The organism is Pristimantibacillus sp. Z349TD_6 (assembly GCF_056173205.1).
In genome coordinates, this window is sequence record NZ_CM149662.1 from 4,671,592 (window position 1) to 5,132,964 (window position 461,373).

The 461,373-nt window shown below is 44.9% G+C and carries 455 protein-coding genes, 2 other RNA genes, 1 pseudogene, 3 riboswitches and 1 other annotated feature (2 of these 462 cut by a window edge); of the genes and pseudogenes, 87 read left to right on the plus strand and 371 right to left on the minus strand.

Annotated elements, in window-relative coordinates; translation table 11 throughout:
* Positions 1-1,486, minus strand: partial view of a response regulator transcription factor gene (locus tag AC0VYE_RS20325; RefSeq protein WP_475442742.1) — the 5' portion only. Its footprint begins 71 nt before the window's first position; only the first 1,486 of its 1,557 coding nucleotides appear in the window; its start codon is at positions 1,484-1,486; the stop codon falls past the left edge of the window.
* Positions 1,464-3,236, minus strand: a complete 1,773-nt coding sequence (locus tag AC0VYE_RS20330; protein ID WP_475442743.1) for a cache domain-containing sensor histidine kinase — start codon at positions 3,234-3,236, stop codon at positions 1,464-1,466. The genes AC0VYE_RS20325 and AC0VYE_RS20330 overlap by 23 nt, the downstream gene beginning before the upstream one ends.
* Before the next feature lie 254 nt (positions 3,237-3,490).
* Between AC0VYE_RS20330 and AC0VYE_RS20335 the strand changes: the two genes are divergently transcribed.
* Positions 3,491-3,661: a hypothetical protein gene (locus AC0VYE_RS20335; RefSeq protein WP_475442744.1), complete on the plus strand. Its 171-nt coding sequence runs from the start codon at positions 3,491-3,493 to the stop codon at positions 3,659-3,661.
* Between the two features lie 377 nt (positions 3,662-4,038).
* Here AC0VYE_RS20335 and AC0VYE_RS20340 read toward each other — a convergent pair whose 3' ends face one another.
* From AC0VYE_RS20340 to AC0VYE_RS20355, 4 genes and pseudogenes are all read right to left on the minus strand, one after another.
* On the minus strand, positions 4,039-4,659 hold the full coding sequence (locus AC0VYE_RS20340) for a chloramphenicol phosphotransferase CPT family protein (RefSeq protein ID WP_076265457.1): 621 nt from the start codon (positions 4,657-4,659) through the stop codon (positions 4,039-4,041).
* Between the two features lie 46 nt (positions 4,660-4,705).
* A complete protein-coding gene (locus AC0VYE_RS20345; protein ID WP_076265456.1) occupies positions 4,706-5,305 on the minus strand; it encodes a chloramphenicol phosphotransferase CPT family protein in 600 nt (199 codons plus the stop codon).
* A 478-nt stretch (positions 5,306-5,783) separates the two neighbouring features.
* The gene (locus AC0VYE_RS20350; protein ID WP_475442745.1) at positions 5,784-7,238 is read right to left on the minus strand and encodes an alpha/beta hydrolase family protein; all 1,455 of its coding nucleotides are present in this window, start codon (positions 7,236-7,238) and stop codon (positions 5,784-5,786) included.
* A gap of 157 nt (positions 7,239-7,395) precedes the next feature.
* Positions 7,396-7,519, minus strand: a pseudogene (locus tag AC0VYE_RS20355) (alpha/beta hydrolase); the annotation flags it as partial.
* A gap of 975 nt (positions 7,520-8,494) precedes the next feature.
* On the opposite strand from AC0VYE_RS20355, the gene AC0VYE_RS20360 reads away from it, so the two are divergent.
* The 3 genes from AC0VYE_RS20360 (at position 8,495) to AC0VYE_RS20370 (ending at position 11,204) form a co-directional block, all read left to right on the plus strand.
* Positions 8,495-9,688 (plus strand): MFS transporter, encoded by a 1,194-nt coding sequence (locus AC0VYE_RS20360; RefSeq protein WP_475442747.1) that lies wholly within the window; start codon positions 8,495-8,497, stop codon positions 9,686-9,688.
* Complete coding sequence (locus AC0VYE_RS20365) at positions 9,689-10,147, plus strand: heme-binding protein (RefSeq protein ID WP_475442748.1); 459 nt, start codon at positions 9,689-9,691, stop codon at positions 10,145-10,147. It abuts the gene before it with no gap.
* Positions 10,148-10,469: 322 nt separating this feature from the next.
* Positions 10,470-11,204, plus strand: a complete 735-nt coding sequence (locus AC0VYE_RS20370) for an IclR family transcriptional regulator (protein WP_475442749.1) — start codon at positions 10,470-10,472, stop codon at positions 11,202-11,204.
* A 562-nt stretch (positions 11,205-11,766) separates the two neighbouring features.
* Here AC0VYE_RS20370 and AC0VYE_RS20375 read toward each other — a convergent pair.
* From AC0VYE_RS20375 to AC0VYE_RS20395, 5 genes are all read right to left on the minus strand, one after another.
* A complete protein-coding gene (locus AC0VYE_RS20375; RefSeq protein WP_475442750.1) occupies positions 11,767-12,249 on the minus strand; it encodes an NUDIX domain-containing protein in 483 nt (160 codons plus the stop codon).
* Between the two features lie 125 nt (positions 12,250-12,374).
* Positions 12,375-12,728, minus strand: a complete 354-nt coding sequence (locus tag AC0VYE_RS20380) for an immunity protein TriTu family protein (protein ID WP_475442752.1) — start codon at positions 12,726-12,728, stop codon at positions 12,375-12,377.
* Between the two features lie 223 nt (positions 12,729-12,951).
* The gene (locus AC0VYE_RS20385; protein ID WP_475442753.1) at positions 12,952-13,728 is read right to left on the minus strand and encodes an imm11 family protein; all 777 of its coding nucleotides are present in this window, start codon (positions 13,726-13,728) and stop codon (positions 12,952-12,954) included.
* Positions 13,729-15,489: 1,761 nt separating this feature from the next.
* The gene (locus AC0VYE_RS20390; RefSeq protein WP_475442754.1) at positions 15,490-16,089 is read right to left on the minus strand and encodes a YdeI/OmpD-associated family protein; all 600 of its coding nucleotides are present in this window, start codon (positions 16,087-16,089) and stop codon (positions 15,490-15,492) included.
* Positions 16,065-17,006: an alpha/beta fold hydrolase gene (locus tag AC0VYE_RS20395; RefSeq protein ID WP_475442755.1), complete on the minus strand. Its 942-nt coding sequence runs from the start codon at positions 17,004-17,006 to the stop codon at positions 16,065-16,067. Before AC0VYE_RS20395 ends, AC0VYE_RS20390 begins: the two co-directional genes overlap by 25 nt.
* Positions 17,007-17,105: 99 nt before the next feature.
* Between AC0VYE_RS20395 and AC0VYE_RS20400 the strand changes: the two genes are divergently transcribed.
* Positions 17,106-18,017 (plus strand): helix-turn-helix transcriptional regulator, encoded by a 912-nt coding sequence (locus AC0VYE_RS20400; RefSeq protein WP_475442756.1) that lies wholly within the window; start codon positions 17,106-17,108, stop codon positions 18,015-18,017.
* 181 nt (positions 18,018-18,198) lie between these two features.
* Here the strand turns inward: AC0VYE_RS20400 and AC0VYE_RS20405 are convergent, their stop codons facing one another.
* The 55 genes from AC0VYE_RS20405 to AC0VYE_RS20675 all read right to left on the minus strand — a co-directional run bounded on the left by AC0VYE_RS20405 (position 18,199) and on the right by AC0VYE_RS20675 (position 63,968).
* A complete protein-coding gene (locus AC0VYE_RS20405; RefSeq protein ID WP_475442757.1) occupies positions 18,199-19,032 on the minus strand; it encodes a hypothetical protein in 834 nt (277 codons plus the stop codon).
* 277 nt (positions 19,033-19,309) lie between these two features.
* The gene (locus tag AC0VYE_RS20410) at positions 19,310-19,591 is read right to left on the minus strand and encodes an Imm8 family immunity protein (protein WP_475442758.1); all 282 of its coding nucleotides are present in this window, start codon (positions 19,589-19,591) and stop codon (positions 19,310-19,312) included.
* A gap of 155 nt (positions 19,592-19,746) precedes the next feature.
* On the minus strand, positions 19,747-20,130 hold the full coding sequence (locus AC0VYE_RS20415; RefSeq protein ID WP_475442759.1) for a YxiJ family protein: 384 nt from the start codon (positions 20,128-20,130) through the stop codon (positions 19,747-19,749).
* A 298-nt stretch (positions 20,131-20,428) separates the two neighbouring features.
* Positions 20,429-21,241, minus strand: a complete 813-nt coding sequence (locus AC0VYE_RS20420; RefSeq protein WP_475442760.1) for a hypothetical protein — start codon at positions 21,239-21,241, stop codon at positions 20,429-20,431.
* A 276-nt stretch (positions 21,242-21,517) separates the two neighbouring features.
* A complete protein-coding gene (locus AC0VYE_RS20425; RefSeq protein WP_475442761.1) occupies positions 21,518-22,456 on the minus strand; it encodes a WG repeat-containing protein in 939 nt (312 codons plus the stop codon).
* A gap of 295 nt (positions 22,457-22,751) precedes the next feature.
* Complete coding sequence (locus tag AC0VYE_RS20430) at positions 22,752-23,609, minus strand: hypothetical protein (protein WP_475442762.1); 858 nt, start codon at positions 23,607-23,609, stop codon at positions 22,752-22,754.
* 33 nt (positions 23,610-23,642) lie between these two features.
* Positions 23,643-24,110: a hypothetical protein gene (locus tag AC0VYE_RS20435; protein ID WP_339203223.1), complete on the minus strand. Its 468-nt coding sequence runs from the start codon at positions 24,108-24,110 to the stop codon at positions 23,643-23,645.
* 91 nt (positions 24,111-24,201) lie between these two features.
* Entirely contained in the window at positions 24,202-24,798 is a 597-nt protein-coding gene (locus AC0VYE_RS20440) for a hypothetical protein (protein WP_475442763.1), read from the minus strand.
* 367 nt (positions 24,799-25,165) lie between these two features.
* A complete protein-coding gene (locus AC0VYE_RS20445; protein ID WP_475442764.1) occupies positions 25,166-26,257 on the minus strand; it encodes a prephenate dehydrogenase in 1,092 nt (363 codons plus the stop codon).
* Positions 26,258-26,261: 4 nt separating this feature from the next.
* Positions 26,262-27,359, minus strand: a complete 1,098-nt coding sequence (gene hisC, locus AC0VYE_RS20450; protein ID WP_475442765.1) for a histidinol-phosphate transaminase — start codon at positions 27,357-27,359, stop codon at positions 26,262-26,264.
* 725 nt (positions 27,360-28,084) lie between these two features.
* The gene (trpA, locus tag AC0VYE_RS20455; protein WP_076271331.1) at positions 28,085-28,894 is read right to left on the minus strand and encodes a tryptophan synthase subunit alpha; all 810 of its coding nucleotides are present in this window, start codon (positions 28,892-28,894) and stop codon (positions 28,085-28,087) included.
* Positions 28,881-30,086: a tryptophan synthase subunit beta gene (trpB, locus tag AC0VYE_RS20460; RefSeq protein ID WP_076271332.1), complete on the minus strand. Its 1,206-nt coding sequence runs from the start codon at positions 30,084-30,086 to the stop codon at positions 28,881-28,883. The genes trpA and trpB overlap by 14 nt, the downstream gene beginning before the upstream one ends.
* Complete coding sequence (locus AC0VYE_RS20465) at positions 30,083-30,760, minus strand: phosphoribosylanthranilate isomerase (protein ID WP_076271333.1); 678 nt, start codon at positions 30,758-30,760, stop codon at positions 30,083-30,085. The genes trpB and AC0VYE_RS20465 overlap by 4 nt, the downstream gene beginning before the upstream one ends.
* Entirely contained in the window at positions 30,757-31,557 is an 801-nt protein-coding gene (gene trpC, locus AC0VYE_RS20470) for an indole-3-glycerol phosphate synthase TrpC (RefSeq protein ID WP_475442766.1), read from the minus strand. Before trpC ends, AC0VYE_RS20465 begins: the two co-directional genes overlap by 4 nt.
* Complete coding sequence (trpD, locus tag AC0VYE_RS20475; protein ID WP_076271335.1) at positions 31,544-32,596, minus strand: anthranilate phosphoribosyltransferase; 1,053 nt, start codon at positions 32,594-32,596, stop codon at positions 31,544-31,546. Before trpD ends, trpC begins: the two co-directional genes overlap by 14 nt.
* On the minus strand, positions 32,596-34,167 hold the full coding sequence (trpE, locus tag AC0VYE_RS20480) for an anthranilate synthase component I (RefSeq protein ID WP_475442767.1): 1,572 nt from the start codon (positions 34,165-34,167) through the stop codon (positions 32,596-32,598). The genes trpD and trpE overlap by 1 nt, the downstream gene beginning before the upstream one ends.
* Positions 34,168-34,526: 359 nt before the next feature.
* Positions 34,527-34,895, minus strand: a complete 369-nt coding sequence (aroH, locus tag AC0VYE_RS20485) for a chorismate mutase (protein ID WP_076271337.1) — start codon at positions 34,893-34,895, stop codon at positions 34,527-34,529.
* Positions 34,895-35,995 carry a 3-dehydroquinate synthase gene (gene aroB / locus AC0VYE_RS20490; RefSeq protein WP_475442768.1) on the minus strand — a complete coding sequence of 367 codons (1,101 nt, stop codon included), beginning with the start codon at positions 35,993-35,995 and terminating at the stop codon, positions 34,895-34,897. The genes aroH and aroB overlap by 1 nt, the downstream gene beginning before the upstream one ends.
* Before the next feature lie 2 nt (positions 35,996-35,997).
* Positions 35,998-37,167, minus strand: coding sequence for a chorismate synthase (gene aroC, locus AC0VYE_RS20495; protein WP_076271339.1), 1,170 nt, complete (start codon positions 37,165-37,167; stop codon positions 35,998-36,000).
* A 295-nt stretch (positions 37,168-37,462) separates the two neighbouring features.
* Positions 37,463-37,633, minus strand: a complete 171-nt coding sequence (locus tag AC0VYE_RS20500) for a hypothetical protein (protein WP_179089935.1) — start codon at positions 37,631-37,633, stop codon at positions 37,463-37,465.
* Between the two features lie 73 nt (positions 37,634-37,706).
* Complete coding sequence (locus AC0VYE_RS20505) at positions 37,707-38,486, minus strand: CheR family methyltransferase (protein WP_076271340.1); 780 nt, start codon at positions 38,484-38,486, stop codon at positions 37,707-37,709.
* Positions 38,487-38,515: 29 nt separating this feature from the next.
* Positions 38,516-38,959 carry a nucleoside-diphosphate kinase gene (ndk, locus tag AC0VYE_RS20510; protein ID WP_076271341.1) on the minus strand — a complete coding sequence of 148 codons (444 nt, stop codon included), beginning with the start codon at positions 38,957-38,959 and terminating at the stop codon, positions 38,516-38,518.
* Positions 38,960-38,988: 29 nt separating this feature from the next.
* Entirely contained in the window at positions 38,989-39,963 is a 975-nt protein-coding gene (locus tag AC0VYE_RS20515; protein WP_475442769.1) for a polyprenyl synthetase family protein, read from the minus strand.
* A gap of 8 nt (positions 39,964-39,971) precedes the next feature.
* Positions 39,972-40,820: a menaquinone biosynthetic enzyme MqnA/MqnD family protein gene (locus tag AC0VYE_RS20520; RefSeq protein WP_475442770.1), complete on the minus strand. Its 849-nt coding sequence runs from the start codon at positions 40,818-40,820 to the stop codon at positions 39,972-39,974.
* On the minus strand, positions 40,783-41,448 hold the full coding sequence (locus AC0VYE_RS20525) for a UbiX family flavin prenyltransferase (protein WP_076271343.1): 666 nt from the start codon (positions 41,446-41,448) through the stop codon (positions 40,783-40,785). Before AC0VYE_RS20525 ends, AC0VYE_RS20520 begins: the two co-directional genes overlap by 38 nt.
* Positions 41,442-42,317 carry a UbiA-like polyprenyltransferase gene (locus AC0VYE_RS20530; RefSeq protein ID WP_076271344.1) on the minus strand — a complete coding sequence of 292 codons (876 nt, stop codon included), beginning with the start codon at positions 42,315-42,317 and terminating at the stop codon, positions 41,442-41,444. The genes AC0VYE_RS20525 and AC0VYE_RS20530 overlap by 7 nt, the downstream gene beginning before the upstream one ends.
* 2 nt (positions 42,318-42,319) lie before the next feature.
* The gene (locus AC0VYE_RS20535) at positions 42,320-43,030 is read right to left on the minus strand and encodes a demethylmenaquinone methyltransferase (protein ID WP_076271345.1); all 711 of its coding nucleotides are present in this window, start codon (positions 43,028-43,030) and stop codon (positions 42,320-42,322) included.
* Positions 43,031-43,048: 18 nt separating this feature from the next.
* The gene (locus tag AC0VYE_RS20540) at positions 43,049-43,909 is read right to left on the minus strand and encodes a heptaprenyl diphosphate synthase component 1 (protein ID WP_475442771.1); all 861 of its coding nucleotides are present in this window, start codon (positions 43,907-43,909) and stop codon (positions 43,049-43,051) included.
* A 125-nt stretch (positions 43,910-44,034) separates the two neighbouring features.
* A complete protein-coding gene (locus AC0VYE_RS20545) occupies positions 44,035-44,604 on the minus strand; it encodes a hypothetical protein (protein ID WP_475442772.1) in 570 nt (189 codons plus the stop codon).
* 166 nt (positions 44,605-44,770) lie between these two features.
* Positions 44,771-44,992 (minus strand): trp RNA-binding attenuation protein MtrB, encoded by a 222-nt coding sequence (mtrB, locus tag AC0VYE_RS20550; RefSeq protein WP_054024369.1) that lies wholly within the window; start codon positions 44,990-44,992, stop codon positions 44,771-44,773.
* 227 nt (positions 44,993-45,219) lie between these two features.
* Positions 45,220-45,522 (minus strand): HU family DNA-binding protein, encoded by a 303-nt coding sequence (locus tag AC0VYE_RS20555; protein WP_441883526.1) that lies wholly within the window; start codon positions 45,520-45,522, stop codon positions 45,220-45,222.
* Between the two features lie 202 nt (positions 45,523-45,724).
* Entirely contained in the window at positions 45,725-47,203 is a 1,479-nt protein-coding gene (gene spoIVA / locus AC0VYE_RS20560) for a stage IV sporulation protein A (RefSeq protein ID WP_076271348.1), read from the minus strand.
* A 295-nt stretch (positions 47,204-47,498) separates the two neighbouring features.
* Positions 47,499-48,251 (minus strand): hypothetical protein, encoded by a 753-nt coding sequence (locus AC0VYE_RS20565; protein ID WP_475442773.1) that lies wholly within the window; start codon positions 48,249-48,251, stop codon positions 47,499-47,501.
* A gap of 90 nt (positions 48,252-48,341) precedes the next feature.
* Complete coding sequence (locus tag AC0VYE_RS20570) at positions 48,342-48,689, minus strand: 2Fe-2S iron-sulfur cluster-binding protein (RefSeq protein ID WP_076271350.1); 348 nt, start codon at positions 48,687-48,689, stop codon at positions 48,342-48,344.
* Positions 48,677-49,291, minus strand: coding sequence for a nucleotidyltransferase domain-containing protein (locus AC0VYE_RS20575; RefSeq protein WP_475442774.1), 615 nt, complete (start codon positions 49,289-49,291; stop codon positions 48,677-48,679). The genes AC0VYE_RS20570 and AC0VYE_RS20575 overlap by 13 nt, the downstream gene beginning before the upstream one ends.
* A 32-nt stretch (positions 49,292-49,323) precedes the next feature.
* The gene (locus AC0VYE_RS20580; RefSeq protein ID WP_076271352.1) at positions 49,324-49,620 is read right to left on the minus strand and encodes a 2Fe-2S iron-sulfur cluster-binding protein; all 297 of its coding nucleotides are present in this window, start codon (positions 49,618-49,620) and stop codon (positions 49,324-49,326) included.
* Positions 49,621-49,675: 55 nt separating this feature from the next.
* A complete protein-coding gene (locus AC0VYE_RS20585) occupies positions 49,676-49,855 on the minus strand; it encodes a DUF2768 family protein (protein WP_076271353.1) in 180 nt (59 codons plus the stop codon).
* 136 nt (positions 49,856-49,991) lie between these two features.
* Positions 49,992-50,267, minus strand: coding sequence for a stage VI sporulation protein F (locus AC0VYE_RS20590; protein WP_076271354.1), 276 nt, complete (start codon positions 50,265-50,267; stop codon positions 49,992-49,994).
* An 81-nt stretch (positions 50,268-50,348) separates the two neighbouring features.
* On the minus strand, positions 50,349-51,383 hold the full coding sequence (locus AC0VYE_RS20595; protein WP_475442775.1) for an NAD(P)H-dependent glycerol-3-phosphate dehydrogenase: 1,035 nt from the start codon (positions 51,381-51,383) through the stop codon (positions 50,349-50,351).
* A 10-nt stretch (positions 51,384-51,393) separates the two neighbouring features.
* Positions 51,394-51,990 (minus strand): glycerol-3-phosphate 1-O-acyltransferase PlsY, encoded by a 597-nt coding sequence (gene plsY, locus AC0VYE_RS20600; protein ID WP_475442776.1) that lies wholly within the window; start codon positions 51,988-51,990, stop codon positions 51,394-51,396.
* Positions 51,991-52,002: 12 nt separating this feature from the next.
* Positions 52,003-53,325 carry a ribosome biogenesis GTPase Der gene (gene der, locus AC0VYE_RS20605; RefSeq protein ID WP_076271356.1) on the minus strand — a complete coding sequence of 441 codons (1,323 nt, stop codon included), beginning with the start codon at positions 53,323-53,325 and terminating at the stop codon, positions 52,003-52,005.
* A gap of 77 nt (positions 53,326-53,402) precedes the next feature.
* The gene (locus tag AC0VYE_RS20610; protein ID WP_076271357.1) at positions 53,403-53,582 is read right to left on the minus strand and encodes a capping complex subunit for YIEGIA; all 180 of its coding nucleotides are present in this window, start codon (positions 53,580-53,582) and stop codon (positions 53,403-53,405) included.
* Complete coding sequence (locus AC0VYE_RS20615) at positions 53,575-54,492, minus strand: YIEGIA family protein (protein ID WP_076271358.1); 918 nt, start codon at positions 54,490-54,492, stop codon at positions 53,575-53,577. The genes AC0VYE_RS20610 and AC0VYE_RS20615 overlap by 8 nt, the downstream gene beginning before the upstream one ends.
* A complete protein-coding gene (locus AC0VYE_RS20620) occupies positions 54,492-55,136 on the minus strand; it encodes a YphA family membrane protein (protein WP_475442777.1) in 645 nt (214 codons plus the stop codon). The genes AC0VYE_RS20615 and AC0VYE_RS20620 overlap by 1 nt, the downstream gene beginning before the upstream one ends.
* 195 nt (positions 55,137-55,331) lie before the next feature.
* Positions 55,332-56,567, minus strand: a complete 1,236-nt coding sequence (gene rpsA / locus AC0VYE_RS20625; protein WP_475442778.1) for a 30S ribosomal protein S1 — start codon at positions 56,565-56,567, stop codon at positions 55,332-55,334.
* Between the two features lie 81 nt (positions 56,568-56,648).
* On the minus strand, positions 56,649-57,227 hold the full coding sequence (locus tag AC0VYE_RS20630; protein ID WP_076271361.1) for a lysophospholipid acyltransferase family protein: 579 nt from the start codon (positions 57,225-57,227) through the stop codon (positions 56,649-56,651).
* Positions 57,228-57,230: 3 nt separating this feature from the next.
* Positions 57,231-57,899 (minus strand): (d)CMP kinase, encoded by a 669-nt coding sequence (gene cmk, locus AC0VYE_RS20635; protein ID WP_475449668.1) that lies wholly within the window; start codon positions 57,897-57,899, stop codon positions 57,231-57,233.
* Positions 57,900-58,070: 171 nt separating this feature from the next.
* Entirely contained in the window at positions 58,071-58,268 is a 198-nt protein-coding gene (locus AC0VYE_RS20640) for a hypothetical protein (protein ID WP_475442779.1), read from the minus strand.
* A gap of 53 nt (positions 58,269-58,321) precedes the next feature.
* Complete coding sequence (locus tag AC0VYE_RS20645) at positions 58,322-58,978, minus strand: flagellar brake protein (RefSeq protein WP_076271363.1); 657 nt, start codon at positions 58,976-58,978, stop codon at positions 58,322-58,324.
* A 58-nt stretch (positions 58,979-59,036) separates the two neighbouring features.
* Entirely contained in the window at positions 59,037-60,389 is a 1,353-nt protein-coding gene (ypeB, locus tag AC0VYE_RS20650; protein WP_475442780.1) for a germination protein YpeB, read from the minus strand.
* Positions 60,390-60,492: 103 nt separating this feature from the next.
* Complete coding sequence (locus AC0VYE_RS20655) at positions 60,493-60,654, minus strand: hypothetical protein (protein ID WP_179089937.1); 162 nt, start codon at positions 60,652-60,654, stop codon at positions 60,493-60,495.
* Positions 60,655-60,728: 74 nt separating this feature from the next.
* Positions 60,729-61,424: a glutamic-type intramembrane protease PrsW gene (gene prsW / locus AC0VYE_RS20660; RefSeq protein ID WP_076271365.1), complete on the minus strand. Its 696-nt coding sequence runs from the start codon at positions 61,422-61,424 to the stop codon at positions 60,729-60,731.
* 15 nt (positions 61,425-61,439) lie between these two features.
* Entirely contained in the window at positions 61,440-62,690 is a 1,251-nt protein-coding gene (locus AC0VYE_RS20665; protein WP_076271366.1) for a Glu/Leu/Phe/Val family dehydrogenase, read from the minus strand.
* Positions 62,691-62,826: 136 nt separating this feature from the next.
* Positions 62,827-63,441, minus strand: coding sequence for a genetic competence negative regulator (locus AC0VYE_RS20670; RefSeq protein ID WP_076271367.1), 615 nt, complete (start codon positions 63,439-63,441; stop codon positions 62,827-62,829).
* Between the two features lie 203 nt (positions 63,442-63,644).
* Positions 63,645-63,968 (minus strand): hypothetical protein, encoded by a 324-nt coding sequence (locus tag AC0VYE_RS20675; RefSeq protein WP_475442781.1) that lies wholly within the window; start codon positions 63,966-63,968, stop codon positions 63,645-63,647.
* 177 nt (positions 63,969-64,145) lie between these two features.
* Between AC0VYE_RS20675 and AC0VYE_RS20680 the strand changes: the two genes are divergently transcribed.
* On the plus strand, positions 64,146-65,003 hold the full coding sequence (locus tag AC0VYE_RS20680; RefSeq protein ID WP_475442782.1) for a polysaccharide deacetylase family protein: 858 nt from the start codon (positions 64,146-64,148) through the stop codon (positions 65,001-65,003).
* Here the strand turns inward: AC0VYE_RS20680 and AC0VYE_RS20685 are convergent.
* Together AC0VYE_RS20685 and AC0VYE_RS20690 are read right to left on the minus strand one after the other, a co-directional pair.
* On the minus strand, positions 64,993-65,226 hold the full coding sequence (locus AC0VYE_RS20685; RefSeq protein ID WP_076271370.1) for a hypothetical protein: 234 nt from the start codon (positions 65,224-65,226) through the stop codon (positions 64,993-64,995). The genes AC0VYE_RS20680 and AC0VYE_RS20685 overlap by 11 nt on opposite strands.
* Complete coding sequence (locus AC0VYE_RS20690) at positions 65,223-65,816, minus strand: CPBP family intramembrane glutamic endopeptidase (protein ID WP_076271371.1); 594 nt, start codon at positions 65,814-65,816, stop codon at positions 65,223-65,225. Before AC0VYE_RS20690 ends, AC0VYE_RS20685 begins: the two co-directional genes overlap by 4 nt.
* Before the next feature lie 111 nt (positions 65,817-65,927).
* Between AC0VYE_RS20690 and AC0VYE_RS20695 the strand changes: the two genes are divergently transcribed.
* Complete coding sequence (locus tag AC0VYE_RS20695) at positions 65,928-66,848, plus strand: hypothetical protein (protein ID WP_076271372.1); 921 nt, start codon at positions 65,928-65,930, stop codon at positions 66,846-66,848.
* Positions 66,849-66,863: 15 nt separating this feature from the next.
* Here AC0VYE_RS20695 and AC0VYE_RS20700 read toward each other — a convergent pair whose 3' ends face one another.
* Entirely contained in the window at positions 66,864-67,190 is a 327-nt protein-coding gene (locus AC0VYE_RS20700; RefSeq protein ID WP_076271373.1) for a rhodanese-like domain-containing protein, read from the minus strand.
* Positions 67,191-67,430: 240 nt separating this feature from the next.
* Here AC0VYE_RS20700 and serA point away from each other — a divergent pair, with 240 nt between their 5' ends.
* Entirely contained in the window at positions 67,431-69,023 is a 1,593-nt protein-coding gene (serA, locus tag AC0VYE_RS20705) for a phosphoglycerate dehydrogenase (protein ID WP_076271374.1), read from the plus strand.
* A gap of 131 nt (positions 69,024-69,154) precedes the next feature.
* Here the strand turns inward: serA and AC0VYE_RS20710 are convergent, their stop codons facing one another.
* From AC0VYE_RS20710 to ald, 33 genes are all read right to left on the minus strand, one after another.
* The gene (locus AC0VYE_RS20710; protein WP_475442783.1) at positions 69,155-70,621 is read right to left on the minus strand and encodes a HAMP domain-containing sensor histidine kinase; all 1,467 of its coding nucleotides are present in this window, start codon (positions 70,619-70,621) and stop codon (positions 69,155-69,157) included.
* Entirely contained in the window at positions 70,622-71,338 is a 717-nt protein-coding gene (locus AC0VYE_RS20715) for a response regulator transcription factor (RefSeq protein ID WP_053376699.1), read from the minus strand.
* A gap of 27 nt (positions 71,339-71,365) precedes the next feature.
* A complete protein-coding gene (gene ccsA / locus AC0VYE_RS20720) occupies positions 71,366-72,625 on the minus strand; it encodes a cytochrome c biogenesis protein CcsA (protein WP_475442784.1) in 1,260 nt (419 codons plus the stop codon).
* A complete protein-coding gene (gene resB, locus AC0VYE_RS20725; RefSeq protein WP_475449670.1) occupies positions 72,622-74,280 on the minus strand; it encodes a cytochrome c biogenesis protein ResB in 1,659 nt (552 codons plus the stop codon). The genes ccsA and resB overlap by 4 nt, the downstream gene beginning before the upstream one ends.
* Before the next feature lie 17 nt (positions 74,281-74,297).
* On the minus strand, positions 74,298-74,828 hold the full coding sequence (locus AC0VYE_RS20730) for a redoxin domain-containing protein (protein WP_441883358.1): 531 nt from the start codon (positions 74,826-74,828) through the stop codon (positions 74,298-74,300).
* 88 nt (positions 74,829-74,916) lie between these two features.
* Positions 74,917-75,663: a pseudouridine synthase gene (locus AC0VYE_RS20735; RefSeq protein ID WP_054026970.1), complete on the minus strand. Its 747-nt coding sequence runs from the start codon at positions 75,661-75,663 to the stop codon at positions 74,917-74,919.
* Positions 75,664-75,717: 54 nt separating this feature from the next.
* Positions 75,718-76,221 carry a spore maturation protein gene (locus tag AC0VYE_RS20740; RefSeq protein ID WP_179089938.1) on the minus strand — a complete coding sequence of 168 codons (504 nt, stop codon included), beginning with the start codon at positions 76,219-76,221 and terminating at the stop codon, positions 75,718-75,720.
* A 25-nt stretch (positions 76,222-76,246) separates the two neighbouring features.
* Complete coding sequence (locus AC0VYE_RS20745) at positions 76,247-76,903, minus strand: nucleoside recognition domain-containing protein (RefSeq protein WP_475442785.1); 657 nt, start codon at positions 76,901-76,903, stop codon at positions 76,247-76,249.
* 71 nt (positions 76,904-76,974) lie between these two features.
* Positions 76,975-78,165: a D-alanyl-D-alanine carboxypeptidase family protein gene (locus tag AC0VYE_RS20750; protein WP_475449672.1), complete on the minus strand. Its 1,191-nt coding sequence runs from the start codon at positions 78,163-78,165 to the stop codon at positions 76,975-76,977.
* Between the two features lie 135 nt (positions 78,166-78,300).
* Complete coding sequence (gene ytfJ, locus AC0VYE_RS20755) at positions 78,301-78,783, minus strand: GerW family sporulation protein (protein WP_076271380.1); 483 nt, start codon at positions 78,781-78,783, stop codon at positions 78,301-78,303.
* Positions 78,756-79,448: a DUF2953 domain-containing protein gene (locus AC0VYE_RS20760; RefSeq protein ID WP_076271381.1), complete on the minus strand. Its 693-nt coding sequence runs from the start codon at positions 79,446-79,448 to the stop codon at positions 78,756-78,758. Before AC0VYE_RS20760 ends, ytfJ begins: the two co-directional genes overlap by 28 nt.
* A gap of 58 nt (positions 79,449-79,506) precedes the next feature.
* Positions 79,507-80,109 carry an SMC-Scp complex subunit ScpB gene (gene scpB, locus AC0VYE_RS20765; RefSeq protein ID WP_076271382.1) on the minus strand — a complete coding sequence of 201 codons (603 nt, stop codon included), beginning with the start codon at positions 80,107-80,109 and terminating at the stop codon, positions 79,507-79,509.
* The gene (locus tag AC0VYE_RS20770) at positions 80,078-80,857 is read right to left on the minus strand and encodes a segregation and condensation protein A (RefSeq protein ID WP_076271383.1); all 780 of its coding nucleotides are present in this window, start codon (positions 80,855-80,857) and stop codon (positions 80,078-80,080) included. The genes scpB and AC0VYE_RS20770 overlap by 32 nt, the downstream gene beginning before the upstream one ends.
* Positions 80,858-80,892: 35 nt before the next feature.
* Entirely contained in the window at positions 80,893-81,363 is a 471-nt protein-coding gene (gene ribH / locus AC0VYE_RS20775) for a 6,7-dimethyl-8-ribityllumazine synthase (protein WP_053376708.1), read from the minus strand.
* 22 nt (positions 81,364-81,385) lie between these two features.
* Positions 81,386-82,621 carry a bifunctional 3,4-dihydroxy-2-butanone-4-phosphate synthase/GTP cyclohydrolase II gene (locus AC0VYE_RS20780; protein ID WP_076271384.1) on the minus strand — a complete coding sequence of 412 codons (1,236 nt, stop codon included), beginning with the start codon at positions 82,619-82,621 and terminating at the stop codon, positions 81,386-81,388.
* Positions 82,622-83,992: 1,371 nt separating this feature from the next.
* Positions 83,993-84,652 carry a riboflavin synthase gene (gene ribE / locus AC0VYE_RS20785; protein ID WP_430057908.1) on the minus strand — a complete coding sequence of 220 codons (660 nt, stop codon included), beginning with the start codon at positions 84,650-84,652 and terminating at the stop codon, positions 83,993-83,995.
* A gap of 95 nt (positions 84,653-84,747) precedes the next feature.
* The gene (gene ribD / locus AC0VYE_RS20790) at positions 84,748-85,845 is read right to left on the minus strand and encodes a bifunctional diaminohydroxyphosphoribosylaminopyrimidine deaminase/5-amino-6-(5-phosphoribosylamino)uracil reductase RibD (RefSeq protein WP_475442786.1); all 1,098 of its coding nucleotides are present in this window, start codon (positions 85,843-85,845) and stop codon (positions 84,748-84,750) included.
* Positions 85,846-86,064: 219 nt separating this feature from the next.
* A riboswitch (FMN riboswitch) is annotated at positions 86,065-86,272 on the minus strand.
* 33 nt (positions 86,273-86,305) lie between these two features.
* Positions 86,306-86,737, minus strand: coding sequence for a peptidylprolyl isomerase (locus AC0VYE_RS20795; protein ID WP_076271387.1), 432 nt, complete (start codon positions 86,735-86,737; stop codon positions 86,306-86,308).
* A gap of 53 nt (positions 86,738-86,790) precedes the next feature.
* Positions 86,791-88,122 (minus strand): diaminopimelate decarboxylase, encoded by a 1,332-nt coding sequence (gene lysA / locus AC0VYE_RS20800; RefSeq protein WP_076271388.1) that lies wholly within the window; start codon positions 88,120-88,122, stop codon positions 86,791-86,793.
* Between the two features lie 131 nt (positions 88,123-88,253).
* Positions 88,254-89,900 carry a spore germination protein gene (locus AC0VYE_RS20805; RefSeq protein ID WP_475442787.1) on the minus strand — a complete coding sequence of 549 codons (1,647 nt, stop codon included), beginning with the start codon at positions 89,898-89,900 and terminating at the stop codon, positions 88,254-88,256.
* Between the two features lie 25 nt (positions 89,901-89,925).
* Positions 89,926-90,354 (minus strand): stage V sporulation protein AB, encoded by a 429-nt coding sequence (locus tag AC0VYE_RS20810; RefSeq protein ID WP_076271390.1) that lies wholly within the window; start codon positions 90,352-90,354, stop codon positions 89,926-89,928.
* Entirely contained in the window at positions 90,347-90,997 is a 651-nt protein-coding gene (locus AC0VYE_RS20815) for a stage V sporulation protein AA (RefSeq protein ID WP_076271391.1), read from the minus strand. The genes AC0VYE_RS20810 and AC0VYE_RS20815 overlap by 8 nt, the downstream gene beginning before the upstream one ends.
* 115 nt (positions 90,998-91,112) lie before the next feature.
* On the minus strand, positions 91,113-91,868 hold the full coding sequence (gene sigF, locus AC0VYE_RS20820) for an RNA polymerase sporulation sigma factor SigF (protein ID WP_054024324.1): 756 nt from the start codon (positions 91,866-91,868) through the stop codon (positions 91,113-91,115).
* Positions 91,869-91,887: 19 nt separating this feature from the next.
* Positions 91,888-92,334 carry an anti-sigma F factor gene (spoIIAB, locus tag AC0VYE_RS20825; protein WP_076271392.1) on the minus strand — a complete coding sequence of 149 codons (447 nt, stop codon included), beginning with the start codon at positions 92,332-92,334 and terminating at the stop codon, positions 91,888-91,890.
* Positions 92,331-92,684, minus strand: a complete 354-nt coding sequence (gene spoIIAA / locus AC0VYE_RS20830; protein WP_076271393.1) for an anti-sigma F factor antagonist — start codon at positions 92,682-92,684, stop codon at positions 92,331-92,333. Before spoIIAA ends, spoIIAB begins: the two co-directional genes overlap by 4 nt.
* A 346-nt stretch (positions 92,685-93,030) precedes the next feature.
* Entirely contained in the window at positions 93,031-94,224 is a 1,194-nt protein-coding gene (locus AC0VYE_RS20835) for a D-alanyl-D-alanine carboxypeptidase family protein (RefSeq protein ID WP_339209679.1), read from the minus strand.
* Positions 94,225-94,544: 320 nt separating this feature from the next.
* Complete coding sequence (locus tag AC0VYE_RS20840) at positions 94,545-95,876, minus strand: pyrimidine-nucleoside phosphorylase (RefSeq protein ID WP_475442788.1); 1,332 nt, start codon at positions 95,874-95,876, stop codon at positions 94,545-94,547.
* Between the two features lie 36 nt (positions 95,877-95,912).
* Entirely contained in the window at positions 95,913-96,071 is a 159-nt protein-coding gene (locus AC0VYE_RS20845; RefSeq protein WP_083682665.1) for an aspartyl-phosphate phosphatase Spo0E family protein, read from the minus strand.
* Between the two features lie 109 nt (positions 96,072-96,180).
* Positions 96,181-97,020 (minus strand): purine-nucleoside phosphorylase, encoded by an 840-nt coding sequence (locus AC0VYE_RS20850; RefSeq protein WP_076271395.1) that lies wholly within the window; start codon positions 97,018-97,020, stop codon positions 96,181-96,183.
* 57 nt (positions 97,021-97,077) lie between these two features.
* Entirely contained in the window at positions 97,078-98,271 is a 1,194-nt protein-coding gene (gene deoB, locus AC0VYE_RS20855; protein ID WP_475442789.1) for a phosphopentomutase, read from the minus strand.
* 49 nt (positions 98,272-98,320) lie between these two features.
* A complete protein-coding gene (gene xerD / locus AC0VYE_RS20860) occupies positions 98,321-99,271 on the minus strand; it encodes a site-specific tyrosine recombinase XerD (protein WP_475442790.1) in 951 nt (316 codons plus the stop codon).
* A gap of 54 nt (positions 99,272-99,325) precedes the next feature.
* Positions 99,326-99,559, minus strand: a complete 234-nt coding sequence (locus AC0VYE_RS20865) for a DUF4227 family protein (protein WP_076271397.1) — start codon at positions 99,557-99,559, stop codon at positions 99,326-99,328.
* 80 nt (positions 99,560-99,639) lie between these two features.
* Entirely contained in the window at positions 99,640-100,785 is a 1,146-nt protein-coding gene (ald, locus tag AC0VYE_RS20870) for an alanine dehydrogenase (protein ID WP_076271398.1), read from the minus strand.
* A gap of 556 nt (positions 100,786-101,341) precedes the next feature.
* Between ald and AC0VYE_RS20875 the strand changes: the two genes are divergently transcribed.
* Positions 101,342-102,193: a S8 family peptidase gene (locus tag AC0VYE_RS20875; protein WP_475442791.1), complete on the plus strand. Its 852-nt coding sequence runs from the start codon at positions 101,342-101,344 to the stop codon at positions 102,191-102,193.
* Positions 102,194-102,243: 50 nt separating this feature from the next.
* Here AC0VYE_RS20875 and fur read toward each other — a convergent pair whose 3' ends face one another.
* From fur to AC0VYE_RS20890, 3 genes are all read right to left on the minus strand, one after another.
* Entirely contained in the window at positions 102,244-102,717 is a 474-nt protein-coding gene (fur, locus tag AC0VYE_RS20880; protein WP_076271400.1) for a ferric iron uptake transcriptional regulator, read from the minus strand.
* A 92-nt stretch (positions 102,718-102,809) separates the two neighbouring features.
* Entirely contained in the window at positions 102,810-103,430 is a 621-nt protein-coding gene (gene spoIIM / locus AC0VYE_RS20885) for a stage II sporulation protein M (protein WP_339203331.1), read from the minus strand.
* 2,005 nt (positions 103,431-105,435) lie between these two features.
* Positions 105,436-106,005 carry an NUDIX hydrolase gene (locus AC0VYE_RS20890; RefSeq protein ID WP_372238966.1) on the minus strand — a complete coding sequence of 190 codons (570 nt, stop codon included), beginning with the start codon at positions 106,003-106,005 and terminating at the stop codon, positions 105,436-105,438.
* Between the two features lie 90 nt (positions 106,006-106,095).
* Between AC0VYE_RS20890 and mciZ the strand changes: the two genes are divergently transcribed.
* A complete protein-coding gene (gene mciZ / locus AC0VYE_RS20895; protein ID WP_144376708.1) occupies positions 106,096-106,260 on the plus strand; it encodes a Z-ring formation inhibitor MciZ in 165 nt (54 codons plus the stop codon).
* 145 nt (positions 106,261-106,405) lie between these two features.
* On the opposite strand, the gene AC0VYE_RS20900 is transcribed toward mciZ, so the two are convergent.
* The gene (locus AC0VYE_RS20900; protein ID WP_475442792.1) at positions 106,406-107,536 is read right to left on the minus strand and encodes a M20/M25/M40 family metallo-hydrolase; all 1,131 of its coding nucleotides are present in this window, start codon (positions 107,534-107,536) and stop codon (positions 106,406-106,408) included.
* 96 nt (positions 107,537-107,632) lie between these two features.
* Here AC0VYE_RS20900 and prli42 point away from each other — a divergent pair, with 96 nt between their 5' ends.
* Positions 107,633-107,734 (plus strand): stressosome-associated protein Prli42, encoded by a 102-nt coding sequence (gene prli42 / locus AC0VYE_RS20905; RefSeq protein WP_161807522.1) that lies wholly within the window; start codon positions 107,633-107,635, stop codon positions 107,732-107,734.
* Here prli42 and lipB read toward each other — a convergent pair.
* The 5 genes from lipB to lpdA form a co-directional block, all read right to left on the minus strand.
* The gene (lipB, locus tag AC0VYE_RS20910; RefSeq protein WP_076267033.1) at positions 107,720-108,427 is read right to left on the minus strand and encodes a lipoyl(octanoyl) transferase LipB; all 708 of its coding nucleotides are present in this window, start codon (positions 108,425-108,427) and stop codon (positions 107,720-107,722) included. The two genes, prli42 and lipB, sit on opposite strands and share 15 nt — an antisense overlap.
* 17 nt (positions 108,428-108,444) lie before the next feature.
* Positions 108,445-109,767, minus strand: coding sequence for a dihydrolipoamide acetyltransferase family protein (locus tag AC0VYE_RS20915; protein ID WP_475442793.1), 1,323 nt, complete (start codon positions 109,765-109,767; stop codon positions 108,445-108,447).
* 110 nt (positions 109,768-109,877) lie between these two features.
* Entirely contained in the window at positions 109,878-110,861 is a 984-nt protein-coding gene (locus AC0VYE_RS20920) for an alpha-ketoacid dehydrogenase subunit beta (protein WP_475442794.1), read from the minus strand.
* A complete protein-coding gene (locus tag AC0VYE_RS20925; protein ID WP_076267030.1) occupies positions 110,861-111,895 on the minus strand; it encodes a thiamine pyrophosphate-dependent dehydrogenase E1 component subunit alpha in 1,035 nt (344 codons plus the stop codon). Before AC0VYE_RS20925 ends, AC0VYE_RS20920 begins: the two co-directional genes overlap by 1 nt.
* Positions 111,896-111,991: 96 nt before the next feature.
* Entirely contained in the window at positions 111,992-113,419 is a 1,428-nt protein-coding gene (gene lpdA, locus AC0VYE_RS20930) for a dihydrolipoyl dehydrogenase (protein WP_475442795.1), read from the minus strand.
* Between the two features lie 216 nt (positions 113,420-113,635).
* On the opposite strand from lpdA, the gene AC0VYE_RS20935 reads away from it, so the two are divergent.
* On the plus strand, positions 113,636-113,929 hold the full coding sequence (locus tag AC0VYE_RS20935) for a DUF2627 domain-containing protein (RefSeq protein WP_076267028.1): 294 nt from the start codon (positions 113,636-113,638) through the stop codon (positions 113,927-113,929).
* Positions 113,930-114,020: 91 nt separating this feature from the next.
* Here the strand turns inward: AC0VYE_RS20935 and coaD are convergent, their stop codons facing one another.
* Positions 114,021-114,503: a pantetheine-phosphate adenylyltransferase gene (coaD, locus tag AC0VYE_RS20940; protein ID WP_076267027.1), complete on the minus strand. Its 483-nt coding sequence runs from the start codon at positions 114,501-114,503 to the stop codon at positions 114,021-114,023.
* A 136-nt stretch (positions 114,504-114,639) separates the two neighbouring features.
* Between coaD and AC0VYE_RS20945 the strand changes: the two genes are divergently transcribed.
* A complete protein-coding gene (locus AC0VYE_RS20945) occupies positions 114,640-114,807 on the plus strand; it encodes a mechanosensitive ion channel protein MscL (RefSeq protein WP_144376707.1) in 168 nt (55 codons plus the stop codon).
* Positions 114,808-115,095: 288 nt separating this feature from the next.
* Positions 115,096-116,316, plus strand: coding sequence for a GNAT family N-acetyltransferase (locus AC0VYE_RS20950; protein WP_076267026.1), 1,221 nt, complete (start codon positions 115,096-115,098; stop codon positions 116,314-116,316).
* Between the two features lie 145 nt (positions 116,317-116,461).
* Here AC0VYE_RS20950 and AC0VYE_RS20955 read toward each other — a convergent pair whose 3' ends face one another.
* The 29 genes from AC0VYE_RS20955 to AC0VYE_RS21095 form a co-directional block, all read right to left on the minus strand.
* Positions 116,462-117,166, minus strand: coding sequence for a YHYH domain-containing protein (locus AC0VYE_RS20955; RefSeq protein ID WP_475442796.1), 705 nt, complete (start codon positions 117,164-117,166; stop codon positions 116,462-116,464).
* Between the two features lie 71 nt (positions 117,167-117,237).
* The gene (locus AC0VYE_RS20960; protein WP_475442797.1) at positions 117,238-118,218 is read right to left on the minus strand and encodes an NERD domain-containing protein; all 981 of its coding nucleotides are present in this window, start codon (positions 118,216-118,218) and stop codon (positions 117,238-117,240) included.
* A gap of 511 nt (positions 118,219-118,729) precedes the next feature.
* The gene (locus AC0VYE_RS20965; protein WP_179089764.1) at positions 118,730-118,885 is read right to left on the minus strand and encodes a hypothetical protein; all 156 of its coding nucleotides are present in this window, start codon (positions 118,883-118,885) and stop codon (positions 118,730-118,732) included.
* Between the two features lie 223 nt (positions 118,886-119,108).
* The gene (gene spo0A / locus AC0VYE_RS20970; protein ID WP_076266965.1) at positions 119,109-119,921 is read right to left on the minus strand and encodes a sporulation transcription factor Spo0A; all 813 of its coding nucleotides are present in this window, start codon (positions 119,919-119,921) and stop codon (positions 119,109-119,111) included.
* 297 nt (positions 119,922-120,218) lie between these two features.
* Positions 120,219-121,547 carry a SpoIVB peptidase gene (spoIVB, locus tag AC0VYE_RS20975; protein ID WP_076266964.1) on the minus strand — a complete coding sequence of 443 codons (1,329 nt, stop codon included), beginning with the start codon at positions 121,545-121,547 and terminating at the stop codon, positions 120,219-120,221.
* Positions 121,548-121,670: 123 nt separating this feature from the next.
* The gene (gene recN, locus AC0VYE_RS20980) at positions 121,671-123,383 is read right to left on the minus strand and encodes a DNA repair protein RecN (protein WP_475442798.1); all 1,713 of its coding nucleotides are present in this window, start codon (positions 123,381-123,383) and stop codon (positions 121,671-121,673) included.
* Between the two features lie 16 nt (positions 123,384-123,399).
* Positions 123,400-123,852 (minus strand): transcriptional regulator AhrC/ArgR, encoded by a 453-nt coding sequence (ahrC, locus tag AC0VYE_RS20985; RefSeq protein ID WP_076266962.1) that lies wholly within the window; start codon positions 123,850-123,852, stop codon positions 123,400-123,402.
* A gap of 16 nt (positions 123,853-123,868) precedes the next feature.
* Entirely contained in the window at positions 123,869-124,336 is a 468-nt protein-coding gene (locus AC0VYE_RS20990) for a hypothetical protein (protein ID WP_076266961.1), read from the minus strand.
* Between the two features lie 179 nt (positions 124,337-124,515).
* Positions 124,516-125,349: a TlyA family RNA methyltransferase gene (locus AC0VYE_RS20995; protein WP_475442799.1), complete on the minus strand. Its 834-nt coding sequence runs from the start codon at positions 125,347-125,349 to the stop codon at positions 124,516-124,518.
* Between the two features lie 16 nt (positions 125,350-125,365).
* Complete coding sequence (gene dxs / locus AC0VYE_RS21000; RefSeq protein ID WP_076267073.1) at positions 125,366-127,264, minus strand: 1-deoxy-D-xylulose-5-phosphate synthase; 1,899 nt, start codon at positions 127,262-127,264, stop codon at positions 125,366-125,368.
* A gap of 117 nt (positions 127,265-127,381) precedes the next feature.
* A complete protein-coding gene (locus AC0VYE_RS21005; protein ID WP_076266959.1) occupies positions 127,382-128,296 on the minus strand; it encodes a polyprenyl synthetase family protein in 915 nt (304 codons plus the stop codon).
* 2 nt (positions 128,297-128,298) lie between these two features.
* Positions 128,299-128,553 (minus strand): exodeoxyribonuclease VII small subunit, encoded by a 255-nt coding sequence (gene xseB / locus AC0VYE_RS21010; protein ID WP_076266958.1) that lies wholly within the window; start codon positions 128,551-128,553, stop codon positions 128,299-128,301.
* Positions 128,531-129,907, minus strand: a complete 1,377-nt coding sequence (gene xseA / locus AC0VYE_RS21015; RefSeq protein WP_475442800.1) for an exodeoxyribonuclease VII large subunit — start codon at positions 129,905-129,907, stop codon at positions 128,531-128,533. The genes xseB and xseA overlap by 23 nt, the downstream gene beginning before the upstream one ends.
* Positions 129,908-129,915: 8 nt before the next feature.
* Entirely contained in the window at positions 129,916-130,776 is an 861-nt protein-coding gene (gene folD / locus AC0VYE_RS21020) for a bifunctional methylenetetrahydrofolate dehydrogenase/methenyltetrahydrofolate cyclohydrolase FolD (RefSeq protein ID WP_076266956.1), read from the minus strand.
* Positions 130,777-130,826: 50 nt separating this feature from the next.
* Positions 130,827-131,270 (minus strand): transcription antitermination factor NusB, encoded by a 444-nt coding sequence (nusB, locus tag AC0VYE_RS21025; protein WP_475442801.1) that lies wholly within the window; start codon positions 131,268-131,270, stop codon positions 130,827-130,829.
* Between the two features lie 150 nt (positions 131,271-131,420).
* Entirely contained in the window at positions 131,421-131,651 is a 231-nt protein-coding gene (locus AC0VYE_RS21030) for a DUF2273 domain-containing protein (RefSeq protein ID WP_076266955.1), read from the minus strand.
* Positions 131,652-131,665: 14 nt separating this feature from the next.
* Positions 131,666-132,223, minus strand: a complete 558-nt coding sequence (gene amaP / locus AC0VYE_RS21035) for an alkaline shock response membrane anchor protein AmaP (RefSeq protein WP_076266954.1) — start codon at positions 132,221-132,223, stop codon at positions 131,666-131,668.
* A gap of 102 nt (positions 132,224-132,325) precedes the next feature.
* Positions 132,326-132,733 (minus strand): Asp23/Gls24 family envelope stress response protein, encoded by a 408-nt coding sequence (locus AC0VYE_RS21040; protein ID WP_076266953.1) that lies wholly within the window; start codon positions 132,731-132,733, stop codon positions 132,326-132,328.
* Positions 132,734-132,869: 136 nt separating this feature from the next.
* A complete protein-coding gene (accC, locus tag AC0VYE_RS21045) occupies positions 132,870-134,225 on the minus strand; it encodes an acetyl-CoA carboxylase biotin carboxylase subunit (protein ID WP_076266952.1) in 1,356 nt (451 codons plus the stop codon).
* Between the two features lie 53 nt (positions 134,226-134,278).
* Complete coding sequence (gene accB / locus AC0VYE_RS21050; RefSeq protein ID WP_076266951.1) at positions 134,279-134,770, minus strand: acetyl-CoA carboxylase biotin carboxyl carrier protein; 492 nt, start codon at positions 134,768-134,770, stop codon at positions 134,279-134,281.
* Positions 134,771-135,001: 231 nt separating this feature from the next.
* Positions 135,002-135,634 carry a SpoIIIAH-like family protein gene (locus AC0VYE_RS21055; RefSeq protein ID WP_441886162.1) on the minus strand — a complete coding sequence of 211 codons (633 nt, stop codon included), beginning with the start codon at positions 135,632-135,634 and terminating at the stop codon, positions 135,002-135,004.
* A gap of 32 nt (positions 135,635-135,666) precedes the next feature.
* Positions 135,667-136,299, minus strand: a complete 633-nt coding sequence (spoIIIAG, locus tag AC0VYE_RS21060; RefSeq protein WP_076266949.1) for a stage III sporulation protein AG — start codon at positions 136,297-136,299, stop codon at positions 135,667-135,669.
* 32 nt (positions 136,300-136,331) lie between these two features.
* Positions 136,332-137,087, minus strand: coding sequence for a stage III sporulation protein AF (gene spoIIIAF, locus AC0VYE_RS21065; RefSeq protein WP_475442802.1), 756 nt, complete (start codon positions 137,085-137,087; stop codon positions 136,332-136,334).
* A 17-nt stretch (positions 137,088-137,104) separates the two neighbouring features.
* Entirely contained in the window at positions 137,105-138,349 is a 1,245-nt protein-coding gene (spoIIIAE, locus tag AC0VYE_RS21070; RefSeq protein WP_441910507.1) for a stage III sporulation protein AE, read from the minus strand.
* 8 nt (positions 138,350-138,357) lie between these two features.
* Positions 138,358-138,753 (minus strand): stage III sporulation protein AD, encoded by a 396-nt coding sequence (gene spoIIIAD / locus AC0VYE_RS21075; protein ID WP_054024281.1) that lies wholly within the window; start codon positions 138,751-138,753, stop codon positions 138,358-138,360.
* A gap of 39 nt (positions 138,754-138,792) precedes the next feature.
* Complete coding sequence (gene spoIIIAC / locus AC0VYE_RS21080; RefSeq protein WP_054024280.1) at positions 138,793-138,996, minus strand: stage III sporulation protein AC; 204 nt, start codon at positions 138,994-138,996, stop codon at positions 138,793-138,795.
* Between the two features lie 15 nt (positions 138,997-139,011).
* Positions 139,012-139,530, minus strand: a complete 519-nt coding sequence (gene spoIIIAB / locus AC0VYE_RS21085) for a stage III sporulation protein SpoIIIAB (RefSeq protein ID WP_076266947.1) — start codon at positions 139,528-139,530, stop codon at positions 139,012-139,014.
* On the minus strand, positions 139,527-140,576 hold the full coding sequence (gene spoIIIAA / locus AC0VYE_RS21090; protein WP_475442803.1) for a stage III sporulation protein AA: 1,050 nt from the start codon (positions 140,574-140,576) through the stop codon (positions 139,527-139,529). The genes spoIIIAB and spoIIIAA overlap by 4 nt, the downstream gene beginning before the upstream one ends.
* 102 nt (positions 140,577-140,678) lie before the next feature.
* Positions 140,679-140,945: a YqhV family protein gene (locus tag AC0VYE_RS21095; RefSeq protein WP_076266945.1), complete on the minus strand. Its 267-nt coding sequence runs from the start codon at positions 140,943-140,945 to the stop codon at positions 140,679-140,681.
* A 136-nt stretch (positions 140,946-141,081) separates the two neighbouring features.
* Here AC0VYE_RS21095 and AC0VYE_RS21100 point away from each other — a divergent pair, with 136 nt between their 5' ends.
* Positions 141,082-141,795 carry a 2-phosphosulfolactate phosphatase gene (locus AC0VYE_RS21100; RefSeq protein ID WP_441961163.1) on the plus strand — a complete coding sequence of 238 codons (714 nt, stop codon included), beginning with the start codon at positions 141,082-141,084 and terminating at the stop codon, positions 141,793-141,795.
* A 72-nt stretch (positions 141,796-141,867) separates the two neighbouring features.
* Here AC0VYE_RS21100 and AC0VYE_RS21105 read toward each other — a convergent pair whose 3' ends face one another.
* The 5 genes from AC0VYE_RS21105 to AC0VYE_RS21125 all read right to left on the minus strand — a co-directional run bounded on the left by AC0VYE_RS21105 (position 141,868) and on the right by AC0VYE_RS21125 (position 146,074).
* A complete protein-coding gene (locus AC0VYE_RS21105) occupies positions 141,868-143,121 on the minus strand; it encodes an aspartate kinase (protein ID WP_076266943.1) in 1,254 nt (417 codons plus the stop codon).
* Positions 143,122-143,349: 228 nt separating this feature from the next.
* Entirely contained in the window at positions 143,350-143,907 is a 558-nt protein-coding gene (efp, locus tag AC0VYE_RS21110; RefSeq protein ID WP_076266942.1) for an elongation factor P, read from the minus strand.
* A gap of 28 nt (positions 143,908-143,935) precedes the next feature.
* Positions 143,936-145,009 carry a M24 family metallopeptidase gene (locus AC0VYE_RS21115; protein ID WP_076266941.1) on the minus strand — a complete coding sequence of 358 codons (1,074 nt, stop codon included), beginning with the start codon at positions 145,007-145,009 and terminating at the stop codon, positions 143,936-143,938.
* A 25-nt stretch (positions 145,010-145,034) separates the two neighbouring features.
* On the minus strand, positions 145,035-145,475 hold the full coding sequence (gene aroQ / locus AC0VYE_RS21120) for a type II 3-dehydroquinate dehydratase (RefSeq protein WP_076266940.1): 441 nt from the start codon (positions 145,473-145,475) through the stop codon (positions 145,035-145,037).
* 92 nt (positions 145,476-145,567) lie between these two features.
* Positions 145,568-146,074 carry a YqhR family membrane protein gene (locus tag AC0VYE_RS21125; RefSeq protein WP_076266939.1) on the minus strand — a complete coding sequence of 169 codons (507 nt, stop codon included), beginning with the start codon at positions 146,072-146,074 and terminating at the stop codon, positions 145,568-145,570.
* 219 nt (positions 146,075-146,293) lie between these two features.
* On the opposite strand from AC0VYE_RS21125, the gene AC0VYE_RS21130 reads away from it, so the two are divergent.
* On the plus strand, positions 146,294-147,256 hold the full coding sequence (locus tag AC0VYE_RS21130; RefSeq protein WP_475442804.1) for a DUF1385 domain-containing protein: 963 nt from the start codon (positions 146,294-146,296) through the stop codon (positions 147,254-147,256).
* Between the two features lie 31 nt (positions 147,257-147,287).
* Positions 147,288-147,605 (plus strand): hypothetical protein, encoded by a 318-nt coding sequence (locus AC0VYE_RS21135; protein ID WP_076266937.1) that lies wholly within the window; start codon positions 147,288-147,290, stop codon positions 147,603-147,605.
* A gap of 67 nt (positions 147,606-147,672) precedes the next feature.
* Here the strand turns inward: AC0VYE_RS21135 and mntR are convergent, their stop codons facing one another.
* Positions 147,673-148,095: a transcriptional regulator MntR gene (mntR, locus tag AC0VYE_RS21140; protein ID WP_053376766.1), complete on the minus strand. Its 423-nt coding sequence runs from the start codon at positions 148,093-148,095 to the stop codon at positions 147,673-147,675.
* Between the two features lie 210 nt (positions 148,096-148,305).
* Here mntR and splB point away from each other — a divergent pair, with 210 nt between their 5' ends.
* Complete coding sequence (gene splB / locus AC0VYE_RS21145) at positions 148,306-149,373, plus strand: spore photoproduct lyase (protein ID WP_076266936.1); 1,068 nt, start codon at positions 148,306-148,308, stop codon at positions 149,371-149,373.
* A gap of 15 nt (positions 149,374-149,388) precedes the next feature.
* Here the strand turns inward: splB and AC0VYE_RS21150 are convergent, their stop codons facing one another.
* From AC0VYE_RS21150 to AC0VYE_RS21195, 10 genes are all read right to left on the minus strand, one after another.
* The gene (locus AC0VYE_RS21150; protein ID WP_076266935.1) at positions 149,389-150,102 is read right to left on the minus strand and encodes a cytochrome c biogenesis CcdA family protein; all 714 of its coding nucleotides are present in this window, start codon (positions 150,100-150,102) and stop codon (positions 149,389-149,391) included.
* Between the two features lie 21 nt (positions 150,103-150,123).
* Positions 150,124-150,933: a metal ABC transporter permease gene (locus AC0VYE_RS21155; protein ID WP_076266934.1), complete on the minus strand. Its 810-nt coding sequence runs from the start codon at positions 150,931-150,933 to the stop codon at positions 150,124-150,126.
* Positions 150,917-151,723 (minus strand): metal ABC transporter ATP-binding protein, encoded by an 807-nt coding sequence (locus AC0VYE_RS21160; protein ID WP_076267071.1) that lies wholly within the window; start codon positions 151,721-151,723, stop codon positions 150,917-150,919. Before AC0VYE_RS21160 ends, AC0VYE_RS21155 begins: the two co-directional genes overlap by 17 nt.
* Before the next feature lie 77 nt (positions 151,724-151,800).
* Positions 151,801-152,823 (minus strand): metal ABC transporter solute-binding protein, Zn/Mn family, encoded by a 1,023-nt coding sequence (locus tag AC0VYE_RS21165; protein ID WP_475442805.1) that lies wholly within the window; start codon positions 152,821-152,823, stop codon positions 151,801-151,803.
* Positions 152,824-153,108: 285 nt separating this feature from the next.
* Positions 153,109-155,100, minus strand: a complete 1,992-nt coding sequence (gene metG / locus AC0VYE_RS21170; protein WP_475442806.1) for a methionine--tRNA ligase — start codon at positions 155,098-155,100, stop codon at positions 153,109-153,111.
* Between the two features lie 113 nt (positions 155,101-155,213).
* Positions 155,214-155,348 (minus strand): hypothetical protein, encoded by a 135-nt coding sequence (locus AC0VYE_RS21175; protein WP_441910415.1) that lies wholly within the window; start codon positions 155,346-155,348, stop codon positions 155,214-155,216.
* 147 nt (positions 155,349-155,495) lie between these two features.
* Entirely contained in the window at positions 155,496-155,735 is a 240-nt protein-coding gene (yidD, locus tag AC0VYE_RS21180) for a membrane protein insertion efficiency factor YidD (RefSeq protein ID WP_076267070.1), read from the minus strand.
* A gap of 17 nt (positions 155,736-155,752) precedes the next feature.
* Positions 155,753-156,190 (minus strand): Fur family transcriptional regulator, encoded by a 438-nt coding sequence (locus AC0VYE_RS21185; RefSeq protein WP_076266931.1) that lies wholly within the window; start codon positions 156,188-156,190, stop codon positions 155,753-155,755.
* 180 nt (positions 156,191-156,370) lie between these two features.
* A complete protein-coding gene (locus tag AC0VYE_RS21190) occupies positions 156,371-156,595 on the minus strand; it encodes a hypothetical protein (protein WP_076266930.1) in 225 nt (74 codons plus the stop codon).
* 387 nt (positions 156,596-156,982) lie between these two features.
* Positions 156,983-157,408 (minus strand): Hsp20/alpha crystallin family protein, encoded by a 426-nt coding sequence (locus AC0VYE_RS21195; protein ID WP_076266928.1) that lies wholly within the window; start codon positions 157,406-157,408, stop codon positions 156,983-156,985.
* Between the two features lie 152 nt (positions 157,409-157,560).
* On the opposite strand from AC0VYE_RS21195, the gene AC0VYE_RS21200 reads away from it, so the two are divergent.
* Genes AC0VYE_RS21200 through AC0VYE_RS21220 form a run of 5 tightly spaced genes read left to right on the plus strand, consistent with a single transcriptional unit; the run spans position 157,561 to position 159,356 of the window.
* Positions 157,561-157,788, plus strand: a complete 228-nt coding sequence (locus tag AC0VYE_RS21200) for a spore germination protein (protein WP_054024261.1) — start codon at positions 157,561-157,563, stop codon at positions 157,786-157,788.
* Complete coding sequence (locus AC0VYE_RS21205; RefSeq protein ID WP_076266927.1) at positions 157,785-157,988, plus strand: spore germination protein GerPB; 204 nt, start codon at positions 157,785-157,787, stop codon at positions 157,986-157,988. Before AC0VYE_RS21200 ends, AC0VYE_RS21205 begins: the two co-directional genes overlap by 4 nt.
* 41 nt (positions 157,989-158,029) lie before the next feature.
* A complete protein-coding gene (gene gerPC / locus AC0VYE_RS21210) occupies positions 158,030-158,698 on the plus strand; it encodes a spore germination protein GerPC (protein WP_475442807.1) in 669 nt (222 codons plus the stop codon).
* Positions 158,698-158,910 (plus strand): spore gernimation protein GerPD, encoded by a 213-nt coding sequence (locus AC0VYE_RS21215; protein WP_144376705.1) that lies wholly within the window; start codon positions 158,698-158,700, stop codon positions 158,908-158,910. The genes gerPC and AC0VYE_RS21215 overlap by 1 nt, the downstream gene beginning before the upstream one ends.
* Before the next feature lie 8 nt (positions 158,911-158,918).
* A complete protein-coding gene (locus AC0VYE_RS21220) occupies positions 158,919-159,356 on the plus strand; it encodes a spore germination protein GerPE (RefSeq protein ID WP_475442808.1) in 438 nt (145 codons plus the stop codon).
* Positions 159,357-159,409: 53 nt separating this feature from the next.
* Here the strand turns inward: AC0VYE_RS21220 and AC0VYE_RS21225 are convergent, their stop codons facing one another.
* Positions 159,410-160,432 (minus strand): YeiH family protein, encoded by a 1,023-nt coding sequence (locus tag AC0VYE_RS21225; RefSeq protein ID WP_475449674.1) that lies wholly within the window; start codon positions 160,430-160,432, stop codon positions 159,410-159,412.
* 200 nt (positions 160,433-160,632) lie between these two features.
* On the opposite strand from AC0VYE_RS21225, the gene AC0VYE_RS21230 reads away from it, so the two are divergent.
* Both AC0VYE_RS21230 and AC0VYE_RS21235 read left to right on the plus strand, forming a co-directional pair.
* Positions 160,633-161,517, plus strand: a complete 885-nt coding sequence (locus tag AC0VYE_RS21230) for a LysR substrate-binding domain-containing protein (RefSeq protein ID WP_475449676.1) — start codon at positions 160,633-160,635, stop codon at positions 161,515-161,517.
* 105 nt (positions 161,518-161,622) lie between these two features.
* The gene (locus tag AC0VYE_RS21235; RefSeq protein WP_475442809.1) at positions 161,623-163,491 is read left to right on the plus strand and encodes a squalene cyclase; all 1,869 of its coding nucleotides are present in this window, start codon (positions 161,623-161,625) and stop codon (positions 163,489-163,491) included.
* A gap of 56 nt (positions 163,492-163,547) precedes the next feature.
* Here the strand turns inward: AC0VYE_RS21235 and gntK are convergent, their stop codons facing one another.
* From gntK to glgB, 6 genes are all read right to left on the minus strand, one after another.
* Positions 163,548-165,086 (minus strand): gluconokinase, encoded by a 1,539-nt coding sequence (gene gntK / locus AC0VYE_RS21240; RefSeq protein WP_475442810.1) that lies wholly within the window; start codon positions 165,084-165,086, stop codon positions 163,548-163,550.
* A 258-nt stretch (positions 165,087-165,344) separates the two neighbouring features.
* Positions 165,345-167,330: a glycoside hydrolase family 15 protein gene (locus AC0VYE_RS21245; protein ID WP_475442811.1), complete on the minus strand. Its 1,986-nt coding sequence runs from the start codon at positions 167,328-167,330 to the stop codon at positions 165,345-165,347.
* Positions 167,312-168,778 (minus strand): glycogen synthase GlgA, encoded by a 1,467-nt coding sequence (gene glgA / locus AC0VYE_RS21250; RefSeq protein WP_475442812.1) that lies wholly within the window; start codon positions 168,776-168,778, stop codon positions 167,312-167,314. The genes AC0VYE_RS21245 and glgA overlap by 19 nt, the downstream gene beginning before the upstream one ends.
* A 140-nt stretch (positions 168,779-168,918) precedes the next feature.
* A complete protein-coding gene (gene glgD, locus AC0VYE_RS21255; RefSeq protein WP_076266918.1) occupies positions 168,919-170,031 on the minus strand; it encodes a glucose-1-phosphate adenylyltransferase subunit GlgD in 1,113 nt (370 codons plus the stop codon).
* Positions 170,028-171,194, minus strand: coding sequence for a glucose-1-phosphate adenylyltransferase (locus AC0VYE_RS21260; protein ID WP_076266917.1), 1,167 nt, complete (start codon positions 171,192-171,194; stop codon positions 170,028-170,030). The genes glgD and AC0VYE_RS21260 overlap by 4 nt, the downstream gene beginning before the upstream one ends.
* 16 nt (positions 171,195-171,210) lie before the next feature.
* Entirely contained in the window at positions 171,211-173,118 is a 1,908-nt protein-coding gene (gene glgB, locus AC0VYE_RS21265; RefSeq protein ID WP_475442813.1) for a 1,4-alpha-glucan branching protein GlgB, read from the minus strand.
* Positions 173,119-173,816: 698 nt separating this feature from the next.
* Here glgB and AC0VYE_RS21270 point away from each other — a divergent pair.
* Positions 173,817-174,710 (plus strand): helix-turn-helix domain-containing protein, encoded by an 894-nt coding sequence (locus AC0VYE_RS21270; protein WP_076266914.1) that lies wholly within the window; start codon positions 173,817-173,819, stop codon positions 174,708-174,710.
* Between the two features lie 2 nt (positions 174,711-174,712).
* Here AC0VYE_RS21270 and helD read toward each other — a convergent pair whose 3' ends face one another.
* A complete protein-coding gene (gene helD, locus AC0VYE_RS21275; RefSeq protein WP_475442814.1) occupies positions 174,713-177,040 on the minus strand; it encodes an RNA polymerase recycling motor HelD in 2,328 nt (775 codons plus the stop codon).
* A 240-nt stretch (positions 177,041-177,280) separates the two neighbouring features.
* Here helD and AC0VYE_RS21280 point away from each other — a divergent pair, with 240 nt between their 5' ends.
* A complete protein-coding gene (locus tag AC0VYE_RS21280) occupies positions 177,281-178,006 on the plus strand; it encodes a queuosine precursor transporter (protein WP_076266912.1) in 726 nt (241 codons plus the stop codon).
* 91 nt (positions 178,007-178,097) lie between these two features.
* On the opposite strand, the gene AC0VYE_RS21285 is transcribed toward AC0VYE_RS21280, so the two are convergent.
* On the minus strand, positions 178,098-180,422 hold the full coding sequence (locus tag AC0VYE_RS21285; protein WP_475442815.1) for an alpha/beta hydrolase family protein: 2,325 nt from the start codon (positions 180,420-180,422) through the stop codon (positions 178,098-178,100).
* Complete coding sequence (locus AC0VYE_RS21290) at positions 180,413-181,201, minus strand: ABC transporter ATP-binding protein (RefSeq protein WP_475442816.1); 789 nt, start codon at positions 181,199-181,201, stop codon at positions 180,413-180,415. The genes AC0VYE_RS21285 and AC0VYE_RS21290 overlap by 10 nt, the downstream gene beginning before the upstream one ends.
* Positions 181,202-181,358: 157 nt before the next feature.
* On the opposite strand from AC0VYE_RS21290, the gene AC0VYE_RS21295 reads away from it, so the two are divergent.
* Positions 181,359-181,988, plus strand: a complete 630-nt coding sequence (locus AC0VYE_RS21295; RefSeq protein ID WP_076266910.1) for a GTP pyrophosphokinase — start codon at positions 181,359-181,361, stop codon at positions 181,986-181,988.
* A 47-nt stretch (positions 181,989-182,035) separates the two neighbouring features.
* On the opposite strand, the gene AC0VYE_RS21300 is transcribed toward AC0VYE_RS21295, so the two are convergent.
* Genes AC0VYE_RS21300 through AC0VYE_RS21310 form a run of 3 tightly spaced genes read right to left on the minus strand, consistent with a single transcriptional unit; the run spans position 182,036 to position 183,226 of the window.
* Positions 182,036-182,452, minus strand: coding sequence for a DUF4190 domain-containing protein (locus tag AC0VYE_RS21300; RefSeq protein WP_475442817.1), 417 nt, complete (start codon positions 182,450-182,452; stop codon positions 182,036-182,038).
* A gap of 6 nt (positions 182,453-182,458) precedes the next feature.
* Positions 182,459-182,671 carry a DUF1540 domain-containing protein gene (locus AC0VYE_RS21305; RefSeq protein WP_076266909.1) on the minus strand — a complete coding sequence of 71 codons (213 nt, stop codon included), beginning with the start codon at positions 182,669-182,671 and terminating at the stop codon, positions 182,459-182,461.
* A gap of 54 nt (positions 182,672-182,725) precedes the next feature.
* Positions 182,726-183,226 carry a YpuI family protein gene (locus AC0VYE_RS21310; protein ID WP_076266908.1) on the minus strand — a complete coding sequence of 167 codons (501 nt, stop codon included), beginning with the start codon at positions 183,224-183,226 and terminating at the stop codon, positions 182,726-182,728.
* A gap of 184 nt (positions 183,227-183,410) precedes the next feature.
* On the opposite strand from AC0VYE_RS21310, the gene AC0VYE_RS21315 reads away from it, so the two are divergent.
* Positions 183,411-185,258, plus strand: coding sequence for a S8 family peptidase (locus tag AC0VYE_RS21315; protein ID WP_475442818.1), 1,848 nt, complete (start codon positions 183,411-183,413; stop codon positions 185,256-185,258).
* A 67-nt stretch (positions 185,259-185,325) separates the two neighbouring features.
* Here AC0VYE_RS21315 and rnpB read toward each other — a convergent pair.
* The 31 genes from rnpB to AC0VYE_RS21470 form a co-directional block, all read right to left on the minus strand.
* Positions 185,326-185,732, minus strand: an RNA gene (gene rnpB / locus AC0VYE_RS21320) — RNase P RNA component class A.
* 77 nt (positions 185,733-185,809) lie between these two features.
* Complete coding sequence (locus AC0VYE_RS21325) at positions 185,810-186,931, minus strand: Nif3-like dinuclear metal center hexameric protein (protein WP_475442819.1); 1,122 nt, start codon at positions 186,929-186,931, stop codon at positions 185,810-185,812.
* The gene (locus AC0VYE_RS21330) at positions 186,907-187,680 is read right to left on the minus strand and encodes a tRNA (adenine(22)-N(1))-methyltransferase (protein ID WP_475442820.1); all 774 of its coding nucleotides are present in this window, start codon (positions 187,678-187,680) and stop codon (positions 186,907-186,909) included. Before AC0VYE_RS21330 ends, AC0VYE_RS21325 begins: the two co-directional genes overlap by 25 nt.
* Positions 187,680-188,516: a hypothetical protein gene (locus AC0VYE_RS21335; RefSeq protein WP_076266904.1), complete on the minus strand. Its 837-nt coding sequence runs from the start codon at positions 188,514-188,516 to the stop codon at positions 187,680-187,682. Before AC0VYE_RS21335 ends, AC0VYE_RS21330 begins: the two co-directional genes overlap by 1 nt.
* A 126-nt stretch (positions 188,517-188,642) precedes the next feature.
* Positions 188,643-189,773 (minus strand): RNA polymerase sigma factor RpoD, encoded by a 1,131-nt coding sequence (gene rpoD / locus AC0VYE_RS21340; RefSeq protein WP_053376806.1) that lies wholly within the window; start codon positions 189,771-189,773, stop codon positions 188,643-188,645.
* A gap of 18 nt (positions 189,774-189,791) precedes the next feature.
* On the minus strand, positions 189,792-191,645 hold the full coding sequence (dnaG, locus tag AC0VYE_RS21345) for a DNA primase (protein ID WP_076266903.1): 1,854 nt from the start codon (positions 191,643-191,645) through the stop codon (positions 189,792-189,794).
* A gap of 41 nt (positions 191,646-191,686) precedes the next feature.
* Complete coding sequence (locus AC0VYE_RS21350; RefSeq protein WP_144376704.1) at positions 191,687-192,157, minus strand: YaiI/YqxD family protein; 471 nt, start codon at positions 192,155-192,157, stop codon at positions 191,687-191,689.
* A gap of 80 nt (positions 192,158-192,237) precedes the next feature.
* Positions 192,238-193,053, minus strand: coding sequence for a pyruvate, water dikinase regulatory protein (locus tag AC0VYE_RS21355; protein ID WP_076266901.1), 816 nt, complete (start codon positions 193,051-193,053; stop codon positions 192,238-192,240).
* A gap of 27 nt (positions 193,054-193,080) precedes the next feature.
* Positions 193,081-195,162, minus strand: a complete 2,082-nt coding sequence (gene glyS / locus AC0VYE_RS21360; RefSeq protein WP_475442821.1) for a glycine--tRNA ligase subunit beta — start codon at positions 195,160-195,162, stop codon at positions 193,081-193,083.
* Positions 195,155-196,042 carry a glycine--tRNA ligase subunit alpha gene (glyQ, locus tag AC0VYE_RS21365; RefSeq protein WP_076266899.1) on the minus strand — a complete coding sequence of 296 codons (888 nt, stop codon included), beginning with the start codon at positions 196,040-196,042 and terminating at the stop codon, positions 195,155-195,157. Before glyQ ends, glyS begins: the two co-directional genes overlap by 8 nt.
* A 358-nt stretch (positions 196,043-196,400) precedes the next feature.
* Positions 196,401-197,942 (minus strand): MDR family MFS transporter, encoded by a 1,542-nt coding sequence (locus tag AC0VYE_RS21370; protein WP_076266898.1) that lies wholly within the window; start codon positions 197,940-197,942, stop codon positions 196,401-196,403.
* 153 nt (positions 197,943-198,095) lie between these two features.
* Positions 198,096-198,839, minus strand: coding sequence for a DNA repair protein RecO (gene recO, locus AC0VYE_RS21375; RefSeq protein ID WP_475442822.1), 744 nt, complete (start codon positions 198,837-198,839; stop codon positions 198,096-198,098).
* Between the two features lie 127 nt (positions 198,840-198,966).
* Positions 198,967-199,128 carry a YqzL family protein gene (locus tag AC0VYE_RS21380; protein WP_076266896.1) on the minus strand — a complete coding sequence of 54 codons (162 nt, stop codon included), beginning with the start codon at positions 199,126-199,128 and terminating at the stop codon, positions 198,967-198,969.
* A 100-nt stretch (positions 199,129-199,228) separates the two neighbouring features.
* Positions 199,229-200,152 (minus strand): GTPase Era, encoded by a 924-nt coding sequence (gene era / locus AC0VYE_RS21385; RefSeq protein ID WP_054024225.1) that lies wholly within the window; start codon positions 200,150-200,152, stop codon positions 199,229-199,231.
* 8 nt (positions 200,153-200,160) lie between these two features.
* A complete protein-coding gene (gene cdd, locus AC0VYE_RS21390) occupies positions 200,161-200,598 on the minus strand; it encodes a cytidine deaminase (protein WP_441881069.1) in 438 nt (145 codons plus the stop codon).
* A gap of 24 nt (positions 200,599-200,622) precedes the next feature.
* Entirely contained in the window at positions 200,623-200,985 is a 363-nt protein-coding gene (locus AC0VYE_RS21395; RefSeq protein WP_076266894.1) for a diacylglycerol kinase family protein, read from the minus strand.
* Positions 200,985-201,482, minus strand: coding sequence for an rRNA maturation RNase YbeY (gene ybeY, locus AC0VYE_RS21400; RefSeq protein ID WP_076266893.1), 498 nt, complete (start codon positions 201,480-201,482; stop codon positions 200,985-200,987). Before ybeY ends, AC0VYE_RS21395 begins: the two co-directional genes overlap by 1 nt.
* Positions 201,479-203,725 (minus strand): HD family phosphohydrolase, encoded by a 2,247-nt coding sequence (locus AC0VYE_RS21405; protein WP_076266892.1) that lies wholly within the window; start codon positions 203,723-203,725, stop codon positions 201,479-201,481. The genes ybeY and AC0VYE_RS21405 overlap by 4 nt, the downstream gene beginning before the upstream one ends.
* Before the next feature lie 17 nt (positions 203,726-203,742).
* Positions 203,743-204,714, minus strand: a complete 972-nt coding sequence (locus tag AC0VYE_RS21410) for a PhoH family protein (protein ID WP_054026960.1) — start codon at positions 204,712-204,714, stop codon at positions 203,743-203,745.
* A 6-nt stretch (positions 204,715-204,720) separates the two neighbouring features.
* Positions 204,721-205,914, minus strand: coding sequence for a sporulation protein YqfD (gene yqfD, locus AC0VYE_RS21415; RefSeq protein ID WP_083681718.1), 1,194 nt, complete (start codon positions 205,912-205,914; stop codon positions 204,721-204,723).
* Between the two features lie 54 nt (positions 205,915-205,968).
* A complete protein-coding gene (gene yqfC, locus AC0VYE_RS21420; protein ID WP_076266890.1) occupies positions 205,969-206,247 on the minus strand; it encodes a sporulation protein YqfC in 279 nt (92 codons plus the stop codon).
* Positions 206,248-206,395: 148 nt separating this feature from the next.
* Positions 206,396-206,890 (minus strand): hypothetical protein, encoded by a 495-nt coding sequence (locus AC0VYE_RS21425; protein WP_475442823.1) that lies wholly within the window; start codon positions 206,888-206,890, stop codon positions 206,396-206,398.
* Between the two features lie 60 nt (positions 206,891-206,950).
* Complete coding sequence (floA, locus tag AC0VYE_RS21430; RefSeq protein ID WP_076266888.1) at positions 206,951-207,940, minus strand: flotillin-like protein FloA; 990 nt, start codon at positions 207,938-207,940, stop codon at positions 206,951-206,953.
* Between the two features lie 33 nt (positions 207,941-207,973).
* Positions 207,974-209,347 carry an NfeD family protein gene (locus AC0VYE_RS21435; RefSeq protein WP_475449678.1) on the minus strand — a complete coding sequence of 458 codons (1,374 nt, stop codon included), beginning with the start codon at positions 209,345-209,347 and terminating at the stop codon, positions 207,974-207,976.
* 156 nt (positions 209,348-209,503) lie between these two features.
* The gene (locus tag AC0VYE_RS21440) at positions 209,504-209,947 is read right to left on the minus strand and encodes a GatB/YqeY domain-containing protein (protein WP_076266886.1); all 444 of its coding nucleotides are present in this window, start codon (positions 209,945-209,947) and stop codon (positions 209,504-209,506) included.
* Between the two features lie 15 nt (positions 209,948-209,962).
* On the minus strand, positions 209,963-210,136 hold the full coding sequence (rpsU, locus tag AC0VYE_RS21445) for a 30S ribosomal protein S21 (RefSeq protein WP_005547957.1): 174 nt from the start codon (positions 210,134-210,136) through the stop codon (positions 209,963-209,965).
* A 91-nt stretch (positions 210,137-210,227) separates the two neighbouring features.
* A complete protein-coding gene (locus AC0VYE_RS21450) occupies positions 210,228-210,575 on the minus strand; it encodes a histidine triad nucleotide-binding protein (RefSeq protein ID WP_076266885.1) in 348 nt (115 codons plus the stop codon).
* 127 nt (positions 210,576-210,702) lie between these two features.
* Positions 210,703-211,317 carry a hypothetical protein gene (locus AC0VYE_RS21455; RefSeq protein ID WP_475442824.1) on the minus strand — a complete coding sequence of 205 codons (615 nt, stop codon included), beginning with the start codon at positions 211,315-211,317 and terminating at the stop codon, positions 210,703-210,705.
* A 15-nt stretch (positions 211,318-211,332) separates the two neighbouring features.
* Positions 211,333-215,184: a helicase-exonuclease AddAB subunit AddA gene (gene addA / locus AC0VYE_RS21460; protein WP_475449680.1), complete on the minus strand. Its 3,852-nt coding sequence runs from the start codon at positions 215,182-215,184 to the stop codon at positions 211,333-211,335.
* A gap of 6 nt (positions 215,185-215,190) precedes the next feature.
* Positions 215,191-218,706, minus strand: a complete 3,516-nt coding sequence (gene addB, locus AC0VYE_RS21465) for a helicase-exonuclease AddAB subunit AddB (protein ID WP_475442825.1) — start codon at positions 218,704-218,706, stop codon at positions 215,191-215,193.
* Positions 218,707-218,738: 32 nt separating this feature from the next.
* Entirely contained in the window at positions 218,739-220,148 is a 1,410-nt protein-coding gene (locus tag AC0VYE_RS21470) for a class I SAM-dependent rRNA methyltransferase (protein ID WP_475442826.1), read from the minus strand.
* 107 nt (positions 220,149-220,255) lie between these two features.
* On the opposite strand from AC0VYE_RS21470, the gene AC0VYE_RS21475 reads away from it, so the two are divergent.
* Positions 220,256-221,230 (plus strand): Na/Pi cotransporter family protein, encoded by a 975-nt coding sequence (locus AC0VYE_RS21475; RefSeq protein WP_475442827.1) that lies wholly within the window; start codon positions 220,256-220,258, stop codon positions 221,228-221,230.
* Between the two features lie 2 nt (positions 221,231-221,232).
* Here the strand turns inward: AC0VYE_RS21475 and AC0VYE_RS21480 are convergent, their stop codons facing one another.
* From AC0VYE_RS21480 to prmA, 5 genes are all read right to left on the minus strand, one after another.
* Positions 221,233-221,664 (minus strand): NUDIX hydrolase, encoded by a 432-nt coding sequence (locus AC0VYE_RS21480; protein ID WP_076266880.1) that lies wholly within the window; start codon positions 221,662-221,664, stop codon positions 221,233-221,235.
* Between the two features lie 115 nt (positions 221,665-221,779).
* Complete coding sequence (mtaB, locus tag AC0VYE_RS21485) at positions 221,780-223,171, minus strand: tRNA (N(6)-L-threonylcarbamoyladenosine(37)-C(2))-methylthiotransferase MtaB (protein WP_083681716.1); 1,392 nt, start codon at positions 223,169-223,171, stop codon at positions 221,780-221,782.
* Positions 223,172-223,176: 5 nt separating this feature from the next.
* Positions 223,177-223,953: an RsmE family RNA methyltransferase gene (locus tag AC0VYE_RS21490; protein ID WP_475442828.1), complete on the minus strand. Its 777-nt coding sequence runs from the start codon at positions 223,951-223,953 to the stop codon at positions 223,177-223,179.
* A gap of 111 nt (positions 223,954-224,064) precedes the next feature.
* Positions 224,065-224,739 carry a site-2 protease family protein gene (locus AC0VYE_RS21495; RefSeq protein WP_076266879.1) on the minus strand — a complete coding sequence of 225 codons (675 nt, stop codon included), beginning with the start codon at positions 224,737-224,739 and terminating at the stop codon, positions 224,065-224,067.
* A complete protein-coding gene (gene prmA / locus AC0VYE_RS21500) occupies positions 224,739-225,737 on the minus strand; it encodes a 50S ribosomal protein L11 methyltransferase (protein WP_339203467.1) in 999 nt (332 codons plus the stop codon). Before prmA ends, AC0VYE_RS21495 begins: the two co-directional genes overlap by 1 nt.
* Positions 225,738-225,967: 230 nt before the next feature.
* Here prmA and AC0VYE_RS21505 point away from each other — a divergent pair, with 230 nt between their 5' ends.
* Positions 225,968-226,198, plus strand: coding sequence for a TetR/AcrR family transcriptional regulator (locus AC0VYE_RS21505; protein ID WP_475442829.1), 231 nt, complete (start codon positions 225,968-225,970; stop codon positions 226,196-226,198).
* A 13-nt stretch (positions 226,199-226,211) separates the two neighbouring features.
* Positions 226,212-226,409, plus strand: coding sequence for a hypothetical protein (locus AC0VYE_RS21510; RefSeq protein WP_475442830.1), 198 nt, complete (start codon positions 226,212-226,214; stop codon positions 226,407-226,409).
* A 58-nt stretch (positions 226,410-226,467) separates the two neighbouring features.
* Here AC0VYE_RS21510 and AC0VYE_RS21515 read toward each other — a convergent pair whose 3' ends face one another.
* The 13 genes from AC0VYE_RS21515 to gpr all read right to left on the minus strand — a co-directional run bounded on the left by AC0VYE_RS21515 (position 226,468) and on the right by gpr (position 239,159).
* Entirely contained in the window at positions 226,468-226,674 is a 207-nt protein-coding gene (locus AC0VYE_RS21515; protein WP_475442831.1) for a hypothetical protein, read from the minus strand.
* Positions 226,674-226,841 (minus strand): YfhD family protein, encoded by a 168-nt coding sequence (locus AC0VYE_RS21520; RefSeq protein ID WP_076266875.1) that lies wholly within the window; start codon positions 226,839-226,841, stop codon positions 226,674-226,676. The genes AC0VYE_RS21515 and AC0VYE_RS21520 overlap by 1 nt, the downstream gene beginning before the upstream one ends.
* A gap of 110 nt (positions 226,842-226,951) precedes the next feature.
* Positions 226,952-228,082, minus strand: coding sequence for a molecular chaperone DnaJ (gene dnaJ / locus AC0VYE_RS21525; protein WP_076266874.1), 1,131 nt, complete (start codon positions 228,080-228,082; stop codon positions 226,952-226,954).
* A gap of 99 nt (positions 228,083-228,181) precedes the next feature.
* A complete protein-coding gene (gene dnaK, locus AC0VYE_RS21530; protein WP_076266873.1) occupies positions 228,182-230,014 on the minus strand; it encodes a molecular chaperone DnaK in 1,833 nt (610 codons plus the stop codon).
* Positions 230,015-230,097: 83 nt separating this feature from the next.
* Complete coding sequence (grpE, locus tag AC0VYE_RS21535; RefSeq protein ID WP_076266872.1) at positions 230,098-230,658, minus strand: nucleotide exchange factor GrpE; 561 nt, start codon at positions 230,656-230,658, stop codon at positions 230,098-230,100.
* 52 nt (positions 230,659-230,710) lie between these two features.
* A complete protein-coding gene (gene hrcA / locus AC0VYE_RS21540) occupies positions 230,711-231,736 on the minus strand; it encodes a heat-inducible transcriptional repressor HrcA (RefSeq protein WP_076266871.1) in 1,026 nt (341 codons plus the stop codon).
* 261 nt (positions 231,737-231,997) lie between these two features.
* The gene (locus tag AC0VYE_RS21545) at positions 231,998-232,273 is read right to left on the minus strand and encodes a hypothetical protein (RefSeq protein ID WP_076266870.1); all 276 of its coding nucleotides are present in this window, start codon (positions 232,271-232,273) and stop codon (positions 231,998-232,000) included.
* A gap of 199 nt (positions 232,274-232,472) precedes the next feature.
* A complete protein-coding gene (locus tag AC0VYE_RS21550) occupies positions 232,473-232,943 on the minus strand; it encodes an N-acetyltransferase (RefSeq protein WP_076266869.1) in 471 nt (156 codons plus the stop codon).
* 83 nt (positions 232,944-233,026) lie between these two features.
* Positions 233,027-234,196: a radical SAM family heme chaperone HemW gene (gene hemW / locus AC0VYE_RS21555; RefSeq protein ID WP_475442833.1), complete on the minus strand. Its 1,170-nt coding sequence runs from the start codon at positions 234,194-234,196 to the stop codon at positions 233,027-233,029.
* A gap of 145 nt (positions 234,197-234,341) precedes the next feature.
* Positions 234,342-236,159, minus strand: a complete 1,818-nt coding sequence (gene lepA, locus AC0VYE_RS21560; protein ID WP_076266867.1) for a translation elongation factor 4 — start codon at positions 236,157-236,159, stop codon at positions 234,342-234,344.
* Positions 236,160-236,239: 80 nt separating this feature from the next.
* Entirely contained in the window at positions 236,240-236,677 is a 438-nt protein-coding gene (locus AC0VYE_RS21565) for a hypothetical protein (RefSeq protein WP_076266866.1), read from the minus strand.
* Positions 236,678-236,694: 17 nt separating this feature from the next.
* Entirely contained in the window at positions 236,695-237,948 is a 1,254-nt protein-coding gene (gene spoIIP / locus AC0VYE_RS21570) for a stage II sporulation protein P (RefSeq protein ID WP_475442835.1), read from the minus strand.
* 203 nt (positions 237,949-238,151) lie between these two features.
* Positions 238,152-239,159, minus strand: a complete 1,008-nt coding sequence (gene gpr / locus AC0VYE_RS21575; RefSeq protein WP_475442836.1) for a GPR endopeptidase — start codon at positions 239,157-239,159, stop codon at positions 238,152-238,154.
* 217 nt (positions 239,160-239,376) lie between these two features.
* Between gpr and rpsT the strand changes: the two genes are divergently transcribed.
* Positions 239,377-239,649 (plus strand): 30S ribosomal protein S20, encoded by a 273-nt coding sequence (gene rpsT, locus AC0VYE_RS21580; protein ID WP_053376847.1) that lies wholly within the window; start codon positions 239,377-239,379, stop codon positions 239,647-239,649.
* Positions 239,650-239,812: 163 nt separating this feature from the next.
* Here rpsT and holA read toward each other — a convergent pair whose 3' ends face one another.
* The 7 genes from holA to AC0VYE_RS21615 all read right to left on the minus strand — a co-directional run bounded on the left by holA (position 239,813) and on the right by AC0VYE_RS21615 (position 248,254).
* Complete coding sequence (gene holA / locus AC0VYE_RS21585) at positions 239,813-240,847, minus strand: DNA polymerase III subunit delta (RefSeq protein WP_076266863.1); 1,035 nt, start codon at positions 240,845-240,847, stop codon at positions 239,813-239,815.
* Positions 240,848-241,106: 259 nt separating this feature from the next.
* Positions 241,107-242,075, minus strand: a complete 969-nt coding sequence (locus AC0VYE_RS21590; RefSeq protein WP_475442837.1) for an anti-sigma factor — start codon at positions 242,073-242,075, stop codon at positions 241,107-241,109.
* Entirely contained in the window at positions 242,072-242,620 is a 549-nt protein-coding gene (locus AC0VYE_RS21595; protein WP_053376850.1) for an RNA polymerase sigma factor, read from the minus strand. The genes AC0VYE_RS21590 and AC0VYE_RS21595 overlap by 4 nt, the downstream gene beginning before the upstream one ends.
* A 381-nt stretch (positions 242,621-243,001) precedes the next feature.
* Positions 243,002-245,584, minus strand: coding sequence for a DNA internalization-related competence protein ComEC/Rec2 (locus AC0VYE_RS21600; RefSeq protein WP_475442838.1), 2,583 nt, complete (start codon positions 245,582-245,584; stop codon positions 243,002-243,004).
* Positions 245,585-245,692: 108 nt separating this feature from the next.
* Complete coding sequence (locus tag AC0VYE_RS21605; RefSeq protein WP_076266860.1) at positions 245,693-246,223, minus strand: deoxycytidylate deaminase; 531 nt, start codon at positions 246,221-246,223, stop codon at positions 245,693-245,695.
* Positions 246,224-246,320: 97 nt separating this feature from the next.
* Positions 246,321-247,613: a homocysteine synthase gene (locus AC0VYE_RS21610; RefSeq protein ID WP_076266859.1), complete on the minus strand. Its 1,293-nt coding sequence runs from the start codon at positions 247,611-247,613 to the stop codon at positions 246,321-246,323.
* Positions 247,614-247,693: 80 nt separating this feature from the next.
* On the minus strand, positions 247,694-248,254 hold the full coding sequence (locus AC0VYE_RS21615) for a ComEA family DNA-binding protein (RefSeq protein ID WP_475442839.1): 561 nt from the start codon (positions 248,252-248,254) through the stop codon (positions 247,694-247,696).
* Positions 248,255-248,449: 195 nt separating this feature from the next.
* On the opposite strand from AC0VYE_RS21615, the gene comER reads away from it, so the two are divergent.
* A complete protein-coding gene (comER, locus tag AC0VYE_RS21620) occupies positions 248,450-249,289 on the plus strand; it encodes a late competence protein ComER (protein ID WP_076266857.1) in 840 nt (279 codons plus the stop codon).
* A gap of 40 nt (positions 249,290-249,329) precedes the next feature.
* On the opposite strand, the gene leuS is transcribed toward comER, so the two are convergent.
* The 5 genes from leuS to AC0VYE_RS21645 all read right to left on the minus strand — a co-directional run bounded on the left by leuS (position 249,330) and on the right by AC0VYE_RS21645 (position 255,450).
* A complete protein-coding gene (gene leuS, locus AC0VYE_RS21625) occupies positions 249,330-251,768 on the minus strand; it encodes a leucine--tRNA ligase (protein WP_076266856.1) in 2,439 nt (812 codons plus the stop codon).
* Between the two features lie 82 nt (positions 251,769-251,850).
* Positions 251,851-252,104 (minus strand) — a binding site (T-box leader).
* A 100-nt stretch (positions 252,105-252,204) separates the two neighbouring features.
* Positions 252,205-253,395 (minus strand): CynX/NimT family MFS transporter, encoded by a 1,191-nt coding sequence (locus tag AC0VYE_RS21630; protein ID WP_475449682.1) that lies wholly within the window; start codon positions 253,393-253,395, stop codon positions 252,205-252,207.
* A 167-nt stretch (positions 253,396-253,562) separates the two neighbouring features.
* On the minus strand, positions 253,563-254,756 hold the full coding sequence (locus tag AC0VYE_RS21635) for a GNAT family N-acetyltransferase (RefSeq protein WP_475442840.1): 1,194 nt from the start codon (positions 254,754-254,756) through the stop codon (positions 253,563-253,565).
* A 143-nt stretch (positions 254,757-254,899) separates the two neighbouring features.
* Positions 254,900-255,202: a hypothetical protein gene (locus tag AC0VYE_RS21640; protein ID WP_076266854.1), complete on the minus strand. Its 303-nt coding sequence runs from the start codon at positions 255,200-255,202 to the stop codon at positions 254,900-254,902.
* A gap of 53 nt (positions 255,203-255,255) precedes the next feature.
* Positions 255,256-255,450 (minus strand): YwbE family protein, encoded by a 195-nt coding sequence (locus tag AC0VYE_RS21645; protein WP_076266853.1) that lies wholly within the window; start codon positions 255,448-255,450, stop codon positions 255,256-255,258.
* Positions 255,451-255,577: 127 nt separating this feature from the next.
* Here AC0VYE_RS21645 and AC0VYE_RS21650 point away from each other — a divergent pair, with 127 nt between their 5' ends.
* Positions 255,578-257,407 (plus strand): DEAD/DEAH box helicase, encoded by a 1,830-nt coding sequence (locus tag AC0VYE_RS21650; protein WP_475442841.1) that lies wholly within the window; start codon positions 255,578-255,580, stop codon positions 257,405-257,407.
* 613 nt (positions 257,408-258,020) lie between these two features.
* Here AC0VYE_RS21650 and AC0VYE_RS21655 read toward each other — a convergent pair.
* The 3 genes from AC0VYE_RS21655 to AC0VYE_RS21665 form a co-directional block, all read right to left on the minus strand.
* Positions 258,021-258,818: a Cof-type HAD-IIB family hydrolase gene (locus AC0VYE_RS21655; protein ID WP_475442842.1), complete on the minus strand. Its 798-nt coding sequence runs from the start codon at positions 258,816-258,818 to the stop codon at positions 258,021-258,023.
* Between the two features lie 73 nt (positions 258,819-258,891).
* Entirely contained in the window at positions 258,892-259,644 is a 753-nt protein-coding gene (locus tag AC0VYE_RS21660) for a 16S rRNA pseudouridine(516) synthase (RefSeq protein ID WP_339203509.1), read from the minus strand.
* Position 259,645: 1 nt separating this feature from the next.
* A complete protein-coding gene (locus AC0VYE_RS21665; protein WP_475442843.1) occupies positions 259,646-261,301 on the minus strand; it encodes an RsmB/NOP family class I SAM-dependent RNA methyltransferase in 1,656 nt (551 codons plus the stop codon).
* Between the two features lie 310 nt (positions 261,302-261,611).
* On the opposite strand from AC0VYE_RS21665, the gene AC0VYE_RS21670 reads away from it, so the two are divergent.
* The 5 genes from AC0VYE_RS21670 (at position 261,612) to AC0VYE_RS21690 (ending at position 265,024) form a co-directional block, all read left to right on the plus strand.
* Positions 261,612-262,301 (plus strand): Gmad2 immunoglobulin-like domain-containing protein, encoded by a 690-nt coding sequence (locus AC0VYE_RS21670; protein WP_475442844.1) that lies wholly within the window; start codon positions 261,612-261,614, stop codon positions 262,299-262,301.
* Positions 262,270-262,857: a sigma-70 family RNA polymerase sigma factor gene (locus AC0VYE_RS21675; RefSeq protein WP_475442845.1), complete on the plus strand. Its 588-nt coding sequence runs from the start codon at positions 262,270-262,272 to the stop codon at positions 262,855-262,857. Before AC0VYE_RS21670 ends, AC0VYE_RS21675 begins: the two co-directional genes overlap by 32 nt.
* Positions 262,850-263,800: a DUF4179 domain-containing protein gene (locus AC0VYE_RS21680; protein ID WP_475442846.1), complete on the plus strand. Its 951-nt coding sequence runs from the start codon at positions 262,850-262,852 to the stop codon at positions 263,798-263,800. The genes AC0VYE_RS21675 and AC0VYE_RS21680 overlap by 8 nt, the downstream gene beginning before the upstream one ends.
* A 175-nt stretch (positions 263,801-263,975) precedes the next feature.
* Positions 263,976-264,491 carry a thioredoxin family protein gene (locus AC0VYE_RS21685; protein WP_076266845.1) on the plus strand — a complete coding sequence of 172 codons (516 nt, stop codon included), beginning with the start codon at positions 263,976-263,978 and terminating at the stop codon, positions 264,489-264,491.
* Positions 264,488-265,024 carry a PCYCGC motif-containing (lipo)protein gene (locus tag AC0VYE_RS21690; protein ID WP_475442847.1) on the plus strand — a complete coding sequence of 179 codons (537 nt, stop codon included), beginning with the start codon at positions 264,488-264,490 and terminating at the stop codon, positions 265,022-265,024. The genes AC0VYE_RS21685 and AC0VYE_RS21690 overlap by 4 nt, the downstream gene beginning before the upstream one ends.
* Before the next feature lie 121 nt (positions 265,025-265,145).
* On the opposite strand, the gene AC0VYE_RS21695 is transcribed toward AC0VYE_RS21690, so the two are convergent.
* From AC0VYE_RS21695 to AC0VYE_RS21705, 3 genes are all read right to left on the minus strand, one after another.
* The gene (locus tag AC0VYE_RS21695; RefSeq protein WP_475442848.1) at positions 265,146-268,712 is read right to left on the minus strand and encodes a LamG-like jellyroll fold domain-containing protein; all 3,567 of its coding nucleotides are present in this window, start codon (positions 268,710-268,712) and stop codon (positions 265,146-265,148) included.
* A gap of 282 nt (positions 268,713-268,994) precedes the next feature.
* Entirely contained in the window at positions 268,995-269,798 is an 804-nt protein-coding gene (gene yjbM, locus AC0VYE_RS21700) for a GTP diphosphokinase (RefSeq protein WP_076266843.1), read from the minus strand.
* A gap of 17 nt (positions 269,799-269,815) precedes the next feature.
* A complete protein-coding gene (locus tag AC0VYE_RS21705) occupies positions 269,816-270,913 on the minus strand; it encodes a quinone-dependent dihydroorotate dehydrogenase (protein ID WP_475442849.1) in 1,098 nt (365 codons plus the stop codon).
* A 174-nt stretch (positions 270,914-271,087) separates the two neighbouring features.
* On the opposite strand from AC0VYE_RS21705, the gene AC0VYE_RS21710 reads away from it, so the two are divergent.
* Entirely contained in the window at positions 271,088-271,228 is a 141-nt protein-coding gene (locus tag AC0VYE_RS21710) for a hypothetical protein (protein ID WP_179089760.1), read from the plus strand.
* A gap of 5 nt (positions 271,229-271,233) precedes the next feature.
* On the opposite strand, the gene AC0VYE_RS21715 is transcribed toward AC0VYE_RS21710, so the two are convergent.
* The 3 genes from AC0VYE_RS21715 to AC0VYE_RS21725 form a co-directional block, all read right to left on the minus strand.
* A complete protein-coding gene (locus tag AC0VYE_RS21715) occupies positions 271,234-272,628 on the minus strand; it encodes a L,D-transpeptidase (RefSeq protein ID WP_475442850.1) in 1,395 nt (464 codons plus the stop codon).
* 159 nt (positions 272,629-272,787) lie between these two features.
* Positions 272,788-273,024, minus strand: a complete 237-nt coding sequence (locus AC0VYE_RS21720) for a ferredoxin (RefSeq protein ID WP_053376893.1) — start codon at positions 273,022-273,024, stop codon at positions 272,788-272,790.
* 56 nt (positions 273,025-273,080) lie between these two features.
* Positions 273,081-274,367 (minus strand): DNA polymerase IV, encoded by a 1,287-nt coding sequence (locus AC0VYE_RS21725; protein WP_475442851.1) that lies wholly within the window; start codon positions 274,365-274,367, stop codon positions 273,081-273,083.
* A gap of 202 nt (positions 274,368-274,569) precedes the next feature.
* Here AC0VYE_RS21725 and cimA point away from each other — a divergent pair, with 202 nt between their 5' ends.
* Entirely contained in the window at positions 274,570-276,186 is a 1,617-nt protein-coding gene (cimA, locus tag AC0VYE_RS21730) for a citramalate synthase (protein WP_076266839.1), read from the plus strand.
* 67 nt (positions 276,187-276,253) lie between these two features.
* On the opposite strand, the gene AC0VYE_RS21735 is transcribed toward cimA, so the two are convergent.
* On the minus strand, positions 276,254-276,793 hold the full coding sequence (locus AC0VYE_RS21735) for a TlpA family protein disulfide reductase (protein ID WP_076266838.1): 540 nt from the start codon (positions 276,791-276,793) through the stop codon (positions 276,254-276,256).
* A 252-nt stretch (positions 276,794-277,045) separates the two neighbouring features.
* On the opposite strand from AC0VYE_RS21735, the gene AC0VYE_RS21740 reads away from it, so the two are divergent.
* The gene (locus tag AC0VYE_RS21740; RefSeq protein ID WP_475442852.1) at positions 277,046-277,501 is read left to right on the plus strand and encodes a M67 family metallopeptidase; all 456 of its coding nucleotides are present in this window, start codon (positions 277,046-277,048) and stop codon (positions 277,499-277,501) included.
* On the opposite strand, the gene AC0VYE_RS21745 is transcribed toward AC0VYE_RS21740, so the two are convergent.
* From AC0VYE_RS21745 to AC0VYE_RS21755, 3 genes are read right to left on the minus strand one after another with little or no spacing between them, the layout of a single operon-like run.
* The gene (locus AC0VYE_RS21745; RefSeq protein ID WP_076266836.1) at positions 277,487-278,221 is read right to left on the minus strand and encodes a 3'-5' exonuclease; all 735 of its coding nucleotides are present in this window, start codon (positions 278,219-278,221) and stop codon (positions 277,487-277,489) included. The two genes, AC0VYE_RS21740 and AC0VYE_RS21745, sit on opposite strands and share 15 nt — an antisense overlap.
* A gap of 12 nt (positions 278,222-278,233) precedes the next feature.
* Positions 278,234-279,301, minus strand: coding sequence for a DUF294 nucleotidyltransferase-like domain-containing protein (locus AC0VYE_RS21750; protein WP_475442853.1), 1,068 nt, complete (start codon positions 279,299-279,301; stop codon positions 278,234-278,236).
* A 42-nt stretch (positions 279,302-279,343) separates the two neighbouring features.
* On the minus strand, positions 279,344-280,708 hold the full coding sequence (locus tag AC0VYE_RS21755) for an ammonium transporter (RefSeq protein ID WP_076266834.1): 1,365 nt from the start codon (positions 280,706-280,708) through the stop codon (positions 279,344-279,346).
* 607 nt (positions 280,709-281,315) lie between these two features.
* Here AC0VYE_RS21755 and AC0VYE_RS21760 point away from each other — a divergent pair.
* Together AC0VYE_RS21760 and AC0VYE_RS21765 are read left to right on the plus strand one after the other, a co-directional pair.
* Positions 281,316-281,741: a MerR family transcriptional regulator gene (locus tag AC0VYE_RS21760; protein ID WP_372238962.1), complete on the plus strand. Its 426-nt coding sequence runs from the start codon at positions 281,316-281,318 to the stop codon at positions 281,739-281,741.
* A 35-nt stretch (positions 281,742-281,776) separates the two neighbouring features.
* A complete protein-coding gene (locus AC0VYE_RS21765) occupies positions 281,777-282,457 on the plus strand; it encodes a zinc metallopeptidase (protein ID WP_076266832.1) in 681 nt (226 codons plus the stop codon).
* A gap of 93 nt (positions 282,458-282,550) precedes the next feature.
* Here the strand turns inward: AC0VYE_RS21765 and gltC are convergent, their stop codons facing one another.
* Both gltC and AC0VYE_RS21775 read right to left on the minus strand, forming a co-directional pair.
* Positions 282,551-283,447, minus strand: a complete 897-nt coding sequence (gltC, locus tag AC0VYE_RS21770) for a glutamate biosynthesis transcriptional regulator GltC (protein WP_475442854.1) — start codon at positions 283,445-283,447, stop codon at positions 282,551-282,553.
* 34 nt (positions 283,448-283,481) lie between these two features.
* Complete coding sequence (locus tag AC0VYE_RS21775) at positions 283,482-284,129, minus strand: rhomboid family intramembrane serine protease (protein ID WP_475442855.1); 648 nt, start codon at positions 284,127-284,129, stop codon at positions 283,482-283,484.
* 103 nt (positions 284,130-284,232) lie between these two features.
* Here AC0VYE_RS21775 and tpx point away from each other — a divergent pair, with 103 nt between their 5' ends.
* On the plus strand, positions 284,233-284,751 hold the full coding sequence (tpx, locus tag AC0VYE_RS21780; protein WP_076266829.1) for a thiol peroxidase: 519 nt from the start codon (positions 284,233-284,235) through the stop codon (positions 284,749-284,751).
* 77 nt (positions 284,752-284,828) lie between these two features.
* Here the strand turns inward: tpx and AC0VYE_RS21785 are convergent, their stop codons facing one another.
* The 4 genes from AC0VYE_RS21785 to cshA form a co-directional block, all read right to left on the minus strand.
* The gene (locus AC0VYE_RS21785; RefSeq protein WP_083681704.1) at positions 284,829-285,218 is read right to left on the minus strand and encodes a DUF1499 domain-containing protein; all 390 of its coding nucleotides are present in this window, start codon (positions 285,216-285,218) and stop codon (positions 284,829-284,831) included.
* A 113-nt stretch (positions 285,219-285,331) separates the two neighbouring features.
* Positions 285,332-285,514: non-coding RNA, 6S RNA (gene ssrS, locus AC0VYE_RS21790), on the minus strand.
* A gap of 48 nt (positions 285,515-285,562) precedes the next feature.
* Positions 285,563-286,339 (minus strand): YesL family protein, encoded by a 777-nt coding sequence (locus AC0VYE_RS21795; protein ID WP_076266827.1) that lies wholly within the window; start codon positions 286,337-286,339, stop codon positions 285,563-285,565.
* A 181-nt stretch (positions 286,340-286,520) separates the two neighbouring features.
* Positions 286,521-288,137, minus strand: a complete 1,617-nt coding sequence (cshA, locus tag AC0VYE_RS21800) for a degradosome RNA helicase CshA (RefSeq protein ID WP_076266826.1) — start codon at positions 288,135-288,137, stop codon at positions 286,521-286,523.
* A 194-nt stretch (positions 288,138-288,331) separates the two neighbouring features.
* Here cshA and AC0VYE_RS21805 point away from each other — a divergent pair, with 194 nt between their 5' ends.
* From AC0VYE_RS21805 to AC0VYE_RS21815, 3 genes are all read left to right on the plus strand, one after another.
* The gene (locus AC0VYE_RS21805) at positions 288,332-289,132 is read left to right on the plus strand and encodes a YitT family protein (RefSeq protein ID WP_076267061.1); all 801 of its coding nucleotides are present in this window, start codon (positions 288,332-288,334) and stop codon (positions 289,130-289,132) included.
* A 144-nt stretch (positions 289,133-289,276) separates the two neighbouring features.
* Positions 289,277-289,465, plus strand: coding sequence for a hypothetical protein (locus tag AC0VYE_RS21810; RefSeq protein WP_076267060.1), 189 nt, complete (start codon positions 289,277-289,279; stop codon positions 289,463-289,465).
* A gap of 228 nt (positions 289,466-289,693) precedes the next feature.
* Entirely contained in the window at positions 289,694-290,890 is a 1,197-nt protein-coding gene (locus AC0VYE_RS21815) for a putative glycoside hydrolase (RefSeq protein ID WP_475442856.1), read from the plus strand.
* A 76-nt stretch (positions 290,891-290,966) separates the two neighbouring features.
* Here AC0VYE_RS21815 and pfkA read toward each other — a convergent pair whose 3' ends face one another.
* Genes pfkA through AC0VYE_RS21830 form a run of 3 tightly spaced genes read right to left on the minus strand, consistent with a single transcriptional unit; the run spans position 290,967 to position 293,388 of the window.
* On the minus strand, positions 290,967-291,935 hold the full coding sequence (pfkA, locus tag AC0VYE_RS21820) for a 6-phosphofructokinase (RefSeq protein WP_076266824.1): 969 nt from the start codon (positions 291,933-291,935) through the stop codon (positions 290,967-290,969).
* Positions 291,936-291,964: 29 nt separating this feature from the next.
* A complete protein-coding gene (locus AC0VYE_RS21825; protein WP_475442857.1) occupies positions 291,965-293,047 on the minus strand; it encodes a tetraprenyl-beta-curcumene synthase family protein in 1,083 nt (360 codons plus the stop codon).
* Positions 293,048-293,070: 23 nt separating this feature from the next.
* Positions 293,071-293,388, minus strand: coding sequence for a hypothetical protein (locus tag AC0VYE_RS21830; RefSeq protein ID WP_076266822.1), 318 nt, complete (start codon positions 293,386-293,388; stop codon positions 293,071-293,073).
* Between the two features lie 134 nt (positions 293,389-293,522).
* Here AC0VYE_RS21830 and AC0VYE_RS21835 point away from each other — a divergent pair, with 134 nt between their 5' ends.
* On the plus strand, positions 293,523-294,710 hold the full coding sequence (locus AC0VYE_RS21835; RefSeq protein ID WP_083681702.1) for an MFS transporter: 1,188 nt from the start codon (positions 293,523-293,525) through the stop codon (positions 294,708-294,710).
* 133 nt (positions 294,711-294,843) lie between these two features.
* Here the strand turns inward: AC0VYE_RS21835 and AC0VYE_RS21840 are convergent, their stop codons facing one another.
* The 3 genes from AC0VYE_RS21840 to AC0VYE_RS21850 form a co-directional block, all read right to left on the minus strand.
* On the minus strand, positions 294,844-295,563 hold the full coding sequence (locus AC0VYE_RS21840) for a YebC/PmpR family DNA-binding transcriptional regulator (protein WP_076266821.1): 720 nt from the start codon (positions 295,561-295,563) through the stop codon (positions 294,844-294,846).
* Positions 295,564-295,856: 293 nt separating this feature from the next.
* Positions 295,857-296,054, minus strand: coding sequence for a cold shock domain-containing protein (locus tag AC0VYE_RS21845; RefSeq protein ID WP_054024152.1), 198 nt, complete (start codon positions 296,052-296,054; stop codon positions 295,857-295,859).
* Positions 296,055-296,137: 83 nt separating this feature from the next.
* Complete coding sequence (locus tag AC0VYE_RS21850; protein WP_475442858.1) at positions 296,138-296,836, minus strand: methyltransferase domain-containing protein; 699 nt, start codon at positions 296,834-296,836, stop codon at positions 296,138-296,140.
* A gap of 146 nt (positions 296,837-296,982) precedes the next feature.
* Between AC0VYE_RS21850 and AC0VYE_RS21855 the strand changes: the two genes are divergently transcribed.
* The 3 genes from AC0VYE_RS21855 to pepF all read left to right on the plus strand — a co-directional run bounded on the left by AC0VYE_RS21855 (position 296,983) and on the right by pepF (position 299,516).
* Positions 296,983-297,216, plus strand: coding sequence for a hypothetical protein (locus AC0VYE_RS21855; RefSeq protein WP_475442859.1), 234 nt, complete (start codon positions 296,983-296,985; stop codon positions 297,214-297,216).
* A gap of 132 nt (positions 297,217-297,348) precedes the next feature.
* Positions 297,349-297,531, plus strand: coding sequence for a hypothetical protein (locus tag AC0VYE_RS21860; RefSeq protein WP_076266818.1), 183 nt, complete (start codon positions 297,349-297,351; stop codon positions 297,529-297,531).
* A gap of 194 nt (positions 297,532-297,725) precedes the next feature.
* Positions 297,726-299,516, plus strand: coding sequence for an oligoendopeptidase F (gene pepF, locus AC0VYE_RS21865; RefSeq protein ID WP_475442860.1), 1,791 nt, complete (start codon positions 297,726-297,728; stop codon positions 299,514-299,516).
* Positions 299,517-299,589: 73 nt separating this feature from the next.
* On the opposite strand, the gene AC0VYE_RS21870 is transcribed toward pepF, so the two are convergent.
* Positions 299,590-299,937: a winged helix-turn-helix transcriptional regulator gene (locus AC0VYE_RS21870; RefSeq protein ID WP_076266817.1), complete on the minus strand. Its 348-nt coding sequence runs from the start codon at positions 299,935-299,937 to the stop codon at positions 299,590-299,592.
* 187 nt (positions 299,938-300,124) lie between these two features.
* Between AC0VYE_RS21870 and AC0VYE_RS21875 the strand changes: the two genes are divergently transcribed.
* Entirely contained in the window at positions 300,125-300,853 is a 729-nt protein-coding gene (locus tag AC0VYE_RS21875) for an SDR family oxidoreductase (protein ID WP_475442861.1), read from the plus strand.
* 77 nt (positions 300,854-300,930) lie between these two features.
* On the opposite strand, the gene AC0VYE_RS21880 is transcribed toward AC0VYE_RS21875, so the two are convergent.
* From AC0VYE_RS21880 to AC0VYE_RS21930, 11 genes are all read right to left on the minus strand, one after another.
* Positions 300,931-301,422, minus strand: a complete 492-nt coding sequence (locus AC0VYE_RS21880; protein WP_475442862.1) for a DinB family protein — start codon at positions 301,420-301,422, stop codon at positions 300,931-300,933.
* A gap of 197 nt (positions 301,423-301,619) precedes the next feature.
* Positions 301,620-302,480, minus strand: coding sequence for a DUF92 domain-containing protein (locus AC0VYE_RS21885; RefSeq protein WP_076266814.1), 861 nt, complete (start codon positions 302,478-302,480; stop codon positions 301,620-301,622).
* A gap of 80 nt (positions 302,481-302,560) precedes the next feature.
* A complete protein-coding gene (locus AC0VYE_RS21890; protein ID WP_475442863.1) occupies positions 302,561-303,322 on the minus strand; it encodes a glycerophosphodiester phosphodiesterase in 762 nt (253 codons plus the stop codon).
* Positions 303,323-303,346: 24 nt separating this feature from the next.
* Positions 303,347-304,639: a CapA family protein gene (locus tag AC0VYE_RS21895; protein WP_475442864.1), complete on the minus strand. Its 1,293-nt coding sequence runs from the start codon at positions 304,637-304,639 to the stop codon at positions 303,347-303,349.
* A 100-nt stretch (positions 304,640-304,739) separates the two neighbouring features.
* A complete protein-coding gene (gene hemG / locus AC0VYE_RS21900) occupies positions 304,740-306,206 on the minus strand; it encodes a protoporphyrinogen oxidase (RefSeq protein ID WP_475442865.1) in 1,467 nt (488 codons plus the stop codon).
* A gap of 5 nt (positions 306,207-306,211) precedes the next feature.
* Positions 306,212-307,165: a ferrochelatase gene (gene hemH / locus AC0VYE_RS21905; protein WP_475442866.1), complete on the minus strand. Its 954-nt coding sequence runs from the start codon at positions 307,163-307,165 to the stop codon at positions 306,212-306,214.
* The gene (gene hemE, locus AC0VYE_RS21910; protein WP_076266810.1) at positions 307,158-308,228 is read right to left on the minus strand and encodes a uroporphyrinogen decarboxylase; all 1,071 of its coding nucleotides are present in this window, start codon (positions 308,226-308,228) and stop codon (positions 307,158-307,160) included. Before hemE ends, hemH begins: the two co-directional genes overlap by 8 nt.
* Before the next feature lie 211 nt (positions 308,229-308,439).
* A complete protein-coding gene (locus AC0VYE_RS21915) occupies positions 308,440-309,129 on the minus strand; it encodes a hypothetical protein (protein WP_076266809.1) in 690 nt (229 codons plus the stop codon).
* Between the two features lie 2 nt (positions 309,130-309,131).
* A complete protein-coding gene (locus AC0VYE_RS21920) occupies positions 309,132-309,734 on the minus strand; it encodes a hypothetical protein (RefSeq protein ID WP_475442867.1) in 603 nt (200 codons plus the stop codon).
* Positions 309,731-310,774 (minus strand): type IV pilus biogenesis protein PilM, encoded by a 1,044-nt coding sequence (gene pilM / locus AC0VYE_RS21925; RefSeq protein ID WP_475442868.1) that lies wholly within the window; start codon positions 310,772-310,774, stop codon positions 309,731-309,733. The genes AC0VYE_RS21920 and pilM overlap by 4 nt, the downstream gene beginning before the upstream one ends.
* A gap of 33 nt (positions 310,775-310,807) precedes the next feature.
* Positions 310,808-312,781: a hypothetical protein gene (locus AC0VYE_RS21930; protein WP_475442869.1), complete on the minus strand. Its 1,974-nt coding sequence runs from the start codon at positions 312,779-312,781 to the stop codon at positions 310,808-310,810.
* A gap of 73 nt (positions 312,782-312,854) precedes the next feature.
* On the opposite strand from AC0VYE_RS21930, the gene AC0VYE_RS21935 reads away from it, so the two are divergent.
* Both AC0VYE_RS21935 and AC0VYE_RS21940 read left to right on the plus strand, forming a co-directional pair.
* Complete coding sequence (locus AC0VYE_RS21935) at positions 312,855-313,310, plus strand: type IV pilus modification PilV family protein (protein WP_076266805.1); 456 nt, start codon at positions 312,855-312,857, stop codon at positions 313,308-313,310.
* A gap of 21 nt (positions 313,311-313,331) precedes the next feature.
* The gene (locus AC0VYE_RS21940; RefSeq protein WP_076266804.1) at positions 313,332-313,838 is read left to right on the plus strand and encodes a PilV family protein; all 507 of its coding nucleotides are present in this window, start codon (positions 313,332-313,334) and stop codon (positions 313,836-313,838) included.
* On the opposite strand, the gene AC0VYE_RS21945 is transcribed toward AC0VYE_RS21940, so the two are convergent.
* The 5 genes from AC0VYE_RS21945 to AC0VYE_RS21965 all read right to left on the minus strand — a co-directional run bounded on the left by AC0VYE_RS21945 (position 313,835) and on the right by AC0VYE_RS21965 (position 319,159).
* Positions 313,835-314,608, minus strand: coding sequence for a prepilin peptidase (locus AC0VYE_RS21945; RefSeq protein ID WP_475442870.1), 774 nt, complete (start codon positions 314,606-314,608; stop codon positions 313,835-313,837). The genes AC0VYE_RS21940 and AC0VYE_RS21945 overlap by 4 nt on opposite strands.
* A 71-nt stretch (positions 314,609-314,679) precedes the next feature.
* Positions 314,680-315,030, minus strand: coding sequence for a prepilin-type N-terminal cleavage/methylation domain-containing protein (locus AC0VYE_RS21950; protein WP_475442871.1), 351 nt, complete (start codon positions 315,028-315,030; stop codon positions 314,680-314,682).
* Positions 315,031-315,173: 143 nt separating this feature from the next.
* The gene (locus AC0VYE_RS21955; protein WP_475442872.1) at positions 315,174-316,385 is read right to left on the minus strand and encodes a type II secretion system F family protein; all 1,212 of its coding nucleotides are present in this window, start codon (positions 316,383-316,385) and stop codon (positions 315,174-315,176) included.
* Positions 316,386-316,418: 33 nt separating this feature from the next.
* A complete protein-coding gene (locus tag AC0VYE_RS21960) occupies positions 316,419-317,456 on the minus strand; it encodes a type IV pilus twitching motility protein PilT (protein ID WP_475442873.1) in 1,038 nt (345 codons plus the stop codon).
* Between the two features lie 35 nt (positions 317,457-317,491).
* Positions 317,492-319,159 carry a GspE/PulE family protein gene (locus AC0VYE_RS21965; RefSeq protein WP_076266799.1) on the minus strand — a complete coding sequence of 556 codons (1,668 nt, stop codon included), beginning with the start codon at positions 319,157-319,159 and terminating at the stop codon, positions 317,492-317,494.
* Between the two features lie 320 nt (positions 319,160-319,479).
* Between AC0VYE_RS21965 and AC0VYE_RS21970 the strand changes: the two genes are divergently transcribed.
* Positions 319,480-320,703 carry an MFS transporter gene (locus AC0VYE_RS21970; protein ID WP_076266798.1) on the plus strand — a complete coding sequence of 408 codons (1,224 nt, stop codon included), beginning with the start codon at positions 319,480-319,482 and terminating at the stop codon, positions 320,701-320,703.
* 482 nt (positions 320,704-321,185) lie between these two features.
* Here AC0VYE_RS21970 and AC0VYE_RS21975 read toward each other — a convergent pair whose 3' ends face one another.
* Positions 321,186-321,818 (minus strand): O-methyltransferase, encoded by a 633-nt coding sequence (locus AC0VYE_RS21975; protein WP_475442874.1) that lies wholly within the window; start codon positions 321,816-321,818, stop codon positions 321,186-321,188.
* A 142-nt stretch (positions 321,819-321,960) separates the two neighbouring features.
* Between AC0VYE_RS21975 and AC0VYE_RS21980 the strand changes: the two genes are divergently transcribed.
* The gene (locus AC0VYE_RS21980) at positions 321,961-323,103 is read left to right on the plus strand and encodes a THUMP domain-containing class I SAM-dependent RNA methyltransferase (protein ID WP_076266796.1); all 1,143 of its coding nucleotides are present in this window, start codon (positions 321,961-321,963) and stop codon (positions 323,101-323,103) included.
* A 27-nt stretch (positions 323,104-323,130) separates the two neighbouring features.
* Positions 323,131-325,164, plus strand: a complete 2,034-nt coding sequence (locus AC0VYE_RS21985) for an LTA synthase family protein (protein ID WP_475442875.1) — start codon at positions 323,131-323,133, stop codon at positions 325,162-325,164.
* A 113-nt stretch (positions 325,165-325,277) separates the two neighbouring features.
* On the opposite strand, the gene AC0VYE_RS21990 is transcribed toward AC0VYE_RS21985, so the two are convergent.
* The 8 genes from AC0VYE_RS21990 to racE form a co-directional block, all read right to left on the minus strand.
* Positions 325,278-326,720: a PDZ domain-containing protein gene (locus AC0VYE_RS21990; protein ID WP_475442876.1), complete on the minus strand. Its 1,443-nt coding sequence runs from the start codon at positions 326,718-326,720 to the stop codon at positions 325,278-325,280.
* Positions 326,721-326,806: 86 nt separating this feature from the next.
* On the minus strand, positions 326,807-327,106 hold the full coding sequence (locus tag AC0VYE_RS21995) for a hypothetical protein (RefSeq protein ID WP_076266793.1): 300 nt from the start codon (positions 327,104-327,106) through the stop codon (positions 326,807-326,809).
* Positions 327,069-327,683 carry a DUF3990 domain-containing protein gene (locus AC0VYE_RS22000; RefSeq protein WP_076266792.1) on the minus strand — a complete coding sequence of 205 codons (615 nt, stop codon included), beginning with the start codon at positions 327,681-327,683 and terminating at the stop codon, positions 327,069-327,071. The genes AC0VYE_RS21995 and AC0VYE_RS22000 overlap by 38 nt, the downstream gene beginning before the upstream one ends.
* A gap of 110 nt (positions 327,684-327,793) precedes the next feature.
* Entirely contained in the window at positions 327,794-328,018 is a 225-nt protein-coding gene (locus tag AC0VYE_RS22005; protein ID WP_076266791.1) for a YuzB family protein, read from the minus strand.
* 37 nt (positions 328,019-328,055) lie between these two features.
* Positions 328,056-328,358, minus strand: a complete 303-nt coding sequence (locus AC0VYE_RS22010; protein ID WP_339203589.1) for an iron-sulfur cluster assembly accessory protein — start codon at positions 328,356-328,358, stop codon at positions 328,056-328,058.
* Between the two features lie 45 nt (positions 328,359-328,403).
* On the minus strand, positions 328,404-328,637 hold the full coding sequence (locus AC0VYE_RS22015) for a hypothetical protein (RefSeq protein WP_076266789.1): 234 nt from the start codon (positions 328,635-328,637) through the stop codon (positions 328,404-328,406).
* 78 nt (positions 328,638-328,715) lie between these two features.
* Entirely contained in the window at positions 328,716-329,621 is a 906-nt protein-coding gene (locus AC0VYE_RS22020) for a M14 family metallopeptidase (RefSeq protein ID WP_475442877.1), read from the minus strand.
* A gap of 102 nt (positions 329,622-329,723) precedes the next feature.
* On the minus strand, positions 329,724-330,533 hold the full coding sequence (gene racE / locus AC0VYE_RS22025) for a glutamate racemase (protein ID WP_475442878.1): 810 nt from the start codon (positions 330,531-330,533) through the stop codon (positions 329,724-329,726).
* Between the two features lie 329 nt (positions 330,534-330,862).
* Between racE and AC0VYE_RS22030 the strand changes: the two genes are divergently transcribed.
* From AC0VYE_RS22030 to AC0VYE_RS22040, 3 genes are all read left to right on the plus strand, one after another.
* On the plus strand, positions 330,863-331,669 hold the full coding sequence (locus AC0VYE_RS22030) for an SDR family oxidoreductase (protein ID WP_475442879.1): 807 nt from the start codon (positions 330,863-330,865) through the stop codon (positions 331,667-331,669).
* 48 nt (positions 331,670-331,717) lie between these two features.
* Positions 331,718-333,463 carry an alpha-glycosidase gene (locus tag AC0VYE_RS22035; protein ID WP_475442880.1) on the plus strand — a complete coding sequence of 582 codons (1,746 nt, stop codon included), beginning with the start codon at positions 331,718-331,720 and terminating at the stop codon, positions 333,461-333,463.
* Between the two features lie 170 nt (positions 333,464-333,633).
* A complete protein-coding gene (locus AC0VYE_RS22040) occupies positions 333,634-334,854 on the plus strand; it encodes a sugar phosphate nucleotidyltransferase (RefSeq protein ID WP_475442881.1) in 1,221 nt (406 codons plus the stop codon).
* Between the two features lie 133 nt (positions 334,855-334,987).
* On the opposite strand, the gene AC0VYE_RS22045 is transcribed toward AC0VYE_RS22040, so the two are convergent.
* The 5 genes from AC0VYE_RS22045 to AC0VYE_RS22065 all read right to left on the minus strand — a co-directional run bounded on the left by AC0VYE_RS22045 (position 334,988) and on the right by AC0VYE_RS22065 (position 337,815).
* Positions 334,988-335,404 (minus strand): YtxH domain-containing protein, encoded by a 417-nt coding sequence (locus AC0VYE_RS22045; RefSeq protein WP_475442882.1) that lies wholly within the window; start codon positions 335,402-335,404, stop codon positions 334,988-334,990.
* Positions 335,405-335,455: 51 nt separating this feature from the next.
* The gene (locus AC0VYE_RS22050; RefSeq protein WP_475442883.1) at positions 335,456-335,932 is read right to left on the minus strand and encodes a DUF948 domain-containing protein; all 477 of its coding nucleotides are present in this window, start codon (positions 335,930-335,932) and stop codon (positions 335,456-335,458) included.
* Positions 335,933-336,148: 216 nt separating this feature from the next.
* A complete protein-coding gene (locus AC0VYE_RS22055; RefSeq protein ID WP_076267053.1) occupies positions 336,149-336,805 on the minus strand; it encodes a helix-turn-helix transcriptional regulator in 657 nt (218 codons plus the stop codon).
* Between the two features lie 150 nt (positions 336,806-336,955).
* Positions 336,956-337,375, minus strand: a complete 420-nt coding sequence (locus tag AC0VYE_RS22060; RefSeq protein ID WP_475442884.1) for a DUF86 domain-containing protein — start codon at positions 337,373-337,375, stop codon at positions 336,956-336,958.
* 152 nt (positions 337,376-337,527) lie between these two features.
* Entirely contained in the window at positions 337,528-337,815 is a 288-nt protein-coding gene (locus AC0VYE_RS22065; protein WP_076266783.1) for a Dabb family protein, read from the minus strand.
* A gap of 110 nt (positions 337,816-337,925) precedes the next feature.
* Here AC0VYE_RS22065 and AC0VYE_RS22070 point away from each other — a divergent pair, with 110 nt between their 5' ends.
* Positions 337,926-338,192 carry a hypothetical protein gene (locus tag AC0VYE_RS22070; protein ID WP_076266782.1) on the plus strand — a complete coding sequence of 89 codons (267 nt, stop codon included), beginning with the start codon at positions 337,926-337,928 and terminating at the stop codon, positions 338,190-338,192.
* Between the two features lie 69 nt (positions 338,193-338,261).
* Here AC0VYE_RS22070 and AC0VYE_RS22075 read toward each other — a convergent pair whose 3' ends face one another.
* The 4 genes from AC0VYE_RS22075 to AC0VYE_RS22090 all read right to left on the minus strand — a co-directional run bounded on the left by AC0VYE_RS22075 (position 338,262) and on the right by AC0VYE_RS22090 (position 340,479).
* On the minus strand, positions 338,262-338,651 hold the full coding sequence (locus tag AC0VYE_RS22075) for a cupredoxin domain-containing protein (RefSeq protein WP_054024112.1): 390 nt from the start codon (positions 338,649-338,651) through the stop codon (positions 338,262-338,264).
* Between the two features lie 135 nt (positions 338,652-338,786).
* Positions 338,787-339,188, minus strand: coding sequence for a YhjD family protein (locus AC0VYE_RS22080; protein ID WP_083681694.1), 402 nt, complete (start codon positions 339,186-339,188; stop codon positions 338,787-338,789).
* 362 nt (positions 339,189-339,550) lie between these two features.
* On the minus strand, positions 339,551-339,787 hold the full coding sequence (locus tag AC0VYE_RS22085; protein ID WP_076266781.1) for a hypothetical protein: 237 nt from the start codon (positions 339,785-339,787) through the stop codon (positions 339,551-339,553).
* 116 nt (positions 339,788-339,903) lie between these two features.
* Positions 339,904-340,479 (minus strand): GNAT family N-acetyltransferase, encoded by a 576-nt coding sequence (locus AC0VYE_RS22090; protein ID WP_076266780.1) that lies wholly within the window; start codon positions 340,477-340,479, stop codon positions 339,904-339,906.
* 129 nt (positions 340,480-340,608) lie between these two features.
* On the opposite strand from AC0VYE_RS22090, the gene AC0VYE_RS22095 reads away from it, so the two are divergent.
* Positions 340,609-341,280 carry a class I SAM-dependent methyltransferase gene (locus AC0VYE_RS22095; RefSeq protein WP_475442885.1) on the plus strand — a complete coding sequence of 224 codons (672 nt, stop codon included), beginning with the start codon at positions 340,609-340,611 and terminating at the stop codon, positions 341,278-341,280.
* Between the two features lie 52 nt (positions 341,281-341,332).
* Here the strand turns inward: AC0VYE_RS22095 and AC0VYE_RS22100 are convergent, their stop codons facing one another.
* Both AC0VYE_RS22100 and AC0VYE_RS22105 read right to left on the minus strand, forming a co-directional pair.
* Entirely contained in the window at positions 341,333-342,901 is a 1,569-nt protein-coding gene (locus AC0VYE_RS22100; RefSeq protein WP_475442886.1) for a sensor domain-containing diguanylate cyclase, read from the minus strand.
* Positions 342,902-342,981: 80 nt separating this feature from the next.
* Positions 342,982-343,287, minus strand: a complete 306-nt coding sequence (locus AC0VYE_RS22105) for an ArsR/SmtB family transcription factor (RefSeq protein WP_475449684.1) — start codon at positions 343,285-343,287, stop codon at positions 342,982-342,984.
* A gap of 122 nt (positions 343,288-343,409) precedes the next feature.
* Here AC0VYE_RS22105 and AC0VYE_RS22110 point away from each other — a divergent pair, with 122 nt between their 5' ends.
* Positions 343,410-344,801: an MFS transporter gene (locus AC0VYE_RS22110; protein ID WP_076266777.1), complete on the plus strand. Its 1,392-nt coding sequence runs from the start codon at positions 343,410-343,412 to the stop codon at positions 344,799-344,801.
* Position 344,802: 1 nt separating this feature from the next.
* Here AC0VYE_RS22110 and AC0VYE_RS22115 read toward each other — a convergent pair whose 3' ends face one another.
* The 8 genes from AC0VYE_RS22115 to AC0VYE_RS22150 all read right to left on the minus strand — a co-directional run bounded on the left by AC0VYE_RS22115 (position 344,803) and on the right by AC0VYE_RS22150 (position 352,302).
* The gene (locus AC0VYE_RS22115; RefSeq protein WP_076266776.1) at positions 344,803-345,471 is read right to left on the minus strand and encodes a DNA alkylation repair protein; all 669 of its coding nucleotides are present in this window, start codon (positions 345,469-345,471) and stop codon (positions 344,803-344,805) included.
* 100 nt (positions 345,472-345,571) lie between these two features.
* Entirely contained in the window at positions 345,572-346,927 is a 1,356-nt protein-coding gene (locus AC0VYE_RS22120) for a hypothetical protein (protein ID WP_475442887.1), read from the minus strand.
* A 156-nt stretch (positions 346,928-347,083) separates the two neighbouring features.
* Entirely contained in the window at positions 347,084-347,563 is a 480-nt protein-coding gene (locus AC0VYE_RS22125) for an NUDIX domain-containing protein (RefSeq protein ID WP_475442888.1), read from the minus strand.
* An 864-nt stretch (positions 347,564-348,427) separates the two neighbouring features.
* A complete protein-coding gene (locus AC0VYE_RS22130) occupies positions 348,428-348,856 on the minus strand; it encodes a pentapeptide repeat-containing protein (protein ID WP_076266773.1) in 429 nt (142 codons plus the stop codon).
* A 118-nt stretch (positions 348,857-348,974) separates the two neighbouring features.
* Complete coding sequence (locus AC0VYE_RS22135; RefSeq protein WP_475442889.1) at positions 348,975-350,000, minus strand: S66 family peptidase; 1,026 nt, start codon at positions 349,998-350,000, stop codon at positions 348,975-348,977.
* A 177-nt stretch (positions 350,001-350,177) separates the two neighbouring features.
* A complete protein-coding gene (locus AC0VYE_RS22140) occupies positions 350,178-350,585 on the minus strand; it encodes a DUF6855 family protein (protein ID WP_475442890.1) in 408 nt (135 codons plus the stop codon).
* A gap of 348 nt (positions 350,586-350,933) precedes the next feature.
* Positions 350,934-351,539: a DUF2087 domain-containing protein gene (locus tag AC0VYE_RS22145; protein WP_475442891.1), complete on the minus strand. Its 606-nt coding sequence runs from the start codon at positions 351,537-351,539 to the stop codon at positions 350,934-350,936.
* A gap of 205 nt (positions 351,540-351,744) precedes the next feature.
* Positions 351,745-352,302 carry an SLOG family protein gene (locus tag AC0VYE_RS22150; protein WP_076266769.1) on the minus strand — a complete coding sequence of 186 codons (558 nt, stop codon included), beginning with the start codon at positions 352,300-352,302 and terminating at the stop codon, positions 351,745-351,747.
* Positions 352,303-352,389: 87 nt separating this feature from the next.
* A riboswitch (TPP riboswitch) is annotated at positions 352,390-352,492 on the plus strand.
* Between the two features lie 87 nt (positions 352,493-352,579).
* Between AC0VYE_RS22150 and AC0VYE_RS22155 the strand changes: the two genes are divergently transcribed.
* Genes AC0VYE_RS22155 through thiD form a run of 4 tightly spaced genes read left to right on the plus strand, consistent with a single transcriptional unit; the run spans position 352,580 to position 355,965 of the window.
* Positions 352,580-353,356 carry an ABC transporter ATP-binding protein gene (locus AC0VYE_RS22155; RefSeq protein ID WP_475442892.1) on the plus strand — a complete coding sequence of 259 codons (777 nt, stop codon included), beginning with the start codon at positions 352,580-352,582 and terminating at the stop codon, positions 353,354-353,356.
* Positions 353,337-354,113, plus strand: coding sequence for an ABC transporter permease (locus AC0VYE_RS22160; protein WP_475442893.1), 777 nt, complete (start codon positions 353,337-353,339; stop codon positions 354,111-354,113). The genes AC0VYE_RS22155 and AC0VYE_RS22160 overlap by 20 nt, the downstream gene beginning before the upstream one ends.
* Positions 354,110-355,135: an ABC transporter substrate-binding protein gene (locus tag AC0VYE_RS22165; protein ID WP_475442894.1), complete on the plus strand. Its 1,026-nt coding sequence runs from the start codon at positions 354,110-354,112 to the stop codon at positions 355,133-355,135. Before AC0VYE_RS22160 ends, AC0VYE_RS22165 begins: the two co-directional genes overlap by 4 nt.
* Positions 355,136-355,155: 20 nt before the next feature.
* A complete protein-coding gene (thiD, locus tag AC0VYE_RS22170) occupies positions 355,156-355,965 on the plus strand; it encodes a bifunctional hydroxymethylpyrimidine kinase/phosphomethylpyrimidine kinase (RefSeq protein ID WP_475442895.1) in 810 nt (269 codons plus the stop codon).
* 69 nt (positions 355,966-356,034) lie between these two features.
* Here the strand turns inward: thiD and AC0VYE_RS22175 are convergent, their stop codons facing one another.
* The 6 genes from AC0VYE_RS22175 to AC0VYE_RS22200 all read right to left on the minus strand — a co-directional run bounded on the left by AC0VYE_RS22175 (position 356,035) and on the right by AC0VYE_RS22200 (position 359,765).
* Entirely contained in the window at positions 356,035-356,217 is a 183-nt protein-coding gene (locus AC0VYE_RS22175; RefSeq protein WP_076266766.1) for a hypothetical protein, read from the minus strand.
* A gap of 324 nt (positions 356,218-356,541) precedes the next feature.
* Entirely contained in the window at positions 356,542-357,039 is a 498-nt protein-coding gene (gene queF, locus AC0VYE_RS22180) for a preQ(1) synthase (protein WP_339203627.1), read from the minus strand.
* A 31-nt stretch (positions 357,040-357,070) separates the two neighbouring features.
* On the minus strand, positions 357,071-357,805 hold the full coding sequence (gene queE / locus AC0VYE_RS22185) for a 7-carboxy-7-deazaguanine synthase QueE (RefSeq protein WP_256710818.1): 735 nt from the start codon (positions 357,803-357,805) through the stop codon (positions 357,071-357,073).
* Complete coding sequence (gene queD, locus AC0VYE_RS22190) at positions 357,805-358,242, minus strand: 6-carboxytetrahydropterin synthase QueD (RefSeq protein WP_076266764.1); 438 nt, start codon at positions 358,240-358,242, stop codon at positions 357,805-357,807. The genes queE and queD overlap by 1 nt, the downstream gene beginning before the upstream one ends.
* A 9-nt stretch (positions 358,243-358,251) precedes the next feature.
* The gene (gene queC, locus AC0VYE_RS22195) at positions 358,252-358,902 is read right to left on the minus strand and encodes a 7-cyano-7-deazaguanine synthase QueC (RefSeq protein ID WP_076266763.1); all 651 of its coding nucleotides are present in this window, start codon (positions 358,900-358,902) and stop codon (positions 358,252-358,254) included.
* 147 nt (positions 358,903-359,049) lie between these two features.
* Positions 359,050-359,093: riboswitch (PreQ1 riboswitch) on the minus strand.
* Positions 359,094-359,243: 150 nt separating this feature from the next.
* The gene (locus AC0VYE_RS22200; RefSeq protein WP_076266762.1) at positions 359,244-359,765 is read right to left on the minus strand and encodes a hypothetical protein; all 522 of its coding nucleotides are present in this window, start codon (positions 359,763-359,765) and stop codon (positions 359,244-359,246) included.
* 154 nt (positions 359,766-359,919) lie between these two features.
* Between AC0VYE_RS22200 and AC0VYE_RS22205 the strand changes: the two genes are divergently transcribed.
* Positions 359,920-360,501 carry a DJ-1/PfpI family protein gene (locus tag AC0VYE_RS22205; RefSeq protein WP_475442896.1) on the plus strand — a complete coding sequence of 194 codons (582 nt, stop codon included), beginning with the start codon at positions 359,920-359,922 and terminating at the stop codon, positions 360,499-360,501.
* A 55-nt stretch (positions 360,502-360,556) separates the two neighbouring features.
* Complete coding sequence (locus tag AC0VYE_RS22210) at positions 360,557-361,222, plus strand: HAD family hydrolase (RefSeq protein WP_076266760.1); 666 nt, start codon at positions 360,557-360,559, stop codon at positions 361,220-361,222.
* 100 nt (positions 361,223-361,322) lie between these two features.
* Here AC0VYE_RS22210 and AC0VYE_RS22215 read toward each other — a convergent pair whose 3' ends face one another.
* Complete coding sequence (locus tag AC0VYE_RS22215; RefSeq protein WP_475442897.1) at positions 361,323-362,432, minus strand: rhamnogalacturonan acetylesterase; 1,110 nt, start codon at positions 362,430-362,432, stop codon at positions 361,323-361,325.
* Positions 362,433-362,720: 288 nt separating this feature from the next.
* On the opposite strand from AC0VYE_RS22215, the gene AC0VYE_RS22220 reads away from it, so the two are divergent.
* Positions 362,721-363,623 (plus strand): hypothetical protein, encoded by a 903-nt coding sequence (locus AC0VYE_RS22220; RefSeq protein ID WP_076266758.1) that lies wholly within the window; start codon positions 362,721-362,723, stop codon positions 363,621-363,623.
* A 135-nt stretch (positions 363,624-363,758) separates the two neighbouring features.
* On the opposite strand, the gene AC0VYE_RS22225 is transcribed toward AC0VYE_RS22220, so the two are convergent.
* From AC0VYE_RS22225 to AC0VYE_RS22270, 10 genes are all read right to left on the minus strand, one after another.
* Positions 363,759-364,484: a FadR/GntR family transcriptional regulator gene (locus tag AC0VYE_RS22225; RefSeq protein WP_076266757.1), complete on the minus strand. Its 726-nt coding sequence runs from the start codon at positions 364,482-364,484 to the stop codon at positions 363,759-363,761.
* 78 nt (positions 364,485-364,562) lie between these two features.
* Positions 364,563-365,288, minus strand: a complete 726-nt coding sequence (locus AC0VYE_RS22230; protein ID WP_475442898.1) for a LutC/YkgG family protein — start codon at positions 365,286-365,288, stop codon at positions 364,563-364,565.
* Entirely contained in the window at positions 365,281-366,810 is a 1,530-nt protein-coding gene (locus AC0VYE_RS22235) for a LutB/LldF family L-lactate oxidation iron-sulfur protein (protein ID WP_475442899.1), read from the minus strand. Before AC0VYE_RS22235 ends, AC0VYE_RS22230 begins: the two co-directional genes overlap by 8 nt.
* A 1-nt stretch (position 366,811) precedes the next feature.
* Entirely contained in the window at positions 366,812-367,534 is a 723-nt protein-coding gene (locus tag AC0VYE_RS22240; protein ID WP_475442900.1) for a (Fe-S)-binding protein, read from the minus strand.
* A gap of 527 nt (positions 367,535-368,061) precedes the next feature.
* Positions 368,062-368,820, minus strand: coding sequence for a DeoR/GlpR family DNA-binding transcription regulator (locus AC0VYE_RS22245; RefSeq protein WP_430054191.1), 759 nt, complete (start codon positions 368,818-368,820; stop codon positions 368,062-368,064).
* A 37-nt stretch (positions 368,821-368,857) separates the two neighbouring features.
* Positions 368,858-370,327, minus strand: a complete 1,470-nt coding sequence (locus tag AC0VYE_RS22250) for a rhamnulokinase (protein ID WP_475442901.1) — start codon at positions 370,325-370,327, stop codon at positions 368,858-368,860.
* Positions 370,324-371,544: an L-rhamnose isomerase gene (rhaI, locus tag AC0VYE_RS22255; protein WP_076266751.1), complete on the minus strand. Its 1,221-nt coding sequence runs from the start codon at positions 371,542-371,544 to the stop codon at positions 370,324-370,326. Before rhaI ends, AC0VYE_RS22250 begins: the two co-directional genes overlap by 4 nt.
* 31 nt (positions 371,545-371,575) lie before the next feature.
* Positions 371,576-371,947 carry a sensory rhodopsin transducer gene (locus AC0VYE_RS22260; RefSeq protein WP_076266750.1) on the minus strand — a complete coding sequence of 124 codons (372 nt, stop codon included), beginning with the start codon at positions 371,945-371,947 and terminating at the stop codon, positions 371,576-371,578.
* 13 nt (positions 371,948-371,960) lie between these two features.
* On the minus strand, positions 371,961-374,030 hold the full coding sequence (locus AC0VYE_RS22265; RefSeq protein ID WP_475442902.1) for a bifunctional aldolase/short-chain dehydrogenase: 2,070 nt from the start codon (positions 374,028-374,030) through the stop codon (positions 371,961-371,963).
* A gap of 255 nt (positions 374,031-374,285) precedes the next feature.
* Positions 374,286-375,191, minus strand: a complete 906-nt coding sequence (locus tag AC0VYE_RS22270; protein WP_076266748.1) for an ArsR/SmtB family transcription factor — start codon at positions 375,189-375,191, stop codon at positions 374,286-374,288.
* Between the two features lie 183 nt (positions 375,192-375,374).
* Here AC0VYE_RS22270 and AC0VYE_RS22275 point away from each other — a divergent pair, with 183 nt between their 5' ends.
* The gene (locus tag AC0VYE_RS22275) at positions 375,375-376,541 is read left to right on the plus strand and encodes an iron-containing alcohol dehydrogenase (protein WP_076266747.1); all 1,167 of its coding nucleotides are present in this window, start codon (positions 375,375-375,377) and stop codon (positions 376,539-376,541) included.
* A gap of 16 nt (positions 376,542-376,557) precedes the next feature.
* On the plus strand, positions 376,558-377,385 hold the full coding sequence (locus AC0VYE_RS22280; RefSeq protein ID WP_076266746.1) for an aldo/keto reductase: 828 nt from the start codon (positions 376,558-376,560) through the stop codon (positions 377,383-377,385).
* A gap of 63 nt (positions 377,386-377,448) precedes the next feature.
* Here the strand turns inward: AC0VYE_RS22280 and AC0VYE_RS22285 are convergent, their stop codons facing one another.
* From AC0VYE_RS22285 to AC0VYE_RS22330, 10 genes are all read right to left on the minus strand, one after another.
* Positions 377,449-378,609 (minus strand): sn-glycerol-1-phosphate dehydrogenase, encoded by a 1,161-nt coding sequence (locus tag AC0VYE_RS22285; protein WP_475442903.1) that lies wholly within the window; start codon positions 378,607-378,609, stop codon positions 377,449-377,451.
* Between the two features lie 85 nt (positions 378,610-378,694).
* A complete protein-coding gene (locus AC0VYE_RS22290; RefSeq protein ID WP_475442904.1) occupies positions 378,695-380,575 on the minus strand; it encodes a substrate-binding domain-containing protein in 1,881 nt (626 codons plus the stop codon).
* Positions 380,572-381,783 (minus strand): response regulator, encoded by a 1,212-nt coding sequence (locus AC0VYE_RS22295; RefSeq protein ID WP_076266743.1) that lies wholly within the window; start codon positions 381,781-381,783, stop codon positions 380,572-380,574. The genes AC0VYE_RS22290 and AC0VYE_RS22295 overlap by 4 nt, the downstream gene beginning before the upstream one ends.
* A 24-nt stretch (positions 381,784-381,807) precedes the next feature.
* On the minus strand, positions 381,808-383,580 hold the full coding sequence (locus AC0VYE_RS22300) for a cache domain-containing sensor histidine kinase (RefSeq protein WP_475442905.1): 1,773 nt from the start codon (positions 383,578-383,580) through the stop codon (positions 381,808-381,810).
* A 117-nt stretch (positions 383,581-383,697) separates the two neighbouring features.
* Positions 383,698-384,747 (minus strand): ABC transporter substrate-binding protein, encoded by a 1,050-nt coding sequence (locus AC0VYE_RS22305; protein ID WP_475442906.1) that lies wholly within the window; start codon positions 384,745-384,747, stop codon positions 383,698-383,700.
* 70 nt (positions 384,748-384,817) lie between these two features.
* The gene (gene yjfF, locus AC0VYE_RS22310) at positions 384,818-385,846 is read right to left on the minus strand and encodes a galactofuranose ABC transporter, permease protein YjfF (protein WP_076266740.1); all 1,029 of its coding nucleotides are present in this window, start codon (positions 385,844-385,846) and stop codon (positions 384,818-384,820) included.
* Entirely contained in the window at positions 385,846-386,853 is a 1,008-nt protein-coding gene (locus AC0VYE_RS22315; protein ID WP_475442907.1) for an ABC transporter permease, read from the minus strand. Before AC0VYE_RS22315 ends, yjfF begins: the two co-directional genes overlap by 1 nt.
* Positions 386,825-388,360: a sugar ABC transporter ATP-binding protein gene (locus AC0VYE_RS22320; protein WP_475442908.1), complete on the minus strand. Its 1,536-nt coding sequence runs from the start codon at positions 388,358-388,360 to the stop codon at positions 386,825-386,827. Before AC0VYE_RS22320 ends, AC0VYE_RS22315 begins: the two co-directional genes overlap by 29 nt.
* A 165-nt stretch (positions 388,361-388,525) precedes the next feature.
* Entirely contained in the window at positions 388,526-389,578 is a 1,053-nt protein-coding gene (locus AC0VYE_RS22325) for a Gfo/Idh/MocA family protein (RefSeq protein WP_475442909.1), read from the minus strand.
* Positions 389,579-389,612: 34 nt separating this feature from the next.
* Complete coding sequence (locus AC0VYE_RS22330) at positions 389,613-390,500, minus strand: sugar phosphate isomerase/epimerase family protein (RefSeq protein WP_076266736.1); 888 nt, start codon at positions 390,498-390,500, stop codon at positions 389,613-389,615.
* A gap of 126 nt (positions 390,501-390,626) precedes the next feature.
* Between AC0VYE_RS22330 and AC0VYE_RS22335 the strand changes: the two genes are divergently transcribed.
* Together AC0VYE_RS22335 and AC0VYE_RS22340 are read left to right on the plus strand one after the other, a co-directional pair.
* On the plus strand, positions 390,627-391,517 hold the full coding sequence (locus tag AC0VYE_RS22335; protein WP_475442910.1) for a helix-turn-helix transcriptional regulator: 891 nt from the start codon (positions 390,627-390,629) through the stop codon (positions 391,515-391,517).
* 76 nt (positions 391,518-391,593) lie between these two features.
* Positions 391,594-392,511, plus strand: coding sequence for a DUF4358 domain-containing protein (locus AC0VYE_RS22340; RefSeq protein WP_475442911.1), 918 nt, complete (start codon positions 391,594-391,596; stop codon positions 392,509-392,511).
* A gap of 345 nt (positions 392,512-392,856) precedes the next feature.
* On the opposite strand, the gene AC0VYE_RS22345 is transcribed toward AC0VYE_RS22340, so the two are convergent.
* A complete protein-coding gene (locus AC0VYE_RS22345; RefSeq protein WP_475442912.1) occupies positions 392,857-394,743 on the minus strand; it encodes a beta-L-arabinofuranosidase domain-containing protein in 1,887 nt (628 codons plus the stop codon).
* 190 nt (positions 394,744-394,933) lie between these two features.
* Here AC0VYE_RS22345 and AC0VYE_RS22350 point away from each other — a divergent pair, with 190 nt between their 5' ends.
* Both AC0VYE_RS22350 and AC0VYE_RS22355 read left to right on the plus strand, forming a co-directional pair.
* A complete protein-coding gene (locus tag AC0VYE_RS22350; RefSeq protein ID WP_475442913.1) occupies positions 394,934-395,791 on the plus strand; it encodes a helix-turn-helix transcriptional regulator in 858 nt (285 codons plus the stop codon).
* Positions 395,792-395,865: 74 nt separating this feature from the next.
* Complete coding sequence (locus AC0VYE_RS22355) at positions 395,866-396,402, plus strand: GNAT family N-acetyltransferase (RefSeq protein WP_076266731.1); 537 nt, start codon at positions 395,866-395,868, stop codon at positions 396,400-396,402.
* An 83-nt stretch (positions 396,403-396,485) separates the two neighbouring features.
* Here the strand turns inward: AC0VYE_RS22355 and AC0VYE_RS22360 are convergent, their stop codons facing one another.
* The 10 genes from AC0VYE_RS22360 to AC0VYE_RS22405 form a co-directional block, all read right to left on the minus strand.
* A complete protein-coding gene (locus AC0VYE_RS22360; protein ID WP_076267045.1) occupies positions 396,486-397,658 on the minus strand; it encodes a sugar ABC transporter permease in 1,173 nt (390 codons plus the stop codon).
* A 2-nt stretch (positions 397,659-397,660) separates the two neighbouring features.
* The gene (locus tag AC0VYE_RS22365; RefSeq protein WP_475442914.1) at positions 397,661-399,184 is read right to left on the minus strand and encodes a xylose ABC transporter ATP-binding protein; all 1,524 of its coding nucleotides are present in this window, start codon (positions 399,182-399,184) and stop codon (positions 397,661-397,663) included.
* An 80-nt stretch (positions 399,185-399,264) separates the two neighbouring features.
* Positions 399,265-400,365: a D-xylose ABC transporter substrate-binding protein gene (gene xylF / locus AC0VYE_RS22370; RefSeq protein WP_076266729.1), complete on the minus strand. Its 1,101-nt coding sequence runs from the start codon at positions 400,363-400,365 to the stop codon at positions 399,265-399,267.
* Between the two features lie 133 nt (positions 400,366-400,498).
* Positions 400,499-402,046 (minus strand): response regulator, encoded by a 1,548-nt coding sequence (locus AC0VYE_RS22375; protein ID WP_475442915.1) that lies wholly within the window; start codon positions 402,044-402,046, stop codon positions 400,499-400,501.
* Positions 402,024-403,490 carry a sensor histidine kinase gene (locus tag AC0VYE_RS22380; RefSeq protein WP_475442916.1) on the minus strand — a complete coding sequence of 489 codons (1,467 nt, stop codon included), beginning with the start codon at positions 403,488-403,490 and terminating at the stop codon, positions 402,024-402,026. Before AC0VYE_RS22380 ends, AC0VYE_RS22375 begins: the two co-directional genes overlap by 23 nt.
* On the minus strand, positions 403,487-404,464 hold the full coding sequence (locus AC0VYE_RS22385; RefSeq protein ID WP_475442917.1) for a substrate-binding domain-containing protein: 978 nt from the start codon (positions 404,462-404,464) through the stop codon (positions 403,487-403,489). The genes AC0VYE_RS22380 and AC0VYE_RS22385 overlap by 4 nt, the downstream gene beginning before the upstream one ends.
* Before the next feature lie 183 nt (positions 404,465-404,647).
* Complete coding sequence (gene fucU / locus AC0VYE_RS22390; protein WP_076266725.1) at positions 404,648-405,073, minus strand: L-fucose mutarotase; 426 nt, start codon at positions 405,071-405,073, stop codon at positions 404,648-404,650.
* Positions 405,074-405,112: 39 nt separating this feature from the next.
* Complete coding sequence (locus AC0VYE_RS22395; RefSeq protein ID WP_475442918.1) at positions 405,113-406,615, minus strand: rhamnulokinase; 1,503 nt, start codon at positions 406,613-406,615, stop codon at positions 405,113-405,115.
* A gap of 50 nt (positions 406,616-406,665) precedes the next feature.
* Positions 406,666-407,325 carry a class II aldolase/adducin family protein gene (locus AC0VYE_RS22400; protein WP_076266723.1) on the minus strand — a complete coding sequence of 220 codons (660 nt, stop codon included), beginning with the start codon at positions 407,323-407,325 and terminating at the stop codon, positions 406,666-406,668.
* Positions 407,326-407,340: 15 nt separating this feature from the next.
* Entirely contained in the window at positions 407,341-409,131 is a 1,791-nt protein-coding gene (locus tag AC0VYE_RS22405; protein WP_076266722.1) for an L-fucose isomerase, read from the minus strand.
* A gap of 126 nt (positions 409,132-409,257) precedes the next feature.
* On the opposite strand from AC0VYE_RS22405, the gene AC0VYE_RS22410 reads away from it, so the two are divergent.
* The gene (locus AC0VYE_RS22410; protein WP_076266721.1) at positions 409,258-410,277 is read left to right on the plus strand and encodes a LacI family DNA-binding transcriptional regulator; all 1,020 of its coding nucleotides are present in this window, start codon (positions 409,258-409,260) and stop codon (positions 410,275-410,277) included.
* Positions 410,278-410,321: 44 nt separating this feature from the next.
* On the opposite strand, the gene AC0VYE_RS22415 is transcribed toward AC0VYE_RS22410, so the two are convergent.
* The 7 genes from AC0VYE_RS22415 to AC0VYE_RS22445 form a co-directional block, all read right to left on the minus strand.
* Positions 410,322-410,843 carry a complement C1q domain-containing protein gene (locus tag AC0VYE_RS22415; RefSeq protein ID WP_076266720.1) on the minus strand — a complete coding sequence of 174 codons (522 nt, stop codon included), beginning with the start codon at positions 410,841-410,843 and terminating at the stop codon, positions 410,322-410,324.
* A gap of 166 nt (positions 410,844-411,009) precedes the next feature.
* Complete coding sequence (locus AC0VYE_RS22420) at positions 411,010-412,098, minus strand: tetratricopeptide repeat-containing glycosyltransferase family 2 protein (protein WP_475442919.1); 1,089 nt, start codon at positions 412,096-412,098, stop codon at positions 411,010-411,012.
* 149 nt (positions 412,099-412,247) lie between these two features.
* Positions 412,248-412,454, minus strand: a complete 207-nt coding sequence (locus AC0VYE_RS22425; protein WP_076266718.1) for a hypothetical protein — start codon at positions 412,452-412,454, stop codon at positions 412,248-412,250.
* A gap of 97 nt (positions 412,455-412,551) precedes the next feature.
* Positions 412,552-413,400, minus strand: a complete 849-nt coding sequence (locus AC0VYE_RS22430; protein ID WP_475442920.1) for an NAD-dependent epimerase/dehydratase family protein — start codon at positions 413,398-413,400, stop codon at positions 412,552-412,554.
* A 15-nt stretch (positions 413,401-413,415) separates the two neighbouring features.
* Positions 413,416-414,357, minus strand: a complete 942-nt coding sequence (locus tag AC0VYE_RS22435) for an aldo/keto reductase family protein (protein WP_475442921.1) — start codon at positions 414,355-414,357, stop codon at positions 413,416-413,418.
* 211 nt (positions 414,358-414,568) lie between these two features.
* Entirely contained in the window at positions 414,569-415,117 is a 549-nt protein-coding gene (locus AC0VYE_RS22440) for a hypothetical protein (RefSeq protein ID WP_475442922.1), read from the minus strand.
* 123 nt (positions 415,118-415,240) lie between these two features.
* A complete protein-coding gene (locus AC0VYE_RS22445; RefSeq protein WP_076266715.1) occupies positions 415,241-416,095 on the minus strand; it encodes an AraC family transcriptional regulator in 855 nt (284 codons plus the stop codon).
* A 148-nt stretch (positions 416,096-416,243) separates the two neighbouring features.
* On the opposite strand from AC0VYE_RS22445, the gene melA reads away from it, so the two are divergent.
* The 3 genes from melA to AC0VYE_RS22460 all read left to right on the plus strand — a co-directional run bounded on the left by melA (position 416,244) and on the right by AC0VYE_RS22460 (position 419,928).
* Positions 416,244-417,542 (plus strand): alpha-galactosidase, encoded by a 1,299-nt coding sequence (gene melA / locus AC0VYE_RS22450; protein ID WP_475442923.1) that lies wholly within the window; start codon positions 416,244-416,246, stop codon positions 417,540-417,542.
* Between the two features lie 143 nt (positions 417,543-417,685).
* Positions 417,686-418,459 (plus strand): cupin domain-containing protein, encoded by a 774-nt coding sequence (locus tag AC0VYE_RS22455; protein ID WP_475442924.1) that lies wholly within the window; start codon positions 417,686-417,688, stop codon positions 418,457-418,459.
* Between the two features lie 140 nt (positions 418,460-418,599).
* Entirely contained in the window at positions 418,600-419,928 is a 1,329-nt protein-coding gene (locus tag AC0VYE_RS22460; RefSeq protein ID WP_475442581.1) for an IS3 family transposase, read from the plus strand.
* A gap of 99 nt (positions 419,929-420,027) precedes the next feature.
* On the opposite strand, the gene AC0VYE_RS22465 is transcribed toward AC0VYE_RS22460, so the two are convergent.
* From AC0VYE_RS22465 to AC0VYE_RS22495, 7 genes are all read right to left on the minus strand, one after another.
* Complete coding sequence (locus AC0VYE_RS22465) at positions 420,028-424,530, minus strand: PA14 domain-containing protein (RefSeq protein ID WP_475442925.1); 4,503 nt, start codon at positions 424,528-424,530, stop codon at positions 420,028-420,030.
* Positions 424,531-424,608: 78 nt separating this feature from the next.
* Positions 424,609-428,991 carry a beta-L-arabinofuranosidase domain-containing protein gene (locus tag AC0VYE_RS22470; protein ID WP_475442926.1) on the minus strand — a complete coding sequence of 1,461 codons (4,383 nt, stop codon included), beginning with the start codon at positions 428,989-428,991 and terminating at the stop codon, positions 424,609-424,611.
* Between the two features lie 88 nt (positions 428,992-429,079).
* A complete protein-coding gene (locus AC0VYE_RS22475; protein WP_076266711.1) occupies positions 429,080-429,676 on the minus strand; it encodes a TlpA family protein disulfide reductase in 597 nt (198 codons plus the stop codon).
* The gene (locus AC0VYE_RS22480; RefSeq protein WP_475442927.1) at positions 429,673-430,686 is read right to left on the minus strand and encodes an S-layer homology domain-containing protein; all 1,014 of its coding nucleotides are present in this window, start codon (positions 430,684-430,686) and stop codon (positions 429,673-429,675) included. Before AC0VYE_RS22480 ends, AC0VYE_RS22475 begins: the two co-directional genes overlap by 4 nt.
* Before the next feature lie 215 nt (positions 430,687-430,901).
* Complete coding sequence (locus AC0VYE_RS22485) at positions 430,902-431,174, minus strand: DUF6171 family protein (RefSeq protein WP_076266710.1); 273 nt, start codon at positions 431,172-431,174, stop codon at positions 430,902-430,904.
* A 14-nt stretch (positions 431,175-431,188) separates the two neighbouring features.
* Positions 431,189-432,682 (minus strand): alpha-N-arabinofuranosidase, encoded by a 1,494-nt coding sequence (locus AC0VYE_RS22490; RefSeq protein ID WP_475442928.1) that lies wholly within the window; start codon positions 432,680-432,682, stop codon positions 431,189-431,191.
* Between the two features lie 181 nt (positions 432,683-432,863).
* Positions 432,864-433,652 (minus strand): alpha/beta hydrolase, encoded by a 789-nt coding sequence (locus AC0VYE_RS22495; RefSeq protein WP_076266708.1) that lies wholly within the window; start codon positions 433,650-433,652, stop codon positions 432,864-432,866.
* Between the two features lie 242 nt (positions 433,653-433,894).
* Between AC0VYE_RS22495 and AC0VYE_RS22500 the strand changes: the two genes are divergently transcribed.
* Together AC0VYE_RS22500 and AC0VYE_RS22505 are read left to right on the plus strand one after the other, a co-directional pair.
* A complete protein-coding gene (locus AC0VYE_RS22500; protein ID WP_076266707.1) occupies positions 433,895-434,875 on the plus strand; it encodes an aldo/keto reductase in 981 nt (326 codons plus the stop codon).
* A gap of 165 nt (positions 434,876-435,040) precedes the next feature.
* Positions 435,041-435,526, plus strand: coding sequence for a C40 family peptidase (locus AC0VYE_RS22505; RefSeq protein ID WP_076266706.1), 486 nt, complete (start codon positions 435,041-435,043; stop codon positions 435,524-435,526).
* Positions 435,527-435,663: 137 nt separating this feature from the next.
* On the opposite strand, the gene AC0VYE_RS22510 is transcribed toward AC0VYE_RS22505, so the two are convergent.
* Positions 435,664-436,524 carry an alpha/beta fold hydrolase gene (locus AC0VYE_RS22510; RefSeq protein ID WP_475442929.1) on the minus strand — a complete coding sequence of 287 codons (861 nt, stop codon included), beginning with the start codon at positions 436,522-436,524 and terminating at the stop codon, positions 435,664-435,666.
* 440 nt (positions 436,525-436,964) lie between these two features.
* Positions 436,965-437,606, minus strand: coding sequence for an ATP-dependent DNA ligase (locus AC0VYE_RS22515; protein WP_076266704.1), 642 nt, complete (start codon positions 437,604-437,606; stop codon positions 436,965-436,967).
* 133 nt (positions 437,607-437,739) lie between these two features.
* On the opposite strand from AC0VYE_RS22515, the gene AC0VYE_RS22520 reads away from it, so the two are divergent.
* Positions 437,740-437,949, plus strand: coding sequence for an alpha/beta-type small acid-soluble spore protein (locus AC0VYE_RS22520; RefSeq protein ID WP_076266703.1), 210 nt, complete (start codon positions 437,740-437,742; stop codon positions 437,947-437,949).
* A gap of 204 nt (positions 437,950-438,153) precedes the next feature.
* On the plus strand, positions 438,154-439,344 hold the full coding sequence (gene fabV, locus AC0VYE_RS22525; protein WP_475442930.1) for an enoyl-ACP reductase FabV: 1,191 nt from the start codon (positions 438,154-438,156) through the stop codon (positions 439,342-439,344).
* Between the two features lie 10 nt (positions 439,345-439,354).
* Here fabV and AC0VYE_RS22530 read toward each other — a convergent pair whose 3' ends face one another.
* The 3 genes from AC0VYE_RS22530 to AC0VYE_RS22540 form a co-directional block, all read right to left on the minus strand.
* Positions 439,355-440,626 (minus strand): MFS transporter, encoded by a 1,272-nt coding sequence (locus AC0VYE_RS22530; RefSeq protein ID WP_475442931.1) that lies wholly within the window; start codon positions 440,624-440,626, stop codon positions 439,355-439,357.
* Between the two features lie 156 nt (positions 440,627-440,782).
* A complete protein-coding gene (locus AC0VYE_RS22535) occupies positions 440,783-441,256 on the minus strand; it encodes a MarR family transcriptional regulator (protein WP_475442932.1) in 474 nt (157 codons plus the stop codon).
* 190 nt (positions 441,257-441,446) lie between these two features.
* Positions 441,447-441,647 carry a cold-shock protein gene (locus AC0VYE_RS22540; RefSeq protein ID WP_054024035.1) on the minus strand — a complete coding sequence of 67 codons (201 nt, stop codon included), beginning with the start codon at positions 441,645-441,647 and terminating at the stop codon, positions 441,447-441,449.
* Between the two features lie 279 nt (positions 441,648-441,926).
* Here AC0VYE_RS22540 and AC0VYE_RS22545 point away from each other — a divergent pair, with 279 nt between their 5' ends.
* The gene (locus AC0VYE_RS22545; protein ID WP_475442933.1) at positions 441,927-442,691 is read left to right on the plus strand and encodes a CAP domain-containing protein; all 765 of its coding nucleotides are present in this window, start codon (positions 441,927-441,929) and stop codon (positions 442,689-442,691) included.
* Positions 442,692-442,777: 86 nt separating this feature from the next.
* On the opposite strand, the gene hisC (AC0VYE_RS22550) is transcribed toward AC0VYE_RS22545, so the two are convergent.
* From hisC (AC0VYE_RS22550) to AC0VYE_RS22610, 13 genes are all read right to left on the minus strand, one after another.
* Positions 442,778-443,887, minus strand: coding sequence for a histidinol-phosphate transaminase (hisC, locus tag AC0VYE_RS22550; protein ID WP_475442934.1), 1,110 nt, complete (start codon positions 443,885-443,887; stop codon positions 442,778-442,780).
* A gap of 199 nt (positions 443,888-444,086) precedes the next feature.
* Complete coding sequence (locus AC0VYE_RS22555) at positions 444,087-446,636, minus strand: beta-mannosidase (protein WP_475442935.1); 2,550 nt, start codon at positions 446,634-446,636, stop codon at positions 444,087-444,089.
* A gap of 37 nt (positions 446,637-446,673) precedes the next feature.
* Positions 446,674-448,152, minus strand: a complete 1,479-nt coding sequence (locus AC0VYE_RS22560) for a glycosyl hydrolase (RefSeq protein ID WP_475442936.1) — start codon at positions 448,150-448,152, stop codon at positions 446,674-446,676.
* Positions 448,149-449,249 carry an SGNH/GDSL hydrolase family protein gene (locus AC0VYE_RS22565; RefSeq protein ID WP_475442937.1) on the minus strand — a complete coding sequence of 367 codons (1,101 nt, stop codon included), beginning with the start codon at positions 449,247-449,249 and terminating at the stop codon, positions 448,149-448,151. Before AC0VYE_RS22565 ends, AC0VYE_RS22560 begins: the two co-directional genes overlap by 4 nt.
* A gap of 55 nt (positions 449,250-449,304) precedes the next feature.
* Entirely contained in the window at positions 449,305-450,339 is a 1,035-nt protein-coding gene (locus AC0VYE_RS22570; RefSeq protein WP_475442938.1) for a glycosyl hydrolase, read from the minus strand.
* 61 nt (positions 450,340-450,400) lie between these two features.
* Positions 450,401-451,405: a carbohydrate ABC transporter permease gene (locus AC0VYE_RS22575; protein WP_076266693.1), complete on the minus strand. Its 1,005-nt coding sequence runs from the start codon at positions 451,403-451,405 to the stop codon at positions 450,401-450,403.
* A 26-nt stretch (positions 451,406-451,431) separates the two neighbouring features.
* Complete coding sequence (locus tag AC0VYE_RS22580) at positions 451,432-452,331, minus strand: carbohydrate ABC transporter permease (protein ID WP_076266692.1); 900 nt, start codon at positions 452,329-452,331, stop codon at positions 451,432-451,434.
* On the minus strand, positions 452,331-454,907 hold the full coding sequence (locus AC0VYE_RS22585; RefSeq protein WP_475442939.1) for a DUF5696 domain-containing protein: 2,577 nt from the start codon (positions 454,905-454,907) through the stop codon (positions 452,331-452,333). The genes AC0VYE_RS22580 and AC0VYE_RS22585 overlap by 1 nt, the downstream gene beginning before the upstream one ends.
* 14 nt (positions 454,908-454,921) lie before the next feature.
* A complete protein-coding gene (locus AC0VYE_RS22590; protein ID WP_475442940.1) occupies positions 454,922-455,542 on the minus strand; it encodes a Yip1 family protein in 621 nt (206 codons plus the stop codon).
* Positions 455,539-457,038, minus strand: coding sequence for an NHL repeat-containing protein (locus AC0VYE_RS22595; protein WP_475442941.1), 1,500 nt, complete (start codon positions 457,036-457,038; stop codon positions 455,539-455,541). Before AC0VYE_RS22595 ends, AC0VYE_RS22590 begins: the two co-directional genes overlap by 4 nt.
* Positions 457,039-457,046: 8 nt before the next feature.
* Entirely contained in the window at positions 457,047-457,913 is an 867-nt protein-coding gene (locus AC0VYE_RS22600; protein ID WP_076266688.1) for a carbohydrate ABC transporter permease, read from the minus strand.
* Positions 457,914-457,917: 4 nt separating this feature from the next.
* Positions 457,918-458,841, minus strand: coding sequence for a carbohydrate ABC transporter permease (locus AC0VYE_RS22605; protein WP_076266687.1), 924 nt, complete (start codon positions 458,839-458,841; stop codon positions 457,918-457,920).
* A protein-coding gene (locus AC0VYE_RS22610) for an extracellular solute-binding protein (RefSeq protein WP_475449686.1) crosses the window boundary here: on the minus strand, positions 458,841-461,373 show its 3' portion. Its footprint extends 332 nt past the window's final position; the window shows 2,533 of its 2,865 coding nt (coding positions 333-2,865); the start codon falls outside the window, past its right edge; it ends in the stop codon at positions 458,841-458,843. The genes AC0VYE_RS22605 and AC0VYE_RS22610 overlap by 1 nt, the downstream gene beginning before the upstream one ends.

Below are 461,373 nucleotides of genomic sequence, written 5' to 3' on the forward strand. Positions count from 1 at the left end.
ATTTTACGTCGTTAAAACCAGACTGCTCGGCTACCTCATACACCTTGAGCGATGATCCTTGCAGCAGCTCCTTCGCTTTCTTTACGCGCAAGGCGATCAGGTGGTCGATGAAGTTCTCTCCTGTCACACGTTTGAACATTTCGCTGAAATAATTCCTGCTTACATTTACCGCATCAGCCACTTCCTGCAGGGAGATCGATTCCCTATAATGGCTCTTGATATAGTCAGCGGCCTCCATTACGATCCTTTGGTGCAATGTTTTATCCGGCCGCGAAGAGTCTTCACCACCCACGATTGTTTGGTAGCCATCTTTTACATGTTGAATGACCTCAGTGACATAACCCAGCCTGCCGAGCTCCCGGATTTTCCGGATGATGGAAGAATCTGCGTCTTTGAATACGGCAAACAGGCTAAGCAATTCCTCTGCCTCCTGCAGTACTTCCTCTTTCGATCGATATTGCGGTAACCAATGCTTCATGATTTCATTTATTATTTGTTCTGATCTGGAATGAAAGCCCATCGTTAACGACTCTTTGAGTTCGTGTAAGGCTGCCGCAAAAGGATAGGACGATGCCGAAATGGAATACGTTTGCTCATCAGCAGCAAGCAAGCGACACGGTCCGAGGAAGAAACCGACCGCGAGCATTTTTTTCGCCTCTATGGAGGCATTCTGAAGGTCAAGATAATTCTCATAAACGACGCTGAGTCCTATGGACACGTGCAATAGGTTCGACTCCATATGCTGCGAAAACTGCTCGATAAGCTCATAAAACATGACATGCGGGTTTGGGTGTACAGGAAGCGCAGCCAAAAGCAAGTCCGAACGAAGCATGACCGACACAAAGGAACCAAATGCTTGATAGAGTGCCTGTTTGAGCACTTCTCCCAGCTCTGTTAGGAGATCATTCCTTTCAGCATCCGTTTTGCCAAATACGTTGATCTCCAAAGCGGCAATGCGGTAGCTTACTTCCGGGCATTCTGTCTTTATTCGTTCGATAGCAGCCGGGTCACCGCATAGCGCCTTGCAAAATGTCTTCTCCAGCATTTTCTGCTTATTAGCGAGCTGTTGGTCTTCAAACTGCTGAACGATTTGTCTGTTCTCGCTTTCTTCCTGAAGCTTTTTTTTCATTTGATTCAGAACCGTTATGAGTGAATCCGAATTAAGTGTCGGCTTCAAGATATAATCGCTGGCCCCTAACCGGATTCCTTCCCGTACATATTCGAAATCATTATGACAGCTGAGCAGCAACACCTTGACCCAAGGACATAATTCTTTAGTCTTGCGCGTGAGCTCGAGTCCATCCATCACAGGCATAGCAATATCGGTGATTAATATATCAATCTCTTGATTCTGAATCCATTTCATTGCGTTTTGCCCGTTTGACGCTTCACCAACCAATGTAAATCCGTGTCTCCCCCAATCAAAAGTGGTACGAAGCCCGATTCGCGCTATCTTCTCGTCATCAACCAATAGCACTCTGTACATAGGTTTCCTCCTTAGAATCGGCAATCGTAATAAGCACCCGTGTCCCTTCGTTTTTGATGCTTGAGATGCTGAGGCCGTATGTACTTCCGTAATATAACTGAATGGTCTGATGAACATGATTAAGCCCGATATTGGTCATCCCTTTATTGCTGCGCTCTTTATCGTTCATCTGCAGTTGATGAAGCCTTCCCTCATCTATTCCGATACCGTCGTCGGTTATTTTGACCACGATATTTTGTCCGGTTTGTTCGATTTCGATATCAATCGATCCATCTGTATCCTTTGGAGCGATCCCATGGAAAATGGCGTTCTCGACGATGGGCTGAAGCAGCATTCGAGGAATTTGAATTTTTTTGAGCTCCTCCCGGCAATGGATATTTAAGCTGATTTTGTTATCATAGCGGTATTCCTGAATGATCATATATTTCTGGAGCAGTTCAAGCTCCTCCCCGAGCGGAATGAAAACGCCATTCCGTTCAAGACTGCCTTCCAATAATTGAACCAGCGTAGTGACGGCGTTGTCGACATCATTGGTCCGGTTTAATTTAGCCATCCATCTTATCGAGTTCAGCGTATTATAAAGAAAGTGAGGGTTAATCTGATAGCGGAGCGCTCGAACCTCCGCCTTTTTTTTCTCTGATTCCTCCTTGGCAATTCGAGCGATTAACAGATCGATCTGTTTGATCATTTTATTAAAGCTGCGGCCCAGCTGCCCAATCTCGTTCCGGCCGACGCTCTTGCTCCGGACGCTCAGGTCGCCGTTCTCGCCTTTACGCATCAATCGGCTCAGATTAACTAACGGATTGCCGATTTTTCGTGTAACGAAATACCCCATGCCTATTGCCGAAAGGATGCAGCAAAGTGCAATCCACATCGTGAATTTCCGGATACTAGCCGAATCGGCTGTCAGTTCCTCGAGAGGTACAACCCCAACCACATCCCAGCCGTTATACAGGCGTTCAGGAATCACCAGCGTGCTTTTGTTGTCTTTGTTATATTCCGTCGCTTGCGACGGAAGGATGAGGTTGGACTCTTTTCCATACTGCTTGGAATCCGGATGATAGAAATAACGGTTCTTGTCATTGGTGACGTAGATGTAACCCGTATCCCCAAATTGAACGCGGTCAAGCTCATCGATCAGAACCTGGCCCATGATCTCAAAGAACATCACGCCGATAATGTCGCCGGTTTCCCAGCTTCGTATGGCGCGGCCAAGGCCGAATACAGGAAACCCCATTTCCGTTTTCTTTAAATAAGAGTTTTGAGAGAGTCCGAACCATACGCTATTGCCGTTTGCTTCCAATATCGCTTTATACCAGTCGGAATCCCATTGATCCAGAGACACCAAGGAGTCCGAGCTTAATACCGAATTGTTGCGGTTCACATCGAATATATAGATATCGAGGATTTCTGACGAATTGATCATGATGGATGTTAGGATGTCTTGTCCATCTTGAATCTTGAGCGTGGTTTCATATAACTTCTCTTTCGATTGTTCCTTCAAAATATTGTGGATGACCTTACTGTTTAACAGCATCATGGACGAATCATCAAGCTTTTTGAAATAAAGGTTCAGCTTGTCACTCACCTGTGTAATAGTAAGCGAGGCTACCTTACTGACTTGTTCCTCTACGATAGAGGACGATTTATGATAAGACAAAAAACCCATGACCAGAACGGGAAGCGTCATGCCAATAAAGCAGAACCAAAAGAGTTGGGCTACAATGGAATGAAAATGACGGAAACGCATGGTCGTTCCTCCTTTATATTCAACATTAGTTTGCTGAACCTCTATATTACTCAAACTATAACAGCGCTTACAATAGTTCATATTAAAATAAATAGATTATCTTCTACTCTTTCTCTTTTTTTATAAAGGTGCATTTTGCAATAATCAAAGCCCCCGCACCATAAGGTTTTCTGAGCATAATAAAGAGACTCCACCCTGACTTGGAGAAGTTTTCAAGTAACCAACCCGAAAACGAGCCAAGCAAGTGAAGTCACTTGTATATTCTCCAAGAAAGCCTATTTTTCTTTAACAAACTGCAAGCACCGCTTGAGAACATCGAGTCCTTCCGCAACAATTGGTTCGGCTACAAGCTTCATCTTTCCGCTGAAGGCAGTTTTGACGATCTTCTTAACGAACTGGCAATCGCATTTGAAATTGGGTTTTAACCTCTGGACAAAAGAATAATGACAGAACTCATAATCGAAAAATAATTCCTAAAAAATTACAGAGATACATTTCAAATGGGGGATTAGCGGTGATTCATTTTATTAAGTCCTTGTATAGGAATAATGAGGCTTTTCAAAAAAAAACACCCCGAAGGGTGAAGCATGTTCCTCCACTATCGTACCCGTTAACTTAATAAAATGAGCATGCCACTGTTGTGCCTGCTCATACATGTATGTTTTTCAACTATCGTTATTCGATAATTGAATAGTAACGGGGGTTGAGTCTTAATATCATACGTAATCTGACCCAAGCCATACCTAGTAGATAATGTGACTGTTGCGCTTTCAGAGTCGTTTCAGAGTGTACACTCCACCACCTACGTCATGTCCTTAAGACGCTGGAAAGCTGAGGGCGGCGACTCCTCTTCGAGGCGCTGGCGGATCAGAGCGGCACACTCTTCGGAACTAAGCACCGAGGTGTCAACCTCCAGATCATAGATACCAGGCATATGGACAGCCTGCTGCCACAATCTCACCGGCTTTGGCACAGATCCGTCCTCTTCGTAGCCGGAATTCCAAGTAGCGATCCTCCGCTGCATAACAACCTCTAATGGACACCGCACACCCACAAACAAAACCGGCAGTCCACTCAGAGTCCGGGCACAGCTGGGAAGAATCCCCCGCGGGATCGAATAAGCATCGTGGTGACCGACATCAACTACAACATTCAGCCCCAAGCGGCTGTGCGCAGCAATAGACTCATACATGGCTTGATAAAGGGTCACAATGAGTGGCTCAAGGTCGGGGCGTTCCCCACCTGGCCGAAGCCCAATCCCTGGCCGGTAGCGTTCAGGGGTCATCTGCATGAACCGGTCGACTCCCATGTTCATCCATACACCCTCGAACGTATTCTGAATCACAGTGGCAATACTGGACTTCCCTGACCGCGGAGTCCCGTTTAAAATAATAATCTGTCCGGGCTCATCTACCTGTAACATTTGCTTCCCCCTTGATTGTAATGAATAAAAGTTCCTGGTCTAAACCTCAAGACGCTGGAAATCCGGCCACATCTTGGAGGCGCTGGCGGATCAGGGCAGCACACTCTTCAGAACTGAGCACCGAGGTGTCAACCTCCAAGTCATAGTTGCCAGGCATATGGACAGCCTGCTGCCATAATCTCACTGGCTTTGGCACAGATCCGTCCTCTTCGTAACCGGAATTCCAGGTAGCGATCCGCCGCTGCATGACAACCTCTAATGGGCATCTTACACCCACAAACAAAACAGGCAATCCACTCAGGATTCGGGCACAGCTCGGAAGAATCCCCCGCGGAATCGAATAAGCATCATGGTGCCAGACATCCACCACGACATTCAGTCCCAGACGGCTGTGGGCAGCAATGGCTTCATACATGGCTTGATACAGGATCACAATGAGAGGCTCAAGGTCGGGGCGTTCCCCACCTGGTCGAAGCGATATCCCAGGCTGGTAGTGTTCTGGGGTCATTTTCTTGAACTGACTGCCCCCAACGTTCATCCATACACCCTCAAACATATTCTGGATCGCGATGGCAATGCTTGACTTCCCAGCCCGCGGATTGCCGTTCAGAATGACTATTTGTCCGAGTTTATGTTCTTGTGACATACGTTTCCCTCCATTCAATGATTTCGTTCATACTGTAAATGTTTTTCCATCATTGGAAGTTACAATATAGATTGTAGCAACTATATGGCTAATGGAATAGTCTGTAATTTTAATATAATAAGGCGTAAAATTGAATAAGAACATAATCATATCTTGTTGTGCTATTCTGCCCGTTCATATTATGGTTCAACTAAATAGATCCTTATGCCGCAGCCATTGTCAGATAGGTCACTTAATAAGCAAAAAAAAACCACCCCGAAGGGTGGTCCGTACTCATGATGAATATTTCTTCATATTAGAATGCTGCTCATTAGCGCAGTGAGGCTGCCATTACATGCCTGCAGTCTCGTCTTGGTTATTGTTAAGCTAAAGTTACCTGTTAGTTTAATACCATGTTATTGCATAATATTTTATTTTAATCCATTTTGTTAACTGCTGTTCACTTACAGCGACACTCTACGCCTTCGGACATTTTCGGTTAAAGGTCTTCCGGCTTAATAAATTTCACCTCTGGATACATGTCGTTCGGACCCTGAATCAGATTTCCACCTGCTCCTTTCAATTGCTTATTAAAGAAATCGAGTACATATTGATTTACGATGCTTGTTCCTCTTTTACCATTTATATCTCCTGTTATTCCAGTCAGTTTAATCAACTCAGAATAGAATTGAAGGTCCGTGAAATTGAAGTGTTGGGTACCTTCTACATAAATCGCACTTCCCCCCTGATTGATAACATTTTTAATAATGTGCAGCTCATCTGAAAGTTGTTTATTTATTTCGTTATCCGAACTTTTATCATTTTTAAAATCTACTAACCAGTCTTTAAAAATTCCCGATCTAATAAACATAAAAGGTTTGTTTATAACATCTCTATTTTCCACTTCAAATAGTGACCCGTCCATATTAATCCCAGCCTTGATTCTATGATCTAAATAAGTTGTATTAAACGCCGTTGCTCCCCCAAAAGAATGCCCCATCACGCCTATGTTATTTAAATCTATTATCCCTTTAAATTGACTTTCGATTGCACCTGAATTAAGCTTTTCAATTTGGTTGATTACAAACTCTACATCTCGTGTCCATATATTTCCAATTCTTCTGCGTTCATCTATTGTTGTCATCTTTGTTTTATAGTCCGTTACACGGCCATCCGGAAAAATGGTAGCAAAGGTGCTATACGTATGATCGATTGTGACCACGATATACCCATGACTGGCCAGATTCTCGGCCTGTGATGCATGTAGAACTCTACTGGTTCCCATTCCGTGAGATAGCAGTACCAAGGGATAAGGGCTTGTAGAAGGTAATATTTCTACATTATCATAAGAGTTGGTTTTACTATACTTCCAGTAATCGAACACAAAATCGGGAAGGTTTAAAGAATTAGAGTATGTCTGAATATACTTTTTGAACATTTCTTTATCTTTTGGAAAAAGAGCTTCTCTCTTGTTGTTATTGCCCTTTTCAGTAGGGTACCAAACTTGAACCATTAGTTCCCTCTTATCGCTTTGATCTTCAGTTAAGACTTCATCTCTGTTCTGATCTGTAAAATGAAAAGTTTGAGTACCCACTTTCTCTGGACCATCAAGCTTTGGCAAATGAAAGACAGGCAAGTATACAGACAAGCTGGTAGATACAACAAGTAGAATGACGATTAGGGAAGATAAACTATATTTCAATGGCTTCCCTATTTTTAGGTTCACCATCTTTTCTGATTGCCTGAGTAAAACGATGAGTATGAAAAGAGCCGTCATAATATATACCAAAAGCAACTGCCATCTGTATCCCTCGACAAACAATTGAACTACAAATATAACGCCACTTCCTATACACAAAACCAGTCCTGTTTTCTTTGCACCTCTTTTCATAAACAATAGATCTACGAGTAAAGCGAAACAGGATAGAACTAAAAGTATCTCAAATAATCTCATTTGAATTCCTCTCTTTCATCACGGACTTTTACAGGTTATTTACTTCGCTTCGTTCATGAATGCGCTCAGCTATTTCTTTAAATTTGGTATCTTATAAATAATGTGATTATTTGTTAATGTTAAGTCAATCGCCACAACATTGTATTATGGAGATAGTTTCATCAATGAGCTGCTTAAATTCAAGCGATGGTGCAGCTGTTCCTTAACCTGGAAGATGTACGTTTCCCGTCAACAGATACGTGCTGGCCGTAGGGCTCTATCTTTTTCGCCTCCGAATTGCTAAATTTCTTGGCCCTCGATCCATTCTACGTCTTCTTTTCCTCTGGTTGTGTCACTCTCATCTCCCCCTGTCTTGAACTGTTTGTTGAATTTGCTTCTTTGATGCTAATGAAATTTTAACCAATGAATATGTATTCCCCATGACCTCAATATGAACTGAATATGAACAAGCAAATAAATTAATAATAGAATCCTGTATTAACTTCTCGTGTTCAGGAATCCATCTGTCTGTTGCTGGGCGATTCGCTTGGATAAAGAAAATAACTCACACTTTCCGATTCAATCATTCTTCGAACCAACAACGTGTATCCATCCTCGTTCCTAGGTTTCTCACGGACTTGCTGCTTGTCACATAATTGAATGACTTTTTCTCTGTAGCTTAATAACGTTGTTTCTTTATTAGAAACTTTCAAACATTTTTTGAAAAACCCCTATGATTTACCTATGATTAGGCCAAGCTGCATGTGTTTTTTTGATATTTTAGCAACTGAACATTATCTCTTTAGGAGTGATGCATTATAAACTATTGATCATTTGGTAAGAGAACAATGTCATTCCGGAATACACCCTTTTCACTTATCACATCGCAGGAAGAGTAAACGAGATGTTCAACTGGCTGTTGATAAAAACGGATAGTTGATGATGACATCAAAATAGCCCTACCTACCCTCCCTGAGTTTTGGGCTAACGAAGATGCCATAATCGCACATGTAAATACCGATCATTACCAAACATACCTCAAAAATACAAAAAAATATAATTACTACCACGGAAGTTTATCATTTGGAAAACATTGAATTATAAGATCAAAGCACATGAAAGTACGTTGTTTTCGTTTATGTTAATATCATTCGATTTTCGTAATGGTATTATCATTTATCTACCGAGAAAAAGTTTCTTTTATAGAAACTCTATCTCTTTATTTGAACTTATTTAAGTTCTCACTTAATATTGGCCTACGTAAAGGAGGTGAAAGTATGAATTCAAAAATCCTTATAGCACTAATGTCACTTGCGTTAAGTGCTTTTGCCATTGGAACGACAGAATTTGTTATTGTCGGTATTCTGCAAGAGGTAGCCACAGATCTTGGCATATCAGTAACCCAAGCTGGGACACTGGTGTCTGGGTATGCAGTTGCCCTTGCTATTGGAACCCCGATCGTCGTAGTTATTACCGGGAAACTGCCTAAACAAGGATATCTGGTGTTCCTCATGATCGTGTTCACTGCAGGGAATGCTCTGGCAGCAATAGCTTCTACCTATTCCATGTTGCTCTTATCAAGGATAATTACTGCTGTTGCTCACGGTGTATTTTTCGCTGTTGCAGCAACAGTGGCCGCAGATATGGTTCCTGCTAACCAAAAAGGCACCGCCATTTCCATCATGTTCACGGGGTTAACCGTTGCTACCATTCTAGGTGTTCCCCTTGGAACATATATCGGACAGGAATTTGGTTGGCGGATGTCATTTGCCGTGGTCGCTGTATTAGGGCTAATCGCTTTGTTGGTCAGTATTATAGCCGTAGAAAAAGTCCCGCGTTCAAAGCACTCACCGAGCCTTAGAGATGTTGGAAGTTTGATTTTCAATCCTCGGATCATCACTGCACTGCTAATGACGGTACTGGGTTTCGGCGGAACCTTCGCCTTATTTACGTATATCTCTCCTATCCTTAAAGAGATTAGCGGATACTCAGCCTTGTCTATTTCATGGCTGCTGTTGGTTTACGGTGTTGCAGTGGCAATTGGGAATATTATCGGGGGGAAATTAGCAAATGGGCATCCTGTCAAGGCACTTCGATTCGTATTTCTATTTCAAGGCATTGCCCTGCTGCTGCAAATATGGCTACTGCCCAACAAGACGCTCACTATTTTGTCCCTTATATTAATGGGTTTCTTCGCCTTTATGATGTCTCCCGGCGTACAGTCTTACATTCTAATGCTTGCAGAAAAGCTGGTACCTTCTGCTAAGGATGTCGCTTCTGCATTAAACATCTCTGCATTTAATATTGGGATAGCTGCTGGTTCTACTTTGGGTGGGCTTGCTGTAGACCATAAGCATATTATGGATACGGCTTGGATCGGTGCAATTATGGCTGGATTCGCATTTTTACTCGCAGCTATAAACTACAGAATGGATAAGAAACAGAATCTTTTTGTTGAGGAGAGAGGATAAATGAACTTGAAATCATTAGACCTGTTAGAGAAAGAATTGGAATTTACAAGTTTTAGCCATAAAGATGCGCTCGCCATTGGCAATCGGATTGTGCAGTATGCCCAAGAAAACAACGTAGCGGTGGCCGTGCATATTGAACGTAACCGAGTTCCTGTGTTTACGCATCTAATGGATGGTACTTCGGAAGAGAATTATGTATGGTTATTTCGTAAAAAACGGATCGTCGATCACTATAATCGCAGTTCTGCCTACATCAACCAGCGCTTTATCCAAAGCGGTGCATCTCATGAAGAACACTCCTTGCTTTCCACTGCAGAGTATCAAGCAGTTGGCGGTTCTGTTCCCATCCGTGTCAAAGGTGTTGGCGTAGTCGGGTCTGTGACGGTCGGAGGCTTGACGGGCGAATTAGACCATGCTTACGCAGTTGAGGGCATTCGCCTGTTTTTAAAAGGAGAATAAGTGGTCATGGTTATGGCCACTTTAATGATGAGAGGGTTGGGCGTAAAGCTCTTTTCCTCTCTTTTTCATTCATAATCAGTTCATCAAAAGCAACTTTCTATGTACCTATTCATCCCTATCGTGCATATGTGAGCATGTGTGCTCACCATTTCACAAAAATACGGTGACCTGTGTTGCAGTGAATTAAGGGATCTGACTAAATCAGAATCAATATTAATATTAATAGTTCCAAAATAAATACTAAAATTTCCCGCATTCAGTAAATCTGAAACTGCATTGATAGTCATGAAGACAATATATAAAGAGGCTTAGAGGTGAAACAATGAAACAATATGAGGTTGCAACCCTAAAAAAAGGACTACTAATTCTAGATGCATTGCAGCAAGGTGCACCCATGAGACTGACTGAGATTATGCACCGGTTTAACCTTAACAAGTCTACAACTTTTCGTCTGCTCTATACGCTGGAAATGACAGGTTTTATTCAAAAAGATGGTCTCACGTACAAAGCTTCTGAATTAAAGGAGCACCATTCATCATCTGCAAACACTCGACTTAATTGGTTAGTTGTTCCATCCTTGCATCAATTAGCACTGGAACTAGGCGAAACCGCATATATCGGAGTTTTAAATGGGATGAATGTCATGACAGTACAAGTGGTGGAGGCTAATCATACCATCCGTAGCCACACACGCGTAGGTGATTCCGCTTATGCCCATCTAAGTGCCTTTGGGAAAGTTATTCTGGCACACCTAAGCGATGAACAACAAAAAAAAATGCTTACACATCTTACCCTGCACAAAGCAACTAAGCATACTTTTGACGACAACCATTTATTAAAAGAGCATCTAAATGTAATCCGTCAACAAGGATACGCCATTGATGATGAAGAAACAGAAGTAGGTTTACGCTGCGTAGCAGCACCAATATTTTATAATGGTAAAGTAATCGCAGCATTGGCTATATCCGGCCCTGCTGCACGATTAAGCCGAAAGAGAGACCGTGCGGTAAGTAAAAAATTGAAGGAATGCAGTGCACAGATTTCCGGTCTACTTTGATCTCATCAACTTCGAAAAGAATATAAACCCAAAAAGAAAATAATAAGAAGCTTATAAAAATGCTAATACCAAAATTAATAATTTGTATGGGAATTTTGGTGACCTTCTTAGTGAACTTGCAATCGCATTTGAACTTGATCTAGACCCACGAGATAAACGTATCATAACAGAACTTATTATATTCCAAACAGAACCATACAAATTTACTTTAGATGGGATGAAAAACAAGAGATTATCTACACAAAATCATCCTAGAAGAATAATAAGGTTTTATTTTTCTCAAAAAAAAACCACCCCGAAGGGTGGTCCGTACTCATGATGAGCACTATAGGATTTGGATAGGAGTGGAGAGTCATGTCCTGAACCTGTAGCTTTTAGAGTAACGTACTTTCATACCGTGCATGATGCCAACCGTGCCGCTTTCAACAGCATTCAAAACCACTATTTCTTCATAATAGGAATGCTGCCCGTTAGCTTAATAAAAAGAGCAGGCCACCGCAAGCACCTGCTCATCAATACATTATTCGACTATCGTTCCCCGTTAGTTAAACAGATTTCTGTTTTAAAATTTAAATATTGAATATGGTTCTATACTACGGGATTTGTAATATTCAAATAAAAAATCTCTAAGTGTTTGAGGGAACTTCAAGTTCATTTCTTTGTCCTGCTGTAAAGCCTCAATTATCATTGAAATATCTATCCATTCAAATCCAATCTGTGCAACATCATTCTGTAAATGACTAAGCTTGTCTTCGGCACCAAAAGAACAAAGAAAGATGAATTCAATTGCATGCACTTGTTTAACTAAAAAAGAGTACTCATGATTATTAGAAATATATTCTCTAACGCAAATTAATTTTTTTATAGCTGTATTAATATTCAATTCTTCAGTACACTCGCGTAGAATAGTATCTTCAATTGTTTCGCCTGATTCTTGTCCGCCACCTGGTAATGTGTAATAAATACCTATATTGTCAAGCCTTTTCTTAATAAAGAGAACCTTATTTTCGTTTTCAATAATTGCTTTAGCCGTATTTCTGACCACAATATCCCCTCCAGTCAAACTTATTAGACGTTTTTTTCTGCAATTTGTTTCTTCATTAATCTGCCCGTTAGCTTAATAAGAAGAGCAGGCCGCCGTAGCGCCTGCTCATCATGTGTGTTATTCAACTATCGTTTCCTGTTAGCTGAATGATTTTTGGCTTCAGGCTTCAATCCTGTTTGCAGGACATGAAAGTACTCAGCCAGTATTTCGTCAAAATTGGGTTCATCAGATAGCTTCTCAATATATCTCCATAAAATCATTTCTTCCGTTTCAATGTGAACAACCTCGTACTCCATCTGTGTAGATTCCCAAACAGTAACTTGACCCAAACATCGTTCAGACTCGTTAATTATGCCAGTAGATGGGTTAGGAACACTGTTTTCAGGATTCTTATGCTTCACATATTCTGTAGAGATTGATAAATATGCTAGATCACTCTTATTGGATTCTACCCAAAGCTTAAATTTATCTCGAATCATTTCAGATCCCTCCCTAATGGAGTAAGCATATCAAATCGACCTAACAATTGTACTACAGATGTCTAAAATTATGACCTTGTTTCATGGCATTGCTGCTCGTTACTTCAATGAACAACGGCAGCCGATCGCGTGGCCCGCTGCCGAATGTCGTGGTGTTATCGTTACCCGTTAGCTTAACGAGGTCGCCGCTCTAAACCGGCAGACTAGTCATTATAATCTCCGATTATATATCTGATTTTTCCGTTTCATACCAAGTTAAATCTATGAGAATGGGAGGCCAGAATGTCGGGTCTATCCATTCGTATTCCAAATCTTTTGTCAATTTAGCAAGTAAAATGTTTCCTTTTTCGTTTTTTTGAATCTTCCACTTACCACTTGCTACTGCTTTTCCAGACTCAACCAAGTTGTAAGCAATTCCCCATTTCATGGGTAGCGAGTTGGTGTTCTCTGTTTCCTTTATTTTTTTGTCAAATAGCATTTTTGTTTCAAGTTCAACTTCTATCGTATCTTCAGAATTCCATATTTCAGTAAACTCATACCCTTTAAACTTTGAGCTTTGAATCATATCTTTTAATTCATCTGTTACGTAGATAATGCCAGTTATATTCTCAGGAACTTTAAATATGAGCTGATTTTTTACTACATCTTCTTTAAAGTATGCTTTTCTAATATTACTATTAGTAATGATAGTTCTATTATGATCTAGGGCATCAACCACATTTAATACATTCAGGATATAGTTAGGTTCATCGTAAGTAATGGGTATAAACTGAGCTTTATCTTTTAATATTGGCAATAAAAAACTCATCACATTCACTGAAACAATCGGAATATAAGTTAGAAAAGACAGAAAATCTTTATACTTTCTTTTTTTAAAGAGTACAAACTCTAATTTTGAATTATCGACGATTACATCACCCGTTAAACAAAGATCATAATTTTCATCTTTCAATCCAATTATAGTACTCTTCTCACTATACCCTAATTTCCATATTTTCATATTTATTTTTCCCACTTTCCAATGAAAATTTCAGCACAATCAGGCCTGTTGATTAACCATGAAAACAGGAGTTCCGAGTTCGAGGATGCTCCTGTTTTATTCTGAGTTTCAACTTCCCCGTTTAGCCTAATCCAGCGGCGGTAGTCTAATCTTTTATTTTGTCATACAACTTTATCTTAAGTAACTAATTCTTTATTTTCTCTTTTATCAGAACGTAGGCCTTAAATTTCCTCTTTTAATAAACTTTTAATTCTTCAAAGAATACCTCTTCGAAGATAGCCAGTAGTACCTGATTTGTTCTAATGGAATAAAGTGATATTCGTCGAAGTGATTAAGCTATCCTCCCTCTATGGAGAATCACTTTTCTCTTAAATACTCACGTTTTCTTAGTATATTAACCATGTTTGCTCATTACAGATAACACTTTAGTGGAACGAAGTTGTAGATGAAGAAATTTATGGGACTGGTAAAAGTGCAAAAAAGTCTCCACCTAGACCACTTGCTGTAAAAAGTGGTTTCTCCGGTAAATAGCTGTATGTTTGTCGTTATCCATCATCAATGCTGAGTCACCATATGTAATTATATCTGGATGAAAATACAAACCTATCAGTTATCTCCTCCTAGGATTTGTTATCAATAGTTAGATTATAACTGAGCTCTTTATATTCATATTATAGTTTAATGTTGTTGTATAACATGATTTAGACTTCGATTCTCTAAATCAATATATAGTTTAGTATTTAGAGTGTTTCATTATTTCGTATCCGTCAACCCCCCCCCACCTCCAACGTTCAATTCATTCATAAGAAAATGAAGGCAACTAAGTAAAGGAGGTTGCCTCATGACCACGAAAGACAACGTATTATGAATCAAACGTATCATAGACTACAAATCGAGCGGCCTTTCCTTGTCAGTATGGTGTACCGCCAACTACTTAAAGTTATATCAGCCCAAATATCTTTTGAAAATGTGTCCTATTTGCATGAGATACGTACCAAGTGAGGCTTTGCTCCACATCTTTCTTTGACACGCAAAGGCAATATTATTTTGTAAATCATATCATGTCATTTCCGAACATGTAAAATCCTGATAGCATCAACCAAAGTACAGAAATTAATACAGCGCATATGACTCCCCAGCGTGTCACAAAAGTTTCATTTTCTGGCTCATTTTAACAATATCGTAATGTGGTTTACCGTAACCTTTAGCAGATTGGTCACTTAATGAGCAATAAAAAATAGCCACCTGTAAGGGTGGCTCGCACTCAATAAGAGTGCAAAAGTATAGATAGGAGTGGAGAGTTCTGTCCTGAACCTGTAGCTTTTAGAGTATCGTACTTTCATACCGTGCCTGATGCCAACCGTGCCGCTTTCAACTGCATTCAAAACCACTATTTCTTCATCATAATAGTTCCGGCTTTTCTTGTTGGATCCAATGACCGCAATCCAGATTGACCACTTCCGCATTAGGCACGAATTTTGTCAGGTTTTCAGACTTCTGGACCGTATCCCGATCACCATAGATCATGAGAGTCGGCTGTACCATAAAAATGAAGGGGGTTGCGATTTTGGATGAGCTGTTTCATCCCTTCTTCATTTAGCGATTTGATTAATGCCTCGCATTTAAAACGTTCTGACTTTTAATGAGAATTAAACCCTAAATGATTGAGAAATACAGTAGCTCCTCTCTCTTAAAGATCAGGGAAACAATAGACCCAGATTTATGCAGTACCAAAAATCCTTTTAACGATTCTTTTGTTATTTATATTTCCTTATTCTGTAATATTTTTTTGCAATGTTGAAATTTTAGCCCTTCTTCAGATGAAGCGATCAATATTCCAAGCCTTCTTAATCGTGTTTCTTCTTTCTTGGCACTCATTACCCACCAGATAGAATCTCTTTTATAGGATGGTGATAAATTAGTGAAGAATAGCCAGGCTGTTTGATTTGCCTTGATTTGTTCTTCATATTCTTTGGCAAGTTCCACGTTTCTTTGTTCAGAGGAATAGCCTTGTGAATCGGTTCTGTTGTTAAAGACGTGCATTCCTTCTGGTCTCATCTTTCCAAGCTGTATTTGTGCTTTTACCTTCTTTACGTTCACAGCACTCCATACACTATTTACTTTGCGCGGAGTAAAGCGAATCTTATAGCTTTGTTTATCAATGGTTTTTCGTATACCGTCAATCCACCCAAAACAAAGAGCGGCATCTACTGATGCAGACCAAGTAAGACTTGCACGCCCTGTACTTATCCCAAAATAGCCCACCCAAATTTCATTAGCTTCAGCATGATGTTCTTCTAACCAATCGTTAAACTCTTCTTGGTTGTTGAAAAAAACTACATCACCCATTGTTCCAGCCATTTTAAAATCGCTTGGTTTGTTTCTTCCGGCTTTTCTTCCTGGATCCAATGACCGCAATCCAGATTGACTACTTCCACATTGGGTACGAACTTTGTCAGGTTTTCAGACTTCGCAACCACATCCCGGTCGCCGTAGATCATGAGGGTCGGCTGCTGGATGATTGGGTTCACTTTCGCCAATAAGCGCCAGTTGCGGTCAAGGTTCCTGTACCAATTTATGCTGCCCGTGAACCCTGATGTTTCAAAAGCGGAGACGTAAACGGCCAGCTCGCTTTCGCTCAATACGGGCTCACCGAGCGGTGTTTCTGCTCTGGCGAGATTGATCAACGCCATACCTGGCTCAGGTGCTCTGAGAGGCTCGTTCTTTCGGTACAGGTTGCGAAGGAACCTGTATGTATTGTCTTCAAATACGGCGTCCGCGACGCCTGGCTGTCGATTGAAGTGGACGAAATAGAAATCGCCGCCAAGTATTTCTTCCATGAACTCGATCCAGGGTTTTTCTCCGCGCTCTTGGTAAGGCAAGCTCAGATTTATCACTTTATTGACGCGGTTTGGATGCAACAAGGTCAGTCCCCAAACGACGAATGCACCCCAGTCATGACCGACAAAGGTAGCGTCCTCGTATCCATAGTGATCGAGAAGCGCGATGAGATCACCCGACAAGTGTTCAATGTCATAGTCTGTTACTTCGGTCGGACGGGATGAGTTGCCGTAACCCCGCTGGTTGGGGACGATGACATGGTAGCCCGCTGCGGCAAGTGCGTCCATCTGATGGCGCCAAGAAAAGGCATGCTCTGGCCAGCCGTGGCAGAGTACAATAGGTTTTCCTGCGTTTTCTTGGCCTGCTTCAAACACTTCGAGTTCCACACCGTTGGCTGAAATAAGGGTGGGCTTGGGAAAATCGGTTGGATTAAACATTGAATTAAAACCTCCTTCTTGTGATACTTGTAGTATAATGGATAAAAGGTGACATCAAGGTGTCACCATTCTGAAATCATGTAAAAAAAGAGGGCAATTATGGACAAAGTGGAGAGACTCATTTCGATTATCATGATATTGCTGAAAAAAGAGGTTGTTTCTACAACGGAATTCTCACAACTATTCAATGTCTCCAAAAGAACGATCCTTCGCGATATGGAAACATTGAGCTTATCGAACATCCCGATCTACTCTGTCTATGGGGTCAAAGGGGGCTACGGCATAATGGATGAATACAAGGTTGATAAACGCCTTTTAAGCAGCTCCGATTTACAGAATATATTAACTGCGCTCGGTGGATTGGAACAAATCCTCCGTACTGAAGAAGTTGAAAGAACGATAAAAAAAATAGAGGCAATGGTTAGTCCATTGTCTCTAAATCGTTCCATTCAACTGTCGTTTTATGATTGGGAAGGTCGGTCCGAGATTCTTGAAACCTTAAAGACATGTCAAGAATCCATTTCAAAAAAGAGGCTGGTTTCGTTTGATTATACAGATAAGGACGGGGCTGTAACGAATAGAATGGTCGAGCCCTATGAGCTGCATTTTAGCGAATCGAGTTGGTATTTGAAAGGATTCTGTTTACATCGACAGGGAAATCGAACTTTCAAGTTATCTCGGATCGATCATATTATTATAGATGAACGCGCGTTTCATCCTAGAGACGATTGGTCAGAGCAAGTACACGAAGCAAATTATCTACCTGAATTCGTCACGATTAAGGCATGGATATCGCCTAGCATAAAAGATCAAATCATCGAAAGGTATGGTCGAAGAAGTATTGAAGACCATAGTTCTGGATTTTTATTAGCAACCATTTATGTCCCACAAAATCGTATGGGATTTCAACTTTTAGCAAGCTTCGGCACTCATCTAAAAGTTGTAGAGCCCAAAACCTATATTGAAGACTTCCGAAATTATTTATATCAAATGATGGAGAACTATTCCTGATAGATTTAGCATTAAAGCTTTAACTTCAACTCAACTTTTCGCCATCACTTATGGTAAGGTTCAGCTTAACGGGTCGATCGGCGAAAAATAAGAAGGAGCTTGTCACGGCGTGACAGCTCCTAGAAATCCAATTGGTTAACGTAAACAATATTCTTTTATCGCCGTCATCTTAACTTGTGCTCTACATTGTAAATGTGCTAAGTAAAGACGGCCATACCGACATTCTTTCACGGCAAGACGGACATGTGGTTTCCCCCGCTAAATAATGCATTTGCCCAGCCAATGTTTGCTCTCCGATAGCAGCCGCCCGCTCCGCTAGTGCGCGTACTTCTTCCTCTGCAAATGACGCTGCCGGAACGATTAGTTGTGATTCCTGGCCAGTGTGAAAAACGGGATCATGTTCATAAGCTTGAAGAATTCCTGCATGATTTTCATTAGGCCATATGAACACATCTTCCTCGCAGGCCGAACACACGGCCACATACTCATCACCGTTACTAAACGTCAACAACATGTTGGCAGTGATATATGATCCCCTATAAGCAGCGTCCGCAACAAGAATGTAACGCTTCTCCATCCCATCTATGGAATGTTGGGCTGTATAGGCAAATACTTCCTTTGTAAGCGCCCTGAGCTTGCCAATTGCTTCTACATATTCACGATACAATTCCGTACAAACGGAGCTGCCTACATCCTCAGCTAGTTCAGCCCAAGATGCTGGGAATGGCGCCTCATCTCGCCCATCGGAGCTTGCCTCGATGATACCGCAATTGAGAAACAGTTCTTTACGCACTTCCACATCCGATGTGGAGCATGCTAGCTGTGCCAAATACGGCATCGCCGCGTATGTAGCCGTATATATCGTATTTTGATGGAACAAATACTCCTGAAAGAGTTCGTCAAAAACCTCCTGATTATATTGTCGCATTAGCTGCTGCAATAACACAGGTACGTTCTCTGCAGAACCGTACGGCCCATCTAGCTTTCCCCATACATCGCTATTCCACTTAAGCAAGCTTTCCCTCCGTTCCTAATTGCCAATTTCTATCCTTTCTACTTATTGTATCACATAAAAAACTGGAACCAGTGCCCAACATCCTAACTCTTCAATGTCACTTAGGGTACTTCTCGGCTTAACGGGGCTATCGGCGAAAAATGCGCCGCGGTGCATAATTGCCAATATTTTATACCCGATTCAAAGGCTATGACCAAGCTTTCATGACAAGCACAAAAGACCACCGAAGTAATCGGCAGCCTGGTTGTCAGTGATTCAACTATCGTTACCCGTTAGCTTAATTCATCTTGTTTATTCTTTCCAACGCTTCTTCAATGGTTTCATACTTAATGCTATCGTATTCCCAAGTCAAATGGCGGTTAATGGCTGTTGCTACTTCTCCCCATGTTGGACGAATAGAATCTCGTATGATTGCATTTATCCGTTCTTCAATTGCAATTTGATCAAATGTACGCACTATAAATGTCGCTCGGCCATCAATTATTAGCTCTTCATCAAGCATAGAAAGGAGTCTTTCTGTTGTCATAACACGGAAATAGAAATATTCAACCCTCTTCACCTTCCTCCTCTCCAATATAAGCAGCACCGCGAGCAAGGAATCCTTTTGAACTTTCTTTTATTTCCACAATATCAAGATATTTTAGTATGGGTTTTATCATATACTCCCCCTGTTACTTCTAAAGCTTAGTTCGGCGTCTCAACTAACGTTCCCAGTTAGCGCAATCCCTTATCTGCTGCCTCTAAATAGTCGAGAAGCAGCAGTCGAGCTTTATCGAAGTTCTCGTACTCTTTAAAGAACTCCGCGTACTTACCGATACTTCCCTCGATGAATCTATACTGCGGGTACCAATTAAAGAAAGAAAGCTCTAACAATTCTCTTTGTCGGTGAGGAATATCTTCTATTTTACCAGTCAAGACATAACTTAAAGTACCCGCAATATTCATACAGTAGGTGTTAAAATCGCCATTCAATGAATTTTCTTCATCTCTTAGCTTCATAAAAGCAGAACGAAAATACTCCTGACTTTTATCAGAATCTCTATACGGGAATGGATTATCTAATTCAATGCTCTTCAATTGATGAACCATTTCATCCATGAGTTTCCCCTTTATTAGAAATTTTTCCATTCTCTATTTGTTGAACAAACGTCCTTCTATAATTGAATTTCATTCCTTATCTTCAAGTAGTTTGTGCTGCTTCATATAATCTTCATATGCGTCATTTACTTTCTTTTTACAGATTATTTCCCATGATTCTTTTAGTTCCGATACCATCTTATTGTTATAAGGATTAGGGTCCATATCACCTCCAAATCCTATCCACGAATCAGGGGCTACATCACCCTTTTCATCTGAATATGCTATTTCAAGAGGCGCTGCTGCATGCCCTGAGAACTCAATCAGGATTCAAGTGAAGTTGTGATATTTTTAATGACGGTTTCTTCATTGCGCTCCAATCTGGTGGATCAGTGAAGAAAGTCTTCAGTCGATCAAAGATTTGTTCTCGCTCTTTGAACCAATAGGTACACTCATTAATCTCAAAACAGAGGATGAGCGAAATATCAAAGGGTTGATTTGCCTCACTAAATGAAAATTCATTCACGATTGTTTGTTCGTCAATTCCTCCCGGATCACTAAGGTCCTCGTCGTCTTCAATCTTTGAGTTAGCAGATGTTTCTTCACGAAGATGAATGTGTTGTTCGAATAATTTCTTAGCTTCGTTCACATGGGAAATGAATCTATTCGGATCAAATAGTAATGAAAAATAACCCATCAACTCTTCGAACAATCCTCGCTCAGTGAGACCAATTTCTATTCTGGTAAAACCATGTGTTAAGCCGGGCTTTACCTCTTCCATATAGGAATAGTTGAAGCGAGCTAAGTTTGCCGCATAAGAATTTCTGCCAGTACGATAGTTGTAGAAAGAGCTGCACAGCAACCAGACAAGAGGTGGATAAATCCACCAAAAATATTTATTATGGTCTCGATATAAATTACGATTGGCTGTCCCAAGTAACTCAAAATAATCTGCCAGTTTACCGAGCTCGCCATTCTCATATAACGGATCTAGTAATCCTCGAAACTCATAAAGTCCTAAAGAAAAGTGGTTGTCGATTGAGTATCCTTCATTCAGATATTCCCGATTCCTTTCCTCCGTTCGCTCGATAATCTCCTTTAACCCTTCATAAAACAATAGTCGATCATTCACCCGTATACACGCTCCTATATAACCAATGATGCCTATTTCAATCCTGGCTCCTAATCTTCTCATACTAACACATATTGGAAGTATCCTGCCCGTTAGCTCAACGAGGCTGCCGATTTATGCCGGCAGCCTCATCCTAGTTGTTTCCCTTTAGCGCAATAAGATTTTGCTAACAAGCATTTTGTCTATTATATAGATAACTGCCAATGCGTGAATAAAAGTAAACTCCAGCAATAGATCTCTATTTTTTCAGCTATATCAAGACTTACCTAACGATTTCTATTTCAAACCGACCACAATCAGTCCTTCTGAGGGTAAATCTACTGTTTGGTACTGTTCAAATATCCTATAATTACCTTCTAGGTCCACTATTCCAGGCTGTCCTTTATAAATAACACATCCATGTCCATTCATAAATCTTGAAGCTTCATCAAAGATAGGTTCAATAACATAATCACCATTAACATCAATAAATCCCCATTTTTCTTTTTCTAACACTGGAGCTAATCCATTACAGAAGTCGTTAACGTTCTTAAATTTGTTAGGAATTATCTCATTTCCAACTACATCGATAAATCCATATTTTTTCCCTCTGAAAAATGCTGCTCTCCCATTTGAAAAGTTTCCAATAAATTTGTATTTTGGTGACAAAACAACTTCTCCATTAGAATTAATACAACCATGTTTATAAGATTCATTAATAATTACTGCAAGACCTTCAGAAAATGATTGTGCATTTTCCCATTGTGGATCAATAACAATGTTTCCAAGAACATCAATATAACCATGCTTATTTCCTATCTTCACAACTGATAATCCTTCAAAAAAAGCATCTAAGCGGTCATAAATAATCGGGATACATACACTTTCATTAGCATTAATTGCGCCAAATTTACCCGAAATTTCAACAGTTGCTAGTCCATCAGCTGTGAATCTTGAAAATCCATCATATAGATATGGTATAATAAGCTCCCCCGAGTAGTTAATAAATCCAAGTTTACCTCCAACTTCTTTTCTCACAGCTGCATAGCCGTAAAGATAATCAGTTGCCCACTCATATTTGTCGGTTCTTATCTCCAGGTTTTCTCTTATTAAAAACTTATGTCCAATTTTTTCGATAATTAATGCATAACCTTCAGCAAAACGATTAATGTCTTCAAAGTTCTCCTTACTCACTAATAAACCATTCAAATCAGAAATTCCATATCTCATTTCCATTATTTATTAGTCCCCCAGTAACCTTTGAAAAAAGTAGTATATTCTTGAAGATCACGTTTATTCAAAACTACATAATTACTATAATTATTACTTCCACCAAATTCTAACGGTATAATATGATGAATATCATAACCATCTCACGAGCCCCCCAACATACCACATATTAGAACTTTTCTACCCGTTAGTTGAACAAGAGACTGCCATGCGGCAGCCCTATCAGTATTGAACTATCGTATCCCGATAGCTTAACGAGGTCACCGCTCTAAGACGACAGCCTCGTCACTATAAGCTCCGATTATATATCTGATTTTTCCGTCTCATACCAGGTTACGTCAAAGAGAATTGGAGGCCAGAACATCGGTTGCATCCACTGATATTTATGAGTATCTATTAAATCTCCTAGAACAATAACACCGTTTTTATTTTTCTGTATTTTCCACTTGCTACTAATAACTGATTTACCTTGTTCAACCAATTCATAGGCTTCCGACCAAGTATAAGTCTTTCCTACGATGTTTTCTATTCTCTGAATTTCCTGCTCATATCTCAATTTTCTTACTCTCTCTTCATCACCCGTGTTCATTGAATCCCATACTTCAACGAATTCGTAGCCCTTAAAAGGTGATTTTTCAATAATATCTTTTAAAGCGTCAGTGACATATACAGCTATCATTTTATGTTGAGGGATTTTAAAAATATATTGACCCTCCAACTTACTTTTATCGAATTCAATTTTTATAATTGAACCATCTTCAATTATAGACTTATCATAATCGATACAATCGATCACATTAGTCACGTTTAAACCACATATGTCTTGTTTCAATTTGAAATCAAGAAATTGCACACTCTTTTGAATGAATGGAGAAAGAAACTCCTTTGTTTCCAAAGAAATAATAGGTATCTCAGGCAAAAAACCATAAAAATCATTGTTTTTACCTTTCTTTACCACTTTCATTTCAATAGGAATAAAATCATCTATTTTCCCTTCAAAATTAATAATTCGCAGTTGATCATTTTTAACCATTAATATTGTGGTATTTGAACTATAAAGTAATCTCCAAACTTTCAATTTGTTTATCCTTTCATTTTGAAATCTCAACCCGCATTTTACCTGTAAGTAATTAAACTCATGGAGCAGCAGCTGCAGCAAAATGCTCCTTGATTGTTCAACTATCGTTCGCCGTTAGTTCAATGATTTGGTCGAAATTATCAATTGATTATGCTGGTCTAAGTCGTTTAATGCATCATTGACTGATTCATATGAAAAACTCCTCACAATTATTTGATTCTCAATTAAATATACATTACCATCCATATTTCGCTCTAAATAATCCATTAGCCCCGATTTCGTACAGATTGAACACCATCTCGTCTGACCATCATTAAATAAAATAGAGATCTCGATGTGTTCTAATGAATTCGCACTTGAATCCTCAACTGAATCGTCAAATTTCCAACTAACTATAACGGGTACACTAATTCCAGAACTTACGAAATAATACTTCTTAAACCACCTGGATCGGTTGTTGTCACCTTTTATTTTAAACTGTTCTTTTTCTTCATCCTCAGCTATCACTTCATATTCATTACCACGAGTCAATGCTTCTAAATAAGGACCAATGTCATTACAAACTACAATTTTACTAGTCATTTTTCACACCTTCAACGTCCTAGAACATTTATTAGTGCTAGATAATAAGTTTAGCTCTGAAGTCGCATGCTGCGTTACACTGCATGTTAGCTCAACAAGCCGCCGAACGCCGACTGCCTGTTGTTTGTAATTCTGCATCAAAAAAACACTTCGGACATTTTAACACTTTCCTATTAATCGGTTGCCACGCTTCAAAACAGTTTGAACATAGTACCCAACCATCCTCTAATTTCTCTACTTGGAAAGAATTGTTCACTATAATTTCATCACCAAATCGACTTTCTCTTCCCATCCATTCGGAGACTTCGCGATATAACAGTTTACGACAGACAAATACATTGCCATCGAGATTTATCGTTATTTCAGGAGTTTCATTGGCTTTAGAAATATGAATTGTACCAAAAGAATTATATATTTCGTAATTCAATTTATGTAAGTTCATTTCGACAACATCACCTAGAAGGAGTTCGACAGCGGATGGTTTTTCCCATTGACGTTGAATAAGGATTCTCATATTGTACTTAAAGCTGCAAACCATTGATAAATGTTTATCAATGTATGTGTCATTTATTAAGTGGAATTCCTTAATTAAACCATCATGAAATCCATTGACAGAATCAAAAAAACAATCCATCTCTTCTTCTGTTTTTATTTCAATATAACTTTCAACGGAATCCTGGATTGCCATGTTTCCACTTCTTTTTTTTGGAGAGTAACGCTTATCACTGTCTTCTTTCTATAAAATTATTGAACAATTTCTAATTACAGTATTCTCGGCAGCTCTTTAACTATCCTGCCCGTTCATATTAAGGTTCAACTAGATAGATCCTTATACCGCAGCCATTGTCAGATAGGTCACCTTATAAACAAAAAAAAACCACCCCGAAGGGTGGTCCGTACTCATGATGAGCACTATAGGATTTGGATAGGAGTGGAGAGAAACCATACTGTACCTTTATTATATGTATACGCTTCCATTTTGTCAATAAGCGTTTTCATTTTGTTCGAAATAAATTGTAAACGCTTTTTTTAATCAAAAAATGACGAACACCCGATTAAAGGTGTACGTCATAGCCTTTAGCAGTAAGTACGATAACAGCCTGATCCAAATACTCTTGACTCCGGAAAGAAAGTCTTAGAACGCCCGGCACGTCTTCTCTGCTCTCAATAATATGAATGTTGCTCAGGTTGATAAGGCTATTCCCAAGCTCACTTGTGATTTTACCGATAATACCAGGATGATCTGGAATATCGACATAACAGTCGAATGCAGAATGAATCATGCCTTTGCGGCGCTCAGGCATTTTGCTGCGGAATTGACCTGCTGTTTCAAAAGCTTCAGCAATCGCATCCCCATCTGAACTCTCCAGCATGGACACAAATTTATCTGTTTCCTTGCTCCAATCACGCAGCAGCTCAAGCAAAACCTTGCGATTATTAATTAATATATCACGCCAAATAATCGAATCGCTTGATGCTATCCGTGTAATATCGCGGAAGCCCCCTGCTGCTAACGATTCATATAGCATATTATTTTCATTATATCCACGAACCTGATTCACAAGCGATACGGCAATGATATGCGGCAAATGGCTTATCGCGCCTGCAATCTCATCATGCTCTTTCGCATCAACTTTTACGATATTCGCTTTTGTATGGCTGAGAAGTTCAACTAGACGCTCCACTGCTTCCTCAGGCGTATTCTCATCAGGTGTCAGCACATAGAACGCGTTCTCGTAAAGATGCGATGAAGCCGCTTCAACTCCTGTACGCTCAGAGCCGGCCATCGGATGCCCGCCAATAAAAGTAGCTTGTCCAAAATCGAGTGATTTTGCACATGCCATAACAGAAGCCTTCGTGCTCCCAGCATCTGTAATGATACAGCCGGGTTTTAATTTAAACGCACTGAGTTTCTCGATATATTCCTCAATGTTGCCAACCGGTACACAAACGAATATAAAATCTGCTTGCTCGGCCACTTCTTGCATTGAAGTCGTTGCAAAATCAACCACACCCCGCTGCATGTACTTCTCTACCTGCGAGGGACGGTTTGAATGTCCGATTACTGTAATACCTGGTTTTCCTTTAAAACAAAGGGCGATCGAACCACCGATCAGCCCTACTCCAAAAATCGCTACAGTCGTCATAACTTTATCCTTGCACCGCCGATTCCTGCAAAACCTGTTCTAGTGCTGTAATGAATTTTTCATTTTGCTCACTTGTACCAACTGTAATCCGAATATGATTCGGGTAGTAAGTCCAGCGCGGTCTTGAAATAATTCCTCTGCGCAGCAATCCGTCGAATACTTCAGGTGATGGACGCTTCACATCTACCATTACGAAGTTGCCGTATGCAGGGAAGTAAGATAAGCCAAGACGATCAAATTGCTCCGACAAATAAGCAAGACCTTGTTTATTTTGGTCACGACAATATTCAATAAATGCTTTGTCAGCAAGTGCTGCTTTCGCTGCAGCTTGTGCCGCTCGCGACGTGTTGAATGGTTCACGTACCTGATTCGTATAGCGAATGACATCAGGATGCCCAACGCCATAACCAATCCGCAACGCAGCTAGGCCAAAAATTTTCGAAAAAGTTCTCAGCACGATTAAATTGCGGTGCTCGCGCAGCAATTGTATTCCGTCTGGAAACTGCGGATCATCGATATATTCCCCATAGGCTTCATCAAGTACAACAAGCACGTTCGTTGGCACCTGCTGCAAAAACTCAGAAAGCTCAGGCAGTGTGACAATGGTACCCGTTGGGTTGTTCGGATTGCAAATCCAAATGATTTTAGTTCGCTCAGTAATTTTAGACAGCATTGCAGGCAAATCATGCTTGCCTTCTTTTAGAGAAACCTCTATGATCGTTGCATTCTCAATTTCTGCATTATGCTTGTATTGCGGGAAAGTTTCGTCCGCCATAATCGTTTCGTCGCCAGGAACGATAAACGCTCTATTAATCATAAGAATAATTTCACTGGAACCTGTGCCAAAAATAATTTGGTTTGAATCAACGCCAAGCTCTTCCGCAAGTGCAGCCGTTAGTTCAACGCTCGCACCATCTGGATAAATATTAAAATTGCCTAATTCTTCAATGACTGCTGCTTTAACTTGTTCAGAACAGCCAAACGGATTTTCATTAGATGCAAGTTTGATGACTTCTTTTAACCCTAGCTCCCTCTTAACATCTTCAACCGGCTTTCCGGGTTGATAGACGGGAAGGTGGACGATATTACTTTTGGGCTGCATGAGCCGTTCACCTCTTTTATAATTGACTAGTCTCATTACTCGACATCCATTGTCTCATATCTGTGTTAGGTTTTAAAGTTTTTTTAACACAAGATTGGTCTATTGCGCAAGATTATATCGAAATTGTGATATATGTTTGATGAACTTATTAACCGGAAGGCACTTTTTTAATCAATGGTTCTGTTTCTGTATATAAAATGAAGTGAAGAATCACCGCTAACATGCCAATAACACTTCAAAATCATCATTAGAAAATGATTTTTTAAGTTCTTCATTCAAATAACGGACATCAGATCCCTTATTTGATGATAATCATGCTTTTTCTCGATATAACGGACATAGGATCCCTTATTTCTTAAATTTACATACAATTGAACGCCTTTTAGATAAAATAGCGGATTCTATGTCCGTTAAATAATAATTTTAGCCAATTATTTTAAAAGAACGGATCCTATGTCCGTAAGCTAGCTTCAAAAGTTACTTTTCAAATCAACAGCTTCGTGCTTCTCCATTTATCCTTGTGCTTTCCCATCCGTCCTCTCCACCCCCGAATCACCGTACCGAAATCCCTCCAAAACAGCTCCCTGCTACAAATTCCTCTCTTAACCCGATAAAGCAAAAAAAGCTCTCCTAGACCAAGTCTAGAGAGCTTTCCGCTATTATTAATATACTACGTCGATTACAAGCCACTTCCGTAACTTATAATTTCCTAAAAAAAGATCCGCTTACCCTTTTAGCTGAGCAACAAAATCGCCGATTTGCTTAAGTCCCGCTTCACGTGTATCTGCAGCATTCAGCAGTGGAATGGCATCTTCTATCGTACGCACAATCGCACTGCCCACGATCACGCCGTCACATTGCTTTTCAAAGCGAGCAACCTGCTCACGGCTTGAAATGCCAAAGCCTACCGCGATTGGCAAATCGGTCGCTTCGCGTACCATCGAGAGGAATTCATCAATACCCGTATGAAAATCAGCTCTCACACCTGTTACGCCAAGCGATGAAACGCAGTAGACAAATCCTTTTGCTTTGCGTGAAATACGTGTTACCCGATCCTTGGATGTCGGTGCCACAAGAGGAATAAGATGCACATTAGCTGCTTCCGCAAGCTGCCTAACCTCTTCATCTTCTTCGATTGGCAAGTCAGGAATAATAAGACCACTGATGCCTTTGCTCTGTACAAGCTCGAAAAACGCTTCAAGCCCATATTGAAACACCGGGTTGTAATAAGTGAACAATATGAATGGAATTTTAACGCCGGCCTCACGTGATTGCTCAGCTATTTCAATACAATCCTTAATTGTAATGCTGTTATGGCGCAATGCTCGCTCAGATGCACGCTGGATAACAGGACCATCTGCTAGCGGGTCGGAGTACGGCACGCCAAGCTCGATCATGTCAGCGCCTGCCTTCTCGAGCGTTTGGATGATAGCAACCGAAGTAGCTAGATCAGGATCACCCATCGTAACAAACGGAATTAACGCCGTTTTGCCTTCAGACTTCAGTCTTGCAAATGCTGTATCAATGAGATTCATGCTTATTTACCCCCAAGTAACCCATAATTGCTTCTACGTCCTTATCTCCACGTCCGGATAAGCTGACAACGACGACTTTGTCTTTATCAAGCGTAGGCGCAAGCTTAATCGTCTGAGCGATCGCATGTGCTGATTCCAGAGCTGGAATAATGCCTTCTGTGCGCGATAGCAGCTGCAACGCATCAAGCGCCTCGGCATCCGTTACAGGAACGTATTCAGCGCGTCCGGAATCTTTCAAGTAGGCATGCTCTGGTCCAATACCAGGATAATCAAGTCCCGCTGAAATCGAATGCGCAGGTTGAACCTGTCCATACTCATCCTGCAGCACATAGCTCATCGAGCCCTGGAATACACCGTGACGTCCTTTGGTCATTGTTGCCGCATGCTCAATCGTATCTACACCGCGGCCAGCAGCCTCAACGCCAAGCAGCTTCACGCTGTCATCATTAATAAATGGATAGAAAATCCCCATTGCGTTGCTTCCGCCGCCAACAGCTGCAACAACATAATCCGGCAATCGACCTTCTTCAGTCAATATTTGCTTACGAGCCTCGTCGCCAATGATACGCTGGAAATCACGAACCATCATCGGATAAGGATGCGGGCCTGTAACTGACCCCAAAATATAATAAGTATCTTCAACATGGCTGACCCAGTAACGAAGGGTTTCGTTACATGCATCTTTAAGTGTTCTTGTTCCAGATAGAACTGGCACAACTTCAGAGCCAAGCAGCTGCATCCGGAAAACATTAAGCTGCTGACGCTTCATATCTTCCTCGCCCATAAACACTTTGCATTCTAGACCAAGCAAAGCTGCTATCGTTGCAGAAGCAACGCCGTGTTGCCCTGCGCCTGTTTCTGCAATGATTTTTGATTTTCCCATACGTTTGGCAAGTACGCCTTGACCAATCGTGTTATTAATTTTATGTGCACCTGTATGGTTCAGGTCTTCACGTTTTAAGTAGATTTTTGCGCCGCCAAGATGCTCACTGAGTCGTTCTGCATAGTATAGTGAAGTCGGACGACCTGAGTATTTATGCAACAAATAAGTAACCTCATCTTGAAACGCTTGATCCTTGGAATAATGCTGATAAGCTTCCTCTAGCTCTAATAATGCTGTCATTAATGTTTCTGGCACATATCTACCGCCAAATTTGCCGAAGCGTCCATTCTCATCTGGTACTTGTGTCATGCTTCCATCACCCTTCTTACAAATAATCGGATTTTCTCAATATCTTTCCGTCCATCCGTCTCAACACCGCTTGATACATCTATCCCGTTTGGCGCATATGTCCTTAGCAGCTCTTGTACATTTCCTTCATGTAGACCACCTGCTACATACAGTGTAATGCCAAGCTCTTCAGCTGCTTGCATATATTCTTTTATCGCTTCCCAATCGAAGGTTTGACCCGTGCCGCCGCCAGGTGCGTCTATCAGTACGGCATCAACAGCATCTCGGTATGGCGTTAATCGCTCTAGAGCAGACATTGGCGAGCTGCCCTCGGCTTCCTTCTTCATGGAAAATACTTTCCATACTTGAACGTTCAGCTGCTCACGCACCATTTGGCAAAACGCTGCCGATTCATTGCCATGCAATTGAACCACGTCTAAAGGAGCGACTAACAAAAGTTCTTGCAGATTAGTAAAGGTTTCATTTACGAATACGCCAACTGTTCTCGGGCGCTCACCGCCAGCTGCCTTTAACTTCGCAGCCGCTGATATAAGCTGCGATGCAGTCGCCTTTTCCACCAATCGCTTGCTGGGAGCAAAGATGAAGCCGATTTCGTGAATGGGCAATCCATCCATCTGCTGAATCGTTTGCACATCCATTAGACCACAAATTTTGATACGCGTCTGCTGCTTCATCGAACGGTTACCGCACCCATTAAATCAGTAACCGATTGTCCTACTTGCTCATGCCGCATAAAATATTCACCAATCAATACACCATGAGCGCCGATTGACTTTAAGTAATCCATATCGCTATTACCCGCAATTCCGCTCTCGCTAATGACAGTAACATTTTTCGGCATAAGTCCGATTAACTCTTCGGTCGTTTTTAGATCCGTAACGAATGTTTTCAAATCTCTGTTATTAATGCCGATGAGCGTTGCTTTATCCAGCTCAAGAACGCCTTCCAGCTCTTCTTTGTTGTGCACTTCTACGAGCACATCCATCCCAATCGACTTCGCAAGATCATGAAACTCACCAAGCTGAGTTGGCGTCATAATAGCTGCAATGAGCAAGATTGCGTCCGCTCCGATTAAGCGAGCCTCATAAATTTGACGATGGTCAATCGTAAAATCTTTTCTTAATAGAGGTACCTTAACCGTTTTTTTCACGGCCTGTAGAAATTCATTAGATCCTTGGAAGTAATCACGATCCGTCAACACTGAAATACAATCCGTACAAGCTGCTTCATATTGTGCAGCAAGCGTGGTTGGCTCAAAATCTGCACGAATCAGCCCTTTTGATGGCGACGCCTTCTTTACCTCGGCAATTAGTCCCATACTTCTGTTGCGGCCAGCTGCCGATAATGCATGTTCAAAGCCGCGGCATGCTTCCATCTCCGAAATTTGTTTCTCCACCTGTGCAAGGTTAAAGCGAGCCGCCAGCTCCTCAACCTCAGTTCGTTTTGTAGCTACAATTTTATCCAGAAACATTTGCCAACTCTCCTGTCGTATGAATAAGACTAACGAGCTTCCGCTGCGCCTCGCCTGAATCGATCACCTTGGCAGCAATCTCTGCCCCCTCGCGAAGCGATTGTGCTTTCCCGCCTACATATATACATGCACCCGCGTTGGCAAGCACGATATCACGATAAGCCCCGCGCTGCTCACCTGAGAAAATAGAACGAATAAGTGCTGCGTTAACTTCCGGCTCACCACCCATAACTTCCGCAATCGGCCAACGTGTTAGTCCAAGCTCCTCTGGCGTAACATCGTAGGTTTTCACAACACCGTTTAATAGCTCAGATATTTGTGTAGGTGCAGAGATGCTAATTTCATCAAGTCCATCATGACTGCTTACAACCATTGCACGTTTCAGTCCAAGCTCACCGAGCACCTCGGCAACCGTAGAGGTGCGGCTCCGATCGTAGAATCCAAGAAGCTGTCTATCTGCTCCAGCTGGATTTGTGAGCGGTCCAAGCATGTTGAAAATTGTTCGAATACCAAGCTCACGCCGCGGAGCAGCAGCATGGCGAAGCGATGGATGATACAACTGAGCAAACATAAAGCAAATGCCGATATCCTCCAAGCATTGTGCAGCTTGTTCAGGAGTTATCGTAATTTGTACGCCAAGCGCCTCCAGCACATCAGCACTGCCCGTTTTCCCAGACATCGCGCGATTGCCATGCTTGGCAACTCGGATGCCTGCCGCTGCAGCAATAATGGAGGAAGCAGTTGAGATGTTGAATTTATGAATACCTGATCCTCCGGTGCCACATGTATCGAGCAAACCTTCTTGTTCGGTATGGAGATGGCTCGAATGCGCGCGCATTGCCTCAGCGAACCCGGTTATCTCCTCTTTCGTCTCGCCTTTCATCCGCAGCGCAGTTACGACGCCAGCTATTTGAACAGCTGTTGCTTCGCCGTTCATGATGATGTTCATCACCATTTCTGCTTGCTGCCTCGTCAAACTTGAGCCGCCAATAAGCTGGTTCAGCGCTTGCTGCATCGTTATCGCTTCGGTTGCCTGCATTATTGACCAATCCCCTCTCCGACCTTGACGTAATAATCCGAGTTAATGGAATTGAAGGAATCCGGTGCACTTTTTGGCTGTGCAAAAATCGCTTCAGCCGCACGAATAGCTTTAAGGCTGCCTTTCGCCTTGTTGACCGTCTCCAAATATTCGCTCTCCGGAACAGAATCCCAAACGATTCCCGCTCCTGCTTGTACATAGGCTTTACCGTTCTTAAAAATAATGGTGCGGATCGTAATACAAGTATCCATTGTACCGCCAAAGCCCAAGTATCCAATTGCGCCTGCATATGCGCCGCGCGCTTCATTTTCCAGCTCCGCAATGATTTCCATTGCTCTTAGTTTAGGTGCGCCAGATACAGTGCCTGCCGGTAAACAAGAGACAAATGCGTCAAAAAAGTCTTTATCCTTGTGCAGCTTGCCAGAAACGTTCGATACAATATGCATGACATGGGAGTAACGCTCAATTTCCATAAACGAATCACATGTTACCGAACCAAACTCCGATACGCGTCCGATGTCATTGCGGCCAAGATCAACCAGCATCAAATGCTCAGCGCGCTCTTTCTCGTCCGCAAGCAGTTCTACCTCGTAAGCCTTATCCTCTTCCGGCGTCTTGCCGCGCGGCCTTGTTCCCGCAATCGGTCTTGTCTCCACGCGGTCGCCCGTTACTTTCACTAGCGCTTCCGGCGAAGCTCCAACAATAACTTCCTCACCCATCTTCAAATAATACATATATGGTGAAGGATTCATCATGCGGAGCACGCGATATACATGCAATGGATCAACATCTGTATCAATGCTAAAGCGCTGTGACAATACGACCTGGAAAATGTCACCTGCGCGAATGTATTGCTTCGCCTTCTCAATGTTTCCGATGAATTGCTCCTTCGTCACATTGGATTGTACGTCACCTAACTCGTAATCAACTTCAATTGAGCGTCCAGATGTTACTGGAATGGTCACCGGCTGCTGCAAACGTTCAATAGTTGCTTCAATTTTGGCAACTGCCGCTGCATAGCTCTTCGCGATTTCCGCATCCGTAGAGCCTTCGGCGATATGAACATTTCCAACGATTTGCAGCTGCTGCTTAAAGTGGTCAAACACAATGATTTGATCACAAAACATAAATTGCATGTCATTCATATTCAAATCGTCGATGCGGTGGGCAGGAAGCTTCTCATAATATTGCAGCAAGTCATAGCCGAAAAATCCGATTGCTCCGCCTGTAAAGGGAGGAAGCTCTGGCAACGACGGGCTGCGGAAAGAACGCAAATGAGCTTTTAGAAGCTCAATCGGCTTGTCATTAAGCACATGCTTCACGCCGTGATGCTCAAGCACCATCTCACCATTTTTACCGTAAAGCATCATGAACGGGTCCGTTCCTATAAACGAATAACGCGCCCATTTCGCTCCACCCTCGACACTCTCCAGCAGAAAAGCATGATCCTCTTTCGCAAAATGCTGGAATAGTCGAATTGGTGTTTCAGTGTCCGCCATCATATAGCGAACGATTGGAATTAAATTGTACTGACTGGCAAGACGGGTGACGTGCTGCAGCTCATTTGACATTCCGAACAACCTCCCTCAGTAGTGAAAATTCTATTATTAAAAACAAAAAAAGCTCCTGCCAGAGCAGGAGCGTTGGTTTAGATGATGACGGAAGTGTGTAAGCGGAAAAGACGCATGTGTAGATACGTTGAAGCAGCACTTTTACAATCCTGTGTGCCATTGCACATAAGATCGTTCAGCTTTTTCTCAATCTCGCGTATCTCTCATTGCCTAACTCTGCTTCTCTCAACTAATCTCGACTCATCTCTACTCAGCTCATAAAACTACTCTGCTACTCTCACTTACGTAACTAAATATACAACAACGTACAGCTATGCGTCAACAAAGGGATTTGTTCTTTATGAGCTAAAGTCACAGCTTTATGCTTTAGATAAGTCCGGACGAAGCGCCTGCGCGCCGTTTAAATAAACGTGACGAATCTCCGCTTGCGTCTTGTCCGTATTGATAAGAACCATTAATCTAATACAGCGCTCAAGACTGCCTTTAACCGGAACTTCAAGCGCGCACATAAGCGGAACAAGCTCCCAGCCCTTCATTTGGCGAATAGCTCTAGCAGGGAATGTCTCGTCCAGATCGCTGGTAACCGTCACGAACACGCTGCAAATATCGTCAGGTACGATCTCATTATCGGCCACGATTCCATTCAACATTTCAATCGTTGCATTCAAAATGGGCTGTTCTTCATTAGCATCTACAGTAATAGCACCACGAATTCCTCTAACACTCATTATTGTTGCACCTCCTGCTTTAATTGCTCTACGATCTCACGTACCCATTGGATGCGGACATCGGATTTTATTTCAACTGAACCTATTGCAGTTGGCACAACAAAAACCATCGTACCCTCAGCAAACTTCTTGTCATGCATCATTGCTTCCATAATCTTATCTACGTCCAAATGCTCAGGGAGCCGCACTGGCAGTCCTGCTTTCGCAAGAACGCGCTTCGTTATGGTATATACCTCTTCTGGAGCACCATATCGCATACCCAGCTTAGCCGAGCCTACCATCCCGATGGAAATGGCTTCCCCATGGAGCAGCTCCCCATATCCAGCTACCGCTTCTAGGGCATGGCCAATCGTATGACCCAGATTCAAGATCGCTCTCAAATCGTTTTCACGCTCATCCTTCGATACGACGGCCGCCTTCACGCTGCAGCCTTTATACAAAGCATAACCAAGTGCTTCCGCATCAAGAGCGCGCAATTTCTCCGCATTCTCTTCACACCATGCGACAAACGATTCATCCCAAATTAGTCCATGCTTGATCACTTCCGACAAACCAGCGCTTACTTCTCTTGGGGGAAGGGTTTGCAGCGTGTTCAAATCATACAGGACAAGCTCAGGCTGATGAAAAGCACCGATAATATTTTTGGCAAGTGGGTGATTGACGGCAACTTTGCCGCCCACACTGCTGTCATGCGCCAATATTGTCGTTGGAACCTGTACGAATTTGATGCCTCTCATATATGAAGCGGCAACAAATCCAGCAAGATCTCCAACAACACCGCCGCCAAGCGCAACGATAGCAGACTTGCGGTCGAGACCTTCCTCCAAAGCTTTAGCGACAAGCGTTTCGAGCATAGCTAGCGACTTTGAGCTTTCTCCAGCTGGAACAACGACGCTTGCCGTTTTAAAACCTGCGCCAGCAAGCTCAGACTCAAGCGTTTGCAAATGAATGTCTGCAATATTCGAGTCAGTAATGATGAGCAGCGGCGATTTTTGGCTAATGCCATGCTTAATAAAATAAGAGGATGCCTCCTTCAAGAGGCCTTCCCCGATATAGATAGGATAAGAGCGATCACCAAGTTCAACTGTAAGCTCGCGCATTTTTAATACCGCCCTAGCTGTTCTAGATAATTGTTCAAGTTGGTGCGAATTTCCTCAATGGAATCGCCGCCGAATTTTTCAAGGAATGCTTTGGCAACCTCCCATGCAACGACATGCTCCATCACGACGCTTGCCGCTGGCACAGCACAGCTGTCCGAGCGCTCTACTTGAGCCGTAAACGGTTCTTTAGTATCAATATCCACACTGCGAAGCGGCTTGTAAAGCGTCGGAATCGGTTTCATTACACCTCTTACGACGATTTGCTCCCCGTTCGTCATGCCGCCCTCGAAGCCGCCAAGACGATTCGTTGCTCGATGATAGCCGCGCTCTGCATCATACATAATCTCATCGTGCACTTGCGAGCCGCGAAGCTTGGCTGCTTCGAAGCCAATTCCAATCTCACAGCCTTTAAATGCATTGATCGATACGACCGCTTGCGCGATACGTCCATCGAGCTTGCGATCCCACTGTACGTGGCTTCCTAGACCAATTGGCACGCCTTCGATAATACATTCCACGATTCCGCCAATCGAATCGCCTTCTGCTTTAATTTGATCGATATAATCAGTCATCTTTTGTTCGGTTTCTTTGTCAACGACACGAACCGAGGACTCCTCCGTCAAACGGATCAACTCATCCACGGAAAGCTGATTAGCTGGTGCTTCGATTTCACCGATGCGAATAACTTGTCCAGCTACTTTAATTCCGAATTCCGCGAGAAATTGACGAGCTACCGCACCTACTGCTACACGCGCAGCAGTTTCACGAGCACTAGAGCGCTCAAGCACATTGCGCAAATCCTTCAAATCATATTTAAGTCCGCCATTCAAATCCGCATGACCAGGACGCGGACGATGAACGCGGCGCTTCTCTTCATCGCTGCCTTCAATCGGCTCAATATTCATAACGGAGGTCCAGTGCTTCCAATCGTTGTTTGCAACGATCAGCGCTACAGGAGCACCAGTCGTTTTGCCGTGGCGTACGCCCCCAACGATGTTTGCAGTATCCTTCTCGATTTGCATCCGGCGTCCACGACCATGACCTTTCTGACGACGGTGCAGCTGGAAATTCAGTTCCTCAAAATCAATTTTCAAATTGCTTGGCAATCCTTCAATAATCGCGGTTAATTGGGGACCGTGTGTTTCCCCTGCGGTTAAATATCTTAAAGTCAACTAAAGCTCCTCCTCAAGTGTAAACGACTAACACAGTCCATTGACGGCACAAGCTCGTTTCGCGATGAAATTTAAACCATTTTATAAATGCATCACTTATAAAATTATAAATTTTCAAAACAGCTTTCAAGCGCCTGCTATGCTTTACAGCACTAAACATCTTTGCTCATTATAGTACACAGTTACAGGTTTGACAAGAATTTGGACACCTTGAAAGCCGCTGTAACCGTATAAAAAAAGGGCTGGTGGAACTGTCATCTAAAATGACAAATCCGCCAGCCCGGGCAGCGTGCAGTTAATTTGCTGTTAACCGATCTTTTCTAAGTATCGCCGTGCCTTCACTCGTCAGCAATGGATCATCAACAAGTCTTGTCATTTGTCCACTGTCCACTCCGATAATTTGTGCACATTCCTGAATAGAAATAAAACCACGCCTATAGGCAGCTATAACCTTACGTTTATCCATCGGTTGCTTCATCCTCCAAGTTTATTACATACTAACTAGTATAGGAGAAGATGGAAAACGGTATACATGCCGCTTATACCCGGCGATAAAAGAATGTATCTGCGGTCTCAAATCCGTATTGCGCAGGGGAAAAAATTTGTTCCGTACTGCCTACAAACAGCAGTCCGCCCGGTTTAAGTGCATTAGAAAATTTATGATACAATAAGTGCTTTGCTTCTTCTGTAAAATAAATCATTACGTTTCGGCAAACAATTAAATCAAATGATCCATCAAACGTATCATGCAGCAAATTTTGCTGCTTGAATTGAATAAATTGCTTCAGGGAGTCTGAAATCAAATACGCTCCCTCTGCCTGCTTAAAATATTTTTGCCGGCAAACCTGCGGAACATCGCGCAGCGATCGCTCTAAATAACTGCCTTCCATTGCCTTTTGCAGCACATTTGAATCGAGATCAGTTGCAAGAAGTGAGGATCGCTGCAAGGCACCGAGCTCCGATAAAATCATAGCGAGTGTGTAAGGCTCCTCGCCTGTTGAGCATGCCGCACTCCAAACCTTTAGACGATTAGAAGCAGCAAGCATCTCGGGAAAAAAGCGCTTTTGCAAAACTTCCCAGCGGGAAGGATTTCTCCAAAACTCAGAAACATTAATTGTCATACGGTCCAAAAACTCATTTAGCATCGTCCGATTTTGCTCAATCGCCTTCCAATACTCATCGAACGTTTGATAGCCGTGCTTCATTCGTAATGTAGTCAGCCTGCGTTTCATTTGAGCTTCTTTGTACTGCGACAAATCAATGTCGGTCTTTTGCTTTATTCGAGCAATAAACTGTGCAAAATCACGATCTTCAAGCATAGGCTCCTCCATCGCTTGTGGGCGAAATATTAAATCCACCGTTGAATTGTATGCTCGTATTGCACCAGCTCCGCTGGCGTGAAATAAATGCCGATCTCTTTTTCCGCATTAGCTGCCGAATCCGAGCCATGAATAAGATTGAAATTCGTATGTACAGCAAAATCAGAACGAATAGTGCCGGGATGAGCATCTAGTGCATCCGTTTTGCCAATAAGGGCACGCGTCAATGCAATGACATTGTCACCTTGCCATACCATCGCAAATACAGGACCTGACGTTATGAATTCGAGCAATGGCTCATAAAAAACTTTACCCTTATGCTCCTCATAGTGGCGCTCAGCAAGCTCATGGCTCAAAACCATAAACTTGGCAGCTGCAAGCTGCAATCCCTTTTTTTCAAATCTCGAAACGATTTCGCCAATTAATCCGCGCTGAACGCCATCAGGTTTTATCATCAGAAAAGTTCTTTCCATCCCCAACCATTCCTTTCTATTTTGCACGATTAATAATTACGTTTACCAAACAAAATCGCAATATCGCTCAAGTTCTTCTTCGCTGTGACGTTCGGCAATCCCTCTAATGCTTTGAGTGCTTTTTTAATATATCGGTTTGCAAGCTGGTCTGCTTGATCTCCGCCATCGCTCTTGCGAATCATTTCGATGGCTCGTCCAGCATCTCGTTTCCCGCCTTGCTCCCTGATCAAAGCAATTTCTTTTAACAAAGGATCGCGGGTTTTGGGGTCCTGCAATGCAAGTAGAACCGGCAATGTAATATTTCCTTGACGCATATCTGAGCCTGAAGGTTTGCCGATCTGTTTCTCTGTTCCATATAGATCAAGCAAATCATCACGGATCTGGAATGCCATACCCACATTATAACCATAGCAATATAAGCTATTTGCTGTTTTTCGGTCCGTTCCCGCGGCAACAGCGCCAAGCTGACAGCTAATAGCAATTAATAACGCTGTTTTGCGTCTAATCCGAAGCAAATAATGCCGTATCGATTGTTCTGTGTTGAAGAAATCACGAATTTGTTCCATTTCTCCGATACACATTTGTACAAGCGCATGCGACAAAATTTGATGTATCTGCGGATTCGGAAGCTGAGCAGCGATTGACAATGCTTTGCCATGAATGAAGTCGCCCGTATACATCGCTATTCGATTGTCCCACTTGGACTTTACAGTGAGCTGTCCACGACGTGTTTCCGCGTCGTCAATAACGTCATCATGTACAAGTGAAGCCATATGAATAAGCTCGAGAGGGACGGCGACGCGCTTCATTACATCCAGCTGATAATCGCCAAACTTGCCTGCCAGCAGAACAAACACCGGTCTAATCCGTTTACCGCCAGCTCGAAGCAAGTGCAAAGAAGCTTCGCCAAGCAGCACATGATCATCCGAAATGCTGCGCTCAAGCTCCTGCTCGATCTGATTTAGGTCGCCTTTCATCTTTGCATACAAATCTAGTAGTTTCATTCTTTCACCTATTGGGCAGATTGGTCTTCAAAAAAAGTAAGCTCCACGTCATTCGCTAGCAACCCTAGCTGCTTAGAATAATTGAAATATAATTTAAGTCCTTCTTGCAGCTTGCTCCCAAAATCATATTGAAGCGAATGAAAGTACATCTCCCAGTAAGTTGATTCTCCTCCAAGCTGCATACAGGCCTGTTCAATTAGTGGACCAAGATGGCTCTTATTATACTGTTTGCTCGCATTTAACGCTTTATATACTGCACGAACGGCTTCTGGGGCTGCAAGAGCTGCTTCTTTACGTGCAGCAACAACAGCGTAAGTCATGCCAAGTCCCGTCCACTCATTCCATAATTGTCCTAAATCAATGACATGAAGGCCGTGGTTTTGCCAAGAAGCATGAATGGCAGGATCGCCAATGATGAGTGCAGCATCGGCTGTCTCCAACATACTTTCCAGATTCGGTGCGGCAGTGACATACTCTGGGTTGCATTCAAAGTGCAATGTCATCAAAATTTTCAACAGATTAACTGAAGTTGCTGATGTTGTCGTTACTGAAATTCGCTCAGGACGTTTACGGCTGATCGGCTCTTTCAGAAATAAAAAGATCGAGTTGACCTTCCCTACCGAACCTACGGACAATTCTGGCAGCAGCACATAATCTTCCGCATTTAATCCGTAGGCAAATGATGATATAGCCGAAATATCCAATTCACCAGCTTGCAGAAGCCTATTTAATTCAGAAGGTACACGTTTAATGACCTCAAAGCTATCCCCATCCATTCGCTCCTCGAGCTGATGGAAAAGAGGCCATGCATTCGCGTAATCAATTCTTCCGATGGTGATCGGGCGATTCATGCCCATTCTGTTCATCTCCCCATCTTCTGTACAAATCATGTTCGATTGTCATATTATCAAGTACTTTACCAACTAAAAAGTCAATCATTTCATCCATCGTTTGCGGTTTGTAATAAAAAGCCGGCATAGCCGGTATGATCCTAACGCCAAGACGAGCCAGCGTCAGCATGTTTTCAAGGTGAATCGCATGAAGCGGCGTTTCTCTTGGGATAATAAGCAGCTTCCTGTTTTCCTTCAACATAACATCGGCGGCTCTAGTCATCAAATTATCGGAAATGCCGTGCGATATCGACGCAAGCGTCCCCATCGAGCACGGCACAATAACCATTCCTTGAACCCGGTAAGAGCCGCTTGCAATGCTTGCGCCAATATCCGCATTGGGATGAAAAACGAGTCTAGCTTCCGCGATAGCATCGCCAAAACGTTGTTCAAGAGCTGCTGAACGACGAGTCGTCTCAAAGCCTAGTTCTTCTTTTAGTACTCTCCAACCAGCTTCTGTTATGACGAGATGAACCTCGTATTTCATCTGAAGGAGAACTTCAATAAGCCTTATTCCATAAATTGAACCGCTTGCTCCTGTAATGCCTACTACCCATCGATTCGTCCAGTTGGTTTCGTTGCGGCCGTCTACCATTGGTGAATAACCAATAAATCAACGATAACAAACAGAAAGAGCACGACGCTTAATGTACCGTTCATTCCAAAAAAAGCAGTTTGGACGCGCGACAAATCATGTGGCCGTACCATCCAATGTTGATAGAACAGAAGCGAAATCGATATCAAAGTACCAAGCAAGTACATCCAGCTAAGGTCTGTCAGCCAAAACAAAGCTATAAAGCCGATTGCCGTAACGACATGAAAGGACCGAGCAATCCAGATAGCCCCTTTAATACCGAATCGAGCTGGAATCGAATGCAAGCCAGCATTGCGGTCATACTCAAAATCCTGCGTTGCATAAATAATATCAAACCCAGCAATCCATAAAGAAACGGTAATATATAATATCCAAGCAGCTAGATCAAATTGACCTGTTATGGCAACCCAGCCGCCAAGCGGCGAAAGTCCAATTGTTAATCCCAGCACAACATGGCATAACCATGTAAAGCGTTTTGTATAAGAATAAAGAACAAGCAAAGCTACTGCGATTGGCATAAGTTTCATTGCGATTGGCGCTAAGTTCGCAGTTGCTACAAACAACAAAACGAAGGAAACAATGATAAATAACATAACTTCTGCTGATTTAAGCAAGCCAGCCGGAAGTGCTCTTTTTTCAGTACGCGGGTTGCGTAAATCGATAGCCTTATCAATCAGTCGATTCAAGCTCATAGCAGCGCTTCGAGCACCAAACATCGCAAGCGTTACCCAGCCGATCTCCCCCCATGAAGGAAGGCGCTGCTCCATCATTACTGCACCTAGAATCGCTCCCATAAAAGCAAAAGGCAAAGCAAACACAGTATGTTCAAACTTAATCATTTCCAAAATAATACGTAATTTGCGAATCATTGCTATTTCTTCTCCTTTGTCCCCATATGCAGCGCAGCTACTCCACCGGTCAGAGGATATGCCTTCACCTGATGAAGACCCGCTTCTTCAAACAGCTCAGCGAGCTGCTGTCGACCGGGAAACATTTTCAGTGATTCGGGCAGCCATTTGTATTCACTGAAGCTTTTGGCTACCACTTTACCCATAACTGGCAATATACGTTCGAAATAAAGGTTGTACATCGATTTAAATGGCTGCCAAGTTGGTTTGGATACCTCTAAACATACAACTAAACCGCCTGGTTTAACAACGCGGTGCATCTCCTTCAGTACCTGTAAATAATCAGGAACATTGCGCAGACCAAATCCAATCGTAACATAGTCAAAGGAATTATCCTCGAACGGCAAGCTCATTGCATTTCCTTGGACTAATGTAATTTGCTTATTCAAGCCCATTTTGTTTACTTTGACAGCACCCACATCAAGCATGTTTTGGCTAAAATCCAGTCCTACGATTTGTCCATTACCGCTCGCTTCTGCAAGAGCAACCGTCCAATCACAAGTGCCGCAGCAAAGGTCAAGTGCTGTTTGTCCTTTTGCAACGCTCATTTTTTTCATCGTAAACTTCCGCCATGCCTTATGTCTTCTAAAGCTGATCAGATCATTCATCAAATCGTACTTTGGAGCAATCCTCTCAAATACGCCATGCACATGGCTCTTGGAGTTCGTATCCACCCTTGCAAGTCACCTCGTCTAATTGAGTGCAGGCGTGTAATCGGTTTTTTCGTTCAATAGATTATCGACGATAGTCGTCAATTCTCCGAGCAACTTGTCCGATTCCAGCTTGCCAGCCAAAACCTTCACTGAATCTGCTGATACATTCAGCTTCGTTATAAGCTGGCTGCGCACCTTATATTTTTCCACCAAACTGTTAATAAATGCAGGTTCAAAATTACGCTGAGAGAGCTGCATGCGCTCATCTTCTGACCCCGCTTGCATGATATGCCAATAGGACCAGCTTTTATCGAACGTGGCTGGATTCTCACTGCGCTTGATTTCATCAACTATAACCTCGCACCGGCTAATGCCATCCAGAATCCCTGGCCAGATGCGAGAAAGCTCGCCCTCCAGCACCTCAGTGAAAATCTGAAACAACGTGCTCTTAAGCTGAACCGCAAGACCTAAATATTCTTCTGAGGTCATTTTAAGCTGCCTCATTCGAACGTAAAGATTAACCTTTAGTTTGTTGACCTCGCTAACCGCGCTGCTGATTTTGGAAACCATCTCAATTTCGCCGGCTTGCGAGAGCAATTGATAAAAAGTTGCGCTAAAGTAGTCCCCTGCCAGCACCTTAAGCTGCCTTGAACGCATCTCCGGCTCAGAGCGCTGCTCTTGGTGTGTGTCGATTAAATCATGCGTATCCATTCCTAGCTGAACGAGAGATACGACGAGCGTGTAGAGCTCACTGTGGGTCTGTAGCGACGCTTGCTGGCTCAGGAAGGCGTATAGCAAGCGAAGCCTTGCATTCGCTAAGTCAGGAAGAGACGTATGCTCCTCGATCATGTCATATTTCACATATTTTTGAGCTATTTCAGGTATACGGTATGTTCTCATTGGGGAAGCCTCCGAACAGAGAAGCGCAAATCGCCGCTCAATAATCTAAACTATTATAGCACAACTTATTCTAAAGAACATATGATTGAGCCTGCTTGTTCAACAAATTGCAATATACATCACCTTTATTGCTGCGAAATGGAGGAAGGCTTTACAGTAAATCCCGATACTGGTCCAAAACGTTTTTCCCAGGCCGAAGTAAAGCTAACTCTTAGCCTCTTTCTCCACAGCTCATCATGCACAGGATCCGCTTGCGCAAGATGGTCCAGCTCCGAAATAAGCCAATCGTCGGTTTTCCGCACATCAACAGCAGCTAGCAAAGCATCGCCTTCCGCTTGCTCCTCAATGATTCGAATCAGAATACGTTTCACATTCTCTAGCTGTATGAATGAGACACGAATAAGCTTCTCAACATCCGAGAACCAAATTGCCGGCCGGCCTTCAATGGTGCTTACCCGCATATCGATCGATAAAACGCCGTTATTCCATTCCGCCTTATTCAACCGCTCATGAAGCTGAGCTGCAATGAGCACATCTACTATATTGTTGTTGGAGAGCCGTACGACCGGCGTCGTGCGAAAAACAGCCACGTCGCCGCGATTTGCCGAATGCTGCCATCCTGCATGAGGAAGCCAAGTAAATAATAATGTAGCTGCTAACGCAGTCACACAAGCTGTTAGAAGTGGTTTTCCCATGTTCACTCTGCACCTCCGAAAATTAACTTATCACCTTAACCTTTAAATTCATTCGATCCGCATGAATATAAAGTCCCATCTCTCATTGTACGAGCGGTGCAGGATGATTATTCGGACTGCAGGCAGGCAAAAAAAAGCAGGCATAGCCTGCTTTGCACATTCGTTGTTACTGATCGGTTTCCATCGTACCGTATTTCGTCATCACAACCGCTTTACCTCGAATTTTTATAGCTGAAGTATGATCGGTAAATTGGCAAATTAATATTTCGTTTTTATCCAACTTTTCCGTATGATGAAATTTTGTGTCAAGCCCGCGTGTTAATCCGATGACTTGAACGCCTTGATCTTTTGCCTTTACGACAATGTACTCGCCATGTGTAGGCTCCATCGTTATCCCTCCGCATCCGTAATTCCATACTATCCATGTGAATTATAGTGGATGTGTAACGTTTGTGCAATCCATTCTATCATGCAAATAAACAAATAACGCCCGAACGGTATCCCGTTCGAGCGAAATTAGGCCGAATTATAAGCAGTAAAATCATGCTTATATTCCGTGGCATATGGATGCTTGCCGCCAAACATCGGCGTCAATGCAGTTAAGCTTTAGTATGCTTAATTGGATACGAGGTCCTTGAGTGATTTTCCTGGTTTGAATGCAGGCGTTTTGCTTGCTGCGATCTCAATAGGATCTCCCGTTTGCGGATTGCGGCCTTTACGTGCTTGGCGCTCGCGAACTTCGAAATTACCAAACCCAACCAATTGGACTTTATCCCCGCTTTGCAGCGCATCGGATATCGCATCAAAAACAGCGTCAACTGCTTTCGTTGCATCTTTCTTCGAAAGATCAGTCAATTCAGCTACTTTTGTAATCAAATCTGTTTTGTTCATTGTTTCACCTCCTCCAAAGTGCATTATGTACTTTTTTTTGGTGTAAGCATATAAACTCTCATCTTATCCCTCTTATTAACGGAAAACTTCAAAAATATACCTTTTAACCGAACAAACCTATAGTAATACAGCCGTTTGCCAATTTCAAGTGCCAACCAGCATTTCCTGCAAAACAAATAAAACCGCTCCCTTTACGGCAGCGGCTTATTCGTATTCTAGTATCGATCAACTACAGAATGATAGCAATCAATCCGCCGGAGCCCTCGTTGATAATACGTCCGAGCGTTTCCTGCAGCTTGTAGCGGGCATTATCCGGCATCATTGCAATTTTGCCTTGAATGCCTTCTCTCACAATCGAATGCAGGGAACGACCGAATATATCAGACTCCCAAATCTTGATTGGATCATTCTCAAAGTCTTGCATTAAGTATCTTACCAGCTCTTCGCTTTGCTTCTCCGTGCCGATAATCGGAGCAAATTCCGATTCCACGTCGACGCGGATCATATGGATGGATGGTGCTGTTGCCTTCAGTCGAACCCCAAAGCGTGAACCTTGGCGGATTAACTCCGGCTCGTCAAGTGCCATTTCCGCAAGTGTCGGTGCTGCAATGCCGTATCCAGTTGTCTTGACCATTTCCAGCGCTTCGGCAAAACGGTCATATTCCCTCTTGGCATGAGAGAACTCCTGCATCAACTGTAGCAAGTGGTCTTTGCCGCGAATCTCAACGCCGACTACTTCCATCAAAATACGGTCATACAGCTCATCTGGCGCGTACAAGTCGATTTCTGCTACGCCCTGCCCCATATTCATGCCGCTTAGTCCAGCTTTGGCGATGAAGTCATATTCCATGAACTGGGTGACTACTCGGTCCACATCGCGCAGCCGGCGAATATCTTTAACCGTATCGCGAACGGAGCTCTCATAGTTGCTGCGCAGCCAGTGCCGATCATTAAGCACCATGACCCAGCTTGGTAAATTAACATTTACCTCATGGACAGGGAATTCATAGAGTACTTCCCGCAATACCGAGATGACTTCTTCCTCACCCATCGTAGCTACGCTAAGCGTCATTACTGGAATGTCATATTTAGCTTGCAGCTCGTTTCGCAATTGCAGCGCCTCTTCACCCTTAGGACGAGTGGAGTTGATAATGAGGACAAATGGCTTTCCGACTTCTTTCAGCTCGTTTATGACACGCTCTTCTGCTACTACATAGGAGCTGCGCGGAATTTCTGCGATAGAGCCGTCCGTCGTAACAACAACACCGAGTGTAGAATGCTCTTGAATTACTTTACGCGTCCCGATCTCAGCCGCTTCCTGGAATGGGATCGGCTCATCGAACCAAGGAGTTGTAATCATACGTGGACCATTTTCATCCTCATAGCCCTTCGCGCCTTCAACCGCATATCCAACACAATCGACGAGTCTCATGTTTACCTCAAGTCCATCGGTAACCCTGAGCTGCACCGCTTGATTCGGAACAAATTTAGGCTCTGTTGTCATAATCGTCTTACCTGCGGCGCTTTGAGGAAGTTCGTCCACGGCTCTCGCACGGTCTGATTCGTTCGCAATGTTCGGAAGTACAACCGTCTCCATAAACCGTTTAATAAACGTTGATTTGCCCGTCCGGACAGCCCCGACAACCCCGAGGTAAATATCCCCGCCGGTTCTTTCGGCTATGTCCTTGAAAATATCTACTTTCTCCACTGAATATCCCCTCCCAATTGATTTTTCCGGTTCGCCGCCATCCACCGGTCAATAGGGCAGGCCAGCGACGCAACTCGTACATGCTTTTTGGACTAGTAACATCTTATGTGCAAGCTTTCCGATTATGACGATTCCTTCAATGAAATCTTTTTTTGTGCCTCTGCGGGGCTTCCCTTCCAAGATTGAGTTATATGAGAAAAAAAGCAAATCTATGACCCAAATAGCCAAAAAAACCTCTCCGAGACGATAGTCAAGGAGAGGTTTGGAACTAGCTTATTGAGGAATGAACATGGATTTAAGGTTTTACAGCCTGCGGCTCGTTATTTACAAAGTGATAGACCGGAGCTTTGACAGGGACAAAGTCTGATCCATCGACGAGCAATGTACGCAAATCAAGATCTGCCTCAAAATCATTTTTTCCACTCTTTTGTATGTATTGCATGATATCTATCCCGTAATCGGAAAATACTACCCCATTCTCATCCACGATTGCTTGAATCGTTTGCCCTGAGAACACGCTTCGAATCGTTGGGGCTGTTTTGCTCATTGCTTTGTAATCGATTTGATAAAACCCTGGATATGTTTGCTCGCCCTTTGGAAGGACACTGTTTGTTTGGATATAAGAAGTTACCCAGCTCTGAATATCATTAATTTTTTGAAATGCCAAAATATCAAGCAGCTTCACTCTAGGCTTACTCTCTTCATCAATAATAAGGTAGCTGTAATTGCCGCCTTTCTCAAAAGCAGAAGAAGGTATATCCGACATATAGCCTGTCCGATTTAGCACTCCAAAATCAATATAAAATTTCTCATACTTCGGCGTGTCAGCGGTGCTGTTTTTCATGGGCAGCATACCCGTTTCGGACTGATATTGATCAATCGCTGCCTGAACATTACGAACAGCTTCTTTCGGAGCTACTTGGTTTTGCTTCATTTGACTTTTTGGATACATGCACCCCGATAAAGCAAATAGCAAAACAATTAAAGCAGAGAATGCTGCGAACTGGCGTATGTAACGTGGCAGCCTTTCCATAAATAATCCGTTCATTTTTTTGTAACCTCCTAAAGGTTTGCGCAGCAAACCTACTTCGTAAGGATATGCTTAGGTTTGCGCAGCAAACCTACTTCGTCATTCAGCCTACCATAAATCATCGTTTTCCTCTGCTTGCCTTGCAAGCTGCCTTGCAACTGCCGCTCGCAGCGGATCTAGTGGAATTTCCACATCCACTTTCCCAGCTACTCTAGCTTGGCATGACAAACGTTCATGATTTCCGTCTAATCCAGACAGCTTGTTTCTCTCCACCTCACCAATCGGCTGCAGCTGGCTTCCCGGCCTCACAGTGACCTTGCACATGAAGCAAGCAGCTTTTCCCCCGCAACGTGTGCGAATCGGTATATTCGCACGTCTGGCAGCGTCTAACAGCGTTGTGCCCGGCTTCACCTTAATGCTCTTGCCCAATGGCCAAAAAGTAACTACTCCGTCCATGACAAGCCACCGGCCTTTCCATACGACAATAGCTGATGAAGAGTACGCCTTGCCTCAGCGGTGAATGCATTGTTAGTTTCAATCGCAAGGAATGCACCCTCATGCTGAGCAGGCGCTTTTGCAATCGCTTGAACGATTAGATCAACGCGATCCATCCGATCTCGCAAAAAATTAAACCACAGCTCATGCGCAAGCGGAACGATCGCTACTGAATAATTAGCATCGTTTAACTGCACTTGCTCTGAGAAAGGCATTAGTAATTTATTAACCATCGTCTCATACTTACAGCCTTGAGCACTCACCTCGAACCCGCCGACTAGCTCTACCTGTATTCCTTGTATAATAAAATGGCTAAGCGTTGATCGATACATATCTGTCACGCTTAATGTTGGTTGATCTTGGGCAAAAGGCTCGAGAGCATCATAAATTTCTTCTACATTCTCTTCATCACAATAAATGTCCAAATCACGCGGATTGTTTGAAAGTTCAAGTCCTCGAAGCATTAGACTGGCGCTTCCGCCAACAATCCACTGCGCCTGACTTGATTCTGTCGCTTTTTTAACGGCAGCCAGCGCTTTATGAATGCGTTCATTTTCTGACATCGCCGGCACTTCCTTCATCAGTAGCTTATGCATTAAAAATAAGGCTTGTTGGCTGCAGCGATTTTCGCATCAGCACTTTTGACGATGGCCTGGCAGCCGAGCCGGTAGCCTTCTTCAAACTCCTCCGGCTCAAGACGGTCCCACTCCTCGTCCGTAATGCCTTCAAGATGCTCCATGCCTTCTGTAACCAAGCAGCGGCACCGGGCACAGGTTCCTCTCGCGCAAGAGAAGCTCCAATCAATCTCATGCTTAAGTGCATGATCAAGCAGCGACAAGCCTTCTTCTGCTTTTACAACAGCTGTTTTGGTTCTACCCTTTAATTCAATCATTGTATGTCAAAATCTCCCTTTTGTTAGTGAACGACCGTCCCCTATGTAATAAGTTCTAAATAATGGATATAAGTCCGCATACAAAGCCAATGATTAGAACAATAAATGCAATTAACGAAAGAATAAATTTCACTGCGCCTTTCGTTTTCAAACGAGCAAACGTAATTAAAAGGGCCGCAATCGCCATCATCCCAATGCCGAATAGCGAAACCCACATTTTTGTCATAGCATCCATAGAAATTCCATTCTCCTAATCTATATCATAATGAATTCTCACCCATTATAGCATCGCATAAAAAAAAGGACAAAAGCTGACAGAACACTTTGCCGAATAAAATATTCGGGGCGTTCCACGCTTTTGCCGCAATTTTTTATTTTTTTATCATCATTTTCATGATTGCTTCCATATTGCTGGCGCTCATGCCGCTGGCTTTGACAGCTCTTACGATATCATTAATCGTAGATTCCGTAACCTTGACCTTAGCCACTTCCGACACTTGCTTAATCAGCTTGCGAAGCTCAGCTTCGTCAGTCATCGTCTGTGCTGTAACTCCGCTGGCAAGCTTTTTGACTGAGCTCTCGGAAATTCCTTTGCCCGTCTTTTTATTGATCGAATTAAGAATGTCCTTGGAGAAATCCCTCGCCATACTCTACACCTCCAGCATGCGCATGTGTATTGCTCCATGCATCATATGAGAAGGCAAGAAGATTGGTGTAGGCGCTGGTCCTTAGCCTAACTCTTCGATCTCATGCGTCCGCAGCCTGCCCATCAAATGCTCAACAGCAGTCCTAGGCGCTTTGTTCGCGAACAATACCTCATATAACTGAAACGTAATCGGCATCTCCACATCGTACTCTTTGGCTAAACTGTAAGCCGCACGAGTCGTACGAACACCTTCTACGACCATGCCCATCCGAGTGAGCACATCATCTAGAGGCGTGCCATCTGCAAGCATGTAGCCAGCACGCCAATTTCGACTGTGCTTGCTCGTGCAAGTAACGACAAGATCGCCGACGCCAGCTAATCCTGCAAAAGTGAGCGGATTCGCTCCCATTGCCGTTCCAAGCCTGCTGATCTCCGCTAGGCCACGGGTTAATAAAGCAGCCTTGGCATTGTCGCCAAACTGCAGCCCATCCGTCAAGCCTGCACCTAATGCAATAATGTTTTTGATGGCTCCAGCCACTTCCACACCTACGACATCCGGATTTGTATACACTCGGAAATGCGTATTCATGAGCGCATCCTGGGCTTGCTCAGCTGCTTTCAAATCAGTTGAAGCAACAACTACTGTAGTAGGCTGCTTCAAAATAACCTCTTCAGCATGGCTTGGTCCTGATAAAACAACAAGCTGCTCCATCGGCCTGCCAAGCTCTTCCGAAAGTACAGTTGTCATCCGCTTCAGAGTATCTGTCTCAAAGCCCTTTGTTGCATGAACAACAAGTGTCTTATCCGATAGAAACGGTGCCGCTTGCTTAGCTACCTCGCGCATTGCACCAGAAGGCGCAACGAACAAAGCGAGCTCAGCATCCTGCAGTGCATCCTTTAAGTCCGTAGTTGCATGGATTAGCTCAGGAAGCTGTACACCAGGCAAAAACTTGCTATTCTCATGGCTGAGGTTAATGTTCTCCGCTTGCTCCGCACTGCGCGTCCATAGCTTTACATGATAGCCATTTCTCGCGAGTACAGAAGCAAGAGCAGTGCCCCAACTTCCAGCAACCAGCACTGCCGCATTTTTCATTGTTGATGAATCCAGCTTTGTCATGCGACGCTCACTACCCTTTCTTTGCACCTAACTTGTTTTCCGTTCCTTGAAACAGCTTTACAATATTCGACCGATGGCGTACGAATGCAAAAATACATATCAGAAGACTTGCACAAAGTAAAGGAACCGAATAATAGAACAAAGTAATAAATAATGGCGTTAAAGCAGCAAACAATAATGAGCCAAGCGATACGTATCTGGTCAAAGCAATTGTCGCAATGGCAATGGCTCCTGCACAAAGTGCAGGCACGAAAGCAAGGGTCGCAATAACACCTACAGTCGTTGCAATGCCTTTGCCTCCTTTAAAGCGGAACCAAATTGGCCAGTTATGGCCAATGATTGCGGCTAATCCGCACAAAACTGGAATCCAGTCGTTTTCACTAAGAGCGCGGCCGATAAATACAGCTGCAATCCCTTTGCCGATATCGAGTAAAAACACCAGTAAGCCCGGCCCTTTGCCGATCACCCTGAGTGTATTCGTAGCACCAGCATTTCCGCTGCCGTGCTGACGTATATCGATACCTTTCACCCATTTGGCAATAACAATGCTAAATGAAATTGAGCCTAACAAATAGCTTAAAGCAACCGCGATTACTCCGTATAACAAGCTACTTCTCCCCTAATCTTCTTCGGACTTACGACGCGAGAATATGCGTATAGGAGTCCCTTCAAAATTAAATGCAGCACGAATTTTATTTTCCAAATAGCGCTCATACGAGAAATGCATAATTTCCGGATCGTTGACAAAAACAACAATCGTCGGTGGTTTGATCGCTACTTGTGTAACATAGTTAATGCGCAGACGTTTACCTTTGTCGGATGGCGGCGGATTAATCGCTACTGCATCCGAAACAACGTCATTAAGAAGATGAGTCTGAATGCGCATTGCATGCTGTTCAGAAACATGCTTCACAACAGGCAACAGCTTATGCAAACGTGTTTTGGTTAATGCTGATAAATAAACGATCGGTGCATAAGACATGAACAAGAAATGATCACGAATATTTTGCGAGAAGTTTTGCATCGTCTTCTCATCTTTTTCGATGACATCCCACTTGTTCACAACAAATATCGATGCTTTTCCTGCTTCATGAGCATAACCAGCAATATGCTTGTCCTGCTCGATGATGCCTTCTTCACCGTTAATCAGCACTAGAACAACATCCGCGCGTTCAATCGCTTTCATCGCACGCATTACGCTGTACTTCTCTGTGGACTCATACACTTTGCCGCGTTTACGCATGCCGGCTGTATCAATGAGCACATAACGCTGCCCATCACGCTCGAAAGGTGTATCAATGGCGTCACGAGTCGTACCCGCTACATTGCTTACAATTACACGGTCTTCGCCAAGCAGTGCATTCACTAGAGATGATTTCCCAACGTTAGGACGGCCGATCAATGCAACACGGATGACATCCTCATCGTAGCCATCATCGGTTAGATCCGGAAGCAAAGCGACAGCAGCATCAAGCAAATCACCGATACCTAGCCCATGCGAGCCGGAAATTGCGATTGGTTCACCAAAGCCAAGTCCATAAAACTCATAAACTTCATCCATGCGGCCATGATTATCAACTTTATTAACTGCAAGCACAACGGGCTTGCCCGAACGGAATAGCATTTGAGCAACTTCATCATCCGCATGCGTCAAGCCTGTTTTCGCATCCGCCATAAAGATAATTACATCTGCTTCTTCAATTGCGAGTTCAGCCTGCATACGCACAGATTTCATAATTTCATCTTCGCCATCGATTTCAATACCGCCAGTATCAATAATGCTGAACGGTTTTCCATTCCATTCTCCGGTGCCATAAAGCCTGTCACGAGTGACGCCCGGTTTATCCTCAACAATTGCTAGACGGTCGCCGATGACCCGATTAAAAATCGTGGATTTCCCCACATTCGGACGACCGACAATAGCGATAACGGGTCTTGCCATGTTTGTTTTCCACTCCTTCAAAAATACTCACGCTATCCATCATAGCAAAAAAGTGCGTTCTTGGCTAACTTTTCATATTATCGGTGATTGACCAGTATGATTGTACCGTTCTTTAAATCATGCGCACTCGCATCCAAAATCTTCTCGAGCAGAAACGAGGTTTCTTCCAATTTATCTACATTTTCTGCAATAAAAATCGGAGCTCCGCCACTAACCGCATCTGCATGAATGGATACCACAGCTAAGATTTCAGCCATTTTCCTCTGCCCCTTTCTTGTTCACAGATGCTTCTGTCGGCATGCGAACAGCAGATTCCAAAATCGGCACTCGCATGATAACTGCTTTCCCTTTATCTGCATCCAACTCCTGTGGCAATATAAATACAGCCAATCGCCCATCCTTCATATCCAGCTTCGCCATTGGTATTAAAGCAGGTTCTCCATCATCGCGATATACCCCTAAAATCGTAGCCAAATCGTAAAGAATAGCTTGCCGTTGACCAAGATTGCTTAAAGTAACCTTGCCATTTGAATTGAAGGGAGTCAAAATAAACCCCATGCCACGCGCTGCAATGATTTCTTGGTTGCTCTTCAAACCTACGTTCATAATATAAACGTTATCGACAAACAAATCCGGTCCATCCACTCGGACCTTCGCGGCTTGCACCTCAGCAATATGGGAGACAGCTTTGCCTGATTTCAGCTTCTCAACGACTAATAGCGAGATAACTCCCGCTATCATCCCTACCCATATATTTACTAATATCCCAAATAGACTTGTAAGCAATGCCGTCATAATAACTAAGTAATTTCGCCCTTCAAAAACCATGGCGATTCCTTCAATATATGTCGAACCGCGTCCTACCAGCTCCATGCTGTCGATTTTCGTCAACGTTTCGCGTTCCATTTTTCGCACATCTCTAAATTGCTGAGCAGCTAATGTAAGGAAAGTAATTGCAGTGTAATCTTTGTTAAACAGCGCCGGCACAGCAACAGCTCCTAATGCCGCTGCAATTACACCTAATGATATATGAATGATTCGTCCATGAGGATAAGTTGGATACTGGCGATAATCCGTTCTTAGCATGAGCAAGCGTGAGATAAGCCCAAAGGCAATCCCAAGGAGAACACCGACCAAATATTTGTTTTCAACAAGAAAATGCTGCATTAGGATGGACGTCCTCCCTTTATATGCCAAAGTATTACGCTGAGCTTGGAAAACACTAATCGAACCGATTTTAGCAGTAAACTGCATGTCATAGCTGTAGCCAGCGCAATCCAAAAACTGTCCCACCAAGCTAAATTGCCAATATGAGCGGTGTGTGCTCCAAATTGAAGGGCAGTGTTTAACGTTTCGCCAAGTACCGCTCCCCAGACGATCATCCCAAATTGATGTTTTACATGCAAGGTAAACGCGCCGCAAAAAATTCCACAGAGCAAAGGAGCATCCCAGCTCGGATCAATCCAATGAAAAACGGGATCAAAGCTATACATTTTGCGGATGAACCCCCATATGACAGCAATCATTATTGTGCACAATATTAAGTACCCTAGATAACTCCAATCCTCGGCTTTCTTAAATGCGAGTATGCCTAACAGCAATAGAAGACAAACACTCATATGGAGCTCGACCTGAATATGGCCTTGTAACGGCTTCCACCAAAACGAAACACCCATCAGTGCGATTAACGCAATGCTAAGAAGCGACAGCATACGACGGCTAATATCGGGAGCTATAAACGGCTTCCAGCCTGTCGTAATAAGGATAAACATAATAATCATAATCCAAATCGACATATATCCGGGATTCAACGTTATCTCACCTCTTGTACCCCCTATTATGCACCAAAAAAAAGGAGCTATTCCTGCGAGTTTTCGCAGAAATAGCTCCTTTTTGTAAATATAAGAAAGTATATCATTTGCTTCTACTTATCTTACATTTCTCCGTCAAAGCTGCCTCAGCATCCAGAGGACGCTGAAGGCGTTTTTGATTGATATAAAAAAATATTATTTAAGGTTTTTAAGCTTGTCGCCGAAACGCTCTGCAAGTGAGTAGCTCATGCTCTCATTGCTCAAGCTTACATTCGGGTTATCGATTTTCTCGATTTTTGGTGAACGTGGTGCACGATCAGGTCTAGCGCTAGGAGCTGGTTGCTCAGGCGCTTCTTCTGTTTCTTTAATGCTTAGGCTAACGCGTTTTTCAGCAGGGTTAAAGTCAAGAACTTTCGCTTGAACTTCTTGGCCTTCTTGAAGAACTTCGTTAGGTGTAGCAATGTGACGGTGTGCGATTTGCGAGATGTGAACAAGACCTTCAACGCCTGGAGCGATTTCAACGAAAGCGCCGAATGGAACTAGGCGGCGAACAGTACCCGTTACGATATCGCCAATTGCAAATTGACCACCTGCAGAATCCCAAGGACCTGGTTGAGCAGCTTTCAAGCTAAGGCTGATTTTTCCAGCAGCTGGATCAACTTTAAGTACTTTAACGCGTACCGCTTGACCTTCAGAAACAACATCCTTCGGATGTGCAACATGCTGCCATGACAACTCGGATACGTGAACTAGACCGTCAATGCCACCGATATCAACAAAAGCGCCGAATGGTGTAAGACGTTGAACCGTACCATCAAGTTCTTGACCTACTTCAAGCGCAGCAATAACTTGCTTTTTGCTTGATTCGAATTCAGCGTCAAGTACTTCTTTTTGAGACAAGATCACTTTGTTGTTCTCACGATCAATTTCTTTGATCTTAACGCGAAGCGTGCGACCTTTGTAACCTGCGAAATCTTCAACGAAATGACGCTCAACCATCGATGCCGGAATAAATCCGCGAACGCCTACGTCAGCAACAAGGCCGCCTTTTACAACGTCAGCAACAGCAACTTCAAATACTTCGCCGCTTTCAAAACGTTTTTCAAGAACATCCCAAGCTTTTTCGCCGTCAACTTGACGTTTTGAAAGAACAAGCTTTTCTTTCTCGTCGTCGATGCTTACAACTTTAAGCTCAACCTCTTGACCGATTTGAACAGCATCCGCTACGTTTTCAATCTGCACTGCAGAAAGCTCACGAACCGGAATAACACCGTCATATTTATATCCAAGGCTTACATAAGCTTGGTTATCTTCGATTTTGACGATCGTACCTTTAACGGAATCGCCTTTTTTCAAAGACACGAAATTATCCAAAGCGTCTTGGCTTACTTCTTCCGCCACGGATTCTTGCACATTAGTTTCTTCTGACATTGAAATAACCTCCTCAGTTCTAACCCCAACTTTATTTAAATCCGCAAGCGCCTAGAGCGAAAGCAGCATTTAAAACATAAATTAACGATTGTTTGCAGCTAACTCGCGAATGCGAGCCATAATGGCATCTGTTACTTGCTCAAGCATATCAGGCGATGATTCTTCAATAATTGCAGTAAGATCAATAGGCTTGCCGTAACAAACGATTATTTTGCTGAATGGTCTATATTTACCGACAATGGCAACAGGAACGACTGCTGCGCCGCTGCGAACAGCAATCATGGCTGCACCCTTCTTGGCTGCTCCAGATTGATTGTTGCGAGAGCCCTCCGGGAAAATACCCATGACATTGCCGTCTTTCAGCAACGTGATCGCAGACTTGATAGCGTCCTTGCTCACACCGCCACGTTTGACTGGAAACGCGCCAAACGAACGAATAAGAGGCCCAAATACGGGAACTTTAAACAATTCCTCTTTCGCCATAAAATAAACCTTGCGTTTCACCTTGACTCCAACCGTAGGCGGATCAAAGTTACTCAAATGATTCGAAGCGAGGACAACTGGTCCGTCGGCTGGAATATTTTCCGTGCCTCTAGCTTCTAATCGAAATAACACCGTGTAAATAACACGCAGGAGAAACCTGAAAATAAGATATGACATAGTTTACTTCGCCTCCGCCAATTTGGTTCGGCTTAATTTCACAATTGCATGAATTACTTCATCAATTGTCATGGCGGTGCTGTCGAGTACAATAGCATCCTTCGCACATATGAGCGGCGAGATGTCACGTTGCTCGTCCAAACGATCACGTTCAGCGATCTCCGCTTCCAATTGGGCAAGCGTAATGGTTTGGGTATCCACTATTTCACGGTAACGGCGAAGTGCCCGTTCCTTAACGGATGCAGTCAGAAAAATTTTCAGTTCCGCATTTGGCAGCACATGTGAACCAATATCACGGCCATCCATAACGACGCCTTTACGCTCTGCAAGCTTGCGCTGCAAGTCGCCAAGAACTTCTCGTACCGTTTCATTCGCAGCAATATGAGACACCTGAAGCGTCACTTCGCGCGAGCGAATCAATGCGGTTACATTTTCACCATTCACAAATACCGACTGGCCATGTTCACCAGGCTCAAGCTCAATCTCTAATGCTTTTACTAGTTCAGCAAGTTTGGCTGTCTGGTCCACCTTTACTTCTGCTCGCTGGGCGCTTAGTGTTACTGCGCGATACATAGAGCCCGTATCGATATACACATAGCCAAGCTGCTCGGCGACTTTCCGTGCAACCGTGCTCTTGCCCGCGCCTGCCGGCCCGTCAATTGCAATGTTCATACGGTCGCTGTCACCTTCGTGATGCACCACCTAAGGTCAACCCCCTTTTAGTAGAGACGGCTGGCCGAATGCATGTAAGAATGCGACGCAAACCTCTCAAGAAAAAAGCAGGCTTTGCCTGCGAACGTGAAAATTATACCACACTATATACGCAGATGCAAAAGCTGAGCGTCAGTTCATATGGGTTCCTTCCCACTGATCCACACCCGTCAGCCAATATCTAACCGTATCATTTTGCAATGCTGCTTGTGAGCATACGAGTAAAATAACTAGCGTAATGATGATTTTCTTCAATACGCTGCTCACTTCATCCGTTAGCTTAATCATTTTTTGGCGGTTTGTTTTTTTATGTAACAGATTTCGTGTCATATGGATAACCCCTCCCTCTTTCTGGGTAGTTTTCCATAATTAACGAATGTTATTCAGCGATTACGATATTCCAGCTGCTTCTCAAAGCAGTACCTGATAACCTTTTGCCGCTCTGAATCATTAATGCTCACATATTTAATCATAGCCTGCTTCCTTCCGGATTCAAGCTGGACAACACGTACGACTTCCCCTCGGAAAAAAGCATGTTCAATGGTCCCGTTCTTAAACGGAACTAGCAACCAGCACTCTAGTACTTGTTCAGGTGCGATCTGCCATTTCCCATCACAAATAAAGGAGATTCCGCCACCGCCAACATCATCGGTTTCACATACAAACCGGATGTTGCTTGACATTTTAACTGCAATCTCAAGTTCAGCTGATACGCGCAAGAAGCTGCGTCTTTGAACTTTAGTAATGCGATCCAGTTCAGGCCTGCGAATTTTTATAAGTTTAACAACGCCATCCTCTTTGAATCCAAGGACATGTGAATCGAAATAATTTTTTATGCCATCCTCTGATACAAAATAAACAGAAAGTTCATCTCCTAAAAAAAGGCGCTTGTACCTTCCTGATTTCTCGCTGATTGGAACTTCTATTAGTAAGCCGTCCTCTTGCTCATCGGCAATACGGGACTTGTATTCAATCGCTGCTTCCTCTTCGTCTGACGATGCGATCTGATAGTAAAGCATTTGGTTCACTTTTGGCAACAAATTGACTCCCCCCATTTACATGTCATTATAACACGTCGATTTGAGGGGAGCCATATCGTTATTTGTCAGAAGCTGCCTTAGAATCTGCGTGAGACATTTCCTCAATCGATTCTTCCGTGCCGGTTTCTGCATTGATATATACGCGATAAATCGAACCGTTCATATTACCCGTATACTCATAGCAAAGAGCCTCTTTGCCTAAATCGTTGAAGATGATCGCCAATTGTTCGGTTTGCACCTTCATCTCCGGATTTAACGCCTTCCTTGCCTCAGCTTTTGTAATCGTTGGACTAGGTATCTTGCGAGTGTGATGTTGATACACATAATCATTTGCTTGCAAGCCTACCGTCTGCCCTTTATCAAGAGCAACCTTCAAGGTCAATTTATCAGGGTAAATAAGAACCCCGTTCTGCGTACCTACATAGGTAAATGCGCCTGTATTTTCATACTTGTCGTAGCTAATAGCTTTCATATCTTTAAATCCGTGTTTCTTCAAGAAGGAATCAGCCGATGCTTTTGCCTCTTCAAAAGTCACTTTCGCTTCTCCAATATCACGAGAATTCAAAAAGTAGAGAAGCTGGCCGCCTTTTTCCGTAAAATCCATTTGAAGCGTACTGTCCTTGCCTTCTTTCACCGTTGCTGAGAACGAAGCATATTCAGTTCCCTTCGCATTTTCAACAACACGGATGTCAGCATTAGGAACATCAGTAAACTTAGCCGCTTCTTTTTTAATTTCTTCAGCGGTCACCATGTTTCCGCCAAGCATTTTAATCGTACGCTTCTGATACATGCTGCTAACGGAAGGGCCCCAATTGATTTCTGGATATTCACTTACCTTCTTGTCTACCGATCTAAAGCCGTCAATAATAATGTTGGGGTCACTTGCGTTTTTGGCAGCTGCGATTTCAGCGTCCATCCAGCGCAGACGGTTGTTCAGCACATCCTTCTGCATCTTTGACAAATCCTTCGATATTTCCTGTGAATTCGTATAGAGCGTCTTAAGCGTCTTGAATTCATCAGGCGAAAGCGGCTGCTTCGTCAAGTCGCGAACAGATGTCTTGTATGCAAAGTTTGCAATGCGCGACAGAAAGTCTTCTGCTTCATTGAAAGGAAGCATCGATACAGGAAGCTGGTTGATCTCATTTTGCGCTTGGCTCGTTAAACGCCATACATTGACAAGCCCTTTGCGATGAAAGGCTTGTGAGGTGGAGTTAACAGCTAGCGTGTTGCCTAATTGCTGATGCAGCTGCTCAACATGGTTAGTCAAATCGTGAAACGCTCGTTGATATTGGTTTTCAGCCTTTATCAAAACTGCGTTTTTCTCTTGTTGCTCTTGATAACCCCAGTAGGCAGCGCCGATAAACAGCACTGTCATAATGGGAAATAGAATTGAACTGAGTCGACGGTACATAATACAAAAGCTCCTTTCTTGTGCAAAACCTGGTTTTAGTTTGGTTTGCCCAAGGGAGCTTTATGCATCCATCTATTTATTTGTCATTGCTGCATCTATTTCCCTAAAATACGCTATGCTCTTCAATTTCCAGATCATTTGCATTGTTGCAAATACATTGCTTAAAGCCAGTATCAATCGAATCTTTTTCTCTTCGTCCGCGAAGCACAAATTTTTCTCCGCATAGATTGCATCTAATCGTTACCTTAATTCTTGCAGCCTCCATAAGCCCCTCCTCAGCCATTATTCGAACGCCATCATTTCAGGCATTACAATATAATGTAAGTATGGACGGATCGACTACAGTTTAATCTCATCTTCACGGACCATAAATCGAAAGGGCGACCGTGCATTCGCATGACTCATTTTGCGCAAGCCCCATATCCAAAGCACGATCATAAACGGAATAATAAAATACATCCAATTTGTGCGCAACGTAATCATGATCCAATCGTAAGTACCATGTAGAAGCACTGGCAGCAAAAGTGAAATGCCTAAGAAATAGACGGTTTTGTTTTTTGGAGCAAACTTCGCTTTCCCTAAATAATAGCCCATCATTATACCGAACAAGGCATGGCCAGAAACGGGAAGCAGCGCCCTCACGAGAAGCGTGCCGAACGTAGCAGGCGAGTAAATGGCATACAAAACATTTTCTAAGGTTGCGAAGCCAAGCGAAATGGCTGATGCATAAACGATTCCATCGTAAGGCTCGTCAAATTCGGTATGGTTGTATATGACATGATACAGTACGAACCATTTCACGAACTCTTCTACGCCTGCGGATTCGCCAAAGGCAAATATGAGCGAGTGATCGCCAAGCCAAAGCTGAAGTCCCCGCTGAATAACCATGATCGGTACAACGACAAGAATGCCTAGCACAAACATTCTTGCTACCATGTGGATAGGCTCCGCTTCATAACGATCTCTCAAATATAAATAAGTAAGCAGCGAAACGCCTGGCGCAACAGCCGCAGTCAAAACGGAAAACAACAGCATTCTTCCCCTACTTTCTTACACCCAGCCACGATAGCGTACAGCTTCAGCCATTTTGCGTACACCGGCCATATAAGCTGCAAGACGCATATCGACCTTACGGGTGCGGTGTATTTCATACACTTGGTTGAAGCCCCTTATCATCATAAGCTTCAGCTTATCATCCACTTCTTGTTCATCCCAATAATAGCCTTGATTATTTTGCACCCATTCAAAATAGGACACGATGACGCCACCGCTGCTCGCGAGCACATCCGGAATAAGCAAAATGCCTTTGTCCGACAGGATTCGCGTAGCTTCCAGCGTCGTTGGGCCATTCGCTGCTTCTACTACGATGGTTGCTTTAATGAGATGGGCATTTTGTTCCGTTATTTGATTCTCGATTGCCGCAGGCACAAGCACATCACAATCGAGCTCGAGCAGCTCAGCATTCGTTATTGTGTTCGTAAACAAGTTCGTTACATTGCCAAAGGAATCTCGACGATCGAGCAAATATTCTATATCGAGTCCTTCTTTATTATACAACGCCGCGTTCACATCGGAAATACCTATCACGCGCGCACCGGCCTCATGCATGAATTTGGCAAGATAACTTCCAGCATTACCAAAGCCTTGAATGACGATTCGCGCATCTTTTATGTCTATATTTTTCATGTTCAAAGCCTCATGGATCATCATAACGACCCCTCTGGCTGTAGCTGTCTCTCTTCCTTTGGACCCGCCAAGCACAAGCGGCTTCCCTGTTATAAAGCCTGGAGAATCAAATTCACGAATGCGGCTATACTCGTCCATCATCCAAGCCATAATCTGTGAATTTGTCATCACATCAGGTGCAGGAATATCTTTGCTTGGTCCTACGATTTGGCTGATGGCCCGCACATACCCTCGGCTTAAATTCTCAATTTCTCGGAAAGACATCGTTCTTGGATCGCAAATAACGCCGCCTTTTCCGCCGCCATAGGGCAGATCCGCAATTCCACATTTTAGACTCATCCAAATGGACAAAGCCTTAACCTCATTTTCAGTGACGGCTGGATGAAAACGCACACCGCCTTTTGTAGGTCCTACCGCATCATTATGCTGTGCTCGATAGCCCGTAAACACTTTTGTTTTGCCATCATCCATCCGAACTGGAATACGGACGGTCAGAAGCCTCATGGGCTCCTTCAATAAATCAATCATATCCTGATCATAGCCAAGCCTGCGCAGCGCTTCTTCAATAACAATCTGAGTAGAATGCAACACATCGTTTGCTTCTTTATCACTCATTCCATTCACCGCCTTTGTCTACATCTAATATGAGCGCCTTTTCCTTCGTATATTCCATTATTATGACATGCTACATGCAAGAAGAGCATCGTACAGACAAAATCAGCCTGCAGATGCTCTATCTGTGTACATTTGATTAAAAATTAAAATGATTACATATTTCCCTTACCGCTGTTTCGGGTATAATCACTTTTCCGTACTCTTCCAACATGGCATAGGTTACCGATGTTGCTTCACCATATTCAGCGAGCAATGCAATAACAGCGTTATGCCTGGAAGCCTCGATAAGAGCAGGTTCCAGCGCTAATATATATTTGCCATGATAGGAGTACAATCGTCCGTCTTCCGTAAGCGTAGAGCTTAGCAATTGCTTGCAAACCGATATGACATCCTCAAAATCGCGGAAAGAGTACATCACAATATCGCTTTGCTCAAGCGTCACTTCCATCTCGTATATTTCGTCTTCCGTGTCGTCATCTTCAGTTGGCCTATCGCCTGCATGACTGTTCATTTTGCCACGGGTGACAATCACTACCATACCTTGAGCGGGGAGGGCAAACACTTCGACCGCTAATGGGCCGCTGGCATCGAATCCAAGTTCACTATATGCTTGATCCATCATTTCACTGAATAGTTCGTGTACTTTTGGAATTTCGCGCCACATGTCGTCCTTCTGGATCCCCCGTTCCAGCAGGTCGTCGAACGTCAGGAAAATCCGAATCTTATCCTGGCTCAGTCGTTCGATTTTCATGACAGGATCCTCCTCTGCAGCATCTGTTGTAATAGCGTATGAATTTCTAAGTAAGATGTGATCAAATTGACCAAATCATGCTATGTAACTACTTTATCATGTCTTTTCACTGATTGCACTAATAATGAACGAAAAAAAGAATCGTTTGATCGCATCGCATTTCTGCTTTGCGTCCCTACGATTCTGCATGCTTGCTGCTTTACTTAGTGGGAAAAGGCTGACGATTCCGCTTTGATCTTGTCCGCTTCCTTCTTCAATGAGGGATCGCTGTTTACGATAGCCTCAATTTGTCCCCAAGCGGCTTCGGATTTTACGGCGGTATCGTCTGAATGCTTTGGGGAAAGCGCAGACGCATTTCCCTTCACAGATTTACTCATCATTTTCGCAACAGAATTGCGTGCAACATTGGAACAAACGTCAGAAAACGCATGTGCTGCCCATGATACTGCTCCAGGCTTTCTGCGCGAGATATATACCGTTGCTGCTGCGCCAATTATTCCACCGACTAAAAAGCCACTTAACCTCATGATCTCGAACACCTCTTTCCTAATTCATCTTGCGTATTCAGTTGTTAGTTTGACCGACAAGCAGAAGCGCCATTCCATATAAAATAAGGAAATCATCCTTATCCTTCGATTAGGCAAATATGATACAATGATGTCGTTTCAGCAGCATTTACATCAAAATTATGGAGGGCAAGCATCATGAAGCGTAACCTGCCTATAATCATTCTGCTTCTCGGGTCGCTTCTAACGGCCTGCAGTGCGCAGCAGCAAAACGAGAGCCAGCAGTCTTCAACTGAAGCCACTGAGACAGCAGCCGTACCCGAGACTTCACCAAGCTCAAACAATGCTATAAACGATGATACAGTCGTAACGAGTGAGGAACCTACGCCAACCGCTTCGAGTGAGCAGGAAACCAGCATAACAGCACTATATCGAATGAGCGAAGCCTATCGCTTCGTACCGATTGAAGAGAGTACATCGAGCAAGGTTGTTTTGCTTACTTTCGATGATGGGCCAAAAGATGAAACCGTCTTAACCAGCATGCTTGATACCCTTGATAAACATAAAGCTAAAGCGATTTTTTTCGTAAATGGTTATCGGGTGAAAAAAAATCCCAATCTGTTGAAGCTCATTGATGAACGCGGACAAACAATCGGCAACCATTCTTGGGATCATAACGATTTGAAAAAAGAAGCTAAAGAAGTCGTTGAACAGCAAATCGGCGATGTTCAAACAGACGTCGAAGCTTTAATAGATAAAAAACCATTGTTTTTCCGCCCCCCGTACGGCTCTGGCGGTGATACGGTTAAGGAAATTGCAAAAAACCACGGCATGCTTTACATGACGTGGTCAAATGGTTCCCTTGATTGGGATAAAACGGCCAAAAACAAGCCTGAGGTTGTCATTAAAAATGTGCTGGAGCAGCTGCATCCAGGCGCAAACATACTTATGCATGAGCTGCAATGGACTGCCGATGCTCTTGATGAGCTGCTCACCTCACTTGAAAACAAAGGCTACGGATTCATTGATCCAGCCACCATTGAGGTCATTCGCTAAATTTTAAGCCATACCAAAAAAGTCCACCAACTAAACTTACAAACAATAGGAACAATAAATTGTAATAAAACTTTGTAACCTTATTCATTTGTGTAGGATGTTTCTTTCGCCGAGGCGGCAGAGCTTCTCCCTGATTGGAATCCGTTCCGATGATGGACGGCTCTGCCGTCTCTTCATGCTGTGCTGAAGCTCTCGAATTTCCAAACTTTTCTTTCCTGCTCATGACTCCCTCCTGAATCTTATAATTAAACCCATGATGAAATCGATCAAAAAGTGTGCAATAATCGGTGCCCAAATCGTACCTGATTCCATATAAATCCAGCCTAAGCCGTAGCTAATCGAAAATACGAGTCCAGTAGGAATCCAATGTTTTAAATACCTTACATGAATAGTAGCAAAAATTATGCTTGTCCAATAGGGACCTATGGCATGCTGAATCGCCCCGCGAAAGAGCAATTCCTCACAAATAGCTACAACTAAGGAAATAACTGCAATATGCCAAACCTTCCGCGTCCGAAAAATACGATCATTTACTCCGCCGTCATCGCTTGCTTCCTCTGGAACAAAGCGCGAAATAAGCAGGTCAACTACAATTACAGCTGCTGCTAAGCCTGCACCCCAATAAACAAAAGCAAGCTCCTTTGGAGGCGTAAATAAAGCAATCACATTTTGATGCTGAAATAAAACCCATATTAAACCGATAATAAAAGTAAATGCTTGCGTAGCATATAAATTGATTAACAACATGCGGTCATCTAGCTCATCAACGGACACCTTTCGAATGCGAATATTGCGAATATCAAATTTCTTCATAGCTTCCCGCCTGTCTGGAACGTTCATATTTTCTTTTTCGACCTTTTCACCTATACTGGTAGAACAAATCGACAGAATTATTTTTTTACATAGAAGGAGATAGAGATAGAGATGGAAAAAAAATTAACGACGACCGCAATGTTATTCAGTGTTGGATTTGTATTTCTACTTATTTGTACAGTTGGAGCCTTTTTCTATGGCATTCAAATTGGCACTGAAAAGACGAAAGCCCGCTATGTGAATGAAGCAGATGACGCAAAAACAACAACCGCTTCAGCAACCCCTTACCAGCAACAAGACTTGGTATCGTTCTATCATACTGTATTTCTTCCTTATCGTGAATTTCAAAACGAATGGTTCGCAGCTATGAACAAATTATCGCAAGGAAAGTCATTTGAAGCAACTTCTATGTTTAAAGATTTGGCAAGACTTGCTAGCGCCAAAGCAGATGAAGCAAGCTCGATTGATATGCAAAAATCTCCACTGCTCGGAGAAGCTCAGGTTAGTTACATACGAAGTCTAAAACTATTTAATGAAGCTGCTGTCAACGCAGCGGCTAGTGCAAAGAAATTATCCTTTAATGAATTGATGAAAAATGTCGAACAAGATAAAACCTATCTCTCTGCCGCTCAATTTGCACTAAACGCTCAGCAGCAATATTACTCTGCTATGCTGAAATGGTCAGCAACGGTAGATCTTGATATTCCTTCAGAATACAAGGCTCCAGCTCTGCTGGAACTGTCAGCATGGAAAAACTTTAACATTACGATAAAAAACAAACTAATGGCTGATCAGCTAATGACTCGTAAAAAACTTACTGCCTATTATCCGCAGGATTTAACAAGTCGAGTAGATGAGCTTGTCCTCTCTGGACAAGCAGCCAAGTTAAAATTGCATTCCGTATCTGCAGTTGTTGATTTGCTGATTAATACGGAAGCCGTTCGTTCAGGTGATTTCAATGAGAGCAAATCAAGGCTCTATCAACAGGCACTTCTGCCGCAACTGCCTTTTTTCTACCCTGAAACAAATTAAATTCCAATTCCTTTGTTAATCATATTGAAACCCTTGTAAAGAGGCTATAGCCGCCATCCCACCGGTAACGTTGTGAAGGCTGCTGTAGCCTTTTTCTTCTAAGTAATTGCAAACCGCTACACTTCGTACGCCATGAGCGCAGATGATATAGATAGGCAGCGTGTCGTCAAGCTCATTCAGTCGCACAGGAATCGTGTTCATTGGAATTAATTTTGAAGTCTCCAAATGATAAAACTCCCATTCAAACTCTTCTCTTACATCTATGATTTGACTTGCTTCTACTTGTCCATTCCCTAGCAGATCAAGCAAAAATTGCGGTGTCACATCCTGCCATTTCGTCATGAATAAAGACCTCCATTGTCGTAAATTGTTGCTAATGATGCTTGAATCATAACGAAATTTTCACAATTCAGCAAGTTTGAGGATTGCTTTTGTCCACCACATTGCTTTAAAATAGAAAAGTCTAAGTTCGATGATCAAACTCTCGACCCGCTGCTGCACAACGGTGCCGGGTAGAGGGTTTTTCTGTTCATATTAAGCGAAGCCTAATAGCTTCGCCCCATTTTAGGAGGCATACTTCACATGTTTAAAGTGTTAGTTTCCGATCCAATCAGCGATTTGGGCATTCAGCAGCTTGTTGATGCGTCAGATGTCGCAGTCGACAAAAAACCTGGACTCAGCGAAGACGAATTAGTTGCAATTATTGGTGAATACGATGCGTTGCTTGTACGCAGCCAAACCCGCGTAACAGCAAAAATTATGGAAGCTGGCAAACAGCTTAAAGTAGTTGGCCGTGCAGGTGTTGGCGTCGATAATATTGACCTAGACGCAGCAACTCAGCGCGGTATCATCGTAATCAATGCACCAGATGGCAACACCATTACAACTTGTGAGCATACATTTGCTATGATGATGGCGGTAGCCCGTCATATTCCACAAGCGTACATGAAAACAGTAAATGGAACATGGGATCGCAAATCCTTCCTGGGCGTTGAGCTTCGCGGCAAAACGCTAGGCGTACTCGGTATGGGACGTATCGGCAGCGAAGTTGCCAAACGTGCAAAAGCCTTCGGCATGGATATTTTGGGTTATGACCCGTTTATGACAGAAGAAAGAGCAACAAAAATCGGCGTGAAGCTTGCTAGCGTAGATGAAATTGTTAGAGGTGCAGATTTCATGACTGTACATACACCTTTAACGCCTGAAACTCGCCATATGATCGGCAAAGCTCAATTTGAAGTGATGAAACCCGGCATGCGTATTGTAAACTGCGCGCGCGGCGGCATCATCGATGAGATTGCTTTGGTTGATGCAGTGGATGCTGGTATTGTCGCTGGCGCCGCATTCGACGTGTTCGAAGTGGAGCCTCCTGCTAATGACCATCCTTTCTTGACACATCCAAAAATTATCGTAACTCCGCATCTTGGCGCTTCGACTGTTGAAGCACAAGAAAACGTTGCGATTGACGTCTCGGAGCAAGTGCTTCATATTCTCCGCAGCGAGCCATTTATCAATGCAGTGAACATGCCTCCGATTCCGGCAAACCTGCAAAGCATTCTTCAGCCATACTTTACTCTTGGCGAGAAGCTTGGCAACTTTATTGCACAATCAACTGAAGGTGCTGTAACCGAAATCGTTGTTGGTTATGCTGGTGAGCTCGCAGAGGTTGATACGCAGCCACTCACTCGTTATATCGTTCGCGGCGTTCTAGCGCATCACCTTGGCGCAGAGCAGGTTAATGTGGTTAACTCCCTTCACCTTGCGAAAGTGCGCGATGTAAACATCGTCGTTCAAAAATCGCATGCTTCGAAAGACTTTACGAACCTGGTAACCGTGTCCCTTCGTACGAAAAAAGAAGAACGTGTTGTTTCCGGCACATTGCTCACTGGATACGGACCTCGTATTGTTCAAATCGACAAGTTCCCAGTTGATGTGACGCCTGAAGGAAACCTAATTCTAATCTCGCATAACGATAAGCCTGGTATTATCGGACGAGTTGGAACGCTTCTGGGCAACAATGACGTTAACATTGCAACGATGCAAGTAGGTCGTCAGCTTGTTGGCGGCTCCGCAATCATGGTTCTGCGTGTGGATAAAGCGACACCTAAGGAAGTGCTTGAGCAGCTTACAAGCATGCCTGAGTTAAACACAGCCAAAGAAATTACACTTTTTTAAATAAATTTGTTTACTATATAGGAGAAGAGCCTGCTGAATGAATCGGCAGGCTCTTCTTTTGTTTCACGAACAACAAGAATTATCTTCTGCTTTCTACAAAAAAAGCGCCCCAAGCTGGAGCGCTTTGACAACTATTGATGAGCTTCGACAGGAAGTAAGATTGTAAACGATGTCCCTGTACCCGAACTGCTTTCGACTACAATTCGACCCTGATGAAGATCGATCAGATTTTTTACGATGGCAAGTCCAAGACCCGTTCCACTTGATGAGCCGCGTTTACGCGCTTTATCTGCCTTATAGAAGCGTTCGAATATAAAAGGTACATCCTCGGTTGGAATCCCTTGCCCCTCGTCTCTGACGCGAAGCTCCACATACTGTCTTCCGTTTACGTTTGCATGCTGACCTGAAATAGTAATCGACTTGCCCGATGGCGTATGCCGCAAAGCGTTGTCGAGAAGATTAGTCAATACTTGCTCCAATCTATCCTCGTCTGCTTCCTTAACAAGCAGCGACTCATTGGGCAGATCCGCGACTAGCCTCACCTCGCGCTCCTTCGCATACACCTGGAATTTCCGATGTACCCGCTTCAAGACATGAGCGAGATCTATCTCTTGGAAGTTCATATCGACGTGGCCGGCTTCCATTCTAGCGATATCCAGGAAATCATTTACGAGTCTACCCATTCGCAGTGATTCATCATAAATAACTTGAACGAGCTCCTTGCGATCTTCCTCAGACACGACAATATCATCAAGCAATGCTTCACTATAGCCTTGCAGCATCGATAGCGGCGTCCTGATCTCATGTGAAATGTTAGCCACAAAATCTCGTCTCAGCTTCTCAAGCTTATGCTCCTCCGTTACGTTACGGATAACAGCAACAGCCCCGCGAATTACATCCTTCGACTGCAGCGGAGCCATTACAACTGACCACACGCTGCTTAGAACATGAACCTTATCGGTAACATCCCTGCCCTCTTCCATCACTCTTTGAAACAACTCGCGGAGCGGCATTGGAACCTCGGAATATACAGTCGAGCTCTCGGACTCATCCTCTTGCCATGCAAGCTCTACTCCTGACCACTGATTGATTAGCAAATGACCAACTGGATTCGTAAGTATGACTTTACCTTCCGCATCGAAGGTAATGACTGAATCTCCCATGCTTCGCAAAATGCTCGCAAGATGGTTTTTCTCATGATTGATGTCATGAATCAGCTTGTTCAGCTGCTCCGTCATATGGTTAAACGTATCCGCAAGCTCGCCGATCTCATCACTGGAGCGTATATGAACTCGGGTTGTATAATTGCCTTGAGAAATCGATACCGCTGCATCCTTTAGTTGAAGCAGCGGCTGTTGAATTTTTTTGGATAAGAAGAAAGCAAAAAATGTTGATAACAAAAATCCGATAATCGCTGTTACAACAAATAGCACTTTCACCTGATGCGTATTGTTTTCTTTAAACCATATATCAACGTATTGAAGTAAAAATACGCCAACGATAAGCAATACGACAGCAACAAGCAGCATGATTGTCGCCCAGAGCTTTCCAACTACACTGCGGTACAACTTGCCAATCGAACGATGCCACAAGCTCATTTACTTAGGTACCTCTAGCTTATAGCCGACTCCCCAAACGGTAGTAATCATGGATGCCGCATCAGGAGACACTTTATTCAATTTCTCGCGCAAACGTTTTACATGGGTGTCGACAGTCCGCAAGTCACCGAAAAACTCATAATTCCATACATCCTTCAAAAGCTCTTCACGAGAGAACACTTTATCAGGCGATACTGCCAAGTAATGCAGCAGCTCATATTCTTTAGGCGTTAAGCTTACCTCTTGTCCACCAGCTGTTACACGGTGAGCATCATGCTCAATAACCAAATGAGGGAATACAATATTGTTGCTTGAATTAATTTCTTTTGTTAAGAACGCAGTAGCCGAGGATCGTCTCAAGATAGCCTTCACTCGGTAGATAACCTCGCGTGGACTAAAAGGCTTGACGACATAATCGTCCGCGCCAACCTCAAAGCCCTGCACACGGTTCATTTCTTCACCTTTAGCCGTTAGCATAATGACAGGAGTAGCCTTCACTTGACGCAGACGAGAGCACACTTCTACGCCGTCGATTCCTGGCAGCATCACATCAAGCAGAATGAGCGCGTAATCCGTATTTGAAGCTAATCTTAGGGCAGTTTCTCCGTCTTCTGCCTCGTCGATTGTGTAGCCTTCCTTCTCTAAATACATTTTGAGCAAGCGACGGATCCGTTCTTCATCATCAACGACCAAAATACGGCTTGAATAATCAGACATAGGGCAATTCTCCTCTCAATCTAAGTTCTAAACACCAGAATAGGAATGCAAACCTGCAATGACGAGGTTAACCCCAACGAGCGTAAATAGTACAACCACGAAGCCGATTACAGCGAGCCATGCAGAAGGTTTTCCCTGCCAGCCGCGCGATAAACGGAAATGCAAATACGCACTGTAGTACAACCAAGTGATTAAAGCCCAAACCTCTTTCGGGTCCCAGCCCCAGAAACGGCCCCATGCAATATTGGCCCATATCATCGCGAATATTAATGCACCGAGTGTAAAGATCGGAAATCCAATTGCGATGGATCTGTAGCTGATTTCATCCAAATCTTCTGGATCTACGCCATCCATAACAGGATGAATGACTGCTCCGAGCGGCTTTCTGAATACTAAGCGCAGCAAGCCATAAAGCAAGGAGCCTGAAATAATCGTCCATATAACGGTATTAAACTTGCGTCCTGAATTTGCGCCTTCCATCCAAGATGGTGCTTCGAATAATGGCTTGCTCATGCCGAGGAATGATTCATATTCGACCACCTGGCTGTTATAAGGTTTAACAATTGGCGGCAGTGTATAATTTACTGTCTCCGAAGACGTCGACTCTATTCCTTTGGCATCAATAGTAGATGTTTCTTGAATAAATTTCGCTTCATAGCCCATTCCGCGGAACGCGAATACTGCGACGATAAAACCTACAATTAGAATAATCGTATATAAAGAGAACTCGACCCAGAACTGCGATCTTTTTGCTTCTTTTGTTTTGCTTTTGAAATCAACCACTCTTAGCAAATACATGAGGCCAGCAGCAAAACCAACGGCAAAAAATGCTTCGCCGAGAGCGGCTGTCGTTACATGTACTTTTAGCCAGTAGTTGTTTAGAGCCGGTATTAGCGGTTGTACCTCTTGTGGAAACACAGATGCATAAGCAACAATAATTACCGTTAGCGGCAATGAGAACATGCCCAGCAGCGGTTTTCTGTAAATACTGAAGACAATCGTAAATGCAATCATGATTGCCATTCCAAGGAAAGTCATGAATTCATACATATTGCTCGTTGGAATTTGACCGCTTCCAGCCCATCTAGTAAAGAAGAAGGTCAAATGCGATGCAAGACCAAGACTCGAAGTAATGAATGCAATTCGTCCCCAACGCTTCTCATGCTGCAAAGGATCACGATTGCTCCATTTCTTACCCGCAATGGCAATGACATAAAACATAAATGCGAAGCAATACAGGAAAAATGCGACAATAAATGCGTCGCTGCTAAAATCGACTAAGCTCACGCGTTGTTCCCTCCGTTATCTAGCGACTTCGGATCTACGGTTATCCCTATTTTTTTAAGGGCTCCCGCTACATCTGAGCGCATACCGTACCAGTTTTTATTCGTATGAGCGCCCAATGAAAGCTCTCCATTGTCCACTCGCAGCCAAATTCGGCGGTGCTGCCAATAGGACCCCATCAGCAAGCCGAGCATAGAGAACACTGCACCGACCCAAACATATGGCAGCGCCTTATCCATCCTTACATTCAAGTAAGTGGATGCTTCAGAGAAATCTACATTTTCCATACCGTCCACTCGAATTTCGATCTTATCCGCAATACCGTGATTAATGGCATCCTGCGAAAATTTAACTTTATCTTTTTGCATTGGGAAATACATATACGGCTCGCCTTTTGGATCAAGTCCTGGACCTTTAACCGTGTATACGAACGCAGGAGCAATCGGATCACGTGACAAAGTCGTTGGCTCGCCATTGTCGCCAATTGCAAATTCCATGTAATTCGCAAATAAATCAAGGGTGTATGGCCCAAGCTTATGCTGCAGCGCTGAATCCTTCATCGGCAGATCGAACGGACCGTATTTCTCTCCCGTCGCTTTATCTATGAGAATAGGATGCACAGCGTTCAAGCGAGGCGTCGTATCATAATCAAATTGATACAGCTTTAATCCTTTGTACTTAAGCGGCTCGTTGACGATAATATTATGCCGCTCTACTTCTTTAAGCTCTGGTTTCTTGGTTTGATCACTGCAGTTGCTAACGCATTCATAAAGAACCGCTTTTGTCTCAAAAAGCTTCGCACGGCTTATTCCTTTAAGCTTGTCCGGCAATTCTTCGTCTTTATAATACTCTACAGTAAACTTTTCGTTTTTAACATAATAATTCGTATTCGCTATTTGGACCGTATCCCCATCAGGAACCATTATGTAGCTATCCATTTGCCAGCTCGGAATGCTTCTTGCCAATATGGCTAAAAGAAACAAGATAAGGCCGATGTGATTGATGTAGGGTCCCCAGCGGCTAAAACGATTTTTCTCCGCAAGCAGCGCAGAGCCATCTCGATGAATGCGATAACCTTTGCGTTTCAGCTGCATGCCGAAATTTTCAACCCATTTTTCCTCATCGCCTTCAATCTGATATTTAAATACCGTCTTCTGACGATGAATAAATTGCAGATGCTTACGAATTTGCTGCTTGCTGAGCGCTCGATAAAGCGGGAGCACACGATCCAAGCTGCAAATAACGAGTGAGGTGCCAATCATCACAAGCAAGCCAATGAACCACCAGGATTCGTACGTATGTGATAATCCTAGCAAATAATACATTTTGCCAAGAAATCCGTACGTTTCTTCATAATAAACGGATGGATCTAAGTTATTTATGAATGTGTTTTCCTGTGGATAAATTGTTCCAAGCATCGCAGTCAAAAAGGTAATGACGATCAAATAAATCGCAATTTTGACTGACGAGAAAAAATTCCATATTTTATCGATATAATTGGGATTGCTTTTTTGCGATCGACGAGCTACACCATCGTAACGCATTTCTAACGGCAAATCGGAAACCGTATCGTTCACAAGCGGTTTGCCGCAGCTTTCACATAGTACGGTGCCTATCGAATTTTGATGACCGCACTCACATTTTGTGTTTTCAACCACTAACACAATAATACCTCCTACAGCTGAAGAAGCCGTTCAATCCGTTCATCAATTTCCTCTTCCGTCATGCCTCCTACTTTTATTTCCATAATCGTCCCATTTGGATTAATGAAAAAAGTAGTAGGGTATGACTTTAGACCATAGCTGCGTTCTGTCTTGCGATTTACATCGCGCAGAATCGGATAGTTCAAATCAAAACGACGGACAAAATTGTTCACGGTCAACGTGTCCTCGCTTAAATTTATAGCTAAAATCACAAGGCCTTGATCCTTCCATTTTGCATACTGTCGTTCAAACTCCGGCATTTCCTTCACGCACGGTGGACAGAATGTGCCCCAGAAATTAATGACGACAGCTTTCCCCTCATAATCAGACAGTTGTTTAAGATTGCCCTCTAAATCAACAAGCTCAAATGCAGGCGGCTTCCCGCCTTCCTTTAAAGGACCTTTGTCATCCGCGTCAAATAAGGTAGATCCAATTGCGTACCCACCTATGATCAAGACGGCAATCAAAATGACAATTTGTACCGTCTTGCGCGATTTTCCCATAATTGTTTTTCACCACCAGCTTCTTTCTATGCAGCCACGAATATTACCATTATAACGAAAAGTCGACGGCAATTACTGCCGCCGTCGATTACTTTTTATGAACTTTATGTGTCTTGCTTTGCGCTATCGCAAGCAATTCTTTAATTTCCTGAGGCGTGAGATGACGATACTTTCCTCTGCCTAGGTTTTCAAGTCCAACCTCGCCAAAACGAATTCTTTTCAGCCTAATCACCTTATGTCCAATAGCTTCAAACATCCGGCGAACCTGACGGTTCCGGCCTTCAAAAATCGTAATTGTAATCGTTGCTTCATTTCCGTCCGTATCTACATCATGATATTCCACTTCTGCAGGCGCGGTCATGCCATCCTCTAGCTTAATCCCTTTTTGCAACTGCTCCAATGCCGTTCCATGGGGAACGCCCTTAACGGTCGCACGGTATGTTTTGGGAACATGATGACTTGGATGTGTTAACAAATTAGCGAATTCGCCATCATTCGTAAGGATAAGAAGTCCTTCCGTATCATAATCCAATCGACCGACCGGATATACTCGCTCTTTAATACCTGGCAAGAAATCAGAAACCACTTTGCGGCCTTGTGGATCTTTGGCGCTAGTAATGACTCCCTTGGATTTGTTAAGCATGAGATAGAGCTTCTTCTCGCTCCGAATCGGCTTGCCGTTAACCGTAATTGCATCAACCGCTGGATCAGCCTTAACGCCTAGCGTCGTAACCTTCTCACCATTAACCTCAACCATTCCTGCCAAAATCATTTCTTCACATTTGCGTCGGGATGCAATTCCCGCTGCTGCTAATATTTTCTGTAAACGTTCCAATGCTTTCACCTCAATCTCCATCATAACGATATGAAGGAGAAAGTACAAGCTTCACTAGCCGAATATGTATAAGCAAATGAAAATTGCTGCGAAAAAACCGACTATATCGGAAAATAAACCAACTTTTAACGCATAACGTGACTTTCTTATTCCAATCGCTCCAAAATATACAGTAAGCACATACAGGGTTGTATCCGTGCTGCCTTGAATCGTGGAAGCAATTCTGCCGATCATAGAATCCGGGCCAAAGTTTTGAATGAGGTCAGTCGTGAAGGCTAACGAGCCTGCGCCAGTCAAAGGCCGCAAAATCCCGAGCGGCAGCACCTCGCTTGGAATACCAACCCAATCAAAGAGAGGCCGAACTGTTGAAAGCAGCAATTCTAAAGCTCCAGATGAGCGAAACATACTGATAGCAACCATCATGCCAACCAAATGAGGAATGATATTAATCGCTGTACCGAAGCCATCCTTGGCCCCTTCAACAAACGTTTCATAGACAGGTACTTTGCGTCTTAAAGCTGCGTAAAGCGGAATAAATACGATAATGGCAGGAATCATCCATGCGGATAAGCTTGTAAAAATATTATACAATTGCCTCACCTCCGGAAGCTGGTGAAGCCGACTCCTTATTCTCAGGTCTAGGTAGCGATGGAGCTATTGGCGGCGGTGATTTTCTTCGATACCAGCGGTCGGCAAGTATTGCAGCCGTAGTAGCAACAAATGTCGCTGCCAGTGTTGTACCGATAATTTCAGCAGGGTTAGCTGAACCATAATTCATTCGAATGGCAATAAGCGTGGTGGGAATGATCGTAATGCTGGATGTATTTAGCGCAAGCAGCGTGCACATCGCTGGAGTTGCTGTAGCAGGATCAGGATTAAGCTTCTGAAGCTCCTGCATCGCTTTTATCCCCATTGGCGTGGCTGCATTTCCTAACCCAAAGAGATTTGCGCTTAAATTACTCATTATATATCCAAGAGCTGGATGATTGGGAGGAACGTCAGGAAAAAGCTTGCGCACCACAGGCCCGAGCATTCGAGCAAGTGTACGCAGCAGTCCTGCATCCTCCGCTATTCGCATCATGCCAAGCCAAAACACCATGATACTAATTAATCCGAAGCTCACGGTGACTCCCGACTTGGCTCCCTCGAAAGCTGCTTGCGTTACCGCATCCATCTTACCTGTTATCGCAGCTACTACAACGCTCGCTACGATGAAAAACAACCAAATCCAGTTAACCATTTAGGTCGCCTCCCCCTCTACGCACCTATACTGTTTTGCAAGCAATCAACGTCTCCCGCGCAGATTGCATGCTAATGCTCAAATAATGCATCTAATACTTTGATAAAAGAGTCAAATATCGGCCCGCGCTGATCAAACTTGTTTGCTTTATGAAAATCAGCCAGCGATTGTAATGATTTTTGCGATGTCATTGAAAGTTGAAGTCTGCTGCTGTTTGGATCATACACAGGAACAGCACCAATTTGCTGCTCGTTTAAATACCATTCCAGAAATCCGCGCTCTCCTAGCAAATATCGAGTTGTTCCCGCTTCAAGCAGCACAAGACGTGATTGAACATTTCCCGTTTCCTGCTCTTCCAGCGGGTATTTAAAAGATTGTCCAACAGCATAAGGGTAACCAGAAATTTGCTGCCCTTTAACAGCTATCTCTTGAAGCGGATAATGACCAAAACCCCAATCGAGCATTTTTCGGTGATCTGCCCAATCATCGCTGTCATTTATCGTCACAGCAGCAAGCTGTTGACCATTCCTAGTGGCGGAGCTAACTAAGCAGCGCAGTGATTTTTTGGTATAACCTGTCTTTACACCGTCAGCTCCCTCATACATCGTTAGCATTTTATTTTTGTTTGTGTAGCTGTACTCCCATTTCTCATGCGGATTAGGCACTTTTTTTACGCGCGTGCTTACGATTTCTGCAAATACGTCATTTTTCAAAGCATATGCTGTCAGCTTGGCCAAATCATTAGCTGAGGAATAATGCTCATCATCATCCAGCCCATGCGGATTTTTAAATTGCGTATGTTTCAAACCTAGAAAGGTCGCTTTCTCATTCATTAAATGAACAAAACCTTCCTCCGATCCTCCAACATGCTCCGCGATTGCCGTTGCCGCATCGTTGCCTGACCTGAGCATCAGACCATACAACATATGATGCAAACTCATTTCTTCGCCAAGCTGAAGATAAATCGAAGAACCCTCTTTACCAACTGCTCGTTTGCTTGTCTTCACCATATCAGTCAGCTTCCCATGATCTATTGCAACAATAGCTGTCATGATTTTCGTTAAGCTTGCTATCCGCATCGGGGTATCACCATCACTGCTATACAATACTCTACCTGACTCGACATCTATTAGAGCCGACGCTTTGGCATTCGTGTGCAGCTTGGTTGGAGTTGCGCTAACTGAGGGCAATACGCTTGTCCCAATCAATAAAGCAGATAATAATCCAACTGCAGCAAATCGATGCAGCTTTTTGAAATACATATTCATACTTGCCCCTCCCGCAGCGATAGTAGATAAAGCTTGTGTGTGCGTATTTCAGTATATGCCTGTACATGTGGCTCTAGACGAAAAGTAGCTAACAAAAATGAAAAACTGCCCTCTCGGGCAGTTATGTCATCAGTTGTGTTCGTTTGCTTCGACACGTTCACTGATCACAGTTTGAGACGTATCCGTGTATACACCTGTACTCGAAGGCTGCTTCATCATCGATTGCAGCTTATCAAATACATGCGGAGCTGAGTCGATAACCCGCTCAAGCAGATGTGTTTGATTATCGAGCGGAACAATTTTTACGCCATGTGTTCCTACGACCAAGAAGGCAATTGGCGTAATCGACACGCCGCCACCGCTACCGCCGCCGAATGGAAGCGAAACGGAAGCATGCTGTGCATCAGATTGAGAGCCGTTCTTATGATCGGCATCATCTAATCGAATGTCACTGCCTCCTGCTACAAACCCAAAGCCTACTTTGGAGATCGGCATAATAATACTGCCATCCGGCGTTTGGACAGGGTCGCCTACAATAGTATTGACGTCAACCATCTCTTTAATATTTTCCATTGCGGTTTGCATTAAGCCTTGAATAGGATGTTCTGCCATACCTTGACGCCTCCTTTCAATTTCCTCATCCGAACTAAAAGCTGCAGTCCGGCAAGAATAGCATAACCGAAGCGGATTTGAGCTATGCATGACCATTCCGTTGTAAAAGCAGATCGTTGATAAATAGGCTGAACCATCATTTTCGGCTCCGTTTTGAGCTTAACCATTTGGGACAATACGCCAATGATCGATGTTTTTATAGACCAAACAAATCCTGTCGACATTGCCGTCCACATTGCGTCACCGGTTCCTACTGATGTGGACCAGTTCCATTCTAAAAGACGGACCTTCGTCAGCGATTTTCTAACCCATCCCGTTAAGTTTTTCGTCATTTGTAACAGATGTTTTGTTCTTTCCATTAGATGCGCTATTTTTTCTGCGTCAATGTCCTCGTTATATTGTTTCCAAGTGTCAACGGCCACATTCTTTTTTGAAACCTGTTCCTTAAGTTGGATGGAGGTTCCTGTGAACTGAATAATCGGCACTTTAAAGCGGTATCTGAGGATTCCAAATAAGGCCTTTATATTCAACTCAAAATCATCGTTTTGATCTATTCTCCTCAGATGGCCTCTTAATTCGACCTGCGAAGTGAGGCAGACGACCAAAATGAGCAAAAAAAAGAGACCGACCGCCGTCATCCAACCGTAGGGGTAACCGAGCATCATGATGCTTCCTCCGTTTCCCTAATATGGGTTGAATATAGTATGACCCGGCGGCCAAATCTCATTCTTTTATTTCTTCAATTGTCATCTGCGTGCCATCTAATCTCTCGAATAGCAGCTGAGTTTGTTCCTCCAAGGCATCATCGATATCAACGCTGCCTGGTTCTGGCAATTCTTTTATGGACGGCAATCCAAAATAATCTAAAAATGATTTCGTTGTTCCATACAAAATAGGTCTGCCAATCTGCTCGGCGCGGCCAACCTCTTCGATTAAATCCTTTGATACAAGCGATTGAATCGCTCTGTCGCTCTTTACGCCGCGAATTTCTTCAATCGATATTCTTGTTATCGGCTGGCGATAAGCGACGATGGACAGCGTTTCTAATGCAGCTTGTGAAAGCTGCGATCTCGTAGGAGTGTATGCCATACGCTCAAAATAAGGCGCATGCTCCAAATGAGTCGTCAGCCGATAGGAGGCTGCCACCTCTGCGATTTGAATACCGCGCCCCTCGCGCTCCAAATCGCGCTGCAAATCATAAACCAAATCGGAAGCGAGCTCAGCATCCAGCTCCAAAATATCAGCTAGCTGCCGCTTCGTAAGGCCTTCATCACCTGCCATAAACAGCAGGCCCTCAATAATTGTCTTCAACTTCGGATAATCCAATTTGCGACGACTCTCCTCTCCAATGAATGACGATGTCGTCAAATAACTGATGCTGAAAACAACGAATATGTTTCATTTTCATTAATTCCAGAATGGCTAGAAAAGTAACCACGATTTCATGCCTGTCCATGTTCTCGCGAATAAGCCGTGAAAAACGAACCGTTTCGAATTGCTTCAGCACGTCGACAATGTCCCGTATTCGATCCTTAACGGAAATCTCGTCTCGATGTATGGTAGCAACGACATTACGCCTCGATGCGCGGCGCAGCGCCTTTTGAAAGGCATTAATCAAATCCGACAAGTGAAGACCCTCAACCGGATTAACAATCTCTTCCTTCAAAAATGGCGTCATATCCTCAGGTTCCCTTGAATAGACAAGGCTGCGCTCGAATTCCTTCTCGCGCAGCTGCTCGGCTATTTGTTTGAATTTCCGGTATTCTACGAGCTTCTGGATGAGCTCATCACGTGGATCTAATCCGTCATCCGGCCAATCCTCATAGTCTTCCTCAAATACAGGCGGCTTTGGAAGTAGCTGCTTGCTCTTTATCGCCAAAAGGGTTGCCGCCATAACTAAAAATTCACTCGTGACCTCAAGCTCGAGCTCTTTCATCGCATGAAGATAATCCATATATTGAATCGTAATCTCACTGATAGACACCTCATGGATATCGATCTCCGCCTTGTCGATCAAGTGAAGCAGCAGATCCAGCGGCCCCTCAAAAGAATCCAGCTTATAAAGCACTGACACTTACATTTCCTCCCGCCTAGCCTTATCTTCGCTGCTTAGCCTTGCAATTGTTTGGTTAGGTTCGCCATTTCAATTGCGCTTGTAGCAGCCTCATAACCTTTGTTGCCTGCTTTTGTACCAGCACGCTCAATGGCCTGTTCAATCGAATCAACAGTCAATACACCAAAAATAGTCGGAATGCCTGTTTTCAAAGCGATTGCCGCAACTCCTTTTGCTGCTTCGTTGCAAACAAAATCGAAATGCGGAGTTGAACCACGAATAACAGCGCCAAGCGTAATGACAGCATCATACTTTCCGCTTTCCGCCATTTTTTGCGCGATTAAAGGAATTTCAAACGCTCCCGGCACCCATGCTACCTCAACATCTGAATCCTGTGCGCCATGACGTTTGAAAGCATCAAGTGCGCCTCCTAGCAGCTTGCTCGAAATAAACTCATTAAAACGTCCTACTACTACTCCATATTTTAAACCTTCTGATACTAAATGTCCCTCATAAATTCGTGTCATTTGTCATCTTCCTTCCATTATTTTAAATGATGTAGTCAATATCTTCAAAGCTAAGTAAATGACCAAGCTTAGATTTCTTTGTACGGAGATAACTTTTATTATCTTCCTTTAACTCCATTTGTATAGGAATACGTTCTACAACCTCTAGTCCGTAGCCTTCAAGACCTTTAATTTTCCGAGGATTGTTCGTCATCAACCGCATTTGGCGAACGCCAAGATCCTTCAAAATTTGTGCGCCTATACCATAATCGCGCAAATCTGCCGGAAAGCCAAGCTTTAAATTAGCATCTACCGTATCAAAACCTTCTTCTTGCAGTGCATAGGCCTTCAATTTGTTAATCAGACCAATGCCTCTGCCCTCTTGGCGCATATAAAGCAGAACGCCGCTGCCTGCTTCTTCGATCTGTTTAAGCGCCGCTTCAAGCTGCGGTCCGCAGTCGCAACGATGCGAATGAAATACATCACCCGTTAAGCATTCAGAGTGAACCCGCACAAGCAAGGGACGTTCAGGATCGATGTCGCCTTTAACGAGAGCGATATGCTCTTTGTTATCCACCAAATTTGTATAAGCAATAGCGCGGAAAGTGCCAAAATCAGTTGGCAGCTTCACATCAACCGCTCGCTCAACAAGCTTTTCTTTCTCGTTGCGATATTGAATCAGCTCTTGAATCGTGATGAGCTTCAGATTGTGCTTTTCTTTAAAGACAAGCAAATCTGGCAAACGAGACATCGTGCCGTCTTCATTAATGATTTCACAAATCGCTGCTGCAGGCGCCGAACCGCACATGACCGCCAAATCTATAGCCGCCTCCGTATGTCCAGCACGACGGAGTACGCCGCCAGGTCTTGCAATCAAGGGGAAAATATGACCTGGCCTGCGGAAATCTGCTGCTTTCGTCGTCGGATCAATGAGCGCTTTAACCGTTTCTGAGCGTTCAAACGCAGAAATCCCAGTAGTCGTTCCAATATAATCAACGGAAACGGTAAATGCCGTTCCGTGATAATCGGTATTATGCGTAACCATTGGCGGAAGATCAAGCTGGTCTGCTCGCTCTTGCGTAATCGGAACACACACAAGACCTCTAGCCTCTGTAATCATAAAATTAATGACCTCAGGCGTCATTGTATCAGCAAGTGCAATAAGGTCGCCCTCATTTTCCCGATCCTCGTCATCAACGACAATAATCGGCTTGCCAAGCTTAAGATCAGCCAAAGCAGCTTCAACTGAATCAAATGGTTTTTTATCTGTTTGTTCCATATGGGTTTCCCTCCTTTGTGACAACCAAACCTTTATAAGGCTTCTACCTTACCTTCAAAGGTTATTTTAAAGTTTAAAACTAAACCATACCTTAAAGGCTAATACCAAACCTTAAAGGCTTTTCGAACCCACCCAAACCCTCCCTTCCAAGGGAGGGCCCCAAGGACTGCGTCCTCTGGACACCTGCAACTGGACTAACTTAGGCATTACTCAGGTGGCTGTGTGCTAACATTGGTTAAAGATCGCTTTCGTCCCTGCGGGACACGCTTGCTGTTTGGGCTCTCGAGTTTTCAAGACAACCATACCTTAAAGGCTTTTCGAACCCACCCAAACCCTCCCTTCCAAGGGAGGGCCCCAAGGACTGCGTCCTCTGGACACCTGCAACTGGACTAACTTAGGCATTAATCAGGTGGCTGTGTGCTAACATTGGTTAAAGATCGCTTTCGTCCCTGCGGGACACGCTTGCTGTTTGGGCTCTCGAGTTTTCAAGACAACCAAACCTTAAAGGCTTTTCGAACCCACCCAAACCCTCCCTTCCAAGGGAGGGCCCCAAGGACTGCGTCCTCTGGACACCTGCAACTGGACTAACTTAGGCATGACTCAGGTGGTTGTGTACTAACTTTGGGCTAATGATCGCTTTCGTCCCTGCGGGACACGCTTGCTGTTTATGCTCTCGAGTTTTCAAGACAACCAAACCCTCCCTTCCAAGGGAGGGCCCCAAGGACTGCGTCCTCTGGACACCTGCAATTGGACTAACGTAGGCATGACTCAGGTGGCTGTGTGTTAACATTGGTTAAAGAACGCTTTCGTCCCTGCGGGACACGCTTGCTGTTTGGGCTCTCGAGTTTTCAAGACTACCAAACCTTAAAAACTTTTCGAACCCACCCAAACCCTCCCTTCCAAGGGAGGGCCCCAAGGACTGCGTCCTCTGGACACCTGCAACTGGACTAACGTAGGCATGACTCAGGTGGTTGTGTGTTAACATTGCTTAAAGATCGCTTTCGTCCCTGCGGGACACGCTTGCTGTTTGGGCGATCTAGTCTTAGGTTACCTTAGTTTTGAGTTATGTTAGAGCACCTAAGTCGATACCTGCTTTCACTAGTATTAGACCACGTACATCTTACGCTCAATAGTTAACTGGAAAAACTCCATCTAATTCACCTGATTAGCCGTTTATTCTTTAATTAGCTGGAATTTCTCACGTTATATCAGCTCATTATTCGAACTTGAGGTGTATCTGTCCAATTTACATGGAGTATTTCCTGTTAATTGAAACCTAGAGCTGATTAGAACAAAATTAACAGTAGGTTTTACCGTTACATTGAAAACTTACGAATTGGGCAAGGAAAGCTAACCCATTTTCATATCGTTTTACAAAAAACCATTTTCCATAAGAAAAGATGTAGTGAGCTTGGCTTTGGCTGGCAAGGCTTCTGGCTGCTTGAAATGAAGCAGGTGATCGACGTACTTGCCGATGACATCACATTCGATATTTACGGTATCGCCTGCACGCTTATGCTGTAAGGCCGTTTCGCCTAATGTGTGTGGAATAATCGAAACGGATAACGTATGTGATGATGTATCCACTACAGTAAGGCTTATGCCATCAATCGTGATCGAGCCTTTTGGAATCACATAACGCAGCATGTCTGCGTCGTCGATATGGATTTTATAAACAACAGCATTAGCATCCGTTTCTCTTGACGTTATTTTCCCTGTTCCATCAACATGCCCCTGAACGATATGACCGCCAAAACGTCCGCCAGCTTGCATCGCTCTCTCTAAATTCACTTGTTCGCCAGCACGAAGCTGATGAAGATTAGACTTGCGATAAGTCTCAGGCATCACGTCAGCAGCAAATGATGCACCGTCAAACGACGTTACCGTTAAACAAACGCCATTTACCGAGATGCTATCACCCAGCTTAACACCATCTGTTACAAGGGATGCTCCGATGACTAGCCTCATCGCTTCGCCTTGCTTTGTGATTCCTTTCATCTTTCCCACTTCTTCCACTAATCCGGTAAACATGGGTTTCCTCCTCAAAGGTTCGCTAATGCAGCAAACCTACTTCAAAACAACATAAATCCTGCGATAATGCCAGAGATTTGTTCAACGCCGTATCCTTAATAAACGGGATATCCCGAGACGCAAATGTCCTCGCCGGCCATTTCTACACTTACTCGATCTAGGGAAATAGCATCTGCCATTTTTTCGAATCCAGCGAAAGTAAATGTACCTGGTGCATCCAAGCCGCCGATAATCTTGGTCGCGTAATACAGCATGATTTTATCAATAAGACCTGCCTCTAACATTGCACCATTTAATTGGCCGCCGCCCTCAAGCAAGATTGAGCCGATTTCAAGCTCTCCCAGTTTCTTCATCCCTTCACTGAGATCTACTTTTGCTCCCGTGCCGCAAATGATGACCTCAATCCCTGCTGCTTCAAGCGCTTGGCGATTGTCCAAGCTTGCTTGGCTGGAAGTTAAAACAATCGTTCTAATTGAGCGATCAGTTACAGCTCTGGCATTAAGCGGCAGCCTCAGTGCTGAATCCACGATAATCCGTATCGGATCAATTGCTGGGACAGATGCTCTCGTATTGAGCAGCGGATCGTCTGCAAGGACAGTGCCTATGCCAACCATAATGGCTTCATGCTGATGACGCAGCGTATGAACCTGCTCGCGAGCAACTGCACCAGTCACCCATCGGCTATCGCCTGAATGGGAAGCAATTTTGCCATCAAGCGTACTCGCAGTTTTTAAAGTAACGAATGGGAGGCGGGTCGTAATGTACTTATTAAATTTTTCATTCATTTGCTGCGATCTTTGCTCGAATACGCCAACCGTAACGTCGATCCCTTCTTCACGAAGCCTTGCAATGCCTCGGCCGGACACTGCTGGATTAGGATCGCCGCTTGCGACTACAACCCTTGCAGCTTTCGCATCAATGATACGTTCACAGCATGGAGGTGTCTTTCCAAAATGGCTGCATGGCTCTAACGTTACATAAACGGTTGCTCCTTCAGCCGCATCTCCCGCCATCTGAAGCGCATGCACTTCAGCATGACCGGTTCCTCGCTTTAGATGCGTGCCAATGCCGACAATCGCACCATCCTTTACGACGACGCAGCCGACAACAGGATTAATGCCGGTTTGACCCGAAGCTTTTGCAGCCATATCTAACGCTAATCCCATATAATATTCATCATTTAAAATGTCCATAAACAAAAAACACCCCCATCGGCATACGATCCGACAGGGGTGATGAAAGATAAAACGAGAACTACGACAAAACCGATCGATGTTGTCGGCTTTGAGAGCCGTCGCTATCTTATGTCGCAAAATTGCGAAATCGGTTTGTAAAGTACACTAAATAAACTAACCTAATATGTATGTGAAATAAAACACATACAAATAAGCAGTAAATTGTAGCTGTCGAAGCATCCCCTTCTCCCATCCAGACTGTACTGTCGGTCCCGGAGTTTCACCAGGTCCACCGTTCTAATCGTATTCTATCCAAATGATCTTGGATAAAATGCCGTTTAAACCGGGTCACGGACTGACGAGAGGCACAGAAATTCGGTTATCCGATATTCTGTGCCTTCCCGATCACCGCCGGTTAGGAATTTCACCTACCCCGAAGGATTGCTGCACTTACAATATTATAGTTAGTATCTTAACATTAAATCGTTTCGACTTCAACCTTTTCCATTTTGTCTCCGCCTTTGAAAGCATCAACAAACTCCATACCTTTTGAAACCTTGCCAAAAACAGTATGTCCGCCATCCAAATGCGGTTGTGGTGCATAACCGATATAGAATTGGCTGCCGCCTGTATTGCGACCAGCATGCGCCATTGCTAGTGAACCGCGCTCATGCTTATTAGGGTTGATTTCACAATTGATTTGGTATCCAGGACCGCCTGTACCTGTTCCGTTTGGACATCCGCCTTGAGCGACGAAACCTGGGATAACGCGGTGGAAAGTAAGACCGTTGTAAAATCCTTCGTTAGCAAGCTTTTCAAAGTTTGCTACTGTGTTTGGCGCGTCTTGATCGAATAGATCGATAAGAACCTCTCCGCCGTTTGCTAGTGTGATTTTTGCTTGTTTAGCCATTGCTGCATCTACCTTTCTTTTATCCGAATAAGACTACGTTACCAATTTCGCTCTTATTTCGCAAGCGATGATTTTTGAAGTCTTGCCGGAATGACGTCATTGCAAACGATATTTTCAAGCGATTCACGCTTAACAGCAAGGTCTGCCTGACCATCTTTAACGAAAACGACAGCCGGACGACGAATGCGGTTATAGTTGCTCGCCATTGCATAATTATAAGCACCCGTACAGAAAACAGCAAGTAAGTCGCCATTTTTTGCTTTAGGCAATTCCAAATCCCAAATGAGCATGTCGCCACTCTCGCAGCATTTGCCCGCGATGGAAACCGTTTCTTCAGCAGCTTCATTCGCACGATTAGCGAGTACTGCTTCATATTTGGATTGGTAAAGCGCTGGGCGAGGGTTGTCCGTCATACCACCGTCTACTGCAATGTATTTACGTACGCCTGGGATATTTTTGCTTGTACCTACTGTATACAAAGTTGTTCCTGCATCGCCAACCATACTGCGGCCCGGCTCTACCCAAATCTCAGGCAATGGGAACTCTGCATCTGTAAACTTCGAAATGATAGCGCCAGTAATTGCCGCAACATATTCGCTGATTGGCAATGGTGTGTCGCCATCAACATAACGAATACCAAAGCCGCCGCCAAGATTGATTACTTTAAACGTTAGGTTAAGCTCATTACGAATCTCTACCGCGAAATCAGCAACCTTGTCCACAGCCATACGGAAGCCTTCAACTTCGAAAATTTGTGAGCCAATATGGGAATGAACGCCCAAAACAATCAGGTTAGGCAGAGCAATCGCTTCTTGAATCGCTTGTTTTGCCGCGCCATTGCCAAGGTCGAAACCAAATTTCGAATCCGTTTGCCCAGTAGAAATATAGTCATGCGTATGTGCTTCAACGCCAGGCGTGATTCGAAGTAGAATGTTTACTTTCTTGCCTTTATCGCCAGCAAGTGCATTCAGAAGCTGAAGCTCCATGAAATTGTCAACGACAAAGCAGCCGATACCAGCATCAAGCGCCATGTTGATTTCCTCAGGCGTTTTGTTGTTGCCGTGGAAATGGATACGTTCAGCAGGGAAACCTGCTTGCATTGCTGTGTAAAGCTCACCGTCGGATACAACATCCAGCGATAGCCCTTCTTGCTCAGCAATCGCACACATTGCCATTACACTAAACGCTTTGCTTGCGTATGCGACTTGAAATCTAAGTCCTGATGCTTTGAAGGCTTCTACATACTCGCTTGCGCGCTTACGAACAAGAGCCTCATCCACAATATATAGTGGCGTACCAAACTGTGCAGCCAAATCAGCTACATCACAGCCGCCAATTTCCAAATGTCCTTTTTCGTTAATATTACTAGTTCCATGCAGGTACATAATTTCCCCTCAGCTTTCTTCTATCTGCATGCAGATAGAACGGATAGAATTTGCATTAATAGGTTTAGTATAACGCAATTTACCCGGACTACGAAATGGATAAATCCACATTTCATTTGCATTTTATGAATCTACTCTGTATTTGGCATCTTATCGCTCTGCTGAGGCCGCAAAATATTTGGGCGCTGCCGGTTGTACAGGACTGGCTGACGGATGATAATGCTCCAAAGGGCGTGCATATCAAACGGTATAATGGGCCACATATACGGACGGTTGAACGAGCGCTCTACAATCAGTATCAGCAGAATAACCGTCGTTGCAATAACAAAGCCAGGCACACTGAAGGCAGCCACCGACACAATCAGCACGAGCCGTACGATTCGATTGGCTAGTCCAAGCTCATAGCTTGGTGTTGCAAACATGCCGATCGCTGAGATCGCCATATACAAAATAACCTCGTTAACAAAAACGCCAGTCTTTACCGCAATATCGCCAATGAGAATCGCTGCGACTAATGACATAGCCGTTGCAAGTGAGGTAGGCGTATGAACGGAAGCCATGCGCAGCAAATCCACCCCAATCTCAGCTATCAGAAATTGTACGACTAATGGCAGTTTGCCTGTCTTACTCGGACCAATAAACTCAAGAGCAACCGGCTTCATCTCTGGATGCATAACAAATAACAGCCATAACGGCAGCATGAACAGCGATGCCAATATCCCGATAAATCGCACCCAACGCAAATAGGTTCCAATAAACGGTGTTTGTCGATTCTCCTCTGCATGCTGCATTAGATCGGTATAAGTAGTCGGCAGCGTCATAACACTTGGCGAAGTATCAACGAATACAGCTACAGCACCCTCCAGAAGATGTGCAGCTACCGTATCGGGTCTCTCTGAATATCGAACAAGCGGGAAGGGATTCCAGCCCCTCTTTACAGTGGACTCCTCCAGTTGTTTGTCCGCAAGCGGCAAGCCGTCTATTTTAACCATAGCGATTTTGTCTTTGACGGACTTAAGCAGCTCCTTGTCCACAATATCGTCGATATAAGCAATACAAACGTCCGTTTGTGTCCGATCGCCCACCCGCACAATTTCATATCGAAGCTGGGGATCACGCAGCCGTCTGCGAACAAGTGAAATGTTGACCATCAACGTTTCTACGAAGCCATCTCTGCTGCCGCGTACTACTTTCTCAAGCGAAGGCTCCTCAGGTCCTCTTGCGGGGAAAGCCTTCGCATCAATCATGAGAACACTGGATTCACCATCAATAAACAATGCGGTTACACCGGATAACACGCACGTCAGCATGTTATTCCAATCGTCTTCCTTTATGACCTGCGCCGCAGGAACATACAAATCAAGGAAGGAATGAAAGGCATCCGCAGATAAATCCTCGGGTTGGAGATACGTTAATCGCTTAAGCACATCTGACAGCAGCGTATCCTTAACCAAACCGTTCAACGATAACATTGCTGTGCGCTTCTCGCCAAACGTCATCTCTCTCACTACAACGTCAAAGCTTACTTTATAACCGATCTCATTTTCCAATCTCATCAGAACTTCATCCAAATCGCTCGGAATCGGAGTTATGTCTTTATTGCCGTTTTTATTGGAAACAGCTGTGCTGACATTGTTTTTTTTATTTCCACTACCGTATGATGTTTTGTTTCCTGATACCCCCGATTCCTCTTTCTGTTGATCCTCATTGACTTCTAAAAACGGAGGTCTTCCATCTTGTTCATTATCGTTGTCATGAAAATTTTCATTGTCATTCATGTTAGCTCACCCCATCCTTACTGTATCACCATTGAAATACTAACCAATCGAATAAAGACCCCAACGTTTTACCTAGAACCATTGCCATGACGAGACTGACCATATAGGCAGATAAATTCATTCTTTTGGCCAAAATCGGGAGCACATTCATTACCTCAGTCAAGGCTGCTGCGAGCATTCCCACAAACATGCCATCGATCAGCCCAGTCGCACTTAAAAATAGACCCGAAGGCAGCGAAAGCTTCCAGCTCATAAAATCAGCAAAGGTCCAGTACAGCGAACCGGATATGACGGCGGTCTCAAACCATACCGACATCCGGTAAGCATTAGCAACTTGAGCAAGCCGCGGAATGAGATCAAGGACAATTAGCAATGCTACCAACCCACTGCCTACAGCAAGACCCCCTGCCAAGCCTAGCAGAGCAATAAAAATATTAGCAGCAGCACTAATCATGCTTGTTCCCCTGCGTTTGATCGTAATCCGATTTTTTACGCATTTCGTCGGCGATGACATAGGCATTTACATTTTCTTGATACATATACAGTTCAACCTCAAGCGGGTTAGGCTCCTCATTGAATCGTTTTCGGAATAAATGGTTGAAAAACAATACCATCCCAAGTCCGATGCCCAGAGAATAAGGGATTTGAAACCATAGCGGATGCTCTGTGCGCTTCCCCGTTATCAGCTCGACAATTCGGATATGAACCTCCTTCATACTGACATCCGTATGAAAATTCATAATCGCAAGGCCCGCTCCAAAGAACAGCAGCAGCCACGAAAAAATAAGTACTGCAATACGCGGTTTTACTGGCTTCTCCGCCACCATAACGAGCACTTGAGGGTCACCATAGGCTTCTACAGTTAAACCCGGCTCAAGCTCTCTTATCGCTTTGACGATTTGAAGCAAGTCTATAACGACGCGATTGCCATCCGCCTTCTTGTGCTCGTAAAGAACAAGCCCCTTCAAGCGGTTCTCAAGCAAGTCATCCTTTGCGAGCAGCCTCGCTGCTTGGCCTAAGGAAACGCGTTGATTCGGTTTCATATATATCCGTTTTTTCAGACGCAGATAGAGGACCGAATGGTTTGGTTTTGCCATTTGTCAACTTCCCTTCTGCTGATACGTTGGTGTATGTTTCCCTTTTAGTATGATAAAAGGACGATTCGGATACTCATGCAAATTGAGGTAAAAAATAGAAAAAAACCAAACCGCCTTAAAGGGCGATTTGGTCTCGGATGGACTGCAATATTTTTTTCTCAAGCCGTGATACCTGTACCTGTGATATACCAAGCCTGCTCGCTACTTCGGATTGCGTTTTGTCACGGTAATACCGCAAATATACAATCAATCGTTCACGCTCGCTTAGACCTTCGATGGCTTCCACAAGCGCAAGCTTGTCAAACCACCGATCCTGAGATTCATCGGCTATTTGATCCATCAGCGTGATCGGGTCCCCGTCATTTTCAAACACAGTTTCGTGTATCGAAGTTGGCGGCTTATTCGCTTCTTGAGCGAATACAACATCCTCTGGGGTAATGCCTAGCCGCTCCGCAACCTCGCTAATGGTGGGCAATCGACCTAACGTTTTGGAAAGCTCATCCTTCATTTTGCGCACCTTATTGGCGGTTTCCTTGAGGGATCTGCTAACTTTCAACGTACCATCATCGCGTAAAAATCGCTGAATTTCCCCAATGATCATGGGAACTGCATAAGTTGAAAACTTAACATCATAAGACAAATCGAATTTGTCTACTGATTTAAGCAATCCTATGCAGCCGATTTGGAACAAATCATCGGGCTCATAACCACGATTGATGAACCGCTGCACGACTGACCAAACTAGCCGAATATTACACTGTACGAGTGTATCCCTTGCAAGCGTATCGCCGGACTGACTTAACGCAATAAGCCGCTTCACTTCCGCGTCATCCAAGTATGGCTGGGCCGTCTGCTTTAGATTGACATCCATGAGGTTCAACCCCTATACGCTAATTGTAGAGCGCTTTTTTCGATTCAATTCGTTTAAGCATTGCTACGCGTGTGCCGCCATCTACCTGACTTGAAACCTCAAAACGATCCATAAAGTTTTCCATAATCGTGAAGCCCATTCCAGAGCGCTCAAGCTCAGGCTTCGACGTGTAAAGCGGTTGACGAGCAAGCTCCAAATCTTCAATACCGCGACCGTTATCCGACACCGTTAAGGAAACCGAATCTCCTTCAATTCTTGCCTCTATTTTGACCTGACAAGTAGGATCGTTCTCGTAGCCATGTATAATCGCATTCGTTACAGCCTCTGACACAGCCGTTTTCAAATCATTCAGCTCCTCGAGCGTCGGATCCAGCTGTGACACAAATGCCGCTACCGCGATTCGTGCAAAGGCTTCGTTTTCCGATCGGGCGCTGAAGGAAAGCGTCATTTCATTGGAACCGTTCATGACACCACCTCCAAACTAGAAATTGCGGTACGTTCGTTTTCATGAATCGTCAGAATTTTGAACAGACCCGACATTTCGAATAGGCGATGAACATTCGGATTCACATCGCAGACGACCATTTTGCCACCCTTGCTCTTCACCTGCTTGTAACGGCCCAATATGACGCCTAGACCGGAGCTGTCCATGAACTGCAGCTCCTTCAAGCTAAGAATGACATGTTCGCTGTTACCGCGAAGTAGAGCCTCTTCCATCTTAAAGCGTACGACATCGGCAGTATGATGATCCAACTCGCCCCGAAGCCTTACGATCAGCACATTGCGGTATTGCTCCAATTCTGCTTGCAGACTCATTATGCTGTTCATCTCCTCTAGGTTTTTTCAAACACAAGCAAACGTCTTTGGCGTCTTTTGGGACGCTAAAGCAGCTTTGACGGTGAACCATAAGGCAAGTATAAAAAAACGATATACCTGCTTATCTATTAAGAAAGAATAGGTCATACCTATATCCCTCCTAACCTTTCACCGTGAAACGTGGACTGATCTGCGGTGAGTCAGGTTCAGCCGTTTACACTTGCCGAGATAGAACTAGCAATTCTCCAAAATGCTTCACGATTCCTGCATGCCGACAAAACTAGAAGCATACCGCTAACAGCTGACAAAAAACGAGTCGCTTTCAGACATAAAGTTTATGTGTTTGTTACGCAAATAGACCAGAGAAGGAACGCTTCAACAATTTCCACCAGCCTGCCCGTTCAACAGACAAGGGAGCATCCACATCAAATTCTTTGAGCACTTGATCGCCTTGATAGACAACAAGCTTGCCAATCGGTTGACCGATTTGAACTGGCGCCTTGAGCGGACCCGCAATTTTCAGCTCATAACGGATATCTTTTGTTGGACTGCCCTTTTTAAGCAAAACGCTGTACGCATGCTTAGCGACAAGCGGAAGTTCCGCGGCAGTGCCCTTCTCGATTTTCAGCGTCCCCATCGACTCGCCTTCTTTAATAATCGAGTGATTCATATACTGCGCGAACGTGTAATCGAACATTTGCGACACTTCAGCATTTCTGGTTTTCGTATCCGGCTCTCCCATTACAACGGCAATGACGCGCATGTCATCACGCCTTGCTGTAGCCGAAAGGCAATATTTTGCTTCACTCGTGAAGCCAGTCTTCAAACCATCAGCGCCACTATAAAAACGTACTAGCTTATTCGTATTTACGAGCCAGAAAGGCTTCGCGGACGTCTTCCTTAAGTAATCCTGATAAAGCCCTGTATATTTAGTTACTTCCGAATGCTTTAATAGCTCCCGAGACATCACCGCAATATCATGCGCCGATGAGAAGTGATTGGCTACAGGAAGGCCGTTTGGGTTAGAAAACTGTGTATCGTTCATGCCAAGCTGCTGGGCCCGCTCATTCATCATCGTTACGAATTGCTGCTCTGTACCCGCAAGCTTCTCAGCCATAGCCACGGATGCATCATTGCCTGATGCGAGCGCTATGCCCTTAATCATATCGTCTACGGTCATTTCTTCTCCCGGCTCAAGAAAGATTTGAGAGCCGCCCATAGAAGCTGCATATTCGCTCGTTTGTACCTTGTCTGTAAGTTTAATCTTGCCGTCATCAAGGGCCTCCATAATAAGCAGCAGCGTCATTATTTTGGTGATACTTGCAGGCGGTAGCTTATCATGGCTATTTTTTTCATAAATAACCGTCCCGCTATCCGCATCCATAAGGATGGCAGAACGAGCTGAAGGTGCTAAATTAGCGTTAGAGGCCTGACTTTGCGGCGCAGGGGTCGGACCGGGAGCTGGTGTTGGCTCCACAGCAGCAAAAGCAGCTGTCGGCAGCACAAGCGCGAATGCAAGAATGATTATACAGAGCTTCATAGTACGATTTACCAACTAAATCTCCTCCTGTTCAAGTTTTGTGAAGCAAAACTTACTTCGTAAGCAATCGCTTAGTTTTGAGAAGCAAAACTTGCTTCGTAAGCATCCGCTTAGTTTTGAGATGCAAAACTCGCTTCGTAAGCATTCGCTTAGTTTTGAGATGCAAAACTTACTTCGTAAGTGTTCTAAGCTGCGCAATTCGCTTATATTTCTCTTTTTAGTGTTGACTCTTAAGTTGGAAATTATTCCATCAGCTAGAGTTAATTGAAACGCAAAAAAATCCGCCCCCAAATTGCGGAGCGGATTTCATAATAAAATATTTAATTATACCTAGTAATGCCTTCTGCTGTTATTACGGATAATAGCAATGGACGTGACAGCGGCTTCTCCGAAGATATCGTATATGCTTGCTTTACTCGCTCAGCAACTGCAAGTGTGGATTCATTTGATTCACGGACATGAAGCAGGGCAAGCGTATCACCAGCATTTACTGGATCTCCAAACTTCTTGCGAAGCGTGACTCCAACGGCGTAATCAATTGAAGCGTCGTATGTCGCCCTTCCTGCACCAAGCAGCATAGCGGCTATCCCCAGCTGTTCGGCTTCAATCGCGTTGACAAAACCAGAGTCCACTGCTTTCACTTCTACAATGAAAGGCGCTTGCGGAAGCTTAGTTGGGTCATCAACAATTGAAGCGTCCCCACCCTGAGCAGTAATAAATGCTTTGAACTTATCTAAAGCAGCTCCGCTTGCGATCTGATCACGCAGCAGCTGCTTCGCAGACTCCACAGTATCGGATTTCCCGCCTAAGATAACCATATGAGCCCCAAGCGTTAAACAAAGCTCTGTAAGATCCTCAGGACCATTTCCTTTGAGCGTTTCAATTGATTCTTGTACTTCTAAAGCATTTCCAATCGCAAAGCCAAGCGGCTGATCCATATTACTTATTACAGCAGCCGTATTCCGTCCGACTTCTGTTCCGATATCTACCATCGCTTGCGCTAATTGCTCAGAATGCTCTAGCGTTTTCATAAATGCTCCACTGCCTGTTTTGACATCAAGCACGATGGCATTAGCGCCTGCAGCAATTTTTTTGCTCATTACTGAGCTTGCGATAAGTGGAATGGACTCTACTGTAGCGGTAACATCACGAAGGGCATATAGCTTCTTATCCGCTGGCGCAAGATTTCCGCTCTGCCCTATGACGGATAAACCAATATCGTTTACCTGTGTCATAAATTTCTCGCGTGAGAGCTCCGTACGAAAGCCTTCAATGGATTCCAGCTTATCAATCGTTCCGCCAGTGTGGCCTAAGCCTCGACCGGACATTTTGGCAACAGGAATGCCTACGGATGCGACTAATGGCGCAAGGATCAACGTTGTTTTATCCCCCACGCCTCCTGTGCTATGTTTATCGACTTTAATTCCGCTAATAGGACCAAGATCGACCTGATCGCCTGAATTAGCCATTGCTAGTGTTAAAGCTGCTGTTTCTCTAGGCGTCATCCCTTGAAAAAAAACAGCCATCGCCCATGCTGACAGCTGATAATCCGGGATATCGCCACGAGAATAACCATCAATTAAAAAAGTTAACTCCGAAGCGGTCAGCTCGCCGCCATCTCTTTTCTTCTGTATAAGATCTACCGACCGCATTTGTCCCTCTCCATTCACCATTACGTTGTTAATCCGTTATAAAGCGCGTCGCTCCCTCTGCACCTGGACAATAATCTCATCTAAAGTCTGGCTTAGTACAAGCACGTCCAAGTGCTGAAGGCTTTCATTCAATAGAGCTGCTTCTATCATTTTTTTACGTAACTGCTCCATCTGCGTGAGAACTTGCTTGTCCATGTCATTGTCCACTCCATCTTTCTTTGATCATGGACATTATACGACGAAACGTAAAAAAAACACTGTCATATTGAGTCGACGAATATATTACAATTGTGTTACGAATTTGTTACATTTTCGCAATCAATGCATTAACTAGACCCAAAAATTGGGACTTGACACGTTCAGTCGTTTCCATAACTTCTCCATGCGACAGCGGTTGATCCAAAATACCCGCTGCCATATTGCTAATACACGATATTCCGATGACCTCAATCTCTGAATGACGCGCTGCAATGACTTCGGCAACAGTCGACATTCCGACAGCATCAGCTCCAAGAACCCGCAGCATTCGAATTTCTGCTGGTGTCTCATAAGTTGGTCCAAGCAAACCTGCATACACACCTTCACGAAGTGTAAAGCCTTGCTCTTTTGCAATATCTCTTGCAACAGCACGCAGACGCTTGCTGTATGCCTCCGACATATCTGGGAACCTTACGCCAAGCTCGTTGTCGTTTGGTCCGATTAACGGATTTTTGCCAGTCATATTCAAATGGTCTGAAATCAACATTAGGTTGCCTGCTTCATAATCCATATTGACTCCGCCAGCTGCATTGGTAACAAGCAATGTTTTCACGCCTAGCGCCTTCATGACACGTACAGGGAATGCCGTTAGTTCCGGACCATAACCTTCATACATATGAAAACGACCGCGCATCAGCAATACCGTTCTGCCCGAAAGTGTACCAATGAGCAGCTCGCCCGCATGTCCTTCAACAGTGGAAATCGGGAAATGAGGAATATCATGATATTGAATCGTAATCGCATTTTCCAAATAGTCTCCAAGCACGCCAAGTCCCGAACCCATAATTAGACCAATTTCCGGTCTTTGCTCTGTTTGAGCCTCGATATATTGTGCTGCTTCCTTAATGTTTGCTGCTGTTAGTCCTGCCGAAGTAATTGTTGTCATTCTATTTCCTCCTAAAAGTATGTTCATAAAACGATTTGTACCTATTTGTAAAAATAATTACTCATTTTCCCTTGTAATAAGCTCAGACAGGAAGCTGGTTCCGTTAGGTGGTGCTGCAACACCAAAATTATCAGCTATTGTTGCTCCAAGATCAGAGAACGTAGAACGTACTTGGAGAGGCCCCGGCTCGTTAAAAGAAGGACTCACTAGCAATATTGGTACATATTCACGAGTATGGTCTGTACCTGGATGTACGGGATCATTGCCATGGTCCGCAGTCACGATAAGCAAGTCATGCTTGCCAAGCTGTTTCTCAAGCAAAGGGATTGCTACGTCGAACTCTTCCAAAGCTGAGGCGTAGCCAATTGGATCGCGGCGATGGCCATAAAGCGAGTCGAAATCTACAAGGTTCGTGAACAGAAGGCCTTTAAAAGGCTGCTTCAGTTGTTCGATCGTTTTGTCGATGCCGTCCGCATTGCTTTTTGTCGGAGTAGAAGCTGTAATGCCTTCTCCGTCAAAAATATCATTGATTTTCCCAATTGCAATGGAATCAAAACCAGCGTCCTTCAACGCATTCAATACTGTTGGCTGTGGAGGCTTCACCGCGTAATCATGACGATTAGGCGTTCGTTTGAAAGCGCCTGGCTCGCCAATATAAGGTCTTGCGATGACGCGCCCTACTGTGAAGCGCTCGTCCATTGTCAGCTCTCTTGCTATTTCACAAGCGCGGTAGAGCTCCTCCAGCGGAATGATGTCCTCATGCGCAGCAATTTGAAATACACTATCAGCTGATGTATATACAATCCATGCGCCAGTTTCCATTTGCTCGGCACCCAGCTCATCGAGTATGTCTGTACCGCTTGCTGGTTTGTTGCCAATGACTTTACGGCCTGTTCGCTCCTCGAAAGGAGTAAGCAGCTCAGGAGGAAAACCGTCCGGAAACGTTTGAAACGGCACTGTCATTTCTAGCCCCATAAGCTCCCAGTGACCAGTCATCGTATCCTTGCCAACGGACACCTCGGCCATTTTACCATAATAAGCTGCGGGAGCTTCTGCAGATGGACTCCAATCATGGATGCTCGCTATTCGATCAAGCCCCCATCTTCTAAGATTCGGAAGCTGCGTTGACGGTGCTTTTTCTATGATATGGCCTAGCGTATGTGAGCCAAGATCACCGAATGCCTCAGCATCTGGCAGTTCACCTATTCCAACGCTATCCAATACGATTACTGTTATTCGATCAAATCTCATATGTATGACTACCTCCTCTGTAATTGGGATTTATCGATGTCGACCATTGTTAAGCACGCGGATGAGCTCGAGAATAGACTTCTTTCATTCGCTCTTTGGACACTTGGGTATACTTGAGTGTAGATGATATATCCGCATGTCCTAGCAGTTCCTGAACAGAACGAATATCCGCTCCGTTTTCGAGTAAATGTGCTGCTACGGAATGTCTAAGCGTATGTGGCGTAATCTCTTCTTCAATCCCAGCTTCCTTCGCGTACTTCTTTATCGTCTTCCAAAATCCTTGTCTTGTCAAACGTGTTCCTAAATGATTAAGAAACAACGCCGATTCAGACGCTCTTTCTGTCAGCAATTCATCACGGCCATATTGCAAATAGTCTACAATTGCCTCCGAAGCTAATTTCCCGAAAGGAACAAGCCGTTCCTTTTGGCCCGTACCCATACATTGAATAAATTCTAGCTGCATATTAACATGCTCAATATTAAGCGAGACAAGCTCTGACACTCTAATTCCTGTTGCATAAATGAGCTCCAGCATAGCTTTGTCACGTTTGCCGGCAGCACTTGAGCAATTAGGCGTCTCAAGCAGCGTATTCGTCACAGAGACGCTTAATATGCTTGGCGGCTTCTTCTCCTGCTTTGGGGCCTCCATATAGATAGAGGGATTGCTTTGAATAACGCCCTCTGCAAGAAGAAAATGAAAAAAGGCTCGTACTGACACGATGTGCCTCGATATTGTAGCGGCTTTCCTGCCCTGTTCCTTCAAGTGGAGCATATACCTCGACATGTGATGCCGCTGCACAGCAGTAAGCTCGGTCAAGCCTTGCTGGTCAATATAAGCTATAAATTGATTCAAATCCCGCTCATATGAAGAAAGCGTATTTGCTGACAAACCTCGTTCTACCCGCAAATGTTGAATGTAGCGATTTAAATGAGCCTTCATTGGACTTCCTTTCACATAAGACACCATTCTAACATACTTTTCTACAAAAATATTCAACATTCGACTCTATTAATCCTGCTTGAGATCGTTTATCTGCACAACCTTAACAATCCTTTACTCCCCATACCAATAAAACCAGCGAAGCCGATCGGCAGCATCTTTACTGTCTGGAGAATTTGGGTCCGTCACAAAAACCTTCATGGCATGCCCTTTAGGCTCACGATAAGGATGGATAGGTGAAATCGCGTCGGCAAGCCAGCGATAGCCCCCTGTGACGACAAAAAGCAAAACTATAAAAACAAAAATAAAGAAAATACGGCTCGTCCATCTCCGTATCGAGAAAACCATGTAAACCAGCCTCCTTCATTAGCCGATACGTTGTCACTTGTCCATCCGTATCACCATATGAGGAGGCAGGTTCTATTATGTCAATCATCCTTCAATTGCTCGAAAGGAACGTTATTCAACAAATTTTCTAATGGCACATAAGGCTGATTAGTCGCTGTAGCAACCGGCTTATACGTTACTTTTCCTGCATGAGTATTCACGCCTTTTTGCAGCGGCAAGCTTTTTTGAACAGCGTTCATGCCATTATTCGCCAAATCAAGCGCATAGGAGCTCGTTACGTTCGTTAAAGCGATGGTCGACGTCCGCGGCACTGCGCCTGGTATATTAGCAACGGCATAATGAACGACCCCGTGCTTCATATAAATTGGATCTTTATGCGTGGTCGGCCGGTCTACTGTTGCAATCGATCCACCTTGGTCGACTGCTACATCGACGATTACTGCACCTTTTTTCATACTTTGAACCATCGGTTCAGTTACCAAATGCGGTGCGCGTGCACCTGGAATAAGAACTGCCCCTATAAGCAAATCTGCTTTTGCAACAGCTTCTGCAATATGATACGGACTCGACATTAGCGTACGAATTCTTCCGCCAAAAATATCATCCAAATATCTCATACGGTCTGCACTTTTCTCCAAAATAACTACATTTGCACCCATCCCGAGCGCAATTTTCGCCGCATTCGTCCCAACGATTCCGCCACCAATAATGACGACCTCTGCTGGTGGAACGCCTGGAACCCCGCCGAGCAGCACCCCTCTTCCGCCGTTAAACGCTTCTAAAAACTGCGCACCTACCTGCACTGACATTCTGCCTGCCACCTCACTCATCGGCGTAAGCAGCGGCAGGCTGCCGTTTGCAAGCTGTATCGTCTCATAAGCGATACCCGTCACTCCACTGTCCACGAGCGCTTTCGTCAAATCAGGCGCTGCGGCCAAATGCAAGTACGTAAACAGCAACAAGCCTTCGCGAAAATAACCGAACTCCTCAGAAAGAGGCTCTTTCACCTTCATAATCATTTCCGCACGCGTCCATACCTCTGCTGCGGTTGCAACGATCTCAGCACCTTCACGCTCGTAATCGCTGTCTTCAAAACCACTGCCGCTGCCCGCTCCAGTTTCTACAAGCACTTTATGCCCAGCTCCTGACAACATCGTAACGCCAGCGGGAGTTAAGGCAACACGGTACTCGCTTTGTTTAATTTCTTTTGGTACGCCTACAATCATGCCCATTTCCTCCTCTAAAGCTTTGTGATTGTTGATGCTTAAATAACCGCTTTCTATGTTGTATGAGAGTTCGGTAAGGAATGATCGTCCTTTCCGTGAACTTCACAGCAAAATATATGTAGAACATAAGCTTCATTTCTATACTTTGTTATATTTCGAAAAATATGTGTCAAAGTGACAAGTACCCATACCGAAATAAGTCCTATCCCATAGACTGAAAAAGGAATTGCTTGATTAGGGGGTTCTAGGTCCATTGTCAAAATTAAAAGGTATATTTAAAAGCTGTATTTCTTGTAAATCGTCTCAAAACACCAATCGGAAGCTAATAACACTCCAATCAGCTAAATCCTATAAACGCTGTCTTCGGCATCTCAAACAACTCGGAATTACCCCGTTCAAAACCGTCTCAAAAAGCCGAATCATCGGTTGTCATTTTCATAAAAACTCGTCTTTACAGTCACTCTTGAGTCTTCCGCAGGTTAAGCTTGTCGAAAAAGATTTCAAAATCCGCGCTCACGGCCTTCGCAATCATAATGCTAGGAAACACAGCTATGCAATGCCCCTGCTCACGCCAGCTACAATACCCGCAATTTTGCCATGGAACATTATTCGAGTAAAAGCACCCGAAGCATGGGCTACAACACGGGGAAAATCCATTAATGTCGCTATCCTCGACACAGGAATCGCCAATCATCCCGACTTGAATATCGCTGGCGGGATTAATACAATCAACGGCGGCTCTTACGCTGACGATAATGGTCATGGCACCCATGTCGCAGGCATCGTCGCAGCAGCGGGTAGAGCAGGCAAAACATTAGGTACCGCTCCTGAGGTGAATATATATGCAGTTAAAGCGCTGAATGAGGACGGAGAAGGATTTGTTTCGGATATTATTGAGGGTATCAATTGGTGTGTCAAAAACCGCATGAATGTCATAAATATGAGCTTTGGCGTGCTCGGCTCAGAAAGCAGCGATACGCTGCACAACGCAATAAAACGAGCAGCGAAGCAAGGCATCGTCATCGTTGCATCAGCCGGCAATGAAGGTCGTTCAAGCGGAGTAATCGATGAACCGGCATCTTTTAAAGAGACGATAGCGGTAGCGGCTACGACAAAAGCAAATAAAATAGCTACTTTCAGCAGCAGAGGCAGCGGGATCTCCGTTTCAGCTCCCGGCGAAAATATATTATCCACATGGCTTGGCGGTAAATACAAGAAGCTCTCCGGCACTAGTATGGCTTCCCCTCATGTTGCAGGCGGAGCAGCCTTGCTGCTTGCAGGAAGACCTGGACTTAGTCCCTACGCGTTAAAAACAAGGCTGCAAAAAAAAGCGCTCAAGCTGAACAATTATAGTTCGCTTGCACAAGGTGCTGGATTCATGCAGCTTGATCATATTTTTAAAGCTTAATAGAATGCCAAAACGGCTTGCCGTCCAGTTATGCTGGGCAGCCAAGCCGTTTATGATTGATTCTCATTTGGGTTTGCAAGGTCGTTTTTCTCTTTGCATCGATGACAAATGCCTTGAAAATCAAGGCGATGATCGAGCACAAAAAATCCGTATTCCAGCTCTAGCCTCTCTTCTAAAGGCAATAGCCAGTCTTCCTTGATTTCATCCATAGTTCCACATTGTACACATATGAGGTGATGGTGGTGATGTTTATTGCTGTCCGTACGAAGATCGTACCGCGCTACCCCGTCGCCAAAGTTCAATTTTTCGACAACATGCATTTCACTAAGCAATTCCAATGTCCGATAAACCGTTGCAAGTCCGATTTCTGGAGCTTTATCCTTAACTAGCATAAATACATCTTCAGCGCTAAGATGGTCATCTTCATTTTCAAGTAAAACTCGTACCGTTGCTTCGCGCTGCGGGGTTAATTTGTAGCCCTGCGACTGCAACTGTTGTTTAATCTTATCAATCCGGGCTTCCATGATTTCCCCCCTACCACATGACTGCGCCTTTTTCAGGAAAGGTTTCCTCTCATTATAGGGGCTAACATGCCGTAAAGTCAAACATTTTGGTGTCAGATTGTGGCGCTAACGGACGCGAGAAGGGGCGAAACCCAACTGATTAATGTTGGTGAAATATAAGCCTCTAACAAAGCTGCTCCTGCAAAAAGAAATAGCATCAGCACAGCTGTCGATGTAAACGAGCCCAGCTCAGGTGCAAGTTCCCCCTTTTGCCGGAGGAGCCTATTTTTGATAACGAACATGGAAAAAGATATTGCAGCAGCACTCATTATAACCATTGCTGGTATTGCAATAATATTCTGAGGCGCGATAGAGACCAGCGAAAACAGTACTCCCTTCCAGGCATATTGATTGATCAGCGTCCCTACCGAAAACCCAACTAATGCCCCTTTCAAGAAATTAAGCGCGAGCACTCCCGGTATGCCAATCACCGTAATTCCGAGCAGCCATAGTACAAGCAGCCACTTGCTATGGAAAAAAAACCGATCCCAAAACGAATCCGCAGCTCCAGAACCGATGCCCTGATTGATCAGTTGAACATATTGATCTACATCTTGAGCAAGATCCTGCTGCTGCTCCAGCGTCAGTGCATTGACCATCAATGCGCCGAAGATGACACCTACGATAAAAAGAACCGACACAAAAACGTATAACGACAATTGATTTTTGGCCATGGTCACCGGACCTTTCGGAGTTGTTTGACCCCGCCCTAAAATTAGGGCCTTACTTTTAGATAGACCGCTACTTACTCAAAAGCTTTTCGAACCCACCCAAACCCTCCCTTCCAAGGGAGGGCCCCAAGGGTTGCACCCTCTGGACACCCGCAACTCGACTAACGTTGGCGATAATCTGAGTGGGTATGCTTGGCTTACTGTGGAGCGCTTTCGTCCCTGCGGGACACGCTGGAAGTTTGTGATTGCATGATGAATGTTTATCGTTTTAAGCTGCTACAATTCTTTTAAAACTTTTTAGATTCTTTTTAAATTCTTTTTAAATTCTTTTTAAATTCTTTTTAAATTCTTTTTAAATTCTTTTTAAATTCTTTTTAAATTCTTTTTAAATCATTTTAAAGAATAGCAGTAATGACTTTTTAGTATCGGCTTTTTAAATTAATAACTTTTCGAACCCACCCAAACCCTCCCTTCCAAGGGAGGGCCCCAAGGGTTGCACCCTCTGGACACCCGCAACTCGACTAACGTTGGCGACACTCTGTGCGGATATGCTTGGCTTACTGTGGAGCGCTTTCGTCCCTGCGGGACACGCTGGAAGCTTGTGATTGCATGATGAATGTTTATCGTTTTAAGCTGCTACAGATCTTCTTTTAAAACCTTCTAAAAACTAATAGCAATGATTTGTCGCTTAGTTTTTTATTTAGACTTTAGTTAGAACCCTTACAAACATACCCTTTCAGGGAGAGCCCTTGTTGCTCCCTCAGGTCACCAGTAACTCAACTAACGTTGGCGACACTCTGTGCTGGAACATATGGTTTAGGTGGAGCGCTTTCGTCCTTACTAGACACACCTGGAGATTGTCAGTTTCATTAGTTAGTTATTTAGTTTAGTTACAAACATATAGCCATTTAGTAGAAAATTTAAAGAAATTTCAATATTATTGAAAACCAAGTTTCGATTTTTGGGTGTTTTTTTATAATTCGCACTGATTAAAACAATATAAATTTTTACTCCTAGTAATTGAGATTGATCAATGAATAGATTAGTTTAAAACAATAATAATCCTTCGCTCTAGATGCTAACGGACATTAGATACCTTATTTAGCTTTTTTTCACCCTTTTTCTGATCTTACGGACATAGGATCTCTTATTTAGGTTTGAAAGCTTCGATTATGCTCCTTTTCATCCAAATAACGGAACTCATGTCCGTTATTTGTCTGTTTAGGTCGATTTCTTCACAAATAACGGCTTTCATGTCCGTTAAGAGCGCATTTCACGACGCAAAAGCAAAATAGATATACACAATGAACCTTGTAAGTATAAATACGAGAAGTACGTCCCCAAAAGTAAGAGAACCAACGCAAAACAAAAAACTTAGCACTCAAAAGCAAATATAATAACAATTAAATACAAAGAAAACAATAAGCCAAAATTATAAATATACAGCTTACGGTTCTGGAGTTCTGGAGTTCCACAGTTATACAGTTCTATGGTTCTAGAGTTCTAAAGTTCTAAAGTTCTTAAGTTCTTAAGTTCTTACGTTCTAGAGTTGTTGAGTTATTGAGTTATTGAGTTATTGAGTTATTGAGTTCTTGAGTTCTTGAGTTCTTGAGTTCTTGAGTTCTTGAGTTCTTGAGTTCTTGAGTTCTAGAGTTATAGAGTTCTGCAGTTCTACAGATCTATGGTTCTAGAGTTCTACAGTTACACAGTTACAATTGTACAAATTTACAGATTTAAAGAATTACAGTTCTCCAGATCCTCGGTCCCAGAATTCCAGAGATTGACTGCTCTATAGCTCTACAGATCAACCGTATCAGACTTCCAGAGTTCCAGAGTCCCACAGCTCGACTGTTCTAAAATTCTACAGCTCTACAGCACTATAGCTCTACAACTCTACATTCCTATAAATTTAAAAAATCAATAAATTACCCAAGGGGTTGTCTTACTTTTCATTATATGAGGGGTTTGAGAGAGGTATGACGGGTATGTTGTGGGAAGACAGGGTCGGTTAGAACCGACCTGTCAAAGAGTATAGTTTCCAAGCGTAGACGGCTAGGATCGTTTTGGCGTCACTAATACGGCCTTCTTGGATATAGGCTTCAGCTTGCTCGAGAGTGATGGCCTCAACCTTCAAGTCTTCATCATCGTCAGGGTTTATTACGCCCTGCTCCACTTTATCAGTGAAATAAATATATAGCTTCTCATCTGCAAACCCTGGTGATGTATAGAAAGCGCTTAGGAGAGTCAAATCATCAGAGCGGTACCCCGTCTCTTCTTCAAGCTCACGAGCTGCTGCTGTCATTGGATCTTCGCCTGGATCAAGCTTGCCAGCAGGAATCTCGATTTGGAATTTTTCCAGCGGCTTGCGAAATTGCTCCACTACTAGCAGCTTTCCATCCAAAAGCGCCATAACTGCTGCTGCTCCCGGGTGTTTGACGATTTCTCTTGTTGCGGTTCTGCCGTCTGCAAGCGTGACGGTATCAACCTGCAGCGTAATCATTTTACCTTCAAAAATAGGTTCTGTCTTAATCGTTTCCTCACGCCACAACTCAGCTCTTTGCTGCTCTTCCACTCGTATTCGCTCCTTAAAATTGAATTTTATTCTTTCGCATAACTTGTCCTGCCTCTGCATAACTATCATTATATCAAATCGACAGGGGAGATTAATATGAAACAATATGTTGCACTCAATCACTTGCGCTTAGTAGGAAAAGGCTGGGAAATAAAACATCAGCTGCGCAAGCTTTCGGCTTCATCCTTATCAAGAACACCCATGTCCGAATATACAAATGTCATCAGCGTTCGCCGTGTTCCTTTGGAAAAAATGAATTAGTCATCTCATGGATGGATGCATGCATTTAGACAAAAACCCTCCTTCCGCGATCAGCCAAAACTGAGCCGCAGGATCGAAGGGCTTTCTGTCATTTTACGGCATGGCCAATCGAAGCTATTGCTTCTTAGAACCTCCGCTAATCCTATTATGCTTCAGACGCTTGTTTAATAATTTCAACGACAAGCTCAGTCGTTTTCACCAAATCATCAACCTTGATCTGTTCTTTCGTCGTATGAATATGCTCATAGCCAACAGCTAGATTGACTGTAGGAATGCCTAAGCCGTTAAAAATATTTGCATCGCTTCCCCCGCCTGAATGGAATGTACGCGGTGTACGGCCGATTGCTGTGATTGCTTTTTTGGCGAGCTGTACTACTGGATCTGCATCATCGTACTGATAAGCAGGATAAATGATTTCACTTTCAAGCTCTCCCCGTGCACCAAACTCTTCTGCAGCACTCTCAACCGCATTTCGCATCGCAACAATCTGATTGTCCAGCTTATGCTGTACAATGCTTCTCGCCTCAGCATACAGCGTCACAAAATCACACACAATATTTGTAGCGCCGCCGCCCTCGAATCGGCCGATATTCGCCGTTGTTTCTTTATCTATACGCCCAAGCGGCATTCTTGCAATTGCTTTTGCAGCAACTTGAATTGCACTGATCCCATCCTCAGGATTAACGCCAGCATGTGCTGAACGACCATACATTTTGATCGTAACTTTCGCCTGTGTCGGCGCTGCTACTGCTATATCACCAACGGCGCCATTCGAATCAAGCGCGTATCCAAACTTAGCTTCCAGCTTCGATGCATCAAGTGAGCGTGCGCCAAGTAGACCAGATTCTTCTCCTACCGTAATGACGAATTGAATGCGTCCATGCGGAATGGACTGCTCCTTAACGACACGGATGGCTTCAAAAATGGCAGAAATGCCTGCTTTATCATCAGCGCCAAGAATAGTTGTTCCATCGCTTCTTATATAACCATCAGCGTCAAGCTGCGGCTTGATGCCAACACCAGGTGTTACTGTGTCCATGTGGCATGTAAAAAAAATCGTTGGTGCTGATGCTGATGCTCCCTCTGCTTCCCACATTGCAAACAAATTCCCTGCGCCATGCCCGGTCTTAGCTGCTGCATCATCTTCGCTAATTTGCAAGCCAAGCGCTTCGAACTTTTGCTTTAGCACACGGCTTATTTCCTGCTCATGTTTTGTTTCGCTATCTATCTTCACCAATTCCATAAATTCATTCACTAAACGATCTTTTGTAATCATTAACGTTTCCTCCGTCCATAACTTTCGTATACAATAGAGTAAATGACAAGCTCATAGCAAGCTATGACGTTCCAAATCAAGAAAGGGGTTTTTCATATGCGCAGACAGCGATTGATCCGAATTGTTGCCATCGTTCTCGTATCGGCATTAGTTTTATCATCCTTGCTAGCTGGTCTTGGATCACTATTTCTTTACTAGATCCAATTCACATCTGAATTCTTTCACAAAATGAGGGAGCAATTGGTTCGCCGCTTCCTCAACCGATAAATCAAGTCCTGTTAAATCATTAAAGGATGTTACGCCGAACTGCTGGATACCGCAAGGAATAATCCCACTAAATCCTTCTTCGGCAATGCCTGATTTAATATTGAGAGCGAATCCATGACTCGTAATAAAGCCCCGCTGATGGCGGGCTTTATTAAATTTTACGCCTATAGCCGCTATTTTCAGATCACCGACCCATACTCCTGTATATTCCGGCTTTCTGCCCGCTTCTATACCATACTCGCTCAGCCAATTAATAATGACCTGCTCAAGGCTCCGCAAATAGGCATGCAAATTAAGGCCTACTGCATCTAGATAAAGAAGTGGATAGCCGACCAGCTGACCAGGGCCATGATAAGTAATATCCCCGCCGCGATCGATTTGATAAAAAGCGATACCTCGTTCCTTAAGCTCTGCCTCATCAAGCAGAAGGTGCTCAGGATGTTTGTCAGAACCCATCGTATACGTAGGCGGATGCTGAAGAAGGAGCAGCGACTGATTGCGCTCCTCCTTATCAATTTGCTTTATATATGTTTTTTGCAGCTCCCACGCTTCCGCGTAATCGAACATGCCTATATATTGGGCATCCAGCCGTCTCAAGCTTTTTGCGTTATCCGCTTCAGCCATGATCGTGCTCCCCTTTTCTAATACAATTTGCTTTCTAGATTAAAGCTCTCTAGATTATCCTTCACACGCTGTAAGAAACGACCACAAATAACGCCGTCCAAAATCCGATGATCAAGTGACAAACATAAGTTAGCCATTGAACGAACAGCGATCATATCATTTATGACAACGGGACGCTTCACAATGGATTCAAACGTTAGAATGGCAGCCTGCGGATAGTTAATAATCGGATATGACAAAATGGAACCGAAGGAGCCTGTATTGTTAACTGTAAACGTTCCGCCCTGCATATCAGACAGCGTCAGTTTACCTTCTCTCGTTTTACGAGCAAGCTCTTCAATTTCTTTGGCAAGACCGGCTACGTTTTTGTGATCAGCATTCTTGATAACAGGTGTAAGAACAGAATCCTCTGTGCCAACCGCCAGCGCGATGTTGATATCCCGCTTCACAATGATTTTATCAACAGCCCACATGGAATTCATGATTGGCACATCTTTAATTGCATTAACGACAGCTTTGAGCAGGAATGCCAAATACGTCAAATTAATGCCTTCGCGCTTCATGAAATCATCCTTAAGCTTATTGCGCAGAAGAACAAGATTCGTTACATCTACTTCAATCATAGTCCATGCATGCGGTATTTCACTTACGCTTTGTCTCATGTTGCGAGCAATCGTATTCCGAATTGGCGTTACATCAATGAAGCTATCACCACGACCAGCTCCCGATGCACCTTCCACTTCGATTTTCGGGAATCTTGGCGTTTCTGTCAAATGCAGACCAGAAGAACGAACCTGCGCAGCAGCATCTACAGTTCGGGCTGCAGGCACAGCAGCATTCCCGCTAGAAGCTTGATTTCCACCAGCTGCTACAAAGGCAAGAACGTCTTTACGTGTGATTCGTCCGCCTAAACCGGTTCCTGGAACATCGGTAAGACGAATAGAGTGTTCAGCTGCCAGCTGCTGTACAGCCGGTGAGAAACGATTGCGCATAGGAGCGTCTTGCAAATCTATTTCACTTACTTGTGTGTTTGTTGCCTCTTTTGGTGCAGCCGTCTGGGATTCCGCAGCCCCGATTCCGGCATCCTCAGCAGAACCTTCTGTTTCAATTATGCAGATTGGAGTGCCGACTGGAACGGTCTCCCCCTTGCCAACAAGGATACGAACAAGCTTGCCGGCTACAGTGGAAGGCAGTTCAGCATTCACTTTATCTGTAATAATCTCGCAGACAGGCTCGTAAACATCAACCCAATCTCCAGGCTGCTTCAGCCATTTATCGATGGTAGCTGATACAAGTGATTCTGCTAGTTGAGGCACGACGATTTCCGTCATAGTTTTCATAATTCACATCTCCCTACTGGCCGAGGCGTAAACGGCTACCGCCGTCCTTCGGCGGCGCAGCATACGTTTCGCGGTGACATATAAGCTTAGTACTTTAGACTTCTTATATTTTAATAAAGCGCTAGCTGTCGCATTGCTTCTTTAACTTTATCTTTGTTGAGCATAAAAAACTTCTCGCCCGGCGGGTTGATAGGCATCGCTGGCACGTCTGGTCCACATAGTCTCATAATTGGCGCATCAAGCTCATAAAGCAGCTCTTCTGCGATGATCGCTGAGACTTCTGCACCTACGCCGCCAGTCTTATTGTCCTCATGGATAATAAGCACCTTGCCTGTTTTTCTCACCGCTTCAAGAATGCCTTCTTTGTCCAGAGGCTGAAGCGTCCGTAGATCGAGAATATGAGCGCTAATGCCCTCAGTCGCTAGATCTGCTGCCGCCTGCTCCACAAAATGAAGAGGCAAACTATAACCGATAACCGTAATGTCCTCGCCTTCGCGAAGAACATTCGCTTTGCCAATAGGAACAATATAGTCCTCTTCTGGAACTTCATCCATAATGAGCTTGTAGCATTTTTTATTCTCAAAAAATAATACAGGGTCCGGATCACGCACAGCTGCTTTTAGAAGCCCTTTCGCATCATAAGCACGGTATGGAGCAACAATTTTCAGACCAGGTGTACCGAAAAATACCGATTCCGTACATTGTGAATGGTACAGTCCTCCAAAAACACCGCCGCCAATAGGAGCGCGAATTACAAGCGGGCAAGTCCAATCATTGTTCGAGCGATAACGGATTTTGGCCGCTTCGCTAATAATTTGATTGGTAGCCGGAAACATAAAATCTGAATACTGCATTTCAGCAATGGGCTTCATGCCATACATTGCTGCGCCGATTGCAACACCTGCAATGGCTGATTCTGCAAGCGGAGTATCAAGAACACGATCCTCGCCAAATTGCTCCAACAATCCTTTGGTCGTTGTAAAGACGCCGCCTTTGAGACCAACATCTTCACCCAGAACGAAGACATCTTCGTCTCGTTCCATTTCTTCCTTCATCCCTTGGCGAATTGCATCAATATATTCAATAACTGCCATTATTCCGTACCTCCTTCATCAGCATCATCCGCATAAACGTGCAGCAATGTAGATTCCGGCGTCGGGAACGGCGCTTTATCGCCATATTCAGTAGCCTCGTCAAGCATCTTGCGAATTTTGGCTTGAAGCTCAGTTTCAAGCTCCTCCGACCAAATCTCGCAATCAATCAGATATTGCTTATATTTTGGGATGCCATCTTTCGCACGATTGGAATCAACTTCTTCCTTCGTACGATAAGCGAGATCGTTATCTGAAGTAGAGTGTGGTGAAATACGGTACATCATTGCTTCAATCAATGTTGGACCTTCGCCTGCAATTGCGCGCTCACGCGCCTCCTTCACAACACGGTACATCTCAAGCGCATCGTTACCGTCAACCTGATATCCAGGGAAGCCATAACCAAGTGCACGGTCGGCAACCGTACCTGCTAATTGCTTGTGAATAGGAACTGAGATTGCATATTGGTTATTTTCGCACATGAAAATAACAGGCAGCTTATGTACTCCAGCAAAGTTGCAGCCCTCATGGAAATCGCCTTGATTGCTCGAACCTTCACCAAATGTAACAAAGCTAACAAGAGGCTTGTTTTTCATTTTTGCCGCAAGCGCTATGCCTACTGCATGAGGAACCTGCGTTGTTACTGGACTTGAGCCCGTTACGATTCGCAGCTTCTTCGAGCCAAAGTGGCCAGGCATCTGGCGTCCGCCGCTATTCGGATCTTCCGCTTTGGCGAAAACCGACAGCAACAAATCACGCAGTGTCATACCAACAGAGAGCACGAAGCCATAGTCCCGATAATAAGGTAAAAAATAATCTGTTTCTCGATTAAGTGCATACGCCGCAGCAACCTGTGCTACCTCTTGTCCTACACCTGATACGTGAAAATTGATTTTCCCTGCACGCTGCAGCAGCAGCATACGCTCATCAAACTTGCGAGCAGTCACCATCGTTGCGTACATATCAATTGCTTGCTCATCGCTAAGCCCTAATTCCAAATGACGAACATTTTGCCCAGTAGAAGCAGATTGGGTCATAAGGTGTTCCTCCTTTTGCGCGCTATTATAACCTGGTACTAAGACTTGATCATATATATTATAACTCCAATTGAACCAAAAAGAAAACAGTCTTCATTAGAACGATATCGCTCTATCATCTACGGCGAGCATCGCTTCTCCCAGCGCCTCTGAAAGCGTCGGATGAGGATGAATCATTTGGCCAACTTCCCAAGGTGTTGCATTCAGAATTCCAGCAAGTGCTGCTTCGGATATTAGATCCGTTGCGTGAGCTCCAATCATATGAACACCAACAATATCATTGGTCTTCCGATCAGCGATTACCTTGACGAATCCTTCTTTCTCTCCTAAAATAATAGCCTTGCCAATCGCTTGAAACGGAATTTTACCCGTCTTGATGTCATGCCCTTTCGCGCGTGCGCCATCTTCTGTCAAGCCGTAAGAAGCAATTTCCGGACGGGAATAGATGCACCTTGGTATCAAATGAGCCTCAATCGCTACGGGTTTCTCACCGCAAATATGCTCAGCAGCAATTAAGCCCTCATGCGCAGCAGCATGAGCGAGCTGAACACCGCCAATAACATCGCCAATGGCATAAATATGCGGCTCGCTCGTTTGACCGAACGCATTGACCTCGATCACACCGCCCGATGTGCGAACATCGGTATTTTCGAGACCCATGTTTTCCACATTCGCTTGTCGTCCTACGGATACCAATAGCTTTTCTGCTGTCAATATGACATCACCGTCTTGCGTAGCTGCAACGATAGACACTTCACCGTTCTCGCCTTTGTATTGATCGGTTTGCAGTTGAACGCCAGTCAGCACACGTACACCGCGACCACGCAGCACTCTTGTAAGCTCAGCTGAAACCTCTGTATCTTCACCAGGCAAAAGGCGGGAGCCCGCTTCTACCAAAATAACTTGAACGCCAAAATCATGCAAAAGTGAAGCCCATTCAACGCCGATTACCCCGCCGCCGACAATAATAACGGATTTAGGCAATTTGTCCATAATTAAAGCTTCATCGCTGGTCATTATATATTCGCCGTCTGGTGTTAAACCAGGCAATGTACGAGGACGAGATCCTGTAGCAATAATAAGATTAGTGGATACAACTGATTCCATTTCCCCGTCCGGCAGCTCTACGGCTAATGAACCACTTTTTGGAGAGAAAATTGAAGGACCGATGACTCTGCCCTTGCCTTGAATAATTTGAATGCCATTCTTTTTCATAAGGCTTTGAAGTCCACGATAGAGCTGCTCTACGGTTTGATCCTTACGCTCTTGCACTTTGCCATAGTTGAGCGATATCGCCCCATCAGCTACTTGGATGCCAAATGAGCTTGCTTCAAGCAGCGTTGAGTATACCTCAGCGCTCCGGAGCAGCGATTTACTCGGAATACATCCTTTATGTAAGCACGTCCCGCCAAGCTTGTCCATTTCGATAATGGCAACCGATTTTCCTAGTTGTGCAGCACGAATGGCTGCTGTATAACCGCCAGGCCCGCCTCCGAGCACTGCTACATCTACCTGTATAGCCATAAAATCATTCCCTTCTAATAACCATAACTATATACTTTTTTTGCCTATTCATATAACTCTCAAAGATGCCCATTCGCATTGTAACACGTCATCCATCCCTATTGTACCTGTTTTTAATGACGAAAACATCGTCGTTTTACGAAATAGACACTCTACACGTAAAAAGGTATGATAGAAGTAACTGTATATTTTGACCGATAAGGAGACACTGTATTTATGAAATTAGTTGCTGCTCGCTTTATTGCTATCCTCATGCTCGTTATTCCAGGCTTACTTGCTTGCTTCGGTTTTCTGAAAATGAAAGATTCGGTCTTCGTGTATTTTTCTGAATTCGGAAATGAAACCATTACGCCAGATTTTGAATGGCTCAAATTTTTACTTGGATTTATCATGTTCGCTGCGGGCGCTGGTTTTATCGCGGGCTGGACTTTTTTTCGCGACCGCAAACGGAACTACGTTGCTACTAGGTTTAAGCAGAAACGTCCCCGCCCGCCAAAACCACAAAGCTAATTTTATACAACAATCATAATTAAAACCGCTCATGTTCGGATCGTTTTGATCCTAGCTTGGCGGTTTTTTTGTATGATGAATTTGTGAAAAACTAGGTATAATCAACGTAATCAAGCATTTGCGCATACGCTTTTGGAACCATATAAGAAGCTGCCAGTTCCGTCTTATCAGACATAAGAAACATTCTAACGAGTGAGCTGCTCGTTTGCATGTAATGCGTGTATGGAGATAAATAAATCGTATCCGCCAACGTAGTATTACGAATATATTGCTCAAGCTGCAGTTCATATTCTAAATCAGTTGCATTCCTAATTCCCCGTATGACCACGTTAATATCATGCTCATTGATATAGTCAGCCACAATGCCTTCATAAGGAATAATATGGATCTTATCATCCTTTGGCACAGATAAAGCGACAAGCTCCGTACGCTGCTCAATCGTAAAATGATGTTTTTTCGATCGATTATTGGCGACTATAATATGAACCTCACTAAATAATTGAAAGGCTCTCTCTATAACGGACACATGCCCAAGTGTAATCGGGTCGAAACTTCCAGCGTAGACGGCTCTCATCCTGTCACCTCTCCTTATATATTTTACATAGCCATGATGCTTTCCAAAAAAAATTACAATTGTCCGCATTTCAATTTATGATCTCATCATACAACAACACTATTATGAAATTAACCAAAAGAAATGAGGTGCAATCATGAAAATTGTATTCGATGTTACCGTAGATGGAAAAGTAAAAGAGACAATCCAGCCACAAACGCAGCGCCTAAAAGAAATTCATAGCTTTATAAAAGCAGAATCGCATGGTTTAATCAAGAAATATGGCAGCAACGTTTATTTAAACCGCAGAGTTGTTTACAACTGAGGCATCCTTGATGGCCTTTTTTTTTTGAAAAAACCCATTTTATCTTCAATTTTCAACTCCTCCAAGCCCGGTACCCACTTAACACACATCCATATCTGTTTTTGATTAATCAGATCAATTGTAGGACATCCTCAGCATATAGAAAACTTTTCACCATACGCCAATAAACATTTTGAATCAATGATATCGTATCCTATGCTGCATCCCTTCCGCTAGGGCTGATTTGTTTGCACTTCTAAGGGATGGTACACTACTTGGATATGTTTAAATAAATGGAGGTCATCACCTATGAGTCGACGGAAGCTACATGACAGACTCAAGTTAAAAAAAATCGAAACCCAGCATGGCGAGCAGTTCAACAATTTATTGCGCTATGTTTTTCAAGTCACTAATCGAGATTTACAAACCTTTGGCTGGGAAAACAGAGAGATCGCAAAGGCCAAACTTCCCGTCCTTCAGTATGCCGATGTTCAAGGATGGTTTGATGGCGATAAACTTATATCTCAGCTTGCTGTATATCCCTTTCAGGTCAACATCTACGGACATATTTATGAAATGGGGGGACTGACAGGTGTCGGAACCTATCCCGAATATGCCAATTTGGGCTTGATGAATAAACTCATGCTGCTTGCCTTAAGCAAAATGCGTGAGCGTAAGCAATCGATCTCTTACTTATATCCCTACTCCATCCCTTACTACAGGCGTAAAGGCTGGGAGATCATTTCCGATAAAATTTCTTTTGAGGTTCCGGACACTCAGCTGCCTAAGCTAAAAAACGTACCTGGTCATGTTGAACGTGTAACCATCGAACATCCGGACATCAAAACAATATATGAGCAATTTGCCCGCTTGCACCATGGTGCAATGCTGCGAAACGAGCTCGCTTGGGAAGAGTACTTGCGCTGGGATTTAGATGATATGACCGTAGCGATCTATTACGACAATAACGACTCACCTATGGGGTATTTGCTGTATTGGATTGCTGAAGAGATCTTTCACATGAAAGAAATGATCTATATTAACGAAGAGGCACGCACTGGATTATGGAACTTTGTCAGTGCCCATTTCTCAATGATTACGCTTGTAAAAGGGGATATCTATCAGGATGAGCCTCTTGCATTCATATTGGACGACGGGGATATTAAAGAAACCATTGCTCCTTATTACATGGCACGAATTGTAGATATCGTATTGTTCATCGAGCAGTATCCATTTGAAAAGCAGGAAAAGGAAAGCCGACTCGTTATCAATCTCCATGATCCTATGCTTGAATGGAATCAAGGAACCTTCACCCTAACGGTAGACACAAACGGAAAAGGCCATATGACCCATGGCGGCATCGCACCATCGGTAGTTATCGACATTCCTGCTTTAACGACGATGTTAATGGGTTACAAGCGGCCAACCTATCTTGCACGTATTGGCCGTATGCAGGCTGATGACGCGTCCATTCGAAAACTGGAACAATTGATTAATCAGGAGCGTCCGTATTTCTCTGATTATTTCTGATTAAGTGAATTTCGTTTTGTTCCCCCAAATATTGCAACTGAATTAATCAAAACAACCACTGATCAAAAGATCAGTGGTTGTTTATTGCTATGATTCTTTCTAAAAACTTATATGATATTTCTTCTTAGCCAGCATAATTAAATGATTAATAAGATAAATATATTTTCGAATTCTCAATTGAATTAATTTTACCATCTATCAACGCCATTGCAGAACGTAATGGAATGTAATAATAGCCTTCAGCTTTAATAGCTTTTACACCAGTATATTTATCATTTAATAAAATCTTTTTGTCATTTGTCGATATTTTAATTATTATCTTATCTTTCTTTAAAATTACATTTCCTACTTTATCTAGCTCAATACTAAAGTTAAAAGAATTCGAAAAATCCCTAACAGAGATGTAACTTGAATTTTTGACGCTAATTAGTTGGCTATTAAGATTCATATATTGGTTGTTAACATATAAATTTAAATCTAGATAAGTGAATACTTCGCCATCAATTGTATAGCGGTTACAATCCCAGTTACGTTCGTAATAATTATAATATGTATCAGTTGATTTATAAGTATCTTTTAGCTTTATACAATGTGGAGCTGGAGGATATTCATTACTTATAACTTTCACCTTAGTAATTTTGGTAGAAGTGCTGGAAACGTTTGTACTTTTATTGCTTGATCCACCATTATGATAATGATAACCAGAGCATAAACCTTTGGACTTAGATTTTGCTGAACAATTATGTCCTCCATTACTATCCGTACGACCTGAGTGAGCTGAAGTAAGTGTAGGCATTACTACTAATAAAAAAAGAATGAATGATAATATAATTCCTAAGCTTTTTTTCATGAAATTTCCTCAATCCTCCCAGAATAATAAATCCTTCTTTTCAATTTCCATTTCAAAGATTTTAATCTTAGCTATTGTTTAAAAAAACTTAAAATAGCACCTCCATACTTTTCAACCTTAACCTTCCCAAATCCCTTTACCTCCAATAGTTCCTCTTCTGATCTTGGATATTTGGAAATAATATCTTCCAATTCATTGTTATTAAAAATATAATACGCTTTCACATTTTCTTCTCTAGATGTTTTCAATCTGTATGCCATCAATTCTTCTCTTAAAATCTGATCATTTTTTCTTGCATAAGTATCATCTGAAATTTGGTATTTTATAATTAAATCCATTTCAATTGGAGAATTTACTTTGATAAGCAGATTCGCAATATCGAGCATTTCCTTCTCGCCCAAATCGTACTGGTTCGATTTATCATTTTGATACTTTTCTAAAGTGGTTTTAATCTGATCGTACTTTATAAGAGTTTTCTCTACTTCTGCTGGACATTTATATTTCTTTATTATTGTTTTTGGGTTTGCCATAACAACTAGTGATAAGATAGGCATATTATTGATTTTTAGCTCTTTTGAAAGTAGATGTTTAAGTATATCAACATGTCTTTTATTTTGAGTTACCGGGCTATAGATTCCTTCTTTATATTCCTTCCCATACCGATTCTTAATCGTTCTAATAAAATTTCCATCCTGATCTATGTTTATATTTCCACTCAACTTTTTTGTTTCTAAAATACATGTAAATTTATTTGATATGACTACAAAATCAAGCTGTGCAACATAATCTTCATAAACAACTCTTACATCATGCAAGCAAATGATGGGGAGGAACGAATGCTTCAGTTCGAAATATACATTGTTCTCACCATCTAGCCCATATTTTAGTAGCTTAATGTCTTTCTCAATGTTATCTTTTTTATCTCCATCTGAAACCTTATTTAGCAGATCATTAAGATTTGCAAGTTGCAAACTATCCTTTGAAAAATCCTTAATGAATGTTGGATTTTGAATTGTTCTTTTTTGACCAAATAATATGTTTAATATAGACATACGCAGTTCTCCTTGATTATCAGTTTTTATAGATCGTTAGTAGGAATAGACTCTTTAAACATAGTTATATTATACCATATTTTATCCATAAATGAGTTTTATTGAATAAATTACTTTTAAACATGAAATAGGCTAAGAATTTAATTATTCAAGCACTATTCTTGCCTTACACTCTATGGAGAGAATTTAGCAGTAAGGAGACGATTAATAGAAAGAGTTAATTTTTCAACAAAAATAACACTACTATAAAGTCAAATAGGACAGATAACGCGTTCTTACGTTAGACTGTCCTTAAAAATCTTCAATTTGTTCAAGGTAATTGAATGGCTTTCTTACATCTTCCGCATCCTAAATAATGTTTTTTTTCTTCACACAATCCAAACCATTATAGATCACTTTCAACTACTTCTAAAAGAACGACACACGTGCTGCGATGTTCACTCATCTTTAACGCATTCGAAATAAGTCAATTTAAAAGAATCTTATAGATGAAATCATGGATATTTTTATCTTACTCATCTTCACTACCAACTTCCTTTGTTCCTCCACCGAAGTTCCAGCCTTTTGCCTCTATAAACTGAATGAAAGCATTTAAAAATTCATCATGATTAATGTCTTTTTCATCATTCGAGAAGACAACTCCATTAATCTCAATTCCTTTGTACATAGTTACCACCTCACCATTCAGAAATTATTATTAATCCTACGATCCTATTAGTTTCCTCAAAAAAAATCCACTCCTCTTTTGGGGTTTAAAGCCCAATAAAGCAGTGGATTTAAATCATATCGAATTTAAGATGACCTAGTTGAAAGTTATGAAGTTACACAATAACTAGATTACGGATAGTTATTAAAAACGAGTTTTCCTTTAACGATTCTCCCTTCTACGTTCAGCTAACTTTATGCTCAATCCTCAGCTTATCAGCCACCATCGCGATGAACTCGCTATTAGTAGGCTTTGATTTGCTGATGTTGATCGTGTAGCCAAACAAGTGAGAGATGCTGTCGATGTTGCCCCGTGTCCAAGCCACTTCAATGGCGTGGCGGATAGCGCGTTCAACGCGAGATGGCGTTGTTTTGAATTTTTCAGCAATCGCAGGATAAAGAGTTTTTGTGATCGCACCAAGAATTTCGATATTGTTATAAACCATCGTAATCGCTTCACGCAAGTACTGGTAACCTTTAATATGAGCAGGTACTCCGATTTCATGAATGATGCTCGTAATGTTGGCATCGAGGTTTTTCCCTTTAGGGATAGGAACGACGTTGGATTTCATTGAAGAGGAGCTAGTTGTGAAGCTGCCCGTTGAAGAGTATGTTGGGTTCCCAACAAGCTGACGAATACGATTAGCTAAAATATCCATGTCAAACGGCTTCAAAATATAATAGGAAGCACCAAGCTGTACCGCTTTTTGAGTAATGTTCTCTTGGCCGAAAGCAGTCAGCATAATGATCTTGGGCATAGGAGATAGGTTAATTTCTTTCAACCGTTCAAGTACACCTAGTCCATCCAAATGAGGCATAATAATATCAAGGATAAGCACATCAGGAACTTTTCTTGCTTCCTCCAGATGTCTTAAAACCTCTTCTCCATTATACGCGACTCCACTCACACTCATATCACTTTGTTCGGATATGTATTCCGATAACAAGTTAGTAAATTCCCGGTTGTCATCTGCTAATAATACTTCGATCTTATGCAAGTTGTGGTCCTCCCTTAAATGATATTCATGATTTCGCTCACTAGTTGTCTAATCTAAAGTTTTCGACATGTGGAGTTCAATTCCTTCTGTCGAAAATTATTTTTCTTTATTTTTTTACGGGGATTCGATATAATAAAAAATTTATTACATGTACCGATGATGTTCGTTCTTCTTCGACAAATTTCATTGCTCATTTACGTATTGACGCGGTTTTTAGATAAAAGGATTTAATTAAAAATAACGCCCGCCTAAGCTGCTGTTCAGCTCAAGTGGGCGTTATTTTCTAATAGCAAGCCATTATGCAGCTTCGCCGATATGTCCATTTGCCGACTTCAGCAACACTCCTGCATCCTGCAGCATCCATTCGATAAAGCAACCATATCCTGAAGAGGGATCATTAACGAATACATGAGTGACAGCTCCAACTAATTTGCCATCTTGAATGATCGGACTACCTGACATCCCTTGAACGATACCCCCGGTTTTGCTTAACAATCTTTTGTCCGTTATCTTAATAACCAAACCTTTTGTTGCTGGACCAGATTGCTTTGATACATGCACAATTTCAATATCAAAGCGCTCAACCTTCTGTCCATTCACAACAGTCAAAATTTGCGCTGGCCCTTCCTTAACATCTTCAGCAAATGCGACAGGAACAGATTTATCACTGTAACTGTGAGTAGGAACTTCATTCATTTTGCCGAAAATGCCAAACGGAGTGTTTCGCTCAACATTGCCTAATATTTTGCTTTCTTTCACAAAATGCGCTCTTTTTTCTCCCGGCTCGCCATTTTGGCTTTTGTTAATGGACGTAACGCTGGACTGTAAAATCTGGCCTTCGCCAACATCAATAGGAGTTTGTGTGTCCATATCCGTGATAACATGGCCTAATGCTCCATAAACACCCTGATCTGGGGCATAAAACGTTAATGTACCTACGCCGGCTGCTGAATCACGGATATATAAACCTAACCGCCATGCCTTATCTTCCGCATCAAATACTGGATTTAAAAGCGTCTTGCCTAATTGCCCATCTCGCTTATAGGTTACTTCAAGCGGCTTCTTCTCATTGCCAGCCTTCTCACTTAGCTCCGCAATCCTGTTTACTTGATTAATGCTTGTACCATCAATCTTCACAATTAAATCGCCTAAACGCAGTCCTGCGGCCTCACCAGGGGATTGTTTCATGCCGTTGCTGCCAGCTACCTGATGATGTCCTACAACTAAGATGCCCGATGATTTAACTTTGACTCCAATCGTTTGACCGCCTGGAATGACACGGAGATCAGGTACAACATTAACCTTTACAGTCTTGAATGGAATTTTACCAAATAATTTCACTTTCATTTTCGTTTGACCGCTTTGACTCGACTGCAGTGACAGTGGTTCATTCAAATTTACGGATAAAGAATGACTGGTTGATCCGTTAATCTGAAGCATTTGAGGGTCGACCGTTACTTCAGCATGAACGGGCACTCCATATTGTAAACGTTTCAGTTGCCCGGAGAATAAACGAAGTTCATTCGGGATTGCGGCAAAATGTTGAAACGGGGTGGAGCTTCCGATCATGCAAATGAAGAAAACGAGAACCAGGCCAAACCATCGCTTCCTTTGACTGGAGTTCAATGATTTCACGCTCCCTGTATTTCCATCGCATGACGAAGAAGGATAAGTCGCCAATGGCGTACCTTTAAGTTACCCTCACCCGTTCGTTTTATGTCCACAAAAACATTCCCTAATTGGCTTCCATTACGCTCCTTTCTGTCTATGTGCCAAATCAAGCATTTCTTGTGCATGATTCCGTGTTTTTTCCGTTACTTCCACTCCGCCGAGCATACGTGCAAGTTCTTCTATACGAACAGCTTCAAGCAGTTCCGATACAGATGTAGAGGTACGCGAACCAATGACTTGTTTTCTTATTTCATAATGATGATCTGCCATGCAAGCAACCTGAGGCAAATGGGTTATAGAGAATACTTGGCACTTCGATGCAAGCTGTGACATTTTCTCTGCGATAGCCTGAGCAGCACGTCCGCTAACGCCTGTATCGACCTCATCAAAAATAAGTACAGGCACTTGATCAATTTCTGCGAAAATGCTTTTAAGGGCGAGCATAATTCGCGACATTTCTCCCCCAGAAGCAATCTTGCTTAACTGCTTCAACGGCTCTCCTGGGTTTGTAGAAAGCATAAAGATCGCTTCATCCATACCGTTACTATGCAAGCGAATCTGCTTTGTTTCACCTGCTCCTCCGACAGTCGTATCGATTTGCACACGAAACTTAGCCGCTGGCATTTGAAGCTGTCCTAGCTCATTCTCGATCGCTTCAGACAGCTTTGTCGCTGCATGCTCCCGAAGCTGTGACAATTCCTGTGCCAAAATCAGCGCTTGATCATAAAGCTTAATTTCCTCTGCTTTAAGTTCTTCAAGAAGTTGATCACGGTTCTCGATCTTGTCACGATCTACAATTGTCCTCTCTAAATAAGCAAGTATATCGGGTATTGTTTCCCCGTATTTGCGCTTCATACTATTTATTAAATCAAGTCTGTCTTCAACCTGCGAGAGCTGATCAGGATCAGACTCAATTCCATCTCGATAATCACGAAGCTGGAATGCAGCATCTTCAGCTTGATAAAAGGCAGATTGAAGTTGTTCAAGAAGTGGATTTAGTTTCGCTGCATCATAAGTTTGAATATCTATCAGCTTAGCTACTGCTTTGCTAACCATATCAAGCCCTTTGCCTCCATACAAAAGCGAATAGGCCTCCGACACGGCGTCCATTCTCTTCCCTGCATACAATAGCTTGCGCCTCTGCTCTGTTAGAAGCTCATCTTCCAACGGCTTAAGCTGCGCATTCGTAATTTCTTCAATTTGAAAACGATATAAATCAAGCATTTGCACATTGTGTCTAGTCGAATTTTCCAGCTCGCGCAAAGATGCTCTTGCCTGCTGCAGCTGTGAAAATATGGTCCGATATATTTGCTTCCGTTCAATTAGCAAATCTCCAGCGAATAGATCTAGCCACTCTAAATGCTGTTCTGTTCGAAGGAGTGATTGATGCTCATGCTGACCATGAATATTGACAAGGCATTCGCCAATTTCTCTTAGCATCGTCATTGTAACGAGCTGGCCATTCACACGGCTGCTGCTCTTACCATTTGCAGACAACTCTCTTCTTATTACTAACATCTCTTCACAGGATGCATGTACACCAAGCTTGTTCAGAACGATCCATACAGGATGATTTCGTGGAAGGTCAAATAAAGCTTCCATTTCAGCTTTATCACAACCATACCGTACCATGTCTGCGGAGCCTCTACCGCCGACCAGCAAGCTTAGCGCATCAATAAGAATCGATTTACCTGCTCCTGTCTCTCCTGTCAATACATGAAATCCATGATGAAATGTAACGTTTACTTCTTCAATTACCGCTAAATTCCTTATCGACAACTCACGCAGCATGGCTCTGACATCCTCCTTAGTTCAACAGCTCAAGTAATCGTTCTACTACTTCATTGCTTTGCTTCTTGGTTCTGCAAATCATCAAGATCGTATCGTCTCCGCAGATAGTACCCATTACTTCAGTCCATTCCATATTATCAACCAATGCACAAATGGTGTTCGCCGTCCCTGGCAAACATTTCATAACAACAAGATTATCTGTAAAGTCAATATGTACAAAATGGTCAAGCAACGCACGCTTGAGCTTATGAATAGGATTTTGCTTCTGATGCTCTTGCGGAATGGAATATTTATATTTCCCTTCACCTGCCGGCACTTTAATTAGCATTAATTCCTTCATATCACGTGATACGGTCGCTTGCGTTACTTGCATACCTGTTGTGCGAAGCGCTTCAACAAGCTCCTCTTGTGTCTCAATCACACTATTGCTAATAATTTCTTTGATTCGATATTGACGAAGCCCCTTCATAAAAAACCTCCATGAGTTATTGGTCTGCGATGTGAAACGTGACTTTGCGAATCAACTTCTCCCTTGCGTCCACGAATAAAATTCCATCGCATTCGGGCAAAAGCAGCGAATACACAAGCAAACGATCTCTTACACCGCTCGGCGACCAGTCAATTGGCATCCGGTCACGAGCAGTTTTCACTATATACGTGCAATTATTCATTTCCGCAATATAATCAATGTATAACCGGCTTCCCTTTCCAAGCGGCACATCATCAAGCTTGATTGGAATCGGAACTAAATGTTTTCCTGAAATTACTTCGTACCCAGCTTGCTCCAGCAACAATATATTCTCATCATCTACTGAAAGAGTACCGCCCTTGCCGAGCGTAAGCCGACTAACGCTTGCAGGCTCATGCAGCCAGCGGTGAAACACTCTGAACAGCCACAATACGAACAAACATCCAGCGACAAGCATGATCGCCCAATCACCATAGGTTCCCATCAGCATCCCCCATTCGCAAATGGATTGTATACTTATTCGTTCGCTATGCTGGGGGCATTTTCCTGTTTATGTCGATTGCCGAACGTTTGTTTGCTTTTCTATAGTTTAACAAATGGAGCACTATGCTGTAAAGTAAAAAAGATGCCGGCAGTTATGACGCTGCCAGGCACCTTTCTCATTTATTTATTGGTTGTAAAGGTTTCATTTGCTTGTTTCACTAGCTCCGCTAATGCGTCGTCATCGAGTACAGCTGAATTTGGTTCAGCAGACCAATGCCAATAAGCTAAAAATTCAATATTGCCTTCTCCACCCGTAATTGGGGAGAACGTAATATCCTGCAATGAAAAACCAATCTCAGCTGCTCCAGTCAAAACGGTTCGAAGTACATCTCTGTGCACGCCAGAGTCACGTACAACACCAGATTTACCTACTTTCTCCCGCCCAGCTTCGAATTGCGGCTTAATTAAAGCTACAATACCGGAACCAACCGTTAATAACGTAGATAAAGCAGGCAATATATGTTTTAACGAAATAAACGATACATCAATTGTTGCAAATGTCGGCGGTGGTCCAACTAAATCTGCTGGCTGCGTATAACGAAAATTAGTTCGCTCCATAACATGAACGCGTTCATCCTGTCTTAGCGACCAATCAAGTTGATTATATCCAACATCAATAGCATATACATATGATGCCCCATTTTGTAATGCGCAGTCGGTAAAGCCACCGGTTGATGCACCGATATCGAGCATAACGCGTTCGCGCAAATCAATATTAAACACTCGAATCGCTTTTTCCAGCTTTAGCCCGCCTCGGCTAACATAAGGATGAAGTGCGCCCTTTACCTTAATGTCTGCCGAACGTGCCACCTTCATACCGCTTTTGTCAACAGGCTCGTCATTTACTAGCACAAGACCCGCCATCAAAGCCGCTTTTGCCTTTTCTCTGCTTTCATAAAAGCCGCGCTCAACAAGCAATACGTCTATTCGCTCTTTAGCTGTTGTTGTTGTCATCTTTCACCCTCAGACGTTACTGTTTGCCAGTAACTCGTTTCATGCGCCTTGGCTGCATCGTTTTTAATTCAGTTGCAACTCTCTCAGCCGTTAATCCAATTTCTTTGCGTTGTTCTTTAATGGATCCGTGTTCAACGAATACATCAGGTACTCCAATGATCCGAATAGTTAAGCCATAAATGCCTTTGAGTGAAAAGAACTCAAGCACTGAGCTGCCAAAACCGCCAAGCTCTGCATTTTCCTCAAGTACAATCATATGCCTGCCTTCTGCAGCAAACGATAATAACATCTTTTCATCAAGCGGCTTAATAAACCGAGCATTTACAATTTGAACATTGATCCCTTCACGCTTGAGAAGGTCTGCAGCTTCTTCAGCAACCTGCAGCATCGGTCCAATGGCCATAATGACGGTGGAGTCGCCTTCGCGTACGGTTTCCCACTTGCCTATAGGCAATACTTGCGGATCTGCTTCCATCTCTACGCCTAATCCTGCAATTCGCGGATAACGAACGGCTATTGGTCCATCATTATATTCTACGGCGGTCTTGAGCATTCGTCTTAGCTCATTCTCATCCTTAGGCATCATAATGACCAAATTCGGTATATGTCTTAAGAATGAAATATCATAAACACCATGATGTGTTTCACCATCCGGGCCAACGAATCCAGCACGGTCTATGGCAAATATAACATTCAGGTTCTGACGGCAAATATCATGAACGACTTGATCATATGCTCGTTGCAAGAAAGTCGAATACACTGCAAACACAGGTTTCATGCCTTCAATCGCTAAAGCAGCAGACATGGTAGCTGCATGTTGTTCTGCAATGCCCACATCGATCATTCGATTCGGGAATCTTGCTGCGAATGGCAGCAAACCAGAACCGCCCGGCATTGCTGGAGTAACAGCAACGATGCGCTCATCCTTTTCAGCAAGCTCAATTAGCATCTGACCAAAAACGTCAGTATATACTGGCGGGCCAACTGCTTTGACTACTTGGCCTGATTCAATTTTGTATGGCGTGATGCCATGCCATTTGAACGAATCTGCTTCGGCAGGTGAATAACCTTTACCTTTCACAGTCAATACATGGACTAAAACAGGTCCTGGCATTGCATCCGCTTGACGCATAATATCAATCACTTGCTCGATATCATGTCCGTCTACAGGACCCAGGTAAGTAAATCCAAATTGCTCGAACAAAATGCCGCTAACGAGCAAATATTTTAAGCTGTCTTTGAAACGTTCAGCCGTCTTAGCAAGCTTCCCGCCGATTGCCGGGATTTTGTTGAGCAGCTGTTGAAGCTCATCCTTAGCTTTATGATAATGACGATCTGTACGAATTTTCCCTAAATAGTGATGCAATGCACCCACATTTGGAGCAATCGACATCTCATTATCGTTCAAGACAACGATTAAGTTCTTGTTCTCGTGTCCGATATGATTAAGCGCTTCTAAGGCCATACCGCCAGTTAAAGCACCATCGCCAATAACTGCAACTACACGATTGCTCTCACCCTTAAGATCACGAGCAAGCGCCATACCCATAGCGGCAGACAATGATGTACTGCTATGTCCAGCTTCCCAAACATCATGTTCGCTTTCTGAACGTTTGACGAAACCGCATAAACCTTTATATTGTCGCAGTGTATCAAACCGATCCATACGACCAGTTAAAATTTTATGAACGTAGGATTGATGGCCTACATCAAAAATAAACTTATCTTCTGGACTATTAAATAAATAATGCATGGCTAGGGTCAGCTCAACGACTCCTAAGTTAGGAGCGAGATGACCACCCGTAACGGAAAGCTTCTCAATAAGGAACTGACGGATTTCAGCGGCCAGTTGCTCTAGCTGAGCGGTTGTCAAAGCTTTCAAATCTTGAGGTCCGTTAATCTGGTCAAGCAGCACGTTACTTTCCTCGCTTTCGCGGACAGCATTTATTGCTGTCCCATGTACATCTACATTTTTCCTATTATAGCATACCGAGCTTTATTTCCCAACCAAAATGGAAAAAGCATCACATACTCAATGATCGCGCCCAACAAGATAATCTGCAATTTCAAGCAGTCGATCTGGAGCTATGAACTCCGCTTCCAGCACGGCAGACTTCGCTTCCTGGGTAAGCCGTTCAACTTGAGCTTTGCTTTCTTCTATTCCGATAAGGAACGGATAGGTTACTTTATTTTGCTGAACATCACTGTTCGTCTTCTTACCCAGCTTCTTCTCGTCCCCAATCAAATCCAAAATATCATCCTGAATTTGAAAAGCAAGACCGATGTTGCGTCCGTAAATCGCGAGCAGTTCAAGCTGCTTTTCTGTTGCTCCGCCAATACGGCCGCCAGCCATAACCGAGAAGGCAATAAGATCACTTGTTTTATGAAGATGAATATACTCTAGTTCATGAATTGACGTAATGCCTTGCTCACCTAGCATATCGGCAACTTGACCGCCTACCATCCCGGGAGCTCCTGCTAATTTTGCCAAATCTTCGACAATGGCAAGCGCAACATCTGCTGCGACACCGCCTTGACGAGCTGCTTGTGGAATTAAATGAAAGGCATGCGTCAGAAGCGCATCCCCGGCTAATATCGCCATTGCTTCACCAAAAACCTTGTGGTTGGTTGGCTTGCCTCTGCGGAAATCATCATCATCCATTGCTGGCAAATCATCATGTACTAATGAATAGGTGTGTATAAACTCTACGGCACAAGCAACAGGCATAGCAGCATTCAATGTTTCAGGCTTATTGAAAACAGCTTCTGCGGCTGCAATAACGAGTGCTGGTCTTAAGCGTTTCCCGCCTGCTTCAAGGGAATAGAGCATTGCTTCCCTCAGACGAAGGGGAACATCCCATGAGCTTGGTAACGATTGTTTTAGCGAAGCTTCAATAAGCTCCGTGGTTTGCGATAAATATGCTTTTATTGCTGCCCTCTCGCTCAAGCTTATTCCCCTTTATTCTCGATTGCATCTGCAAACGTTTTTTTCTGGAAGCCTTGCTCTGTTTCAATCAATAGTTCGATTTTTTGCTCAACTTGCTCAAGTTTACCTCCGCAAAGCTGCGAAAGCTTCATTCCTTCCTGGAATAACTCAATCGCTGTCTCAAGAGGAACATCGCCATTCTCAAGCTTAGATACAATAGAATCTAGTCGTTCCATTGCTTGCTCAAATGTGAGCTCACTTTGATTCGTTGCTGCCATCCATTTGATCTCCTCTCAATGAACCTACATGACAATCTAGCTGACCGTCCGCTACTTTCACCTTTACGATATCGCCTACTTTCAAATCGCGAATCGATTTGATTAATCGTTGCTCTCGCTCATCATACACAAGGCTGTAACCTCTAGACATAACTTTTAAAGGACTTAAGGCATCAAGCTGCTTCATAGAGGTATAAAGCTTGTTTTTCCTGTCTTTAACAGAATTATTCATAGCACTCTCTAGCTGCTTCGTCGCTGTCTGCCACCGTTTGGCTGCGAAAGCTACCCGCTCGCCGGGATGATGGGCAGAAAGTGTAGCTTGCTGCCTTGCCAATCTTATATGACTTCGTTCTGTAATACGTTTTGTTCGCTGAACGAGCTGCTCTGACAATCGATCGAGCCGTTCTGCCTGTTCAAGCAAATACCTGCGCGGATGCAAGAAAAAAGGTGAACGTCTTATGCGCTGCAGCTTCTCCTTCTCATCACTTACACGGTAACGAATTCCTTGAACTAGACGCTGCTGCTGGCGATTCAGCTGCTGCTTCAATTCGGAAATGCTCGGAACAGCGAGCTCTGCTGCAGCTGTAGGTGTGGCGGCACGCAAATCAGCTACAAAATCAGCTATCGTGAAATCTGTTTCATGGCCTACCGCACTGATTATCGGAATCTGCGAGTTCGAGATGCTTCGAGCAACGGATTCTTCATTGAAAGCCCAGAGCTCTTCTAGTGATCCGCCGCCGCGCCCTACAATTAATACGTCGGCTTCGCCGAAACGGTTCATTGCTTCTATCGCTTTTACAATAGCAGGTGCTGCCCCAGTCCCTTGAACGAGCACAGGATAAACATATATCGGTATTAATGGGTAACGGCGCTGCAAAGTAATAATAATATCACGTACAGCTGCACCCGTTGGCGATGTGATAACTCCAATAGCCTTTGGAAAAAGAGGAATCGCCCGTTTGCGCGACTCTGCGAAGAGTCCTTCATTGCTCAGCTTGCTCTTAAGCTGTTCAAACGCAAGATACAAGCTCCCAATACCGTCAGGCTGCATCGAATTAACATAAAATTGATAATTGCCGTCGCGCTCATAAACCGTTATATTCCCTCTAGCAATTACCTTTGTACCTTCCTTAGGTATAAACGGAAGCCGCTGGTTATGGGATGCGAACATAATGGATTTGATCCGGCTATCGCTATCTTTCAGCGTAAAATACATATGTCCGCTTGAATGATGTGTAAAATTGGAAATTTCACCGCGCAGCCAAATATCGCCAAGCAGTGTATCCGACTCCATTTTCATGCGAATATACCGATTAAGCTCTTTTATGGAATAAATTCGAGGCTGATCAGCCATGCCCGCCATCACTCCTTAATTCCGTTAGCCCTTTTTGCTGCTGTAATCGTATTTTTCATTAAGAGCGTAATCGTCATAGGACCAACTCCGCCTGGTACCGGTGTAATAAAGCCGGCTGTATCCAAACAATCGTCAAAATCAACATCACCCGCGAGCTTACCGCTCTCCAAACGGTTAATGCCGACATCAATAACAATTGCCCCTGGCTTAACAAATTTACTGTCAATAGCCTTTGCCTTCCCGATGGCAACAACAAGAATATCTGCTTGTTTAGCGATTTCCTCCATGTTTGCGGTACGAGAATGACAGATGGTAACTGTAGCATTCTCACGAAGCAGCAGCATGGCAACAGGCTTGCCCACAATATTGCTTCTTCCGATAACAACGGCATGTTTCCCCGAAATGTCGACGCCGCTGCGCTTAATAAGCTCAATGACTCCTGCAGGCGTACAAGGCAGCAGGCTGTCGTCGCCAATAACCAAATTGCCAACACTTTCCGGATGGAAGCCGTCAACATCTTTTTCAACGGCAATCGCATCAATAACAGCCTTCTCGTTAATATGCTTCGGAAGAGGCAGTTGAACTAGAATCCCGTTAATCGTAGACTGATTGTTCAAACGTTCAATAACAGCAAGTAAATCCTCTTCACTTGTGTCTGCGTCTAAACGATGTACCTCTGAATAAAAACCAAGCTGCTGGCAAGCTTTTTCCTTAGAGCCAACGTAAACTTTTGAGGCAGGATCTTCGCCTACGAGTACGACTGCCAAACCTGGGATAATTCCCTTTTCTTTCAAGGCTGCAGTTTCCGTAATCATCTCCTCACGGATAAGGTCGGATATTTTCTTTCCTTCAATGATTTGTGCACACATAGCTCCAGTCTCCTTTTACATCGATGAATGTTTGATTAATTTCATATCCATTATGATTTTAATTCTTCGATTTCCAAAAGCAATTTTCCAAGTACGCCGTTTACAAACTTGCCGGATTCCTCTGTGCCAAAATGCTTGGCAAGCTCAATCGCTTCATTGATCGTTGCTTTCGGCGGAACATCGTCGCGGAATATCATCTCGTACGTAGCAAGTCTTAGAACCTGGCGATCTACGCGGGATAAACGATCAATATGCCAGCCTGTCAAAAACTGCTGAAGCATCCCGTCAATGGCTTGCTTATGCTCCATCACGCCAGCTACAATCTCACGTGCGAACGCATCTGTGCTGCCTATCTCAGCAGGATCGGCACCCATTTCATTATCTAAACTCATTTCTTCCACAAGCATGTCCACTGCATCTGAAGCCGTAACTTCATTCATTTCCATCTGGTATAAGCTTGAAATCGCTATTTCTCGTGCTAATCTACGTTTCATGTGACCTCCGCGGCAGTTTCATGCCGATAAAATGGTTTTATTCTTGTAAACTCAATTGTTCAAGCCAATATTTCAAAAAAAACCTATGATCTCCTCCCTGCCCCGAATAAGCGGCTTTCCGAAATCCGGAGTACGGAGGAGACCACAGGATCATTTAAACGGTCGAAATCTTTCCAACAACGAATACCAAAGCCGCTGCCATGGAAAAATAGGTCCGTCGCTTGTTTCCTTTTGTAAGCCGATCCAATAACCGATTGAGACGAGCAGCCCTACAAAAAGCATGTCCCAAAAACCGACAAACAAATATAGCAATCCGAAAAACAGCCCTATCGCTGCGCCAATCATACGCTTCTGATAGATGTTCCAGAATTCCCTCCACATGAGCAAACTCACCTCTATTCCACGCGACTCTTAAATGTCCCCGTTTGAATGATGTTCGCAACATATACCGCAACGTTCGTTACGGGTATACCGGCAATATCCTCTACATGCTCTTTCACCGTACGTTGAATCTCTTCCGTTAGCACCGGTATGGAACTTTCTCCATCTACTACAGCGCGTATTACGATATCAAGTCCAGCATCCGTTGCCCGAATGCGAGCACGCAAGTCCTTAACGCCGCGCTGGCGCGATGCTGCTTTCAATGTCAAATTTTCAATGGTTTCAAGAGAGATGCGAATATCTCCGAAATCAGTTCTTTGATCAATTGACGGAGCTGTAGCTGATCCGCGATAAAGAGATACGACAAAAAACCTTAGGCTAAGAATGAATAGGATGACTCCGACAACTGCGAGCGTAATTTGAATGGAGTCGATACGATATAAATCGCCTATTAAATCGTTTAATAAATCTCGCGATATCCAGCCAAATCCTATGGATAGCAGAAAAACGGATAAACATCCAATCACGATGCTATACAAAAACAAAAGCAGCTTGTCCACGACCTTAATCATGCGTAGCGCCTCCTCCTGCCAAGCCGAATGAAAACCCCCTTGCGCCGAGCGGCATGCCCATTCACGAGGGGGTTGTACGGGATTTAATTAAAACATCTTTATTTATTTAACTCGGTGCAGCACTTCTTCTTCTTCCGGTTTATCAGGCGTCTTGAAATGTACATCGTGAATATGTACGTTCACTTCAACAACGTGGAGTCCCGTCATCATCTCGATAGAACGTTTCACATTTCGTTGAATTTCCGAAGCGATCTCCGGAATACGGTTGCCGTACTCAACGATAATGGATACATCTACCGCAGCTTCGCGCTGACCCACTTCAACTTTAACACCTTTGGATAAATTTTTGCGTCCAAGAAGCTCTACGATGCCTCCTGCAAATCCGCCGCTCATTCCAGCGACTCCATCCACTTCAATCGTAGCTAATCCAGCGATAACTTCGATGACTTCAGGTGCAATTTGAATCGTGCCAATGTCCGTTTTCTCATACTCCGCAGCTATCGTACTCATGATGGCTGTACACCTCCTTAAAGTTGCGCGTACTTGGCGTCAAGGCCAAGCAATAAACCGCATCTTGTTAATATACTATAACATTCGGTAAGAAATATGACAAACGATACTACTTGTTCACATCTTTGTCGTATCTTCATTCAGGAGCGTTAATATCGTGCTCCTCAAGAAACTTAATGTCGAAGTTTCCGCTTACGAATTTCGGGTGATTCAGCAGCTTCAAATGGAAAGGAATTGTTGTCCGAATGCCATCAATAGCAAATTCAGACAATGCCCGTTTCATTCTTGCAATGGCTTCTTCGCGGGTAGAGCCCCAAACGATAAGCTTAGCAATCATCGAATCGTAATGCGGTGAAATCGTATAGCCAGGGTAAACTGCGCTATCCACACGTACACCCGCGCCGCCCGGCGGCAAGTAAAAAGGGATCAGGCCAGGAGAAGGCATAAAGTTCCTTTCGGAATCCTCTGCGTTAATCCGGCACTCGATAGACCAGCCAGTAATTTTCAAATCACTTTGTGAGAACGAAAGTGGATTGCCCTCTGCTACAGAAATCATTTCTTTAATTAAATCCACGTTAGTGATCATCTCCGTTACGGGATGCTCAACTTGGATACGCGTATTCATTTCCATAAAGTAGAACTTCTCATCAGGGCCAAGTAGAAACTCTAATGTTCCTGCACCTGAGTAATTTACAGCTAAAGCTGCGCGAACAGCTGCTTGTCCCATCTTATCCCGTAGTTCAGGAGTAAGAACAGAACAAGGTGCCTCTTCGACGAGCTTCTGGCGTCTGCGCTGCACAGAGCAATCACGTTCGAACAAATGAACAGCATTGCCATGCTTGTCAGCCATAATTTGAATTTCAACGTGCTTCATGCCCGTCAAATATTTTTCAAGATAAACGCCCGCATTTCCGAAAGCTTTTTGAGCTTCCTGTTGTGCAGTCGTAATTTGCGCTACTAGCGTTGTCTCGTCATCCGCAATTCGGATGCCTTTGCCTCCGCCGCCCGCTGTTGCTTTAATAATAACGGGGTAGCCGATTTCGCGAGCGACACGGATAGCTTCATCCATATTCTCAACAAGACCGTCAGAACCCGGAATGATTGGCACATCAGCTGTTCTCATCGTCAGCTTAGCAACCGCTTTGTCGCCCATTTTATTAATGGCTTCCGGCGATGGCCCGATGAAGGTGATATTGCATGATTCGCATATTTCAGCAAAGTCAGCGTTTTCAGCTAGAAAACCATAGCCTGGATGGATAGCATCACACTCGGTTATTGTAGCTACGCTCATAATATTCGTTAAGTTTAAATAGCTGTCTTTGGATGCCGTGGGCCCGATACAATAGGCTTCATCGGCTAACCGTACATGAAGCGAATCACGATCCGCTTCGGAATAAACGGCAACAGTGCTAATACCTAATTCGCGGCAAGCGCGAATTATACGTACAGCAATCTCACCGCGGTTTGCAATTAATATTTTGTGAAATTTCACGTAGGAACCCCTTTCAAACGACAGTTTCCCTGTTCGGACGTCAACTCACTACATTATTCAGGCTTTACAAGGAATAGTGGCTGGCCGTACTCAACGAGCTGACCATTAGAAACCAAAATTTCTACGATTTCGCCTTTAACTTCTGCTTCAAGTTCATTCATCAGCTTCATAGCTTCCAATATACATACGACGCTCTTATCATTTACGCGATCGCCTACTTTTACGAAAGCTCCCGCTTCCGGAGTAGGTGAACTATAGAACGTTCCTACCATTGGAGATACGATTTGGTGCAAATGATCCGTTGAAGGACGAGCTGGCGCCGTTTCTTGTACGGCTTGAGGCTGCGCTGCTGGAGCGGCTGGCTGAGCTTGTAATGGTGCAGGCGCGTATGTATGCGTAATTGGGGCCGCTTGCACATTCACCACTTCTGTTTTGCCAGGCTTGCGGATGAGCAGGCGAGTCCCTTCGTTTTCAATTTCCAGCTCATGAACGGAAGTTTGATCAACCAATTTGATCAACTCTTTGATCTCGCTCAATTTGAACATGAATATTTTCACTCCTTAAATTTGCGATAGCAAGATTGCTTCCATAGCTTGTACACCTAAATGGTGTCCATGCCATTATAACCAATTCTTTCACATAACGTTTAACATTATATCATAAACAAGCCTGAACACGAATCATTTTTTGTATATTCGAGCATGACAGCCAAAAAAAAGGTCTTGCCCCCTCCAGCTAATATGCCGAAGGGACAAGGCCTTTTCTTGATGGTAGAGCTATTGAGGCTGCTTAACCGCTACATATTGTACGGATACTTGGTCAGCATCGACATCAAGCGTGCTCATGACCAGCTTAATAATGTCTGCTGCTTGCTTTTTCTCAAGCTTATCGCTAGAAACCACTACATTGTATTTATCGCTTTGCTCGTCGATAACTACATTTTCGTATTGTTTCAGCAGCTCTGCTTCAATGCCTGTGAGCTTCGTGTGCTTCTCCTCCAGCATGTCAAGCTCAGCTATAGCGGCTGATGCTTCCTCCGGTTTTTTTAGCGTATCATTAACTGCTGCCATCACCCGGTTATCTACCTCGTTGTATTTCATTTCCCGTTTGGCTAGCAGTTCACTAAAAACGCCGCCTGCTGCTAATCCTTGCGCATCAATCTGTTTCAAAGTTTCTTTATCAGCTTCGCTCAAAACCGCTCCATCAACTGGCTTCTCTACCTCGTTTACAACGATACCATTGCCGCTTGTTGCAGCTTCTGTCGCATTTTGCGCCGCTTGCTCTGTTTGCGAGCCATCCGTCAACACATCAGGCGTATCCACATCTTGCGTGAATAAATAATACGCTGATAATACCACCATTAAACTGAGCATTGATACAAGCCATACCGTTTGTCTTTTCGTGTTCATGAGAACACCCTCCCCATCATTTCAATTTGGTTTTATTGTTTGCTTGGTACAACAGAAATTCGATTAACCGGTACGTTGATGCCCTTCTCCACCGCATTGGTAATGAGACGTCTGACTGTTACGTTTTCAGCACCTTTGGCAACTATGAGAATACCGCGTATACGCGGGTTAATCGTTTTAGTTATAATTGGCTTTTGGTCTCCGGACACTTCGTACAATACGACCTGTCCGTCTTTTGTGATTGATGTAATGTGCCTCTTGCCGCCGTTCGGATCATTCTCATCCGTAATTTGCTGCGATTCTTGTGTATTTCGTTCTAGGATGCTTTCTTCTGTAGAATCGAGAGTTACAAGCACATCAACCGTTCCAACGCCTACAATTTTCTCTAATATTTCCTTCAGCCTTACTTCTAAGGAATTTTCGAGAGTGGCGAACACTGAACTTCCTGAGGTAACCGAATTGCCCCAAGCTGCCTCCGACTGAGGCGGCGGATTAGGTTCTTGCACAGATGGCTCAACTCCTTTATAGGGTAAAAATGAATTTAGAATCATTAGTGCTGCACCAATCCCCCCAATGATTAGTAAAATTCGCAGTGTCCGCACTCGCTTTGGACCGCCAGGACCGCCGCCAACCGCTGATTCTATGCCATCAAGCCATTTGGCCACCGCGCCTTACCCCCTCTCCATCTTCGAACCTTTCACTTCGCCTTTTGTTGATCCGCAGGTTGTCTTACGATGATTTGATCCTCAGCAAGCCCCCACCCCTTCGAAATCAAGCTGCTTATTGCAGCTGAAGTCGCTGGATCAGCTCTTGACCAATTCCCTTCCGTCTTTTCCGTTTGCGTAGATGCTTCCAGAGCAGCTTGATCATCTATACCGCTTGGAATTGTGCTTCCGCCTTCAATAGGCGCTATTTCAACATCTACAACAACGGGCTGTACTGCTTCCACGGAAGCCTCTTCCTTAAACGAGCTTTTTTTGTTATCTGCTGCTTTGAGTGTCACGGTTACTTCACTAATATAGGGTGTTGCTTTGCCGGAAACGGTAGTCCATTTCAATACGGCATCAACCTCTGCTATAGGAGCTTTTGCCCGCTCGACGAGCTCATTTCGAATGGAAGCTTCCAATGTTCGTTCCGTTAATTTTGCAGCCTCCAGGCTGCGCTTATCGCTCATCGCCTGAGCATCTCGCTTAATTTGGTTTAGTCCGCTCATTTGCGATTCAACCTTCATGGCAGATTTGCTCCAATTATCCATTCCTTCATCCAGCTTGGCTCCAATGTCGCTTTGTATAAGTTTCAATATAGGTGAGAGTATCGTCAGAAGGATGAACAAGCCGACTACTAGCCGAGCGTAGCGCTGCATTGCTTTGTTCGGGAGCAGAAGTTCGACGAACACTGCCAGAAGAATGACTGCAATAATATCTCTCAGCCAGTCGCTTAACCAAGCAATCACAGCTCTCATCTCCTTCCTTACCTGACCATCATCGCCGCATTGCCTGCAGTCAAAATGATCGTAACCGCAAGAAAAAACATAAGACTGACGGCAGCCAAAGCCGCAAATACGTAAATCATCGTCTTGCCGATCGTCTCTAGGCAGGTGACGATCGGTGATTCTCCCAGCGGCTGCATGACAGCAGCAGCAATGTTATAAATGAGCGCTAGCGTCAAAATTTTGATTGCAGGAAATGCGCTGATGAAGAGCAGAATAATGACACCTGCTAAGCCAATTGCATTTTTCGCAAGCATGGAAGCAGAGATGACTGTATCCGCCGCATCTGAAAACATTCTCCCTACAACAGGGACGAAATTCCCTGTTACGAACTTTGCCGTTCGCAGTGTAACGCCATCTGTAACCGCTCCTGTCGCCCCTTGTACGGAGATGACTCCTAGAAAAACGGTCAGCAGCACTCCCATTACACCTACTCCAATGTTTCGCAGCAGATTAGCTAGTTGGGTAACCTTGAATTTTTCTGATAAAGCACTTGCTATATGAAGCACGGCCGAAAAGAACAATAATGGAAACACTAACGTGTAAATAAGTGTTCCTACGGCATGAATCATGAAAATGATCAATGGATGTAAAACCGATACGGTGACTACGTTGCCCATTGAAGCAAGCAGCGTTAGCAGCAGCGGGACCATCGCAAGCATAAATTGAATCATGCTTTCAATTGCTCCTTTTGCATAACCCATTGCGACATGGAAACTGTTTACCGCTATAATGATAAGCACCATGTACGTAATCGAGTAAGCTACCTTGCTGACCGCGTTTCGTTCAAAAGCATTTTGCAGCGTTTCAAGCACCATACTGAACACCGTCAGCATCACTATTGTCACAAGGAGCTTGCCATTATAGAGCACCTCATGCCACAAATACTTCAGCAGGCCGCTCAGCATATCCGTTAGCTTTAGGCCATCACCTCCTGGAAGAATCATCTCCATGAAACTTGGAATATGCTGCTCTGGGAAAAAACCGCCATACTCGCTTCGGAGATTGTTCCAGTAAGATTCAACAGCACCCGTTTCCAATCCGCCAATCTGCTGAGTTGTCAGCTCCTTTGCAAGCTCATCCGCGTTAGCTTGATTATCCAAAACCGGCGCTGCGCTCTCACCGCTAATGGCATAGGTAACTGTCGGCGCGATTGATAAAATGATCATGGATACAAAGATGAACAGCAACAGCTTGGCCCGTTCACGTGCAGGAGTCAGCTTCATCATCCGCTTCAACCCCCATCCGGCAGCAGCCCGATTACTGTCTCGACAATGACGCTGATAATAGGGACAGCCATAACAAGAATAAACACTTTGCCGGCAAATTCGATTTTTGAGGCAATTCCTTCTTGCCCTGCATCTCTGACGATCTGTGCTCCAAACTCAGCAATATATGCGATTCCGATTATTTTCAAGATCGTCTTCAAGTAAATGGAAGGGATACCTGATCGATTAGCCAGATCCTCAAGCACGGAAATGACAATTTCGATTTTGCCGATCAAATACAGGAATATAAACAATCCCGTAAACGCGGCGAGCAAAAAGGAGAACATCGGTTTTTGCTCTCGAACGACAATAATGAGTACCGAAGCCATCAGACCAAGACCAACGATTTGAATCATTTCCATTTGGCTCACCTGCTTGCAATCACTTCTAAATGATGACGTCTACTGGAACAAAAAAATCGATTTAATTTCTTGGAATAATTCATTAAGCATTCGTACAACCATAAACAAAACGACAACAAATCCGATTAGCGTTACCCAGTGCGCCATATCTTCTTTTCCCATTTGCTTCAGCACCGAATGTATCATTGCGATAACAATTCCGATTCCAGCAATTTGGAAAATGGCGCTCACATCCATATTCATCAATGCGGCACCCCACTACACCATCAAAATGACGACCAGAACGGCGATCAAAATTCCGAGACTTTTCCACATTTTCTCGTAACGCCCCTGATCGTCTCTCGCAGCGTCCTCCTCAGCCTTCAGCTGCAATAACGCAAGATGTATATGCTTCATTTGATCTTCCTTATCGCTTATACCAAGCGTCGTTCCTAAACGTATAAGTACGGCTTGTTCGTTTTTTCGCATCGAAGTTGCATCCCATTGCGACTTTATCGCTTGCTCCCAGCTATCGCTGAAGGTAAAGCTTTCGGTTTCCCAAACCCCGTTTGCTGCCTTGCGAAAAATGGTTGCTAACGGCTCCGGAGTAGCGGAAGCTGTCCTCTCCAGTGCTTCTGGCAATGGAGTATGACCATAACCAATTTCTGTCTCCAGCCTTTGCAGTGCATGTGCCAGCTGTCTTAGCTGCCTTGGACGTTCGGCGAATTTCGCTGCTTGCTGGAAGCCTATCATCGTGCCTGCAAACAGGACCAAAACCGCACCTAACAGCTTTATCACGGGTCACCAGCTCGAAATCGACCAGAGAAGGAAGGTGCAGTATCCGCAAGCTGCCGATTAGGCGGCTTTGGCTCGCGTGCAGGAGCTCGTTCGGCGACTGCCTCAGCAGGAACGACGCGGTGCATGATACCTTGATCTGTGCGCTTCAGCTCCACCACGTAGGTGAACGCTCCTTCTTCCAGCAGCTTCAGCAGCACCGGCCTGCCTCTAGCATCCTGCAAATCGTAGGCGTGCGCGGTTGCTACTACACTAATTCCCGCGTGGCTTGCTTCTCGGATGGCTTCCGCATCCTCAGGCCGTCCAATCTCATCAATAATCATAACCTCTGGTGACATTGAGCGAAGCAGCATCATTATGCCTTCTGCCTTCGGACAAGCGTCCATAACATCGGTTCTAGGGCCAACATCAAACGTTGGAATACCGCGAACACAGGCTGCAATCTCTGAACGCTCATCTACGATTCCTACCTTTCGGCCCTGCCATCCGCTTGCTTCTAGACTTGGCCATAACCCATAGCTGACTGATCTCGCAATGTCACGCACGAGTGTTGTTTTACCTTGCTGCGGCGGAGCTAGAATGAGAGTGGAATGCAGCGTTTTTCTCGTCCGATCGATTAGTTTGGGCAGCAGAAGCGCACTCGCTCCGATCACTTCTCTAGCAACTCGAATATTGAATGCGCCAATATCGCGAATACCCCTCACAACGCCGCTGTCGAGTATCGTCCTGCCCGCTAGTCCAATGCGATGTCCGCCTGAAACCGTTATAAATCCCCTTCTCAGTTCCTCCTCCATCGCATACAAGGAATAGTTGGTAATGCGTTCGAGCAGCTTGCGACATGTGTCTGCCGAAGGCTTGTATGCTCCGTCGGCAGCCTGACGCAGCGTCCCGTCAATCATCATAAATCGAGACTGTCCGCGGAACCCTATTTCTAGCGGTCGTCCCTCTCGAATCCGAATTTCCTCCAGCTGCTCCTGCATTTGTTCAGGAAGGCGCTCCAGCAGCGTCTTCAGCTCCAAAGGCAATAAATGTGATACGCGTGCCAGCATATGATTATCACTCCCGGATGTTTGTCCTTCGTAGTTCCTATTTGTATGCTTGTATTGCGAAAATATGTCTGCCCCATTTCATAAATGCTAGAGTTGAATCTATTATTTTTTCAAAATACCGATCATCAAGCAAATGACGCCCGCTCCTACCCAAAGAAACTTTCCTGGTGACAGCTTATCAGACATCCCGACGAGCCCCACTGTTGTTGTAGCTATTAGAATAAGCGGGCCTACTAAAGCAAGTGATGAGTTTACTACTAACGCCTTGTCAATTTGGTTTAAACGAAGCATAAGCAGTGCAGCGCAGATCTCAATTGTTCCAGACGTCAGCCGCAGTGAAGCCATCGTTAATACGATTTTATTTAGCATGAATGGATAACCTCCCTTCAATGAAACGACTATTCCTTAATCATATGCTGGCTTGTCTGTCTTTCATGCCGGGCACAGGCACGTTGTTAGGCGCATATCATAAAGAATTGAGTTTGAGAAAGGCGGAGAAACAACGATGCAAGTGCAGGTTATATCCAGTGTGAACGAAGCGAGCTCGGCAAGATTTCATCATAAAACGGCAATTATTATTGATGTTTTGCGAGCTACAAGCACAATCGTTACCGCTATTGCTGCGGGAGCTTCATGCATCATTCCTGCTGAGACGGTAATGGAAGCGCGAGCACTTCAGCGACCGGGAGATTTGCTTGGAGGAGAACGCTTTTGCCGGAAGATCGCGGGTTTTGATATTGGCAATTCGCCAGAGGAATACACCGAGTCGGCCGTCGCTGGCAAACGAATTATTTTGACGACAACGAACGGAACAAGGGCAATCCATAAATCAATGAGGGCGGATCATGTGTTGACTGCATCGCTTCTAAATGCGGAGGCTTGCGCTCGCGCAGCGATCGAGCTGCGGAGAGATGTCGTTATTTTGTGCGCGGGGAGTCACGATGAATTTGCTATTGAGGATGGCTTGTGTGCCGGCCTTGTACTTGATAGACTTCAAGGCTTAAGCCACTTCGCTATAGAGATGGATGACTTTGGCTGTGCGATGCTCGCTTTGTACCGAAATCGCTCCACTCAAGTGAAAGAAACGATCATGAACGGAATGACCGGAAAAAAACTGATAAAGCTAGGAATGAAAAAAGACATAGAGGCATGCTCCGCTATCGATATCTATCAAGAAGTACCTAGACTGAACGGTGATCAATTAACGAGGAATGGTTGAAATTCCAAGTTATTAACAACAAAAAAAGCGTGCTCCCTAACGAGGAAGCACGCTTTTATTATTTCTATTAGATTAACGGCGATCCTGAGGGCCGCCTACAAATGCCTGCTCTGCTGTATCAAGACCATACGCAGTATGAAGCGCGCGTACAACTTCGCTGAGCGGCTCTGCATTAATAACGCAAGAACATTTAATTTCAGAAGTGCTTACCATCTTAATGCTTACACCTAGTGAAGATATGGTTGCGAACATTTTCGCTGCTACGCCTGGATTGCTGACCATGCCAGCACCTACGATCGATATTTTAACAAGATCGGATTCCGATGTCGTTTCACGGAAAGGAACAGTGCCGCGAATTCCCTCGATAACGGAGATCGCTTTATCTTTATCATCGCCTGAAAGCGTGAAGGAGAAATCGGCTTTGCCGTCCTGAACACCGCTTTGTACGATAATGTCCACATCGATGCCGTTGTTTGCTAATGCGCCGAACACATTTGCAAGCACGCCAGGAACATCCTCAACTCCCATAATGCTGATTCTTGCTACATTTTTGTCAAACGCGATGCCGCGAACGACCACGCCTTGCTCCATGACCGCTTCCTCCTTCACACTTGTACCTTCGTTTTGAGTAAAACTTGAACGCACAACTAGCTTTACATTATTATGCTTAGCGTATTCCACCGCACGCGGATGCAATACAGCAGCGCCTAAATTAGCTAGCTCTAGCATCTCGTCATAAGAGATTTCATTTAGCTTGCGCGCATTTTTGACTACGCGAGGATCCGTTGAGTAAATTCCGTCAACATCGGTATAAATCTCGCAAACGTCTGCGTTCATCGCAGCTGCCATTGCAACTGCAGTCGTGTCAGAACCGCCGCGGCCGAGTGTTGTAATTTCTCCCTCTTCCGTCATCCCCTGAAAACCTGCAATAATAGCTACATTACCTTCTTCAAGCGCTTTGAACACGCGCTCTGGATGGATATTCGTCATCTTCGCTTTACCATGCACCGCTTCTGTACGAATGCCTGCTTGCCAACCCGTGAAGGAAACGGCCTTTGCACCAAGCTGATGTACGGTCATCGATAACAAGGCTATCGAAATTTGCTCTCCAACTGTTAAAAGCATATCCATTTCCCGCGCCGGCGGATTTGGATTTAGCTGTTTCGACTGATCGATTAAATCGTCTGTCGTATCTCCCATGGCAGAAACAACAACAACGATATCGTTGCCTTCTTGCTGCCTCTCAATAATACGTTTTGCTACACGCTGCATCCGCTCCGGCGTTCCAACGGAGCTGCCGCCAAACTTCATCACGATTAACGACAAAGCCGATTCACTCCTAAACCTGACATATACATACAAGTCAATATTATATCACATTGCGCTTACCTATGGGTATATTCTCTTACAAAAAAACCGTCCGAAATCCTTCGGACGGTTTTAAATATAAGAATTTATAAGCTAGCACACTTATAAACAGCTTATATTTCTCCGCGAAACGAAAGCTAAGCCTCCAAGGATGGCTTTAGCCGTTTACACTAGTCAAGCTGCTTACTAAGCGCGCGAGATGTATTTGCCTTCACGAGTATCGATCAGCAAAACATCGCCTTCGTTAATGAACAGTGGAACTTGAACGTTAAGGCCAGTTTCAACCTTAGCTGTTTTTGTTGCGCCTTGCGCTGTGTTGCCCTTCACGCCCGGCTCTGTTTCAATAACTTTCAGCTCTACGCTGTTTTGCATTTGAATACCAAGGATTTCACCTTGATAGCTCGAAATGTTAACGTTCATGTTTTCTTTCAGGAAGTTAAGCTCCCACTCAAGCTGTTTCTTGTCCAAGTTAAATTGGTCAAACGTCTCGTTATCCATGAATGTATATTCCGAACCGGAGTTATACAAATATTGCACTTCACGGTTTTCGATGATCGCGCGGCCAATGCTCTCGCCAGCACGGAACGTTTTCTCAACAACGTTGCCGTTGCGAAGGTTTTTCAGCTTAGAGCGTACGAATGCAGCGCCTTTACCAGGTTTTACGTGCTGAAAGTCTAGAACTGTAAAAATATCGGAGTCTACTTGCACGGTCAAGCCTGTTTTAAAATCGTTTACTGAAATCATTGCTGATTCCCTCCTGAATGAATAGTCCTTAACCCAGAGTGATTAAATCCTTCGGGGATGAGGTTAATATTTTAATACCGGTTTCCGTAATAACGATGTCATCCTCAATGCGTACGCCGCCGAAGCCTGGTACGTAAATGCCGGGTTCTACCGTAACCGTCATGCCGGGGGTTAAAATCGTTTCACTGAATTTGGACAACCTAGGGGCCTCATGAATTTCCATGCCTAGACCGTGTCCGGTACCATGTCCAAATAGATCGCCATAACCGTATTTCGTAATAATATCGCGAGTTAGCGCATCCGCTTCACGCCCGGTCATGCCTGGCTTAATATGCTCAAGTGCATGCAACTGCGCTTCAAGCACGATATTGTAAATCTCGAGATGCTTAGCTGTCGGAGTGCCGACCACGACTGTGCGTGTCAAATCGGAGCAATAACCGTTGTAATAAGCGCCGAAATCAAGCTTTACAAACTCATTATTCCCAATAATGCGATCGCTAGCTACTCCATGCGGCAACGCAGAGCGCTCGCCTGAGGCTACGATCGTATCGAAGGAAGAAGAAGTCGCGCCATGGCTGCGCATATAAACTTCCATTTCAAGTGCGATATCCGTTTCACGAACTCCTGGGCGAATGAGCTTCAAAATGTGATTGAAGGTGCTATCCGCAAGATCGGCAGCTTCCTGCATAATTTGAAGTTCTGCCTCGTCCTTAATGTAGCGAAGCTGTTCCACTAATCCTGAGGCAGGCTCAAGCGTGATACCGTCTAATGTTTTCGACCAAGCTGTAAATTCACTGTATACGACATGGTCTTGTTCAAAAGCCAGCTTCGACAACTTATGTTGTCTTAGCAGCTCAAGCACATCCGCAAGCGGGTTCGAACCATGCTCAACAATTTGAAAATTGACCGCCTGCTGCGGCGCTTGTGTGCGGTAGCGGAAATCCGTCAGCAAATAGCTTTCGCTTAGCGTAATCAACACCATGCCTGACGAACCAGTGAATCCGCTTATGTAGCGACGGTTATACTCGCTTCCAATCAGTATCGCTTCAAAGCGATGTTCTTCCATCAGCTGCCGAAGTCGTTTTACTCTATCGTTTGCCATAACCGCTTCACCCTCTCTTAACTTATTACTGTTTGTTCAAGTGACGCACGAGCGCAGTTAGACCAAGCTCATAGCTATCAGACCCGAAGCCGGCAATTTGACCGACTGCAATCGCAGCAACGACGGACGTATGACGGAACGCTTCTCTCTTGTGAATGTTCGACATATGCACCTCGATAATCGGCAAATCAACGGTGCTAAGCGCATCGCGAAGCGCGTAGCTGTAATGGGTCCAAGCACCAGGATTGATGACAATGCCGTCTGCTTTGCCGTACGCACTATGTATTCGATCAATCATATCGCCCTCATGATTCGTTTGGAAAAATTCAACGGAGACGCCAAGCGCCTCAGCTTTATCCTTCAAGAGCGATTCGATGTCTGCAAGTGTTTCTGTCCCGTATACGCTAGGCTCACGAATGCCGAGCATATTTAAGTTCGGTCCGTTTAAAACAACAATTTTGTGCATGAATGCACCTCCCAAGCAACCGAATCCATCATAGGTTCAAAGATCATTAGCCATTTTACCACAAATGTCTGCCGCTTGAGAAGTAGGACTCGCTACTGAGCTTTCGCAGGCTCCCTCGATGCTTCATCCGTGAACTCAAAAGCAATCGAATAACCAATGAATACGCCCCATAGAAGAAAGACACACAACTCTGTGTAAAGCGTATTCCAGCCCGCTTTAGTGATACCTGGCATAACGCCGAGCAGCGGTCCCACCGCAATAAACAAAATCGCCCACCAAACCAAACCGTATATGATACCCGGCCAAGGTCCTCGTAGCTTCCCAAGTATAACTTTATATAGAAAGGCAGCCACAATTGAAAAAATAATAAACGCACCAATACTTACAACTTCTCCCCATCCCGTTTTTAGAAAAGAAGCTTTAAAAAAAGGATCTGCCACAAATCCGGGAAGCACCTTCGTAAAATTCATCTCAAAGAACATCCAGCGTACTACGCCCCATATTAAGCCAGCAAAAAAACCGATTTTGATTGCGTAAAGCCACGGGTTTGTTACATGATCCTGTTTATCATATTGGTTTCGTTGTTTATTGTTAGCCATTACGCTAAGCCTCCACTCTTATTTCCATAGTTGTCCGAATTAGTATGTGAAATAATAGCGATGGATAACCATACTTTACCGTCAACTTGCCTATCCCTTCCTTTATGTACGCTGACGTTGGCAATTGACTGATAGATCAAGTACAATAGACATACAAAGATAAGGTACATTCGTCGCAACAGCTAAGACGATATTCCAATCAAGGAAGGTGACAAGCACTTGCCGCAAGACTCCCGAAGCATATATGGCGGACAAGCGGTTATTGAAGGCGTTATGTTTGCTGGCAAACACGTTAACGTAACAGCTGTCCGACGCAAAAATGATGAAATCGTATTTTATGAAGTACCTCGCACAACGAAGAATTGGATTCAAGCATTGAAAAAAATCCCTCTCGTTCGAGGCGTTGTCGGTATTCTTGAATCAAGCGCCAAAGGCTCCCAGCATTTGAACTTCTCTATGGAAGCCTACGCTGAGGATGAAGCCGGTGAGGGTAAAGAAACAGACAGCAATCAACAACCCGTTGCAGTAAAGGAAGAGAAAAAGCAAGGCTGGAGTCTCAGCATGATTGTTGGCGTGGCTGTCGCCGGCGTGCTTTCCTTTATTTTCGGCAAACTTATTTTCACTGCTGCACCCGCAGCGCTCGAGGAACTTCTTTTCTCAGGGGTATTTGAAAATAAAATCGGTCATAACCTATTAGAAGGACTTATCAAAATTATTTTGCTGCTTTCTTATTTGTATTTCATTTCCATGACACCGTTAATTAAGCGGTTGTTCCAATATCATGGAGCTGAGCATAAAGTAATTAGTACTTATGAAGCTGGTGAAGAGCTTACGATTCAAAATGTACAGAAGTACAGCCGCCTTCACTACCGCTGCGGTTCAAGCTTTATCGTGTTCACCGTTATTGTAGGTGTTGTTGTCTACTCCTTGCCTTTCTTTACTTGGGACACCATTTGGGAACGCGTCTACATCCGTATCTTACTGCTTCCACTCGTTCTTGGCCTCTCCTACGAGGTGCTTCGCTGGACAAATGCTTTGCGTGAAATTCCAGTGCTGCGCTACCTCGGATATCCGGGACTATGGCTGCAGCTTCTAACGACCAAAGAACCGCGTGATGAGCAAGTTGCGGTATCCATTGCTTCCTTCAAGCGCATGCTTGAACTAGACAAACAAATGAAATAATTTCTATTGAAAAGGGAAAGGCGGAATTACAATGAGCAGAATACCAAGCAAATGGAATGTTTGGTCCATATCGTTTTTGGCGCTGCTGTTGATCGGTCTCGTTTACAGCGTTATCCAAAGCCCAATAACCTTTCTAATTCCCATTGTGGTGCTTGGCGGCATTTTCTTGCTATATAAATATCCGCCTTCTTTCTTAAGAGGTTACAATACGCGGCAAGGAGGAGTCCATGTCACACAAAGACGTGCTCCTGCAAGCAAAACGAGGACGAACAAAAACCGCTCCAAGACCGTGCCGTTTCGTGTCATTGAAGGCGGCAAGGAAGATGACGAAACACCTAAATATCATTAAATCAAACAAAAGGACCGAGGCATAATTGCCTCGGTCCTTTTTGCTTTCTCGTACGTATCGATATGTATTACTCGCTGTCCATTTCCGCACGCACGGCACGAAGCTCGTCCATACGCTGAGAATCTCTTCGGAAATATTCAACTAAAGTTTCAATACAGGTTATAGAGTCCCAGCTAAGATGATGCTCGATTCCTTCAACATCCTGATAAATATTCTCGTCCTGTACGCCAATCGTCGTTAGGAATGACTCTAACAATTGATGCCGATCAACAAGCCTTTTGCCCATTTTTTTCCCTTTATTGGTCAGGACCAGCCCGCGATACTTCTCATAGATCAAATAATTATCTTTATCAAGCTTTTGAATCATCTTGGTGACCGATGAAGGATGCACCTCTAGTCCTTCTGCAATGTCCGAGACACGCGCATAACCTTTTTCATCAATCAACTTATAAATTCTTTCCAAGTAGTCTTCCATGCTCGGTGTCGGCACTGAAGAACCCCCTAACCATACTTCTTCACCTATTTCACAGGCGTTACTTATTGTATCATACACTGTTCATTGTGTTCACTGCAACCCAAGCTCATCTCCAAAATAGATAAAGAAGCGCAAATAACACTTGAACTTACCAGTTTCAGCTTCGCTCATCCTTCACACAATAAGATGATGTTGATTGTGATGAATCTACAGGAGGAATGAGCTATGAGCACTGCAATTATTGATCGTCCTAAACCAGATCGCTCCACCCTCTCCTTTGTTCCCGAGCTTGTTTATTTTGAACCATCTGCGCTCGATTATCCCAAAGGGCAGCGTATTTTTGAATGGGTCAAAAAAGAAGGCATTCCTTATCGAATGACAACCTCACATAACCGAATTACGAACTTACCTGGCGATACCGAGCTTGAACAATACAAGATCGCCAAAAGAACACTTGTCGTCGGCATACGCAAAACCTTGAAATTTGATACTTCGAAGCCTTCAGCGGAATACGCCATTCCGATAGCAACCGGTTGTATGGCTCATTGTCATTATTGTTATTTGCAAACAACGTTAGGAGCAAAACCTTATATCCGTGTATATGTGAATATAGACGATATTCTAGAGGCAGCTCAGGGGTACATCGACGAGAGAAAACCGGAAATTACCCGCTTTGAAGCCGCATGTACATCCGATCCCGTCGGACTGGAGCCCATTACAGGCAGCCTTCGCGAGCTTATTGATTTTATGGGGGAACAAGAACATGGACGGCTTCGGTTTGTGACCAAGTTTCACCATGTGGACTCCCTCCTTGATGCAAAGCACAATGGACATACCCGTATCCGATTTAGCGTAAATGCCAAATATGTAATCAAGCATTTCGAGCCTGCTACATCAAGCTTTGATCAACGCATTGAGGCCGCCGCAAAGGTCGCTAGGGCAGGTTATCCAATGGGCTTTATCATTGCCCCTATTATTTGGCATGAAGGCTGGGAGGAAGGCTATGGCGAGCTTATAGCCTCACTTGCAGACAAACTCCCGCAGGATGTGACCAAAGACCTTACATTTGAACTCATTCAGCATCGTTTTACAAAAACGGCAAAAGCAGTTATTGAAAAGCGGTATCCGCGGACGAAGCTTGAGATGGATATTGAAAAACGCAAATATAAATGGGGACGCTGGGGACAAGGGAAATACGTCTATCCCGATGAACAAGCAAATGCGCTCCGCATGTATTTATCGGAGCGCATCTTTGAACATTTTCCCGAAGCAAAAATTGAATATTTTACGTAAGAGAGAAATATCAGCTTAAAATTTCAACCATTCCGGCGTAATCATATTAAGCCAGATCGTAATTTTGGTCATTTGATCGGTAAACAATAATACACCCATCAAAATCATAACAGCTCCGCCAACCTTCATTACGCTAGCTGAATATTTCAGTATCCATCTTGCCGTACCAAGGAAAAAGGCTAGTACAAAAAAAGGTATCGCAAAGCCTAATGAATAGGCAGTCGTTAGCTGAAACCATGTGCCAGGTTCCGATGCTGCAAGACCTAAAATCGCAGTAAGCGCGGGACCTGTACATGGAGTCCAGCCTGCGGAGAAGCCGATTCCAAAAATAAAGGAGCTGACATAGTTCGCTTTTTTCGGAATAAGATTCATTCTTCGTTCCTTCATCAGGAGCTGCGGCTGAAATAATCCAATTAGAAATAGTCCCATTAAAATAATCAATATCGCTGATAATTGCCTAATCAGATCTCGATATTCACTGAAAAATTCAGCAAATACATTCGTTCCGTAGCCTAATGCATAATACACGGTGCAGAAGCCCAAAATGAAAAACAGCGTGTGTGACATCGTTCGCATGCGTTTTTGTTTGGCATGTGTATTGCCCTTCAAATCCGCTACCGATATTCCCGTTATGTATGATAAATACGAAGGATAAAGCGGTAAGCAGCAAGGAGATATGAACGATGCAAAGCCAGCCCCTAAGGCCAGCCAAATGTTAATGTCGGACAAACCCTCTCACTCCAATCCTCATTAACTGCCTGGTCGCATGCCACGGCGGAAAACGAGCAGCAACAGCAGCACAGCAATTAGCAATAATACAATGGTACCGCCTGGTGCCAAGTTCCATACACCCGCGATTAGTAAGCCTAATACAACGGCAATCTCGCCAATAATGACGACCGTTATAACACTTTGACGGAAACTGCGGGCAATGATCAAGCTGCATGCGGCTGGTATAGTCAGCAAGGCCGATACAAGCAGCGCACCTACAATTTTGATAGAAACACTAATAACTAGAGCAGTAAGCACGCTAATCATAACATTATAAAATTTGACGGGCAAGCCGCTCACTGCTGCCGCGTCCTCATCGAACGTAAGCAGGAATAGCTCCTTTACTTGAAGCCTAATCGCAATAAGAACAATTAGTGTAACGACGCCTATTACGTAAAGATCAGTGGTGCTCAAAGTATAAATGCTTCCAAATAAGTAACTATTCACATTGCTGTTGAATCCTTTGCCCATTGTGAATAATAATGATGCGAGCGCGACTCCGCCTGACATGATAATGGCAATGGACAGCTCTGCATATGATTTATATGCTTTCCGAAGCTTCTCTATAGCAAATGAGGCAATAATCGCAAACACAAATCCCATAGCAATTGGATACACGCCAATCAAGAAACCTAGCGCTACTCCAGCAATAGATACATGCGATAATGTATCTCCAATCATTGAAAGCCTGCGCAGCACAAGAAATAAGCCGATTAGCGGTGCCGTTACCCCGATTAGAAGTCCGCCAATAAGAGCCCTTTGAAAAAATTCACTAGTTACGATCTCCAACCAAAACAACCTCTTTCCTGCTCTCCATTTGTTCCCTTAGCCCTTTCAAGCTGTGTGCAAGATCATTTTCTACACAATCCTGCGTTTCGTGCGAATGTTTAATATGAAACTTGAGCTTTCCGTTTCCACTGGCTGGCTCTTGTCCTAAATAAGAGCGAATCATGTCAAGGTCATGAGAAACCATTAGAAATGTAATGTTATGATGCTGATGCATATGCTTGATCATATGAAAGAAGCTTTCCTGTGTCTCCGTATCTATCCCCACAGTCGGCTCATCTAGAATAAGCAGTGATGGGTTGTTAATGAGCGCTCTGGCAAGAAATACACGCTGCTGCTGTCCGCCAGACAACTGCCCGATACGTTTATCCTTTATATCCTCAATCCCCATTGCTTGCAAAGCATCGTCACATTTTTGATAATCCATTTTGCTTAGTTTCTTAAACAGCTTGCTTCGCCCATAAAGGCCTGACAAGACGACCTCCCGAACAGTAGCTGGAAACAACGGATTTAATGTGTTTTTCTGCGGGACATATCCGATGCGCTCCCACTGCTTAAATTTGTCTACTTTCTCACCAAACAAACGGATCGTTCCGCTCGTTGGCTTTATCAATCCAACGATCATTCGCAGCAGCGTCGTTTTTCCAGCGCCATTCGTGCCGATTAATCCGATAAAGTCCCGTTCCTTCACCGCGAAGCTTAGCTTTGATATAACCGTCTGCTGTTGATAAGAGAAGGAGACGTCCTCCAATGAAATAACCTCTTGGTGACAGCTTGCATCCGCATTTGTCATTCGATTTGATTGCGCCATAATTTATCTCCTCACAGCAATGCGGAGCATAAATCAGCTCCGCAGGTTTGCCTTTTGCTCTATTGTAATGCTTGCACAAGATTTTGCAAGTTTCGTTCCATTAGGGTTAAGTACGTGTCTCCCGCTTTTTCTTGATCCGGCGTTAGGCCTTCGAGCGGATTAAGCACCATTGTCTCAACGTCCGCTTCGCCTGCAAGCGTTTTGGCAAGTTGATCTGAAACTAATTCTTCAAAAAAGATATATTTTACATCGTTTGCTTTAACAAACTTCGCAATTTTGAGCAAATCCTGTGCACGCGGCTCAGCGTCAGGGCTAAGTCCCATGATTGAAATTTGCTTCAATCCGTAATCACGAGCTAAGTAACCAAACGCTTGATGCGAGGTAACGATGTTTTTGTTTGATGTTTGTGCAAGCTTTGCCGTGTAATCCGCATCGATTGCTTCGAGCTTTCCTTTTAGTGCCTCGTAGTTTTTCTCATAATCTGCTTGGTTTGCGCTATCGGCTTCAATTAAGCTGTTTTTCACATTTTCAGCTAATGTAAGGGCTGATTTTGGACTAACCCAAGTGTGCGGGTCCAAGCCGCCATGTTCATGCGAATCTTCATCCGCATGTTCTTCTTCATGTTCATGATCATGCTCATCTTCATTACCCTCAATTAATGGAATGCCTTTGCTGATTTCTTTGGTCACGACTTTGCTGTCTTTGGACAGGCCTTTCAGGAATCCGTCAACCCAGCCTTCAAGTCCCGCTCCATGGTACAGAAACAGCTGAGCCTTCGACGCTGTATCAAGATCGCGGCTCTTTGGTGTCCAATCATGCGGCTCTACGCCTGAAGCTACTAGATTAACCGCTTTGACATGATCTCCGCCAATTTCCGATGCTAGAAAATATAATGGATAGAAGCTGGTAACGACACTGACTTGTTTCCCCTCTGCTTGACCAGTTCCCGTGCTGCCGTTCGCTGGTTGGTTTGATGAGCCTGAATTATTCGTATTATTGCCGCAAGCCGCTGCAAAAAGCAGCATTGCCGATAAAAGAAAACTAAGCGCCATAGGTCTTGTCAATGATTTCAGTCTATTCATTTTGATTTCTCTCCATTCATCTTTCTCTCTTGTTCGTAATCGTTATGATTACGTTTTGTATTATACGATGACCAGAAATAGACTGTCAACCTTATTTCTTAGCAATAGATAGTAGCAGTTTCATACCTATCATGACTCACAGCTGCAATTTAATCATATAGATTATCTTTATTGACCAAAATGATATGAATTATGATTGAAGCTATTTTTGAAGAGCAGCAAAACATAAAGGCACCCCAGAAGTTAAACAACCTCAGGGGTGCCTCCGTATATGAACAAATGAATTTACTTCACAACAGCGCCGTTTGGCATATTGTCAGGAACCGTTGCAAGTGTCAGCTGATCACCATGTGATGCTGCAAGAATCATTCCTTGCGACATTTCGCCGCGCAGCTTAACCGGCTTCAAGTTTGTAACGCAAATAACTTTCCGTCCAACCATTTGCTCCGGAGTGTAAAACTTAGCAATGCCGGAAACAACCTGGCGCTGCTCATACCCAAGATCCAATTGAAGCTTCATCAGTTTATCTGCTTTGAGAACTGGCTCTGCAGAAATAACCTGAGCAACGCGAAGCTCTACCTTTGCAAAGTCATCAATTGCAATTTCATCCTTGCTCTCAGGTGCAGCCTGTGGCGCTTCATCCGCTGCCTTCGCAGCATTTGGCTGTTCAGCCGGCTCCTCTGACTGTGTACCGCCGCTCATTGCTGCTGCGATAAAAGCAGACTCCTCTGCCGTATCGAGGCGTGGGAACAATGGTGTGCCCTTGCTTACTCTCGTTCCACCCGGCAGCGAACCGAATTGCTTCGTACTCTCCCATGAAGTTAGTTCACCCTGCTCAAGCCCAAGCTGCTTCCACATTTCCCTTGGAGAATGCGTCAAGAACGGCTGCAGCAGAATCGATACGATTCGCAGCGATTCCGCCAAATGATGCATAACCGATGCTAGCTGTCCATTTTTCGACTCATCTTTAGCAAGCGTCCATGGCTGTGTCTCGTCGATGTATTTGTTCGTGCGGCTTACAAGCTGCCAAAGGGATGACAGCGCAACGGAAAACTCCATATTTTCAAGCGCTGACTCTACCTGAACGATCGTTTCACTCGCAAGCTTCTGCAACGATTCATCAAATTCGGTTACGCTGCCTGCAAATGGCGGGATCACACCGTCAAAGTATTTATCGATCATCGCTATCGTTCGGTTAAGCAGATTACCAAGATCATTCGCCAAATCAAAGTTGATTCGTTCTACGAAATTTTCTGGCGTAAATGTTCCGTCAGCACCAAACGGCACTTCGCGGAGCAAATAATAACGAAGCGCATCCAGTCCGTAACGATCGATCAGCATTACTGGATCGACAACATTGCCTTTGGATTTTGACATTTTGCCATCCTTCATCAGAAGCCAGCCATGTGCAAAAACCTTCTTAGGCAGCGGCAAATCGAGCGCCATCAGCATAATTGGCCAATAAATCGTATGGAATCGAACTATTTCTTTTCCGACCAAATGTACGTCAGCCGGCCAGAAGTCACGATATTTCTGATCATCGCCTTCATTTCCGTAGCCTAATGCCGTGATATAGTTGGAAAGCGCATCAATCCACACGTAAATGACATGTTTAGCGTCTCCAGGCACTTTAATACCCCAATCAAACGTTGTACGCGATACAGCCAAATCTTCAAGGCCCGGCTTAATGAAGTTGTTGATCATCTCATTCTTGCGTGATTCCGGTTGAATGAAATCTGGATTGTCTTCATAATATTTCAGCAAACGATCAGCATAATTGCTCATGCGGAAGAAGTAGCTTTCTTCTTTTACAAGCTCAACCGCACGTCCGCAGTCTGGGCATTTGCCGTCAACCAGCTGACGCTCGAGGAAAAATGATTCACAAGGCGTACAGTACCAGCCTTCATACGTGCCTTTATAAATATCGTCCTGTTTGAGCAGCTGAGCAAAAATTTTCTCAACGACAACCTTATGACGATCCTCCGTCGTACGAATGAAATCATCATTGGAGATTTCCAGCTTCGCCCACAGATCTTTAATGCCTACAACGATATCATCAACAAATTGCTGCGGAGTTTGATCCTTTTCCTTTGCTTTGCGTTCAATTTTCTGTCCATGCTCATCTGTACCCGTCAAATACCATACATCATAGCCGCGCAGACGTTTATAACGTGCCATTGCGTCACCAGCCACCGTCGTGTAGGCATGTCCAATGTGGAGCTTATCGCTCGGATAATAAATCGGCGTTGTAATATAAAACGTATTTTTTTTCGTCATTTTTACTCCTCCTATTGCATTAGTCTAAAAAAACGCAAAAAACTCCCGTCCATCATGGGACGAGAGTTTGAACTCACGCGGTACCACCCAAATTTCAATCCGGAAATGAGCGGTTAAACCGTCACTTCAAGAAAGCTTCGTGTGCCGCCTGCATGGCGGCTTGCGCCGTTAACGCCAGCTTCGCGTCGCTCCCTTACCCAGCGCTGCCGCTGAAGCTCGAAAGCGAATCCTCCCGGACCATTTTCCAATGGAGTCCCTTACCGGCTTGCACCATCTTTCCCGGCTCTCTGAAAAGGTTCTGCTATTGTACTTATCCATTCCTCGGATATATAAATAAAACCAAAACTTATTTTACCACTTATAAATCAAAATATACCCAAATAGAGCCCTCTCTGTCAAGGAGCATCTATGTTGCTGTCTTTTGCAGGCGGAACGGGATCATAACCACCAGCATTAAAGGGATGGCACCTAGCAATTCGCTTCATAGCAAGCCAAGAGCCCTTAGCCGCTCCATGCTTCTCGATCGCTTCGAGCGCATACATCGAACAGGTCGGATAGAAACGGCATGATGGCGGGGTCAAAGGTGAAATCACTTTGCGATAAAAGAGAATCGGAGCTTGAGTCACTCTTCGCATTACCCGTTTCTCTGGCATTAGGCCTCGCTAACTGCTGACTCGTCTTGTATGCAGTCTTTGCAATATCCGAACACCTCGAATTTGTGTTTCACAACTCGGAAATCATCAGGAACATTCGTTTGCTCCATTGGGCAGAAGGTAATGGGATACGTCATCCCGCACTGCAGGCAAATCATATGATGATGATGTTCATTCTCTCTGCAATGCAGCTTGAACTTACCGCCATCCTCAAAAATAACCTGCTCCAGCACACCGAGTTCTTCCATCACTCGCAAATTGCGATATACGGTATCAAAGCTTAATCCCGTATACGATTTCCCCATATATTCATAGACTTCCTTCGGAGCCAAATAACCTTGTGTCTCAGAAAAAAGCTTTGCGAGCGTTTTCCTTTGATCCGTTATTCTCAATCCTTGACTAGACATGCGTCGTATAATGTCTTCCATCGTATGCATATGTCGAACCTCCGGACTAAAAATTGTTTATCTCCATAATGACGAACAAACTTAAAAAGGCTAAAGCCGCCTATGGAGGCTTAGCATTCGTTTCGAGGAGAATTATATAAGTCCATTATAAGCAATAAAACTTATAAAGTCTTATATTTAAAAAAAGCTCTCGTCAATGAGAGCCTCCATTTAACCATTTAATCTCATGTTAATCATAAAACTAGCTGACATCGCTACAAATAACAAGATACTAATAATGCCAACCAGCTTTCGCCTAGTATTGAGCTTATTAATTAACGCGGAATCATTGGAGAGCCGTTTCGACTCCGAGTACGAGCGATGCATAAACATATAACTGATAATGGAAACGACGAACAGCATGTTAATAAAAAACCATATAATTGTCCAGGTCAAGCCCTTACCTCCGGTCGTGATCAGCTATAAAAAACTATAGATACCACTTATTTAATATGTACATGAAGACTACAAAACTCACGACCGCTCCTGCAAAACTAAACCAGCCTGTACGAAATTTTTGCTGAAACATCCGCAGGATACCAAAGCTCAGCAAACCGAAAATAAGCATTAAAAAAACGATTCCAAGTATGAATAACGAAGCAGAAACACTGCTTACATCGACTAAGGACACTGAACACACTCCCTTTTTACTAATATGTACATGTTCATTAGACATTATAAGGGATAGCGAAGCCTTTAGCCAGCTGTAATACCTGTCGATTTCGTGACAAAAAGAGCACATCTCATCTAGATTTGTGCCCTTCCTGTTCCTCCATACGTTAACTACCAACGAATTATCGCTTCATGATAGGTACGATTGGTTGGCCTCTTCTGAAGCTTCACGTGCATAAAATTGTCTTTCACTAATGTTTTGCACACCTTAGGCTTCACAAACTTAGGCAGCTTGATCGTCTCCGGCTTACCGCTCGGCAGTCCATCCAGGCGCAGCCGGTCTTCCCTTACGAACAACCGAAGCTGCTCTTTATCAAAGCCTTCCGGCAATGTAATCTTCACATTCAAAAAATGACGCGTTTCGGAAAAGGCTGCTGAGCCTCCTCCAATCATAACACCAGCCGCTTCGGGCAGTGCTTTGGTCATCATTTTACGCACATATTGCTCTACCCAAGCCGGTTCGCGCAGCAGCTCAAAGCCTTTTGGCATCTGCTGCTTCTCCATCCACCGTTCCATATCATCCCATTTAGATGCCACAGCAAACACCCGCCTTCCAGCACTTCTACCAGCATATGCGCCTTGAGGGTTTCAGGATACTTTCTGGATAGTAACCTCTGGGCGAATGCCGCATAAGCTATACCATAAACATTCCATATATCAAAAATCATCTTTACAAAGGGAGGATGCTCATGCCAGCTGTCGTAGGTTTTGTCAAAATTGTTAGCGTTGGCTCCGGCTCCATTATTCAATTTGGAGACGCCCTGGAAGTGTCGCCAAATAGCACTTCCAAGACGTATGCGGGATCAGGATCATTCCTAACCGGAAGCTTAACGAACTCAAATAACGCTGTCAGCGCAACAAACACTCTTGATCCGGATGTGCAAGATAGCTCGAATAATGATGTGAGTGCAATATGAGCCTGACCATTCATCAGCAAATTACGATCCATCAGCTTCGTGTCGACAGCGTATCAAACAGCTCCGTCCTGCAGGTCGGCAGTGCCGGGTCCATACGTTCATTGTCACAGCTCTATAATTCGGGCGGGTTCACTGAGCCTGCTCCAGAGTTATCCTCAGATAATCCGCTTTCTTTCGTCCCACTGCCTAACCCTACTTAAGCGGAAAATAGAACTCATTACGAGTAGGAGGTGCAAGTCTCATGCAGCAAAACAATCCACTTTCCCCGTGGCAAATATGGTCACTTGAAGTACAAAATAAGCTTAACGAGCATTGTGAGCGGCTTGATGCACTAGAAGCAAAGGTCAACGCTTTATGTGAACAAGTAAAGCAGCTCGAAGCGCGCCCTACTTACCATATAGACGGCATTCAATATCATTTTGATCAATTGAAAGTTGAGAAGCTTGACGGCACACTGAATATCGGGATGACCGCGCCAGGCATCGGAGATGATTCTATCCCTGGAAGCATTGAACAGATGACCGTATCAAATACGCCCACTTTCCCAACTGCAGCTTCACCTACACCGCCGCAAAATGGGCTATACAATGATATTTATGCTGGGATGACTCGTTATTTGGATATGGAAGCTCAGCAAAAACTGCTCTCCTACGAAAACGAGCTTCAAATTCCACTAGATCCTTATCATCGGCAAATTATTATTAATGATGTCCGCAAACAAGTTCCTGCTCGCATTCAGTACTATTTGCAAAAAACAGATCGAGGCAGCGATGCTCAACCAGCCGCGATTGATAACAATGCGGTCACAGCTACCGTTCTGTCCAAAACAAAAAGGGATGCCGACGCTGCATTGCTCGCCTATATGCGAGAGCTTCAAAACAACTCCCCATCTACCGGAGGAATGTCATAATGCTGTATTTTAAAGTCGTTAATCATCTGCTTAGTGTTGGTCAAATTGAAGTGCTCGGCGTATCCAGTGCATCGATGCTGCAAGTTGGGGACACCGATAACGTAAATTTATATTCGATGTTCGATACACCGCCTGAATCTGTCATCGTTGGACCGATTGCTCCGTTTCCGCTTCCGGAAGAAGAGTCTAGCGGCACCTTCGGGGGAAGCTAGGTGGCATCATGAATCGAATTAATGATCAATCTATCAATACCTTCCACGTTCGAACCGCAACTGTTGGGTTCTTGCGTATAATAACTGTTGGTCAGGCAGGTATTGTACAGCTTGGTGATCGTGCTGTGACGAGCGCCAAGCTTCGAGCGCTAGCGGTGCAGCGGAAAGAAAATCATCTGACTTCAGGCGAAGTTTTTTTTGAATCCTATGAGCTTTTTTCCCGCCCGCTGCCCGTTATCAGTGATCCGGAATTTGATAATGCTGGCGGTATTGAGCTGTTTCGAACCAATTGTGCGCCGAATATTACAGTCGGATACATACAAGTCATTGCATCCGGCTCAGCAGCGAGCATTCAGATCGGCAACGGAGTGACTCTGAACGGAGAATCACGAATCAAGCATATTCGGCAGTACCCCCGTCAAAATACCGCGCTCTCTCAAGGATGAGCAATAAAGTCCGCTAAGGCGCTGTATGCCTGCGGACCTTTTTTTGTCTTTTTTTATGCCAAATGAAAAATATGCACGAGCAGCAGTCCGAGCCCAGCTAGCAGCACAGAGCCAATGAATCCCGCAATAAATGGTTTTTTTCCAAGCCTCTTAAATACGACAAAATCGACGCCGAGACCAAGTCCAGCCATTGCCATTGCAATGAGAAAATAAGCGGCTACAATCAGATTCGCAGTAGCTGCGGCAGGAATTATGCCTAACGTATTAACTCCGCTCATAGCAAGAAATCCAACGATAAACCATGGAATCGGCAATTTCTTTAAGCTCATTTTTTGTGCTTTATTGGCTTTGCGGCCATTCCAAATTCCAATAATAATCGCGACGGGGACAAGCAGTGCTACGCGAGTCATCTTTACAATAACAGCCAAATCAATCGCTTCTTGTCCTCCAGGAGCCGCAGCAGCAATAACATGCGCAATTTCATGCAATGTTGCACCCGAGAAGATACCATAACCTGCGTTGCTTAAATCAAGCACGGGGTACAATACGGTATAGGCTAGCGTAAATAGTGTTCCTAAAATCGCAACCGTTGTCGCACTCACAGCCGTTTCATTTGGACTTGCCTTCAATTGTGGAGCTATCGCTACAACAGCTGCTGCACCGCAAATAGCTGTACCGCAGGCTGTGAGCAGGCCTAAATTTTTATCTATTTTCATCCATTTGCTTATTCCATACACAACAAATATCGTAAATACAATGTTAATAACGGCAAGCACAAATACTTTTGGCCCTGCATGTAAAATATCATTTAAATTCAGGCGAAGACCCAGCAGAATAATTCCGAATCGCAGCAGTTTTTTGCTTGAAAACGTTATGCCGCTCGTCGCTTGCGCCGGCAATCCTATCCAAGCACGACAGGCTATCCCTAATAAAATAGCGACAACCAGCTGACCCATAACGTTAAAAAAAGGAAGCATCGCGATTCCTTTCGCTGCTATCGCAATACCCATCGTATACGCTAATCCTTGTATAAAACCAAAACCATTATTCGAATGACGAATAAAAACATTTTTTATAATCATCGATTTCACCTCTGCATCTTGTGTTTAGCAAGTGTTCCCGTTGCATTAACTATAAGGCTCGGAGCAGACAAAGTGAAATACCTATTCCCTATCCTTATCATCAGGAATCCTAATGATTGAATTGCCATTCTTTCGTTTTTTCCTTATAGTTACGTTATATTCAAGAAAATCGCAATCAATAATGAGGGATAATGATGATCATTGAGGCACTTCGAGTATTCGTTACCGTAACGGAGCAAAGTCATTTTTCAAGAGCTGCAGATCTATTGAATATTTCTCAGCCAGGGGTAAGCCTGCATATTCGAAATTTAGAAAATGAACTTGGAGCGAAGCTGCTGCATCGCTCTCCTAAGCAGGTTCGGCTTACCGAAGCTGGTGACATTATGTACCAACGGGCGAAGCAAATTTTATCTTTATATGAGGAAGCGAAGCAGGACATACAGCTTTTACAGGATAAGGTGACGGGCAGCTTGCAGATTGGAGCCAGCTTTACGATTGGTGAATATGTTCTCCCAAGCCGGCTTGCTGAATTTGCTGTTCAATATCCGCTCGTTACTATCCAAACAACAATCGGGAATACGGAGGAAATTGTTCAAGCAGTGAGATCCAACGAACTGGATATTGGTCTCATTGAAGGCGATGCAAGCGCGGCAGATTTAGTCGTTACGCCTTACATGAAAGATGAAATGATTTTGATCGCTCCTTCTACACATCCGCTCGCAGCGGAGCACTTCATTGATGCCGAAATGCTGCAAAACCAAGTATGGGTACTGAGAGAAGTCGGCTCTGGCACTCGCGCTTTTAGCGACCAGTTCATACGTGATGCGCAGATAACCCAAAAACGCTCTTACATTTTTAATAGCAGCCAAAGTGTCAAACAATCTGTGGTATCCGGTTTAGGAATTGCGATGCTCTCACGCTGGGTCGTAAAGAAGGAATTAGAATCGGGAGAACTGATCCAGCTTCGGTTGAGCAAACAGCGCTTCGAACGTGATTTTTCTATTATCCGACATAAAGAAGGTTCAGCTACAATGGCTGTATCTATGCTGCTGCAACGGCTTCTAACCCTTAATGAATAAACAGTGTGAACAAGCCCTCTATTCCTATTAGCCGATCCTCGACTGTGCTTGCTGATTTGCGCATATATATTAAGCAACGACAGTTGCAAAGGATGATTGCGCCACATGGATATGAAACGAATCCGCGCAAGGATAGATGCAATGACGGAAGAGCTTATTCACCAGCAGTCGCAGGACGGCGCATGGCGGATGTGCTTCGATTCTGGGACGATGACGGATAGTTATTTAATCATTTTGCTGCGCCTGCTAGGCAGAGCAGATGAGCGTTTGATTCACATGCTTGCAGCTCGGATTGCCTCTAAACAAGAGGAAAATGGCGCTTGGAAGGTTTATCCTGACGAGTCCGAGGGCAATTTGGACGCAACTTCTGAGGCTTATTTTGCACTGCTTTATGCAGGTTACTACTATGAAGTTGATCCGCGTATGGTAAGAGCTAAGCAATTTATTCTGAAGCGCGGCGGTTTATCCGAGGCTAGATCCTTGCTCACGCAGGTTATCTTTGCCGCAACAGGTCAAGCGGAATGGCCGCGTATGCTGCGCATTCCGCTTGAAGCTTTTTTCTCCGATCTCGGAATCGGACTTGATCTATTCTCCCTCTCTGGTCATGCGCGTGTCCACCTTGTACCGACTATCATTATGGCAAACAAACAATTTGTCCGCAAAACGAGTACAATGCCCGAGCTTTATCAACTATTTGTTAACGACTCGCGCAAATTTTCGAATGATACCACCTGGATATCTGCGTTGAATGAATTTATATCCAGCTTGCCTTTATCCAGTCTGCTTCCACCCAGCTCCTCAACGTCGTATGAGAAGGCTGAAGCCTTTATGTTCGAGAGACTTGAGCCAAATGGAACACTTCTAACCTTCTCTACTGCAACAATATTGATGATTTTATCTTTGCTTTCGCTGGGCTACTCCACGGATTCACCCGCCGTAAATCGATTATTGGCAGGTATTCTTTCAGTCATGTGCGTTGACAGGCCTCATCTTCAAGTCGCATCTGCTGAAGTTTGGGACACCTCCATGCTGACTTACGCTCTGCGTGAAGCAGGAGCCTCTCCAAGCATGCCTGCCCTCGAGAAAGCTGGGGTTTATTTGTTAGCAAGGCAGCAGGTTCGTTTAGGAGATTGGACTAGACGTTTGCCGAACACTCCTGCAGGAGGTTGGGGATTCTCCAACGTAAATACGCTGTATCCAGATGTCGATGACAGCGCTGCTGTTCTGCGCGCAATTCGGCCTTACACTACCGAAGCAAATGGCTTACACGCCAACTGGCAACGAGGTTTAAACTGGGTGCTAGCGATGCGAAACGAAGATGGCGGCTGGCCTGCATTCGAACGCGAAGGCAACCAGCTGCCAGCCAGCTTCTTTACTTTTGAAGGCTCCTCTGACATTTCTACCGATCCTTCTACTGTCGACTTAACCGGCCGTGTACTTGGTTTTCTTGGGGATGAGCTGGACATGACAATCGGCCATCGCTGGCTTGATGATAGTGTGCAATGGGTGCTCTCCCAGCAAATGAGGGATGGTAGCTGGTACGGTCGCTGGGGTATTGCCTATACGCATGGGACAGGTGCTGCAATAAAAGGAATGACAGCAGTTGGGGTGCCAGACGACCATCCCGCCATTCAGAAGGGAATCAAGTGGCTGCTATCGATTCAAAATGAAGACGGCGGCTGGGGTGAGTCCTGCTTGAGCGACAAAGTAAAGCATTATGTCCCGCTCCATGCCAGCACCCCCTCTCAAACCGCTTGGGCGCTCGACGCATTAATCGCAGTTTATGCTAAACCTAATGCCGCAATGGAAAGAGGCGTAGAAGCATTGCTTCAATCACTTGAGCGACGAGATTGGACCTACACCTATCCAACAGGAGCAGCTCTTCCAGGCAGCGTTTATGTTCATTATCCGAGCAACAACTATATATGGCCGCTGCTTACGCTGTCGTCGATTTTGAAGAAATACGGCACGTAATACTATACGACTTAAAAACAGCCGGCATAGCTGCTCGGCTGTTTTTGCGATATGAATTAAACATATTTTTGTTGAAACGCTGCAATATTTGCGTATTCCTCGGTTAATAAACGAGAAACTCGGATGTAGATCCGCATGAGCTCGGCATAAATTTCAGCATTTTGTTTATTGGGCAAATGAAAATGCGAGCCTCCTACCATATCCGCAACGACGTCCAGCGAATCCACCTCGCCCAAGCTGTATAACCCCAAAATAACCGCGCCAAGACAAGAGCTTTCAATACTCTCAGGCACATGCAATTCTTGATCAAATATGTCAGCCATCATCTGGCGCCAAAGCTCTGACCTCGCAAAACCGCCTGTTGCTTGAATTTGAGTAGGTTTACCCGTTAATTCTTCAAGTGCCATGAGTACGCTGTATAAATTATAAATGACTCCTTCTAACGCTGCGCGAACTAAATGCTCTTTCTTATGATGCAGTCCCAGCCCAAAATAAGAACCACGCGCATTCGCATCCCAAAGCGGAGCACGTTCACCTGACAAATAAGGATGGAAAATAAGACCCTCAGAACCCGGTTTCGCCTTCGCAGCGAGCTCCGTCAGCAGCTCATAGGGATCGATACCTCTTTCTTTAGCCGTAATAACTTCTTCCGTACCGATCTGATCGCGAACCCAGCGAAAAATCATTCCTCCGTTATTCACTGGTCCCCCGATAACCCAGTGCTTCTCAGTTAAAGCATAGCAAAAAATTCGGCCCTTCGGATCAGTTACAGGCTTGTCCGTTATTGCTCGAATAGCACCGCTCGTACCGATTGTAACGGCAACTACGCCAGGCTTAATCGCATTGACACCCAAATTGGAGAGTACGCCATCACTAGCGCCTACAATAAATGGTGTGTTTGACTGCAAATTCATCTGCTTCGCAAACTGCTCTTCCAATCCCTCCAGCTTATACGTCGTCGGCACAAGCTCCGATAGCCGATCTGCCGTAACGCCAGCAACACGAAGAGCTTCCTCATCCCATCGCAAATTGTTCAAATGGAACAAGCCTGTTGCTGATGCAATCGAATAATCGATGACATAACGTCCGAACAGCTTGAAGAACACGTACTCTTTTATCGAAATAAATTTGTATGTACGATCAAATAACTCCTTATGATCATGACGCAGCCAGGTAAGCTTGGATAACGGAGACATCGGGTGAATGGGAGTGCCAGTACGCAAATAGATTTCATGGCCATTCCATTCATTTTTAATTTTATTCGTCCATTCGATACTCCGATTGTCTGCCCATGTTATGCATCTTGATATTGGCGTCCCTTCTTGATCCACAGCGATCACGCTATGCATAGCCGAACTGAATGAAACACATAAAATATCTTCTTGCTGCACGTTGCTTTTTGCAACAGCTTGACCAATAGTGCCTAAGACAGCATTAAAAATTTCATCTGGGTCCTGCTCCGCAATAGCTGGCGAAGGAGAATGCAGCGGATATTCAATACCATGGCTTGCGACTATGACACCATTGGCCGTAAAGAGTACTGCCTTCGTGCTTGTCGTTCCTATATCAACACCGATAACATATTTAGTACTCATCCTTGTACCTCCGCATACAATTGCCAAATCAACATCTGGCTTTATAATCATTTACCCTGTAATTGCTACAATATCGTTATTACCGTAATTATTCAACCCGTTTCTATACGAATGTACAGCATGTGATCAATAGATTGAGAAGTTATTCTTTTTTTATTCAGCGATTCTCTTTCGTGAAAAATAGAACAAAAAAGAACCTGAATGCGAGATTACAGCACTCAGGTTCTTCTTTTCATTTCGCTTCAAGTTATGAAAACTTTAAAGTAAACCGTTAGCCTCTGCTTCCAAACGAAGACGTTTATATTTCTCTGCGTATTTGCTCACGCTGTGTACGACGGTTGCATGCGACCAAGTTAGCGGCGCTACGGATAGCGGCGTTCCGTCGTAAGGATTAAGCTGCTCCGGCAGCAATCCGCTTTGCAGTGCATGATCAGATACCCATTGCAGCGTACTGCGCGGGCTTTCCAGCTCTTGAAGCGATTTGGCGGAATCAATCTCAAAGTTAGCTACCCATAGCGTACAAATAATCCAAGGGTTTCCTGGTACCTTGTCAATTTCACCTGTTTGCTGGAAATAATAATCGTTCGTATAACGGGCGATGCCTCCGATATGGGTTTTGACCTGCAGCCCTTCCTTGATGGCATGCATCGTCTGCACGACACGATAATCATCAACGGGAAGCACGCCAAATTCCAGAACGCCAAACAAGCTGCTCTCGAGCGTCATATCCTTCACCCAGCGATTATCCTTCTGAATAAGTCCTCTGGCGAATCGGCCGGTTTCTTCATCCCACAAATTAGTTACAATGCCATGTTTAATTGTTTCTGCTGTGCTTTTGTAAAGATCGCTGCGCTCATAATCACCAAATAGATCCGTGAAAAACGATGCAGCCATTAAACCGCCATATACAGATGCGGCGGTGTATGTCCAGATGCCGTAGCGCTCCTCCCACAAGTCATAGCTCGGTTTCGGCAGTGACAAGGAAGGCTCCATGTACGAGGTCAAAAAAGTAGCAGCCTTGCGAATCAGGTTGCTATATAAGGACTGCGGCAGCTCAATCACTTGATTCCGCGAGTAGTCCTTCCACAATGCGAATAACACGAGCGCGGTTTCATCCTCTTGAATAGGCAATCTTCTGCTGCCCTGCACGATATACGGATGCCAGCTTGAGCCGACTGTTCCATCTGGATTGTATTTGTGATACAAATACCCTTCAGGCGACAAAGCCTGTGCGCAAAAATGGAAAAAAGGAGCTATTACACTCTGATACCCTGCCATAGACATTGCATCTGCAATAAGAGCGCCGTCACGCGGCCACATATAGCTGTAATGGTCCCGATTGTATTGCAGGATATCCGTATCATTGGCAGCTAATATAGCGCCTCTTTCATCCACCTGTGTTCTTACGAGAAGCAAGCTTTGTTTGAACATCTTCACCACATCATGCGGCAGATCGCCAAGGTCTGATTCTGCTCGGCGAAGCCAGTGCTTCCAGTAAATAACCATCCGGCTAAGCAGCTTCTCCGGATGATTCTCCTGAACATACTGGTTCAGCTCTTTGACTTCCTCAAGATTTTGGCCGATTGACATCCAATAATAAATGGTTTTTTCGCTGTTTGGAGCAACGACGGTTCGGAAGCTGATCGTGCTGTCAACGGAACCCTGGGCAATCGAATTGCCCATAAGCACGCCGTCCTCCGCGTCGCGCCATGTTCCTTCAGCGGACTGGAACCTCTTGATTCCTGTAGAATACTGCGTCATGCCGCCTTCATCTGAGAAACCGTTGAACATAAAGTAATTATTGCGTTTGTAGTGATACAGCGTGTGATTTTCAGGATAATAAACAGCGGTATCTCCAACCTCTGTCCCGTCGATCATCAAGTCCTGATGGAAAAACAAGCGTACTTCTTTTGTATCATTCGTTTTATTACGAATGACTACCCGTTTGATATAAATGCATTCCCGCTGATGAATCCCGTCGTTCATATAAAGCTCGATGCCTAAACCATCGTGCTTAGCCGTAATATTCGTAACCAAAGAATCCTCAATATAATCTAGATCAAACTTCCATCCCGGCTCATCCAGCCAGCTAAAGGCACCTTCTACCCATACGCCTAAGCGGCAATATTGTCCGCCTACATGATTTAACTGCCCAACGAATGGATAATAAATATCCCGAATAAAACAATGTTGATCCAAATTAAGGAGCATCTTTCCGTTGCCGATTACAAGATGACGGGCCATGATTCTTCGTTCTCCTTTCGATGCGCTAAAAGTTGTGAGTAAACGGATATATAGGCTTTGGCAGACCGATTCCAGCTGTAATCCTCGTTGCTGCCATTACTCACGATTTGCTTCCAGACTTCCTGATTACGATAAAGAGCCAGCGCTCTGCGCACGGTATTCATATAGTCGTGCGCATTGTAATTCGTAAAGCTGAAGCCGTTACCTTCGCCAGTATATTCGTTATAGGCTTGTACCGTGTCCTTTAGTCCTCCTGTCTCACGGACAATCGGGACGGAACGATAGCGCAGCGCAAGAAGTTGACTCAAGCCGCATGGCTCGAATTGCGAAGGCATGGCGAACATGTCCGAGCCTGCATAAATTCGGCGTGCTAGTCTATCATCATAACCGATCCATACAGCAACCTTACCCGGATGACGAGAAGCGGCATCATTGAAAAATTGCTCATATTGCCAATCACCCGCACCCAATATTACAAATTGCACGTCTTCTTGGAGCAGTTCTTCAAATGTTGCCGTAATTAAATCAAAGCCCTTTTGCTCCACCAATCTTGAAACGATTCCGATAAGCGGTATATCTTCGGACTGCGGGAGCCCTAGCTCACGCTGGAGCTCCACTTTGTTTTTTCTTTTGCGATTCAAGGCATTTCGGAAAGGAATGGCAATAGCTTCGTCATTCATCGGATCAAACAGCTCATCATCAATGCCATTCACTATCCCAATTAAATCGCCTGAACGATACCGGAGCAAAGAATCCAGCCTCTCGCCGAAATAATCGGTTTGAATTTCTTGAGCATACGTACCGCTCACAGTCGTCAGCTTGTCGGCATACACGAGGCCGCCTTTCATACAGCTGCCTGCTCCATGAAATTCCAAGCTGTCCTCCAGAAACATATCATCACCGGCTCCAAGCAAATCCTTCAGGAGATCAATTCCAAATAAACCTTGATATTTTAAGTTGTGAATCGTAAATACGGATTTGGTATACGCCCAAGCCGGATCATAATAATATCTTGTCTTTAGGAGAAACGGAATGATTCCCGTTTGCCAATCGTGGCAATGAACGATATCCGGATGGAATTCCATATACCGTACCGCTTCCATCACAGCAAAGCAGAAGAATACAAACCTTTCCGCATCATCCCCGTAACCATAAAGCCCATCTCTTTTAAAATAAAACTCGTTATCGATTAAATAATAAGTAATGCCGTCAAACTCCGCTCTAAGCAAACCGCAATATTGATTGCGCCAGCCAAACGACACGTTAAAATGAGTGACAAGCTCAAACTGCAAGGTAAGTGCAGCAGGAATTTGTGCATACTTCGGCAATACGACTCTGGTATCAACGCCCCGCTTATTCAGCGCCTTGGGGAGCGCCCCTGCAACGTCGGCGAGACCGCCAGTCTTCGCAAGCGGTACAGCTTCTGAGGTTGCGAACAAAATGTTCATAGGATTCTCCTTTCTCATGGACGCCGCATCAGCAATGCATGAACCCAACTGGAATCTGATTTTATTTTCCGATCGTGGTAAATTGCATTTTTTCGCGGCAAATAAAAGTTTGAATAGGATGAGCGTAACGATTGCTTATATTAAATAATTTTCCGTTTTCCTGCTAAGAATGGCGAGCTTGCCGCTCCCCTAATATCACGATCCGCTTCAACGCGGACGTCTTTGTCCAAAATACTGTGCTGTAAAAAGCTATTTTCTCCGATAACGCCATTTTGCATAACGATGCTATTGCTTACGATAGCGCCCTTCTGTACATGTACGCCGCGGAAAATAATGCTGTTCACTACGGTACCTTCAATACGGCAGCCGTTTGCAATTAACGAATTCGTAACTTTGGAATTACCCAAATACCGGGCAGGCGGCTCATCCTTAACCTTCGTAAATATAGAACCCGGCTGATAAAATAGTTCCTTCCAAACATCCGGATCTAATAAATTCATATTATTGCGATAATAGCTGCTAAGCGTATTAACTACACCCAAATATCCCTCATACATATACCCATATACATTAAGCTGATTCAATCTAGAGAATATCGCGTGGCGAACCAGATGATCCTGGCCTTGAGCAAGCGAGGTCTCTACTAATTCCATCAGCAGCTCTTTGCGCATAACGTACATTTCCATAGAATTGATGTCACTAGACATCCGGCCATAGTGATCTTGAATGGCAGTGATTCTGCCTTCGTCATTCAACTTCACTTTACGAGCTTTGCCCATTAATATATCAGCCTGCTGCTTGCACACAACGGTGATGTCAGCTTCCCGCTCCAAATGAAAATCGATAACCTTCTCGAAATCGATATTGCAAACCATGTGGCTGCGTGTAATGACAACATAGTCGAGTGATGACCGATTAAAATAATCACGCTGTTGATAGAAATGATACAAATCTCCGCGGCTAATTTCTTGAATGTCGTCTGTTGCTGGCGGTAGCACAAATAATCCGCTTTGACGATGCTGCAAATCCCAATGTTTTCCTGAACCCAAATGATCCATAAGTGAGCGGTATTTCGTATGCGCAAAAACGGCAACCTTGGAGATTCCCGAGTTAACCATGCTCGACAGTACAAAATCAATCAAACGATATCTCGCGCCAAAGGGGACAGTAGCAAGGCAGCGGCTTTGTGTTAAATGTTCCAGCTCGTCAGTTTCATGAATTAAATTGATGACGCCCATGACTTTATGCTTCATGAGTGCTCCACCTCCTGCAGCAAATGTTCGTTCGTCACATATTGATCCACTGCTATAACGGTAATGGCATCATCATCTGGGCTTCCAATCGTTACACCTGCTTGAATGACGGCTCCTTCGCCAATAATCGCTCTATAAATGCGTGCGCCTTCACCTATTCTTACATTAGGCATGACGACTGATTCCGTAATGACTGTGTTTTTGGCTGCTTTGACGCCATAGAACAATACCGAGCGATCAACAACCCCTTCAATCATGCACCCTTCTGTTATTAAAGAAGAAGAAACCTGTGCACTAGCGCCAATATGTTGTGCTGGTTGATTTGGACTTACCGAATAAATGCGCCAATCGGCATCGGCAAGCTCAAGCGGAGGTTCATCAGCAAGTAAATCCATATTCGCTTCCCATAAACTCTCGATTGTACCAACATCTTTCCAATAGCCCTTGAACGGATATGAATGCAGCCGTTTCCCGTCTCTCATCATGGCTGGAATAAGATCCTTGCCAAAATCGTGACTGGAGCTGCGGCTTGCTTCATCATAAATCAAATACTTTTGGAGCTCGGACCATGTGAAAATGTATACGCCCATGGAAGCGATGTTGCTAGTCGGGTTTTTCGGTTTTTCCTCAAAAGCCGTAATTCGATCCTCATCATCGATATGCATAACACCAAAACGGCTTGCTTCTTTCCAATCTACCTCAATCCCGGCAATCGTCACGTCTGCTCCTGAACGCTTATGATGCTGGAGCATTAAATCATAATCCATTTTGTAAATGTGGTCTCCTGAAATGATAAGAACATACTCAGGATTGTAAGGTTCAATAAAGGACATATTTTGATAAATTGCATTTGCCGTGCCTTTATACCATACGCCGCCCTTTTGTTTCATAAATGGCGGCAAAATGGTCATGCCGCCATCGCGGCGGTCAAGTCCCCATGGACTGCCAATGCCAAGATAACGATTGAGCTCCAGCGGTTGATATTGCGTTAGTACGCCCACAGTGTCAATTCCCGAGTGTGCGCAATTGCTTAACGTAAAATCAATTATTCTGTATTTACCGCCAAAATAGACTGCAGGCTTAGCTAAATCCTTTGTTAGCACGCCCAGCCTTTTCCCTTCGCCTCCTGCAAGCAGCATAGCGATCATTTCTTTTCGGCCCATGGACACCAACTCCCTCTCAAATTGTGTTCCCCGGATCTAAGCTGAAGATCTGGAATGTCAGGGGGGGTAAGTGAAGCGTAATGCTTTGATTGTGACCGTGCCAAGCGACGTTTTCACTGGTGTAGCCTTGTGGTGCCTGTGTTACCGTTCCGCCAAATGGCTTCTCATTGCTATTTATTAAAGAGCTGTAGAAACCTGGCTCTGGAACACCAATACGGAACTGTTTGTAATCGTTCCTAGAAAAATTAGCAATAACAACGGAGAAATCAGTATTTCCGCGGCGGATAAAGGATATGACGGATTGTGCTGCATTATGAACATCAATCCATTCGAAGCAATCCGCCAGGCTGTCTCTCTCCCATAATGAAGGCTGATCAGTATAGATATGATTAAGTGCTTTCACATAATGGTGCATACTACGATGCATATCATATTCGAGCAGCATCCAATCCAGCATGTCGGCGTCCTTCCATTCATCGAACTGCCCCCATTCACTGCCCATAAACAACAGCTTCTTACCAGGATGCGTAATCCAATAGCCGTAGAACAAACGTAATTGTGCAAATTTCTCTTCGTAGCTTCCAGGCATTTTGTTTAGCAAAGAACGTTTGCCGTGGACAACTTCATCGTGCGATAGAGGCAATACATAGTTTTCCGAAAAAGCATAAAGGAGTGAAAATGTAATGAGATGGTGATGATGCGAACGTTCAGCCGGATCCAGTGCCATATAACGCAGCATATCGTTCATCCAGCCCATATTCCATTTAAAATTAAATCCGAGGCCGCCTTTGTAGGTTGGCGATGTAACAGCGGGCCATGCGGAAGAATCTTCTGCGAGCATCAAAGTATCGGGGTAATAATGAAACACGGTTTCATTAAGCTTCTTAAGGAAGCGGAGAGCATCTAGGTTGTCTGGGCCGCCTAGGTAGTTGTATGTATGCATTTCCGGCGGTTTGTCCATGTGTAAATTGATCATGCTGGCGACAGCGTCAACACGCAACCCATCAATGTGAAATAAATCCATCCAGTAAATGGCGTTTGAAATAAGAAAGCTGACAACTTCTTTTTTCTCGAAATCGAAGGCAAGCGTCCCCCAGAGCGGCTTCTCCGCTCGATTGGCATCTGCCCCTTCAAAAATAGGTGTACCGTCAAAAAGTCGCAGCCCATGATCATCTTTGCAGAAATGTCCGGGAACCCAATCCAATATAACACCGAGTCCATGTTGGTGGCATTTATCTACAAATCGCATCAGCTGCTTCGGAGATCCGTAACGACTCGTCGCTGCATAAAAGCCCGTAATCTGATAGCCCCAAGATTGATCTAGAGGATGCTCAGACAGCGGCATAAGCTCGATATGCGTATAACCCATTTCAGCTGTATACGGGATCAAGTCATCTGCTAATTCCTCGTACGTGTAATAATCCTCTTTGCCTTTAATTTTCCACGAACCTGCATGCACCTCATAAATGAGCAGCGGGTTCGTGTATGGAGGAAGCTCGCGCTTCCTCTCCTGCCACTTTGCATCATCCCATTTGTAGCCTTCTAAATCTGAGACAATAGATGCCGTTCCTGGCCGACGCTCTGCAAAGAAAGCGTACGGATCAGCTTTTCTAATGATTTTGCCTTCTATGGTTACAATCTCATACTTGTATAATTCGCCTTCACCAATGCCAGGGACAAACAAGCTGTAAACGCCAGTCGTTCCAATCCTTGCCATTGCATGCCGATTGCCAATCCATTTATTGAATTTGCCTATAACCCGAACCTCAGCTGCGTTTGGTGCCCAAACTGTAAATCGAACACCTTTTTTACCATCCAATTGAACACGGTGCGCACCCATAAAACGGTAGCTGTGGTATGAACTTCCTTCGTTGAATAAATAAAGATCTTTTATGGATAATCCGATAGGTGCCGTTTGAACCATTCTTGGTTTCACCCCCTGTTGGATGATTAATTACAAGTACTTTAATCATCTGAACACGAATCACTTTATCCACATTATACATGGTTTTGAAAAAAAACACAGTCGTTTTCATAGATTTCGACAATAATAATTAATCCATGTCAGATTACGTAACATCAATCTTTTTCCGGACTCAGCGTTCGCTGTATGTAATAATGTTTAGCACAAAAACCTTTCGTTTTTGAGAGTTGAGTACATTTAATCCATTTGCAATTTGTAATTTGTTTCACTCTGCGCGGTCTTACAATGGAAGGATCACCGTGACGCAGCAAACGTTGGTGGTGCATTGCACATAAATCTTTGGCTTTGATCGGCTTCGTACAGTTTTCTATGATGCAATGGTTCATATTCTGTCTCCCCTGTGTGTTAGCCTGCTGCTCTTTTTTTCCACTTGAGGCTGTCTGCTTTCATATTATCGGGAAACCGAATGAGAATAAAGCCTGCTGGCGGAGTGTTACAGGTGATTTTGAATCAACTTATGACTATTTGCACCATAAAGGTATCGTTTCAGCGATCAAGTTTAATTAATTAAACTTATGAAACACTTTTGAAACATAATACGAAATGCCAAATTCATTGACTTGTTTGTTTAGAACGACTATTTTATACTTTTATTTGATTATAGGGTCGTGGAATGGGTTTAAGAGGAGTGTTTCGTATTGTCGGTTTACAATCATATTTTTCAAATCATGAATCAGCCTATGCTGCTAATGAGTCAAAATGAAATAGAGGTGCGCATAGAGGATGCGAACCAAGCTTTCCTTAGGTTATGCGGTTATACGCTAAAAGAGCTGCAATCCAAAAAAAGCAGCTATTTGCTTCATAAATACAAGATCAACATTTCAAGGCAAGTGATGAGAAGCGAAGTTATTATTTACACCAAATCGAAACGAAAAATTTCTGTACGCATTGACCTGCAGCCTTTGCCAAGGAGCATTGATAATAAACTCCTTTATGCCTTCATTATATTCGAAGATCTATCACCATACAATTGGATTGAACAGCAAGCAGAAAGAAATAAAGTGTTGATCAGCGGAATTATTGATAGACATCATCATGTGCGTTTTCTAAGAGACAGGCTTGCTCCCTTTCAAATTGAGCCTAACCAGCAAATGCAGGACGAAACGCTGCTGCAATTTATTGCGGAAACGGACCATGGTAAAATTTTAAAAATAATACAAGAGGCTCACCTGCAAAAAAAAGAGCGGAGTCTTACGATTAAGACAAGCAAGCTAAGCGGAATCGAGTTTGAGTTGTCCGTTTCGTTTACACCTATCATTGACGGATTTGGCGACGTGCTTGAGTTTGCATTCGTCATCTGGGATCTGCGTCCTGTCGATGATTGTATCGAAGCTTCGATGAAACTGCGCATATGGATGGCCAAAAGAGATATAACCGTCGGTTATCTATCCTCATCTACCGGTATTTCCATTCAAACCATTTCCAAGCTCCGCAACGGGAAAATACTGAAGCCCCAAAGACTTACAGCAGAGCTGATAGCTTCGGAGCTTCAAGTGGATGTTCATGAAATTTGGTCAGAGATTAGAAAATAAGGTTATTTGATGAACGGCGTGAGCTCTCCCGTATGGAAAATATGGAGCTCATGCATCGCTCTCGTACACGCCGTGTAAAACAGCTTTCTTTCGCTTTCGCGTGAATAGATTTCATTGCTTGCATTGCTAATGACAACTGCATCAAACTCGACGCCCTTGGCTAAATAAGTAGGAATCACAATAATTCCTTTTTCAAACGTAACGGTTTCCTTCTCTACAAGGCGGAGCTTAGGAAAGTATGGCTGCAAAGATGCATGCATGCGTTTGCTTTCTTCCGCCGTTTTACATATGACCGCAATCGATTGATAACCGCCCAGCAGCAGCTGATTCATTCTCTCCTGCATTCCCTCTATGAGTTGCATTTCGCTATCTGCTTTAGTGATTGTTGGCTCAGCGCCATCTCGGTTGAAGGCCTCGATTTGATCACCCCCTTCAATCATCCGGCTCGTGAATGACACAATCGGCTTCGTCGAGCGATAGCTTCTTGTTAAAATGATCTTCTCCGTCTCCTCCTCGCTATAGAGCTCAGATAAGGGCTCAAAACCATTACCTGTTACAGCGTGAGCAAATATGGACTGATTGAGATCACCCAGCACGGTCATTTTGCAGTTGGGAAAAATACGTTTTAAATAGTGATATTGAAAAGGTGAATAGTCCTGCGCTTCATCAATAAATAAATGTTTAACCAATGTATTCGTTTGAAATCCTTCAAGCTTTTCTTTTAAATATAAATACGGAGTAGCATCCTCATAATAAATCTCTTTCTGATTGAGCTTTGCAATCGTTTGCTCACTAATTTCATTCCATTTTTCAGGCAATTGATGATCGCTGTTTTTCAATCGCTCCAACATATTCGCATTATCCTCGAATAGTCTCTTATAAATCGCAGGCACATCCAAAAACAATAATTGCTTCACTCGTCTGCGCAGCTTCTTGAATTTTTTCTGTACAACCATCGCGGCTAAATAATCACGTTCGGCGTCAAAATCGTCAAATGTATTTCCTGCAAAATGTTTTTTCCGTTCCAGTTCTTCAAATGCCTTCGCATAAGCCTCTTGATCTAGAAGCTCGATCTGTTCCTGAACCCAGTCCTGATCACGTTCTTCGCGGCTTAACCGCGTCAGCTCTTTCAGAATCCATTCCGCCGTAAGACGTATCCGGTTTCCAATGGAAGACGAACGCTCCAAACTGTAAAACTGCTCCGAGATTGCTGCAGCAGAAATCAATTTTCGTCCCATAAACGTAATTGCTTTAAAAGCTAGCCCCTCTTGACCAAGCTCGGCAGCATAATGATCAATCAAATGCATAAACGAATTGCTTGATTTATAAGTAATTCCAGCTATTCTCGCATCATAGCCTTGTTCATTAACCGCTGCGAGCGTATATTCCATTTGTGAGAATGGGTCCTCTAAGGCAAACGTTTGTCCAAGCCTGTGCTCGAGATACTGCTGATAGGTCGTTTGCTGCATATTTTGCTCGCCAAGCTCAGGCAATACGGTCGCCACATAACTGTTGAACATTGGGTTTGGTGAGAATAAAACGATTTGGTTCGCATTTAACCAGCCGCGATACCGATAAAGCAAATAGGCCACTCGTTGAAGCGCGGCTGACGTTTTTCCGCTGCCCGCAGCTCCTTGAACGATAAGAAGCCTAGCGCGCTCGTTGCGAATGATACGATTTTGCTCACGCTGAATCGTAGCTACAATACTTTTCATTTGGGCATCAGACTGCTTGCCTAACACTTCCTGAAGCAGCTCATCCCCGATCGTGACTCCCGTGTCGAACATACTGCGAATTTCAGCATCACGAATAATAAATTGACGCTTAAGCGACATTTCGCCTTTAATCGATCCGCTTGGCGTTTCGTACTGCACAGGACCCGGGCCATAATCGTAATAAAGACTCGATACGGGAGCCCGCCAGTCATAGATAAGGTACTCATATCCGCTATCATCCAGCAAGGAGCCTACACCTAAATAAATCGGCTCTGATTCGGACTGCCCCTCCTCCTGAAGATCAATTCGACCGAAGTATGGAGAATGCTCAAGCTTATAAAGTGTTTTTAGCTGTTCCTCAGCATGGCGGTGGCTTCTTTCACGCTCTGAGAGTACCTCTGCTTGCTGCTTCATGCTGGCATGCGACTCTGCTGATTCCGCCGCATCCTCAAAATTTAGTGTTACATCATCCCAAAAATTACGTCGGAAATCAACGATATCCTCGCGTATGCCGCCCAGCTGATTGTTGAATTGTTCTATCCGAGTGCGGATGAGATCCGTCACGTCAATGACACGCTGCTGCTCTTGTTCCAATTGTTCGTTAGAATTAGTCACTTTACCACTCCTTAACTATTAGTAAGGTTAACCAAGTCTTTGGCATACCATGTTTTAAAACGTAACATCCATTTTACCATCTTCTGCCGCCTAAATGAAACAACAATCAAAAGTTATTGCTCCGCTCCTAAGAAGCGTTTATAATGACAAAGGCAGAAAAACAACTCAGAAGTCTTATCAGTCAAGCAATTCGCGGTTCGAAAACTCCCGCGTTATCAAAACTAGGAGGTAACAAGCAACATGTTTAATTTATGGTTTGGCGCGATCTTCATGCTCGTGCATTTTTCGTTATTTCTTCTTTCGTATCGTTTTTTTGGCCGGATAGGCATTTACGCTTGGATAGGAATGGCTACCGTGTTAGCCAACATTCAAGTCGTCAAAACAATCGATATCCATGCCTTCGGCATGATTATTGCTATAACGCTTGGCAATACGATGTACGGAACTATCTACTTGGCGTCAGACCTTCTTAATGAAAAGTATGGCGAGAAAGCGGCCAAAAGAGCCGTTTGGTTCGGATTCTTCACGCTTATTACTTCGACCATTATTATGCAGATGGCGCTTCTTTTTAATCCGTTAAATGAAGAATTTCCTCTGCAGGTTCAAGGTGCTATGGAAACGTTATTCGGTCTAATGCCAAGAATTGCACTAGCAAGCTTATGCGCATATTTTGTGAGCCAATTTTTGGACGTCAAAATTTACTCTACTTTAAAACGTTTATGTCCGGCTCCTAATCAGCTCTGGATTCGTAATAATGGGAGTACTATGGTAAGTCAGCTAGTCGATACGTTCATATTTTGCACCATTGCTTTTGCAGGCGCACCAGGCTATAGCAGCAAGCTTTGGCTCTCAATTTTCTTATCGACTTATGTCATCAAATTTATCGTATCCCTTTGTTCGACACCATTCTTATATGCTGCAAGAAACTTTACCTTTAAAGAAGAGAAGGAAAGTCTTCCGGGCTGATGCCATCTGGACAAGCTCGTAACTTATGATTCATATAAGGTTGTAAAAGCGGGATGCCAACTGCCAGGCATCCCGCTTTCCTATTTGCTCGCTATGATGTAAACCCAATATCATCAATCATTACTTTTCCTGGTCCACTTACAAAACGAAACGTAATTCGGCTAATCTCATCCGCTTTTATCGCTAATTCGTCTGAGCTGAACAGCTCAAGCGGCAGTGTGTAGGTTTGAAATATGGGCTCCGAAGATTCTTTGTATTTCTCATCCTTAATGCGCTCCTCCAGCCAAGGAAAAGCCATAAAAGCAGTATACGTTGGCGGCGCCACAGGCATAACTTTATCTAAGCCTAGCTCTATACTCTCGCCTTCAGTCGTCGTAAGCTCAATCTCTATGACCGGCAGCGGCGGCGGTTCAGTGAGTTCTAATGCGTTATTAGCAGCACCCGCTTTGTCTTTATCCTCAACAGCAATCAAATCACGTTCAAGATTTGCCATCGAAAATACAAGATTGCCCTCCGTTATTTCTGCGGCTTGATCAATCGTTTTTGGCGATAATTCCAAAGCATATTCCGCCCCAGGCTCCGACCATTCCAGCTCGATTCCTTTTGTACCTTTGTTTTTCCCATCGCGGTCTTCGGCTGATGCGATGCTCCAATCGATCATTCCAGCAACGCTCGCCTTGCCGCCATTTTTCAGAGCTGTTTTTTGCTTGCCATCATCATACCTTGCAATCTCTGTAAAATCGGACGATTCAAACCGATTGGTATACGCTGTATTTGGCAGCCAATCAAGTCCAGAGCGATAATCTTCAAAAAGCTGCTTATAGCTGTTTTCACCCAGCAAAGTAGCTTGCAAAAATGCCGATACATAAACTTTGGAAACTTGACGCTGGTCCTCAGCTGCAAGCAGCTCCTTACGACTCAAGAATAGACCTCCCGGCGGACGCTCATCCATTCTCCCCCAGTCAGAATTAAATTGACTGTGATTAGCATCCGCGATATAAAGAGCTGCCTTAAACTTATCCGTTGACTCTTGGAACTTCGTTCTGCTGTACTGTCGATCACCGTAAAAATTGTTTACATCCGCATCTCGCGCCCCTTGAAGCGTCAAGTAATTTACATCGGTCAGCTGAGCCGATTTATTATCGACTTGCTTATCTGTTGGGGCGATTGCCACAACAGACTCGATTACAACATCATTCAAGCTCTCTAATGTTTTGTCGCCTTTAAACCAGCGATCCGCATCCGAAGCCATAGCTACTGCTTGGCCGCCGCGGGAATGACCAATTAATGCAACCCTGCTTAAGTCAACTTTTCCGGTAAAAGGATTGCCGACTTCTTCGTTCAACTGTTTAATTTGCTGCAAATGCTTAAGGAGTACCCAAGCGCGTACCTTCATATCATTATTAGGTATACCAGACCAAACGGAATAGTTTAAAAAATTCTCATCTACTGAAATGGCTATTATGCCTTGGCTAGCAAGCAGCTCTCCCAAATAGCCATAACCCCCATCAGAGAAATCCTCCATCAAATGATTGCCATGTACGATAAGTGCAATTGGATACGGTCCTTCGCCCTCCGGCATCCAGACACGGCCATTTAAAGGCAGATCATGCTCGTTAAATCCCCAAAATTTTGTTTTCAGTTTTGACCATTCTGTAATATAAGCTGAAGCATCAACTGCCGTGGATCGAACATCAACCTCTTTGCCGAAAATGACTCTATGCTTATCCAGCCCGCTTCCGTAAGTGAAAGCCTGAAATGCAAACTTCCCATTCTCAGCTGGATCAGGCGCATTTATTGTATTAAGAATGGAATCACTGTCCAACGCGACGTCAGCCGTTTGAGACATAGCAGCAGTTCCTGGCCAATAAACAAACAGATAGCTGATCGCTGCAACTGAAGCTGCTCCCACCATAACCAAAAGTTTACTCCGTCGCTTTATTTTTAACTTTAAGAGGATACCGAGCAAACAGCCCGCAGCAGCCCCTATTATGGTAAAAGCAATCGCAATGATAATCGACATGAGTATACCAAGCTCAGCATAATACAAAATCAGATAAGCCTCTATCGAAGCGTATGTCCATACAGCCGCAAGTCTGCGTGGTATTGGTAAATACAACATTGAATATATAAATGATAGCAAGTTTGCTGCTAGACTCATAGCAACGATATTCAAAATTAAAAAAAGTAAAATATCAATGGCCGTACCAAGTCCAGTCGGCATGCCAAGCGCGGCTGCCGTCATCGCTAGTGACGCAAATAGAGCTGTGCTTCCTGTAGCAATTCTCGCTATATAATGATCTCGATCATTCCTAAGCTCAAATCGATTTTTTAACCAAGCCATTATTTTTTTCCATCTTTTTGGCTCAGGAGGCTGCTGCAGCTGAAACTGCGGCTCTTGCAATACTAATTCCATAAATCCCCCTCAACAGTAATCCAGTTTCGGCTATTACGCTTCTCGATATGGACAGGCACTCCAAAAAAATTACTCATAAGTGCGGATGTCAGCACCTCAGAAGTGTCATTTGCTGCAAACACCTTCCCCTTCTTAATTAAAAGCGTTTTTGCAAAGCAAGGCAATATCTCTTCCACGTGATGGGTCACGTAAATAATGGTAGGAGCATTCTGCTCGCCTGCCACAGCAGCTATCATTTGGAGCAGCTGCTCGCGTGCAAATACATCAAGGCCTGTACATGGCTCATCCAGTATTAACAGCTTCGGAGAAGCCATCAGCGCCCTTGCGATCAACACTCGCTGCTTCTCTCCTTGTGACAGCGTGTTGTAGGTTCGCTCCATTAAAGCTGTACAGCCAAGCGTTCTCATTAATTCTTCTGCTTGGATCATGTCAGCAGAATCGGTTTGATCATATAGTCCAATTGTTGCAAATTTGCCGCTAAGAACAATTTTCAGAGCAGTCTCAGAGCCATATAGCTTTTGCTGCAATGAAGTACTAACCCAACCAATGCTTTTTCTCAGCTCGCGCAAATCAAATTCTCCGAATTTTTTTCCAAGAACCGCCATACTGCCTTCAGAAGGCCATATATAGCCGTTAATCATATTCAGCAATGTTGTTTTGCCAGACCCGTTCAGTCCAAGCAAACACCAATGCTCACCTTCGTTTACTTTCCAGCTTATTTGTTCCAAAATTTTATTGTTATTTTGTTCCCACGATACGTTATGAATGTCAATAATCATGATTAACTCTCCCGTCTGTTGACTTTTAAGTATGCTATAAATTTGACTTGGCATATAATATCGACCATTATAATAATACAACGATTCTCGCTTATGTCGAAACCGTTCCAGCTAATAATCACATATATATAATTGTTATATCAGGAGTGATCTGCGTATGAAAACGAATCAACTAAAGCAATGGGCTCATTTTTTTCTGACTTATAAATTTGCGCTCGATGCTGTAGAAACAAAACTTAACATTCTAAATGAAGAATTTCAATTTATTCATGATTACAATCCGATCGAGCATATGAAGACCAGAATCAAAGCGCCAGAGAGCGTTATGCAGAAGCTTCAGCGCAAAGGGCTCCCTATTACTCTTGAGGATGCCAAAGAGCATATCCGGGATATTGCTGGTGTACGCGTAATCTGTTCCTTCTCTACCGATATTTATCAAATCGTCGACATGATTAGCAAGCAAAGCGACGTGCGTGTCGTTGAGCTCAAGGATTATGTCATCAATCCGAAGCCAAATGGTTATCAGAGCATTCATTTGCTAATTGAAATACCGGTCTTCCTTACCGATCGAACCGAAAATGTGCTTGTAGAAATTCAAATTAGAACGATTGCCATGGATTTCTGGGCAAGTCTCGAGCATAAGATCTATTATAAATTCAATGAGCAAATTCCGCTACATATACAACAGCAGCTCAAAGGCTCTGCCGATATGATTCATCTCCTGGATCGGGAGATGCTCGCTTTGAATGTGGAAGTACAGAAGCACCGTGAGCAAGCTCTAAAATAAAAAAAGCTCCCTCCCGATTTACCGGGAAGGAGCTTTTTTTTATTCGGTTAGGTGATCGCGTAATAAAAAGGGACGATAATTAAATTTAACATTAATGCAATAGCTCCGATCGCCATAGACCAACCGCCTAGTCCGCGTGCGCCTTGTCGGTATGCTATAAAACCAAGTACGACTGATGTTGCACCAATGAGTACAGGCCATAGAAACCAAGACGCAATTGCAAACACAAGTGATACCCATCCAAGAGCATAACCTCCGGACTCGGCATCTACCCGCTCTTCTCTCTCCTCATAACGGTCTTCTCTGCGCTCTGTATGAACCGCTGGATTGTTGATTGCAAAATCAGCAGCCATTTCTTCATTTACATCAATCAAGCGATCCGTCCCCACAACTGGATGGCTTGTTCGTTCAGATCGATCTCGATCATCCAACATTGATTTATAATCGTCTTCATATTTACCCATCGACCATCACTCCTTTGGTTTAAAGGTAAGGCAGCATGTTGACTTTGATTGTTCAGCTTGATCTTGATGAAATAGTCCGAGGTCATCCGCAGCAAATTCTTCTTTAAAATTGGCGCCTGCATGTTGATCGATTTCGATGTTGATTTCACTAGCTCCACAATTATTGCCTTCTTTCCAGAAGTTGCAGTTAGCGACACTACAAGACACGCCTTTTGGCATAAAAAAATCACCTCCACTATCAAGTTTCCCTGACCGGAGGTGATTCATTCTGCCTTATTTTTGTCCTTGCATACGACGCTGAGTCATGTAATCATTTTCGTAATACGCTAATTCATCACGCAGTTCTTCAAAAACCTTGGAAACACTAAGTACGATACCACGAGAATCACGATTCGGTTTAAAGCGGAAACGAATCGCATCTTGGCCAGTATAAGCATAACGGCCATCTTCAGAATAACATTCGTTCTTCGGATAGAAAAACGCGCTTACGCATTGATGGTAAACCTCATACAGCACGCGTTCCGCATAATCTGTATCAAAATTGGGCCGTCTGAGCAATACTCCCAGCTTTTCAACCGAGACTTCAGAAAAGACCAATAAATGTCTCAAATCGGATAAAAGGCCTTTGTAAAAAGTATGTGCTTCTTCTCCATCATCTTCGCCGGTTAATTGGGGCAAGGAATTGTTATTCAGAAACGGTTCCAGTTGGCTTAACGCATCCTTTAGCTTTGTGCGAGTTGATTCCGTTAGTGCTTTGACGTTGGCAGTTGGCATATAGGTAGTTCCCCTTTCATAATCCAAACACACGTAAAAACTACAATCATCACTATCGTACCACAAATTACATTTAAGTGGTACTGGCGATTAACGCTTTCCTTCGCATATTTTAAGCCTTGGAATCCGAACCTATAGATTAGACTTAGCTCTAATTTAGAACGATCAATGGAGGGTTTCAGGCATGCATAGAAAATGGATTGGTGGCCTTACAATTTTAGCCTTAGCTGCTCTGCTTATACCAATGACGCCGATATTTGCCCCTAAAGACGTCAAAAAACCGCCGCAAACGTCTAGTTTTTCTGCAAAACGCGAGCATACGCTCAAAATTGCTGCGCTGCAATCCGATATGAAAGCGACAGCGATGCTTTGCTCCACGGAGTGCTCCAAAGATTTTCAGAAGCTGATGAGCTCCAGCATGGGATCAAAAAACGAAGCTGATCAACAAATCAAGCATATGATGCATGAGCATGCGCACATGGCTTATATTAGCTGGATTTCAGGCAATCGCAGCGTTGATCGAGGAGCCCTTCCACAAACAGAGGATCAGAAAGTCAAATCTTATGTTTCTGAAGCAAAATCACAAGTTAGCAAAGGGGCCAAGTTTGAATCCCCTTCTTTCACGGCCAAAAATGGAAGCCGTTATATGGTGCTGGGTGTGCCAGACTCCAAGCATAGTGGAATCGGTGTTGTCGGTGTCATCAAACAAGATATTTTGAAATCCGTAGAACATCATCAAATGCGCAACCTTAGACTTGTACCTTATCCGGCGGAAGGAAATTACAAAATCGAATCCGTGAAACCAAACTCAACGATCGATACGACTGTTCGTACTGGCGAGGATAACGGTAATGCCAGTCATTATCATGTTCGCGACGTCGTTGTCCATTTCGTTAAGCCTCTTTCGGGCAGCGAGCTTGAACAGGTAAAACGCGATATAAATGCGGAGTGGGTTAAACAAGTCGGGGATACTTTTATTTTCCGCTCAAGAAGTATTGAAACGGATCAGCTCGTCCGTTATTTCAAGCAAACGTGGAATACCGAATATACAGAACCACATTATTTGTATATGACAAATGAGAGCTCAGCCGCAATCGTTCCAAATGACGCTTTGTACTCAGAGTATCAATGGAATTTGCCTTCAATTGAGACGGAAAAGGGCTGGAGTTTATCTAAAGGCAGTGACAAGGTAATTATTGCTGTGCTTGATACCGGCGTGCAAAGCAATCATCCGGATTTGAAAGGTAAGCTTGCTGAAGGCAAAAATATTGTAGATGAAAATGCAGCTCCCGATGATGATGTTGGCCACGGAACCCATGTATCTGGCATCATTGGCGCTACCGTTAACAATAATGAAGGTGTTGCCGGTTTATCGTGGTACAACAAAATTATGCCTGTTAAAGTATTGGACAGCAGCGGTGCAGGCTCCACTTACTCCGTCGCTCAAGGTATTATTTGGGCCGTTGATCATGGAGCCAAGGTCATTAATATGAGCTTAGGCAACTATGCGCAGGCCGATTTTCTTCATGACGCGATTAAATACGCCTATGACCATGACGTCGTCATGATTGCAGCAAGCGGTAACGATAATACGGATCGTCCGGGGTATCCAGCCGCATATCCGGAAGTATTCGCTGTTGCGGCTACCAACAGCAGCAAAGAAAAAGCTTCATTTTCTAACTATGGCGATTATATAGACGTTGCAGCACCTGGCGACAGCATTGCGAGCACCTATCCTGGCAGTCAATATGCGGCATTGTCCGGCACATCTATGGCAAGTCCCCATGTCGCGGCATTGGCAGGATTGATTCGGTCCATTAATCCTGAGCTATCCAATGTTGAGGTTATGGAAATTATGAGAAAATCAGCTATTGATTTAGGAGCCAAAGGAAAAGACGATTATTTTGGCTATGGAGAAATCGATGTTGATAAAGCACTGCAAGCTGCCTCAATGTACGGTGGAGCGCTGCAAACTTATCCCGATCAGGTAAAAAGAAGGCTTGATCGGATTATGAATAAGTACGGGAAGTAATTCAGCAAACACAATAAAGCACCCATCGCATGCGATGGGTGCTCTTTGTTTGTAAGTGTAAGGTCGTGCGGAAAGTTTGTCGTAAGCCGGGTTCTGTACTTCTGGTGGTCCAAACGGGAACGACCCTCCCACGATGAAGCGACAATCATCTATCTAGGCCGTACATTGCTATACGGCTCCAGCAACCAACCCGGACGCGCCTCAGGCTAAGGCTGCAGCTTAGGGGCTGCGGCGTCCTCTCGGTCTTGCTCCAGATGGGGTTTACCAGGAACGTAGTCACCTATGCTCCTCGTGGTCTCTTACACCACGGTTCCACCCTTACCTGTTCCGGCTAAAAGCCGGCCATCGGCGGTCCATTTCTGTGGCACTATCCTTCAGCTCGCGCTGACTGGACGTTATCCAGCATCCTGCCCTGCGGAGCCCGGACTTTCCTCTCGCGGCAACAAGGCCGCCAGCGATTGTCTGTCAAACTTTCCGTGGCATCGTTAAGTATACAAGGTATTTCACAAAAGCTCAACCCTCAATGCCATTCCAATCTAACAATAATTTAACTATACAAAAGTAAACGGTTCTGTGTTCAAGGAAGAAGCAACCGCTGTCGTTTCATATTTACTGCTCACAAGTTGTTCATTCAACCAATTTGCAACTTTCTGCTTCATCACTTTTTCAATGTTATGACCAGGGTCGATGATCGTCATTCCTGCAGCCAGCGCATCATGTGCCGTGTGATAATCAATATCTCCAGTAACAAGCACATCGACACCGGAAAACACAGCATGGCGTACATACTTGCCGCCTGCTCCTCCGAGTACAGCGGCTTTGCGAATGACTCGGTCGAGTGCTCCAACGACTCTCACTGCTGGAACATCAAACAATTGCTTCGCTTGTTCTGCAAGCTCACCCAGTGTCGTCGGCTCGGCTAGCTTGCCGACTCTGCCCAGTCCAAATGATCTGCCCTTTAAATCGACTGAATATAAATCATAAGCAACCTCTTCATACGGATGTGCTTTGAGCATAGCTTGGACCGTTTTACGGTGGACACTGTGAGGCACGATCGTTTCAATCCGAATCTCATCAGCATGCTCCAGCTTTCCTTCCTCGCCAATGAACGGGTTCGTTCCTTGTCCAGGAATAAATGTTCCTGTCCCCTTTATATTGAAGCTGCAGTTGCTGTAGCTGCCAATTTTACCTGCTCCTGCACGCCACATAGCCTCAAGTACTTGCTCGTGATGGCTCTCTGGTACAAATACAACAAGCTTGTACAGCTTATCCGTATGTACTTCCTCCAAACACTGACGGTTATCCGGCACGATACCGATTAAATCAGCGAGCCAATCATTTATTCCGCCATCTGCCACATCAAGATTGGTATGTGAAATATAAACGGCAATGTCGTTTTTGATAAGCTTCTCGTATAGGCGCCCTGCCGCAGTTGATGTATCCAGCTTGGCTAGCGGCCGATATATGATCGCATGATGAGCGATAATAAGCTCAGCACCTTGCTCGATCGCTTCATCAACAACAGCATCCGTCACATCCAATGCAACGAGGATCTTCTTAATCGGTTTATTTAATGTGCCAAGCTGCAAGCCGATTTTGTCATTCTCAACCGCATAATGCTTAGGCGCAAGCTGCTCCATTAACTGGATCACGGTTTGTCCATTGGCAAGCATTGTAAAACCTCCTCAATCACGTTCATCTCCGCCTGAAACTGCTCGCGTTTACTCGCTGATTCAGCAAGATCTGATCCACCCAGCTGATCACAAATACGCTCAAGCTTATTCAGCTCATGACGCCATTTTTTAAACAATACAGGTTGCGGCTCGCGAAGCAAATACGGACCCATTTGCTTCAAAACACCAAATAGCTTGTCAGCCGCAAGCTTAACCTTCAAGAAGCTGCCATCATAAAGCTCACTATTGCGCGCTTTAGCATCCGATGCACGTATGGCGTGCATTACTTCATAAATTTTTCCGTCTTCTTCAAGAATGCTTTCTGCAGCTAGATACCAATTATGCTTCAATAGCCATTCGCGTACGACTTCTTCACCTACATTAGGCTGCAGCACAAGCTCTACAACCCCTTCAAGCTTGCCCGCCGCATGGCCTGCCTCCAATATATCGCTCATAAGGCTGCCGCCCATACCGGCGATTGTGACTGTGTCAGCCTCACCAGGCTGAAGCACGTTCAGGCCATCGCCTTGTCGGACTGTCAAACGAGCAGTCATTCCAGCAGCAGCACCTTGCTTCTTCGCTGCCTCATAGGGACCGAGGTTCAGCTCTCCTGCGATCGCTGTAGGGCACTTATCGATTTGCAGCAAATATACGGGGAGCATCGCATGATCCGAGCCAATATCAGCTACACGCGAGCCCGTGGTTACGTAATCTGCAATCTTCTGCAGACGCCTTGATAGTTTTAACATTATACAACCCACACCATCCATTGTTTTCGCATTGAAAATAATATTATGCCGCCTATCGCTATTTTGACAATGAGCTGCAGCTGCAACAAAATCGCATCATTTACGAACATGACCGAGTATAGCTCAGGCATAAACCACACGAGCGCGCAGGTTGCAAACAAAACAGCAGATACCGGCTTCGACCAGCGATGTACAAACCAACTGCTCCAGCCAAATAAACAAGCAATAGGCAGCCAGTACAGCTGCACCTCATACCATTTCGAATCCAGCATAAATTGTGACAGCAGCCACGCATAAACAAGTATAGCCGCCAACCATCCACTTAAATGAAGGGCAGGAATGCGAGCCTTAATTCCGTAAACAACCCAAAAGATCGAACAAAAGGCTAATAAGCCTGTTTTCCAGCCCCAATGATCAATAGCATGCAGATTCAACATATACAATCCCCCGCCTAGAAGGAGGAGCATTCCCGTACTTGTTATTGCCAATCCAGCCGACTCATTGCGGCTGCGAAGTCGCTGTCCCGTAAGTAAAAAAACAGCCACCGCGCCGACCACAACAGCCATTTGCAATAACGGATGAAATTCGTTAAAATAAAGCACAACAAAGGAAATTAAGGTAAAAGTTCCAAATGTAAGTAGCCATTGCATACCTGTTGCTCGTTGTACTGCGGCGATTGCTTTTCCAACTGTATGATGCTGTTCTTTAGTTGTTTGGATCGTATCTTGATCAGCATACAAATTCAGCAGAAAGTCACAATATTGATCTGGCAGCAGCTTGCTTCGGCGCCAATGATCAATTTCTTTCACGATAATTTGCCGACGATCCTGGTTCATAAAATCCCGCTATCCTTTCGGTCGACTTGTCTTGCCTGCACAAGTCCGTATGTATGAGGTTGGCATTTTAGAAAAAAGACCTCGCTGCACGAGCAGAAAGGTCAATATACTAAACATCAAGTTTTTTTATTCGAGGAAATCTTTCAAACGTTTGCTGCGGCTTGGATGACGCAGTTTGCGAAGTGCCTTGGCTTCAATTTGACGAATACGCTCACGCGTAACACCAAACACTTTGCCAACTTCCTCAAGCGTTCTCGTGCGTCCATCATCAAGTCCGAAGCGAAGACGAAGTACATTTTCTTCTCTTTCAGTCAATGTATCGAGCACGTCTTCCAGTTGCTCTTTAAGCAGCTCATACGCAGCAGCATCTGCTGGAGCAAGAGCTTCTTGGTCTTCAATGAAATCACCTAGGTGAGAATCATCTTCTTCCCCGATTGGAGTTTCAAGCGATACCGGTTCTTGTGCGATCTTCATAATCTCGCGAACCTTCTCGGTGCTTAGCTCCATCTCCGCAGCAATTTCCTCCGGTGTCGGTTCGCGTCCAAGTTCTTGGAGCAATTGACGTGATACTCTAATTAGCTTGTTGATCGTTTCCACCATATGAACCGGGATACGAATTGTTCGTGCTTGGTCAGCAATGGCGCGAGTGATCGCTTGACGAATCCACCATGTTGCATACGTACTGAATTTGAAGCCCTTCTGATGGTCAAACTTCTCAACTGCTTTAATAAGTCCCATATTGCCCTCTTGAATCAAATCAAGGAACAACATGCCTCTACCTACATAACGTTTCGCAATACTGACAACAAGCCGCAGGTTCGCTTCCGCAAGTCTACGTTTTGCTTCCTCATCACCATTCTCGATACGTTGTGCAAGTTCAACCTCATCATCTGCAGAAAGTAGTGGAACTCGACCGATTTCTTTCAAATACATACGTACCGGGTCATTAATTTTTATACCCGGCGGCAAAGCTAGATCATCATCAAAGTTAAAGTCGTCCTGTTCGCGCTCTTGCTCTTCCCCTTGGGCAGCGAGTGGATTTTCTTCGTCATTTTCGTTCAGTACCTCAATCCCAAAATCATCGAGCTGTTCGAAAAATTCATCAATTTGTTCAGGGTCTTGATCGAACGGAGCCAACTTATCCATAATTTCTTTATACGTCAAAGATGACCTCTTTTTGCCTTGCTCAATCAATTGGTCCTTCACATGATCCAGTTTTTGTTCGGTATCTAGTTCAGTATGTTGATCATTCGCCATATTCCGACTCCCTCCCCCCTAGAAACGATCTTCCTGTCGTCCTTTGAGCTGTCTCTCTAGGGTTATAATCTCACTTGCTATTTGTGCTGCTGCCAAAAAATCTCCGGTACGCTCAGCACGCACCATTTCTTCTTTCTTGCGTTCAATATCACGATACTGCGGTACTTTAATAATGTCCTGGATATATGCGTCCATCATCGTATCATCGAACGGAAAGTCACCGTCCATCATCAAAATCGATGCAGCTGTACGTTCTAATCGGTCATCATGCAGCGTTGCAATAAAGCGGCTAACATCCGGATCATAGCCTTGTGCAAAATAAGCGTATAAATAAGCAGCAAGAGCTGCGTGATCCTCTACATTAAACGCATCGCCGAGTCGTTCATGAACCGATTGCGCTACCTCTCGATCCCGCATCATAACGTGCAGCAACCTTCGTTCTGCATGTGTGAAAGCAGGCATAAGAGTAGGTGGTCCAGACTTTCGGGGCTTTTCATTCCTACCATTATTCCACGAATTGTCGTTATTATCCCCTTGCGGTTTCTTTTTTTGCAGCTCCTGTCTAATTTGATGACAGTCCTGTTTCAAAGCATCCAGTGAGATTTCGAACTCTCGTGAAATTTCCTTCAGGTAGACCTCGCGTTCTGTTGAAGAATCAAGCTCTGCAACAATTTGTACCGCTTCAAGCAGATAGTTCTTTCTACCTTCTTCTTTTAGCAGTATATGGTTTTTCCTTGAATATATAAGCTTAAATTTTGTCACCGATACCGGCTGATCCATTATCTCTCGCAAGAAATACTCCGGACCATATTCGCTTATATAATCATCGGGATCCTTTCCTTTCGGAAGCATCGCCACCGATACTTTGAGGCCTGCGCTTTCAAGCATCGGAATTGATTTGAATGCTGCTGCTTGTCCTGCATCATCACCGTCATAACATACAATGACTTCTTCGGCTTGTCGTTTTAGAATAGCGCAATGTTCTTCGGTCAAAGCCGTTCCCATCGTGGCAATTCCATTTTTTACGCCAGCGCTCCATGATTTAATGACGTCCATGTAACCTTCAAACAATACAACTTGCTTACTCTTTCGAATAGATGGCCGCGCATAGTGCAGATTGTAAAGTGTTCTGCTTTTCGTAAACAGCATCGTTTCCGAGGTATTCAAGTATTTCGGCTGTCCTTCGCCTATAATGCGACCCGCAAACGCGGTAGCTTTGCCGTCTCGATCCCATATCGGAAACATAATGCGATTTCGAAACCGATCCACATATCCACTCCCGTCAGATTTAGCCGAAAGCAATCCGCCTTTTTCCATCAATGCAAGATCAAACCCACGATTCGTTAAAAACCGGGCCAGCAAGTCCCATTCCTCAGGAGCGTAACCAATCATAAAATGATCAATCAGCTTATCACTAAGTCCGCGATCCCGCAAATATTGTTTTGCCGCTTGTCCTTGCTTCGTGTTATTCAGCACATGATGATATAGCTTAATTGTCAGCTCATGCGCCTCAATGATCTTGGCTCGGTCTGCATCATGCGGCGTGGACTTCACTCCATCTGGTGATGCCCAGGTTACAGGCATTCCCGCATCCATCGCCAGCACTCGAACAGCTTCAGGAAACGAATAACCTTCCATTTCCTCAAAAAAACGAATAACGTTGCCGCCCTTACCGCAGCCGTAGCAATGGTAAATTTGGAGCTCCGGCGTCACTGTAAATGAGGGAGTCTTCTCCGAATGGAACGGACATAACCCCTTCATATATTTGCCGTGCTTCGTGAGATGAACATATTTCCCGACCGTCTCTACGATGTCATAATGCTTGCGAACCGCATCAATGACCTCTTCCGGTATTTTATTACCGTATGTCATCGTTCATCACCTTCATCCTAGTAACACGTAAATAATATTCGCTATACGTCATGGTTCTCCTGCTCATTTCGTAAAACTTTTGTCAACTTTTGTTGAAACCGTGCACGATCGTCGTTGTTCATCGCTTTTGGCCCTCTTGTTTTGCCTCCGGTACGGCGACGTTTCGCAAGTTCGTGTCTACGTTCCATCAAATAATCAATGTTCTCATCGGTATATTGTTCTCCGCGAGGAGACAATACGACAGCGCCTTTGCCGATTGCAATGCATGCCAGTCCAAAATCTTGTGTAACGACAATATCTCCACGCACAATATGGTTCACAATGTATAGATCGACAGATTGATTGCTTCGGTCCACCTGTACAATATCTACACCAGGCTGAGGCTCCAGCCGATGGTCGTGAGAAGCAACCATAAGCACTCCTACAGAAAAGAGTCTTGCCGTTTCACCAATTTCCGTTTTTACCGGACATGCATCCGCATCGACCACAATGGTAGGTTTTTGTTGACGAATAGAAAATCACCGCTCGGTTTCAAATTCTTTTCCTATACTATTATATACGGCATAACTCTAAAAAATCCTTCCGCTTGACATTATGGCAAACGTACATATTCCATAATCAAACTTGCTGTCTCTTCAACAGCTCGATGTGATACGTCAATCACAACGCAGCCTAGCTGCTTCATAATAGTATCGGCATAAAGCAGTTCCTTTTCAATACGATCAGGAGTCGCATAAGATGCATTATTCGGTAAGCCAAGTGCTTTAAGGCGTTCTTTCCGTATTGTATTTAAGTATGGAACACCTATTGTAAGCCCAATTATTTTGCGTTTTGGCAGCTTAAACAATTCGTCCGGCGGCTTTAGCTCAGGGACTAGCGGCACATTAGCAACTTTGAACTTCTGATGCGCGAGGTACATCGATAAAGGCGTTTTTGACGTGCGTGATACGCCAACGAGTACAATATCTGCTTTTAGTACGCCGGATGTATCTCTCGCATCATCATATTTTACCGCAAATTCTACAGCATCTACCTTTTTGAAATAATTGGCATCAAGCACATGATTAAGACCAGGCTCTTGACGTGATTTCCGCCCAGTCCGCTTCTCCAGCGTCTCGATAAAAGATCCCAAAAGATCGATCGCGGTTACGCTGTATGCCTCTGCAAACTTTTTCATGCTGTCGCGAAGATGCGGAATAACGAGTGTATAGATCACTATTGCATCAACTTGCTGCGCCTGCTCAATAATCCGCAGCAAGCCTGCCTCTTCCGTTACAAAAGGGGCTCTGCGGATATCGGTATGAAGTGGATGAAATTGCGCGATTGCTGCGCGTACAACAAGCTCCCCTGTATCACCAGCTGCATCGGAGACGACATATACGATTACTTCGGGATTAGAACGAGACATGATCTATCATCCTCCTTACGGACTCAATTACCAAACGAGCTTCGAGAAATCTGCGATAATCGCAATATCTTCTGCGATACCAGCAAGCGTTGACAATCGATTCGCACGAACAGCCTCATCAGGTGCCATGACCATAACATTCTCAAAATAGTTATGAATAAACGGCTTCAACGATGATAAAGATTGTACCGCTCTTGAAATATCTCCCTCATCAATCGCTTGTTTAAACGTTGGACGCTGCGCTAGCCATGTTTGATACAGCTCTGTTTCCACCTGTTCTGCGAACAAAGCTGGATCAACCGCTGCACCAGCAGCTTTGGAGCCCAAATTGCTGACACGGTTAAATTGCTCGACAGTTAGCTTAAATTCAGTGCGGTCGCTGCTTGCAGCAAGCGCTTGAACGACGCTCGCACGCTCGATGGTCGATTTCAGATCTGCAAAACCAGAAGCCATAACGGCGTCTACAACATCATAACGAACGCCTTGCTCGGACAATACGTTCTTAACGCGAAGCGCAAAGAAATCAGAAAGATCTTTGCGGATTTCAGCAGCGTCGCGTTTAAGGCCGCGGTTCTCATGTACGGATAGCGCCGCATCATACAAATCGTTTAGCTCCAGCTTCAAGCCGTGCGCCAAAATAATTTGAACGATACCTGCTGCTTGCCTGCGAAGGGCATAAGGATCCTGCGAGCCTGTTGGAATGATGCCGATTGAGAAACAACCAACGATGGTATCGATTTTGTCCGCTAAGCTTACGATTGCACCTGTTAATTCAGATGGTGCTAGATCTCCGGCAAAACGCGGCTGATAATGTTCATTAATGGCTTTCGCCACTGAAGCTCGCTCTCCTGCTTTAAGAGCATAATCTTCCCCCATAATGCCTTGCAGTTCAGGGAATTCATAAACCATTTGGGATACGAGATCAAATTTGCAAATATCAGCTGAGCGGCTAATGTCGCTGGACGTTTGCTCATCGATCAGCAAATGCTTGCTCAGAAGATCAGCTGTTGCACGAATGCGTCTTACCTTGTCAGCTACTGAGCCTAGTTCTTCGTGATATACGATATTCTCAAGCTTCGAGAGAGCATGCTCTATCGTCAGCTTGTGATCTTCTTCATAAAAGAATTTGGCATCCGATAGTCTTGCGCGCAGTACTTTTTCATTACCTTTCGATACTAGCTCGATCGACTTAAGATCGCCGTTGCGAACCGTGACGAAAAACGGAAGAAGCTCTCCTTCGCTGTTGAATACCGGGAAATACCGTTGATGCTCACGCATCGATGTAATAAGCACTTCTTGCGGAATGTTAAGAAATGCTGGGTCGAAGCCGCCAAACAATACATTTGGATATTCAACTAAAAATACAACCTCTTCAAGCAAGTCTTCCTTTATTGCAATTTCCCAGCCTTTTTCTTTGGCCAGACGATCGATCTGAGCTACAATCAGCTCTTCACGTTCACTGACATCAGCAAGAACATGCTGTTCGCGCAGGCGCTGGGCGTATTGAGCAGGTTCTTGTACAGTAGCATCATTGCCAAGGAAACGATGTCCGCGTGTTGTATTGCCAGTTTGTACTCCTGTAATTTCAAAAGGAATCACATCTTGACCAAATAGTGCAACCAACCAGCGGATCGGTCTAACAAACTTTAGCTCATGATTGCCCCAACGCATGTTTTTCGGGAAAGACATCGAAGTAATCAAGCTGAGCAAGCCATCTGGCAGTACCGCTGCTGTGTCTGTACCGATGCTGCTTTTGGTAGCATAAACATATTCAACGCCAGCTAGTTCTTGGAAATACAGCTGTTCAGGCTCAACGCCTTGGCTTCTAGCAAATCCAAGAGCAGCTTTGCTCCAATTGCCTTGGTCGTCTTGAGCAATTTTACGAGAAGGGCCTTTAGCTTCCTCATTCATATCCGTTTGCTTCTCAGCTACGTCGTTGATTAGAACAGCAATTCGGCGTGGTGTAGCATACACATTTACAGCGCCGTGTTCGATTCTGGAGTCCGAAAGCCACTTCACCATTTTATCCTTTAGCTGGTTCATCGCACCGCGAACGAACCGAGCAGGCACTTCTTCAAGTCCGATTTCAAGCAACAAATCTCTAGTCATGCTGCTCCACTCCTTTCTTCAGCAAAGGGAATCCAAGACGTTCTCTTTCCTCGTAGTATGTCGATGCGCAAGCACGCGCTAAATTTCTTACCCGTGTAATGTAGCCCGTTCTCTCCGTTACGCTGATTGCGCCGCGCGCATCGAGCAGGTTAAAGGTGTGCGAGCATTTTAATACGTAATCGTACGCTGGAAACACAAGATGATGCTCCATCGTTTTTTGAGCTTCCTGCTCATACATGTTAAATAATGAGAACAGCATTGCTGTATCCGATGTCTCGAATGTATATTTGGAATGCTCATACTCTGGTTGTTTGAAGACGTCACCGTAGGTTACTCCTTCAACCCACTCCAAATCAAACACATTCTCTTTTTGTTGAATATAAGAAGCCAAACGCTCCATACCATATGTGATCTCTACAGCGACAGGATTAGCATCAATGCCGCCAACCTGTTGGAAATAAGTGAATTGCGTAATTTCCATGCCGTCCAGCCATACTTCCCAGCCTAAACCCCAAGCGCCAAGAGTTGGCGATTCCCAGTTATCCTCTACGAAACGGATATCATGCTCAAGTGCATCAATGCCTAGCTGCTTCAAGCTTTCCAAATAAAGCTCCTGAATATTGTCAGGCGATGGCTTCAAAATAACTTGGAATTGATGATGCTGGTATAAACGGTTTGGGTTCTCACCGTATCGACCGTCCGCTGGACGTCTTGATGGTTCCACATAAGCAACATTCCAAGGCTCTGGACCAATCGAGCGTAGAAACGTCATAGGGTTCATCGTTCCTGCACCCTTCTCAACGTCATAAGGTTGTACGAGAATACAATTTTGTTCAGCCCAGAACTGCTGCAAAGTCAAAATCATTTTTTGAAAATTCATAACTGACCCTCTCCTTCTTCCTCTGTTTTGTGTCCGTAAAAGCGAAGCAGGCAAAGGCGTTTATACGCAAAAAACTCCCGTCTCTACGCCTGCTCCCAGACGTAGGGACGAGAGTTGTAATCCCGCGGTTCCACCCTACTTGGTCAGCTCCTTAAGAGCTAGCCCTCTTTGCTTGTATACGACTCCGGAGTGCCTTTTCATCGTTTTGACCGTCTGGGCTTTCACTTTCCCCAGCTCGCTAACCAAGTCCGCTTAAAACGATTACTTTCTCCATCACTGCCCAATATTCATATTGCATTATTTTATGCTTCTTTATGCCAATTGTCAAACATCGTTCCTAGGTATCATAATAAATCCGCTAATGTGCACGAATCTCGTCTGTATTAGACGTTTTTCCGTCACGTTTGCCAATAATATCTTTCATACCCGTATTCCCCATCATCAAAACACAAACTAATGCGAAGCCTGCGGGAACAATAGACCAAACAAACGTTGTTGATACTGAATCTGACAAAGCGGCAACAATTTTCTCCATGACTGGAGCCGGTATTTCCGCACGCTTCTCCGGCGATAACAGCTCACGTGCATTTTCTGTCATCGGAGCCGTTCCTTCCCCACCTGCAAAAGCATCTGTCATACCCTTTGTAAAGTGGTTACGCTGAATAATGCCGAATACCGTAATCCCCACTGTCATGCCTAATGAACGAATGAAGGACATCGTAGATGTGGCGCTTCCTCTTTGCCTCATATCGAATCCATGAATGGAGGACATACCAAGCACAGAGAATGAGAAGCCGATACCAAATCCAGTTAAGAACATATACACGGACAACATAAATCTTGTTGTTTCCGGCGTAATGGTGGATAGCAAGAAAATACCTGTAATAAAAATAACAGCTGAAATCATCATGACGCTGCGATAGGACATTTTGTTAACTAATAAACCACCGAGCTGCGCCGCAATAACTGATCCCAAGGTCATAGGCAGTAGAGTTAAACCTGCACTAACCGCTGTTCCGCCGAATACGCCTTGGACAAACATCGGGATATATAGAGCTGCTGTAATAAACGCCGCTCCGTAGAACAAGCCCGCTCCTGTACTTGCTGCAAACAGTCTTTGTTTGAACATATTAAACGAAATGATTGGTTCTGCTGCCTTCGTTTCCACGAAAAGAAATATGCCGAGTAAAACCGCAAAGCCAGCAAATAAACCAATAATTTGCAGTGAATCCCAAGCAAACTCAGTTCCACCGAGCTCAAGTGCAAACATGAGACAGACGATAGAGCCCACAAGTGTCGTTGCTCCCCACCAGTCGATCTTTTGCTTGGCATGAGAAAGCGACTCTTTGTAATAAATAACGATAAAAGCAAGTGCCACAAGACCAATGGGTACATTGATGTAAAAGATCCAGCGCCAATTGATATATTCCGTTAAGTATGCGCCTGCAAGCGGTCCAAACAAGCTTGAGGTACCAAATACAGCACCGAACAATCCACCCATTTTACCGCGTTTCTCTGCTGGAAAAATGTCAAATACGATTGCAAAGGCAATTGGCATCATCGCACCGCCGCCAATACCTTGAATAGCACGGTAAATGGTCAGCTGCGTAATCGATTCAGCCGTTCCGCAAAGAACAGAGCCGATTAGAAATAAAGAAATACCTAAAACAAAAAAACGTTTTCTCCCATACATGTCAGACAATTTCCCGAAAATCGGCATGCCTGCCATCTCTGTTACCAAATATGCAGATGTAACCCATACATATTTGTCCAAGCCGCCTAGATCGGATACAATCGTTGCCATTGCTGTCGATACAATCGTATTATCGATTGATGCGACCAGTATACCCAGCAAAAGTCCGGCCACAACAAAGCCCAGTCTATTTTGTCCTGTAGACATCAGGTCAACCCCTCCAATTACTATGAATCTCAAACAACCTCATCTATCATAAATCAATTTCTTAGATGATGAAATCATGCAGAGGAATGAGCCTTCCCTCCGTCTTGAGACCGATAACAAACCAAAAGCACCCATTTCAAGAAATGAATTTCTTTACATTAATTTATCGAGCTGATCAAGAAAATTGCGCGACTTCAACTGCATTCCTAAATGAGTGTCTAACAGCTTACGCATAGCAATTTTAAGCTCTGCTTTTGTCTCAGGCTTCACTTGAATTGAACCAAGTCTTCTCATATCCATCCTGCGGAACAAACGAAGCAGCTTATAAGCACCCTCACCTAGCGAAACCGCATGAGGATCTTTGCCAGTACAACGCGAGCATAATATTCCACCCGCATAGGGAGAAAGTTTAAAAGGACCTACAACGTTACCGCAGCTTACACACTCATCAAGTGCAGGAGCATAACCAGACAAGTCCAAAATGCGCATTTCATAAAGATGAGAAACGATTTGCGGGTCTTTGCCTTCTTGAAGTGCTGAAAGACATGCTTTTAGCTGTTCAAAATAAAAGCCCGTTGCCTCGTCGTCCTGTATGGAACGATCCGTCAATTCTGCTACGTAAGAGGAATAAGCAGCCAAATCAAGCTTCTCACGCAAAACATGGTGAGATTCAATAATCTCACCATGATTAAGCGTGCCAAGCCCGCTGCTTCGGAAATAAACAAACTCTCCATATGTAAACGGCTGTGCGAGCGAAGAATGTTTGCTTTTCACCTTTTTCGCTCCGCGTATAAGTACGCCCGCTTTTCCATTTGTCTTCGTCAGCAGTGTAACAATTTTATTGCCTTCCCCGTAATCCATGCTTCGCAGCACAATTCCCTCGACACGATACAACATAATGCAAACTCTCCCCTGAAAGCAGAAACGTATGTTTACCGTCCCATGGCGGCAAACATACGTTTAGCTGTTAAAAACACAAAAGCTCTATACTTGATCAACCGATTCAAATAATGCCATTGATACGTTAGACAGATGTGTCCTCGAGGTCCAGCTCGGCAAGCTCATCCTGATTTCCTACTAACGCATCGGAGCTGCCTTCTGCTCCGTATTGGTGTATTTCCTTGTATAACATGAAAGACTCGACATCCCCGGTCAACGTAAAATACTTCCACGAAAAATTCCGCATACGTATTCATCCCTTTCCGTCCCCTGAAATGCTGCTTCAGACGTTAATAGGATGCGATAAACCGTTCATGTCTATCCTTAACAAAATACGTCAATTATGCTTATTCGTTCCGGTAACCAAGATCCTTCAGTACGCGCTCCTGATTGCGCCAATCCTTCTTCACTTTTACCCACAGCTCAAGAAATATGCGTGAGCCAAGCAGCGCTTCGATATCTTTTCGCGCTTGTTTGCCAACTTCCTTCAGCAGATCGCCTTTTTTGCCAATGATGATCCCCTTCTGAGAATCACGCTCTACAAAAATAACCGCGCCAATATAGACGACTCCATTTTCCTTAACGCGCATATCCTCAATTGTCACTGCAATTGAATGCGGAATTTCCTCACGCGTCATATGCAGTATTTTCTCGCGAATAAGCTCCGAACAAACAAATTGCTCAGGGTGATCAGTAATTTGATCTGCTGGATAATACTGTGGTCCTTCTGGCAAATAACGTGTCAGCTGTTCAAGCAAGGTTTCCACATTATTGCCCTTAAGCGCTGAAATTGGGATAATTTCCGCAAATTCATGCAATGCATTATATTGCGTAATCATCGGCAGCAGCTGTTCAGGCTCTACTTTATCGATTTTGTTCATAACTAGGAAAACAGGTGTTTTCACTTTTTTCAGCTGTTCAATAATAAAACGGTCACCGCCGCCAAGTCCCTCTGACGCATCGATTAGAAAGAGCGCTGCTTCTACTTCACGAAGCGCGCTTTCCGCGGTTTGCATCATATAATTCCCAAGCTTGGATTGTGGTTTATGAATACCAGGTGTATCAAGAAACACGATTTGTGTGTCGTTTGTCGTATAAACACCATGAATTTTATTCCGTGTCGTTTGTGGCTTATCTGACATAATCGCAATTTTTTGACCGATAAGATGGTTCATCAGCGTTGATTTACCAACATTTGGCCTGCCGATTATAGCTACGAAACCGGACCGAAATTTTTTGTTGCTGCGTTCATTTGATGTTTTTTGATTCATATTCTTGTTTAACGCTCCCTATTATCTAATGAAGCCGGCGTGAAGGCACCCGGCAATATGCCTGAAACGGTTGAGATCGTCCATTGACCTTTTAAATTCCCCATAATGACAGGCATTTCTGGTGAACATAGCTCAACTAGAACTTGGCGGCAAACGCCGCATGGCGCGATTGGAGTATCCGTATCGCCAATAACAGCTATCGCTTGGAATTGTCCCGGACGCTTTCCATCCGCTACTGCGCGATATAATGCGGTACGCTCTGCACAGTTTGTTGGACTGTAAGCTGCGTTCTCTATGTTGCAACCATAATGGACTTGGCCCTCATCGTCAAGCAATGCTGCTCCAACTTGGAAATTTGAATAAGGAACGTATGCTCTTGACATCGCTTCCTTAGCCGCATTCATTAGCGAAGTGTAAGACTCCGACAATCCTTCAAAAACCACCATAAATATCCCGCCATTCCACGTTTTTTAATCCATTATTAAATGCCATAAGGGCGGCCCAAGTATGAGCAGCCCTATAATTGCAGAAATTGCAGCAGCAACTAACACCGCCCCAGCAGCAACATCCTTAGCAGCTTTAGCTACCGGATGAATATTGGGGCTTGCTAGATCAACTGCCTGTTCAATTGCCGTATTTATCATTTCAGCACTGATCACGAGGGCGATCGCCATTAAAATAATCGCCCATTCAAGCGGCTTAAGTGATAGCATAAATCCTAAACAGCACACCACAGCGGCGGCAATCGCGTGAAACCGCATATGACTTTGAGTCCGAAGAGCAAAACCTATGCCGGATATTGCAACTGCGAAACTAGATATAACTTTTCGCATTAACGAGTTAAGCCAGCCTGCTGCAAAATCGCTTCTTGCTTAGCGGTCATTTCGGCTTCGGTTTGATCATCCTGATGATCGTAACCTATCAAATGCAAAAAACCATGTACAAACAAAAAGCCGATTTCACGTTCCAAGGAATGACCGTACTCCTCGCTTTGAGCAAGAGCCGTATCCACGCTTATTATAATATCGCCAAGCATGCCTGAGATCGGGTCCTTCTCATCCTCGCTGTCCACTTCAAAAATAATATCGAGCTCATCTACGCCATCTTCTTGCATAGCGAATGACAATACATCGGTTGGACGATCAATTCCGCGATATTCACGATTTAACTGATGAATTTCCTCATCGTTTGTGAATGTTAAAGATACCTCACCATCGGAAATGCCTTCCGCTTCACCAGCCAATTGCAGCAACTGCTCTATTTTTGTAATCCAATCCTCGGGTATTTCCAGCTTTTCCTGCTCATTGCTCCAACCGAGTTGCAAGCTCATGCCAAACGCTCCTTTGTTTTCACATCATCCGGATATTCAATACGTGAATGGAAGATGCCAATTACGCTTTCCTTTAGTGAATGCGCAATTTTGTCCAGCTCCTTCAACGTCAAATCACATTCATTGTATTGATTGTCATCCAGCCTGCTTTTAATAATTTTGTTAATCATGGCTTCTACCTGTTCTACTGTCGGGTTGCGAAGGCTGCGAACCGCTGCTTCCACGCAATCAGCAATGCCAACAACAGCCGCTTCCTTTGACTGTGCCTTCGGACCAGGATACCTAAAATCATCTTCCGTAAACGCAGGTTCGACACCTTGTTCTTCCGCTTGTTTTATCGCTTTGTAATAAAAGAATTTAAGCGATGTTGTCCCATGGTGCTGCTCTGCAATATCGCGGATAGGCTTAGGGATATTATGCCCTTTAAGCATATCGACTCCGTCTCTCGCATGAGCAACAATGATTGATTTGCTTAACTTAGGATCAATCGTATCATGCGGATTTTCAATATTGGATTGGTTTTCGATAAAATAATTCGGTCGCTTCGTCTTCCCAATATCGTGGTAAAACGAGCCAACCCGGCATAATAAGCCGTCTGCCCCAATTGATTCTGCTGCCGCCTCTGACAAATTGCCCACCATTACGCTATGGTGATAGGTTCCCGGCGTTTCAGTCAACAGCTTGCGAAGCAGCGGGTGATTGGGATTCGAAAGCTCTACAAGCTTAAGCGCAGATAAAATGCCGAATGTAACTTCAAAGAACGGCATCAAGCCAATGACGAGCACCGCAGTAATCAAACCGCTAGCAAACGCAAAAGCTACGGAGTAGATAAAATGAGCCCGTTCCAGCTGTTCAGACAGCAGCAAAATGGATAAAACTGACAAGGAGCCAAATAAGCTCACCATTATTCCGGCCTTCAATATTGTTGATCGCTGACTCGCTCTATGAATCGAGAAGATGGCAGCAAACGAAACGACAATAATGACAAAGCCGTACTGGAAATCAAAAATTTGATGCTGGCTCGTGTTCAATATAATACTGCCCATTATTGCAAATATTATGGAGCTGATCATGGCTAGATGCATATCTAACAGCAATGTAATCAGCATCGTCCCGAGAGCAGCAGGAGCCAAATAACCCGCATAAGGGGCAGCATCCGTCTGCGTCAACGAAGTAATCTCCATCGTAATAATATTGATCAGAAAGATGAGCCACAACATCAAAAGTGAAGAGTTGTTATATTTGGGCTTAATCCCATTGATACTTCCAGACTGATGCAAATACGCGTAAATGACGACGATAAACATCACAGACATGATGAGCAATCCGAACTGCGGCCAATAAGTCTTACGATCCTGCAGCAGCGAAGAATCAACGAGCAGCTTGTACAATTCAGGAGTAATCGTCTGACCGCGTTTCACGATCAGCTCACCTTCTTTAATTACGACAGGCGGCGTGTTTTGCTTAGCCTGCACTTTAGCCTCATCCGTCGCTTCCTTATCCAGAAACTTGTTTGGCATGATGGCGAATCTTGCAAGCTCCTGTACAATTTCTCTGCTTGTCCGGCTTGATAGCGAGCTTGCATTAACAAGTTCCGCAACCTGTGTTCGAGCGGTTTCCGCATCACGAAGCTGCTCTACTGTCAGTTTACGCACAATATCCCGAGCTACATCGCGCATCTCGGTTAGCGTTTCTGCTGTTAGATTAGGCATCTTGTAAAAGGTTTCTTCCGGAATGGTGTATTGCTGCTCCTTCGCAATAAGCGCCATTTCCTCAAGCAGCGTGTTGTTATACGTGCCACGGCCCTTATTCAGCTTAACAAAGGTATCAATATACTCCGAATAACGGCCTGGAATTTCATTGCGATAAATATCAATTTTATTTTGCAAGGTTACTTGATCGTCCTGATTCAGCTGCTCTATTCGAACAAAGATTTGGTCGACAAGCACCTCGTTGCGTAGCGGTACTATCGAATAGATGACATCGACCTTCTCAGCTGCATCCTCTTCCGCTTGTCTAGTCGCCTTCTCGTCTTTAATTTGGAAGGGCGCTTTGATATCCTTCTCGCTTACAGCGCCCTCCTGAATATCATAGGTTTCAGGAACGAGATGCGGAGCTAAGCTGAAATAGAACAGCAGCACAAACATCAACATCAGCACCCAGCGAACGGCTGCACTCTGCTTCCAACCCGCCGTTTTGGACGGCCGCAAGTTCCCTTGTTTTCCGGTCTGGTTTTGGTTCATGCAGCAGACATCCCTTTCTAGGCTTTGTTTTCAGCATCCCAGTTGTAGGCAACAATAATCTTTTGAACGAGCGAATGACGAACGACGTCCTGCTCTGAGAAAAGGATGATGCCAATTTCCTCTATGTCTCTCAGAATCCGCTGAGCTTCAATTAAGCCGGAGTTTTTGCCCCGCGGCAAATCGATTTGCGTAACGTCTCCCGTTATAACCATTTTAGAACTAAATCCTAGTCTAGTTAGGAACATTTTCATTTGCTCAGGCGTCGTATTTTGTGCTTCATCCAAAATAATAAACGCATCGTCAAGCGTTCTGCCGCGCATATATGCAAGCGGGGCAATTTCAATCATACCGCGCTCGAGCGCTTTGACCGTCTGGTCAGGTCCAAGCACATCATGCAGCGCATCATACAAAGGGCGAAGATAAGGATCAACCTTCTCCTGCAAATCACCTGGCAAAAAGCCGAGATTTTCTCCCGCTTCTACGGCAGGTCTCGTAAGTACAATTCTTTTTACCGAGCCTTCCTTCAAAGCAGCGACAGCGAGCACAACGGCCAAATATGTCTTACCTGTTCCGGCTGGGCCTATCCCAAACACGATATCCTTCTTGCGAATTGTCTTCACATAATGGCGTTGACCGATCGTCTTTACCCGAATCGGCTTACCACGGAAGGTAGTTGTAATTTCTTTCTTAAACAAGTCCAACAGCTCTTCTGCCTGCATCGATCTGGCGAGCTCAAGTGCATATGCAACATCGCGCTCTGATGGCTTATAGCCCCCGCGAACGAGCTGTAAGAGCACATTGTATAGTTGTTCTAACGAATCAACCTCTTCTACAGGACCTGATATGACAATTTCCGCTTCACGCGATGTAATCGAAGACTCTACTTGCGCTTGAATAAGACGTAAAAAATTATCCTGTGGTCCGAATACTCCAAGTCCTTCCGCTGCGTTGCCGAGCGGTATCTTTACTACTTTCGTTTCAATTTGCAACAATCCTCATTCTCCCTGCATATGGACTAGTGGCATTTCCTTAACGATAGATTGCTCGACTTCAAAAAGAACTTTCATATAAACTTTACCATTGTCCGCCTTTTCATGCAAAACAATTTCATCGCGGATGACTGCATCGCTGCCTGTTTTAAGCAGCAATTTGGCTTTAGCCTGCAGAATGCCGACGTTCTTCGCTTCTTCTTCGGTAAGCGTGCGGTCTTCCATACGGGTTTCCATAATGGTCTCCTTCATTCTACCAATTGGCAGCGACCAATTGCGCCAGGAAACCTTCTCTTCGTGCTTAATTGATTCGGATTTTCCAAAAGCAGAATCACCATACCCGCTAAGCTGAAGCGCTCTTGAGCCGATGACAGCAAACCATTTCGTCTCTTTATCTCCAGTATACACCTTAACCTGTTGAACAAGCGGTGAAGAAATTTCAAATTCGTACCAAACAAGCCCACGAACATTGCCCTTGGCAACGACAGTACGCGAATTCATTTCTCCCCCAATCGTTCCCGAGATCAAAATTTGGTCTTTTTTCACCTTCGTATTTTTTCGAACGACAGGCCGTCCCGCCTCCGCAATAATCTCAGTAACAACAGCATCATCAGATGCGACCAAATGTCGAGGTGTATTCAAGGATGCCTTATCCGGTATGGTTGATTCAACCACTTGAATAATAACCTTTGTCCCCTTTTTCTCCACACCAACCCAAGTTGAGCCTGGAAGCTTGCGAACAAGCTGCTTGGACAGCACATCAGCATCGGTTAAACGGAATGACCATTGCATAGGATATAAGCCTTCCTCTTTGGCTGCAGCCCTTATTTGATCCTCCGTCAGCTTGACATTGCCTTGCACTTCGATGCTCCAAACAAGCGAGGAGAGCATAAAGATAATCGCAAAAAACAACACGATGCCCGCCGCAAACAGCTTTCTGCGCTCTGCTTTGACCAGCAGAAAAGGCAATCCTTTGCGCTTCGTAACATGAACACGACAGCCTGTCTCTTTTAAATACGGACGAAGGCCAAAAAAATCACTGATTGACAGCTCACATTCAAGCAAGCCGCTGCTTGTCCATCTGATGGAAGACAGCTGCAAGCCGCCAGCCAGCGCTCGGTTGACGAGCTGCTCAGGTTGTCCCCCCCGAATATGAATGGTGACCATACCCTTTAACCAATTTGCACCTTGTCCGCTCACGTCCATTCCCCTCCATTACCTCAGCTATTAATAAAGAAAATCGCTTTATCTATTTCATGGAATCAATTGAATATTCGTAATTTGTCCCTCAATAAACACTTCTTCCGTCCAAATCGTGCGGATAACTAGAGAGCTTCCCGTAACCTCCAACTGGCCTTTGCTAAGCGCGAGTCTCAGTCGCTCACTAGAGAAATGAACAACACCACGATGGTTCTCGATATATAATTGGCAGTCTCCAATCATTGTTAATCGCGGCAAATCAAATACGACATCATGCGGCATATCAAGCAGCTCTGCTGTCATTTTGCGAAATCTCTTTTTTATGTGGCGCATGTACGATTCTTTGCCTCCTTCAAGGTTTGCTACAAGTAAAGCAAAGGAATGGCGATTTTCATGTACTGTACCAAAATATGCGAACCGCTCGATAATTATGGCTCCAAAATAAAAAAACCGCCTAAGCGCAGCGCTTAGGCGGTTAAATTTATTTCCGAAAAGGTTTTTTCGAGCGCGGCGGTCCTAATACTTCGGCCCAAATAACTGCTTTCCGCAAATCATTGGATCGAATGGATGCTGCATTGATGCTCTGGCTTCCATAATTGCGCTGTGCTGCAGCCTGTGCTGTTTCTTTGTTAGCTGCTGCTCTTTGAAGCGCGCGCTGCTGAGAAGCTGTTTGCGGCGCTTCTGCGCTCTCTCTGCTAGAACGCGTCGAATTCATATCAGAAGAACGCTCAACTTCAGTTATAGAGCGGTATACCGTTCCTCCAGCTGCCTGCTGCGATTGCGGCTGCGGGCGCTCTACCTCTCGCTCCTGTTCTCCGGACTGCGGGAACAATGTTCGCGGCAGTCCTCCGCCGCCAAAGTCAGGCATTTGTCCAGGCTTCTTCTTCGCGCCGGATTTGCCGAATACCGAAGCCAGCGCACCCAATATAACGACTACGATAAATATGTTATTCATCAGAAATTCTATAATCTTCAACTTGCCTTCACCTCCAAGGCTCAGTTACGTTGATCCAACCAAATAACTGGGCCATCGACTTTATCGGCCGTCTTTAATGTCTGTAGAACTGTCCTGCTTGCCGATAGAGCTGCGCATATGGGTATCCGCTTCGATGTTTTTCAAGTTCATATAGTCCATAACGCCAATTTTCCCGCTTCTAAGCGCTTCAGCCATGGCAAGTGGAACTTGTGATTCCGACTCTACTACGCGCGCTTCCATCTCAACGACTTTTGCTTTCATTTCCTGTTCGTGAGCAACGGCCATCGCACGGCGCTCCTCGGCTTTTGCTTGAGCGATTTTTTTGTCCGCTTCCGCTTGTTCCGTTTGAAGATGTGCACCAATGTTTTTGCCTACATCAACGTCCGCGATATCGATCGACAATATTTCAAACGCTGTACCTGCGTCAAGCCCTTTGCCAAGCACAGTGCGAGAGATCATGTCCGGATTTTCCAAAACGTCTTTATGTGAGCCAGCAGAACCTACAGTCGTTACAATCCCTTCACCAACACGAGCAATGATAGTTTCTTCACCCGCACCACCGACTAGGCGTTCAATGTTGGCACGAACCGTAACACGAGCTTTTACTTTCACTTCAATACCATCCTTCGCAACCGCAGCTACGATTGGTGTTTCAATGACGCGCGGATTAACGCTCATTTGTACGGCTTGCAATACATCACGACCAGCCAAATCGATAGCCGCCGCACGTTCGAATATAAGTGGAATGTTCGCACGTTGTGCTGCAATCAACGCATTGACAACCCGATCGACGTTACCGCCTGCCAAGAAGTGACTCTCAAGCTGGTTTATGTTAAGTCCCAGCCCTGCTTTTGTTGCCTTAATTAACGGGTTGACGATTCTGCTTGGTACGACGCGGCGAAGACGCATGGCAACGAGCGTAATAATTCCAACTCTAACGCCCGATGCTAATGCAGATACCCACAGCATAATCGGGAAAAAGCTTAAGAATACGGACAGTACGATAATAACAACGACAGCTAAAATTAAAAAAGATACGATAGGATCCATTTGTTCAAACCTCCATTTGTATATTCGTTTTCTCTATTTTGTTACTTCTTTGACAACGACCCAAGTACCTTCCGCTTTAATGACGGTCACCGTGCGGTTCGTATCGATAAACTCTCCAGAGGTAACGACATCAATTCGCTTGTCATTAATAACAATTGTTCCTGCCGGTCTCAGCGGAGTAATTGTTGTCCCTTGCAATCCGAGCAGTGAATCCTTTATATCCGCAGAAACAAAACCTTGCTCCGTTGTCAGCTTCTCGCGCAATATAAATTTGTTCCAGATACCTCTGGATTTGTTCATTCTAATAAAAATAACGATTAGAATGGTGGCTACAACTAGCGCAATAACGATCGATATGAAAGCCGTCATTGGGTCTGAAGCAGCGGTAACGACTCCTGCTACCAACGCAGCACTGCCGAGCAAGCCCAAAATCCCAAAGCTTGGTACAAACACCTCGATTATGAGCAAGGCTATTCCAATTACGAACAGCACGACTGACTCCATTCCGGCAAATCCAGCAACATAGTGGCCAAAGAAATAAAGGGCAAACGATAATATTCCGACAACGCCCGGTACTCCAAAGCCTGGAATGATCATTTCAATAACGATACCTGCAATGCCAAGTATGAGCAAAATCGTCATAACGATTGGATTGAGCAGCCATCTAGCTACATTTTCCGCAAGTGACGGAACAACCTCGATTTGTGTTCTGCCTTCCAAGCCCAGCCATTTGACTGCTTCATCCACGTTCGCTGCTGTATGCTCAGAGTATCCGACTTTCTCAGCTTCACTTGCTGACAGGGTAAGAATTTCTCCCTTCAGCTTATCTCTGCCAAGCTTGTCTTTCAGCTCCACCATTGCATTCGGATCCGCCATAGCGACAGCGATATTCTTATCGCGACCCTGCAATCCTGCAGACTCGCTCATTTCAGAGGTCCAAAAGGAAATCGTTTTGGGATTATCCTCTAAAGTTCCCGAGCCGTTCACCACTGCAGCTGCACCTATCGTGCTGCCTGGCTGCATAATAATATTGTCAGCATTCAAAGCAATATAAGTGCCTGCTGATACTGCTTTCCCCTCAACAAAAGCCGTAGTAGGAATAGCGCTCTCCCTTATAAGATGACCAATTTCCTCTGCGTTTACGACTTTGCCGCCAAGCGTATTAATAACGAGAATCACATGCTCAGCTTTTGCTTCCTCAGCTTCTTTAAAGGCTCTCTCCAAAAAGGATTGAAGCCCCGATTCCACCGTTTGTTTGACGGGAATCACATACACTGCTGGGCCAACTTCATTTGCTGCCTTTGCTTTCTCCCCCGGTGAACCAAATAATGCTGCAAGCGTCACCATTAACACCGCTGCGATCAATGCGATTGGAGTGGCGGACATACTTCTTCGCCATCGATTCATGTGCAAGAAGGTTCCTCCTTTTTTTCGTGTTTGCTTTCTACTACGTTTGACAAATGAAAACGTTTCAGGCAGCCTTCTCCATATCATACCATTTACATTTGAAACGTACAAAAAAACACCCCCGTTAAGGGGTGTTTTGTGAGTCCGTATGTTTAGTTAGTTGAGATGTTGCTGAACGAGCTGATTTACTAGTTTACCGTCAGCGCGTCCTTTTGTTTTAGGCAAAAGGGCACTCATAACTTTTCCCATATCGGCTTTGGAAGAAGCACCGAGTTCATGGATGGTCTGCGTTACTATCTCTTGAATCTCTTCTTCAGTCAGCTGTTCGGGAAGGTATTGACTAATAATTTCAATTTCGACCACAAGACCCGCTACTAAATCATCGCGGCTGGCTTTTTTAAATTCTTGGAGGGAATCTTTACGTTGTTTGATTTCGCGACTCAATATATCAAGCACTTCGTTATCGTCCAATGGACGCTTGAGATCGATTTCCAAGTTTTTCACTGACGCGCGCATCATACGAATAACGGAAAGTTTAAACTTGTCCTGATTCTTCATGGCTTGCTTCATATCATCGGTCAATCTTTCGCTCAGGTTCATTATGGAAGGATCCTCCTAAAACTTTCTCTTGCGCGCAGCCTCAGACTTCTTCTTGCGCTTTACACTTGGCTTTTCATAATGCTTGCGTTTTTTCACCTCAGCTAGAACACCATCTTTAGCGATGGAACGTTTAAAGCGGCGAAGCGCAGCATCAATAGTTTCGTTTTTGCGAACTTTAGTTTCAGACACCAGTTTTCCCTCCCTCCGAAACAGACCGTCCAGAGCTATAACACGGTTTATCAAATTTCATTATATGTCAAACCAAAAGGCAGTGTCAACTTTAGATATCTACAACCCGAGAAGAAAGTTTCGTTCCCCCCAATACATGGATATGCAGATGATAAACAAGCTGTCCTCCGTCGGCATTAACATTGTTGACCAGTCGATAGCCTGACTCCGCAATTCCTTGTTCCTTTGCGATTTGACGAGCTACCGCGAACATCTCGGCTATGACCTCGTCATCTTCATCGGTAACATCATTCATCGTTGCGATATGCTTCTTAGGAATGATAAGAATATGTACAGGAGCAGCTGGCTGTATATCGTGGAATGCGAGAATTCTGTCATTCTCAAATACCTTCTTCGACGGTATTGCACCCTCGATTAATTTACAGAAAATACAGTCCATAGGTTTCACCCCCTATTCGCTTTCCTTACCATATCATACCGAAATTTTAGCCGCTCGTCCAATCATTAAAGATAACCCGCAAAAACTTCATAGGCGCTCTTCCAAAATAGCGACAGAATCCAAGCTGCTACTTCGAAATCTCAGCTGATTTTTCCTTCATTACAGCCTGCATCTGTTCAACAAGCTCTACCCATTCAAGCCCGCTGGACAATCGAATAATTGCAATGCGGCTCTCCCCGATATTGGCATTAAAACCACTCATAATACCTGATATGGTTTGAAACACGTTTTTTAATCCCTGAATGTACGCGGCATCGGTTTCGTTCAAAGCACCATCATAGTGACCAATCGTTTGCAAGCCTTTATCGACATCAGTTATATAGGCTGAGGTAAGGTCTTTATTGATTTTTTCCGGCTCTGCGATCACGCTTGCTGCTTCTGCAGTAAATTCCACCATAGCATGGCCGCTCGCAGCTGCTTGACCTGAAAGAAATGCAATGGCATACCGTTCGTCCAAAGTTTTACTTTGAAGCAAAGCATCCAGCTGCGGAAGCATTTTTTCTATATAATCTTTAGAACCAATCGCTGCTTTAAATATTTTTTGACCTTTTACATAATTGTTTTCTTGTTTATTTTGTAAAAATTGCGAGTACAAAAAAACATTGCCGATTAAGCTAAATACAAGAATAACGAGAGTTATCGGCAGCGCGATAGAGCGTTTGCCCGTTTGCTGTGGTTCCAACTTCACAGCCTCCTTTTAGATTTGGTTTGTTCTCTTAAGGTGAACGGATTGACCCCCGTCAAAGAAAAAGACATGGCTCTCATCCACTTTTCTCCCTAGAACAGATTCGATTGCTTCGGCATACAGCTCCAGCTGGAAACGATGCCGCTCCGCTGCTTCCACCCATTGCTCCTTATAAATGCGATCCGTCTTATAATCGAGCAGTACGACGCCAGCAGCATCCTCGAATAAACAGTCTATTACCCCTTGAATCAATATCGGCTCATCTAGATCTGAATTCGGATAAACACGTTTAGCAGGGAACATGCAGCTGAACGGAACCTCTCTTCGCACCCAGTCAGCGTTTAACAACCGCTGTCCCAGCTCGCTTCGGAAAAAAGCTGCGACGTTCGGCAAATCGATTACCTCCGATTGCTTTACTGTTAATAGGCGCCGTTCAATCATATGATCAAGCGTTTGTTTTAGCATCGGTTCATCTATTTCCTCTGTGAGGGAGACAAGCTGCATAAGCAAATGATTAACAGAGCCCTTCTCAGCTGCTGTAAGCGACTTTTCCTCCATAAAGGCTGGACGGCGCAGTCGGAACGTATACGATGCTTCTGGAGCAGCTGCAGCTTCTTGAAGATGTGTATTCGCCTGATGCTGATTCAGCTCGTCGAATGGAACAGCATCCTCCTGCTCCTCCGAATACAGCCTCTTCATTTCCGTAACCGATGTTTTGGCAGCGAGTGCCGCCGCTTCTTGATGCGGATAATGCCATTCCAACCGCTCACGCAGCTCATCATCTGCTTCTACATGCTCAAGAAGCGAAAGTGAAGTAACCGCTTGAAGCCGTTCTTCCTTGTCCTGGTCCTGCAGCTCCGTCTCTGACGCTGCTGCAGCTTCAGTACCGAATATAGAAGCAGAAACAACACCAGCATGCCAGTTCGGAGCATTGTGGTCAGTCAGCTGACTGTCATTGATTTGCCTAGCCGCAAGCGGACCTAGCCAATCGATAAACGAGCGTGCGGCAGCAACCCGGAAATCAGACATTTTACCTGAAACATCGACGGAAGAAAGCCATCGCTTAAGCTTAGCTTCGGCATCCGCTACAGTCGCGACGAGAAACATTTTTTCCTTTGGCCGGGTTAACGCAACATACAAAATACGCATTTCCTCTGCTAGCATTTCTTTACGCATGGCTCTTCGGATAGCCAGATAAGGAAGTGTAGGATAACTAATACGAAGAGCAGGATCAACAAAACGAGGCCCGAAACCGAGCTCTTTGTGTTTCAAGAAGGCACTTCGCACATCCTGCTGATTGAACAGCTTGCCTAGACCTGCTACGAATACAACCGGAAACTCAAGCCCTTTGCTCTTATGAATGGACATGATGCGAACGACATCCTCTTGTTCGCCGAGCGCTCTTGCAGTACCCAAGTCACCGCCGCTATCGCGCATACGTTCGATAAATCTTAGAAATCGAAACAAACCGCGGAACGAGGTCGCTTCATACTGCCGAGCCCGGTCATGCAGCGCACGCAAATTCGCTTGACGCTGCGTCCCTCCCGGCAAGCCGCCTACAAAATCGTAATACCCGGTCTCGCGGTAAATTTCCCATAGCAAATTAGCAAGCGAGCCCTGCCTTGCTTCCTCACGCCAGCGATCCAAGCTGTCCAAGAAAAGCGAAAGCTTCCTGCGCGTGTCCTCATCCATAAACAAATCGCCTGCTGCTTGAAGAACCGCATCATAATACGTTGATTTCGCAGATTGGATGCGTATTCTTGCAAGTTCCTCACCGTTTAATGCAAATAATGGCGATCGCAATGCAGCCGCAAGCGGAATATCCTGATACGGATTATCGATAACTCTTAACAAGGAAAGCATCGTCTCGACTTCCGTCGCTTCAAAATAGCCGCTGCTCAGCTCCGCATACGCAGGAATACCGCTTCCTTGCAGCTCCTCAATGATAATTGGCGCCCACTGCTGAGTTGCCCTTAACAAGATAACGACATCCCGCCATTGCATAGGCCGATTCTCACGCCGTTTACCATCATAAACCTGGAATCCGCTGTCGATAAGAGATTGCAGCTGCTGAGCGATCCAGCGCGCCTCTAACTGCGCCGTCTTTAGCTCGGAAGCTGATTCGAGAAGCGTTCCATTTTCTCCCTGTTCGCCCTCAATCTGTCCCTCTGACGAATCTGAGTTATCGGCATCCGCTGTCTCTTCTTCATCTGCATCCGCTTTATTCAATACGGCAAACTCAACTTGACAACGATCGGCTGGCACTGGATCCGGGTAGGTAGCGCCACACACGAGTTCTGCTCGCTCATCGTAATCCATCTCGGCCACAGTCTCGCGCATGATGGCGCGGAAAACCGCATTCACGCCATCAACAACTTCCGATCGACTGCGAAAGTTGCGCGCCAAATCGATGCGCAGAGCGTCAGATTCCTCTGTTTCCGATCGCTTGTTCATCTCATGACGAGACAGATACGATTTATATTTTTGCAAAAACAGCTTCGGCTCAGCAAGGCGGAAGCCATATATGCTTTGCTTAACATCGCCAACCATAAACCGGTTGCCAGCACCTGGCCGTTCAATTAACGAAACGATTGCTTCCTGCACCATATTCGTATCCTGATATTCATCCAGCAATATTTCATCGAATTGCTGCTGGAATTCAATCGCTGCAATCGAAGACAGCATTTGTTCAGGTGTAGAAGACGGATCACGCAAAATTCGTAAGCAGTAATGCTCCAAATCACCAAAATCGAGCATCCCTTTCGCGCGTTTAGCCGCTTCATAGCCTTGACCAAATTCGATAACGAGCTCGGATAACGCCTTCATCAGTGGAGCAAGCTCCTGAAGCTCTTCCAAAAACTGCTCCGCAGTTCTGCCAAATAACTCATCAGAAAGTGAAGTGATCAGCTTCTTTGCTTGATCGCGCAGCTCCTTCGCCTGCTCCTGAAGGGACTTGTCATATTCATCGCCGCGCATCGCCTTCAGCTTGCCGAATTCGATGGACTGAAAAGGCGCTATCCAACTTTCCCAGGGCATGGAATGTACCATCTCTGAGAGATTGTTGATGATTTGCAAATCATCATCAAAGGTAACCGCATAAGGTGCTGGGCCCGCAGGTTGTCGCGATAGCTCTAAAGCTTGGTGCAGCAGCGAGCTTGCTCCTTCTAAAGCCATCTCAATATCGGCTATTAAACTAACAACCCACGTACTGTTTTGCAGCGCTGCGACATCCGCGATATTAAAGGCATCTGCGGTTTGCCTAAGCCAATATTCAGGCCATGGATGGCTTTGCGCAAAGTCGAACAATTGTTGAACCAGAAGGTACAAAGGCTCATCGCCGCGCTCACCGCCATAACGATCAGCAAGCCTTAGAAAAGCGCCATTATCGCCTGCCCCTTCATACTTTTGCTCAAATAGCTGATCGAGAACGTCAAGGCGCATTAGCTCGCTTTCAGTCTCGTTTGCAATACGAAAGCCAGGATCAAGCCCGATTAACGGATAGTAACGCCTAATGACGTCCATACAAAACGAGTGTAATGTCGTAATCGACGCTCTATTCATTAGGGCCAGTTGCCTTCGCAAATGCTCCGAATCAGGTTGCTTTTCCAATTCAAGCTCTAAAGCGTTTCGAATCCTATCCTTCATTTCCGCTGCAGCCGCCTTCGTAAAGGTTGCAACGAGCAGACGGTCAACATCGGCGTTCGCTGATATTTTACGGATGATTCGCTCAACGAGAACGGCTGTTTTGCCAGAACCCGCTGCAGCAGCTACAAGGATGTTCGAGCCGCTTGTAACGATTGCATCCCATTGATCATCGGTCCATGTACTATTTTCCGGCTTGGGCGAATCCTTTGCAGTGTGCATCATCCATTACTCCCCCTCTAGCTGCTGCCATATATGTTCCTTTGAAGGTTTGCTCAGCTTCCTATACTCATTTCCGTCGAACTGAGCATCAAACTGACAAACCGCTTTATAATCGCAATACTGACAAGGTGTTTTTGTTCCGATACGATAAGGCTCAATAGAAACATCACCCGACTGTATCGAGCTGCCAATTCGGCTGATTGTATTTCTGACAGAATGGCGGAGCACGTCCCATTGTTCATTCGAGACGACCGAAGAGCTGCTATAAAAGCTTCCATCCCGCTTCAAAGCAACGGGCAGCAGCTCTGAATAGCCAGTTTCAAGCTCATCGTCCATCAGTCTAACGGTTTCCGAATCAGCCGTAACCAGTCCACGCATTTTGAATCGCTTTAAGAGCTGACCGCTTGCTTCTGCAGGGCTAATGCTGTTGGTCAGCGCCAGAATTGGATTATGCACATGAAAATAAAGAACACCGGCCGGAGAAGCAGGTCGACCAAGCCATGCCGATGCATGTGTAACCAGTACATCCAAATAAGTCAGCATCTGCAGGGAAAGCCCATGGGCAACTTCTTCAAGTCTAAGATGCGTCGAGCTCGATTTGTAATCAAGCACGCGCAGCAGCAGACCTTCCTCCGTTTCTGCAGCATCAACACGGTCGATCCTGCCGATAATCTCTATCTCACCGCCCGCCTCAAGCGGAATGCGGAGTGCCGGCAGCTTCCCATCAGGGCCAAAATCGACCTCGGTGCCTACGGGATGGAATTGCGCCCTTCGCGCATGTTCACCAAGCATAAGCGCTGCTTGGCCAACAATTTCCTTCAGCTTGCGAGCGATATATTGAAAACGACTGCTGCTTAACAAAATTTGTGATTGCAGCTTAGGAACCAAATCATCGACCGTTTGCGAGACGACCGCCTTAAGCTCCGCTTCCGATGTTTTCCCCCAGCGTCCTCCAAAGCTCGTCGCCACCTTACTTAAAGCAGCGTGAAACAATTGACCAACATCAGGGGCATCCAGCCGGTAAAGCTTTCTTTCCCGCAGCTTTAGGCCGTGTATGGCAAAATGCTGAAATGGACACGATACGAAGCGTTCCATGCGCGATACGCTAACTTGCAGCCTCGCTCCATAAAGCTCGCGCGCTGTATCCTTAGAAAGGAACTGCTCTTGGTTCTCATAAGTTAAGGAGCTTGTCAGCAGCTGAAGCTTCTGCTGCCACTCCGGACGAACCGCGTACCAATTGTATAGATCCCACCAGAAAGGCGCAATAACTGCTCCCTGCTGCCACTTCCGAATAGCTCCGATCAAATAAGACATCGTTCGCTGCGGCTGCGATACGAACTTTCTTTGCTCGGACAATGGCAAGCTTGGCGATGGCTCTGCCGCGATACTTTGAACGGCTATGCCCGGGAACAACTGACGGACATGCCTTACAATCTCTGAAGGCAGCAAGCTTTTCCCTTCCTCGTCGGCTTGTGCCCAGCTAAGCCATAAATGCTTGCTTGGCGTGGTCAATGCGTTATAGATCATAAATCGCTCATCAAGCAGGCGCCTGCGCACACCTGGGGCCATTACGATTCCATCATCAGCCAAACGTTCCCGCTCCGATTCGGTAAGAATGCCGTCTTCTTTCACACGCATCGGCATGATGCCATCATTTGCGCCCAATACATAACATACATGTATATGCCCCGACCGCGTTCGGTCCATGCTGCCGATCAATACTTGATCAAGCGCTGGCGGTACCGCAGCAAGCTTCAAGCTGTCAAGCCCCGCCTCAATCATGCCGGCGAACAATTCTGGCGTTACGGTCTGTTTTCCAGCCAGTTCAGCTAATTGATCCAAAAGCTGCATGACACTGTCCCAAAGCTGCTTATGGCTTCTTGCTCTTTGTGTTTTTCCAGCCCCAGTTTCTTGAATGCTCCAGCGCTCGAGCTTGTCTGCTGCTTCGGATTCATCTAACAAACGATATAATGCCTCGCACATCCCTTGAACATTTTCGGCCTTGTTCAGTGCATCAGAGAAGCGGCGAAGAGGAGGAACAACAACCTCTCTGGCAGCAAGTACGATATTGAATTCACGCTGCGCCTTTTCGCTGATTTTGGTCTCTATATCCTCGTCATCATCAAGCGACACAGGAACTAACGGATGCCACCGCTTATGGTCAAGCCATTTCCAGCCATCAATACCAGCAGCGAGCGCATAGTTTTCCAGCATATCGAACCAATCTCTAGGCAAACTTCCGTCAACCTTGAACAACATCTCCGTCTTAATGCAGCGGAACACCGCATCGTATCGCCAGCCAAACAAGACGGTTTCAAGCGCAGACCGAATAAACTCAATCAATGGATGATGGACAGCCTTCTCCTTCTGATCGACAAAATAAGGAATGCCGTAATCAGCAAAGACTAGTCCGATATAGTCGGTATAATCCTCCGCATTACGTACCATAACCGCAATATCCCGCCAGCGCAGCCCTTCTTTACGTGCTCTGCGAACGATATCGCGTGCAACGGCCTCAACCTCGGCACGCCGATTCGCAGCAGCATGCAGCGACAAGCCGCACCGTGCATCTTCTGCGTCCAATATCGTTTTGTCAGCAATAAGCATCGGTATTCTCTCGCTATAATGCTTCTCAAGATGAGCAAGCATTGGACTGCTTTTAAACCGAACAGGAGGAATTTCGTCTAGCAATATGGGAGAATCGACCTCAACCTCATATTGAGCAGCCAGCTCCATCAGCTTATTATAGGTTTCGGCTGTTGGATGAAACAGATCCAGTTCATGCGGCAGCTCGCCTATTCCATAAGTTCTGTTTAGTGTAAGTGTGACCGTCACCTGAGCGGATGAACCGATCAACGTTCCTAGCGCTTCATATTCCGTTGGCGTAAATCCATAAAATCCATCCACCCATATATGCGCGCCATTCATAGCAGAGGCATTAGCAAAACCATTTTGCAAATAACGCAAATAATCCTCGGCGTCAATATACATGCCCGCGAGTTCCTGCTCCATCTGACTATATATGAGCTGCAAATCATGCAGCTTGCGCTTTAGCAATGTTGATTGGCCTGCTTCTGCCTTAGAAGCGTCTTGCTTGTCCTGTAAGAGCTCGGAATCTATTCCGTACCTTTTCCACTCTGTTAACAGCTCTGCAAGCCTATCGATGAATCCAGGCTGTTCCGCACCGTTTTGAAACAACTCAAGCTGCTTTCCTAGCCGATGTACGATCTTGTAGAGAAGCATATGCTTCCCCGTATCGTTAATCGGAACGAGCGCCGTTCCGCCCGTCTCCTGCATGACCCGAAAGGCAAGGCGCCGAAAGCTAAGCGCCTGCGCCCTGATAGTCCCGTTTATTTCACCGCTCTGCAGCAGCGCATATTCGGTTTGAAAAGTAGCCTGTTCCGGTACAAGCATGACGAGCGGCGGTCCGTCCGGTTGACCTTGCAGTTGCTTTCTTATTTCATTCAAGCAATAGGATGTTTTTCCGGCTCCCGAACGCCCGATGACAAAGCGAAGCGACATGTGCAACTCTCCCGTCTATTCGTTTAAATCAATTATTTGCTTCGTACTTCAAATATTGCGAATTTCAAGTAATGTCCTTCATTCACGCCGAGCAGCTGAGGATGATCCTTGCCTGCCGCGCGCCATTCAACCAAACGAAGAAGCTTGCCTGCATCTACAGCCGCTTCTTGGATCGTTTCCAGAAACAGCTCAGGACGCATATGATACGAGCAGCTTGCCGTAACTAAATATCCGCCTTCATTCACAAGCTTTAAGCCTTGTAAATTGATATCTTTGTAGCCGCGGCATGCGCCTGCTACAGCGCTCTTCGTTTTTGCAAATGCCGGCGGATCAAGAATAACAACATCCCAGGTCCGTCCCGCTCCGCCTTCCATCTTCTTAGACGTATCTACGCCGCCAAGCGCACGCTGTTTTCTCTCGTCTAGCCCTTTCACTTGAACGCGCAAATAATCGAAAGCGTCTGCGACAACAAACTCGACCCGATCGGAGTAACCGTTGCGCTCAACGTTGCGTTTTGCGGTTTCGATGGCGTGCTCCGAAACATCCAAGCATGTTACTTTCTTGGCGCCATATTTACAAGCATGCAGTGTGAAGCTTCCTGTATGGGCAAAACATTCAAGCACCGATGCACCATCCCAGAAAGGAAAAGCAACCACTTTGCCATTCGCGTTAACTGGCACTAAATCGGAAGCACCAGCTGATTTACTAACAGAACTGGACTCGGTTGGAATAGAGCCTGATTCCAGTGCTTCACGCTCTACGAGATGAATGCCGCTCCGGCCTCCCCAGCCTTTCATAAGCGGAGCAATGGCAGCTCGATTTTCACGTTGATCGAAGAAATAGCCTGTTTTCTGGCCTTCAACAATATCAACCTCAAGCTTCAAGCCATTTTCCTCAATTTCAATAATGGATGGGCAATCGCCGTAAAGCACGCCTGTCCGCTCTTCCAATCCTTCAAGCACTCGGACACCTACATCACTGCGCTCATAGATGCCGACAGGCTGAAATACGTCAATCAACGCCTCAATCAGCGCTTCTCTTCTTACATCCATCCCAAGAGTCAAAAGCTGAAGCACCAGCACATTGTTGAAACGGTCTACAACAAGCCCAGGAAGAAAATCCGCTTCCCCGTAAACTAAGCGGCAATCGGCATCCGGAACGAAGCGACGGCGATGCTCCTGACACTGCCGAAGGCGATCACGGAAAAAGCCTGCATCCATCGCAGCGATTGGTGTATGTGCAACGATTCTTACTGTAATTTGTGATTTTGGATTCCAATAGCCTGTTGCTAAATAACGTCCTTGATGGTTAACCACATCAACCAAATCACCCGGCTGCGCATCGCCTTCCAAACGATCAATTTCTGTCGCATAGACCCATGGATGTCCTTGCTCCAGCCTCTTTTTCCTTGCTTTTAGAAGAAATATTTTTGGATTGCTCACGTTTATCTCGCTTCCCCTCATTGGACTTGCTAGTCATGCTTGTCTTGCTTGCAGCATATGTATATTTACGAATCAAAAATTGAAATAAATAATAAGGAGTCCAAACCATGGTTCAGACTATACTCATTCCAATGCTGCTTGGGTTTTCTGTTTTCATGTGCGGCATGAAGCTGATGGAGCTGGCGCTGCATCGATTAGCCGGCCCCTATTTGACCGGAATCCTCAAACGATCAACTGCAACCCCGATTCACGGACTAGCAATCGGAACGGTCACGACTGCTTTTCTACAAAGCAGCACAGCCGTAACGGTTATCGCCATTGGAATGGTCAATGCCGGCTTGCTTACATTCCCGCGAACACTAGGCATAATACTCGGTACGAATATTGGCACCTGCATAACGACAGAGCTAATCGGTCTAAATTTAAATAAACTGGCCGTTCCCTTGCTCATCCTCTCGATCGGAATGTGGCTGTTAACGGCTTTACTAGGAGAATTACGTCTGTTTCCTGTTGTTCGGAATGCGCGCTGGCTTCCAGCAGTTCGTTCGACCTCTGTCGTGCTGTGCGGCTTCGCTCTGCTCCTTACTGGCATGACGATGATGCAAGGCGTAGGCTCCGCCGTCCATGACAGCCCCATGTTCAGCTGGTTTCTTGGAAAAGCAAATGAGAGCTTATGGTGGGGGCTCGCAGCGGGTGCGCTTCTTACAGCTGCTGTTCATAGCAGCGCAGCCGTTATTGGTATCATTATGGGTTTCGTATCTATAGGCGCAATGCCCATTGAACTTGGTATCGCCGTCGTTCTCGGCGCTAACATCGGGACTTGTGCGACAGCATTGTTAGCCTCTATTGGCGGGACTAAGGCCGGACAGTATGTGGCATGGTCGCATGTCATCTTAAACGCTGGAGGCGCATTGCTATTTATGCCGTTCATAGGTGAGCTTGCGACGATATCGGAATGGATATCCTCGTCTGCAGCAGGGCAAATCGCTCATACGCAAACAATTTTCAACATTCTAAGCTCATTGATCGCTCTGCCATTTTGTTATCTGCCCACATTTAGGCGCCTTGATCCCGTTACTTAGCACTAATCCGTTTGCAAACCAAGCAGCTGGAATGCTCCTGCAACGATGCGATGATTGTTATCGTATCCGGATTGCTTTTGACGTCTCCAAGCTTCCCCAGGCTCAAACCAATCGACCCCGCGGATCTCTTCTACTTGCGCATGCAGAGATCCTCCAACAGCCTCAACTAAATAATAATGAACCTCTTTATCGACCATCCCGAAGGCTTCATGCTCATATTTATATTTAATTTGATCAATCGGAGCGATGATCACCCCTTCAAGACCTGTTTCTTCGACGATTTCACGCAAAGCGGTTTGTTCAATCGTTTCGCCAGGCTCCATTTTTCCTTTTGGCAGCGAAACTTTTCCGTAACGATCCTGAATGAGCTGGATTTGCAGTTTTCCTTCCTCGGTGCGGCGATAAACGACACCGCCTGCTGAAATTTCCTTCATGTCCGTTTCCCCCTTGCAGCATTAAACAGATTGTATATGCAGCAAAGGATTCCTCCATCTTTTCCACAAAAGGAATCGATAAGCAAAGGAATCCCCGCATTTTGTCAAGCTATAGCTAGGCTCTTATCGCTTCCGGACGCTCCAGCACGAAGGTGTGCTGCTCCATGCCGCTCACTGCGGCAGGATGATCTTCCATCACGCGAACAAGCTTGGCGCGACATTCGTTGACGCCTGCTTCCGTGATTTTCACTCGGCAAAGCTTGCCGATCAGCGATTCTGTGCCGTCGAATACGACCTGGATATAGTTATCCGTATAGCCCATAACAAGTCCAGTACCCGGGGCACCCTTGTAATCGCGCTCTGGGATAACATCGAGAACATGGCCAACGTACTGCTCTGCGTACGCTAGCTGCATTTTCTCAGACAAATCAATTAGCTTATGCACGCGCTCATTTTTCACTTCTTCATCCACTTGCTCGTCCATTCGAGCAGCAGGCGTACCTGTCCGTTTCGAATAAGGGAACACATGCATTTCAGCAAATTTCAAATCTTCCATGAAGCGGAAGCCCTCTTCGAACATTTCTTCCGTTTCTCCAGGGAAACCGACAATAACGTCCGTTGTAATGGCAACGCCAGGCATTGCCTCGTGCAATCTTTTAATTTTTGCTGCGAATTCTGCAGTCGTATATTTACGGCGCATCCGCTTTAATACGGAGTCTTCACCTGCTTGGAGTGGAATATGCAGATGGCGGCACATTTTGCTGGAACGGTTCAACACATCAATCATCGCATCGTCGATTTGACTTGCTTCGATCGAACTAATTCGAATGCGCTCAAGTCCCTCTACCTTGTCCAAGTCCCATAGCAGACTTGTTAAATTGTAATTTTCCATATCATCGCCATATCCGCCAGTGTGAATGCCCGTCAACACAATTTCCTTGTAGCCGGATGCAACGAGCTGTCTAGCTTGCTCTAGCACGCTTTCTGAAGCACGGCTGCGAGATAAACCGCGTGACCATGGAATAATACAAAACGTACAGAAGTTGTTGCAGCCCTCTTGAATTTTTAAGAAAGCACGCGTCCGCTCCGAGAAGTCCGGTACATTCAGTTCCTCAAAGTCGCGAGTCTTCATGATGTTGCGGACGGCGTTAACCGGCTGACGATCATCGTGAATTTGATTCACAAACGTCATAATTTTCTCCCGGTCCTGTGTCCCGATGACAAGATCAACGCCTTCAATAGCCATAATCTCTGCTGGAGAGGTCTGAGCGTAACAGCCCGTGACCGCAATGACAGCATCGGGGTTGCGTCGAACAGCCCGTCTAATAATTTGACGGCTCTTCTTGTCTCCCGTATTGGTTACCGTACATGTATTAATTAAGTAAACATCAGCAGTCGATTCGAAATCGACCTGTTCATAACCTTCGTTTTTAAATAGCTGCCATATCGCTTCTGTATCATAGAAGTTTACTTTGCAGCCCAGCGTATAAAATGCGACTGTTGGCATAGTTGTTACGCTCCTCCCATTTCTCCGGATTCATATAATAAGCAGGTTAATCCTACGATGCCCGCTGTTTCCGTTCGTAATATTCTTCTGCCTAGTCCAACCAGTACAGCACCAGCTGCTTCTGCCTCGTCCGCTTCACGATCCGTGAAGCCGCCCTCAGAACCAATAATGAGCAGCATTTTCGGCGAGCTCACTTCGCCTTCTTGTTCGGTCCATTCGTTAATCGCTGTGCGAACGCCTCTGCCATGGGCAAGATGTCCTTCACGCTCATAACAAAATAAAACCAAATCGTAATTGGACATAGACTTTATGAGCTCACGCCAGCTATGCAGCGGCTCAATCGCCGGAACACGGTTGCGATGTGCCTGCTCTGCCGCTTCCTTCGCAATTTTACTCCAACGCTCTATGCGCTTTGCTTCCTTCTTTGCATCATATTGAACGACCATGCGCTCGGACTGAAAGGGAACAAATGCATAAGCACCGATCTCAGTTCCTTTCTGTATCACAAGCTCCATTTTGTCGCCCTTAGGCAAGCTCTGAGCGAGCGTTATTGCCCATTTCGGCTCACTATCATTGCCTAGCATCTCAACAATTTCTGCTGTTACGAGTGTTGCAGATGCTTCAAGCACAGCGACAAGCGCCGTGCGCGACTCCCCATCGCTGACAATAAACTTATCGCCTGGCTTCGTGCGCATTACCCTTGCGGCGTGATGCGCATCGTCGCCGATAAGGCGGATTTCAGAGTCGCTAAATTGCTCCGCCGCTATGAAATATCGTTGCATGATCTTTTTCCAACCACCCTTAAACAAATTCCATCCTTCATAATAACATGTTTGTATTCACTAAATCTATCAGAAACCGTTGCCAGCAGCCTGCGAGCGGCCGCCTAGCCTCTATAAGAAAATCTGGTAAACCCACGCAAACGTATTATTCATTAAATCTGCGCCTAACCCAAGTACAGGATCAAGTGTTACTTTACGAAGCGGCGGAATAAATACGATTAATAAAAAGATAAACATTCCCCACTGCACATTTTGATCCATCTTGTAACGAAGCTTTAGCGGCAACAGATCTGCGATGATCCGGTAGCCGTCAAGCGGAGGAAGCGGAATAAGGTTAAAAATAAACAATAAATAATTATACCAAATAAAATAATCAAAAAATCGATGTACAGCTGCATCCACACCGACAGATGCTCCGCTTAAAATATCTGAAGCCAAAATCGCAACATAAATAAAAATGCTTATCGTACCCATGAGCAAATTGCTTAACGGTCCTACTGCGGTCACTACAATGCTCATCATTCTCGGACTTTTGAATTTACTTGGATTTACCGGTACGGGTTTCGCCCATCCAAATCCGGCAATGAGAATCAACAGCGTCCCTAGCACATCCAAATGCACACGCGGGTTTAGGGTTACACGCCCAGCATTATAAGCAGTATCATCACCAAATTTATAAGCGCTGTAAGCATGAGCGAACTCATGCACGGTAAATGCGATAATTAAAGCCAATACGATAAATGGCAAATCCTCCAGCGGAAATCGCAAAAAGCTTTGCAAGTCCATTAAATCACCTGTGGCTTTCTCGCTACGATTGCGATCCAATCCTCATCGCGGCGCTTCTCAATAATTTCAAATCCATGACGAATTAATCCTTCTTCTACATCGGTTTCTTTATTTTTGTAAATGCCGGAAGCAATATAAATTCCGTTTGGTTTTAGTGCCGCATATACATCGTCCACAAACATCAGGATGATTTCTGCCAAAATATTAGCAACAACAAGATCTACAGGCACGGTAACTCTGAAAGCGCCATTCGCAGCTGCTTGTTCTCCTCCAGCAGATTCTTCCTTAATTACACCAAGCAAATCACTAAGCCGCACTTCAACTTTCTCGGAAAGATTGTTTAGCGACACGTTCTCTTTGGCACTGGAAACAGCGACGGGATCAAGGTCAACCGCAAGTACGCTCTTCGCGCCCAGCAGACAAGCTCCAATAGCGAGTATTCCCGAGCCTGTGCCGACATCAATGACTTCTTCTCCGCCACGAATGACAGACTCGAGCGTCTGCAGACACAAGGAGGTGGTAGGGTGTGTCCCTGTTCCAAAAGCCATTCCTGGATCCAGCTCGATTATGCGCTCATCCGGACCTGCTTCATACTCTTCCCAAGTTGGCTTAATCGTTAACTTATCTGAAATGCGAATCGGCTTGAAATATTGCTTCCACGCAGTAGCCCAATCCTCATCATCTACAGTTGCAACGATATATTCTACAGTTCCGGGATCAATATCAAATTCACGAAGCTCTTCGACACGAGGTCTAATCGCTGCAACTAGCGCATCGGTATCGGTGTCTTCTCCAAAATAGCCCTTGATGATCGCTTGGCCTTCTGGAATATCGTTAAGCGGCGTTTCGTACCATTGTCCAAATGATGTATCACGCTGTTTGCTGAGTGTACCCGATTCTTCAATGGATACGCCTCCTGCTCCCATCTCATGCAAAAAGTTGGATATCATCTCTTGCGCCTCTTCAGTTGTAGAAATTGTAAGTTCAAACCATTTCATATGTAATATCCTCCAATGCCAATCGTAAACGGCTATCGCCGACCGCGGTCGACTAGACAAACGTTTCGCTTTAAAAACCTAACATCTATTGTACACCAGAGTAGTGCCTTTGCACAAAAAAATGACACAAGAGACCGACTGCTGTATTTATGCTACAATCGTTACGGAATCTAGAAGAGTATAATTACAATTCCAGCAAGCTTTTTATCGTCGGGAGGTTTACTGCAATTATGTCACCTAGAAATATTGAAAAAGATCAGATGCTGCGTGTTGAGGGGCAGCGCCAAATACTAGAAGCAGCGATGCATGTTATAGCACGGCGAGGATTGCCAGCAACCAAGATAGCTGATATTGCTGCAACGGCCGGCATTAGCGTTGGCAACGTTTATAAATATTTTCGCTCAAAAGAGGACATATTCCAAGCGCTGGTAGAAAGCGGCAAAAAGAATACAGAGAGTTGATGTTGACGAAGCTTTGCTGCTTGGCACAAGAATCATAACGATGCAAGGCGCCCCTGGCAGAATTGAACTGGATTTAGCAAATCCGCTAACGAAACGAGCTGAACCATTCACTGCGGTTCGAAAGCATAGCAAGTACAGCGAATGGCGTGACATTCTCGTCCAATCGCTGCGCCCTGCACAGCTGGAGCTTCTAGAAGCAGCTCATATTTAATGGTTCAAACGAATAAAAGGGACTGAAGGCTATACTAGCCCACAGTCCCTTTTTATGTTTAAGTAATAATTGTATTTGCATTGCCGCCCATTTGTTTAATAAGATGAAGCGCGCGTTCGGCGACTTCATCATCTATGGTTGCCGTCAGCAATCCACTGTCAAGCAACCCATTCACTTCAATTGCACGCAGCGCTTGAAGCTTCCGCATCGTCTCCTGAGCAGCACCCTCACCCTCGAAGGTCGCTTGGATTTCAATAAGGCTCATTATGCCTGCTCGTTGCGCTCGTCGGCTGCAGCTGCACGCTGAGCAGCTTTGCGATCTGCTTCGTCAGCAAGCTCTTCAGAAAATTCCACATCTTCGTTTTCGCCTACAGGCAGGTTGCCAAAGTTTGTTTTCTCCAAGCTGTTATTGTTGTTGTTATTGTTTGTCATCGTATTAGTTCCCTCCGGTTGTGTATTGATGTATGGTTTTCCTACCCGAATAGAGTATGTTAATCCACCCCATTCTATACAGCCGTGGGAAGAAAAAAAGACGTGCCGGGTTATTCACCGCGGAACGCCTTTTTCATTTTTTCGAATATAGATTCATGATGTTCTTGATCATTCGATACGGAATCGCCGCTTAGCCCGCCAAACTGACGAAGCAGGTCCTTCTGATCATCCGTCAAGCTCGTTGGTGTTACGATAGTAACCTTCACATGCTGATCGCCTTGACCATATCCACGAAGCTTAGGAACACCCTTGCCTTTGAGTCTGAAGTAAGTGCCTGTTTGTGTGCCAGCTGGCACCTTGAGCTTCACTTTCTCCGTTAACGTAGGAATCTCAATTTCATCGCCAAGAGCTGCTTGCACGAATGTAAGCGGAACTTCGCAATAAATATCATCGCCTTCACGTTCGAAAAACTCATGCGGCTTCACACGGATAACAATATACAAGTCGCCCGCAGGACCGCCGCGAAGACCGCCCTCACCCTCGCCAGACATACGGATTTGAGCTCCGTCATCTACGCCGGCTGGAATACGGATGTTGATTTTGCGTTGACGCTTCACTTTACCCGCGCCATGGCAAGTTGTACATTTATCTTTTATTACGCGGCCTGTTCCGCTGCAATTCGTACAAGCACGACGGTTGACCATACGGCCAAATGGCGTATTTTGAACAACCTCCTGCTGTCCGCTGCCCTTACAAACCGAACAGCTCTCCGGCTTCGTACCCGGCTTAGCTCCATCACCATGACAGGTATCGCAAGTTTCTGTTCTAGGAATCGTAATTTCAGTTTCTTTGCCGAATACCGCTTCCTTAAACTCAACTGTCATTGTATATTGCAGGTCATTGCCGCGCTGCGGTGCATTCGGATCACGACGACCGCCTCCGCCGCCAAAAAACATGTCGAAAATATCGCCGAAGCCTCCGCCGAAATCAGCCCCGCCTCCGCCGCCCATACCTTGGTTTGGATCAACATGGCCGAACCGGTCATACGTTGAACGTTTTCCATCGTCACTTAGTACATCGTATGCTTCTTTAACTTCCTTGAACTTCGTTTCTGCATCTGCAGCTTTATTTACATCGGGATGATATTGACGTGCTAGCTGACGGTATGATTTTTTAATATCGTCTGCTGAAGCATCCTTGCCAACACCAAGAACCTCATAATAATCGCGTTTGCTTGCCACCTGTTCTCACCTCCGCTATATATCCTATGATTCCTCTATAAGCACGAAAGGAGGTCAAAGCCAGGTAGCGCCTGTCTTTGACCTCTCGCTCGCTACACTTTATTTATTATCGTCAACCACTTCATAGTCAGCGTCTACTACATTGTCTTTGCCTTTTGCAGCGCCGCCAGCTTCTGGGCCAGCACCTTCAGCTGCTTGTGAAGCTTGCTCATAAAGCTTAACTGAAAGCTGTTGAACGATTTCAGTCAGCTCTTCAGCTGCTGCATTGATTTGCTCAAGATCGTCTGTTGCAAGTGCTGCAACTACTTTCTCTTTTGCAGCGTTAGCTTTTTCGATTTCAGCAGCATCAACTTTATCGCCAAGATCTTTAATTGTTTTGTCAACGGAGTAAACCAATTGGTCAGCGCTGTTTTTCGCTTCAACAAGGTCGCGACGTTTGCGATCTTCTTCAGCGTTAAGCTCAGCGTCTTTCATCATTTGGTTGATTTCATCATCGCTCAGGCCGCTTGAAGATGTAATCGTAATTTTTTGGCTCTTGCCTGTTCCTTTATCAAGAGCAGACACGTTTACGATACCGTTCGCATCGATGTCGAAAGTAACTTCGATTTGCGGAACGCCGCGTGGTGCTAGAGGAATATCGTTCAATGTGAAACGACCAAGCGTTTTGTTGCCTGCCGCCATCGAGCGCTCACCTTGCAAGACGTGAATTTCAACGCCCGGTTGATTGTCCGCATATGTGGAGTACACTTGCGATTTGCTTGTAGGAATTGTAGTGTTACGATCGATCATCTTAGTGAACACGCCGCCAGCTGTTTCAATACCAAGCGACAATGGAGTAACGTCAAGCAATACAACGTCTTTCACATCGCCAGTCAATACGCCCGCTTGTACAGCTGCGCCAAGAGCTACAACCTCATCCGGGTTAACCCCTTTATGCGGTTCTTTGCCGATCAATTTTTTAACTGCTTCTTGTACCGCTGGAATACGAGTCGATCCGCCCACAAGTACAACTTTATCGATATCGCTTGGGGACATTCCTGCATCGCTAAGCGCTTGACGAGTAGGTCCAAGCGTACGCTCTACAAGGGAAGCTGCAAGCTCTTCAAATTTCGCGCGAGTAAGGCTAAGCTCCAAATGCTGAGGAACGCCGTCAACCATTGTAATGAACGGAAGAGAGATAGCTGAAGTCAATACGCCGGAAAGTTCTTTTTTCGCTTTCTCAGCAGCATCTTTCAAACGTTGAACAGCTGATTTATCTTTGGAAAGATCAATGCCTTGCTCTTTCTTGAATTCAGCAACAAGGTGATCGATGACAACTTGGTCAAAGTCATCTCCGCCTAGTTTGTTGTCGCCGCTTGTCGCTTTAACTTCGAAGAAGCCATCGCCAAGCTCAAGAATGGAAACGTCAAATGTACCGCCGCCAAGGTCATAAACAAGAATCGTTTGATCTTCTGTTTTCTCAAGGCCGTAAGCCAGTGCTGCAGCTGTTGGCTCGTTGACAATACGAAGAACTTCAAGACCAGCAATTTTACCAGCATCTTTAGTCGCTTGACGTTGGCTGTCATTGAAATAAGCAGGAACCGTAATAACGGCTTGCGTTACCGTTTGACCCAAGTAAGCTTCAGCATCAGCTTTCAATTTTTGCAAAATGATTGCAGAAATCTCTTGTGGTGTGTAATCTTTATCGTCAATTTTTTCTTTGTGGTTCGTACCAATGTGGCGTTTAATCGAGCTAATTGTACGATCAGGGTTTGTGATCGCTTGACGTTTTGCTGTTTCACCAACAACACGCTCGCCGTCTTTCTTAAAACCTACTACGGAAGGAGTTGTGCGGTTGCCTTCCGGGTTAGGAATAACAACTGCTTCTCCGCCCTCCATTACTGCTACGCAAGAGTTTGTTGTACCAAGGTCAATACCAATTACTTTACTCATAGCTATAGTTCCTCCTACAATTTTTATATTTTATCCTAATAACAGCTTGCTTTGTCTCATTTATTGAGAAAAAGTTTTACCGTTTAACTGCTTACTTTAACCATCGCTGGACGCAATACCTTGTCTTTCAAGATATAGCCCTTCTGAACTTCCTCAACAATGATACCCTCTTCATGCTCATCGGAATCTACAGTCATAATCGCTTGATGGAATTCAGGGTTAAAAGGCTCGCCAACTACGTTCATAGCTTTAAGGCCTTCCTGCTCAAGTGTTGACTCGAGTTGACGGAAAATCATGTCTACACCCTTCGCAAGTGATTCAAAATCACCGTTAACAGATGCGGCTGCAACAGCGCGCTCAAAATTATCTACAACCGGAAGCAGTTGACCGATCAGCTTCATCGATGCGTACTGTCCGAGTTCTTCTTTTTCTTTCATTGTACGACGGCGGAAGTTATCGAAATCCGCTTGTGCGCGCAAGAAGCGCTGCTCTTTCTCCTCAGCCAGCTTCACAAGCTCCGCATACCGCGAATCTTCTTCCACAACCTCGTTTACAGTATCCTCGCTTGCTTGATCTGATTGCTCAGCAGATACCACTTCTTCTACAGCCTCGGCTGCCTCATTATGTTGTTCTTTCGTACTCATGCAATCACCTCCTAAAAAAGTTTACGAAGTAAACTTGGCAAAATATCATTAATTACTTATACCAACGGCCAAGAAGAACCGCCATATCCTTGGATATAATATCCAACAAACTAATGACTTTGCCGTATTCCATTCGCGTTGGTCCTAGAATGCCGATCGTTCCCAGCGATTGGCCATCAATGGCATAGGTTGCTGTGATAAGACTGCAATCGCTAATTGCCTTATGGTCATTTTCTGTCCCGATACGTACTTGTATACCTGACGGAAGGCCGGAAAACATTTTCATTATGGCTGGTGTCTCATCAAGCAAATCCAAAATCGTTTTTACTTTGTCTACATCCTTGAATTCAGGCTGTGTCAGCATATTGGTTGTTCCGCCTAAGAAGATTCGGTGCTCATCCTCATTCTGCAATGCATGATCCAGTACCTGCAGCAGCTGTTCATAGTGATCAACATGCCTCTCAAGCTCTTGCCCAACTTCAGTGTAAAGCTTCGACCTTAGACGAATCAGCGGAACGCCAACCAATCTCGTGTTTAAAATGTTAACGACCTTTTCCATATCGTCCATTTTCAGGCCGTCAGGAATTGAAATCGTCCGATTTTCAACATGTCCGGTGTTCGTCACAATAATAGCAACTGCTGATGTTTGATCAAGCGGCACAAGGCCAAAATGCTTAAGCGATGTGCTGAACATTTCAGGTCCAAGCAAAATAGATGTGTAATTGGTTAAATTGGAGAGAATCATCGCCGTTTGTTGAATAACCTGCTCCATTTGATTCATTTTGTCCGTTACGAACGAGCGAACCACACCAATGTCTTTCTCATCCACTTCGCTAAGCTTTATTAAATGGTCGACATAATAACGGTAACCTTTCGTTGATGGAACACGCCCTGCTGACGTGTGCGGCTGCTCTAAGAAGCCCAGCTCCTCCAAATCCGCCATTTCATTGCGAATGGTTGCCGGACTAAAGCCTACGTCGCCGCGCTTCGAAATACTGCGTGAGCCTACTGGTTCAGCCGAGCGAATATAATCATCCACTATTGCATGTAAAATCATCCGTTGTCTCTCCGTCAGCATTCGAATTCCCCCTACGTAAATGTCAAATCCGTTATTTCGATGTACCTTCGTTAGCACTCAATCCAATCGAGTGCTAATCATTACTACAAAAATACCAAACCAGCTTGTCGATTGTCAAGTCAGTTCGGCATTTTTCATGCGCCTAATTCAATTTAAACATCTTGTAAACGATTTAATCACACAAGGAAACTCCGCTGTGGCTTAAAGAAAAGCCGCTTTGCCAGCAATATATGTTGGCACAGCGGCTTATTCTACAAACAATTACACTTTATGAACTCTTCCTGCTTCATCTGTTGCAAACTTTTCTCTTCTCACGCGATTTTCACCTTGGTATAGCTCTACAATACGATAAGGTGAAACGGAGTCATCTATAATAACTTTCCAGCCATTTGTATTTAGCAAAGCGAACAGTTCATCGTAACCCATTGCTTTAAAACCATAAAACCCGCTAAATCCTGCCCATTTCTTCAAAAGCACTGTCGTTACATGCTTTAGCTTATCCTCTACTGCTACGATTTGATCTTTTTTTTGGCTCATTTTTATTTCTCCTCTATATGACAATAAACATCTACCTTGACTATATACCAAAACGCGCAGCATTACTATCAACGAGTTCGGACAAACTAACATATTAGTTGAATGAAACAAAAAAACCACTTACCCAATAGTCCTAATGCAAGCGCTAAAGGAGAGTGGTTTATTTTCAATAAAAGAAGATGCGTTCAGAAAATGGGCTTTAATTCAGCATTCTCAGAACAGCTATTTCATCGCAAGCAAGCTGCTTTGGACAGTTGATGCAATCCTTCCAAACCTTTTCGGGGAAAATTTCCTTATCAACGACCTTGAAGCCATTTTTCTCAAAAAAGGAAACGGCATAAGTTAAAGCCATCACCTTCGGAATTTGCTGCTCTCTAGCCTGCTCGATCAACGCTTCTACCAACTTGCTGCCGATCCCTACGCCCTTGTAGCCATCCGACATGCCAAGCGAGCGAATCTCAACCAATTCTTTCCCTAGCCGCAGCAGTGAACCGCAGCCGACAACTTCTTCCCCAATTTCCGCGACGACGAATGTATCTATCATATATTCGAGCGCTTCCCGAGTGCGAGGCAGCATAATGCCTTGCTCTGCATAACCTTTAATTAATTCAAACAATGTCTCAATATCATTAGACGTTGCTTTTCGACATACGACCTGTACTGCCTGCATTTGTGCATTCGCCTCCACCCGGTGCAAGATCAAAATCAATATGAATAAATATACACCACAACGAATTTTTTCTCAAGAGTATTTTAGCCGTTATATCCGATAAAAGCACCAAAAACTTCGTTCCCGAGAAGCACACCTTTGTCAGTCAACCGATAAATGATATCGTCTTCTGTTTGCTCAGCTTCCAGCAGGCCATCCTTCATTAATTTATGAATAACATCACCGAACTTGTCCTCCAGTTTCTGGCCTTCGAATTGATTCGAGAAGCGTGATGCCGGAACTCCGCTTAGCAGCCTGAGCCCAACCATCATTAAATCCTCCATCGCTTCAGCCTCAGTAACTTCAAACGTTTCAAGGCGCGGAAGCTTGCTTGATGCCGCATCGATATACGGTGTAATCCCTTTTAAATTAACATGACGCATGCGATTGACATAACCATGTGCGCCCGCTCCGAGGCCGTAATACGGCTCATTTCGCCAGTAGGTGGAATTATGGCGGCTTTCATAACCTGGTTCGGCGAAATTGCTAATCTCATAGTGGCCGTATCCATTTTGTTTCAACATGTCCATTAGCAAAATAAACATATTAAACTCTTCTTCCTCTGGAGGCAAAGGCAGCTCGTTGCGCTCATAGAGCTTATGGAACAACGTATTTTCTTCTACTTTTAGACTGTAGATGGAGTAATGGGGCAATCCCAGCTCCATCGCTTTGTTCACACTGTCTCTTAACAGCTCAACCGTTTGACCTGGCAGGCCAAACATCAAATCGATGGATAAGTTAGTAAATCCAACTTTGCGTGCATTCTCGATACTGCGATATACATCTTCTACGCTATGAATGCGGCCAATACGCTCCAGCAATCCATTATCAAAGGATTGAACCCCGAAGCTGATTCGGTTCACGCCGCCTTCCTTCATAGCTGTCAGCTTGTCTATGTCCGTTGTGCCTGGATTCGCTTCCATCGTAAACTCCACATCTGGAGCAAGCGGGAAATAAGTGCGTACTGCTTTTAGAAATCTTTCCATTTGCGGAGGAGTCAGTACGGTAGGCGTACCTCCACCAACAAAAACAGTATCAATTTCTACTGGCGGCCATTCCGCAACTGTACGCTGCATTTCTTGCTCAAGCGCATCGAGATACTGATCAACAGGCTGTCCCTTTAGTACATAGGAAGTGAAATCGCAATAATGACATTTATTCGTGCAAAAAGGGATGTGTATATATAAAGCGCGTGGTGATTGCGTCATGTTCATCGTTAACATTCTCCTTCAAGCGTAAACGGCTGGCACTGCATTAGAGCGGCAGGCTCACGTCCCGCGTTGAAATATAAGTCGGTAAATACAGTTCACTTAAAATAGAAAAGAGGGAGAGCTGCGCCCTCCCTCATCCTCGTACGTTTTAATCCTCGCCGATTTTGAGTACCGCCATGAACGCTTCCTGCGGCACCTCTACACTACCTACTTGCTTCATCCGCTTCTTGCCTTCCTTCTGCTTCTCAAGCAGCTTCCGCTTCCGGCTAATGTCACCGCCGTAGCATTTGGCAAGAACGTTTTTACGCATTGCTTTTACTGTCTCACGCGATATGATTTTGTTGCCGATAGATGCTTGAATCGGCACCTCGAACATTTGACGCGGAATAAGTTCCTTCAGCTTTTCACAAATAACCTTGCCGCGTTGGTAAGCACGATCGCGGTGGACAATGACAGACAAAGCATCAACCTGTTCGTTGTTAAGCATGATGTCCATTTTGACCAGATTGGATCTGCGGTAGCCGGATATCTCGTAATCGAACGATGCATATCCCTTCGTGCTTGATTTCAACTGATCGAAGAAATCATACACAATTTCTGACAAAGGTAATTGATACGTAAGCGTTACACGATTCAAATCCAAATATTCCATATTCACGAACTCGCCCCGCTTGTTCTGGCAAAGCTCCATAATTGCGCCGACATAGTCGTTTGGTACAATGATAGCAGCCTTAACGAAAGGCTCTTCTACGAAGTCAAGCTTGCCTGCTTCAGGATAGTTCGATGGATTATCAATCTCCATCGTTTCGCCATTTGTCAGTGTAATTTTGTAAATTACGCTCGGTGCTGTCGTAATAAGCGGGATGTTGAATTCACGTTCAATTCGTTCTTGAATAATTTCCATATGAAGCAAGCCAAGAAATCCACAGCGGTAACCAAAACCCAAAGCAGTTGATGATTCCGGCTCATATTTGAGTGATGCATCGTTAAGCTCCAGCTTCTCAAGCGCATCACGCAAGTCATTATAGTCCTGTGTCTCGATTGGATAGAGTCCGCAGAATACCATCGGGTTAATCTGACGATAGCCAGGCAGACGTTCAGGTGCAGGTTTCTTCGCATCCGTAATTGTATCACCGACACGCGTGTCCTTCACGTTCTTGATGCCCGCAACGACAAAGCCAACATCACCGACCGCAAGCTCCTTCACGATCGCCATGTTCGGCATGAATGCCCCAACCTCGATGACCTCGAATTCTGCTCCCGTTGCCATAAACTTAATTTTATTGCCTGCTTTGATGCTTCCATCCATAACTCGTACATAAACGATTACGCCTTTGTAGGGATCATAATGGGAGTCAAAAATAAGCGCTTTAAGCGGCTGATCTGGATCTCCTTCTGGTGAAGGCATCTTTGTAACAACCTGCTCCAGTATTTCCTTAATGCCGATTCCCGCTTTTGCGGAAGCAAGTACCGCGTCGCTGGCGTCCAATCCAATGACATCTTCGATTTCCTGCTTTACCCGTTCAGGCTCCGCACTTGGCAAATCGATCTTGTTAATAACAGGTACGATCTCCAAATTGTTGTCTAACGCCAAGTATACGTTAGCCAGCGTTTGAGCTTCAATGCCTTGCGCAGCATCAACAACGAGCAAAGCACCTTCACAAGCAGCGAGACTGCGTGAAACCTCGTATGTAAAGTCGACGTGTCCAGGCGTGTCAATCAGATTGAGTATATACTCGATCCCGTCATCTGCCTTATATGCCAAGCGTACCGCTTGCAGCTTGATGGTAATTCCGCGTTCCCGCTCCAAATCCATTTTGTCAAGAACCTGCTCTTGCATCTCGCGAGATGTCAAAGCGCCGGTGAATTCTAAGATCCGGTCAGCAAGCGTAGACTTTCCGTGGTCTATATGCGCGATAATGGAAAAATTCCTAATTCTCTTTTGTCGGTCACGTACGTCAGTCATGCCTAACCCCCACAATTTCCAATAATGCTAATCATTCCTCCTATTATATCAGTTAAGGGGAAGACCAGCAATGTTCATTATCACTTCGTCAGCCCATCGAATATAGATACGACCATTCGAATGCCTTCACTTGACATATTTTGCAGCAAACCAGATGTTGAATCTGCGATCTTATTTACTGCTGGCTGGTCACTCTTAAGCGGAAGACCAGGCATCCTTTCATTTTCAGCAGGAAAGGTTTCAGCCGTTTCTCCTGTAGTATCGCCATCATATGCAGCAAGCCGCTTTAGTTCTTTAAGCTCCTGCTCAAGCTGGGCAATCTTTTGCTGCTGTTCCTTTTGAAAATCATTAACTGGCTGTACATTCTGCTCTGTCTGCGGAATCTCTGTGTACCCGCTTGAGCCTTCTATAGGTCCATATATACGCTCGATGCCCGAAGAGGACATATCAATGCCATACATGATGATAATCGCCAAAGCACCGCCCAGCACCGTCCATTTTAGCGCATTTCGTTTCACTTATTCTTCGCCCCCTCCTACTTTTTTGTTGATGCCTTCTCGTCTGCCCAGTAAATTTCGGAAATAACTGCTGCTAGCGCATCCGCTGTTCGATAGGACTCTTCGAGGGTGTTGTCTACGCCCCCTACCTCAATAAGCACATTATCCTCAGCTAGCGATTGATTGTATTCGGCATTGCCTGCTGAGGCTGTTTTGCCCCAAATTCCGCGAGAGATGCCTGGATATTTTTTTTCGAGCGCTTCATGAATTTTAGTCGCAAAGGCTTCATTTTTTTCCCAATTGGGATTTTTATGGCCGATAATGAAATAAACCTGCGCATAGCTTTTGCCATCAATATCGATGGTCGTTTCTTTCCGCCTTTGCGAGTCACGGTGAAGATCAAAGAAAAACTTCAAATCCTTGCTGCTGGCAATGGCTTCTTTCACCGTCTTCATCGAATATTTATAGGAATAATTCCAATCATAACCTTTAATCGCCGTTGGATAATCAGTGTTCGAGTGCTGTGCACCTACACCCTTCTCCTCCAGCTTCTGGGCAAGCCGTTTGCCAACCAGCGTAATATTTTTTGTACTAGAATTCGGATCTTTCTTCTTGTCTGTCAGCTCAGGGTACCAGGATTCGCGATTATGCGAGTGATAGATAAAAGCTACTTTCTTCCCGCCAGTCGTAGGCTTCGCCGGTTCGCCGTTATCACCTTCGCCATTTCCTGTAGATGGCTTGTCTGTCTGTACCGGCAGCGGCTCCTCCTCATTCTCTTCTGTCGTCCCGTTGTTCGATACATCTGTTCCTGTATCCTCATGCAATTCACCAAGCGGATCATATGTAATCGGTGCATTATCTTCCGGCCCCACCGCTGTATCCGTACCGATGCCCTTGCGAATTAAGTAAGCATCATTAACCCCCATGCCAGGCAGCTCGCCTGCAAGCAAGCTTTTGGGATCGTTAGGATTAATATCCGTTAAAGCTCTCATAAGAAACGCGCTAATTTGCTTTGATGTAAACGTATCTGTCTCCCGACTGCTTTGAAATGCAGGCATCTCCATCTCTAGCATATCCCCAAAAAAACCGCTCGATACAGCAGCAGCAAAACCTTTCATTGAATTTACAGGCGAAGCCGTCGTTTGCTGATGCGCCATACCCGCTGCTCCTAACAAAATAAAAAATACCATTGAGCAAAATGAGAGCAACGCGAATGTACGTCCCGTTACTAGCAATTGTCTCACTCGTCTACTTTCCTTCCCTATATCAAGCAGCATAATTTTTCTTTTCATTGGTTTATTACCTCCCGCTTCATAGTGCTAGCCGCATTAGTCACTACTAAACTATGAGAGTGATAGAGTTCATAGAACCAAATCTATGTGGAATAATTAGCGTTGATAGAGTTATAGGGATACAGAATAGCAAATCGAGCAAAAAAAGAAGCTGTCCAAAGGTTATGCCTTTAGAAAGCCTCTTTCTTAATTATCATAGGAATTTAATGCGTATACGCCGCAACATTGCTTGAATCAACCGCTTCGTGCAGCGATGCATTTAGCCCGCTTGCTATAATGTTGGCGATATCCTCTATAAATTCATCAATTTCCTTTGGCGTAACCAGCAGATCATGGCCAAGCGGGCTGAGCACTTCCCTGACAAGCTGCAGCCTCTCGTTTTCTTCCATCTGATTTACCAAACCTAAAATTTGATCCGAATTTGCGCTTTGTTTCTTAAAATGACTGCTCATCATCTCAAGTGTGTTATTGACGATGGTCGAAGCATAAACAACGGTAGGCACTCCGATCGCAATGACCGGGACACCTAAAATTTCTTTTGTAAGCCCTTTTCTCTTATTACCGATGCCGGAGCCCGGGTGAATGCCTGTATCTGCAATTTGGATCGTTGTATTCACTCTCTCTAATGCTTTAGATGCTAATGCATCAATCGCAATGACGAGTTCCGGACTCGTCTTCTCAACGATACCTTGAACGATTTCACTGGATTCAATACCCGTTATGCCAAGCACTCCAGGCGCTACCGCACTTACCGCGCGATAACCAGGCGCCACTTGATCAGGCATCAGCTCGAAAAAATGGCGAGTGACCATTACATTCTCAACAACAATTGGACCAAGCGCATCAGGCGTAACATTCCAATTGCCTAAACCTACAATTAGAACTCGCGCTGTTTTATTTATGGATAACCGTTCAAGGAAAGCTTCAAAATGTTTGGCAAACTGTGTCGCCACCCTATCCTGCAGCCCAGTATCCCCTTTTCGCAGCTCCGGAACCTCAATCGTCACATAATGCCCTTGCATTTTGCCAATGGCCTGAGCGCCTTGTTCGTTTTGAACATGCAGCTGCGTAATCGTTATTCCTTCATCTTCAGTAGTTTCGGATTGTATGCCAGGTATAGGCCCGCCGCTTGGCGCCTCTGCCATCTCCTTCGCTTCAAGCGCCAAGTCTGTTCTAACATTATATTTTTGCAAATCAAGTTCGTTCTCCATTGCTCATTCTCCCTTCAAACACCAGTTCTGATGTTATTGTTTGCAGATGGATTATTTTCATACTCGTAGATGAGCCTTCATCCTTACGGAATACAGTTTTTATAAGGAGCTTCCTGCTATTGCTTTTTGAGGAGTGGCATGATAATATACTTTAAGTTGTGTTGTCTAGGTTTATGATGTAGATAAACCGTTGTAAACAGTTTAGGAGGTGAATTCCATGCCAAATATTAAATCCGCGATTAAACGCGTTAAAACAAGTGAAAAGCGTCGTGCTTTGAATGCATCCCAAAAATCCGCACTTCGTTCGGCCGTTAAATCTGCTGACCAAGCTATCGCTGGCACTGATGTAGATGCTGCTAAAGCAGCTCTTATCGCTGCAACGAAAAAGTTGGACAAAGCAGCAACTAAAGGCCTGATTCATAAAAATGCGGCTTCCCGCAAAAAATCTCGTCTTGCTAAACGTCTGAATGCCCTTTCGGCTCAAGCCTAAGCAAGATAACCGCTCAAACGAATTTCAGTTGTCCATCTGGTCAACTGAAATTCGTTTAGCACAACAAAAACAAGCTTCACTGCTCTTATCGAGCGGTGAAGCTTGTTTGTTGTTCCATGCTGCTTATCAGCTTTTCATATAAAAAAAGGCAATGGAAAGAACGCTATGCGCCCTTCTCCATGCCAAGTGAAAGCAAATACAGCTCTAAACCGAGCGTTTTATCAATTGCGCCGGTTTTCATTTTATAATCAAGATCTGCAAGTGAAGCCAGCAGCCTGCCAAGTCTAGCCACTTGAAATTTCCGGCTTTTCTCCGCGGCAAGCTTGACTGCGTATGGATGCAAGCCTAATTGGCCAGCCATTTGCTGAGGGGAATAGTGATGCTGCTCCAGCTCTTTGATTTGCAGCATGATTCTTAATTGCCTAGCGATAAGAGCGGCGATCTTAATTGGTTCTTCCCGACGAACCAGCAATTCTCTGTAAAGACGAATAGCCTTGTCAATGCGAAGCTCAGCGATCGCATCCACAAGCGCAAATACGTCCTCCTCAACTGTTGCTGCAGTTAGCATGGATGCCGTCTCTACATCAATGACACCGCCTGTTCCCGCGTGCAAGCACAGCTTGTCCACTTCCTGAGACAATTGCTGCATATTCGCTCCAGCGCGTGATAGGAGCAGCTCAGCCGCATCTGAAGACAAGGTTCTTTGCTGATCTGTTGCCCGCTTTATCATCCATTGCTTAAGCTGAGCCGCATCGAGTTCAGGGAACGGAACTAAGGAATGACGATCCTTTAACGTTTTTACAAGCTTTCGACGTTCATCCAGCTTCTCTGATTGGACAGAAATAACGATTATGGATGTCTCTGAAGGATACTCCATATACTGTATCAGCTTCTCAGGACGATGCTCAAGCTTACCGCCTTCCTTGCCTCCGGCACACAGCACAGTCGCATCTCTTATCAAAATCAGCTTCCGCTGCACAAAAAAAGGCGATGTTTCCGCTTCAAGAACCGCTTCTTCAATCGAGGTTTCCGCTGTATCAAATTTAACAATGCCAAGCTCTCGCTCCTCAGCTGTAAACATCGCCTCGGTCAATACGTTAATAAATTGCTGCAGCCGATAACGATCCTTGCCATACAGCACATAAATGGGACGGAAGCGTCCGCCCTTTATTTCTTTTAATGCTTCCTTTGCATCCATACCTTCACCTCGTCACGAGTAAATACAATTAGACGGCAACAAAGGGATGAGCCATATAAAGCCTCATCCCTTTGCCGAACATCTATATAAACATTCGCAGGCAGGTCCATGGTACCGCCCTGCGGATGGTCATACGACGTTAAGGATTCGTCGCAGACACTATCGCTGCTAACATTATACGCATAAATCGATGTAAATGTGCGTAATAACCCTTAATTTTTGCAGACCGCAATCTGTGCTGAAGCGAGCAGTTTCCAAGTTAATGCCCTGCCTTCTGCTCCGTCAGCGTGGATAAATCGATCACATACTTCTCAATTGCTCCTTGTTCAACATGAACCTCGTAGGTCAGCTTTTTGCTGTCCTCAGACCAGACCAGATTGAGCAGCTCACCGTTTTTGCGCGGTGATGTGAAGACGACAGATTGATCGGCAGCAGCAACAACTTTAATTTTAAAATTGTCAGCCTTGCCGCTATAAAGGCCATCGGGTGAAACTGTTGCCGTGCTGTTCGTATTCACACCTAAACCATTCTCGCCTTCGTTTTCAACCAATCCTTCAGAAGGATTCGAAGTTAAGCCTTTGACTGAGCCATCCTCAAATGACCCGCCATCAGGCGCTTTGTCTTCTTCATTGGTTAAAGGATTGATTGCGGCACTCTCGGACGATGGCGCTGAATCGGCATCTTTACCTTTATTTGCCGTTTCTGTCTTCACTTCTGGGTCTTCAGCACCGTTAGCGCTCGCTCTATAAGACATTTCCACTGGCGTTTCGTTCATCATATCAGCCGCGACGTTATTCGATTGCTTGGCTGAAGATTCTGATGCATTCATATCGCCAATCGAGCCTGAATTATATGTTACGATAAACAGCCCTGCAACGATTCCGGCTGCGATCACACCACTCATAATGCGCATGGACGGCCAGCGGCGTTGACGCTTGGAAAGACGTTTTGTTGCTTCCGTTCTGCTAACCATGGATGGCGGTTCCGCTTCAGCCTGACCAAACAGTTCCATCCGCTCTAATTGAGGCATAATCGCATCGACTAAGCTATAGCTCGGCATAACTTTTGGCAAACTGGTAAGCTCGGCGGACAATAGCTGTAACCGCTCGAACATGGCTGCACAGTCCGGACACTGTCTAGTATGATTCATCAAGACTTCGATTTCGCTTTCATCGAGATCGTTGTCTAGCTGTCTTTGCATTAGTTCCATCACCTCTTGACAATTCATCCCCGGACACCACCTTTCTGATAATCATGGAGTAAAGTCTGCAGCTGTTGCCTAGCTCTGAATAAATAGGATTTCACTGTATTGAGCGGCAAATCGAGCGAATCTGCAATTTCATTGTAAGAGAAATCCTGTAAATACCGAAGGACGACGACCGCACGATGATGCTCAGGAAGCTTGTCGATAGCGGCTTGAATGTCTTTAACAGCGTAAGCAGACATTACCTCGTCCTCCACGTTTTGTTTTTCGTGGAATACCATGTCGTGCTCATCTATTGAGACGGTCGGTTTATTTCTCCGAAACTTGTCAATGCAAATGTTGGTTACAATACGTTGAATCCATGTTTTGAACTGCGCTTTTTCTTCGTACGAGCCTATTTTTGTATAGATGCGAATTAGCGCTTCTTGCGCTGCATCAAGGGCATCCTGTTCATTATTTAATATATAATAGGCTGTCCGATAAACATGCGTTTCAATCTCTCGCAATAGAGTAATTAAAGCGTCGCGATCTCCCGACTGAGCGGCTCTTATAAGCTCCGGCTCCACCACGAAGGATCCCCCTCTCTTGCAACCATTCTGACGAACTGGTTGCGGTAAAAGTTGCAGATAAATTAGAAATATTACTTTATTTTTTTTAGTAAGTTTTAACAAGCAGAGCGATTGTCCCCAAGCGGACCGTCTTGAATGCACGAAGCAGGAAAAAAATCATAAAAAATTTACAGATACTCGCTATGCTGTGAAAGAATCGAAATAAACTCCACATTAAAGGATACCAAATTTCAACTAACTCGTATATAGAAAGAAGTCGAATACCTCTGAAAACGGCTCGACTTCTTTATTCCTAAGTATGAATGATTTTCATATGATATGCGAATTTAGGTACGGAAAGATGAAGGCAGGCTTTCTATCCGCATTTTTTCGATGACCGCCTTACTTCATTTTTGTATACGTAAATAAATCTTGGCTGGTTACAATAAACCGTACCTCGCCGTCACGATCTGTTCGCCACAAAGCGGTTCCCGCTTGATTTAATCGAGAAATCACATCTGGACTAGGATGGCCGTAGGTGTTTGTCGCTCCAACAGAAGCTACTGCTCCAAGCGTACGCCAATAATCGAGCCACTCTGTGCTTGTTGAAAAACGACTGCCATGATGTGCAACCTTCATAACTGAGACTTTTTTTTCATTTGAATCCATTATATTTTGCTGCCGCTCATTTCGTATAATGGAACGTTCCGTGGCAGCATTAATATCACCGGTAAACAAGAAGACCGACTGAAATAGCTGAACACTAAGCACAACACTAGCTTCATTCTGTTCCTCAAGGTGAGCCACCGCTTCCTCTTTTTGCGCCAATGGCCACAGAACACTTATCTTGGTATTTGCATCTAGCTGCTGCTTCATGCCCGCAGACGCGCTGTACATTGGAATTCCCAGCGCAATTGCCTGCTTTATAAGCTGCTGAGCATCATCTGCTTCCTTCACCGTTCCATTCCACCAAATGCTGCGTATGGGAATCGTCTCCAAAACCGCTTTTAAACCACGGATATGATCGCTATCCAAATGTGAAATGACGAGGATGTCAATCTCGCGCACGCCTCTTTTCATTAGCAAAGGCACAAGCACCTTTTTCCCGATTTCAAAAGGGTTGCTCCGCTCCTTCCACTCTTCCCCCGGCTTGCGGAAGCTCATCGTACCTCCGCCATCGATTAAAATATGCTTGCCGCCGGGTGTTCGGATATGTACAGCATCGCCTTGACCAACATCAATAAAACTAACCTCTGCATGACGGTTAAATAAATCCGGTTTAAAGGCATAAAAAATCATAATCAAAACTAACGCTAACAGCAATAGGCTGATCCTTAGCTTTTTACTGTTTTCTTTAACCACTATGTAAGGAAGAACCGCTCCAATTGGCGCTGTCTCCTCTATGGTCGCCGCTTCTTCCTCATGTTTCGCAGCGATTTGCATCGTCCAACTGCGCAAAATCCGAAATATGACACCAAATATAACCAGCCAAGCTGCCACCCACCAAAGAGGCGGAGTTGCCCAAATCGTCCTTAGTGAATCCACTTCGGACAGCTGCTCGACGAAAGCAAACGTCCATTCATTCGCGAAATGCGAGAAATAGGCCAGCAGCTTGCCGCCGCCCTCCCAAGGTATTGCAAGCAGAAGCGATACTGCGCCTATCGGCATAACGACAAAGCTGATGAACGGAACGAGCACAAAATTCGCGAGCATAGACAACACATGAAACTGATTGAAATAATAGATCGTCAGTGGAAAAGATACAATCTGCGCTACGAGCGTAACCGCTGCCAGATCAAGCAGCGATTTTCCTCTGCGCCACCTCGGCATCGCTTGCCGTACAGGCTGGACTCCGACAATTAGACCGATCGTTACAATGAACGACAGCTGAAAGCTGACATCCTCAATAAAATAGGGATCATAAATAAGCATAAGCACCGCAGCCGCAGCTAACAGATGCAGCCCATCCTTCAGCTTGCCCATCCGGGCTGCCAATAGCCCAAGAACGGACATTAGACCCGCGCGGACAACCGAAGGGGAAGCGCCGGCAAGCAGCACATACAAGGGAACGGACAACATGAGGATGAGCAGCATTCGTTCGCGGCTTATACGTGCGAGGCGCAGCAGTCCGCTAAGCGCATAAAGGAATACAGCAACATGGAGGCCCGAAATCGCTAAAATATGCGTTAAACCAAGCCTTGAAAATTGCTGGAACTGCTCTGGATCGAGGTCCTCGCGAATGCCGAGGACCAGTCCCTTCATGTATCCGGACTGCGAGGACGGATACAGCTGTTCCATCTGCGCGCCAAGCCATGCGCGCGTGCTGTCGACGCGGCCGAGCAGCGCGGCCGCGGTCCACATGGGGCCCGGCGCCGGTTTTACGGCGGCGGTGCCCTTCACTTTGAGCAGCCAGTGGATTCTCTGGCTGCTGAGGTAGCGGCGGTAATCAAATCCGCCGCTATTGGATGTGCCAGCCGGCCGCGTAAGCTCGCCGGCAAGGCGCACTTTGGCGCCGCGCTGCCAAGCCGCGGCGATGGCCTGCTCCGGCTGTTCCATCAGCCGGACATGCACGATCAACCGCTCGCGCAATGGCTGCGCAGCGGCTTCACCTTGAACGTGGATGCTGTGCGCCTCCACGCGTAACATCGCGCGGTCGCCGTCGACCTCCACCGCCGACACAATAACGCCCTCCGCTTCCGCCGCATACGCGGCTCGCGGTCCATCCGCCTCAGCGGCGGCAAGCAGTGCTGGCAGCGCAGTCACGTTGCGGGCATCCGCCCATAACCGCTCTCCTGTGGCAAGGCACACTGCCAAAGCACAAGCTGCCGCGAGCTGCCACGTCGCTTGCTTGCCAAGCACTGCAGCGGTTGCGAGCAATATTACCGCTCCCGCCGCAAGCCAAACGCCGCAGCTGTTCAAACCAGCAGCAGCCGCGCTCCCAAATACCCAACAAATCGCAAACCAAATTAAAGGACGTCGATTCACCTCTAGCTCCCTCCAATTCGCAAAGCCTCATAACAAAAAAAGAACCTCTGTCGCATCAAAAGATGCAATCAGAGGTTCCTCCTCGTTTCTACTATTTAATGAACAACGCTATGATGTTACATCCATATGCGCCTGAGCAGGTGGCTCGTAATGATCCAAACAACGGAAAACAATACCTTTCTGGGCCATCATATTGCTCACCTTTTCACTGTCTTTCGGATAACTGCGATGATAGACGATTTCGATAACACCGCTGTTTGCAAGCATGTTAGCGCATGTCCAGCAAGGCTGGTCGGTTACATAAACGGTTGAGCCTTCGCGATCGGTACGATCGGTGAACAGCAGCAAATTTTGCTCCGCATGTATCGTTCGAATACAGCGTTGTTTCTTGAATGGCTGCTCCTTGCCGTCGACCAGCTTCATCTCAACTTCCTCCGAAATCATGCAGCCTGCCTCGAGACAATCCTGCACGCCCATCGGAGCGCCGTTATACGCTGTGCCAAGCAGTTTTTTTCCTTGTACAAGAACAGCTCCAACATGTCTGCGCGGACAACGCGAGCGCGTCGAAACCATATAGGCAATATCCATGAAGTAGGTGTCCCAGTCCTTGCGGTCGGCATCCTTCGTTTGGGTGCTCATAACTCAACTTCCTCTCTCATGCTGCATCTGATGATCTCTGGTTGCATTTATTTATTGTATATTTCTTCGTTAACGCTTCTTACTAAAACGTTTAGTCTTAGGCTTGGCTGGCAGCAATGGCTTGCTCAATATCCGCCAAAATATCATCAATGCCTTCTGTACCGATCGATAGACGAATCATGCCTGGAGAAACGCCTGCATTAGCTTGCTGTTCCTCAGACAATTGCAGATGTGTTGTGCTTGCCGGATGAATAATTAGCGACTTGGAATCGCCGACATTCGCCAAATGTGAGAATAGCTGAACGGAGTTGATTACTTTCTTGCCCGCTTCTACTCCGCCTTTGATGCCAAATGTCATAATAGCGCCTTTGCCCTTCGGCAAATATTTTTGTGCAAGGTCATAAGATGGGTGGCTTGGAAGTCCTGGATAGCTAACCCACTCAACCGCTTCATGGCCTTCCAAATATTCAGCTACCTTTTGCGCGTTTGAGCTATGGCGTTCCATCCGAAGATGCAGCGTCTCAAGTCCTTGAAGCAATAGGAAGGAGTTGAAAGGTGAAATGGCCGCACCCATATCTCTTAGCAATTGGACGCGTGCTTTAATGATATAAGCGACAGGGCCAACTGCATCGGTATAAACAACGCCATTGTAGCTTGGATCTGGCTCAGTAAGACCAGGGAATTTGCCGCTGGCTTTCCAGTCAAACTTGCCGCCGTCTACAATGATACCGCCGATTGATGTTCCATGTCCGCCGATAAATTTAGTCGCGGAATGCACCACAATGTCTGCTCCATGTTCAATCGGTCTGCACAAGTACGGGCTCGGGAATGTATTGTCCACGATAAATGGAATGCCATTCTCATGTGCAATTGCAGCAACCGCTTCAAGATCGATCACATCGCCCTTCGGATTTCCGATCGTTTCAGCATATACTGCTTTCGTACGCTCGTTGATTGCTCCGCGGAAGTTTTCCGGATTCGACGGATCAACAAATCTTACAGTGATGCCAAGCTTTGCAAGCGTCATTGAGAATAAGTTGTAAGTGCCTCCGTACAGGCTAGTAGCGGAAACGATCTCATCGCCAGCTCCTGCAATATTTAGAATCGCGTATGTAATAGCCGATTGACCAGAAGCAACTGCCAATGCTGCCGGAGCACCCTCTAATTCAGCTACACGTTTCTCAAAAACATCCGATGTCGGGTTCATGATTCGGGAGTAAATATTTCCAAATTCCTGCAATGCAAATAGATTCGCTGCATGATCTGTATCTTTGAATCCGTAAGATGTCGTCTGATAGATAGGTACTGCGCGCGACAACGTAGTCGGATCGATTTGCTGACCTCCGTGGACGGATAGTGTATCGAGGGAAAGCTTGCGTTGTTCTGACATTTTCTCGACTCCTTCAAATGAGTTAATAGATAATGGCAAACGGAAGTTGTAAATGTCCGCTTCTTTCCATTCTCTCACAATTATGGACGAGCTACAATGCTGTCTTCCAATCCTTTTAATAGTTTTTCTCCAATTCCCTTGACACGGAGTAAATCATTAACGGTCGCAAATTTGCCGTTTCTTTCTCTATCTTCAATAATTGCTTTTGCTTTGGACGGTCCGATTCCTTTCAAATCATCAAGTTCCGCCTCCGTTGCGCGGTTGATATCAAGCTTTGCTGCATTATCCTTGCCCGCCTCAGCAATCAGCACTGCTGGCGCAGTGGATACAATCGTATCATCCTTTAAAGAAGCTTTCTCATCCGGCTCATTTCGATGATCAACACCCGCAGCTGATGCTTCTTGCTCCTTTTCCGGAATCATCTCCGTATCCTTCTTGTTCTTTACGTCTTCTTCACCCGCATCTGCTGCATCAATTGCAGCGACTGCAGATTTCACAGCATCGTTTAAAGGTACCCAATCACCTGTTTCCGGCTGCTTAGGCTCCATAAAAGCAGCGGCCAGCAATATAGCTGCAGCAAGTATTAAAATAGAAGCAAATAAAATGGCTTTGCTAGAAATGGTTCCAGTTAAAGGCTTCACTTCTTCACTCTCCTTTGAAAGAGACGAATTATTTGGTAATTAGTGACATATGAAACAAGTCCTGCGGAATAAGGTAAGAGAGCACACGAAATGAGTACGGCTATTGAAATTTTCACTCGGGATTTGTTCGCATATAACCTTTCTCTACAAATTAAAGCTGGTTATGCGCGCGCCAAACCTATAGGAGGGTTCAGCATGAATGTCGGATTTATCGGGACGGGCACAATGGGAAGCCTGCTCATTGAAGCTTTGATCGCATCTGGTGCATTATCACCAAAACAAATTGCCATCAGCAACCGCACCTTTGCAAAAGCGCAAGCCTTGGCCAACCGTTATTCCGGCATGAGAGCCGAATATACGAATGCTGCGGCTGCCTGCGGCTGCGATATTGTTTTTTTGTGCGTAAAGCCTTTGGAGTTCAAAAAAGTGGTCGATGATTTGAAGGCAACTATTCGACCAAATCAGATTGTCGTATCTATAACGAGTCCTGTCCTTATCTCTCATCTAGAAGGAGAACTCGATTGCAAGGTAGCTAAGGTTATTCCGAGCATTACAAATTATGTATGGAGCGGAGCATCGCTTTGCATTTATGGGGAAACGATTGATGAGAATGATATGGCTCAACTGGAGGACTTATTATCCCATATTAGTCAGCCGCTGCGAATAGATGAGAGTTACACACGCATCGTATCCGACATTTCAAGCTGCGGACCAGCTTTTATGTCTTTCCTGCTTGAGCAATTTGTGGATGCTGCTGTTGAAGAAACGGGTATTAGCCGTGATGAAGCGCTGCGTGTTGCAAGCGCCATGCTGCTCGGAACCGGCTTGCTGCTGACCGAAGGCGGCCTTACACCTGCAGAGGTGCAAGAGAGAGTTGCCGTCCCTGGCGGCATTACAGCCCAAGCGCTAAACCTGCTGCGCCGCGAGACAGAAGGAGTATTCAATCAACTCATCCGTACGACACATGCAAAGTTCGATGAAGACGTGGTCAAAGTTTCCACCGCCTTTATAGGCGAAGAGGTGAACGGTCAATAGCTGTTCTTCAGCTAATGCCCGTTCACCTCTTCTGTTTGTCTTAATTAGCAACGATATTGACTAGCTTGCCTTTTACCGCAATGACTTTACGGATCGTTTTGCCGGCAATCAGCTCTTGTACCTTCTCAAGCTCTTTCGCTATGTTTTCCATCTCAGCAACGTCCATATCAGCTGCAATGGAGATGCGATCTGCGATTTTACCATTTACTTGTACGACGATCTCAACCTCTTGATCGACCGTCCAAGCTTCTTCGAACGTCGGGAACGCTGCATACGTAAGCGAATCTGTGCGTCCCAGCTTCTCCCATAGCTCTTCCGCGATATGCGGCGCAATTGGCGAAATCAATTGAACGAATTGCTCCATTGCTGCTTGCGGAAGCACATCTGTTTTGTAGGCTTCGTTTACAAAAATCATGAGCTGGCTGATTACGGTGTTGAAGCGAAGTCCCTCATAATCATCCGTAATTTTTTTGATTGAACGATGCCATGTGCGCTTGAATGCATCACTCGTTTCGCCATTGCCGATTTTGGCATTCAAGCTGCCATCCTCGTTCACGAACAAACGCCATACACGGTTAAGGAAACGATATGTTCCTTCCACACCATTGGTATTCCAAGGTTTCGTTGCTTCAAGCGGACCCATAAACATTTCGTACATACGAAGCGTATCTGCGCCAAACTCGTTTACAATATCATCTGGATTGATAACATTTCCACGCGATTTGGACATTTTTTCGTTGTTGTTTCCAAGGATCATACCTTGGTTGACAAGCTTATGGAACGGCTCCTTTGTATCTACAACGCCGATATCATAAAGCACCTTGTGCCAGAAACGAGCATAAAGCAGATGCAGAACAGCATGCTCAGCGCCGCCGATGTAAAGGTCAACCGGCAGCCATTGCTTTTGCTTCTCTGGCGAACAAAGCTGTTTGTCGTTTTTAGGATCGATGAAGCGCAGGTAGTACCAGCAGCTGCCAGCCCATTGCGGCATCGTGTTCGTTTCACGGCGTGCCTTCATGCCCGTTTCAGGATCGATCGTGTTCACCCATTCCGTAACGCTGGCAAGCGGTGATTCCCCAGTTCCTGAAGGAGTGATAGCATCAACATCAGGCAGCAGAAGCGGAAGCTGATCCTCAGGAACAGTCTTCATCGTACCATCCTCCAAGTGAAGGATCGGAATCGGCTCACCCCAGTAACGCTGGCGGCTGAACAACCAATCGCGCAGGCGGTAAGTGATTTTCCCTTTTCCTTTGCCCGACGCATCCAGATGCTCTATCATTTTCGCAATCGCTTCTTCATTCGTCAAACCGTTCAAGAAATCGGAATTGACATGAATGCCGTCGCCTGCATAAGCTTCCTTCGTAACATCTCCGCCTTGTACAACCTCAACGATTGGCAAATCAAATTGCTTAGCAAATTCCCAGTCGCGAGCATCATGACCTGGAACAGCCATAATTGCACCCGTTCCATAACCAGCAAGAACATAATCTGCGATCCAGATTTGTGTTTTCACGCCATTAACGGGATTAATGGCATAAGCTCCTGTGAACACGCCTGACTTGTCTTTCGCCAAATCAGTACGCTCCAAATCACTCTTGCGCGATGCTGCCAGTTGATAAGCTTCAACTGCTTCTTTTTGCTCTGCCGTTACGATTTTTGCAACAAGCTCATGCTCAGGAGCGAGTACGCAATAAGTCGCGCCAAACAATGTATCTGGACGAGTCGTAAATACGACCAATGCGGAATCATGACCGTCAATCTCAAAGGTAACCTCAGCTCCTTTGGATTTTCCAATCCAGTTGCGCTGCATATCCTTAATGCTTTCTGTCCAGTCCAGCTCTTCCAAATCATCCAACAGACGATCCGCGTATTCCGTAATTTTCAAAATCCACTGACGCATAGGCTTGCGAACAACGGGATGATTGCCCCGCTCGCTTAGGCCGTTAATAACCTCTTCATTGGCAAGCACCGTTCCAAGAGCTTCACACCAGTTAACTGATACTTCAGCAACATAAGCGAGTCCTCTATTGTACAATTGGATAAAAATCCATTGCGTCCATTTATAATATTCAGGATCGGTTGTACTAATCTCGCGATCCCAATCGTATGAGAAGCCAAGTGATTTTATTTGTCTGCGGAAATTATCGATGTTTACAAACGTAATATCGCGCGGATGCTTTCCTGTATCAAGCGCATGCTGCTCAGCAGGCAATCCGAACGCGTCCCAGCCCATCGGATGAAGGACATTATAACCTTTCATTCTTTTGTAGCGAGACACGATATCCGTCGCTGTATAACCTTCGGGATGTCCTACATGCAAGCCAGCTCCAGATGGATATGGAAACATATCTAATGCGTAAAACTTTGGTTTATCAGCATCCTCTGTCGTTTGAAACGTTTTGTTTTTATCCCAAAATTGCTGCCATTTCGGCTCCACAACAAGCGGGTTATAGCCGTGAAATTGCTGTTCTTGACTCATGTGCTCATATCCTCTCTCAAATAAATGCTGAATGCATAATTGTACAAAAAAACATAAAACCTCTCGCCCCTAGCGAATTATCGCTAGGGACGAGAGGTTGTTCTCCCGTGGTACCACCCTAGTTAGCGAAAGACATGCTTTGCCGATCGCTCACTTGTCGCCCTTATCGCGGGCCAAACGGTGATTTTCGCGTAAACGATGTTTCGTAAACATCGCTTTCGTTAATCGCACAGCTCCAAGGCGAGCTTCATTTCGCTGCAGGTCCGGCTTCCACCATAAATCACCGGCTCTCTAGGCCTGACAAACGAAATTACTGTTCCTCTTCAACGCTCCATATGCATAAAATCGTTAGTTTCGATTATAAAGATCACACGGTTCGGTGTCAAGAGAACGTACTTGAACTTCAAGCGTATCCTAATCGATTTGAACAACACATCTATTGTTCTTGTGCTCCTGATATGGTTTTATTCGCTCCAGCTCCGAAGCCTATATATCCAAAAATAACGGCAACGGCTACTAGCATCACTAATGAGATAGTCCAATTATTCGTCAAATCATGAATGAGTCCAAACAACAGCGGTCCGGCAGCGGCAAGCAGATAACCAAGTGACTGCGCCATCCCCGACAACTGAGCTGACTGCCTTGTGCTGCTTGTCCGCAGTACAAAAAACATAACTGCGAGACTAAAGCCGGAACCGCCGGCAATTCCGAGTAAGATCATACAAATCGGAATAAGATCCACATTCCCGCTAAGAAGACCTAGGTATCCTAGGAGCAGCAAGATCGTTGTAAGAATAACAAGCAGCCTTTGGCTTGCCTGCTTTCCCGCAATGACAGGTATAATAAATGTCGCGGGCAAGCTGACAAATTGCAGCAGTGACAGCATCCATCCCGCATCAACGTGACTCATGCCGCGGTCAGACAAAATTTCAGGCAGCCATGATATGTTGACATAGAAACAAAATGATTGAAGACCCATAAATAATGCTACTTTCCAAGCTAAGCCAGAGCGCAGCAGACTACCGTTCTTCTCGCCATTCGTTGCTGCTTTGTTGTTATCCTTCTTCGCAAACGAACGAAGTTGCGGTACCCAAGCAATTGTAGCAATTAGAGCGAGCAGTGCCCAGCAGGCCAGCATCCCTTGCCAGCCAAAGGAAATCTTCTCTGTAATGGGAATGCTGAATCCTGAAGCAAGAGCAGCACCTAAATTCATCACGACCGAATATAAACCAGTCATTAAACCGACGGTGGCCGGAAAATCTCTTTTTATCATGCTCGGAAGCAATACGTTTGCAACTGCAATCGCCATGCCAAGCAAGATCGTTCCAACAAATAAAGCGGCTATCGCTGGAAGGGATCGAATTACAATCGCGCCAGTCAGCACGACCATTGCAATAAATAATGTGTTTTCCATACTTATGCGCTGAGCAATTCGTGGCGCAATCGGAGAAATAAGTGCAAATGCTAGCAGCGGCAAGGTCGTCAGCAGCCCAGTGAGCGCACTGGAGATGCCAAACGAACGCTGAATTTCAGATACGATTGGTCCAACTGCTGTTAATGGCGCTCGCAAATTAGCGGCTATGAGCAAAATGCCAAGAAGCAGCAGCCATGAGCTTGCTATTGCAATTGGCGCAGAAGATGTAGATGCTGATGATAAATTTGTATTGCTGATTTTCACGAAATAATCCTTCTTTCTCATGCTGATCAATCTAAGTTGTTTAGTTTCCCATATAAGCGCCTTAAACATTCAACAAGGCGCCATATATGATTAATACAAATAACAAATAGCAGCTTTTATTTTTTTACTCGATACCAATACTCGTATTGCGGGACATACCCGATTTTATCGTACAGCCGATTAGCTGCTGCGTTATCTTTTACAACGAGCAGATAACCTTCAGTCGCTCCACGCCCCTTGCCCCATTGTAGAAGATGCAGCACTAACTGCTCGCCAAAACCTCTATTTCGATAGTTTGGATCGGTCACAATATCATAAATACCAATCCAACCATCTTCAATCACCGCATAGCCGCATGCTACCGGTATTCCATTGTCGTGCAAGATTGCGCAGCATTTATCCAGCGGTGACTGTTCTAACATTTTGCGTGTAGTTGACCGCTGTTCATCCGTTAAACGACTAAAAACCGCAACCGCATCCAGCCAATTCTCCGAAACTTCCTGTTCGAGCCAAATTTCAGCAGCTTTCGGCGATAGCGCGTCAGAAAGATGTATCGTTTTGACAATCGTCCGGTCGATAAGCTCATAACCGCGAGTCGCCAGTTCCTCATCAAGCGAGGTTGGCTGGACGAAGGGTGTTATTTTAAAAACAGAGCGAATGCCCTTTTGTTCATACAGTTCCTCGCAGGAGCTGATTTTTGCATTAAGCTGAAGCGTGCTGCCGTACACAGGATTAATCGAATTGGAACGTTTCGTATAACCTTCTGCAAAACGAAGCAGCCAGCCGTCGTAGACAACCGTTTGCAAAGCTGGCCAGCCATTCAAGCTCATTTCCTCTATGCGAAAATGCAACAGTCGCTTAATCTGCTCCATATGATGCTGATCATGCCATATAAAATCTTTTATATACTGACTCACTTCAAAGACATGACCGTCCGCATCTACATAGTCAGCTTTGTACTGCTCATCTGCTAGCTGTGCTATCGTGTCAATAATCCGCTTACGTATGCTTGCAGCTTCATGAACGAGCTCAGCGATCGAAGTTGACCTGCTGTATATTTTTGCTTGTTCGTTAAACTCATTATAATCCAAATGTTTAACCGTAAGCGGCAAGCCGGCTCGCACCTTTAAGATTGCTTCTTCATAAAAATAAATATCCCAACGTAAAATATGGGCTGTGACGTCTCGAACCGACCATTTTCCTGCGGCAATGCTCTGATTCCAAATACGTTCGTCGTAACGCGCCAAATCGGTTACAAACGTTATCCATTCTTCGAAGGTGTCTAGCAGCTGCCGTTTCTCGGTAACCATATGCAAATTCCTCTCCCCTTAAACTGGCATAATCATCCAAGCTTCCATTTATCATAAAGGATGATTCCTTAAGGAGCGAGATTTTTTTCCATTATTGAAATAAAAAAAGCTGCCTCATGAGCAGCTAATTGCGATTCTGGTCCTCATACCATATCAAATCGTTCAAGCTGTTCCAGCTGATTTTCTCGCTTCAATATTTCACGCTGCATCGGTCCAAGCAAATCAAAATGCGGATACTCTGACCGCGCATGAATATAGCGAGGATTAAGGCCGTTATCGAGGCACCAGCGCGAGAGCTTCTCCATATCGGAGCAGCCTACCTTCGTTACTGTCTTCATGTCTGGAAACCTCGAATCCAGCCAGTAGTGCGTCAGAAATGCAATTTCTCCGCGGGCAACGGCTTCCTTCCATCGCTGCAACTCTTTTCTTTTTATGCCAAAGGCCACAGCACATCGCTCCTTTAACGTTGAACATTCCTTCCTGACTAGATATGGACTCTTTAAGTCAGGATGTTCTTGACTCTCCCTACTTGCCCATCTGCCAGTCTCACTTTAATGCCGTGAGGATGCTTAGGCGAATTTGTCAAAATATCTTTCACGACACCTCGTGTCAGCTTGCCAGTCCGTTGATCCTGCTTCAAAACAATGTCTACCGATAGGCCCGCTTTGATCGCGGAGCGCTCTGTTCCATTCATATTTACCATTCCTCTGCTGCTCTAATGTCGGCTTTTAGCATAGCATAAGCAAAGTAAAGATGCACATTATAAGGACAGCTGTTATACTTAACATCAAAAGATGTAAACGAAATGAGGAAATGTATTAATGTCTAACGCATTTAATGCTTTGGGTATAATTCCCAAGCTAAGCGAATTGCTTCACCATGATGGAATTATCGAGCCGACTCCGGTTCAAAAGCAAGCGATTCCACTTCTGCTCAACGGGCAGGATGTAATTGCACAAGCTCAGACGGGCACAGGCAAAACGATTGCGTTTGCTTTGCCTATTTTGCAACGTATTAATATAGAGAAAGAACAAGTCCAAGCTCTCATATTAACTCCAACGAGGGAACTTGCGATTCAAATTACGAGCGAGCTCAAAAAACTTGTGCCCGCTGTTGGCGTAAGCGTGCTTGCTGCCTATGGCGGCCAAGACGTTGATGCTCAGATTCGCAAGCTGCAGCGCTCGCCCCATATCGTAGTTGCCACACCTGGTCGTCTAATCGATCATATGAAACGTGAAACCGTCAGCCTAGGCAAGCTGCAAATGCTTGTTCTCGATGAAGCGGATCAAATGCTTCACATGGGCTTCCTGCCAGATGTAGAAAGCATTATTTCACAAACGCCGAAAGCTCGTCAAACGATGTTGTTCTCAGCAACAATGCCTGATGCTATTCGCAAGCTGGCTGCTGATTATATGAAGACGCCTGTCGATATTCGGGTACGCAGTACTAACGTCACACTCGACAGCATTACACAAATCGTCTATGAAACAACGGATAGAAGCAAGCAGCAAACTCTCGTGCATTTGCTTGAGCGTCATCAGCCCTATTTGGCCGTTATTTTTTGCCGGACTAAAGTTCGCGCGAAAAAATTGAACAAGGAACTCCAAGAGCTCGGCATTGAATCGGATGAGCTGCACGGCGATCTTACGCAAGCGAAGCGTGAGCAAGTAATGAAGCGCTTCAGAGATGCAAGACTGCAGGTGCTTGTAGCAACTGACGTTGCTGCACGCGGACTCGATGTTGAAGGGGTTACCCATGTTTACAACTACGACGTTCCACAAGACGGCGAGCTGTATATTCACCGTATTGGCAGAACGGGTCGCGCTGGGCAAGATGGCGCAGCCATTACACTCGCAACTCCTTATGACAAAAACCATTTGATTCTTATTGAACAAAGCATAAATGCTAAGCTTCCGCGCCGTGCAATTGACAGCGAAGGCAACGAAACATCTGTACGCGCACAATCCGCCGATCGTCCTGAGAGAACACGCAGTGCAGCTGGCAAAAGCAGTACACGCGGCGGAAGCAGCAAGCCATCCGAGGGTGGACGCCGCGGCGGTCGTGACCGTTCTGCTCAAGGCGATCGCAATGCGAAGCCAGGCGGACGCAGAGGCCAACGCGAGACCGTTCGTCCTAATGCTGGCAAACGTACAGGCAGAACAGCTGAGATTCGCGGTCAAGCTTCCGAAGCAGCCGGCGAGAGCACAGGCTGGTCAGCTAATCGTGGAGATCGATTCGAATCCGCAAGCCCCGCTCGCGGCAATGACCGTTCCCAAAGCCGCAGCAGCTCCACTCGCGGCGGTGACCGTTCCGAAAGTCGCGGAAGTTCAGCTCGCGGTGGCGAACGCTCCGAGAGTCGTGGCGGTTCAGCTCGCGGTGGTGCAAGCCGCAGCGGCGGCTTCGGCAGTCCTCGCGGCGCAGAGCATGTAGCAGGCCGTGCCTCGTCCAAGGTGGATAGCCCTTGGGAAGCAGCACGCAGTGATTTCAAAGCAAAAACACTAAATGAGCACGAAAACGGCCGTGGAACAGGCAAGCGCGGCAAATCATCGTCAGGCGGACGCAGCGGCTCACCTGCCGGCGGTCGCGGCAACAGCCCGCGTGGCGGAAGCTCTTCGAGCAAACCGCGCGGTGGCGGCGGACGCAATCGGTAAACAACTTTAAAAGAAAGAGCGGTCAACACAGGAACTTATTCCTAGTGCTGACCGCTCTTTCTCTTTCTATATCATTCCGTCAGGATCTTACTTCGTTAACCGTTAGATCATACTGATTATTATTGATAGTCAATGCCGCCTCATAATATCCTCTGCAGCAGCTAATAGAATTGCATTGGCATTTATACGCGCCGCTGCATCCGCAAACGCAAAATTTAGTTTTCGTAAATCCGGGATAAATATTAGGAAGCTTTTCATAAAAGGTGTGAGCATGGTGAGTGAAAATAGCTATAACATTATTTTGCACATTGGATGTAGTTGATTGGATTTCAATGCAGGCGTGGATTTCAAAGGAGATTGGCATTATTAGAAGATTTGCAGTTGCATTGTTTTATCCTTTTTTTGATCAATCTCAATTACATTCTTCCTTTCCACTATAGCTTCGATTTGAACCATAGCTATAATTATTCTTAAAAAAATAGATTCGTGTGAGTTAACATTTAATTCGCAAGCAATATCTTTGACTCTTACCAACTTGGGCTCTATTACAATCATCCCAAAGAAAAAGAGCTGTTTCAAAAGTTTTCACTTTTGAAACAGCCCTTTTGTTTAATTAGCTCCAAGCGTGCTCATAAAGCGCTCTAGCCACGCCATCCTCGCTATTCGAAAGTGCAACTGCATTAGCTGCCAGCTTCACTTCCTCAGGGGAATTGCCCATTGCTATGCCCATGCCCGCAAATTGAAGCATCGTTATATCATTATGATAATTGCCAATTGCTAGAATTCGGCTGCGATCAATGCCTTTAATTGCAGCAAGCTGCTGCAACGCTTTTCCTTTATTGGCTTCAATATGATGCACATCGATAAAGAAGTCGCCGCTCCGAATCGAATGAAGCTGCTTAGGCCATCCCGACCATTCCGTTTGTACGACATCCATCTGATCCTTCGTTCCGAAAACTGTAAATTTCACAAGGCCGCTAGGCAAGCCCAGGCGGAAATCATGAATCGATGGTTTAGCTTGAAAATGGCCATACATTGCTTCCACTTCCGGCGTCATGCTCTCGACCATCATTTCAAACGCAGTATTCAAATCAAAATGAATGCCATTCTCGCGGCAATATTGAATAAAACGCAATAAATGCTCAGGTATCATATCGAATTGGTGAACAACGGAATGGTCATCCGCATTAATCGTTGCTGCTCCGTTATGAGTAATCACTGTCCCGCTAAGTCCAAGCTCTTTCAGCACAGGAAGAGCGCCAGATGGTCCTCTCCCAGTACATAACACGATTTGAGCTCCGCGATTGGCAGCTTCATGCACCGACTCACGAATAGCTTTCGTCAGCACATGATCATCTGTAAGCAGCGTCCCATCCACATCTAAAGCAATTAAGTCATAATTAAGGCTCATGTCTCCACTCCTATTCCAAACTCTGTAAGTGCTCTCTCTATCTCTTAATTACAGCAAACACTAGATACAATGTCTAATCCGTCTTCCGTTTATGCGAGCGCAGAAGCTCTAGTTCTTCTTCCGTCAGCTCCCGATAGGAGCCCTCTTCAAGAGTTTCATCAAGCTTAAGCGGGCCCATCGATACTCTTTTCAAGTATACGACCTTTTTGCCGACAGCTTCAAACATTCTTTTCACTTGGTGAAACTTACCTTCCATAATGGTAAGGGAGATACTCGAAAATATTTCATCATCCCTTTGTTCACGACTCTTGATGTGTAGCTCAGCCGGCATCGTAACATACCCGTCGTCTAATGCAACGCCAGCCAAAAAAAGCTGCTTGTCTTCTTCGCCAACATCGCCAAGCACCAATGCTTCATAGGTCTTCGCAACATGCTTGCGCGGAGACAACAGCTCATGAGCAAGCTGCCCATCGTTCGTCAGCAGCAGCAAGCCAACCGTGTCTTTATCCAGTCGTCCGACTGGAAATGGATCTCGCTGCCGATCGCTGAGCTCAAGTAAATCGATTACTGTGCGTTCACGACTATCCTCTGTTGCAGAAATAACGCCCTGCGGCTTATTCAACATGAAATAAACGACATCACGATACACTACAGGTGCTCCGTCAAAATAAACCTTTGCTGTATCAGGGTCAACGATTAGTCCGCTGTCTTTCACTACTTTATCATCAACAACAACCATGCCGAGCTTCACAGCTCGTTTAATTTCGCTGCGCGTACCCAGTCCCATATGGGCGATCAGCTTGTCAATTCGAATACGTTTACTCATTCTACATCCATCTCCATCCTGCAGGCAGTTCATTTTTGATCATTCCAGCGGCATATTTCCCCCAACCTAAGGGGAAACCGTCTGTACAAACTAATATATACCCTTTTGAGGCGGCGCCAGCATGCACCGTTAGTTCCGATTCATCAACAAACAAGGTTTCTCCTTTGAGATATCGAATCGTCTGCTCATCAGACGAGCTCCAATTAACGGAGCGCACGGCTTCATCTGGCTTTAACCCCATGGCTAGCGGGTGTGACGGTTCAAATCGACCTCGAATAGCTTCACCTACATACCAGCCGGCTCTAACTACGCGCAAGCCATCGAGCGATGGCAGTTCGGCAGGCTGAATATATACGCGAGAACCAAAGGCTACAACACGCCCTGGCCAGCTTCGTCCATTTATCGCAAATTGTTCTGCATACTGGTGCCATAGCTCAATTGGACTTGCTTCTTCAGAAAGGTTCATCGCGGCTCCATCACGACCACTCCCCGCTCCTTTCTTGTTTGCAGGGCGCTCCAATCCAGCGTTGGCCCAATCATTTCTCGTTTGCCGTTTAGCTGCTCGGCGCTCATCCCTATGATCTTGTTTCTTTTCTTGTCTTTTCCCGCTGCTTGGCACGACTTCACGTTTCAAGCTTCCTCCAGCAGACTGGACGCTCTTGCTCTTTACAGAAGCAGCAACCACTACCTCTTCTTCAATGATGCTAGTCCGCTCCCCGCTGCGTCTAAGGACAGCCGCATAATGGCCTTCTCCCTCGATTAAATGCGGCCATAGCCTTACCGTTCCTTGAATGGATTGCAGACGCTCAGCATCAAGCTGCGCCATGCCTTCTGCTAAATCCGCTCTGCCTGACCTCCAGCCATGCTGAGGAGAAATAGCTTCAACAAAAAAATCTTCATGCTCGGCTAAAAACTGAGCTATTTGCTGCTCATTCTCCTCCGGCGAGAACGTGCATGTCGAATAGACCATTCTCCCCCCAGGTGCCAGCATCGCTGCGGCATGCTGCATAATATCGCGCTGCATTAAGGAACATTTTTCAATCGAGTGCTTCTCCCATTCTGCAATCATTGAATCATCCTTGCGAAACATGCCCTCGCCGGAGCATGGGGCATCAATGAGAATACGATCGAACCATTGTGGAAAAACAGCGGCAATTGCTGCGGGCTCATCGTTAAGCACGACAGCATTGCGAACACCGGCAAGCTCTATATTTTTGGCCAAAGCCTTTGTTCTTTCTCTGGCGTTATCATTCGTGACGAGCACTCCGCTTCCTTGCAGCTTCCCTGCAATTTGCGTCGATTTACCTCCTGGAGCCGCGCATAGATCAAGTACGCGTTGACCAGGCTGAACGTCCAACAGTTCTACCGGAGCCATCGCACTCGGTTCTTGAATATAATAGAGCCCCGCATGATAGTGCGGATGTTTGCCTGGCCGTTCGCCCTCTTTGTAATACAAACCATCCGGTGCCCAAGGTATTTCACGCACCTCTTCGCCCATGTTAGATAGCTTTTTCCATTGCTCGACACCTAGCTTTAATCGATTGATTCGAAGACCGTATACTCTTGGTGCATCATACGAAGACATAAAGCTATCAAACTCATCACCAAGCAGCTTTTCCATTTTTTCTGTGAAATTACGCGGCAAATTGCCGTTCATGCTATTTCCTCCTGCCAAATAAATAGCCTCTCAGCATTCGCCGAGGCATTCGTACACAAAGCTTAAGGATTCATTATACAACGCACAGAATAATGAAGCGTCATTAAAATTGTTGAAAAGTTAGACAAGCTCCGAAACGCTATTCATTATACAAAAGTTGATCGCTGTCCGCAGCTAATTAATGGAATATATTCCCTTGCGTCTTTTCGCCCATCTCGCTCATCTAACCTATATAACCTACATGAAGCGCACAACAACAAACGTTTATCACAAATAATACACGGCGAAAAGCCATAAGGAGATTATTCATATGAATAAATTAGTAATAGGTACAGTCGTAACCTCAGTCATTGCCGGGGCATCCCTAATCGGGTTGATGACGACTTCAGTCAACGACCGCAGCATCGTTCAAGCCAAGGATAACGTAAACCAAATAACGCAGCAGCATGTGAAACAGCCCGAGACAAGCATTAGCAACAACTCGATCCGCAACATTGAAGCAGCGAAGCAAAGTTTAGTATTTGAAATAAAGGGCGAAGCAAGCCTATTCGAAGGCACCTACCATTTCACAATCAAGCAGGGCGATAAAATCATCATGACTGATTTTGGAACGGCTTCTATAGGCGGACCGGAATGGGGCAAAGTGAATCAGACCATTATCGTTCCGGTAAATAAGTTGTCACTCGACATCCCGCTCCATATCGAGCTATATGAAATTGATCAAGAGAGCGGCGAACAAGTTCGCAAAGTCATCATGCCGCTAACGATGTACGTAAGCAGCAAAAACGTCGACAACGAATCATTTCGCAATCTGATGATCACTCCTGTATCCGTCGATTATTCCTTAAAGGGCGAGGCGAGACTTTTAGAGGGCACCTATAATTATACCCTAAAACATGGCGAAAAAGTGCTTGCCGCAGGTTTTGGAACAGCCTCTATCGGCGCACCTGACTGGGGCAAGGTTCAGTATGATTGGAATCGTATGGGAGAGCATAACTAGAGAACGACTATTACTCATAAGGAGGCCGACCGCCATTTCAAATGAAATTGAACTTGTAAAAAAAGCAATAGCCGGTGATGACGAAAGCTTCTCCAAGTTGATCGCGAGTCGGCAGGATCGGCTCTACCGAATCGCCTATACATATGTTCGCAACAAGGACGATGCTCTCGAAATTGTACAAGAAACCATATATCGCGCCTTTATTTCTGTCAAAAAAGTGCGTGAGCCGCAATACTTTCATACGTGGCTAACAAAGATCGCCGTCAATTATGCGCTTGAATATATTCGAAAAGCTAAAAAAACAGTCTATATCGACAGCGATTATGAGGCTGGTTACGCTCCAGAACGAACCGAAGAACAAATCGATCTGCATCAGGCACTCAACAGTCTTGACGAGAAGTCCAAAACGGTAATCATCCTAAGGTATTTAGAAGATTTGCCCTTAAAAGATGTTGCTGAAATTGTTGATATGCCGTTAAGCTCGGTGAAATCGATCGTCTACCGGGCTCTAGCAAAGCTGAATATTCACCTAAACGAGGGGGAAGACGATGAGTAACCGAATGGATTTATTTAAAAAAACATATAATGAAATCGATATTCCCGATCAGCTTGCTGCCGTTGCCAATGCAGCTATTCAAAGAGGCAAAATCGAGCGCAAGCGCACGAAACAAGCAAAATCAATCCGCTGGGTTAAACGTGTAGTTGCTGGTGCAGCAGCCCTCTTTATTCTTTTTACAATCAGCATTAATACGATGCCTGCTTTCGCTAGCAGCTTAGAAAAAATACCTGGTCTTGGCCAACTCGTGCGTACTTTGCAGTTTTACAAAGGAAGCGCAGGCGGCGGTACAATTACGGACTCCACTGCTATTAATGTCATTTCACTGGAGAAGAAAGGCGATCTTGAGCATATTGTCATTCATTTTCAGAAAAACAATAAAGACCAGCAAATGACGAATTCGTTTAGCGTAAACTATAGCCTATATCCTAATACTATGACTTTTTCAATTGGCGGTGTTAGACGCTTCTCAGCCGAGAAGGACTTAGCGGAGCTAAAGAAAAGCAGTTTAATCACGGACGCTTATCCATTAATTTCGCTCGACGACTCGCTGGTTCGCTTTAACATAACTTTTAAGAACAATATAAGTTACGAGGTCAAGGAATATAAAGAACCGGCACAAGTTGTTCTTACGATAAAGCGGGATTCTGCAGAAACCAATCCTCCCACCGTTTATTCGCTTCGTACCGCTTCTTCCGCATTCGGAGAAACGCAAGGCATTTACGAAGAAATGTTAGCAGGTCTTGAAGGAGTACGAACGCTCAAAGATCAACAAGGGGGTTACTTTGTCGAAGCTGGATATTATAGCAGTGAAGAAGCAGCTATGGAGAAAATGCAGGAAATTGTTAAAACCTATGGCATCTCTGGTCATTCGTTATACATTGAACAGAGAGAAGCCATGCAATATCCCCAAGCAATTAACGCCAGATCAGACAACCAGTAATATCCAACATTTTACCCATCTATTTCCTTTCATTCTCTAAATCCGAATGTTGTATGACATTGATGTTCAAGCTCTTACATACCAATACGGATTTGTTATATAATATATTTAAGTAAGGACATGCTGTTCTTTCATAGCTTGTCCACTTAAACCTGTTTCGGAGGTAGTTGCTTACATGAAGAAGAAAAAGAAATTGAAAATGATTTACGTCTATATCGGTATCGTTGTTATTTTATTCGGTCTTATTACCGTTTTAAACAACAGTGGCAAAGTAAACGCCGTATATGACAAGCCCCTCTCCGAGCTGAACCCAGAAACACGCAAGCTGCTTAATGATCCTAACTATCAGAATATCATTTTGCCTGCTGAATTAGACAAGAAAGTGGCCGATAAGGAAGATTTCTTCGTTTATCTATTCGCTTCTGATTGTCCGCATTGCCAAAGAACGACGCCACAGCTTATGCCGCTTGTTGATGAGCTCGGAATTGACCTTCCGCAATTCAACTTAAGAGAATTCCCTAGCTATTTCAACAAATATAATGTCGAGTTTACGCCTACACTTGCTTATTTCAAAGATGGCGTTCAAATTGACAAGCTAGAGGGCGGACTTGCTGAAGAAGGAACTACCGGCTACAAACTAGATGATTTCAGAGCGTTTTTCAATAAATATTCGGGGGCTGAAACCAAATGATGAAGTGTCAGCGCCAAACGGCTGAGCAGATGACGGAGGAGCAAAAAAATTCACGCATTCGCAGCATCATGTATGCTTTGCTGCTCGCATTCGCTTTTATTACTTTGCTCACCGCATGCGGCTTAGCGAACGACGACAAGGCAGGCGCTGAGCATCAACACGGTTCCGAAACATGGCAAACAACAGCATCCTATGATGAGCTGCCTGGTTTTTTAGCGGACTATACGCCGCATACGAGCGAGCTATATAAAGGAGTCCATGCTCACGCCGACATTATGAGCGGTATCACTTGTTATTGCGGTTGTTCAGATGGGTTAGCAGTTGAAACCCCGCATGACTCGCTTCTGCGCTGCTACGTTGCCGAACATCCTGCGGACGAGGGCGCTGTAACATGGACCAATCACAGTACCAGCTGCGGCATTTGTAAGAAAGAGATGGAAGAAGTAATCGCCTTAAGCAAGCAAGGCAAGACCAAGGAAGAAATACGTGCAGCCATCGATAAGCTGTATAAACCAAAAAAATCAACAGATTAGTTAACGCTCGTCTGCTGTATAAGTTGAAGAAGCTGTCCAGCAAGGTCTACTCCGACCTTGCTGGACAGCTTCTTTTTTTCAAACATGTAATGCAGCTAAGGCTTTATTTACTTATTCTTACTTATTTGCTCCAGTCAACGATTAATTTGGCCATTAATACGAGATCGAGAATATCAATGACCTTGTCGTTGTTCAAATCCCCAGATTTAACTGCATTCCAGTTGCTGTCGCCTTCCTTCGCACCATATGATTTCACGAGGATTGCTAAGTCAACGATGCTTACCTTCTCATCATTGTTATAATCGCCAGGGATATTAATAACTTCAAGGGCATGTGAATTGCCGGCTATCGTTACTTCCTCCACACTGTCGGATAATACTGCTTTTTTCACTGTAATTTGGGTTGGGCCTGCCAAAGCTCCTGCCTTAGCTTGGAATGTGAGCTTCATCCAATCCCCATTTGCATTCGCCTGTGCTTCATTCAAATGGACTGCAATCAATCTTACTTGTCCATCCTTATCCTTCGTTTCTGGGATCAAAAATTTAGTTTCATCCATGGATACTGCCGAAACAAAGGTCAACTTGGAAGGATCGTATTCAATCGTAATGTCCTCTGCCATAACGGAACCCACTACGTTTTCTAGACTGTAAGTAAGCGCAATGGAACCACCCACTGTTACTTTCGTTTCACCTTTTAAGCTGGCTTTTTCCGTCTGCTTGTCCTTCACGGTACCTGTGAAATCAATTTCACTCATGCTCGTAAAGGTGCCTGCTGCATTATAAGTGCTCTTTACCACAAACTTGATATATCTGCCGGAAATCGTTTTGTTAAGCGGTGTAAAGTCTTTATACGTACTGCCTGTCCACGATTTGCCGAAGGTACCTGTCGCTTTATTGGCTTCATTCGCAAGGAACGCCGCGTCACTTAGATCTGACAAGCGATCAGATGCGTATACCTCAAAGTCTTTCGGAAATTCCAGCGCAGTTTGATTCATTCTGCTCGTTCTTTGAATGCCGCTCAAGCTATGGCTATTCTTTGAATCAATAATAACCCAGTGAGGGAACTCTGCCGCGGGAGCCTCCCATTTGGAGTGCCAAATAGTCGCCGAATCACCATCAAGAATATTTGATGCAAATGCATCTTCATAATCCGCATAAGAGCTGAATGATTCGATTGCAAATGCCGATTTCGATAGGAACTGATAAGTCACAGATTCCTTTGCCGCTTCCAAAGCGAGCATAAGATTCACATAAGCTTCATCGATTTCGTTAACTGGGCTTTCAGGAGTAAGCGCCGATGCACTGCTTAAAGCAGAACGGAGCTCCATCATCTTGGCAGCGGAATAGGTGACGCCTACAACACTTTCACTGGCAGCATCAAAGGCCGAAGCATCAACCTTCAACTTGTTAAGCTGCTCATACGTATAGGCAGGAATGATTTTGTAGGAATCGGATAACGCTTTGATCTCCGTTGCAGTGAGCGTCCGCTTCCAAATTTTCAAATCGTCCATCGTAACATTAGCACCGCCGTTCCCTTTGTTGCCATCCGCGCCAATAATCGTATTAAAAGCTGTGTCAACACTGCTCGTGCCAAGTGCAGTCATCTCTTTAGAGGCCTTCTCCACCCCATCGACATACACTTTGCCAACTTGGTTTGCTCGGTCGACGGTGACCGTGAGCAAGTGCCATTCACTTCCAACACTACCCGCCGAAGTATCCATTCGGTTCGTGCCGTCTGCAATGTTTAACGTCATTGCATTGGCTACAGCAGGTCCGATATACCAACCGACGTTTTTGCCGCTGTTCCAGTTTTTATTCGAAATGACCGTCTGATCACCAGACAAATTGCCTGTATGCCAGAACGATACCGTAAAGCTGCCACTGCCAAACTTCAGATCGCTGCGGCTGCCCATATCGATATAATTCGCATTGCCTGCCGGAATGTACGCTGCTTTATTTGATTTGCCCTGCACGTACGCAACGCTTCCGCGTGATACAGCCGAACCCGTCACGCCGCTCGCATCATCGTTTAAGTTGTCGTCAAACTTCATATCAACGACTAGGTCCTTCCACATCGTTTCAGGGTCAATCGGCGTAAGCTCAGGCAGCGTGCCTTCCGTACGGAATGTATGCTGGATCGCACTAGACTTGTTCCCGTAGCTGTCTACGGCATAGATGACCGCAGTATAGGTCGTTTGCGGATCAAGTCCGTCCAGTGGAATCGTCATCGCATTCGGAATCGGCGTAAAGAAATAGTCGGAGAACACATTAACCGATTTTGCGGTCGTACCCGTCCTTTTGTTCGTAAGCGTCAGCTCGTAATGATGCATGTTTTGGTCATCCTTCGCTTGATTGAAGCTCAGCTTAGGCGTGCCATCCAGATCCGTCACTTTCAGATCCGTCTCAGCAGGAAATTGCGGTGCTACTTTATTGCGGTTTGCACTCGTATACTTGAAATTGCTTTTGATCTCTTGAATCGTGCTGCCTTTCAGTTCAATAACCCATTTCTCGCCAGCAATTGTACCGACGCTGTTGAATGGAGGAACCGGTGTCCAATCATCCATAATATCTGCCGGATCTGCATTAAAAGCAATTCTATCTACTTCAATCCGGTCCGCATACACTTCAATAAAATCAGCCTGAGATACCGGAAATTCAAAGCGGCTGACAAGCCCTGCATTCGTTACAGCAGAGTAGCCATGCTCTGCTTCAATGTACGACATCGAGCCAAGATTCAGAGCCGTATAATCCTTCTGGAAAATAGAGCGTTCATCGCTGTTGGTCAGATGGGAGTGCCCCGACAACGTAATAACCTGCGGGTAACCCGCCAGATCACTGTTAAGGTTCGGATTCGACGCCTGCTGTCCGTCCATTACCGTCCCTGTGATCGGCTGATGGATGCCTACAAAGATCGGCTTATTTTTGTTTAATGGATCAGTCGTAATTTCAGCTAGTCTGCCCTTAAGCCAATTGCGCTGGCCTGTATCCGAGTTGTAGTTGTTTCCGTTCAAGAAGAAAAAATAATAACCGCCGATTTGAGTTTCATAATAGCCATTGGCCTGTGATGTGAACCAATCCGCTGGATAATGCTCATTCACTTTTGCAACTGTCGCGTCATGATTTCCCATTGCAACATGCATCTTTGTATTGGTCATATTTTTTCTAGCTAGATTCGCTTGGAAAATTTCCCTTACCATTTGATGATCGTTCGGTTTGTCTCCTCCGTTATCGTTGATCATATCACCCACAACCAGGATGGCATCAGGATTTGGGAAGATCGATGCGATAGTATCGAAATAGCTTTCATATCTTGGATCACCTGTCGTGCGTGAGCCTACATGAACATCTGACATCGCTACAAATTGCAACAGCGGCTTTTCACTTGTTTTAATCATGTAACCAAACGTTACCGCCTTGCTCGCCACGCCATCCTTTATCGCAATCGCGCTAAGGTTTGTGGTTTTGGCAATCGTGATTGGATTATTGTCAGCTTTTTTGCTTTTCTCGTTAGGCAGCGTTCCATCAAGTGTATAATAAATGCTAGCATCACTTGTTTTAGAGCTTAATACAACCGCTATCGCAGCCTCGTAACGTCCTCCAGCGACAGATGCTTCAGGTGCTTGTACCGCACCATCGGCAGCGCTTGCTGATCGAATGAACCCTTGTGCATTGGAACATAAAACAGCCATAACTATGAAAACCGCTAAACTTCTCCTCCACTTAAAAAACAAATCAATCACTCCTTTTATTTTCTTGTTTCATGTGCATTATATATGTTTTAATTGGTTGTATTGTTAAACAGAAGTCATTTTAACGTTTGTTTATTGTAAATGATGGAATGGACGCCACCTCCCTTGGACAACAAAAAAAGACGACTTCTCACTCTATAATGGAGTGAAAGTCGTCTTCAATGTTCATTTTGCCTAACTATCCTAAATCCAATTCACATTGGTTTTACGCTTGCTTTTATGCTAGCTTTGGTTAGCTTTTTTAGCTTTCCCAATGGCTGTTTGAATATCAAGCGAAAGCTGATTAAGCTCATGATAGTCCTCTTTTTCAAATTTCTCGTTAAATTTCATTTGAAATTGAGCAGCTTCTCGAACCCGATTATAAAAATACAAATCTTGAATGCCTTTAAGCACCTTCGAGACCACATTGGATTGCTCCTCGAATTCGGTCTGCGCATCCAAAATCTCTTTGCGAATGCTGGTCATTTCTGTATCCAGCTGCGATGCGGCTTCAGCCGCTTTCTTCAACCGCTCACGCACATCCTCAGGCAAGCTTTCTTTAAACTTGTAGTTTAATGAATGCTCAATTGTCGCCCAAAAATTCATCGCTAACGTCCGTATTTGAATTTCAGCCAACACGATTTTGTATCCTAGTGCTGTTTGAACCGGATATTCTACAATCATATGGTAGCTTCGGTAGCCGCTGTCTTTGAAATTCGTAATATAATCCTTCTCATATACAAGGGAAAGATCTTTACGTGTGCGAATCAAGCCAGCTACTCGGTGAATATCATCCACAAACTGGCACATAATGCGAATACCAGCAATGTCCTCTATACCCGTATCCAATTGATCCGAGGGGACTTTGAGACGCTTGGCCTTTTCCAGAATACTAGAAATTCGCTTAACCCGGCCGGTGACGAATTCTATCGGCGCGTAAGCTTCTCGTATCTTCAGTTCGACCCGCATCGTTTTAAATTTCACTTTAAGTTCTTCAACCGCTTGTTCATAAGGCTGTAAAAAAAGATTCCAGTCTCTACCGTCCATCCGGCCGCCTCCTGTTCTTAAACGTGATCTGCACCAACTGCTTCGGCAATATTGCGGTAGCCATCTTTGCGTAAACATTCCTTCAATCCACTCGTTAGCTCTCGCAGCACTCCAGGCCCTTTGTAAATAAGCGCCGTGTAGATTTCAACAAGTGAAGCTCCCGCGCGGATTTTATCGTATGCATCTTGTGCTGTAAAAATGCCGCCCGAGCCAATAATGGGCAGCTTGCCCCCGGTTTGGCGATATACCGACCGAATGACCTCCGTTGAACGTTCTCGCAGCGGCTTGCCGCTGAGCCCGCCCGCTTCGCCAGCATTCGAATGCTGAAGGCCTTGGCGCGATAATGTTGTGTTTGTTGCAATTATACCTGAAACTCCACTGTCCATAATAGTCGCAACGGTAAGCTCCAGCTGTTCATCTGTCATGTCAGGCGCAATTTTGACGAGAACAGGTTTTGCTTTTGCTCCTGTTTTCGCCGCTTGCGTGTTTATTTCCTTTTTTACAGCGGTAAGCAAATTTCTTAGTTCTTCACCATGCTGCAAATCACGCAAATCCGGAGTGTTCGGAGAGCTGATATTGACGACAAAAAAGTCGCCGTATGTATACAACTCGCGTATGCAGGTCTGATAGTCCTCATGAGCAAGTTCATTTGGCGTTATTTTGTTTTTGCCAATGTTAACCGCTATCGGGATTCTATTTATTTTGCGTCGTGACAGCTTCTCTGCCATTGCCGCTGTGCCATCATTGTTAAAGCCCATCCGATTAATAAGCGCTTCGTCTGATGGGAGGCGGAACAATCGCGGCTGCTCATTGCCAACTTGTCCTTTTGGCGTTACCGTTCCAACCTCAGCAAAACCAAAACCTATGCTTGAGAAACCGTCCGCAGCTTTGCCGTTCTTATCAAGTCCAGCAGCAAGTCCAACAGGGTGCGGGAATTGCAGTCCGAATAGTTCTGTAGTAAGCTCAGGCGACTTTGCTACGCCATACATCGCATTCATCAGACCATTCAGACCTGGAACTACACCGCCGGCAGCTAAGCCGTCAATCACAAGATGATGGGCCCTCTCAGGATCCATTCGAAAAAAAATAGGTTTTAAAATTGAAGAATAAATCAACTTACTCACTCCGATCTTAGATGTATGCTCTATCTGACAGTTTATCTTTTTTGCGGCAAAAAGAAAAGAGCCTGCACTGAAGGTGCAAGCTTCCATTGTATTGCGGCTTGTCTAGAAAACGATTACAATGAGATCATATTATTTATTACTATGAAATAGAGAGGTTGATTGACGATGAGTTCACCAAAAAGAAGACCGGCTACAATCAAAGCGAAACCGAAGGATGAAGTAAACAAAAAAGCGCTTGTGTGGATTGGTTCAATCGTCGGCGTCGTTGTTGTAGCTGTCGCGCTGCTTCTTATTTTTACCTCGTAAGCGGTCTACGTCAACCATTTATAGATTTTCAAGGGATTGGTTTCGTTTTGGAGCGGCTCCAGCTGAAAACGTTCTGCTGGCTGCTGCACCTTAGACGGAAGCGTCCCATTTTTTATTTTGACAACCGTTCCTAGCGGCACCATATCAAACAGCTCCTCCACATCAGCTTTGCCCATCCGGATACAGCCAAGTGATTCGTCCTTGCCAATACTGCCGGGTTCATCCGTTCCATGAATCGCGTACAGCGTATTCGATAATGTCATTCCTCGGCTTCCGAAGTTACCATCGTCACGCCCATTCGGATTTCTAACCTTTTCACTTATGTAGAAGCTTCCCTCAGGCGTTGCATCGCCTCCGAGGCCCACCTTATAGCTGCGCACAATGATATCCCCCTGAATAACAGCAAGTCGATAACTCGCTTTATCTACCACGACCTCTAGCGGCTGGCTCCACTGTTTATCCAAAATTCCATTTGTGCCTACGATCGGACTCGTTCTTTTTTCACTTTCCTCTTGCTGCTGATTTCCTGCTGCTTGTTCTTGTTCTTGGATTGAACGGTTTTTTTGTGCTTGCGCGGCTTTCAGCTTTCGCAATACAGCCGGAAACATAGAGCGCATACCGCTGCGTTCCCCGGAAAGAACATTGTTCGGATAAGGCCCAATAAGATCATCCAGCTTCTCCGGCCACTTTTTAAATTTTTTCTCATATTGATAGATGCCGCTTGCAAGCGTCCAGTGCGTCTCCTGCTTCACGCTCCATTCCTTATATTCTGCTGCAGCCGAGCTCGCCTCAGAAGGCTCACACTCGCAGGTAAGGCGGTCATACATCGTTACATCCAGCTTACTGCTTCCATTTTCTTTTTCTATGGACATGAGCAGTCTAGTGTTCCCTGTCCATTTCCGCCAGCCCTCATCTTCCTCAAGGCGAGCTGCAATGGTATGAAGAGGTGCTTGCTTGCCGGCTGCAATGAGGCTGTTCCATGCGCTGCCGACTGGATTTCGTTCTTTACGAGGTATAAACACAACGCCAATTGGGTTCACTTCAACTAAGGCTATAGGCTCGGGCTGCACTGGCCTTTCCTTGTATACAGAAGTGCTAGCTGGAGCAAACACTGCAACGAGCAGGAACAATAGAGCTAATGCTCCTAATTTGCGAGCTCGTCTTTTTTTCTTTTGCTGCAAATCCCAATCTTTAAGCAGCTGCAATTGATTTTCCGATAACGGATGACTTTCATGCTCGAAGGCATCGTATACTTCACCAGCTTGCAGGAAGCAATAATTCGCTTTGCCCTCCTTGCCAGCGATCTTGTATTGCTTGCCTAACAAATACCAACCCATTTGGTTATCAGGGTGCTGCTTTACAAATTGCTTCAAATAAAAAATATCTTCCGGAGAGTCCATCCCCCATCCTCCCGACATGTGGTATATATCCTCTATATCGGCAGGCAGGGAGTTTGATTGTAATCCCGAGTTCATTTCTGTTATTGCTGCATATACAAAAAAAGCTCCTCACCGCTGCATAGCAAAGCGGGGAGGAGCTTTTTTATCATCACTCAAAAATTAGTAATTAAAAGGAACGTCTGCAATTTTGATTGAATCTGTCGGACAGCCGTCAGCTGCATCCTGCAAATCATCGAACAAATCTTCAGGAATTTCAGTGTTGCCTGTATTACCGTCAGCTTTATAAATAACTTCTGCAAGACCTTCGTCATCATAATCATAAATGTCAGGAGCAGTCGCTCCGCAAGCTCCACAAGCGATGCACGTATCTTTTTCAACCCAAGTAAACTTACCCATGGAAATCCCCTCCCAAATAAATAAACGGAATAATCTCGTCTCTGTACAGTCAAGCTTCATTCATCAATATATAACAAACTATCGTCCTTTTGCAAGGATGTACCGCGAATTCGTTTATTCCTAATTAAGGTTGAAGGATCATCACCAAGCATTCCTGCCGTCAAAACAGCATCTTCTCCATACTTGTCGCGGAGCTGATCCATCGCTTTAGTCAACGCTTCTTTTCTCGGCTGTTTCTCGTAGCTGAACAAATCAAGCTGCAAGGCAGTTTCTGCAAGCAAAGTGAGGTTCTGGAGCGTTATGCCAAGCAGCCGAATCGGCTCGCCTTCCTTCCAATGTCGGTCATATAGCTTGCAAGCCTCCCTATAGAAATCTTCACTCGATTCCGTAGGTGCTGCAAGGGTGTGGGAGCGTGCAATCGTCGTCATATCCGGCTTGCGAATTGTGATTTGAACCGTAGTTGCGACCATCTTCTGCCTTCGCAGCCTGCGACCTGTCTGATCCGCCAAATTAAGCAGCACCCGGAAAACATCTTCCCGCGAAGTAATATCGCTTGGAAGCGTGGTCGTATGACCGATCGATTTGTTCCGTTCCCGATTTGGGTTAACTTCAGAGTAATCAAGTCCGTAGGCAGCTGATTTCATCCAAGAGCCAACTACGCCAAAATGCTTATTCAGCATCGTTTCCTCCGATGCTGCCAACTGGCCAATCGTCCGAATATTCAGCTTGCTGAGCTTATCAGCCGTTTTTTTGCCAATGCCAAACAAATGATCGCACGGCTTATCCCAAAGCACCTTTTGCACATCACGAATCCGCAGCACAGTCAGCCCGTTTGGTTTTTTCATGTCGGATGCCATCTTTGCAAGCAGCTTATTTGGAGCTAAACCAATAGAACAAGGAAGAGACCACTCGGACTTGATTCGCTGCTGCAGCGAAGCCGCAATATCAAGCGGCGAGCCGAACATTTTCGAACCGGTAATGTCCATATAACATTCGTCAATCGATACAGACTCAACGAGCGGCGTATATTGTCTAGCGATTGCCATAAAGCCATGTGAATATTTACGGTATAATGAAAAGTCCGGTTTGATTAATATAAGCTCAGGACAAAGTGTTAGTGCCTGTCTGACTGTCATTCCCGTCTTTATCCCTCTGCTCCGTGCTGCATAAGAACAAGTGACGAGGATACCCTTTCGCTGCTCAACGCTGCCTGACACCGCAGTTGGTTTGTCCTTATATTTCTCCGGCTCCTCAGCCTCATGTACGGAACAATAAAAAGCATTCATATCTAAATGAATGATAACTCGGCCCTTAGCCGGATAGAACTCATTTGTATTCGTCATAATCGCGCAACACACCGCCTAACCTAAGCCATAAGCCTACATAAGCTTATCCACCCAAGCATACAATTCCAATAGGGTCAAGTCAACGAAGCACGCGCGAGCTGACAAAAATTCCTTTTGCCCCCTCTACTTTCAAGGCGACAAGTGTTATAATACTAAATTATGATTTGAAAAGGCATTCAGTGAAGGAGGCGTCCCGTTAATGACAAAAAACATATCTATATTCGATACGACGCTGCGTGACGGTACTCAAGGTGAAGGGATCAGCCTGTCGGCAGATGACAAATTAAAAATTGCCCAGAAGCTCGACACGTTGGGCGTTCATTATATTGAAGGCGGAAATCCTGGAAGCAACAGTAAGGATATTGAGTTTTTTCAGCGGATCAAAGCTTTCAATTTAAGCGCCAAAATTACTGCCTTCGGCAGCACTCGTCGCAAAAACAGTTTGGCAGAGCAGGATGCCAGCCTTGTTCGCATCGTGGAGTCCGGTGTTCCGGCTGCTACGCTTGTAGGCAAGTCATGGGATTTCCATGTACATACAGCCCTGCAAACGACTTTAGAAGAAAATATGTCGATGATTTTTGATTCCATTGCTTTTCTAAAGCAAAATCAAATGGAAGCCTTGTTTGATGCCGAGCATTTTTTCGATGGCTACAAGAACAATCCAGAGTATGCCATTGCTGTTTTGAAGAAAGCACAGGAAGCTGGCGCCAACTGGCTCGTCCTATGCGATACAAACGGCGGCACATTGCCTAGTGAAATCCATGAAATCGTTTCTCGCGTGAAGCAGGAGCTAACGGCCCCTATCGGCATTCATACACATAATGACTGTGAGCTGGCTGTCGCAAACTCTTTAGCAGCAATCGAAGCCGGAGCTCGTCAAGTACAAGGCACGATCAACGGCTACGGCGAGCGCTGCGGGAACGCGAACCTATGCTCCATCATTCCTAACTTGCAAATCAAAATGAATTATGACGTTTTGCCAGAGGATAAGCTTCGCACATTGACGAGTACAGCTCGATATATCAGTGAAATTGCGAATGTTCACATGCCTGTTGGTCAAGCTTATGTCGGCAATGCCGCATTCGCTCACAAAGGCGGCATTCATGTCTCCGCCATTATGAAGGATTCCAAAACCTATGAGCATATTCAACCAGAGCTTGTTGGAAACAAGCAGCGAATACTAGTCTCTGAGCTCGCAGGACAAAGCAATATCATATCCAAGGCGAAAGAGCTTGGACTTGACGTCAACGCAAATAATGAGAAAACAAAGCTCATTATGGATCAAATTAAAGAGCTCGAGCATCAAGGCTACCAATTTGAAGGCGCCGACGCTTCCATGGAGCTGCTGCTTCGCGAAGCATTCGGCAGCGAAGTAAAAGAGTTGTTCAAGGTTGAATCCTTCAAAATGCTCGTAGAAAAAACAAACGGCCAAATGATTTCAGAAGCGATTGTAAAAATCAACGTTGGCGGCCAACAAGTTTATATGGCTGCTGAAGGTAATGGACCTGTCAACGCCCTCGATAACGCTCTGCGCAAGGCGCTGGTGCAGTTTTATCCGGAAATTGTTGATATCCATCTATCCGATTATAAAGTCCGTGTAATCGACGAGAAGGACGCTACAGCAGCTAAGGTGCGAGTTCTAATCGAGTCGACTGGACTAAACAATACGTGGAGCACAGTTGGCGTATCAAACAACGTTATCGAAGCAAGCTGGGAAGCTCTCGTAGACAGCATACGTTACGCCCTGCTTAACATGGTAAAGGTTGACAGTACGCTCGTTGATCCTCACGATCGCATGGGCCTCGTCAATCATTAAAACAACAAAAAAAGAGTCGAACAGGTTATTCACGCCTGCTCGACTCTTTTTTTGTTGTTGCTGCCGACTACATCCATTTCTCAATCATGCGTTCCCACTCCGCATAAGGAATGACGCCATTGATCCGCTCTCTAATTACACCTTCGCTGTCAATAAGGAACGTTGTTGGAAACGTATCTACCTTATACTGCTTCGTCACATCGCCCACCCGATCCATTAAGATTGGAAACGTGAACTCATATTCTTTGACAAAGTCTCTAGCTGCCCGTTCTTTATCGAATTTCGTAGCATTAACGCCAACGAGTGAAATTTTTTCCCCGTATTGCTCATGCAGGCGCTGCAGGTCCGGCGCTTCCAGTTCACAAGGACCACACCAGGATGCCCAGAAATTAACGAAAGTCAGTTTATCCTGTTTGCCCCCTATTTCATAGGACTTCTCATCAAGATCAGGAAGTTTGAAGGTTGTCGCTTGAAATCCCGCTTTCGGCTTAAAATCAACTGAAGTGGCTGCTATCGCTGCTGAATCCGAGTCATCATTTTTATATTGAAATACAGCTAATCCTGCAAACAGCAACGCAATCGTAAATAGTGCTGCGACACGTTTCATGAGGTTCCATCCTTTTTTTCACTTTTTCAAATGCCTATATCGCTTCATGGTATCATGCACCGTATAGAAGCTCAATACACAGGACAAATTAGCCATCAAAACGTCATTTTTAAAGAAATGGTTCTTATCTATTCTCTGACGACTATTATGGGTAAGTTGAGTATAATTCATACTCAGCCTTGTTGAAATTAGCGGACTTAAGCCTATTTCGTTATACTTAATTCATTCGCATTATAAAAAGGAGGCATTGTGTTGAAAACACACCAAACGCGTGGCTGCATAACCAAATCGGCATTCGAGCGGCTTATTCAAATATGTGCGGATGCTCAACCTTTTGAGGCATGTGGCATTATGGCAAGCAGCCAATCCCTACATTCCATTACCGCTGATCAAAATGAAGCCATTATAGATATCGTTATCCCCATAACTAATAATCATAACGATCCCATGCATTCGTTCTCGTTTGATCCGACCGAGTGGACCGCTGCTTATTATGACATGCAAAAAAACCGACAAACGCTTGTCGGCTTATTTCATTCGCATCCGCGTACAAAGGCTATTCCGTCTTCTAGCGACACTGACGGTTTCCTGCCCGCTTCGGAGCTTTCCTATTGGATTGTTTCACTGGAGAACATGAAATCGCCTGACGTTAAGCCCTATCGCCGCTCAGAAGGTTCATTTATTCCACTGCAGCTAGTGCTTGCTTAAATAGGCATACAGATCGCCGAGTGTCGTAATATTTCGTTCCAAAATACGCGTCAAATAGTTCCGCCACAGCTTTGCTGTCATGATTGAATCCTGCAAAGCATGATGCCGCTCTGTAATTGGAATACAGCAGCTCTCAAGCAAATCATCGAGACTGTATCCTTCCAGATTAGGCTCCAGCCATTTGGCCACCATCATCATGTCCAGCACTCTGTGGTTCAAATTAATCTTTGACGTCCTCCACAATGCCGCGTTCAGAAATTGCTTATCGTGGCCGGAAGCATGTGCGATAAGCAGCCTTCTGCCGACAAACTCCATAAAATCATGAAGCACCTGCATCAAATCAGGAGCATCCTGTACCATTTCATTCGTAATGCCGGTCAGTTCGACAATCGCTTTCGGAATTCTTCGTTTTGGATTCACGAGACTATAAAAGGTTTCACTTTCAACAAGCTCGCCATCTCGAAACAATACAGCGCCAAATGAAATAATTTCATCCCCATTATTCGGATAAAAGCCCGTTGTCTCTAGATCAAAAACAATGACCTCCAGCTCTCGAAGAGGCATATCGAACATCGACTGCTTGCGCTGCTCTTTATTGACATTCCGAATAAACGCCATTTGCTGCGCATTTTGCGAGCCTAACATAGAAGCGATGGCAGGCGTAAATCCTCCCATTTTGTATAGGTTCCACATGCGACCGACGCCTTTTTGTTCCTTCATTTCTCCACCGCCTTACGTAAACCTGCCCATTGTTTGCTTAAAAACCGTTCGTTGCAACCTCTTGCCAAGACGCAGTCCGCTCTTAAGCTCATCCGTCATTTCCTTCGTAAGCTTATGGCTCGACAGCTTTCCATTGTTGGCATATAAGCCATCTGCATTTTTCTCAGTCGTCATTAGACGGAGCCGGAGAAAAATCCGAAAAGCTTGATCATAAATAGCCCCGTCGGCTGATGACATCTTTCCTGCCTTTACAAGCATTCTAATTCTCTCAAGCGTAGAGGTTTCACGGATGCCTTCTTGTATTGATAATAGCCGAATCGAATTAACCATAGGAATATAGGCGCCATATTTAATATCTAAGCTGCCCGCTTCCTCGCCATACTGCTCCTTTAGCAATTGGCCAAAAAAGCCTAGCAGCACCTTATGCCGAAGCGTATTATCCAGCATCCGCTGCAGGATGATCTGGTGGTTAAGCATATCAATAAAAAACAATTCTTTAAGCTGTTCAATTAGCTTATAATCTCCATAAATACAGCGGCCATCAGCGATAATAAGCAAATAACGCACTGCCTCCCACGCAGGCTCCTCAAACCAAGCACCCAGTTTAACGCCCCACTCCGAAATGGACAAACACCAATCCGCGTTGCTGCTTAGCACATTGCCCTCACAAGGCGGGTAACCTACACTTTGGAGATTGTTTACAATGAGCGCACTTAAATTCAAAAAATAGTTCTTAACTTCTGTTGAATCAGCCACTGGATCTTGATAGACAACTCCGCTGTCTTGATCGCTTGACAAAGTTTGCTCTTGCCGACCGCCGCTGCCGAACAATACATATGCGTAAGGCACGGGGGGAGAACCATTCCCCCTCCGTGCCATTTCCGCTTCTGCGAGGATAATCGAGCGCTGAATCACCGCATCGTGCACCTCATTTAATTGTTCATTAAATTGTTCGACTGGACGCGTTGGGAGAAGAGCCTCCATATGCTCGTGAACCTGATCCCGCAAGTTTCGCAGCCTATCCACATGATCAGCTGAACCAATCTGCTTAAGCAGCTGCAATCGCACCGGATCACTCATGCGACGCTCTCTCCTTTCGGTCAGTCCATCGCGTTCCTTCTATTAGCCTTGAATGTTTTGACCAGCTTTTTTCATTTGCTCAGGATAACCATAAGCTCCATGCTCACTCAGGTCAAGACCGATAATTTCTTGCTCTTCTGTTACGCGGAAGCCCATCACAAGCTTCATAATGCCTAGAATAAGGAATGATGCAGCGAGTACGAATGCGCCAACGACTACTACCGATTCGAATTGAACCCAAAGTTGCTTCCAGCTGCCTGTGTCGATCAAGCCGCCTGTACCTACGCCCACTTTATCTGCGAGTTCTTGCGTTGCAAAGATACCGTTGGCAAGCGTACCCCACACACCAGCCGCGCCATGTACAGATAGAGCATAGATAGGATCATCAACTTTAACTTTCTCGAAAAATTTCACACTGTAGAACACGAGCACGCCAGCTACTAAACCAATGACGACTGCCGCCCAAGGAGCGACGTAAGCACAAGAAGCTGTAATTGCAACTAGACCTGCTAGCGTACCATTCAGCATAGCCGTAATGTCAGCTTTGCCTGTTACTGCCCAAGAAATAAGAAGCGCTGCAACGCCGCCTGCGCCTGCTCCAAGCATCGTGTTGAATGCTACATATCCAAAAAATCCATCGCCAATCGCTACCGTGCTGCCTGCGTTGAACCCAAACCAACCTACCCATAGAAGCAATACAGAAAGTGCTGTGAATACTTGGTTATGTCCCAAAATCTCATTCGCAGAGCCGTCTTTGTTAAATTTACCAATACGAGGTTTAAGTAATACAGTCGCTGCAAATGCTGCAAGCGCACCCGTTAAGTGAACAACTGTGGAGCCTGCAAAATCTTGCGCTCCATCTTCAGCCAGCCAACCGCCGCCCCAGATCCAGTGAGCTACTACAGGATAGATTATGGCAATGAAGAATACGGTAAATACGATATAAGCTGAAAGTTTAGCTCTTTCTGCAAAACCGCCCCATGCTATGGAAAGCGAAACCGCTGCAAATGCTAATTGGAATAAGAAGAATACTGTACTAGGATAGCTCTCGCCTTCACCAGCTGCTAGGGATGGATCGAAGAAGAAATTGCCCCAACCGATCAATGCGTTAATTCCGCTATCGCCGCCAAATGCGATGCCGTAGCCGAAAGCCCAATAAATAAGTGCTGCCAAACCCGTTGTGAAAATTGTTTTGCCAGCAACGTGACCAGCATTTTTCATCCGTGTTGATCCTGTTTCAAGAAGAATAAAACCGCCTTGCATAAGTAGAACAAGAATGAATGCGAGCATAACCCATAGAGAGTTGAGACCCATGTTCAACGTTGCTGCGGAAGGATCCTCTGCAAACGCCATTACCGGGAACAATAAGGTGAAGATTCCTAAAGCTAACATCGTTTTCTTAATCATTACGACCACTCCCTAAATGTTATATTTCCTTACACGTTAAGAAAGACTTAATGTCATTATAGTCAGTAGTGCTCAATTTGACAATACGTTTTAACTATTTTTATAAAAAAAATCAAACGTTCGGCATATAATCTAACACGAACGTTAAGAAATGAGGCAAATCAACCCCAAAATCGTTAGCGGAAACTCCTTATTCTTCGCATTTTCACTCTATATAGGTATTGGTTCCTACTTTTTCTAGTTAAAAGCGTAAATCACTATGACTCACACCCGTTTCATGTCACCTAAATTGCGTTATATAGAAGAAACACATAAAAACGCTCTGTCGAAATTGAAAATTGACACTAAAATTGTATAGTCATGTAACACGTTTGACTGTATGGTTACTTTCCTATTATCATTAGAGGAACAATAGTTATACGTTTTCCCATAAGATGGTGATTGAGAATTTCACCTCAATAGGTAATGATGTTCTTTTAGACATGACGAGCTAAAAAAACAAACCTGTTCTTTGTCGACACATCATCTCAGAATGAGATGAAACATAAGCTTAGTACGCAAGCGGGATCTAGTTTACTTATATTTTGAACGAATGGAGGATTTGAAAATGTATCGTATCGGAGAACTATCCAAGCTTGCGCAAATCAGTGCACGAACCATTGATTATTACACTTCAATCGGTCTAATAGAGCCTGCAGAGCGTTCCGCCAAAAACTATCGCCTCTATTCTGATGAAACTTTGCAGCGTCTGGAACGTATTGAACAGATGAAAAAAGATAAATATACATTAGATGAGATTAAGGCCACAATTGAAAGCTGGAGCAAGATTACACCTGAGGAGCAGGTCTCACGTAAGCTTACGGACTTGCAGTACCATCTAAGCCAGCTCGAGCGTGAAGTGAAGGAGTTAGAGCCTGTTATTAAGAAGCTCAAGCCTCGTCAAGCCAATCACCTCTACACGCGTCTCATGCCGCAAACCGCAGCTTGCATAGAGGCACTAATGCTTCTCATTAACAAAAGCTCCCTCATGTAGCTATACATTTCATCAAAAATTGGAGGAATGACTCAATGGCGTTTATCTATGTTTTAATCGTACTTGCATTTATACTAACAATTTGGGCTCAATTCCGAGTCAAAGGAACGTTTAAAAAATGGACGCAAGTTCAAGCCAACAGTGGTTTGACCGGTTATCAGGCTGCACGAAGAATGCTTGATTCTAACGGACTTCATGATGTACCGATCGAGCCAGTACGCGGTACACTAACCGATCATTACGATCCGATTCACCGAGTTGTACGTTTGTCGGAGCCGGTGTATTATGAAAATTCAATTTCAGCGATTTCAGTCGCTTGTCACGAAGTCGGCCATGCCATTCAGCATGCGGAGCATTACCCAATGCTCGTGCTCAGACATCGTATATTCCCAGTCGTGAACTTTGCGTCCGGTGTAGCTCCATTTTTATTTATTGCCGGTATTCTATTCTCTGCACTCAACCTAATTGGGCTTGGCATCATATTTTTCTCAGTAGCAGTTGCCTTTCAGGTCATTACACTTCCGGTTGAATTTAATGCAAGCAACCGAGCTAGAGACATTATGGTTGCAGAAGGGTTCATAACGAATGATGAGGAACGCGGAGTTGCAAAGGTGCTTAACGCAGCGGCTTTAACGTATGTAGCAGCGGCTCTCTTGTCCTTGCTGGAGCTTGTCAGATATATCTTAATCTTCGTAGGCGGCAGCCGTCAGGAATAAACTTACGTGTCTTATAGCTAAACAAAAGAGGAGCAGTTCCCCTTCGGTCTTCATCGACCGATAGGAACTGCTCCTCTTTTTTTGTTCTTTTATCTATTTTATCGTGTTCTGGAAATAACGAAGCAGAAAACCGTGAAACACTTTCGCAACCAAAGGCAATTTCTCATTTGAACGCTGGATAAGTCCGATTGTACGAGTCACCTGAGGTTCGATCACCCTAACTTTAGTCGGCTGCAATGGCCCTGTATAGTGAAGCGCCATCTCTGGAAGAAGACTTACGCCCATCCCAGCGGCTACCAAACCGCGAATCGTATCCGTCTCTTCCCCTTCAAAACCAATCTTCGGTGTAAAACCTGCCTCTTGGCATGCCCCCCAAACGATTGGCCTAAGCGAATACCCTTCGCTAAACAACACGAACGTCTCATGCTCCAGCTCTTTCAATTCAATCGATACTTTGTCCGATAAGCGATGCCCCGGCGGCAATATCGCATATAGCTCCTCTGTCAGCAATACTTCGCCGCAAACGAATTCATGTTCATCCGGGAAAGGAGATATAAACGCCAAGTCAATCTCGCCTTTCACCATGTCACGAATAAGCGAAGGATACATCCCCTGCTTAAATTTAAATTTCACATTCGGATGGAGCTTGCGGAAAGCTGCCACAACCTGTGGAATTAATGAGATCCCAAGACTATGCGGGAAGCCCAGTCTAATTTCCCCCTTCTCGGGGTCAAGAAATTCATGTATTTCAATGACAGCACGTTCCAGATCAGCCAATATCACTTCAGCGCGCTTTAGAAAAAGCTGACCGACTGGTGTGAGCTGCAAATTTCTACCTTTTTGAACGAACAGTTTTACGCCAAGCTCTTCTTCAAGCTGATGAATCTGCCGGCTTACTGCAGATTGCGCCACATGCAGCTCTTCCGCCGCTTGCGTTACATGCTCTTTTTTCGCTACTTTTACAAAATAATGAAGCTGACGAAGTTCCATACCGGTTCAATTCTCTCCCGTACTTACATAGTTTTTATGAGTATCGCTGTTTCTTTTGAGTCTTTATTCGGTCAAAGAAATGGTAGAGCAAGAAGCCTGCAAGAGCGCCACCAACATGTGCCCATAAATCCACTTTGGCTACTACAATCGAATAAATAACCCCAAATATTAATATCGTATACACCGTTTTACGAGAGCTCTCGTCAAGCTGAGCCTTGCGGAACAACGATATGAACAGAAACGCGCCATACACGCCGTAAATAGCCCCTGAGGCTCCTACACCCACATGACCATAAAGATCGTCTTGCAGCACATTTACGAAAGCGCTCATCGCATTTCCCGCAATCCCACAAAGTAAATAAAATATAATATATCTCGTTTGTTTAAGCAGATACTCTAGCGGCGGTGCAAACACGAGCAAAGCAAACATATTGTAGAGCAAATGCTCAAATCCCGCATGCATGAACATGCTTGTTAAATAACGCCATGGCTGTTCTAATCCAAATGGATCATTCACTGGGTCAGTAGCAAACGCGCCATACTGATATGCATGCAAGGAATCATTAGGATCGCCATTCCATAATACGACAATAAAATAAATAATATTCAATAAAATTAATATTGATGTTACGGGATACATCTTTAAGTAAGAGCGAAAGCTCTCATATCGCAAGAAGATCACGAGTACATCCCCTTTCTCAATCCAACAATTGGACAAGGTTGTTTCATAACGATTATAATAAATCTGGTATTGACCATATCTCATTAGAGGAGGAAATTTACAAATGACACAAGAACGTAATGGAGCTGCCACATTCAAAGGCAACCCGATCACATTAGTAGGACCAGAACTTAAAGCAGGGGACAAAGCCCCAGATTTCAATCTTAACAAATCACTTGTTGAAAATGTTTCCCTCAAGGACTACTCCGGTAAGATCAAACTAATCAGCGTTGTGCCTTCAATCGACACTGGCGTTTGCGATGCACAAACTCGTCGCTTTAACGAAGCTGCTGGCGAACTAGGCGACAATGTTGTTGTCCTAACTGTCAGCGTTGACCTACCGTTCGCACAAGCACGCTGGTGCGGTGCTGCAGGTATCGACAAAGTTGTGCTGCTGTCTGACTACAAAGCGCATAGCTTTGGTGAATCATATGGCGTATATATTAAAGAACTTGGTTTGGATCAACGTTCGATCTTCGTTATCGATGCTAATGATACGATCCAATATGTTGAATATTTGCCTGAAATGACAGAGCACCCGAATTACGAGCAAGCAATCAACGCTGTAAAAGCACTCGTGTAAATTCAAAACAAAGAAGTTTTTCAGCACTATTGCAAACAAAGCGAGTGAAGGCTACCCTTCCTCGCTTTGTTTATGAATTAATTATTTACTTTAAATGCAGCTAGCTTCTTATCAAGCGTACGATATAAATCCATAATGACTCTGTAATTAGAACCAAGATCCCCTAATGAGCCGCGGGATGCTGAATAAATATCGACAGCTGATTGGAGCGGATTTACGCTAATAACGGAAACGGTGATGTCCATCGTTCTTCCAAATGCTGTGCGCTTCTCCAGCACAATCTCCCCTACGGATTGCACCTCATGAAGCACCTTATATCCTTGCATTTTCTTAAGAGTCGATATCACTTCTTCCCAAGCCTTATCTTTCGACAGCTTGTAGAAATGAGATTTGAGCATTGGATCCTTAGCCCTGTCGCCCGTCTGTTCATGACTGCGCAGCAGCCCGATCAAGGTCCGCTTCAACAACAACGATCTCCCCCTCCGGCATCTATGTACATTACTCTATATGATACCATGATTTGTCCCATGAAAAAAGAGCTATCACTGGATTTAACCAGCAAATGCTCTTTATTTGAAAATGAGAACCCGCCTATGCCGTCCGACTCACATGTTTCTGAACCCGCTTACGCAGGTGGGTGACCGCAGAACCGCTTTTGAGATCCCCTTTCGGGGGCATGTCAGCTGCGTCTCGATGTTGGTCTCCCGTGAAACAGCCATTGGTTCAAAACAGCGTAAAGCCGTAACGAGCATCGCAGGAGGTATTGCTTATTATAGACTGAACAAAAGAAAAAGTAAACTTTGATGGGCTGTTATTTACTGGAGCCGCTCGAATCTTCCTTAACTAAATCGATACGGTCTAGCTCGGCAGCCTTCTCTGCTTCTTCTTCCTCTGCCAAACGCGCTTTTTCCGCTTGGTCTTGAAGCTTCTGGTAAATCAAGTTGAAGTTCCAGAACGCCAGGTAAGCGATGATGCTGCCCATAAAGAAAGGAATAAGAAAAGTGAATCTAGTACTGAAATACATAACCGCGCCGCTCATAATTGCTGTTGAAAGCGAACGGAAAGGTTTGCCGATCGTAATGAGAACGGCGTTTTTCAGTAATTGAAACGTTTTCATATGATAGTGGACAAGCATAGAGAAAAAATTAAATAGCGATACGATTAACAGCAGCAAAAATGCAATGAAAATGTATGAAAGCAAATTCAATTGTTCACGATATACGATAAAGTCAACAACCATAATCGCAAGCAGTATCGTATAAATAATACCGCCTAGCATACTTTGCTTATAATTTTCCTTGTAGCCGCGGAAGAACGTTTTGAACAGCGCAACGTCACTCTCACCCATTACCCATTTGCGCGCAACCGCAAACATAGCTGCTGTTGCTGGAAATAAGGAGAACGGCGCGACGACTGCCATCGCAATAAGAGCGGAATAGATTTGATTGACATCCTGTGACAAAACCAATCCCCATGCAAAAAAAGCGAATGGAATCGAACAGATCAACCACAAAACATTAATAACTGCCAATCTCATGATCCATTCCGAAATTCGGTAAAACCCACCCATTAGCCCCTTTGGTTCCATCGGATCTGCCTCCAGAAAAGTAAGATTACTCCCACTAAACTACAAAGTATAGCGGAATTCGTATATCTGTTTTGTAATAAGACAACCAATAGAATAATAATAAAAAAATCGAGGTCGTCCAGATGCCCGTTAGGGATCACGGACTTCCTCGATTTTTTTGGTTATACAAGGGAAACGATTATTAGTTATTTACATAACCGTCGGAAGAGCTTTTTGGACGACGGTTTTCTGGACGTCCTTCGCTGCTTCTTTTACCAGCGTAGCCGCCGCCACTGCTGCTGCCGCCACGGGACTCATAGCCACCGCGCGAGCTGCCGCCAGTACTGCTGCCGCTGCTGCGTCTGTCATCGCGACCGCGATATCCGCCGCCACCGCTGCCGCCAGTGCTGCTGCTGCGATTGCCGCCGTATGAAGAGGACGAACCGCTGCGGTTGAATGGACGACCGTTTGAACGAATGTCCGGCTTGCGTTTTTTCGCGCGAAGCGGATCTTCCGGTGTCAATTCGATTTCTACGTTTTTCTTCTCGCCAGTCAGCAATTTAATTGCTGCTGAGAGCAAGTGAACGGAATCATATTGCTCAAGCAATTGAATCGAAATCGCTTTGTACTCAGAGAACTCTTCGTTTTGAACGACTTCAAGAAGACGTTCAGCTGTTACGCGTTGTTTGCCTTCAATCGCTTCTGCGATGCTTGGAAGCGGCTTGCGGTTCATCTTCTGACGCGTTACTTTCTCGATGAAATGCAAGTGGTCCGTTTCACGAGGTGTAACGAATGACCAAGCTGTACCTTCTTTACCTGCGCGGCCTGTACGACCGATACGGTGAACATAGCTCTCAGGATCTTGCGGAAGGTCAAAGTTGATAACATGCGTTACGCCGGATACATCAAGGCCACGAGCAGCAACGTCAGTCGCTACCAATACATCAATGCTGCCATCACGGAATTTACGCATTACGCTGTCGCGTTGGTTCTGCGACAAGTCGCCGTGCAAACCGTCTGCTGTATATCCACGTTTTTGAAGCGCTTCGCTAAGCTCATCAACCCGACGTTTTGTACGACCGAAAATGATAGCTAGCTCAGGGGATTCCATATCAAGCAAGCGGCTAAGCGCTTCGAACTTCTGGCGCTCATGCACTTCAATATAAGATTGCTCAATAAGTGGAGCTGTGATTTGTTTTGGAATAACTGAAACATGCTCAGGGTTTTTCAGAAATTGCTGTGCAAGCTTCTGAATGTTTGTTGGCATTGTTGCAGAGAACAGCATGGTGTGACGCTCGTCTGGCACTTGCTTAAGGATAGATTGAATATCCTCCATGAAGCCCATATCAAGCATTTCATCTGCTTCATCCAAAATAACGGTTTGTACATCTTCAAGACGGATTGTTTTGCGGTTGATGTGATCAAGCAAACGTCCTGGTGTACCAATAATAATTTGAGGTTTCTTCTTCAATGCACGGATTTGACGACCAATTTCTTGTCCGCCATAAATCGGCAATGAGCGAAGACCTTTGTACCTTGTCAGCTTCCCGATCTCGTCAGCCACTTGAATAGCGAGTTCACGGGTTGGCGTCATTATTAATGCGACAATGCGTTCCTCGCTTGTCGGAATTTTGTTAATGAGCGGAATTCCGAATGCCGCTGTCTTTCCTGTACCCGTTTGTGCTTGGCCAATTAAATCTTGTCCCGCCATAGCAATAGGGATAGCTTTGTCTTGAATCGGGGTAGATTCCTCGAATCCAAGTTCGGTAATTGCTTGTAACACTTTTGGTTCCAAGCCAAATTCAGCAAATGTTTTCAAACTTTTCTCAAACTCCTTTTATCTGCAGCCTACTTAAGAATATCCAAATCATTATAGCACACAATCAATCGTGAATACCAGCAAACCAATTTAAGACATACTAAGCATGCCAAAATAAAGGAATTAAACAAGTCGGTTGCATTGGAGCGATTTTATTGAATCCGCATTCCCTGCGTTACCTTTTTACAATCCCTATGATGACGATAGGCGCCTTCCTTATCGCACTGGGCTTCAATTTTTTTCTAATTCCGCACCAGCTGCTTAGCGGTGGAATATCTGGTATTTCCATGATGGTCGGCTATATTACGGGCGGAAACATCGCCTTGCTTTATTTTATCCTCAATGTGCCGGTGCTATTATGGGGATGGTTTATCGTAGGTCATCGCTTTATTATATGGAGCGTCTACACCGTTGTCGCCTCTACGGTATTCCTACAGGTTATACCCGTCATGAAAATTGCGGATGACCTTATGCTTGGCGCTGTATTCGGCGGGATTATAGTCGGGTTTGGCAGCGGTTTAACACTTCGGTACGGCGGCTCATCAGGCGGTTTCGATATTATCGCCTCGATTGCAACGCGAAAACACGATTGGCCAATAGGCATGATTATATTTTTATTGAATGGCGTAGTCATTGCAGTATTGATTTTGTTTACGAAGGACTGGAATTTAGCCTTATACTCGCTCGTCGCTATTTTTTCCGCTGGAAAAGTAGTAGATCTCATCCACGTGAGGCATATTAAACTTACGGCCTTCATCATCACGACCAAAACCGAAGAGCTGCTCGCAAAGCTGCTCTTGCACCCGCGCGGAATTACAATAATAAAAACACGCGGTGCATATTCTTCGGGTGATCGCGATATGCTGATGACTGTAAGAACGAAATATGAAATAGCAGAGCTTTGCAAAACGATTACCACCATCGACCCGCGTGCATTCATTAACATCGTAGAAACGGTTGGTGTCATCGGCGATTTTTACAAGCCAAAAGACTAAATCATATACGCAGGTATGGATTTTACACCGTATCCCTATGTTTTTGAAAATGATCCTGATATAATGTTTGTATCCCGTAGTTTGGTTTCTTGCCATATGATTTCCCCTAAACATTAGATATGAAAGGGTGAGGCTCAGGTGGATATGGAAACGGTCAAATTGTCTCAAATTGTAGAGAAGCTAGCCCCAGAGCTCAGTCCTTTTCTTACGAAACGCGAATTGGACATCAGCATTGTGCTGCGTGACGGTCTTGCAGTATTAGAGCCTGCTGACGCAATGGAAATTGTGCAGCACAGTATTTGCAATCAGCAGAGAGAAGCTTTGTTACAATGACAATGCGGGACACACACGGATTATTTATGCGCCAGTCGAGTCACACTCGGCTGGCTTTTGTTTGTTTTGCGGGAAAACGGCGGCGATAATCCCCTATTTGCAAGTCTTTATTTCAGCTTTTTAGCAAATTTTCAATATGAGTTTTATGACAATTGTAAAAAAGTTAATGACCCAGACATGCCATCTGCTTTATAATTTGAACAGAATAGCTAACGGGGAGAGAGCAAAATGGACAACATCATTTCAACATTGCTGCTGCTGTACAGCTTGCTCACTGGAAGCGGAGAGCATAACACCGCAGTGAAGCAGCTAGCAATTGCATACTTAAATTCCGCAGCTGGCCAAACCATCATTGATCCGGATGCAGCTGCAAATGGAGGCGAAATCTCAGGGAAAAATCACGCTGGACTCATCATAAAAGACCCGCAGCCTGAAACACCACCGATCAAAGGAATCTATGTAACTGCTCACAGCGCAGGCGGTGCGCGCATGGAATCGCTTTTAAAGCTGCTGGACGACACGGACCTCAATAGTATGGTAATCGACATTAAAGATGACAACGGCTACATTACATATCCTACTACAACACCCGAACTGCTAGAGGTTGGCGCTTCGAAGAAATATATCCGAGATATTAATGAACTTATGCTTACTTTAAAAAAACATAATATTTATCCGATAGCCAGAATTGTAGTCTTCAAGGATACGGTACTTGCGCGAAAGCAGCCTGAGTTGTCTTTCCTCCAGCAAGACGGAACGATATGGAAAAACAATCGCGGTGAGAGCTTCGTAAATCCTTATCGCAAAGAAGTATGGGATTATAATATTGCTGTCGCCAAGGAAGCAGCAAAGCTTGGCTTTAAGGAAATCCAATTCGACTATGTTCGGTTCCCAGAGGGCTTTGATAACAAATCAGATACACTGACCTTCAGCAAGGCTGATCAGAGCCGCGTGGACACAGTCGCTGGATTTGTCAAATATGCTAGAGAGCAGCTTCAGCCGCTCGGTGTTAGGGTTTCGGTAGATATATTTGGTTATGCGGCATCCGTACCGACAGCCGAAGGCATTGGCCAAGATTTTGTGAAAATTTCAAATGATGTGCATGTCATTTCGCCTATGGTTTATCCTAGTCACTATAGTACAGGATGGTTTAAACAAAAGGATCCTGACAAAAGCCCATATGAAACTATAAAAGGCGCCATGCTCGATACGCATAAGAAGCTTGATCCGGGTACGGAGGTTAAACCGATTATTCGCCCGTGGATTCAAGATTTCACAGCAAGCTGGCTAGGCGCGGGTCATTTTGTGAAATATGGCAAAACGGAAGTCGAAGCTCAGATTAGAGCTTTGAAAGAAACAGGCATCAAGGAGTTTCTACTATGGAATGCCGGAAACAAGTACACTCCTAACGTAAATTATAATTAGCTTAAATCATATTTTAAACACAAAAAAAGTCCACCTTCGCTAACAAAGCGGCGGTGGACTTTTTTAATATTTATTTTTATTGGGATAAACGAAGTGCCAGCTCGTACATATCCGTGTCAAATGGTTTCTTCGTATTGACAACAAGATCAATATCAGTCGTTACGAGCTCGCCTTTAACAACGCCGCAGCCTTTGCCTGAATCGCCAGCCATTAGCTGTCTAACGGCAAAATCACCAAGACGGCTTGCTAGAATACGATCGATTGCCGTCGGCGTACCGCCGCGTTGAATATGTCCAAGTACAGTTACACGCGGCTCAATTCCGCTATTAGCAGTAATCTGTCTTGCTACCTCTTCACCTTTGCCCGCACCTTCTGCTACAACAATAATTGAATGACGCTTGCCTTTGGCAAAATTCGTCTTCATACGCTCTGCAACCTCAGTCAGTTCAAAAGGAACCTCTGGTACAAGAATCGTCTCCGCACCGCTTGCTAGACCAGCATGCAAAGCGATATCGCCGCAATGACGTCCCATAACTTCAACGACGGATGAACGCTCATGCGATGACATCGTGTCGCGAATTTTGTTAATCGCATCTACTACGATACTAACCGCAGTATCAAAGCCGATTGTAATATCCGTAAACGGAATATCGTTATCAATCGTTCCTGGAAGTCCCATCGTTTTGATGCCCAGCTTGCTTAGCTTATTAGCGCCATGATAAGAGCCGTCGCCGCCAATAACGACCAAACCGTCGATACCTCTAGCACGAAGTACTTCGGCCCCGCGCTGTTGGCCTTCAGGTGTCATAAACTCCTTGCATCTAGCTGTTTGCAAAATTGTACCGCCGCGTTGAATAATATCGCCAACGCTTCTCAAATCCATTTGTCTAAGGTCGTCATTGATAAGCCCTTGGTAACCTCTTTGAACACCATATACATCCAAACCGTGATATAGTGCACTCCTTACAACAGCACGAACGGCTGCGTTCATTCCTTGCGAATCTCCTCCGCTTGTCAATACTGCGATTGATTTGACTGCAGACATGGTCATTCCTCCACATTTTTTATTTATAGTTAAGCCTGTTGTTTCCGAATCCAGATGCTGTTAATAAGGAAAAACAGACGCGTAAGCGGGCTGTTCTTCATTAGCCTCCTAGAAACATTTCTGACATCCGCCTGGTGGCGAACCTTCGGGTCTGACAAATATAAGGCTAAGAGCCCTTCAATAATCAAACGATGAAAACGAGAAGCAGGAAGCTGCTTCACATCCTCACGCGCTCGGTTCACAATCGTACCGAGACGCTCAACAAGCAGACTGTCATTATCATAATAATTGCAAAAATTAAGGTCTCCGCCTACTTGATCCTCTTCTTGATCGATTAAATAATCGAGCAGGATATGAAGTCCGCAAACATGCGGAAAATAAATATTTTTGATCGCTGCAGCGTCCTGCGTAGATAAGCATGGCTCGCTTGCGGCTAGAAACAACATAAACATGCCCAGCGTCGAACCTGATGCCGCAGCAAATTCATTCCATTTCAGGTTTGGATAGTTCCCTCGATGCTGCTCCCACCATGCAAACAAATGCTCCTCGCGCAATTCCTTGCGTATATGCTTGTACACCTGCAAATCGCCATATAAAGTGACTAGCTCAATCACATGCTGTTGAACACTTCCATAGGAAGGCAATTGCGCGACATGGATCTGACAAGTTCGCACCAGATGATGCAAATAACCGCCATCGTCTTTTTCATCGCGAAATGCATAATAATCCTGAAGCTGAGCTTCGGGATTGACGGCATCGAGCATCGATTGATGCAATAATCGAAAATCATTCGGATCAAGAGAGGTGCTGCGATCACATAGATTATCCAAATAGTCGCTAATGGTCTGCAGCGCAACAATTAACGGTATGAGCACATGTCTGTGCTCTAAGTTCGCCGCTGCATAAACTCCGCCGCCTTGGCAATGAAACTTCTTGCTGTCCATACTGCTAAGAGCTTGTGCTCGCAGCTCAGCATCTGGTATTCGCAGTGCAAATACGCGATGTTGCTTGAGCTCTCGCGCCACTTCGGGAAGTACATATTTATATACGCGATGCATGAGCTTTAGTGGGCTCTGGGGCACTCGATGGCCTGTCAAAGTCGTCAATCTCATGATGCACCTCTCCTCAAAATCGTTCATGAATGCCAGCGCGGCTCTAATTGCTGCTCTAGGCGATACCAAATATGAAGGTCGTTTATCCTACTTGCATAATCGGCAATTTCATAGTTTAGTATACAGGATTGCTCAAAGCTATCTTCTTCAAACAGCTTTGCCTGCTTTTCATTGATGAACGCTTCAAACTCTTTCACGCGATCGGGGATCGTCCCACGAATGAGTTCCCACTGCTCTACGATCGCAAGCTGCACAGCTGCTGCATACTGCTCCCATTCCATTTCCAGCACGGGAATACGGATCCGAAGCCGTTCATTCCAGTCAAAACGATAAGCACCCATTGTAAACCTCCGCCTCTAAATGTATCATCTCAGCTCATAATAATCCAGCTTCAAATCTCATTGGTTCGATAACTAATCCATGTTATACTGAGAACCATATTGTTTTTGTAAAGAGATGGAGTGAGCTTTAAAAGATGGACACATCTGAGATTGCGCCAGCAGAGCGCTCTTCGACTGCACGCAAGGAAACACTTTCACTACGAATTTACAGCTTCTCTTCTTATTCTACCGCTGCGATGGTTGTTTCCTTTATCCCGTTATACTTTTTGGATAGAGGTTTCTCTGAGCAGCAAATTGGAATTATTTACTCAACAGGACCGTTCATATCAATCTTTGCGAATATCCTTCTTGGGATAGCCAGTGACAAATTCAGAACGATAAAAAAACTGCTTATGATTCTGTTATTTGGACAGCTTGTCATGATTTCATTGCTTTTTCCTATTGAAAACTTTGCTCTTGTTTGCCTTGTTATGATGGGCTTTTATTTTTTTCAGACACCTATTAATCCGTTAAGTGACAGTCTGCTGTTATTATCAAGTCAATACACCGGAACGCCATACGCTTTAATACGCATATTCGGCTCGCTTGGCTTTGCAGTAACGGCTTATACGTTCGGACTTATTCTAAAAGAAATTGGCTCACAGTGGACGCTTCCGCTAGCGCTTTGTACCATAGCCATCACCCTCGCCTTAACGACGAGGATTAGAGACTATCAAGGAAGCGCTCGTAAAATCGATTTCTCTGGATTCTTTAAGCTTATTCGCCAGCGCGATGTCCTATTGTTCTTTTTAATTATTTTGACCATTTCGATCCCGCACCGTATGTACGAGGGATTTCTTGCCGTCACTATGCGCCAAATGGGAGCAAGCGATTCTTTGGTTGGACTCGCATGGCTCGTGTCCGCGATGAGCGAGATTCCGATCTTGTTTCTACTCGGCAAATACGGCCATAAATTTAAGGAGCTTCCGCTGCTTATGATCGCATCCATCATGTATGCTGTCAGACTATGGCTGCTTAGCGATATTCAAGATCCGCGCTGGGTAATTGCTACCCAAGCCATGCACAGCGTTTCATTCGGCATTTATTTTTCAACTGCGCTGCGTTATTTGTCCCACCTGATTCCCGACGAGTTCCGCGCATCCGGCCAAGCCGTTTATGCCGTTGTCTGGACTGGACTCGCCGGAGTGATCAGCGGCATGTTCGGCGGTTATATTTATGAGCATTTCGGACGCGAAACCTTCTTCCGTATGGGAGCTGCCTTAGCACTGGTTGCAGCGGCTGCCTTCCTAACAAGATATTTTTTCAGTCGCACGAACCGATAACGAGCTCTAGTTCTACCGAGCAATATGACTTCGATGTCACAAATGAAATCATTTCTTATAGTTAAACAAAGGCTGCTCCAGAAGGCGTATCACCTACGCTTGGAGCAGCCCTTTTTTATTGCTTGAGCAGATACTATTCTACAATTTCAAAATTGGAGTATACATCCTGCACATCGTCGTTATCTTCAAAAGCATCCATCATCTTAAGCAGCTTCTCCGCATTCTCGCCGTCCACTTTAACAATCGTTTGCGGAAGCCAGCGCACGCCAGCATTTACGAAAGAGTAGCCTTCCTTCTCAAGCGCATTTTTCACCTGCTCGAACTCATGCGGATGTGTCAAAATCTCAAAGCTTTCGTCATTGACAATAACGTCCTCAGCTCCGGCTTCAAGCGAAACCATCATCATCGTATCCTCATCTGTCTCATGCGCTTCACGATCGACAACAAGCAATCCTTTATGGTCGAACATATAACCTACACAGCCGCTCTCACCCATATTGCCGCCACGTTTATTAAACGCAGAACGAACGTCAGCTGCTGTACGATTCCGATTATCCGTCAAGCATTTAACCATAATAGCTACGCCGCCTGGGCCATAACCCTCATACATAATATCATCGTACTCGACGCCATCGCCTGCACCAGCTGCTTTCTTGATCGCACGCTCGATATTATCGTTTGGCATTTGCTCCGCTCTTGCGTTGGCAATCGCTGTTTTCAAACCAAAGTTCGAATCTGGGTTTGGTCCGCCTCTGCGGGCTTGTACATAAATTTCACGTCCAAGCTTGACGAACTTGTTATTTTTAGCCTGATCGGCCTTTCCTTTACGGTCTTTGAACAATTTAAATTTCATTATGCTCGCTCCCCTGACAAAGTTTCCAAGCAACAGTTTATCATTGCAAACAGGTCTTGGTCAATGAAAGCAAGCGCAAACGGCGGTTATTTCACGTTATCTATTGATCTGATTATGGCTTAGAAATTCGTATCGTAATGGTGGTTTAATAGTCCAACTTCAAAAATATAAAAAATGCTTTGATTATTTATAAAAGGCTAGCAATAAAATTTATAAATACCATTAATGGTAATATGTTCATATTAAAAAAGGGCTCCCTGCTTCCAGGGAGCCCTCTCCATTCGCACATTTTCCTATAGTTTAATGACGTTGGCCGCTTGAGCACCGCGGTTACCTTCAGTAATGTCGAATTCAACCGCTTGCCCTTCATCTAAAGATTTGAAGCCATCGCTTTGAATCGCTGAGAAATGCACGAATACGTCTTCTCCGCCCTCTGTTTGGATAAAGCCGTAGCCTTTCTCTGCATTAAACCATTTAACTGTTCCTTTCAATTGAACAACCTCCTAAATATGACCGCCGTTTTATTTGAACGTGCGAGTAAAATTATTATAGCTATCCCGTTTCAAAAAAGCAATTAAAGTAAGATTTTCAAATATTGACTAGATCCAGGAATAAACGGAAGGTTTGAGTTTCCAAGCTCTGTTCGCCCTCCGTTAGCAGCTATCGTTATCAGGTTATCTAGTTCCGAATAAGGTTCCCAGTTAAGCGATATAAGCGGATAAATTCGAATTTGACCGCCTGGCTTACAAATACGCATCAGTTCCAGAACAGCCTGCGAATGAAATTCATGACCAAATTGATTCGCATACAAAAACATAAAATGGCTGCACAAAATGAGTGAAAAGCGATTCTCCTTGAAGGGCAGCTCTGGAAGCTTGCCATCTATATAGATTTGTTTATTCTCGTTTCTTAATACATCGGCTTTAAATCGTTCAATGGATGCTTCGCGTCCAGCTCGATGATTCTCAACCGACCCGTAATAGCTCCAGTCAAAATGCTCCTGAATTTTAGCAATCTTAGCTGTTGAAGTTTCGATTTCCTCAGCTGCCTCAGAGATCCATTGCTCAATTCCTGCCCCGTAGCGCGGATCAACAGCAGTTGCTGAAAAACCTCTCTCATTTACTTCAGCAGTAAATGACGAACCCCCGGCTGCAACATCAAGAATTTCCCCTTTAGCAAGATCCTCCTGCTGTAAATCAAACATCCTTAAATACTCTTCGTAGCTTCTGCAAGTCATAGCGACTCCCATTTGCTCATAGCCCTGTTTACTCATTCTTGCACTCTCCTCTGCTCGTCTCATCTCAACTTTTCTCGTTACAGCTATAGCTTCTTCTTGCAGCGTCGTATTGATTACCGCCGCCATAATGGCTATGATGATAAGAATACCATAATTAACTACTATAAGGGTGGAATTTACGCATGTTTAAGAAACACGAAATTTACAAGACCGACAAATACAATATGTTGACGGTTGAAGTTCAAGGCAAAACACTTATTGTTCGGGAAATTTCTGATCAATGGGGCGAGGACACACATACTTTTATTAGCCGCCCTGAGATGCTTCACTGGGCACAGAATCGGTTTCGCGCATCCGACTTTGTTGGACGCGAAGATGAACTAGCATCCATTATGAGTGCGCTTAAGGAAGTATAAGCAGTCTATTTCTAACCAATCAGCAGGATATTTCACACATCGCGGCGAACATATCGTTACGCATTTGTGCATAGGTAAAATTAGAATGCTGCCTTTTGAGGCCAGCTTACAATCAGGAGGACTTGCCTTCAAATGGATGCTACCGCTTCAGTTATTTTCATTATTGCAGCCTTCGCGCTAGGAGCCATCGTTATCATGAAACGAGATACCTTGCCTCCTGGCATACGCAGAGGTCTTGCACTTGTATCCATTGGATTTATTGCATTTGCGTTTTTTCTGATCGTATATGCTTTTTTCACAATGGGTACAGCTTAGCCGGCAGGCAGCTGAATATTCATTATCCCGTACGGACATAGTAGAAACAAACTGTGTCCTGAGGTGATAACTGGATGAAATGGCTTCCCCTGCTGCTTGTTTTAAGCCTCGTGCCAGGTGCTTCCGCTACAAATGAGACCGCGGCACATGCAGAGCATGCTTTACCAACCTTATCCATACCAAGGAGGAATTCGATGAATCACGTACCTAAACGTTCAGAATCGGCACCTGAGACCCGCTGGAAGCTAGAGGATATTTTCGCAAGCCAAGCGGCATGGGACAAGGAATATGCAGAAGCAAAAGGATTAATCAAAAAAATATCCGAATACCAAGGCAAATTAGCCGATGTCGCGCAGCTTAAAGCTTGCTTCGAGCTTGAAGATGAATTGTCACTGCATGTTGAACGGCTTTATGTATATGCAAATATGAAGCATCATGAGGATACGGCAGAACCTACTTATCAGGCTCTTTCCGAGAAATCCAAAAAACTAAGTGTGGAATCCGGCGAAGCATTATCATTCATCACACCTGAGGTTCTCAGTCTATCCGATGAGCAGCTGGAGCAATTGATAACGAACGAATCCGTTGCCAAATTCCGCCACACACTCGAAGAAATGCGTCGCCAGAAAGCTCATATTTTATCAAAAGACGAGGAAGCGCTGCTTGCACAAGTAGGCAATATGAGCTCCGCTCCCGGTACAATCTTCAGCATGCTGAACAATGCAGACCTCAAATTCCCAAAAGTGAAAAACGAAAAAGGCGAATTGGTTGAGCTGACACACGGCAGTTACATACAGTTTCTTGAGAGCAAAAACCAAGACGTACGCCGCGAGGCATTTAAAGCAGTTTACGAAACATACGGCAAGTTAAAAAACACACTTGCTACAACATTGACGGCTAACGTTACAAAAAACAGCTTTTATGCAAAAGCTCGCAAATATGACTCCGTGCTGGATATGTCCCTTTATGGCGACAACATTCCGCAGGAAGTCTATACAAACCTTATCAACACCATTCATAAGCATCTTCCATTGATGCATCGTTATATGGAGCTTCGCAAAAAGCTGCTCGGTTTGAATGAGCTGCATATGTACGACTTGTTCGCACCGCTCGTTGACGAGTTCAAAATGGACATTACGTATGAGGAAGCCAAAAAAACAGTAAAAGAAAGCTTGAAGCCACTGGGCGAAGATTATTTGAAGGTGCTGCAAGAGGGCTTCGATAATGGCTGGATTGATGTGTACGAGAATGAAGGCAAACGCAGCGGTGCTTATAGCTGGGGCGCTTTCGGCACGCATCCGTATGTGTTGCTCAATCATAATGACAACTTGAACAGCATGTTCACATTGACGCACGAAATGGGTCATGCTCTGCATTCCCATTATTCGGATACAAATCAGAACTACCGCGACGCACAATATACGATTTTCCTTGCTGAGGTTGCTTCAACATTAAACGAAGCTTTGTTGATGGATTATCTCCTTAACAAATCAACTGATCCAAAAGAAAAAATGTATTTGCTCACTTATTATGCGGATCAGTTCCGTACAACCGTATTCCGTCAAACGATGTTTGCAGAGTTCGAGAAAATCATCCATGAGCGCACGGAGCAAGGCGATTCGTTAACGCCGCAAGATCTTAGCAAAATCTATTACGATCTTAACGTTAAGTACTACGGCTCAGGCATGGTCGTAGATAAAGACATTGAAATGGAATGGGCTCGTATCCCCCATTTCTATAACAGCTTCTATGTGTACAAATACGCAACGGGCTTCTCAGCTGCAACCAGCTTCTCCAAGCAAATTTTGGAGGAAGGCGAGCCTGCGGTTGAGCGTTATCTTGGCTTTCTCAAAAGCGGCGGCAAAGACTTCTCGATTAATATCTTGAAAAAAGCCGGCGTGGATATGTCTTCACCTGAGCCAATTGAGCAAGCAATGAGCGTCTTTGAAGAGCTTATTGGTCAAATGGAGCAACTGACGAAATAACCGAAATACGTAAAAAGACCGTCAAGCCTGCTTGACGGTCTTTTTGCTGTTTATTTTTGAGGAGCTGAATTGATTATTTCATTTCCTTCGTATCAACGTAGGCCAAATGCTCCCTACCCCAGCCGCACATGCTGTCAAGCACCGAAGTTAAAGTTCTTCCGTGTTCAGAAATGCTGTACTCCACCTTAGGAGGAACTTCTTGATAGATAACACGGGTAATGAGCTCATCCTCTTCGAGCTCGCGAAGCTGCTTCGCAAGCGTGCCTTGCGAGACATCAGGAATAAGCCGTCTTAGTTCGCCAAATCGTTTGGTCCCGTCAATTAATAAAATAAACAATATAAGCGGCTTCCATTTCCCGCCAATCATATGAAGGGTGGTAAGTACACCTTTTAGCCTCGGTTCCTTCAAATCCGTAATCATCGTATCCCCTCCACTATCATCATACCGCATGTTATTTGCATGCGCACGTTAGATCCAGTCATTATATTTTTTTATGATTAGTACGATTTTTCGTACTAAGTACGAACAAAGTGCGTACTTGGCAGCCTTGTTTTTGTCATGAATAATAAACACTAGAAGTGATTTGACTGCAAAAGGAGATATGATTATGTCTAATTTTTCATTAAAAAATAAACGTATCGTCATTATCGGAGGAAGCTCAGGAATTGGCTTAGCGACTGCAAAACAAGCGATAGAGCAAGGGGCTCAGGTTGTCATTGCCGGCCGGTCCAAAGAAAGGTTGGATGCTGCACGGCAGTACTTAGGTCATGAGCATGTTGAAGCCTATGCATTAGATAACAAGAATGAACTGGCGCTTCAGTCTTTTTTCGAGCAAATCGGTCATTTCGATCATTTATTTACACCTGGTGCCTCCTATGTTCGAGGTCCAATAACGTCAAGCGCTGAGGTTGCACACAGCTGCTTTAATTCAAAATTTTGGCCGCAGTACAATGCAGTGAAATATGCTGCTCCATTTATTAACTCGAATGGCTCAATCGTGCTCATGTCCGGTGCTTTTGGCCAACGGCCGCTTGCGGGCGGTGCTTCCTATGCTGCCTGCAACGGGGCTATCGAAAGTCTTGGCAAAGCGCTGGCGGTTGAACTTGCTCCCATACGTGTCAACGTCATATCTCCCGGCACCATCCATACGAATTTCAACTGGGAGGGTGCAGAGCAGGAAGTTAGAGACCAATCTTATGATGCCTATGCAAAAATCAATCTGTTAGGCAAAATCGGTCAAGCTGAAGAAGCAGCCCATACGACTATTTATTTAATGACTAATGCGTATACGACAGGAAGCACCCTTTTCCCTGATGGCGGATATATTTTGCGTTAAGCAGGTATTTTGTAGAGCACGGATAACACCAAAAGATTCCTTAGCGATCGCAAGGAATCTTTTGGTTCTGTAATCTATTAGTTTGTCTTAGGGCGAAACACCGAAGTCGATGTGTATTCCTCTTTCAAACATAGTTTTGCAATATAGAATAGTTGTCCCATATGTTCGGAATAATGGGCAGCACATTGATGCAGCATATCCAGATTCTTTCTTTCTCGGTTCCTCACCGTTTGGGTTTGTTCCAACGCTTCATCCGAAATCGTCTGAATCGTATCGATGACCAGCTGCAGCCTATCCTGAATGATCATTTGCAAGGCTGCCTTCTTTACATATTCAGCTTTAAACTCATTGTCACGGCTTCTCTTATTATCTACATGTAAAATACCTTTTACGATTCTCTCTTCAATATTGCCATCTATGTGATTGATCAACATCGATATGCTGTGACTTGATGGATCAGGCTGCCAATTCAACTGGTCATCATCAAGCTGATCGATCGCCTTCAGCATCCTTTTTCGGATTTCTTCAAATTTATTGGTTAACCACACCCGATTAAAACTGTCGTTCATATGAGTCCCTCCTTGTGTATTGGAAGTCTATTGATTTACATATTTATGTAAACTTTAACGAGGTAGATATAGGATAAGAATAACATAGATTACCTTTTATTGAGTGGTTAGTGATAGGGTTGACCAATTGAAAAAAAGACTGATCAGGTGAATTTCTTCATCCTGATCAGTCTTTTCACATTAGCTATTCGCATCGGTCACAGAAAAACTTGACCGATCCCCCATGCTAGCACGCCTGCGAATAACGACGACAGAAGGTTCACTCTGTCGTTGTTCAGCCAGGCGAAGCCGCGCACTTGCTCCGCCGCGCTGCCGCAATGCGCGGCGCGCTCGATCTCGCTGCCGCATACCCGGCAGCGATACATGGCCTGGCCAGTTGCGCCGAGCAAAGAGTCGGCGAACGCCCCGGCCAGGCCAGCGGCGGCCGCTGCGGCGATATATACCGCCGCCGCGCCGCCAAGCGTACCCGCAGCAGCCTCTGCTGGCTGCGGGGCCGCAAGCAGCAGCGCGGCAACGGCGCCGATGAACACGGCGCCTGCGAGCGCTGCTGCGCTGCCGAGCGGCGTGACACCGCCGCTCGTTCCAGGCGTGACCGGCTTGCCGCTCGTCACCGATCGCGGCGCCGTCTTACTTAAGGCCCCGATCTCCGTGGCCCATGTATCCGCGTTTACAGCAGCCATCACGCCGATGTACGCGAATAGCCACCCCTCATCAGGCCAGATTGCATGAGCAGCGCACAATAGGAGTCCTACGCCGCCATTTGCCCATACTTGCCCTGCATCACGGCGGCCCGTCTTCGCATATTTGGCTTCAGCAGCTTCCTTCGCTCTATGTTTTCTCTTCCACTTCGACCATACACTCGATGAAACAAAAAAACCGATCAATAATCCAAACCAGACCGGTTCACCTAGAGTTACGAAGCCGGTTCCCATTACGATCGCCGAGCACGCGCCTGAAGCAGACAATGATTTCACATGATAGGCTGCTGCCGCAATAAAGCAGCTGCCCACTAAACCGATAATCAGACGCAACCACCATTCATCTATCCATCCTACCATCTAGCGAGCAACCTCCTGCTTATACACAACCCCATAAATGCTTGCTATCTTATTCTTTGCACTCTATTTATTAATTTTAATCATTTTTTTCTATTCACTACTTCTAATTCCATGCTTTCAGCCCGCAGCTCATGCCAGCGTTCCGGGTAATTTGTACATATTAATAATTCCGGATCAAGTGCAGCAATTTTACGGATCGCACGTTTCTCATTGATCGTCCAGGCCATAATTTGAATGCCTGCATTTTTCAATAGTTCGACTCGTTCCTTGTTTAGCTTGGAATAGCTGATCGATAAAAAATCTGCTCCAAGCTCTTTTAGCTCTTTAGGCAGCGAATTCCGCCAGCCGTCAATAATAATACCGGTACGAATTTGGCTGCATAGGCGCTTCATGCGGTATAAGGTCCCTTCATGAAAGGACGTGATGACCACTTCACTTTCCGCTTGATATGCCTGTATACATTCAAGCACCTTCTGCTCGATCAACGGATAACGGATGCCGTCCGTCTTCAGCTCGATGTTAAGCTTGCAGTGTCCGACTGATTCTTTAAGCACCTGAGCAAGGGTCGGAATATACTCGCCTTGATACTTTTGTGAAAACCAATTGCCCGCATCTAGTGCAGCAAGCTCAGCAGCCGTCTTTTTTTTCACATCGCCTTTTCCATCTGTCGTTCTGCGCAGCGTGTAATCATGAATCACCATCGGTACATGATCCTTTGAAAGATGAACATCAATTTCAATCCATTCAATTAGTGGATCAGCGAGCGCCAACCGTATAGCTGCCATCGTATTTTCCGGCGCGCGGCTAGACCAGCCTCGGTGCGCTACGCACGGATTTTTCATTAAACGATCATCCTCTCACTCGGCTCATTTTTCAGGTGTAATGCGTCCATCCTCATTCAGCTTTACGCCAAAGGAGACCGATGTTAGCCGATCGAGTAACGCTTTTGCTTTTTCTCCCTCTAATGGGGTAGGCTGCGCATTAACTGTAAACATCGGATGAAACGTCATCTCACAATCCCCTTTTTTTGTGCATAAAGCGTCAAGAACACCCGTCTCGCCCGCTGTCTCCTTGGGATATGAGCTAAAAATAAAGTTTCCTAAACTGTATGCAATCCATTTGCCTTTATACATTTCGAAGCCTTGCAGCACATGCGGGTGGCTTCCGATTACCAGATCTGCTCCCGCATCGATATATTGTTTGCCAAAATCTTTTTGGTAAGGCTCGGGCTGATCGACTCGTTCTTTGCCCCAGTGCACCATCACGACGACGATATCGGCTTCCTTCTTTGCTTTCGCAATCGCTTCCGTCGCGCGCCGAGTGTCGTAGGTTTCAGCTAATCCAGCCACATTTTTATCCGCTTTCCATGAAGAGAACGGCACGACTCTGCTGAGGCCAATATAAGCTACTTTAATGCCCCGAACCTCCTTGATCACCGGAGTGAAAGCCTCGGTATCATTATTGCCCGCCCCCATATGCGATAGGCCTGCTTCATCCAAATATTTCATCGTGTCGAGCATGCCCTCAACGCCTTGGTCAAGCGCATGGTTGTTGGCTAAGCTCAAAACATCAAAGCCTGCATTGCGAATCGATGGAAGAACATCAGGCGAACCTTTAAACACATATGGTGTTCCTGTTACCGGAGTACCACGCTTCGTCACTGGAAACTCCAAATTTCCAGCCGTCAGATCCGGTTCGCTTAGGTACAGCATTGCAGGCTGATAGAGATACTCATAGCCTTCACGGGCAGTGATGGCGCTCACATAATCAGCAACGAGCAAATCCCCTACAAAGGAAAGGCTGACTCTCTCTTCCTCGCTGCCGGCTCCGTTAGGATCCGTTACAGCAGAAGTATCTTCCTCTTCATTCGGTAGATTGGACCCTGTGTCATTTCCAGACAAATCTACGTCGTCTGTTAAATCCGGCTCTTTTTCTGACCCTTTATCACCCGTGTTAATCGTTTGATTTTGTCCTTTATTCGCATTACCTGCGAAGCTTAACAAACCTTTGAGCTTATCTGAATTTTCAGCCGCAAGCCAGGCACCTAATACGATTATAATGATGCCTAGCAGCGACAAATTAACGAAAATAAGTCTTCGAAGCCTCTTTTTACGTTTAGACCTATCCTGCTGATGCGTTTCAGAACGTGATATGTGCATGGAAGATGGCTCCTCTTTAATAGAATCAAAGTCTATGAATAGCTAGACTCTTCCATTATAGCAATGATCCACCTTCGCGGGGAGAACTATTATTGCGAGCTTACTTTAATAGTTCTTGAGCAGCTTCCTTGCCCTGTCTTATGCAGTCCGGAAGACCTACTCCATCGAATGCTGCACCCGTAATCCAAACTCCTGGCAGCTCTCGTTCGAAGCGTTCTCGCAGCTGTTTCATATTCTCAACATGACCCACCGGATATTGCGGCATGGAGCGCGGCAACCTCGTAATTTCAACAAACAAAGGCTCTGCCTTTATGCCCATTGTTTCTTCAATATCTCGCCGAACAGCCTTAATAAGCTCAGCATCCGGAAGTCTAACGCTTTCTTCATCACCCGACCGTCCTACATAGCAGCGAAGCAGCACCTTGTCATCCGGACTCGAATGCAGCCATTTATTTGATGTCCATGTGCAAGCAGTAATTTGCAAACCTTCTGAGCGAGGCACTACAAATCCCGATCCGTCAAAATCGAGCCCAAACGTCGCTTTATCAAATGCCAGTACAACGTTCGCAACGGATACATAATTAATAGCGCGCAGCTCATTAACTTCTGTCAAAGGCGCAAGCAGCTCTGCCGCGTTATATGCAGGTGCCGTCATCACGATTTGATCCGCCCACAGCGTCTCCCCGCTATCAAGGACAACCTCATATCGTGCTCCCTCTGACGCACTAGAAACAGCTTGATCGCTGCTTAATGCTAGATCCGCACATCGTTTAATTTCCACAACTTTTGTACTGAGTCGTCGCTGCATTTTGCTCAAAGCTTTATCTAGTGCGTTAACTAGCGAAGACAAACCACCCTTAAACGTCAAAAAAGTTCCACCCTTTGCGACGGCTGGAAGCGCTCCTGCAGCAGCACTCACTTTACGGTTATGCTGCATGCCGCGAATCAGGCTGCCATGCTTGCGCTCTGACGCGGCAAATTGCGGAAACGTAGCTTGCAGACTTAGCTTTTTCAAATCACCTGCATAAATACCTGCAAGCAGCGGCTCCGCGATGCGCCGCATCACTTGATTGCCCACTCGCCGTTCCAAAAAACCGCCAAGCGACTCATCGCTTTGCTCCTTGCGAACAGGCAGCACCAAATCCATCAGCGCCCGCAGCTTGCCGCCCCATGACAATAAGCCTGTTTTCACGAACGGCCCAATTTCAGTCGGTACCCCAAGCACGAGTCCCGCAGGCATCGGAAACAGCTTTCTTTGATGCAAAATATATGTTTTTTTCGCTCCTGGATTCGTTGTCGTAAGCTCGTCCGCTATGCCAAGCTCCTCCGCCAAATCAATGATGGCAAGCTTGCGCGCCAAAAAAGAATCCGGCCCTTTCTCGATGACGAACCCGTCACGCTGCAGCGTATTAATTTTTCCGCCTAAGGCAGGAGCCCCATCTACAATGGTTATCTCCAGTTCCCTGCCTTGCCGCTCCGCTTCCCGCTGCAAATAAAAAGCGGAGCTCAGTCCGCTGATCCCTCCGCCAATAATGACAATTCGATCAGGTTTTCCGATTCTCCGCATCTCATTCATTCCTTCCCTTGGCTGTCCAAAGCCTCGATGACCGATTCTGCCAATGTTTGCATATATAAAGGATCACGATTCAGCATCGCAATTCTATCCAAAGTCATATTAAGCTCTTTCGCAGCAGCTTGTGCTTCAATATCAAGATCGTACAACACTTCCAAATGATCCGAAACGAAGCCAACTGGAGCAACAAGTACCGCTTTTACGCCCTCTTCAGCGAGCACTGGCAATGTTTCCAAAATATCAGGGCCGAGCCAAGGGTCTCTGGTCCGTCCTGCGCTTTGCCAAGTAAACTGCCAATCCTTCACGTTAGCTGCTTTCGCAACCGCTTCGGAAGTTTCAAGCAGCTGCTGCTCATAAGGATCACCAAGCTCACGAATTTTTTCAGGCAAGCTATGCGCGCTAAAAAGCACCTTCACACGCTCTTCACCGTCTGTAGCAGCGTCCAAGCGTTCTAATCCAGCTACAACGCGATCCGTAAGCGCCTCAAGCAATTTCGGATGCATATGGTATTGCTTTACGAAAGTCATCGCGATACCTAGCTCTTTGGCCTTTTCTTCCGCACGCTTAATATAACTGCCCACACTCATCGTTGAAAAATGTGGCGCAAGTACGATACCGACCGCTTGTGTGATACCGTCCTTCGCCATTTGCTCAACACCGTCTTCAATATACGGTTTTGCGTGCTTCAAGCCCTGATAGCATGTGAATTTATTAGGAGCCAGCTGCTCTAGTTTGTCCTGCAAGCCGGCAACCTGACCGTTCGTATTTTCACGCAGTGGGAAAACCCCGCCAACAATCGCTTCATAACGACCCTTAAGTTCAGCAAGCAGCTCAGGAGTTGGTGCATTGCCGCGGCGAATATGCGTGTAATACGTTTCAACATCATCCATCGATTCCGGCGTTCCGTAGGACATTACAAGTACGCCTATTTGTTTCGCTTTATGCTCAGACATGACTAGTCTCCTTATGGCTGCGTGCAGCGATTGCCTTTTTAGAATACGATTGTACGAATGCAGTTAACTGAGCCAGCTTCTCGAGTGATGCTTCAGGGAACAAACCATGACCAAGGTTGAAAATAAATCCTGGCTCCTCTATTCCGCTATCAATGATCTCTTTCGCATAGGACTCAATCACGCTAATTGGCGCTGTCAAAATTGTAGGATCTAGATTGCCTTGCACGGCAAAGCCATGATCCAGTCGCAGGCGGCCTTCTGCAATCGAAACGCGCCAGTCGAGACCGATAACATCTGATTTGACATTTAATAGTTCCGGAAGCAGCTCTCCCGAGCTTACGCCTGGGAAGTAAATTTTCGGCTGCGGCAAGTCTGACAATTCTGCAAAAATGCGCTCAATCGTCGGCAAGACAAATTTCCGGAAATCCGCTGGCGTCAAAGCGCCTACCCAGCTGTCGAACAATTGAAAGGCTTTACCGCCTGCCGCGATATGCGCGCGCAAATAAGTGATGACCATGTCGCCAAGCTTACGCATCAATTCATGCCATAGCTCCGGCTCGCTGTACATCATTTCTTTCGTGCGCAAATAGTTTTTGGATGGCCTTCCTTCAATTAAGTAGCTGGCGATGGTGAATGGCGCACCAGCGAACGTAATTAACGGCACTTCCAGCTCACGGTCTAGTATCCGAATCGTCTCAATGACATGGCCTAGATCGCCTTCCACATCAATCGGCTTCAAGCGCTCAACATCAGCAGCCGAACGAATCGGGTTCGCAATTACGGGCCCAATATTAGCTACGATATCAAAATCAATTCCGATAGATGCTACTGGATTCATAATATCAGAATACAAAATAGCTGCATCGACACCCAGCTTACGAACCGGCATCATCGTTACTTCAGCCGCAAGCTCCGGCTGTTTGCATATTTCAAGCAAAGAATACTTCTCTTTTATTTTGCGATACTCAGGATCATATCGTCCCGCTTGTCGCATGTACCATACAGGTAATTGATCTACTTGTTCCTTCCGGCAAGCCCGTATGAAACGGTCGTTATAAGACATTCCCGTTCCCCATTTCTATGTATTTTCCTATGCTTCCATTATGCCCTTTTTCCGCAAACCTAACAACCGCCGACACTCCACTTCCTATGACAATAGTATGACAATCAGCAGCAGGTTGCATGAAGGATGTATGAAAAAAAGATGGCTTCATTAATAAGAGCTGTAGCACTCTAACTAATAAGCCATCTTGTACTTATGACATTCCTTTGAATTAGGCTGATTGCTCCTGAGTTTTCTCCGTATCACTGACTTTACGGAAAACGTCTGCATATTGAGGAAATATGTACGTTTGAATGTTCATTCGCAAGGAAAGAATCGGTTTATCTTTCTTAATAAACGGATGCGAATTTAAATCTGGATAATCCTTATTAACGGTTTCTTTAGTTAATTCCGTCAAGTTCCACTTTTGCAATGTAAACAGCCGTTCATGCTTCTGCATATTGTCGATATAAAGCAATAGACTAGGAAGATGACCAACGACAACCACTTCGAGGTTATTAGTAATCGTATTTGAGTTTGGCACCGCAGTCTCAGAGGTTTGTGGAGTATTTTCATCCTCATTCGATTGCTTAACATAAGCTAGCGGTGCCATAGAGAGCAACGCTAAATCTTGAAAAAAAATGAGGTTATCTGAGTCAGTTCTTCTTACAGGCACACGGTTCGTTAATTCTTCTATCTCTTTCTCTGATATCTTCTCGTCAGAATATTCGTTTCTCACACTTTGCAGCGTCAGTTTTTTTTGTACTAACACTTGTTTAACTTGCTTCAAGTTCTCTAGCTCGGGTAATAGGTAAACATACAAAGATACTGCGTTCACCAATACCAATATAGCAATCCCAATGATAAAATAAATCTGAAATTTAGTAAGCGACGGCTTGGCAACTTTTAATTTGATCTCCATATTTATTGAGCTCCTTTTTCCTTATTAAGCTCAATGACCAAGGTTAGCTTATAAACTTCTTTTCTTTTCATTTCTATGACGGTTTCGCCATTTGCACCTGAAGTAACAGCTTCCGCAGACGTTTGCTCGTCCACTTTCTTATAGAAAGAAGATAATACAACATCTTGAAGCTTATCATTATCCTCCAAGTCCTTCATATATTGAATCACCTCAGATGCATTTACAAAATCGAGCTCCATACTAATTTTCAGATCATCACTAGCGGATATCGTCACTATCTTTGTTGTCAAAGGCAAATTCCCAATAATGGCCGCCAAATACGATTTCCATTCCGTTCGATTAAGCTCTAAATGGGCAATCATTTGCTCAGCTTGTTTATATCCGTCCACCTTTACCTTCAAATCGCCGTTATTACGGATATTGTCGGCTTCCTGCTCCGATTGTAAGCTCTCCTGTTGAAATCTGCTAGCTTCCGCTTGCCAAGTCTTCGTATAGTACAGCTGCGCGCTTAACAAAATTAACATTAATAACAACATCAGCGGCAGCAGCTTTGGATTTTTGGAGTTTGATTTTTGCTTCACAGGCAATAAATTTATTGATTTCATGTTTCCTTCCCCCTCAAAGCTAAACCAAGCGGCACGGCATACATTGGAACACTCCAGCTGCTATCCTTTCCTGCTTCAGATATTAGATCCAAATTCAGCAACGCGACAGGCGGGGTTAGACTATCCTCCATTAAAGAAGCTAGCTTATCTAGTTGTAAAATATCACCAGAGACTATCACTCGGCTGAATGTACGTTCACTCTTATTTATATTGTAGTAGTAAAAATTCATTAACCGCTCTAGCTCTGCTATTAAATCCTGTGCAGCATTCATGAAAAATTGCTCAGGGTTTGAGTAGTTATCTAGCCAAAGATTTTGTTCAATGTCGTGTTCTGTGACTAACGATTTGAAGGATACCTCGACATTACGGGTAATTTTGAAATGTCCATCTTCTATAATAGTTATCTCACTGTTTAGTTCATTTACATTAACGATAATATTAATTCCTTCAACATCGATTTGCCCACATTCTACTAACCGCAGTAGGGAGAATGACTTGATCTCAATGCTGCAAGGAATTAATTTCAGTTGTTCAAAAATATCTACATAATCCTGCAATATGCTCGTTGATGCAGCCACCACCAACACCTCGCATAAATTCGCTTCTTCTGATGGTAGCACTGCCTGAACGTTAACAGCCTTCGGCAGCTTAATGAAATCGTAATAAGGATCGTCAAATGCCATACTCAAGTTATTTTTCACTTCGAACTGTACAAGCTTCTTAAGCTCAACATTTACGATATCCGGCAGCTTGAGACTTCTTACCATCACTCTTTGACTAGGAATGGCGAAATGAACGTATCGACTTCCAAAGCGCCTGGAGTCCAACACTATTTTCAATACAGCTTGCAGCTTTTCCTTATCCATGACCTTTCCATCGTCAACAACACCCACTGGCAGCTCTCTTGAGGAATAGTTCATTAATTGAACAGCCTTCTTGCCCTTTTGTTGAATCTCACAAACCTTAACATAGCTGTCTGTGATTTCAATACCAAGGGTTTGATGACCATTAGTTAGTTTTCTAAGTATGGACTGATTCATTTCTCATCCCCCTTACGGCAGTGCAAAATGTAGTTACTTAATGCAGATACGTTCTTGTATGTGTCCTTTAACAAGACCATCTAGATATGTAGAGGTTGCATACTCCGAATTAAACTTCGTTGTACCACCTACGTAAAAACCTTTGGTTTGATTACTATTCCAGTCCTTCTTTAAGTCACCAAAGGTAGCGTCTTTAAATACTAAAAGCATACCACCAACATCTAGGCTCCCATTTAGTCGCCATTCACCAAAGTTTAAATCTGCTTTAGAAATTAGATTTCCACCAATCTTTATAAACGCATCCGTTTGTATAGTATTATTAAAAACAATATTTCCTTTTGACACTAATGAGCCTTTAATATTGAATGCTTTCTCGATAGTACTATTAACAGTAAAATCTCCTTCCACAATTACATTGCCAAGAACATTAAAATCAAAAACTGTATTTGCTAGTAGCATATTCCCTTTTATATAGATAGAGCCGCCCACTTGAAAGTTTTTCTTAATGACATCATTAATGATTAAATTATGATTAGCAACGATATCTCCTGCGACGACAAAGCTATAAACTGTATTTTTAATTTGAAGGATTCCTTTCACCTTCAAGGACCCCCCAATGGAGAATAATCCTGTTACACCATCTCTTGACTCTGCAACAGGATTGGTGAAGAGCATCCCGCCTTGAACAACAATATCCTTTTTCACATCAAAGCTAGTAATACCGTTTGTTGCATTGATACTTCCTTTTACAACTATACCGCCATCGACATGCCATCTTAGAACGGTGCTCTTATACTCAATATCACCATTCACTATAATATCGCCTTTGACAAAAAAGTTTGTCAGTGTATTATTTACCACTAAATTACCATTCACAATTAGATCACCGTCAATAACAATCGTGCCATTCGTTCCCGTATCACCAATGACTACATTTCCTTTTACAAGAACATCTTGTTTAAAAGTGATCGTTTTGTCAGCAGCGAGTTCTCTAAATCTCAAATTCCCCCCGACACGTACGTCTCCTTGAAAAAGTATCTCTGCTTTGACGATATCCTTGAAGTACAAATCTCCATTTGCCACAACAGAATTCCCGTTACTATCGGAATCAATGACTACATCCTTTGTAATGATGGTGTTTGGCGATCCGCTTATATTTACATGTCCTGCATTGGTAATTGCTTGTCCTGAAACATATTTTGACAACTCACTTGATGTAACTTTACTATTTAATGCTGCAACCTCACTAAACCGTTTATCCAAGAACACGTTCTGGAATGCGTTTGAGATCACGTTAGAAGAATGATTGATATAATAGTCCGCTGTCGGAGCAAACCAATCTTTAAACTGAGTGTCCGTATAATCATTTAGAATATGCGACGTCGGCAACGCTTGACCCGTTGCAGGCAATATATAGCATGCTGCAAAAACTTTATTGTTTTTGTTATCCTTATTGTCTGTTGTATTGTGACTATTTTTCATAATGACCTTATTGCCAGTTGAAGGGACCGGCGGGGTTGGTGATGGTGTAGAGCCTGGAGTTGGCGTCGGCGTTGGTGTTGGCGTTGGAACAACGATGATTGGAGGAGAAGTAGGTTCATGAAGCGGAACTAAATTATACCTTAGCTCGCTTGCACGAACCTGATTTCCGTTTCCGTAACCTGCTTTAAAGACTACAGCAATCGGCTTATTATCGCTGTCATTCACAATATCCGCTTGGACGTTTAATTGGTGCATTCCATTGACAATCTGAACCAACCGTTCGATGTTTGGCAATGTATTGTTCGTTTCATCAATCTGTTTCATATCCTCATACATTCTAGCGAACACGCTCATACCTGAATGAGCATCTGTGAAAGACTTCTCTGAATTTGCGTTTGTTTTGGCTTGCAACAATCCAACACTCGTACTCATAGCAAGCGGAGCTATTACAATGGAAATCATTACGATAAATCCAAAAACAAGCATTAACGTTCCGCCTTTTTCGGACTGAAAAGATTTAATCATTGCCTTTTCCCCCTTAAACATATTATTCTATGAGTAAATCGATCCGACTACTTAACTTTAAAGGAGCTGCCCGATGCGTAATCAAAAAGGATTAACATTGATAGAAGTTTTGGGCTCCATCGTCTTATTAGGCATCGCAGTTCTAGGTATCACATTCATTTTGCAGCAAACCGCTTTAGATACCAAATCAAATGAAAAATCAGATGAAGCAGTTGTAGTGGCTAGAAATGTGATGGAAGAAATCAAAAACAAACTAAAAACGAACAGTGCACAAACTACTGTATATGGACAAGCAATCTCACTAGAGAATCTGCGGAATCTTGCCTCAACAACCATTTATTATCCGGATGCCATTGATCGGCGGTATGAACTGGACATTCAATCTCATACAGCTTCATTAGGAACAGTAGCTCTTACAGATACAGCAGTATCCGACTTAGACTCCATATTCCGCCGAGTTACCGTCAATTGTATCGAGGTCTCTTCTTCTAAAAAATTCGAATTAGAAGCGTATGTTGAATATAAATAATTTCGATTGAGGTGAACGGAAGTGCGATATTATTTAAAAAATGAAAAAGGTTTGACGCTTGTTGAAGTTACTGCCGTTCTTGTTCTTTCGGTCATTATTTTAGGCTTCTTAATTTACCTGCTAAACTATTCAAATATGAGTCTAAATCAAGTATCTGCTAGAGAGAAAACACTCCAACAACAAAGGGATATCATGAGCCAAGTTGTGAAAACCGTCCGTAAAGGCTATTCGCCAGTACCACTAGTGAGTAAAACTAGCCAGTTGCGACTCGTTAGTTCTGAAAATGATGAGGCAGTCGATTACACATATGATAGTTCTTCGAAATCACTTACAGTCTCGTATAAACCAATTGTTGCAAACATTGTATCCGCAACCCCAACTTCAAGCTTCAAATTCTCTGATAAGGTTGAAAGTATTCTATTTGATGCCAAAGACGGTCGAATAGAGATTACGCTTGAGATGAAGCTGCCCAACAATTCGATCAAAAAAACATCAACTGTTGTTTATACAACTCAACGAATCAGCTAGAATTTCAGCAAAGATAAATACCATCCGATCAAACCGTTCCCCCAATAATAAGCTGCTAACGCACCTGCAGTGATATAGGGTCCGAACGGTATCGTTTTGCCTCTGGACTGTGCCCCTGTTGCAATCAAAGCAAGCCCTCCGATTAATCCAAATAAACTGGCGAGAAACAAACTGAGCAAGGTGAGCTTAACGCCTAAGATCAAGCCAATGAACACATAAAGCTTGATGTCTCCGCCACCCATCGTTTCTTTCTTCAACACCTTATTTCCAATGATGCCTATGATTAACAACGCCCCGCTGCCAACAAAAGCAGCGATGCCATAATTCAATATCGAAAGCGGATGAACGAATAGTCGAATGCATACCGCGCCGATTACACCAATAGCTACCACTTTATTTGGAATAATCATATCGGTTAAATCTGTTTGTACGATGATAACTAAAATACTGATGAAAAATAGAACAGCGAACAGTTCAAGTTTCCAGCCTATGAAACAGGCTGCATGAGCAAACAGAACGGCCGTTATGAGATCGCCTACGGGGTATCGCCACACAATATTATTGTTACTTCCTCTGTTTTTGAGAGTCGAGATTAGCACAGATAGTAATGGTACAATAGCATACCATTTGGGAATTATTTTATTGTTAAGTTCGTATATAGGTGGATAAACAGGAACAAGCCGTTCATCCCATCGGATAGCAACAGCGTTAAGCACACCGCTAAGAAGCAGCCCAAAAAACGCGAATGCGATTATAGCTGGTGTAGTCATTATGACCCTTCTTTGCTTGAAAATTTTTTAGAAAGACAACCTTGGGAGGTTGCCTTTCTATACTACCTTAATTAGCCTAAGGTTACTGTCCATTTATTTCCGGAAAGCGTTGCTGTAAATTTAGTCTTTGCTTTACTTGTATCTCTCCAAGTAGGCATAGCATTTAGATATCCCTTAGCTACTAATTCTGTGTTAATATCCGCACCTGTAACAGTTGCGTTTTTCTCTTCATCAACCAAGTATCGCATTACTGTTTCGATAATCAGTTGGTCGGTCGCAGCATCTGCTTTTACTTTAGAATTGTTGATCGTATTCCCAATAGCTGGAATAGCAATCGCAGCAATAATCCCAACAATCACTAGCACCGCAAGCAACTCGATAAGTGTAAGACCCTTTTGATTCCGTTTCAATGCCATCAACATAAACATTCTCCTCTCAATTTTCAAAGCATATTTAAAACAATTAAAACCAAGAAACCAATACGACATTTAAGCAGCTCTGAGCAAGGGGTACATCTATGCTCAGAGTGGATAACGCTTATTCTCCGTAATTTGGAAACATCAATCTATAAATAGCTCTGCATCATCTTAAAAGTCGGCATCATGACCGCCATAACGATGACTCCTACCACACCCGTTAGCAGTACAATCATAAGCGGCTCTAAAAGCGACTTGAGACGGTCCGCCATCTGATCAACGTCTGACTCATAAAAATCTGCAACCTTATCCAGCATGTCCTCAGTTGAACCTGAACGCTCCCCGATAGCCATCATTTGAACAACCATTGGTGGAAAAAGCTTGGATTGTTTAATCGTTTCTGACATCGTTTCCCCACTTAGAACCTTTTCCCGAGTATCCGAAATCACCTTCCCCATTGCCTCATTTCCTACAACATTCGAGACGATAGACAAGCCTTGCATAATCGGAATAGCAGCAGCTATAAGTGAACTAAACGTTCTTGAGAAACGGGCAATTGCTTGCTTATGCCATAATGTGCCGAATACCGGTATTTTGAGAAGCAAGTAGTCCAACTTTTGTCTACCGGAAGCTGTGCGTCTAAAAAATTTCCATAATAAGCTCGGCACAAACATTGTAGCAATTACGATATACCAGAAGTTCTGCATAAATTCACTAACTGACATAACGATGCGCGTTGGCAATGGCAGCTCGATTCCCATTCCCGCAAAGCTTGTCACATACTGAGGAATAACAAAAAGCATCATGAAAATAACGACGAGAACCATCATTACGAGCATCACCGTCGGATAGACCATTGCTGACTTTACCTTTTCCCTTGTGTTGCGCTCTTTCTCGAAGAAAACAGCTAACCGATGCAGCATCGTATCCAGATTTCCGGCCACTTCACCTGCCTGAACCATGCTGACAAATATAGGCGAGAAAACGGTAGGGTATACGGACACTGATTCAGAGAACTGTTTGCCACCTCTCATTTCTTCAGCAATGGCTGCGAGAAGTTTGGATAAGGCTTTGCTATCGGTCTGTTCACTCAAAATTTGAACAGCCTCTGCCAAACTAACACCAGCTTGATACAAAGTCGCCAACTGCCTGCAAAAGACAGTAAACTGATCCATCTTGACTCGCGGCCCGCCAAACGATATATCCTTGTATAACGTCGTTTCATTCGTATCTAATATATCCGTGACCCACAAGCCCTTCTCGTTCAGAGCCTCGCGTGCACGTTGCATTGTATTCGCTTCAAGAATTCCAATTGACTTCTTGCCACTGGAAGTAATCGCTTTGTACCGATATTTCGGCATTTTACCCACTCCAATGAAACTCGAATATTAAACTTATAACTCACCGAATCCGAATAATGCTTCACGTGCAGCTTCTATTTTAACCTGCCCCTGCTGCACGAGTTCCCGCAGCGCATACTCCATAGTCTGCATACCTAGCGCCTTGCCAGTCTGCATAACAGAACGTATTTGATAAATCTTCTCAGATCGTATTAGATTTGAAACAGCGGGCGTATTGACAAGCACTTCAAAAGCAGCTGTTCTTCCATGTCCATCGGACTTAGGCAATAGACGTTGTGAGATGACGCCTAGTAAAACGGCTGCAAGCTGAATTCGAATTTGCGCCTGCATCGCAGGCGGGAAAACATCAATAATGCGATCTATCGTTTGCGGTGCGTCCGCAGTATGTAAGGTGCCAAATACGAGATGTCCGGTTTCTGCTGCACTAATTGCTGTACTTATCGTTTCTAAATCTCGCATCTCACCTACGAGTACAATATCTGGATCCTGTCTGAGCGCCGCCCGTAGACCATCAGAGAAGGACGGTGTATCCAGACCAACCTCACGCTGATTGACCATCGATTTCTTATGATCATATATAAACTCTATAGGGTCCTCAAGTGTTATAATATGAGCATTTTCCGTTCGGTTTAGATGGTCGATGATGGATGCTAACGTGGTAGATTTCCCGCTTCCCGTGGGTCCAGTTACTAGAAGTAAACCTTGTGGTTTCTTCGCAAATTCAGACGCCATCCGCGGCAGCCGCAGCTCCTCCATAGTAGGAATTCGGCTGGGCACTATTCGAATAGCTAGTCCAACGCTGCCTCGCTGCTTATACGCGTTTATTCTAAATCTGGCGAGTCCTGCTACTCCGTATGAAAAGTCAACGTCACCATTTTGTTGAAGCGCAATATACTGTTCTTCATTCATGAATTGCTTAGCGAGCTCGAGCGTATCAATCGGCTTTAGTAACTCATCATTTATGGGTATTAATTCTCCGTGAATTCGGAATATGATGGGAGAATTAACTGTGATGTGAATATCAGATGCTTGTTTGGAATGAGCTAAGCGAAGCATTTCCTCTGCCTGCATGTACAGCCCCCCTCCTGGCAATAACTAACTAGCCTTTATTCTCCAAGTCCTAACACACGAAAAACCTCAGTAACCGTTGTAAGCCCTTCTGCTGCTTTACTTAATCCATCCACCATGATTGGGATCATTCCTTGCTTGAGTGCATGTTCATAATACTCATTGTCAGATCGCTTAGAAATAATGAAGGAGCGAAGTTCATTATCTACAAGCAACACTTCATGAATGGCTAATCTGCCTTTATAGCCGGTGCGACCGCATTCTCCGCAGCCCGCGCCTTTGTATAGGTGATCCGTTCGAATGCCATAGCTTGTTATAAGTTCTAATTCCTTATCAATCGGCGTATATCTCTGCTTGCAATGCTTACAAATCCGTCTAACAAGCCGCTGTGCCACGATACAATTGACAGAAGACGAAATAAGAAAGGGCTCTACTCCCATATCTATTAATCTTGTAATTGAATTCACTGCGTTATTTGTATGTAATGTACTCAGAACCAGATGTCCAGTCATTGCGGCACGTACTGATATTTCTGCTGTCTCTGTGTCACGAATTTCTCCTAGCATTACGATGTTCGGGTCCTGCCGCAAAATAGCCCGTAATCCTCTCGCGAATGTCAAACCACTAGTAGAATTAACCTGAACCTGATTTACACCTTCAAGCTGATATTCTACCGGGTCCTCTACTGTAATGATGTTCACGTCTTCTTTGTTTAAATGGGCAAGCGCTGAATATAGTGTTGTAGACTTACCGCTTCCTGTCGGACCTGTTATAAGTACTACCCCATAAGCCATTTCAATGCTTTTGCGAAAGACCTGTTCATTACGCTCGGATAACGCTAGTTTTGAAATATCCGCCAATGAATTTCCAAGATCTAATACTCGAATAACAACCTTCTCACCATGAATCGTCGGCAAAGTCGAAACCCGGACATCAACCTTTCGAAAATCAATATCGAGCTCCACTCGTCCATCTTGCGGAAGACGTCGCTCAGCAACGTTCAAATTAGCCATAATCTTAATTCGGGCTACAATAATGCCATGCATATTAGGTGGGAGCGTTCGCTCCGTTCTCATCACACCATCCACACGATAACGTATGCGGAAGCTTCCGTCCTGCGGATCAAGATGAATATCACTTGCACCCAATTGCACAGCTTGTACAATAACTTGGTTGACGGTTTTCACGACAGGTGAATCCTCATCCGAAATCGCGTGATCTTCGTCTATATCTTTTAACTGCAAATTTTGACTGATCTGCTCGATTGTATCTTGCAGCCCATAATAACGGTTAATGGCACGTACAAGCTCATCTTTAGAAGCGATTACTGGCTCAATTCGAAGCCCCGTAGCAATACGTATTTCATCAATTGCGAAGTAATCTAGCGGATCAGCCATTGCTAGAATCAGCTTATTGCTTTCCATGCGAAGCGGCATGACACAATGCTGGTCTGCCAGCTTCTGAGAAATAAGTTGTATAATCTTAGGATCTATCTTCTGGCGATAGATTTGTACATGCGGTATGCCTAGCTGAAATTCCAACGCTTCAATAAACTGCTGTTGTGTTATGTAACCCTTTGAAATCAATACGTCGCCAAGCCTAGTCTTTAATTCCCGTTGCTGAATTAATGCCTGCTGCAGCTGTTCTTCGCTAATTACGCCAGACTCGACTAGCAAATCTCCTATTCGCTTACGAAAACCTGACATAACTCATCACCATCTATCGATAAATTTGTAGATATACTAAAGATATTCTCACAATTTGGAACTTGATTTAATTAAATCAAGTTCTAGCATGTCTGTCAATGACTTTAGAACTATATTTTCATCAAATATATAAGTATTTTAGCCTAGTAAAGTAGACAACTATTTTAACAGGGTCTTATGACCCATGAAAATCATCCCATTATAAATATAAACGTTTAATAAGAAGAAAAATTACTTAGTCAATATTTTTAAATCGTACATTTTAATCATTTTATTAGAAGCAATTTTTTCGAACCGATCACATATGTTATAATTTTCTTATGGAACAATGGAAAAAAAATCTGATCGTGTTGTGGTTCGGACAGTTTCTCGTTATGGCTGGGATGACGATGATCATACCGTTCCTGTCCCTCTATTTGCAATTTGATTTAGGTTTAACCGATAAGCATGAGATCGGCGTGTGGGCTGGGCTTATTTTTGCGGGCAACTTTGTGACGTCATTTATTTTTCAACCTATATGGGGAAAGATGGCTGACAGGTACGGTCGCAAAATGATGCTTCTCCGCTCTGGTTTCGGTATGTCTATCGTTATGGTATTGATGGGGTTTGCTACAACTCCATGGCACTTGCTGCTGCTTCGTATGGTGAATGGGACAATATCCGGCTTCAACCCTGCATCTATCGCATTAATTTCAGCAACAACGCCTAAAAACAAGATGGGCTTCGCGATGGGAACGATTCAATCAGGTGGCATTGCCGGAACGATACTTGGCCCATTTATTGGCGGCTTGCTCGCGGATTCTATTGGCTTTAGGCCGATCTTCTACCTGACAGGAGCCTTGCTGTTCGCAGCCTCGCTGCTTGCTCTATTTGTTGTAAAAGAACCGTTTGACCGCATGAAAGCAGCTGCTCGCGTGCAAGCCTCCGTCATCGAAGGTTTTCGGAAGTTAAGCGGCATTCCTCAGCTTACTGCGTTATTTGCCGTCACTTTTCTCATTCAATTCGCTATGATGAGCCCCATGACGCTTATTCCGCTTTATGTTCAGGAGCTTCACGGGACAACGGCCAACCTTGCTTTCTTGGCAGGCTTCGTCGGATCAGTCACCGGTCTCTCTAATCTCGTGTCCTCGCCGCTGCTCGGTAAGCTTAGTGACCGAATCGGCGCAGAACGTGTACTTGGAGTAGCGCTTGTTGGTTCGTCGCTCGCCTTTATTCCGCAAGCGATGGCAGGCACTGTATGGCAATTGCTCATTGCCCGCTTTTTTCTTGGCATCTTTCTCGGGGGGCTTATCCCAGCCGTAAACTCCCTTATTCGAAAATACACACCTGACGGCATGGAGAGCCGTTCCTACAGCTTCAACACCAGCACAATGAGTCTAGGCAACATGATTGGCCCGATCACGGGTGGTGCCCTCTCCGGTTGGATCGGCATTAAAGGTTTATTTCTTTTATCTGCGGTCATGCTCATGATTAACGCTGGATGGGTGTGGCAGTCGCTGCTTCGCAAGCGGCCACAGCCAAAAGAGCCGGTCAAGGACGGCTGATCGATTACATGGAGACAGCAAAGGGTCATGAAGGAGAATGTAAATTCCTTCATGACCCTTTTTTAGATTAATGTTGTACCCTCGTTGTACATGCACATAGGTTCTTAATGAGTTCAAACGATACGACACATGCGACATCTACGTATGAGCACACATATGTGCTTAAAGATTACTTCCAACGCCAAATAGAAGCTGTAAGAACACATAGGTTCTTACAACTGACAAATCGTCACTACTTTCACCCGATAAGCACACATATGCGCTTAAAGCCATCTCTAGGCACTCCCAACACGCCAGATAGAAGCTGTAAGCACACATAAGTTCTTACAGCTCACAAATCAACGTTACTCCTCCCCCATAAGCACACATATGCTCTTAAAACCTACTTCGAGTATTTCCAACAAACCTAACTCCCTCCACCTATCAAAAAAAAGCCTTGATCCCCTCCAGCATTTTACCGATGGGGGTCAGGGCTTGCTCTATTACTTCACAATCGCTATCGCTAATCCATCGTAGCCCGGCAATATCGTGCTCTGCAAACGATCGTCTGTTGCAATGATCTCATTAAAAGAGCGCACGGCACGAACTGCTGGACCTTCCTTGGCTGGATCAATCGTTCTTCCGCGCAGTAAAATATTATCGCCTACAATAATCGCTCCCGGATTAGCAAGCGCGATCGCATAGTCCAGATAGATGGGATATCCTTCTTTATCTGCATCGATAAAAAAGAAATCAAACTTCCTGTCAGCAGACTTCAGCTCCGCAAGGCTTTGCTTCGCATCACCGACCCTATACTCTACCTTATCTCCGAGTCCAGCTGCTTCCATATGAAGCTTGGCTAGATCAGCATAGTTTTGCAGCAGCTCAAGCGATACTAATTTACCGCCCTCTTGCAGGCCCCGTGCCAAGCATATGCCGCTATAGCCGCCTAGTGCTCCTATTTCAATAATATTTTGTGCTTTCGACAGCGATACAAGCATCGTTAACAGCCTGCCATACCCATCAGCAACTGATATATCCGGCATTCCATTAGCCGCTATACCTGCTTTTGTACGCTCAAGATCAGCATCTGCCACATAAAGCGAATCCACATATTGTTCATTTTGCAACGTCATTCTACTCTCTCCAATTTTACAATTTGTAAAAACAAGCTAGTTTGTCCTATACTTGATTGTATGTTTTTGTTCACGGGGTTACAAGCTTATGCTTTAGATATGAAGCTAAGGTCACCAAGAATTAATGAAAAGAGAGTGTAAAATGGAAAAGTTACAATTGATCGCAACTGCGCCAATGGGGCTTGAAGCGGTTGTTGCACGTGAATTGAAGGATCTAGGTTATACCGATCTTCAGGTAGAGAACGGACGCGTTAATTTCACAGGCGGTCCTATCGATATTTGCCGCACCAATCTTTGGCTGCGCACAGCAGGCAGAATTCTAATCAAAATGGGAGAATTCCCTGCTACCACCTTCGATGAATTGTTTGAGGGCACCAAAGCGCTTGATTGGCCGACATGGATTCCGAACGACGGTGAATTCCCTGTAAATGGCCGCTCGCAAAAATCTCAGCTGACAAGCGTACCTGCCTGCCAAAGCATCGTCAAAAAAGCGGTCGTTGATAAAATGTCTGCACGTTATGGTACCGAATGGTTTCCCGAAAACGGCGGACGTTATGTAATAGAAGTTACGCTAATGAATGACCGTGCCATGCTGACGCTGGACACTACAGGCGATGGCTTGCATAAACGTGGATACCGGAAAGTAGCTACCGAAGCTCCAATTAGGGAAACACTTGCCGCTGCTCTCGTTCAACTTAGCCGCTGGCGTCCTGATCGGCCGCTTTATGACCCATTTTGCGGTTCCGGTACGATATTGATTGAAGCAGCAATGATTGGCTGGAACATCGCACCTGGCCTTCGCAGAAGCTTTAACAGCGAAGGCTGGCCGCTTATTCCGAATGAGCTGTGGGATGAAGCTCGCGATGAAGCATTTGATTTGGTAAAAGATGATGTTCCACTTCAAATTGCAGGTTCTGATATTGATCCAGGAGCGATTGAAATCGCAGAAGCTGCGATTAAGAAAGCGGGTTTCGGCAAAGAAATCAAGCTTACTGTTCAACCTGTTGCCAAAGTGAAGCTTGAAGGCGATTACGGCGTTATTATTACGAACCCGCCATACGGCGAACGTCTCGGCGATGATGTACAAGCAGAGGCTGCGCTGCGTCAGTTCGGATTGACTGCGCTCCATTACCCAACTTGGTCGTATTTCTCGATTAGCCCATCAACGACAATCGAGCACTATTTCGGACGTCCTGCTGATAAGAAGCGGAAGCTGTTTAATGGACGTATCGAGTGTAATTACTTGCAATTTTTTGGCCCGCTTCCCCCTCGCGGAAATCGATAGTAACGAATGAGGAAGGATATTTTATAGATGTTATATAATAACCACTCGGCTTTACGCCGCTTGATGAGCAAGATTCTGATAGGGTTCGAGCGGCTGAAGGCTGTAGACTTGCTTTTATTTGTGGCTGTGATGATGGCGAAGGTTTATCTATTCAACGCCATTCTTGACGTACCCAAAATGAAAATGACCGATAAAGATGCCCTTATCGAGCTCGGAGCCATTTTATTGTTCAGCTTCTGGACTATATGGCTGCCTGCACGCGGACGGATCGTTGCACTTATCGTGTTGAACCTGATTGCATCCTTTGTTTTGTATGCCGATATTATTTATTATCGCTACTTTCAAGATCTGATCTCCGTTCCGGTATTGCTTCAGTTCAGTCAAGTGGACTCCCTAGGCGAGAGTATCGGCACACTTCTCCGAGCGACGGATTTTATCTTGTTCCTTGATTGGATTGTCATCATTCCCTTTGCGATCTACGCATTATGGCGAGGGCGGAGCGATCTTCGTCAAGCGAATGAGTATCGTCGCAAGCCTGCTGGCATGCAAAAGGCAATCGTCCGCATCGTTCTAAGCGCTGTCATTTTTGGCATCGGAACATCGCTTGTTTTCACAAACGTAAATGAAGCGAAGCGTACGTGGGGACAAGGTATTTTGGTCGGCAATTGGTGGAATCTGTCCATTTACAACATGACGGGTGCGCTTGGTTTTCATGGCTATGATGTGTATCGGTATGTCAAACAACACTGGCTGGATGCGGAGACGGTTACCGCTGAGCAGTATTCGGGTGCAAAAAACTGGATTCAAGAACGCGGCGACCAGCGGGAAACGCTTGAGCAGGATGCTTTATTTGGCGCATATAAAGACAGCAATGTCATTATGCTTCAGCTCGAAGCTTTCCAAAACTTCATGGTTAATAAATCAATCGGCGGTCAAGAAATTACCCCGAATTTAAACGATTTAATCGAGCAGAGCGCCTATTTCAGTCAATTCTATCAACAAACCGCTCAAGGCAGAACCTCGGATGCCGATTTCATGGCAAACTGCTCCATGCAGCCCGTCACGAACGGCTCGGTTTTCATCCAATATGCACCAAACGAATTCGATTGTATGTCCAGCACCTTAAAAGCAAACGATTATGGGACATCCGTCTTCCACTCTTATGAGGGTGGTTTTTGGAACCGAAATACGATGTACAAAAACATGCAATATGATCAGTTTTACAGCTTAAAGCATTTTCAACTAGATGAAAAAATCGGCTGGGCTCTCGGAGACAAGTCTTTCTTCCGACAATCCTTTGACGTCATTGCCGATCAGAAGCAGCCCTTTTACTCCTTTCTGATCACACTCTCCAGCCATTATCCGTTCACAATGCCGGAAGAGGAGCAAAAGCTTAACCTTGGCGAGCTGGATGGTACATTAATGGGGGATTATTTGCAATCCATTCATTATGTAGACGCCGCGCTCGGTGAGCTGGTTGATCGAATGAAAGCAGAAGGGCTCTGGGATCACACGATTCTCGTCATGTACGGGGATCACGACAACTCAATTAATGAATGGTCGTTGTTTGAGACTTTCCTTGGCAAACCGCTGAATGATTTAGAGCGTCAAATGATTGTGAAGCAGGTACCATTGCTCATTCATTTGCCAAAGAACGAGCATGCAGGAACGTATACGAATGTAGGCGGTCAGCTGGATGTAACGCCTACGATCATGCATCTGCTCGGCATCTCGACGGCTGATCAATATTTAATTGGCATGCCTCTGCTTATGGAGAATCCTCTCCTTGGCAAGAAGGTCGTGCAAAGAAACGGTGCCTTCACTGATGGTACTCTCTACTTTATGCCTTCAGCAGATGGCATCGCTGCGAACGGCGCATGCTGGAACATCCAAGACAATGCATCCATACCAGTCAGCGGCTGCATAAGTGCCTTTGAAGACTCGCGCACCGAGCTGAACATGTCGGATCAAATCGTCATGAACAATCTCATCGCTGACTTCAAGGAGCAAACCGCTACAGAAGCTCGCAGCAGCAATGGGCTTGAGACAGCTGGTCGTTAACGTCGCAGCTTGGTAAGCTATGAAAAAGCAAAAGAACCTTCAAATCCACATTCGATAGTGGATTTAAAGGTTCTTTTTTATTTTCGGTATACCTAACATTCCTTCACATTTAGCTACTTTTTATGCTCAGACAGCCAATTCAGCACATCGTCAATCGTGTTCACTGGCACAATGTTGAGATCAGGCGCTCCGCTGCGAGCATCTCCTTCCAGCTCTGTCGGCACAAAAAACACATCAGCATCCGTCCGGCTGATGGCATAAGCCTTTTGCTTGATGCCGCCAATTAATCCAATCGAGCCATCTGCTTCAATTGTACCTGTACCCGCCACCTGATTGCCATACGTAACGCCGCCTGGTGTCAGTTGATCAATAATAGCCAGCGTCAGCATCGCCCCATGAGATGGGCCTCCAATATGCGCCATAAAGCGTTTGTAATCGATGTTAAGCGGGATATCGAGAAGCAGCTCTGTTTGCACCGATATGCCGAACACCGCTCGCTCTGGCGAATCAGCTGAAGCCTTCGTCTTGACCTCTGCCTGTGTCTGGACTCCCGATCTCCTTAGCGTAATCTGTACGGACTCGCCAGGCTTTACCGCTTTCTCCATGTAGTCGGTCATCTCGCCAATCGATTTAACCGCTTGCCCATTCATTGCATCGATAATATCGCCAGCTTGCAGCTTCTGCTCGGCTGGACTATCCTTTACGATGGCAATAATTCTAATGCCATCTGGCTTAATTCCGCCTCCAACGCCTGCTTTCTGCATGGCAACAGCTGCTGCAACACGATTGGCATCCGTTTTCATATGAACGACTTGTGTGTACGATTCCGTCAGCGGCGGTTCATTTTCTGGTATTTTCTCGAAGCTGTACATCGGAAGCAGCTTGGCATACAGCCAATCAGCCGGTACGGCCGGCCTCTCGAATACGAGTATGCCGTTTACCGTTCCCCCGTTGTTTTCGCTCTTCTCGACATGCGCATAACGATTCATATTAAGCGTCATCCCCGGGTATGTGACTCTATACCCAGTAGGGCAGAGCAAAACCAATAGAAGCACTATCGTAATCATTAGAGTGATCATCCCGCGCTTTGGCAGCCACAGAGGGCTTAGAAGCCTCTTGGGAGCGTTCGAACGATTCCCTCCTATATTCGGTGCCTTCGCCGCTCGCGACCGCTCTAACGCTTCAGTAAGAAGCATATCTACAAACACTAGCGGTGCAGCAGAGCCTATAATCAGCAGCATCTGGAACAGCTTCTCTGGCGCAAATAGAACATATCCTGCTCCGATTATGCCTAGACCCGCGATTATAAGCCGTACTAGCTGTAAAATAAGTGTCCAGCCTTTCCTTTTCCGTTGCTGCCAACCCCCGAGCAAGGCACCAACCGCCCAGCTAATCGGTATAAGGGCTAATATATTGAACAACCAATCGATCATTTCTATCCACTGTATCCCGCCGGACGTCTTCAGCGGGGCCGGCAGCCAAATGAGCTCTGCTGCAGCCAAACAGACAAGCGCTAGGACTAGTCCAAATAGGTAATAACGTGCTGGCTTCAGCATTCTTCTCCCCCTAAGCTTTCTCAAACGAAGCATATGTATTTCTTTTAGGATAAACAAAGGACCCGGGCGATACACATCGCGGGGTCCTATTTCATTTGCAAATATTGCCGCTGTTCCGAATCAATGCCTCTGTCTCTCATTTCGCCTTTCTCCACGCTTTGGATACGTTCAAGCCACTGCGCTGGGGAATGGTTCATACGACGCGCACGATCGAGCAGCTGAGCATACTGGGCACAATTGTCATACCCGCTAAGCTTGCGGATAACCTGAATATATTCGACGACAAGCTCTCTCGCATCCGCTGCGGTATATCCGTATTCGGCAGCTAAAGCCTCAGCAATTCCACGTTCATATAAGCTTAACCTGACCTGTGTTTTCACTTTCATGATACATCCACCTGCTTCCCGTATAAATATGGTAGCCGACTAGTTTCAAATGAGATTCCCACCGTTCGGAGCAAAAAACGACCTGATTGCCGAGCCGCAGCGAATCGAGCTTCCTGCCTTTACGCGACACTGTAATTTGCTCATAAAACCATTGTTCATCTTTCTTTAATTGTACTGCTTTATGTACGATTTTTCCAGTGTCATTGTCCGCCATAGGACCGATGATAATGTCTGGATGTGCATCACAGGGATCAGTTCCTTTGACTGCTGCCTTGCGGTGAGCAAGAATGAAGGACGCCCATGCCGGTGAATCGGATAAAAACAACAGAGGCTCGACCTGCTCCGGAACCGAGGTCAGCTCTACGACAAGCACGCATGGACGACCGCCGTCCCATGACTCCTTCGCTGCCTTATGCGACCATTTGCGTGCTTGCTCAGCCGATATTGTCGTATAAAATCCTTCTCCAAAATCTTTCCCCGGCCGCCAATAGGGTGAATTCAACAGCTTCTGCCCAAATGATTGTACAGTATCGCTTGTAGTTCCATGATATAAAAGCTGAGGCGTCGTTATGTCCACGCTCGCACTCCTTTCGTTTGGCTCCTCGTATGAAAATACAAAGACCCTACGAAATCAAACTGTCGCAGGGTCTTGTCGTGTATGTCGTTCTATAATATTAATATTATTATTTATTTCTTGATGTAAGGAATGATCTTCTCGATGACCTCATCCTCTGAAGGCGCCTTAATGTACCGTCCATTAACAAAAATAAATGCATAGCGGGCGCATGGCCCGCAGTACGACTTGCAGCCTACACGAACCTCTGTGTCCGGCGCCAGCTTCTGCAGCTTGGGTAAAATCGATTTGATCTTCGTATGCTTGCATTTGTCGCAAACCATTATATCGTTAGCCATTATTCATCGTCCTGTCTCAACCGAATACGGAAAAATGCTAGTGATCACCGTGGTTGCCCTTGGTTGGATTCGTAACGGCAAAACCTTCTTCAGGCACATAGAAATAATCGATGCGAACGCCGTCCAGAAAAGCATTGTCTTTCTCCAAAATAACATCGATCCCTTTGTCAGTGGATACAACAATATCCTTCTCAGTCGGCTCGTCGATTCCCATACCGTAATGAGCATGGTCGCCGTGCGAATGAGTGACATAAATACGCAGCTTTTTACCTTCGTTTTCAGGCTTGTCCAGCTCTACTTGCAGAACTTTAGCAGCATTTTTTGAAATTTTGCAGTTCATAAATTATCCAGCTCCTCTTATCGTTAGGCCTTTCGGCAATCGTTATTATTTTATATTATACTTGCTCTCCATTCTACGGGCAAACCATTCGGCAAGCACCATCGTAACCGCGATGTCATCAATCGGCATGAACGGCATGACGTCCGGCAAAACCCAGTAAAGAAAAACAGGCACGGAAAAAATCAGCTTGTCCAGCAGTGAAACATCCTTTGATCGAAGCAGCTGAAAAATACGGACAAACGTACGCTGCCAATGGCGCAGCGACAGCAACTTACGCATGAAATCCCACCTTTGCTGACCTTTTCCGATTAGTATAGCATAAGCATGGCGTAATTAACTACTAGAGGCCAGCGGCCGCTAAAGGCGAAGCGCCTCTAGCAGCAGCGGCTGCAGCTCCACATAAATTTGATCAAAATTACTCATCGGCAGCGGATTTTCGCCATAGCCCGCTTCCACTGTAAAGCCAGGTCTGCGGAACTGATGAATGAACCAGTCCTTATATCCCGCATCGCTGCCAGTCAGCTTTACCGCTTCATATCCACTTGCCTGGGCGAGCCGTTTGGCAAGCTGCTCTGCATTTGCCGGCTCATAATCACGATAATTCCAATAGATTTCCCGCCCCTGCGTATGAAGCGCAAGAACCGCATCGAAACCGATTCTACTCGTAAATTGAGCCATGGCATTCGCCTCCGGCTCACTTAGCGGATACGGTCCTGGATAGTCGCGTGGTCCAGGTCCCTCTACCCCTCTGCGCTTGCACTCCTCTTCCCAAAACGCAGGGAATTGATCATTTAAGTCAACACCTCTAATGTTGGCCTTCCAGTTGCTGAACTGATCGGAGCCGCCATTCCATTCCATTAGCTGTTGATAATAAGGATGCCTCGGCAATGCTCCATATTGTGCGAGTTCTACACCATCTGGGTTTACCATCGGTACAGCCCATAAAGTCACGTCTTTGCACAAATCCGCCACTTGCTGTCCACCCATTCGCTCCCCGCTGCAATAAGCTGCCGACAAATCAGCAACGAAGCGCATCAGCAGTGCAGAGGTTATCCATTCATTTGCATGAAAGGAGCCGTTCATATGAATTTGACGCGGACCATTGCCGCAGCGGAGCGCCAATAACGGCTTGCCCATTACGCTCTCCCCAATAATATGTGCCGATAAAAACGAGTATCTGCCTGATAGCTGCCGAACACCTTCCACTAAATCAAGATAGCCATACGTTTGTAAGGAGTATATATCCATCGCCCCCAGCTGCATAAATTTGCTCCTATCATGCTATGCAAAGCCTTACTTGTCCTATGTAGCAATCAACAAAAAGAAGCCTTGCTATGTTTAAGCCCGGCTTCAGTTTCTTATCATTTAAATGATATTGGGTATTTGCCAAACTACAGGCGTCAGTTCAATCTGCTTCCCAAGCCACTGCTGAGTAATGGTTTGAAACATCCGCGGATCTCCGCTGCAAAAAAATTGATGCACCGGTTCCCTCTCCCCGCTTGCTAGCTGGTCATTGTTTTCCAAAATATTTCTGATCTCGCGTGTCGTCTCATCCGCTGAGCTGATTAGATTCACACTCTGGCCCATCACCTCGGATATGGTTTCCGCTAGAAAAGGATAATGCGTGCAGCCAAGTATTAACGTATCCATTGGAAAAAGCCGCAAATGCCCAATGGAGCTCTGCACCGTCTCGTACGTTTCAAAGGAACGAAAATTCCCCTTTTCCACTAGCGGCACAAATCTCGGGCACGCTTCGCTTATCACTTGCACCTTCGGCGACAACGTCTTTAAGGCTTGCTCATAAGCACCGCTTTTGATCGTTCCCTCTGTGCCGATGACGCCAACATAACCCGTAGATGTAAGGCCGATAGCAGCTCTTGCACCAGGATCAATGACGCCAACAACCGGGATCGCGACTCTTGAGCGAATGTCTTCAAGTCCGGCCGCTGTTGCTGTGTTACATGCTATAACAATCATTTTCGGATTAAACTGAATTAAGTAATCGACGATTTCCCTCGTAAAACGAACAATCTCTTCTGAAGAACGCGGTCCATAAGGCGTTCGAGCCGTGTCTCCAAAGTAAAGGATTTTTTCTCGCGGCAGTTGGCGCATAACTTCCTTGGCAACGGTGAGGCCGCCAACGCCTGAGTCCAGTATTGCAATCGGTTGCTGCACAAACACACCGCTTTCCTAAACATAATGTGATGAATAGAGACAAAATAGCATATGAATACAGGCACAAAAACGTACCAGTATCTTATCGACATTTCGGACAAGCGGTCTGAAATTTCATGTTGAAAGCTCCATTTAAATGACAAAGGACCGTTAATGACTACGATACGTAGCATTGACAGTCCTTTTTGGGTTAATCCAGCAATAATGCAGAGGAATAAATGGGGTGCAGCCTTTTGCATTCGGTTTAGATCATCTCGGATCGGGTACATACGTGTAGATACAATATGGAGCATTGCATTTGGATTGAAAACAAAAAGGAGGGCATTCAGATGACAAAAGTGAAATATCCGATCGGCCGTTTGCAAGAAAAGGTCGCTCTCATTACCGGGACGGGCTCTGGTATTGGCAGGGCAGCAGCTTTGAAATTCGCGAAGGAAGGCGCCAATTTGGTTCTGCTTGATGTTAAAGAATCCGCCATGGAGCAAGTATGCCGCAGTGTTCGAGAATACAATGTCGACTGCTTGCCTATTGAAACTGATATTTCCAACGAAGCTCAGCTTGAAGACGCCTATCGACAAGCACGCGAGCATTATGGGCACTTGGACATTGTATTTGCCAATGCAGGCATTAACGGTGTATTAACACCGATTGAACTGATGGATATCGAAGACTGGAATACGACGCTTCAAGTTAATCTCACCGGCACATTCCTAACTGTAAAACACGCAATCCCTTTGTTAAAGGATAAAGGTGGAAGCATTATTATCACCAGCTCCATAAATGGTAATCGGGTGTTCTCGAATATCGGCTTCAGCGCCTACAGCAGCACGAAGGCTGGACAGGTCGCTTTTGCCAAGATGGCTGCTTTGGAGCTTGCTCAGTACAAAATTCGCGTGAATGCCATCTGCCCCGGAGCTATTGAGACGAATATCGAGCAAAACACGGAGCGCACGCCAGAACTAGAGAGTGTGTCGATACCCGTTGAATATCCAGAAGGCAGCCAGCCGCTCGAAGATGGGCCCGGCAGCGCAGCTCAAGTGGCCAAGCTTGCATTATTCCTCGCATCTGATGATTCGGACCATGTCTCAGGTACCACCGTTTACATAGACGGAGCAGAATCCTTGCTGCGCGGATAGCTATTATTAACGATAGATAGAAGACCATATGATAAGGGGCGAACGCCATTGTTTAAAGAATGTTTACATCATTCATCGGATCTGAAATGGGCCTATGCATACGATCGCGATACTTTCCATCTTAGACTCCGTACCAAAAGAAATGACGTTGAAGAGGCTGTTGCGGTAACAGGAGATAAATACGACTGGGATCAGCATCATCATGATGTTCCGATGGAAAAAATAGCTGCCGATTCCCTCTTTGATTATTGGGAAGCTGCCATCAAGCCGGAGTTTGGGCGTTTTTCGTACGGCTTTCGTGTACGCAGCGGCGAAGAAACGTTATGGCTCATCGAGAATGGCATCTTTGAGGAGCAGCCTGCCCCAGCTGGCGGATATTTTGAAATTCCTTTTATTCATACGGTTGATTTGTTTGATGCGCCTGAATGGGCAAAGGAAGCAGTTTTCTATCAAATTATGCCCGACCGCTTCGCAAATGGCGATACGGCCAACGACCCCGACCACGTGCAGCCCTGGGGTGAAGCGCCTAGCGGCGAAAGCCACTTTGGCGGCGATCTGCAAGGCATAATCGATAATCTCAAGCATCTGACGGACCTCGGAGTTACGGCGATTTATTTGACGCCATTATTTACAGCACCTTCAAATCACAAATATGATACGGTCGATTATATGCAAATCGATCCGCAGTTTGGAGATGCCGAGCAGCTTAAGAAGCTGGTCAGCGCTTGTCATGATCTAAATATCCGAGTAGTCTTGGATGCTGTCTTTAATCATACGAGCGAGCAGTTTCCACCTTTCCAGGACGTGCTCGCGAATGGAGAAAATTCAAAGTACAAGGATTGGTTTCATCTGAATGGCTTCCCTGTAGAGGTCAAAGACGGTACAGCAAATTATGCTACGTTTGGATTTTATGGCAATATGCCGAAGCTGAATACTGCAAACCCGGAAGTAAAGCAATTTTTGCTTGATGTTGCTGTGCACTGGATTAAGGAAGCAGATATCGACGGATGGCGGCTCGATGTTGCCAACGAAATTGATCATGCTTTCTGGCGGGATTTCCGTCATGCCGTTAAAGCTGAAAAGCCGGATGCTTTTATTATCGGCGAGGTATGGAGCAATGCGCTTAACTGGCTGCACGGTGATCAGTTTGACTCTTCGATGAATTACCCATTTGCGCAGCACATCTTGGATTTTTTTGCTTCCTCCGAAGGAAAAGCATCGGATTTCGCCGATCAAATCAACCGTTTACTTATGCGATATCCTCAGCAAACCAATGAGGCGATGTTCAACCTCCTATCCAGTCATGACACACCTCGTGCGTCAACTCGTTTAAATGGAGATAAGCAGCGTTTAAAGCAAGCCGTTGTATTCATGATGACTTCTATGGGTATCCCTTGCATCTATTATGGCGACGAGATTGGAATGGATGGCGGCGATGATCCGGACTGCCGCAAATGTATGGAATGGGATGCGGACAAACAGGACCGCGAGCTGTTTGATTTCTATCAGCTCCTCATTGCCCTACGCAAGCAGCATACCGTTCTTCGTGATGGGCGATTCCGCTTCTTATTTGCAGATAACGAACGCGGCGCCTTCATTTATGAGCGATTAAACGCCAATCAACATTTCACCATTTGGATTAACCATACCGAAGAAACCGTTAAGCTTACGCATCCTATGGAGGCGGACGACTGGAAAGATGCGCTCTCGAATGAAGAAGTTGCCACTTTCGAAGAGCAGCTTCAGCTTGAGCTCGGTCCGCATGATTTCCGAATTTTGTATCGAAATATCTAATCATTTAAGGGCTTTTGCACCGTCTTGCCGGCGGAGCAAAAGCCCTTTTCACTTATCTATTTCCCCCTTTTTTTCTCCGTATCGGTTTCAAAGTCACCATGAAAGGTTAATGACTCCATATAAGAAACAGAGCCAACACTACTACACTTACTGGTCAGGGGGAAATTGAATTGAAGAACCATACTGAATGTATTGCTATGCTGTTAGCCGGTGGAGAAGGGCGGCGCCTAGCCCCGCTCACAACTCAGTTTGCCAAACCTGTCGTACCTTTTGGCGATCGCTTCCGAATGATTGATTTTCCACTTAACAATTGTGCAAACTCAAATATTACTACGATTGGCGTGCTTACGCAGTACTGCGCCGAAAGCGTTCATAAATATGTAAATCAATCCACGAACGGTTATCAAACGGATCAAGCGAATAGCGGAGTATCCTTCCTCCCTTCTTCAAAAAAATGTTTAGAAGGCTATGCGGGAACGGCCGATGCTATTTATCAGAACATCGACTTTATCGATGAGAAAGCTCCAGAGCATGTACTAATCCTCTCGGGCGACCACATTTACGAGATGGACTACAAGCCTATGCTTGAATTCCACAAAAACCGCGGTGCAGCTGTTACGATCGCTGTTAAACAAGTTCCTTGGCGCGAGGCAAGCCGCTTCGGCATTTTAGAAACTGATGAACAATTTCGGGTCAATTCCTTTCATGAGAAACCTTCAGATCCTCGCAGCAACTTAGCTTCCATGGGCATTTATTTATTCCGCTGGTCAGACTTAAAAAAAATACTCATTGAAGATGCTGCTTCGGAAGCGTCAACTCATGATTTTGGCAAAGATATTATTCCTGCTCTTCTTTCCTCCAAAACCAATATGATCGCTTACCCTTATAAAGGCTACTGGCGGGATGTCGGTACAATTAACAGCCTATGGGAAGCCAACATGGATCTGCTGGATGGCGAGCTAAAGCTTGGTGCAGCCAAGTGGCCAGCTCATTCCGGAACAAACCAGTCTAGCGAAAAGCCTTACTTAAGCCCCGAAGCATCAATTACCGACTCCATCCTCCACCCCGCTTGCGCTGTGGAAGCAGAAGTAACACGCTCCATCATTTGCTCAGGCGTTACAATAGGCGTAAACAGCGAAATTTATGAGAGCATCATTATGCCTGGAGCCAGAATTGGAAGAAATGTTACGCTCCATCGCGTCATTATCGGTGAAGGTGCTATCATTCATGACGGCGCGTTTGTCGGTCGATTAGATGATGAAATTTCTGTAGTTGGGCCAGGTGAAGCCATTACAGCAACTTCACCATCGATGAACGACTACAACATGGAGCCGCTCGCAAGCTTGCTTCGTCCCGTGTCCAATTACGTTCACAACCATATTGTTGGCTAACCCTATTCATACACGTGAATAAAAAAACAAACGGCAGGAGACTTCGCTCCCTGCCGTTTGCCTTTTTGAATTAAACAATTGAACCATTTTACCCATTGCCTAATTTACGTATGTTCCATCTATCGTTAAGTCTCTATTGTTCCTTTGCTGTAGCAGCTTCTGTTTCTCCGGCTTCTACCGCTTCAATTGCACTTGCTGCTTGCTCATTGCCATCTTCTGTAATAGCGATATCGCCACTAACCGCTTCTGTTTCCTCTGTACCTTTGTTGCGGCCTCTTACCGTGCTTACAACGCTGCTTGCCGCTTGTTTCGTACGATCGGCAATTTGAATCGCTTGGCCGCTGATCTGTTTAGCAATACGACCCGTCGTATCGCCTACTTGACCTGCAACTCTAACCGTCGTTTCTCCAACCTTCTGTGCGCCAGTTGAAATATCCTGACGCAATTCCTTGCCCGGCTTCGGTGCTAGCAACAATGCAGCAATCGAGCCTACAACACCTCCAGCTAATGCGCCGAGAAAAAATCCTTTTGTTTGTTTACGTGTTGTCATTGTTTTTGCTCCTTTCGTGTTTAGCGTGCTCTTCGACCTTAGCACCTTGACTTAAGATTCCGATTCGAATACAGGTCCATGCTCATCTTCGGCAGTCGTTGCTGCCTTTCGGCTAGTTTGCCACAGCTGCCATGCCGCCATCCCTAGCTCTGCCCATTCAAGCGCCTCACCGACCTGCCGCTTCGTCTCGTGCCGCTTCGCATGCTGCTCAGCCGACTCCGATAATATAGACGTTACCCGCTCAACCGTCGATGTCGTGTGGGCAATTGCTCCGCCGACCTGCCCTGCCGCTTCAAATAGCTTGCTCATGGCTTGCAACTGACGATGTACCGCGCGAATCGCTTCCTCGGTCGGCTGCACAAGCCCGCCAATCTCAGCGGATAACTTGCTGAGGTCCTGCCTCATAATCTCCGCTTCAGCCTGCACTTGCTTCACTCTGCTTAGCGCCGACCGCAAGGCAATGAGTATACCGCCAACTAGAATGACAAATGCTCCAGCAACTACCGCTGCGCTCCACATCATGACCATGCCTGCATCCCTCCTCCTCTATCAATTGCAGGATCATACGTATATGCTCCTAGACGAATGCCCACTTGCGTAATGACAGTATAAGCAGCATGGGCTTGTCATGACACAACCGAAATAAAAATGATAAGGCATCGGTGCTTTTTCCACATTTGCAACAAAAAAAGGCTGCCTCAGCAAATCTTCTCCGATTTGCAAAGACAACCTCTATTTATTTCATTAACCGATGCGGTAGCTGCACTTGCCGCCGCCCTTCGCCAAACATTCCGTTCGTTCAACAGGCACGTCAAGCAGCGATTTAAACAAGGAGAGCTCACATTTGCAAGCTTGCAAATATTTGCCGGCAACCTGAGCAATCGGACAATTATACTCATACAACATATAGCTGCCATCGCTTTGTGGTTCCACTTCAGCCATATACCCTCCAGCGTTCTGAATCGCTGCGAGCTCGCTCACCTTCTGCTCCAAGCTCTTGCCCGCCATCCGGGGCTCATAACGTTCGAGCAGCTTGTTCTTGCGTCCATCAAACATCCGGTCAATAAGCGCTGCGGTATCCGGGTCATCAGCGAGCTCGCCCAGCAAGTCGAGTGCGAGCATATGATAATTTTTGGGGAAAAGCTCATCCGCCTCAGCTGTCAGCTCATACGCATGGAGCGGTCTGCCCATGGCTTGCCGCACCGATACGATATTCACGCTGCCTTCGCTCTCTAGTGCATACATATGCCGCCTGATTGCCATTTCCGTTAGTCCTAGCTCGCTTGACAAGGAACCAGCATTCAATCTGCCGCCTGTTTTCAGCAGCATCAATATGCGCTCTCGCGTGGAATGATCACCGCGTGAAGCTGCCGTTATATCTGATGCACTTGCCGTTTTCATCCGCTTCAACCCTTCACCACCTTTGCAGGCTTGATAGCGTCATTGTAACGTATTTTTAGTTTTTCGTAAATCAAGCGTAAAACAATCATAAAGTCATAATCTATGCTTGCTCTGCAATCGTAATGGTTTACATGCAAATAGCAAAAACGCCTACAGCTCGCGTTCTAAATAATCATTAATCGATTGCTTAAAGGCAGGCAGCAGAGCAGTAAGCGTCTTCGTAAGCGGATGAAGCTCAGTTCTCGGCCAAACATAATAGTCCTGCACTAACGGCTTGCGAAGCTTCACCAGCTCCGTCAGCGTCGCCTGCATTTCAAGCGGAAACGCGCCTGCCTCGCCAGTAATATCGATGATGTCCTCATAGCTGCTCGCATCCCGCAAAATAAACCCGTCGATCAAGAAGCTGCCAACATCTGTTACGGTTTCAATAGCCAGATGCAGCGCTCTTTCCTGCGCCAGCCCCTCCAGCACCGTTCCCTGCCAATTAGCGGCAAGCGAGTCCAGCGCCGAAGCAATTTCAGTAATCGAATTCAACCTTACCGCTATTTGTTCACGATTCACATAATACATCAATCAGTCGCCCGCTTTCAGCCTTGCTTCTTTTTTTTCCCTTTGCGTTTCAGCCACGCCACCATAATAATGCTGCTAAAAATGATAACAAGCAAATAAGTAAATATTTCGTATACATCCCTCATGTCGCTCATAACTGCTCAACCTGCCTCTCAGCTTTCAAAATCAACGCTGACGGAAGCTTCACGAACTTGCATCATGTGTTCAATAACTTTTTTATGTACAGGATGCACTTGATACACTTCTAGCGCTTCCAGAGATTCGAACTTCGTAATAAGAGCGATATCGTAAGAACGCTCCGAATGCACAACGTCCACGCCAACCTCAATCGACTTTAATACTTCGATTTGCCCTTCCATATCCCTAAGCACTTGTGCGGTACGCGCTACGCTCTCTGCGCTGCCATCTTTTAATTTAAAAAATACGATATGAGTAAGCATTATTTAGTTCCTCCTCTAATATTGACGCATAACTTTTGTCTATTTGTCACATAATAACCTATGCAGTCGCATTACGGCAATCTTTAACACGAAGGGGCTCGGTGTACGTTATGCGCTATCCGGTTACAATTGTTGCAACAATTATTGGACTAGCTATCTGCTTGTTCAACTCCACGGGTTACGACCCGCACAATCTTGTTTTCTTCATGTTTAGCATTCCCGCATGGGTCGTTGATTTATTTGTTGACGTGCACGAGGTTAACGTCTTGCTCATGTATGTACTTACTGTTGCTACATGGGCGCTGCTTGGCTTTCTCGCCGACGTGCTTATCGTACGCAGTCGTGACAAAGAACATCATCCTCGTTCAGCACGATAGCTTTATTTTAGGCAAAAAGGAGCCTTTCGGCTCCTTTCTCATTTCTACAGCACATGAATCAATTACGCACTAGGCTGCTTCAACCACTAAAGTCGATTCCATCGTTGTATGTCCTTGACCGCATGGAATGGAACAATAGATTCTGTAAGTACCTGGCTCTTTAAATTCCAAATCTGTTTCCGGGTGATCGTTATCCAAAGCTACTTTAAGCTCGTCAATATGCATCCCGTGGATACCGCTTTTGTTGGAAAGTTTTAGTCTAACTTTGTCTCCAACTTTAACTTTGTACTCTTTTTGATCAAATACAAAATCGTTGGACGCTACAACCTTCAATAAAGTCATGCCCTCTGGCAACGAGGCAGACTCATCAACCGGCTTAGCTGGCAGTGCGAACGTGAGCAAATATAAGCCCAGCAAAGACGCCGCTGCGAATACAGTAAACATAATCCACTTATGCATTGCTATGTGCTCCCCTTTGCGATCATAATGTCTACCTCTTATATTACATAAGATCGTCCGAAGTTCTCAACCTTAAACTACGGAAAGCTGAAAAGTTTTTTCGTTATTTTGACAAAACCATGAACAATTACAAAATTAGCTGGACAAATACTGTTTTAACACCCGTTCAGACTCCGCTTTTACAAAGCCCCACAGCATAAAAAAACGATGATGGTACCCTCTGCACACATATTCGGCATGCAAACCATCCGCTTCGCGCTTCTCCTCATACACCTTTATTCCTGTTTCGCGGAATTTCCTTCTAATTCCAGCGAGGTCGAGCAGCACCCGATCCTGCATGCCGCGCATCATCGATTCATAAAACCGCGGCAGTTTAATGGCTGATGTGCCTATCACACGTATATCATGATCCAAAATACGCATAACAATGCCAAGCAAAACGTATTGCTTCACCAGCACAAGCTCTTCCTCGGTCTGTATCGGTGGATTAGCTGCCATTCTGACTTTTCCGCGGGCTTCTTCCTCTTTAGCGGCCATTGCCACCCCTCCAAATAAGAACGTTTGTTCTTATTATAGCGAGGAGCGAGGATTTGATGCAAGTTAATTTACTATTACCCAAAAGTTAACTTTTAATCCTGCTTGGCGTGATTGTTTGCGAGTCATTGATTCGCATCAGATGCATGACATAGGCATAAATCAATTTTTACCAAATCCAATGTAATACATCATGCTTAGAAATGCGGCTCGCTCGCGCTAACAACTGCATCTTCACTTTACCCAAAAAAATGAATACCCTTGTAAGAACGACTGCGTGCTTACAAGGGTATTGTTGTCATTACTTTAAAGTATTTCATTATGTACGTCTTCATATTACCATAGTAAAATTACGAAATTCAAAGTCAGCTAACCTGCTTATCCCAAACCAAACAGCCCCTATAAATACAAAAGGAACCATCGCTGTAATTCGCGTGATTCCTTCGGTGTTTCTTATTCAGCTTCGTCTGCTTCTCCTGCAGAGTAGGTGTACGTTTGATTGTTGGATTGACGCCCAGCCAGCTGCCCCGCAGTGCATCCGGTGTCATGCGCCCTTGCTGCGCCAGCTTCTGTCTTGCCTTTCTCGCCTTGCTAATAGACATTAGTAATGCCTCCCAAAAAAAGTATTATAAAGCAACGCCGCCGAGCAAGCATACATTTAGCTTCCTGCGGCTCGCTTCTTCCTATTATACGATGAAAACGTCCTTTGCGAAAGACGCTAACGCGCGTGCAATAATTCAAACTCCTTGCGCAGCATCGTAAATACAAGCAGCTCAATAAAATTCCCATCCTCAAACTCAAATTCCCTCGGCTGACTATCCTGTTTGAAACCGAGCTTACAGAGCAGGTTAATCGATGCAGTGTTTGACGGATCTACCTTTGCCTCGATGCAATGGAGCTTCATGCTGTTGAAGCCAAAAGCGATAATGGGCGCCGCTACCTCACTCATAATCCCTTTCCGCCAGTAGCTTGGAGATAGATCATAACCTAAATCCGTACGCGCATGCTCCTTCAAATAATGTAAAAACCCACATGTGCCGATTACTTTACCCGAGCTCTTCTCTTCAATTATCCATCTGATGCCTATTTGTAGAGCATAAATCTCCAAATGCCAATTCATTTCCTGCCATGCCTCGTCTTCTGCCGAGAAAGGCAGCAGCGGTGTATATTTGACAACATCATCATTGGAATAGAGCTCAAACAATTCATGCACATCTCGCTGCTCTGTTTTTCGCAAAATAAAACGATCCGTCTCTATTCGCGGAAACGTCTGAAATGAGAATGACGCACCCATCCATTCAACCCCTTTTCCCATCATACAAACACGTAAAATACATAATCTTTCCCTTGCATCATAAGCTTGTAAAATGAGCCTTGCATGTGAGCTTGCCATATAATCACGTTTGCGGGAGGAAAATAACGCATGTTAAATCCAAATGAGCACAGCCGCGAAGAAGCACGCTTCTTCACATCGACTGATCCGAGGATAGATACGCTTATCTATCCTTTGCCTGAAACCTGGTGGAGCCGTCCCTATGAGTATGAATGGTGCCGAACGCTCATTTCACCAAATGATATCGTACTGGATGCAGCCTGCGGCATTTCGCACCCTTTAAAATTTTATTTGGGCGGCGTTTGCAAGGAAGTACATGCTTGCGATTTCGATGCGCGCATTAGCTCATGGGAGGCTATTTCTCAGGAAATTATTCAGGACGTAGGTCAGCCCGCTCTCCATTTAATAACCAACCACCAAGGCTGGTCCAAGGTTCAATATGCTCAGGCAAGTATAACTGACCTTCCTTATGAGGATAATTATTTTGACATCATCTTCTGTATTTCTGTGCTTGAGCATCTAAGACATGTAGATCAGGACCTCAGCTTAAAAGAATTCGCAAGAACAGTGAAACCAGGAGGCCGGATCGCGCTAACCTTCGATTATCCGACAGTTGACTTGCAGCAGCTCAAACGAGCCGCCGAATCTGCAGGACTCATATATGGCGGCGAATTTGAGGCTGCACCCAGCTCTACTGCCATTAGCTCAAATATGTGGGGAACGCTTTATTGCTTTAGAGTACTGTTAAGCAAACCAGTATGATTTTCTATTTGGGATGAATGGCGTATGGAGCAGAGCAGCCTTAACCGAACAACTAATCCTCTCGTCCGCTTAATGGCTTATTGTCGTAAACCGTTGTTCGGTTTCTGCCTGCTTCCTTCGAGCGATAAAGCGCTTGATCCGCCATTTCAATTATTTCCTTCGCTTCCTTCGCCTTCCCACTCGAGATTGAAATGCCGATTGAAACGTAGATTGGACTGCCAGTCGGACTGGCGCCAGCAGCGATTCCTTCTCTAAGCCGCTCCGCAATATTTGTTGCCGTAGGAATGCTTCCTAGCTTAACCAGTATGCCAAACTCTTCACCGCCGTAGCGGAAGCTAAGATCGTGACTTCTGGAAAATGCTTTTATTTGCGCAGCTGTATAGATTAATACTTCATCTCCAATAAGATGCCCGTGCTGATCGTTAATTTTTTTGAAATGGTCAACATCCAGCAGTATAAGCGCAAACGGTATATCCTCGGCAATCCACTCCTGAATGGTCAAATCAAATGTTTTCCTATTCGCAAGTCCCGTAAGCCCATCCAATCGAATTTCCTTGTTCAGTAAATTAAAATGGTTATTTATACTTTGATTAAGCTGTCTCACTTCATAGATGTAAGAATTTGTTTTGGGCATTTTGGAACGTATCGCCTTTGTTGATAAAATCGCTTCCTCTGAGAAAGCAGCTAGTTCAAATAGAGGCTTCGATATTAAATGGGAAACATACCACGCAAGCAGCAGGATTACGATAAATAACGGGAGAAATTGTAGCAGTATACTCCATATCAATTCATTTAATGGCTTATCAATAATTGAAGCAGGCGTTTGTGCTACAATAGCCCAACCGGTTATCGACTCGCTCGCATAACCCGCAAAGTAACGATTCTCCTTTGAGTTAACAATCTCCTGCGATCCGCTATGTCCAGCTAATGCCTTATTAATAACCTCATTTGAAGTAATTTTTTCATTAATTCGCTTATGGTCCGGATGGAAAATAAGGCGACCTTGCTTATCTGCAACGTAGACGTAAGAGCCGTTTCCGTAAAAATGTTCGTTGAGCAATTTGCTTAGCGCGTTGCTCTCGCTCAAATAAATGGTTCCAGCTACAAAACCTTCATATTCGCCATGTTCATTGAATATGGGTGAAGAAATTAGCATAAGAAGCTGGTTCGTTGTTGTCCCCACATAAGGCTCTGAAATAAGCGGTCTTTTCTGTTCAACCGCTTGTTTCGATGCATAAGAATTCAGCACTGCCCCGGCCTTGACTCCTCCGCTTGAAAAACTAGATAACATCACTTTACGATTGGAATCCACAATGATAATCGCATTAAAATATTGCTCATTCGCATCGTACCAGCTATCCAATTCCTTTTGCGATATATTTTGTATGCCTGCTCTTGCAGCGATGGCATCAACATTATTTCCGATAATATCCAATAATTCTTTCGTATTAGAGGACAGCTTTTGCGCATATTGATAATTGCTTTCCAAATAACCCGACGTTAATGAAGTCTTGTTTGTCATCCATGCAAAATAACCGCCGATGATGGCGGTTAAGATAACAGAGCCGATTACGAACAGCCCCAAGACGAATCGAAGTTTTAAGCCTTTGCGTGTACCCACAGTTGTTCCTTCTCTCGTTGCCAAAGTACAGCCTTATTTTAGCGTATATGGGCGAGAAAAGAAATAGTCCTTACTTTCGTCTATACAGAAGCCGGTTGAAGAATAGCCGTTAACAGGCCTGGAAAGCGAGCATCCAAATCCTCAGTGCGCAGCGTCAAAAAATGCTGTGTGCCTTGCTTTCTAACATTCACTATACCCGCTTCACGCAATGTACGGAAATGATGCGTCATTGTAGACTTTACGACAGGAAGATCAAAGTGGCCGCAGGACTGTTCGCCATGCTTAACGATAGCGACAACAATGCTAAGCCGAATAGGATCACTTAATGCATATAAAACAGAAGTAAGCTCAATATCCTCACGATTGGGATGGAATAATATTTTCAATGGCATTCGCACCTCTCTCATTAAGTACTTATTGCATTATACCATAGCTCATGCTATATTTTCATTGTACGATAATATTCGTACAATGAAAATAGATAAAGAGACAACTTTGGAGGTTCTATATGAGAAACAGTGCCGCTGTTACTGTCCCACCCGTATTCACCGAGGAGCGGCCCGCCTTTAGAGACGGTCTCGTTATCCCGCTGCTAGGTTTAACCGTAATTATTGTGATCATGAATACGATGATGTTTAATCTGGCCTTGCCCCAAGTCACGGCTCAGTTTATGCTATCCCCATCGGCAGCTTCATGGATCATAACTGGTTATTCTATTATATTTGCCATTTCTTCCATTACCTACAGCAGACTCTCTGACTTTGTTCCGATTCGTCTGCTGCTCACGATTGGCTTAATCGCCATGGGCGGCGCATCAGTGCTTGGTTATTTTAGTCATCATTATGTACTGCTGCTTGTCGCGCGCCTGATTCAAGCTTGCGGAGCGGGCTCCGTCCTTAGTTTAACCATCGTGCTCATTACACGATTCATTCCACTTGCTCGCCGGGGCAAATCCATGGCACTTATTACTTCGGCTGCGTCACTTGGCCTTGGTCTAGGCCCCGTCATCGGCGGTGCTATAACACAGTATTTGGGCTGGAACGATCTGTTTATCGTTACCGGAATCTCACTTTTACTCATTCCTGTGTTTTATCGACTGCTGCCGGTTGAACCATCGAACAAGGGGTCCTTCGATATTCTAGGTGCCGCACTTGTCGGAATTGGCTCCACAGGTGTTCTGCTCTATATTACGAACCATTTCTTGATTGCTCTTATTGGCGGAATCCTAGCGCTAATCTTATTCTGGATACGGATTAATCGTGCAGTAAATCCTTTTGTTCAGCCTACTTTGTTCCGCAATAAAAGGTATATTCGTCTGATTACACTTGGTGTTGTATCTTACATTAACAATTTTTCTACACTATTTTTGCTGCCTCAGGTGCTTATTCACCTGTTCAAGCTGACACCAGGTCAAGCAGGTCTCATTATTTTTCCGGGAGCCATTGTAGCTATGCTTTCCTCCAATCGCATTGGAAAAATCATTGATCAACACGGCAACAGCTTGCTGCTTCGGCTAACTCCTTGCTTTCTATTGCTCGCTGCTGTTTCTTTCGCCTTGTTCGCGGATCAATCCATCTACGTTGTCATGGCAATTTATATCGTGATGAGCGTTAGTTTCTCCGCGTTAAACTCGGGCGTTTCGAACGAGCTGTCAAGAATTTTACCAAGTGAGCATGTAGGTGCTGGAATGGGCTTGTTCCAGCTGTCGCAATTCATTAGCGGCGCTTTCAGCGTAGCGATTAGCGGTATCGTTCTCGCTGCACAAAGCACTGTTCCGCTTGGCCGTGCTTTTTCAAATATATTTTGGGGAATGGGCGTCATTGCCGCCTTCGCCATTGCAGCATCGTGGTTGTACTATTTCTCTTCCAAGCAGCAGCTCGATGAGTCAAATCTACGTTAAGCTAAACGATATGCTTTAACGCCTCTTTCTTGCTAAGCGGCGAGAGCGGCGTTTCTTCTACAAACCGATGCACACAGGCTGCATCGGTTTTTGCATATTCTCTAAGCGCCCAGCCGATAGCTTTGCGAATGAAAAACTCGCTTTCGTCCTTCGTGCGGCGTATATAGTCAAATAATCGATCTGTATCCGTATCATGCTTGTACTTAAGCTGAAACAACAAAGCAGTTCTGCGGAGCCACATCTGATCAGAATCGATCCAGCGCTCCGTATACTCCGCTGTTAATTCCGGATATTTCGAGAGCTGACTGCCGACTAAATGCGCTGCCAGAAAATCAACGGTATCCCACCAAGAATGGGTCGTTACCCACCGCTCCAGCCTGTCGATATGTGAAGGCTCAGCCTCTTTGCTGTATCTTTCCATCAAACCCATCGCTACATAATGGAACTCTCGCTCGTTCAGCTGCCATAGCTGCTCTGCTGTTTGCAGCAGCGCCTCGCCCTTCGGCTTTTCATTTTGCTTCCAAAACTCGCGCAGCAGCTGCGTTCGCTCCGGAGTCTTTAGGCCAAGAAATATAAATTGGCCGCGCATGTAAGCCTCCATAGGCTGAGCCGTCTCCGGATTGGCGTGCTCCCTGAACAAAGCTTCCAAAGCATGCGCAATTGCAGTCATCAAATACCAGCTCCTTTTCTTGAACGATAACACAAAGCAGCCCTGACCATCAACGATGGTCAGGGCTGCTTCATAGTAACTATTTTGCCAAATAATCTTATTAAGCCGCTTCGTTATGCAAATATCTAAAGAATGGCTTATCTACCCAAAATTGAGTAGGCGTAATGTTGACATTAGGATCAATGGCTTTAAATCCTGCAACGACCTTCGCAGAATCCTCATTAAGCGAGAACGGGTTAACTGTATAAGGGCTATCTGGATCTGTAATAAAGTTGTTCGTAATAATTTCATAATCCTTCAGTGCAGTTTGTGAGTAGTAGAGCGGCTGCCACCATGATGCAACGATAAGTCCTGCTTGATCCTCTTCATCTTTCTTCGCATAAGCTAGAACAACGTCTTGGAAAGCTGCTTTATCTGCCGCAGTTGCAAATTCAAATTCAAGGTCATACTCTTTGGAATACGAAATATAATTGCCATTTGCAATTTTAACTACGTTTGGACCAGGATTGCCCCATTCCGCTAGAAAAATAAATGCGGATGTTTTTGGCTCGAATTGCACTTTCGCATTTAGGCCTTCACTGCGAAGCAAACCAATAAGCTGAATCGCGTGATTAAAATCGGAATGACCGTAAATCAGAGACAAAGAATCGATGAAGTTAGCATTGAAACGGGAGTCCTTGATGTTGTAGCCTGTGATCAAGCTTTGCTCCAAAGCAGTATTTACCAGCTTTTGCAGCTTAGGCGCATCGATAATATCAGAAGTTTCGTAAGCGCTGCTTAGCTTTTGGAAAATATCGTTGTCGTTAACATAACCGATATACTTTTTGTAAAGACCTTTTGTAATAAGCACTTTACCAAGCAGCGTGTGGATCAATTGATCATTTGCTGCATTCTTTGGTTTGAAACCTGTGTAAAATTCAGCTGGCAGCAAGCCTGTATCTACTGCTGCAGCAACTTCTTGCGCACCTTTTGTGCCAAGCGCGCTGCTTTTAACGTTCAGCTTCGTTAGTACTTTGTTTACTTTAACAGCCGGGTATGTATAGGCAAGCTCCTTCAAATCTGCTGCTCTTACCGCAATGGAAATCGCTACAGCGCTTGTAAGTGCTTGATCGCCTTGAATGGCTGGGCCAGACAAAATGCCTTTCTCATACAAAGCCACCGCTGCTGGATAAAGCTTATTATCTGACTTTACATCGGAGAAAGTGACTTCTTTGCCTGATGGCTCGTAACCAAGAATATCAGCTACTGCTTCAATGAATTCACCCTTCGTCACTTTGCTGGAGAGGCTGACATTAAATTTTTCTTTCAAAAACTGCTTATACTGCGCTGCGCCATCTTCCTTTAGTGCCGCTGCTTCAGACGGAGCCGCAAAGGCTGCTGATTGTGTAAAGATAACAGAGAAAGATAAGAGGAGTGCTACTAGCAGTTTTGTGTATGATGCTTTTGTGTTTTTCATGAACATTGCCTCCATGTTTCTAATTCCGATGTTTTTAATCGGGTATGAGTAATGTTCCATAGTATACCAGCTAAAAAATGAAAGTGTCAATAAATATATTTTATTTATTAAGTTTTTCTTTGCCCGGATATCATCGTTATTTTGTCATATAATATTTCATTCGTTTTTACTTTTAGCAGAGATAACCTTACACCACTCAAGAACCGCTTTGTCGACTTCATCCATTTGACCAATTTCTTCAATTAAATCCCAAAGTACGATCTGCTCAGTTTCTTCATTTGCTTGGAATGGGACGAGCTTATCTACATTAGCATAATAAATGGGATTATATTTGATATCTCCATTAGGCTTCTTCACTTTTATCAACCCGATGAACTCGAAGTCATTAACGATTTGTGATGTTTCTTCGAATAACTCCCTGCTTGCACATTCCCTCGGTGTTTCCCCTTCCTCTCTTCCCCCTGCGGGCACTTCCCATTGTTGTCTCCACTTGTTAAAACAAATAAGAAATCGCTCGTCACAATTGATTACCGCGTATGAACCCGCCAAAAGTACATCCTCGCTGAGGTCATCCTCTTTCATAGGCAGGCATGCCAATAGCTCAAAACCATCTTTATTGGACGTTATACTCAACATTATCTCTCCTTCCATCATTAACTTACCTTCGATTACTCCACTTTATAAGAGATTTATGGAATTCGTGTAGCTCTAACTTAACGTAGTACTCGCAATAACAACTTTATTTAGTCATCATTTTCAGTTCAATCAGACCGACCTAACAATACAAAAAGACTGCCCCTCGGCAGCCTTCATATAGAAATACAATTAATTCGCAGCATCCATTTGCTTATGTATGATGATGATTTACTATAAATCTTCAAAGCCGACCGCTATAAAAATACCCGCACTAACGACTGTAATATGAACAATAGAAAATAAAACATGTACAGAAACTACATTCAAATCTTTTCTTGTCAGCTGGGGACTCGTTCTTAACTTATATATGGAAAAGCCAATTAGTCCCGTTATGAATAATGATTGAGCCAACCATCTTGAAACGGTTAAAAAAGCTGGAGTATTATTAACGATCGGGTTTAAAAACCATCGAAATGGATCAAATAACATTGCCGAAAGAATCATAGCCCATGCCAACAAATGAATCGGCAAAGCAGTTAAAATATGGTTTCGAATAGCTGCTCTCCTCCTATTTTCAATCAGATATCATAGAGACGTGACAATTTAGAACAATGTTGCTTTGCTAACGGACATCAGGTACTCTATTTGCTACATTTTCACCCTTTTTTGCGAACTAACGGACATAGAGGACCTTATTCAGCTTCAAAAGTCATAATTTTACTTCATTTCACATCCATAACGTATCCTATGTCCGTTTGCAAAACTCGTACCATTGATTCTAAAAAAACCGCAAAAGGCTGCCTTGTTGGCGAACTTTTTACGGCTTTAGGTGATCGTGCCTCGCTGGATAAAGTTGATTTATTCTTATTTCTGCTCCATAGCTTTAAACTGTTTAATTAAACCTTCGATATCAATTCCGTTTATAGTTAAACCAGAAATATCGCAGTTGTCCAACTTAGCGTTCTTTAAATTACAATCCGTAAACACGCTTTGATGTAGATTACAATTGGTTAATTGCACAGGTGTTCTGTTGAATTCAACATCAGGCTGATTTGGATTGCCGAATCCAATGTTGCGAAAATGGGCTCCGCCCCACTGTGCACCGTCAATAACAAACTCACTCAAATTAGCATCGGAGATATGTAATCCCGTTACATTCACATCATTCATATTCATACCGCTAAGATTACAACAGTTAAACGTGACCTGCTCCGCACAAACATTTTTGAAGCTGGAAGCTGTAACATCTGAATTAACGATTGTCAGGATCTCTTTTTCATTTTCTAATTTCATATTTTACCCTCCAAATTATCGTTTGAATTCTATTCTAGTTTAAAACAGCAGCTGATTTCTGTCCAAAATAATATTCACAATATCATGTACTTAAATAAATGACATATAGTAGATTTTATTATTGCACGGCAGATTCTTCAATCAAAAAAAGTACCCCTCGTTCCTCAGTGGCTTGCAAACTAGCCTCAACACCATTTGGAAGTACAATCATAGGGTCCGTGTGGCCAAAATCCGCATCATATATGATCGGAAAATCGTATCCTCTCGTTGCATTCTGCAGCAGCTCTTGCAATGAATCTTCTTCATTAAATCCTACATTCGAGTGGAATCTTCCAATAATCAGACCGGAAATTTGATCAAAGATACCCATCTGGCGAATTTGTGTAACATATCTATCAATTGTACTTGGCTGCTCACTCTCGTCGTCTTCTAGACACAAAATTTTGCCCTCGAAGCTTGGTAAATAGGGTGTACCCGCCAGCAGGAGAAGTGTACCCATATTCGCAGCTAGTATAGGCCCTCTTGCATGCCCTGGCTTTAAAATCTTCATGCCTGTATTAGGGACGGTCGCTCTTGGGCGTGAATCGTCAATGTCCCAGCTTAAATGTTCCTCTGTCCAATGATCGCTGGAGTCAATCTTTCCAATTGGTGTATCCTTCATTAAGGTTCTCACAAAGGAATGGTATGTAAAATCAATAAGTCCGCCAAATTCTCCGAATTGCGGCATAATAGCGGGTCCCATAAATGTAATAAGATTTGTTTTCGCATGTATGCCTGCTAGAAGTGCAGTGATATCGCTATACCCCATTATAATTTTCGGATGGCTGCTAATAAGCGAATAATCTAATTCTTCAAGCAGCTGATGTGAATTGTATCCGCCTATTGTAGCGATAATTGCTTTTACATCAGGGTCACGAATCATATGATGAAAATCATCCAAACGATTATTTAGGCTGCCAGCCGTGTGACCAGTCCTCTTCCTGCTATGCTGTCCTGTAATTACTTTAAATCCCATATTTTCTAAAGCAGCTATTCCACGATTCAATCTGTTTGGGCAATAAAATGCAACCGGCGAGGATGGTGAAACAATTCCAATGGTATCTCCGGGTTTTAGTTTATCGGGTTTCAATTGTGAGGATGTCAAGGAATAACCCTCCTTATCATTCTTTTAAAATAAATATATACAAATATTTGTAAGTTCTCAATCACTCTTACAATAAAAAAAAGCTGCCATTGCGGCAGCCATTCACTCGAACTCATTACTCACACGCACTAGGATTGTAGATTCCTCATCCTATTTCGAGTCTTCACACCACTGCTCTTAAATGGACTTCATCCGATTATTCCTTGGATTATGCTCTAATTCTGCAAGTCCCAGCTTCTCCATTAATGGTGGAAGATACATTCCGAATCTGCCGCGCAGCCCTTTTTTCAATCCATACCAGCCGCCAATCGGGTTTTCAGACGAGCGTCCCCATGCTTCAACGGTACCCTCTTTTGCAGGCTTCTGCTCATCGGCGCTGCCAAGCTCAATCCAGTCACCATGTTGTTTGAGCATCGCGCTTAAGTCTTCGATGCAGCGGAAATCATAATGCAAGACCGTCTTCCCAACTGTGCATACTAAAATTTGTTTACCGTCCTTTTCATCCTTATACATTTCATATTCAGATGTCTGAGGGGGTGTTTTTAATTTCCATGGGTTTTCTTTTGTACCTTCTGTAAACGTCATATGTATTCGCTCCTTTTGTAATCCACTCTTATTATGTACTTTATCTTTCAGATATCCTTCAGAAGTTACTACATTCGATAAAAAAATTACTTTTCCTTTATGACGCAGTAGCACAGCAGCCGCTCGATGAGTTCAGTTTTACTTCTAACGGACATAGAAGCCCTTATTTTCAAATTTAAAGGCCAAATTAGCTTCTAACGGACATAGAGTCCGTTATTTGGCAGAAATCGCAGTCAATTATAGCGATTCGAGCTAAATAACGGCCTTTATGTCCGCAACTACGGCCAATAGAAGGAAATAAAGCAAATAAGGCATCTGATGTCCGCTATTATCAAAAACAACTTCCGCTTACGAAAGAATCTCCCACTTCGCCCATATTTCTTGCGGATTCAATTCGTATATATCATTTTCTCTAAACATTAATTGGTGCATAATGAACTCTCTGCGAATGGTCGCGAAGTCGTCATGATAACCTTTGATAAACGCGTTAATTTCCTTCTCTGTATACTGTTTCCCTCTCGTCAAATGAGAAACCATATGCTGAAGCACGATCAACTTTTTCTTATGCTGAGCCGGCATATGCTTAAGCTTACCCTCAGCAGTAAAAAAGTTGCGGATGACTGAATCCTTCAGTTTCTTATTGCTATCCTCCATGTTGTCCACTCCTTTCTCTGTACCTGCATTACGGTAAATGAGCTCCGCCGCCGCATTAGCGTTACTCTTAATAAAATAATGGTTCAGCGAAAAATAAATCGTATTTTTCTCTCTGCGTTCATTAATTAAGCTGGCCTCTCTTAATTTGGTTGCATGATGCGTAATCGTAGCAGGCGTCACGCCTAATTTCTCTGCCAGCACCTGCCCATTAAGCTCACCTTCAGCCAGCATAATCAACATTTTAATTCTCGTCGGATCGGATAATGCCTTATGATAGGCTACCACCTTATCTAATTGCACCGTTCGCCACCTCTTCCTCCATCAAACAAATTTAACTTATGTCTAATTAGATGTTTATCTAATCAGATAATAATACGCCACCTATTATTTGTCAAACATAATAATCTCGAAAATACATATAGTCAGCTTGGCGCATAAAAAAAAGCTGACAGGTCTCTGCCTGCCAGCATAAAATAAACTCCTCTTACTCAACTACGATGCATCGTTAATTTTCCGAATACAAATTGTCATCATCCGCAATGCTCTGAATGTCCTCCGAGCTTATGCTGAAATAGCCATAGCCCTCAGCCTGCTGTTTCTTTAACGCTTTTTCTTTAAAAAACTTGGGGCTGCCCTCGCCTGCATCCTCATCATAAACGAGCAGAATACCGTCCGTTTTCCGAAACAGCAGCTCGTCCCTAGCCGTAAACTGCCAAATGCCATTATAGGGCTGGTTGCTGACCGAAGCGTAATAATCGACCCCTTTTAAAACCTGCTGATAAAACTCCTTTTTATCATCCTTCCATTTCTCTTCCGGATTGCTGTATGCCGAAATAATTGAAAGTCTCAAATGAGGATAAATTTCCTTCAGCGCAATAACGACCTCGCACGCCCACAAATCCACGCCATATTGACCCGGGGTAATCACCCACTCAAGCCCATCTTCTATAAGCGGAACCAGCTTGCCTGTCAGCGCTTTTTTTATATAAACAATGCCCTCATGCTTCTGGCTAAAAATATTAAGCTCATGCGCTCGGTAGCCCGTTACGAGTAAATTTTTCATTTGTCCAACGCCTTTTCGGATAATTATGGTTTACATCTATCCAGTGTATGCTATAGTAGAAAAAATACAAATTGCATATAAACCTATTTATTTCACTAGGGGAGCCTAACGGCTGAGATGGAGCAACTGCTCCGGACCCTTGGAACCTGATCTGGATCATTCCAGCGGAGGGAAGTGGAGCAGCAAAGCATTCATTCATGCGCGCAAGCCTTGTGTGATCGTTAGACCCGCTCATTTCCCCTCGGAAATGGGTGGGTCTTTATTTGTTTACGGAGGGATGCGTATTACAGCCATAATCTCACTTCACCAAGTAAGCTACACCTACGACAAGCTTGCTGAAACATCTATACTGTCTAATCTTTCGCTTCAAGCCCATTCTGGTGAGTTTGTCTCTATCATCGGTGCTAGCGGCTCAGGCAAAAGCACTCTCTTTAAGCTCATGGCCGGATTGCTTCAGCCTAGCCTAGGCGAAATTAGGCTGCGTGGCAAGCCTGCACCCAATCGTCTCGGCAAGATTGCTTATATGCCGCAAAAGGATTTTCTTCTGCCATGGAGAACAATACTCGGCAATTGTCAGCTTCCACTTGAGCTGACATGCAGCAATCCCCATTATACCACGATCCAAATCATGGAGCTGCTAGAGCGCTTCGGACTAGCAGGCTATGAACAAGCTTACCCTGACGAGTTGTCAGGCGGCATGCGACAGCGGGCAGCTTTTCTGCGCACGCTAGTAACCGGACAAGAGCTGCTGCTGCTGGACGAACCGTTTGGCGCGCTTGACGCCATGACCAAACGCGGCATGCATAAGTGGCTGCTTGAGCTGTGGAGCGACCTTGGAAAAACTGTCCTCTTTATCACACATGATCTTGAGGAAGCGATATTGCTGAGCGATCGCATTTATTTATTGCCAAGTGCAGCTAACGAGGCGCAAGGGATGCAGGAAATAGTCGTTCCTTTGCCGAGACCAAGACACTATGAGCAAAATTATGAACCCGACTTCATCAAGCTGCGGCAAGATTTGGAGCGAAGACTGCATGCGCAAACCTCTAATTAACCAGTGGCTGAGCCATTACGGTCTTTTCATACTGCTGCTCGTTAGCTTGTTGTTCATTTGGCAATGGGTCGCACAGCTCGGACTGGTTCCGTCCTACATACTGCCGTCACCTAGCTCAATAGCTCAGGCATTAATCGAAGACGGCCATCTGCTGCTTGGCAAACATCTGCTGGCTACGCTTAAAGAAGTGTCCCTCGGTTTTCTATTGTCGATTGTTATTGGGACTGCGCTCGCAGCAGGCATGCACACTTTCCGAATACTGGAGAAGGCGCTGTACCCGTTTGTCGTCATCAGTCAGACCATCCCGCTTATCGCTCTGTCGCCAATTTTCATTATGTGGTTTGGCTATACGATTTGGAGCAAGGTCGCTGTTGTTTTTTTGACTGCTTTTTTCCCTATCGTTGTGAGCACCTATGACGGACTTAAGAAAAGCGGTAGCGAATATGAAGAGCTGCTGCTCACAATGGGAGCAACACGCTGGGGTATTTTCCGGAAAATACAAGTCCCCATCGCCCTACCGTCCTTTTTCTCAGGACTTAAGCTGTCGATCGTTTATTGCGTTGTCGGCGCCACCATCGGTGAATGGCTTGGAGGCAGTGAAGGCCTAGGCTACTATAGCCGCCGAATGTCCAGCAATTTGAACGCAGATTCCATGTTTGCATCTGTTTTCCTGCTATCCCTCATTGGCATCTTATTATTTGCTGCCATTGTCCTTTTGGAGAAATCAATACTAAAGAGAAAGAGGTTCAATACATGATCATCAACGCAAAAATGAAATGGATAATGCCAATGCTTGCTTCTCTGCTGCTTGTGCTTAACGGGTGCAGCAGCAACGCTGTCCCAACTGAAAACAAACCCGAGGACACTTCGGCTAAACAAAATCCTCAGACTATTAGCATTATGCTCGACTGGTATCCAAATGCGGTGCATTCCTTCCTCTATGCGGCTCAAACAAACGGTTATTTTGCGAAGCATGGTTTAGAGGTTAACATTCAAATGCCCGCGGATACGAATGACGCGTTGAAGCTAGTGGCTGCCGGCAAGGTTGATTTGGCGCTCAGCTACCAGCCACAGGTATTGATGGCTCGCGGCGAGGATATTCCTGTTAAATCCATTGCAGCAATCGTCAGGCATCCGCTTAATCATCTAATGGTACCAGCAGGCGGAAGCGCCAAATCACCCAAGGACCTTGTTAGTAAAAAGGTGGGCTTCTCCTCCATCCCTCTCTATGAAGCAATGATGCGCACTATGATTAAGCATGATGGCGGCGACCCGCAAAATGTCGAAATGATTGACGTTGGTTTTTCCTTTATTCCAGCTATAGCAACCAACAAGGTCGATGCGATCATCGGCGGATTTATTAATCATGAGCAATTGCTGCTTGCCAAGGAAGGGCATCCCATGACGGCGATAAACCCAACTGATTTTGGCGTGCCGGATTATTACGAGCTTGTGCTTGTAGCAAGTGAGCAAGGACTGGCCGAGAAGCAGGCGTTGTTCAAAAGCTTCATTGCAGCCATTACGGAGGGTCAACAATTTGTAGCTGAAAATAAACAAAAATCGTTGTCGATTTTAGTTGAGCATGAGAACCAGACCTCCCCTCTCGATCAAGAAATCGAGACAAAAAGCTTGGACATTCTTCTGCCTCTCATGGATGCAGGGAAGCAATCATTTGGATATCAGGAGACTGCTTCTTGGTCAAATGTAAGGGATTGGCTCGTCGATAACGACTTGCTGCCAGACAAAATAAAGGCTGAGGATGCTTTTTCAAACTTGTAAATTTTGAAGGAGATGCACGGATGAGAAGATATCAAGCACTTACGATTGCAGGCTCGGACTCCGGCGGCGGCGCAGGTATTCAAGCTGATCTAAAAACATTTCAAGAGCTCGGCACCTATGGCATGTCGGTTATTACCGCAGTGACTGCGCAGAATACGCTTGGCGTTCAGGGCATCTACCCGCTGGATGCTGAGGCTATTAGCTGCCAGCTCGATTCGATCGGCGAGGATCTCGAGCCATCCGCAGTTAAGACAGGTATGCTGTTCAGCGCAGAAATTATAAAGATCGTTGCAATGAAAGTAAAGCAATATAACTGGCATAATCTCATCATTGATCCTGTCATGGTGGCGAAAGGCGGCTCACCTCTGCTTCAGCAAGAAGCTATTCAAACACTGATTACGTATTTGCTGCCGCTCGCGCTTATAACGACTCCTAACATTCCAGAAGCCGAACTTATCGCAAGAATCCCGATCCGGACATTTAGTGATCGAGAGGAAGCGGCCCGAATATTGCATCAGATGGGCTCACGCTTTGTTGTCATTAAGGGCGGCCACGGTTCAAGCAGTGAACCGCTCGTTGATCTCATCTACGATGGAGAACAATTTGTATATTTGGAAAGCAAACGTATCGACACTAAGCATACTCACGGCACAGGATGCACTTTCTCCGCTGCGATTGCAGCAGAAATTGCTCAAGGCAAACCTGTACTTGAAGCTATAAGAACTGCCAAAGCTTTCATTCAAGCCGCTATTGAAGATAAGCTGGGAATTGGGGGCGGGCATGGCCCAACCAATCATTTTGCTTATAGGGACAGACAGCGCTTGAGCTGATTGCATTTTATTAGAAATAGCAAACGCTGCTTCCATATAGGTCGCGGCGTTTACTAATTAGTCATGCTTTCATGCCTTTTCATCCTGCTTCGGCTGCAACAAGAAGGGCTCAATCATATTATCTATACTAATATATTCAGCTTGTGACGCGCTTGGAGCTGCAAGCGCTCGAACGGGAGATACTCCAAAGTTCGTTAACGCCGATGCTATGGTGCAAAGCAGTACAGACATACATATCGCATTTTTAATCATCGTTTGTCCACCTATTCTCCAGGACGTGTCTGAAAACCCGTTCAGTGGCACCTTTCACCGCCTTTTCACCCCCTGCTTCGTTCCGTTTGCTTGACGTACCCCGGTACGCCTTCACAAACGCGCCTTGCATGGAACGAAAATTCGGCAAAATTTGCTGTCCTCTGAGTTCTCAGACACGACCTAGTAACTCTAAACTAAGTATAGACTTTAATAGAATAATTGAAATGGACTTCAGGCATGAAATTCACCTAGACCTTAGTCGGGAAATTCAGAAAAATATATCATAAATGTATCTATTTTACTAATTTGAGCTGCAATGCTAAATTAACGATTATCCACTTTCTCTGGGTACAAATCATGATTCATGAGGCGATGCTCGGCCATTTGCTCATATTTTGTGCCAGGCTGGCCATAATTGCAATAAGGATCGATGGATATGCCGCCACGCGGTGTGAATTTGCCCCAAACTTCTATATATCTTGGACTCATCAGCGCAATTAAATCATTCATGATAATGTTCATGCAATCCTCGTGGAAATCACCATGATTGCGGAAGCTGAACAAATACAGCTTAAGCGACTTGCTCTCTACCATTTTGTCACCCGGAATATATGATATATAAATGGTTGCAAAATCCGGCTGTCCCGTCATCGGACAAAGACTCGTAAATTCCGGACAATTAAATTTCACGAAATAATCGCGATTCGGATGCTTATTATCAAATGCCTCCAAAATTTCCGGTGCATAGTTAAACAAATATTGTGTTCCTTGATTGCCTAGCAGCGTCACACCGCTTAGCTCCTCTTTGCTTCTTCCTTCCATGCTCGTTTCCGCCTCTCTTAGCTGTTTTGAATTAAACGCCTTTCTTGTTGCCCCATACCCAGGTATGAAGCTGCGGCAGAACGTGCACCCGCTTTAAATCCTGATTCGGCATAACCTTCTCGATTAGCCATTCATAACGTTCCAATAAATAAGGAAGCATGAGCTGCGGCTCCGTTTCCTGCAAGTTTCCATTGCCTGCCTGCAAATAAAAAGGAACCATTGGATACCTGAGGTGAACGTATGTCGCGTACTCTAGATCATCCTCGTCGAAAACGACTGTTTTTAAGCAGAAGCTAGTTGATTTCCGATTCAGGTTGGACACGATTTCATCGAGCTTCGACCAGTCTGTCTTCATGCCAGAGCTCGGCGGCTTAGGCGACAAAGTGAGCTCATCAATCGACCAAAACCAGTCCTGCCAACGACTCCCTTGTGTCTCCAGTGCAACGCTGATGTTTTGTTTATGGAGCTCATCAACAAACTCACCCAGCTGCGGGAGCAGTGCGGGATTGCCGCCGGAAATCGTCACATGCTCAAACGTATTTCCACCTATTGCTTTTAATCGCTCTATTATTTCAAATGCTGTCAGCATGCGAATATCTTCTTTGCCGCTGCCGTCCCAAGTAAATGCTGAATCGCACCAAGAGCAGCTGTAATCGCAGCCAGCAGTACGAACAAACATCGTTTTCCGGCCAATAACCATACCTTCTCCTTGGACCGTAGGGCCGAATATTTCCATTACAGGAATTCGTTTATTGGATGGCATCATTAGACCGCCTCCCGCTTCGGACGATAAATACAATAGCTCGTCGGCGTTTCACGCAAAAAGACCTGAACGCATTGCGGACGATTTACAGTACCATCCAAATGGCGCTGAACGATGTCGCTAATCGTTCGGGCTACCACTTCAGTCGTAGGAAAACGATCGGGCAACACATTGCTAAAGTGTTCGTTGTCGTCATTAAGCAAAGAATGGTCAAAACGATCATGAATCAACCTTTTAATTATGGCGAAGTTGACAAGAAAACCTGCCTCGTCAAGCTCATCGCCTGCAACTGTTACATTCGCATAATACGTATGGCCATGAAGCTGCTGGCATTTTCCAGCCTCTTCACTCGGTACGAAGTGAGCTGCTGCAAAGTGAAAATCCTTATTAAGCTCATAACTATAGCTATGCTGTGCGGCCGGATAAATCTGCTGCATCATCGCTTCACCCTAATTGCGCTGGACTAAATATTCGTCCAACCCATTCCTTCGAAGCTGACAAGCGGGACAATCTCCGCAGCCATCCGCAATAATTCCGTTATAGCAGGTCAATGTGCGTTCACGGACAAAATCAAAGGCGCCCAGCTCATCTGCAAGCTTCCATGTCTCGGCTTTGTTCAGCCACATAAGCGGCGTATCGATCACAAACGGATAGTCCATCGATAAGTTCAGCGTCACATTTAACGATTTTACGAATATATCTCGGCAATCCGGATATCCGCTAAAGTCCGTTTCGCATACGCCTGTTACGATATGTTTCGCACCAAGCTGCTTTGCAAGCACTGCTGCGAACGTAAGAAATAACAGATTACGGCCATCAACAAAAGTTGTAGGCAGCTCTCCTTCTTTTTGCTCAATCGCGATATCGTCTCTTGTGAGTGCATTGGGTGCCAATTGATTAAGAAGGGACATATCAAGAATATGATGCTTAATCTGAAGTTCCTTGGCGATAGCCGCCGCGCAATCCAGCTCCAGCTTATGCCGCTGTCCATAGTTGAATGTAACGGCCTCTACCTCCGCGAATCGTTCCTTTGCCCAAAATAAACAGGTCGTGCTGTCCTGACCGCCGCTAAACACAACGATCGCTTTTTCTGATTTCATGCTGCATCTCCCTCTCTGATGTGAGAAGACTGAGATCGCTTGAATTCCTTCGTATGTACATAAAAAACCAAAGAAACGGCGCGAAGCGTTAAAAAAACCGCTTCGCGCCGAACGCGAAAACGACGATGTCACCTAATGGGACAATCGTTTCGCATAGTTTTTTATAGAGGGAGTTCGCGAACCTCTCCCGAGAGCTATCATTGTCCGTAGACAACAGCTTCGGAGTTTCTTCTTCAGTTGTTCATTCACAAGTACTATAGCATAGCTTCTTGCTTAAAGAAACAGACAGTATTTCACTGTAAATATTAGGAACTTAGAGGACTGGAATATAAAAAAAACATTTATTCAGCAATCTCTTTCAGCTTCATCAATGTCTTAAGGACATGATCAATCAGCTCCGGAATATCCTCCATTTGCTCTTCGCCTATTTTGCGACTAAAGCCAAGCTCGATCACATTCGAATAGGTAGGCGGCTCCGTGCCAAAAAGGTAGCTTATCGTTTGTGTCGGTTCTGTATCCGGCTCCCAAATACGCTTCATAATTTGCTTAATTTGGCTGCACTGCGTTGTGACATCCGTCACTTCCATGAAGAAACGAATTCGAAGCGAGCATGCAGGGGTCTCGCCTGTCAGCTCCAATATTTCCGCCGCCAAATCCTTCAGCGAGGCAGTCAGCTGAATTTCCGCAGACACCCCTGCATATTCAGCAAGCTTAAACTCCAGCATAAATTCTCGCGACATAACCGCCAGCTCCAGACGATCTACCCGGTTGATAATATCAATTTTCCGGTCGAGCGTATCCAAATCATAGAGCTGATTCTCAAAGACTACTTTCAAATTTTCATAAACAGTTGGATCAAACATCGATTTCCCTCACTTATACTACAATATCGTCTTTGCTATTGTAGTCGATAAGAGTAACAGAATCGAGCCTTCGATTCGCTTTTTTGACACTTTAATCTATACCGAAGTCCATATTTGTAATATTATTGCAATAAAGAAAAGAGGTGCTGCATCGATGAAAATAGCTTTTATTTTATTTGATGGCGTTACTTTTTTGGATTTTGTCGGCTTCTATGATGTCATCACTCGCTTGAAGTACTACGAATCAACAAAAGAGTTCTCTTGGGATATCTGTGCGCTGCAGGAAGAGGTTACGGATGAGCTTGGCATGACGATTAAAGTCAATCAAGTCAAACCCGATCTAACGCAATATGGCCTCATTTTCATTCCCGGAGGGCTTGGAACAAGAGCGTTAAGGTTTGATGAATCGTTCACCGCTTGGATAAAGGAGGCTCAGCAGGCAGCGTATATCGTCTCCGTGTGCACAGGCTCGCTGCTGCTTGGAGCCGCTGGTTATCTGACCAATAAAAACGCTACTACCCATCCTTACGCCTATGAATTATTAGAGCCCTATTGTAAAGAGGTTATTCGCTCGCGTATTGTACAGGACGGCAATGTCATTACAGCCGGAGGAGTCGCCACCTCGATTGATTTGGGTCTTTACATCATCGGGTTTTTCTTAGAAGAGCATGAGGTGAAAAGTATTAAAAAACAAATGGATTACCCTTATGAAATGGAAAGCATAGCGATCTATTAACCTCTCTACCAGAAAAATACGGTGTAGTTTCACAAGAACAGACGGAGGTGAACCGTTGAGCACCATTGATACGATTATCTTTGACCTAGACCAGACCTTGCTTGATAAAAACCAATCGTTACTCAACTTTGCAAAGTATCAGTATGAACGTTTTGCACTCCATGCCTTCATTGCAGACAGAGATGAATTTATAGCGAAGTTTACTGAATTAAATAATAGGCTCATACCCAAAGAAGATGTTTATAACGAGTTAATCGGATTTTTCAAGATTGAAGATGCTCTATTTACGCCGCTGCTCGATGATTTAAACCATCACTTTCATCAATACAGCGTCGGGTTTCCCGGCATGAATGAAATGCTTCTCTCCTTAAAGCAGCGTGGATATAAATTAGGCATGATTACGAATGGCAGGGAATTTTATCAGAGGAATAAAGTAACTGCACTCGGTATTATGGAGCTCTTTGATGATATTGTCATTTCAGGTGCGGTCAATTTGAGAAAGCCTGATCATGCTATTTTTCAATTGTCGCTCTCTAATTTAAGCTCTTCGTCTGCGCAGTCCGTTTTTGTTGGCGATAATCTCAAGGCTGACATTATTCCGGCGAACGAATTAGGGATGCGAACGATTCTGAAGAGCAATGACCACTCAATTAAATATCCAGATGCGATATGTCATGATTTACAAGAAATACCAGCAATCATCCATCGTTTTTCAGCATAAAAGAAGCCACAGAGGCTGCTCCTCAAGTAGATTTATCTACATGTGGAGCAGCCTCTTATTGTGTCAATTCAGCTATTTAACTACTCCACCGCTGTCGCTTCTAAAGCCCTTTTAAATATAAAAGCAGCGGCGATAAAGCGAGCTCACGCACGCCTTCTGCTACTAATCCAGCAATTTGAATGCCGCCCAGCTCTTGAAAATGTGTGTCGTCCTGAGCGCCATCAGGAAAATGAATAAATTCCCCAGGATAAGCCCACATGAACAACGCCTTAGAGGGCTCGTCTCCCAAGCGCTCATACAAATCCTTACTCTTTGCAGCCAAATCGATCAGCGGAACATCCAGCTCTGCCGCAAGCTGCTTCATTCCGAGCAAATAATCACCATGAGTATCGATAATCCTGCCTTGCTCGTCGAACTTGCGGCGATGCATCGGTGTAATTAATACAGGTTTTGCACCGCGTGCCCTTGATTCCTCTACATAAACGGCCAGCATTTCCTTAAAGCTGACAAACGGTTCAGTTGCCCGCTCTTCATCCGGCTTCTCGTCATTATGTCCGAATTGAATCCATAAATAGTCGCCCGGCTTTATTTGCTCCATGATAGCTGCCAATCGCCCTTCATTAATAAAGCTTCGTGAGCTTCTTCCCGACATGGCATGATTATCAATCGCTACATCCGTCTTAAAATAAAGCGGAAGCATCTGCCCCCATCCGGCATATGGGAACGTATCTTGATCGGTTACAGTCGAGTCTCCCGCCAAATAAATCGTCGTCGCTTGTTTCGCCTCGTCGATCTGAAGTGCATTAATTCGCGGCACTACTCCTGAGAAGGCAAGGCGCAGCCTTCCATCGGTTACTTTGACGGTGAAGCTGTGTACGGCATATTGTCCTGCTGATGTAACGGCCTTGTGCAGCACTATGCGCCCTACGCCATATTTTAACGTAGTAGAGGTTGGAGCAATGGCATCGCCTATCGTAGCTGTTATCGTGTAGCAGCCATTTGGCAGATCAACAATAAACGCGGCTTCAAGTGGAATACAGAAAGCTCCGCGAAGACGATCCGCCTCTTCTCTATTCCGTGAGCTTATACGTAGGGTTGACTCAAAACCGTAGCCTGCGTCTTTGTTATAGATCGTATTCGGCAGTACTTGTATATAAGGTGAAGCGGGAGCGCTGCCGATACCAAAATCAAACTTAAGCGAAACAGTCATGAAGGCACCATCCTAACGGTTTATTTATGTCATTCTAGAATATCAAAATACGACAAGATAGGAAGTTAATTAGAAGTGGTTTTTGTTCAAAATTCAGTCCCCCTGCGTTTGATTGCCTTATGAAGGAGCGCAGTGCATTATCTTTTTCACTCGATGGCTCTCTACTAGTTATGCTTGCGAGAAAAATTCCATACGAATAAATTCGTCAAAATTTGCGTTACCCGCGGAATTCCGTATACTAATAGATAGGAATCATATAGGAGCTATTTACTAATTGAGGTGACACAAGTGGACGAGTTAAAACAAGCCTATGAAACGATGGGGCTGCCAGAACTTGCGGCCAAAGAGGAAGTGGAGAAGCGTTATACGACACTTATGCGTCAATCACGCTCCAGAGCACAGCTGCAGAAGGATAACGCGGGGGATGCGGATGAATCTTTTGCAACGATTACGAAAGCATATCGACTGATTCTAGAGTACGAGGATCGCAAGCTAACCGATGCCTTCAACGAGCAAGAGTACGGTAAATACAAGAAGATGGCTGGACAAGCTCAGAAAATGGATCATTTCTGGCGCTATTACAAGTTTCACACGCTCGGAGCCATCGCTGCGGTAGCACTTATTATTTATGGTGTAATCAGCTTCATGAACTATCGTGAAGAACAAGAGCGGCTCGCTAATTTGCCACCCGTCGATTTGAACGTTTCATTTATGGGCAATTACATGCTGAAGGATGATGCGCCTAAGAAAGAACCGATTGAAACCGCTCTTTTGACAGCGTTTCCCGAATGGAAAAGATTTGTTTCTACGCTTACGTTTGTCCCTAAAGACCAGCAATCACAATTTGCCTATATGCAGAAAGCAGTGCTCGTACTAGCTACTGAGCATCCGGATGTATATATTATGGATGAGAGCATTTTCGATTGGATCGGCGTTCAGGGAATGCTAATGAAGTTAGACGACGATGTTAACGGAGTATTTAAGCCGCACATGACTGACAGCCTTTCGAAGAAGCTTAAGACCGACGAGGATACCCAAGAGCATGTATACGGAATTGACCTCAGCAAGAGTGCACTGGTCAACCAGCTTCCGCTGTATAAAGAAAACATGATTATCGGCATCAGAGTCGATAGCAAAAATCCAGACAAAGCCAAAGCATTCATTAATAAATACTTGGCTACAATAAAATAGCAGAATAACAAAAAAAGCCCGTTTCCGACAGCCATAATGATGGTTTGTTCGGTAATCGGGCTTTTTAAGTGTTGGCTGGTCGACAGTACTATTGAAATACATCTTATCGCATGCTATTCAAGGATTCTCCTTCAACTAGCCCTCTCCCAAATGCTTCAGCACGATGCTCTCAACATGCTTCAAATGCTGCTTCATTCGCTCAGCTGCAAGCTCAGGGTCCTTTTTCGCAATCGCTTCAACTATCATAGAATGCTCCCTATAAAGTCGTTCCGCTACCGCCGCACTCGAATAAAGCTCCACCCGCCTAATGTCATGGATAGCTGTTTCGATATGATTCATAATCGATTCGAACAAACGTACCATGATTGTGTTATGGGTCGCATTGGCAAGCGTGAGATGAAATCGTAGATCCAGTCTCTCACCTTCGGACTCATCACCAGCGGCACGCTCCATCTCAGCGATAATTTGGCTCAGCTGCTTAAGATCCTCATCCGTATGCTTTACAGCTGCGATTGCAGCATTGGAAACCTCAAGCGATTCGCGAGCTTCCAGTAATTCCAGCACTGTCTTACGGTTCATACGAAGAGACGCTAGCTCCGGCAGCTCCATATCAATCGGTACGCTGCGAATGACGCGACAGCCGCCACCTTGCCGAATTTCAATCAAGCCCATCGCTTTAAGTGCGCTCAGCGCTTCGCGGGTAGTCGAGCGCCCTACCCCAAATTGCTCGGACATTTGTTTCGTAGAGGGAAGCTTATCTCCCACTTTTAATTTGCCATCTATAATAAGACGCTTCACTTGCTCGGTAATTTCCTCGTAATGATTGCGTTTTGACAGCTTCTCTACTTCTAATGACGAAATAACCTCTCACCTCCAACCTTAAACGGCATGCACTGCCTTCTAACAACGCCAAGCCGCTTCTCCTACCCTTATTTACAGCTACCCGACTAACAGCGCATACACGATGCCTGGTCCGTGAACGCCGATAGTCAAATCATTCTCGATGTCGGATGAGCGGCTAGGACCAGTAATAAAATGAATACCTGCTGGCAGCTGCTCGCGTCCCGCTTCATCAAACGTCACGAGCACTTCGCCAAGTCTCGTTTTTAAACGTTCGATCGGGATAATAATAATAAGTACGGTTGGCAGCAAACTGACGGACCGCCCTTTATTCGGAGCTGATAATACAGTAACCGAACCCGTATAGGCAACGGCATGATCCGCGATCACGATGCCAAAATCCGCTTCAGCTGCACGAGCGCGCCAATGCTGCTCAACATCCGTATTCCACACCGATACCTGCGAATCCTTCAAAGCGCCTTCAAGCTCGAGCTCATCCAGCTCTGGCTGATTTTGACGAATAATATATTTAGCACTCATTTCCTCCGCTTTGGAAACGATAAAGGATTTCACATCATCCATCGATGGAAGACGGGCTACATGGCCGCCTACTGAAAGAAAATTGTCTGTAAACTGTTTGATTCGCTCTTCTTCCGGCCATTCGAATGAGTTCCAGAAATCGGGAGCTCCGCGAAAAGGATGCTGCGGCTTATGTGTCATTCGCGGATGTCTCAGCTTAGCCGCAATATCATTCATAAAAAGCTCCTGTTTCGCCCTTGAATCTGCTTCAAGCTTTTCCAGCCATTGTTTATGTGTCTCAGCCATGATCATGTCCTCCTTTACCTTGCTTTTCCTCATGCTCACGAGTACGTAAAAGCTCCTCCATCCGATTTTGCATCGACGGCTCCATCTGTTTTAAGCCCTGCTTCAGCTCTTGATCAAGCGTATCCCAGCGATCACGGAACGATTCCTTTGGCAGGCTAGGTGTTACACGATAGGTGTTCCAGCCCTTTAGCGGCCCAAGCTTCGTCTTAATGACACCGCTTCGTACAACGAGCTTCTGACCGAGCTTACCGAGTCGCAGTACCCCGCCAAGCCGCGAGGAATTGCCCATGACGGTGGCGAAGCCTTGCATACCGATGGACTCCATCTTGCTGCCATTTCCACTTTCCACCTTGCGTCTGCGTAAATAAACAAGCATATCATGAAGGGGGATTTTGACCGGACAAGCCTCATAGCAAGCGCCGCATAAGCTGGAAGCATTGGCGACATCATCCCATTCGGCGATGTTTTTGTTCAAGGACGGCGTAAGCACGGCTCCAATTGGACCGCTATACGTGCTTCCATAAGCATGACCGCCAATATGGCGATAAACCGGACAAGCATTCAGACATGCACCGCAGCGAATACAATTGAGCAGCTCTTGGAATTCCGGATCGCCAAGCTGCAAAGAACGGCCATTATCAATGATAATGATGTGCATTTCGTCCGGGCCGTCTGCATCCTCCGAGCGGCGCGGGCCAGTAATGCCATTCATATACATCGTCAGCTTTTGTCCAGTTGCCGAGCGCGGCAGCAATGTAGCCATCACTTCAAGATCAGACCATGATGGAATAATTCGCTCCATACCCATCAACGTAATTTGCGTTTTAGGGACAGTACTCACCATCCGAGCATTGCCTTCGTTTTCAAAAAGCACCATCGATCCCGTCTCCGCAATCGCAAAGTTGCAGCCGGTCATGCCGATCTCAGCCTCCAAAAACTTCTCGCGCAGCTTTTTGCGAACGAAACCTGCAAGCGCCGTCGTATCCGGCGGCAGCGTGTAGCCCGCCTCTTTGGACAGCAATTCAGCGATTTGATAACGGTTTTTGTGAATGGCTGGGATGACGATGTGGGATGGCATTTCACCTGCAAGCTGAATAATATATTCGCCTAAGTCGGTTTCTACCGCTTCAACACCAATGGATTCAAGCGCATGATTAAGATGCAGCTCCTCTGAAACCATTGACTTGGATTTAACGACCGACTTCGCATTCGCATGCTCTGCAATGTCTAGCGTCAGCTTGACCGCTTCCTCTGCCGTACTCGCAAAATGGATATGAACGCCGTTTGCGCGGGCATTGTTCACAAACAAGTTCAAATAATAATCCAAATGTGCGATCGTATGGAGACGAATTTGTCTGCCTCGCTCCCGCCATTCTTCCCAATTCCCGTGCTCGTCAGTCGCTTTTTTCTTCCCATTGCGCAGCCGTTCTGTTGTGAATCGCACCGCTTTGCGCAGAAATTCGTCGTTGAGGGCAAGATCCGCTCTTGCTTTTACTGTAGCTTCCTTTTTCACGACAGCCATCTTATTTCACCCCTTCATATAGCAGCTCAGCCAAATGCATAACACGGACAGGTTCGTTGCGATAGCGCAGGTTTCCAGCAATGTTGAGTAAACAAGCCATATCTAGCCCGACTAACACTTCCGCTTCCGTCTCCAGCACATGATCGACCTTCTCCGTCACCATTGCTCCAGAAATATCAGCCATCTTAACAGCGAATGTTCCGCCAAAGCCGCAGCAATCCTCAGCAAATGGAAGCGGTACAAGCTCAAGTCCCTTCACATTCTGAATAAGCGCAAGCGGCTCATCCTTTACGCCAAGTATCCGACTGCCGTGGCAGGAAGGATGATAGGTCACTTTATGAGGAAATGCAGCGCCAACATCGGTAACGCCAAGCACCTGCACCAGAAACTGCGTGAATTCATAAGATTTGCTCTGAAGCTTGTTGGCTCGTTTCAGCATGACCGGATCATCCTCGAACAGCTTCGGATAATGGTGAATCATTCCCGTGCAGGAGCCTGATGGTGAAATAACGAAGTCGCTGTCTTCAAACGCACCCAATATCGTTTTGGCAGACTCCCTCGCTTCCTTCCAATAGCCGCTGTTGTAGGCCGGCTGTCCACAGCAGGTTTGCACCGTCGGAAACTCCAATGAAACACCGTACTTTGCCAGCAAGCGCACCATCGCTTCGCCGACCCTTGGATATAACGCATCGCTTAAGCATGTAATAAATAATGAGACCTTCATACCCGCACCCCTTCCGTTACTTATACTTCTATAATATCAGGTTGTCAGACAAGTTTGGTGAAAATTTTTTATGTGAAAAATGTTTTAGATGTAAGAACACATATGTGCTTACAGCATTCTTTCGTAGGTAACCAGCCTGTTAAGCTGCGCAATAAGCACCTATATGTGCTTACAAGCACTCAGAAACGCTACTTTTACCGTTGTAAGAACACATATGCGCTTACAGCATTCTTTCGTAGGTAACCAGCCTGTTAAGTTGCTCAATAAGCACCTATTTGTGCTTACAGACACTCATGAACGTGACTTTCAACGCTGTAAGAACTCATATGCGCTAACAGCATTCTTTCGTAGATAACCAGCCAGTTAAGTTGCTCAATAAGCACCTATTTGTGCTTACAAACACTCAGAAACGCTACTTTTACCGTTGTAAGAACACATATGCGCTTACAGCTCATTTTCGCAAGTAACCCTATCCTATACAACAATAATGGCGCTGCGCTTCTACTGAAGCCAGCGCCATCTATGCTCTACACCGTTGTAACGGAAATTTGTTTTTCCTTAAGCTGCGATAAGATTGCTGCTGGCAGCCGCTCATCCGTAATGATTGCATCTACATCATCTAAATCCGCCACATGGGTAAACGCTTGAACGCCGAACTTGCTGGAGTCGGCGACTAGAATGACTTGATCCGCCATACCTACCATTTTGTGCTTGATGCGTGCTTGCAGCTCATTCGACTCACTAACCCCGCGCTCCAAATGGACACCTTTGCAGGAGAGAAATGCTTTATCCACATGATATGCATCAAGAGAACGCTCGGCTAACGGACCGACATAGGACAATGAACGCGAAGCCAAAATGCCGCCCGTCGAAATCACTTCAATCTTCTCTTTGCTGCTCAGCTCCATCGCAACTTTGATGGAGTTGGTTAGCACCGTAAGAGGTATATCCGGCATGCTTGCCGCCATATACCAAGCCGTCGAGCTCGCATCAAGCAAAATACGCTCATTCGGCTGAATCAACTTAATCGCTTCCACAGCAATTCGTTTTTTCTCCTCCGCATGCGTAATCTCCCGCTCGAAATACGGAATTTCCGGCTGCTGATCCTTTACGCTAACCGCACCGCCATGGGAGCGGCGCAAACGTCCGGCTTGCTCCAAGCGGTCAAGGTCACGCCGAATCGTTTCCTCGGTCACCTGACATAGCTCGCTCAGCTCCGTAACCCGGATGCTGCCTCTCTCATTTACCAGCTGTACAATTTTATCGTATCGTTCATGGACCAGCATAACGTACCTCTTTCATACTTATATTTGTATTCGCTGCTTAAGCGATTCCTGTTGTTTCTTTAAAAGCACGATATGCGCTCTCCCAAGCATCATTCTGCTCTGGCTCATACACATCAACTGGGAATGACTCGCGTATCACTTTGCGCGCTTCCCAAATGTCAGCAAGCTGACCACTTGCAATCCACTGCACGATCATGTTGCCAATTGCACTGCCTTCCACGGGTCCTGCCCACACGGGCTTGCCAATCGCATTTGCAGTCCATTGGCAGAGCAGCGTATTTTGAATGCCGCCGCCAACCATATGCAAACCGCTGAACGCTTGACCAGACAATTGCTCTGTTAACTCTAGCACATTTCGGTACTTCAAGGCTAAGCTCTCCAAAATACACCGAACAATCGCTCCTGTATCTGTAGGTGCCGTCTGCCTTGTGCGCAAACAATACTCCGTTATTCTAGCAGGCATGTCTCCCGGGTGCAAAAACAACGGATCATCCGGATCAATAAACGTAGCAAATGGCTTAGCTTCTTCGGCAAGCTTTACTAATTCGGGGAACGTATAAGAAATTCCTGCCCGCTCCCATGAACGTCTGCATTCCTGCAAAATCCACAGTCCCATAATGTTCTTCAGCAAACGATACGTGCCATAAACGCCGCCTTCGTTCGTAAAGTTCAGCTGCTGCGACAGTTCATTAATGACTGGCTCGTCGACTTCTGTACCCATAAGCGACCAAGTGCCGCAGCTTAAGTAAGCAAAAGACTTTTCAAGTGCAGGCACTGCGGCAACCGCTGAGCCTGTATCATGCTCCGCTGCTGCATAAACAGGAACGGACTCAATGCCAAGCTCCTCGCAAAGGGAAGCTCGCAAGCTGCCAACCTTCGCCCCTGGCTGTACAACCTCACCGAACAGTTCCGGCGAAATGCCAATCGAGCGAATCAGTTCCTCGTCCCAGCTGCCGGCAACAGGGTTATACAGCTGCGTTGTCGTTGCGTTGGAAAACTCATTATATTTCTCACCCGTCAAAAAATAACGGAGCAAATCCGGAATCATTAGAAAATGTTTGGCATCCCGCAGCAGCGGTGAATCTGCCTTCTTCAAAGCAGCCAGCTGATTAATCGTATTAAACGGCAGAAACTGAATACCCGTCTTCGCAAATATACCCGTTGTCGTCAATTCCTCCACTACCTGCTTCATTACGCCATCTGTATGATGATCGCGATAATGATAAGGATTGCCAAGCAGCTCCCCATTGCTTCCAATCAAGCCAAAATCAACGGCCCAAGAATCAATCGCAAGGCTGTCCAGCGTAATGTCGCGATGCCTAACTAGCAGCAGCGCTTGCTTTAACTCATGAAGCAGTCGCAAAATATCCCAGTGCAGTCGATCGCCGACCTGCACCGGATCATTGGAGAACCGGTGCAGCTCCTCTACCTCGATCTTGCCGTTATTCAGCCTGCCAAGCAGCGCTCTTCCGCTGCTTGCTCCGAGATCGTAAGCAAGGATGGTCACCAGCTGGCACCGCCCTTGCCTCTCGCCAATATGTCTTTGCCATAGCTGCTGCTTAGGTATGCTTTCATTGGATCATGCGGCAAGCCCTGCTCTTCGCGAATCGCGTGCAAAAGCGGTGTAACATCGAATTCAAATGCGCGGCGCACAGCATCCTCAGCGCCAAGAACATCATTGCGTTCAGCAGCATCATTCACTTCATCATGGTTAATGAGCAGCGCCTTTGCCAGCTGGGTTTGCACGTTCAGGACGGAGCGCAGCATGGCAGGGATTTTTTGCTCGATATTATGTGACTGGTCAATCATATAAGTAATACTCTCTGCATTGCCGCGAACAGCAGCATCCGCATCGCCTGCTGCACTCAAGATTTGATAGAAAATTAAGAACAGCTCGTACGGGTTTACCGTTCCGACAATAAGATCATCATCTGCGTACTTACGGCTGTTAAAATGGAATCCGCCAAGGCGTTTCTCGTCTAGCAAGTAAGCAACGATATGCTCAATGTTCGCGCCAGGCAGATGGTGGCCTGTATCGACAAGCACTTCCGCTTGCGGCCCGAGCTTTTGCGCGAGGTTGTAAGCCATGCCCCAATCGGCAAGATCCGTATGATAAAACGCCGGCTCGAAACATTTGTATTCAATCAGCAAGCGCATGTCAGGCGTCAAAGCGCTGTACATTTCGGCTAGCGCTTCCTGCATCCAAGCTTTACGCTTGCGGATATGGCCTTGGCCCGGATAGTTCGTACCGTCTGCAAACCACAAGCTGAATTCATTCGAGCCCGTTTCCTTCGCAATATCGACGCACTCGAGCAAATGGTTCGTCGCTTTGCGGCGGATCGCCGCATCGGAATTGGTTACGCTGCCCAGCATGTAATCCTCGTCCTGGAACAGGTTCGGGTTCACTGCGCCGATGGTAAGTCCAAGACTTTCCGCATGGCTTCTGAGCTTGCCGTAATCTTCTACCTTGTCCCATGGGATATGAATAGCTACTGAAGGAGCGATCCCCGTCAGCTTATGCACTTGCGCCGCATCTTCAACCTTCTCAAACGGATTGCGAGGCACACCTTCCTTCTGGAACACTTTAAAGCGCGTGCCTGAATCCCCATAGCCCCATGACGGCGTCTCAATTTTGAGCGCTTTCAATCTAGCTTTCACTTCATCTATATTAATGCCTCTTTCTTTCTGCTGCTCCTCAAAAAACGTATAAGCGCGATCAGTCATTATGGAACACCCTCTCATTTATATTTTCAACCTATTTGATTGGAAAAGCCATCGTAGACATCAACGTATTCTCTGCCTGCGTCGAATCTAATCTGCTGTATTGTACAATGATTGGAATATTGCTCTGCACCTCAATGGCGTAAGGAACGCCGATTGGAATCGACGCCCCTTCCTTCATTAATGAGCTGGTGCGTATATGGTTTGTTCGTCTGCCGGGAACAACAACTTGAATATCTTCCATCGGCTCGCGATCCTCAAAATAAATCGTAATATGAATAATGGCCTCTTCGGTGGAGCAATTCAGCACGCATATCGATTCATGGCTGGTTAGCGTTCCCGTGCTATCTGGCGGTATATAACCATCCGGTATATACCAAGATTTCTCGCCTCTCCCTTGGATCATATCGCCTAACCTCCTAACGGGTGAATGCAGCAGGTACGCCGCCGTCAATAGTTAACATACAGCCTGTCGTTTTATCTGCTTTGGAGGAGGCAAAAAATGCAATGCCCTCTGCGATGTCGCGCGGATAAATGTTGACTAGCAGCGTCGTGCGCTTGCGGTAGTATTCTTCCAGCTGATCCGGCTCAATGCCATAAGCCGCAGCACGTTCATTCCGCCAGCTGCCGTTCCAAATTGCTGACCCCTGCAAAATCGCATCCGGCAAAATCGTATTTACACGAATGCCGAATTCGCCGCCCTCAGCTGCGATACAGCGTGCCAAATGAGCTTCAAGCGCTTTTGCCGAGCTATAAGCAGATGCATTTTTACCCGCGTACACAGAGTTTTTCGAACCGATGAACACCATGTTGCCGCCAATGCTTTGCTGCTTCATTAATTTAAATGCTTCGCGAGCGACCAGGAAATAACCTGTTCCGAGCACATTCATATTCAAATTCCATTCCTTAAGCGATGTCTCGTCGAATGGGCTTGAAGTCGCAAGACCAGCGTTGTTCACGATAATGTCCACGCCGCCGTAAGCAAGTGCTGTCTCTGCATAAGCAGCTTTGACCTGCTCTTCGCTCGTCACATCCATTTTCACGGCTGTTGCTCGGCATTCGCCAAATTTCTCATTAATTTCAGAGGCAACCTTTTGCGCGCCTTCAAGATTAAGATCTGCAAGCACAACATGCGCACCCTCTGATACTAAACGGCGTGCTGTTTCACTTCCGATACCGCCAGCGCCGCCTGTAATGAAAGCAACCTTACGCGAAAATTCCGTTTCAGCCGGAGCAAGCGACAATTTGTAAAGCTCTAATGGCCAGTATTCCACGTTGTACGACTCGTTCTCGCTAAGCGATACGAAATCACCTAATGCTGTTGCGCCGCGCATCACGGCAATCGCACGGTGGTATAGCGCTCCGCTCACTTGTGCCATCGCCCAGCTCTTGCCGGTGTTGATCATACCGATACCCGGAATTAGAATTACGCGAGGCGCTGCTTCAAACATGATGTCGCCTTCATTTTTGTTGCGTTCAAAATAAGCTTTATATTGCTCTTTGTATGCAGCGATTCCTTCTGATAGTTTCGCCTTCAAACCATCGATATCCTCTGCATTTGGCGTCCAGTCAATAAACAATGGAACAACCTTCGTATGCACCAAATGATCCGGGCATGCAGCGCCGACCTGCGATAATGTCGGAGAATTATTCCCGCTTACGAATGCAAGCACATCCGCCTCATCGTCAAATGTCAAAATCATCTTCTTCGCATCGCTCACTGCGCCGCGAATGGTTGGCATAACCTGTGCAGCTACGCTTTTGCGAACATCAGCTTCGAGCACCTCGTATTTCACGCCGCCAAACAATGAAGCCTCGTCAAAACGAGATTCAATGAATGCCTCTGCCTCGGAAATGATTTTGATCGTTTGCGCGTAACACTCCTCGCTAGTCTCGCCCCAAGTAACAAGGCCGTGCTTTTCCATCAGCACCAGCTCGGCATTTGGATTGGCAAGAACACCTTCGGCAATCATTTTGGAGAGGTTGAAGCCAGGACGAACATAAGGAACCCAGACAAAACGGTCGCCGAAAATTTCCTTCGCAAGCGCTTTTCCGTTATCCGCACAGCACAAGCTAATAATAGAATCCGGATGTGTATGATCCACATGTTTGAATGGAAGAAAAGCATGCAATAGCGTTTCAATCGACGCACGCGGGTGCTTCGAATCGATCATGCAGTTGACAAGGTAAGCAACCATCTCTTCGTCCGGCATTTCAGCACGTTCAAATAATGGACGGATATCATCCATCCGCAGTCCAGTAAAATTGCCTGCTTTCATAGAAGCAAGATCCGAACCGCTGCCCTTCACATACATCACTTCAACGTCGCGACCGCGGAAATCTTTTACGATTGTTTTGCTAGACGTATTGCCGCCGCCGTAATTGCAAACTCTGCGATCTGCACCGATGATGTTGGAGCGATATACGAGCTCAGTCAATCCGCCTTCCAACTGCGATGCTTTTTCGTTTTCCCACAAACTTTGTACCATGGATATACCTCCGAATGATGTTTTGTATTTGTTTGAATCGATCATATCACATTTGTTTATGTTTGAATATGATTATTTCAAAAACAAACAAAGATGTATATTTATCGTTTTCTTTTTATATTTTTGACTAAACAAGCTATTCCCACAGTTTCGGGCAGCAAGCATGTACTTATTAGACTAACAAAAAAAGATGCCCCTCAAGGTCGTAAAAACCTAAAGGGGCATCTCTTCATTATATATACTACACAGCATTCCTTACTGGCAGCGCAGCGTCACTTCAATATCTTGGTTATAATTTCCGAATCCTTTGCCAAACAGCGTAACGCCGCCGCAATTTCTCGTCGTTGTGCTGGATGAGATGCGGAATAAAATTTCTTTATCATAAGCGAGCATTAGCTCGCCAATCGTAACATCAGATACTTTAATGCCATCAATATACGAGCCTTGCTGGTTAACGCGGATCGTTTTCATAAAGCCATACTGAATATTTTTATGCCACCACTCGGGAGTATACAACCCTCGTGAGCTTCCAAAATCGCCTGGATACGTCCACGTTCCAACACCGACACCGTTAATCGTAAAAGCAATATCCGATGGCAGGTGGTTGACGCTGCAAGGCGTGTCCGAACAAATCTCCATCGCAATTTCGAGCGACTCTGGCATTTCGTTATTCACCATATAATTGGGTATACGGTATTCCACAAATCCTGAACCGAACCATAAGACTTTGGCATGGACATGCTCTGGATCGGCAAAATAACGCGGATCATCGCACATCCCAATCATTTGAGTATCGGATGCCAGTCCGCAGGTTGGTTTAATTTGGTACGATGAATAATGTCCCACAGGCAGTGAAACCGAGTAACGCTTCGTTTCGTCCGTGACGGGTTCACTCTTAAAAACCAGCATCGCCTGCGACAGCTGGAGATGGCATATCTTTTGCATGCCGCGCTTGCCAGCCACGCTTTCGCTGCGAACAATGCCGGCTTCCTCCAGCATATGAATATGTCTTGTAACGATAGGAGACTTTATATCTAGCGCCTCGGATAAGCTTTTTATATTCATAGGCTGCACGCCTAGCAATTCAATCATTTTGACCCGTGTGTGTGATGAGAAGCATTCAAGAAACTTCATATTGCGGCTGCTCACTTCAATTTCCATTGCTGCTTCCCCTGTCTCTAGCTAATTTCAAATCATTATATAACTAAAAAGTTATCCTTTCAACACTTCCCTGCTCCACCTTGACTTATGGAGTAGAATTAACTAAAATAAACGGCGTATACATAACTCAAAAGATATTTAGTTACCTTTTTAGTTATCTAAATAGTTTTAGGAGGAATTAAGATGAACTCATTTCAATTCGTTAATCCAACTCATATTGTGTTTGGTGAAGGTACAGCCAAGCAAGTAGGCCAATTAACCTCCAAATACGGCAAAACGGTCCTGCTCGTTTACGGATCAGGCAGCGTCAAAAAAACAGGCTTGTACGATCAAACCGTAAGCCTTCTTCAAGAAGCTGGCATCAAAGTGCACGAGCTTCCTAATATTGAACCAAACCCGCGTTTAACTACCGTCAAAAAAGGGATCGACATTTGCCGCGCTGAAGGCGTTGATTTCATTCTAGCCGTTGGCGGAGGCAGCGTTATTGATGCAGCCAAAGCTATCGCTGCAGGTGTTCCTTATGAAGGCGATGTATGGGATTTCTTCACAGGCAAAGCTGTTATTCAAAAAGCGCTTCCGCTTGGTACGATTTTGACACTGGCTGCAACAGGTTCGGAAATGAACGGTTCTTCGGTCGTTACGAACTGGGAAGAAAACTTAAAGCGTGCTTTTGGCAGCTCGCATACGTATCCGGCGTTCTCGATTCTCGATCCTACGCTTACGTACACGGTTCCTCGCAATCATACCGTTAACGGCGCTGTAGACATCATGTCACATGTGTTCGAGCAATATTTCAGCTTAACGCCAAATACACCGCTGCAGGAGCGCTTCTGCGAATCCATTTTGCAAACGGTAATTGAGAATGTTGAGCTAGCTCTTGAAAACCCTGAGGATGCGGCTGCTCGCGCGAACCTTATGTGGTGTGGTACGATGGCTTTGAATGGCGGTCTTATCAGCGTTGGCATGAGCAATGACTGGGCTTCGCACGGCATTGAGCATGAAGTGAGCGCCATTTACGATATTCCGCACGGCGCAGGCTTGGCTGTTATTTTCCCCAACTGGATGAAGTACGTTTATGAAGAGCGGGTGGATCGTTTCGTTCAATATGCAACTCGTGTATGGAATGTGAATCCTGAAGGCAAATCAGACAACGAAATCGCTCTTGAAGGCATTCAAGCCACTCGTGATTTCTTCACGAAAATTGGCGCTGAGTCACGTCTTGCCGACTTTGAGATCGGAAGCGACAAACTGGATCGCATGGCTGAGGAAGCTGTACGTTATGGCACGATTGGTTCATTCAAGCGTTTGGAAAAACAAGATGTTAAAGCTATTTTGGAATTATCACTTTAACTGGAGGTTACGATAAATGACTCATGCCCTAACAGCACATACCACATTAAGTAACGGAGTAAAAATGCCTTGGCTTGGTCTTGGCGTATGGAAAGTGAAAGATGATGGCGAAGCGGAAAGAACGGTCGCCTCTGCGATTGAAGCTGGTTATAGAAGCATCGATACAGCAGCAGCTTACAATAATGAAGAGGGTGTTGGCGCTGGTATTCGCAACAGCGGGATCGCGCGCGACGAAATTTTTGTAACGACAAAAATTTGGAATGCTCATCAAGGCTACGATTCCACGCTGACTGCCTTTGAAGACAGCAGACGGAAACTTGGCATTGAAGTTGTTGATCTATTGCTCATCCACTGGCCTGTAAAGGATAAGTACTTGGAAACTTGGCGCGCGCTTGAAAAGCTGTATCGTGACGGTTACGTACGTGCTATTGGCGTGAGCAACTTCCAAATTCATCATCTACAGGATGTCATTACAGCAGGTGAATTTGTTCCTATGGTCAATCAAGTGGAATACCACCCGCTTCTTACACAAACGGAGCTTCACGCTTTTGCCAAGAGCCGCAGCATTCAGCTAATGGCTTGGAGCCCGCTTATGCAAGGAAACCTGGATCAAAGCGTGCTCGCTGATATTGCTGCCAAATACGGTAAATCGCCTGCTCAAGTGGTGCTTCGTTGGGATCTGCAAAACGAGATCGTTACGATACCGAAATCGATTACTCCGGCTCGCATTAAAGAAAATGGAAATATTTTCGATTTCACGCTAACGTCTGAGGAAATGGCTCAAATCAGTGCGCTTAACCAAGATCACCGTTTTGGCCCAGATCCAGATAATTTCAACTTCTAAATTAAATCACTTCAAATTAAAAACGGCTCCATCCTTGTTTCAAAGGATGGAGCCGTTTTTTGCTTAAATGGAATTATAAACCCTTAGTAACGTATATCTGTTTGGCCTAACGAGATGCGCTTTCTGCAAGCTTGCCGTGAGCAGCTCCTTATCAACGCCGAGCTCCTCCGTCGTGGTCGGTCCGCCAACCTGCTTTAGCCACGCTCTGATTTGGGCTTCATCCGGAAGTGCGGCAATAGCCTCCCGTACCTTCTCAGGATTAGCTGTAAAAGCTAGACCTTCTTCTTCAGCGGCAAGCTGGTGATATAGCTTGGAAATTTCCGCGCAGGCTACGCCAACCTTCGCACCGTGCAGCAGCTGTCTTTTGCCAAGGCGAATATATTCCATTTCCCAGAAATGCGACAAATGATGCTCTGATCCAGACGCCGAATGTGATTGACCGAATAAGAGCATGGCAAGGCCGGACTCAATAAGCGCTTCAATAAGTATGCGAATGCCTTGCTGGTCACGGGTTGCAATTAACGAGGCATTCTCTACACATTTGTTAAGTGCAATACGCGTAATTTCAGCAACCTCTTCTGAATAGGGCTCACCGCCTTCAGCTGCGCCAAAGCTCCAATCAAATAACGATGTATATTTTCCCAGCATATCGCCAAAGCCAGCAGCTACCATGACTGCTGGCGCCGCTGCGAGGATTTCCAAATCAGCAAATATCGCATCGGGGCCAATGGCCGCGATCGTCTTCTTCTCGCCGCGAATAATAATCGGCGCTCCTTTGGAATTGAAGCCGTCAACAGATGGCGCAGTCGGAACGGATACAAAGGGAATGCCCGCTGTATAAGCGGCATAACGAGAAATATCATGTATCGTTCCTGAGCCTGCTGCAATGACTACCTGTGCTTTGCGCAGTTGAATATCCAATAAGAGCTGCACGATCGATGCTTCATCCGCAATGACATCGCCTTGACGGTCCGCCTTTATGATTGTCACATGAACAGAAATACCTTGCGCGGCAATGGCTTCCTCTAGAAGTTTACCGGCAATGTTGTATGTAATCGCATCCGCAGCGATAACTACCTGACTATACTGCTTTTCCTTTATATAAGGAGCTACCGCTTGAAGGGCACCCGCTTCGACTAGCAAAGGGTTTATTTCAATCTCTCGCAACGTTTCTTCATCAAAACCTGCTGCTAGCTTTTTCACTCTATCAATAAGGTTTGACATGGGCTATGCCTCATTTCGTAGTGTAATATTTTTATTCTGCTCTTGTATGGCATACCTTGTCAACTTTAACAGCACTCTCCTTCTATTAATATTCACGGCTTGCCAGCGCCATTTTGGCAGATTCCTGCGTAAAAACACCTTCAGCCGTAATAATCTTCATCGGAAGCTCCTTGCCCTCCGACAAATCCTTAACAGCCTTCATGAGCTGAGGGCCAAGCAGCGCGTTGCATTCAACTGCAAAGTTAAGCTTTCCGATACTTAAAGCTTTAAGAGCTGACTTTGTTGCATCAACAGAGATGATCGCAATGTCCTTACCCGGCCGCAAGCCAAAATCCTCTATGGCCTCAACAGCTCCTAAAGCCATATCATCGTTATGGGAATAAACGACGTTTATCGCAGAGCCATGACGTTTCAGCGCTGCCGCCATCAGCTCTTTGCCCTTCTTCTTCGTAAAGTCGCCTTGCAATGATTCAAGCAAGGTGAAGTTTTGATCGGTTTGGATAACCTCCTTGAACCCCTGCATTCGCCCAACAGCTGGAGCAGAGTGTGCGGTTCCTTGCAGCTCGACGAATTGATAGCTTTGTCCTTCCTCTGCCTCTTGCATCAACCATCTTGCCGCCCTTCTGCCTTCCTCGCGAAAATCTGAACCGATGTAAGCTGTCCACAGCGTATCATCGCTTACGTTCACTTCACGATCAGACAATATGACTGGAATTCCTGCCTCCTTCGCTTCCTTCAATACCTCTTCCCAGCCGGTCTCCGTCTTCGGTGAGAAGGCGATCACATCCACCTTTTTGTTTATAAACTGCCGAATCAGTTCAATTTGTTTATCCTGCGACTGCTCCGCATTCTCATAAAGCAGCTCCACGCCTGCCTCCTTTGCCGCATTAATCACCGACTTTGTATTCGCGATTCGCCAGCCGCTTTCCGTACCCACCTGCGCAAAACCTAATACAATTGGAGATTGTGCCTCTTGGAGCGTAGGCGCTGGTGAATGCGTAACGCGCGGCTCACCCTTCCCCTCTAGTTGATTCGTTATTTTCTGACTGCGCAAAATAACCTTTTTGGGAATTCCCTTTTCTTTATTCAATATATCGATCGCATAACGGATCGCTTCCTTGCCGCCAGGGGGGCTTGTAAAAGTGCCTGTCAGCTTGTTCTCCGAAACGAGCTGCAGGCTGCCGTTTTCAGAATTGACGCCATCGATACCGATAATATTAATATCATTCCTATCAAGCTTCTGTACTGCTCGGTATGCGCCTAATGCCATAGCTTCATTATGGGCAAAGATTAAGTCAACCTCGGGTTGATCTTTTAACCAATCCGTTAGCAGATCCTCCGCAAGGTCACGCTGCCAATCCGCATTCATCGTCTGCACGATGCTAAGCTTGGAATTATGAATCGCTTCTCGGAACCCATTGCTGCGTTCTTCAACGGTCGGAGAACCGGCCAGCCCTTGCATTTCAATTATTTTACCGCCCAACTCACCCAGCGTTTCCATTGCAAATTCGCCTGCTTTTCTGCCGATCATTTCATCGTCCGTACCTACATATAGCGTATAATCATATCCTGTCACGCCTCTTCCGAGCACGATAACAGGGATATTCTCGTAAACGGAGCTTACTGTTTGTGTGAGAGCTACTGGATCATCAAGCGATATGATGAGCAGATCGATGCCATATCCAACCAGCTTCTTCACATCCTTCGCCTGCTGCTCGCTGCTTTGCGCGGCATCGGTGAAGATGACGCGCATATCCGAGTGCCTGCTGACCTCCTGCTGAATTTCCTCATTCATGGCCACGCGCCAAGGCTCGCTCAAATTGGGCTGGGACACTCCGATCAAATAATTGTATCCGCTGTCATTTTTCGTTACCTTCTCGTTCATTACGCACGCCCGCGTCCATACTACCAAAGCGACAAAAATCAAGCAAAGGATAAGAAAACCTGCTGCCTTTCTTCCAATCATGAACGTATCCCTTTCTTATAGACCATCGGCGAGGTTCCAGTCACCTTCTTAAAGGCGCTGCTGAAATAATGCTGGCTGCTGTACCCTACCTTCTCCGCAATTTCATACACTTTGAACAAGGGATCGCTCATCAATTGAATCGCTTTCCGAATTCGAACCTCCGTCAAATAATCGATAAAAGAAAGCCCAAGCTCCCGCTTCAGCTGCTTGCTTAAATAAGTAGGACTCACCTGTACACCTTCAGCGACATCGCCAAGCGTCAGCGAAGGCATGTAGAAATTACGATCAATAAACTTTTTCGTCAAAATAACGATCGGAGACAAGCTGCCTTTGCTGCTAAGCTCTCTTGACAACGTACGGTACAGCTTCGGAAGCTCTTCGGTACTCTCCACTGCCTGCTGCTCAAAAATAATCGTTTTTTCAAGAAGCGCTTCCATTTTATCTTGAATTTTCTGTCCTAACTTAAGCCATTCGTTATAGCTGTCTAAACAGCCCATGACGATGATTTGACCTTTCTTATCGTTAAGCACGACATGATTGCCAGCTCCATTGCCAGCAAGCAGATCCTCTGTAATGTTTTTCAAAGCAAACTCCAGAAGGTCGCGGTCCCACACGCGCATCGCCTTGCCGGATTCCACGTTTTGAATCACCTTAAAGGCGATCATGCCGACAGCATCTACCCAGCCCAGTCTTAGGAAGGCGGTCTGATTATGAATTTCCTCAGGCGCAATAATGCCTTCCAGCCATTTCAACAAAAACGTATCCCGAATCGCGACGGAATTGGTTTTGAGCTGCTGATCCATCCATTCCAGCTTTTGCTCCTTGTCTCGTTTCTGCTCAAGCTCGCTTATCGCTTTGCGTACAACAGTCTCCAGCTTGCTTTTCATTACAGGCTTGAGCATGTATTCGAATACATGCAGCTTTACCGCCTGCTGCGCGTAACGAAACTCATCATGTCCTGAAATAACGATGACAATGCTGCGTTCCAGCGTTTGCCGCAGCCGCTCAATGAACTCCAGCCCGTCTACAAATGGCATGCAAATATCAACAAACAAAATATCGGGCTTACGCTCTTCCGCAAGCTCAAGCGCTTGCAAGCCGTTCTCGGCTTCGCCTACCAGTTCTATGCCAAGCTCCTCCCAAGGAAGCACCTTGGCTAATCCTCTGCGAATCTTCGGCTCATCATCCGCTATAAGCAGCTTCCACATCCCCATACCCCCAGCCATTTCGAGTTATCCAACCATTAACGGTAGCTTTACCACGATTTTGGAGCCTTGTCCGCGCTCGCTCTCAATGGTAAGACCATAACCAGAGCCATATGACAGCTTGATTCGTTCATTCACATTGTACAATCCATAACCTCGATCTTCGCTGCTTTGCCGGATAGCATGAAACGATTCATTCATCTGAATCAGCCGCTCCGCTTCAAACCCTACGCCGTCATCTTCAACGACAAGAACCAGCTTATTGTCTTCTGCAGAGCCATGTATACGAATCGTGCCTTTAGCCAGTTTTTCTTTGATGCCATGATAAATTGCGTTCTCGACGAGCGGCTGCAAAATGATTTTGAGCACGCTTAGCGTCTGCAGCTCCTGCGGAATGTCGATCTCAAAGGATAATTTATCCTCATATCTGGCCATTTGAATAATCAAATAGCTTTCCACATGCTGAATCTCGTCGCTAAGCGGAATAACCTCCCGACCTTTGCTAAGGCTGATTCGGAAGAGATGAGTTAAGGCAACTACGATATCGACGATATCATCGGCATCCCGGTCCTGTGCCATCCACTGAATCGTATCCAGCGTGTTATAGAGGAAATGAGGTTTAATTTGCGCTTGCAATATTTTCAACTCGGCCTCGCGTTTCTCCCTTTGCTCCAAATATACAAGATGAATTAAATTGTCAATTTCCTGCACCATATGGTTAAAGCTATTGCCCAGCTGTCCGATCTCATCTTTCGTTTTACTAGGAAAGCGCAGATGAAGCTCGCCTTCTTCTACCTTTTTCATTAAACTACGCAGCTTCCCAACGGGACGAACGATCGCATTCGTGAAATACCAGGATGCCATAAAGGCAAGCAGCAACGTGACAAGCGCAATAATAACGGTATAAAATTGAATGTCCGCAACGACTTGAAGCGACTCCTTAAGCGGAAACACGCCGACGATTCGCCAATCAAACTCTGGAAAGGTATTATAGATCATCTGGTATTCAAGCTCATTGACTTGGCGAATGACTTTGCCAGAGCGCCCCTCCATCCAATCGCCCGAAATGCGGTACACAATCGGATTGACCGGCGAATACACGACACCGCCATTCTCATCCATAATAAAAATAAAGCCGCTTTTCCCTAGCGATACCGATTCTACGATCGCCTGAATAATGTCTAATTTCATATCGATCAAAATAACGCCAAGCACTTGGCCGGTCAACGGGTCCTTTACGGCCCGCACGAACGACAGCACCTGATCGGCGCTTAAATTTTGCTCTGCTCTAATATTTCTCCCAATCGGATGGCTGAACAAATGAATATGCTCCGGCTGAAGAGCTGCCTTCTTATACCACTGCTCTTCCGTCATAAAATCTCTCGTAATCGGCTCTAAGCCGCTGCTTGCGAATTGGTTGTTGCGGCTCACAATCATTGCTCCAGCAATTTCTACATGCTTCTCTATATAGACCCTCTGAAGTTTCCTCACCTTAGAATCCAGCAGCTTCAGCTGCCCTGATTCGTTATTCGACCTTCTCATAAATTCGATGACCGACGCGTCCTGCGACAAATAATAAATAATGTTATCCATTTCTTTTATGTATACTTCAATGTGGTTTTTTACCTGATCCATCATTTGCACCGTATGTGCGTTCGTTTCCTCTTCAATAGCATTTTTGTATAAGGTGCTGCCCAGAATGCTGAGCGCAGCGATTGAAAATAAAGTAATGATGACGAAATAAAATAAAAGCTTGAAACGGATACTACGATTCGCAAATAAACCGCTTAGCATAAACATTCAATCCGTCCTCATCAAATAGTGATCATTTCCTTTGAAATGCGAAAAACGAAACTGCATAAGAGATTTTTCTCTTCTGCAGTCTCGTAATTTACCTATCTTCAATTGCCATAACGATTAATATTTGCGATTTGGCAGCGCATCGATTGCTTTTTGGCCGAAATAAACGTCCTCATCCGATTTAATCCATTTTTCGAGCGTAGTGCCAGCTTTGTAATCGAGAATCGCTTGCTTCAGCTGTGGTCCCAGCAATGGATTACATTCTACAGTAACATTCATTTTACCTTCTGCAATCGCTTCAAAAGCTGCTTTAATGCCGTCAACGCCGATAATTTTAATATCTGTACCTGGCTTTAAGCCCGCCTCTTCAATCGCTTGAATCGCGCCTAGCGCCATGTCGTCATTATGTGCGTAGACAACTTGGATGTTTTTATCCTTTTTCAAATAAGCTTCCATGACCTCTTTACCTTTGGCGCGAGTGAAATCGCCTGTTTGGGAATAAACGATTTTGTAGCCGGCTTCGCCAGCAATCGCATCCTCGAATCCTTTTTTACGGTCATTCGCTGCGCTTGCACCTACTGTGCCTTCCAATTGAACGATGTTGACCTGAGCGCCAGCGCCAAACTCATCGATCATCCATTTCGCTGCGTTTTGACCCTCGAGAATAAAGTCGGAACCGATAAACGATACATACAAGTCCTCATTGCCTTTTGTAATGCCGCGGTCTAGCAAAAACACTGGAATATTCGCATCTTTAGCTTCCTTCAATACCGTTTCCCAGCCTGATTCTACGACTGGCGCAAGTCCAATGGCATCTACTTTTTGGGCGATAAACGTACGGATCGCTTTAATTTGGTTTTCTTGCTTTTGTTGTGCGTCAGAGAATTTCAGCTCGAAGTTCGGATCTTCGCTAAATGTCGCTTTAACCGAATCGGTCTCAGCATCACGCCAGCCGCTTTCCGCACCGATTTGCGCGAATCCTACAACCAGCTTCTTGTTCGCTTCCGGTGGTGCTTCCGTTGCCGCATTCTCTGTTGGCTTGTTTGTTGCATTTCCGTTTGCTGGTTTATTGCCCCCATTATTGCTGTTGTTGCCACAACCGGCGATCAAGCCTACCAGCATAATCGCAGCTAGCATCGTGACGATAAACGGTTTCTTTCTGTTCATTCTTATTTCCTCCCTATCGAACTTGTATTGGCTACACTCTCAATATACAAATGTTGCAAATGTTCTGTATTTACAAATTAACGACTTTATTTTCAAATTTCGGTTTATTTTTGGAAGCTGGCAAGGCGTTTTTTTCTTTTCTCATCACAATAATTCGTTGAAAAGCCATGAAAAGAAACAATAAAAATCCAATCGTAATCTTCGTCCACCAAGAGCTGAGCGTCCCTTGAAACATAATGATCGTTTGTATAATACCTGTACAAAGCACGCCGAGCGTTGGCCCGATCAAATAACCAAATCCGCCAGTGAGCAAAATACCGCCAATAACGCACGACGCAATTGCATCCATTTCCATCCCCATCAAATGCAGCGAATAGCCCGACAGCATATAAAGTGTAAACACGATGCCCCCAATTGCAGAGAACAAACCGCTTAAGGTGTATACAAGAATTGTCGTTCGCGCAACAGGCAGCCCCATCAAAACAGCGGACTTTTCACTGCCGCCAATCGCATACACCGCCCTGCCGAAGGAGGAATACCGCCCAATCAGAAGAGCAGCGATCACAACGGCAATAGCAATGACGACACTAATCGTTATAAAATGATCGCCCCACAAATAAATTTTGTATTGGGAGAGCTTCACATAAACCGAATTGCTAATAACGATACTCTCCGTGCTGATGAGAAAGCTGATCCCTCTAGCAAGGAACATTCCCGCCAGCGTGACAATCCAAGGATGCAGCTGAAATCTCTGAATTAAATACCCTTGTCCTGCCCCAAACAGCGTACCAATGACGAGAGCAACGATCGTTACAACAAGCGCGTTTGCCCCATGCTGGAAGAGTGACGCCGACACCATGCTGATCAGCGCAACGACCGAAGCTACGGATAAATCGATGCCGCCTTTAATAATGACGAATGCCATGCCTGTGGCCACAATAATGAGATAGGCGTTGTCTATAAATAGATTCAAAAATACTTGCATGGAGAAAAAGCCCTTGTAAAGCGCAGCACCTGATCCGTACAAAATAAACAAAAGAAGCAGCGTAGCCAAAACAATAATATTGTTATGGCTAATTTTCAGAGAAATCAGCTTCATTATGCCGCCACCTTCTTTTTCACCAATTTGAATGACTGCCGGAATAAGTCGGATTGAATCAAGCAGACGATAATAACAACAACCGCTTTAACGAGCAAAATGCTGGAAGGCTCAACACCCAAAGAATAAATCGTCGTTGTCAAACTTTGGATGAACAAGGCTCCGAAGATCGTTCCGCCAAGGTAGAAGCGTCCGCCACGCATCGAGGTTCCGCCAATTACGACAGCTAAAATAGCATCCAGCTCTATCCACAGTCCGGCATTGTTCGCATCTGCACTTGCTACGTTTGCACTAATAATAATGCCGGCAATACCGGCGCAAATGCCCGTAATCGTATAAGCGGTCATGAAGATTACGTTAGGACGTATACCCGCATAGCTGCTCGCTGTCTTATTGCCGCCGGCAGCCTCTAGAAAAAGTCCGAATGCGGTACGCGTTTTGAATAGATATACGAGTAAAAATACAGCCATCGCAATGAACAGTGGAAATGGCAGCCCTAGCAAATGCCCTTTTCCAATAAACTGATACGCCTTATCGTTAGTCGTAAGCACTTGCCCGCTCGTAATTAGTTGAGCGATTCCTCGGCCAATCGTAAGCAAAATTAAGGTAGCCACCATCGGCTGAATGCCAATCATCGCAACCAGCATCCCATTCCATAAGCCGCATAATAACCCTGCAAATACCCCTGCCAGAATGACAAGCCAAAGTGGATAACCATCGAGCATAAATACCGCGATAGCCCCCGAAATAGCGAGAACTGATCCTACGGATATATCAATTCCCTCTTTAGCAATGACTAAAGTCATGCCAATAGCAATAATGATGAGCGGCGATCCATTTTTCAAAATATCAATTAAATTGCCGAATAAATGACCATCCTTCCATTCCATTCGAAAAAAATCTGGGATGACGATCAAATTGAAAAGAAACAATACAGCGAGTGCCAGAATCGGCCAAATGATTTTCTGCTTGCTTAAATTACGCGCCAATCCCGTCAGACCCGCCATACATTTCCGCTCCCTTCGCAATCATTTCCATAATAATGTTCTCGCGCATGTTTGCGCCGGCGACCTCGCCGATCTTAATCCGATCGCGTAAAACGATAATCCGATTGCAGCATTGAACGATTTCCTCTAGCTCCGCCGATATGATGAGGATCGATATGCCTGTTGCCGCCAAATCAAGAATGAGCTTGCGGATTTCCATCTTGGAACCAACATCGATTCCGCGTGTCGGCTCATCCAGAATAAGCAGCTTCGGCTGCGTAGCAAGCCACCTCGCCAAAATAACCTTTTGCTGATTACCGCCGCTTAGATTTTCAATCTTCTGCTCCGCGCTTGGCGTTTTGATCTTTAGCAAATCAATGTAATAATTGGCGATTTCCTTCTGCTTGCGCAGCGGTATGAATGAGAAGAGGCCTTTACGGGCTTGCAGCGCCAAGACAATATTTTCACGAATGGTAAGCTCTCCTATGATGCCTGCTACTTTGCGATCCTCTGGCGTGAATCCAAGCCCTTTCTGAATAGCTTTCTGCGGATACATCGAAGAAATAAGCTCGCCGTCAATGGTCAAGCTGCCTTCATCCGCTTTGTCGATGCCAAAGATGAGCTTAGCGATTTCTGTTCGGCCTGAGCCAAGAAGTCCTGCAAGACCAAGCACCTCCCCTTTCCCGATCTGAAGATCGATAGGATTAATGCTGCCTCGTTTGCCAAGCGAGCTGGCCTCCAAAAAGTTTTCGCCAGCCGTTCGCTCTACTGCTTTTTTCCCTGTTGCTTCTTCTACGCTCCATTCCCTGCCGATCATATGGGACACAAGCTCTGTTTTGGTTAAATCCTTCGTTAAATATTCGCCGACGAGCATCCCATTGCGCAGCACCGTAATCCGGTCGGTTACTTCATATACCTGGTCTAGGAAATGAGTTACAAATACGATGCCCATGCCTTCTTGCTTTAGAATGCGCATAACTTTGAACAGCTGTTTAACCTCATTCGCATCAAGGCTTGACGTAGGCTCATCCAATATAAGAATACCGTTCGAAATATCAACAGCTCTCGCAATAGCTACCATTTGCTGAATAGCGACCGAATAATGCGACAATGTTTGCTTAACATCAATCGCAAGGTCTAGACGCTCCAGCAGCCGCTCGCTGCCTTGGTACATTTTGTCCCAGTCTATTAATCCGCGTTTTCTTGGATGACGACCAATATAAATGTTCTCAGCCACGCTAAGATTTGGGCATAAATTGACCTCTTGATATACCGTACTTATGCCAAGCCGCTGTGCTTCCAGCGGAGATTTTGGAGCTATCGTCCTGCCAGCAAGCAGCACCTCTCCAACATCCCATTTGTGCACGCCGGTCGCTACTTTAATCAACGTCGATTTTCCTGCGCCGTTCTCTCCCATGAGCGCATGGATCTCGCCTTTCCTGAGACCAAAATCAACATTTGAAAGCGCCTTGACGCCAGGAAACGATTTGCTAATTCCTTTCATATGCAGCACATAATCGGTGCCCATGGTCCTTCACCTCTTTCCGTTTTCACCTCCAATTGTAGAAAAAACGACCATCGTTCGTATTTAGAAATATAGGTCTTTTTTTAATGAATTCGGACATTTATGCAAAACAAAAGAGCGACCCCGCAGCTGTGTCAGCTCGGAGTCACTCTCTTGTTCACCTATGATTTATTTGCCTGCCGCTGCTTCCATAAAGCCAGCAATTTGTACCTTTTGACCAGTTTTTGCACTCTCAAGTGAAGCTAGAACCATCGCCATACTATAAATATTGTCGCTGCAATCCGTTTCCGGCTTGCTGCCTGCCTCAAGCGAAGCGAACATATTGTCCAAACAGCCTTTATGATGCGTATTTTCCATCTCTGGAAGCTGGGATTCTACTCGTTTATAGTCACGTATGAATTTCCCGCTCTGATCGCCGCTAACTACGATCTCCGCATACGGGTTGTTATCTCCTTCCCAAATCGCTGTACCATGCTCGCCAGTTACTCTCCAAGAAGCCTCCCATGTTGTGGATGCCCCCTCCGCGCACCAAGATCCGCGATAATTAAATACGGAGCCGTCGGACATCTCAAAGATACAGATCGCATTTGCATTTCCAGCATACCAAGAGCCAGGAGGGTTAAACTCATGACAGTAGACAGATACAGGATCGGCACCAATAATAAATCTCGCCTGATCGAAGGTATGAATCGCCATATCCAGCAGCAATGGGCTGTCCATCGCGTCGCGGAACCCGCCAAAATGAGCGCCTAGAAAAAAGTCTGCGCCGACAAAACCTGGTTTGCCGATCGTGCCCTCCTCAAGCAATTGCCGAAAAGCACGAATGCGCGGGTCAAACCTGCGATTTTGCATTACGGCATGTGTTCTTTCCGACTCGGCAGCAATACGTACGATTGCATTGCAATCAGCCATCGATTCTGCAAGCGGCTTTTCTCCGAAGACATGACAGCCCATCTCTAGAGCCGTCGTGCTGATTGTATAATGGCTTGCTGGAATAGTCACATCGAATACGATCGTAGCATCCGTCTCCGCGATCGCTTTTTTAATGTCGGTAAAGGTTGGACAATGAAGTCCCTTGCGTTCAGCCATCGCTTGCGCAAACTCTTCCTTAATATCAACAAGCCCAACAATTTCAGTGTCTTCCCGTTCTTTGGCGTAGTCTACCCAAGTGTTCGCCATGCCTCCGCAGCCGGCTACGACTACACGATGCTTAATCGACATTGTATTCTCTCCTTTTTTTGAACTCTATTATTTTCTATACCGGATTAGGGACAAAATCGCCGCCGCGGCAGTTTTTCAAATAATTAAGCGCATGTACTTGTCCTGTCATTTCCAACTCGTCCTTGTAAACAGGATCATGCCAGCCCTCAATATCAATTGTGCCTTTATAATCGTTCTGTCTCAAAATCGTAATAATATCTTTCCAGTTGGTATCGCCAAAACCAGGTGTACGGTGCCATACATACTGCTGCTTGCTGTGTACCCCGTGCTCCTTCACGATATCCCAAGCGATCGTTGCATCTTTGCCATGCACATGGAACACCTTATTCGCCCATTTGCGCAGCTGCGGAATCGGATCGATTAAGCTGACCATTTGGTGGCAAGGCTCCCATTCCAATCCGATGTTGTCCAGCGGCACCGCGTTAAACATAAGTTCCCAGGCTGCCGGGTTATGGGCAATATTCCAATCGCCTGTCCCCCAGGTTCCGCCCATATCGCAGTTTTCAAAAGCAATCCGTACACCTTTATCCGCTGCTCTGCGTGTGAGCTCCCCGAATACTTCCTTGAATTTCGGAATAGACTCGTCAATCGGTTGATTCGTCAAGCGGCCTGTGAACCCAGATACAATATCAGCTCCAAACAGATGCGCATGATCAATCAGACGCTCCCAGCTCGCAAGCGTATCTGCGTTGTTTCCTTCTCCCGTTAGCGGGTTTCCGAAAACGCTTACAGCTGGAACAACAAAGTCATGTTCATCTGCGAGCGCTCTTACCCGTTTAGCCATCTCCACAAGATCTGTTTCACCAGTCGTTTGCCAGAAAGTTAAGTTAAACGATTCAAATCCGTGCTTTACGATTTGTGGAATGATCTGATCCGCATTCCCGCCGCCGACAAGCGTTCCAATTCTCAATTTGTTATTCATCCTTGTATATCACTCCAATATTGGCTTATAGTATTCTCAACAACTTCATTATAACTAGGAGTTTTGCATATTTCTCTATACAATCTTGCGCAATACTAGTCGAATCTTGTGTTGGAGGTGCTGTAGATGAGCTATCCGAAAGAGCTATGGGAAAATACGCGTCTAGAGCAAAAAGCGTATCCATTTCAGCTCTTCCAAAACCGTGCCTATAATGTAACGCCAAATGAATGTTTCCTCTATTTACACTGGCATGAGCATTTCGAGATTATCATTATGAGAGAAGGCAAAGCTCTCTTCCATATCGACAGCCGTCCATTTGTCGTCAAGCCAGGAGAAGTGCTGCTCATCCCAGGCGGCGGTCTTCATGTCGGCTATGCACTGGGTTACGACAATATTTATTATGATTGTATCGTCTTCAACGCATCCCTCTTCAATGATTGGGTGCATGATCCGCTGCATGCGCAGTTTGTTGCGCCTTACTTGGAGGGTAGGCTTCGTTATCCCGTTAAGCCGGCCGAGCAGGATGAGTCCTGCCTTCAGCATTACTCGCTGCTGGAAGAAGCAATTACTGAGCTGATAGCCAAGCCGCCAGCCTATCAGCTAATCGTCAAATCAAAGCTGTATGCTCTATTTACGCTTCTTTCCCGCACTTTCATCGAGCGTCAGCTGGTAGGCATGCCGGCGGAACCATACTTTGTCAATCGCGACCGCTTCAAGCTGCTCATTCAGCGTATCGAATCTGATTTTCTCGAAAAAATGTCGATTGAACAGGCCGCCAAGCAAGTCAGCCTCAATCCCTACCATTTTTGCAAGCTGTTCAAAAAGCTGACAGGACGCACCTTTGTCGAATATGTAAATGTCAATCGCATGAACGAAGCCGAGCGGCTGCTGCGCGAAAGCAATGACACGATTACTGAAATTGCAGCAAAGGTAGGCTGCGAGAATCCGAACTATTTTACGAAGCTATACAAGCAATACAAAGGGATTACCCCCTCGCAGGCACGTAAGCTGCAATAGCGGCAGATGAGCGTACAGCAACCTTTTGGCCTTTCCCTGCGTCTTACTTACAACGATGATTAAAGGAGATTATTGGATGTTTATGCTTAAAACGAAATACTTCTCCGTCATATCCATGGTTATACTCATAACGGTCATTACAGCTGCCTGCAGCAGCGCCGGCAAACCATTGAATAATGACGAGAGCAGTTCTTCAATATCAGGTGGAAATACCGCAACGGACAAGCCTACTGAGGCACCACTCCCTACTGCGACTGAGGATATAACTACTGAAGCGCCGACAGCCGCCACATCTCCATCGGATGCTGTAGAGACGGCCACACCTGCTCCAACTAAACAACCAGCAAAGACTGATGAACCTGCTGCGACTGCGAAACCAACGAAGAAACCTGCAGCCTCAGCTAAACCTTTGCCAACCATAAAGCCGACCAAGAAACCAGCCTCTCCAGTACCGACTGAGAAGCCAAACACCGAGACACCAACCGAGAAGCCAATCATTAAACCAACGGTTACACCGAAGCCATCCACCCTGCCGATTGCTACGCCGTCTCCTACACCGAAGCCGACGACGAAACCAGATCCAGGCAATCCATCTGGTGCGGTCACCGTTGCTGATATCGCAGCCAAAATAAAAGCCGATGCAGGGCTTGGGTCGCTTTCGGAAGTTGAAGGCGAACGAATAAAAGACAGCTATAGCATAGACCCGGAAACGATGCTGATTGACGGCATTTTCTATCAACCGATGATAATGATTCAAGCTGGAGAGTTTTCCGTTGTTCAGCTCAAGTCAGAGAAAGACTTTTCCGACATTGAAGCTCTGTTCAAGAAACGTGCCGAGGCTGTGCAAAAAGTATTCGAAACCTATGTACAAGATCAATACGAACAGGCTTTAAACTATCAAATCCTGCACAATGGAGATTTTGTTCTCTTCTCGATCACGCCTGACCAGAAAAAAACAGCTGAACTTTTCAATGCGTTTTTCAAGAAAAAATAATGATGGAGAATTAAGTCTATCTAAGATAAATATAAACCTTGCGGGACTCAACTTCGTCCATTTGACGATTGGGTATTATAGAGCTAAAATCTATACCTATTTTCAAGACATTAGCCCTTTTTGTCAAAAATAGGTATAGAAAATAGGCTTAATTTGCCTCATAACCCGCCGAATGGTCCCCAATAGGTCATTCAGCCAAAAATAAGACTAAAATATAGGTCTATTTCAATAAAACTAGCTCATTTCGTAAAAATAAGTATAGAATATAGTCTTAATAGAAAAATGGCGGTGCAGGAACAACTCCTGCACCGCCATTTTGTTGTAAAGCGTGCGATGTCGCTTTGCTTATCTCCGAATAACCGGCTTTCGATCTCCAAGCAGCGGGAATTCACCGATTCGTAGCTTCGCGCTGCCATACGGGACCAGCTCCAGCTCAGTCACCGGCTGACCCTCTGTATCTGGATTGAGAGGCGGAGTACCCGCATTGTTGCCTTCCATCCGCCATTCTGCAACAAGCTTGCCGCTTGCTTTCAAGCGGATCGGCGCAGCAGCCGCATCAAACGGCTGATAGGGAATCGCATCTTCGCTCACCATTACCTCAAAGCTCGTGTCCGCGAGCAGGCCATATTTCCATGGAGAACCCGGATATATTTCCCAGTCATGAAACCGTTCACGCGTCTTGAGCAGCTGCCAGTTTTCCACCAGCGGCAGAGCGTAGACTAAAGGTCCACGTTCTACGCTTACTGCGTACAAATTACGAGAAACGGTACGAACCTCCATAGGCAGCTTCAGCAGCAGCTTATCACCGTCTTGCCATTCCCGTTCAATTCGCGCATAACCTTTTACTGGGTTTAAAATAATAGTTTCACCATTCACAAGCAGGCTCGGACTGATCGACCATTCCGGGACACGCAGCGAAATAGCAAAAGTAGCGGAACGTTCAAGCACTAGCTCGATCGTCACTTCATCACGGAACGGATATTGTCCGCTTACTCGCACCTCAGCTGCAATGCCGTCTGCAACTGACGTTTGGACATGGCATGGAGCATACGATACAGCTGCCAAACCTCCGGCTGCATCCGTCATCCACAGATGAGAAGCAAACTTTGGCCATCCCTGATGCATATTTGATGTACAGCAGCCAAAATTAGGCTCTAAGCCAAATAGATTGGCATCTGGCCCGTTGCTCCAATTTCTAGGCGCTACATTGCAAACAATTTGATTCACCTGCTGATCATATTGATGCGCGCTCCAATCCTTGGAAATCGTAGCTGGCAGCGCGTTGAACGCCACCTTCTCCAAAATATCACCGAATCGCCCTTCGCCAAAAATCCGAGTAAGCTGCTCCATCGAATACATATATTCCACGACTGCGCAGAGCTCAACCCCTTGGCTCGGATGTGTACCCGACAGCCATTCGTCGCCGGAGAACATGCCATGCGCCTGCCCATGATGAGTCATCAAGCTGTCTATGCCGCGATGAACCGCATCACGCTGAACATTCTCACCATACAGCTCATATAAGATGCCTGGCATCTTAATACCCATCGCTACATTGACAACATGTGTCCGAAAATCCCATTGCTCTACTTTTCTCCAGAACGGGAAGTCATGGAAAATATCCGTCCAATCCAGTGTTTGACTGGCAACGATATCAGCCAGCTTGAGCAGCTCGGCATCTTCCGTCTTCTTATATAGCCATAAAATACATAACAGCATTTCGGAACCGCGCGACTTCGCCCAACCGCGCAAAGGCTGCTCCTCAATAATCGAGCTTACATAACCGAAAAATTTGCTAAGAAATGGAACGATTCGTTCATCGCTCGTTGCCTCCTCATATTGCATCATCACCTTAAGCATAATCATGAAATGCCACCAGTCCTGCTTCTTATCCAGGTCATTATTAACCGTCGTAATATGTGCAGGCCCAAAAAAGCCATTCTCCTGCTGGCTGGCGAGCGACCATTCTATCCAACGGTTCGCTTTCGCGATCAGCTTCTCATCGCCCAATATATACGCAAGCGGCAGCAGCCCGTCCAAATAATAGGGACCGCGTTCCCAGCTCTCCCCTTCCCCTCCGATCCAACCATTGTTCGGGCCTACATCCGCCCAATGCTCCTCCAGATGACCCGTAAGTCCATCCGCTTGTATTCGAAGCTGATTATACAGCCAGCCTTCTGCCTTAATGCTGCCAAGCGGCAGCGCCCCGAATGCTTCATGTAATTGTCCCATGCTTCTGTACCACTCCTTCATGCCATGATGAATGCATACCGAATATACCATGCGGGACTTGCCCGATTGGATAGCTGATCTCAACCACTTTTTATCCAATCACAACATCTTTGTTTTATCGTATCTTTACTCAAACTGCAATCATCGCATATGATTATCCCGTAATGACTAAGCAAGGAGTGAAGCCTGAATGTTACAATTCATTTGTCCCCCCATGCCTCATTTCATTCATGGCGGCGAGGACACTTATCCTTTACTTGGCAGACATGCTGATCGTTCAAACATTGGCGTATTCGATCTCATATACGTAACACGCGGTAGTTTATTTATGGAGGAAGAAGGGCAGGCGTTCAATATTTCGGCAGGCCATTATGCTATTTTTCGGCCTGACCGTTCTCATCGAACGACTATGCCCTGCAGCGAGGAAACCCATTTTTATTGGCTGCACTTTCAAACGGTCGGTGATTGGAGTGAATCACATGAACGGCTGCCTTTCTCCATTTCACAGGAGGGGCAGCCCTTTGCTCCGATCGAGTATTTCCCTTTCCAGCTTCCAAAGCAGAAGCGTCTGCTTGTCCCTCATGCCATTGAAGAGAAAATACGCGAGCTGCTGCAGCTGCAGGAGCAGCCCTCTGCCCAATCGCGGTGGACCCAGCAGCAAATTTTTCACCACCTCCTCCAGCTGCTTCAGGATCAAAATCAATCGGCGGTGGATAGTCCTTATTTGCAAATTGCCGAAGCAACCGCTCTGTTCCTGCGGCGCAGCTATCAAGACCCGCTCAGCTATAAGAAAATGGCAGAGGAGCTGCATTTCCACCCCAATTATATTGCGATTTGTATGAAAAAAACATTTGGGTGTACTCCCCTTGAGTACGTCACGCGCCACCGTATTGAGCAAGCGAAGCGGCTGCTTATCCACACGAATGAACCTATTGGCAAAATAGCCGAAGAAACAGGCTTCGGCTCCTTTCCTTATTTTGTTCGCTGCTTCACGAAACACACAAGCACGAAACCAAAAGCCTTTCGAATGCTGTATCGCTCTAAATAATCAATAAAAAACCCTTGCAACTTCCATATTTTTCTTTATACTTAATTAAAATTTACATTATGGAGGTGCATGCTATGACTGTATTTCATACCGACAGATTAATACTCAGACCATTTGAGGCTGGCGATGCCGAGGATCTACAGCAGCTAATAAACGATTTTGATGTTGCAAGCACCACTCTAAATATCCCTTATCCTTATCCAGAAGGCGGAGCTGCTGCCTTTATTGCCCGTCGCGCTGAGATTGATCAAGAAGGGACAGGCTACACATTTGCTCTGATCGATAAAGGAAACCATACGTTTATGGGAAGCATCGGCATGACAATAAATAATAATCATAAAAGAGCTGAGCTTGGTTATTGGTTAGGCAAACGGTACTGGAACCAGGGGTATGTTACGGAAGGCGTCAAACGAGTTTTACAGTTTGGGTTCGAGGAGCTTGCACTTAATAAAATCGTTGCAGCTGCTATGACAAAAAATCCTGCCTCATCAAGCGTTATGAAAAAAAACGGCATGCAATACGAAGGCACTTTCCGCCAGCATTTTCTAAAGTGGGATGTATATGAGGACATCGCTTATTACAGTCTTTTGCGCGAGGAATATTTCAAATGATAGATTAGCAGGACATCAGGGAGAAACGGTTTCCCAGCAAAACTCCCTGATGCTCAAGCTTAGCTCATTGCCAGAATTCACACTTAAACCTTCTTGCGCTGCCGCGTGTAAATATCGACGTACACCGCAAGAATCAGTATGCCTCCCTTTACGATATACTGCCAGAAGGATTCAAGATTCATTAAGCTCATCCCGTTATCCAAGCTGGCCATTACGAGAGCTCCGATAATCGCGCCAACGATGGTGCCCGTGCCGCCCATCAAACTCGTTCCACCGATTACACAAGCCGCAATGGCGTCCAGCTCATAGTTCTGACCAGCACTCATTGTTGCTGCATTTAAGCGAGCAGTCAGCACTAGTGCAGCTATGGCTGCTAACGTATTGCAGAGAACAAACACAAGCAATATGCGGCGCTTAATATTAATGCCTGATAATCGCGCAGCTTCCGGATTGCCACCAATCGCATATACTTGACGGCCAAAGGTCGTATTTTTTGATATAAACGTAAAAATAAGCGCCAGCACAATAACCATAACGAATGGAACAGGAATACCTTTGTAGCTGTTCATTAAATAAACGAATCCAATAACAATGGCGCCAATGACGCCTAATCGCAGCACGCTGACGGCAAACGGCTCAACATCAAAGCCAAATTTAGCTCTTGCTGCTCGCTTTCGCATGACAAGGTATCCCGCAACGGCTAAAGCAGTAATGCCAAATATCCATCCGATAATATCCCCCACATAAGATTGACCAATCGCTTTCACCGATGGCGTCAGCGGAGCAATGGTCACGCTTCCGGTTGTACCAAACAAAATACCCCGAAAAATGAGCATCCCGCCGAGTGTCACAATAAACGCCGGCACCGCCCGATAAGCGATAATCCAGCCTTGAATAAAACCGATCGCTGCACCAACGCCTAAGGTAGCTAAAATAACCGGTATCGTATTCCACTCGTACCACACGTTGAGAATTGCTGCGATACCGCCCGTCAAGCCGACAAGGGAGCCAACCGACAAGTCAATTTGCCCTGCGACGATGACGAGCACCATTCCAATAGCCAGTATAGAGGTAACCGACATTTGTAGAAACAAGTTTGATATATTCGTCGGCGATAGAAACCGGTCATGCAGCAGCGAGAATAAAACCCAAATCGATATTAATGCCCCGATCATCGTATACGCGCGTGCGTCAAATTTCAGCCATTGCGGCCGCTGCTTCGTTTTTGTCTGGCTTATCACCGTTTCTTGATTCATGCTCATCGTCCTTTTCCTCCCGTAGCAGCCATCATAATCATCTCTTGCGTTGCTTCCTCTGCCTTAAACTCGCCCGTCTGTTTTCCTTCTGCGATGACGATAATTCTGTGGCTCATGCCTAGCAGCTCTGGGAGTTCGGACGATATCATAATGATGGACACGCCCTGCATAAGCAATTCGTTCATAATATTATAAATTTCAAATTTGGCGCCAACATCGATGCCCCGCGTCGGTTCGTCCAAAATTAAAACTTTCGGATTCGTCATCAGCCATTTTCCGAGTACAACCTTCTGCTGATTGCCGCCGCTTAAAGTTCCTACAATTGTCTCCACTGAGTTCGCTTTCACTCGTAGAGAGTTCAAATATTGATTGCCTGCCGCAATTTCCTCATTAGGTCGAAGCACCCCGCCTGAGGATATAGCTGCAAGGCTTGCTAGACTGACATTGCTTTTAATATCCATGCCAAGAACAAGCCCATACTTTTTTCGATCCTCCGAAACGAGCGCCAGTCCAGCTTTTATAGCATGCCGCGTATGCTTAATCTTTACAGGTTTCCCGTCAATCTCAACCAATCCGTTGCTTTGACCTGGATAAGAGCCGAATAAGCTCATGACCAGCTCCGTTCGCCCCGCTCCCATCAACCCGGCAATGCCTAATATTTCACCTTTGCGCACCTCAAAGCTCAAATGATCGATCACTTTTTTACCTTGCCGCTCTGGATTCATAACCGTATAATCCGTCACCTTGAGCATGACTTCGCCTGGTTTTGCTTCAACACGCGGGAATCGTTCCTTGAGCTCGCGTCCAACCATCAGTGAAATGACTTTATCCTCATTCACATCAGACACGTCGTATGTGCCAACCGCCAGACCATCCCGCAGTACCGTAACGGTATCTGCAATGGCAAACACCTCGTTAAGCTTATGAGAAATGTAAATACAAGTAACGCCGCGTTTTTTAAACTCACGCAAAATATTAAGCAATATATCAACTTCCTGCTCCGTTAAAGCAGCTGTAGGTTCATCGAGAATAAGAATATTCGCCTTCTTGGACAATGCCTTTGCAATTTCGATTTGCTGCTGCTTGCCGATGCCAAGGCCGCCGATCAATTGCTCTGGATTCACATCGAGAAGGCCGACTTCTTTCAGCCACCGTTCGCTCTCCTTGAAAACGCGCTCCCAGTTAATAATTCCAAATACCGCCGGTTCTTTGCCGAGAAATAAATTTTCGCCAATCGATAAATCCTTCACTAGAGCAAGCTCCTGATAAATGATTGCAATGCCCGCTTCTTCCGCATCCTTTATTTTATCGAAGCGCTTCTCTTCACCGTTAATGAGTATTTGCCCATCGTAGGTGCCGTGCGGGTATAGACCGCTCAATACCTTCATGAGAGTCGACTTTCCTGCTCCGTTCTCACCGCACAGTGCATGCACCTCTCCTTTTTTCACCGAAAAGGTCACGTCGTTCAGCGCTTTAACGCCAGGAAATTGCTTCGTAATATTACGCATTTCTAATGCCGCCGTCATTCCTTCCTCACCTCCATAAATGGCAAAGAGGGGAAGAGCGTCATGGCACCCCGCTTCTTCCCCTTTACCTAGTCAAGCAGCTACTTCACGTTTTTGTAAACATCGTCCTTGGAATGGAAGCCGTCTGCAATGACGGTAGCATCCATGTTCGTTTTGTCTACAGCTACCGGATTAAGCAGCACGGACGGCACATCGATTTTACCATTGTTAACCGTTTTATCAGCGCCTACATCCTCGCCTTTAGCCATCTTCACTGCAAGGTCAGCCGCTTTCTCAGCCAAATCCTTAATTGGTTTGTATACCGTCATCGTTTGTGTTCCTTCAACGATACGCTGTGCTGCCGCAAGCTCGGCATCTTGACCAGAAACAGGAATTTTTCCATCAAGCCCTTGCGCTGCAAGCGCTTGAATAACACCGCCTGCTGTACCATCATTTGCTGCGACTACAGCATCGATTTTGTTATCATTAGCAGTTAACGCGTTCTCCATATTAGCCAGCGCGTTAGCAGGGTTCCAATCCTTCGTCCATTGATCGAATACGATTTGGATGTCACCGCTGTCGATGAGCGGCTGCAAAATATTAAATGCGCCTTTTTTAAATAAATGGGCGTTATTATCCGTCTCGGCACCGCCGATGTATACGAACTTCCCTTTTGGAGCCAATTTAATAATCGCCTCAGCCTGCATTTCGCCTACCTTTTCATTATCGAAGGAGATATATAGATCCAAATCAGAGTTTTTGATTAAACGATCATAAGCAAGCACTTTAATACCGGCCGCATGAGCCTTTTCTACAATCGCTGCCGTTGCTTCTGCATTATGAGGGACGACGACCAGCACATCTACACCTTGGCTTATTAAGTTTTCTGCCTGAGAAATTTGCTTCGCGTCATCGCTGTTTGCTGCTTGCACCTCTACCTTAGCGCCAAGCGCCTCGGCTGCTGCGATGAACAAATCACGGTCGCGCTGCCAACGTTCCTCTTGCAGCGTATCGAGCGAAAGGCCGATTACAATTTTGTCGTCGCCTGATTTTACGTTGTTCGTTTTTGTTGTTGCTTCTTTATCGGTTGACTTAGACCCCGCGTTCCCATTGTTTCCATTGCCGCTAGAGCATGCCGAAATTACGATGACTAGAGCTAGTACAAGCGATACAACCCCGCCTCTTGTAAACCGTTTCCTCATTTTCTTCGCTCCCTTTTATAAAAAAATGTAAATGCTTACATTTCTAATATAACATCGCGCTGGAAGCAGAGAGCCGCCATCTTCCAGTACTCTTTTGCTATCGTCTGCATTTTTTTAAGGCGAACAGCCCTGCTTAGGCTCTTTTGCCAAGGATGGCTCTGCGGTAATCGGTTGGCGATACTCCGCATACCTTCTTGAACACCTTGCTGAAATAATTAGGATCGTTATAGCCAATCTCATAAGTTATTTCCTTTAAGCTTCGATCGGGATCAGCCATCAGCTTCTTGCCCTTTTCGATTCTGCATTCGGTTAAAAAATCGATATAATTCATGCCTTCCTGATCCTTGAACATTTTGCTCATATAGAAAGGGCTTAAGCCAAATCGCTGCGCCATCAGCTCCAGCGATATATCCTTCTCTGAATGCTCAATGATATACTGCTTCATTTGCAAAGCCGCATCCGGCTGTACTCTGCTCTGATGAGTGACGATACCTTCGATCAGCTTAGTAAGCAAGCTTTCCGTTTCTGTTCGCAGCTGCTGATACTGCGTCACTTGAAACGAAAATAACGGCTTCTCCACTTCGATCCCCATCTCCTCTGCGACACGGGAAATGATCCACAATCGCTCCAGCACCCATTGGGCAGATTGTTCCAAGGATGCATGATGCTGATCATGGACGACGATTAGCTCCATCACCATCTTGCGTACAATATTCCATTTCCCTAATCGAATATGATCAACAAATTGTTTTTCCGTCTGTTTATCTTGATACCCGCCGGCAAAGGGACTGCGCGATTCGATTTCACCATAAAATTGATGTTTCGCAGGCAGCGAGGCATTGGCTGTTGCAAGCAAAGCCTCTTGATATGACAGCTTCACGTTTTCTAATCCCTTATAGGAATCTCCGATTCCAACAAATAAATCTCCGCCAACTTCACGCTGCCGCAGCAGCAAAAACTGCTGGACAAGCGAGGCTGCTTGAGCACGATAGGTTTTACTGGCATCTCGAAAAATGACGATTGGAATTTGCCGCGCAGACATCGCGCCTACCCAGCCGCTTCCAGCTTGTCTCACCTTCGCTTTAATCTCGCCATACAGAACTTCTGACGCTGAATGGATTGGCAGCATGACGAGCATAACAAATGCCTCGCTTGTCCGCTCTCTGCCAAGCAGCCCCAGCATATCGTCGATATGGACATCATGCACATGGTCGAAGAGCAGCTGTGTCACGACATCTGATTCGACAATAGGCATCACTTTCCTCAGCGCTTCCTCCTCGTATTGCCTGAGCGCGAGCTCGCTTTTTTCACGCATAATCTCCTCTATGACCTTGCCAATGGTTGTTGTGATTTCACTTGCCTTGCTTGGCTTTAGCAAATAATCCTTAACCCCAAGCTTGATAGCCTGCCTTGCATAGTCAAACGTGTCGTATGCGGTGACCATAATAAATTTGGCCGAAGGCAGAAACACCGAGATTTTCTCGATTGCTTCGATGCCGTTAACGCCGGGCATTTTGATATCCATCAATATCAGATCAGGCTGCCACTCGCTTGCCGTCTCGATGGCTCTAGCCCCATTTTTTGCTTGCATAAATTGACAAGAAGGAAAACCTTTTTGCAAAATAGCCTGCAAGCCTTCCCGTTCTACTTGCTCATCGTCAACGATTAACAATTTCAACATGCTCAGCTACACTCCCTACGATTGGCATTTTTATCGTTACCTTCGTGCCCTCTTGCGGCGCACTTCTTATTTCAATAACGTCGTCGTCACCGACAAACAACCGCAGCCGTTTCACTACGTTGCTGAAACCGATCCCCGTTGAATGGCCTACGCCATCCGCATTTCCGCCTTCTGTCAAAATATGATTGGCCTTCTCCGCCGTCATGCCTGTGCCGTCATCCTCAATTTCAATAAGAACAAGATTATCCTTCTCATAGATGCGAAGTGAAATCGTGCCTCCATCCTCAAGCGGCTCAACGGCATGGATGACTGCATTTTCGATAATGGGCTGAAGCGTTAAGCAGGGCAGCAGCAGCTGCAGGCAGTTCTCATCCACTTCCAGTACAAATCTAAGCCGATCTGTAAAACGCGCGCTTTGAATTTCGATGTATTTCAATATGACAGACAGCTCTTCCTCAAGCGTGACTGCCCGGTCTAGTCGGCGCAAATTATACCGAAGCAAGCCTGCTACGTTGGCAATCAGATCGCTCGTTTCCTCCGAGCCGTCTAGGTATGCTTTTTTGGATAAAATATCTAAGGTGTTGAATAAGAAGTGAGGGTTAATCTGGCTTTGAAGGCTAATAAGCTGGCTTTCCTTCAGGAGCAGCTTATTCTGCTGAAGCTCGCTTTCGAGCTGTGCCTTCTGCTGAATCTCGGAGATGAGATTGTTAATATTGATCCGCATTCGATCAAAGGTTTTGGCGAGGAATGAAATTTCATCGTTGGAGTGTACTGCTATAGGCTTATCGAATCTGCCGCGCGATAATTCCTTTGCAGCAATCGTCAACTTCTGGATAGGTCTTGTAATGCTAAGCGAAAACCAATAAGTAAACAGCAGCAGCATAATCGTGATTAGTGAAAGCAGCCATATGCCAAGCCGCTTCAGCTCCGCGCTTTGTTCGATAATGCCGCGGTAAAAAGCATCGTACGTCCGTACTTCCTTGTCGATGAGCGTTACTGTGGTCTCTGCTATGTATTTGTCGATGCGGGTCGCTTCCTCAAATTTCTCAGCTGATTGCTCCCCATTGCCTTGCTCCAAAAACATGACTGACAAATCCGCCGACGCCACCAAGCTATCAATCATATTGATGAAGCTCGTCAGCGTGAACGTATTATCCTTATTTCGAAGGCTTATCGTTTGCTGCTTCGCCATCATTATGTTTTCCTTGCTTTGGTTCAGCGTCTGCTGCTTGAGTGCTGTTGGCTTCTGCAAATAATCATTTAAAGCCGTAATCGTCTGATGACTGCGATCAGTCACCTCATTCATGCGCAAATAACGCTGCAAAATATCATTGTATTGCTCCTGCGTCTTCTGATTATAGTAGGTGAGCACCATCCAAATCGTAACCATTATAAACAGCACAATTAACGACATCGTCAATATTTTACGCTGAATGCTGTTCATTTGGCATCCTCCGCCCGCATGACCCGAATATCTGTGAAGTATCCGTCAGGGTTTAGTGGAACCTGCTCGCCTGTCAGCCATTTGATCATGAGTGCGACGCTTTCCTCGCCCATTGCCTCTGGGGATTGCGCAATTAAGGCATCTATCTTTCCTTGCTGCATCAACGTAAGCGTCTCCGGCGAATCGTCGAAAGAATAGATAAAAAAGTTGTCCACTCGCATGCGCTTGCTGATTTCCTGAATAATCGAACCCGCATGATTCGCTGAAACAGCGATGAACGCATCCGCATCTGGTTCCTCATTAAGCAGTTCATTTGTTGCCGCCGCCACATCCTCACGGGAATCTCCTGCAGCTACTATCTTGGTTATAATCTTCGGGTAGGCGTTCAGTACATTCAATATGCCCGTTAAGCGCGTTCTTTGGAAGTATTCCTGACGATCTGACACCATCAAAACCACTTTGCCCACAAAGCCCATATCCGACACCATCTGCCGCGCGATCATGCTCCCCGCTTCCAAATGATCCGAGCCTATATACGTTCTGCGCAAACTCTCGTTCATCGGAACATCGTTTGCTACGGTTATGACGGGGATGCCCTTGCTCGCCGCCTTTACCTTTGTTAAACTTTTAAATTCGTCTGTATCAAGGCCCTGCACGATGATTCCATCTACTTTAGAAGCAATCGCAACCTCAATATTTTTCAGAAAATCATCCCGATTTGTGCCATATGTCCCCCACACCTCGAGACTTGCACCATTTTGCTCTGCTGCAGCTTTAGCGCCTCGTTCCACCTTCGCCCAAAAAGGGGTATCCAGCTCCCTCGTTATGAGGACAAGGCGGTAGCTATTGTGCTGCTCTGCCGTCAATGCCGGTTCAATCAATTCGGAGGAAAACACTTTAACCATGGAGGTCAGCGTAAAAAACAAGATGACTAAGCACACTGCAAACAAGCTAACAATGATCGATTTGCGCAACCTATTTTCCTCCTGCCGACAAAATAGGATATTTTTATGAGAGCGGTTTCATATACAAATCATAGTAGATGGCTGGCTTGCTGTCTAGTTGTACAGATAGAAAGAGGCTGCCCTCGGTATTTAACCGTGAAGGCAGCCTCCAAATATAAAGCCATAATATAATGCATAATTAGTCGGCTATTCTTAGATAACGCCCTTTTTCAAAATAAGATTGGCATAAAGCGCACTCTCACCTGTAGCGATTACCGCATAAGCCTGCTTCGCTCGCTCGTAAAATGCAAAACGTTCGACCTGCTCAAAAGGCTCCGAAAGACCAGTACGCTGCTCGATAATCGAGCGGTATTGCTCCCAAATTGGGGTTTCAACCGTATCGCCCGGAACTACCTGCATAAGTGCTGCTGGTTTCTCAACATATTGATCTAAAGGGAACAGCTGCAAAATAGCGTCAAGCAGCGCTGGCACATCATGCCCATCCGCACGAATGAGCCGCTTTGCATGGCTTGCAGAGGGAAAGTTGCCGTCGGCAATCACGATTTCGTCGCTATGTCCCATTTCGCTGAGCACCTTCAGCAGCTCTGGAGAAATCAGTTTCGATATCCCAATCAGCATGCTAACCTCCTCCTTCCGGTATCGATAAAATCATATGAGTTATTTAACTCTAGCAACACGCTCATAAGCTTCGAACGCATGATCCCACTCATTCTGCTGCTCAGGAGCAAATTCCTCTACCATAAACGATGCAGCTACAAGCTTCCTTGCTTCTTGAAGATTGCCGCATTCGCCTAGCGCGACGAGCTGCATGAGCATATTGCCAATCGCACTTGCTTCTACTGGTCCCGTCCAAACCGGACGGGCAATCGCATTAGCCGTTAGGCGGCAAAGCAACCTATTCTGAATGCCACCGCCAACCATATGCAAGCCATCAAATTGCTGCTTCGTCAATTCTTCCATTTGAGCCAGCGCCTGCCGATACCTTAATGCCAAGCTCTCCAAAATGCAGCGTGTAATTTCTCCTATAGACTGCGGTACCTTCTGGGACGTTTGTTCGCAATAAGCTTGTATGCGCCCGATCATGCCGGAAGGTGCAAAAAACATCGGATCGTCGGGATGGATAAAGCTGCGGAAAGGCTCAGCCGCTTCGGCTTGCGTCACGATTTCGGCAAACGACCAATCGTTCCCCTGCTCCTCCCATTCCCGCTTGCACTCTTGCAATATCCAAAGTCCCATAATGTTTTTGAGCAGCTGATAGGTTCCTTGAGCGCCGCCTTCATTAGAGAAATCAAGATCTTGCGCTTCTCTTGAGACGTTTGGACCTGCAAGCTCGGTTCCAATCAGCGACCATGTTCCGCAAACTAGATAAGCGAAGCCCGATTCACCATCCGCAGGAACAGCTGCAACCGCAGATTCGGTATCATGCGTTCCAACAGCAACGGCTGTAATCGCAGGGACATCCAGCTCGGCGCAAACCTCTGCCGTTAATTGCCCAATCTTCGTACCCGGATGAATCGGATCAAGAAACAACCGATTTGGAATGCCCAGCTCATCCATTAACTCTAAATTCCATTGCTGTTCCTTGGGCTTGTATAGCTGCGTAGTCGTCGCCATCGTAAACTCGCACACCTTCACGCCTGTTAAGAAATAAGCAAGCAAATCAGGCGTAAGCAGCAGCGTTCTAGCTGCCGCAAGCTTCGGCGATGCCGCTTTCTTCATCGCATACAGCTGGTTTATCGTATTAAAGGGCATAAACTGCAAGCCGCCCTGCTCATATAATCGGTCTTTGCCAAACCGTTCGAGCAGTTCTTCTACTATTCCATCTGTTTGCGAATCACGGTAATGATATGGATTGCCAAGCAGCTCGCCATTTTCATCGAGCAGTCCAAAGTCTACGCCCCATGTATCAATGCCGAACGTTTGCGGAGCGTAGCCTTCTTGAAAGGCTTTACGAATGGCAAACTTCAGCTCTTGCAGCAGGCGCAAAATATCCCAGTGCAAATGACCGTGTACAGAAACCGGCTGATTCGGAAAACGATGAATTTCCGTCACCTTCAGCAAGCGCTGACCGCTTGCCTTATCAAGCAGCAGCTCGCCGATTAACGCCCTGCCGCTGCTTGCGCCCAAATCAAACGCGAGCACAGTCGCAAGCTTCGTCATGCTTAAAGCCTCCTTTAACTAAAGCTGGCGCTTCACGAATGGGCATCGCATCACTTCATTTTTTGCAGTAATTCGATGCGGTAAGCTTCGCTCTCCAGCGATGCGATCTCTTCGAACTCTTCTTTCGTCAGCACCTTCGGCTCACGAATCGCCTTGGCAATCAAATAAATTTTTGTACTTTCCTCAACGACCTCTGTACGATAGTAAGCCTCTCGTAAATTGCGACCAGACGTTACTAAGCCATGGTTGCCAAGCAGTACTGAGCTTGCTTCATTTACTTTCGCTACGTATGCATCAGCGAGCTTATCCGTCGTCGGAAGCACATATGGAACGTACACCGTCTTGCCAACGAGCGCTGCTTGATCTGGAAACATAATGGGAAGCTCCTGCTCAACTAAAGTGAATGCAATGCAATAAGGCGGATGCGTATGGACGATTGCTCCAATATCCGGATTAGCACGATAGGCATATAGATGCATCAGCACCTCAGATGATGGACGAAGACCGATATCTGTTATTTCCCCAGTCTCAATATCTACCTCGACCCATTGATGCGGCTCAACTTCATCAAGAGCAAATCCGCTTGGCGAAAGATACATTTTGCCTTCAAACTTCGCGCTAATATTGCCGCCTGGTCCTACAACCAGCTTGTTCGTTACTGTTTTGCGAGCATATTTGCATAGCTCGTTGCGAATGTCCGTGCTGCTCATGGTAAAACCTCCGATTTATTTGTAGATAGGCCCGAAATTTTGACAAGCGAGGTAATCGGCGTTCTCTGGATTCGCCGTACCGAACAATCCCCATGCTCTTGGGCGGAATACACGTTCTCTCGAAACGTTATGCATATTAACCGGAATCCGCAGCATCGAAGCGAGCGTAATTAAATCAGCGCCGATGTGTCCATAGCTGATAGAGCCGTGATTTGCACCCCAATTATCCATTACCTCATAAACGGAACCGAAAGCCCCTTCACCCGTCAAGATTGGTGCAAACCATGTTGTCGGCCACGTCGAATCGGTACGTTTGTCGAGTGTGTCATGGACATCCTGCGGCAATTCTACCGAATAACCTTCTGCGATTTGTAGTACAGGGCCAATGCCCTTCACCAAATTAATGCGAGACATTGTCATCGGCATGCCGCCGCGCGTTAAGAAATCAGAGGAGTAACCGCCTCCGCGGAAATATTCGACCGAAGCTGGCCGCCATGACGTAGCATCCAAACATTTTTGCGCTTCTTCCTCCGATATTTCCCAAAACGGCTTCATGACCGGTTCGCCATCCTTCGTCTGCTCTCCTGTTCCGTCAAGCGTTGCTGAACCGGAGTTGATCAGATGGAGCAAACCGTTCTCAGCTGCACCCGCCAGCTTGTGTCCCGTAACTCGCTCCACAGATTCCGGGCTCCAATACGTGCGGACATCGGCAAAAATTTGAGCGGTATTCGTAAGCAAATATCCGAAGAGCATAACCACGCCATTTAAGCTGTCATTTTCCGTAGCTACCATATAAGGCGCCCTTATGCCGTTCCAATCGAAGGATGAATTAAGTATGGATTCCATGAAATCACCGTTTGGAAAATGATCCGTCCACTGCCGCTGCCCTTGGAATCCAGCGACGATCGCGTTATGGCCGCCAGCTTCCTCGCCGAAGCCAAGTTTGGCAAGCTCAGGGTTGCCAATCATCAGATCACGGGCGATTTGTGTCATTTTCACAACCGTTTCCCAGTCCTCATCTTTACGCTCTCTTGACGTCTGGATATCCGCAGCATTGTTATCTGCTCCTTCGATACAGTTCTCCTTCACCCAGGTAAGCGCTTTCTCGAACTCCGCTGTATCATAGATGTTCTCTTCCATACGGCGTACAAATTCAGTCATATCAATGTACTCGGTACGCATGCCAAGATATTCTTGGAAGAAAGCGTCATTTACGATTGAACCGGCGATACCCATAGATACAGAGCCCATCGACAAATACGATTTACCGCGCATATAAGCAACCGCCAGACCTGCTTTTGCAAATCCGATCAGTTTATCTTTAACATCAAACGGAACGGAAGTATCGCCAGAATCTTGAACATGCTCACCATAGATGCCAAAGGCCGGAAGCCCTTTTTGCGCGTAACCCGATAGTACAGCTGCCAGATACACCGCGCCTGGGCGTTCTGTCCCATTAAAGCCCCAGACCGCCTTCGGAATGCTTGCATCCATATCCATCGTTTCCGTGCCGTAGCACCAGCAAGGCGTTACCGTTATCGATACCCCTACGCCAGAGGTTGCAAATTTTTGCGCACAGGCTGCTGCTTCAGCTACTCCGCCAATACAACTGTCAGCGATGACACATTCAACCGGTTCGCCGTTTGGATAACGCAAATTGTCCGATAAAAGCTTAGCTGTCGCGATTGCCATGTTCATGGTTTGTTCTTCCAACGATTCGCGAACGCCTTTTCTTCTTCCGTCAATTGTTGGTCGAATACCTATCTTTGGAAACCCTGATTGAAAACGAAAGCTAGTATCTGTCATATTAAAACCTCCATTATGTTATAATAATGTTACCGATAACATTAAAATAACAACAATAAGGCTTGCTGTCAATGACTACTTTTTTGTATGATAGAATCTATGATTTATCCATAAGGGGATTACGAAATGGTAACGATATATGATGTAGCCGCTAAGGCAGGCGTCTCCGCTATGACCGTCTCCAGAGTTATCAATAACACTGGTAAAATAAGCGAAAAAACGAGAACGAAGGTAACTCGTGTTATGGAGGAGCTGGGTTATGTTCCGAATCAAACGGCGCGAAGCCTCGTACTCCAGCAAACGAAGCTGCTATTCCTGCTCATAACTGATATTATGAACCCTTTCTATACGACGCTCGCACGCGGCGCGGAAGATGCTGCCAAACGTTCGGGTTATCGTCTGCTGTTTGGAAACAGCGACGAAAATCTGGAAAAAGAAGCCGATTATGTGACGACCATCTTGACGACTCGCGTTGACGGCGTTCTTGTCGCTCCTGCTGGCGATCCCTCTCTTCCTCATTTGAATTCACTGCGCAAGCATAATGTGCCATTTGTGCTGCTTGACCGTGAGGTACCGGGCATTGATTGCGATATCGTGCTTGGCGACAGCAGAGACGGTGCTAGAAGGCTTGTTGAGCATCTAGCCTCACAAGGGCATCGCACAATAGCGATGGTGAACGGTTCTTCCTCCATCTCCAGTGCGAGATTAAGGCTGCAAGGCTATCAAGACGGCATGAAGCTCAATGACCTGGACTATAACGAGAAATATGTATTTGAGACCAGCTTTGGTCCTTTAAACGATTTGACCGAAATGGGCCAGTGGTTCGATCAGCTCTCCCCTCCTCCAACGGCTATCGTTGCGGGCAACAATGTGCTTGCTGTAGAAATTTTACGACTGTTCCGTGAACGCGGAATGAGCGTTCCTGACAATATGTCCATCGTTTGCTTTGACGATCTTGGACCTTATTCAGAAGTAGAACCATTCCTTACCGTAGCTGCTCAGCAGGCTTATCAATTCGGCTACATGGGCATGCAAATGCTAGTTGACCGCATACAAGAGCGTGAAGCTGCGCTGCCGTGGAAAAAAATCGTTTTGCCGGCAGAACTGATTATTCGTCGATCCGTGAAGGAAATCACTTCACTCTAGCTAAGTTTGTAAAAAAGTGCCTAGAGGAAACCTCCAGGCACTTTTTAGTTTATTCTTGCTCCTTCAAACCGAGTAGCTAAACCGCTCTGGATTTGGACATTCTTATTCAAAACGGTGGCAAAAACCTGTACTCGATCACGCGCCTGCAATTGTACAAGACCACTAGCTTCAATAATGCCGCTTGTATTTGTAAAATCTTCTTGATCTGAAATTCTTGGCACGCCGTTTACTCTTATCTCCAAATCAAGCGTATAGGTTGTGACCGTAACCGTTTGAAAGAAGACACTTGCAAAAAGAGCGTAAACGCCTTTTTGTTTTGGACGAAAAGTTGAGTTAGCCGGGTTGTATTCATTGTTGAGATCCAGCTCTTCCACTTGATAAAGAACTTTGGCAGTTGTACCATCAAGAAGATTCTGATCGATTCCAGAAACAGCTCTGAACGCGGATTTGCGTCTTCTCACTGGCTTACAGATCAGTTTCTTGCTGACAGGTCGCTTGCAGACAACCTCTTTGCAGATAAGTCTTTTGCTGCTTTGTTTTACCTTCCTTGCTCTTGTAACAGTCATGCTTTTCCCTCCTTCTAACCCTATTTATTTAGCTAGTAACAAAACTAGTTGTTCTAGCAATACATTATTATATGGATCGAATCGATTAATAGAGACGGTACTTGTCTAGCAAAGATGAAACAGGCTGTTTTATTAAAAAATAAAGAGTAGAATTCATATGATCCTGCTAGCTTCCAGCCTTTCTTTTGCCCAGTCGTTTCTCTAGCAATTGTTTGTTGTCTAATAGGTTTGTATCCGTGGGAGCATATGAAAGAGCAATCTCATTATGCTTATACGCTTGCTCTAGTTTCCCTAACTTGCCGTAACAGGCCACTAGCTGCAAATGGGGAAACCATGTCCAAGCCATGTGATTAATGCCAAGCAGACGTTTTTCTGGTTTTTCCAGCTTCAGTGCCAATTGGTACCAGTTAATCGCTTTCTCATAATCATAGTTTTCCTGAAAATAATAAGCGATACGGCATACGTAATCAGCACGCGGTATATCATAGTTGAATGTTTTTAAAAGAGATTGCAGCTCCTGCTCTTTATTGCCAAGCTCATGATGACAATGAGCCATTCGATCACAAGCTAGCAATTGATCTTCAAAGTAGCTTGCGCGATTAGAAATAATAGCTTCATAAATCTCAATTGCCTTTTCAAAATAATGATTAGCGGTTAACTCCATTGCATAGTGCAGCAATTGCCGATTGGAGAGAACGGCTCCTTTCGCCAGCATTCGTTCATATATACGCAAATTTCGTTCCGAGTTTGTATGCACGCGTCCGTGACTCACAGCAATATCAGAGAAGATAACATGTCCCTCAACTGCCAAATATTCATGCACGGGATCATGCCACTGAAATTGCTTGGAACGCTTCACCAGGCGGTTTCTTTGAATGACAGCTGTAGGCTGTCCAAGAGGATCGAATCCAACATAATAATCCATGCTAACGGAGTCAACAGTTGAATCTATCGTTTGTTTAAACAAGCTAAACTTCGTTCTATCGTTTTCTTGAAGCCAATCGTCTGCATCCAGCCATAAAATATAATCTTGAGCAGCATGACTGAAAGAGTAATTTCTCGCAGCCGAAAAATCGTCATTCCAATCCATATGAAAGATTCTACTTGTGTAGTTAGCTGCAATTTCCTTTGTCTTATCTGTTGATCCCGTATCTACAATTATGATCTCGTCAACTAGGTCTTTGACGGAGTTTAAGCATTTTGCCAGTACTTGCTCCTCGTTTTTTACAATCATGCATAAACTAATCGTAATCATTGCTACACACCTCCATAACCTATTCTCTAAGCAGTATATGGAGCCATAACTTGTGGTGTTTGGACAAATATACAAACAAAAAAGGCCGGGAGCTCCTCCTTTTACGGAGAAATCCGGCCTTAATTGTTGATTGCATATGAACGTTAACTCTAGTATTGCTTTGGTGGAACCTCAGGCGGAATGTCCGGCTTGATCTCAGGAACAACCTCCGGTTTAATTTCCGGGATCGTCTGCGGCTCAATTTCCGGAATAGGCTGGTCGGGCTTAATGACCGGCGAATCCGGGGGTATAATTTCCGGCTCCTGTCCTGGATTTGTCTCAGGAACCTCCTGCGGCTTGTTTTCATTATCTAACATGCTTCATCAGCTCCTTTCGCTTATAAGCATGTTTACCCCAAAACAGTCCTAAAATAACGTTCACCGTATAATTTTTTTCTCGGACTCGACTTTCCCTTTACCCGTTGACGTAATCGCGCCATTGATGTTTTGGCTTCCAGCTCAGCAGACGTTTAGCCTTCTCATTGCTGAGCAATGTTTCGTGCCCCTCCAGCGGCTTGTGGAAATCATTGACCTCCGGGAAACGAGCGGCCATTAGCGCACGGCTTGGCAGCGCCATACTGCTATCATCCGCTGCAAGATTAAGCGCCACGCTTCCGAGCCCCTCTGCTTCAATAGCGAGCTGACAAGCTTCCGCCGCATCTCTCGTATCAATGTAGCTCCATAGAATGCGCTCGCGCTGCTCGGGATCATGGATAAATGACTCGAATCGCTCATACGCTTCTGGTGCAATAACATTGCCTAGGCGGAATGAAACAACCTGCATGCCTGTTCTACGGTTTATCATATCCGCTGTTTGTTCATTTACGATTTTGGACAAGCCATAGCTGTCCTCAGGAAGCTGCGGATGCTCTTCATCGACGGGAACATACTTAGGCCCGAACTTCTCTTTGGCAAAAACGAGGCCATAAGAGGATTCGCTCGAAGCAATAACTGCCTTGCGGATGCCAAGACCCGCTGCAGCTTCCAATATGTTGTAGGTAGACATCACGTTGTTGTGAAAGGTAACCTCATTCGGATGCGAATACGCAACTGGAATGGCAGCCAAATGCACAACGGCATCCGCCCCAGCCAATACGCCGTACACTTCACCCAAATGGTTCAAATCAACGATTACGGTGCGGCATAACGGTTCAGCTGGATGTTTCACATCCGCATTCACAACCTCGTATCCCTGCTCAACAAAATGCTTAACTACCCATTTCCCCAGCATGCCGCTGCCGCCTGTAACAACTACTTTCGGCACTTCATTCACTCCTTCTTATGCTCCTAATATTTGTTCAATTCGCTCCGTAATATCAGCGCTTAGCACGACACCCGATGCCTTCACGTTCTCTTCCACCTGTGCAGGATTGCTAGCTCCAACGAGTGCACTAGATACATTCGGCTGGCGCAAAATCCATGCAAGTGCCAGCTGACCAACCGTTAACTCCAGCTCTGCAGCCACCACGCTCAGCTCGCGCACTTTATTGATTTTCTCTTCCGTCACACCTTTGCGCATGCCATCAAGCTTCGCTGCACGGCTGTCCGCAGGCACTTCATTCACGGAATTGTATTTGCCCGTCAGTAGTCCTTGAGCGAGCGGCGAGAACACGACTTGTCCAATACCGCCGCGCTCTCCGTAAGGAATGACTTCCTTCTCGATATATCGGTTAAACATATTATAAATCGGTTGGTTAACTACGATTCGGTCGAGCAAGTAACGATCAGCAATTGCATGCGCTTCCACCATTTGCGCGGTTGTCCATTCGCTAACGCCAACGTACAGCACCTTGCCTTGGCGTATCAGATCATCAAGCGCACGAAGCGTCTCTTCCATTGGCGTACTTGGATCATGGCGGTGACAGTAATATAGATCCACATACTCTGCTCCAAGCCGTTTCAGGCTGGTATTGCACTGCTCCATAATATGTTTGCGGGATAATCCCCGATCATTTGGACCATCACCCATCTGTCCAAACACTTTGGTTGCGAGCACATAGGATTCCCGTGGGAAAGCACGAAGCGCTTCTCCCATCAGCTTCTCTGCTTCCCCTCTCTCATATACATTCGCTGTATCAAAAAAATTAATGCCAAGCCCGTAGGCTGTTTGAATCGCTTTCACCGCATTTTCACGTTCTACATAACCGCCGTATGTTAACCAGCTTCCCAGACTGATCTCGCTAACCTTCAATCCACTTTTCCCTAAATGACGAAATTGCATCTCTACTCATCTCCTTATGAATTGTAAAATAGCAATCGAAATGCTGCCTTAAGCACGGTCGCATCTCTATTCTAGAGAAGTTTGTATCATTATGTAAGTAGTGAAAAAAAGGTCACTATATTATATGAGATATACATACTATACTTAAAGTAACTGCTAGATTCTTGATCTTTATCTTAAAATAAACCCGTTGAGACAGGGATTGGCAATACTATTCGTCCAACCATTGCTGCACTTTATTGTCCATTTCTTTTTGTAAATCTTCTAAAGTGCCGCTTTTATTATGCAGCATATCCAAATACTTTTTTGGAAACATCTTTTTCAACGAAGATTGATAAAGACTGCCGTCTTCAGGTTCAGTATATTCGGTTACAACATATCCCGCTGCTTTTTTCTTTAAACGAATAACCGCAGGCAAGGAATGCCCCGCTTGATTTTCTAGCCCCGAAAATTTATTAAATCCGCCAAAATAGGAATACATATACACAGTAATAATGCCCGATGATTCGCTTGTGCCATAAACCTCATGCACCTCAAACTGTTTTTCTGTTTGATAGTAAACTGAATCGTATTTTTGAATAATATAATTTGAAATAACCTCGTTCATGTCATCTGATATATGTTTTTCTTCATTGGAAGTTTGCATTTCCTCTGACTCGCTAGAGACCACTTTCCCACTGCTATTCGTTGTTCCATTATTCTCACAGGCACTAAGTATACAAACGGTGGCTAGCAAAACAAACCAAATCTTGAACCTCATTTCAAACCCCTCCTCTTCATCCTCATCATCATAGACTCTTTGATGATTACTTAGGTTGCATTTATGGAGAAATTATCCACTGTTTTCGAATAACACCTATCTATTTTTCGCTCGTTTATCGTTCTATTGCTTATTCAAGTTTTTGCGAAATTCCGTAGGGGATTGTCCGCTCCATTTGTGAAATTGCTTCGTAAAAAAAAGCGGGTCATTAAATCCAACAGATGAGGCAATCTGGGCGATCGTAAGCTCACCTTCCAGCAGCTCCTCTGCTTTCTTCATGCGTACCTTTTGTAAATATTGCATGGGCGGCAGCCCCGTCGCATCCTTGAACAGCCTCGTTAAATGCGCGCGATGATAGCCGAGTGTTTGAGCGATCCCTTCTATAGAGAGCTGCTGTCCATATTGGAGCGATATGAGGCGAATTGCCTGATCAATTTGGCGGTAAGAACGAGATTCTGGTACGATCTCTTCGGTTATTCTCGCAGGGTTCATTCGTCCAAGCTCATGAAATATTAGTCTCAGCCAACCCGAAGCCTCCATATTGCCAAGCGCTGGGGCATTCGTTTTCTCCATACCTTTGCGTATTTTCCGAAACATCCGATAAATCGTCGGCAGCGAGAATCCGCGTATAACAGCAAGGTCTGGCGTGATCCCAATCGAACGAAGAGAAGCTTCCACAATATCTCCCGAGAAGGCTACCCATGTATATTTCCAAGGATTGTGCAGGCTTGCCTCGTATTTGACCAGAATATCCGGAAAAATGATGAAAGCGTCCCCCGCGCTGCAAGAGTAAGTCTTCCCCAGCGTTTCAAATGTGCCTTCCCCATCCAGTACAATGTGAATTAAATAATAATCATGAACAGCCGGTCCTATAAAATGGCCCGCGACCGGTTCGCCGATTCCGCTGAACAAGACCGACATTTCGCCTTTCAGCGGAGCTGTATTAATACTCATGGTTATACGATGATGCGTTTCCATCTATGCACCTCCATTAAGCTGACTTCTCTAAGCATACTAAATGATGCAACATTTCTCCATATAATGCTTCGTTCCTTCCATATTCATTTGCAGTTGTTCTCCTTATACTAAAGGAGTCAGCAATCATCCAATAGGAGGCTATTGTCTAATGTCTAAAATTACTTTTATCGGCGCAGGAAGCAGTGTTTTTGCCAAAAACATTCTTGGAGATGTCATGCAGACACCTGCACTGCAAGGTTTTGAAATCGCTTTATTTGACATTGATGCGGAGCGTCTTCTCGATTCCGAGCAAATGCTGCTTAATATTAAAAAAACAAGTGAAAGCACTTGCGAGATTAAAGCTTATACCGACCGGAAAGAAGCGCTTCGCGGTGCCAAATACATCGTAAACGCCATTCAAGTAGGCGGCTATGATCCTTGTACGATTACCGATTTCGAGATTCCAAAAAAATACGGCTTGCGCCAAACGATTGCCGATACCGTAGGCATTGGCGGTATTTTCCGTAATCTACGCACGATTCCTGTAATGCTGGATTTCGCTCGCGATATTAACGAGGTTTGTCCGGATGCCCTGTTCCTTAACTACACCAACCCAATGGCCGTGCTCACGAACGTAATGAACACCTATGGCGGCGTGAAAACGGTTGGCTTGTGCCACAGTGTACAAGTTTGTGTACCACATTTATTTGATCATTTGGGTATGGATACAACGGGCGTTAAGTACAAAATTGCAGGCATCAACCATATGGCATGGCTGCTTGAAGCATGCAAAGACGGGGTTGATCTTTACCCGGAAATCAAACGCCGTGCAGCCGAGAAGCAATTGGAGAAACATCATGATATGGTTCGTTACGAGCTCATGCTGAAATTCGGCTACTACATCACCGAATCCTCCGAGCACAATGCGGAATACCATCCATACTTCATCAAACGGAACTATCCAGAGCTGATCGAGCGTTTCAACATTCCTCTCGATGAGTATCCGCGCCGCTGTGTTAGTCAAATTGAAGGCTGGAAATCCATGCGCGATTCACTTATTAATGACAGCAAGCTTGAGCACTGCCGCAGTCATGAATATGCTTCGTACATTCTGGAAGCCATTGAAACGAACAAGCCGTTCAAAATTGGCGGCAACGTGATGAATACTGGGCTTATTACGAATCTGCCGAAGGAAGCTTGCGTAGAAGTACCATGCCTCGTTGATGCGAATGGCGTTACACCAACCTATGTTGGCGACCTTCCGCCACAGCTTGCAGCATTAAACCGTACGAATATCAACACGCAGCTATTAACGATCGAAGCGGCGATTACTGGCAAGCGAGATCATATTTATCACGCTGCAATGCTTGATCCGCATACCTCAGCAGAATTGTCTATGGATGACATTGTATCGCTTTGCGATGAGCTCATCGAAGCGCATGGCAGCTGGCTTCCAAGCTATAAATAAACGAATAGGCAGACGAGTGCATCGTTATTCATGCACTTGTCTGCCTTGTTTTTTTCCAGCAACCTTCACCATCATATGGGCAAATACATATCCTATCCCAGTAAACATTTAACCAGCTAATGGAAGAGGGGCAGGATTTTCAAATGACTTCTTATATGGACTATACGTCTCCACAGACGGAATTTGCTTATGATTTGAACAATAGTACTTTTTTCAAAAAAGATCCATACAACTACATCAACTTGCTTTCAGTGAAGCAATTGAATACGTTAGGGAATTCGTCGCTTCTCGATATCTATCTTAGCAAAAGCAATGTCGTTGAGCCTCACTACCATCAGAATGCGTCTGAACTCGTATATTGCATATCAGGATCAGCAGAAATCGCGCTCATGAACCCTTTTACGAACGAGTTCCTTCATTACTTGGTACAGCCCGCTCAAGTCGTCAACATTCCGCAAGGCTGGTGGCACTATGAAATGGCGACCGTCGATAATACTCATCTGCTAGCCATCTTTGATGCGCCAATCCCGGAAGTTATTTTTGGCTCCGATATTTTAAGATTAACACCAACCAACATCCTTGCGTATACCTACTGCTTAGATCAAGAAAAATTAGAAAATGCGTTAGCACCTTTAAAAGATACCGTTATTTTGGGACCTCCGAGCAATTGCAGCTATAATCCCGTACAAGGCCAAAGCAAAAATATGCAGAAGCCTAATCAAGCTCCAATGCAGCAGCAAGCTCCAGTGCAATCGAATCAAGTATTGCAATCCAATCAAGTATTGCAGCCAAACCAAACGTTGCCGTCCAATAAAGCATATCAGCCTAATCAAGGTATCCAATCTAACCAAGCTAAACCTAACCAAGGCTATTACAATCAAATGTATGGCCAGCAGTATTATCAGCATCCATATTAATAACTTAAACCCACAGAAACCGACAAAAAAAGAGGGAACCCAAGCATAAACTGGTACCCATACACTGGACACTTTGAAAAAAGGGTTTAGTGTATGGGTACCTTTTTTTGTATACTAGAGTGAATAGTGGGGGCGGTCATATGAGTAAAAAACACTTTAATCAATATGAACAAGAACAGTTAGCTAACAACCCGTATGTCTTACGAGTCAGCGAAAAATCAATTACGTATGCTGATGAATTCAAACGTGTGTTCATTGACCAATATGTATCGGGACGAACTCCGAGGGAGATTTTTGAAACCAGTGGATTTCAAGTGGAGATCCTCGGGTTGAAGCGGATCGAACAATGTGCAGATCGTTGGAAGAAAGCCTACGAAAAAGATGGGATTACGGGACTTGCGGACTCGAGAAAAGAAGCGGTTCTACGTCCATCAAAACGAGATTTATCTCCTGAAGAGATTATTGCCAGGCAGGATGCAAAGATTAGACTTTTGGAGGCTCAACTGGCATACGTAAAAAAGTTAGACAGGAACGAAAGGAGGCTAACAGCAAACGGAAAGATCCTAAATCCGAGTGATTGTTTTAACCTTATTCAGGAAGCTGTTCAACAAGGTTTGGGGCGAATGACACGTTACCTTTGTCAACTGCTTGACGTGTCACGCTCTGGCTTTTATAACTACCTTCACTCTGCTGACAAGCGTCAGAAGCGTACGTTAGCGGATGAGCAAGCAGGTGCACTTATCAAGAAAGCCTTTCATCGAAGAGGTTATAAAAAAGGCTCCCGATCCATTAAGATGACGCTCCAGAGCGAATATGACACCTGTTACAATCTAAAGCGAATTCAAAGGCTAATGAAAAAATTTGACCTCGTTTGTCCTCATCGAAAACCTAACCCGTATCGACTTATGACCAAAGCTACACTCGAACACCGCACGCTCCCAAATAAGCTGCAGAGGGACTTTAAGAAGGGAATCCCAGGCCTTGTTTTACTCACGGATATCACCTATCTTCCGTATGGAAAATCACAGACGGCTTATTTGTCGACCATTTTGGACGCCTCTACAGGGGAGCTTCTAGCCCGAAATCTCTCCGTATCCCTCCAACTGCCTTTAGTCACAAATACCATTGAATCGTTAATGAAGCAGAAGCGCGTAAAACTTCATAAGAAGGTCTTTATCCATTCCGATCAAGGGAGCCATTACACGAGCCCTACCTACCAGAAATTATTGAAGAGTAAGGGCCTTGGACAATCGATGTCACGTCGTGGAAACTGTTGGGATAATGCACCTCAGGAGTCCTTCTTCGGTCATATGAAAGATCATGTGAAGAGTCAAGACTGTACAACCTTGGCTGAATTAGAACGAGAAATTAATCGCTATATTCGTTATTACAATCATCATAGATATCAGTGGAAACAAAAAAGGATGACTCCTGTTCAGTACAGGAATCATCTCTTAAGTGTGGCTTAGTGCTCTTTTTTTCAAAGTGTCCTTGACTAAGGGGTCAGTTTAGCAGTCCGTTGCTTCGGGTCACCCTCTTCTTTATTGTAAGCAAAATCTAACGAAATGTTACCCCAGAATCCATCTTGCAAGCATCGCGATATCCACAATATCAATTTTACCATCCGCATTTAGATCGGATTTCTTATACTGCGACCAATTCGGATCTGCGCTTGTTTTGCCATATGCAGCTGCTACGATGCCGAGGTCGCCAATCGATACCTTATTGTCGTTATTAATATCGCCTGACAATTTGGAAGCTTGGAACGTCGTCACTGCCGCACTTAACTGAGCAATAGCTGCGCTCACTTGCGCTTCGCTTGCATTCGGGTTAACGGCAACGGCTTTCGCTGCGGCAATGGCTTCACCGAACGCTGCTTTTGCTGCTGCCGGATATTGACCAGGCTGTGTGCCGACTACCGCTCCATCGTAAATGGCTTCCGCTGCGGCTATCGCCTGATTTAAGCCCGTCACATCAACAACGGCACTAATTTGCAGCGTATGGGAAGCTGATTTTGCTTCAAGCTCTTCTCCCAAGCTATTTGCAACCGTAAAGTCGCTAATTTGAATGGCTGTATTGCCTGTGCTCCCCGTAACAGCTGCCAAGAAGCTCAGCTTCAGCCATTCCGAATTGGCATCAATGCCTTTGCCTTGACCTGCCGCTACAATCCTCACCTTGCCTGGCTCGATAACCTTTTGCTCAAGGATGCTGAAATCCTGCTGCAAGGAGGTGGCGCCAGTCAGCGTTAATTTCGCAGCATCGAAGCTAACTGTTAAAATTTGCGCATACAGCTTTGAATATTTCTCCTCCGTTACGCCTGACAATCCAACCGTTGCATCGAAGGATTGACCCGCTTTCACCTGTGCCGCTCCGGCAATCGTAGCCGTCGCGTCTTTCACAGCAGGAGGTACAACAGAAGCTGCGAAGTCAGCAACCGATTTGCCTAGCGCCGCCAACGCTGCATCTACTGCCGCTTGGTCTGCAGTTGCAAGAGCCAATACGTCTTTAGCTGTTGCGATTGAAGCAGCAAATGCATCTTTTGCAGACTGCGGATATTGACCGGGTTCTGTGCCTGCAACAGCGGAATTATGTTTGGCTTCAGCAGATACAACTGCCGCTTGAAGTGCTGTTTTATCCGACAATTGAGCAGGACCAACCGAGAAATAATCAAAATTTGCTTGGATTGACGTTTTATCACCCGAAGATAGACCATAGAAACCGATTTTCAAATTGTTTAAATTAACAGTCATCGGGTCTGCCGCAGGTTTCCATGCGCTGCCATCCCAATAGAAAGTAGAAACGACGTTGCCTACCTTTTTGATTTGCAAATAGGACGTATCGTAACCTGGATGGCTGACCATGTTTGTCGCTTTAACATAAACCGCATTTTTCTCATATGCGGTTTCGAGGCTTTTGCCAGTTGTAGCTTCTGTATCCCAAACATGGCCCAGCTTGACGTAATTGTCCTCATTTTGCCAAATGAACAATCCCGCTTGCTGGAAGTTTTTGCGTACAGGCGCTTCCACTTTTGTTGTAATGACGAAATCGCCTGCTGGCGCATCCTTTAAAAATATGTTCGGCAAGTTATTTGAATTTCCGAACGTGTCGCCTGGTGAAGTGTCCAAGCTTAAAAAGCCTGGTTTGCGCGTCAGCGACCATTTGGAGTTGTCTGCCTTAAAGACAGACCAAGCACTGTCTAGCGTCGCCTCATTAAACGGATCAACGGAAGAACCCGCCGGAATTGGATCGTTCACCGATACAAAAAATTGCTCACGTGCGTTTTGGAGAGATTTAAGCGCTGTTTGAATTTGTGCAGGCATTGCAGCCTCATTCTGAGCTGTCTCGCGGGCGGAATCAATAACAGCTTTAAAGGAATCAGCAGTTGATTGCCCATATTCGCCGGCTCCTGAACCCATTTTCGCGAGATTCAGCATTCCTTCTGCTCTTGCAATTTCAGCGAGCAAATCCCCTTTGGTTGCTGTGCCGATGAGCTCACGATGCGCGGTCGCAATTCGATCAAAATCCATTTTTTCAACCTTGCGATCGTAAGACAATAAGCCGTTAATTTCATATTCCACATCTGTAATTTGTGTGTATATGGCTGCGCTCAGGCCTGATTCCTTCAGCTGCTTCAACCTGTTGATGTAGGCAATATAAGTAGAAGTCAGCTGTTCTTTGCTATTCATTAATTGATAGGAGAATACGAGCGGGCTCCATTCATGTCCTGGGACATGCAAGCCTAAACCGCCATATTCGCCAAGCACAGCAGCCCTTGTATCGCTGTAATTCGGAGCGCCGGGATCAGGATAGCGATGAATATCATTCAAATCGCCGACGCCAGCATCCCACCAGCCGCTTGTGCTGTTAACGAGCCTAGTCGAATCAAGGCTTTTTACATAGCTGGTAGCATCCTTCGTCATTTGCCCACCTTGATCAAATTGTCCCCAGCCTTCATTAAACACCGTCCACACAATGATCGATGTCACGCTGCGCAATTGATCGACCATCTCTTTGTATTCTTTAAACCACTGCGTCTTCGTTGCTTGTGTAATATCTGACCCTTTATTTCCTTGACGATCCTCAAGGCTCGGCATATCCTGCCATACGAGTACGCCTAGCTTATCTGCCCAATAATACCAGCGAGCGGGCTCCACCTTAATATGCTTGCGAATCGTATTCATGCCGACGCGTTTAACCGCCTCGATATCAAATTTCAAAGCTTCGTCCGTAGGTGCCGTGTATATGCCGTCCGGCCAAAAACCTTGATCAAGCGGCCCCATCTGGAAGACGAATTTCCCATTTACTAGCGGCCTTGTTATACCGTCTACCTTGCCGAGCGTAATCTCTCTCATGCCAAAATAGCTTGAAACCTCATCTACTGTTTGTGCTCCATCCTTCAGATACACCTTTAAATCATATAGATATGGATCATCTGGGGACCAAAGCCGTGCATTTGGAACTGCCACAGCAATCTCAGCTCCAGCTGCTCCTGTTGCGGTTCCCACCACTTTTCCATTTTCCAAAACAACCGCTTCAATCGTTTGTCCTTCAACGCCGATAGCAGCTGCCTTCAGCTTCAAGATGCCGTTTTGAATATCTGTTACCATATCGAGTTTATCGATATGTGCAGCAGCTACAGGCTCAAGCCACACCGTTTGCCATATACCCGATACGGAGGTATACCAAATGCCGCCGAGTTTTTTGACCGTTTGCTTGCCAACCGCTTGGTCTGCTCCCATATCCGTTTCATCCAGTACATGGACGATAAGCTCATTGTCCCCAGGCACAAGATAATCCGTAATATCAAAGCTAAATGAGGTATAACCTCCCTTATGGCTGCCTACCGATTGTCCATTCACATATACTGTTGCCAAATAGTCAACCGCTCCAAAATTGAGCTTCACTCGCTTACCATCCCAGTTCTCAGGAACGGAAAAAGAGCGCTTATACCACATAAGATCCTCAACGCGGTTAATGCCAGAGAGCTTAGCTTCTGCTGCAAACGGAACGAGAATTTTCTCCTTCAACACTTGGCCTACAGGAACAGCTTCTCCCTTCTGGGCTGCTTGGAACTCCCATTCTCCATTCAAATTCATCCATTTTTCACGCGCTAATTGAGGTCTTGGGTATTCAGGCAGAACGTTTTCTTTGTCTACATCCGCCGCCCAAGGGGACATGATCTGATATTTCGAACCATTGTAGACAGGTTTATCGAAGCTAGCTACAGCTGCTCCTGCCACCGTTTCAAGTCCGCCTTTGCCATCGTAGATTACTTTAACATTGCCTACATCCTTAGAATACATTGGATCTTTCAGCAGTACGGTGACGACTTTATCGTCCCCATCCTTCAAAGCTGCCGACAGAATAGGCAAATCGCCCGTCACGATACGCAATTTCAGATGCTTTACAAACTCAGCAGTGATTGGCTTCAAAGATTCTTGGAATGGCAGCTCAACTTGCAAACCATCCTCGGATACGATACCTCCAAGCGCGAAACCGTCTGGCAAATAAAACGCTTCTGTTGGTACTGCTTCCTTCGCTAAGCTCTTGCTAGACCAGCGCAGGTGAACATTCGAGCCGCCCGTGTCTTCGAACAACTCCAGCTTAATGCTGTATTTCTGACCTGCAACCAAAGTGACAGGCTTTGAAGTTTGCTCTTTGTCCCAGTCCGCTATCCAGTGGTCGATCGTAAGCTTATTATCAACCCAAAGGCGGAAGCCATTATCACCTGTAATGTAAAAGGTATAGTCCTCAGAAAGCTTAGGCTGAATGAAACCCGTCCATCTGATGCCGACGCGATCTTCTTGTCCTGTAAACATTTTGATGGCCGGCTCTAAATTGGAGATATCCAAATTCGAATCGTAGCCAGCTCCTTTAAAGGTTCCAAAAGCAAAATTGGGCGGCCCTCCCGCAGTGAAATATTCAGCCATCAGCCCATGCTGCTGCGAAGCTGCCATTCCCCCTGCATCTGCTGCCGCAGCCCGGGGTGCAAAGGAGATTGCGGAAGCTACTATACTAAATATCATAGATAATGCCACAAGCGTACTCATTGTTTTTCTTATATTCAACATGAACGGAACCTCCAAAGATTCATAGTATCGATACCCAAATCTACTGGAGGAAGTGATGCGCCTTCCCCCTTGTACCGTTTAGCCAAGAATCAAACGAGCGAGTAATGCAAGATCCTCAATATCCACTTTGCCATCATGATTCAAATCTGCCTTTTGGAACTGCTGCCAATTCGGATCGCTGCTGGATTTGCCATACGAATAAGCTACAATCGCCAAATCGCCAACTGTAATTTTATTATCTTGATTCACGTCACCGTTACTTGGCTTGATGACACCGGCAAGGAAGTCTTCTAATGCAGCATTCAGCTTCGTAATCGCGGCTGCAATTTCAGCTTTCGTTGCCTTCTCGTCATCAGCAACCAGCTTCGCTTTGTTGATAGCCGATTGCAGCTGCTGCTTCATCGCAGGAGAATATTGTCCCGGTTCTGTTCCTGTTTCCGCTCCATCATACAAAGCTTCCGCATGCGATAATGCCGCCAGCAGTGCAGACTTATCACCCGGAGCTGCCTGTATCTGAAGATGATGCTGCGCTTCAAACAGCAGCAGCTCCTGCCCTTCTGCATTTGCAAGCTTAACATCGGATACCGTTATAGAGGTATTAGCCGTTTCTTCTGTTATGCCCGCTTTGAAAGTCAGCTTCAGCCAGTCTTCGTTTGGTGAAGGGGCTGCCCCCTCTCCAAACGCTAATATCCGAATTTTGCCCGGCTCAAGCTCTTTGGGTTCAAGTACATTCAGCCCTTCCCGTAGTGGCGCCGCACCCGAGAAGCTTAGTTTGCTTGGATCAAAGGTTACCGTAACGTCCTGCGCATAAACGCTCTGATATACGCTGTCCATAACATTTCGAACCGCTAAGATAAGATTCAGATCAGCACCGCTCGGTACGTTTGCAGCACCTGTCAGTACAACTGTTCCTTGATCCGAAGGCTCAACAGCTTCTTTACTAACTGCTGACAATGCGATGTAGTCTAGCTCATAAAAGCCCGGATTAGATCCAGCTCCCCGCATAAACTTGATTGAGTTAATCCCTTCCTTCAGCTCAACGTTGATGCTTGAAGCCATAAATCGGCCCCAATTAATCGTCCCTGCGAGCTGCAAGGACTGCTCTTCGCCTTCATTAACAATAATTTTTGCAGCAGCTGGCTGATAATTCCCCGTATTCTGCGCGTACCAAATAAACATTTTGTACATCCCTGCTGCTGGAACCTCAACCTGATTAAAGTTAACGTAGCTGTCGGCATAGTCGATACCGCCAACGTAGCTTGAGCCTGATGCATGCACATTATTGCTGCGAGCCGACGCTTTGAACAGCTGGGCGTTTTCCGCCTCGTATTTATAAGGTTGAATGTCCGTTTCCTCAGTCACCTCAGGGAAATAAGTAACCCGCAGGTTTTCCGCTCCAAACGGAACAAGCGTAATTTCCTCCGTAGGCTCTGCGGAATATACAGGACTAACCGGCGGCTCTGCGGCTGATACCCCGTTGGCTGCTTTGCCCCATGACGGGATTCTCTTCCCTTTGGCAATTAGCTTAATCGGTGTCGTCTCCTGTATGAACGGATTATCCGGCATATCGGATGCGACGACCTGAATCGAATCTGCTGGGTTGTTGCGATCAAGCAGCAAACCATAATTCCAAGGCGACTGCGCATTGATGCTGTATTCCTTGAAGCCGGGCGCCTTCACTTGCGGCGCTGGATTAGACTGTTCTACCCAGTTCTCATCGATTTGCAGAGAGAATACGAGCGGTCCTCGTTCGATGCCAATTGAATTGTTGACCCAAGTCGATGTTTTGAGCTCCATTGGCAGCGTCAATACAACGGTATCGCCTTTTGTCCATTGCCGATCAATCGTAAAATATTGTCCGGATACTGCGGCCTCTTGCGGCTGCCCATTCACCGTGATAACCGCTTTGTCCGTCCATTCCGGAATACGCAGCTTCAGCGGGAAGTTCACACTCTTGGACGCTTCCTCAATCGTAAACCGAATTTGATCCTCGAACGGATAGTTCGTCGTTTCCTTGACGGTTACATTCGCTCCATTGATTTTGGCTGATACACGGCTCGGTCCATAGGCAATAACGCCAAGCCCGCCATCCGAAGTACCCGCCCACATGTCCTTCACAAAATAAGGCCAGCCCATATGCATATTGAAACGACAGCAAGGATAACCCGAATATGGCGACTGTACGGTGCCATTTCCGTAATTTTGCTTAAAGCCATGATCGGTTACGCCGCTTTGCACTTGATTCGGCAGCGAATAGTATTGATGGGTTTTAATATCCTTGCTCATAGCACCCGGAAGCGAATTAAAAGTAATTTTCTCCAGCGCATCTCCGATTGCCGGATCACCGGTAATCATGGCTGCAACCGCGTTGCTGTGTACCCGCTCTACAATGGCACAAAGCTCAACCCCTTGCGTTGAAGCTAACCCTGCGAGCATCTCTGTTCCTGAATTCATGCCGGTAATTTGATTGTGTGATTGATTCAGATGCTCTACACCTGCTTGAAATGCAAGTTTATCTGCTTCATTGTTCGATAGTTGATAATAAATAGAGGGGGTTTTAATCGATTGATTGACGTTGACTGTATGCTGCGAGTAAAAGTTATCAGGATTAATCTTAGCGGCTGTTAAAAAATGGTCGTTCGTAAAAATGTCAGTCTCATCGCCGCCTTGCTTATGCAGCTTCTCAGCGAGCTGCAGCAGAAACAAATCTCCTGTACGGTTGTACAGCCAGAGCACGACATTCATATTGTCGCCGCTGCGGATTTGTCCCCAATCCCTAAGCGGACGCTGGTCTAGATTGTTCAGCTGGTAATGAAAATAGTTCGTAAGAAAGGATATCACTCTCTTGTCATTTGTCGCCTCGTAATAATCCTTGAGCACATAAATAGCAACCATGCGCGGCCACCAATCATTGTCGCTGGCAGGACCGAAGAAGCCGTCATCACGCTGGCTGTTCAACATCCAATTGACCCATTTTTGCGACTTTGCAATCAGCTCCGGATCGTCAAGCGTATAAGCGAGCGCGACCAATCCCTTCACATAATAGATAGGGCGTTCCCAGTTCGATTCTGGCGCTGTTCCACCCAGCCATTCCGAATTTGTGCTGAGCTCTCCGTATAAATCCTCTGCGTATCCGGTTGCACCATCCTTCATAAGCTCTAATTGCTTAAGCAGCCAACCATCAGCTTTGACCGATCCAAGCGGAAGCGGTACAAACGGTGTTTGTACAAGCGGGTCTTTATTTTTGACCAGTTCTTGGAACGACTCCGCCGGTACGGCATAGTCTGTTGCAATAAAATTGTCGAATAGTGGCTCAGACTCATCCGCCCATACCCCAATGCCGCCTGAGGTAAACTTTTGTTCACTGTCATCGGTGTATTCCAGAATAGAATTGTGCATATCGTCCACATATATTTTGATGCCGTTTCCATAGGTTACAACCTTCAATTGATAAAACTTGTTCGCAGTGACCGTATCCAGCGCTCTAACGACTTTAAGATCGGTCCACTTATCCGTTAGCCGGCGAAGTACCAAGTTTCCATCATTTCGCAGTCCTGCAAAATAACCTTGAGGCACCTTTCCCTCACCGCTTAGCTTAGTTCGAAACAAAAGTCCTGCCGTACCCGCAGCTAGCGGCAGCTTAATATCGGTCTCCACTGTAAAATCGGTGAACACCGTATCCTTTACGAGTAAAGCCTGATTTGCGCCAGCGTTTACGGTTATCCCGCCCGATTCCAATTTCCACTCGCCTTGAGCGGCATGCCAACTCGGCAATGTGAGCCCATCCGCTGGGACATCAAATGAATCCGTAAATGCGAGCTCCCCCTTATCATTTGAAAGTTTGAGATTGTCATAGGTTGGCTGGGATTGGTAAAGCCTTACGCCGACCTGACCTTTCGTATAGGTCGTATCCGATTGTTCCAATACCAGCTTATCATTGACATAAAACTTAATTTGCGATCCGGCAACGCTAACTTTAAAGTGATAAACAACAGTAGGATTAATCGCTATCGAAGTTCGCTTCAGCTCAGTCCATTTGTTGTCCATACGGCCTAGAAATACGCTGCCCGTTCCTTGGGCGGAAATGCCTGCGTAATAACCTTTCACATTGTCCGCCCCTGGCGCTGCGCTAACCGTTCGGAAAAGCAATCCCGCATCACCGTTTCGACTGGCAAGGCTTATATCTGCCTCCACGGTGCCATCTTGTATTTCGGTTTGCTTAACCAAAGCTTTAGAGCCCGATCCGCTTTCTCCAGTCATTTTGCCATTTGCCGTTGACCATATGCCATCGATGACCGTCCAATTTTCATTAATGATGGAACGATTGAAATGATCCTCGAAAAAAACCGGCTCTGCTCCAGTCGCAGCTTCTACATGAACTGCTGGCAAAAAAATGCTTACATACATTGAAAAAATGAGCGGTAATACAATCATTGATTTCAGCCTGGCACTGAACCGCATCCAGCTTCACTCCTCAATCTTAGTTCTTGCAATCGCAAGCTCATGCTAAGCTTGCGTTTCAATTCAGCTGCTAGAATATGATGCAAGCTCACCTCCCCTCCGTTAACATTTCCAGCTTGCTCTCAAACTCCATCGGATCTATCAAATGAAATGTATCCAGTACCGTGCCGTCCGTATCGATAATAAATGTAGTTGGCAGCGCATGCAGCTCGTATAAATAAGAGGCACGTTTATTGGCATCCAGTAAGTTCGTAAATCGCCATTCATTTTCCTCGATGAAGGTTTCAATGGCGCTTGCTTGTTTTTCTTCCGATGATAGATTCACGCCATAAAAATCTACTTTATCTTCATATCTCTCATGCAGCTTCTTTAAGGTGGGAGCTTCAACACTGCATGCCTCGCACCAGCTCGCCCAAAACTGCAAAACAATCGGTTTATCTTCTGCACCCGCTACGGTGTGGGTTTTTCCGTTCAGATCCTTGAGCGTAAAGGCTGGCGCCTTCACACCTGAAGTCGCTTTGCGGTGCAAAGCAGCCTCCTGATTCACACTTAATACGCTCTCCAGCGCGGATGCATCCAGCTTATCGCCTGCATTCCCGCTCGTTTGATCCGAATTTAATATGAAAAACAAACCCAAGACAGTAGCCGACAAAAAAACAGAAATTACTAGAATCGTTTTTTTCATTGCTTTGAGTCAATCAAAGCAAGCAAGAGAGTAACGGCTTCAGCCCGAGTCGCATTAGCGCTTGGTGCAAATTTATTTTCGCCTCTGCCTTTGATGATGCCCGCTTCAGCAGCCATCGCTACAGAAGGCTCCGCCCAAGCTGGAATTTGGCTTCGATCTGCAAATGAGGATTTTTTCGCCTGATCAACCTTCCATTCGAGCGCTCTAACGACCATTACCGCAATTTCCGCGCGATTAATTGGCTTGCTAGGGCGGAATGTATTGTCCTCGTACCCTGTTATAATGCCAGCTTTTACTGCAGTACCAACAAAAGCGGAAGCCCAGCTTGGTATGCTGCCTGCATCTTTAAACGATACATCTGCTGCTAGATCAGCTTTCAAATCTAGTGCCCTGACGAGCATCGCTGCAAATTCCGTGCGGGTAACCTGTGCATTTGGTTTGAAGGTTCCGTCCGTATAACCATTAACAAACCCTAGCTGAACAGCACGCTCAATGGATGCGATTGCCCAGTGTCCCGCAATATCTTTGAATGATACCGCTGAATTTCCGAGGTTAGCGGTAAGCTTCACATTAGGCTTCAGCGTACTGGAATCAAGGGTACTTTTTACAAGCTTCGCATCGGTAAGCTTTACCTCGGTATTTCCATTTCCTATTGGCTCGAATAGAAAGCTGGATAATACGCTTTTACCATTCTCGCCTGCTTTGTTCCCTATCTTCGTCGCAGCAAACACAATTTGATTGCCTTCGACGATCGGCGATATCGAGAATCCTGCAATGCTGCTGCTGGCACTCTTAAAGCGCAGCTTCTTTGCATCAAATGTCAGCTTCACCTCATAAGCGTACATATCGGTTAGCTTATCCGCAGTAACGACGACTTTAATATCTTTATCCGATTTCTCCTGGGTAAGTGCGAACACCGGCGTATCCGCTGCAAACGCAAAGCTTGGGAGTGCCATAGCAAGCAATAAAACGATCAAACCAGCCGACATAAAACGCTTACATTTCTTCAATGAAATCGTCCCTTTCATCTACATAGAATAGTAATGAGAGATGTGCATAACCATCTAGCCATCCAATCGATAGTTTTATTGTACAAAGATGAATTTGGAATGTATTTGCAATATCAGGTTAAAAGTTATGAATTTCCGCCGTTCCTTTTTAAAAATAAATAGAGCTGCTCTCTATATAGACAGAGAGCAGCTCTAAAATCCTTAATTATATATTTTCATGCATATTTCGACCAGCGGCTATCCCCAGGATTCGGACAAGCACGTTCTTTATATTTGGCAGCAATACGTACGAAACACCCGCATACGGTACAGGTCGTACCATATTGAAACTTAGGGCAGTTTCTACATTGCTGTAGGCGCTGCTCGTACACATCATCCGGCACACTAATTTCAGACTGGAACATCGGCGCCGCCAAGATCCGATCAATCTGCTCATCCGTGACAAGGTAATCGTCACGACAGCCTTTGCACGCATTTTTGCTGCTCATCGCTGGTGGTATCCCTATTCTGAGATCAGCTCTAGCACTGTTACCGACATTGGCGAGAGCTTTGCGCTAATTTTTGATCCATTAACAGTGAAAGCTTGAAATGCGGTTGGCGCAACAGCTTCCGGATTTTCAAACGTGTTGTGCGCATCCTTAACGGAAGCTGTAAGCTCTGTACCCGAAACCTTAAGCCCTGCACCAGCTAGGCCGCGAAGATCAATCTCCACATCCGCTTCGGACTGATTGTCCAAATTACACAAGCTTACATGGATGCGGCCACTCGCGTCCTTCGATGCAGATACGGATACTTGCGGAATCTTCTGGTCATTGTGCGCATAATCCTGACTGTCAATCGACGTGGTAAGAAGCGTTGCATCCTGATGCACCTTATACATATCAAAAACGTGATACGTTGGCGTCAGCACCATTTTCTCACCCTCAGTCAAAATGACCGATTGCAGCACATTGATCACCTGAGCAATGTTAGCCATTTGTACTCGGTCGCAATGATCGTGGAAGATATGAAGCGTAATTCCAGCAACCAGCGCATCACGAATCGTGTTTTGCTGATACAGAAACCCTGGATTTGTACCCGGCTCCACATCGTACCACGTACCCCATTCATCAACCATAAGGCCAACTCGCTTCTTCGGATCATAACGATCCATAATAGCCGAATGGCGCGTAATCAGCTCGTCCATATAAAATGTTTTCTTTAATGTACCGTACCATTCATCCTCGGAGAAGCCTGTTGCTGGACCTTTTTGTGTCCAAAACTCACCCGGAATGGTGTAATAATGCAGCGATATCGCATCCATCATCCCATGCGCTTCCCGCATGACAACGTCCATCCAGCGGTAATCATCTACGTTTGGACCGCAAGCGATCTTATGGATTTTGTTATCGCCATAATTGCGCACATAGGTTTGATATCTGCGATACAGATCCGCATAATATTCAGGTCGCATGTTGCCGCCGCAGCCCCAGTTCTCGTTGCCGACGCCAAAATATTTCACGTTCCACGGCTTTTCCCTGCCGTTTTCTGCACGCAGCTCTGCCATTGGCGATACGCCTTCAAATGTCATGTACTCTACCCACTCTGACATTTCCTGAACAGTGCCGCTGCCCACGTTGCCTGAGATGTAAGGCTCGCATTCCAGCATTTCACACAGCATTAAAAACTCATGCGTCCCAAAATGATTGTTCTCAACAACACCGCCCCAGTGGGTGTTGATCATCCGCTTGCGCGACTCGCGCGGTCCAATGCCGTCCTTCCAATGATATTCGTCCGCGAAGCAGCCGCCCGGCCAGCGAAGAACTGGAATTTTCAGCTGCTTAAGCGCTGCGACTACATCATTGCGAATCCCATTTGTGTTCGGAATAGGAGAATCCTCACCTACCCATATCCCTTCATAAATACAACGTCCCAAATGCTCAGAGAAATGTCCATAAATATTGCGATTAATCGTACCTGCAGCCAAATCAGCGTTAATGGTTATACGGTTTGCCAAATGAATCGACCTCGCTTCAATATAATAGAATAGATAGACTTTGATAAACAGTTGGATTAATATATTTATTCATCCAAATACTTAAACGTTAATCCTAACCAAATCATAATGGTAGCGGATACATTTTGCAACCCTTCGAATAAAAAAAAGCTACCAGCCTCTCGGCATGATAGCTTCCTTCTTATTCGTTTTGTTTTGGCAGCCATTCTAAGAACTGCTGGATATGCGTGTCCCAATAGCTCCATTCATGATTGCCTGGACCTTCAACATAAGTTAAAGGATAATTCGCTTGCTCGCTCGCATTACGGAAGGCGATATTATCATTGTATAGAAAATCCTCCGTACCACAGCACTGATAGAGCAGAGGCTTAGCCGCCGAATCCAACTTAGCACTCCCCGCTACAAGATGCAGCAAATCATCATCCGTGCCTTTAATTTCTTTATCACCATATATGAGATGGAAAAGACGCTTCAAATCAGTCATTTCGCTCCGTTTCACCATATCCGCCATATCCAGCGCACCGGATAAGCTGCCAGCTGCGGCAAAACGATCCGGATGCCTTAATGCCCATTTGAATGCTCCATAACCGCCCATCGATAAGCCAGCGACAAAATTATCTTCACGGGCATCAGATAGCGGGAAGAAAGAACGAGCAACGGCCGGAAGCTCTTCGGTTAGAAACGTCCAATATTTATTGCCATATGCCATATCCGTATAAAAGCTTTGATGCACATTCGGCATGACAACCGCAAAACCTTGCTCGGCTACATAACGTTCGATAGAAGTTCTGCGCATCCAAATGGTATCATCATCAGACAAGCCATGCAGTAAATATAACGTTTTATGAAGCTTCTGACTGCTGCGATTATTCATACCAATTTGCGATGTCGTCTGCTGCGGCAAAATAACGGTCATCGATGTACTGAGGCCTAGTGCCTCAGAGAAAAAGTTGCAAGTAATGAGTGCCAAACGCTATTCCTCCTATTAATAAATATGCTTTTTTATCAACTTACGCTAATGATATGTAATACTAGTAATGTAGCATCTATATGAAGCGCTTGCAATCTATCATATGAAACGGTGATGCTTTCATGCCCTATACGCCCTAAGGTTAGTTAGTGAACTTTTTTTCAGTGCTTATATGTACAGAAATAGAAAGGTATAATAGAAATCGTCACAGAGTGAATATAAATTTTGGAGGTTGATTACGAATGAAAATGATGCCATTAGAGCGTCGTGGAATATCCGACAGCCGTCTCGTGTTAGGCTGTATGGGTTTTGGCGGAAGCTGGGATCTTGCAGACCCGATTACCCCTGATCATATCAAGCAAGCAGAGGAAGCGATAGAAGCCGCGCTATCAATCGGCATTACAATGTATGATCATGCGGACATTTATACAAGAGGCAAAGCAGAATCCGTATTCGGTCAAATTCTTAAACAGCAGCCCAAGCTTCGCGAGCAGCTCGTCATTCAATCCAAAGTAGGCATTCAGCTTTCGGATGGCATTTTACCTGGTCGCTTCAATTTCTCGCAAGAGCATATATTATCGTCTGTTGATGGCATATTGGAGAGGCTTGGTACAGAATACTTAGATGTTTTGCTGCTTCATCGTCCTGATCCGCTTATGGAGCCGGATGAAATTGCAGAAGCTTTTACGAAGCTGAAATTAACCGGCAAGGTTCGCAACTTTGGCGTATCCAATATGAGCCCGGGACAAATTCGTTTCCTGCAGCGCTCGCTGCCTGATCCTATTGTCGTAAATCAGCTGGAGATGAGTCTGCTCCGTCATGATTTCATCGATCAAGGTGTGCATGTCAACCAAAAAGCAGGTTTAAAAGACAACTTTGCTGAAGGTCTTATGGAATTGATGCAAATGGAAAATATACAAATTCAAGCATGGGGGCCTTTGGCACAGGGGAAATTTTCTGGAAGAGTATCCGAGAATGCAACGGAGTCAGAATTGAAAACAGCTGCTCTCGTACAACAAATAGCTGATGAAAATGAAACGACACCGGAAGCCATCGTATTGGCTTGGTTAATGAAGCATCCCGCTCGTATTCAACCTGTAATCGGCACTGTTAATCCTAAGCGAATAGCAGCTTGCAAGGATGCGGTGAAGCAATCGGAACTTATGACGAGAGAGCAATGGTATACGCTTCTAGTAAGCGCAAGAGGCATAAATATGCCTTAATTCGCGGGAATACGCGGATTATTAATATTTTTTCATTTAATTCTCATAATCGCTCATAATCCTTATTATACCTGCCCTTTTGTTCTCATGAGTGAAAATAGCCCTTTTGCGGATGTGTTATAGTCATAATACATAAAACGAAACGCGGAGGGACAACCTGACAGCATGAGAAAATTACACCTACTGAAATCGATTGCCAAAGCAGGCATTTGCAGCGCTATCGTCATATCGGCATTCACAATCGGAACTTTTGCTCCAAAGGCACATGCAGCTACACCTGAAACACTTAATCTTGTTTCTACAGGAAAAGAATTTATCGGCACTCCATATAAATTCGGTGCACCGGCAGGCGTTACATACGCATTTGACTGTTCATCTTTCACTCAATTTTTGTTTAAAGGACTTGATGTTTCTCTTCCACGCACATCTGTAGCACAAGCTACAGTTGGCGAGAAGGTTCCTAAGGGTTCACTCAGCATGGGCGATCTTGTCTTCTTTAAAACGAATGGCAAGACGATTAGCCATGTCGCTATTTATGCAGGCAACAACAAAATTATCCACAGCGCTACAAGCACTGGCGTTACCGTATCGGACATGACCTCCAGCTACTGGTCCAAGAGTTATGTTACAGCAAGACGCGTCACAAATTAATTTTATAATATAGAACTTGGCTGTTATCGCCCTTTGCGATAGCAGTTTTTTTTCTGTTTATCGTGAATCAAGCGCTAGCTTCTATAACATTCTTAACCATGTATAAGTGATATGAAACAACTTAATAGAAAACGAAATCACTTTCTTAGAAATTGCAGCGTTAAATCATTTACTATTTTCGCTTGCTCCATCGTTAGTGAATGACTTGCTCCTTCGATTAAATGAGCTTCAAGGCCAGGAATCGCTTTTTTCGCATAGGCCATTGCCTTCAAAGCTGGATAAATGACCTCTTTATCTCCAACAAGAAGCAAAGTAGCAACTTTAAAATTATGAAATTCCTCTATAGGAAATACGGAAGGCATTACCTGCAAAAGAGGCTTGGCATGGCGATACCCTGCAATAACTTGAGTGCGAAAGATAGGGGTTAACAGCTCCCCCCTGCCCGAGAACCAACGAAAAGCATTATCGACCCATTTCTCTGATTGAAACAATAACGCAGGGTAAACCTTCATAAAAAACTTATAGCTTATTTTATGGAAGGTACCCGCAGGGGCATAAAGAATGAGCTTGGAAACGCGGTCTGAGTAAGCGATTGAAAAATTAAGCGCTAAGAAGCCGCCCATAGAATGGCCAGCGATGTCTACCTTGTCAAATAGGAGCGCGTTCAAAACTTCAAGAAGCCATTGCTGCGCAGCCTGCTTGTTTTTTATTACAGCTGTTGGTTTACTCTTCCCAAAATCGCCCATTACATCGACTGCATATACACAGCGTTCTTGAGTCAGCTGTTTTATATTGGGATACCACATTGTACTGCTCATGGTCATTCCATGCAGAAGTAGCAATGGCTGCTTACTCGAATCACCGAAGCATAACACATGGGTTTCTCCGAAGGATGTCGGGAGGTACAGTGATTTGTATTCCATTTCAAACATGTCCAAGCTTTTCTCATAACAAAGACAATATTCTTTCTCAACAATTTCATTCTTAAAAATAGACATCAAAATGAAGTCACGTCCTGTTCTGCTTTAATGATTAACCACGCTATCTTACATGTATTCAATAAGATGATCATATTTTCCTTTTATGGATGAAATGAATAAAAATAGACATGCCTTTCACATCGGATTTGATTTTGCTTTGGTTTTCACGATCCAAGGTACTCTGAACGGGTTGTGTATTACCTTCAGCAGCCACAATTAAGGGTGCAGGTACAAGCAATAAGCAAACAAGACCAATGCAAGCAGTTTGCTAACCTATTTGAGCATCGCATAACTCCCCTTTCGATTGAAAACCATTTTTCATAGGCAGCATTCCATTCCTTCGTTTTAAAAATAAACGCAAAAAAATGCCATCAGCTTTTGCTGACAGCATTCATCTCACTCACTATAAAATCATTTACACACATTCTTAGTTATTAATAAAAATATTAATAATACCTTTACTCAGCAATTGAGGTTTTTTTCTGATCTGAAGCCATCGATAACGATTTATAATCATCATTTTTCACCTTTAGCCAGCTCTCCTGACGACCCTCAGCGTAGATGCTATCCTTGCGCTTGCAGGCAATGCCCTCCAAATCCGATCTTCTTACAAGATCAAAAATAGCTGCACCCTCTCGCTCCACGTACAGCATCTTTTTGAAATAGGCATTATCCTCCAAAATATATTCCAGCAGCCGCTTTCGCTCAAGCAGCGGTTTTTGCCTTAAATCAAGCCCGTTGTAATAAAGAATATCAAATACAAAAAACTGGACCGGCTTCGTCCTTTTGGCTTCACGGATACTCGGCTCCTTCTTCAGCCTGTAACGTTCCTGCAGCGACTCGAACTCAATCGCTCCTGTAAATGGGTTTACATAGGTTACCTCGCCATCTAACAGAACATCCGCAGGCTCCCTCAGCGGTACATTATGTAATTCGGGATACTGCCGCGTAACTTCATTAAAATGCCGAGTATATAAAGCAGCTTTGCTTCCCATAAAGGAGAGCTGCAGACGGTGTCCATCCAATAGGGGTTCAAATATAAAATCATCATCATCAAAAGGTTTTTCATATTCCGTTAATAACATGGGTTCCACAAACATTACGGCGCCCCCTTTCCGTTTAACCATTTTAGCATGATTTCACTTCAAAAATAGGAGGTAAATTTAGGTGAATGATATGAATAAACTCTCACTCGTATCCACATAATAGGTTCAAGAAGGAGGCTGAGAAAAGATGGCAAATCGTACGAATCAACTTCTTATACCGCAAGCCCGTGCAGCTCTAGAGCAGCTTAAATATGAAGTGGCCCAAGAGCTTGGCATTCAACTTCCGCAAGACGGATATTATGGCAATATGACCACTCGCGATATGGGCTCTATCGGCGGATTAATTACACGCCGGCTCGTTCAAATGGCTGAACAGCAGCTGTCAGGACGTCGTTAATTTCTACATAAATAAGCGCCAAGAATGCAGAGATGCTTTCTTGGCGCTTATTTATTTGAGAAAAAATAAGAAATTGTGCAAATAAATGCTTTTGTCACGAATGGAGAACTTCCCTTCTTCCATAAAAATCGGTAAAATGGGAGAGAGTTGTCCCGTTACATAACGCATACAAACAAATTCCATTATGGAAAGGAATATTCTAATATGATTATTCAACCAAAAACTCGTGGCTTTATTTGCACGACAGCACATCCTGAGGGCTGCGCACAACAAGTACAACGTCAAATCGATTACGTAAACGCTCAACCAAGCATTGAAGGCCCGCGCAACGTGCTCGTCATTGGAGCTTCAACAGGTTATGGTCTTGCTTCACGTATCGTTTCTTCTTTCGCTGCTGGCGCTAATACAATTGGCGTTTATTTTGACAAAGCTTCTGAAGGCGCACGCACAGCATCCGCTGGCTGGTACAATTCTGCTGCTTTCGAGGAAGCTGCTGCAGCTGCTGGACGCAAATCTTTCAGCATCGTTGGAGATGCTTTCTCTGATGAAATTAAAGCAAAAACAATCGACTTGATCCGCACGGAACTAGGTCAAATAGATCTCGTTGTCTACAGCGTAGCTTCTCCACGCCGTACACATCCAAAAACAGGCGAAACGTTCTCTTCCGTTATCAAGCCGCTTGGCGGCACCTATTCGAACAAAACCGTTAACTTCCATAACGGCGATGTAACGCAAGCTACAATCGAGCCGGCAACAGAAGACGAGCTTCGTCAAACGATTGCTGTTATGGGCGGCGAGGACTGGCAGATGTGGATTGACGAGCTTGAGAAAGCTGGAGCACTTGCTGAAGGCGCAACTACAGTTGCTTACTCTTACATTGGACCTGAAATTACACATGCAGTTTATCGTGAAGGTACAATTGGCGCTGCTAAAAATGATCTGGAAGCTACGGCTCACCGCCTTAACGAACAGCTCAGCACAAATGGCGGTCGCGCATTCGTTTCCGTTAACAAAGCGCTCGTAACGCAATCAAGCTCCGCGATTCCAGTTGTGCCGCTATATATTTCCGCCCTTTATAAAGTGATGAAAGAAAAAGGCATTCATGAGGGCTGCATTGAGCAAATGTATCGTTTATTCTCAGAGCGTCTATACGGCAAAAATGAAACATTAGTTGATGAAAAAGGACTTATCCGCGTTGATGATTGGGAGATGAGACCAGAAATCCAAGCTGAGGTTGCCGATGTTTGGGCTAAGCTCTCTACAGAAAATGTTTATGATCTTTCTGATCTTGAAGGTTATCGTCGTGAATTTTTCCAGCTATTCGGTTTCGAGACAGATAGCATCGATTATGAAGCAGACGTTAATCCAGAAGTAAACATTCCAAATCTTCGCTAATATTTCCACTCTAAAACCAATTCGAGCGTTTATTCACTCGAGTTGGTTTTTTTTGTGTTTGCTGGTGCAAATACATTACTTGTATGGCCACTGCTATAAGGATCATCCCCATAAAAGCGGGTGCGGCATGACCAAATGATACATAGATTTGACCTCCAATGATTGGCCCAATCATTCTGGCTAAGGCTTGAATAGATTGGCTGCCTCCTTGGATTCTCCCTTGTTCACTCGAATCGACAGACTTGGAGAGCATACCATTGAATGAAGGCCCAAAGATTGAATCACCAAAACCAAATATAAACATTCCAGCGATCAGAAGAGGATAAAACGAGAACAAAGCTGATGCGGCAATGAGACTGTAGCCTATAATCTCCGAAACCATTCCAAGAGTGGCGATCTGTTTATCACTACGTTTTTTCAAAAACTTTGGCATGATGAATCCTTGTGAAATAATGTCTTGGACGCCCATAATTGAAAACATAAGTCCGATTAATGCAGGCTTCCAACTGAAAGAATCCATTGTGAATTGTGAAAAAACGGCCTGTAAAGATCCGTTAGGTATCCAAAGCAAGAACGCTGAGATAAGCAGCCTATTGATGTTTTTCATAGAAAGCAGGTTTGCAAGCTGTGTAAATGCATTCAGTCTTACAAAGGTAATTTCTTTCAGTCTATTTTTCTTGTCAAGGCTCTCCGGCATAAAAAAGTATCCATAAACAACATTCAATAAAGTTATGATTGCTCCAAAATACATGGGTACAGCATAACCAAACTTAGCAAGTAATCCACCTAGAGTTGGACCAATGACAGTGCCAACGCCAACAACCGCACTCACCCATCCAAAATATTTGGTTCTCTGCTCTGAAGGAATGATGTCTGCAAAATATGCAAAGATCGTGCTTATGCTCCCGCCTGTAATACCTTCAATTATGCGTCCAGCAAATAGAATCCATAACGCTCCTCCTATGCCAAAAACAAAGTACCCGATTGCAGAACCCAAAAGGCATATTAAAAGCAATGGACGTCGGCCATATTTGTCGCTCAATGCTCCGAGTACGGGAGCCGCAAAAAATACGCAGACTGCATAAACTGAGGTCAGCAGCGTAACAACTATCGCTTGTTCTCCAGGATTGCTTGTATACGGCTGCACTAAGAATGGGACGACAGGCATGATGATACTAAAGCCTATTCCGCATAGAAACACAGAGATAAGACCGAATAGTAAAGCGTGTTTATCTACGGATTGATCTGTGTTCTGTTTATTGTGTGATCTAAATCCGAACACTTAAATTCTCCTCTCTAAAGTTGTGATTTTGATTCCTTGGAAACAAACATATCGTATCTAATTTTTGTTTCCTTGTCAACAAAATAACAACAATAAAAATGCAGCCCTTACTCGAAAGAGAAAGGCTGCCTGAGGTTTTATTTTCATTATTCAAATTTATTCGGATTTAATGTCTTTACCCTGTTTTTTTATTTCTGCATCCAAATGCCTACTATACATTTCCACGAAGCTAATCATACTTTCAACTTGTTCCTCGGTTACCTGCTCAAATACGGCTTTATCCCGCTCTTGAAACTCTTTGTGCAGATCCTCATGGATGTTATAAATTACTTTCCCTTGCTCAGTTAGCCTAAAATAAATTTCTTTCTTATTATCCGACTTCTGGTAGCTTTCAATAAGGCCTTTTTTAATGAGCTTCTTCGTTATTTTACTTATGGCACCGCGAGTCATATAAAAGGACTCCGCAAGTATGGTCACGTTGGAATCTGCATTTTTTTCAATGTATTCGATGCAATGTACTTCAGAAGACTTGTAACCCTTAAGGCTGTCTTCCATCTTATCCTTATTAAGCCAAACCATCTTATTATATAAGTCCCTGAATCCCATCATGATTTGTTCTTCTTTGTTCATGTCCTGTCCTCCCACCCGTTTGGTGCATTAACTATATTAACAAAATTCGTTTCGAGATGTTCGTCAACATACTTCTACCTTACCAAAAACAAAAACAGAGTGGAAGCCCTGCTCCCACTCCGAAAATTTATAACTTGATTAATGTATAAAAAAAACCCCTTAACCGAAGTTAAGGGGTTTTGATTTAATACTATAGTTTTACAACGTTTTCTGCTTGTGGTCCACGGTTGCCTTGAGTTACGTTGAACTCAACGCGTTGACCTTCGTCAAGTGATTTGAAACCGTCGCCTTGGATTGCGGAGAAATGTACGAATACGTCATTTCCGCCTTCAACTTCGATAAAACCGAAGCCTTTCTCTGCGTTAAACCATTTTACTGTACCTTGTTCCATAATTGATTACCTCCAAAAGTATATTAACATGTTTTTTCCAGAAAAACTAAAAATCACACATTGAAAAAGATATCATCATACAAATGACAACCTTTTCAATGGGTGAATTCAAGGTTAAATTTGTTGTTTGTATTGATAATATACCATAGGCATTTGTAATAAGCAAGTCTTCATTTTAAAAAAGATCAAATCCCTTTTTTCTCCGGGATAACAAAAGCTTAGTCAGGAAATTATATATCGGGTAGCAAGCACACTATTCTAACGTTGAGGAGTATGTACATGCGGAAATTTTTCATTTTAGCTTTACTTATTTTAGCTGTAGGCTGTTCGTCAAATCCAAGGATGTCAACCAATAAGCACTCTGCTCTTGGTTACACATCAACCAAAACACCTATTATTACGTCAACGCCACACACAACCCAGGCCTCTTCAATCTCTACACCGATGATGAAGAATCCTACTGTTTCAATGAAGGGCTCGCAGTACAACAACATTCCAGATTGGCTGTTGGGCGATGGAGCAAATGGACTCGTTAATAAATACCCTTATCCATTTCCGTCGCAGTACCCTGGCCAATACCCAGCTCAACAACCAACGACACAGAATCCAACAACTCAAAACCCGACCACTCAAAATCCAACGACTCAAAATCCAGCGGAGAAAGCTCCTTCTTCCTCTGGACAATATGAACAGCAGGTGCTCCAACTGGTCAATTCTGAACGATCAAAATCAGGGTTGCCTGCACTCAGCATGGATGGATCTTTATCCAAAATGGCTTTGGTCAAAGCACAGGATATGATTAACAACAACTACTTTGATCATAATTCGCCAACTTATGGTTCTCCCTTCGACATGATGAAACAATTCAATATTACGTACAGTTCTGCTGGTGAAAATATTGCTAAAGGCCAGCCTACTCCTGATCAAGTAATGAAGGATTGGATGAACAGCCCTGGACACCGCGCAAATATTTTGAAATCCAGTTTCACTAAAATTGGAGTTGGGTATTACCAAGGGGCATGGGTTCAAGAATTTACTGGTTAATCGCATCGATCAAAAAAAGAGCAGCCGACGAATTTCCACTCGTTGGCTGCTCTTACTAACATCGCGGCATAATTATTTACTAAAGACTAAACCGAACCAAGTATTTCGCTTAATGCGGCAATAAACTGATCATTTTCTTCCGGCATACCTATTGAGATACGCACATGGAGCGGCAAACCCCACGTTTTTCCGTGGCGAACGATAATCCCTTTAGCCATTAAACGCATGTAGATGGACTCCGATTCCGGCCCAATCTCAGCAAGTACAAAGTTGGTCATACTGCGAGTATATTTGATTCCAAGCTGGTCAAATGAAGCGTACATGCGCTCACGTTCCTTAACAACCAGTGCTTGCGAACTTAAAACATGCTCTTTATCACCGATCGCTGCTGCTGCCGCTGTCTGGGCAAGTGCATTAACATTAAACGGCTCCTTCACTTGAAGAATGCTCTGAATAATTTGCTGAGGGGCAGCCCCATAGCCTACTCGAATTCCTGCAAGACCGTAAATTTTCGAAAAGGTTTTTAGCACAATGAGCGGGTAGCCTGCTCTTACAAATTCCATTCCATCCGAATACAGCTCCTCCGAAACGTAGTGGCTATACGCTGTATCGAGCATAACCATGATACGTTTTGGGATTGTATCGAGTATATATTTCAAATCTTTTTGAGCTACATAAGTACCTGTTGGATTATTTGGAGAACATAGATATATAATTTTGGTATGATCAGTCACTGCAGCAACAATAGCTTCTGCATCATATTGAAAAGCATCATTGAGCGGGACAACGATTGTTTTAGCTCCCATCAGCTGAGCACCAAACTCATATTCACTAAATGTAGGTCCCGGCACAATAATTTCATCATCCGCATCCAAAAAAGCTTCTGCTACAAGCGTGATGAGCTCATCTCCGCCGTTAGTAACAATGACTTGATCTGCATGCAGGTCGTAATAATCGGCAATGGTTTTCTTCAATAATTGAGACTGGTTGTCAGGATAACGATGAAGATCGATCAAGGCGATTTGAATGGCTTCTATCGCTTTTGGAGAAGGTCCTAATGGATTTTCATTAGAGGCCAGCTTAATTACATGCTGCAGGCCATATTCGCTCTGAACCTCCCAAATCGGTTTGCCTGGCGAGTAGGGCTTCATCACTTCCAAAGCCTTTCGTGGTTTAACTTCAAATTTCTCGTTCATACATTTCACCCTTACTAAATAAAGTCGAAACCTTTATTACGATAATACATTAATCCTTTCTCGCAGTAAAGAGTTAATGCGAGATAAGATTGTCGAAATAATGACTAAATTCCCGCTCCAGCAGTATCGTATTGAACATTAAGAAAAGGAGGCACCCCTCATAGGCGCCTCCTTTTTATCTACTTTTTTTCACTTCGTTTTATTTGCCTTCAGCCAAAAAATCGATCATTGAACGAGCTTGCACCTTGCCCGATGCAGCTGGCTTACTTGCAGCTTCTCCACTTTCGCGCAAGCGGAACTCTACGATTTTAGCTACACCCGGTATCAAATCAAAGAAGTTGTCCGTGAACATGCCCTCGTGCTCTGCGGTAATCCATACCTGCTTAGCAAGCACATCCGTCTCCAGCGCGAACGACGTACCGTTGCTGCCTTCAACCTCTGAAATTCGAATAACCGCTGAAGTTAGCTTCTGTTCTTTCGCTTTCACGAAATAATGTTCCTTGCTGTCTATCAGCTTACCGCCTTGGGTCAGCTCTGCATACAATACAACACGGTTTGCTTCGCAGCCTGTCAGCCATTCCAGCTCGTTTATTGAGCTTACAATTGCTGCACTATTTCCTGCTATGGACACTTGAGTGGTTTCCCGCTTAATTAACACGCCTGTAAAGTCGTATAGCGATAATCTAAGCTCGCCTTTCAACGATTCCAGCAAATCCGTCACCGCATGAATATTGATGACGCCGTCATCTGTCTTGTCAAAGGACAGCATTGTATCGGCGAAGCTTCTTTTCGCATAATACTGCATAGCTTTCCATTTCCCGTAATAATCCATGCCTGCCCAAGAAGCTACTGGCCAGCAATCATTCATTTGCCAGTATAACGTGCCCATGCAATATGGCATGCTGCGACGATGCGCCTCAATCGCCATCTTCATCGCTTCTGCTTGCAGCACCTGACTCATATAAAGAAAAGCAGGGAAGTCCTTAGGCTCGCTCATATAGATATCCATGTATTCTTTAATGAGACGGTTGCCGTCGCCATTTTTCTGATGCGCGCGCATTACCTTAGAATCCAGAGCCAAATCCTGCTCCGTTGCGAATTTCATCACCGTATCATACTCAGGAAATGACTGGAAGCCGTATTCACTCATAAAACGGCCGATTTTCAGGTTGTAGTTCTCGAATGGCTCAACTGCGTGCCATACTCCCCAGTAATGAACATCTCCCTCTGTAGATAGCGGATGCGCATGCTGGTTAATATCCCCCGACAGCGATATAAGCGGTGAGGATGGCCAATATTGTGTTCCTGGCGCAAAGGCTTCAACCGCATCAGGTAAAATGTCATGGAAAACTGCCTCGTAGTCCGCCCAAATGACGGCACGCTGCTCCGATGTATATTCTTTTTTCCAGCCCCAGCCGCCCTTCTCATCAAATTGCGCCCAAGCCGAATCAATCTCGTTATTGCCGCACCACAGCACGATGGAAGGATGATTGCGCAGCCGCTTCACATTCTCTTCTGCTTCCAAGCGAACATTTTCTAGAAAGGCCTCATCGCCAGGATACATGCTGCATGCGAACATAAAGTCCTGCCACACCAAGATGCCGTACTCATCACAAAGCTCATAGAACACCGATTGCTCATATATACCGCCGCCCCATACACGAAGCATATTCATATTCGATTCCGCAGCTGAAACAATTTCATGTCTATATCGCTCATCCGTAACTTCAGTAATGAAGCTGTCATTAGGAATATGGTTTGCACCTTTCGCAAACACAGGAACGCCATTAAGCTCAAAATAAAACGAGGCTCCAACCTCATCCTTGTCTCGCACCAATCGAATGGAGCGAAGACCAGTACGAACGGATTTTGCAGCTATCAACTCTTTATCCTTGCAAAGCTCTGCTGTAAATGTATATAAATGGGCATCACCAAGTCCTCTGCTCCACCAAAGCTTCGGATTCTCGATTTCAACAGGCAGTTGAATCACATTAATCCCTTGCTTTAAGTGCGCAGCCTGCTCCCAAGTTTGTCCCCCAGCACTTAACTTCACCAAGCCGTTCCATTCATGCTCCGACTCAATTTCCACATCTACCGTTAAGCTAGCTTTCGAAGCATTTACCTGATCCTGCTTCACATATACATCGGTAATTTTGCTGTCGGACCAGCCCTCTAGTCTAGCTTCACGCCAAATACCGCTAGTAACGAATCGCGGACCCCAGTCCCAGCCATAATGATAAGGCGCTTTTCTTGCAAAAATACTTATCTTCTGAGCACCCAGTCCGCCAAGTTCTGATTGATCATTACTAGCTGGTAGATTATAGCCAAGCTTCTCGATCTTCGGCAAATCCTCTTGCACAGGGGAGCGGAATTTAATCAACAATACATTATCTTTGGCATTCACCATAGACGTTACATTTGCTTTCCATGTTCTGAACATATTGTCTGCTGACAATACATGATGGCCATTTACATAAACGTCTGCATACGTATCTAATCCATCGAATACGAGTTCAATAGTTGAGGCATTAAACAATTGATCATTTACGTCGAAATGAGTCTCGTATTCCCAATCTATTTTGTCAATCCATTGCAAATCATGCTCATTTGTTTTATAGAAAGGATCTTTGATGATGCCATTGCGCAGCAAATCCGTATGAACGCAGCCAGGCACGATGGCTTCCATCCATTCTTGCTCCTGACAAGCTTTGAATTTCCAATTACTTAGCACTAGTTGTATTTCTCTCATTTTGTCCTCCTAAGAATATGTGTCTTCCTATCGCTTGTCATTCTTCTTTATCTACAGCTTTTTTCATACCAAACAAGTCTGGAAGTTCATCCAGTGTCGTCACATTTGAATGATTGTAGATTTTTTTCAAAATATCTTGGCTGTTATGTTTTCCATCGTTTAAATAATCGCCTTCCCAGGTGACAAACCAGCTCCAATTCGCACCATACGATTTCATTAAGTCCGGGTCAGGAATGGAACCATTTTCGGTCATTGCAACAAGTTTTTTATTACTTACTAGAGCAACGAGATTATCATAAGAATTAATGGCTGGAGAATGATCTCCAGGGGTTGGATAACTATCTACACTAACGATATCCACTACGTCATCTCCTGGATACCATTCGGGCTGGACCGAATTCCAGATCCATATGAGATTGTTTAATTCATGCTTATTGACCAGTCGATCGTATACGATTCGGTAAAGCTGCTTTGCCGGCTCAGGACCCTTTGCTCCCCACCAGAACCACCCGCCTTCAGCTTCATGAAGCGGTCTAAATAACACGGGCACATGGGCATCCTTTAACCTTTGAAGCTGTACGGCAATCGTATCGATATCAGCTAGCAGCAGCTTGTACTCCTCCGATTCGGTGTCACTCAAAGCTTTCTCCAAATCAAAGGTTACCGAATCAGCATAAAACCCCCGCCACCATTCTTTTCCCGGCTCGTCAATTATGCCGGTGGGAGCGTTCCAATGCCATAAGAGGGTTGTAATGCCGCCCTGCTTATGCCAGCCAATTGCTTTTTCCACTTCATACGAGATGGCTCCGTGCGCTGCTCTTGTTTTGGAATAATCGATTAAATCAAACCCGACCATCGCTGGTTCTTTACCGGTAATCTTCTCAATCCAAGAAACATTATCCAGTCCGGTTTGACCCGACAACATCGACTTGCCGTAGTTTTTCACCAAATAATTCATTAGCTTTTTGGCTTCTGCAGAAGCATTCCCATTCACTAATTCACCAGAGACCTGATGTTTCGTTTCAGGCTTCGTCTTTTGCAGCTTAATATAGTCGATATCGTAATAACCCCAGCCGCGAGTCAGGCTAATCGTATTCGTTCCCTCTTGTAAAAGCAGCTTCCCTGCCTTGAGCTCCGTAAATTGATCATTTGGCTGTAAAACCAATTCGCCATGGGGCTGATTATTCAATGAAATGCCAACTACTTTATTGCCATTTGGCGCCCGGTAGCTGACCCATACATTGTATAATACTGCCTTTGGAGCAACAACCTCAAACGATAACTGGTCCTGCTCATCCGTAAAATCAGTAACGAAGCCTGAGCCAGAGAAGCCCTCCGCTTCTTTGGAAACCATTGTACCTTGAAGCAGGCCGGACTCCGCTTCGAATTTCAAAAATGGTTCTTCCTTGTTTGAGCTTGGCAGAACAGCCAATATAACGACTAAAGCGGCGCCTAGAAGCGCTAAGCTGACAGCAAGCGCACTAATGACAACTCGCCTGCTCCTAAGGGCGGTCACCTGATAATCCCCACTTTCGCGAGACGGAAATTAGTGCCTGTGCATTCTGGTCGATTGCCATGAATGACTTCAAGCTCGAAGCGGTGACGGCCGCTCACCCAATCATCTCCGAAACAGCTTAAGCGATACCACCCATCATCCTGGACCCATGATGGCCTCTCCCGCTCCATCACTTGCCACTCCCCATCATCTATTCGGTATCGAAACTCAGCTGAGCTTCTTCCGAAATCAAAGCCAAGAACGAGTCCTCTTCCCTCGAAGGAGAAGGACAACTCTGCTCCAATGGCCGATGTCTCGAGCACTTGATCGATCCACTCCAGGTGAGGCCATCTCCTTATAGCCCAAGAACCTCTCGTATGAATGTGATGAAAAGCTAAGTCGAATACATCATCCCAGCATTGTGTATCCAGCGGCTTTGGTATCAAGTATGAAACCTGATCAGCCTCCACCGCGTGATCCGCATACGATAATTCCTTCTGGAGATATGCAATTACACTTTGCCCATAGCTCAAGCTTCCTCTGCTTGTCGGATGAAGACCATCTGGCAGCCATTCTTCAAAGCGCAGCTTGCCTTTCTTGACTTCCTCAAAAGCGTACAAACCCATCCATACCGAGCTTAGCTCATAATGCTCTGCTATCCGCTCAAATTCATTAATCGTGTCCGGTACCAAGCCATGTGCAATGGCACTGTACATATTTTGCGAATACGTGTATACGATGACGATATCGCGCTGTCCATCAGCGAGCAATTGTCTTATTAATCCTTCGCGCGAGCGATTGCTCTTCAAGGTTGGCTCGCCTTCATCATTAACCGCATATTCAATAAAAACCAAATCGCAATTCGTATCGATTAAATCGCGTTTGGCGCGGAAAGCGGCTAAATCGCTGCCCGTTGCTCCGATCGCTGCATTTTCAACCGTGATACGCAGTTCCGGATATTGCTCCGTGAACCAGGCAATGACTGGCTCCGGCCAGTTATGACGCGGCCTTGCGTCGGTAATCGAGCCTCCAATAAAACCCACCGTCAAGCATCCCTCTTGGATTCTATGCCGCGTTCGATGCAGATTGCTTCGGTGATTCCAAATCGACAAAGTCATAAATGGCGTGCTCCTTGCACAAGTATTAGTCCTTGCGATGAATGTCATCCACCTGCTATTCTCGCAGCTGATAATTTTTCAAATCAGGCAGCTCATCCTTCGTTAACGAGAAAGGGTGATTATAAAATTTGATAAGCTGTTCCCTATCTGTAAACTTCTCGGCATATACACGGTGTCCATCCACAGTATTGTAGACAAAATTGCCATACCACGTGCAATTCCATGCCCATAGTGCACGATCCTGAAGCATAAGATCAGGATCAGGAATCGGTCCATTTTCAGACAAAGCAATAATTTTGTTCATGCTTGTGTAAGCGAGTGCCTTCTCGAAACGATCAAGCTGCGACTCGTAATTTTGCTCAGGAGGATAAATATCTTCTCCAATAATATCGACGTACTCATCGCCCGGATACCAATCCGCATGCTGTCCATTCCATACCCAAATCAAATGGTTCAACTTATGCACGTTCGTCATTCGGTCATACATCAGCTTCCACAATTGAACGCAGGGCTCAGCCCCTTTGCTGCCCCACCAGAACCAGCCTCCCGAAGCCTCGTGCAGCGGTCTCCATAATACCGGTACCCCTGCATCCTGCAGCCGTTTCAGCTCGGAGGAAATCGCATCAATATCTCTGATCAGCAGCTTATAATCCTCTGACTCTTTATCATTCATCGCCTTCTGTACATCAAACGTCGTTGCTTTTGTATAGAAGCCGCTGCCCCACGTTCGGTCAGGGGGCAAATCAATTAAATCCTTAGGCGCATTCCAGTGCCAGCAAAAAGTTACGATGCCGCCGCTTTGCCACCAATCAATCGCAATGTCCGTATCAGAGCATGTGGCCCCGCGCTCTGTGCGCGAGGGTGAATAATTCATGAAATCAAAGCCATAAACGGCTGGGTATTTCCCAGTCACTTCATGCAGTATTTCAAGCTCAGGTGTTGATACTACTCCGATTTGCTGACCGGTCAATATGCGAGTTCCATAAATGTCGCATAAATAGGTCATCAGCCTTTTCGCCTGATCGTCTGCATTCGGGTTTATGAGCTTAGGTTCCACAATGAAACGGGATTGCTGCTTCACATTCAACATTTATGGTTTCTCTCCTTCTTTGACATTTCTTTTTGTATATCCTCACTTAACCTACTGCCTGCTAACCGATAATACCGCTCCGCTCCACACTTTCTACGAAATAACGCTGAACGACTAAGTACAAAATGATTAGCGGTATGATAGCAAGCAAAATACCCGTATCAATAATCATTGCCACATGGTTCGGATCAGCCTTAACGTTACCGCCTCCGGCCGCTACCCCCAGCAGACCTGGAAGCAGCGCATTCGCTTGGGCTGACAATGTCGAAATCTTAATCGGCATAAGTGCGGATTCACTCATGAACAGCGAAGTGAAAAAGGTATCGTTATACTGCCAAACGAAGCAGAACAGCACGACCGTAATGATTGGTGGAACGGCGTTAGGCAGCATGATTTTCAAAAATGTTTTCACTCCGCCAGCCCCATCAATCAATGCAGCTTCCTCTATCTCTTTAGGCATTCCTTTAAAAAACTGGCGGAAAATATAAATGAACAGTCCCGCTTTTAATCCGATTGCCGTTGCAGACGTTATAATAGAAGGCCAATACGTATTGAGCAGATTAACGCCTTCCTTACCCGTCACTAGATGAATGACTCCGAGTATGTCAAAGCTTCTAAAATGAAGATACATCGGAACCATCAACGTGCTTGTCGGAACTAGAATCGTTAATATGACCAGAGCGAACAGCACATTGCTGCCTGGGAAGTTAAAACGGGCGAAGCCGTACCCAGCAAGCGCGCAAGAAGCTGTCGTTAGCAGCGTAGTCACAATAACAAAGACAAGCGTATTTCCTAGAAGAGGAAAGTAGTGTAAAATATCCATCGCCATTTTGATGTTGTCGAGCGTAAAGTGGACAGGCACCATATAAATCGTCGGATTGTAAATATCGACTTTGTCTTTGAAAGCGACAGAAAACTTCATAAGCAGCGGATAAATGATGATGTACGAGATGCCAATAACAAGCGCGTAACGAAAAATGGCGTACAACGTATCGATCGTCTTATTTTTCATTTTCTGCAGCCGATATTTATTGTCCTCGTTGCGAACAGCCTGTGAAGCCTCCATATGCAGCTTCCTCCTTTGTTAATCACTCAGTTGTAATGTACTCTTCTCGATAGCAGCACTCCGATAATGACCAAAACAACGCTTATAATCAACGTGTAAACCCAAGACATCGCTGCGCTGAGCCCAAAATTTTGCGTGGTGAATGCCGTCGAGAAAATCATATCCGTAACTGCGCTGCCCGAGAATGAATCAATAATCGTGTAGATGACATTGGTCAAAATGAGCGGGCTAACTAATGGAAATGTGATTTTCCAGAACGATTCATAGGCTGTAGCACCTTCCATCTTAGCCACCTCATACATGGCACCTGGAACGGACTGCAAAGCAGCTAGAAAAATAAGAATTTGCACGCCTGAGCTTGTAATAATCTCATAGATTCTAGTAATCGCCTGAACGATGTAGTCAACGAACGATAGCGGCAATCCTATGTCGCTAAGTATCATGACCATTGACATAATGTTATAGGTGGAAGAAGCTTCACCCATTTCACTTACGACCGATGAATCGCCTACTAGATTAATAAGCCCCGCTGTTTCAGCAGCTGAAATCGCATTGGAAGCGAGTATGACCGGAAGGAAAAATATCGCTCTCGCGAGTATTCTGCCACGAAACTTCTGATTAAGCAGCGTAGCTGAGAAAAGGCTGAAAAATAATATCATCGGTACATTCAAAACCATTTCTGAAACGGATTGGGTCAAAATCCGATTGAAGGTAGCATCCACGAACAACGCTTCTTTAAAATTCGCCCAGCCAACCGATTCCAATATAAATCCAGTCGGTTCCACCGTTAGCTTGCTGAAGCTGAATTTAATCGATTGGATAAGCGGCGTCGCAAACATAAATATGAAGCCCAGCAGCCATGGGAAAATAAATGCTACGCCTAGAAGTGAGCGCTTGTGCCGCAAAGCTAGCTTATATCCATTCATTAACGCTCACCTCCTACCCAATAGTTTTGAGCTTCAACTTTGTTTCCGTTAATGCTGACTTGCTTATCTGTGTAATTGACAATAATTGATTTCCCATTGCTGTATTGCATCTCTACGACACCGTCTTGATGGCGAATATGCTTCACCATTTGAGCGTTTCTCACATCGGAGAGCACATCGTTTGCTTCCTTATACATCGACAGCGCTTGATCATACCAGTCTTTGTAATGGGTAGAGAACAGCTTGTCAAAATGAGTGAATTTCAGTTTAGAAGACGGTTCATAGCTCCATGAAAAATGCGGCGCTGAGCCAAGCTCTACCGAACGAAGCAGCTGCTGCTGAATATCCTGCTCATCCTCTAAGTTAATCGCACCGCCAGCATAATCGACATATCCATGAATAACCATTTGATAAAATGGAACTTCCTCATCCGTTAGCACGAAGCCGCTGGATGATGTTGGCACATTTATAAGATGATCTGCGAATGGCCATACATAAGCATTTCCGCCCGTAAGCATCGTTTGATCGACGCGCTCATCCACCTTTCTCAGCTCATCCTCAACGATTTTTTTAGCCGTTTCGCGTTGAATGACTCTGCTCGTACGGAAATCAGAACTCAGCACGTTTCCAAGATCCCGCAGCGATATTCCCCGCATGCCAAGCGAATCATACTTCTTCATAAACGTATCAACAAAGTAGGAAAGCTTTGCCGGTGACAACAAATAATACGAGCCTAATAGCATATCCATTCGATTAAGCGCTCGGTTATAAGGATAAAGCTCTGCTTCCTCCCGTGTAACGAACCGCGATGCATCAGAGGATGGAACAAAACCTCCATCATCATGATAAATTTGTTGAAAGGCTACATCTGGGAACAACATCCCGCCGGATTGCTCCAGCTGATTCGCTAGCTTAATGAAGCTGGACTTGCTTCCGAGCTCGCTGTCCACTTTCAGCTTTACTGGTGTCTGATGATTGACGCCGTTGCCGAACCAGCCCGTGTAACGCATGAGCAATCGATCAATCCCATCCGACTTCAGTTGTCCAGCCATTTGTGAGGCTTGCTCAAAGGAAGTCATGGAAACGACGGAGCTGTACGGTACACCAAGGAATGATTTTCGCTTATCGACCGTTCCTAGAATATCCAAATAAAATGGAAGCTTTTCATCATCTTTTAATGGCTGAAGCTTGTTTTCAGCTACAAGCCTGTTACGATAAAGCTCTGCCATTCCTGAATAGCTCGCCTTATCGCCAGAGAGAAAGCTGTACCGAATTTGAATGTCGCCTTTATAAATCTCTTCACTCAACAGCTGGATTTCTTGAATCTTTGAGCCTGTGTAAAGCTCAAGCTCATCCTCTCCGCGCAATGAGTAGCTGCTGTGAATATAATTGTAGGAATTTTTTTTACCGCTGATATCAGCAGCGATGCTGGCAACAGCATCACCTTCTTCAATCACCGCAAACCATGCTGCGCTTCCTGCCTTCATCCCAAATACCGGCATTCTAGCACTCTCGCTTACTTGACCGCGGCGGTAGCTGTTATCGTTCGGATCAAGGCCATATACTCTTTGTACGTATTGCTCTTCCTTTACCTTGCCGTTGTTTAGATGGATCAAGCTTCCGGTTCCATCCGGCACGAACATATATCCTTCATTATCCTTGTCTGCAGCGCCAAAGAAATTAAGCATCTCGATGCTGCGAATTTGATAGCCTCCGCTTTCTTTGACCTGATTGACTGGAACGGATGCAACCAGCGAACCGCCATCAATGCGGTATTCCAAAGGAATAACGAAGTTTGGTTTGCTCGATTCGGCGCCGCCTGCAACGCCATTTTCCTCATTATCGAAAGCAAGATCCTCATCGGAATAACCAGCCTTGACGAATGCCGCCGTCATTTTGCTCAGGACAAGCGGCTTGGAAACCTGTGCGTCTAGTCTCTCTAATACTTCCTTATTGTCCGCTTTCGGATAATAGCGCAGTCCCACATATTTGGCCGTCGGCGCATCCAGCTTGGAGAGCACCTTCTCTTCCAATCGCACTTTGCTTATATACCTTGGCAAAGCATCCACACCGATTGACGTATCGCCAATCGTATAGGTGATACGAATGCCGTTCTCAATGCTCTCAGCTGTAAACTGCTTATTTGCGATACTTTCCGTGAAGTTGGTGAACGTATCCAGCGTACCGATTGAATCCCGGAACAGTACCGTCAACTGAGAAGACAATATTTCCTTCTCGAAGCCCGATGCGATCGCATCCTCACTCCGATTGGGCGGATTGCTGTACCAGATTTGGCCTTGCCGTTTATCCCTCACAGCGACCTCTGTCGTTTCGGCGCTGTAGTATAACGATAATTCGGAATTGTCCGCTACAAGCTGCATGCCTGGCACACCTTTTGAAGAATCAGGCATTGCCTTCATTGCGGCTCCAGCTTCCAGCTCAGTTGTCATTTTCATATAAGCGGCTGCTTTAACGGCTTTAGCTCCACGACTGTTGAATAGCAATACGGAGCAGACCAAGATACAAATTGCTGCGGTACAGGCCAGCACCGCAACCAGCTTTTTACGATTTTTCACGGGTGCGGCCTCCTTTACGTACGGAAAATGATTTCACGATAAATATTGATAATAAAATCGATAATTTGCTGCATCATACTCAGTACGAGCGTCCCAAGAAATACGATAATACCCATTACGATTACCGTCAGCAGCATCGTAATAATCGTTTTAAACGCCGTATATTGATGAACCGTCATCGTACCGACAAATAGAAGCGTTAGAAACCAAATGGTAGATATAGACATGACTAAATAATAAAAAGCCGTTTCTTCCTGTACCATAAACCGGCTCGCAATGGTCATGGGCACATAAAGAATGACCATAGGAACAAGCGCATAACCCGTCGCCATAACAATTTCCTTGAATTTACCTTCGCCATCCATTAAGGTTGTAATCGCCCAATTGGATATACACCAAAGAAAGAAAGGAAATACAATCGTAACGAGCTGAGTCAGGCTGTTCAAATGACGTGGATCATTATAGTTCACCAGAAAACCTGCAAACTGATTTTGTAAAATAACAGAAACGATGACGAGCAGCAAAATAGCTAATGCGACCTTTACTTTTCCTTTGCCGTCATACTTCATATCCCAGAAGCCGTCAAAAGGATGAACGATTAAATGCAGCGGAAACTTGATGAAATCCTGCTTCATAGCGATCTGCCCTCCTTAGCGGTTTGCGATGCAAAGTCCGACATCATAAGCTTCCTCTTTTTCATACGAGAGCTTACCAGCTTGAACGCAAGCCATGCAGCTGCTAGGACGATCAGCATTGTTAGAAAGGTGCCTGAATGTTCCTTCATTACTTCCCTGCGGTACCTTTTGTAAGCTACAGAATAACTATCGCGGTCCATGCCTAGCTTAAAATACTCGAGCGCTTCCCCGTTCTTCCGCTCCATCAGCAATGATTTGCCAATGCCTATATACGCAATATCGTAGTTGCTATTTAATCGAAGCACTTCTTGCCAAACCGGTACCGCCAGCTTATCCTCACCGGTGTAATGCAGCTTCACAGCCTCGTTTACGCTGGCACCAAACTTCGTTGGCTCAAATACGACGATATTGCTTTTCCCACGATCAAGCACCAGTTGTTTATCACCCAAATGCTCGACGGCAACCGGTATTTTAAACGTACCGATCTGATTTCCCTTACCGCCATACACATAGAGCAAATCGCCTTCGTCATTGTAGGTAAATACTTTGCCTTGATTTCCGTCAAGCACGCTGTACATTCCGTTTTCGAGTACCTTCACATCAATCAGCTTGGAAGGACCAACAGCGCGCCTGAACAAAATATCACCTAACACATCAAAGTAACCGAAGCGCTTCAGCACATCCTCACCTGATGGATTAAGTCTTTTTACAGGTTCCTTAGAGTCAGGATCGATGTTCGTTGCATATACAAATCCTTTGGCATCGATATCGATATTCGAAAACTCGGTTGGAATAAACAGCACCATTTGCGCTTTCTGTGCTTTGGTTGAAAGCAAGCGCCATATGACTTCGGTATAGTCCCGCTGCACTTTGTTTGTCCCTACATATCCGATAAACTGGCCTTTCTCATCAAACTGCATGATGCCCTCGTAGATGCCTTGCGCTACGACATAAATCCGTTTGGCTTTATCTACCGTTACCTTTAACGGAATAAATTTAAAATCACTTGCCAAAACATCAGATTTGGGCTGCTCGATTATTCGAAGCAATTCACCGTCGCTCGATAACACGACAACTCGCCCGTTGTCCGTATCCGCAACATAAAGCTGCTCCTCCTCATCAACGAATAGTCCCGACGGATTTTTAAAACTTATCTTTTCTCCGTCCTTCTCGTACTCGTTAATGATGTTTTTCACTTTCCACTGATCATCTAAAATAACGATTCGGCCATTGCCGCTATCCACAATGTAAATAAGCCCGCTTGCAGACACGACCATATCCTTTGGCTCTAAAAAGTCACCGATGCCGATATCAGATCCGGATATGGAGAGTTTGGGTACATAAGCCGCCGGTGCTGGAACTGCTTCTTCCCAATAGTTATAGTTATAGCTCTCATATGGCGTCGACGCTGCAGACGCAGGTAGAGGCGCTGCGGTAATAAACAATAGGGAAGCCGCCGCGATGACGAGAAACCATTTTTTCGCTGACAAGTGCATTCCCCCCTTTAATCTTTCATTCCTGAAGTCGCCATCGTTTCAATAATTCGGCTTTGCGAGAAAACGAACAGCGTAATCGGAACGCTCATCAGAATGAGTGCTACTGCTGCCGCCGCTCCTGCGCGAGCAATACCGCCTGCCACAACTTGATTAGCTGCAAAATGCAGCGATTTAAGCTGTTCGCTGTAAATGAAGCCATTCCCATCGCTGCCCCAAAGAATTTGGAAAAGCAAAATAATTAGCGTTAGCCATGCCGGTTTTACATTGGGCATTACGATGGTCCAGAAAATTCGATATTCGCTTGCTCCATCAATTTTTGCCGCCTCTAACAGCACATCAGGAATTTGCTCCATAAATTGCTTCATTAGATAGAGACCGAGAGAATAAGCAAAAGCTGGAATGATGACTGCCCAATACGTGTCGATCAAGCCTAACCATGACATGATCATATAGTTTGGAATAGCTGTTACGGCTGGCGTAAACATCAAGGATAAAACGACAATGCTGAACATGAAGCTTTTACCTGGAAACTTATGCTTGGCTAGCGGATAAGCAGCTGCCGACGCTAACAGTACATGTCCAATGATTCCCATGCCGGTAATGAAAACCGTGTTGAAAATATATCTAGAAAAAGGAACCCATGAATTGCCTAACAATGCGAATAAATCGATAAAGTTGTTCATGGTCGGGTTTCGAACAAATAATGTCGGAGGAAACATAAATATTTCATCCAACGGTTTAAAGGCATTATTAATCGCATAGATTAGCGGCACGATCATGAACGCACCAAACGCCGTAAGCAAAACAAAAAGCGAGAAGCTGCCCCAGAACGATCGATTTACCCGTTTCCTCGGGATTCGAAAGGAGAAGTTCATGAACTTATTCACCTACCCTGCGAAGAAGTTTTTGAACGATGAGATTCGATCCCACCATAATCATGAATAACACAGAAGCAATGGCAGAAGCGTAACCCATCTCAAAACGGGTAGTACCGAAATCGATTAAGTGAGTAACTATCGTCTCAGCTGCATAGTTGACGCTAGGGAACCCTGCGAGAGCGATCGAAACATCAGCAACTGCAAATGCAGTCGTAATCTGAATGACTGCCCCGAACATGAGCTGCGGCCGCATCGAAGGCAATGTGATGTACCAAAGCTCCTGCCAACGATTCTTTACGCCATCGACTGCGCCAGCCTCATATAATGTCCGGTCAACGGTTTGCAGACCTGCAATAAATGCAAGAAAACCCGTTCCAAGACTAAGCCAAAGCTGAACAAGAATGATGATCGGCAAAATGTATTCCTCTTTTTTCAACCATTGAAGCGGCTCCAAGATGATGCCCAGCTTCAATAAAAAACCGTTGGCAATACCATAACGATCGCCGGAGAAAATCATCAGCCATATAAAATACACGTTTCCGGATATCGATGGCGCATAAAATACGAGAGTCATTATCGCTCTCAGCTTTGGAGACAGCTCATTAATAATCCATGCAAAAACAAAACACGCGATATAACTAATTGGTCCCGTTATTACAGCGAACAACAGCGTGTTCTTTACGGCAATGAGGAAAACATCATCATCTAGAAATAATCGCGTATAGTTCTGCCAGCCGACAAACTTTGGAAACTCCAGCATATTGAAATACGTAAAGCTAAGCACCACCGAAACCAAAACCGGCAGTACTGTAAACACGGCGAACAAAACCATGTAAGGCGCCAGCAATATGTAGGAGTGTTTGTTTGCTTTCACTTCCCGCAGCTTCAGGTTCCACCAATTTTGCACGCTTGACCCTCCCTCCATTATTGCGGCAACCCGAACTCTTTTCGTTTCGTCGTAATTTCATCCTGCATATATTGGACATAGTCCATAATCGATTCGCGCGCCTGCACTTGACCAACAACCGTCTTATAGAAAGCATTAAACAAATGTCGGCCTGTGAAATATCCGCCTGGCACTTCCGGCACCCCTTGTACCCATTCAAATTGCGCCTTCAAGTTTTCGTAATCGGCAACCGGCCATGGCAAGCTGTCGAGTGCCTTGATATTGGCAGTCGGATAACGGGCTGCTGCGCCCATCAAACCTTCCATTTCACGACCAAACACCGTTTGTGTCGCTTCGCTGGTCCACCATTTCATGAACTCCCATGATGCTTCCTTGTCCTTCGCCTTCTTCATCATTACGACAGCGCTGCCTCCGCTTGGCACCTCACGATTAATGGAGCCATCCTTCTGGATGGTTCCCGGAACAGGAGCGAAACCCCACATGCCGCGAATTTCTGGCGCAAATACAGAAAGCTGGTTATAGGTTGTATAATCTGCAATGCCGATTGGCATCTGCCCTGTACGGAAGCGATTGGAGAAATCATATTCCCGTTCTAATTTATAGTCGGTATAAAACTCCGTCCATTGCTTAAATGTTTCGATGCCGATGCGTGAATCCAGATCGGATTCTTTGCCATCATTGCGGTATAGCTGTCCGCCATTCTGAAATAATAGTGCCGCATACATCGAGTTTGGCGGTATGTTTTGCCCTTGAACAGCAGCTTGTGCCACAACGGGCAAACCGAATTGCATATGATTTTTACTTAGAACGGCTAGTAAATTAGAAACTTCATCCCACGTTTGCGGGATTTCCAGATCCAGCTGATCAAGTACATCCTTACGGTAAAAGAGCATGTTGAACGTTTGCGTTTCCGGCAACGCATAAACCCCGCCATCATAGCTGTATGGAACAACTGCGCTTGGACGGAAACGTTCCTTCACCTCTTCGAAATCAGCAAACTGTGTCAAATCAGTTGAAGCGTTGCGCATCGCAAAGTTAACAGGCAAATCATTTTCAATCTGCATGGCGATGTCGGGACCTTGGCCCGCCAGCGTTGCAGGCAGCAGAGTTCCCATGTTTACCAGCTTCAAGTTGACATTAATGCCGGTAACGGATGTAAAGGTTTCGTCAATCATCGCCTTCATCGTGTTGGCTTGATCCCGTCCGCTTCCGATCCATACCGTAATCGATCTTTGGTCCGCGTCATCGGAAATATTTCCGATCTGATTGTAATCCGTAAAGAAAGAGGAAATAAAAGTTGCAGATTGGTGCTTAAGATTCGAAGCGAAGCCCATCCCTTTTTTAGGGAATTTCTTATCTGGTGAAGCAACATATAGCGCATCGATCTCAAGCGGCTGCTGCCTTGCTTGCTGAACCCAAGTTCCAAGTCCGCCCGTGTTTGTCTTGTAGGCCCCAAGCCTTCTCGGAATGGTTTCCGGCTTCTCAACCATCTCATCCAATTGCAGTGACATCGTCTTAAGTAGAGCCTCTTGGTCACTGGATTGTCCTGATAATTTGACGAGCTGCGCAGCAATGGTTTTAAGACGATTACTTTCTTCTTCAAAAACGTTAAGTATGTTGGGAACTTTTTTCTCAATCTGATAATCACGGTATTCATCGGGCTTCGTTCCCGTAATCATCAATATTTTGCGATACATTTCATTCAAATTATAAAGACTGCTTTCAACCTCACGAATGAGCGGGGCAAACTCGCCTAAACTTACCTCAAGCCTGAGTGTATGCTTTCCTTTTTCCAGGCGGTATAAATAAGGAGACTTTCCACCCATCACATCAAGCCGATAGGAGCTCTTATAACGAAACGCAACCTTTTCCATTTCCTTAAAAGGAATTTCACCGTCAATGGTTAATGTACGAGTTGAATAAATGCCTCTAACGAAGTTTTGCTGCGTTTTAAAGGCAATTTGATAAAGCCCCGTTTCAGGGACATCAATTTCCCATTCCATCCATTGACCAGGAAGACGAAAGTTCAAGCCGCCAATCGTATTTATTTTTATTTTTGAAGAGCTGTAAGGGTATACTGCAGCACTTGAACGCTCGCTTAGCGGATACAAGGTTGGTGAAGACTTTGCTGTGGAAGCCTCGCCTTCAATCGTAATCAATTGGCCGCTCGTCTCCTTCATACCATCTGCTTCATACTGCTTAAGCAACTGTTCATAGGTTAGTGGAGCAGGCTGTTGAAATAGTTTCAATTGTTTAACGACCATCGGTTCCCGTGTAGACTCAAGCGTAATCGTATGTTTGCCCTGCGAAAAATAAAATAAGAAAGGTTCATTCTCGTAACCATCGGAATCTTGAAATGTTTTCTCGCTCCATCTCGGCTTCTCCACTTGCTTTGGTCTGAGATCATTGCCTTGATTGTCCTGAACAACTTGAGCTGCTTGATTATCCCAAACACGGTCAAACTGCAGGAAAGCAGCTTCTCTGAACGGACGTTTTCCGTCAATGAATAAATCCCGTTCAATCGCTGAGCTTTTTCCTTCAATGGGATAA

What these genes read in the sequence shown, in the direction of transcription:
- AC0VYE_RS20330 (WP_475442743.1), bottom strand. Translation starts at nt 3,236, where the DNA reads ATGCGTTTCCGTCATTTTCATTCCATTGTAGCCCAACTCTTTTGGTTC.
- AC0VYE_RS20340 (WP_076265457.1), bottom strand. Translation starts at nt 4,659, where the DNA reads ATGTTACAGGTAGATGAGCCCGGACAGATTATTATTTTAAACGGGACT.
- AC0VYE_RS20345 (WP_076265456.1), bottom strand. Translation starts at nt 5,305, where the DNA reads ATGTCACAAGAACATAAACTCGGACAAATAGTCATTCTGAACGGCAAT.
- AC0VYE_RS20350 (WP_475442745.1), bottom strand. Translation starts at nt 7,238, where the DNA reads ATGAGATTATTTGAGATACTTTTAGTTCTATCCTGTTTCGCTTTACTC.
- AC0VYE_RS20360 (WP_475442747.1), top strand. Translation starts at nt 8,495, where the DNA reads ATGAATTCAAAAATCCTTATAGCACTAATGTCACTTGCGTTAAGTGCT.
- AC0VYE_RS20365 (WP_475442748.1), top strand. Translation starts at nt 9,689, where the DNA reads ATGAACTTGAAATCATTAGACCTGTTAGAGAAAGAATTGGAATTTACA.
- AC0VYE_RS20370 (WP_475442749.1), top strand. Translation starts at nt 10,470, where the DNA reads ATGAAACAATATGAGGTTGCAACCCTAAAAAAAGGACTACTAATTCTA.
- AC0VYE_RS20380 (WP_475442752.1), bottom strand. Translation starts at nt 12,728, where the DNA reads ATGATTCGAGATAAATTTAAGCTTTGGGTAGAATCCAATAAGAGTGAT.
- AC0VYE_RS20385 (WP_475442753.1), bottom strand. Translation starts at nt 13,728, where the DNA reads ATGAAAATATGGAAATTAGGGTATAGTGAGAAGAGTACTATAATTGGA.
- AC0VYE_RS20390 (WP_475442754.1), bottom strand. Translation starts at nt 16,089, where the DNA reads ATGGCTGGAACAATGGGTGATGTAGTTTTTTTCAACAACCAAGAAGAG.
- AC0VYE_RS20395 (WP_475442755.1), bottom strand. Translation starts at nt 17,006, where the DNA reads ATGTTTAATCCAACCGATTTTCCCAAGCCCACCCTTATTTCAGCCAAC.
- AC0VYE_RS20400 (WP_475442756.1), top strand. Translation starts at nt 17,106, where the DNA reads ATGGACAAAGTGGAGAGACTCATTTCGATTATCATGATATTGCTGAAA.
- AC0VYE_RS20415 (WP_475442759.1), bottom strand. Translation starts at nt 20,130, where the DNA reads ATGGATGAAATGGTTCATCAATTGAAGAGCATTGAATTAGATAATCCA.
- AC0VYE_RS20425 (WP_475442761.1), bottom strand. Translation starts at nt 22,456, where the DNA reads ATGGAAATGAGATATGGAATTTCTGATTTGAATGGTTTATTAGTGAGT.
- AC0VYE_RS20435 (WP_339203223.1), bottom strand. Translation starts at nt 24,110, where the DNA reads ATGACTAGTAAAATTGTAGTTTGTAATGACATTGGTCCTTATTTAGAA.
- AC0VYE_RS20440 (WP_475442763.1), bottom strand. Translation starts at nt 24,798, where the DNA reads ATGGCAATCCAGGATTCCGTTGAAAGTTATATTGAAATAAAAACAGAA.
- AC0VYE_RS20445 (WP_475442764.1), bottom strand. Translation starts at nt 26,257, where the DNA reads ATGACGACTGTAGCGATTTTTGGAGTAGGGCTGATCGGTGGTTCGATC.
- hisC (WP_475442765.1), bottom strand. Translation starts at nt 27,359, where the DNA reads ATGCAGCCCAAAAGTAATATCGTCCACCTTCCCGTCTATCAACCCGGA.
- trpA (WP_076271331.1), bottom strand. Translation starts at nt 28,894, where the DNA reads ATGAATCTCATTGATACAGCATTTGCAAGACTGAAGTCTGAAGGCAAA.
- trpB (WP_076271332.1), bottom strand. Translation starts at nt 30,086, where the DNA reads ATGACACAAGTACCAGATGAGAATGGACGCTTCGGCAAATTTGGCGGT.
- AC0VYE_RS20465 (WP_076271333.1), bottom strand. Translation starts at nt 30,760, where the DNA reads ATGAAGCAGCAGACGCGTATCAAAATTTGTGGTCTAATGGATGTGCAA.
- trpC (WP_475442766.1), bottom strand. Translation starts at nt 31,557, where the DNA reads ATGTTTCTGGATAAAATTGTAGCTACAAAACGAACTGAGGTTGAGGAG.
- trpD (WP_076271335.1), bottom strand. Translation starts at nt 32,596, where the DNA reads ATGCAGGCAACCGAAGCGATAACGATGCAGCAAGCGCTGAACCAGCTT.
- trpE (WP_475442767.1), bottom strand. Translation starts at nt 34,167, where the DNA reads ATGTCAAATGAGCTGCAGCACGTCACCCGTCTTGCCAGTCAGTACAAT.
- aroH (WP_076271337.1), bottom strand. Translation starts at nt 34,895, where the DNA reads ATGAGTGTTAGAGGAATTCGTGGTGCTATTACTGTAGATGCTAATGAA.
- aroB (WP_475442768.1), bottom strand. Translation starts at nt 35,995, where the DNA reads ATGCGCGAGCTTACAGTTGAACTTGGTGATCGCTCTTATCCTATCTAT.
- AC0VYE_RS20500 (WP_179089935.1), bottom strand. Translation starts at nt 37,633, where the DNA reads ATGGATAAACGTAAGGTTATAGCTGCCTATAGGCGTGGTTTTATTTCT.
- AC0VYE_RS20505 (WP_076271340.1), bottom strand. Translation starts at nt 38,486, where the DNA reads ATGCTTGAAGATCGTGATTTTGCACAGTTTATTGCTCGAATAAAGCAA.
- ndk (WP_076271341.1), bottom strand. Translation starts at nt 38,959, where the DNA reads ATGGAAAGAACTTTTCTGATGATAAAACCTGATGGCGTTCAGCGCGGA.
- AC0VYE_RS20515 (WP_475442769.1), bottom strand. Translation starts at nt 39,963, where the DNA reads ATGAAACTACTAGATTTGTATGCAAAGATGAAAGGCGACCTAAATCAG.
- AC0VYE_RS20520 (WP_475442770.1), bottom strand. Translation starts at nt 40,820, where the DNA reads ATGGGCATGAATCGCCCGATCACCATCGGAAGAATTGATTACGCGAAT.
- AC0VYE_RS20525 (WP_076271343.1), bottom strand. Translation starts at nt 41,448, where the DNA reads ATGGTAGACGGCCGCAACGAAACCAACTGGACGAATCGATGGGTAGTA.
- AC0VYE_RS20530 (WP_076271344.1), bottom strand. Translation starts at nt 42,317, where the DNA reads ATGATTCGCAAATTACGTATTATTTTGGAAATGATTAAGTTTGAACAT.
- AC0VYE_RS20540 (WP_475442771.1), bottom strand. Translation starts at nt 43,909, where the DNA reads ATGAGAACATACCGTATACCTGAAATAGCTCAAAAATATGTGAAATAT.
- AC0VYE_RS20545 (WP_475442772.1), bottom strand. Translation starts at nt 44,604, where the DNA reads ATGGGAAAACCACTTCTAACAGCTTGTGTGACTGCGTTAGCAGCTACA.
- mtrB (WP_054024369.1), bottom strand. Translation starts at nt 44,992, where the DNA reads ATGGAGCCTACACATGGCGAGTACATTGTCGTAAAGGCAAAAGATCAA.
- AC0VYE_RS20565 (WP_475442773.1), bottom strand. Translation starts at nt 48,251, where the DNA reads ATGAACGGATTATTTATGGAAAGGCTGCCACGTTACATACGCCAGTTC.
- AC0VYE_RS20570 (WP_076271350.1), bottom strand. Translation starts at nt 48,689, where the DNA reads ATGGACGGAGTAGTTACTTTTTGGCCATTGGGCAAGAGCATTAAGGTG.
- AC0VYE_RS20575 (WP_475442774.1), bottom strand. Translation starts at nt 49,291, where the DNA reads ATGTCAGAAAATGAACGCATTCATAAAGCGCTGGCTGCCGTTAAAAAA.
- AC0VYE_RS20580 (WP_076271352.1), bottom strand. Translation starts at nt 49,620, where the DNA reads ATGATTGAATTAAAGGGTAGAACCAAAACAGCTGTTGTAAAAGCAGAA.
- AC0VYE_RS20585 (WP_076271353.1), bottom strand. Translation starts at nt 49,855, where the DNA reads ATGGATGCTATGACAAAAATGTGGGTTTCGCTATTCGGCATTGGGATG.
- AC0VYE_RS20590 (WP_076271354.1), bottom strand. Translation starts at nt 50,267, where the DNA reads ATGGCGAGGGATTTCTCCAAGGACATTCTTAATTCGATCAATAAAAAG.
- AC0VYE_RS20595 (WP_475442775.1), bottom strand. Translation starts at nt 51,383, where the DNA reads ATGACAAAGCTGGATTCATCAACAATGAAAAATGCGGCAGTGCTGGTT.
- der (WP_076271356.1), bottom strand. Translation starts at nt 53,325, where the DNA reads ATGGCAAGACCCGTTATCGCTATTGTCGGTCGTCCGAATGTGGGGAAA.
- AC0VYE_RS20610 (WP_076271357.1), bottom strand. Translation starts at nt 53,582, where the DNA reads ATGGCTGAAATCTTAGCTGTGGTATCCATTCATGCAGATGCGGTTAGT.
- AC0VYE_RS20615 (WP_076271358.1), bottom strand. Translation starts at nt 54,492, where the DNA reads ATGCAGCATTTTCTTGTTGAAAACAAATATTTGGTCGGTGTTCTCCTT.
- rpsA (WP_475442778.1), bottom strand. Translation starts at nt 56,567, where the DNA reads ATGTCAGAAGAAACTAATGTGCAAGAATCCGTGGCGGAAGAAGTAAGC.
- AC0VYE_RS20630 (WP_076271361.1), bottom strand. Translation starts at nt 57,227, where the DNA reads ATGTCATATCTTATTTTCAGGTTTCTCCTGCGTGTTATTTACACGGTG.
- cmk (WP_475449668.1), bottom strand. Translation starts at nt 57,899, where the DNA reads ATGAACATTGCAATTGACGGGCCGGCAGGCGCGGGCAAGAGCACGGTT.
- AC0VYE_RS20640 (WP_475442779.1), bottom strand. Translation starts at nt 58,268, where the DNA reads ATGACACGAAATCTGTTACATAAAAAAACAAACCGCCAAAAAATGATT.
- ypeB (WP_475442780.1), bottom strand. Translation starts at nt 60,389, where the DNA reads ATGTACCGTCGACTCAGTTCAATTCTATTTCCCATTATGACAGTGCTG.
- AC0VYE_RS20655 (WP_179089937.1), bottom strand. Translation starts at nt 60,654, where the DNA reads ATGGAGGCTGCAAGAATTAAGGTAACGATTAGATGCAATCTATGCGGA.
- prsW (WP_076271365.1), bottom strand. Translation starts at nt 61,424, where the DNA reads ATGCTGTTGTTTTCCGTTTTGACTGCGGCTGTTGCGCCAGGCGTTTCG.
- AC0VYE_RS20665 (WP_076271366.1), bottom strand. Translation starts at nt 62,690, where the DNA reads ATGAGTGATAAAGAAGCAAACGATGTGTTGCATTCTACTCAGATTGTT.
- AC0VYE_RS20670 (WP_076271367.1), bottom strand. Translation starts at nt 63,441, where the DNA reads ATGAAAATCGAACGACTGAGCCAGGATAAGATTCGGATTTTCCTGACG.
- AC0VYE_RS20675 (WP_475442781.1), bottom strand. Translation starts at nt 63,968, where the DNA reads ATGAGGTTAAGTGGCTTTTTAGTCGGTGGAATAATTGGCGCAGCAGCA.
- AC0VYE_RS20680 (WP_475442782.1), top strand. Translation starts at nt 64,146, where the DNA reads ATGAAGCGTAACCTGCCTATAATCATTCTGCTTCTCGGGTCGCTTCTA.
- AC0VYE_RS20685 (WP_076271370.1), bottom strand. Translation starts at nt 65,226, where the DNA reads ATGAGCAGGAAAGAAAAGTTTGGAAATTCGAGAGCTTCAGCACAGCAT.
- AC0VYE_RS20690 (WP_076271371.1), bottom strand. Translation starts at nt 65,816, where the DNA reads ATGAAGAAATTTGATATTCGCAATATTCGCATTCGAAAGGTGTCCGTT.
- AC0VYE_RS20695 (WP_076271372.1), top strand. Translation starts at nt 65,928, where the DNA reads ATGGAAAAAAAATTAACGACGACCGCAATGTTATTCAGTGTTGGATTT.
- AC0VYE_RS20700 (WP_076271373.1), bottom strand. Translation starts at nt 67,190, where the DNA reads ATGACGAAATGGCAGGATGTGACACCGCAATTTTTGCTTGATCTGCTA.
- serA (WP_076271374.1), top strand. Translation starts at nt 67,431, where the DNA reads ATGTTTAAAGTGTTAGTTTCCGATCCAATCAGCGATTTGGGCATTCAG.
- AC0VYE_RS20710 (WP_475442783.1), bottom strand. Translation starts at nt 70,621, where the DNA reads ATGAGCTTGTGGCATCGTTCGATTGGCAAGTTGTACCGCAGTGTAGTT.
- AC0VYE_RS20715 (WP_053376699.1), bottom strand. Translation starts at nt 71,338, where the DNA reads ATGTCTGATTATTCAAGCCGTATTTTGGTCGTTGATGATGAAGAACGG.
- AC0VYE_RS20730 (WP_441883358.1), bottom strand. Translation starts at nt 74,828, where the DNA reads ATGGGAAAATCGCGCAAGACGGTACAAATTGTCATTTTGATTGCCGTC.
- AC0VYE_RS20740 (WP_179089938.1), bottom strand. Translation starts at nt 76,221, where the DNA reads ATGATTCCTGCCATTATCGTATTTATTCCGCTTTACGCAGCTTTAAGA.
- AC0VYE_RS20745 (WP_475442785.1), bottom strand. Translation starts at nt 76,903, where the DNA reads ATGGTTAACTGGATTTGGTTGTTTTTCATCGTAGCGAGCGTTGTAGTA.
- AC0VYE_RS20750 (WP_475449672.1), bottom strand. Translation starts at nt 78,165, where the DNA reads ATGTATTTCAAAAAGCTGCATCGATTTGCTGCAGTTGGATTATTATCT.
- ytfJ (WP_076271380.1), bottom strand. Translation starts at nt 78,783, where the DNA reads ATGGCAGAACATCCTATTCAAGGCTTAATGCAAACCGCAATGGAAAAT.
- AC0VYE_RS20760 (WP_076271381.1), bottom strand. Translation starts at nt 79,448, where the DNA reads ATGATGCTCGGTTACCCCTACGGTTGGATGACGGCGGTCGGTCTCTTT.
- ribH (WP_053376708.1), bottom strand. Translation starts at nt 81,363, where the DNA reads ATGACACGAATTTATGAGGGACATTTAGTATCAGAAGGTTTAAAATAT.
- AC0VYE_RS20780 (WP_076271384.1), bottom strand. Translation starts at nt 82,621, where the DNA reads ATGGAACAAACAGATAAAAAACCATTTGATTCAGTTGAAGCTGCTTTG.
- ribE (WP_430057908.1), bottom strand. Translation starts at nt 84,652, where the DNA reads ATGTTTACCGGATTAGTGGAAGAAGTGGGAAAGATGAAAGGAATCACA.
- ribD (WP_475442786.1), bottom strand. Translation starts at nt 85,845, where the DNA reads ATGGACATTTTAAATGATGAATATTATATGGGATTAGCGTTAGATATG.
- AC0VYE_RS20795 (WP_076271387.1), bottom strand. Translation starts at nt 86,737, where the DNA reads ATGGCTAAACAAGCAAAAATCACACTAGCAAACGGCGGAGAGGTTCTT.
- lysA (WP_076271388.1), bottom strand. Translation starts at nt 88,122, where the DNA reads ATGTACCTGCATGGAACTAGTAATATTAACGAAAAAGGACATTTGGAA.
- AC0VYE_RS20805 (WP_475442787.1), bottom strand. Translation starts at nt 89,900, where the DNA reads ATGAATGACAATGAAAATTTTCATGACAACGATAATGAACAAGATGGA.
- AC0VYE_RS20810 (WP_076271390.1), bottom strand. Translation starts at nt 90,354, where the DNA reads ATGATTAGTGCTGCTGCTAATATTTTTATTGCTCTGCTAGGCTTGGCA.
- AC0VYE_RS20815 (WP_076271391.1), bottom strand. Translation starts at nt 90,997, where the DNA reads ATGGCAAAACCAAACCATTCGGTCCTCTATCTGCGTCTGAAAAAACGG.
- sigF (WP_054024324.1), bottom strand. Translation starts at nt 91,868, where the DNA reads ATGGATGTCAATCTAAAGCAGACGGCCCAGCCATACTTGGATGACGCG.
- spoIIAB (WP_076271392.1), bottom strand. Translation starts at nt 92,334, where the DNA reads ATGAACGGTTCCAATGAAATGACGCTTTCCTTCAGCGCCCGATCGGAA.
- spoIIAA (WP_076271393.1), bottom strand. Translation starts at nt 92,684, where the DNA reads ATGAGTCTGCAAGCAGAATTGGAGCAATACCGCAATGTGCTGATCGTA.
- AC0VYE_RS20835 (WP_339209679.1), bottom strand. Translation starts at nt 94,224, where the DNA reads ATGAAGCTCTGTATAATCATTCTTGCATTCGCGCTTGTGCTGCCGACA.
- AC0VYE_RS20840 (WP_475442788.1), bottom strand. Translation starts at nt 95,876, where the DNA reads ATGCGGTCGGTAGATCTTATACAGAAGAAAAGAGATGGCGGCGAGCTG.
- AC0VYE_RS20845 (WP_083682665.1), bottom strand. Translation starts at nt 96,071, where the DNA reads ATGGACAAGCAAGTTCTCACGCAGATGGAGCAGTTACGTAAAAAAATG.
- AC0VYE_RS20850 (WP_076271395.1), bottom strand. Translation starts at nt 97,020, where the DNA reads ATGACAACAATTACTTCGGCAGGACTAACAGCAGCAAACATTAAGGAA.
- deoB (WP_475442789.1), bottom strand. Translation starts at nt 98,271, where the DNA reads ATGAGATTTGATCGAATAACAGTAATCGTATTGGATAGCGTTGGAATA.
- xerD (WP_475442790.1), bottom strand. Translation starts at nt 99,271, where the DNA reads ATGTTGAATATTTTTGTAGAAAAGTATGTTAGAATGGTGTCTTATGTG.
- AC0VYE_RS20865 (WP_076271397.1), bottom strand. Translation starts at nt 99,559, where the DNA reads ATGGTTTTCTCGATACGGAGATGGACGAGCCGTATTTTCTTTATTTTT.
- ald (WP_076271398.1), bottom strand. Translation starts at nt 100,785, where the DNA reads ATGATTGTAGGCGTACCAAAAGAAATTAAACAAAGCGAGTACCGTGTT.
- AC0VYE_RS20875 (WP_475442791.1), top strand. Translation starts at nt 101,342, where the DNA reads ATGCCCCTGCTCACGCCAGCTACAATACCCGCAATTTTGCCATGGAAC.
- fur (WP_076271400.1), bottom strand. Translation starts at nt 102,717, where the DNA reads ATGGAAGCCCGGATTGATAAGATTAAACAACAGTTGCAGTCGCAGGGC.
- spoIIM (WP_339203331.1), bottom strand. Translation starts at nt 103,430, where the DNA reads ATGGCCAAAAATCAATTGTCGTTATACGTTTTTGTGTCGGTTCTTTTT.
- mciZ (WP_144376708.1), top strand. Translation starts at nt 106,096, where the DNA reads ATGAAACAATATGTTGCACTCAATCACTTGCGCTTAGTAGGAAAAGGC.
- AC0VYE_RS20900 (WP_475442792.1), bottom strand. Translation starts at nt 107,536, where the DNA reads ATGATTACAAAAGATCGTTTAGTGAATGAATTTATGGAATTGGTGAAG.
- prli42 (WP_161807522.1), top strand. Translation starts at nt 107,633, where the DNA reads ATGCGCAGACAGCGATTGATCCGAATTGTTGCCATCGTTCTCGTATCG.
- lipB (WP_076267033.1), bottom strand. Translation starts at nt 108,427, where the DNA reads ATGGCTGAAGCGGATAACGCAAAAAGCTTGAGACGGCTGGATGCCCAA.
- AC0VYE_RS20915 (WP_475442793.1), bottom strand. Translation starts at nt 109,767, where the DNA reads ATGAAAACTATGACGGAAATCGTCGTGCCTCAACTAGCAGAATCACTT.
- AC0VYE_RS20920 (WP_475442794.1), bottom strand. Translation starts at nt 110,861, where the DNA reads ATGGCAGTTATTGAATATATTGATGCAATTCGCCAAGGGATGAAGGAA.
- AC0VYE_RS20925 (WP_076267030.1), bottom strand. Translation starts at nt 111,895, where the DNA reads ATGACCCAATCTGCTTCTACTGGGCAAAATGTTCGTCATTTGGAATTA.
- lpdA (WP_475442795.1), bottom strand. Translation starts at nt 113,419, where the DNA reads ATGGCTATACAGGTAGATGTAGCAGTGCTCGGAGGCGGGCCTGGCGGT.
- AC0VYE_RS20935 (WP_076267028.1), top strand. Translation starts at nt 113,636, where the DNA reads ATGAAATTAGTTGCTGCTCGCTTTATTGCTATCCTCATGCTCGTTATT.
- coaD (WP_076267027.1), bottom strand. Translation starts at nt 114,503, where the DNA reads ATGAGAGCCGTCTACGCTGGAAGTTTCGACCCGATTACACTTGGGCAT.
- AC0VYE_RS20945 (WP_144376707.1), top strand. Translation starts at nt 114,640, where the DNA reads ATGAAAATTGTATTCGATGTTACCGTAGATGGAAAAGTAAAAGAGACA.
- AC0VYE_RS20950 (WP_076267026.1), top strand. Translation starts at nt 115,096, where the DNA reads ATGAGTCGACGGAAGCTACATGACAGACTCAAGTTAAAAAAAATCGAA.
- AC0VYE_RS20955 (WP_475442796.1), bottom strand. Translation starts at nt 117,166, where the DNA reads ATGAAAAAAAGCTTAGGAATTATATTATCATTCATTCTTTTTTTATTA.
- AC0VYE_RS20960 (WP_475442797.1), bottom strand. Translation starts at nt 118,218, where the DNA reads ATGTCTATATTAAACATATTATTTGGTCAAAAAAGAACAATTCAAAAT.
- AC0VYE_RS20965 (WP_179089764.1), bottom strand. Translation starts at nt 118,885, where the DNA reads ATGTACAAAGGAATTGAGATTAATGGAGTTGTCTTCTCGAATGATGAA.
- recN (WP_475442798.1), bottom strand. Translation starts at nt 123,383, where the DNA reads ATGCTGCGTGAGTTGTCGATAAGGAATTTAGCGGTAATTGAAGAAGTA.
- ahrC (WP_076266962.1), bottom strand. Translation starts at nt 123,852, where the DNA reads ATGAAGGGGCTTCGTCAATATCGAATCAAAGAAATTATTAGCAATAGT.
- AC0VYE_RS20990 (WP_076266961.1), bottom strand. Translation starts at nt 124,336, where the DNA reads ATGGGAACCTATGGTGATTGGGCGATCATGCTTGTCGCTGGATGTTTG.
- AC0VYE_RS20995 (WP_475442799.1), bottom strand. Translation starts at nt 125,349, where the DNA reads ATGACAACAACAACAGCTAAAGAGCGAATAGACGTATTGCTTGTTGAG.
- xseB (WP_076266958.1), bottom strand. Translation starts at nt 128,553, where the DNA reads ATGGCAGCAACGAATCAAAGTGAGCTCACATTTGAGCAAGCAATGGAA.
- xseA (WP_475442800.1), bottom strand. Translation starts at nt 129,907, where the DNA reads ATGGCTGATCAGCCTCGAATTTATTCCATAAAAGAGCTTAATCGGTAT.
- folD (WP_076266956.1), bottom strand. Translation starts at nt 130,776, where the DNA reads ATGTGTGCACAAATCATTGAAGGAAAGAAAATATCCGACCTTATCCGT.
- nusB (WP_475442801.1), bottom strand. Translation starts at nt 131,270, where the DNA reads ATGAAACGTAGATTAGCACGAGAAATAGCGATTTCAAGCTTATACCAG.
- AC0VYE_RS21030 (WP_076266955.1), bottom strand. Translation starts at nt 131,651, where the DNA reads ATGTGGAGGGAATTCTGGAACATCTATCAGAAGCGTATGATTGGCGCA.
- amaP (WP_076266954.1), bottom strand. Translation starts at nt 132,223, where the DNA reads ATGATTAAGGTCGTGGACAAGCTGCTTTTGTTTTTGTATAGCATCGTG.
- AC0VYE_RS21040 (WP_076266953.1), bottom strand. Translation starts at nt 132,733, where the DNA reads ATGAGTACGATAGCTGCGGAGTATGAGAAAACGGACATTGGCACGATT.
- accB (WP_076266951.1), bottom strand. Translation starts at nt 134,770, where the DNA reads ATGTTCAAATTGAGCGAGATCAAAGAGTTGATCAAATTGGTTGATCAA.
- AC0VYE_RS21055 (WP_441886162.1), bottom strand. Translation starts at nt 135,634, where the DNA reads ATGAACACGAAAAGACAAACGGTATGGCTTGTATCAATGCTCAGTTTA.
- spoIIIAE (WP_441910507.1), bottom strand. Translation starts at nt 138,349, where the DNA reads ATGAAGCTGACTCCTGCACGTGAACGGGCCAAGCTGTTGCTGTTCATC.
- spoIIIAD (WP_054024281.1), bottom strand. Translation starts at nt 138,753, where the DNA reads ATGGAAATGATTCAAATCGTTGGTCTTGGTCTGATGGCTTCGGTACTC.
- spoIIIAC (WP_054024280.1), bottom strand. Translation starts at nt 138,996, where the DNA reads ATGAATATGGATGTGAGCGCCATTTTCCAAATTGCTGGAATCGGAATT.
- spoIIIAA (WP_475442803.1), bottom strand. Translation starts at nt 140,576, where the DNA reads ATGCTGGCACGCGTATCACATTTATTGCCTTTGGAGCTGAAGACGCTG.
- AC0VYE_RS21095 (WP_076266945.1), bottom strand. Translation starts at nt 140,945, where the DNA reads ATGCTAAATAAAATCGTATTAACGATGGCTTCACTGCGGCTGACGTCT.
- AC0VYE_RS21100 (WP_441961163.1), top strand. Translation starts at nt 141,082, where the DNA reads ATGCAAGTGCAGGTTATATCCAGTGTGAACGAAGCGAGCTCGGCAAGA.
- efp (WP_076266942.1), bottom strand. Translation starts at nt 143,907, where the DNA reads ATGATTTCAGTAAACGATTTTAAAACAGGCTTGACCGTGCAAGTAGAC.
- AC0VYE_RS21115 (WP_076266941.1), bottom strand. Translation starts at nt 145,009, where the DNA reads ATGGCAAACGATAGAGTAAAACGACTTCGGCAGCTGATGGAAGAACAT.
- aroQ (WP_076266940.1), bottom strand. Translation starts at nt 145,475, where the DNA reads ATGCACAAAATTGTTGTTTTAAACGGACCGAACTTAAATATGCTCGGC.
- AC0VYE_RS21125 (WP_076266939.1), bottom strand. Translation starts at nt 146,074, where the DNA reads ATGGCTAACAATAAACAACGAAACCAATATGATAAACAGGATCATGTA.
- AC0VYE_RS21135 (WP_076266937.1), top strand. Translation starts at nt 147,288, where the DNA reads ATGAGCAGAATACCAAGCAAATGGAATGTTTGGTCCATATCGTTTTTG.
- splB (WP_076266936.1), top strand. Translation starts at nt 148,306, where the DNA reads ATGAGCACTGCAATTATTGATCGTCCTAAACCAGATCGCTCCACCCTC.
- AC0VYE_RS21160 (WP_076267071.1), bottom strand. Translation starts at nt 151,723, where the DNA reads ATGACAAATGCGGATGCAAGCTGTCACCAAGAGGTTATTTCATTGGAG.
- AC0VYE_RS21165 (WP_475442805.1), bottom strand. Translation starts at nt 152,823, where the DNA reads ATGAATAGACTGAAATCATTGACAAGACCTATGGCGCTTAGTTTTCTT.
- metG (WP_475442806.1), bottom strand. Translation starts at nt 155,100, where the DNA reads ATGACGAAAAAAAATACGTTTTATATTACAACGCCGATTTATTATCCG.
- yidD (WP_076267070.1), bottom strand. Translation starts at nt 155,735, where the DNA reads ATGCGAAGAGTGACTCAAGCTCCGATTCTCTTTTATCGCAAAGTGATT.
- AC0VYE_RS21185 (WP_076266931.1), bottom strand. Translation starts at nt 156,190, where the DNA reads ATGCATACGATGGAAGACATTATACGACGCATGTCTAGTCAAGGATTG.
- AC0VYE_RS21200 (WP_054024261.1), top strand. Translation starts at nt 157,561, where the DNA reads ATGCCAGCTGTCGTAGGTTTTGTCAAAATTGTTAGCGTTGGCTCCGGC.
- AC0VYE_RS21205 (WP_076266927.1), top strand. Translation starts at nt 157,785, where the DNA reads ATGAGCCTGACCATTCATCAGCAAATTACGATCCATCAGCTTCGTGTC.
- gerPC (WP_475442807.1), top strand. Translation starts at nt 158,030, where the DNA reads ATGCAGCAAAACAATCCACTTTCCCCGTGGCAAATATGGTCACTTGAA.
- AC0VYE_RS21215 (WP_144376705.1), top strand. Translation starts at nt 158,698, where the DNA reads ATGCTGTATTTTAAAGTCGTTAATCATCTGCTTAGTGTTGGTCAAATT.
- AC0VYE_RS21220 (WP_475442808.1), top strand. Translation starts at nt 158,919, where the DNA reads ATGAATCGAATTAATGATCAATCTATCAATACCTTCCACGTTCGAACC.
- AC0VYE_RS21230 (WP_475449676.1), top strand. Translation starts at nt 160,633, where the DNA reads ATGATCATTGAGGCACTTCGAGTATTCGTTACCGTAACGGAGCAAAGT.
- AC0VYE_RS21235 (WP_475442809.1), top strand. Translation starts at nt 161,623, where the DNA reads ATGGATATGAAACGAATCCGCGCAAGGATAGATGCAATGACGGAAGAG.
- gntK (WP_475442810.1), bottom strand. Translation starts at nt 165,086, where the DNA reads ATGAGTACTAAATATGTTATCGGTGTTGATATAGGAACGACAAGCACG.
- AC0VYE_RS21245 (WP_475442811.1), bottom strand. Translation starts at nt 167,330, where the DNA reads ATGGCCCGTCATCTTGTAATCGGCAACGGAAAGATGCTCCTTAATTTG.
- glgA (WP_475442812.1), bottom strand. Translation starts at nt 168,778, where the DNA reads ATGAACATTTTGTTCGCAACCTCAGAAGCTGTACCGCTTGCGAAGACT.
- glgD (WP_076266918.1), bottom strand. Translation starts at nt 170,031, where the DNA reads ATGAAGCATAAAGTCATGGGCGTCATCAATTTAATTCATGAAACTGAC.
- AC0VYE_RS21260 (WP_076266917.1), bottom strand. Translation starts at nt 171,194, where the DNA reads ATGGGCCGAAAAGAAATGATCGCTATGCTGCTTGCAGGAGGCGAAGGG.
- glgB (WP_475442813.1), bottom strand. Translation starts at nt 173,118, where the DNA reads ATGGTTCAAACGGCACCTATCGGATTATCCATAAAAGATCTTTATTTA.
- AC0VYE_RS21280 (WP_076266912.1), top strand. Translation starts at nt 177,281, where the DNA reads ATGTTTAATTTATGGTTTGGCGCGATCTTCATGCTCGTGCATTTTTCG.
- AC0VYE_RS21285 (WP_475442815.1), bottom strand. Translation starts at nt 180,422, where the DNA reads ATGGAATTAGTATTGCAAGAGCCGCAGTTTCAGCTGCAGCAGCCTCCT.
- AC0VYE_RS21290 (WP_475442816.1), bottom strand. Translation starts at nt 181,201, where the DNA reads ATGATTATTGACATTCATAACGTATCGTGGGAACAAAATAACAATAAA.
- AC0VYE_RS21295 (WP_076266910.1), top strand. Translation starts at nt 181,359, where the DNA reads ATGAAAACGAATCAACTAAAGCAATGGGCTCATTTTTTTCTGACTTAT.
- AC0VYE_RS21300 (WP_475442817.1), bottom strand. Translation starts at nt 182,452, where the DNA reads ATGGGTAAATATGAAGACGATTATAAATCAATGTTGGATGATCGAGAT.
- AC0VYE_RS21305 (WP_076266909.1), bottom strand. Translation starts at nt 182,671, where the DNA reads ATGCCAAAAGGCGTGTCTTGTAGTGTCGCTAACTGCAACTTCTGGAAA.
- AC0VYE_RS21310 (WP_076266908.1), bottom strand. Translation starts at nt 183,226, where the DNA reads ATGCCAACTGCCAACGTCAAAGCACTAACGGAATCAACTCGCACAAAG.
- AC0VYE_RS21315 (WP_475442818.1), top strand. Translation starts at nt 183,411, where the DNA reads ATGCATAGAAAATGGATTGGTGGCCTTACAATTTTAGCCTTAGCTGCT.
- AC0VYE_RS21325 (WP_475442819.1), bottom strand. Translation starts at nt 186,931, where the DNA reads ATGCTTGCCAATGGACAAACCGTGATCCAGTTAATGGAGCAGCTTGCG.
- AC0VYE_RS21330 (WP_475442820.1), bottom strand. Translation starts at nt 187,680, where the DNA reads ATGTTAAAACTATCAAGGCGTCTGCAGAAGATTGCAGATTACGTAACC.
- AC0VYE_RS21335 (WP_076266904.1), bottom strand. Translation starts at nt 188,516, where the DNA reads ATGAACCAGGATCGTCGGCAAATTATCGTGAAAGAAATTGATCATTGG.
- rpoD (WP_053376806.1), bottom strand. Translation starts at nt 189,773, where the DNA reads ATGGCGAATGATCAACATACTGAACTAGATACCGAACAAAAACTGGAT.
- dnaG (WP_076266903.1), bottom strand. Translation starts at nt 191,645, where the DNA reads ATGACATACGGTAATAAAATACCGGAAGAGGTCATTGATGCGGTTCGC.
- AC0VYE_RS21355 (WP_076266901.1), bottom strand. Translation starts at nt 193,053, where the DNA reads ATGTCTCGTTCTAATCCCGAAGTAATCGTATATGTCGTCTCCGATGCA.
- glyS (WP_475442821.1), bottom strand. Translation starts at nt 195,162, where the DNA reads ATGACTAGAGATTTGTTGCTTGAAATCGGACTTGAAGAAGTGCCTGCT.
- glyQ (WP_076266899.1), bottom strand. Translation starts at nt 196,042, where the DNA reads ATGAATTTTCAAAAAATGATTTTGACTTTGCAGCAGTTCTGGGCTGAA.
- AC0VYE_RS21370 (WP_076266898.1), bottom strand. Translation starts at nt 197,942, where the DNA reads ATGTCTACAGGACAAAATAGACTGGGCTTTGTTGTGGCCGGACTTTTG.
- recO (WP_475442822.1), bottom strand. Translation starts at nt 198,839, where the DNA reads ATGTTGTATCGTGTCGAGGGAATTGTGCTGCGAAGCATGGATTACGGG.
- AC0VYE_RS21380 (WP_076266896.1), bottom strand. Translation starts at nt 199,128, where the DNA reads ATGCGGAATTTTTCGTGGAAGTATTTTACGTTGACCGGGGATGTCGAG.
- era (WP_054024225.1), bottom strand. Translation starts at nt 200,152, where the DNA reads ATGAATCAAAAAACATCAAATGAACGCAGCAACAAAAAATTTCGGTCC.
- cdd (WP_441881069.1), bottom strand. Translation starts at nt 200,598, where the DNA reads ATGGTGGTTTTTGAAGGATTGTCGGAGTCTTACACTTCGCTAATGAAT.
- AC0VYE_RS21395 (WP_076266894.1), bottom strand. Translation starts at nt 200,985, where the DNA reads ATGCGAAAAGTTATATCTAGTTTCGCAGTTGCAATATCCGGCATAGGT.
- ybeY (WP_076266893.1), bottom strand. Translation starts at nt 201,482, where the DNA reads ATGAGCTTGCAACTCGGTTGGAGCAATGAGCAGGAAAAGCTGGAAATA.
- AC0VYE_RS21405 (WP_076266892.1), bottom strand. Translation starts at nt 203,725, where the DNA reads ATGAACCAAAACCAGACCGGAAAACAAGGGAACTTGCGGCCGTCCAAA.
- yqfC (WP_076266890.1), bottom strand. Translation starts at nt 206,247, where the DNA reads ATGCGCCACATAAAAAAGAGATTTCGCAAAATGACAGCAGAGCTGCTT.
- floA (WP_076266888.1), bottom strand. Translation starts at nt 207,940, where the DNA reads ATGGATCCTATCGTATCTTTTTTAATTTTAGCTGTCGTTGTTATTATC.
- AC0VYE_RS21435 (WP_475449678.1), bottom strand. Translation starts at nt 209,347, where the DNA reads ATGAATCGATGGCGAAGAAGTATGTCCGCCACTCCAATCGCATTGATC.
- AC0VYE_RS21440 (WP_076266886.1), bottom strand. Translation starts at nt 209,947, where the DNA reads ATGAACCTGAGCGAAAGATTGACCGATGATATGAAGCAAGCCATGAAG.
- AC0VYE_RS21450 (WP_076266885.1), bottom strand. Translation starts at nt 210,575, where the DNA reads ATGGACTGTATTTTCTGTAAATTAATCGAGGGTGCAATACCGTCGAAG.
- addA (WP_475449680.1), bottom strand. Translation starts at nt 215,184, where the DNA reads ATGCACACTGCAAAGGATTCGCCCAAGCCGGAAAATAGTACATGGACC.
- addB (WP_475442825.1), bottom strand. Translation starts at nt 218,706, where the DNA reads ATGTCGCTTCGCTTTGTCATCGGGCGTTCGGGAGCCGGAAAAACATCC.
- AC0VYE_RS21475 (WP_475442827.1), top strand. Translation starts at nt 220,256, where the DNA reads ATGGTTCAGACTATACTCATTCCAATGCTGCTTGGGTTTTCTGTTTTC.
- AC0VYE_RS21480 (WP_076266880.1), bottom strand. Translation starts at nt 221,664, where the DNA reads ATGAAGGAAATTTCAGCAGGCGGTGTCGTTTATCGCCGCACCGAGGAA.
- mtaB (WP_083681716.1), bottom strand. Translation starts at nt 223,171, where the DNA reads ATGCCAACAGTCGCATTTTATACGCTGGGCTGCAAAGTAAACTTCTAT.
- AC0VYE_RS21490 (WP_475442828.1), bottom strand. Translation starts at nt 223,953, where the DNA reads ATGCAACGATATTTCATAGCGGCGGAGCAATTTAGCGACTCTGAAATC.
- AC0VYE_RS21495 (WP_076266879.1), bottom strand. Translation starts at nt 224,739, where the DNA reads ATGGACTTGCAAAGCTTTTTGCGATTTCCGCTGGAGGATTTGCCATTT.
- prmA (WP_339203467.1), bottom strand. Translation starts at nt 225,737, where the DNA reads ATGAAATGGTTTGAACTTACAATTTCTACAACTGAAGAGGCGCAAGAG.
- AC0VYE_RS21505 (WP_475442829.1), top strand. Translation starts at nt 225,968, where the DNA reads ATGTCACCTAGAAATATTGAAAAAGATCAGATGCTGCGTGTTGAGGGG.
- AC0VYE_RS21515 (WP_475442831.1), bottom strand. Translation starts at nt 226,674, where the DNA reads ATGAGCCTTATTGAAATCCAAGCGACCTTCGAGGGTGAGGGTGCTGCT.
- AC0VYE_RS21520 (WP_076266875.1), bottom strand. Translation starts at nt 226,841, where the DNA reads ATGACAAACAATAACAACAACAATAACAGCTTGGAGAAAACAAACTTT.
- dnaK (WP_076266873.1), bottom strand. Translation starts at nt 230,014, where the DNA reads ATGAGTAAAGTAATTGGTATTGACCTTGGTACAACAAACTCTTGCGTA.
- grpE (WP_076266872.1), bottom strand. Translation starts at nt 230,658, where the DNA reads ATGAGTACGAAAGAACAACATAATGAGGCAGCCGAGGCTGTAGAAGAA.
- hrcA (WP_076266871.1), bottom strand. Translation starts at nt 231,736, where the DNA reads ATGCTGACGGAGAGACAACGGATGATTTTACATGCAATAGTGGATGAT.
- AC0VYE_RS21545 (WP_076266870.1), bottom strand. Translation starts at nt 232,273, where the DNA reads ATGAGCCAAAAAAAAGATCAAATCGTAGCAGTAGAGGATAAGCTAAAG.
- AC0VYE_RS21550 (WP_076266869.1), bottom strand. Translation starts at nt 232,943, where the DNA reads ATGCAGGCAGTACAGGTCGTATGTCGAAAAGCAACGTCTAATGATATT.
- hemW (WP_475442833.1), bottom strand. Translation starts at nt 234,196, where the DNA reads ATGAACATGACGCAATCACCACGCGCTTTATATATACACATCCCTTTT.
- lepA (WP_076266867.1), bottom strand. Translation starts at nt 236,159, where the DNA reads ATGACTGACGTACGTGACCGACAAAAGAGAATTAGGAATTTTTCCATT.
- spoIIP (WP_475442835.1), bottom strand. Translation starts at nt 237,948, where the DNA reads ATGAAAAGAAAAATTATGCTGCTTGATATAGGGAAGGAAAGTAGACGA.
- gpr (WP_475442836.1), bottom strand. Translation starts at nt 239,159, where the DNA reads ATGGAGAACGAACTTGATTTGCAAAAATATAATGTTAGAACAGACTTG.
- rpsT (WP_053376847.1), top strand. Translation starts at nt 239,377, where the DNA reads ATGCCAAATATTAAATCCGCGATTAAACGCGTTAAAACAAGTGAAAAG.
- holA (WP_076266863.1), bottom strand. Translation starts at nt 240,847, where the DNA reads ATGGATGCAAAGGAAGCATTAAAAGAAATAAAGGGCGGACGCTTCCGT.
- AC0VYE_RS21590 (WP_475442837.1), bottom strand. Translation starts at nt 242,075, where the DNA reads ATGAATTGTCAAGAGGTGATGGAACTAATGCAAAGACAGCTAGACAAC.
- AC0VYE_RS21605 (WP_076266860.1), bottom strand. Translation starts at nt 246,223, where the DNA reads ATGAGCACCCAAACGAAGGATGCCGACCGCAAGGACTGGGACACCTAC.
- AC0VYE_RS21610 (WP_076266859.1), bottom strand. Translation starts at nt 247,613, where the DNA reads ATGTCAGAACAACGCAAGCTTTCCCTCGATACACTATCCGTCCACGGA.
- comER (WP_076266857.1), top strand. Translation starts at nt 248,450, where the DNA reads ATGAATGTCGGATTTATCGGGACGGGCACAATGGGAAGCCTGCTCATT.
- leuS (WP_076266856.1), bottom strand. Translation starts at nt 251,768, where the DNA reads ATGAGTCAAGAACAGCAATTTCACGGCTATAACCCGCTTGTTGTGGAG.
- AC0VYE_RS21635 (WP_475442840.1), bottom strand. Translation starts at nt 254,756, where the DNA reads ATGGTTACCGAGAAACGGCAGCTGCTAGACACCTTCGAAGAATGGATA.
- AC0VYE_RS21645 (WP_076266853.1), bottom strand. Translation starts at nt 255,450, where the DNA reads ATGAATGGAACAGAGCGCTCCGCGATCAAAGCGGGCCTATCGGTAGAC.
- AC0VYE_RS21650 (WP_475442841.1), top strand. Translation starts at nt 255,578, where the DNA reads ATGTCTAACGCATTTAATGCTTTGGGTATAATTCCCAAGCTAAGCGAA.
- AC0VYE_RS21655 (WP_475442842.1), bottom strand. Translation starts at nt 258,818, where the DNA reads ATGAGCCTTAATTATGACTTAATTGCTTTAGATGTGGATGGGACGCTG.
- AC0VYE_RS21660 (WP_339203509.1), bottom strand. Translation starts at nt 259,644, where the DNA reads ATGAGTAAACGTATTCGAATTGACAAGCTGATCGCCCATATGGGACTG.
- AC0VYE_RS21665 (WP_475442843.1), bottom strand. Translation starts at nt 261,301, where the DNA reads ATGAACGGCAATTTGCCGCGTAATTTCACAGAAAAAATGGAAAAGCTG.
- AC0VYE_RS21670 (WP_475442844.1), top strand. Translation starts at nt 261,612, where the DNA reads ATGAATAAATTAGTAATAGGTACAGTCGTAACCTCAGTCATTGCCGGG.
- AC0VYE_RS21675 (WP_475442845.1), top strand. Translation starts at nt 262,270, where the DNA reads ATGATTGGAATCGTATGGGAGAGCATAACTAGAGAACGACTATTACTC.
- AC0VYE_RS21680 (WP_475442846.1), top strand. Translation starts at nt 262,850, where the DNA reads ATGAGTAACCGAATGGATTTATTTAAAAAAACATATAATGAAATCGAT.
- AC0VYE_RS21685 (WP_076266845.1), top strand. Translation starts at nt 263,976, where the DNA reads ATGAAGAAGAAAAAGAAATTGAAAATGATTTACGTCTATATCGGTATC.
- AC0VYE_RS21690 (WP_475442847.1), top strand. Translation starts at nt 264,488, where the DNA reads ATGATGAAGTGTCAGCGCCAAACGGCTGAGCAGATGACGGAGGAGCAA.
- AC0VYE_RS21695 (WP_475442848.1), bottom strand. Translation starts at nt 268,712, where the DNA reads ATGGCTGTTTTATGTTCCAATGCACAAGGGTTCATTCGATCAGCAAGC.
- yjbM (WP_076266843.1), bottom strand. Translation starts at nt 269,798, where the DNA reads ATGGACGGTAGAGACTGGAATCTTTTTTTACAGCCTTATGAACAAGCG.
- AC0VYE_RS21710 (WP_179089760.1), top strand. Translation starts at nt 271,088, where the DNA reads ATGAGTTCACCAAAAAGAAGACCGGCTACAATCAAAGCGAAACCGAAG.
- AC0VYE_RS21715 (WP_475442850.1), bottom strand. Translation starts at nt 272,628, where the DNA reads ATGGACTCTCCGGAAGATATTTTTTATTTGAAGCAATTTGTAAAGCAG.
- AC0VYE_RS21720 (WP_053376893.1), bottom strand. Translation starts at nt 273,024, where the DNA reads ATGGGTAAGTTTACTTGGGTTGAAAAAGATACGTGCATCGCTTGTGGA.
- AC0VYE_RS21725 (WP_475442851.1), bottom strand. Translation starts at nt 274,367, where the DNA reads ATGACGAATACAAATGAGTTCTATCCGGCTAAGGGCCGAGTTATCATT.
- cimA (WP_076266839.1), top strand. Translation starts at nt 274,570, where the DNA reads ATGACAAAAAACATATCTATATTCGATACGACGCTGCGTGACGGTACT.
- AC0VYE_RS21735 (WP_076266838.1), bottom strand. Translation starts at nt 276,793, where the DNA reads ATGAAACGTGTCGCAGCACTATTTACGATTGCGTTGCTGTTTGCAGGA.
- AC0VYE_RS21745 (WP_076266836.1), bottom strand. Translation starts at nt 278,221, where the DNA reads ATGAAGGAACAAAAAGGCGTCGGTCGCATGTGGAACCTATACAAAATG.
- AC0VYE_RS21750 (WP_475442853.1), bottom strand. Translation starts at nt 279,301, where the DNA reads ATGAGTGATCCGGTGCGATTGCAGCTGCTTAAGCAGATTGGTTCAGCT.
- AC0VYE_RS21755 (WP_076266834.1), bottom strand. Translation starts at nt 280,708, where the DNA reads ATGATTAAGAAAACGATGTTAGCTTTAGGAATCTTCACCTTATTGTTC.
- AC0VYE_RS21760 (WP_372238962.1), top strand. Translation starts at nt 281,316, where the DNA reads ATGTATCGTATCGGAGAACTATCCAAGCTTGCGCAAATCAGTGCACGA.
- AC0VYE_RS21765 (WP_076266832.1), top strand. Translation starts at nt 281,777, where the DNA reads ATGGCGTTTATCTATGTTTTAATCGTACTTGCATTTATACTAACAATT.
- gltC (WP_475442854.1), bottom strand. Translation starts at nt 283,447, where the DNA reads ATGGAACTTCGTCAGCTTCATTATTTTGTAAAAGTAGCGAAAAAAGAG.
- tpx (WP_076266829.1), top strand. Translation starts at nt 284,233, where the DNA reads ATGACACAAGAACGTAATGGAGCTGCCACATTCAAAGGCAACCCGATC.
- AC0VYE_RS21795 (WP_076266827.1), bottom strand. Translation starts at nt 286,339, where the DNA reads ATGGAACCAAAGGGGCTAATGGGTGGGTTTTACCGAATTTCGGAATGG.
- AC0VYE_RS21805 (WP_076267061.1), top strand. Translation starts at nt 288,332, where the DNA reads ATGATGACGATAGGCGCCTTCCTTATCGCACTGGGCTTCAATTTTTTT.
- AC0VYE_RS21810 (WP_076267060.1), top strand. Translation starts at nt 289,277, where the DNA reads ATGGAAACGGTCAAATTGTCTCAAATTGTAGAGAAGCTAGCCCCAGAG.
- AC0VYE_RS21815 (WP_475442856.1), top strand. Translation starts at nt 289,694, where the DNA reads ATGGACAACATCATTTCAACATTGCTGCTGCTGTACAGCTTGCTCACT.
- pfkA (WP_076266824.1), bottom strand. Translation starts at nt 291,935, where the DNA reads ATGTCTGCAGTCAAATCAATCGCAGTATTGACAAGCGGAGGAGATTCG.
- AC0VYE_RS21825 (WP_475442857.1), bottom strand. Translation starts at nt 293,047, where the DNA reads ATGAGATTGACGACTTTGACAGGCCATCGAGTGCCCCAGAGCCCACTA.
- AC0VYE_RS21830 (WP_076266822.1), bottom strand. Translation starts at nt 293,388, where the DNA reads ATGGGTGCTTATCGTTTTGACTGGAATGAACGGCTTCGGATCCGTATT.
- AC0VYE_RS21835 (WP_083681702.1), top strand. Translation starts at nt 293,523, where the DNA reads ATGGACACATCTGAGATTGCGCCAGCAGAGCGCTCTTCGACTGCACGC.
- AC0VYE_RS21840 (WP_076266821.1), bottom strand. Translation starts at nt 295,563, where the DNA reads ATGAAATTTAAATTGTTCAAAGACCGTAAAGGAAAGGCCGATCAGGCT.
- AC0VYE_RS21850 (WP_475442858.1), bottom strand. Translation starts at nt 296,836, where the DNA reads ATGAGTAAACAGGGCTATGAGCAAATGGGAGTCGCTATGACTTGCAGA.
- AC0VYE_RS21855 (WP_475442859.1), top strand. Translation starts at nt 296,983, where the DNA reads ATGTTTAAGAAACACGAAATTTACAAGACCGACAAATACAATATGTTG.
- AC0VYE_RS21860 (WP_076266818.1), top strand. Translation starts at nt 297,349, where the DNA reads ATGGATGCTACCGCTTCAGTTATTTTCATTATTGCAGCCTTCGCGCTA.
- pepF (WP_475442860.1), top strand. Translation starts at nt 297,726, where the DNA reads ATGAATCACGTACCTAAACGTTCAGAATCGGCACCTGAGACCCGCTGG.
- AC0VYE_RS21870 (WP_076266817.1), bottom strand. Translation starts at nt 299,937, where the DNA reads ATGATTACGGATTTGAAGGAACCGAGGCTAAAAGGTGTACTTACCACC.
- AC0VYE_RS21875 (WP_475442861.1), top strand. Translation starts at nt 300,125, where the DNA reads ATGTCTAATTTTTCATTAAAAAATAAACGTATCGTCATTATCGGAGGA.
- AC0VYE_RS21880 (WP_475442862.1), bottom strand. Translation starts at nt 301,422, where the DNA reads ATGAACGACAGTTTTAATCGGGTGTGGTTAACCAATAAATTTGAAGAA.
- AC0VYE_RS21885 (WP_076266814.1), bottom strand. Translation starts at nt 302,480, where the DNA reads ATGGTAGGATGGATAGATGAATGGTGGTTGCGTCTGATTATCGGTTTA.
- AC0VYE_RS21890 (WP_475442863.1), bottom strand. Translation starts at nt 303,322, where the DNA reads ATGAAAAATCCGTGCGTAGCGCACCGAGGCTGGTCTAGCCGCGCGCCG.
- AC0VYE_RS21895 (WP_475442864.1), bottom strand. Translation starts at nt 304,639, where the DNA reads ATGCACATATCACGTTCTGAAACGCATCAGCAGGATAGGTCTAAACGT.
- hemG (WP_475442865.1), bottom strand. Translation starts at nt 306,206, where the DNA reads ATGCGGAGAATCGGAAAACCTGATCGAATTGTCATTATTGGCGGAGGG.
- hemH (WP_475442866.1), bottom strand. Translation starts at nt 307,165, where the DNA reads ATGTCTGAGCATAAAGCGAAACAAATAGGCGTACTTGTAATGTCCTAC.
- hemE (WP_076266810.1), bottom strand. Translation starts at nt 308,228, where the DNA reads ATGTCTTATAACGACCGTTTCATACGGGCTTGCCGGAAGGAACAAGTA.
- AC0VYE_RS21915 (WP_076266809.1), bottom strand. Translation starts at nt 309,129, where the DNA reads ATGGAGATCAAATTAAAAGTTGCCAAGCCGTCGCTTACTAAATTTCAG.
- AC0VYE_RS21920 (WP_475442867.1), bottom strand. Translation starts at nt 309,734, where the DNA reads ATGAAATCAATAAATTTATTGCCTGTGAAGCAAAAATCAAACTCCAAA.
- pilM (WP_475442868.1), bottom strand. Translation starts at nt 310,774, where the DNA reads ATGAATCAGTCCATACTTAGAAAACTAACTAATGGTCATCAAACCCTT.
- AC0VYE_RS21930 (WP_475442869.1), bottom strand. Translation starts at nt 312,781, where the DNA reads ATGATTAAATCTTTTCAGTCCGAAAAAGGCGGAACGTTAATGCTTGTT.
- AC0VYE_RS21935 (WP_076266805.1), top strand. Translation starts at nt 312,855, where the DNA reads ATGCGTAATCAAAAAGGATTAACATTGATAGAAGTTTTGGGCTCCATC.
- AC0VYE_RS21945 (WP_475442870.1), bottom strand. Translation starts at nt 314,608, where the DNA reads ATGACTACACCAGCTATAATCGCATTCGCGTTTTTTGGGCTGCTTCTT.
- AC0VYE_RS21950 (WP_475442871.1), bottom strand. Translation starts at nt 315,030, where the DNA reads ATGTTGATGGCATTGAAACGGAATCAAAAGGGTCTTACACTTATCGAG.
- AC0VYE_RS21955 (WP_475442872.1), bottom strand. Translation starts at nt 316,385, where the DNA reads ATGCCGAAATATCGGTACAAAGCGATTACTTCCAGTGGCAAGAAGTCA.
- AC0VYE_RS21960 (WP_475442873.1), bottom strand. Translation starts at nt 317,456, where the DNA reads ATGCAGGCAGAGGAAATGCTTCGCTTAGCTCATTCCAAACAAGCATCT.
- AC0VYE_RS21965 (WP_076266799.1), bottom strand. Translation starts at nt 319,159, where the DNA reads ATGTCAGGTTTTCGTAAGCGAATAGGAGATTTGCTAGTCGAGTCTGGC.
- AC0VYE_RS21970 (WP_076266798.1), top strand. Translation starts at nt 319,480, where the DNA reads ATGGAACAATGGAAAAAAAATCTGATCGTGTTGTGGTTCGGACAGTTT.
- AC0VYE_RS21975 (WP_475442874.1), bottom strand. Translation starts at nt 321,818, where the DNA reads ATGACGTTGCAAAATGAACAATATGTGGATTCGCTTTATGTGGCAGAT.
- AC0VYE_RS21980 (WP_076266796.1), top strand. Translation starts at nt 321,961, where the DNA reads ATGGAAAAGTTACAATTGATCGCAACTGCGCCAATGGGGCTTGAAGCG.
- AC0VYE_RS21985 (WP_475442875.1), top strand. Translation starts at nt 323,131, where the DNA reads ATGTTATATAATAACCACTCGGCTTTACGCCGCTTGATGAGCAAGATT.
- AC0VYE_RS21990 (WP_475442876.1), bottom strand. Translation starts at nt 326,720, where the DNA reads ATGCTGAAGCCAGCACGTTATTACCTATTTGGACTAGTCCTAGCGCTT.
- AC0VYE_RS21995 (WP_076266793.1), bottom strand. Translation starts at nt 327,106, where the DNA reads ATGAAAGTGAAAACACAGGTCAGGTTAAGCTTATATGAACGTGGAATT.
- AC0VYE_RS22005 (WP_076266791.1), bottom strand. Translation starts at nt 328,018, where the DNA reads ATGGCTAACGATATAATGGTTTGCGACAAATGCAAGCATACGAAGATC.
- AC0VYE_RS22010 (WP_339203589.1), bottom strand. Translation starts at nt 328,358, where the DNA reads ATGAACTGCAAAATTTCAAAAAATGCTGCTAAAGTTCTGCAAGTAGAG.
- AC0VYE_RS22015 (WP_076266789.1), bottom strand. Translation starts at nt 328,637, where the DNA reads ATGCGTAAGTTGCTGTCGCTGCGCCATTGGCAGCGTACGTTTGTCCGT.
- AC0VYE_RS22020 (WP_475442877.1), bottom strand. Translation starts at nt 329,621, where the DNA reads ATGCAGCTGGGGGCGATGGATATATACTCCTTACAAACGTATGGCTAT.
- AC0VYE_RS22030 (WP_475442879.1), top strand. Translation starts at nt 330,863, where the DNA reads ATGACAAAAGTGAAATATCCGATCGGCCGTTTGCAAGAAAAGGTCGCT.
- AC0VYE_RS22045 (WP_475442882.1), bottom strand. Translation starts at nt 335,404, where the DNA reads ATGACAACACGTAAACAAACAAAAGGATTTTTTCTCGGCGCATTAGCT.
- AC0VYE_RS22050 (WP_475442883.1), bottom strand. Translation starts at nt 335,932, where the DNA reads ATGGTCATGATGTGGAGCGCAGCGGTAGTTGCTGGAGCATTTGTCATT.
- AC0VYE_RS22055 (WP_076267053.1), bottom strand. Translation starts at nt 336,805, where the DNA reads ATGAAAACGGCAAGTGCATCAGATATAACGGCAGCTTCACGCGGTGAT.
- AC0VYE_RS22060 (WP_475442884.1), bottom strand. Translation starts at nt 337,375, where the DNA reads ATGTATTATGTGAATCGTGAACAAATAGCGGTAAGGTTGAATTCGATT.
- AC0VYE_RS22065 (WP_076266783.1), bottom strand. Translation starts at nt 337,815, where the DNA reads ATGCTTACTCATATCGTATTTTTTAAATTAAAAGATGGCAGCGCAGAG.
- AC0VYE_RS22070 (WP_076266782.1), top strand. Translation starts at nt 337,926, where the DNA reads ATGCGCTATCCGGTTACAATTGTTGCAACAATTATTGGACTAGCTATC.
- AC0VYE_RS22075 (WP_054024112.1), bottom strand. Translation starts at nt 338,651, where the DNA reads ATGCATAAGTGGATTATGTTTACTGTATTCGCAGCGGCGTCTTTGCTG.
- AC0VYE_RS22080 (WP_083681694.1), bottom strand. Translation starts at nt 339,188, where the DNA reads ATGGCCGCTAAAGAGGAAGAAGCCCGCGGAAAAGTCAGAATGGCAGCT.
- AC0VYE_RS22085 (WP_076266781.1), bottom strand. Translation starts at nt 339,787, where the DNA reads ATGTCTATTAGCAAGGCGAGAAAGGCAAGACAGAAGCTGGCGCAGCAA.
- AC0VYE_RS22090 (WP_076266780.1), bottom strand. Translation starts at nt 340,479, where the DNA reads ATGGGTGCGTCATTCTCATTTCAGACGTTTCCGCGAATAGAGACGGAT.
- AC0VYE_RS22095 (WP_475442885.1), top strand. Translation starts at nt 340,609, where the DNA reads ATGTTAAATCCAAATGAGCACAGCCGCGAAGAAGCACGCTTCTTCACA.
- AC0VYE_RS22110 (WP_076266777.1), top strand. Translation starts at nt 343,410, where the DNA reads ATGAGAAACAGTGCCGCTGTTACTGTCCCACCCGTATTCACCGAGGAG.
- AC0VYE_RS22115 (WP_076266776.1), bottom strand. Translation starts at nt 345,471, where the DNA reads ATGACTGCAATTGCGCATGCTTTGGAAGCTTTGTTCAGGGAGCACGCC.
- AC0VYE_RS22120 (WP_475442887.1), bottom strand. Translation starts at nt 346,927, where the DNA reads ATGAAAAACACAAAAGCATCATACACAAAACTGCTAGTAGCACTCCTC.
- AC0VYE_RS22125 (WP_475442888.1), bottom strand. Translation starts at nt 347,563, where the DNA reads ATGTTGAGTATAACGTCCAATAAAGATGGTTTTGAGCTATTGGCATGC.
- AC0VYE_RS22130 (WP_076266773.1), bottom strand. Translation starts at nt 348,856, where the DNA reads ATGAAATTAGAAAATGAAAAAGAGATCCTGACAATCGTTAATTCAGAT.
- AC0VYE_RS22140 (WP_475442890.1), bottom strand. Translation starts at nt 350,585, where the DNA reads ATGACGTTTACAGAAGGTACAAAAGAAAACCCATGGAAATTAAAAACA.
- AC0VYE_RS22150 (WP_076266769.1), bottom strand. Translation starts at nt 352,302, where the DNA reads ATGAAAAATTTACTCGTAACGGGCTACCGAGCGCATGAGCTTAATATT.
- AC0VYE_RS22155 (WP_475442892.1), top strand. Translation starts at nt 352,580, where the DNA reads ATGCGTATTACAGCCATAATCTCACTTCACCAAGTAAGCTACACCTAC.
- AC0VYE_RS22160 (WP_475442893.1), top strand. Translation starts at nt 353,337, where the DNA reads ATGCGCAAACCTCTAATTAACCAGTGGCTGAGCCATTACGGTCTTTTC.
- AC0VYE_RS22165 (WP_475442894.1), top strand. Translation starts at nt 354,110, where the DNA reads ATGATCATCAACGCAAAAATGAAATGGATAATGCCAATGCTTGCTTCT.
- thiD (WP_475442895.1), top strand. Translation starts at nt 355,156, where the DNA reads ATGAGAAGATATCAAGCACTTACGATTGCAGGCTCGGACTCCGGCGGC.
- AC0VYE_RS22175 (WP_076266766.1), bottom strand. Translation starts at nt 356,217, where the DNA reads ATGATTAAAAATGCGATATGTATGTCTGTACTGCTTTGCACCATAGCA.
- queF (WP_339203627.1), bottom strand. Translation starts at nt 357,039, where the DNA reads ATGGAAGGAAGAAGCAAAGAGGAGCTAAGCGGTGTGACGCTGCTAGGC.
- queE (WP_256710818.1), bottom strand. Translation starts at nt 357,805, where the DNA reads ATGATGCCATCCAATAAACGAATTCCTGTAATGGAAATATTCGGCCCT.
- queD (WP_076266764.1), bottom strand. Translation starts at nt 358,242, where the DNA reads ATGATGCAGCAGATTTATCCGGCCGCACAGCATAGCTATAGTTATGAG.
- queC (WP_076266763.1), bottom strand. Translation starts at nt 358,902, where the DNA reads ATGAAATCAGAAAAAGCGATCGTTGTGTTTAGCGGCGGTCAGGACAGC.
- AC0VYE_RS22200 (WP_076266762.1), bottom strand. Translation starts at nt 359,765, where the DNA reads ATGTTTGATCCAACTGTTTATGAAAATTTGAAAGTAGTCTTTGAGAAT.
- AC0VYE_RS22205 (WP_475442896.1), top strand. Translation starts at nt 359,920, where the DNA reads ATGAAAATAGCTTTTATTTTATTTGATGGCGTTACTTTTTTGGATTTT.
- AC0VYE_RS22215 (WP_475442897.1), bottom strand. Translation starts at nt 362,432, where the DNA reads ATGACTGTTTCGCTTAAGTTTGATTTTGGTATCGGCAGCGCTCCCGCT.
- AC0VYE_RS22230 (WP_475442898.1), bottom strand. Translation starts at nt 365,288, where the DNA reads ATGGCTGAGACACATAAACAATGGCTGGAAAAGCTTGAAGCAGATTCA.
- AC0VYE_RS22235 (WP_475442899.1), bottom strand. Translation starts at nt 366,810, where the DNA reads ATGGCTGTCGTGAAAAAGGAAGCTACAGTAAAAGCAAGAGCGGATCTT.
- AC0VYE_RS22240 (WP_475442900.1), bottom strand. Translation starts at nt 367,534, where the DNA reads ATGAAGGTCTCATTATTTATTACATGCTTAAGCGATGCGTTATATCCA.
- AC0VYE_RS22245 (WP_430054191.1), bottom strand. Translation starts at nt 368,820, where the DNA reads ATGCTGGTCCATGAACGATACGATAAAATTGTACAGCTGGTAAATGAG.
- rhaI (WP_076266751.1), bottom strand. Translation starts at nt 371,544, where the DNA reads ATGACTGATCGCGCTTATACGTTTTTTGAGGAGCAGCAGAAAGAAAGA.
- AC0VYE_RS22260 (WP_076266750.1), bottom strand. Translation starts at nt 371,947, where the DNA reads ATGATCCAAGGGAGAGGCGAGAAATCTTGGTATATACCGGATGGTTAT.
- AC0VYE_RS22265 (WP_475442902.1), bottom strand. Translation starts at nt 374,030, where the DNA reads ATGGTACAAAGTTTGTGGGAAAACGAAAAAGCATCGCAGTTGGAAGGC.
- AC0VYE_RS22270 (WP_076266748.1), bottom strand. Translation starts at nt 375,191, where the DNA reads ATGGAAATTGAAGTGAGCAGCCGCAATATGAAGTTTCTTGAATGCTTC.
- AC0VYE_RS22275 (WP_076266747.1), top strand. Translation starts at nt 375,375, where the DNA reads ATGAACTCATTTCAATTCGTTAATCCAACTCATATTGTGTTTGGTGAA.
- AC0VYE_RS22280 (WP_076266746.1), top strand. Translation starts at nt 376,558, where the DNA reads ATGACTCATGCCCTAACAGCACATACCACATTAAGTAACGGAGTAAAA.
- AC0VYE_RS22285 (WP_475442903.1), bottom strand. Translation starts at nt 378,609, where the DNA reads ATGTCAAACCTTATTGATAGAGTGAAAAAGCTAGCAGCAGGTTTTGAT.
- AC0VYE_RS22290 (WP_475442904.1), bottom strand. Translation starts at nt 380,575, where the DNA reads ATGATTGGAAGAAAGGCAGCAGGTTTTCTTATCCTTTGCTTGATTTTT.
- AC0VYE_RS22295 (WP_076266743.1), bottom strand. Translation starts at nt 381,783, where the DNA reads ATGTGGAAGCTGCTTATAGCGGATGATGAGCCGAAGATTCGCAGAGGA.
- AC0VYE_RS22300 (WP_475442905.1), bottom strand. Translation starts at nt 383,580, where the DNA reads ATGTTTATGCTAAGCGGTTTATTTGCGAATCGTAGTATCCGTTTCAAG.
- AC0VYE_RS22305 (WP_475442906.1), bottom strand. Translation starts at nt 384,747, where the DNA reads ATGAACAGAAAGAAACCGTTTATCGTCACGATGCTAGCTGCGATTATG.
- yjfF (WP_076266740.1), bottom strand. Translation starts at nt 385,846, where the DNA reads ATGAAGCTGATTTCTCTGAAAATTAGCCATAACAATATTATTGTTTTG.
- AC0VYE_RS22315 (WP_475442907.1), bottom strand. Translation starts at nt 386,853, where the DNA reads ATGGCGGGTCTGACGGGATTGGCGCGTAATTTAAGCAAGCAGAAAATC.
- AC0VYE_RS22320 (WP_475442908.1), bottom strand. Translation starts at nt 388,360, where the DNA reads ATGGGCACCGATTATGTGCTGCATATGAAAGGAATTAGCAAATCGTTT.
- AC0VYE_RS22325 (WP_475442909.1), bottom strand. Translation starts at nt 389,578, where the DNA reads ATGTCGATTAAGCATCGTGTAGTCGTAGCCGGCTGCGGAGGCATGGCG.
- AC0VYE_RS22330 (WP_076266736.1), bottom strand. Translation starts at nt 390,500, where the DNA reads ATGAATAACAAATTGAGAATTGGAACGCTTGTCGGCGGCGGGAATGCG.
- AC0VYE_RS22335 (WP_475442910.1), top strand. Translation starts at nt 390,627, where the DNA reads ATGAGCTATCCGAAAGAGCTATGGGAAAATACGCGTCTAGAGCAAAAA.
- AC0VYE_RS22340 (WP_475442911.1), top strand. Translation starts at nt 391,594, where the DNA reads ATGTTTATGCTTAAAACGAAATACTTCTCCGTCATATCCATGGTTATA.
- AC0VYE_RS22345 (WP_475442912.1), bottom strand. Translation starts at nt 394,743, where the DNA reads ATGGGACAATTACATGAAGCATTCGGGGCGCTGCCGCTTGGCAGCATT.
- AC0VYE_RS22350 (WP_475442913.1), top strand. Translation starts at nt 394,934, where the DNA reads ATGTTACAATTCATTTGTCCCCCCATGCCTCATTTCATTCATGGCGGC.
- AC0VYE_RS22355 (WP_076266731.1), top strand. Translation starts at nt 395,866, where the DNA reads ATGACTGTATTTCATACCGACAGATTAATACTCAGACCATTTGAGGCT.
- AC0VYE_RS22360 (WP_076267045.1), bottom strand. Translation starts at nt 397,658, where the DNA reads ATGAATCAAGAAACGGTGATAAGCCAGACAAAAACGAAGCAGCGGCCG.
- AC0VYE_RS22365 (WP_475442914.1), bottom strand. Translation starts at nt 399,184, where the DNA reads ATGACGGCGGCATTAGAAATGCGTAATATTACGAAGCAATTTCCTGGC.
- xylF (WP_076266729.1), bottom strand. Translation starts at nt 400,365, where the DNA reads ATGAGGAAACGGTTTACAAGAGGCGGGGTTGTATCGCTTGTACTAGCT.
- AC0VYE_RS22375 (WP_475442915.1), bottom strand. Translation starts at nt 402,046, where the DNA reads ATGTTGAAATTGTTAATCGTTGACGATGAGCAAGTAGAACGGGAAGGC.
- AC0VYE_RS22380 (WP_475442916.1), bottom strand. Translation starts at nt 403,490, where the DNA reads ATGAACAGCATTCAGCGTAAAATATTGACGATGTCGTTAATTGTGCTG.
- fucU (WP_076266725.1), bottom strand. Translation starts at nt 405,073, where the DNA reads ATGCTGATTGGGATATCGAAACTGATTTCTCCAGAGCTGCTGAAGGTG.
- AC0VYE_RS22395 (WP_475442918.1), bottom strand. Translation starts at nt 406,615, where the DNA reads ATGACGAAGCTTGCGACTGTGCTCGCGTTTGATTTGGGCGCAAGCAGC.
- AC0VYE_RS22400 (WP_076266723.1), bottom strand. Translation starts at nt 407,325, where the DNA reads ATGAGCAGCACGGACATTCGCAACGAGCTATGCAAATATGCTCGCAAA.
- AC0VYE_RS22405 (WP_076266722.1), bottom strand. Translation starts at nt 409,131, where the DNA reads ATGACAGATACTAGCTTTCGTTTTCAATCAGGGTTTCCAAAGATAGGT.
- AC0VYE_RS22410 (WP_076266721.1), top strand. Translation starts at nt 409,258, where the DNA reads ATGGTAACGATATATGATGTAGCCGCTAAGGCAGGCGTCTCCGCTATG.
- AC0VYE_RS22415 (WP_076266720.1), bottom strand. Translation starts at nt 410,843, where the DNA reads ATGACTGTTACAAGAGCAAGGAAGGTAAAACAAAGCAGCAAAAGACTT.
- AC0VYE_RS22420 (WP_475442919.1), bottom strand. Translation starts at nt 412,098, where the DNA reads ATGATTACGATTAGTTTATGCATGATTGTAAAAAACGAGGAGCAAGTA.
- AC0VYE_RS22425 (WP_076266718.1), bottom strand. Translation starts at nt 412,454, where the DNA reads ATGTTAGATAATGAAAACAAGCCGCAGGAGGTTCCTGAGACAAATCCA.
- AC0VYE_RS22435 (WP_475442921.1), bottom strand. Translation starts at nt 414,357, where the DNA reads ATGCAATTTCGTCATTTAGGGAAAAGTGGATTGAAGGTTAGCGAGATC.
- AC0VYE_RS22440 (WP_475442922.1), bottom strand. Translation starts at nt 415,117, where the DNA reads ATGAGGTTCAAGATTTGGTTTGTTTTGCTAGCCACCGTTTGTATACTT.
- AC0VYE_RS22445 (WP_076266715.1), bottom strand. Translation starts at nt 416,095, where the DNA reads ATGGAAACGCATCATCGTATAACCATGAGTATTAATACAGCTCCGCTG.
- melA (WP_475442923.1), top strand. Translation starts at nt 416,244, where the DNA reads ATGTCTAAAATTACTTTTATCGGCGCAGGAAGCAGTGTTTTTGCCAAA.
- AC0VYE_RS22455 (WP_475442924.1), top strand. Translation starts at nt 417,686, where the DNA reads ATGACTTCTTATATGGACTATACGTCTCCACAGACGGAATTTGCTTAT.
- AC0VYE_RS22460 (WP_475442581.1), top strand. Translation starts at nt 418,600, where the DNA reads ATGAGTAAAAAACACTTTAATCAATATGAACAAGAACAGTTAGCTAAC.
- AC0VYE_RS22465 (WP_475442925.1), bottom strand. Translation starts at nt 424,530, where the DNA reads ATGTTGAATATAAGAAAAACAATGAGTACGCTTGTGGCATTATCTATG.
- AC0VYE_RS22470 (WP_475442926.1), bottom strand. Translation starts at nt 428,991, where the DNA reads ATGCGGTTCAGTGCCAGGCTGAAATCAATGATTGTATTACCGCTCATT.
- AC0VYE_RS22475 (WP_076266711.1), bottom strand. Translation starts at nt 429,676, where the DNA reads ATGAAAAAAACGATTCTAGTAATTTCTGTTTTTTTGTCGGCTACTGTC.
- AC0VYE_RS22485 (WP_076266710.1), bottom strand. Translation starts at nt 431,174, where the DNA reads ATGAGCAGCAAAAATGCGTGCAAAGGCTGTCGTGACGATTACCTTGTC.
- AC0VYE_RS22500 (WP_076266707.1), top strand. Translation starts at nt 433,895, where the DNA reads ATGAAAATGATGCCATTAGAGCGTCGTGGAATATCCGACAGCCGTCTC.
- AC0VYE_RS22505 (WP_076266706.1), top strand. Translation starts at nt 435,041, where the DNA reads ATGAGAAAATTACACCTACTGAAATCGATTGCCAAAGCAGGCATTTGC.
- AC0VYE_RS22510 (WP_475442929.1), bottom strand. Translation starts at nt 436,524, where the DNA reads ATGTCTATTTTTAAGAATGAAATTGTTGAGAAAGAATATTGTCTTTGT.
- AC0VYE_RS22515 (WP_076266704.1), bottom strand. Translation starts at nt 437,606, where the DNA reads ATGTTTGTGGAACCCATGTTATTAACGGAATATGAAAAACCTTTTGAT.
- AC0VYE_RS22520 (WP_076266703.1), top strand. Translation starts at nt 437,740, where the DNA reads ATGGCAAATCGTACGAATCAACTTCTTATACCGCAAGCCCGTGCAGCT.
- fabV (WP_475442930.1), top strand. Translation starts at nt 438,154, where the DNA reads ATGATTATTCAACCAAAAACTCGTGGCTTTATTTGCACGACAGCACAT.
- AC0VYE_RS22535 (WP_475442932.1), bottom strand. Translation starts at nt 441,256, where the DNA reads ATGAACAAAGAAGAACAAATCATGATGGGATTCAGGGACTTATATAAT.
- AC0VYE_RS22540 (WP_054024035.1), bottom strand. Translation starts at nt 441,647, where the DNA reads ATGGAACAAGGTACAGTAAAATGGTTTAACGCAGAGAAAGGCTTCGGT.
- AC0VYE_RS22545 (WP_475442933.1), top strand. Translation starts at nt 441,927, where the DNA reads ATGCGGAAATTTTTCATTTTAGCTTTACTTATTTTAGCTGTAGGCTGT.
- hisC (WP_475442934.1), bottom strand. Translation starts at nt 443,887, where the DNA reads ATGAACGAGAAATTTGAAGTTAAACCACGAAAGGCTTTGGAAGTGATG.
- AC0VYE_RS22555 (WP_475442935.1), bottom strand. Translation starts at nt 446,636, where the DNA reads ATGAGAGAAATACAACTAGTGCTAAGTAATTGGAAATTCAAAGCTTGT.
- AC0VYE_RS22565 (WP_475442937.1), bottom strand. Translation starts at nt 449,249, where the DNA reads ATGACTTTGTCGATTTGGAATCACCGAAGCAATCTGCATCGAACGCGG.
- AC0VYE_RS22570 (WP_475442938.1), bottom strand. Translation starts at nt 450,339, where the DNA reads ATGTTGAATGTGAAGCAGCAATCCCGTTTCATTGTGGAACCTAAGCTC.
- AC0VYE_RS22575 (WP_076266693.1), bottom strand. Translation starts at nt 451,405, where the DNA reads ATGGAGGCTTCACAGGCTGTTCGCAACGAGGACAATAAATATCGGCTG.
- AC0VYE_RS22580 (WP_076266692.1), bottom strand. Translation starts at nt 452,331, where the DNA reads ATGAATGGATATAAGCTAGCTTTGCGGCACAAGCGCTCACTTCTAGGC.
- AC0VYE_RS22590 (WP_475442940.1), bottom strand. Translation starts at nt 455,542, where the DNA reads ATGAAGCAGGATTTCATCAAGTTTCCGCTGCATTTAATCGTTCATCCT.
- AC0VYE_RS22595 (WP_475442941.1), bottom strand. Translation starts at nt 457,038, where the DNA reads ATGCACTTGTCAGCGAAAAAATGGTTTCTCGTCATCGCGGCGGCTTCC.
- AC0VYE_RS22600 (WP_076266688.1), bottom strand. Translation starts at nt 457,913, where the DNA reads ATGAACTTCTCCTTTCGAATCCCGAGGAAACGGGTAAATCGATCGTTC.
- AC0VYE_RS22605 (WP_076266687.1), bottom strand. Translation starts at nt 458,841, where the DNA reads ATGGAGGGAGGGTCAAGCGTGCAAAATTGGTGGAACCTGAAGCTGCGG.